The sequence below is a fragment of the Actinotalea lenta genome, from assembly GCF_030586465.1.
Lineage (GTDB): Bacteria > Actinomycetota > Actinomycetes > Actinomycetales > Cellulomonadaceae > Actinotalea > Actinotalea lenta.
Window position 1 is genome coordinate 2507946 of record NZ_JAUQYP010000001.1, and the last position, 404775, is coordinate 2912720.

The 404775-nt window shown below is 73.0% G+C and carries 379 protein-coding genes, 7 tRNA genes, 1 other RNA gene and 1 pseudogene; 153 read left to right on the forward strand and 235 right to left on the reverse strand.

Features of this window, described 5'->3' with window-relative positions:
* Window positions 1-434, forward strand: a 434-nt coding sequence (locus Q6348_RS11980; protein ID WP_304601512.1) for a TrkA C-terminal domain-containing protein, incomplete at its 5' end; no start/stop codon positions are given.
* Complete coding sequence (locus Q6348_RS11985; protein ID WP_304601513.1) at window positions 434-1108, forward strand: potassium channel family protein; 675 nt, start codon at window positions 434-436, stop codon at window positions 1106-1108. The genes Q6348_RS11980 and Q6348_RS11985, both read left to right, overlap by 1 nt.
* Here Q6348_RS11985 and Q6348_RS11990 read toward each other — a convergent pair.
* From Q6348_RS11990 to dut, 4 genes are read right to left on the reverse strand one after another with little or no spacing between them, the layout of a single operon-like run.
* A complete protein-coding gene (locus tag Q6348_RS11990) occupies window positions 1035-1745 on the reverse strand; it encodes a DUF3159 domain-containing protein (protein ID WP_304601514.1) in 711 nt (236 codons plus the stop codon). The genes Q6348_RS11985 and Q6348_RS11990 overlap by 74 nt on opposite strands.
* Window positions 1738-2133, reverse strand: a complete 396-nt coding sequence (locus Q6348_RS11995) for an OB-fold nucleic acid binding domain-containing protein (RefSeq protein ID WP_304601515.1) — start codon at window positions 2131-2133, stop codon at window positions 1738-1740. Before Q6348_RS11995 ends, Q6348_RS11990 begins: the two co-directional genes overlap by 8 nt.
* A complete protein-coding gene (locus Q6348_RS12000) occupies window positions 2133-2858 on the reverse strand; it encodes a DUF3710 domain-containing protein (RefSeq protein ID WP_304601516.1) in 726 nt (241 codons plus the stop codon). The genes Q6348_RS11995 and Q6348_RS12000 overlap by 1 nt, the downstream gene beginning before the upstream one ends.
* Window positions 2859-2896: 38 nt before the next feature.
* Window positions 2897-3391 (reverse strand): dUTP diphosphatase, encoded by a 495-nt coding sequence (gene dut, locus Q6348_RS12005; RefSeq protein WP_434061983.1) that lies wholly within the window; start codon window positions 3389-3391, stop codon window positions 2897-2899.
* A 64-nt stretch (window positions 3392-3455) separates the two neighbouring features.
* Between dut and Q6348_RS12010 the strand changes: the two genes are divergently transcribed.
* Window positions 3456-3932 (forward strand): DUF3093 domain-containing protein, encoded by a 477-nt coding sequence (locus Q6348_RS12010; RefSeq protein ID WP_304601517.1) that lies wholly within the window; start codon window positions 3456-3458, stop codon window positions 3930-3932.
* Here the strand turns inward: Q6348_RS12010 and Q6348_RS12015 are convergent.
* Complete coding sequence (locus Q6348_RS12015; protein ID WP_263578817.1) at window positions 3902-4201, reverse strand: DUF4193 domain-containing protein; 300 nt, start codon at window positions 4199-4201, stop codon at window positions 3902-3904. The two genes, Q6348_RS12010 and Q6348_RS12015, sit on opposite strands and share 31 nt — an antisense overlap.
* 148 nt (window positions 4202-4349) lie before the next feature.
* Window positions 4350-5171, reverse strand: a complete 822-nt coding sequence (locus tag Q6348_RS12020) for an inositol monophosphatase family protein (RefSeq protein WP_304601518.1) — start codon at window positions 5169-5171, stop codon at window positions 4350-4352.
* 112 nt (window positions 5172-5283) lie between these two features.
* On the opposite strand from Q6348_RS12020, the gene sepH reads away from it, so the two are divergent.
* Window positions 5284-6441 (forward strand): septation protein SepH, encoded by a 1158-nt coding sequence (gene sepH, locus Q6348_RS12025; RefSeq protein ID WP_304601519.1) that lies wholly within the window; start codon window positions 5284-5286, stop codon window positions 6439-6441.
* A gap of 11 nt (window positions 6442-6452) precedes the next feature.
* On the opposite strand, the gene Q6348_RS12030 is transcribed toward sepH, so the two are convergent.
* The 4 genes from Q6348_RS12030 to Q6348_RS12045 all read right to left on the reverse strand — a co-directional run bounded on the left by Q6348_RS12030 (window position 6453) and on the right by Q6348_RS12045 (window position 11600).
* Window positions 6453-7100: a thymidine kinase gene (locus tag Q6348_RS12030; protein ID WP_304601520.1), complete on the reverse strand. Its 648-nt coding sequence runs from the start codon at window positions 7098-7100 to the stop codon at window positions 6453-6455.
* Window positions 7101-7129: 29 nt separating this feature from the next.
* A complete protein-coding gene (locus tag Q6348_RS12035) occupies window positions 7130-8293 on the reverse strand; it encodes an alkaline phosphatase family protein (RefSeq protein WP_304601521.1) in 1164 nt (387 codons plus the stop codon).
* Complete coding sequence (locus tag Q6348_RS12040) at window positions 8290-8853, reverse strand: DUF5998 family protein (RefSeq protein ID WP_304601522.1); 564 nt, start codon at window positions 8851-8853, stop codon at window positions 8290-8292. Before Q6348_RS12040 ends, Q6348_RS12035 begins: the two co-directional genes overlap by 4 nt.
* Before the next feature lie 62 nt (window positions 8854-8915).
* Window positions 8916-11600, reverse strand: coding sequence for a GNAT family N-acetyltransferase (locus Q6348_RS12045; RefSeq protein ID WP_304601523.1), 2685 nt, complete (start codon window positions 11598-11600; stop codon window positions 8916-8918).
* 138 nt (window positions 11601-11738) lie between these two features.
* Between Q6348_RS12045 and Q6348_RS12050 the strand changes: the two genes are divergently transcribed.
* Window positions 11739-14192 (forward strand): DNA gyrase/topoisomerase IV subunit A, encoded by a 2454-nt coding sequence (locus Q6348_RS12050; protein WP_304601524.1) that lies wholly within the window; start codon window positions 11739-11741, stop codon window positions 14190-14192.
* 25 nt (window positions 14193-14217) lie between these two features.
* On the opposite strand, the gene Q6348_RS12055 is transcribed toward Q6348_RS12050, so the two are convergent.
* Window positions 14218-15255, reverse strand: coding sequence for a GNAT family N-acetyltransferase (locus Q6348_RS12055; protein ID WP_304601525.1), 1038 nt, complete (start codon window positions 15253-15255; stop codon window positions 14218-14220).
* Window positions 15256-15292: 37 nt separating this feature from the next.
* Window positions 15293-17422, reverse strand: a complete 2130-nt coding sequence (locus tag Q6348_RS12060; protein ID WP_304601526.1) for a DNA gyrase/topoisomerase IV subunit B — start codon at window positions 17420-17422, stop codon at window positions 15293-15295.
* Between the two features lie 137 nt (window positions 17423-17559).
* Between Q6348_RS12060 and Q6348_RS12065 the strand changes: the two genes are divergently transcribed.
* Both Q6348_RS12065 and Q6348_RS12070 read left to right on the forward strand, forming a co-directional pair.
* Window positions 17560-17772, forward strand: a complete 213-nt coding sequence (locus Q6348_RS12065; protein WP_304601527.1) for a DUF7455 domain-containing protein — start codon at window positions 17560-17562, stop codon at window positions 17770-17772.
* A 147-nt stretch (window positions 17773-17919) separates the two neighbouring features.
* Complete coding sequence (locus tag Q6348_RS12070) at window positions 17920-18360, forward strand: DUF456 domain-containing protein (protein WP_491535456.1); 441 nt, start codon at window positions 17920-17922, stop codon at window positions 18358-18360.
* Window positions 18361-18642: 282 nt separating this feature from the next.
* On the opposite strand, the pseudogene Q6348_RS12075 reads toward Q6348_RS12070, so the two are convergent.
* A pseudogene (locus Q6348_RS12075) lies at window positions 18643-20154 on the reverse strand (DUF5671 domain-containing protein); the annotation flags it as partial.
* Window positions 20049-20495 carry a hypothetical protein gene (locus tag Q6348_RS12080; RefSeq protein ID WP_304601528.1) on the reverse strand — a complete coding sequence of 149 codons (447 nt, stop codon included), beginning with the start codon at window positions 20493-20495 and terminating at the stop codon, window positions 20049-20051. The pseudogene Q6348_RS12075 and the gene Q6348_RS12080, both read right to left, overlap by 106 nt.
* A 144-nt stretch (window positions 20496-20639) precedes the next feature.
* Here Q6348_RS12080 and Q6348_RS12085 point away from each other — a divergent pair, with 144 nt between their 5' ends.
* Both Q6348_RS12085 and Q6348_RS12090 read left to right on the forward strand, forming a co-directional pair.
* Entirely contained in the window at window positions 20640-21233 is a 594-nt protein-coding gene (locus Q6348_RS12085) for a DUF2975 domain-containing protein (protein WP_304601529.1), read from the forward strand.
* A complete protein-coding gene (locus tag Q6348_RS12090; RefSeq protein WP_304601530.1) occupies window positions 21234-21461 on the forward strand; it encodes a helix-turn-helix domain-containing protein in 228 nt (75 codons plus the stop codon).
* 55 nt (window positions 21462-21516) lie between these two features.
* Here the strand turns inward: Q6348_RS12090 and Q6348_RS12095 are convergent, their stop codons facing one another.
* The 3 genes from Q6348_RS12095 to Q6348_RS12105 all read right to left on the reverse strand — a co-directional run bounded on the left by Q6348_RS12095 (window position 21517) and on the right by Q6348_RS12105 (window position 24691).
* Window positions 21517-23028: an RNA polymerase sigma factor gene (locus Q6348_RS12095; RefSeq protein ID WP_304601980.1), complete on the reverse strand. Its 1512-nt coding sequence runs from the start codon at window positions 23026-23028 to the stop codon at window positions 21517-21519.
* A 154-nt stretch (window positions 23029-23182) separates the two neighbouring features.
* Window positions 23183-23572 (reverse strand): universal stress protein, encoded by a 390-nt coding sequence (locus Q6348_RS12100; RefSeq protein ID WP_304601531.1) that lies wholly within the window; start codon window positions 23570-23572, stop codon window positions 23183-23185.
* Window positions 23573-23617: 45 nt separating this feature from the next.
* Complete coding sequence (locus Q6348_RS12105) at window positions 23618-24691, reverse strand: DUF4192 domain-containing protein (protein ID WP_304601532.1); 1074 nt, start codon at window positions 24689-24691, stop codon at window positions 23618-23620.
* A 342-nt stretch (window positions 24692-25033) separates the two neighbouring features.
* On the opposite strand from Q6348_RS12105, the gene Q6348_RS12110 reads away from it, so the two are divergent.
* Window positions 25034-25405, forward strand: coding sequence for a hypothetical protein (locus Q6348_RS12110; RefSeq protein ID WP_304601533.1), 372 nt, complete (start codon window positions 25034-25036; stop codon window positions 25403-25405).
* A gap of 9 nt (window positions 25406-25414) precedes the next feature.
* Entirely contained in the window at window positions 25415-26524 is a 1110-nt protein-coding gene (locus Q6348_RS12115; protein WP_304601534.1) for a polyprenyl synthetase family protein, read from the forward strand.
* A gap of 5 nt (window positions 26525-26529) precedes the next feature.
* Here the strand turns inward: Q6348_RS12115 and Q6348_RS12120 are convergent, their stop codons facing one another.
* Window positions 26530-26910: an Rv2175c family DNA-binding protein gene (locus Q6348_RS12120; RefSeq protein ID WP_304601535.1), complete on the reverse strand. Its 381-nt coding sequence runs from the start codon at window positions 26908-26910 to the stop codon at window positions 26530-26532.
* A 127-nt stretch (window positions 26911-27037) separates the two neighbouring features.
* Here Q6348_RS12120 and Q6348_RS12125 point away from each other — a divergent pair, with 127 nt between their 5' ends.
* Together Q6348_RS12125 and pknB are read left to right on the forward strand one after the other, a co-directional pair.
* Window positions 27038-28174 carry a lytic transglycosylase gene (locus Q6348_RS12125; protein WP_304601536.1) on the forward strand — a complete coding sequence of 379 codons (1137 nt, stop codon included), beginning with the start codon at window positions 27038-27040 and terminating at the stop codon, window positions 28172-28174.
* A 35-nt stretch (window positions 28175-28209) separates the two neighbouring features.
* Window positions 28210-30243, forward strand: a complete 2034-nt coding sequence (pknB, locus tag Q6348_RS12130) for a Stk1 family PASTA domain-containing Ser/Thr kinase (RefSeq protein WP_304601537.1) — start codon at window positions 28210-28212, stop codon at window positions 30241-30243.
* 93 nt (window positions 30244-30336) lie between these two features.
* Here the strand turns inward: pknB and Q6348_RS12135 are convergent, their stop codons facing one another.
* On the reverse strand, window positions 30337-31365 hold the full coding sequence (locus Q6348_RS12135; protein WP_304601538.1) for a lysylphosphatidylglycerol synthase domain-containing protein: 1029 nt from the start codon (window positions 31363-31365) through the stop codon (window positions 30337-30339).
* Entirely contained in the window at window positions 31362-32201 is an 840-nt protein-coding gene (locus tag Q6348_RS12140; protein ID WP_304601539.1) for a PIG-L deacetylase family protein, read from the reverse strand. Before Q6348_RS12140 ends, Q6348_RS12135 begins: the two co-directional genes overlap by 4 nt.
* Window positions 32202-32406: 205 nt before the next feature.
* Between Q6348_RS12140 and Q6348_RS12145 the strand changes: the two genes are divergently transcribed.
* Window positions 32407-33054 (forward strand): DedA family protein, encoded by a 648-nt coding sequence (locus Q6348_RS12145; RefSeq protein WP_304601540.1) that lies wholly within the window; start codon window positions 32407-32409, stop codon window positions 33052-33054.
* Window positions 33055-33113: 59 nt separating this feature from the next.
* Here Q6348_RS12145 and Q6348_RS12150 read toward each other — a convergent pair whose 3' ends face one another.
* From Q6348_RS12150 to Q6348_RS12160, 3 genes are all read right to left on the reverse strand, one after another.
* Entirely contained in the window at window positions 33114-34466 is a 1353-nt protein-coding gene (locus Q6348_RS12150; protein ID WP_304601541.1) for a class II 3-deoxy-7-phosphoheptulonate synthase, read from the reverse strand.
* Window positions 34463-35680 (reverse strand): pyrophosphate--fructose-6-phosphate 1-phosphotransferase, encoded by a 1218-nt coding sequence (locus tag Q6348_RS12155; RefSeq protein ID WP_304601542.1) that lies wholly within the window; start codon window positions 35678-35680, stop codon window positions 34463-34465. The genes Q6348_RS12150 and Q6348_RS12155 overlap by 4 nt, the downstream gene beginning before the upstream one ends.
* A 94-nt stretch (window positions 35681-35774) precedes the next feature.
* Window positions 35775-36566, reverse strand: coding sequence for a lysophospholipid acyltransferase family protein (locus tag Q6348_RS12160; RefSeq protein WP_304601543.1), 792 nt, complete (start codon window positions 36564-36566; stop codon window positions 35775-35777).
* Between the two features lie 65 nt (window positions 36567-36631).
* On the opposite strand from Q6348_RS12160, the gene Q6348_RS12165 reads away from it, so the two are divergent.
* Window positions 36632-37126 (forward strand): hypothetical protein, encoded by a 495-nt coding sequence (locus Q6348_RS12165; RefSeq protein ID WP_304601544.1) that lies wholly within the window; start codon window positions 36632-36634, stop codon window positions 37124-37126.
* Window positions 37127-37153: 27 nt separating this feature from the next.
* Here Q6348_RS12165 and Q6348_RS12170 read toward each other — a convergent pair whose 3' ends face one another.
* Window positions 37154-38113 carry an ROK family glucokinase gene (locus Q6348_RS12170; protein WP_304601981.1) on the reverse strand — a complete coding sequence of 320 codons (960 nt, stop codon included), beginning with the start codon at window positions 38111-38113 and terminating at the stop codon, window positions 37154-37156.
* Between the two features lie 141 nt (window positions 38114-38254).
* On the opposite strand from Q6348_RS12170, the gene Q6348_RS12175 reads away from it, so the two are divergent.
* Window positions 38255-40087: an AMP-dependent synthetase/ligase gene (locus tag Q6348_RS12175; protein WP_304601545.1), complete on the forward strand. Its 1833-nt coding sequence runs from the start codon at window positions 38255-38257 to the stop codon at window positions 40085-40087.
* A 2-nt stretch (window positions 40088-40089) separates the two neighbouring features.
* Here the strand turns inward: Q6348_RS12175 and Q6348_RS12180 are convergent, their stop codons facing one another.
* Window positions 40090-40323: a hypothetical protein gene (locus Q6348_RS12180; protein WP_304601546.1), complete on the reverse strand. Its 234-nt coding sequence runs from the start codon at window positions 40321-40323 to the stop codon at window positions 40090-40092.
* A 108-nt stretch (window positions 40324-40431) separates the two neighbouring features.
* Between Q6348_RS12180 and Q6348_RS12185 the strand changes: the two genes are divergently transcribed.
* Both Q6348_RS12185 and Q6348_RS12190 read left to right on the forward strand, forming a co-directional pair.
* Window positions 40432-42264: a DEDD exonuclease domain-containing protein gene (locus tag Q6348_RS12185; protein ID WP_304601547.1), complete on the forward strand. Its 1833-nt coding sequence runs from the start codon at window positions 40432-40434 to the stop codon at window positions 42262-42264.
* Between the two features lie 29 nt (window positions 42265-42293).
* On the forward strand, window positions 42294-42575 hold the full coding sequence (locus Q6348_RS12190; RefSeq protein WP_304601982.1) for an Lrp/AsnC family transcriptional regulator: 282 nt from the start codon (window positions 42294-42296) through the stop codon (window positions 42573-42575).
* A 9-nt stretch (window positions 42576-42584) separates the two neighbouring features.
* On the opposite strand, the gene trpD is transcribed toward Q6348_RS12190, so the two are convergent.
* Together trpD and Q6348_RS12200 are read right to left on the reverse strand one after the other, a co-directional pair.
* The gene (gene trpD / locus Q6348_RS12195; RefSeq protein ID WP_304601548.1) at window positions 42585-43634 is read right to left on the reverse strand and encodes an anthranilate phosphoribosyltransferase; all 1050 of its coding nucleotides are present in this window, start codon (window positions 43632-43634) and stop codon (window positions 42585-42587) included.
* On the reverse strand, window positions 43631-44065 hold the full coding sequence (locus Q6348_RS12200) for a response regulator transcription factor (RefSeq protein WP_304601549.1): 435 nt from the start codon (window positions 44063-44065) through the stop codon (window positions 43631-43633). The genes trpD and Q6348_RS12200 overlap by 4 nt, the downstream gene beginning before the upstream one ends.
* 157 nt (window positions 44066-44222) lie before the next feature.
* On the opposite strand from Q6348_RS12200, the gene ctaE reads away from it, so the two are divergent.
* From ctaE to Q6348_RS12225, 5 genes are all read left to right on the forward strand, one after another.
* Window positions 44223-44870 (forward strand): aa3-type cytochrome oxidase subunit III, encoded by a 648-nt coding sequence (gene ctaE / locus Q6348_RS12205; protein WP_304601983.1) that lies wholly within the window; start codon window positions 44223-44225, stop codon window positions 44868-44870.
* 46 nt (window positions 44871-44916) lie between these two features.
* A complete protein-coding gene (qcrC, locus tag Q6348_RS12210) occupies window positions 44917-45702 on the forward strand; it encodes a cytochrome bc1 complex diheme cytochrome c subunit (RefSeq protein WP_304601550.1) in 786 nt (261 codons plus the stop codon).
* On the forward strand, window positions 45699-46721 hold the full coding sequence (qcrA, locus tag Q6348_RS12215) for a cytochrome bc1 complex Rieske iron-sulfur subunit (protein ID WP_304601551.1): 1023 nt from the start codon (window positions 45699-45701) through the stop codon (window positions 46719-46721). Before qcrC ends, qcrA begins: the two co-directional genes overlap by 4 nt.
* Window positions 46718-48400 carry a cytochrome bc1 complex cytochrome b subunit gene (qcrB, locus tag Q6348_RS12220; protein ID WP_304601552.1) on the forward strand — a complete coding sequence of 561 codons (1683 nt, stop codon included), beginning with the start codon at window positions 46718-46720 and terminating at the stop codon, window positions 48398-48400. Before qcrA ends, qcrB begins: the two co-directional genes overlap by 4 nt.
* A gap of 197 nt (window positions 48401-48597) precedes the next feature.
* Window positions 48598-49224: a superoxide dismutase gene (locus Q6348_RS12225; protein ID WP_304601553.1), complete on the forward strand. Its 627-nt coding sequence runs from the start codon at window positions 48598-48600 to the stop codon at window positions 49222-49224.
* A 144-nt stretch (window positions 49225-49368) separates the two neighbouring features.
* Here Q6348_RS12225 and Q6348_RS12230 read toward each other — a convergent pair whose 3' ends face one another.
* Genes Q6348_RS12230 through ctaC form a run of 3 tightly spaced genes read right to left on the reverse strand, consistent with a single transcriptional unit; the run spans window position 49369 to window position 52429 of the window.
* Window positions 49369-49767: a cytochrome c oxidase subunit 4 gene (locus Q6348_RS12230; RefSeq protein ID WP_304601554.1), complete on the reverse strand. Its 399-nt coding sequence runs from the start codon at window positions 49765-49767 to the stop codon at window positions 49369-49371.
* On the reverse strand, window positions 49764-51593 hold the full coding sequence (gene ctaD / locus Q6348_RS12235) for an aa3-type cytochrome oxidase subunit I (RefSeq protein WP_304601555.1): 1830 nt from the start codon (window positions 51591-51593) through the stop codon (window positions 49764-49766). The genes Q6348_RS12230 and ctaD overlap by 4 nt, the downstream gene beginning before the upstream one ends.
* On the reverse strand, window positions 51593-52429 hold the full coding sequence (ctaC, locus tag Q6348_RS12240; RefSeq protein ID WP_304601556.1) for an aa3-type cytochrome oxidase subunit II: 837 nt from the start codon (window positions 52427-52429) through the stop codon (window positions 51593-51595). Before ctaC ends, ctaD begins: the two co-directional genes overlap by 1 nt.
* Window positions 52430-52614: 185 nt before the next feature.
* On the opposite strand from ctaC, the gene Q6348_RS12245 reads away from it, so the two are divergent.
* Entirely contained in the window at window positions 52615-53724 is a 1110-nt protein-coding gene (locus Q6348_RS12245) for an aminotransferase class V-fold PLP-dependent enzyme (protein ID WP_304601557.1), read from the forward strand.
* On the forward strand, window positions 53721-53984 hold the full coding sequence (locus tag Q6348_RS12250; RefSeq protein ID WP_304601558.1) for a sulfurtransferase TusA family protein: 264 nt from the start codon (window positions 53721-53723) through the stop codon (window positions 53982-53984). Before Q6348_RS12245 ends, Q6348_RS12250 begins: the two co-directional genes overlap by 4 nt.
* A 26-nt stretch (window positions 53985-54010) precedes the next feature.
* Here the strand turns inward: Q6348_RS12250 and erpA are convergent, their stop codons facing one another.
* Window positions 54011-54361 (reverse strand): iron-sulfur cluster insertion protein ErpA, encoded by a 351-nt coding sequence (gene erpA, locus Q6348_RS12255; protein WP_304601559.1) that lies wholly within the window; start codon window positions 54359-54361, stop codon window positions 54011-54013.
* 142 nt (window positions 54362-54503) lie between these two features.
* Entirely contained in the window at window positions 54504-55640 is a 1137-nt protein-coding gene (locus tag Q6348_RS12260; protein ID WP_304601560.1) for a glycerate kinase, read from the reverse strand.
* Window positions 55641-55724: 84 nt separating this feature from the next.
* Between Q6348_RS12260 and nadA the strand changes: the two genes are divergently transcribed.
* The 3 genes from nadA to Q6348_RS12275 are packed head-to-tail and all read left to right on the forward strand — an operon-like array spanning window position 55725 to window position 58117.
* Complete coding sequence (gene nadA / locus Q6348_RS12265; protein ID WP_304601561.1) at window positions 55725-56933, forward strand: quinolinate synthase NadA; 1209 nt, start codon at window positions 55725-55727, stop codon at window positions 56931-56933.
* Window positions 56934-56973: 40 nt separating this feature from the next.
* A complete protein-coding gene (locus tag Q6348_RS12270) occupies window positions 56974-57573 on the forward strand; it encodes a DJ-1/PfpI family protein (RefSeq protein ID WP_304601562.1) in 600 nt (199 codons plus the stop codon).
* 13 nt (window positions 57574-57586) lie between these two features.
* On the forward strand, window positions 57587-58117 hold the full coding sequence (locus Q6348_RS12275; protein ID WP_304601563.1) for an acyl-CoA thioesterase: 531 nt from the start codon (window positions 57587-57589) through the stop codon (window positions 58115-58117).
* A gap of 14 nt (window positions 58118-58131) precedes the next feature.
* Here Q6348_RS12275 and Q6348_RS12280 read toward each other — a convergent pair whose 3' ends face one another.
* Window positions 58132-59496, reverse strand: coding sequence for a dipeptidase (locus Q6348_RS12280; RefSeq protein ID WP_304601564.1), 1365 nt, complete (start codon window positions 59494-59496; stop codon window positions 58132-58134).
* Window positions 59497-59583: 87 nt separating this feature from the next.
* Here Q6348_RS12280 and Q6348_RS12285 point away from each other — a divergent pair, with 87 nt between their 5' ends.
* The gene (locus tag Q6348_RS12285; RefSeq protein WP_304601565.1) at window positions 59584-60144 is read left to right on the forward strand and encodes a DUF3043 domain-containing protein; all 561 of its coding nucleotides are present in this window, start codon (window positions 59584-59586) and stop codon (window positions 60142-60144) included.
* On the opposite strand, the gene yczE is transcribed toward Q6348_RS12285, so the two are convergent.
* On the reverse strand, window positions 60063-60845 hold the full coding sequence (gene yczE / locus Q6348_RS12290; RefSeq protein ID WP_304601566.1) for a membrane protein YczE: 783 nt from the start codon (window positions 60843-60845) through the stop codon (window positions 60063-60065). The two genes, Q6348_RS12285 and yczE, sit on opposite strands and share 82 nt — an antisense overlap.
* 126 nt (window positions 60846-60971) lie before the next feature.
* Between yczE and yczR the strand changes: the two genes are divergently transcribed.
* A complete protein-coding gene (gene yczR / locus Q6348_RS12295) occupies window positions 60972-62396 on the forward strand; it encodes a MocR-like transcription factor YczR (RefSeq protein ID WP_304601567.1) in 1425 nt (474 codons plus the stop codon).
* Between the two features lie 7 nt (window positions 62397-62403).
* Here the strand turns inward: yczR and Q6348_RS12300 are convergent, their stop codons facing one another.
* The 5 genes from Q6348_RS12300 to Q6348_RS12320 form a co-directional block, all read right to left on the reverse strand.
* Window positions 62404-62610 carry a hypothetical protein gene (locus tag Q6348_RS12300; RefSeq protein ID WP_304601568.1) on the reverse strand — a complete coding sequence of 69 codons (207 nt, stop codon included), beginning with the start codon at window positions 62608-62610 and terminating at the stop codon, window positions 62404-62406.
* Window positions 62607-63626, reverse strand: coding sequence for a quinone-dependent dihydroorotate dehydrogenase (locus tag Q6348_RS12305; protein ID WP_304601569.1), 1020 nt, complete (start codon window positions 63624-63626; stop codon window positions 62607-62609). Before Q6348_RS12305 ends, Q6348_RS12300 begins: the two co-directional genes overlap by 4 nt.
* A gap of 9 nt (window positions 63627-63635) precedes the next feature.
* Entirely contained in the window at window positions 63636-64058 is a 423-nt protein-coding gene (locus Q6348_RS12310; protein ID WP_304601570.1) for a hypothetical protein, read from the reverse strand.
* Between the two features lie 66 nt (window positions 64059-64124).
* Window positions 64125-64631 carry a hypothetical protein gene (locus Q6348_RS12315; RefSeq protein ID WP_304601571.1) on the reverse strand — a complete coding sequence of 169 codons (507 nt, stop codon included), beginning with the start codon at window positions 64629-64631 and terminating at the stop codon, window positions 64125-64127.
* Between the two features lie 83 nt (window positions 64632-64714).
* Window positions 64715-65071 (reverse strand): hypothetical protein, encoded by a 357-nt coding sequence (locus Q6348_RS12320; RefSeq protein ID WP_304601572.1) that lies wholly within the window; start codon window positions 65069-65071, stop codon window positions 64715-64717.
* An 88-nt stretch (window positions 65072-65159) separates the two neighbouring features.
* Here Q6348_RS12320 and Q6348_RS12325 point away from each other — a divergent pair, with 88 nt between their 5' ends.
* Window positions 65160-66608, forward strand: coding sequence for a leucyl aminopeptidase (locus tag Q6348_RS12325; RefSeq protein WP_304601573.1), 1449 nt, complete (start codon window positions 65160-65162; stop codon window positions 66606-66608).
* Between the two features lie 10 nt (window positions 66609-66618).
* Here the strand turns inward: Q6348_RS12325 and Q6348_RS12330 are convergent, their stop codons facing one another.
* Entirely contained in the window at window positions 66619-66930 is a 312-nt protein-coding gene (locus Q6348_RS12330; RefSeq protein WP_304601574.1) for an oxidoreductase, read from the reverse strand.
* Between the two features lie 155 nt (window positions 66931-67085).
* On the opposite strand from Q6348_RS12330, the gene lpdA reads away from it, so the two are divergent.
* From lpdA to Q6348_RS12345, 3 genes are all read left to right on the forward strand, one after another.
* Window positions 67086-68459: a dihydrolipoyl dehydrogenase gene (gene lpdA, locus Q6348_RS12335; RefSeq protein ID WP_304601575.1), complete on the forward strand. Its 1374-nt coding sequence runs from the start codon at window positions 67086-67088 to the stop codon at window positions 68457-68459.
* A gap of 16 nt (window positions 68460-68475) precedes the next feature.
* Window positions 68476-70314, forward strand: coding sequence for a 2-oxoglutarate dehydrogenase, E2 component, dihydrolipoamide succinyltransferase (gene sucB / locus Q6348_RS12340; protein WP_304601576.1), 1839 nt, complete (start codon window positions 68476-68478; stop codon window positions 70312-70314).
* A gap of 78 nt (window positions 70315-70392) precedes the next feature.
* The gene (locus tag Q6348_RS12345) at window positions 70393-71295 is read left to right on the forward strand and encodes a TIGR01777 family oxidoreductase (protein WP_304601577.1); all 903 of its coding nucleotides are present in this window, start codon (window positions 70393-70395) and stop codon (window positions 71293-71295) included.
* Here the strand turns inward: Q6348_RS12345 and Q6348_RS12350 are convergent.
* Both Q6348_RS12350 and Q6348_RS12355 read right to left on the reverse strand, forming a co-directional pair.
* Window positions 71279-72508 (reverse strand): hypothetical protein, encoded by a 1230-nt coding sequence (locus tag Q6348_RS12350; protein WP_304601578.1) that lies wholly within the window; start codon window positions 72506-72508, stop codon window positions 71279-71281. The genes Q6348_RS12345 and Q6348_RS12350 overlap by 17 nt on opposite strands.
* A 64-nt stretch (window positions 72509-72572) precedes the next feature.
* Window positions 72573-74774, reverse strand: coding sequence for an MMPL family transporter (locus Q6348_RS12355; protein WP_304601579.1), 2202 nt, complete (start codon window positions 74772-74774; stop codon window positions 72573-72575).
* Window positions 74775-74833: 59 nt separating this feature from the next.
* On the opposite strand from Q6348_RS12355, the gene Q6348_RS12360 reads away from it, so the two are divergent.
* Genes Q6348_RS12360 through Q6348_RS12375 form a run of 4 tightly spaced genes read left to right on the forward strand, consistent with a single transcriptional unit; the run spans window position 74834 to window position 77847 of the window.
* Window positions 74834-75403, forward strand: a complete 570-nt coding sequence (locus Q6348_RS12360) for a MarR family winged helix-turn-helix transcriptional regulator (RefSeq protein ID WP_304601580.1) — start codon at window positions 74834-74836, stop codon at window positions 75401-75403.
* Complete coding sequence (gene lipB, locus Q6348_RS12365) at window positions 75396-76085, forward strand: lipoyl(octanoyl) transferase LipB (RefSeq protein ID WP_304601581.1); 690 nt, start codon at window positions 75396-75398, stop codon at window positions 76083-76085. Before Q6348_RS12360 ends, lipB begins: the two co-directional genes overlap by 8 nt.
* A gap of 9 nt (window positions 76086-76094) precedes the next feature.
* Complete coding sequence (lipA, locus tag Q6348_RS12370; protein ID WP_304601582.1) at window positions 76095-77102, forward strand: lipoyl synthase; 1008 nt, start codon at window positions 76095-76097, stop codon at window positions 77100-77102.
* Window positions 77103-77145: 43 nt separating this feature from the next.
* Complete coding sequence (locus tag Q6348_RS12375) at window positions 77146-77847, forward strand: DUF4191 domain-containing protein (RefSeq protein WP_304601583.1); 702 nt, start codon at window positions 77146-77148, stop codon at window positions 77845-77847.
* Between the two features lie 81 nt (window positions 77848-77928).
* Here Q6348_RS12375 and Q6348_RS12380 read toward each other — a convergent pair whose 3' ends face one another.
* On the reverse strand, window positions 77929-78420 hold the full coding sequence (locus Q6348_RS12380) for an RDD family protein (protein WP_304601584.1): 492 nt from the start codon (window positions 78418-78420) through the stop codon (window positions 77929-77931).
* A gap of 141 nt (window positions 78421-78561) precedes the next feature.
* Between Q6348_RS12380 and glnA (Q6348_RS12385) the strand changes: the two genes are divergently transcribed.
* From glnA (Q6348_RS12385) to Q6348_RS12395, 3 genes are all read left to right on the forward strand, one after another.
* A complete protein-coding gene (gene glnA, locus Q6348_RS12385) occupies window positions 78562-79986 on the forward strand; it encodes a type I glutamate--ammonia ligase (RefSeq protein ID WP_304601585.1) in 1425 nt (474 codons plus the stop codon).
* 192 nt (window positions 79987-80178) lie between these two features.
* Entirely contained in the window at window positions 80179-81966 is a 1788-nt protein-coding gene (gene uidA, locus Q6348_RS12390) for a beta-glucuronidase (protein ID WP_304601586.1), read from the forward strand.
* 30 nt (window positions 81967-81996) lie between these two features.
* A complete protein-coding gene (locus Q6348_RS12395; protein ID WP_304601587.1) occupies window positions 81997-82815 on the forward strand; it encodes a sugar phosphate isomerase/epimerase family protein in 819 nt (272 codons plus the stop codon).
* A 37-nt stretch (window positions 82816-82852) separates the two neighbouring features.
* Here the strand turns inward: Q6348_RS12395 and Q6348_RS12400 are convergent, their stop codons facing one another.
* From Q6348_RS12400 to uxaC, 3 genes are all read right to left on the reverse strand, one after another.
* A complete protein-coding gene (locus tag Q6348_RS12400) occupies window positions 82853-83929 on the reverse strand; it encodes a PfkB family carbohydrate kinase (protein WP_304601588.1) in 1077 nt (358 codons plus the stop codon).
* Window positions 83926-85248, reverse strand: coding sequence for a mannitol dehydrogenase family protein (locus Q6348_RS12405; protein ID WP_304601589.1), 1323 nt, complete (start codon window positions 85246-85248; stop codon window positions 83926-83928). Before Q6348_RS12405 ends, Q6348_RS12400 begins: the two co-directional genes overlap by 4 nt.
* 77 nt (window positions 85249-85325) lie before the next feature.
* A complete protein-coding gene (gene uxaC, locus Q6348_RS12410; protein ID WP_304601590.1) occupies window positions 85326-86735 on the reverse strand; it encodes a glucuronate isomerase in 1410 nt (469 codons plus the stop codon).
* Window positions 86736-86834: 99 nt separating this feature from the next.
* Between uxaC and Q6348_RS12415 the strand changes: the two genes are divergently transcribed.
* Window positions 86835-88118 (forward strand): lactate racemase domain-containing protein, encoded by a 1284-nt coding sequence (locus Q6348_RS12415; protein WP_304601591.1) that lies wholly within the window; start codon window positions 86835-86837, stop codon window positions 88116-88118.
* On the opposite strand, the gene Q6348_RS12420 is transcribed toward Q6348_RS12415, so the two are convergent.
* Window positions 88119-89135 carry a LacI family DNA-binding transcriptional regulator gene (locus tag Q6348_RS12420; RefSeq protein WP_304601592.1) on the reverse strand — a complete coding sequence of 339 codons (1017 nt, stop codon included), beginning with the start codon at window positions 89133-89135 and terminating at the stop codon, window positions 88119-88121.
* Window positions 89136-89312: 177 nt separating this feature from the next.
* Between Q6348_RS12420 and gnd the strand changes: the two genes are divergently transcribed.
* The 3 genes from gnd (at window position 89313) to larB (ending at window position 92402) form a co-directional block, all read left to right on the forward strand.
* The gene (gene gnd, locus Q6348_RS12425; RefSeq protein ID WP_304601593.1) at window positions 89313-90767 is read left to right on the forward strand and encodes an NADP-dependent phosphogluconate dehydrogenase; all 1455 of its coding nucleotides are present in this window, start codon (window positions 89313-89315) and stop codon (window positions 90765-90767) included.
* Between the two features lie 98 nt (window positions 90768-90865).
* Entirely contained in the window at window positions 90866-91732 is an 867-nt protein-coding gene (gene larE, locus Q6348_RS12430) for an ATP-dependent sacrificial sulfur transferase LarE (RefSeq protein WP_304601594.1), read from the forward strand.
* 7 nt (window positions 91733-91739) lie between these two features.
* Window positions 91740-92402, forward strand: a complete 663-nt coding sequence (gene larB / locus Q6348_RS12435; RefSeq protein ID WP_304601984.1) for a nickel pincer cofactor biosynthesis protein LarB — start codon at window positions 91740-91742, stop codon at window positions 92400-92402.
* Between the two features lie 23 nt (window positions 92403-92425).
* Here the strand turns inward: larB and larC are convergent, their stop codons facing one another.
* The 7 genes from larC to Q6348_RS12470 form a co-directional block, all read right to left on the reverse strand.
* Entirely contained in the window at window positions 92426-93661 is a 1236-nt protein-coding gene (gene larC / locus Q6348_RS12440) for a nickel pincer cofactor biosynthesis protein LarC (protein ID WP_304601595.1), read from the reverse strand.
* Window positions 93662-93683: 22 nt separating this feature from the next.
* Window positions 93684-94523, reverse strand: coding sequence for an ATP-binding cassette domain-containing protein (locus Q6348_RS12445; RefSeq protein ID WP_304601596.1), 840 nt, complete (start codon window positions 94521-94523; stop codon window positions 93684-93686).
* Window positions 94520-96352 carry a dipeptide/oligopeptide/nickel ABC transporter permease/ATP-binding protein gene (locus tag Q6348_RS12450; protein ID WP_304601597.1) on the reverse strand — a complete coding sequence of 611 codons (1833 nt, stop codon included), beginning with the start codon at window positions 96350-96352 and terminating at the stop codon, window positions 94520-94522. Before Q6348_RS12450 ends, Q6348_RS12445 begins: the two co-directional genes overlap by 4 nt.
* The gene (locus tag Q6348_RS12455) at window positions 96349-97290 is read right to left on the reverse strand and encodes an ABC transporter permease (protein WP_304601598.1); all 942 of its coding nucleotides are present in this window, start codon (window positions 97288-97290) and stop codon (window positions 96349-96351) included. Before Q6348_RS12455 ends, Q6348_RS12450 begins: the two co-directional genes overlap by 4 nt.
* Window positions 97291-97358: 68 nt before the next feature.
* Window positions 97359-98918 (reverse strand): ABC transporter substrate-binding protein, encoded by a 1560-nt coding sequence (locus Q6348_RS12460; RefSeq protein WP_304601599.1) that lies wholly within the window; start codon window positions 98916-98918, stop codon window positions 97359-97361.
* A 335-nt stretch (window positions 98919-99253) separates the two neighbouring features.
* Window positions 99254-100978 carry a glycoside hydrolase family 3 protein gene (locus Q6348_RS12465; RefSeq protein ID WP_304601600.1) on the reverse strand — a complete coding sequence of 575 codons (1725 nt, stop codon included), beginning with the start codon at window positions 100976-100978 and terminating at the stop codon, window positions 99254-99256.
* A 40-nt stretch (window positions 100979-101018) separates the two neighbouring features.
* Window positions 101019-101912: an HAD family hydrolase gene (locus Q6348_RS12470; RefSeq protein WP_304601601.1), complete on the reverse strand. Its 894-nt coding sequence runs from the start codon at window positions 101910-101912 to the stop codon at window positions 101019-101021.
* 220 nt (window positions 101913-102132) lie between these two features.
* Here Q6348_RS12470 and Q6348_RS12475 point away from each other — a divergent pair, with 220 nt between their 5' ends.
* On the forward strand, window positions 102133-103566 hold the full coding sequence (locus Q6348_RS12475; RefSeq protein WP_304601602.1) for a glycoside-pentoside-hexuronide (GPH):cation symporter: 1434 nt from the start codon (window positions 102133-102135) through the stop codon (window positions 103564-103566).
* A gap of 116 nt (window positions 103567-103682) precedes the next feature.
* Here the strand turns inward: Q6348_RS12475 and Q6348_RS12480 are convergent, their stop codons facing one another.
* From Q6348_RS12480 to Q6348_RS12495, 4 genes are all read right to left on the reverse strand, one after another.
* Window positions 103683-104333 carry a trimeric intracellular cation channel family protein gene (locus tag Q6348_RS12480; protein ID WP_304601603.1) on the reverse strand — a complete coding sequence of 217 codons (651 nt, stop codon included), beginning with the start codon at window positions 104331-104333 and terminating at the stop codon, window positions 103683-103685.
* A 46-nt stretch (window positions 104334-104379) separates the two neighbouring features.
* Window positions 104380-105600 (reverse strand): amidohydrolase, encoded by a 1221-nt coding sequence (locus Q6348_RS12485; RefSeq protein ID WP_304601604.1) that lies wholly within the window; start codon window positions 105598-105600, stop codon window positions 104380-104382.
* A 123-nt stretch (window positions 105601-105723) separates the two neighbouring features.
* A complete protein-coding gene (locus tag Q6348_RS12490) occupies window positions 105724-106026 on the reverse strand; it encodes a DF family (seleno)protein (RefSeq protein ID WP_304601605.1) in 303 nt (100 codons plus the stop codon).
* Window positions 106027-106104: 78 nt separating this feature from the next.
* On the reverse strand, window positions 106105-106752 hold the full coding sequence (locus Q6348_RS12495) for a response regulator (protein WP_304601606.1): 648 nt from the start codon (window positions 106750-106752) through the stop codon (window positions 106105-106107).
* A 208-nt stretch (window positions 106753-106960) separates the two neighbouring features.
* On the opposite strand from Q6348_RS12495, the gene Q6348_RS12500 reads away from it, so the two are divergent.
* The 3 genes from Q6348_RS12500 (at window position 106961) to Q6348_RS12510 (ending at window position 109117) form a co-directional block, all read left to right on the forward strand.
* Entirely contained in the window at window positions 106961-108472 is a 1512-nt protein-coding gene (locus tag Q6348_RS12500) for an ATP-binding protein (RefSeq protein ID WP_304601607.1), read from the forward strand.
* Window positions 108473-108565: 93 nt separating this feature from the next.
* Complete coding sequence (locus Q6348_RS12505; protein ID WP_304601608.1) at window positions 108566-108709, forward strand: hypothetical protein; 144 nt, start codon at window positions 108566-108568, stop codon at window positions 108707-108709.
* Window positions 108710-108805: 96 nt separating this feature from the next.
* On the forward strand, window positions 108806-109117 hold the full coding sequence (locus Q6348_RS12510; RefSeq protein WP_304601609.1) for a hypothetical protein: 312 nt from the start codon (window positions 108806-108808) through the stop codon (window positions 109115-109117).
* Between the two features lie 77 nt (window positions 109118-109194).
* Here the strand turns inward: Q6348_RS12510 and Q6348_RS12515 are convergent, their stop codons facing one another.
* Together Q6348_RS12515 and Q6348_RS12520 are read right to left on the reverse strand one after the other, a co-directional pair.
* Window positions 109195-109818, reverse strand: a complete 624-nt coding sequence (locus tag Q6348_RS12515) for a DedA family protein (protein ID WP_304601610.1) — start codon at window positions 109816-109818, stop codon at window positions 109195-109197.
* 120 nt (window positions 109819-109938) lie between these two features.
* Window positions 109939-110745 carry an SDR family oxidoreductase gene (locus tag Q6348_RS12520; RefSeq protein WP_304601611.1) on the reverse strand — a complete coding sequence of 269 codons (807 nt, stop codon included), beginning with the start codon at window positions 110743-110745 and terminating at the stop codon, window positions 109939-109941.
* Window positions 110746-110970: 225 nt separating this feature from the next.
* Between Q6348_RS12520 and Q6348_RS12525 the strand changes: the two genes are divergently transcribed.
* The 7 genes from Q6348_RS12525 to Q6348_RS12555 all read left to right on the forward strand — a co-directional run bounded on the left by Q6348_RS12525 (window position 110971) and on the right by Q6348_RS12555 (window position 117521).
* Window positions 110971-111591, forward strand: a complete 621-nt coding sequence (locus tag Q6348_RS12525) for a DedA family protein (RefSeq protein WP_304601612.1) — start codon at window positions 110971-110973, stop codon at window positions 111589-111591.
* A 128-nt stretch (window positions 111592-111719) separates the two neighbouring features.
* A complete protein-coding gene (locus tag Q6348_RS12530; RefSeq protein WP_304601613.1) occupies window positions 111720-112466 on the forward strand; it encodes a hypothetical protein in 747 nt (248 codons plus the stop codon).
* Complete coding sequence (locus tag Q6348_RS12535) at window positions 112463-112687, forward strand: hypothetical protein (protein ID WP_304601614.1); 225 nt, start codon at window positions 112463-112465, stop codon at window positions 112685-112687. Before Q6348_RS12530 ends, Q6348_RS12535 begins: the two co-directional genes overlap by 4 nt.
* Window positions 112688-112782: 95 nt before the next feature.
* Window positions 112783-114354 (forward strand): molybdopterin-dependent oxidoreductase, encoded by a 1572-nt coding sequence (locus tag Q6348_RS12540; protein ID WP_304601615.1) that lies wholly within the window; start codon window positions 112783-112785, stop codon window positions 114352-114354.
* A gap of 82 nt (window positions 114355-114436) precedes the next feature.
* The gene (locus Q6348_RS12545) at window positions 114437-115465 is read left to right on the forward strand and encodes a cytochrome c oxidase assembly protein (RefSeq protein WP_304601616.1); all 1029 of its coding nucleotides are present in this window, start codon (window positions 114437-114439) and stop codon (window positions 115463-115465) included.
* Window positions 115462-116325, forward strand: coding sequence for a cytochrome c biogenesis CcdA family protein (locus Q6348_RS12550; protein WP_304601617.1), 864 nt, complete (start codon window positions 115462-115464; stop codon window positions 116323-116325). Before Q6348_RS12545 ends, Q6348_RS12550 begins: the two co-directional genes overlap by 4 nt.
* The gene (locus Q6348_RS12555) at window positions 116322-117521 is read left to right on the forward strand and encodes a redoxin domain-containing protein (RefSeq protein WP_304601618.1); all 1200 of its coding nucleotides are present in this window, start codon (window positions 116322-116324) and stop codon (window positions 117519-117521) included. Before Q6348_RS12550 ends, Q6348_RS12555 begins: the two co-directional genes overlap by 4 nt.
* Window positions 117522-117539: 18 nt before the next feature.
* Here Q6348_RS12555 and Q6348_RS12560 read toward each other — a convergent pair whose 3' ends face one another.
* Complete coding sequence (locus tag Q6348_RS12560; protein WP_304601619.1) at window positions 117540-118721, reverse strand: ThiF family adenylyltransferase; 1182 nt, start codon at window positions 118719-118721, stop codon at window positions 117540-117542.
* Window positions 118722-118852: 131 nt separating this feature from the next.
* Between Q6348_RS12560 and Q6348_RS12565 the strand changes: the two genes are divergently transcribed.
* The 4 genes from Q6348_RS12565 to Q6348_RS12580 are packed head-to-tail and all read left to right on the forward strand — an operon-like array spanning window position 118853 to window position 121846.
* The gene (locus Q6348_RS12565) at window positions 118853-119248 is read left to right on the forward strand and encodes a TOBE domain-containing protein (RefSeq protein WP_304601620.1); all 396 of its coding nucleotides are present in this window, start codon (window positions 118853-118855) and stop codon (window positions 119246-119248) included.
* Window positions 119245-120003: a molybdate ABC transporter substrate-binding protein gene (gene modA, locus Q6348_RS12570; protein WP_304601621.1), complete on the forward strand. Its 759-nt coding sequence runs from the start codon at window positions 119245-119247 to the stop codon at window positions 120001-120003. Before Q6348_RS12565 ends, modA begins: the two co-directional genes overlap by 4 nt.
* Before the next feature lie 20 nt (window positions 120004-120023).
* Entirely contained in the window at window positions 120024-120800 is a 777-nt protein-coding gene (locus Q6348_RS12575; protein WP_304601622.1) for an ABC transporter permease, read from the forward strand.
* Window positions 120797-121846 carry a sulfate/molybdate ABC transporter ATP-binding protein gene (locus Q6348_RS12580; RefSeq protein ID WP_304601623.1) on the forward strand — a complete coding sequence of 350 codons (1050 nt, stop codon included), beginning with the start codon at window positions 120797-120799 and terminating at the stop codon, window positions 121844-121846. Before Q6348_RS12575 ends, Q6348_RS12580 begins: the two co-directional genes overlap by 4 nt.
* Window positions 121847-121854: 8 nt before the next feature.
* Here the strand turns inward: Q6348_RS12580 and Q6348_RS12585 are convergent, their stop codons facing one another.
* Window positions 121855-122769, reverse strand: coding sequence for a cation diffusion facilitator family transporter (locus Q6348_RS12585; RefSeq protein ID WP_304601624.1), 915 nt, complete (start codon window positions 122767-122769; stop codon window positions 121855-121857).
* Between the two features lie 101 nt (window positions 122770-122870).
* Window positions 122871-123890 (reverse strand): sodium:calcium antiporter, encoded by a 1020-nt coding sequence (locus Q6348_RS12590; protein ID WP_304601625.1) that lies wholly within the window; start codon window positions 123888-123890, stop codon window positions 122871-122873.
* 210 nt (window positions 123891-124100) lie between these two features.
* Between Q6348_RS12590 and Q6348_RS12595 the strand changes: the two genes are divergently transcribed.
* The gene (locus Q6348_RS12595) at window positions 124101-124787 is read left to right on the forward strand and encodes a response regulator (protein ID WP_304601626.1); all 687 of its coding nucleotides are present in this window, start codon (window positions 124101-124103) and stop codon (window positions 124785-124787) included.
* Complete coding sequence (locus tag Q6348_RS12600; RefSeq protein WP_304601627.1) at window positions 124784-125866, forward strand: sensor histidine kinase; 1083 nt, start codon at window positions 124784-124786, stop codon at window positions 125864-125866. Before Q6348_RS12595 ends, Q6348_RS12600 begins: the two co-directional genes overlap by 4 nt.
* A 48-nt stretch (window positions 125867-125914) precedes the next feature.
* Here the strand turns inward: Q6348_RS12600 and Q6348_RS12605 are convergent, their stop codons facing one another.
* Window positions 125915-127000, reverse strand: a complete 1086-nt coding sequence (locus Q6348_RS12605) for a PHP domain-containing protein (RefSeq protein WP_350339668.1) — start codon at window positions 126998-127000, stop codon at window positions 125915-125917.
* Window positions 127001-127846, reverse strand: coding sequence for a non-homologous end joining protein Ku (gene ku, locus Q6348_RS12610; protein ID WP_304601628.1), 846 nt, complete (start codon window positions 127844-127846; stop codon window positions 127001-127003).
* 148 nt (window positions 127847-127994) lie between these two features.
* Between ku and ligD the strand changes: the two genes are divergently transcribed.
* On the forward strand, window positions 127995-128864 hold the full coding sequence (gene ligD, locus Q6348_RS12615; RefSeq protein ID WP_304601629.1) for a non-homologous end-joining DNA ligase: 870 nt from the start codon (window positions 127995-127997) through the stop codon (window positions 128862-128864).
* A gap of 205 nt (window positions 128865-129069) precedes the next feature.
* Window positions 129070-129501 carry a CoA-binding protein gene (locus Q6348_RS12620; RefSeq protein WP_304601630.1) on the forward strand — a complete coding sequence of 144 codons (432 nt, stop codon included), beginning with the start codon at window positions 129070-129072 and terminating at the stop codon, window positions 129499-129501.
* A 6-nt stretch (window positions 129502-129507) separates the two neighbouring features.
* Here the strand turns inward: Q6348_RS12620 and Q6348_RS12625 are convergent, their stop codons facing one another.
* The gene (locus Q6348_RS12625) at window positions 129508-132534 is read right to left on the reverse strand and encodes a bifunctional [glutamine synthetase] adenylyltransferase/[glutamine synthetase]-adenylyl-L-tyrosine phosphorylase (protein WP_304601631.1); all 3027 of its coding nucleotides are present in this window, start codon (window positions 132532-132534) and stop codon (window positions 129508-129510) included.
* A 28-nt stretch (window positions 132535-132562) separates the two neighbouring features.
* A complete protein-coding gene (gene glnA / locus Q6348_RS12630) occupies window positions 132563-133900 on the reverse strand; it encodes a type I glutamate--ammonia ligase (RefSeq protein WP_304601632.1) in 1338 nt (445 codons plus the stop codon).
* A 72-nt stretch (window positions 133901-133972) separates the two neighbouring features.
* Between glnA (Q6348_RS12630) and panB the strand changes: the two genes are divergently transcribed.
* Both panB and Q6348_RS12640 read left to right on the forward strand, forming a co-directional pair.
* The gene (panB, locus tag Q6348_RS12635; protein WP_304601633.1) at window positions 133973-134797 is read left to right on the forward strand and encodes a 3-methyl-2-oxobutanoate hydroxymethyltransferase; all 825 of its coding nucleotides are present in this window, start codon (window positions 133973-133975) and stop codon (window positions 134795-134797) included.
* The gene (locus Q6348_RS12640) at window positions 134794-135798 is read left to right on the forward strand and encodes an endonuclease/exonuclease/phosphatase family protein (protein ID WP_304601634.1); all 1005 of its coding nucleotides are present in this window, start codon (window positions 134794-134796) and stop codon (window positions 135796-135798) included. The genes panB and Q6348_RS12640 overlap by 4 nt, the downstream gene beginning before the upstream one ends.
* A 3-nt stretch (window positions 135799-135801) precedes the next feature.
* On the opposite strand, the gene Q6348_RS12645 is transcribed toward Q6348_RS12640, so the two are convergent.
* Entirely contained in the window at window positions 135802-135978 is a 177-nt protein-coding gene (locus Q6348_RS12645) for an SPOR domain-containing protein (RefSeq protein WP_304601635.1), read from the reverse strand.
* A gap of 40 nt (window positions 135979-136018) precedes the next feature.
* Between Q6348_RS12645 and map the strand changes: the two genes are divergently transcribed.
* The 4 genes from map (at window position 136019) to Q6348_RS12665 (ending at window position 139610) form a co-directional block, all read left to right on the forward strand.
* On the forward strand, window positions 136019-136915 hold the full coding sequence (gene map / locus Q6348_RS12650; protein ID WP_304601986.1) for a type I methionyl aminopeptidase: 897 nt from the start codon (window positions 136019-136021) through the stop codon (window positions 136913-136915).
* Window positions 136912-137697 carry a polyphosphate--glucose phosphotransferase gene (ppgK, locus tag Q6348_RS12655; protein ID WP_304601636.1) on the forward strand — a complete coding sequence of 262 codons (786 nt, stop codon included), beginning with the start codon at window positions 136912-136914 and terminating at the stop codon, window positions 137695-137697. Before map ends, ppgK begins: the two co-directional genes overlap by 4 nt.
* Before the next feature lie 135 nt (window positions 137698-137832).
* Window positions 137833-138588: a cytochrome c biogenesis CcdA family protein gene (locus tag Q6348_RS12660; RefSeq protein ID WP_304601637.1), complete on the forward strand. Its 756-nt coding sequence runs from the start codon at window positions 137833-137835 to the stop codon at window positions 138586-138588.
* Window positions 138589-138605: 17 nt separating this feature from the next.
* Entirely contained in the window at window positions 138606-139610 is a 1005-nt protein-coding gene (locus Q6348_RS12665; protein WP_304601638.1) for a rhodanese-like domain-containing protein, read from the forward strand.
* A 25-nt stretch (window positions 139611-139635) separates the two neighbouring features.
* Here Q6348_RS12665 and Q6348_RS12670 read toward each other — a convergent pair whose 3' ends face one another.
* The 8 genes from Q6348_RS12670 to Q6348_RS12705 all read right to left on the reverse strand — a co-directional run bounded on the left by Q6348_RS12670 (window position 139636) and on the right by Q6348_RS12705 (window position 146796).
* Window positions 139636-142017, reverse strand: coding sequence for a putative bifunctional diguanylate cyclase/phosphodiesterase (locus tag Q6348_RS12670; RefSeq protein WP_304601639.1), 2382 nt, complete (start codon window positions 142015-142017; stop codon window positions 139636-139638).
* A 70-nt stretch (window positions 142018-142087) separates the two neighbouring features.
* An RNA gene (rnpB, locus tag Q6348_RS12675) (RNase P RNA component class A) lies at window positions 142088-142466 on the reverse strand.
* A 37-nt stretch (window positions 142467-142503) separates the two neighbouring features.
* Window positions 142504-143247 (reverse strand): histidine phosphatase family protein, encoded by a 744-nt coding sequence (locus tag Q6348_RS12680; RefSeq protein ID WP_304601640.1) that lies wholly within the window; start codon window positions 143245-143247, stop codon window positions 142504-142506.
* Complete coding sequence (locus Q6348_RS12685; protein ID WP_304601641.1) at window positions 143244-143978, reverse strand: zinc ribbon domain-containing protein; 735 nt, start codon at window positions 143976-143978, stop codon at window positions 143244-143246. The genes Q6348_RS12680 and Q6348_RS12685 overlap by 4 nt, the downstream gene beginning before the upstream one ends.
* Entirely contained in the window at window positions 143975-145180 is a 1206-nt protein-coding gene (locus Q6348_RS12690; RefSeq protein ID WP_304601642.1) for a Nif3-like dinuclear metal center hexameric protein, read from the reverse strand. Before Q6348_RS12690 ends, Q6348_RS12685 begins: the two co-directional genes overlap by 4 nt.
* A gap of 19 nt (window positions 145181-145199) precedes the next feature.
* Window positions 145200-146171, reverse strand: coding sequence for an aldo/keto reductase (locus Q6348_RS12695; RefSeq protein WP_304601643.1), 972 nt, complete (start codon window positions 146169-146171; stop codon window positions 145200-145202).
* 79 nt (window positions 146172-146250) lie between these two features.
* Window positions 146251-146324: transfer RNA gene (locus Q6348_RS12700), tRNA-Val, on the reverse strand.
* Window positions 146325-146388: 64 nt separating this feature from the next.
* Window positions 146389-146796 carry a DUF3052 domain-containing protein gene (locus Q6348_RS12705; protein ID WP_304601644.1) on the reverse strand — a complete coding sequence of 136 codons (408 nt, stop codon included), beginning with the start codon at window positions 146794-146796 and terminating at the stop codon, window positions 146389-146391.
* Between the two features lie 256 nt (window positions 146797-147052).
* Between Q6348_RS12705 and aceE the strand changes: the two genes are divergently transcribed.
* Window positions 147053-149794 (forward strand): pyruvate dehydrogenase (acetyl-transferring), homodimeric type, encoded by a 2742-nt coding sequence (aceE, locus tag Q6348_RS12710; protein WP_304601645.1) that lies wholly within the window; start codon window positions 147053-147055, stop codon window positions 149792-149794.
* 56 nt (window positions 149795-149850) lie between these two features.
* Here aceE and Q6348_RS12715 read toward each other — a convergent pair whose 3' ends face one another.
* Window positions 149851-151686 carry a bifunctional metallophosphatase/5'-nucleotidase gene (locus tag Q6348_RS12715; RefSeq protein WP_304601646.1) on the reverse strand — a complete coding sequence of 612 codons (1836 nt, stop codon included), beginning with the start codon at window positions 151684-151686 and terminating at the stop codon, window positions 149851-149853.
* A gap of 162 nt (window positions 151687-151848) precedes the next feature.
* Window positions 151849-152526, reverse strand: a complete 678-nt coding sequence (locus Q6348_RS12720; RefSeq protein WP_304601647.1) for a hypothetical protein — start codon at window positions 152524-152526, stop codon at window positions 151849-151851.
* 161 nt (window positions 152527-152687) lie between these two features.
* Here Q6348_RS12720 and Q6348_RS12725 point away from each other — a divergent pair, with 161 nt between their 5' ends.
* From Q6348_RS12725 to Q6348_RS12750, 6 genes are all read left to right on the forward strand, one after another.
* On the forward strand, window positions 152688-153857 hold the full coding sequence (locus Q6348_RS12725) for a PucR family transcriptional regulator (RefSeq protein ID WP_304601648.1): 1170 nt from the start codon (window positions 152688-152690) through the stop codon (window positions 153855-153857).
* 90 nt (window positions 153858-153947) lie between these two features.
* Entirely contained in the window at window positions 153948-154889 is a 942-nt protein-coding gene (locus tag Q6348_RS12730) for an ACP S-malonyltransferase (RefSeq protein ID WP_304601649.1), read from the forward strand.
* Window positions 154886-155881, forward strand: coding sequence for a beta-ketoacyl-ACP synthase III (locus Q6348_RS12735; protein ID WP_304601650.1), 996 nt, complete (start codon window positions 154886-154888; stop codon window positions 155879-155881). The genes Q6348_RS12730 and Q6348_RS12735 overlap by 4 nt, the downstream gene beginning before the upstream one ends.
* Before the next feature lie 51 nt (window positions 155882-155932).
* Entirely contained in the window at window positions 155933-156181 is a 249-nt protein-coding gene (locus Q6348_RS12740; RefSeq protein WP_304601651.1) for an acyl carrier protein, read from the forward strand.
* An 84-nt stretch (window positions 156182-156265) separates the two neighbouring features.
* On the forward strand, window positions 156266-157501 hold the full coding sequence (locus Q6348_RS12745) for a beta-ketoacyl-[acyl-carrier-protein] synthase family protein (RefSeq protein ID WP_304601652.1): 1236 nt from the start codon (window positions 156266-156268) through the stop codon (window positions 157499-157501).
* Between the two features lie 47 nt (window positions 157502-157548).
* Window positions 157549-157938: a PLD nuclease N-terminal domain-containing protein gene (locus Q6348_RS12750; RefSeq protein WP_304601653.1), complete on the forward strand. Its 390-nt coding sequence runs from the start codon at window positions 157549-157551 to the stop codon at window positions 157936-157938.
* 3 nt (window positions 157939-157941) lie between these two features.
* On the opposite strand, the gene Q6348_RS12755 is transcribed toward Q6348_RS12750, so the two are convergent.
* Both Q6348_RS12755 and def read right to left on the reverse strand, forming a co-directional pair.
* The gene (locus tag Q6348_RS12755) at window positions 157942-158427 is read right to left on the reverse strand and encodes a DUF3145 domain-containing protein (RefSeq protein ID WP_304601654.1); all 486 of its coding nucleotides are present in this window, start codon (window positions 158425-158427) and stop codon (window positions 157942-157944) included.
* A 136-nt stretch (window positions 158428-158563) separates the two neighbouring features.
* Window positions 158564-159055, reverse strand: coding sequence for a peptide deformylase (gene def / locus Q6348_RS12760; RefSeq protein WP_304601655.1), 492 nt, complete (start codon window positions 159053-159055; stop codon window positions 158564-158566).
* A gap of 87 nt (window positions 159056-159142) precedes the next feature.
* Here def and Q6348_RS12765 point away from each other — a divergent pair, with 87 nt between their 5' ends.
* The 3 genes from Q6348_RS12765 to Q6348_RS12775 all read left to right on the forward strand — a co-directional run bounded on the left by Q6348_RS12765 (window position 159143) and on the right by Q6348_RS12775 (window position 160990).
* Complete coding sequence (locus Q6348_RS12765; protein WP_304601656.1) at window positions 159143-159400, forward strand: YtxH domain-containing protein; 258 nt, start codon at window positions 159143-159145, stop codon at window positions 159398-159400.
* A complete protein-coding gene (locus Q6348_RS12770; RefSeq protein WP_304601657.1) occupies window positions 159397-159585 on the forward strand; it encodes a hypothetical protein in 189 nt (62 codons plus the stop codon). Before Q6348_RS12765 ends, Q6348_RS12770 begins: the two co-directional genes overlap by 4 nt.
* A 376-nt stretch (window positions 159586-159961) precedes the next feature.
* Window positions 159962-160990 carry a right-handed parallel beta-helix repeat-containing protein gene (locus Q6348_RS12775; protein WP_304601658.1) on the forward strand — a complete coding sequence of 343 codons (1029 nt, stop codon included), beginning with the start codon at window positions 159962-159964 and terminating at the stop codon, window positions 160988-160990.
* Between the two features lie 78 nt (window positions 160991-161068).
* Here Q6348_RS12775 and Q6348_RS12780 read toward each other — a convergent pair whose 3' ends face one another.
* Both Q6348_RS12780 and Q6348_RS12785 read right to left on the reverse strand, forming a co-directional pair.
* Window positions 161069-161278, reverse strand: coding sequence for a hypothetical protein (locus Q6348_RS12780; protein WP_304601659.1), 210 nt, complete (start codon window positions 161276-161278; stop codon window positions 161069-161071).
* 55 nt (window positions 161279-161333) lie between these two features.
* Window positions 161334-161407 (reverse strand) — tRNA-Ile (locus Q6348_RS12785).
* A gap of 99 nt (window positions 161408-161506) precedes the next feature.
* Here Q6348_RS12785 and Q6348_RS12790 point away from each other — a divergent pair.
* Complete coding sequence (locus Q6348_RS12790) at window positions 161507-162286, forward strand: SDR family oxidoreductase (protein ID WP_304601660.1); 780 nt, start codon at window positions 161507-161509, stop codon at window positions 162284-162286.
* Window positions 162287-162319: 33 nt separating this feature from the next.
* Entirely contained in the window at window positions 162320-162805 is a 486-nt protein-coding gene (locus tag Q6348_RS12795; RefSeq protein WP_304601661.1) for a hypothetical protein, read from the forward strand.
* Here the strand turns inward: Q6348_RS12795 and Q6348_RS12800 are convergent.
* Window positions 162737-164398, reverse strand: a complete 1662-nt coding sequence (locus Q6348_RS12800; protein ID WP_304601662.1) for a sensor domain-containing diguanylate cyclase — start codon at window positions 164396-164398, stop codon at window positions 162737-162739. The genes Q6348_RS12795 and Q6348_RS12800 overlap by 69 nt on opposite strands.
* 93 nt (window positions 164399-164491) lie before the next feature.
* Here Q6348_RS12800 and Q6348_RS12805 point away from each other — a divergent pair.
* The 8 genes from Q6348_RS12805 (at window position 164492) to Q6348_RS12840 (ending at window position 173342) form a co-directional block, all read left to right on the forward strand.
* A tRNA-Asn gene (locus tag Q6348_RS12805) sits at window positions 164492-164564 on the forward strand.
* A 229-nt stretch (window positions 164565-164793) separates the two neighbouring features.
* The gene (locus Q6348_RS12810; protein ID WP_304601663.1) at window positions 164794-165822 is read left to right on the forward strand and encodes a LacI family DNA-binding transcriptional regulator; all 1029 of its coding nucleotides are present in this window, start codon (window positions 164794-164796) and stop codon (window positions 165820-165822) included.
* Between the two features lie 362 nt (window positions 165823-166184).
* Window positions 166185-167513 (forward strand): ABC transporter substrate-binding protein, encoded by a 1329-nt coding sequence (locus tag Q6348_RS12815; protein ID WP_304601664.1) that lies wholly within the window; start codon window positions 166185-166187, stop codon window positions 167511-167513.
* 62 nt (window positions 167514-167575) lie between these two features.
* Window positions 167576-168517: a carbohydrate ABC transporter permease gene (locus tag Q6348_RS12820; protein ID WP_304601665.1), complete on the forward strand. Its 942-nt coding sequence runs from the start codon at window positions 167576-167578 to the stop codon at window positions 168515-168517.
* Entirely contained in the window at window positions 168518-169306 is a 789-nt protein-coding gene (locus Q6348_RS12825) for a carbohydrate ABC transporter permease (protein ID WP_304601666.1), read from the forward strand.
* A gap of 10 nt (window positions 169307-169316) precedes the next feature.
* A complete protein-coding gene (locus tag Q6348_RS12830) occupies window positions 169317-169685 on the forward strand; it encodes a tautomerase family protein (RefSeq protein ID WP_304601667.1) in 369 nt (122 codons plus the stop codon).
* 10 nt (window positions 169686-169695) lie between these two features.
* Window positions 169696-170721: an NAD-dependent epimerase/dehydratase family protein gene (locus tag Q6348_RS12835; protein WP_304601668.1), complete on the forward strand. Its 1026-nt coding sequence runs from the start codon at window positions 169696-169698 to the stop codon at window positions 170719-170721.
* Window positions 170721-173342 (forward strand): family 78 glycoside hydrolase catalytic domain, encoded by a 2622-nt coding sequence (locus tag Q6348_RS12840; RefSeq protein ID WP_304601669.1) that lies wholly within the window; start codon window positions 170721-170723, stop codon window positions 173340-173342. The genes Q6348_RS12835 and Q6348_RS12840 overlap by 1 nt, the downstream gene beginning before the upstream one ends.
* 47 nt (window positions 173343-173389) lie before the next feature.
* Here Q6348_RS12840 and Q6348_RS12845 read toward each other — a convergent pair whose 3' ends face one another.
* Window positions 173390-173701 carry a hypothetical protein gene (locus Q6348_RS12845; RefSeq protein WP_304601671.1) on the reverse strand — a complete coding sequence of 104 codons (312 nt, stop codon included), beginning with the start codon at window positions 173699-173701 and terminating at the stop codon, window positions 173390-173392.
* 224 nt (window positions 173702-173925) lie between these two features.
* On the opposite strand from Q6348_RS12845, the gene Q6348_RS12850 reads away from it, so the two are divergent.
* The 3 genes from Q6348_RS12850 (at window position 173926) to Q6348_RS12860 (ending at window position 179141) form a co-directional block, all read left to right on the forward strand.
* Complete coding sequence (locus tag Q6348_RS12850) at window positions 173926-177228, forward strand: EAL domain-containing protein (RefSeq protein WP_304601672.1); 3303 nt, start codon at window positions 173926-173928, stop codon at window positions 177226-177228.
* 16 nt (window positions 177229-177244) lie between these two features.
* Complete coding sequence (locus Q6348_RS12855) at window positions 177245-178039, forward strand: putative protein N(5)-glutamine methyltransferase (RefSeq protein WP_304601673.1); 795 nt, start codon at window positions 177245-177247, stop codon at window positions 178037-178039.
* A 139-nt stretch (window positions 178040-178178) separates the two neighbouring features.
* A complete protein-coding gene (locus Q6348_RS12860; RefSeq protein ID WP_304601674.1) occupies window positions 178179-179141 on the forward strand; it encodes a sensor domain-containing diguanylate cyclase in 963 nt (320 codons plus the stop codon).
* Here Q6348_RS12860 and dnaG read toward each other — a convergent pair.
* The 3 genes from dnaG to Q6348_RS12875 are packed head-to-tail and all read right to left on the reverse strand — an operon-like array spanning window position 179095 to window position 182782.
* Window positions 179095-180993 carry a DNA primase gene (gene dnaG, locus Q6348_RS12865; RefSeq protein WP_304601675.1) on the reverse strand — a complete coding sequence of 633 codons (1899 nt, stop codon included), beginning with the start codon at window positions 180991-180993 and terminating at the stop codon, window positions 179095-179097. The genes Q6348_RS12860 and dnaG overlap by 47 nt on opposite strands.
* A 17-nt stretch (window positions 180994-181010) precedes the next feature.
* Window positions 181011-181532 (reverse strand): gluconokinase, encoded by a 522-nt coding sequence (locus tag Q6348_RS12870; RefSeq protein ID WP_304601676.1) that lies wholly within the window; start codon window positions 181530-181532, stop codon window positions 181011-181013.
* Window positions 181529-182782: a deoxyguanosinetriphosphate triphosphohydrolase gene (locus Q6348_RS12875; protein WP_304601677.1), complete on the reverse strand. Its 1254-nt coding sequence runs from the start codon at window positions 182780-182782 to the stop codon at window positions 181529-181531. The genes Q6348_RS12870 and Q6348_RS12875 overlap by 4 nt, the downstream gene beginning before the upstream one ends.
* Window positions 182783-182844: 62 nt before the next feature.
* Between Q6348_RS12875 and Q6348_RS12880 the strand changes: the two genes are divergently transcribed.
* Together Q6348_RS12880 and Q6348_RS12885 are read left to right on the forward strand one after the other, a co-directional pair.
* Window positions 182845-184071: an NAD(P)/FAD-dependent oxidoreductase gene (locus Q6348_RS12880; RefSeq protein WP_304601678.1), complete on the forward strand. Its 1227-nt coding sequence runs from the start codon at window positions 182845-182847 to the stop codon at window positions 184069-184071.
* On the forward strand, window positions 184068-185756 hold the full coding sequence (locus tag Q6348_RS12885; protein ID WP_304601679.1) for a glycoside hydrolase family 13 protein: 1689 nt from the start codon (window positions 184068-184070) through the stop codon (window positions 185754-185756). Before Q6348_RS12880 ends, Q6348_RS12885 begins: the two co-directional genes overlap by 4 nt.
* Window positions 185757-185765: 9 nt before the next feature.
* On the opposite strand, the gene Q6348_RS12890 is transcribed toward Q6348_RS12885, so the two are convergent.
* The 3 genes from Q6348_RS12890 to dusB are packed head-to-tail and all read right to left on the reverse strand — an operon-like array spanning window position 185766 to window position 189794.
* On the reverse strand, window positions 185766-187175 hold the full coding sequence (locus tag Q6348_RS12890; RefSeq protein ID WP_304601680.1) for a PQQ-binding-like beta-propeller repeat protein: 1410 nt from the start codon (window positions 187173-187175) through the stop codon (window positions 185766-185768).
* 59 nt (window positions 187176-187234) lie between these two features.
* Entirely contained in the window at window positions 187235-188590 is a 1356-nt protein-coding gene (locus Q6348_RS12895; RefSeq protein ID WP_304601681.1) for an outer membrane protein assembly factor BamB family protein, read from the reverse strand.
* Between the two features lie 49 nt (window positions 188591-188639).
* Window positions 188640-189794, reverse strand: a complete 1155-nt coding sequence (gene dusB, locus Q6348_RS12900; protein WP_304601682.1) for a tRNA dihydrouridine synthase DusB — start codon at window positions 189792-189794, stop codon at window positions 188640-188642.
* Window positions 189795-189878: 84 nt separating this feature from the next.
* Here dusB and Q6348_RS12905 point away from each other — a divergent pair, with 84 nt between their 5' ends.
* On the forward strand, window positions 189879-191096 hold the full coding sequence (locus Q6348_RS12905; RefSeq protein ID WP_304601683.1) for a YibE/F family protein: 1218 nt from the start codon (window positions 189879-189881) through the stop codon (window positions 191094-191096).
* 18 nt (window positions 191097-191114) lie between these two features.
* On the opposite strand, the gene Q6348_RS12910 is transcribed toward Q6348_RS12905, so the two are convergent.
* On the reverse strand, window positions 191115-192494 hold the full coding sequence (locus Q6348_RS12910; RefSeq protein ID WP_304601684.1) for a glycine--tRNA ligase: 1380 nt from the start codon (window positions 192492-192494) through the stop codon (window positions 191115-191117).
* A 129-nt stretch (window positions 192495-192623) separates the two neighbouring features.
* Between Q6348_RS12910 and Q6348_RS12915 the strand changes: the two genes are divergently transcribed.
* The 8 genes from Q6348_RS12915 (at window position 192624) to Q6348_RS12950 (ending at window position 199680) form a co-directional block, all read left to right on the forward strand.
* Window positions 192624-193535 (forward strand): metal ABC transporter substrate-binding protein, encoded by a 912-nt coding sequence (locus Q6348_RS12915; protein WP_304601685.1) that lies wholly within the window; start codon window positions 192624-192626, stop codon window positions 193533-193535.
* 56 nt (window positions 193536-193591) lie between these two features.
* Window positions 193592-194359 (forward strand): metal ABC transporter ATP-binding protein, encoded by a 768-nt coding sequence (locus Q6348_RS12920; RefSeq protein ID WP_304601686.1) that lies wholly within the window; start codon window positions 193592-193594, stop codon window positions 194357-194359.
* A gap of 5 nt (window positions 194360-194364) precedes the next feature.
* A complete protein-coding gene (locus Q6348_RS12925; protein WP_304601987.1) occupies window positions 194365-195252 on the forward strand; it encodes a metal ABC transporter permease in 888 nt (295 codons plus the stop codon).
* Window positions 195252-195677: a Fur family transcriptional regulator gene (locus Q6348_RS12930; protein WP_304601687.1), complete on the forward strand. Its 426-nt coding sequence runs from the start codon at window positions 195252-195254 to the stop codon at window positions 195675-195677. Before Q6348_RS12925 ends, Q6348_RS12930 begins: the two co-directional genes overlap by 1 nt.
* Window positions 195678-195811: 134 nt before the next feature.
* Window positions 195812-196579: an electron transfer flavoprotein subunit beta/FixA family protein gene (locus tag Q6348_RS12935; RefSeq protein WP_304601688.1), complete on the forward strand. Its 768-nt coding sequence runs from the start codon at window positions 195812-195814 to the stop codon at window positions 196577-196579.
* A 10-nt stretch (window positions 196580-196589) separates the two neighbouring features.
* Complete coding sequence (locus tag Q6348_RS12940) at window positions 196590-197567, forward strand: electron transfer flavoprotein subunit alpha/FixB family protein (protein WP_304601689.1); 978 nt, start codon at window positions 196590-196592, stop codon at window positions 197565-197567.
* Complete coding sequence (locus Q6348_RS12945; RefSeq protein WP_304601690.1) at window positions 197564-198493, forward strand: cytochrome b/b6 domain-containing protein; 930 nt, start codon at window positions 197564-197566, stop codon at window positions 198491-198493. Before Q6348_RS12940 ends, Q6348_RS12945 begins: the two co-directional genes overlap by 4 nt.
* 35 nt (window positions 198494-198528) lie before the next feature.
* Window positions 198529-199680, forward strand: coding sequence for an acyl-CoA dehydrogenase family protein (locus Q6348_RS12950; RefSeq protein WP_304601691.1), 1152 nt, complete (start codon window positions 198529-198531; stop codon window positions 199678-199680).
* Window positions 199681-199693: 13 nt separating this feature from the next.
* Here Q6348_RS12950 and Q6348_RS12955 read toward each other — a convergent pair whose 3' ends face one another.
* The gene (locus tag Q6348_RS12955) at window positions 199694-200506 is read right to left on the reverse strand and encodes an isoprenyl transferase (RefSeq protein ID WP_304601692.1); all 813 of its coding nucleotides are present in this window, start codon (window positions 200504-200506) and stop codon (window positions 199694-199696) included.
* Window positions 200503-201234, reverse strand: coding sequence for a DNA repair protein RecO (recO, locus tag Q6348_RS12960; protein ID WP_304601693.1), 732 nt, complete (start codon window positions 201232-201234; stop codon window positions 200503-200505). Before recO ends, Q6348_RS12955 begins: the two co-directional genes overlap by 4 nt.
* 474 nt (window positions 201235-201708) lie before the next feature.
* Here recO and rsgA point away from each other — a divergent pair, with 474 nt between their 5' ends.
* Window positions 201709-202698, forward strand: coding sequence for a ribosome small subunit-dependent GTPase A (gene rsgA, locus Q6348_RS12965; protein WP_304601694.1), 990 nt, complete (start codon window positions 201709-201711; stop codon window positions 202696-202698).
* Window positions 202699-202771: 73 nt separating this feature from the next.
* On the opposite strand, the gene Q6348_RS12970 is transcribed toward rsgA, so the two are convergent.
* From Q6348_RS12970 to Q6348_RS13005, 8 genes are all read right to left on the reverse strand, one after another.
* Window positions 202772-203296 (reverse strand): hypothetical protein, encoded by a 525-nt coding sequence (locus Q6348_RS12970; protein WP_304601695.1) that lies wholly within the window; start codon window positions 203294-203296, stop codon window positions 202772-202774.
* Between the two features lie 290 nt (window positions 203297-203586).
* The gene (gene leuA, locus Q6348_RS12975) at window positions 203587-205347 is read right to left on the reverse strand and encodes a 2-isopropylmalate synthase (RefSeq protein ID WP_304601696.1); all 1761 of its coding nucleotides are present in this window, start codon (window positions 205345-205347) and stop codon (window positions 203587-203589) included.
* 154 nt (window positions 205348-205501) lie between these two features.
* Window positions 205502-206995, reverse strand: a complete 1494-nt coding sequence (locus tag Q6348_RS12980; RefSeq protein ID WP_304601697.1) for an alpha/beta hydrolase family protein — start codon at window positions 206993-206995, stop codon at window positions 205502-205504.
* 39 nt (window positions 206996-207034) lie between these two features.
* Window positions 207035-207994 (reverse strand): GTPase Era, encoded by a 960-nt coding sequence (gene era / locus Q6348_RS12985; RefSeq protein ID WP_304601698.1) that lies wholly within the window; start codon window positions 207992-207994, stop codon window positions 207035-207037.
* Complete coding sequence (locus tag Q6348_RS12990; protein ID WP_304601699.1) at window positions 207991-209250, reverse strand: hemolysin family protein; 1260 nt, start codon at window positions 209248-209250, stop codon at window positions 207991-207993. The genes era and Q6348_RS12990 overlap by 4 nt, the downstream gene beginning before the upstream one ends.
* Window positions 209247-209699, reverse strand: coding sequence for an rRNA maturation RNase YbeY (gene ybeY, locus Q6348_RS12995; protein WP_304601700.1), 453 nt, complete (start codon window positions 209697-209699; stop codon window positions 209247-209249). Before ybeY ends, Q6348_RS12990 begins: the two co-directional genes overlap by 4 nt.
* On the reverse strand, window positions 209696-210682 hold the full coding sequence (locus Q6348_RS13000; protein ID WP_304601701.1) for a PhoH family protein: 987 nt from the start codon (window positions 210680-210682) through the stop codon (window positions 209696-209698). The genes ybeY and Q6348_RS13000 overlap by 4 nt, the downstream gene beginning before the upstream one ends.
* 82 nt (window positions 210683-210764) lie before the next feature.
* Entirely contained in the window at window positions 210765-211127 is a 363-nt protein-coding gene (locus tag Q6348_RS13005; protein ID WP_304601702.1) for an HIT domain-containing protein, read from the reverse strand.
* A 70-nt stretch (window positions 211128-211197) separates the two neighbouring features.
* Here Q6348_RS13005 and Q6348_RS13010 point away from each other — a divergent pair, with 70 nt between their 5' ends.
* Window positions 211198-211677, forward strand: coding sequence for a Gmad2 immunoglobulin-like domain-containing protein (locus tag Q6348_RS13010; protein WP_304601703.1), 480 nt, complete (start codon window positions 211198-211200; stop codon window positions 211675-211677).
* Here the strand turns inward: Q6348_RS13010 and Q6348_RS13015 are convergent.
* Genes Q6348_RS13015 through hrcA form a run of 3 tightly spaced genes read right to left on the reverse strand, consistent with a single transcriptional unit; the run spans window position 211664 to window position 214659 of the window.
* On the reverse strand, window positions 211664-212449 hold the full coding sequence (locus Q6348_RS13015) for a 16S rRNA (uracil(1498)-N(3))-methyltransferase (RefSeq protein ID WP_304601988.1): 786 nt from the start codon (window positions 212447-212449) through the stop codon (window positions 211664-211666). The two genes, Q6348_RS13010 and Q6348_RS13015, sit on opposite strands and share 14 nt — an antisense overlap.
* A gap of 6 nt (window positions 212450-212455) precedes the next feature.
* Complete coding sequence (gene dnaJ / locus Q6348_RS13020) at window positions 212456-213592, reverse strand: molecular chaperone DnaJ (RefSeq protein WP_304601704.1); 1137 nt, start codon at window positions 213590-213592, stop codon at window positions 212456-212458.
* A gap of 47 nt (window positions 213593-213639) precedes the next feature.
* A complete protein-coding gene (gene hrcA / locus Q6348_RS13025) occupies window positions 213640-214659 on the reverse strand; it encodes a heat-inducible transcriptional repressor HrcA (RefSeq protein ID WP_304601705.1) in 1020 nt (339 codons plus the stop codon).
* Between the two features lie 149 nt (window positions 214660-214808).
* On the opposite strand from hrcA, the gene Q6348_RS13030 reads away from it, so the two are divergent.
* Window positions 214809-215675, forward strand: a complete 867-nt coding sequence (locus Q6348_RS13030) for a bifunctional helix-turn-helix transcriptional regulator/GNAT family N-acetyltransferase (protein WP_304601706.1) — start codon at window positions 214809-214811, stop codon at window positions 215673-215675.
* 160 nt (window positions 215676-215835) lie between these two features.
* On the forward strand, window positions 215836-216678 hold the full coding sequence (locus tag Q6348_RS13035; protein ID WP_304601707.1) for a DUF3097 domain-containing protein: 843 nt from the start codon (window positions 215836-215838) through the stop codon (window positions 216676-216678).
* Window positions 216679-216759: 81 nt separating this feature from the next.
* Here the strand turns inward: Q6348_RS13035 and Q6348_RS13040 are convergent, their stop codons facing one another.
* From Q6348_RS13040 to lepA, 4 genes are all read right to left on the reverse strand, one after another.
* Entirely contained in the window at window positions 216760-217701 is a 942-nt protein-coding gene (locus tag Q6348_RS13040) for a hypothetical protein (RefSeq protein WP_304601708.1), read from the reverse strand.
* 211 nt (window positions 217702-217912) lie between these two features.
* Window positions 217913-219145, reverse strand: coding sequence for a radical SAM family heme chaperone HemW (gene hemW, locus Q6348_RS13045; RefSeq protein WP_304601709.1), 1233 nt, complete (start codon window positions 219143-219145; stop codon window positions 217913-217915).
* Entirely contained in the window at window positions 219145-219810 is a 666-nt protein-coding gene (locus Q6348_RS13050; protein WP_304601711.1) for an MOSC domain-containing protein, read from the reverse strand. The genes hemW and Q6348_RS13050 overlap by 1 nt, the downstream gene beginning before the upstream one ends.
* A complete protein-coding gene (lepA, locus tag Q6348_RS13055; protein WP_304601712.1) occupies window positions 219807-221690 on the reverse strand; it encodes a translation elongation factor 4 in 1884 nt (627 codons plus the stop codon). Before lepA ends, Q6348_RS13050 begins: the two co-directional genes overlap by 4 nt.
* A gap of 114 nt (window positions 221691-221804) precedes the next feature.
* On the opposite strand from lepA, the gene Q6348_RS13060 reads away from it, so the two are divergent.
* From Q6348_RS13060 to rpsT, 3 genes are all read left to right on the forward strand, one after another.
* On the forward strand, window positions 221805-222491 hold the full coding sequence (locus tag Q6348_RS13060) for a maleylpyruvate isomerase family mycothiol-dependent enzyme (RefSeq protein WP_304601713.1): 687 nt from the start codon (window positions 221805-221807) through the stop codon (window positions 222489-222491).
* A 171-nt stretch (window positions 222492-222662) separates the two neighbouring features.
* Window positions 222663-223664: a zinc-dependent alcohol dehydrogenase gene (locus tag Q6348_RS13065; protein ID WP_304601714.1), complete on the forward strand. Its 1002-nt coding sequence runs from the start codon at window positions 222663-222665 to the stop codon at window positions 223662-223664.
* A 202-nt stretch (window positions 223665-223866) separates the two neighbouring features.
* Complete coding sequence (rpsT, locus tag Q6348_RS13070; protein ID WP_304601715.1) at window positions 223867-224127, forward strand: 30S ribosomal protein S20; 261 nt, start codon at window positions 223867-223869, stop codon at window positions 224125-224127.
* Window positions 224128-224240: 113 nt separating this feature from the next.
* Here the strand turns inward: rpsT and Q6348_RS13075 are convergent, their stop codons facing one another.
* The 9 genes from Q6348_RS13075 to Q6348_RS13115 form a co-directional block, all read right to left on the reverse strand.
* Window positions 224241-225587 carry a helix-turn-helix domain-containing protein gene (locus Q6348_RS13075; protein ID WP_304601716.1) on the reverse strand — a complete coding sequence of 449 codons (1347 nt, stop codon included), beginning with the start codon at window positions 225585-225587 and terminating at the stop codon, window positions 224241-224243.
* Between the two features lie 201 nt (window positions 225588-225788).
* Entirely contained in the window at window positions 225789-225917 is a 129-nt protein-coding gene (locus Q6348_RS13080) for a hypothetical protein (RefSeq protein ID WP_304601717.1), read from the reverse strand.
* A 182-nt stretch (window positions 225918-226099) separates the two neighbouring features.
* Window positions 226100-227110 (reverse strand): DNA polymerase III subunit delta, encoded by a 1011-nt coding sequence (gene holA, locus Q6348_RS13085; protein ID WP_304601718.1) that lies wholly within the window; start codon window positions 227108-227110, stop codon window positions 226100-226102.
* Window positions 227107-228615 (reverse strand): ComEC/Rec2 family competence protein, encoded by a 1509-nt coding sequence (locus Q6348_RS13090; protein ID WP_304601719.1) that lies wholly within the window; start codon window positions 228613-228615, stop codon window positions 227107-227109. Before Q6348_RS13090 ends, holA begins: the two co-directional genes overlap by 4 nt.
* Window positions 228612-229298, reverse strand: coding sequence for a ComEA family DNA-binding protein (locus Q6348_RS13095; RefSeq protein WP_304601720.1), 687 nt, complete (start codon window positions 229296-229298; stop codon window positions 228612-228614). The genes Q6348_RS13090 and Q6348_RS13095 overlap by 4 nt, the downstream gene beginning before the upstream one ends.
* Window positions 229299-229402: 104 nt before the next feature.
* Window positions 229403-232315 carry a leucine--tRNA ligase gene (gene leuS / locus Q6348_RS13100; protein WP_304601721.1) on the reverse strand — a complete coding sequence of 971 codons (2913 nt, stop codon included), beginning with the start codon at window positions 232313-232315 and terminating at the stop codon, window positions 229403-229405.
* 88 nt (window positions 232316-232403) lie between these two features.
* Window positions 232404-233159 (reverse strand): YceI family protein, encoded by a 756-nt coding sequence (locus Q6348_RS13105; protein ID WP_304601722.1) that lies wholly within the window; start codon window positions 233157-233159, stop codon window positions 232404-232406.
* A gap of 105 nt (window positions 233160-233264) precedes the next feature.
* Window positions 233265-234899, reverse strand: a complete 1635-nt coding sequence (locus tag Q6348_RS13110) for a metallophosphoesterase family protein (protein WP_304601723.1) — start codon at window positions 234897-234899, stop codon at window positions 233265-233267.
* 91 nt (window positions 234900-234990) lie between these two features.
* Window positions 234991-235236, reverse strand: coding sequence for a hypothetical protein (locus Q6348_RS13115; RefSeq protein WP_304601724.1), 246 nt, complete (start codon window positions 235234-235236; stop codon window positions 234991-234993).
* 96 nt (window positions 235237-235332) lie between these two features.
* On the opposite strand from Q6348_RS13115, the gene Q6348_RS13120 reads away from it, so the two are divergent.
* On the forward strand, window positions 235333-236385 hold the full coding sequence (locus Q6348_RS13120) for a zinc-binding dehydrogenase (protein WP_304601725.1): 1053 nt from the start codon (window positions 235333-235335) through the stop codon (window positions 236383-236385).
* Between the two features lie 145 nt (window positions 236386-236530).
* Window positions 236531-237529 (forward strand): serine/threonine-protein kinase, encoded by a 999-nt coding sequence (locus Q6348_RS13125; protein ID WP_304601726.1) that lies wholly within the window; start codon window positions 236531-236533, stop codon window positions 237527-237529.
* A 173-nt stretch (window positions 237530-237702) separates the two neighbouring features.
* On the opposite strand, the gene Q6348_RS13130 is transcribed toward Q6348_RS13125, so the two are convergent.
* The 8 genes from Q6348_RS13130 to proB all read right to left on the reverse strand — a co-directional run bounded on the left by Q6348_RS13130 (window position 237703) and on the right by proB (window position 243919).
* A tRNA-Ala gene (locus tag Q6348_RS13130) sits at window positions 237703-237775 on the reverse strand.
* A gap of 84 nt (window positions 237776-237859) precedes the next feature.
* Window positions 237860-238552 carry a histidine phosphatase family protein gene (locus Q6348_RS13135; protein WP_304601727.1) on the reverse strand — a complete coding sequence of 231 codons (693 nt, stop codon included), beginning with the start codon at window positions 238550-238552 and terminating at the stop codon, window positions 237860-237862.
* A complete protein-coding gene (gene rsfS / locus Q6348_RS13140; protein WP_304601728.1) occupies window positions 238549-238935 on the reverse strand; it encodes a ribosome silencing factor in 387 nt (128 codons plus the stop codon). Before rsfS ends, Q6348_RS13135 begins: the two co-directional genes overlap by 4 nt.
* On the reverse strand, window positions 238932-240533 hold the full coding sequence (locus Q6348_RS13145) for a hypothetical protein (RefSeq protein ID WP_304601729.1): 1602 nt from the start codon (window positions 240531-240533) through the stop codon (window positions 238932-238934). The genes rsfS and Q6348_RS13145 overlap by 4 nt, the downstream gene beginning before the upstream one ends.
* A complete protein-coding gene (gene nadD / locus Q6348_RS13150) occupies window positions 240526-241128 on the reverse strand; it encodes a nicotinate-nucleotide adenylyltransferase (RefSeq protein WP_304601730.1) in 603 nt (200 codons plus the stop codon). The genes Q6348_RS13145 and nadD overlap by 8 nt, the downstream gene beginning before the upstream one ends.
* A gap of 40 nt (window positions 241129-241168) precedes the next feature.
* Window positions 241169-241321, reverse strand: coding sequence for a hypothetical protein (locus Q6348_RS13155; RefSeq protein WP_304601731.1), 153 nt, complete (start codon window positions 241319-241321; stop codon window positions 241169-241171).
* A 122-nt stretch (window positions 241322-241443) separates the two neighbouring features.
* On the reverse strand, window positions 241444-242733 hold the full coding sequence (locus tag Q6348_RS13160) for a glutamate-5-semialdehyde dehydrogenase (RefSeq protein ID WP_304601732.1): 1290 nt from the start codon (window positions 242731-242733) through the stop codon (window positions 241444-241446).
* A 61-nt stretch (window positions 242734-242794) separates the two neighbouring features.
* On the reverse strand, window positions 242795-243919 hold the full coding sequence (proB, locus tag Q6348_RS13165; RefSeq protein ID WP_304601733.1) for a glutamate 5-kinase: 1125 nt from the start codon (window positions 243917-243919) through the stop codon (window positions 242795-242797).
* A 30-nt stretch (window positions 243920-243949) separates the two neighbouring features.
* On the opposite strand from proB, the gene Q6348_RS13170 reads away from it, so the two are divergent.
* A complete protein-coding gene (locus Q6348_RS13170) occupies window positions 243950-245116 on the forward strand; it encodes a glycerate kinase (protein ID WP_304601734.1) in 1167 nt (388 codons plus the stop codon).
* Here Q6348_RS13170 and Q6348_RS13175 read toward each other — a convergent pair.
* The 6 genes from Q6348_RS13175 to Q6348_RS13200 all read right to left on the reverse strand — a co-directional run bounded on the left by Q6348_RS13175 (window position 245113) and on the right by Q6348_RS13200 (window position 254015).
* Complete coding sequence (locus tag Q6348_RS13175) at window positions 245113-246663, reverse strand: hydantoinase B/oxoprolinase family protein (protein ID WP_304601735.1); 1551 nt, start codon at window positions 246661-246663, stop codon at window positions 245113-245115. The two genes, Q6348_RS13170 and Q6348_RS13175, sit on opposite strands and share 4 nt — an antisense overlap.
* Complete coding sequence (locus Q6348_RS13180; protein WP_304601736.1) at window positions 246660-248657, reverse strand: hydantoinase/oxoprolinase family protein; 1998 nt, start codon at window positions 248655-248657, stop codon at window positions 246660-246662. The genes Q6348_RS13175 and Q6348_RS13180 overlap by 4 nt, the downstream gene beginning before the upstream one ends.
* Before the next feature lie 32 nt (window positions 248658-248689).
* Entirely contained in the window at window positions 248690-250198 is a 1509-nt protein-coding gene (gene obgE / locus Q6348_RS13185) for a GTPase ObgE (protein WP_304601737.1), read from the reverse strand.
* 95 nt (window positions 250199-250293) lie between these two features.
* Window positions 250294-250548 (reverse strand): 50S ribosomal protein L27, encoded by a 255-nt coding sequence (gene rpmA / locus Q6348_RS13190; protein ID WP_304601738.1) that lies wholly within the window; start codon window positions 250546-250548, stop codon window positions 250294-250296.
* A 57-nt stretch (window positions 250549-250605) separates the two neighbouring features.
* Window positions 250606-250914, reverse strand: coding sequence for a 50S ribosomal protein L21 (gene rplU / locus Q6348_RS13195; protein WP_304601739.1), 309 nt, complete (start codon window positions 250912-250914; stop codon window positions 250606-250608).
* A 122-nt stretch (window positions 250915-251036) separates the two neighbouring features.
* The gene (locus Q6348_RS13200) at window positions 251037-254015 is read right to left on the reverse strand and encodes an Rne/Rng family ribonuclease (RefSeq protein ID WP_304601740.1); all 2979 of its coding nucleotides are present in this window, start codon (window positions 254013-254015) and stop codon (window positions 251037-251039) included.
* 504 nt (window positions 254016-254519) lie between these two features.
* Between Q6348_RS13200 and Q6348_RS13205 the strand changes: the two genes are divergently transcribed.
* From Q6348_RS13205 to Q6348_RS13225, 5 genes are read left to right on the forward strand one after another with little or no spacing between them, the layout of a single operon-like run.
* Window positions 254520-256001 carry a cytochrome ubiquinol oxidase subunit I gene (locus Q6348_RS13205; protein WP_304601741.1) on the forward strand — a complete coding sequence of 494 codons (1482 nt, stop codon included), beginning with the start codon at window positions 254520-254522 and terminating at the stop codon, window positions 255999-256001.
* 16 nt (window positions 256002-256017) lie between these two features.
* Window positions 256018-257055, forward strand: coding sequence for a cytochrome d ubiquinol oxidase subunit II (gene cydB, locus Q6348_RS13210; RefSeq protein WP_304601742.1), 1038 nt, complete (start codon window positions 256018-256020; stop codon window positions 257053-257055).
* Complete coding sequence (gene cydD, locus Q6348_RS13215; RefSeq protein ID WP_304601743.1) at window positions 257052-258713, forward strand: thiol reductant ABC exporter subunit CydD; 1662 nt, start codon at window positions 257052-257054, stop codon at window positions 258711-258713. The genes cydB and cydD overlap by 4 nt, the downstream gene beginning before the upstream one ends.
* Window positions 258710-260479 carry a thiol reductant ABC exporter subunit CydC gene (gene cydC, locus Q6348_RS13220; RefSeq protein WP_304601744.1) on the forward strand — a complete coding sequence of 590 codons (1770 nt, stop codon included), beginning with the start codon at window positions 258710-258712 and terminating at the stop codon, window positions 260477-260479. Before cydD ends, cydC begins: the two co-directional genes overlap by 4 nt.
* Window positions 260476-262188, forward strand: coding sequence for a sensor histidine kinase (locus tag Q6348_RS13225; protein WP_304601745.1), 1713 nt, complete (start codon window positions 260476-260478; stop codon window positions 262186-262188). Before cydC ends, Q6348_RS13225 begins: the two co-directional genes overlap by 4 nt.
* A 223-nt stretch (window positions 262189-262411) precedes the next feature.
* Here Q6348_RS13225 and Q6348_RS13230 read toward each other — a convergent pair whose 3' ends face one another.
* From Q6348_RS13230 to Q6348_RS13280, 11 genes are all read right to left on the reverse strand, one after another.
* Window positions 262412-263038, reverse strand: coding sequence for a response regulator (locus Q6348_RS13230; protein WP_304601989.1), 627 nt, complete (start codon window positions 263036-263038; stop codon window positions 262412-262414).
* A 58-nt stretch (window positions 263039-263096) separates the two neighbouring features.
* Window positions 263097-264029, reverse strand: a complete 933-nt coding sequence (gene mutM, locus Q6348_RS13235) for a bifunctional DNA-formamidopyrimidine glycosylase/DNA-(apurinic or apyrimidinic site) lyase (protein WP_304601746.1) — start codon at window positions 264027-264029, stop codon at window positions 263097-263099.
* A complete protein-coding gene (gene rnc, locus Q6348_RS13240; RefSeq protein ID WP_304601747.1) occupies window positions 264030-264752 on the reverse strand; it encodes a ribonuclease III in 723 nt (240 codons plus the stop codon).
* 3 nt (window positions 264753-264755) lie between these two features.
* Window positions 264756-264953 carry a 50S ribosomal protein L32 gene (gene rpmF, locus Q6348_RS13245; protein ID WP_304601749.1) on the reverse strand — a complete coding sequence of 66 codons (198 nt, stop codon included), beginning with the start codon at window positions 264951-264953 and terminating at the stop codon, window positions 264756-264758.
* Window positions 264954-264955: 2 nt separating this feature from the next.
* Window positions 264956-265531: a YceD family protein gene (locus tag Q6348_RS13250; RefSeq protein ID WP_304601750.1), complete on the reverse strand. Its 576-nt coding sequence runs from the start codon at window positions 265529-265531 to the stop codon at window positions 264956-264958.
* Between the two features lie 105 nt (window positions 265532-265636).
* Window positions 265637-266128, reverse strand: a complete 492-nt coding sequence (locus Q6348_RS13255; RefSeq protein ID WP_304601751.1) for an ATP synthase subunit B family protein — start codon at window positions 266126-266128, stop codon at window positions 265637-265639.
* Window positions 266125-266613: a pantetheine-phosphate adenylyltransferase gene (gene coaD, locus Q6348_RS13260; RefSeq protein WP_304601752.1), complete on the reverse strand. Its 489-nt coding sequence runs from the start codon at window positions 266611-266613 to the stop codon at window positions 266125-266127. Before coaD ends, Q6348_RS13255 begins: the two co-directional genes overlap by 4 nt.
* Before the next feature lie 9 nt (window positions 266614-266622).
* Window positions 266623-267228, reverse strand: a complete 606-nt coding sequence (gene rsmD, locus Q6348_RS13265) for a 16S rRNA (guanine(966)-N(2))-methyltransferase RsmD (protein WP_304601753.1) — start codon at window positions 267226-267228, stop codon at window positions 266623-266625.
* A complete protein-coding gene (locus tag Q6348_RS13270) occupies window positions 267225-268802 on the reverse strand; it encodes a DUF6297 family protein (protein ID WP_304601754.1) in 1578 nt (525 codons plus the stop codon). The genes rsmD and Q6348_RS13270 overlap by 4 nt, the downstream gene beginning before the upstream one ends.
* Window positions 268799-269500, reverse strand: coding sequence for an ABC transporter ATP-binding protein (locus Q6348_RS13275; RefSeq protein WP_304601755.1), 702 nt, complete (start codon window positions 269498-269500; stop codon window positions 268799-268801). The genes Q6348_RS13270 and Q6348_RS13275 overlap by 4 nt, the downstream gene beginning before the upstream one ends.
* 25 nt (window positions 269501-269525) lie before the next feature.
* Entirely contained in the window at window positions 269526-271751 is a 2226-nt protein-coding gene (locus Q6348_RS13280; protein ID WP_304601756.1) for an ATP-dependent DNA helicase RecG, read from the reverse strand.
* A 184-nt stretch (window positions 271752-271935) separates the two neighbouring features.
* On the opposite strand from Q6348_RS13280, the gene rpmB reads away from it, so the two are divergent.
* Both rpmB and Q6348_RS13290 read left to right on the forward strand, forming a co-directional pair.
* The gene (gene rpmB, locus Q6348_RS13285; RefSeq protein ID WP_304601757.1) at window positions 271936-272127 is read left to right on the forward strand and encodes a 50S ribosomal protein L28; all 192 of its coding nucleotides are present in this window, start codon (window positions 271936-271938) and stop codon (window positions 272125-272127) included.
* Between the two features lie 160 nt (window positions 272128-272287).
* Complete coding sequence (locus Q6348_RS13290; RefSeq protein ID WP_304601758.1) at window positions 272288-272803, forward strand: GNAT family N-acetyltransferase; 516 nt, start codon at window positions 272288-272290, stop codon at window positions 272801-272803.
* An 11-nt stretch (window positions 272804-272814) separates the two neighbouring features.
* On the opposite strand, the gene Q6348_RS13295 is transcribed toward Q6348_RS13290, so the two are convergent.
* Window positions 272815-273753, reverse strand: coding sequence for a thiamine-phosphate kinase (locus Q6348_RS13295; protein ID WP_304601759.1), 939 nt, complete (start codon window positions 273751-273753; stop codon window positions 272815-272817).
* Window positions 273754-273786: 33 nt separating this feature from the next.
* Here Q6348_RS13295 and Q6348_RS13300 point away from each other — a divergent pair, with 33 nt between their 5' ends.
* Together Q6348_RS13300 and Q6348_RS13305 are read left to right on the forward strand one after the other, a co-directional pair.
* Window positions 273787-274272 carry a DUF3515 domain-containing protein gene (locus Q6348_RS13300; protein WP_304601760.1) on the forward strand — a complete coding sequence of 162 codons (486 nt, stop codon included), beginning with the start codon at window positions 273787-273789 and terminating at the stop codon, window positions 274270-274272.
* Between the two features lie 105 nt (window positions 274273-274377).
* Window positions 274378-275349, forward strand: coding sequence for a D-alanine--D-alanine ligase family protein (locus Q6348_RS13305; RefSeq protein ID WP_304601761.1), 972 nt, complete (start codon window positions 274378-274380; stop codon window positions 275347-275349).
* A gap of 10 nt (window positions 275350-275359) precedes the next feature.
* Here Q6348_RS13305 and Q6348_RS13310 read toward each other — a convergent pair whose 3' ends face one another.
* The 3 genes from Q6348_RS13310 to Q6348_RS13320 are packed head-to-tail and all read right to left on the reverse strand — an operon-like array spanning window position 275360 to window position 278816.
* Complete coding sequence (locus tag Q6348_RS13310) at window positions 275360-276520, reverse strand: D-alanine--D-alanine ligase family protein (protein WP_304601762.1); 1161 nt, start codon at window positions 276518-276520, stop codon at window positions 275360-275362.
* A gap of 32 nt (window positions 276521-276552) precedes the next feature.
* Window positions 276553-278088 (reverse strand): Mur ligase family protein, encoded by a 1536-nt coding sequence (locus tag Q6348_RS13315; protein ID WP_304601763.1) that lies wholly within the window; start codon window positions 278086-278088, stop codon window positions 276553-276555.
* Window positions 278085-278816: an alpha/beta fold hydrolase gene (locus tag Q6348_RS13320; RefSeq protein ID WP_304601764.1), complete on the reverse strand. Its 732-nt coding sequence runs from the start codon at window positions 278814-278816 to the stop codon at window positions 278085-278087. The genes Q6348_RS13315 and Q6348_RS13320 overlap by 4 nt, the downstream gene beginning before the upstream one ends.
* A 44-nt stretch (window positions 278817-278860) precedes the next feature.
* On the opposite strand from Q6348_RS13320, the gene Q6348_RS13325 reads away from it, so the two are divergent.
* Together Q6348_RS13325 and Q6348_RS13330 are read left to right on the forward strand one after the other, a co-directional pair.
* Window positions 278861-280021 carry a trans-sulfuration enzyme family protein gene (locus Q6348_RS13325; protein WP_304601765.1) on the forward strand — a complete coding sequence of 387 codons (1161 nt, stop codon included), beginning with the start codon at window positions 278861-278863 and terminating at the stop codon, window positions 280019-280021.
* Between the two features lie 91 nt (window positions 280022-280112).
* A complete protein-coding gene (locus Q6348_RS13330) occupies window positions 280113-280868 on the forward strand; it encodes an AMIN-like domain-containing (lipo)protein (RefSeq protein ID WP_304601766.1) in 756 nt (251 codons plus the stop codon).
* A gap of 21 nt (window positions 280869-280889) precedes the next feature.
* Here the strand turns inward: Q6348_RS13330 and Q6348_RS13335 are convergent, their stop codons facing one another.
* The 3 genes from Q6348_RS13335 to murA all read right to left on the reverse strand — a co-directional run bounded on the left by Q6348_RS13335 (window position 280890) and on the right by murA (window position 284006).
* A complete protein-coding gene (locus Q6348_RS13335) occupies window positions 280890-281885 on the reverse strand; it encodes an NAD(P)H-dependent glycerol-3-phosphate dehydrogenase (RefSeq protein WP_304601767.1) in 996 nt (331 codons plus the stop codon).
* Complete coding sequence (locus tag Q6348_RS13340) at window positions 281882-282607, reverse strand: lysophospholipid acyltransferase family protein (RefSeq protein WP_304601768.1); 726 nt, start codon at window positions 282605-282607, stop codon at window positions 281882-281884. Before Q6348_RS13340 ends, Q6348_RS13335 begins: the two co-directional genes overlap by 4 nt.
* A gap of 82 nt (window positions 282608-282689) precedes the next feature.
* Window positions 282690-284006: a UDP-N-acetylglucosamine 1-carboxyvinyltransferase gene (gene murA, locus Q6348_RS13345; RefSeq protein WP_304601769.1), complete on the reverse strand. Its 1317-nt coding sequence runs from the start codon at window positions 284004-284006 to the stop codon at window positions 282690-282692.
* Window positions 284007-284124: 118 nt separating this feature from the next.
* On the opposite strand from murA, the gene Q6348_RS13350 reads away from it, so the two are divergent.
* Window positions 284125-285015 (forward strand): LLM class flavin-dependent oxidoreductase, encoded by an 891-nt coding sequence (locus Q6348_RS13350; protein ID WP_304601770.1) that lies wholly within the window; start codon window positions 284125-284127, stop codon window positions 285013-285015.
* A 285-nt stretch (window positions 285016-285300) separates the two neighbouring features.
* Here the strand turns inward: Q6348_RS13350 and leuD are convergent, their stop codons facing one another.
* On the reverse strand, window positions 285301-285957 hold the full coding sequence (leuD, locus tag Q6348_RS13355; RefSeq protein ID WP_304601771.1) for a 3-isopropylmalate dehydratase small subunit: 657 nt from the start codon (window positions 285955-285957) through the stop codon (window positions 285301-285303).
* A 71-nt stretch (window positions 285958-286028) separates the two neighbouring features.
* Window positions 286029-287477, reverse strand: a complete 1449-nt coding sequence (gene leuC, locus Q6348_RS13360; protein WP_304601772.1) for a 3-isopropylmalate dehydratase large subunit — start codon at window positions 287475-287477, stop codon at window positions 286029-286031.
* Between the two features lie 106 nt (window positions 287478-287583).
* On the opposite strand from leuC, the gene Q6348_RS13365 reads away from it, so the two are divergent.
* On the forward strand, window positions 287584-288306 hold the full coding sequence (locus Q6348_RS13365; protein WP_304601773.1) for an IclR family transcriptional regulator: 723 nt from the start codon (window positions 287584-287586) through the stop codon (window positions 288304-288306).
* Between the two features lie 29 nt (window positions 288307-288335).
* Here the strand turns inward: Q6348_RS13365 and Q6348_RS13370 are convergent, their stop codons facing one another.
* The 3 genes from Q6348_RS13370 to Q6348_RS13380 all read right to left on the reverse strand — a co-directional run bounded on the left by Q6348_RS13370 (window position 288336) and on the right by Q6348_RS13380 (window position 289469).
* Window positions 288336-288740: a hypothetical protein gene (locus Q6348_RS13370; protein ID WP_304601774.1), complete on the reverse strand. Its 405-nt coding sequence runs from the start codon at window positions 288738-288740 to the stop codon at window positions 288336-288338.
* Between the two features lie 483 nt (window positions 288741-289223).
* Window positions 289224-289296, reverse strand: a tRNA-Glu gene (locus tag Q6348_RS13375).
* 101 nt (window positions 289297-289397) lie between these two features.
* A tRNA-Gln gene (locus Q6348_RS13380) sits at window positions 289398-289469 on the reverse strand.
* 173 nt (window positions 289470-289642) lie between these two features.
* Between Q6348_RS13380 and Q6348_RS13385 the strand changes: the two genes are divergently transcribed.
* From Q6348_RS13385 to Q6348_RS13395, 3 genes are read left to right on the forward strand one after another with little or no spacing between them, the layout of a single operon-like run.
* Complete coding sequence (locus Q6348_RS13385) at window positions 289643-291451, forward strand: gamma-glutamyltransferase family protein (protein WP_304601775.1); 1809 nt, start codon at window positions 289643-289645, stop codon at window positions 291449-291451.
* Window positions 291448-292227: a sulfite exporter TauE/SafE family protein gene (locus tag Q6348_RS13390; RefSeq protein WP_350339669.1), complete on the forward strand. Its 780-nt coding sequence runs from the start codon at window positions 291448-291450 to the stop codon at window positions 292225-292227. The genes Q6348_RS13385 and Q6348_RS13390 overlap by 4 nt, the downstream gene beginning before the upstream one ends.
* 50 nt (window positions 292228-292277) lie before the next feature.
* Entirely contained in the window at window positions 292278-293174 is an 897-nt protein-coding gene (locus Q6348_RS13395) for a DNA-3-methyladenine glycosylase family protein (protein WP_304601776.1), read from the forward strand.
* 1 nt (window position 293175) lies between these two features.
* Here the strand turns inward: Q6348_RS13395 and Q6348_RS13400 are convergent, their stop codons facing one another.
* The 8 genes from Q6348_RS13400 to rnhA all read right to left on the reverse strand — a co-directional run bounded on the left by Q6348_RS13400 (window position 293176) and on the right by rnhA (window position 301622).
* Window positions 293176-294117, reverse strand: a complete 942-nt coding sequence (locus Q6348_RS13400) for a DMT family transporter (protein WP_304601777.1) — start codon at window positions 294115-294117, stop codon at window positions 293176-293178.
* A complete protein-coding gene (locus tag Q6348_RS13405; protein WP_304601778.1) occupies window positions 294114-294995 on the reverse strand; it encodes a methylated-DNA--[protein]-cysteine S-methyltransferase in 882 nt (293 codons plus the stop codon). Before Q6348_RS13405 ends, Q6348_RS13400 begins: the two co-directional genes overlap by 4 nt.
* Window positions 294996-295062: 67 nt before the next feature.
* On the reverse strand, window positions 295063-297024 hold the full coding sequence (locus tag Q6348_RS13410) for an alpha-amylase family protein (RefSeq protein ID WP_304601779.1): 1962 nt from the start codon (window positions 297022-297024) through the stop codon (window positions 295063-295065).
* A 96-nt stretch (window positions 297025-297120) separates the two neighbouring features.
* A complete protein-coding gene (locus Q6348_RS13415; protein WP_350339670.1) occupies window positions 297121-297888 on the reverse strand; it encodes an HAD family hydrolase in 768 nt (255 codons plus the stop codon).
* A complete protein-coding gene (gltX, locus tag Q6348_RS13420; protein WP_304601780.1) occupies window positions 297885-299414 on the reverse strand; it encodes a glutamate--tRNA ligase in 1530 nt (509 codons plus the stop codon). The genes Q6348_RS13415 and gltX overlap by 4 nt, the downstream gene beginning before the upstream one ends.
* Before the next feature lie 63 nt (window positions 299415-299477).
* Complete coding sequence (locus tag Q6348_RS13425) at window positions 299478-300257, reverse strand: fumarylacetoacetate hydrolase family protein (protein ID WP_304601781.1); 780 nt, start codon at window positions 300255-300257, stop codon at window positions 299478-299480.
* A 79-nt stretch (window positions 300258-300336) separates the two neighbouring features.
* Window positions 300337-301161 carry a class I SAM-dependent methyltransferase gene (locus tag Q6348_RS13430; protein ID WP_434062056.1) on the reverse strand — a complete coding sequence of 275 codons (825 nt, stop codon included), beginning with the start codon at window positions 301159-301161 and terminating at the stop codon, window positions 300337-300339.
* A 38-nt stretch (window positions 301162-301199) separates the two neighbouring features.
* On the reverse strand, window positions 301200-301622 hold the full coding sequence (gene rnhA, locus Q6348_RS13435) for a ribonuclease HI (protein WP_304601992.1): 423 nt from the start codon (window positions 301620-301622) through the stop codon (window positions 301200-301202).
* Window positions 301623-301734: 112 nt separating this feature from the next.
* Between rnhA and Q6348_RS13440 the strand changes: the two genes are divergently transcribed.
* Entirely contained in the window at window positions 301735-302388 is a 654-nt protein-coding gene (locus tag Q6348_RS13440; protein ID WP_304601783.1) for a phosphoribosyltransferase, read from the forward strand.
* Here Q6348_RS13440 and Q6348_RS13445 read toward each other — a convergent pair.
* Window positions 302385-303143, reverse strand: coding sequence for a maleylpyruvate isomerase family mycothiol-dependent enzyme (locus Q6348_RS13445; protein WP_304601784.1), 759 nt, complete (start codon window positions 303141-303143; stop codon window positions 302385-302387). The genes Q6348_RS13440 and Q6348_RS13445 overlap by 4 nt on opposite strands.
* Window positions 303144-303237: 94 nt before the next feature.
* Between Q6348_RS13445 and Q6348_RS13450 the strand changes: the two genes are divergently transcribed.
* The 3 genes from Q6348_RS13450 to Q6348_RS13460 all read left to right on the forward strand — a co-directional run bounded on the left by Q6348_RS13450 (window position 303238) and on the right by Q6348_RS13460 (window position 307186).
* Window positions 303238-305799, forward strand: a complete 2562-nt coding sequence (locus Q6348_RS13450) for a DEAD/DEAH box helicase (protein WP_304601785.1) — start codon at window positions 303238-303240, stop codon at window positions 305797-305799.
* 34 nt (window positions 305800-305833) lie between these two features.
* A complete protein-coding gene (ybaK, locus tag Q6348_RS13455) occupies window positions 305834-306328 on the forward strand; it encodes a Cys-tRNA(Pro) deacylase (RefSeq protein ID WP_304601786.1) in 495 nt (164 codons plus the stop codon).
* Window positions 306329-306976: 648 nt separating this feature from the next.
* Complete coding sequence (locus Q6348_RS13460) at window positions 306977-307186, forward strand: dodecin (protein ID WP_304601787.1); 210 nt, start codon at window positions 306977-306979, stop codon at window positions 307184-307186.
* Window positions 307187-307190: 4 nt separating this feature from the next.
* On the opposite strand, the gene Q6348_RS13465 is transcribed toward Q6348_RS13460, so the two are convergent.
* Window positions 307191-307619: a YccF domain-containing protein gene (locus Q6348_RS13465; RefSeq protein WP_304601788.1), complete on the reverse strand. Its 429-nt coding sequence runs from the start codon at window positions 307617-307619 to the stop codon at window positions 307191-307193.
* 169 nt (window positions 307620-307788) lie between these two features.
* Window positions 307789-308436 carry an AAA family ATPase gene (locus Q6348_RS13470; RefSeq protein WP_304601789.1) on the reverse strand — a complete coding sequence of 216 codons (648 nt, stop codon included), beginning with the start codon at window positions 308434-308436 and terminating at the stop codon, window positions 307789-307791.
* A gap of 29 nt (window positions 308437-308465) precedes the next feature.
* On the opposite strand from Q6348_RS13470, the gene Q6348_RS13475 reads away from it, so the two are divergent.
* Both Q6348_RS13475 and Q6348_RS13480 read left to right on the forward strand, forming a co-directional pair.
* The gene (locus Q6348_RS13475; RefSeq protein WP_304601790.1) at window positions 308466-309179 is read left to right on the forward strand and encodes a YggS family pyridoxal phosphate-dependent enzyme; all 714 of its coding nucleotides are present in this window, start codon (window positions 308466-308468) and stop codon (window positions 309177-309179) included.
* Between the two features lie 143 nt (window positions 309180-309322).
* On the forward strand, window positions 309323-309697 hold the full coding sequence (locus Q6348_RS13480) for a hypothetical protein (protein WP_304601791.1): 375 nt from the start codon (window positions 309323-309325) through the stop codon (window positions 309695-309697).
* Window positions 309698-309717: 20 nt separating this feature from the next.
* Here the strand turns inward: Q6348_RS13480 and Q6348_RS13485 are convergent, their stop codons facing one another.
* The 3 genes from Q6348_RS13485 to Q6348_RS13495 form a co-directional block, all read right to left on the reverse strand.
* On the reverse strand, window positions 309718-310359 hold the full coding sequence (locus Q6348_RS13485; protein ID WP_304601792.1) for an endonuclease: 642 nt from the start codon (window positions 310357-310359) through the stop codon (window positions 309718-309720).
* A 47-nt stretch (window positions 310360-310406) separates the two neighbouring features.
* Entirely contained in the window at window positions 310407-311456 is a 1050-nt protein-coding gene (gene lplAB / locus Q6348_RS13490; protein ID WP_304601793.1) for a lipoate-protein ligase LplAB, read from the reverse strand.
* A 214-nt stretch (window positions 311457-311670) separates the two neighbouring features.
* Window positions 311671-312738, reverse strand: a complete 1068-nt coding sequence (locus Q6348_RS13495) for a YeiH family protein (protein ID WP_304601794.1) — start codon at window positions 312736-312738, stop codon at window positions 311671-311673.
* 120 nt (window positions 312739-312858) lie between these two features.
* Here Q6348_RS13495 and Q6348_RS13500 point away from each other — a divergent pair, with 120 nt between their 5' ends.
* Window positions 312859-313779: a LysR substrate-binding domain-containing protein gene (locus Q6348_RS13500; RefSeq protein WP_304601795.1), complete on the forward strand. Its 921-nt coding sequence runs from the start codon at window positions 312859-312861 to the stop codon at window positions 313777-313779.
* Window positions 313780-313866: 87 nt separating this feature from the next.
* On the opposite strand, the gene Q6348_RS13505 is transcribed toward Q6348_RS13500, so the two are convergent.
* Complete coding sequence (locus Q6348_RS13505) at window positions 313867-314019, reverse strand: hypothetical protein (RefSeq protein WP_304601796.1); 153 nt, start codon at window positions 314017-314019, stop codon at window positions 313867-313869.
* Window positions 314020-314046: 27 nt separating this feature from the next.
* Window positions 314047-315504, reverse strand: coding sequence for an NAD(P)/FAD-dependent oxidoreductase (locus Q6348_RS13510; RefSeq protein WP_304601797.1), 1458 nt, complete (start codon window positions 315502-315504; stop codon window positions 314047-314049).
* A 182-nt stretch (window positions 315505-315686) separates the two neighbouring features.
* Between Q6348_RS13510 and Q6348_RS13515 the strand changes: the two genes are divergently transcribed.
* Window positions 315687-316283, forward strand: coding sequence for a class I SAM-dependent methyltransferase (locus Q6348_RS13515; RefSeq protein WP_304601798.1), 597 nt, complete (start codon window positions 315687-315689; stop codon window positions 316281-316283).
* A 10-nt stretch (window positions 316284-316293) separates the two neighbouring features.
* On the opposite strand, the gene cimA is transcribed toward Q6348_RS13515, so the two are convergent.
* From cimA to gatC, 16 genes are all read right to left on the reverse strand, one after another.
* Entirely contained in the window at window positions 316294-317892 is a 1599-nt protein-coding gene (gene cimA, locus Q6348_RS13520) for a citramalate synthase (protein WP_304601799.1), read from the reverse strand.
* Between the two features lie 388 nt (window positions 317893-318280).
* On the reverse strand, window positions 318281-318787 hold the full coding sequence (locus tag Q6348_RS13525; protein ID WP_304601800.1) for a DUF6328 family protein: 507 nt from the start codon (window positions 318785-318787) through the stop codon (window positions 318281-318283).
* The gene (locus Q6348_RS13530; RefSeq protein WP_304601801.1) at window positions 318788-319894 is read right to left on the reverse strand and encodes a branched-chain amino acid aminotransferase; all 1107 of its coding nucleotides are present in this window, start codon (window positions 319892-319894) and stop codon (window positions 318788-318790) included.
* A 69-nt stretch (window positions 319895-319963) separates the two neighbouring features.
* Window positions 319964-321076, reverse strand: coding sequence for a branched-chain amino acid aminotransferase (locus Q6348_RS13535; RefSeq protein ID WP_304601802.1), 1113 nt, complete (start codon window positions 321074-321076; stop codon window positions 319964-319966).
* 43 nt (window positions 321077-321119) lie between these two features.
* Entirely contained in the window at window positions 321120-322160 is a 1041-nt protein-coding gene (locus Q6348_RS13540; RefSeq protein WP_304601803.1) for a 3-isopropylmalate dehydrogenase, read from the reverse strand.
* 64 nt (window positions 322161-322224) lie between these two features.
* On the reverse strand, window positions 322225-322770 hold the full coding sequence (locus Q6348_RS13545) for an ASCH domain-containing protein (RefSeq protein ID WP_304601804.1): 546 nt from the start codon (window positions 322768-322770) through the stop codon (window positions 322225-322227).
* A 16-nt stretch (window positions 322771-322786) separates the two neighbouring features.
* Complete coding sequence (gene ilvC, locus Q6348_RS13550; protein WP_304601805.1) at window positions 322787-323815, reverse strand: ketol-acid reductoisomerase; 1029 nt, start codon at window positions 323813-323815, stop codon at window positions 322787-322789.
* Window positions 323816-323897: 82 nt separating this feature from the next.
* Window positions 323898-324422, reverse strand: a complete 525-nt coding sequence (ilvN, locus tag Q6348_RS13555) for an acetolactate synthase small subunit (protein ID WP_304601806.1) — start codon at window positions 324420-324422, stop codon at window positions 323898-323900.
* A 34-nt stretch (window positions 324423-324456) separates the two neighbouring features.
* Window positions 324457-326301 carry an acetolactate synthase large subunit gene (locus Q6348_RS13560; RefSeq protein WP_304601808.1) on the reverse strand — a complete coding sequence of 615 codons (1845 nt, stop codon included), beginning with the start codon at window positions 326299-326301 and terminating at the stop codon, window positions 324457-324459.
* Window positions 326302-326559: 258 nt separating this feature from the next.
* Window positions 326560-328257: a dihydroxy-acid dehydratase gene (gene ilvD / locus Q6348_RS13565; protein WP_304601809.1), complete on the reverse strand. Its 1698-nt coding sequence runs from the start codon at window positions 328255-328257 to the stop codon at window positions 326560-326562.
* A gap of 587 nt (window positions 328258-328844) precedes the next feature.
* Window positions 328845-329498 carry a 4a-hydroxytetrahydrobiopterin dehydratase gene (locus Q6348_RS13570; protein ID WP_304601810.1) on the reverse strand — a complete coding sequence of 218 codons (654 nt, stop codon included), beginning with the start codon at window positions 329496-329498 and terminating at the stop codon, window positions 328845-328847.
* 64 nt (window positions 329499-329562) lie between these two features.
* A complete protein-coding gene (locus Q6348_RS13575; protein WP_304601811.1) occupies window positions 329563-330501 on the reverse strand; it encodes a 2-hydroxyacid dehydrogenase in 939 nt (312 codons plus the stop codon).
* 19 nt (window positions 330502-330520) lie between these two features.
* Window positions 330521-331072 (reverse strand): GNAT family N-acetyltransferase, encoded by a 552-nt coding sequence (locus tag Q6348_RS13580; RefSeq protein ID WP_304601812.1) that lies wholly within the window; start codon window positions 331070-331072, stop codon window positions 330521-330523.
* Window positions 331073-331088: 16 nt separating this feature from the next.
* Entirely contained in the window at window positions 331089-332597 is a 1509-nt protein-coding gene (gene gatB, locus Q6348_RS13585; RefSeq protein ID WP_304601813.1) for an Asp-tRNA(Asn)/Glu-tRNA(Gln) amidotransferase subunit GatB, read from the reverse strand.
* Window positions 332594-334120, reverse strand: a complete 1527-nt coding sequence (gene gatA, locus Q6348_RS13590; protein WP_304601814.1) for an Asp-tRNA(Asn)/Glu-tRNA(Gln) amidotransferase subunit GatA — start codon at window positions 334118-334120, stop codon at window positions 332594-332596. Before gatA ends, gatB begins: the two co-directional genes overlap by 4 nt.
* A complete protein-coding gene (gene gatC, locus Q6348_RS13595) occupies window positions 334117-334416 on the reverse strand; it encodes an Asp-tRNA(Asn)/Glu-tRNA(Gln) amidotransferase subunit GatC (protein WP_304601815.1) in 300 nt (99 codons plus the stop codon). Before gatC ends, gatA begins: the two co-directional genes overlap by 4 nt.
* Before the next feature lie 158 nt (window positions 334417-334574).
* Between gatC and Q6348_RS13600 the strand changes: the two genes are divergently transcribed.
* Both Q6348_RS13600 and Q6348_RS13605 read left to right on the forward strand, forming a co-directional pair.
* The gene (locus Q6348_RS13600) at window positions 334575-335240 is read left to right on the forward strand and encodes a nitroreductase/quinone reductase family protein (RefSeq protein ID WP_304601816.1); all 666 of its coding nucleotides are present in this window, start codon (window positions 334575-334577) and stop codon (window positions 335238-335240) included.
* Window positions 335241-335253: 13 nt separating this feature from the next.
* Window positions 335254-336018 (forward strand): HNH endonuclease signature motif containing protein, encoded by a 765-nt coding sequence (locus tag Q6348_RS13605; protein WP_434062063.1) that lies wholly within the window; start codon window positions 335254-335256, stop codon window positions 336016-336018.
* A 156-nt stretch (window positions 336019-336174) separates the two neighbouring features.
* Here Q6348_RS13605 and Q6348_RS13610 read toward each other — a convergent pair whose 3' ends face one another.
* The 6 genes from Q6348_RS13610 to Q6348_RS13635 form a co-directional block, all read right to left on the reverse strand.
* On the reverse strand, window positions 336175-336594 hold the full coding sequence (locus Q6348_RS13610; protein WP_304601993.1) for a pilus assembly protein CpaE: 420 nt from the start codon (window positions 336592-336594) through the stop codon (window positions 336175-336177).
* Window positions 336595-336821: 227 nt separating this feature from the next.
* Window positions 336822-337826 carry a sugar phosphate isomerase/epimerase family protein gene (locus tag Q6348_RS13615; RefSeq protein WP_304601818.1) on the reverse strand — a complete coding sequence of 335 codons (1005 nt, stop codon included), beginning with the start codon at window positions 337824-337826 and terminating at the stop codon, window positions 336822-336824.
* Window positions 337823-339034, reverse strand: a complete 1212-nt coding sequence (locus tag Q6348_RS13620; protein WP_304601819.1) for a Gfo/Idh/MocA family protein — start codon at window positions 339032-339034, stop codon at window positions 337823-337825. The genes Q6348_RS13615 and Q6348_RS13620 overlap by 4 nt, the downstream gene beginning before the upstream one ends.
* 65 nt (window positions 339035-339099) lie before the next feature.
* Entirely contained in the window at window positions 339100-340158 is a 1059-nt protein-coding gene (locus Q6348_RS13625) for a substrate-binding domain-containing protein (protein WP_304601820.1), read from the reverse strand.
* A 46-nt stretch (window positions 340159-340204) separates the two neighbouring features.
* Window positions 340205-341161 carry an ABC transporter permease gene (locus Q6348_RS13630; RefSeq protein ID WP_304601994.1) on the reverse strand — a complete coding sequence of 319 codons (957 nt, stop codon included), beginning with the start codon at window positions 341159-341161 and terminating at the stop codon, window positions 340205-340207.
* 65 nt (window positions 341162-341226) lie between these two features.
* Window positions 341227-342708: a sugar ABC transporter ATP-binding protein gene (locus Q6348_RS13635; protein WP_304601995.1), complete on the reverse strand. Its 1482-nt coding sequence runs from the start codon at window positions 342706-342708 to the stop codon at window positions 341227-341229.
* Between the two features lie 199 nt (window positions 342709-342907).
* Here Q6348_RS13635 and Q6348_RS13640 point away from each other — a divergent pair, with 199 nt between their 5' ends.
* On the forward strand, window positions 342908-344089 hold the full coding sequence (locus Q6348_RS13640; protein WP_304601821.1) for an ROK family transcriptional regulator: 1182 nt from the start codon (window positions 342908-342910) through the stop codon (window positions 344087-344089).
* A 44-nt stretch (window positions 344090-344133) separates the two neighbouring features.
* Here the strand turns inward: Q6348_RS13640 and Q6348_RS13645 are convergent, their stop codons facing one another.
* Window positions 344134-344874: a GNAT family N-acetyltransferase gene (locus Q6348_RS13645; protein ID WP_304601822.1), complete on the reverse strand. Its 741-nt coding sequence runs from the start codon at window positions 344872-344874 to the stop codon at window positions 344134-344136.
* Entirely contained in the window at window positions 344871-347243 is a 2373-nt protein-coding gene (gene ligA / locus Q6348_RS13650; protein WP_304601823.1) for an NAD-dependent DNA ligase LigA, read from the reverse strand. The genes Q6348_RS13645 and ligA overlap by 4 nt, the downstream gene beginning before the upstream one ends.
* Before the next feature lie 81 nt (window positions 347244-347324).
* Here ligA and Q6348_RS13655 point away from each other — a divergent pair, with 81 nt between their 5' ends.
* Window positions 347325-349391, forward strand: a complete 2067-nt coding sequence (locus tag Q6348_RS13655) for a prolyl oligopeptidase family serine peptidase (protein ID WP_304601824.1) — start codon at window positions 347325-347327, stop codon at window positions 349389-349391.
* Between the two features lie 20 nt (window positions 349392-349411).
* Here Q6348_RS13655 and Q6348_RS13660 read toward each other — a convergent pair whose 3' ends face one another.
* The 4 genes from Q6348_RS13660 to Q6348_RS13675 all read right to left on the reverse strand — a co-directional run bounded on the left by Q6348_RS13660 (window position 349412) and on the right by Q6348_RS13675 (window position 354247).
* Window positions 349412-350734: an MSCRAMM family protein gene (locus Q6348_RS13660; RefSeq protein ID WP_304601825.1), complete on the reverse strand. Its 1323-nt coding sequence runs from the start codon at window positions 350732-350734 to the stop codon at window positions 349412-349414.
* Between the two features lie 183 nt (window positions 350735-350917).
* The gene (locus tag Q6348_RS13665) at window positions 350918-351949 is read right to left on the reverse strand and encodes a uroporphyrinogen decarboxylase/cobalamine-independent methonine synthase family protein (protein WP_304601826.1); all 1032 of its coding nucleotides are present in this window, start codon (window positions 351947-351949) and stop codon (window positions 350918-350920) included.
* Entirely contained in the window at window positions 351946-353049 is a 1104-nt protein-coding gene (gene mnmA / locus Q6348_RS13670; RefSeq protein WP_304601827.1) for a tRNA 2-thiouridine(34) synthase MnmA, read from the reverse strand. The genes Q6348_RS13665 and mnmA overlap by 4 nt, the downstream gene beginning before the upstream one ends.
* Before the next feature lie 25 nt (window positions 353050-353074).
* Window positions 353075-354247, reverse strand: coding sequence for a cysteine desulfurase family protein (locus tag Q6348_RS13675; protein WP_304601828.1), 1173 nt, complete (start codon window positions 354245-354247; stop codon window positions 353075-353077).
* A 74-nt stretch (window positions 354248-354321) separates the two neighbouring features.
* On the opposite strand from Q6348_RS13675, the gene Q6348_RS13680 reads away from it, so the two are divergent.
* A complete protein-coding gene (locus tag Q6348_RS13680; RefSeq protein WP_304601829.1) occupies window positions 354322-355293 on the forward strand; it encodes a phosphotransferase family protein in 972 nt (323 codons plus the stop codon).
* Between the two features lie 3 nt (window positions 355294-355296).
* Here Q6348_RS13680 and Q6348_RS13685 read toward each other — a convergent pair whose 3' ends face one another.
* Both Q6348_RS13685 and Q6348_RS13690 read right to left on the reverse strand, forming a co-directional pair.
* Window positions 355297-356280 carry an electron transfer flavoprotein subunit alpha/FixB family protein gene (locus Q6348_RS13685; protein ID WP_304601830.1) on the reverse strand — a complete coding sequence of 328 codons (984 nt, stop codon included), beginning with the start codon at window positions 356278-356280 and terminating at the stop codon, window positions 355297-355299.
* Between the two features lie 16 nt (window positions 356281-356296).
* On the reverse strand, window positions 356297-357085 hold the full coding sequence (locus Q6348_RS13690; RefSeq protein ID WP_304601831.1) for an electron transfer flavoprotein subunit beta/FixA family protein: 789 nt from the start codon (window positions 357083-357085) through the stop codon (window positions 356297-356299).
* A 144-nt stretch (window positions 357086-357229) separates the two neighbouring features.
* Here Q6348_RS13690 and glgX point away from each other — a divergent pair, with 144 nt between their 5' ends.
* The 5 genes from glgX (at window position 357230) to glgB (ending at window position 367058) form a co-directional block, all read left to right on the forward strand.
* The gene (gene glgX / locus Q6348_RS13695) at window positions 357230-359476 is read left to right on the forward strand and encodes a glycogen debranching protein GlgX (RefSeq protein ID WP_304601832.1); all 2247 of its coding nucleotides are present in this window, start codon (window positions 357230-357232) and stop codon (window positions 359474-359476) included.
* A 249-nt stretch (window positions 359477-359725) separates the two neighbouring features.
* Window positions 359726-361705 carry an alpha-1,4-glucan--maltose-1-phosphate maltosyltransferase gene (locus Q6348_RS13700; protein WP_350339671.1) on the forward strand — a complete coding sequence of 660 codons (1980 nt, stop codon included), beginning with the start codon at window positions 359726-359728 and terminating at the stop codon, window positions 361703-361705.
* Window positions 361702-363510, forward strand: coding sequence for a maltose alpha-D-glucosyltransferase (treS, locus tag Q6348_RS13705; RefSeq protein ID WP_434062057.1), 1809 nt, complete (start codon window positions 361702-361704; stop codon window positions 363508-363510). The genes Q6348_RS13700 and treS overlap by 4 nt, the downstream gene beginning before the upstream one ends.
* Window positions 363507-364820: a maltokinase N-terminal cap-like domain-containing protein gene (locus Q6348_RS13710; protein ID WP_304601834.1), complete on the forward strand. Its 1314-nt coding sequence runs from the start codon at window positions 363507-363509 to the stop codon at window positions 364818-364820. The genes treS and Q6348_RS13710 overlap by 4 nt, the downstream gene beginning before the upstream one ends.
* A 39-nt stretch (window positions 364821-364859) precedes the next feature.
* Window positions 364860-367058, forward strand: coding sequence for a 1,4-alpha-glucan branching protein GlgB (gene glgB / locus Q6348_RS13715; RefSeq protein WP_304601835.1), 2199 nt, complete (start codon window positions 364860-364862; stop codon window positions 367056-367058).
* A 57-nt stretch (window positions 367059-367115) separates the two neighbouring features.
* Here the strand turns inward: glgB and Q6348_RS13720 are convergent, their stop codons facing one another.
* The 3 genes from Q6348_RS13720 to Q6348_RS13730 are packed head-to-tail and all read right to left on the reverse strand — an operon-like array spanning window position 367116 to window position 370726.
* The gene (locus Q6348_RS13720; protein WP_304601836.1) at window positions 367116-368036 is read right to left on the reverse strand and encodes a tetratricopeptide repeat protein; all 921 of its coding nucleotides are present in this window, start codon (window positions 368034-368036) and stop codon (window positions 367116-367118) included.
* 30 nt (window positions 368037-368066) lie between these two features.
* Entirely contained in the window at window positions 368067-369095 is a 1029-nt protein-coding gene (locus tag Q6348_RS13725) for a DUF8094 domain-containing protein (RefSeq protein WP_304601837.1), read from the reverse strand.
* Window positions 369092-370726 carry a hypothetical protein gene (locus tag Q6348_RS13730; protein WP_304601838.1) on the reverse strand — a complete coding sequence of 545 codons (1635 nt, stop codon included), beginning with the start codon at window positions 370724-370726 and terminating at the stop codon, window positions 369092-369094. The genes Q6348_RS13725 and Q6348_RS13730 overlap by 4 nt, the downstream gene beginning before the upstream one ends.
* Window positions 370727-370895: 169 nt before the next feature.
* Between Q6348_RS13730 and Q6348_RS13735 the strand changes: the two genes are divergently transcribed.
* Both Q6348_RS13735 and Q6348_RS13740 read left to right on the forward strand, forming a co-directional pair.
* Window positions 370896-373043 (forward strand): coiled-coil domain-containing protein, encoded by a 2148-nt coding sequence (locus Q6348_RS13735; protein WP_304601839.1) that lies wholly within the window; start codon window positions 370896-370898, stop codon window positions 373041-373043.
* Complete coding sequence (locus Q6348_RS13740; RefSeq protein WP_304601840.1) at window positions 373030-373458, forward strand: hypothetical protein; 429 nt, start codon at window positions 373030-373032, stop codon at window positions 373456-373458. Before Q6348_RS13735 ends, Q6348_RS13740 begins: the two co-directional genes overlap by 14 nt.
* A 37-nt stretch (window positions 373459-373495) precedes the next feature.
* Here the strand turns inward: Q6348_RS13740 and Q6348_RS13745 are convergent, their stop codons facing one another.
* The 30 genes from Q6348_RS13745 to argS all read right to left on the reverse strand — a co-directional run bounded on the left by Q6348_RS13745 (window position 373496) and on the right by argS (window position 401570).
* The gene (locus Q6348_RS13745) at window positions 373496-373882 is read right to left on the reverse strand and encodes a nuclear transport factor 2 family protein (RefSeq protein WP_304601841.1); all 387 of its coding nucleotides are present in this window, start codon (window positions 373880-373882) and stop codon (window positions 373496-373498) included.
* Window positions 373875-374696 (reverse strand): alpha/beta fold hydrolase, encoded by an 822-nt coding sequence (locus tag Q6348_RS13750; RefSeq protein WP_304601842.1) that lies wholly within the window; start codon window positions 374694-374696, stop codon window positions 373875-373877. Before Q6348_RS13750 ends, Q6348_RS13745 begins: the two co-directional genes overlap by 8 nt.
* On the reverse strand, window positions 374693-375493 hold the full coding sequence (locus Q6348_RS13755) for an alpha/beta hydrolase (protein WP_304601843.1): 801 nt from the start codon (window positions 375491-375493) through the stop codon (window positions 374693-374695). Before Q6348_RS13755 ends, Q6348_RS13750 begins: the two co-directional genes overlap by 4 nt.
* A gap of 34 nt (window positions 375494-375527) precedes the next feature.
* Window positions 375528-376331 (reverse strand): HAD family hydrolase, encoded by an 804-nt coding sequence (locus tag Q6348_RS13760; protein WP_304601844.1) that lies wholly within the window; start codon window positions 376329-376331, stop codon window positions 375528-375530.
* A gap of 10 nt (window positions 376332-376341) precedes the next feature.
* Window positions 376342-376635, reverse strand: coding sequence for an Rv1322 family protein (locus Q6348_RS13765; protein WP_350339672.1), 294 nt, complete (start codon window positions 376633-376635; stop codon window positions 376342-376344).
* Between the two features lie 60 nt (window positions 376636-376695).
* Window positions 376696-378111, reverse strand: coding sequence for a GH1 family beta-glucosidase (locus tag Q6348_RS13770; protein ID WP_304601846.1), 1416 nt, complete (start codon window positions 378109-378111; stop codon window positions 376696-376698).
* Between the two features lie 65 nt (window positions 378112-378176).
* Complete coding sequence (pdxH, locus tag Q6348_RS13775) at window positions 378177-378848, reverse strand: pyridoxamine 5'-phosphate oxidase (protein ID WP_304601847.1); 672 nt, start codon at window positions 378846-378848, stop codon at window positions 378177-378179.
* Window positions 378849-378889: 41 nt separating this feature from the next.
* Window positions 378890-379585 carry an endonuclease NucS gene (gene nucS, locus Q6348_RS13780; RefSeq protein ID WP_304601848.1) on the reverse strand — a complete coding sequence of 232 codons (696 nt, stop codon included), beginning with the start codon at window positions 379583-379585 and terminating at the stop codon, window positions 378890-378892.
* Complete coding sequence (locus Q6348_RS13785; RefSeq protein WP_304601849.1) at window positions 379586-380005, reverse strand: DUF2550 family protein; 420 nt, start codon at window positions 380003-380005, stop codon at window positions 379586-379588.
* 3 nt (window positions 380006-380008) lie between these two features.
* Window positions 380009-380284, reverse strand: a complete 276-nt coding sequence (locus Q6348_RS13790; protein WP_304601850.1) for a F0F1 ATP synthase subunit epsilon — start codon at window positions 380282-380284, stop codon at window positions 380009-380011.
* Window positions 380284-381762, reverse strand: a complete 1479-nt coding sequence (gene atpD, locus Q6348_RS13795) for a F0F1 ATP synthase subunit beta (protein ID WP_304601851.1) — start codon at window positions 381760-381762, stop codon at window positions 380284-380286. Before atpD ends, Q6348_RS13790 begins: the two co-directional genes overlap by 1 nt.
* 34 nt (window positions 381763-381796) lie before the next feature.
* Window positions 381797-382690 carry a F0F1 ATP synthase subunit gamma gene (locus Q6348_RS13800; RefSeq protein WP_304601852.1) on the reverse strand — a complete coding sequence of 298 codons (894 nt, stop codon included), beginning with the start codon at window positions 382688-382690 and terminating at the stop codon, window positions 381797-381799.
* A gap of 2 nt (window positions 382691-382692) precedes the next feature.
* Entirely contained in the window at window positions 382693-384324 is a 1632-nt protein-coding gene (gene atpA / locus Q6348_RS13805; RefSeq protein ID WP_304601853.1) for a F0F1 ATP synthase subunit alpha, read from the reverse strand.
* A 75-nt stretch (window positions 384325-384399) separates the two neighbouring features.
* Window positions 384400-385212 (reverse strand): F0F1 ATP synthase subunit delta, encoded by an 813-nt coding sequence (locus Q6348_RS13810; protein ID WP_304601854.1) that lies wholly within the window; start codon window positions 385210-385212, stop codon window positions 384400-384402.
* Window positions 385212-385781, reverse strand: a complete 570-nt coding sequence (locus Q6348_RS13815; RefSeq protein WP_304601855.1) for a F0F1 ATP synthase subunit B — start codon at window positions 385779-385781, stop codon at window positions 385212-385214. The genes Q6348_RS13810 and Q6348_RS13815 overlap by 1 nt, the downstream gene beginning before the upstream one ends.
* Window positions 385778-386008, reverse strand: coding sequence for an ATP synthase F0 subunit C (gene atpE, locus Q6348_RS13820; RefSeq protein WP_304601856.1), 231 nt, complete (start codon window positions 386006-386008; stop codon window positions 385778-385780). The genes Q6348_RS13815 and atpE overlap by 4 nt, the downstream gene beginning before the upstream one ends.
* Window positions 386009-386097: 89 nt before the next feature.
* Window positions 386098-386913 carry a F0F1 ATP synthase subunit A gene (atpB, locus tag Q6348_RS13825; RefSeq protein WP_304601997.1) on the reverse strand — a complete coding sequence of 272 codons (816 nt, stop codon included), beginning with the start codon at window positions 386911-386913 and terminating at the stop codon, window positions 386098-386100.
* Between the two features lie 124 nt (window positions 386914-387037).
* A complete protein-coding gene (locus Q6348_RS13830; RefSeq protein WP_304601857.1) occupies window positions 387038-387490 on the reverse strand; it encodes a Cg1360 family ATP-synthase-associated protein in 453 nt (150 codons plus the stop codon).
* A gap of 12 nt (window positions 387491-387502) precedes the next feature.
* Entirely contained in the window at window positions 387503-388618 is a 1116-nt protein-coding gene (locus Q6348_RS13835) for a glycosyltransferase family 4 protein (RefSeq protein ID WP_304601858.1), read from the reverse strand.
* Window positions 388615-389247, reverse strand: a complete 633-nt coding sequence (locus tag Q6348_RS13840; RefSeq protein WP_304601859.1) for an L-threonylcarbamoyladenylate synthase — start codon at window positions 389245-389247, stop codon at window positions 388615-388617. Before Q6348_RS13840 ends, Q6348_RS13835 begins: the two co-directional genes overlap by 4 nt.
* 10 nt (window positions 389248-389257) lie before the next feature.
* Window positions 389258-390196, reverse strand: coding sequence for a peptide chain release factor N(5)-glutamine methyltransferase (gene prmC, locus Q6348_RS13845; protein ID WP_434061977.1), 939 nt, complete (start codon window positions 390194-390196; stop codon window positions 389258-389260).
* Window positions 390193-391281, reverse strand: coding sequence for a peptide chain release factor 1 (gene prfA / locus Q6348_RS13850; RefSeq protein WP_304601860.1), 1089 nt, complete (start codon window positions 391279-391281; stop codon window positions 390193-390195). Before prfA ends, prmC begins: the two co-directional genes overlap by 4 nt.
* 73 nt (window positions 391282-391354) lie before the next feature.
* Entirely contained in the window at window positions 391355-391573 is a 219-nt protein-coding gene (gene rpmE / locus Q6348_RS13855; protein WP_304601861.1) for a 50S ribosomal protein L31, read from the reverse strand.
* A 134-nt stretch (window positions 391574-391707) separates the two neighbouring features.
* Window positions 391708-393678 (reverse strand): transcription termination factor Rho, encoded by a 1971-nt coding sequence (rho, locus tag Q6348_RS13860; protein ID WP_434061976.1) that lies wholly within the window; start codon window positions 393676-393678, stop codon window positions 391708-391710.
* A gap of 272 nt (window positions 393679-393950) precedes the next feature.
* Entirely contained in the window at window positions 393951-394865 is a 915-nt protein-coding gene (gene thrB / locus Q6348_RS13865) for a homoserine kinase (protein WP_304601862.1), read from the reverse strand.
* On the reverse strand, window positions 394862-395938 hold the full coding sequence (thrC, locus tag Q6348_RS13870; RefSeq protein ID WP_304601863.1) for a threonine synthase: 1077 nt from the start codon (window positions 395936-395938) through the stop codon (window positions 394862-394864). Before thrC ends, thrB begins: the two co-directional genes overlap by 4 nt.
* Window positions 395939-397228, reverse strand: a complete 1290-nt coding sequence (locus tag Q6348_RS13875; protein ID WP_304601864.1) for a homoserine dehydrogenase — start codon at window positions 397226-397228, stop codon at window positions 395939-395941.
* A 117-nt stretch (window positions 397229-397345) separates the two neighbouring features.
* The gene (locus tag Q6348_RS13880; protein ID WP_304601865.1) at window positions 397346-398398 is read right to left on the reverse strand and encodes an aminotransferase class V-fold PLP-dependent enzyme; all 1053 of its coding nucleotides are present in this window, start codon (window positions 398396-398398) and stop codon (window positions 397346-397348) included.
* A 170-nt stretch (window positions 398399-398568) separates the two neighbouring features.
* The gene (gene lysA, locus Q6348_RS13885; protein ID WP_304602000.1) at window positions 398569-399855 is read right to left on the reverse strand and encodes a diaminopimelate decarboxylase; all 1287 of its coding nucleotides are present in this window, start codon (window positions 399853-399855) and stop codon (window positions 398569-398571) included.
* Window positions 399856-399905: 50 nt separating this feature from the next.
* Window positions 399906-401570: an arginine--tRNA ligase gene (gene argS, locus Q6348_RS13890; RefSeq protein WP_304601866.1), complete on the reverse strand. Its 1665-nt coding sequence runs from the start codon at window positions 401568-401570 to the stop codon at window positions 399906-399908.
* A gap of 163 nt (window positions 401571-401733) precedes the next feature.
* Here argS and Q6348_RS13895 point away from each other — a divergent pair, with 163 nt between their 5' ends.
* Window positions 401734-402390, forward strand: a complete 657-nt coding sequence (locus Q6348_RS13895; protein ID WP_304601867.1) for a FadR/GntR family transcriptional regulator — start codon at window positions 401734-401736, stop codon at window positions 402388-402390.
* A gap of 59 nt (window positions 402391-402449) precedes the next feature.
* Window positions 402450-402522, forward strand: a tRNA-Arg gene (locus Q6348_RS13900).
* A gap of 244 nt (window positions 402523-402766) precedes the next feature.
* On the opposite strand, the gene Q6348_RS13905 is transcribed toward Q6348_RS13900, so the two are convergent.
* Window positions 402767-403195: a hypothetical protein gene (locus Q6348_RS13905; RefSeq protein WP_304601868.1), complete on the reverse strand. Its 429-nt coding sequence runs from the start codon at window positions 403193-403195 to the stop codon at window positions 402767-402769.
* Between the two features lie 47 nt (window positions 403196-403242).
* A complete protein-coding gene (locus Q6348_RS13910; protein ID WP_304601869.1) occupies window positions 403243-404190 on the reverse strand; it encodes a hypothetical protein in 948 nt (315 codons plus the stop codon).
* 26 nt (window positions 404191-404216) lie between these two features.
* Here Q6348_RS13910 and Q6348_RS13915 point away from each other — a divergent pair, with 26 nt between their 5' ends.
* Window positions 404217-404495: a DUF7662 domain-containing protein gene (locus Q6348_RS13915; RefSeq protein WP_304601870.1), complete on the forward strand. Its 279-nt coding sequence runs from the start codon at window positions 404217-404219 to the stop codon at window positions 404493-404495.
* The last annotated feature ends 280 nt before the right edge of the window (window positions 404496-404775 follow it).

Consider the following 404775-nt stretch of genomic DNA (forward strand, 5'->3'; position numbering starts at 1 on the left):
ACTCGAACATCCTGTCCGCGCGTGTCGCACGCGAGACGTACGGGGTGGACAACGTGGTCGCCCGGATCTACGACCCCCACCGGGCCGAGATCTACCAACGACTCGGCATCCCGACCGTGGCGACCGTCCGCTGGACCGCGGACCAGGTGCTGCGCCGGATGCTGCCGATGGGCGCGACCGACGAGTACCGCGACGCGTCCGGCCAGATCGTCATGGCCCAGGTGGACCTGCACCCCGGGTGGACGGGGCGACCGGTCAGCCACCTGGAGGAGGCCACCGGGGCGCGGGTCGCCTACCTGACGCGGTACGGGGACGGCATCCTGCCCACCCCGAGCAGCGTCATCCAGGAGAACGACGTGGTGCACGTGCTCGCGCCCGCGACCGAGCTGACCAAGGTCGAGCGCATCTGCACGCGAGTCCCGGAGGTCAACTGATGCGGGTCGTCATCGCCGGCGCGGGCTCGGTCGGACGCTCGATCGCCAGCGAGCTGCTGGCCGCCGAGCACGAGGTCACGCTGATCGACAAGAACCCCGCAGCGATGCGGGTGGCCTCGGTCGCCGACGCCGACTGGCTGCTCGCGGACGCGTGCGAGCTGTCCGCCCTCGAGCAGGCGCGGGTCGACGAGTGCGAGGTGGTGGTCGCGGCGACGGGTGACGACAAGGTCAACCTCGTGGTGTCGTTGCTGTGCAAGACCGAGTTCGGCGTGCCGCGCACGGTGGCCCGGGTCAACAACCCGCGCAACGAGTGGATGTTCGACGAGGCATGGGGCGTGGACGTGGCCGTCTCGACGCCGCGGATCATGACAGCCATGGTCGAGGAGGCGGTGGCCGTCGGCGACCTGGTGAAGATCTTCACCTTCCACCAGTCCGGGGCCGACATCCTCGAGCTCACGCTCGCGTCCGACTCCCCGATGGTCGGGACCCTCATCGCCGACGTCGAGTGGCCGCCGGACACCGTGCTGGCGGCGCTCGTGCGCGACACGTCTCCGATCGCCCCCTCCCCGGAGGACACCCTCGAGGCCGGGGACGAGCTGATCATGGTTGCGGGTGCGGAGGCGGACCTGGACGCGCTGCACGCGCTCCTGGCGTCGCCACGAGCCGCCACGTGAGCCACAGGGCCACGGCGAACAACGGCAGCCCCATCGCGAGCTTGGCGGTGCCGAGCGCCGCAACGGCGCCTTCGCCCGCGAGGTAGAGCGGCACCTGCACGGCGAGCCGGAGGGCGAACACGGCCGCCATCACCCAGGTCGCCCACCTGAACCGGCGGCGCTCCGCGGCGCGCCCGGGGTCGGTGCGCCACGCCATGTCCTCACCGCGCAGCAGGGCGACGACGACACCGACGGCGGGCCACCGCGCCGCGATCGACCCCACCATCGCCACCAGGTACCCGAGGTTCGCCAGCAGGCCGCCGGCGAAGTAGTCCTGCGCCCGCCCCGTCCACCAGGCCCACGCGACACCGATGCCGACGCCCAGGACGCCGGACAAGGCCTGGGTGACGGGCGTGCGCTGCACCAGGCGGACGAGCACCGCGCCGACCGCCACCACGAGTGCGGTGGCCAGCGCCGGGGTCAGCGCACGGGTCACGACGTAAACGACGACGAACACCAACCCGGGGGCGGTGGACTCCACCACGCCCCGCACTCCGCCCACGGCCTCGGCGAACGAGAACTCCTCGCCGACCACGGCCCGCAACCCACGGGCCGGCACGCCGACGCCGGGACGCTCGGCGGACTGGTCCTCACTCACCGGGCCTCGGCACGAGCTCGTACCGCGGGTTGTACACCGTGGCGTGACCGCTCTGGTAGCAGACCAGGCCCTCCAGTCGGAGCCGGCGCCCCGGCTCGATCCCGGCGACCTCACGCCGCCCGAGGAACACCACGCGGAGCGACCCGCTGCCGTCGTAGAGCTCGGCCTCCAGGGCAGGCACCTCTGTCGTGGGGCGCAGCCGGACGCTGCGCAGCACGCCCGAGACCTGCGCCCGCTTCCGGGGAGCCAGCTCGGCCACGGCCGTGCAGCCGCTCTTGCGGGTCTCCAGGCGTTCCTCGGCCGCCTCGATCTCGTTGCGGGACGCGATCATGCCCCGCAACGCGGAGCGCACGCCGTTGCGATGGGCGGTGGGGGTCCGCCTGCTCATCAGTGCACCTCGGTGATCTCGGGACCGCGCTTGAACGGGTCGATCAGGCCTCTGGCGTCGGGCATCGACGGTGCAGGGGCAGCGTCGGGCAGGGTCATCGTCAGCAGCTCCCGGGGTGCGCGCGCCTCCGGCCCGCGTACCACGACGATGTCCGCGAACAGCTCCTCCAGGACGCGGGCGGCCTCAGGATCCACCGCGGCGCGACCGGTGATGACGCCGCGCAGGAACCAGCGGGGACCGTCCGCGCCGATGAAGCGGGCTGGACGGTGCCCGGTCCGCCCCTCGGAGGTGCGCACCGGGAGGCGGGCGAGGAGCTCGCGGCCGAACGGCCCGGGCAGGTCGTCCACCGACCCACCCTGCTTCGTGACGGACTCGCCGATCTCGGTGCGGATCTCCTCCCAGATCCCCGCGGTGCGCGGGGCAGCGAACGCCTGGACCTGGAGGCTCGAGCCCTCGATCGTCACAGCGGCTGCGGTGACCACCGAGCCGTTCCCACCGGTCTCCATGCGGAGCTGCATCCCGTCGACGCCTGGTAGCCAGATCGTCCCCAGGTCGATGCGCGAGCCGCGCTCGGGTCGGTCGGCGACGTCCCACGGGCCACCGGAGGCCACGACCTCCTCCGTCTGCTCGGCGTCCGTGGCGGCCTGGTCGACCGACGCCTCGTCGACTCCCTGATCGTGCGGCGGCTGTCCCTCGGACGGCGCGCCACGCCGGAAGATGCCCACGTCAGCCTCTCCTCCTCAGACTCCTGCGGGAACCGACCCTAGCCATCGGCTCTGGGGGGCGACGGGGGCGCCTCGGCCCACCCGCCGCTCGATCCGAACCCGCCTTCGCCACGCGCCGAGGCGGGGAGGGCCTCGACCGCCACGAAACGCGCCCGGCTCACGGGCTGGACGACGAGCTGTGCGATCCGGTCCCCCGCGTGCAGCACCAGGGTCTCGCGCGGATCCGTGTTCAGGAGTGTGACCTCTATCTCTCCACGGTAACCGGCATCCACCGTGCCGGGCGCGTTGACGACCGTCAGTCCGTGACGTCTGGCCAGTCCGGAGCGAGGATGGACGAAGCCTGCGAACCCTGCCGGCAGCGCGAGCCGCACACCTGTCGGTACGGTCGTGCGCTCGCCGGGCGCGAGGACCACGTCGACACGCGTCGACAGGTCCGCGCCGGCGTCGTCGGGATGCGCGTACGCCGGGAGTGGCACGTCGCCCGACGTGCGGTGCACCAGCACGGGCACGGCGTCGTCCTCGGCGGTCGTCACGAGCGTCGACTGTAGCGGGCGTACGTCGCTGCGTGGACCACCGCCCGGCTGAGAGGATGGCCCCGTGAGCAGCCACCCCTCAGTCCGACACCGCGAACGCCTGTGGCCGGGTCCGTTCGGCTGGGCCATGGTCGTGGTCGCGACAGCCGTAGCCGCCGTCACGCTGTCGCCGCTGAGCCGCACCGCCATGGTGGTGGCCGCGGTGATCACGCTCGCCGTGCTGATCCTCGGGATCCTGCTGACCACCCCGACCGTGGCCGTCCGGGGCGGCGAGCTCGTGGCCGGAGCGGCGCACATCCCCGTGCACCTCCTCGGACGCGCACGGGTCATCGACCGCGCGGCACTGCACGTGGCCCTCGGGCCAGGGTCGGACGCGCGTGACTTCGCGCTCGTGCGCTCGTGGCTCCCTGGCGCCGTCGTCGTGCCGGTCCTGGACCCGGCAGACCCCACGCCGCAGTGGCTGGTCTCCTCACGCCACGCGGCGGCACTCGCCGCGGCGATCACGGAGGCTCAGGCGGCGCACTCCGAGCAGATCGGCTGACCGTTCCGCTCGCCGGCGAGCTGGCTTCGGTGGTGCACCAGGAAGCAGCTTGCACACGTGAACTCGTCGGCCTGGCGCGGGAGCACGCGGACCGAGAGCTCCTCGCCGGACAGGTCGGCACCGGGCAGCTCGAAACCCTCAGCAGCCTCCGCCTCGTCCTCGTCGACGACACCCGAGTTCTTGTCGGCGCGCCGCGCCTGGAGCTCCTGGAGCGAGTCCTCGGAGAGGTCTTCCTCGGTCTTGCGAGGGGCGTCGTAGTCGGTTGCCATCAGGCGTGTTCACACTCCGTGTCGTCGGTGCCATCCCCGGCATCGCGCGGGGTGGTACGTCGTCAATGCACGACGGCCCTCGTTTGTTCCCAGGGCGGGCGGCGAGGGGATTGTGCACCATCCCGCTGCGGAATGCACGCGGCTGCGGTCACGGTTCGGTGTCGGCGTCCGCTCCGAGCTCCTCGAGGGCCTCGCAGAGCTCGGCCACCAGCGTCGGCGGCCCCGCCACGGTCATCGCCTCCCCGGCCGGGTTCCCGCGCAGCCCCGTGACCACGCCCCCGACCTCGGTCACCAGCAGGGCGCCCGCCGCCATGTCCCACGGGTTCAGGCCGCGCTCGAAGTGCCCGTCCAACGCGCCCGCCGCCAGCAGGCACAGGTCGACGGACGCCGCGCCGATCCGGCGGATGTCCCGCACGCGCGGCAGGAGCGCGGACACCACCCTGCCCTGGGTGCGGCGACGGTCGGCGCGGTACCCGAACCCGGTCCCCAGCAGCGCCCCGTCGAGGCCACGGTCGGCCATCGCCGGCAACCGCCGCCCGTCCTGCCACGCCCCGGCGCCGGACCCGGCCGTCCACGTGGTCGCATCGGGCACGTTGTGCACGCAGCCGGCCAGCTGGGTCCACGAGCCCGGGTCGGGCCGGCCCTGCACGACCGCGATGCTCACGCCGTAGACCGGGAGCCCGTACAGGAAGTTCACGGTGCCGTCGATCGGATCGACCACCCAGGTCAGTCCGCTCGGACCCGCCTGCAGACCGTCCTCCTCCCCGAGCACCCCGTCGTCCGGTCGCAGCTCGCGCAGGCGGTCCCGGATCAGCGTCTCCACGGCGAGGTCCATGGCGGTCACCACGTCGGTGGCGCTCGACTTGGTCCCCGCCACGTCCACTCGTTCCGGACCCCGCCGGATCAGGTCGCCCGCCTCGCGGGCGAGAGCTTCGGCAGTACGCATCAGGTCAGGCACACGGGAGTCCATCCGACCATCCTGCCCGACGCGTCGGCGTCGCGCGGCGGCGGCGCACCGGGGCGCCTGCGTGGCAGCGCGCGCATCAGGTGGCAGTCTCGTACCTGGCCGCGAGGAGGTGCCGATGAGCGAGCTGCGACTGGTGGGCCTGGACGAGGACGGCGGGAGTGTCGTGCTGGAGGGTCCGAACGGGCAGCGCTTCACCCTGCCCATCGACGACGCACTGCGGGCCGCCGTCCGCCGGGACCGACCCCAGCTCGAGCAGCTGCGCGCCCAGGCGGCCAGCAGCATGCCTCCCCGGGAGATCCAGGCCCGGATCCGCGCGGGCGTCAGTGCGGACGACGTCGCCGAGGCCGCCGGGGTGCCGGTGGAGATCGTGCGGCGCTACGAGGGGCCGGTGCTGGCCGAGCGCGACTGGGTGACGCGCCAGGCACGCGAGAGCCGCATCGGCCACGAGTCGGACGCGCCGGCCCTGGGTGACCTCGCCGAGGACCGGCTCGCGACCCGCGGGGTGGATCCGGCAACTGTGGGCTGGGACGCCTTCCGAGACGCCTCCGGCCCCTGGTCGGTCCTGCTGCGCTTCGTGGTCGGGGGCGAGGCGCGGACCGCACGGTGGTCCTTCGACCTGGGCGCCCGCACGCTGCGCGCGGTCGACGACGAGGCCCGCTGGCTCTCCGAGACCGAGCTTCCGGACGGCGTCGTGCCGCGCAGGCACCTGTCCGCGGTGCGGCACCGCGAGCCACCGGCCGGTCCGGACACCGACGTGAGCATGGCGCTGCGACCGGTGCTGGCCGCTGTGGATCGCGAACCGGAGGAGCCGGAGGACCCCGAGGAGGAGAACGCGCTGGACAGCACCGAGGCTCTCCTGGCGGACCTGCGGGGCAGGCGGGGCGTGCGGCAACCCTTCGACCCGGACGCGGAGGACGATGGCGACGACTTCGAAGGCTTCGGTCCGCAGCACGCCTTCGACTTCGAGCACCCGGGGCTGACGATGCCCCCGGCCGCCCACCCCGCGGACTCGCGTCCGCAGGAGGCCGTCGACGCGACCGTCCTGGAGATCCCGCGGCGCGGCGACCACGTGCCCGAGCCGGCCGACCGGGCGGAGCCCGACGAGCCGACGGCCGCGTCCGACGGTCCGACCGCCTCCGCGCCGTCACCGTCCCGTTCGCCGGAGGACACCGGCCGGCAGTCGGAGCCGACGCCCCGACGCCCTCGCGGGCGTAAGGGCCGCGCCTCAGTGCCGAGCTGGGACGAGATCGTGTTCGGCGCCAAACCGGAGTAGGCCGGCCCCGGTCAGGACACCTCGAACGGGAGCGTGTCCGGTTGCTGCGTCGTCGCGCGCGCCGCGGCGTGGGTCATGCGCCGCATGTGGTGACGGCGGCACAGCACCTCGTAGCCCACCTCCGCCGCGGCGCCCGTGTCGCCCACCACCACCTGGTCCCCCTCGACGACCATCGTCCCGCCGACGGTCCTGGCGTTGTGCGTCGCCCGTGCCCCGCACCAGCACAGCGCGGGCACCTGGAGCACCTCGACGCGGTCCGCGAGCTCGACCAGCCGAGCCGAGCCGGGGAAGAGCCGGGTGCGGAAGTCCGCGGTGATCCCGAACGCGTAGACGTCGATCCCCATCTCGTCGACCAGCTGGGCGAGCTGCTCGACCTGCTCGGGGCGGTAGAACTGCGCCTCGTCACACACCAGGTAGTCGATCCGTTCGCCGCGGAGCCGGCGACGCACCACGTCGTCCCAGAAGTCGGTGCCGTCGTCGACCTCCTCGGCGTGTCGCTGCAGGCCGAGCCGCGAGGACAGCACCTCGGCACCGGCACGGTCCTGCCGGGTGTACAGGACGCCGCCCCGCCCCGCCGCGGCGTGGTTGTGGTCCAGCTGCAGGGCGAGCGTGGACTTGCCGCAGTCCATCGTGCCGCTGAAGAACACCAGCTCCGCCACGGTGACCTCCTGGGGTGGTTCTCTCGGTGTCAGGCGACGAGCAGCGGCACGCGCATCTCGTCCGGCGTGAGCGACCCGTGCATCCCCCGCAGCGTCAGGGAGTGGGGGGTCTGGGTCCGTGAGTCGGCGACCCCGGCGCGGCCGAGCGCGGCGACCACGAGGTCGCCCAGCATCGGCTCCACGTGCGCGGCGACGTCGCCGTACCAGCCGAGGTCGATCGCCTCGGCGCGGGTCACCACCAGCGCCCTGTCCCCCAGGACCTCGCGCCAGCGGGTCGCCACACCGGCGGGGTCGGCGCCGCTGGCGACGTGCACCGCGGCCGCACGCGGCTCACCCGCCACGAGCTCGACGTCACGGGCCAGCTCCGGGACGGAGCCCACGTCCACGAGGTCTGCGGGATCGATCTCCACCTGGCCGTGGTCGGCGGTCACCAGGAGCACCGTGCCCGCGGGCATCCCACGGGCGAGCCGCCCCAGCCCGCGGTCCAGCTCGCTCAGCGCATCGCCCCACTGCGCCGAACGCCAGCCGTGCTGGTGCCCTGCCTTGTCCACGTCGCCGCAGTAGAGGTACACGAGCCCCGGTTCGCGCAGCGCGCGCAGTGCGCCGTCCACCCGGTCCTCCCAGGCCACGGCCGAGATGTAGCGGCCGCCCCCCAACGCCGCCCGCGTGAGCCCCGAGCCGCGGAACTCCGGCGGTCCGACCGACGTCACCGCAACGTCCTGCTCGGCGACCAGCCGGGTGAGGTTGGGCTCGCGCTGCCAGGCCTCCGGTTCGTCGGCCCCGTCCCACGACACCAGGTTCGCCAGCCGCCCGGTGCGCGGGTTGCGGACCGTGTAGCCGACCAGACCGGTGCGACCAGCCGCGCGGCCCGTCCCGAGCAGGCCCATCGAGGCGGCGGTCGTCGACGGGTAGCCGCAGACGAGCTCCCGGGCTTCCGGCAGCCGCCCGCGCAGGAAGGCTGCGTGGCCGGCACGCTCGCGCAGCTGGAGCAGGCCGAGGCCGTCCACCAGGACCACGCACACCCGGTCCGCCTGCGGGAGGTCGAACCGGCTCCGGGCCCGCGCCGCCGACCCTGCCCATCCGCCGGGCAGGTCGAGGCCGAGCACGCCCGCCGCCGCCGGGAGCACCTCCCCCAGGCTGCAGCCACCGGGGTCCGGGCCGACCAGCCCCCGTTCCGCCAGGTCCAGCGTCACCGGGTGGCCGTCGTCGCCTGCGAGAGCGCCCGTGCGAAATCGACGGCCGCGGTGACGGCCGCGGTGCCCTCGGCCTCGGCCGAGACGCGCACCACGACGTCGTCCGGTGCGACCGTGCCGGTGTACCCGTGGTCGGCCTCGCAGCTCGGGTCCCCGCAGGTGGCGGGCTCGAGGTCGACACGCCGGACCGCACCCCACCCGAGCGCGAGGGTGATCTCGGTGGGCGCGGTGCCCGGCACGTGCCGCTCGGGAACCGGCACGACATGCGTCAGGGCCACCGTGTGCATGTGACGCAGCGGCACCGACTCGGTGGTGGCCGACGCGCTCGACGACGGGTGCTCGGAGTCCGCCGGGTGGTCGTCGACGTGGGCGAGGACCAGGCGTGTCGGGGTGAGCACCAGCACGGTGACGTGCCGGCGCACCTCGGTGCGGTCGAACGTGGTCTCGGGGTGGACCAGGTGTGCCACGACCTCCTCCCCGCCGAGGGCGACGTCCAGGACGTCGCCGACGAGGTCCGGGTAGTAGCCGGCCAGGGTCAGGCTCTCACGCAGGTCGGTCATGGGACGCACCCGGCCATCCTCGCATCCCCGTACGGGCCCCCGCGCCCCCTGACGTCCCCCGATCAGGTGGGCAGGGCTCGGCGCCCGGCGTCCACGCGGCCGGCCGGCGCCACCGCGACGTAGGCCGCGAGCACCGCGACGCCCGAGGGGCCCACCACGACCGGGTGCAGCTCCACCTGCCTCAGGTCCGGCAGGTCGTCGGCCATCACCGACAGGCGCCCGAGGACGTCCTCCAGGCCCCGGACGTCCAACGGCGGCACGCCGCGGTAGCCGAAGAGCCGCGCCGACGTCCGCACCGAGCGGACCATCTCCGCGACGTCGGTGTCGGACAGCGGCGCCACGCCGTACCCCACGTCGCCCAACAGGTCCACGGCGTCGCCCGCGAGCCCGAAGGACAGCACCGGGCCGAACCGCGGGTCCTCGGTCGACCGCAGCACGCACGAAGCGCCGGGCTCAGCCATCTGCTGCACCCGCCACGGGCCGGCGTCCGGGTGGGCCGCGAGCACACCTGCCATCGCCTCCCGCAACGCGCCCGGGCCCGGTAGGTCCAGGCGCACGCCGCCCAGGTCCACCCTGTGCCGCAGTCGCGCATTCATGGCGGTCAGCGCGACCGGCCAGCCCAGGCGTTCGGCGGCCCTGACCGCCGCGTCCGCATCGGCGACCATGGCGCAGGGCCACACCCGGATCCCGTAGCAGGCAAGCAGCCGGGTGGACTCCTCAGCGGTGAGCTCGACCGGCTGCGGGTCACCGCCCGCACCGGGCACGAGTCGCTCGAACACGTCGGCGACCAGCGCCCGCGCGCCCGGCCGGTCGACACCCGAGGGTGCGAGCGCGGACCCGTGGTCCGCGGCACGCCAGGCTGCGTACCGGGTGGTCGCCGCGAGCGCGGCGACCGCGTCCTCCGGGGTGGCGTACGCGGGCACCGTCCGGGGGGTTCCGTCGGGCCCCGGTGCCGTCAGCTCCGGCGTCAGGCCGGACAGGCCCAGGATGACCGCCACCGTGGGCCGCCCCGCGGCCGCGCTGCGTGCCACGGCCTCCGCGATGCGCGGGTCCGGGGCCCCGAGGGTGGGCACGTGCACGACGACCACCGCGTCGCAGTCGCCGGCGTGCGTCGCCCGCAGCTCCTCCTCGAGGCGCGCAAGGTCCTTGGGGCCGTGGCCACCGCCGGGCAGGATCGCGCGCTGCTCAGCCACCGTGAGCCCCGCCGCGGACGCGGCCTCCGCGGTCAGGGCGGCCAGCGCTCCCGAACCGGCGAGCACCGCGACGCGCCGTCCGGTCGGCAGCGGCTGGCTGGCGAACAGCTGGGCCACGTCCAACAGCTGGTGCTGGCTGTCCACCCGGACGACGCCCGACTGGCGCAGCATCTCGTCCAGCGCCCGACGCGGCACCCGGGTGCGCCGGACGGCGTGGCCGGCCGGCACGACGTGCCCGGAGCGGCCCGCGGTCACCACGACGACAGGCATCGTCGCCGCGAGCCTGCGCGCGACGCGGGCGAACTTCCGGGGGTTGCCGATCGACTCCAGGTAGAGGCCCGCGACGGTGGTCGAGGGATCTTGCCGCAGGAACTGCATCAGGTCGTTGCCGGACACGTCCGCGCGGTGTCCCGCGGACAGGAAGGTCGACAGCCCGAGTCCACGGCGCCGCGCGGATGCCAGGAGCCCGACGGCGAGCGGCGCGGACTGGCAGAACAGCGCCACGCCCCCGGGACGTGGCGCGTCCACCGCGAGCGAGGCGTTGACGGCGGGGCCGTCCGCCGCGCCTCGCCAGAAGCCGTAGCTCGACGGCCCCAGCACGCGCATGCCCGCTCCGTGCGCCACCCGGAGCAGCTCGCGCTGCCGCTCCAGCCCCTCTGGCCCGGTCTCTGCGAAGCCACCGGAGATCACGACGACACCGTGTGCCCGCAGGTGCGCGCAGGCCCGCAGTGCGGCTGCCGCCCGGACGGCCGGGACGGAGAGCACCACCAGGTCGACCGAGTCGAGTCCCGCCGGGCCCGCCACTGCGTGCGCGCCGGGCACCGGGTCGGCCAGGCCGACGGTGTGCACCTCCGGACCGTCGCCCGGGCTCGCCAGGTGTCGCGCGACCGCGGTCGCCAGACCCAGGTCGGCCCCCGGGCCGGGTTCGGCGAGCACGAGCACCGAGCGCGGCGACAGCAGCCCCGCCATGCTGCGCGCCTCCGCCCGTTGTTCGCGATCCGCCATCACCGCCAGCGACGTCTCCGTCGGGTCGATGCCGAACTCGACCCGCAGCACTCCGTCCTCGAGGCGCTGGGTGACCGCGTACCCGGCCTCGCGGAACACCGTGAGCATGCGGTGGTTGTGCGGCAGCACGTCCGCGGTGAAGTGCCGCACGCCGCGCTCGCGCGCGGCGGCGGCGAGATGCTCGAGGAGGACCGAGCCGAGCCCGCGACCGTGGTGGGCGTCGGCGACGTTGAACGCCACCTCGGCGTCCTCCGTGCCGTCCCGGTCGTACCGCGCGACCGCGAGGATCTGCTCGCCGCCCGGCGCGTCTGCCACGGCCACGAACGCGACGCGGTCCCGGTGGTCGACATGGGTGAACCGGTGCAGGTCCGCCTCCGGCAACCGCTCCAGGGGGGCGAAGAACCGGAACACCGTGGACTGCTGCGACTGCGCCTCGTGGAAGGCCTGCAGCGCGTCGGCGTCCTCGGGACGGATCGGGCGGACGTGCGCCGTCCCGCCGTCCCTCAGGACGACGTCGGCCTCCCAGTGCGTGGGGTAGCCCGTCTCCACGTCGCCAGGCTAGCCACTCCGAGCGCGCGAGGCGGCCGAGCCCGCGCGCCTGTCGGGGCCGGTCCGCGACGGGGGCCAGAATGGGGTGCCCGCCCGGCACCGGCGGGTCATGTCCCGCCGCCCACCCGAGGGAGCCTGATGGCCCGCCGTCCCGGTCCGACCGACGCCGAGGTCAACGAGACCATCGTCGACATCGACGTCGCCGCCGAGATGGAGGACTCCTTCCTCCAGTACGCGTACTCGGTGATCTACTCGCGGGCGCTTCCCGACGCCCGCGACGGGCTCAAGCCCGTGCAGCGCCGGATCCTCTACCAGATGGCGGAGATGGGGCTGCGGCCGGACCGCGGGTACGTCAAGAGCGCCCGGGTCACCGGCGAGGTGATGGGCAAGCTGCACCCGCACGGCGACCAGGCGATCTACGACGCCCTGGTCCGCATGGCGCAGCCGTTCGCGCTCCGGCTGCCGCTGGTGGACGGGCATGGGAACTTCGGCTCGCTCGACGACGGCCCCGCCGCGGCCCGGTACACCGAGGCGCGCCTGGCGCCGTCGGCGATGGCGATGGTCGACGGCCTGTCCGAGGACGTCGTCGACCTGGTGCCCAACTACGACAACAAGCTCACCCAGCCAGGCGTGCTGCCGGCGGCCATCCCGAACCTGCTCGTCAACGGTGCGTCCGGGATCGCGGTGGGCATGGCCACCAACATGGCTCCGCACAACCTGGTCGAGGTCGTCGCCGCCGCCCGGCACCTGGTGGCCCACCCGGACGCGACGCTCGAGGACCTCATGCGGTTCGTGCCCGGACCTGATCTACCCGCCGGGGGCAAGATCATCGGCCTCGAGGGCATCCGGGACGCCTACCGCACGGGCCGTGGCTCGTTCCGCACGCGCGCCACGAGCCGGGTGGAGAACGTCACACCGCGCCGCAAGGGCATCGTCGTGACCGAGCTCCCCTACATGATCGGTCCCGAGCGGGTGATCGAGAAGATCAAGGAGGGCGTGCAGCACAAGCGCCTGCAGGGCATCGCTGCGGTCACCGACCTCACCGACCGGGAGCACGGTCTGCGCCTCGTGATCGAGATCAAGTCAGGCTTCAACCCGGACGCCGTGCTCGAGCAGCTGTACAAGCACACCCCGATGGAAGACTCGTTCGGGATCAACAACGTGGCGCTGGTCGACGGCCAGCCGCGCACCATGGGGCTGCGCGAGCTCCTCGCGGTCTGGGTCGAGCACCGCCTGTCCGTGGTCCGGCGGCGCTCGCAGTACCGGCTGGACCGTCGCCGGGAACGGCTGCACCTGGTCGAGGGACTGCTCATCGCGATCGTCGACATCGACGAGGTGATCCAGGTGATCCGCTCCTCGGACACCGCAGACGCCGCCCGCGACCGTCTCATGTCGGTGTTCGACCTGACCCAGCCCCAGGCCGACTACATCCTCGAGCTGCGGCTGCGGCGGCTGACCAGGTTCTCCACGCTCGAGCTCGAGCGCGAGGCCGACGAGCTGCGTGAGGAGATCACCGAGCTCGAGGCGATCCTGGCCGACGACGAGCGGCTTCGCACCGTGGTGAGCGACGAGATGGCCGAGGTGACGCAGACCTTCGGGACCCCGCGCCGCACGATCCTGCTCGAGCACGCCGGTGGCACGGGGGTCGCCGGAGAGGCGGCCGCGCCCCGCTCGGGAGCCACACCGCTCGAGATCGCCGACACGCCGTGCGTCGCGTTGCTGTCCGCGACCGGCCTCATCGCCCGGACGGCGGACGACACGCCGCCGCCCCGCGAGGGGCGCCGCGCGGCCCACGACGTCATCGGCGCGACTGTCGCGACCACGACGCGCAGCGACATCGGCGTGGTGACGTCGCGGGGCCGGGTGCTGCGACTGGGCGTCGTGGACCTGCCCGCACTGCCGCCCACCGACGGTCCGCCGTCGCTGTCCGGCGGTGTGCCCGTCGGCGAGCTGGTCGCCCTCGAGCGCGCAGAACGCGTCGTCGGCCTGACCGCTCTCGACCAGGACGCGCCCACCCTTGCGCTCGGCACAGCCACCGGCGTGGTCAAGCGGGTCGCTCGCGACGCGGCGCCTAACCGGGACGCGTGGGAGGTGATCTCCCTCAAGGACGGCGACGAGGTGATCAGGGCGTTCCCGGTGGCCGACGACGACGAGATCGTGCTCGTGTCCTCTGACGCCCAGCTCCTGCACTTCGCCGCCTCGGCGGTGCGACCGCAGGGCCGCTCGGCGGGCGGGATGGCCGGGATCAAGCTCGCCGCAGGCTCGACGGTGGTGTTCGCCGGTGTGGTCCCGGCCGGGTCCGAGGCGCACGTGGTGACCATCGCGGGCGCCGGTGACGCCCTGCCGGGGACTCAGGCCGGCTCGGCCAAGGTGAGCCCGTTCGAGGTCTTCCCCGGCAAGGGCCGGGCGACCGGCGGCGTGCGCGCCCAGCGGTTCCTGCGGGGCGAGGACGCCCTGATCCTCGCGTGGGTCGGACCCGCACCTGCCCGGGCGTGCGGATCAGCAGGTCAAGCGGTCGAGCTCCCCGCCCCCGACGGTCGCCGGGACGGATCGGGCACGGCGCTCGCCGCCCCCGTGCACGCGGTCGGCTGACGGGTCCGGGCGGGGGCCCGCGACCTCAGATCTCGACGCTGTACAGCACCCAGCCGTGCGTCGGGCGGTAGCCGAGGCGCTCGTACAGGTCGTGCGCACGGCTCGGGTTCTCCGAGTCGACGTCGAGCGTCGCGTACGCCATGCCTGCGTCGCGGTACAGCGCGAGCGCGCGCACGAGCAGCGCGGACCCCAGTCCGTGCCTGCGCCACCGAGGCACCACGCCGAGCACCGCGGTGAACCCGCTCGCGAAGCCCTGGAGGTCCGCGCCGTGCCGCTGCGACATCAGGTAACCGGCGACCTCGCCGGCCGTGTCCAGCGCGACGAGGCTCCACTGCGGGGCGTCGTGCGGTCCGTGCACCCAGGCCTGCCAGGACTCCGCGGTGTGCGGCTGGGACCCCCAGTGGTCCACGAACGCCGCGTTGTGCGCCTGCCGGACGACCTCGTCGAGCTCCGGTGACCAACCCACCACGTCGATCCCTGGGACGGCGGCGACCTCCGGGAGCGGCTCCGACAGGTCGCGGCGCATGTCGGTGTACCACCGGATCGGGCTGAAGCCGGCCGCGGCGTACAGCTGGCGGTAGTCCCGTGCGGACTCGCTGACGTACGCGGCCAGCCGGGCGGGTCCGGACCGGTCGGTCGCCGCGAGCATCTGACGGCCCCGGCCTTCTGTCCAGGCCACCAGGGCGCGGCCCAACCCCCCGCCGCGCCACTCGGGGTGCACCCCGCCGAACAGGAACGCCCGCACGCACGACCGGTCGCCAGGGCGGATCTCGACGACCCCGTAGCTGCGCAGCACGCCCGTGTGGTCGTAGCCCCCGAGCGAGTCGGTGCTCAGCGCGATCCACGGGGAGGTCAGCCACTGCTCGAGCTCCGCCGGTGCGGTGCGACGTGGCGCCGCGTCGGCGACCTCGATCGCGGCGACCAGGTCGGCGAGCTGCTCCATGTCCCCGACCCGCAGCGGTCGCCAGGTCAACCCGAGGTGCGAGGAGGGCACCTCGAGGACCGCCGGCGCATCGGCCCGCGACGCGATCGGCGAGTCGGGCCGGACGGGCGGAGGTGTCACAGGGACCAACCTAGAGCCTGTGGCGCCTGCGACGAACTCACGCGTCGATGACCGCCCGGTCCAGCTGGTCCGCGCCGGCCACGATGAAGTCCCTGCGCGGGGCGACCTCGGAGCCCATCAGCAGCTCGAACACCCGCTCAGCGGCCGCGGCGTCGCGCGCGGTGACCCGCCGCAGCGTGCGGTGGCGCGGATCCATCGTCGTCTCGGCGAGCTGGTCGGCGTCCATCTCGCCCAGGCCCTTGTACCGCTGGATGTCGTCCTTGTAGCGCTTCCCGGCGCGGTCCAACCGCTTGAGGGTCTGCGCGAGCTCGGCCTCCGAGTACGTGTAGAGGTACTCGTTCTTCTTCGACCCGGCCCCGATCACCTCGACCCGGTGCAGCGGCGGGACCGCGGCGAAGACGCGCCCCGCGTCGACCATCGGCCGCATGTACCGGAAGAACAGCGTCAGCAGGAGGGTGCGGATGTGGGCCCCGTCCACATCCGCGTCGGTCATCAGCACGACCTTGCCGTAGCGCGCCTGGTCGAGCTCGAACGTGCGTCCGGACCCTGCGCCGATCACCTGGATGATCGCCGCGCACTCGGCGTTGCGCAGCATGTCGGAGATCGAGGCCTTCTGGACGTTGAGGATCTTGCCGCGGATGGGCAGCAGCGCCTGGAAGTCCGAGGACCGGGCGAGCTTCGCCGTGCCCAGCGCGGAGTCCCCCTCCACGATGAACAGCTCGGAACGGTCGACGTCGTCGCTGCGGCAGTCCGCGAGCTTGGCCGGCAACGCCGACGTCTCGAGCGCGTTCTTGCGCCGGGAGATCTCCTTCTGCTTGCGGGCCGACAGGCGCGCGCGCATCTCCGCGACCACCTTGTCCAGCACGGTCGCCGACTGGTTCTTCAGGTCCCGCTTGCCCGACGTGAGCAGCGCCGTCAGCTCGCCCTCCACGACCTTGGCGACCACCTGCCGCACCGGGCCCGTGCCGAGCACCTCCTTGGTCTGACCCTCGAACTGCGGCTCAGCGAGGCGGACGGTGAGCACAGCGGTCAGCCCCGCCATGATGTCGTCCTTCTCGATGCGCTCGCTGGAGTCCTTGGTGGACACCTTCAGCCGGCGCGCGTTGTTCTCCACCTGCTTGCGCACCGTCTTGACCAGGGCCTGCTCGAAGCCGGTCAGGTGCGTGCCGCCCTTGGGGGTGGCGATGATGTTGACGAAGCTGCGCACCTCGGTCTCGTAGCCCGTCCCCCAGCGCAGCGCGACCTCGACCTCGCAGTCGCGCTCGACCTCGGTGGAGACCAGGTGCCCCCGGTCGTCGAGCATCGGCACCGTCTCGGTGAACGACCCGCTGCCGGTGAGCCGCCAGGTGTCCGTCAAGGCCGGGTCGGTGGCCAGGAAGTCCACGAAGTCGACGGCCCCGCCGTCGTGCACGAACTCCTCCACCCATGGCCCGTCCGCACCCGGCGTGCCGGGCAGGCGACGCTCGTCCCGTACGGTCAGTCGCAGGCCCGGGACCAGGAACGACGTCTGCCGGAGTCGGCCGTGCAGCTCCTCGTCGGAGAACACCGCGGTCGCGGGGAACACCTGCCGGTCCGGCCAGAACCGGATCCGGGACCCCGTCACCTTGCGAGGCACCTTCCCGACCGTCGCCAGCTCGGAGTGGTCCACGAACGGCGTGAAGGCCGACCCGGTCGAGGGACCGGTCGGGCCGTCGGCGAAGGTTCCCGGCTCGCCGCGGTGGAACGTCATCCGGTGCGTCCGGCCACTCCTGTCCACCTCGACGTCCAGCCGTTCGGACAGCGCGTTGACGACGCTGGCCCCCACACCGTGCAGCCCACCCGAGGCGGCATAGGAGCCCCCGCCGAACTTCCCGCCGGCGTGCAGCTTGGTGAAGACCACCTCGACACCCGTCAGGCCGGTCTTCGGCTCGATGTCCACCGGGATGCCACGGCCGTCGTCGCGCACCTCGACCGAACCGTCGGTGTGCAGGATCACCTCGATGTGGGTGCAGTAGCCGCCCAGGGCCTCGTCGACCGCGTTGTCCACGATCTCCCACACGCAGTGCATGAGGCCGCGGGAGTCCGTGGTGCCGATGTACATGCCCGGGCGCTTGCGCACCGCCTCGAGCCCCTCGAGCACCGAGAGGTGGCGGGCGGTGTAGCTCTGCTCGGACAGCGTGCTGGTCACGGCGGTCGAGCCTAGACGAGAGCACCGTCACCCTCACGCAGGCGCCCCGCGCTGCCGTGTGCGGCGCCTGCTACGCGGACAGCGAACCTGACCCCGCCATCGCTCGCCGGACGCCGATCCCGTGGTTCCATGGGTGCATGACCACGACGACTCTCGCACCGCTCACCGCGGCGGACCGCTGTGACCGCTGCGGCGCGCAGGCCTACGTCCGCGTCGTCCTCCCGGTCGGGGAGCTGCTGTTCTGCGGGCACCACGCCCGCAAGCACGCGGCCGCCTACGCCGACGTCGCCCTCCAGGTCCAGGACGAGACCGATCGCCTGGCCGAGGAGCACGGAGCGGCCCTGCGCTGACCTGCGACCCGACGACCCGGGCCGACCCCACGACCACCACCGCCGCCGGCTTGAGCCGGCGGCGGTGTCGTACCCCGTCCAGACCTCGCGGAGCCCCCTATCGACGTCGTCACCCTCCTGGTCGGCCTGGCGATCCTGGTCGGGCTGGTGGGCATCGTCCTGCCGGTCCTGCCCGGCTCACCAGTCATCGCAGGGGCCCTGGTCGTGTGGGCCGTGGCGACCCGGAGCACCTCGGCCTGGGTCGTGACGGGGGTCGGCCTGGTGCTGCTGGCGTGCGGCTGGTCGGCCACCTACCTGCTCACCGGTCGGCGCGTCGCATCCTCCGGTGTGCCACGGTCATCGATCGTCGTCGCCGCTATGGCGGGCGTCGTCGGGTTCTTCGTGCTGCCCGTCCTGGGGCTGCTGGTCTTCTTCCCCGCCGGGTTGTTCGCCATGGAGTACCGACGGCTGCGCGACCCCGCGAGAGCCTGGGCGTCGGCCTGGCACGCCGTCAAGGCCACTGCGCTGGGCATGCTGATCGAGCTCGGCCTGGCGCTGCTCGCCGCCGGGGCCTGGCTCATCGCCGTGCTGAGCGGTGTCGGAGCCTGATCCGACGATCCGCAGACCGTCCGGTCCGGAGATCAGCATGGCGCGCGGCCCGGTGAGACCGGCCACGGCGGCCGTCACGGCCTCGGGCTCCCACGCCGGCCCGTCGGCCGGCCACACATCCACCCTCGCGCCGGTGGCGCGGTGCACGTACGCGGTCAGGGCGTCGTCGCGCGGGCCGACCAGGAGCACCAGGCGCGGGCCGGTGCGAGCCGCGGGGGGCGGCGCCGCCGCCCGATCCTCGCGCTGCACCATCCAGTGGTAGCCACTCATCGCACCTGCGGCGACCAGGACCCCCAGTGGCACCCGCAGGTCCCGCACCGTGCCCGAGCCGACGGTCGAACGCACGACGTCGTCGATCACGATGAAGGCCGCCACCAGCACGACCACCACGGCCACCAGCCCGGCGACCCCGAAGAGCAGCACCAGGTAGACCCGCCGGGTGGGCGAGGCGACCTCCCCAGCGGGGTCGGCGCGCCGGGCGCGCTCGACCCGGCGCCAGAACCACCACCACAGCGGTCCGCCGACGACGAGCAGGGTCACCGCTGCGAGCACGCCGTTGACGACCGAGCCCACCAGCGGAGCGGGGTTGAGCACGTCGACGAGCGCCACGACGACCAGCGCCACGCCGGTCGCCGCCGCCGCGAGGGCGATCCCGGACAGCAGGTACTCGTGCACGCGGGTCACCTCGGTGCGCCCTACGGCCGCTCGGGAAGCCAGAGCTGCGCGGTGGTACCACCAGCTCAGCCCCCCGACCACGCCCATCGCGAGCGGTAGCGCGGTCGCGGCCAGGTACGCGCTCGCCTCCACCTGCCCGGGGTCGCCCACCCACCACTCCAGCGCGCGGTACAGCGCAAGGCTCGCCCCCGTGAGGGTCACGACGAGCGAGGCCCCGACCCCCACGACGAGGACGTACGCGTGCCACACCGGCCCGGTGGAGAAGCGCGACAGCCGCCGCACCCAGTGCGGCACCCACAGGAGCACACCGGCGGTCAGCACGCCGGCCGCCTCCGCCACACCCGCCGTCTCGCGGCCACCGTCGACCAGCGACGACGTCGGGACGACGAGCGCCAATCCCTGGCCCAGCACTCCGATCAGGCCGGTGAGCGACACGGCCCAGCCGGCGACGGAACCGAGCACCATGAGCGCCAACGCACGGGGCTCGTCGAGGGTGCGCCGGGTCAGGCGCCAGTGGACGGCCCACGCCACACCCCAGACGATGACGCCGACGATCGCGCCGGCGTCGGCCCTCACGTCGCGCAGCGCTGCGGCGACCGCGGTGCCGAGGTACCCCGCTGTGGTGAACGCGAGCACCAACCCTGCGAGCGTCAGGTACACCGTCCACGCCACCGAGGCCAGCTCCGTCGGGTCCTCGCGGACCGTCCGACGCGTCCAGACGACCACGAGGGCCAGCAACCCGCCGCCGAACACCGTGAACGTCAGACCTCTGGCCAGCGCTCCCCCGGTGTCGGCGAGCACACCTGTGCCGAGCGCCAACCCCACGAGCCCGACGACGCCCATGAGGGTCACCACCAGGAGCCCGAGCAGCAGCAGGTACTGGAAGAACCGCCGGACGCCGTGGCCACCACCGACGCTGCCGCCCCGCCGTGACGACACCGCTCGCGCCACCAGGACGACGACAAGCACCGGGATGCCGATCGTGGTCAGGACCGAGACGATGCCGATGCCCCTCACGGTGCCACCCGCCCGCCGCACACGCCGAGGGGCCACGGCGAGCCCGTCAGACGCCAGGAGCCTGCGTGCCGGATGAGCAGGAAGCGTTCGTCGTGGCTCCACCCTCCGCCGAAGGGGTCATCGGCTCCCTCGGTGATCTCCACCTGCACCGTCGCGCCGTCACCGTCGACGGATCGGGAGCGCAGCACGGCCCGGAACCGGTCCGGGACGTATGCCCGGGCGACGTCGGTGACCGTGCACCCGCTCGCAGGGTCGAACGTCGCCGCGGCGGCCGTCACGTCTCCGCGGGCGAGAGCGGTGAGGTAGTCCTGCACCACGGCGACGGGCGAGCCTGCCTCGACCTTCTCCGGTCCTCGGGTGAGCGCGACCGCGGTCGCGACACCCACGATCGCGAGCAGCACGACGAGCGCCCCAGCCAGGAGCCGGTTCGGCCTCGTCACCATGCCTCCATGGTCCCGCGTCCGGGAGCCCGGGGTGAGCCGGTTCGTGAGCCGGTCCACGCGGACGCGCGGCGGCGCCCCGAGGTCCCTTGACATCTGGCCGTACTTATCGATACTCGAGATATCGAATCACGATAAGGAGAGGTCATGAACACCTCCGCCGGCCGCGGATGGCTCAACGCCGCGGCCACCGTCCTCGGCATCGGTCTCGCCCTGCTCCTCGCCGCGACGGCCGTCATGGCCGTGCAGGCCGCGCGCGGTGCTCCCGTCTCGTTCCCGCTGTCACCCGAGGCAGCCTTCGGCACGGAGGCGGGGCCGACGCTCCTGCCCGGCGTCGAGCTCGCACGCGACGCGACCGTGACCGTCCGCCTGCCCGACCCGGCGGCCGCCCAGTCGGCGTGGAGCGTGCTGCTGTGGCTGCCGAGCACGCTCCTCGCCGGAGCAGCCGTCACCCTCGTCCTCCTCGCCGTCGTGCGGGCACGTCGCGGCGACCCGTTCGGTGGCGGGGTGGTGACGATCATGCGCACGCTCGGCGTCGTCCTGCTCGTCGGCGGCCCGCTGGTCCAGCTCCTCACGGGCGTCGGCAGCTACCGGCTCGCCGGCACCGTCCTCGGGCGGGGCGCCGACTTCGCGCCGGCCTTCACGCTCGACGGTCCGATCGTGGGGGTGTGCGTCCTCGCGCTGGCCGAGGTGATCCGGCACGGGCAGCGGCTCCGCGAGGAGCTGGACGAGGTGATCTAGGTGCCGCCGCCCGACAAGCACAACGTCGTCGTCACGCTCGACCGCCTGCTGGAGGCCCGGGACATGACGCTCACCGAGCTCGCCGACCGGGTGGGCCTGACGCTGGCCAACCTCTCGGTGCTCAAGAACGGTCGAGCCAGGGCCATCCGGTTCTCGACGCTCTCGGCCATCTGCGAGGCGCTCGCGTGCCAGCCGGGCGACGTGCTCCAGGTGCGCAACGACGCCTGACGACGACCGGGAGGGTGGCCCCACGGCCACCCTCCCCGGGCTGTCGGCGACAGCGTCAGTCGAGGTAGTCCCGGAGCACCTGCGACCGCGACGGGTGCCGCAGCTTGGACATGGTCTTGGACTCGATCTGCCGGATCCGTTCGCGCGTGACGCCGTAGACCTTGCCGATCTCGTCCAGCGTCTTGGGCTGACCGTCGGTGAGGCCGAACCGCATGGAGACCACGCCGGCCTCACGCTCGGAGAGCGTGTCCAGCACCTGGTGCAGCTGCTCCTGCAGGAGGGTGAAGCTGACCGCATCGGCGGGCACCACGGCCTCGGAGTCCTCGATCAGGTCACCGAACTCGCTGTCGCCGTCCTCGCCGAGCGGGGTGTGCAGAGAGATCGGCTCGCGGCCGTACTTCTGGACCTCGACGACCTTCTCGGGTGTCATGTCCAGCTCCTTGGCGAGCTCCTCCGGGGTGGGCTCGCGACCCAGGTCCTGGAGCATCTGGCGCTGCACGCGCGCCAGCTTGTTGATGACCTCGACCATGTGCACCGGGATGCGGATGGTGCGGGCCTGGTCGGCCATCGCGCGGGTGATGGCCTGGCGGATCCACCACGTGGCGTACGTGGAGAACTTGTAGCCCTTGGTGTAGTCGAACTTCTCCACCGCACGGATCAGGCCGAGGTTGCCCTCCTGGATCAGGTCGAGGAAGAGCATGCCGCGACCGGTGTACCGCTTGGCCAGGGAGACGACGAGGCGCAGGTTGGCCTCGAGCAAGTGGTTCTTGGCACGCCGGCCGTCGTTGGCGATCCACTCGAGCTCACGACGCACCTTGGGCTCGATCGGATCCGAACCAGCGAGCTTCTCCTCGGCGAACAGGCCGGCCTCGATGCGCTTGGCGAGCTCGACCTCCTGCTCCGCGTTCAGCAGCGCGACCTTGCCGATCTGCTTGAGGTAGTCCTTGACCGGGTCCGCGGTGGCGCCCGCCGTCACGACCTGCTGGGCGGGGGCGTCGTCGTCGTCGGCATCCGAGACGGTGAAGCCGGCGTCCTCCTCGTCCGAGTCCTTGGAGGCCGTCGCACTGCCCCGCCGGGGACGGCGCGAGGCCGCTCCCTCCGTCGCACCCTTCGCCTCGCCGGCGTCGTCGGACTCGTCGTCCGCGTCATCGGAGTCCTCGGTCGCGTCGTCGTCATCCGCGTCATCGGACTCGTCGGTCGCGTCGTCGTCATCCGCGTCGTCGGTCGCGTCGAGGTCCACGTCCTCGTCGGTGGGGCCGTCCTCGGACTCGGCCTCCTCGTCCTCGAGCTCCTCGGCGTCCTGCGACGCGTCAGCCACCTTGCCGCGTGCGCCGGCGGAACGCTTGGACGTGGCACCGCTCTTCGAGCCACTGCCCTTCGAACCACCGGACTTCGAGCCGCCGCTCTTCGAGCCACCGGACTTGGCACGCGCGGGCCCACCGGCGCTCGGCGTGCCGCCCGTACGCGTGTCCGTGCTCCGCGCCTCCTCGTCGACCACCGCGGTGACCGAGGAGGCACGGCGAGCTGCGGCCGGCACGGCCGAGGTCGGCTGCTCGGCGTCAGGCATGGCAGAGCGCGGGGAAACAGACGTCACAGGGAAACCTTTCGGCTGGACTCGCTGGCACGGCCCGGGAGACAGACCCCTATTGTAACGTCCGGGGGCTCTGGAACATGCCCGACGCCGGCGGTTCACCCGGTTCGACGACGAGCACCGCGCCCCATCAGGTCGGTTTCACCGCGAGCACCGGGCACGCAGCGTCCAGGAGAATCCGTTGCGCGTTCGTACCGAGCAGCAGCTTGCCCATCTGGGACCGGTGTCGCAGGCCGATGACGATGAGGACCGCTCCGGCCTCCTCCGCGGCGCCGACGATGTCCTCGGCGACGTTCCTGCCCCGCGCCGTCGTGCGCACCTCGACAGGCACCGGCTGGTCGGCCAACCTCGCACGCAGTGCCTCGGCCTCCTCGCCGGAGCCGGCCACAGCCCCGCCGAACCGACCCCGGTCGGAGAGTACGACCACCAGGTCGCCACCCAGGCGCTGCGCCTCGGCCAGGCCCGTCGCCAGCGCAGCCTCCCCCTCGGGGGTCGGGACGTAGCCGACGACGACGCTCATCAGACCTCCATCGAGGCTCGCCTCAGCGCCGACGGTACCCGAACCTCACCCCGGGGGCTCGCGCAGCCAGCCGGGTGGCATGCCGGCCGCCAGGGTCTGCTCGAGGAGGACTGCCAGCCGGTACCCCGGGTCTGACGCCAGGGCACGTTCCACGAGCACGCCAGCCCGTGCGCCGTCGCCCTGCCACCACGCAGTCATCGCGAGCAGGGTGACCGCCGGGACCGCAGCGCGGGGACGGTGGCCCGCGACCGCGGCCAGCACGGTGGCGGCAGCTGCGACCCGGTCCGGTGGCGCCACGCCCTCGTTCGGATCCACGAGCTCACGCAGCGCCGCGGAGATCTCGGAGCCGTCCGATCCCGCGACCACGCGATCGGCGAGGCCCGCCCTCCCGGGGATCAGGTCGAGGAGCACCGCATCGCGCACCAGCAGGTCGTCGAGCGCGGCCTGGCACCTGCCGAGGGTCGGCGGTACCGGGTCCGCCCCCTCGACGAGGCCTCGCCAGACCTCCAGACCCTCCCGCCGCCAGCGGGCCAGCGCATCGGCACCGCCAGTCCTGCGCGCTCGGTCCGTCCACCGCTTCGCCGCACGGCGAGCGGACCGGCGCGCTGCTTCGTCCGGCCGCGGCAGGCGCGCCAGATCCGCCCGGTCATCGACCACGGGCGCGCCGAGCAGCACCATCTCCGCACCGATCCGGGTGGCCTCGAGGTCGGCGAGCGGCCGCCCGCCGGGCGGACAACACTGCGGGTCCCTGCAGGCCGGCGCGTAGTAGCCGTCCCTGCCGACCACCCAGCACTCGGGCTCGGGCAGGTACGGCTCGCCCGCGTCCGCGAGGCGCGCGATCGCCTGGTTCCCGGCGGCGTCGAGGTCCGCATTCGTGTAGAGCACGACGACCATGGCCGTCGCACCGTCGTCGAGCAGGTGCCCGACGAGGGAGCGCGCCACTCGCGGCCCGTGCCCTGGGTGAGCGAGATCCGCGAGATCGACGCGGGCCACGAGGCCCACCCGAGTCCCACCCCGCAGGGACACGGCCACCACCGACTCTCGTGGTCGGAAGCCCAGCTGGTACGGGATCAGGGCGAGGAGCTCGCGCGGTTCGTTCGTGCGGATCGTGGTCGTCATGCGGGCATCCCAGCGGCACGCGAGGGCCGGGCGGGCGAATCGACCCTCGGGCCTGTGGAATCCCGCGCGTGCGATCGCTGTGGACAGCCACGACGGCGTACCGTTAGGGGCGTGCCCCCGTCCGCCCGGCGACTGCCCCGGCGCACCCCCGCCCTACGTCGCCGTCGACGCCGTGCGCGGTGGGCGGTCGCCGCAGGGGTCCTCGTCGGAGCCTTCACGCCGGCACTGGCTGCGTGCTCGCCGCTGCCCGAAGGTCCCAACCCCACGCTCCTTGAACAGGCGGGAGCCTCCGCCGGCCTGCACGCCCCGGCTCGCTCGTCGGCGCCGTCTGCCGAGGCGCTCGTGACAGCCACGCCCGACGCCCACTCGAAGGTCGGCAGCCTCGCCCCGGGATTTCCCTCGGACCTCATCCCGGTCCCGGACGACGCCGTGATCCTGGTCACGTCGGCGGAGCCGATCGGCAACGCCGACGTTCAGGAGATCTCCCTGAACGTGCACACCCAGATGTCGATCCCGGCAGTCCTCGACCTGTACCGCACGTCGCTCACCGCGGCAGGCTTCACCGAGGTGAGCACCGCCGACGCCGGGCCCACCACCGAGGCGTCCTTCACGCGGTCGGGGGGCGACGAGCTGGTCTCCATCGGGGTGGTGGACGACGGCGGGTCGCGCACCATCACGATCGGCGGCCGCGTGCGGGACGCCGGTTCCCCCTAGGGTTGAAGCGTGAACGACGACGCGCGCGACCTCCTCGCCGGGGTGCGCCGCGCCATCGACAACCTGCTCGCCGCGCACCTGGCCTCGCTGGCCGCGGAGCTGGACCCGCTCGGGCCAGCATGCACCCCGCTCGTCGACACGCTGTCGGGGACGCTGTCCGGTGGCAAGCGGCTGCGCGCAGCGTTCTGCTTCTGGTCCTGGCGCGCCCACGCCGCGGCCGGTGGCGCCTCCCCGGCGGACCAGGACCGCGCCCTGAGGGTCGGAGGCGCACTGGAGCTCTTCCACGCGGCAGCGCTCATTCACGACGACGTGATGGATGCCTCCGACACCCGACGCGGTCGACCCGCAGCCCACCGTGCCTTCGAGACGCGGCACCGCGCAGCACAGTGGTCCGGCGACGCCGCCCGGTTCGGTGAGTCCGCAGCGATCCTGCTGGGCGATCTCGCGCTGATCACCAGCGAGCGCGAGCTCACCGCAGCGGTCGTCGACCTGGACGCCGGCCGGCGGGCCGAGGTCCGGGCGATCTTCGACGAGATGCGGGTCGAGGTCACGGCGGGTCAGTACCTGGATGTGCTCGGCGAGGTCACCCCGTGGGGCGAGGATCCACGCGCGGACGAGGCGCACGCGCGGGCGGTGGTACGCGCCAAGAGCGCCCGCTACAGCGTCGAGCACCCGTTGACCCTGGGCGCCGCCCTCGCGGGTGCCGGCCCGGACGACCTCGGACGGCTGCGGCGCGTGGGGTCGGCGCTCGGCGAGGCGTTCCAGCTGCGCGACGACCTCCTTGGCGTGTTCGGCGACCCCGCGACGACCGGCAAACCTGCCGGTGACGACCTACGGGAGGGCAAGCGCACGCTGCTCGTGGTGCGCGCCGCAGCGCTGGCCGACGAGGCCGACGCCCGGCTGCTGCGCGACCGCCTCGGCCGCGCCGACCTCACCGAGGCCCAGCTCGACGAGCTCCGCGAGCTCCTGCACGCCAGCGGCGCGGTCGCCGAGATCGAGCAGCGGATCTCGGACCTGGCCGAGCCCGCGCTCGCGGAGCTCGGCTCCGCACCCTTGGCCCCAGAGCCGCGCCGGGTCCTGGTCGAGCTCGGTCGCGCGGCCGTGCACCGCACGATGTAGCGGCGTCAGAGGGCGAGGGCCTGGGCGCGACGCCGGATCTCGGTCTTGAACCCCGCGCGCAGCGCCTCGACCGGGGTCGCCGGACCGCCTGGCAGGCCGGCGAGCGACGCGTCCGGGGTGAACAACCAGGCCACGGCCTCCTCGTCGGAGAAGCCGGAGTCGCGCAGGACTGTGATGGTGCCGGTGAGGTAGGGCAGCACGCCGTCGTCGCCGTGCAGCAGCGCCACCGGGACGCCGAGCACCTGGCGTTCCCCGAGCCGCACGGCGATCAGCGAGCCGTCCGCCAGCATGCGCCGCACCTTGCCGACGTCGGTGCCGAGCCGCTCGGCCACGTCGGGCAGCGGCAGCCAGTCCCCGACCAGGTCCTCCAGTCGCACGTCATCCACGCTGCCAGCCTAGAGGTCACCCGGACGGGCGTGTGACCGGACCTTTCGCCTCCGAGGCGCGTCGGGTACGTTGCTCAGCAGTAACTTCAGTCACATTGGCAACTTTCGTCACAGGTAAGGACGGACCATGGCCACCGACACGTCGCGCGTTCTCTCCCCGCGGCTGCGGGTCACCGGAGGCGTCGGCGTCGCACTCGTCGCCGCGAGCGTCGCCACGGCGGCACCGGCGCAGGCGCGCGATCACGTGGTGCAGCCCGGCGACACCGTCTCAGGGCTGGCGGTGCGCTACGGCACCACGACGTCCGCCATCGTGAGCGCCAACCGCCTGGACCGCCGCGCGCTCATCCGCGTCGGGGAGATGCTGAGCATCCCCGACGCGGCCGCCCCGTCGCCCGCCCCGGCGCCGCCGACGACGACGACGCACACGGTCCGCACCGGCGAGACGGTCTCGGGCATCGCAGCGCAGTACGGGACAACCGTCGCGGCCATCGTCGCCGCCAACGGCCTCGACTCGCGCGCCCTCATCCTCGCCGGCCAGGACCTGGTGATCCCGTCGAGCGCGGCACCGCAGGCCACCCCATCTGCCGGGAGTCCGGCGGTCACCGCCACGACGACCACCTACACGGTCAGAGCCGGTGACACGGTCTCCCACCTCGCGGCCCGCTACGGCACGAGCGTGTCCGCGATCGTCGCCGCCAACGGCCTCGACGCGCGCGCCTTCATCCGCATCGGCCAGACCCTGCAGGTCCCCACCCGGAGCTCGTCGGTCACCTCGGGCCTCGTCGGGGACACGTTCGCGGGGCGCACGTACCCCGCCGCAACCGTCGCGTCGGCGAATCGGAACAAGGCGGCACTGCTCGAGATCGGCGTTCCGTCCAAGGCGCAGATGCAGGCCATGATCGTCGCGACCGCCAAGAAGTACGGGGTCGACCCAGCCCTCGCCCAGGCCGTGGCCTTCCAGGAGTCCGGCTTCGACCACACCTCGGTCTCCCCGGCCAACGCCATCGGCACGATGCAGGTCATCCCGTCCACCGGCGAGTGGGCCTCCGAGCTGGTCGGAAGACACCTGAACCTCCTCGACCCGGCCGACAACGTGGTCGCCGGCGTGGTCGTCCTGCGCCAGCTGACCCGGTCCACCGGGGACGTGTCCACCGCGATCGCCGGCTACTACCAGGGCCTGTCGAGCGTCCGCAGCCACGGCATGTACGCCGACACGCGCCGCTACGTCGCGAACGTCAGAACACTCATGTCGCGGTTCGCCTGAGTGGTTCGCCGAGCATGCGACCGTAGACTGCCGCCGTGGCGACGACCCTGACGGACCCCCTGATCGGCCATCTGGTCGACGGCCGGTACGAGGTCGTGCGCCGGATCGCCCGGGGCGGGATGGCCACGGTGTACCTGGCCAGGGACCGCCGCCTGGACCGCGACGTCGCCCTCAAGGTCATGCACCCCCACCTGGCCGAGGGCACGTCCGGCTCGGAGTTCGTCGCAAGGTTCCGCCGCGAGGCGAAGACCGCGGCACGCCTCGCCCACCACGGTCTCGTCGGTGTGCTCGACCAGGGTGTCGACGGCGACATGTCCTACCTCACGATGGAGTACGTCGAGGGCACGAACCTGCGCCGGCGGCTAGGCGAGCTGGGGGCGCTGAGCGTCGGCGAGTCGCTCCGGGTCGCGGCCGACGTGCTCGACGCGCTCACCGTCGCCCACCAGGCCGGGCTCGTGCACCGGGACATCAAGCCGGAGAACGTCCTGATCGGCACGCGCGAGCAGATCAAGGTCGCCGACTTCGGCCTCGCCCGCGCCATCACCGAGGTCACGTCGACCACCACCGGGACCATCCTGGGGACCGTCGCGTACCTCGCTCCCGAGCTCGTGTCCACGGGTTTCACCGACACGCGCACCGACGTGTACGCGGTGGGCATCCTGCTGTACGAGATGCTCACCGGCGCGCAGCCGTTCACCGGAGCGACCCCGATCCAGGTCGCCTACCAGCACGTGCATGCTGAGATGCCGGCTCCGTCGGACCGGGTCACGTGGCTCCCGATCGAGGTCGACGAGCTCGTCGCGTCGCTCGCGGCGCGCGACCCGGACGACCGCCCCCACGATGCCGCCGCAGCCTTGGAGCTCGTGCACCGGGTGCGGGCCTCGCTCGACGAGACGACCCTGGGACGGCGGGCCGACGTCCCGGTCGTCGACGGCGCCGAGGTCGGCCGCAGCGGGCAGCACCAGGAGCCGGTCGAGGACGAGCACGCGGGAGCCGCGGGCGACGTGGTGGCCACCGTGGACGGTCCGGTCGCCGGGGACGACCCGGACGCGACCACGCGGCTCGAGGTCGAGCCCGCCCGCGAGCCGACCACGGACCTCGGCATGAGCCGCACCATCGCCCTGACGATCGGCCAGGGTCTCGAGGCGCGGACCGAGGCGCCTGCGTCCCGGCGGCGCCGGGTGTGGCCGTTCCTGCTGCTCGCCCTCGTGCTTGCGCTGGCGGGCGGGGGCTGGTGGTACGCGGCCGCGGGCCCCGGAGCGTGGACGACCGTCCCCGCAGGTCTGGTGAACGCCGAGCTCGCCACCGCGAAGCAGGCGCTCGCCGCGCACGGCCTCCAGGCCGGTGCGACGACCCCGGTGTTCAGCCCGACCATCCCGAAGGGCTCGGTGGTCTCCACCGACCCGGCTCCCGGGGAGCGCATCCGCAAGAACGGCTCGGTCGCGCTCGCGGTGTCCAAGGGCCCCGACCTGCGCACGGTGCCGTCCGGCCTCGCGGGCTCGCCGGTGGCCGACGCGGTGGCGGCGCTCAAGGCGGCGGGGTTCGACGTGCCCGAGCCGCAGCACCAGTACGACGACAGCGTCCCTGCCGGCAGGGTGCTCGGGATCTCCGCCGAGGACGGCGCGCAGCTCCCGGTGGGGAGCACGGTCACGGTCACCGTCTCGGACGGCCCGAAGCCGGTCACGGTGCCGTCGGTGCTGGGGCAGGATGCGACCGCCGCCAAGAAGGCGCTCGAAGCCGTCGGCCTCAAGGTCGAGCAGAAGCAGGACTACTCCACCGACTACCCCGAGGGCCAGGTCATGGCCCAGTCCCTTGCGCCCGACACCGCGGCACACCGCACGGACCACATCATCATCACGATCTCCCAGGGCCCGCCGCTGGTGACGGTCCCCAACGTGTTCGGCGAGAGCGAGAAGCGAGCGACCAAGACCCTGGAGGACGCCGGATTCCAGGTCAAGGTGACCTATGGGGTGTTCGGGAAGCTCTTCGGTGCGCGCGTCGTGGCGCAGGACCCCGCCGCTGACCAGCAGGCGCCGCAAGGCAGTACCGTCACGATCAAGATCGGCTGATCCGAACGCCGGGTCGAGCCGGCGAGTCGGCCGCTCGCGACACCCCGGCGACTGTGTGGTGGGCGGGCCCACCACCGGCCAGGAGCCCCGCCGTCAGGCTGCCGACGGCTGCCGACGGCGGCGAGCGGCGATGCGCCACCACGCCAGCACTCCCGCACCGATCGGGATCTCCAGGACCACCATGTACAGCCCGTAGAGCAGCACCGCCGCGACGGCAGCGGCTGCCGGGGCGCCGAGGGCCACCAGCAGCGCGCCCACACCGGTCTCCGTCACCCCCAGGCCACCGGGCGTCACCGGCAGGACCGACAGCAGGCGGCCGGCCGCGAACGCGACCAGGGCCACCGTGAGCCCGACCCCGGCACCGGTGATCGCCAGGCAGCCCACGAGCAGCGCGTACTGGAGCACCAGCTGCACGGCGGCAGCAGCGGACAGCGTGAGCCAACGGTCGACGAGGACGGCCCTGGACTCCTCGAGTGCCGCGTCGACGCCCCGGGCGACCCGTCCCAGGAGCCCGGGGTGTGCACTTGCGGCGAGCCGACGCCGCACTGCAGGTGCACCCAGCACGCCCATGGCTCCCCCGAGGACCACCAGGGCGACGGCGGAGACGGCGACGATCGGGCCCGCAACCGAGGGCAGGCCTCCGGCGCCGATCAGCACCACAGCCGTGACGAGGGGTACCGCGAGCCGTGCCGCGGTCATGACGATCGTGGTGACCAGGGTGTACGTGGAGAAGTCGGAGCGCCCGAACCCCCAGGAACGCAGCATCGCCCAGTTCACGGCGACGCTGACCGGACCGCCGACCGGGACGGAGCTCGCCACCGCGCTGCTGCCCGCGTTCAATGCGACGGCCCTGCGGTAGCCGAGCCCGGGCAGGGCGCCGGTCTGCACGACGCTGTGCGCGAGCACCGTCGTGAACCAGAGGCCGCCGAGTCCCAGGAGCGCGGCGGGGGCGATCCCACGGACGAGGTCACCCACCGCGGGCCACGTCGTCCCGGCGATTCGCGGGAGGAAGGCAACCATGGCCACCAGGACCGCGACGCCGAGCACACCGGTGACGAGGCGTCGCAGCAGAGCGGGCCGGGTGGCCGACCGCACCTCTGCCGGGATCTCGTCCCCGCTCATCGCGGCTCGGGGAGTCGCAGGCCGGCGCCGTCGAGGGCGGCCAGCGGACTGGACACCGCCTCCAGCAACCCGTCGAGGATCTCCTGGCCCTCGTGGCCCCGGTGGATGAACCACTCCCGGCCGAGCACCGCGGCGAAGACCGGGCTCGGCAGGGCCAGCAGCGCCCGCAGGGTCCGCAGCCCGGGCCGCAGCTGACTGCGGTGCGCGGCGATGGCCGCACGCTTGGCGGGCACGAACGCACGCACGTCCACGCGCAGCGTGGTGCGGTCGGGCTCCGGCCCCGGCCGGCGGCGGACGCCGCCGGGCAACAGCGGGAACCACGGCGTGCCGGCGAGCAGGACCCTGGGGTCGACAGTCGCCTCAAGGACCAAGGGCGTTCCGGCCAGGCGCGCCGCTCGGATGCCCACGCGGTGGACCTGGAGGTGGTCCGGGTGCCCGTAGCCCCCCGCAGGGTCGTACACGGTCAGCACGTCCGCCTCTTCCCGCCGCAGGACCGCGGCCAGACGCTCGGCCGCAGGCTCGACGTCGACGTGCGCGAAACCGTCCCGGCCCGAGGCCGCGCCGTCGATCCCGGAGTCCAGGTAGCCCAAGATCTCGTGCCGGGCGCAGCCCATCGCCCGCGCGGCGTCGGCGAGCTCACGCGCACGCCGCTCCGCCAGCTCGGCTCCGGTCCCCAGCCGCGGGTCAGCCAGTCCCTGCTCCCCCGCCGTCGCGGTGACCAGCACCGTCCGGTGGCCGGCGGCCGCCAGCGCCGCGAGAGTGCCAGCCGTCAGGAGCGCCTCGTCGTCCGGGTGCGCGTGGAACGACACGATGGTGCGGCGCGGACGCTCACCCATCGCGCTTCGCTCGCCCCCGGGCCGGCTCGTCGGCCCTCCGTCGCAGGGGTCGCTGCGTCCCGCGCTGCGTCCGGTTGGGCATGCTGTCCCCGCTTCTCATCATCGGATGGCAGGGGTATAGCACCGCACTTGGCTGGGAGTTCGCTGGGAGCCGGCCCCGACGGCCCGCCGTGCGGAGGTCGGCGACGTGCGCGAGGCTCGTGCGGTGACCGGCCTCATCGACCAGCTGCTCAACGCCCCCGGCTGGCTCGTGCTCGTGGTCACAGGGCTGGCCGTGTTCGCCGAGGACGCCCTGTTCGTGGGCTTCGTCGTCCCCGGCGAGACCGTTGCAGTGCTCGCGGGTGTGGCGGCCGAGCGCGGCCAGACGAGCCTCGCGGCCGCGATGGCCGTGGTCGTGGCGGCCGCGGTCGCCGGCGACTCGGTCGGCTACGAGGTGGGCAAGCACCTCGGGCAGCGGCTGATGCGCATCCGACCCCTGGTGCACCGGCAACGGCGTATCCGGCAGGCCCAGGACTACCTCGCGCGCCGCGGCGCACCCGCGGTGTTCCTCGGCCGCTGGACGGCGTTCTTCCGTGCCGTGATGCCGGCGCTGGCCGGAACGGCCCGCATGCCGTACGGGCGGTTCCTGGCGTTCAACGCCCTCGGCGGTCTCACCTGGGGCGTCGCAGTGGTCACCGTGGGGTATCTGGCCGGCGCCTCCTACGCCCGCGTCGAGCACACCTTCGGGCGGTACGCCGCGCTGGCGGTCGCCGGGATCGTGCTGGTCGCCGTCGCCGTGATCGCCATCCGGCGGCACCGCAGCGACACCCGGGACCCCGCCGATCACGGGTGTGCCGAGCCACCGTCGGCCTGAGACCCCGGCGGCCGTCCTCCGCGCGGTCAGGACCACCCGCGCGCGCTCGTGCCCTCGGGTCACCTCTCCCGGAGCATCTCTGCGACCTGGAACGCCATCTCCAACGACTGCTGGTGGTTGAGTCGGGGGTCCACGAGGGTCTCGTAGCGCCTGGCCAGCCCCTCGTCGTCGATCTGCTCCGAACCACCCAGCACCTCGGTCACGTCGTCGCCCGTGAGCTCGACGTGCACACCGCCGGGCACGGAGCCCGCCGCGCGGTGCACCGCGAAGAAGCCGCGGACCTCGTCCAGGACGTCTTCGAGCCGACGCGTCTTGTACCCGCTTGCCGAGGTGATCGTGTTGCCGTGCATCGGGTCGCTGACCCACGTGACCGGCCGCCCGGACGAGGTCACCTTCTCCACCAGCGGCGGCAGGGCGTCGCGGATGCGCGAGGCGCCCATCCGGGTGATGAAGGTCAGGCGACCCGGCTCGTCGTCGGGGTTCAGCTTGTCCATGAGGGCCAGCGCGTCGTCCGGGGTCGTCCCCGGCCCCAGCTTGACCCCGATCGGGTTGCGCACCCGCGACAGGAAGTCGACGTGTGCGCCGTCGAGCTGCCGGGTCCGCTCGCCGATCCAGATGAAGTGTGCCGAGCAGTCGTAGGCCGTCCCGGTGCGTGAGTCGATGCGCGTGAGCGGCCGCTCGTAGTCGAGCAGCAACGCCTCGTGGCTCGAGAAGAACTCGACCGTCCGCAAGGCGTCGAAGTCCGCCCCCGCGGCCGCCATGAACCGGATCGCCCGGTCGATCTCGCCGGCCAGGTGCTCGTAGCGGGCGTAGGCCGGGTTCGCGGTGAAGCCCCGGTTCCACTCGTGCACGCGCCGCAGGTCGGCGAACCCGCCCTGGGTGAAGGCCCGGATGAGGTTCAAGGTGGCCGACGACCGGTGGTACGCCGCAAGCATCCGGAACGGGTCCGGCCTGCGTGCGTCCGGCGTGAAGTCGTGCGCGTTGACCGCGTCACCGCGGTACGCCGGCAGCGTCACGCCGTCACGGGTCTCGACGTCCGACGAGCGCGGCTTGGCGTACTGTCCGGCCATCCGGCCCATCTTCACGATGGGCAGGCTCGCGCCGTACGTGAGCACCACAGCCATCTGCAGGATCGTCTTGATCTTGTTGCGGATGTTGTCTGCCGTGACGTCCGCGAACGTCTCCGCGCAGTCGCCGCCCTGGAGCAGGAACGCCTCGCCGCGGCCCGCCGCAGCCAGTCGCTGCGTCAGGACGTCCGCCTCGCCGGCGAACACGAGCGGCGGCTCGCACGCCAGCTGGGCGGTGGCATCCGCGACGGCGGCAGGATCCGGCCAGGCCGGCTGCTGCTCCGCCGGCAGGTGACGCCACAGGTCGAGACTCTCGACCAGGCCAGGCTCCGGCTCGACGCTCATGCCGAGGCGGGCTTGAACGGCTGGCCGATGTCGGCGAGCAGATCGGTGAACCACTGCTGGTGCACGTCGAAGGCCTTGCCCCCCGCGATCCTGGGGAACTCGATCGCCCGCAGCACGTTGCCGCGCTCCTCGTCGTGCCCGATCACTCCGGCCTCGCCGCGCAGTGCGCACTCGACCGCGAGGTCCGTCATCGACTTGATGAGCCGCAGGTCCTCGGGGTTCGCGGCAGCGGCCCGGGAGTAGTAGCCGGACTTCTGCACCATGACCTTCTCCGCGCCGAGCTTCGAGGCGAACTGCTTGGCGAACCACCGGCCGGGGTTGATCGTGTCCAGCTTGACGTGCCCGAACGCATCCCGCTGCACCTCCTCGCCCGCGGCCTCGAGCTGCTCGACGATCTCGTGCATGCCGGCGCCCTCGGACAGGAAGATGTTGACGTTGCCGATCTCGTCCATGACGCCCTTGAGACGCGCCGCCTCGGCGTCGATGTCCAGGGCCAGCTCGGGCAGGAAGACGGCGTGCACGTCCCACCGCTCGCGGCTCAGGCCCAGGCTCGGGACCCACTCCTGGGTGTCCAGCCAGCGACGGTAGTCCGCCGCGGTGGCGGCCGTCAGCCACCCGCAGTGCCGGCCCATCACCTCGTGCACGATGAGCATCCGGTTGCCCGACCGGTGCTCGCCGATGATGTTCCGGGCGAAGCCCGCCCCCTGCTCGGCGGCGGTCCAGGCGCCCAGCGACTGCTTGATCGGCACCACGTCGTTGTCGATCGTCTTGGGCAGGCCGACGACCGTCAGGTCGTAGTCGTGCTCCTTGAGGTACGCGGCCAGGTCCGCGGCGGTGGTGTTGGTGTCGTCGCCGCCGATCGTGTGCAGGACGTCCACGCCGTCGGCCTGGAGCTGCTCGGCGGCGACCTGCAGGGGGTTCTGGCCCTCGGCGACCAGGCCACGCTCGACGCAGTCGGCGACGTTGGTGAGCTTGACCCGGGAGTTGCCGATGGGGCTGCCACCGAACCGGTGCAGCAGGCCCGCCTTGGCGCGCGCCTCGTCGCCGACGACGATCTTCGTACCCGTGAGCAGGCCGTGGTAGCCGTGCTGGTACGCGATGATCTCGATCTCGGGTGCGATCTCCGTGTAGCGCTCGATCAGGCCGCCCACCGCAGAGGACAGGCAGGGCGCGAACCCGCCGGCGGTGAGCAGGGCGACGCGGCGAACCGGCATGACAGGCACCTTCCGTAGAACGGCTCTCGAACCCCGGCAGGATGCCCGACGGCGGCGCCCGTGGGCGGGCCGGACGTCCCGGGGTGATCGCCGATCAGTCTACTGACGCCTCGTCGGGCTCCTCCGGAGGTCCCGGCACCTGGACGTCCGGCGCGCTGCGACCCCCGGGCGCCCCCGCCTGGGACGGCCGGTCCTGGTCGACGGGCTTGCCGGCAGCGATCCGGGCCTTGGCGGTCGCGGCGTACATGTCGACGTACTCCTGACCGGACAGACTCATGAGGGCGTACATGATCTCGTCCGTCACCGACCGCAGGATGAACCTGTCGTTCTCCATCCCCTGGTACCTGGAGAAGTCCAGCGGTTCGCCGATCACGACGCCGATCCGCATGAACTTCGGGATCACGCGACCGATCGGCTGTGCGACGTCGGTGCCGATCATCGCGACCGGGATCACCGGGACCCCGGCCTCGAGTGCGAGCCGGGCGACTCCCGTCTTGCCGCGGTACAACCGGCCGTCGGGGCTCCGCGTGCCCTCCGGGTAGATCCCGAACAGGTTGCCCGACTCCAGGACCCCCAGACCGGTGCGAAGCGCCGCCTCGCTGGCCTTGCCGCCGCCTCGGTCCACGGGAATCGTCCCCACGCCGCGGAAGAAGCCCGCCTTGAGGCGTCCCTTGATCCCGGTCCCGGTGAAGTACTCGGCCTTGCCGATGAACCGGATCTTGCGTGACAGCACCAGCGGTAGCACGAAGGAGTCGATCACCGCGAGATGGTTGCTCGCCAGGATGGCGCCCCCGGTGTTCGGCACATGGTCCAGACCCCGCACCCACGGGCGGAACATGGCACGCAGCAGCGGGCCGATGACCATCTTCATCAGCCAGTAGAACACTCACTCACCTCCACTGCGCGCCCCGACGTCGGCACGGGCAATGGGACGACTCTAGAGTGCTCGGCATGAGTCCACGTGGTGTCCCGTCGGGCGAGCCGCCCGACGAGCCCGACCTCGACGCCCAATGGCGCGACATCGTCGCCCGGTTGGGTGACCTCGAGGACGGTGCGGCGCCCGACCGCGCTCCCGCCGACGAGGGCCGGACCGACGACGTCGCGGACGAGCCGCCACCCGAGGACGGCCCCGAACGCCGCGCGACCGCGTCCCCTGACCCCCGTTCCTGGGCGCCCGACCCGGCCGTGGAGGAGGCGGAGGAGCACTTCGTCCCACCGGATCCGGGGCCGGTACTCGGCGGTGACCCGCTCCTGACCATGGCGTGGGTCGCCGTGCTCGCGGTCCCGGTACTGGCGATCGTCGCGCTGGTCGCGTGGCGGGACATCCCGGGCTGGCTGCTCGAGGTGTCCGGTGTGGCGTTCCTGCTGGGCCTGGGCGTGCTGCTGTGGCGGATGCCGCACCATCGGCCACCCGGCGGCGAGGACGACACCGGGGCCGTGGTCTGAGGAGACGGGCGACTCAGCGGGCCCGGGTCACTGCTCGACCTTCTCCGGTCCGATCCGGGCCAGGTCCGCAGCGCCGACGATCCCCGCGTCGTTGCCCATCGACGCCAGCTCGATCCGCGCCTCGGGCCGGAACCCTCGCGCGGACAGCGCGCCCAGGAAGGCCTCCTTGGCCGGCTCGAGGAGCAGCTCCCCGGCCTCCCCCACGCCACCGCCGATCACGATCAGCGCCGGGTCCAGCAACGCGGCCACCGACGCGGAGCCCTCGCCGATCCACCGGCCGAGCTCGGCCAGCAGCGAGACCGCGAGCGGGTCGCCCTCCTGCGCAGCGACGGTGATCGCCGGGCCCTTGATCTTGCCGCCGCCGGACAGCTCGACCATCCGGGTGGCGCTCTCCGGGAGGTTGGCCGCCGCGGTCCGCGCGGACCGGACCAGCGCGCGCCCGGAGGCGTACTGCTCCCAGCAGCCGTGCAGCCCGCAGCCGCACAGGTGCCCGTCCGGCACGACCCGCATGTGCCCGACCTCGGCAGCGACTCCGAAGGCACCGCGGACCAGCCGACCGGCCACGACCAGCGCGCCACCGAGACCCGTGCCGATGGTCAGGAGCACCATGTCCTGCACGTCGCGACCGACCCCGAACCTGAACTCCGCCCAGCCCGCGGCGTTCGCGTCGTTCTCCACGACGATCGGCACCTGGGTGCCGAGCCCCTCGGCGACCCTCCGGCGCAGCGGGTGGTCCCGCCACGGCAAGTTCGGGCACAGCAGGACGGTGGCCTGGTCGGAGCTGATGAATCCGGGGGCGGCGAGCCCGATCGCACCCACCTCATAGGACGACGCCAGCTCCCGGACGACCTCGATCACCCCGGCGTCCACGCTCTGCGCGTCCGTCGCGTCCGTGGTCACCCTGACCTGGGCCAGGATCGCACCCTCGTCGTCGACGACCCCGGCGGCGATCTTGGTGCCGCCGATGTCCACCCCGATCGCGTGCATGGGCCGCCTCTCGTCTCGCTCCACGACCCGCACCTGCAGGTCGCCGCCAGGCAGGGTACCGACACCGAGGCCTCGCGCGCCGGGACCGTCCGCCTCGGCTATCGTCGTCGCACTGTCCGTCCCGTTGTCGATGGAGTCAGCATGGATGGGGCCATCCCGGCCGAGCACGTCACACCGGCCCTGGCGGCCACCGCACCCGGGGAGAACCTCGCCGGCCTGCTGGACGCTCGCGTGGCGCGCGCGGGTGAGGCACCGCTCATCGAGGTCAAGCAGGACGACGGCACCTGGCAGGTGCTCAGCGCCCGCGAGGTGCAGCTGCGGGTCCGCGCCGTGGCCAAGGGGCTCGTCGCGCACGGCGTGGCGCCCGGGGACCGGGTCGGGATCATGAGCCGGACCCGGTGGGAGTGGACGCTGCTCGACTTCGCCGCGTGGACCGCCGGCGCCGTCCCCGTGCCGCTGTACGAGACCAGCTCGCCGGACCAGGTGGCCTGGATCGCGTCCGACGCCGACGTGCACCTGGTGGTGGTGGAGACCGCGACCCATGCCGCGGTGGTCACCGAAGCGCGACCTCAGGCCCCGTCCGTGAGCGATGTCCTGGTGCTGGAGGACGGGGCGATCGACACGCTCGTCGCTGCAGGGGTGGACGTGCCGGACGCCGAGATCGAGCGTCGCTCGGCCCTCGCCGGCGCCGACGACCTCGCCACGATCATCTACACCTCCGGGACGACCGGGCGCCCCAAGGGCGCAGAGCTCACGCACCGCAACTTCATCGGGCTGACCCGCAACGCCCTCGCCAGGCTGGGTGAACAGGTGTGCCCGCCGGGGTCACGGACGCTGCTGTTCATGCCCCTCGCCCACGTGTTCGCGCGCTTCATCGAGGTCCTCGTGGTGCCGGCCGACGCCGTGCTCGGCCACACCCCCGACACCTCGAGCCTCCTGGACGACCTCCAGGCGTTCCGGCCCACGTTCATCCTTTCGGTGCCGCGGGTGTTCGAGAAGGTCTACAACGCCTCGGAGCAGAAGGCCGCGGCCGGCGGCAAGCGCGGGATCTTCCAGCGCGCCGCCAAGACGTCGATCGTCTACTCCCGCGCCCTGGACACCGAACGCGGACCGGGCCCGTGGCTCCGGCTGCAGCACAAGGTCGCGGACGTTCTCGTGCTCCACAAGCTCCGTGCCGCCCTCGGCGGGCAGGCCGCCTGGGCGATCTCCGGCGGAGCGCCCCTCGGTGAGCGCCTCGCGCACTTCTACCGGGGTGTCGGCCTGCGGGTCCTCGAGGGCTACGGCCTCACAGAGACGACCGCCCCGACCAACGTCAACATCCCCGACCTCACCAAGATCGGCACGGTGGGACCTCCGCTGCCGGGCACCGGTATCCGGATCGCCGAGGACGGCGAGATCCTCGCGAAGGGCGAGGGGGTCTTCCTCGGGTACCACAACAACCCGGAGGCGACCGCCGAGGCCCTGGTGGACGGCTGGTTCCGCACGGGGGACCTCGGTTCGATCGATGCCGACGGCTACGTGCGCATCACCGGGCGCAAGAAGGAGATCATCGTCACTGCCGGTGGCAAGAACGTCGCCCCCGCGACCCTCGAGGACCGGCTGCGCGGGCACCCGTTGGTCAGCCAGGTCGTGGTCGTGGGCGACCAACGGCCGTTCATCGGCGCACTGGTCACGCTCGACGCCGACGCCCTGCCCGGCTGGCTGGCGACGCACGACCTGCCGGACATGGACGTCACGGCAGCCAGCGAGCACCCGGGCGTGCGCGCGGCGCTGGATCGAGCCGTCGAACGGGCCAACGACGCCGTGTCGCGGGCCGAGTCCATTCGCAAGTACACGATCCTGACGACCGACTTCACGATCGAGAACGACCTGCTGACCCCGTCGCTCAAGGTGAAGCGAGCCAAGGTGCTCGAGGAGTTCACCGACGTGATCGACGAGCTCTACGTGGACACCCGGCAGGCCGCGGGCAGCTGAGCTCACCCAGCACGCCGGCGCGGTTCCAGACGCAACGGCGGCACGAGCCCGGAACGAGCCAGCACGTCGATCGCCCCCCGCTCCGCGGCGTCGAGGTCCGGTGGCGCGGCGTACGCCGAGGCTGCGCCGTCCGGCAGCGCCGGGGCGTCCAGGGGCATACCGGCGGTCAGGAACGTCACCACGCAGTCCGCACAGGCATCGCCGCGCACCGCGCACTGTCCACAGTCGATGAGCATGACCGGGACGCTAGCGCCGGGGTCCGACACGCCAGGGCGGAGGGCACGGGCGTCGACACGCCCACGGGCACCGAGGGCGTGTCCGCGCCTGGACCTAGCGTGTCGGACATGCCCGATCCCCGGTCGTCGCCCGTGCAGCCGACGCTCGACGACCTCGGCACCCCGCTGTCCGACGTCACGTTCGTCGTCGTCGACCTGGAGACCACGGGCGGCAGCCCGTCGGCCGCCGCCATCACGGAGGTCGGAGCGGTCAAGGTGCGCGGTGGGCAGGTGCTCGGGGAGTTCCAGACCCTGGTCAACCCGGGCGGCCCCGTCCCGGCCCAGATCACGGCGCTGACCGGGATCAGCACCGCGATGGTCGCGACCGCCCCCGGCATCGGGTCCGTGCTGCCGGCGTTCCTCGAGTTCGCCCGGGGCGCCGTCCTGGTCGCCCACAACGCCCGGTTCGACGTCGGGTTCCTCAAGGCGGCTGCTCGCGACCTCGGGCACCCGTGGCCCGGCTTCGCGGTGCTCGACACCGTGGCGCTCGCGCGCCGAGCCGTCACCCGCGACGAGGTCCCGAACCACAAGCTCGGCACCCTGGCCGCCTTCTTCCACGCCACCGTGACGCCCGACCACCGGGCGCTGAGCGACGCGCGCGCCACCGTGGACGTGCTGCACGCGCTGCTGGGCAGGCTCGGACCCCTGGGTGTGACGCACCTGGAGGATCTGGCCACAGCCACCGATCCGGTGCCCGCCGCGCGGCGTCGCAAGCGCCACCTCGCCGACGGCCTTCCCGACGGGCCGGGGGTCTACCAGTTCGTCGACGCCCGCGGCGAGGTCCTCTATGTCGGCACGGCGACGTCGATCAGGCGCCGGGTGCGTTCCTACTTCACCGCCGCGGAGCACCGCCGACGGATGACCGAGATGGTCGGCCTCGCGGAGCGCGTCGTGCCCGTGGTCTGCGGCACCGTCCTGGAGGCGCGGGTGCGCGAGCTGCGCCTGATCGCCGAGCACGCACCGCGGTACAACCGCCGCTCCCGCTTCCCCGAGCGCATGCCATGGGTACGGCTCACGGCCGAACCCTTCCCTCGGCTGTCGGTGGTCCGCGAGGTGCGGGCTGACGGGGACCGCGTCGAGGCGCACGTCGGGCCGTTCGCCGGGCGGGCTGCCGCGCAGCGAGCCGTGGAGGCCCTGCAGGCGACGTTCGACCTGCGGCGGTGCACCACGCGCCTACCGCGGATACCGGCCGCGGCCGCCAGCGCCTGCGCCCTCGCCGGGATGGGGCGGTGCGCGGCTCCGTGTGTCGGAGGTGTGGACGCCGCCGGCTACGGCGAGCTGGTCGACCGCGTCCGGGCGGCGATGGTGAGCGACCCGGGGCCGGTGGTCGCCCACCACGCCGAGCGGATCGCGGCCCTGGCCGGCCAGGAACGCTTCGAGGAGGCGGCCGCCGTGAGAGACCGCCTCGACGCCTTCCTGCGGGGCGCGGCCCGGGCGCAGCGGGCCACGCGTGCGGCGCAGCAGGCGCAGCTGCTCGCGGCTCGCCCGCACGACGGTGGCTGGGAGCTCGTCGTCGTCCGGCACGGGCGACTGGCCGCAACGGCGACGAGTCCGCGCGGCGTGCACCCACGAGCCGTGCTGGACACCCTCGTGGCCACGGCCGAGCACGTGGCGCCGCCGCGCGCCCCGGCGACCGCGGCACACCCCGAGGAGACCGAGCTCGTGCTGTCCTGGCTCGAGGAGCCGGGCGTCCGGTTGGTCGAGGTCGACGACGGCTGGGAGTGCCCCGTGCGCGGCGCGGAGGCGTTCCGCGAACCGGGTGCGGTCGCCGCTGCCGTGCACCACGGCCCATCGGTCCCGGTGGCAGGTCGGGACCGCCCCGCCAACCGGGGCACGCCCGCTCTTCGCGACGCGCGCGACGCCGCACCGCAGTGCGCGCTCGCCGCACCGGGCACGGCATGATGGCCCCAGCCGAGCAGAAGGGCACGAGCATGATCACCGCCATCGTCCACATCGACACCGACCCCGGTCGCATCCCCGAGGTCGCGCAGGCCGTGGCGGAGCTCGCCGGCGTCACGGAGGTGTACTCCGTGACCGGCGAGACCGACCTCATCGCGATGGTCCGGGTCCAGGAGCACGAGCAGCTCGCCGACGTCATCGCCGACCGGGTGAGCAAGGTGAAGGGCGTGCTGCGCACGCAGACCTACATCGCGTTCCGCGCCTACTCGCGCGGCGACCTGGAGGCCGCCTTCTCCCTGGGGCTCGACGGCTGAGGAGACGCCTCAGGCGCGCGAGGCGGCGATCCAGCGCTCGAGCACCCCGGCCGCGGCGCCGCTGTCCACGGACGCGGCGGCGTGGCCCAGGCCGGCCCGCAGCCGGGCGACGAGATCCCCCTGACCGGTCCCCGGCAGCGAACCGTCGGCCGTCAGGGCGGCCGCGGCATTGAGCAGCACCGTCTGGCGCACCGGCCCCGGCTCCCCCGCGAGCACGCGCCGGACCACGCCGGCGTTGAACGCCGGATCGGCGCCCCGCAGGTCTGCGAGGTCCAGTCGGTCCAGTCCGAGCTCCGCGACGGGGTCCACGACCTGCTCCTCGATCCGGCCCTCTCGGACCCACCACAGGTCCGCGGGACCGTTCGCGGCGAGCTCGTCGAGGCCCTCGTGACCGCGGAACACCAGGGCGGAGACGCCGCGCCTGGCCAGCACCCCGGCCATCAGCGGCGCCAGACGGCGGTCGGGACAGCCGATCGCGTAGGCCCGCGGCTGGGCGGGGTTGGTCAGGGGACCCAGGACGTTGAACGCGGTGGGGACGCCCAGCTCCTTGCGGGCCTGGCCGGCGAACCGCATCGCCGGGTGGAACACCGCCGCGAAGCAGAAGGTGATCCCCACCTCGGACGCCAGCTCGGCCACTCGCGCAGGGTCGTGGTCGAGCCTCAGCCCGAGCTCCTCGAGCACGTCGGCCGTCCCGCTCGACGACGTTGCGGCCCGGTTGCCGTGCTTGACCACCCGCACCCCGGCCCCGGCGGTGACCAACGCCGCCATCGTCGAGATGTTCACGGTGTGCTTGAGGTCGCCACCCGTCCCGACCACGTCGACGGCGGGCCCCGGTACCTCGATGCGGACCGCGTGAGCGAGCATCTCGTCAGCGAGCCCGGCGAGCTCCTCGACGGTCTCGCCCTTCGCCCGCAGCGCCACCAGGAAGCCCGCGAGCTGCACGGGCGTCGACTCTCCCGACATCACCTGGCCCATGGCCCAGCGCACCCGCTCGGCGTCCAGGTCCTCACCGGCGAGCAGGCTGCGCAGCAGTGCCGGCCAGGTGAGCCGGGTGCTCACGCCGAGACCCGCAACATCCCGGCGACGGTCTCGGCGAGCTCGAACGGGTCGATCGGCTGCGCGACGACCTTCTCCGCCTCGGACCACGAGGCGAGCCAGGCGTCGGCAGGCCTCGCGATGAGCAGCAGGACCGGCGGGGCGTCGTAGATCTCGTCCTTGACCTGCCGCGCGAGGCCCATGCCGCCCGCCTTGCCGGCCTCCCCGTCCAGGACGAGCAGGTCCAGGCCGCCCGCGCGGACCGCGTCGAGCGCGGCGCTGAGGGTGGCGGCCTCGTGCCACTCGACGGTCGGCAGGTCCGGGCCGAGGCTGTGACCGATGGCGCCGCGGACGGCCGACCGCGTCTGCACGTGGTCGCTGTACACCAGGATCCGCGCGACCGACGCGCGCGCCTCCACCTCGCTCGACCGGTCCTGATCCTCGCTGCTCACCATGCCGCCTCGCTCGTTCGTCCGGGACGCGCACCGCCCGTGGTCCGGCGATGCCGCACCGGCATCTTTCCACGACGGGCGGGCAGGAGACGACGCGATCCGCGACTCGCCCCGACCGATTCCAGGACTTAGGACCCACGAATGGCTGATGTCCGCCATAATGGCCACCGTGTCCACCGCCACCGCCGCCCCGACTGTCCGCCCAGAGCTGAGCGTCCACCGGCCGAACCCCGTCGCGGTCGGCACGATCGTGTGGCTCTCCAGCGAGCTGATGTTCTTCGCCGGGCTGTTCGCGATGTACTTCACGATCCGCTCGGCGGTCCCGCAGCTCTGGCCGCAGGAGAGCAGCCTGCTCGACCTGCCCTACTCGACGATCAACACCACGGTGCTGGTGCTCTCGTCGGTCACCTGCCAGATGGGCGTGTGGGCGGCCGAGCGCTTCCAGCCGGCCCGGACCGGGGCGCTGTGGAAGGTCAACCGCTGGGGCATGCAGGAGTGGATGACCCTCACCTTCCTCATGGGCGCTGTCTTCGTCGCGGGTCAGGTGCACGAGTACGCGACCCTGTCCCACGAGGGCCTGACGATCTCGTCCAACCCCTACGGCTCGGTGTTCTACCTGGCCACCGGCTTCCACGGGTTGCACGTCATCGGTGGACTGATCGCCTTCCTGTTCCTCCTGGGGCGGTCCTTCTCGGCGCGACGCTTCGGCCACTACGAGGCGACGAGCACGATCGTGGTGTCCTACTACTGGCACTTCGTCGACGTCGTCTGGGTCGCGCTGTTCACCTCGATCTACCTGATCAAGTGACCGCACCCGACCACCACCCCGCCGACCCCGAGACGAGGTTCTGTTCGTGAAGGCGATCGCCGCCCGCCGGCACCACCGGTTCGCACCTGTGGTGCTCCTCGCCCTTGCCCTGCTCACGACCGGCGTCCTGTACGCCGCCTTCACCCCGGGACCGGCCCAGGCCGCGTCGGCTCCCACCCAGGACGACCTCACCGCGGGCAACAACCTGTTCCGGGCCAACTGCGCCACCTGCCACGGCATGAACGCCCAGGGGCGGCCGGGCGTCGCGCCGTCCCTGATCGGCGTGGGCGCGGCCGCGGTCGACTTCCAGGTCTCCACCGGGCGCATGCCGCTGATGAACCAGGGCGCCCAGGCACCCGCCAAGCCGGTCATCTTCACGGAGGAGCAGATCCGCCAGATGGCGGCCTGGGTCGCCTCCCTCGGCCCCGGCCCTGCGGTCCCCGCCCCGGAGGAGGTCGATCCGGCCAAGGGCGACGCGGCGCAGGGCATGGAGCTGTTCCGCACCAACTGCGCGATGTGCCACGGCGCCGTCGGGCAGGGTGGTGCGCTGACCAACGGGAAGTACGCGCCGAACCTGGGTAAGGCGTCGCCCACCACGATCTACGAGGCGATGGTGACAGGCCCCCAGTCCATGCCGGTGTTCAACAACGCCACGATCACTCCCCAGGAGAAGCGCGACATCATCGCCTACCTGCAGGCCCAGAAGGCCGGCTCGCCGGGCGGCGTGACGCTCGGCTCGATCGGCCCGGTGTCGGAGGGCCTGTGGGCGTGGTTGCTGGGAATCGGCGCCCTGATCGGCGCCGCAGTCTGGATCGGAGCGAAGTCCTCATGAGCGACGAGTCGACCGAGGTCGGCCTGCCCGTCGAGCAGCACGCGCTGCCGCAGCGGTTCGAGAATCCCGGCCTCCCGGAGCACCATCCGCGACTGACGGACGTGGACGACGGTGCCGCGAAGCGATCCGAGCGCATCGTCGTCGTGCTGTTCATGCTCTCCGCGCTGGGCACGATCGGCGCGATCGTCGCCTACTTCACCGTGCCGCCGGGCGCGACCATCGCCAGCATCCGGCTATCCACCATGCTCATCGGGTTCGGGCTCGCCGCGACCTTCATCTTTGCCGGAGCCGCGTCCGTGCACTGGTCGAAGTCGCTGATGAACGACCACGAGAAGATCGAGTACCGGCACCCGATGGTGTCGGACACCGAGACGCGAGAGCAGGCGTCCGAGATGTTGGCCGACGGCATGTCGGACACGGGCCTGAGCCGACGGGGCGCGATCAAGGGAGCCATGATCACCGCGGTCGCGCTGGCACCCCTCGGCTTCGCGGTCCCACTGATCGGGAGCGTCGGCGGGGACTGGGACATCTCGAAGTTCCGGCACACCATGTGGAAGAAGGGGCTTCGCCTCACGCACGACCCGACCGGCAGGCCGATCAAGGCCTCCGACGTCACGATCGGCTCGGCGGTGCACGTCATCCCGGAGGGTCTGAACAAGCTCGAGCATCCCCTGGACGAGAAGTCCAAGGCGATGGTGCTCGTGATCCGCCTCGACCCCCGCGACCTGCACGAGGCCCCGGACCGCGAGGGCTGGTCCTACGAAGGCATCGTGGCCTACTCCAAGGTCTGCACCCACGTCGGGTGCCCGGTGGCCCTGTACGAGCAGCGCACGCACCACCTGCTGTGCCCGTGCCACCAGTCGACGTTCGACATCTCCAACGGCGCCAAGGTGATCTTCGGGCCCGCGGACCGCCCGCTGCCCCAGCTCCCGATCACCGTGGACACCGAGGGGTATCTCGTGGCGCAGTCGGACTTCCACGAGCCTGTCGGACCGAGCTTCTGGGAGCGTCTGAAGTGAGCACCAACGCCCGCGACGCCGGCGCTCTCGCCCCCCCGCTGGACTACCTCGACCAACGCACCGGGCTGGCGAAGGTCCTCAAGGAGTTCTCCCGCAAGATCTTCCCCGACCACTGGTCCTTCCTGCTGGGCGAGATCGCGCTGTTCTCCTTCATCGTCCTGCTGCTGACCGGGACGTTCATCTCCCTCTTCTTCGTGCCCAGCATGGACGAGGTCACGTACTCGGGGCCCCTGGCCACGATGCAGGGCGTGGAGATGTCCAAGGCCTTCGACTCGACGCTGCACCTGTCCTTCGAGGTGACCGGTGGGCTCCTGATGCGTCAGATGCACCACTGGGCGGCGCTGATCTTCATCGGCGCCATCGTGGTGCACATGTTCCGGATCTTCTTCACGGGCGCATTCCGCAAGCCGCGGGAGATCAACTGGATCATCGGCTTCACCCTCCTCATCCTCGGGCTCGCCGAAGGGTTCTCCGGATACTCCCTGCCGGACGACGTGCTCTCGGGGAACGGCCTGCGCATCACGGACGGCGTGGTCAAGTCCATCCCGATCATCGGGAGCTATCTGTCGTACTTCATCTTCGGCGGCGAGTTCCCCGGTCAGCACATCATCCCGAGGCTGTTCACCGTGCACATCCTGCTGGTGCCGGCCCTGATCCTCGGCCTGATCGGGCTGCACCTGTTCCTCGTCGTCCTGCAGAAGCACACCCAGTTCCCGGGGGCCGGACGGACGAACAAGAACGTGGTCGGCTACCCCATCTTCCCGGTGTACGCGGCCAAGCAGGCCGGGATGTTCTTCATCATCTTCGGCGTGCTCGCCCTCATGGGCGCGACGATGACGATCAACCCGGTGTGGAACTACGGGCCGTACGACCCCTCCCCCATCTCTGCCGGTGCACAACCCGACTGGTACATGCTCTTCCTCGAGGGAGCGCTCCGTCTGACGCCCGGCTTCCTCGAGGTCGTCATAGGCGGGTACACGCTGTCGCTGAACATCCTCATCCCGGCGGTCGTCGTTCCGGGCCTGCTGTTCACGAGCATGGCGCTGTACCCCTTCATCGAGTCGTGGGCCTCGGGCGACAAGCGTGAGCACCACGTCCTGGACCGCCCCCGCAACGCACCCGTGCGCACCGCCCTGGGGTACTCGCTCCTGTCGGTCTTCCTCGTGCTCGTGCTGGCCGGTACCAACGACATCATCGCCACCCACTTCAGTCTCTCGATCGAGGCGATCACCTGGACCTTCCGGGTGTTGATCTTCGTGCTTCCGGTCGTCACGTTCACGGTCGCCAAGCGGGTCGCGCTCGGCCTGCAGCGCAAGGACCGCGAGATGGTCCTGCACGGGCACGAGACCGGCAAGATCGTCCGGTTCGACACCGGCGAGTACATCGAGGTCCACCAACCCTTGGACGAGGAGGAGCGGTGGTTGCGCGTCCAGCACGAGCCGCGCCGTCCGATCCCGCTGCTGCCGGCCCAGAACGAGCGGGGAGTGCGTCGCCCCGGGTACCGGCGCGACGCGATCCGTTCGCGCGTCTCGCGCTTCTTCTACGCCGATCGCGTGGAGCCCGTCACACCCGCCGAGCTGGCTGCCGCACAGGCGCACGGTGGCCACGACGAGATCTCGGCCTCCCAGCACGACGCGCCCGAGCTGACGGCCACGCGCGAGGGCTCCTCCGCCGGCTGAGGCATCTCACACGGACGAAGGGCGCCGCGGGGACTCCCCGGGCGCCCTTCGTCCGTCGCGGAGGCCCGACCGAGGAGTCCATGATCACCCCGCGAGACGGGAGCCCGCTCGCCTCGCGGACCTCGCCGCACGGAGGCAGAGTGGGGACCAAGGCGCCCGTCACGGGCGCACGCGCGAACGACCTGGAGGAGCCTGGAGTGGCTGACTACGTCCTTCCCGACCTGCCCTACGACTACGCGGCGCTCGAACCGCACATCTCCGGGCGGATCATGCAGCTGCACCACGACAAGCACCACCAGGCCTACGTCTCGGCGGCCAACACCACGCTGGACAAGCTCGCCTCTGCGCGCGAGTCCGGCGACTTCGGTGCCGTGATGGGCCTGGAGAAGACCCTCGCGTTCAACCTCGGCGGTCACGTGAACCACTCCGCCTTCTGGCAGAACCTGTCGCCCCACGGTGGCGACAAGCCGGTGGGCGAGCTTGCGCAGGCCATCGACGACCAGTTCGGCTCGTTCGACAAGTTCATGGCGCACTTCACGGCTGTGGCGACGAGCATCCAGGGCTCGGGCTGGTCCATCCTCGCGTGGGACTCGATCGGGCAGAAGCTCGTGATCTTCCAGCTCTACGACCAGCAGGGCAACATCCCGCTCGGGATCGTGCCGATCGTGCTGCTCGACATGTGGGAGCACGCCTTCTACCTCGACTACACCAACGTCAAGGGCGACTACGTCAAGGCGTGGTGGAACATCGTCAACTGGGCTGACGCGCAGGAGCGCTTCGCCCGCGCCACGGCGCAGACCAAGGGCCTCATCGTCCCGAGCTGACGCGCAGCGCACGCAGGTGCCCGGTCCCCGAGGGGGCCGGGCACTGTGCTGTCCTCACCCGCTCCGGACCTGGAGCACCTCCCGGGGGCCATCGCATGACGTCGAGATGGTGCCGACGCCCTGCGCTGTCCTGGTGCGGACGGCTCAGTGCGCGTGCTGGCCGCGGGAGAACTCGAAGATCCAGCCCACGAGGCCGAGGAACGCCACGATCACGCCCGGGACGAGCAGCCACCAGCCCACGGCCAGGGCGAGGAACCCGATCGCGGCACCCGCGCCCACGACCAGAGGCCACCAGCTCCAGGGGCTGAACGTGCCCAGGTCCCCGGCGCCGTCGGAGATCTCGGCCTGAGGGTCGTCCTCGGGCATGCCGCCGCTGCGGCGGTCCACGACGAGCATGTAGAAGGTGAGCATGCCGGTCAGGCCCGCGCTGAGCAGCAGCGCTCCCATACCGACGGCCTCACCGTGGCTCCACACCCCGTAGACCACGCCCACCACGAGCAGGAAGCCCGTGAGGATGGCCAGGACGCGCGAAGACGCCTTCATCGCTGCTCATCCTCCTCGTCGCGCTCGATCACAACTTCCTCGTCGCCGCCCGAGTCGTCGATCACCACCGCCGTGGCCTGCTCCTTGGCTGACGCGCCCTCGTCCAGCGTCCGCTGGGCTCCCTCCGGGCTGCCGTCGAGGTCGGGACCGCCGAAGAAGGGGAACGACGACGGTGGCACATGGTCCATCGCCGCGACCTCGGGGTGGTGCAGGTCGAAGGCCGGCCGCTCGGACCGGATCCTGGGCAGCGAGGTGAAGTTGTGCCGCGGAGGCGGGCAGGAGGTCGCCCACTCCAGGGAGGCGCCGTAGCCCCAGGGGTCGTCGACGGCGACCTTCGGGGCGTTGCGGGCCGTGATGTAGACGTTCCAGAAGAACGGGAGCATCGACAGCGCCAGGATGAAGGCGCCGATCGTGGAGATCTGGTTCATCGTCGTGAACCCGTCCTCCGGGATGTAGTCCACGATGCGCCGCTGCATGCCCTTCACGCCGAGCCAGTGCTGGATCAGGAACGTGGTGTGGAATCCGATGAACAGCAGCCAGAAGTGCAGCTTCCCGAGCCGCTCGTTGAGCATCTTCCCGGTGAACTTGGGCCACCAGAAGTAGAAACCCGCGAACATCGCGAAGACCACGGTGCCGAACACGACGTAGTGGAAGTGCGCGACCACGAAGTAGGTGTCGGACAGCTGGAAGTCCAGTGCGGGGCTGGCCAGGATCACCCCGGTCAGCCCGCCGAAGAGGAAGGACACCAGGAAGCCCACCGACCACAGCATCGGCGTCTCGAACGTGAGCTTGCCGCGCCACATGGTGCCGATCCAGTTGAAGTACTTCACGCCGGTCGGCACCGCGATGAGCATCGTCATCAGGGCGAAGAAGGGCAGCAGAACGGCGCCGGTGACGTACATGTGGTGCGCCCACACGGTCACCGAGAGCGCGGCGATCGCGATCGTCGCGTAGACCAGCCCCTTGTAGCCGAACACCGGCTTGCGGCTGAACACGGGGAAGATCTCGGTCACGATGCCGAAGAACGGCAGCGCGATGATGTAGACCTCCGGGTGGCCGAAGAACCAGAACAGGTGCTGCCACAGGATCGCCCCGCCGTTCGCCGCGTTGAACACCTGGGCGCCAAGGCGCCGGTCGGCCCCCAGGGCGAACAGCGCGGAGGCCAGCGGAGGGAACGCCATGAGGATCAGGAGCCCGGTCACCAGGGTGTTCCAGGTGAAGATCGGCATGCGGAACATCGTCATGCCCGGTGCGCGCATGGTCAGGATCGTCGTGATGAAGTTGACGGCACCGAGGATCGTGCCGAATCCCGCCAGGGCGAGGCCGAAGACCCACAGGTCGCCGCCCAGGCCCGGTGAGTTCACGGCGTTGGACAACGGCGCGTAGGCGAACCAGCCGAACGACGCCGCGCCCTGCGGGGTGAAGAAGCCCGACACGGTGATGAGCCCGCCGAACAGGAACAGCCAGTACGCGAAGGCGTTCAGGCGCGGGAAGGCGACGTCGGGCGCCCCGATCTGCAGGGGCATGATCACGTTGGCGAAGCCCGCGAACAGCGGCGTCGCGAACAGCAGCAGCATGATCGTGCCGTGCATCGTGAACAGCTGGTTGTACTGGCTGTGGCTGACGATCTGGATGCCGGGCTCGAAGAGCTCGGCGCGGATGAGCAGTGCCATCACGCCGGCGAGCAGGAAGAAGAAGAACGACGTCCCGAGGTAGAGGTAGCCGATCGTCTTGTGATCCGTGGTGGTGACCCACGAGACGATCACCTTGCCCACAGGCTTGCGCTGCGGGACGCTCGCCGCGAGTGCCTGGGTCTGGGTGGCCATCAGCCCTCCTGCTTCGGGGTCGTCGGGTTGGCACCCGGATGGTCTGCCGGGTTGAGGTCCAGCCCCAGCTTTCCGACCTGCCCGGCCGACCGCAGCCGCTCCATCTGGGCCTGGTACTCCTCCGGGCTGACCACGTCCACCTGGAAGAGCATCCCGGAGTGGTACTCGCCGCACAGCTCGGCGCACTTGCCCAGGTACATCCCCTTGCGCTCGGGCACGATCTGGAACGTGTTCGTCCGGCCGGGGATCAGATCCTCCTTGTAGAGGAATGCCGGCACCCAGAACGAGTGGATCACGTCGCGCGACTCGAGCTTGAACTCCACGCGCTTGCCGAGCGGCAGGTACAGCGTCGGCAGCCGTGGGTCACCGAGCTTGACCGTGCCCGGGTCGTCGATCTGCGTGCCGGACTCCCACACGCCGGAGTCCAGGTAGTTGAAGTCCCAGCTCCAGCGCTTGCCGATCACCTCGATCGTGACGTCGGGCGTCTTGGACGTGTCCTTGATCGCCGACATGTCACGCTCGGTGTAGAAGTACAGGACGCCGATCATGAACAGCGGCAGCACCACGTACATGATCTCCAAGGGGACGTGGTACCGCGTCTGGATGGGCAAGGTGTCGTCGTCCCGGCGCTTGCGATAGACCACGACGGACCAGATGATCAGCCCCCACGTGATCACGCCGACCGCCAGCGCGGCGGTCCACGTGCCCGTCCAGAGATGCGTGATCCGGCCGGTCATGTTGGTGACCTGCCCGTTGTCGTAGCCCGGCAGGAAACCGCGTCGTGTGTCGGCGGAGCATCCGCTCAGCAGCACGGCGGCGGCGACTGCCAGCACCACGAGCCGGGAGGTCCGACGACCCCGAGGCTGTTGCACGTCCACCCTTGCCTTTCCGAGAGCCCGAGTCGCAGCACCGCCGCAGACCCGGGACCTTCGTCCCTGGGTGCCCACCCTAGCGTGCCTCGTCCCACAACGAGACCCGATCCGGATCGCGTGGCGCGCGGCCGGCGATCTAGGTTGGCCCCGTGACCTCCCGGGTATACCTCGACGCACGAGCGCCGCTGCACCCGGCGGCACGAGCCGCGATCCTCGAGGCGCTGGACGACGGCTGGGCAGACCCCGGGCGGCTGCACTCGGAGGGTCGCCGTGCTGCTGCGCTCGCCGACCGGGCCAAGGAGACGATCGCCGGGCACCTGGGGGCGCGGCCGGCCGAGCTCCGGCTCACCCCCACGCACACCGCGTCGCTGCACCGGGCCGTGGTCGACGTGGTGGCGGCCCGCCGACGGCTCGGCGGGCGCGTGGTGCACTCCGCCGTGGAACGTGCTGCGCTGCTCGCCGCCGCGGATCAGGCCGAGCCGGTGTCCGTCCCGGTGCGGAGCGACGGACGTGTCGACCTCGACGCATGGCGCGCGGCCCTCGCGGAACCGGCCGCGCTGGCCGCGCTGCAGCACGCCAACCCTGAGGTCGGAACCATCCAGCCGCTGCCCGAGGCCCACGAGGCCGCTGCCGCGGCCGGGGTGCCGCTGCTCGTCGACGCGGGCGCGACCATCGGTCATGTCCCCGCTCCCCCAGCGTGGGACCTGCTCGCGGCCGACCCGGCGTCGTGGGGTGGCCCAGCGGGCCTCGGCGTCCTCGCGGTGCGCCCCAGGGTCCGGACGCGCGCCACCGGGCCTGCCGACGAGGAGCCGTGGGTCGGCGTCAGTCTGCCGCTCCTGGCCGGTGCGGCCGCAGCGCTGGATGCCGTCGCATCCCGCCGTGCCGAGGCCGCGCCGAGACGCCGTGTCCTGCTCGAGCGGATCCGCGCCTGCCTGGGGACGATCCCCGACGTCGAGGTGCCGGGCGACCCGGCGACGGGCCTGCCGCACGTCATGACGTTCTCGTGCCTGTACGTCGACGGCGAGGCCCTGCTGACCGAGCTGGACCGTCGAGGCGTGGCGGTGGGTTCCGGCTCGGCCTGCACCGCCAGCACGCTGGAACCCAGTCACGTGCTGGTCGCGATGGGTGTCCTGACGCACGGCAACGTCCGTCTCACGCTCCCGGTCGACGTCACCGACGAGCAGGTCGACACGCTGTGCGCGGCCCTGCCGGACGCGGTGGCCGCCGTCCGCGCGATGCTCGGGACCTCGGGGCTGTGATCGTCGACGCCCGGGGCGACCGCTGCCCGATGCCGATCATCCGGCTCGCCCGCGCCGCGGCCGGCGCCAATCCGGGAACGGCCGTGACGGTGCTGTGGACCGACGCGGCGGCGCGCCACGACATCGCGGCGTGGGCCCGGATGCGCGGGCACCGGGTCGTCGGCGAGGAGGTCGCAGAGCCCGCTGACGGGCACCAGGCCTGGGCGACGACGGTCCTGCTGGGCGGTGCGGGCACGACGACGGCGGCCACCCTCAGGTGACCGCCGTCGTGGGCCCGGTGGTCAGCTCAGCTGAACGAGCCGCCGCAGGCGCAGGAGCTCGCGGCGTTCGGGTTGTCGATCGTGAAGCCCTGCTTCTCGATGGTGTCTGCGAAGTCGATCGTGGCGCCCTCCAGGTAGGGCACGCTCATCCGGTCGACGACGACCTCGACCCCGTCGAAGTCCCGCAGCGCGTCGCCGTCGAGCGACCGCTCGTCGAAGTACAGCTCGTAGATCAGCCCGGAGCAGCCACCCGGCTGCACCGCCACGCGGAGCCGAAGGTCGTCCCGCCCCTCCTGCTCCAGGAGGCTGCGGACCTTGGCCGCAGCGACGTCGGTGAGGATGACGCCGTGCGTGGCGGTCTGCGTGGTCTCGGTCATGGCCCCTCCGCGGGTCGCGTGGTTCGTACTCCCGAAGAACAACCGGCGGGCGCCGGGTCTTCCCTCCCCAGGGTACGACCTCCCGGCACGTGCGCCTAAAGGACCGGACCCGGGACCGTCGCCGCGCCGCCGGCGTCCCGCGTCAGCGGGACCAGGTCCGGGCCACGCGTGCGGCTCGGTCCACCAGCGCGCCGGCGACGTCGTCGAGCTCCTGCCACGGCGTCGAGCCGTCCGTCAGCGGGTACACCCCGGACAGCCCTTGTGCGGCCCACTCCCGACGCCCCAGGACGGCCTCACCGCTGACGACCACGACGGGCAGCGCATGCGCCGCGGCCGCGGCCGACGCCGCCGCGAGGGCGGAGTCGTGCAGGACGTGCGGGTCCAGGACGGCCGTGGCGGTCAGGACCAGATCGGCGTCCGCCACGCGGCTGTCCAACCCGACCAGCGACGCCACGACCTGCGGGCCGGGGACCAGCCGAGCACCCAGCAGTGCCAGGCCGAAGGCCAGACCCCCGCCGGCGCCCGCACCCCGTGCCGACGCCGCCGCGCGCACGCGCCCTGGCCCGAGGCCGGAGCCCAGGGCGTGCACCCATCGGCCGACGGCCTGCTCGAGCCCCTGTGCGGCCGCGGGCGCGAGCGTGAGCGCAGTCGCGTCCGGCACCGCCAGCAGCGCGCTCGCCCCGTGCAGGCCGAGCAGCGCGACCTCGGTGTCCACAGCGACGATCAGATCCCGGCCGGCCAGGCGCGCCGAGGTGGCTTCGAGGAGCGCCGGGAGGTCGGCCGAGCCTGCCGCCATGGCTGCCTCGAGCTGCGCGCCGCCGTCAGCTACCTGGGCGTGCCCACCGAGCGCCGCCAGCAGGCCGGCTCCGGCGTCGTGCGCGACCAGGCCCCCCACGCCCATGACGACCCGTCGCGGGTCGAGCTCCAGCGCGGCGTCCAGCAGTCCCGCGGCGGGCGCCGAGCTCACGGGCGCGCGAGCGCCGGACGTCGCCCGGGCACCCAGCACCTCGGCGACCTCGACCACGACCGTGCCGTCCGGCAGCCGGAGCAGGCCGGCCGGTGTCGGCTCGCCGGCCGTCCCCGCCACCGTCACGGGCACCAGGTCACCGCCCACACCGCGATGGACGGCCGCGACAAGGCCGCTCCCCCCGTCGCCGAGCGGCACCTGCTCGAGCCGGTCCGCAGGCGCCCCCCGAGCCCACCCGTCGGCGAGCAGCCTCGAGACCTCGACGGCCGGCAGGTCCCGCCCGAGCCGGTCGGTGGAGACGAGCACGTGCATCCCGCCATCCTGCCCGCTCCCGGGACCGCATCGGTCACCGGACGACCGATCCGCCGCCACGAGCCGGTGTGGGACAATCCCGGGGTGTCCGCTACGTTCACCGAACCGCGTCCGTCGGGTGCTCTCCTGCTGCTCGGAGAGGGGTCGGACCTGCGCTCCGAGCGGGGCGTGGAGTGCACGGGCGCACTGCCGCCCGCCTCCGACCCGGACCTCGTGGAGCGAGCCCGGGTGGCCAGGGCCGCGCTCGGCGACCGCGCCTTCGTGCTCGGCCACCACTATCAGCGGGACGAGGTCATCGCGCTGGCCGACGTCACGGGCGACTCCTTCAAGCTCGCGCGCGAGGCCGCGGCCCGGCCGGACGCCGAGTACGTGATCTTCTGCGGCGTGCACTTCATGGCGGAGTCGGCCGACATCCTCACCCACGACGGCCAGGCCGTGGTGCTGCCCGACCTGCAGGCCGGCTGCTCGATGGCGGACATGGCCGACATCGCCCAGGTCGAGGAGGCCTGGGAGGTGCTCGCCGACGCGGGCGTGGCCGACCGCACCGTCCCGGTCACCTACATGAACTCCACGGCGGCGATCAAGGCCTTCACCGGCCGGCACGGTGGCACGGTGTGCACGTCGTCGAACGCGCGGGTCGCGCTGCAGTGGGCCTTCGACCGCACGGGCGGCGTCGACGGCGACGGCAAGGTGCTGTTCATGCCGGACCAGCACCTGGGCCGCAACACCGCCGTGCTCCAGCTCGGGATGGGTCTGGAGGACTGCGTCGTGTACGACCCGCGGCGGCCGGCTGGCGGCCTCACGGAGCGCGAGCTCCGCGACGCACGGATGATCCTGTGGCGCGGGCACTGCTCGGTGCACGGCCGCTTCTCCGCGGAGAACGTGGCCCAGGTCCGCGAACGGGTGCCCGGGATCCACGTCCTCGTGCACCCCGAGTGCAAGCACGAGGTGGTCGCTGCCGCCGACCAGGTCGGCTCGACCGAGCACATCATCCGCGCGCTGGACGCCGCGGAACCGGGCAGCGCCTGGGCGATCGGCACCGAGCTCAACCTGGTGCGGCGGCTCGCCGCGAGCCACCCGGAGCTCGCGGTGCACTACCTGGACTCCACGGTCTGCTTCTGCTCCACCATGAACCGCATCGATCTGCCGCACCTCGTCTGGGCGATGGAGGAGCTCGCTGCAGGTCGCGTGGTCAACCGCATCACGGTGGACGCGGACGACGCGCACTGGGCCCGCGTGGCCCTCGACCAGATGCTCGCGCTCCCCGCACCCGCACCCACCACGGCCGGCTGAGCGCGCCGGAGCTGAGCAGCGTGCCGAAGGAGGCACCGCGATGACCACCGTCCCGCCGATGCGCGTGGGGATCTTCGTCTTCGAGGACGCCGAGGAGCTGGACGTCGTCGGACCCTACGACGTGCTCGCGGCATGGGCGCAGATCAGCGAGCTGCGCCCGGAGGTCGTGCTGTTCTCGACCGACGGCGCAGGCGTCCGGCTCGCCAAGGGGCTGAAGATCGTGCCCGACTGCGCGACGGCCGAGGTGGGCCCCCTGCACGTCCTGATCCACCCGGGTGGCCAGGGAACGCGCCGCCTCGCGCTGGACAGCGACCACCTGGCATGGCTGCGTCAGATGCGCCGATCCACGCCGCTGATCGCATCGGTGTGCACCGGCGCCCTTCCGCTTGCCGCGGCGGGCCTGCTCGCGGGCCGCCCGGCCACCACGTACTGGGACGCCTTCGACGAGCTCGCCCGCCTCGACCCGAGCGTCCTGGTCGACACCGACGCGCGGTTCGTCGACGACGGTGACGTGGTGACGTCGGCGGGGGTGTCCGCCGGGATCGACATGGCTCTGCACCTGGTGGCGCGTCTCGAGACGGTCACGGTCGCGCGGGCGGTCAAGCGCGCCATCCAGTACGAGCCCGAACCGCCGGTCTGAGTACCCTGCCCGGGTGGCCCGCACCCTGCACCTCGCCCGGACGTTCTACCGACCGCGTCGGCCGGTCCCGGGCATGGGAGTCCTGGACACCTCGGTGACCAGGATGCGCGTGACACTGACCGACCTGGACATCTACCTGCACGTCAACAACGGCGCGTACCTGCAGATGATGGACGTCGCGCGCACCAACTACCTGGCCGACCTGGGCGCGTTCGGCACGCTGCGCGCGCGTGGTTGGTACCCCGTCGTCGCGGCGTCGACCATGACGTACAAGCGGTCGCTGCGACTCGGTGAGCGCTTCGAGATCGCCACCCGGGTGCTGAGCTGGGACCACCGGGTGATCTATCTCGAGCAGGTCTTCCGGCGGAGCGACGCACACGTCGCGCGCGGCCTGGTGGCCGGCCGGTTCCTGCACCGCGGCGGTGCCCGGATCGCCGCCCCCGACGTCGTGGCGGCACTGCGGCCGGGGTTGTCGGCACCCGAGCTGCCCGCGGACGTGCGCGCGTGGGCGAGCGCCGTGGACGTGGCGCACCGCGGCGACTGATCTGCCGGCGCGCCCTACAGCGACGCGGCCCGCACCAGGAGCAGCGCCTCGGCCAGCACGACCTTCTCCAGCTCGCCCAGGTGCACCGACTCGTTGGCCGCGTGCGCTCGTGAGTCGGGGTCCTCCACGCCGGTGACCAGGATCGCGGCGTCCGGGAACACCTCGGTGAGCTCGGCGATGAAGGGGATGGAACCCCCCACACCGATGTCCACCGGCTCCACGCCCCAGGCCTCGGTGAACGCCTGCCGCGCCGCCTGCATCGCCGGGGTGTCGCCGGCGGCCGCGAACGACTTGCCCTGCTCGCCGTCGGTCACCGTCACCCGGGCGCCGAACGGAGCATGCCGCTCCAGGTGGCTCCGCAGCGCAGCGGCGGCCTCGGCCGGATCCTGACCAGGGGCGATCCGCACGGAGAGCCGGGCGCGAGCACTGGCCGCAATCGTGTTCGAGGCCTCCGCGACCGACGTCACGTCCATGCCGATCACGGAGATCGCCGGTCGGGTCCACAGCCGGGCGGTCAGCGGCCCCGTACCGGCCAGACGAACCCCGGGCAGCACCCCCGCGTCGGCCCGCATCGCCGTCTCGTCGTAGTCGACGGACGGGTCGGGCGACCGGGTCAAGCCGTCCACGGCGACCGAGCCGTCCTCGTCGTGCAGCGTGGCGATCAGCCGGGCGAGCAGTGTCGGCGCGTCGAGCACCGGCCCCCCGTACATGCCCGAGTGCACCGCGTGCTCGAGCACCGCGACCTCGACCTCGCAGTCCACCAGACCGCGCAGGCCGACGGTGAGCGCGGGCACGCCGACCTTCCAGTTCACCGAGTCGGCGACCACGATGAGGTCGGCCGCGAGCCGCTCGCGGTACGTGTGCAGGAACTCCACGAAGGTCGGACTGCCGACCTCCTCCTCGCCCTCCACGAAGACGGTCACGCCCACGGGCAAGTCGTCGCCGAGCGCGCGCAGCGCCCCCAGGTGGGCGACGATGCCCGCCTTGTCGTCGGCCGCTCCCCTTCCGTACAGCCGTCCGCCGCGCTCGGTCGGCTCGAACGGCTCGGTGTCCCAGTCCTCGCGTGGCCCCGGGGGCTGCACGTCGTGGTGGGCGTAGAGCAGCACCGTGGGCGCTCCGGCCGGTCCCGGACGGTGACCGACCACGGCGGGGCGTCCGACCCGCCCGTCCGCGGTCGTCACGGTCAGCACCTCGGCCGGCACCCCGACCTCACCGAGCAGGTCGGCGACCATCCGGGCGCTGCGCGCCACCTCGGCCTGGTCGAAGGCCGGGCTCGACACGCTCGGGATCCGGGCGAGCTGCTCGAGGTCGGCCCGGACGCGGGGGAAACCGGCGGCGACGCGGTCACGCAGCCCGGACGGTACGGGGGTCTGGCTCATGGCCGCCACGCTACCGGCCCCGCCGCGGGGACCCGGGCCGGTGACGTCCCGTCGAGGTCGCCCGTCACGCTCGTCTACCCTGGAGGGGTGCCTCCCACGTCAGCCGACAACGACCACGCCAGCACGACCGGCAAGGGCCGACCGACCCCGAGCCGGAAGGAACGCGAGGCCGCGCGCAAGCAGCCACTGGTCCCCAAGGATCGCAAGCTCGCGGCGCGGCAGGCACGCGAGGCGTCCAAGCGGCAGCGGGACCGCGAGTACGAGGCGCTCAAGACCGGCGACGAGCGCTTCCTGCCCGCGCGCGACAAGGGCCCGCAACGCCGCTGGGTGCGCGACTACGTGGACGCGCGGCACAACATCGGCGAGTGGTTCCTGCCGTTCGCACTCTTCGGGTTCATCGGCATGACGCTGACCACGACCTATCCGGTCGTGGGTCTCGTGATGGTCGTCGTGCTCTATGCCGGCCTGCTGGTGGCGGTGGTGGACGCGTTCGTGCTGGCCCGAAAGCTGCGCGCGGGACTGAGCGCCAAGTTCGGCGAGCAGCGGGTGCAGCGCGGCCTGCGCCGCTACGGCCTGATGCGCGCGTACCAGCTGCGCCGGCTGCGGCTGCCCAAGCCACAGGTGGGGCGCGGCCAGTTCCCCTCCTGACCCGTCGACGCGGGCCCGACCTCCCGGCGTCCGGCGGGGCGCGTGAACACCGGTAACCACCCGTGCACGAGCGGCCCGACGGCCGCCGCGTAGAGGACGGTGCCAGGACCCACCGTCCCGCCGAGCAGCCAGCCGACGGCCACGACGGTCACCTCGATCCCGGTCCGCACCAGGCGCAGGGACCAGCCGGTCCGGGCGACCAGCCCGGTCATCAGACCGTCACGCGGGCCAGGGCCGAGCTGCACGCCGACGTACAGGGCCGTCGCGAGCCCGTTGAGCGCCACTCCGCCCAGGAGCATGGTGACGCGAAGTCCGAGCGGCGCGGGGTCACCGAGGCGCCCGAGCAGGGCGAGGGCGGGGTTGACGGCGGCACTGATCACCAGGACGTTCGCCACCGTTCCCACGCCGGGCCGCTGACGCAGCGGCGCCCAGCACACCAGGACCGCCGCCCCGGTCACGGCGGTCACGAGGCCGAAGCTTGCCCGCGTGTGCGCGGCCAGGCCCTGGTGCAGCACATCCCAGGGCATGCTGCCCAGCCCGGAGCGCACCACGAGCGCGATGGACACCGCGTAGGCCACGAGCCCGGTGAGGAGCTGCACCACCCGGGCCGTCACCGGGCAGACCCCGCCGTCGTCCGGCCCTGCCGGAAGAGCCGGCGCGGCGGCGGCGACCGGTGGCCGCGACGGTCCCCGCGGGCCCATGCCGGCACCACCGACGTGGCCACCCGCTTCTCCGATGCGTCCAGACGCGCCACTCCGCTCACCATCGCCCCATGATCTGCGGCCAGTCTGTTGCTCTTCCATAGCCACTTCCGAAAGAGTGGCCTGATGTCAACCTCGGACCGCCGGATCGCCGGACCCGCGCTGGCGCGCCTCGTCGGCCGGGTACCCACGGGGGTGCCTGCCTACCTGGGCCTCTCCGACGCCGTGACGCGTGCCGTGACGGACGGTGCACTGCCGGTCGGTACCAGGGTGCCCAGTGAGCGGGAGCTGGCGGGCGCCCTCGGCCTGTCGCGCACCACGATCTCCGCCGCCTACCAGCAGCTGCGAGAGCGTGGCCTGCTCCGCACCCGGCAAGGCTCGGGGAGCGTCACCACACTGCCCGACGCCGGGCCCGGCGCGACACTGCTGCCCTCCGACGACGCCGGGCCCGTGGACCTGGCCACGGCGGCACCCGCCGCGCCACCGGCCCTCGTCGGCGCGGCGCGGCGCGCCATGGACCGCCTCCCGCACCACATCGGGGGCGGCGGGTACGCCCAGCTCGGCCTACCGGAGCTCCGGGCGCACCTCGCCGACCGCTACACGGCACGCGGCATCCCGACCACGGCAGACCAGATCCTCGTCACGTCCGGGGCACAGGGAGCCACGAGCCTCCTGGCCGCCGCCCTGGTGGGCCCCGGCGACCGGGTAGCTGTGGAGAACCCGGCCTACCCGCACACCCTCGCCGCGATCCGCGCGGCAGGTGCCAGACCGGTCCCGGTCCCGGTGCACCACGCCGGGCTGGACCTCGAGCTGCTCGAGGCGACCGTCCGCCGCGCGGCACCCGGGCTCGTGCACATCACCCCGGACCACCACAACCCGACCGGGACCTCGCTCGATCCCGAGGCCCGCGAGCGGCTGCGCCGGATCGCCACGCGGCACCGCACGCCGGTGATCGGCGACGAGACGCTGAGCGACCTCACCCTGGAGGGTCCGCCGCCCGAACCGTTCCTCGGACGGGACCCGGACGAGCACCTGGTGGCCGTCGGCTCGGCGTCCAAGAGCTTCTGGGGTGGCCTGCGCCTGGGGTGGATCCGGGCGCACCGGGACCTCATCCTGCGACTGGGCCAGGCGCGCGTGCACCGCGACCTGGGAGCACCCGTGCTGGACCAGCTCGTGCTGGTCGAGCTCCTCGCGGATGCGGACGCGCTGCTCGCCGAGCGGAGAGCCGAGCTGCGCACCCGACGCGACGCCCTGGTGGAGGCGATCGAGCGGGCGCTGCCCTGGCAGGTCGCGGTCCCGGCGGGCGGGCTGTCCGTCTGGGTGGACCTCGGCGCGCCGCTGTCCTCGGCACTGGCAGCCGTGGCGCCTCGCCACGGCGTGCGCGTCACACCGGGCTCGGCGTTCGGGGTGGACGGTGGCTTCGAGACCCGGATGCGACTGCCGTTCGCGGCTCCCGCGGAGCACCTGGTCCGCGGCGTGACCGCACTCGCCTCCGCCTGGGCGACGCTGGGCCCCCGCGCAGCCGCCCAGACCGAGACGATCCCCGTCTGACCACGGGTCATGCCTCCCGGAGGGGAACCTCCTGCCCGACCCGGTCCTCGCCCGACAGCAGCTGCGCGGCGAGGACGTCGTGCGCGAGCGAGCGCCAGTGCTCGCCCAGCCACTGCTCGGCGTCGAAGCGGTTGGTGAACACCGGGCTGACGGGCCGGTCCAGCGCTCGACCCCGTGCCCCGACGAACTCCCAGCGCCACTGGGCCCTGCTCATCGCTCTCCCTCGGCCAGCTCACGGTGGATCCGCGCCGCCCAGAACGGCCCCCGGTAGATCAGACCGGTGTACCCCTGCACGAGGTCGGCCCCGGCCGCCAGGTAGGCGCGCACGTCGTCCGCGTCACTGATCCCGCCCACCCCGATGATCGTCCGGCCGGCGCCCAGCCGACCACGAAGCAGCCGGACGACCTCCAGCCCCCGGGGTAGCAGCGGCGGCCCGGACAGCCCGCCCTGACCCAGGTCGTGGGCGATCGTGGTGTTGACGGCGACGACGCCGGCGAGATCGAGCTCGGTCACGAGATCCGCGACCGCGATGACGTCCTCGTCGACCAGGTCCGGGGCGATCTTGACGAGCAGCGGAACCGCACCGGGCCCGGTGGCCTCGTCCGCCGCGGATCGCGTGGCGGCCAGCAGGGGGCGCAGCGAGTCGACGGACTGCAGGTCCCGCAGCCCGGGGGTGTTCGGCGAGGAGACGTTGACGACCAGGTAGTCCGCCCATGGAGCCAGCAGGCGGGCAGATGCCGCGTAGTCCTGCGCGGCGCGGTCGGCCGGAGTCGTCCTGTTCTTCCCGATGTTCACACCGACGACGTACCGGCGTCCGGCCGACGTGCTGCGCAGCCTGTGGAGCCGCTCCGCCATGGCGGCGGCGCCGGCGTTGTTGAACCCCATCCGGTTGCGCAGCGCCTGCTGGTCCACCACCCGCCACAGCCGTGGCGCTTCATTGCCGGGCTGCCCGGCGGGGGTCACGGTACCGACCTCGACGAAACCGAACCCGAGCATCGTCATGCCCGGCACCCCGACCGCGTCCTTGTCGAACCCCGCGGCGAGCCCCAGCCGCCCCGGCACACGTCGGCCGAGCACCAGGACCGAGGGGCCGGGCGGCGCGCACCGGCGGCGCAGCAGGCCGGAGAGCACGGGTACCGCGGCCACCGCCCTGATCAGACCGAAGGCCAGCCGATGGGCGAGCTCGGGATCCATCCGCCGGAACACCAGACGGAACAGCAGCGCGTACACGCGGGCAACCTACCCGGCGGCGGCGTCCAGGGCCGGGGACGTCCGGGATCCCGTGCGACGCAACCACCACATGCCGAGCATCGGCAGCACGAGCGGCACGTAGCCGTACCCCTGCCCGTAGTCGGACCAGACCGTCGCGTCCGCGAACAGGTCGGAGCGCACGATCGAGAGGGTCCCCACCGTGAGCACCCCGGCCAGCTCGACGCTCACGGCGGCCCACGCCACCGCCCGCCACGCTCCGCGACCCCGTGCGAGTGCCACCGTGGCAACCACGTACACCACGGCGGCCACGGCCGACAGCAGGTAGGCCAAGGGCGCGGCAGCCAGGTCGGTGGCGATCTGCACGGCCGAGCGAGCGCTCGCAGCGACGGCGAGCAGGCCGTAGACGGCGACGAGGACGCGGCCCGGGCCGGTCGCGGTCGGTGAGCTCATGGCGCCACCCTACGGGCGTCCGCTCGGTTCGAAGCCGTGGACCGTCGTCGCCCGGACGGCGGTCGGTCACGCGTGGCCCACGGCCCGCGGCTGACGCGCGAGGTCGGTGACCAGACGGACCAGGTTGACCAGCACCCCGATCCCGCTGCCCACGATCCCGACCCACAGCACGACGCGTACCGCCGTCGCCCAAGGGAAACCGCCCTCGTCGAACGCGAACGGGAACACGTCCAGGACGCGCAGCGCGGCCACCAGCCCGAGCGCGGACGTCGCCAGGTCGCCGAGCGCGCGCAGCCACCGCGGATCCGCAGCCACCCACACGAGGTTCACCGCGACACCGGTCCAGATCTGGGCGGCAACCCAGGGCAGCACCACGGTGGTGTCCTGGGTCAAGAACGCCAGCGACTCCCAGCCGGGCCACCGGAAGATCAGGCCCAGCAGGACCAGGTCCAGGGCGACCGCGACGAGGTAGCCGGCCCGGCGCGCACCGCGCGAAGGCCGTGCAGCGGGGCGGCGCCGACGGCGCGACGCGGGAGCGCCGGCGGGGCGATCCGAGGGCTGCGGTGTGGCCATCGGCGTGCCTTTCGACTCGACGCCACCGACGCTAGCGCGCCGCGGACCGCGCGGGAGGCGGTTTCGCGGGCCTGCGCCCGCACCTACGCCTGCCAGACCTGCCAGAGCCGGAGCTGGAGGAACGCCACGGTCAGGGCGGCGACCAGCAGCACCACCGAGCTCCACCGGGTGCGCTCGGCGAATGACCACGCCGCGGCGACCGGGAGGATCAGCAGCGTCGTGACGAGGTAGCCCCAGAACGTCGGGGCGTCGTGCGGGCGAGACGTCCCGAGGGCCATCACCACCGCGACCGCCGCCTCGAGGACAAGGACGCCCTCGACGACCGCCCCGGCCTTGAGCTGACGCCAGATCACGGGCTGGTCCCGGGCGGCGCGCACCGCCGCCCACGCTCCGAGGGCCCCGGAGAGCAGGGCGCTGAGCACGAGGAGCGGAATCCACACGCTGCCGACCCTAGGGGCGCCGGGCCCGGATCACCGCGCGACACCCCCGGGGCCGACACGCGCGCGGCCACTCCCCTAGCATCGGGGGGTGATCACCCTCACCTCGTCCTCAGCTGCCCACCTGTCCGTCGACGTCCTCGTGGTGGGGGTGACGTCCGACGACGGCACTCCCCGGCTGCTGGGCGACGCGCTGCCCGCGAGCCTGGCCGGCGTCCTCACGTCGCCGGCTCTCGGGCTGACCGGGGAGGTCGACCAGGTGGTTCGGGTTCCCGCCGGGGACGCGGTCGCCGCCGATGTCGTCGCCGCCGTGGGGGTGGGCGACCCGAGCGACCGGGAGGCCTTGCGGCGGGCAGCCGGTGCTGCCACCCGCCAGCTCACCGGGGTGCGTAGCGTCGCGCTCGCGCTGCCGGTCCGCGACGCCGACGACGCCGCGGCCGTGGCGGAAGGCGCCCTGCTGGGCGCCTACGCCTACACGCGGTACCACGACCTGCCCGCAGCGAAGCGGCCGGCAGAGGAGATCACCGTGGTCGCCCCGCAGGCGCGGGCGGCCGCCGCCAAGGCCGCGGTCGCCCGCGCCGAGGTGCTCGCCGCGGCGGTGCACGGGGTGCGCGACCTGGTCAACGCGCCGCCCCGGGACCTCTACCCGGCGGCGTTCGCCGACATCGCCAAGGCTGCGGCCAAGGGCACCAAGATCAAGGTCACGGTGCTCGACGAGAAGGAGCTCGCCGCCGGGGGCTACGGCGGCCTGGTCGCGGTGGGCCAGGGGTCCTCGCGACCGCCCAGGCTCGTCAAGGTCGCGTGGACCCCGGCCCGCGCGAAGCGGTCCGTGGCTCTGGTCGGCAAGGGCATCACGTTCGACTCGGGTGGCCTGTCACTCAAGCCTCCGAAGGGGATGGAGACCATGAAGTCCGACATGGCCGGGGCGGCGGCCGTGCTGCACACCGTGCTCGCCGCGGCAGCTCTCAAGCTCCCGATCGCGGTGACCGGCTGGCTGTGCTTGGCGGAGAACATGCCCTCGGGCACCGCGCAGCGGCCGTCCGACGTCATCACCCAGCGCGGCGGGACCACGGTGGAGGTCCTCAACACCGACGCCGAGGGGCGCCTGGTGCTCGCTGACGGGCTCGTGGCGGCGTGCGAGGAGGCTCCTGACGCCGTCATCGACGTCGCGACGCTCACCGGCGCCCAGGTCATCGCCCTCGGCACCCGGGTGTCCGCCGTGATGGGCACCGATGACATGCGGACAGCAGTCGTGTCCGCGGCGGCCGAGGCCGGTGAGGCGTTCTGGCCCATGCCTCTGCCGGACGAGCTGCGCGCGGGCCTGAACTCCCAAGTGGCCGACATCGCGAACGTGGGCGACCGCGCCGGCGGGATGCTGACCGCGGGCGTGTTCCTGCGCGAGTTCGTCGGCTCGACCCCCTGGGCGCACCTGGACATCGCCGGGCCGGCCTTCAACGAGCACGCCGCCTGGGGCTACACGCCCGCGGGGGGCACCGGGGTGGCTGTGCGCACGATGCTCAGGCTGCTGGAGAACCGCTGACCGGCCGTCGTCAGCGACCGGAACGCTGCCTGGCGTTCCAGTCCCGCATGCGCTGCGGGTACCCGACCAGCTGCACGTCGTAGACGGGGATGCCCAGGTCCTGGGCGATCTTCCGCGCCGCGCCGGGGCTGGGGACCCGTCGGCGCGTCCACTCCCCGCTCGTTGCGATCAGCACGACGGTGGTCTGCGTGACGTTCGTCTGCGGCTCGATGTATGCCTCGACGCCGACGCGCGTGCGCGCGAACTCGGCGAGGTGTTCCAGGGTCGCATGGCGGGCGTCGCGTTCTGGGGCCTGGCGGGAACGCCTGCGGAACAGCGGCATGTGCTCAGCCTACGGGCGAACAGGACCGAGGGCCCAGCAAGACGTAGGATGAATCGCGCTGCCCATCCGTCACCGCTCGGATGCCACCGAGCCACGGGTGATGACAAGATGGCCGCAGCGCCCGACCCACTGCCGTGCCCGAGGGGAGCCTGACCGTGCCTGACACCGCCGACATCGTGGTCCTGGGCGGAGGGAGCGGGGGCTACGCCACCGCCCTGCGCGCCACCGAGCTCGGACTGAAGGTGGTCCTCGTGGAAGAGGCCAAGGTCGGCGGCACCTGCCTGCACGTCGGCTGCATCCCCACCAAGGCTCTGCTGCATGCGGCGGAGGTCGCCGACTCGACGCGCGAGTCGGAGAAGTTCGGCGTCCGGGCCGCACTCGAGGGCATCGACATGGCCGGCGTGAACGGCTACAAGGACGCGGTGGTCGGCCGCCTCTACAAGGGTCTCCAGGGCCTGGTGAAGGCGCACGGGATCACCTACGTCGAGGGGCACGGCCGGCTCGTCGCACCCGACACCGTCGAGGTTGACGGCGAGCGGTACACCGGCAAGCACGTCGTGCTGGCGACCGGCTCGTACTCGCGGACCCTGCCCGGCCTGGAGATCGGCGGCCGGGTCATCACCTCCGAGCACGCGCTGAACCTGGATCACGTGCCCGAGTCGGTGGTGGTGCTCGGCGGCGGCGTGATCGGGTGCGAGTTCGCCAGCGTGTGGACGTCCTTCGGCGCGAAGGTCACCATCGTCGAGGCGCTGCCCCACCTGGTCCCCAACGAGGACGAGGCGATCAGCAAGGCGTTCGAGCGCGCGATGCGCAAGCGCGGTATCGCGTTCCACACCGGTGTGCGGTTCTCCGGCGTGACCCAGGACGACTCCGCAGTGCACGTCGCCCTCGAGGACGGCACGGCGATCGACGCCGACCTCATGCTCGTGGCGGTCGGCCGCGGGCCCCGCACGGCCGACCTCGGCTACGAGGAGCAGGGCGTCCCGATGGACCGCGGCTTCGTGCTCACCGACGAGCGGCTGCACACCGGCGTCGCGAACATCCACGCGGTCGGCGACATCGTCCCCGGCCTGCAGCTCGCGCACCGCGGCTTCGCACAGGGCGTCTTCCTCGCCGAGGAGATCGCAGGCCTCAACCCCGCACCACTGGTCGAGTCCGGCATCCCGCGGGTCACCTACTCCGACCCGGAGATCGCGTCCGTCGGCGTCACCGAGGCCAAGGCCAAGGAGCTCTACGGCGACGACCAGATCCAGACCTACGAGTACAACCTCGCTGGCAACGGCAAGAGCCAGATCCTGGGCACCACCGGCTTCGTCAAGCTGGTGCGCAGGAAGGACGGCCCCGTGGTCGGCGTCCACATGCTCGGCGCCCGGGTCGGTGAGCTCATCGGCGAGGGTCAGCTGATCGTCAACTGGGAGGCATACCCCGAGGACGTCGCGTCCCTGGTGCACGCCCACCCCACCCAGAACGAGGCGGTCGGCGAGGCGTTCCTCGCGCTGGCCGGCAAGCCGCTGCACGCGCACAACTGACAGGAGACGCCAGAACATGTCTGAGTCCGTCCAGATGCCGGCTCTCGGCGAGAGCGTCACCGAGGGCACCGTCACCCGCTGGCTCAAGCAGGTCGGCGAGGAGGTCGCCGTCGACGAGCCCCTGCTCGAGGTCTCCACCGACAAGGTCGACACCGAGATCCCCTCCCCGGTCGCCGGAGTGCTGCTGGAGATCGTCGTGCCGGAGGACGAGACCGCGGACGTCGGCGCGGTCCTCGCCCGGATCGGCAGCGCGGACGAGGCCGGTGCCGCGCCGCAGGAGGCGCAGGCCGAGCCCGAGCAGGCCGAGCCCGAGCAGGCCGAGCCCGAGCAGTCGGCCCCCGCCCCACAGGGAGAGCCCGAGCAGCCCGCTGCGGCCCCGCAGGCGTCACCGAGCGACCAGCCGTCCGGCGCGTCCTCCGGCGGCGAGGAGGTCCAGATGCCGGCTCTCGGCGAGAGCGTCACCGAGGGCACCGTCACCCGCTGGCTCAAGCAGGTCGGCGAGGAGGTCGCCGTCGACGAGCCCCTCCTCGAGGTCTCCACCGACAAGGTCGACACGGAGATCCCCTCCCCGGTCGCCGGGACCCTCAGCGAGATCCTCGTGGGCGAGGACGAGACCGCCGAGGTCGGCGCCGTCCTGGCACGGATCGGGGGAACCCCCGCCGCGCCCACCGAGCAGTCGGCCCCAGCAGCAGAGCCGGCGACCGAGCAGCCCACGCCTGCGCAGGAGGAGGCGCCTGCCCCAGCCCAGGAGGAGCAGGCCGCCCCGGCCCCGCAGGCCGCGGCCCCGTCCCGCCAGCAGGCACAGCCGGCACCCCCGGAGCCCGCGACGGCACCGGAGCCGACCCCGGCCGAGGAGACGGGCCAGCAGGCCGCCCCGGGCGCCTCGGCCCCGTCGGCGCCCACCAGCGGCGGCTATCTCACGCCCTTGGTGCGCAAGCTGGCGGCCGAGAAGGGCGTGGACCTGTCCACCGTGACCGGCACCGGGGTCGGTGGCCGGATCCGCAAGGAGGACGTCCTCGAGGCCGCCGAGGCCGCCGAGAAGGCCAAGGCCGCCGAGAGGGCCAAGGCGGAGGCTACGGCTACGCCGTCCGAGCCGGCGGCGTCCAAGACGGCGCAGGCCGTCGAGTCGATCTCACCGCTGCGGGGCACCACCGAGAAGGCGTCCCGGCTGCGCCAGATCATCGCCTCGCGCATGCACGAGTCGATGCAGTCGATGGCGCAGCTCACCACCGTGGTCGAGGTCGACGTCACGAAGGTCGCGCGGCTGCGCAGCCGCGCGAAGGAGGACTTCAAGGCTCGTGAGGGCACCAATCTCACGTTCCTGCCCTTCTTCGTCCTGGCGGCGACCGAGGCGCTCAAGGCCCACCCCAAGATCAACGGCGTGCTGGAGGGCAACCAGATCACGTACCACGGGGAGGAGAACGTCGGCATCGCCGTGGACACCGAGCGCGGCCTGGTCGTGCCCGTGATCCGGGGGGCGGGCGACCTCAACCTCGCCGGCATCGCACGCAAGATCGCCGACCTGGCTGCGCGCACCCGGGCGAACAAGGTCACGCCCGACGAGCTGAGCGGTGCCACGTTCACGGTCACCAACACCGGGTCTGGTGGAGCTCTGTTCGACACGCCCATCGTGCCTGTCGGGACCTCGGCGATCCTCGGCACGGGCGCGATCGTGCGCAAGCCGGTGGTGGCCACCGACGAGCTCGGCGCCGAGTATGTCGCCATCCGCTCGATCTGCTACCTCGCCCTGTCCTACGACCACCGGCTGGTCGACGGCGCCGACGCGGCTCGCTACCTGCAGGCCGTCAAGGCGCGCATCGAAGAGGGAGACTTCGGTTCGGAGGTCGGGCTCTGACCACCTCTCGGGGGCCCGCCGCGCGGGCCCCCGAGCCGACCACCGCCCACCGGCACGGGAGCACGCGGAGGTGAGCGCATGAGAGTCGTCCTCGCAGGGTCGCACGGGCTGCTCGGCACCGCCCTGACCCATGAGCTCGCCCAGCGGGGCATCTCGGCGCAGCGCCTGGTGCGCAGGCCAGCGCGGTCGCCGCGGGAGATCCCCTGGGACCCGGTGCTCGGTCGCCTGAACCCTGCGGATCTCGCCGGCGTCGACGCGGTCATCAACCTGGGCGGCGCGAGCCTGGCCCGCCTGCCGTGGACCGCGTCGTACCGCCGCACGATCGTGGCGTCCCGGGTGCGGCCCACCGCGCTGCTGGCCCGCACCCTGGCCACCATGCCCGATCCCCCACCCGTCTGGCTCCAGGCCTCAGCCGTGGGCTTCTACGGCAACCGAGGGGACGAGATCCTCACCGAGACCTCGGAACCCGGGTCGGGCTTCCTCGCGGACCTCGTACGCCGCTGGGAGGCCGCGACCGCACCGGCCGAGGAGGCTGGTGTCCGCGTGGTCCAGCTGCGCACCGGTTCGGTGGCACTGGCGGCCGCGGGGGGCAGCTCCTCGGGCCTCATCCTCCGGGCGATCCGGATGGGTGTGGGTGGCCCGCTGGGGCCGGGCACGAACTACTGGAGCTGGATCACCACCGCCGACCATGCGGCCGCCGTCGCCCACCTGCTCACCGCCGACGTCGCCGGCCCTGTGAACCTCACGGCTCCGCACCCTGCGACGCAGCGCGAGGTGATCGCGACCCTTGCGCGCGCGCTGCACCGTCCAGCCGTGATGCGGGTGCCCGCGACGCTGCTGCGGCTGGTGCTGCGCGACGTGGCCGACGAGCTCCTGCTCAGCTCCCAGCGCGCCGTGCCAGGCGCCTTGGAGGACTCCGGGTTCCGGTGGCAGCACCCGACCATCGCCGACGCCGCCCGATGGATCAGCGCGCAGGACTGACCTGCACGACCCGCCACGTCCCCGGGCGGAGCGCGAGGGTCACCCGCGCGGTTCGGATCGAGTCACCGGCGATGCGGGTCCGGGTGGTCACAGGGACGCAGACGAGGCCCGCGGGGCAGCCGTCCTCGACCCGGCGTCCCGCCTCGACCGCCAGCCACTCGACCTCCACGGGCTCGGGCCGTAGCCGGGCGTCCGCCAGCGCCGCGGGCGAGCCCGGTTCGGTCAGTGCCGCCAGTCCCGCGATGTCGCCCGCTGCGAGAGCGGTGATGCGCTGCTCGGTGAGCTGAACGGCATGCGCGCGAGCGTCGTCCCGCCCGCCACGGACGATCACGGCCCACGCCACGGCCACCGCCACGATCGCCACGGACGCCACCACCACGCGGTGCCACGGGAGGCGCGCCCGGGGCCCGCCGGTCCGCCCGCGCCGACCGTGCCCGCCGCGTCGGAGGCGCCCTCGCCGGGTTCCGCGCCCCCCGTTCGCGGTTCGTCGGCTCGGCCGCACGGGCTCACCCGGCTGCTGTCCGGCGAAACGCTGCAGAGCCAGCCTGGCGAGGACCGCCGAGTCGGGCAGGTCCACGGGCCGCGGCTCCGACGCCGTCCTCAGCGCAGCCTCGAGGGTCCGGGCTGTCGGGTCGGCCCCGCCCAGGGCGTCAGCCACCGGACCGGGACCCGGGCCGACGAGCCTTCGCCCGAGCTGGACGAGCGCCGCGACGTCAGCAGCCTGCTGCACCGCGACCGGCCCGGTGCCGCCGCCCACGTCCACCAGGACGGGCCCCGCCGCGGTCAGCACCACGTCGGCGGGAGTCAGGGCGCCGTGCGCCAGGCCCGCCGCGTGCAGCGCCGCGAGCGCGCCGGCGACGGGGACGAGTACACCGGTCGCCTCGGCGTCGTCGAGGGGGCCGCGAGCCGCCATGAGCACCGCGAGGTCCACCCCGGGCTCGGCCGCGACCAGCAGCAGGACACCCCCGCCGGGTCGGTCCAGCACCGGCCCGGCGGCCGCCACGTTCGGGTGGTCGACGGTCGCGAGCGCGTGCGCGCGACGCCGGGCGCCGTCCGCCTCGCCGGCCGTGGCCTCGAGGATCGCCCACCGCCGTCCGTCCGGGCCGAGCGCCGTCCAGCGGGCACGGTCCTCGCGTGCGTCGAGCGGCCCCGCGACGCGCAGCCCCGCGGATCGCAGCGCGGCGTCGAGGTCCTCGGGCACGACGGTCTGCATGCCGCCATCCCAGCAGCCGAAGGACCCCGCCGGGAGCCGTCCACAGGCTGGCTCCGCGGCCCTGTCAGCGGTCGGCGGGGATGCGCCCACGCCACGGCCACCAGACACGCCGGCCGAGATCGTGCACGAGCCCGGGCACCAGCAGGGTGCGGACCACCAGGGTGTCCAGGAGGACGCCGAACGCCACGAGGAACGCGATCTGGGCGAGGAAGAGCAGCGGGATGACCGCGAGCGTTCCGAACGTTGACGCGAGCACGAGGCCGGCGCTCGTGATGACCCCGCCCGTGACGGCCAACCCGCGCCGCACGCCGGACCGGGTGCCGTGCTCCAGGGACTCCTCGCGCACGCGCGTCATGAGGAAGATCGAGTAGTCGATGCCCAGGGCGACCAGGAAGACGAAGCCGTACAACGGCACCGTCGCGTCCGACCCGGGGAACCCGAAGGCGTGGTTGAACACCAGTGCGCTGATGCCCAGCGTGGCACCGAAGGACAGCAGGTTCGCCAGCACGATGAGCACGGGTGCCAGCACGGACCGCAGCAGGCCGATGAGCACCAGCAGGATCACCACGAGCACGGCCGGGACGATCACGCGCAGGTCCCTGGCGCTGGTCTGCTGGGTGTCCAGACGCTGCGCGGCGGCTCCTCCGACCAATGCGTCGGGCGCGGCGGCGTGCACGGCGCCGCGCAGCGCCGCGACGGTGTCCTGCGCCTGCTGGGTCTCCGCGGCCGCCTGCGTGGCGACCTCGACCAGGACCCTCCCGTCGACCACCATCGGCGGTGCGTTGGGGTCCGGCGGCCCACCCTGGCCGCCCTGCGTGACCGGCGTCGCCGACTGCACGCCGGGCACGGACCTCGCGGCGGAGACCACGGCGTCGAGCTCGCCCTCCGGGGCGACCACCGTGGCGGGCTGCACGTTGCCGGCCTCGAAGTGCCGGGCCAGGGCCTTCTCGCCGGCCACCGAGTCGACCTTGGTGAGGAAGACGTCGGACTCGCTGGTGCCCTGCGCTCGGAACGTCGGCACCCACGCCGAGGCCGCCACGAGGAAGACCGCGGTGACCACCCACACCCGGCGCGGGTGGCGCCCGATCACGCCTGCGACGCGACCCCACAGGCCGGTGCGGGCCTCGAGGTGCTCGAGCTCCTCGCCGCCCTCGACGTCGTGGGGGTCGCCGGAGTCGGCAGGCTTGGGCATCCGCGGCCAGAAGATCCACCGCGCGCGCCGGCCACCCACCAGGAGCAGCGCCGGCAGCAGGGTCAACGCCGCGACGAACGCTGCCGCGATCCCGATCGCCGCGACCGGGCCGAGCGACCGGTTGGACGCCAGGTCGGACAGCAGCAGGCACAGCAGGCCGGCGATGACGGTCCCTGCGCTCGCCGCGATCGGCTCGAGGGCGGCGCGCAGCGCCCGGTACATCGCCCGTGGTGGCTCCTGGATCCAGCGCAGCTCCTCCCGGTACCGCGCGACGATGAGCAGCGAGTAGTCGGTGGCCGCACCCACCACGAGGATGAACAAGATCCCCTGACTCTGGCCGTTGAGGACCAGGACGCCGTTCGCGGCGAGCTGGTAGACCGCGAGCGCGGCACCCGAGAGCGCGAAGAGCGAGGTGAACAGCACGGTGAACGGCAGGCTGGGCGAGCGGTACACCAGCACGAGGATCACGAACACCACCCCGAGCGCGACGAGCAGCAGCAGGCTGTCGATGCCACCGAACGCGTCGACGAGGTCGGCGATGGACCCGGCCGGCCCGGTGACGTGCACCGAGAGACCTTGGTCGCTGAGCGGGGTCACGGCATCACGCAGGGCTGCCACGGCGGCGTTGACCACCCGCTGGTCGCCGAGCTGCTCCGTGGCCTTGGTGGCGTCGAGGGCGACCGTGACGAGGGCCGCCTGGCCGTCGGAGGACGGGATCGCCTGAGCGGGTGCGACCAGGATGTCGCCGAGCGTGCGACCGTCCCCGAGCGGGAGCGAGCCGACCCGCCCGGCGAACTGCTGCACGGCTGAGAGCTGGTCGGGCGTCATCGCGCCGTTCGCCTCAGCGACGACGAGCGCCGGGAGCGTGTCGGTCTGGCGGAAGCCCGCGGCGAGGTCGGCGGCACGGGTCGACTCGGCACCGGTCGGCAGGAACGACGTCGCATCGTTCTGCTGCACCTCGGAGAGCTTGCCGATGGACATGCCACCGGCACCCCCGATCGCGAACCAGACCACGATGACCCCGAGGATCACCAGACCGCGCAGCACTCCCGCTCGCCTCGAATTGCTCAGCATGCTGAGTATCATGGAGGTCTAGCCTGGGACGCACAATCCGAACCGCGAGGAAGGTGGCCGTGCTCTCCCCTGCGCAGCGCACCTCCTCCGGTGCCGCCCGGCCGATGATGCCGGGGACCGGACGCCCGGTCGGCGAGAAGCCCGGCGCCCCACCACCCGAGCAGTGGCCCACCGGCCGGCTGTTCTCCGCGGTCGCACGCCGCATCGAACGGGACTGGAACTCGCACCTGGCGCACTGGGGGCTGAACCACGCCTCGCTCCCCGTGCTCTACCTGCTCGCGGGGGGGCCGCTCTCCCAGCGCGAGCTCGCCCTGTCCTCCAACGTCACCGAGCAGACCATGAGCCGGATCCTCGCGCGCCTGGAACGCCAGGAGTTCGTGGCTCGGCACCCGCACCCGAGCGACCGGAGGCGCCACCAGGTACACCTCACCGACGCCGGTCGCGCAACCCTCCTGGAGGCGGGCGACCCGGCCTACGCCGAGGACCTGACCCTGCGGGGGCTGGACGACGAGCAGGTCGGGCACCTGCGCGAGCTCCTGCTGGTCATGGTCGACCAGGGCCACGAGCACGAGCACGGGCCGTCGGACGACGGCCCGTGCTCCGACACCCCCGAGGAGTCCGATGCCTGAGCCCGAGCTCACCGTCCTCGAGCTCCCCGACCGACCCGTCGACTACCACGCGGCCTGGGACCAGCAGCGGTCCGTGCACGCGCGGGTCGCCGCTGGTGAGCTCCCGGACACCGTGCTGCTCGTCGAGCACACGAGCGTCTACACGGCCGGGAAGCGCACCGCACGGTCGGACCGCCCCATCGACGGCACCCCGGTGGTCGACGTCGACCGGGGCGGTCGGATCACCTGGCACGGACCGGGTCAGCTCGTCGCCTACCCCATCGTGAGACTGATCGAGCCCGTGGACGTCGTGGGCTACGTCCGGGCGCTCGAGCAGGCCGTGATGGACGTCTGCGGCGCTCTGGCCGTGCCCACGATCCGCGTGCCGGGTCGCTCGGGCGTGTGGTGCGCGGCCGATGGCGACCGGCCGGAGCGCAAGGTCGCCGCCATCGGCGTGCGGGTGGCGCGCGGGGTCACCATGCACGGGCTCGCCCTGAACTGCGACCCGGACCTGTCCGCGTTCGGACGCATCGTCCCGTGCGGGATCGAGGACGCGGGCGTCACGTCCTTGTCTGCCGAGCTCGGGCGTGGCGTCACGATCGCCGAGGTCCAACCGCTGCTGGTCGACGCGTTACGGCATGCCCTGGGGCCCGTCCGGGCCGCGGCGGGCCGGACGGCGGGCGAGCCGCGCGCGCTCACGTAGGGTGGAACCGTGACTGTCGCCCCGGAGGGCCGCCGCCTGCTGCGCGTCGAGGCCCGCAACGCCACCACCCCCATCGAGAAGAAGCCCGAGTGGATCAAGACCCGGGCGACGATGGGACCGGAGTACGCCGAGCTCAAGGGCCTCGTCCGCCGCGAGGGCCTGCACACCGTGTGCGAGGAGGCCGGGTGCCCCAACATCTTCGAGTGCTGGGAGGACCGCGAGGCCACGTTCCTCATCGGCGGTGACCAGTGCACCCGGCGCTGCGACTTCTGCCAGATCGACACCGGCAAGCCCGCTGCCTTCGACCGCGACGAGCCGCGGCGCGTGGCGGAGTCCGTCCAGGCGATGGGGCTGCGCTACTCGACCGTGACCGGCGTCGCGCGGGACGACCTCGCCGACGGCGGCGCGTGGCTGTACGCCGAGACCGTCCGCCAGATCCACGCGCTGAACCCGGGCACCGGCGTCGAGCTGCTCATCCCCGACTTCAACGCGGACCCCGCGAACCTGTCGGAGGTGTTCAGCTCCAGGCCCGAGGTGCTCGGCCACAACCTCGAGACGGTCCCGCGGATCTTCAAGCAGATCCGGCCCGGCTTCCGCTACGAGCGGTCCCTCTCGGTGCTCACCGCGGCCCGCGACGCCGGACTGGTCACCAAGTCCAACCTGATCCTCGGGATGGGCGAGACCGACGAGGAGGTCGTCGAGGCGCTCGGCGCGCTGCGCGCGGCGGGCTGCGACCTGGTGACGATCACCCAGTACCTGCGCCCGTCCGTGCGCCACCATCCGGTGGACCGCTGGGTGCGTCCGGAGACGTTCGTCGCGCTGGCCGACGAGGCCGAGCGCCTCGGGTTCGCGGGCGTGATGTCGGGGCCGCTGGTGCGCTCGTCCTACCGGGCGGGTCGGCTGTGGGCCCAGGCGATGCGCCGGGCCGGCCGCGAGATCCCACCCGCACTGGCCCACCTGGCCGCCGAGTCCACCACTCGGCAGGAAGCGGCCAGCCTGCTCGCCCAGCAGTCCTGAGGTCGGACCAAGGCACTCCGGCAGACCACTAGACTGGCTCGCCATGGCGCGATCCACCGACCAGCCCGAGAAGGTCAAGAAGACTCGCTGGTACCAGCAGATCTGGCAGGTGTACCAGGTCACCCGCAGGGTCGACCCCGCCGTCACCTGGTGGCTGCTCGCGGTGTTCGTCGGCACCATGGCGGTGGCACTGGCCATCGGGTTCATCGTGAACCAGGTCATCTACCTGCTCGTGGTCGGGTTCCCGTTCGCGCTGCTCGCCGCGATGCTCGTGCTGTCCAGGCGAGCCGAGGCGGGCATGTACCGCTCGATCGAGGGCCAGCCCGGCGCCGCCCTCGCGGCCCTGCGCTACATCCGCAAGGGGTGGGAGTTCCCCGAGGAGCCGGTCGCGATGGACCCCCGGACCCAGGACATGGTCTTCCGCGGCGTCGGTCGCGCGGGTGTGGTGCTCGTGGGTGAGGGGCCGCCCCGGGTCGGTCGGCTCCTCGAGGGCGAGCGCAAGAAGGTCGCACGCGTGCTGCCGAACGTCCCGATCCACGTCCTCCAGGCGGGCAACGCGGAGGGCCAGGTGCCGCTGCGCAAGCTGCCTCGCACCGTTCAACGCCTCAAGGCGACATTGACCAAGGCCGAGACCGCCGAGGTCACCAAGCGCCTCAGAGCGCTGGGCGGCATGCGGATGCCCATCCCCAAGGGCGTCGACCCCACTCGGGCCCGGCCGGACCGCAAGGGGCTGCGCGGCCGCTGACGCCAGCGACCCGCGCCGAGCCAGGCACCCTTCGCCGGCTGCGTGCGTCGATGAGCGACGGCGGCTGGTCTGCTGCCGGGCTCAGCGCCGGACGAGGACGGTCGAGGCCACCACGTCGTGCATGCCGCGGCCCGCTGCGTCCCAGATCACGGCAGGCACCACGAGGCACAGCAGGCCCGTGCGCACGGCACCGGCCAGCAGACCTGGTGGTCCCGGGACCGGCTCCAGCCGCTCGTCCCGGCGCACCACCCGCGCCACCCGCAGCCCGAGCAGGCGGTGGCCGACCGTGTAGCCGAACAGCGAGACGAACACAGCCGTGCTCGCGGCGAACACGGCGAGCGTCGCCCACGGCTGCGCGCCGAACAGCCCCACGCCCCCTGGGACCCGCCAGAACAGCGACGCGACCGCCATGCTGAGCAGCCAGTCGATCAGCAGCGCCAGAAGGCGCCGCCCGAGGCGGGCCTTGGCCCCCGGACCCACCTCGGGGAGTCCGAGTGCTGAACCGCGCCGAGGCTCACCGGCGCCGGGAGTACCCTCCAGCCAGGAGCCGAAGTCCCCACGTCGTGGCGCCATCGGGCCAGCCTACTGACCCGTGGCGGCTGGCTCTCACCGGCGGAAACCTGGCCGAAACACGGGCCACACGGCTGGGTAACGCTCGACCCCTAGCGTCGTCGCCGACGCGGTCCCCAACGTCTCGCCAAGGGAGAGAACCGGATGTTCAGTTCCGCCGACGAAGTCATGGCATTCATCAAGGAGGAGGGCGTCAAGTTCGTCGACGTCCGGTTCTGCGACCTGCCGGGCGTGATGCAGCACTTCAACGTCCCCGCCGAGTCGGTGGACGCGACGTTCTTCACCGAGGGCCAGATGTTCGACGGTTCGTCGATCCGCGGCTTCCAGGCGATCCACGAGTCCGACATGAAGCTTCTCCCGGACCTGTCGACGGCGTACGTCGACCCGTTCCGGACGGAGAAGACGCTCGCGATCAACATGTCGATCGTGGACCCGTACACGGACGAGCCCTACAGCCGCGACCCGCGACAGATCGCAGCGAAGGCCGAGGCGTACCTGAAGTCGACCGGGATCGCCGACACCGTGTTCATGGCTCCCGAGGCCGAGTTCTACATCTTCGACGACATCCGGTTCTTCACGAGCCAGTCCCAGAGCTTCTACTACATCGACTCCATCGAGGCTGCGTGGAACACGGGCCGCAAGGAGGAGGGCGGCAACCTCGGGCACAAGACGCCCTACAAGGGCGGCTACTTCCCGGTCCCGCCGGTGGACCACTTCGCCGACCTGCGCGACGAGATCGTCCTCGAGCTGAACAAGGTCGGCCTGGACGTCGAGCGTTCGCACCACGAGGTCGGCACGGCCGGTCAGGCGGAGATCAACTACCGCTTCGACACGCTGGCCAAGTCCGCCGACAAGATCATGCTGTTCAAGTACATCGTCAAGAACGTCGCCGACCGCAACGGCCGCACCGCGACGTTCATGCCGAAGCCCCTGTTCGGCGACAACGGCTCGGGGATGCACACCCACCAGTCGCTGTGGAAGGACGGCGAGCCGCTCTTCTACGACGAGAAGGGCTACGGCGGCCTGTCCGACATGGCGCGCTGGTACATCGGTGGCCTGCTCAAGCACGCCCCGGCGCTGCTGGCGTTCACCAACCCGACGGTGAACTCCTACCACCGCCTCGTCCCGGGCTTCGAGGCCCCGGTCAACCTGGTCTACTCGGCACGCAACCGTTCGGCGTGCATCCGGGTTCCCGTCACGGGGTCCAACCCGAAGGCCAAGCGGATCGAGTTCCGCGTGCCGGATCCCTCGAGCAACCCGTACCTGGCCTTCGCGGCCATGCTCATGGCGGGCCTCGACGGCATCAAGAACAAGATCGAGCCGCCAGAGCCGGTCGACAAGGACCTGTACGAGCTGCCGCCCGAGGAGCACGCCTCCATCTCCCAGGTCCCGGGATCGCTCAACGAGGTCCTCGACAACCTGGAGGCCGACCACGACTGGCTGACCGAGGGTGACGTGTTCACGCCTGACCTCATCGAGGCCTGGATCGACTACAAGCGCACCCACGAGATCGACCCGCTGCGGCTGCGTCCGCACCCGCACGAGTTCGAGCTGTACTACGACGTGTGACACCTGCTCACCGGCCCACCGGTGAGCAGCGGCGACCCGGTCACCCTTCGGTGGCCGGGTCGCCGCACGTCGTGGCGCGGTCCGGAACGGCAAGAACGGCCTGGCAAGCGGTGGCAACCGCTCGACACAGCAGCTGGGCCGACGCCAGTGTCGAGCTCGTGGCCGAGAGCCGGCCGCGCGGAGGAGGCGACGATGCTGCGACCCCAGGACACCCCGACCCGCGAGCGTCGATCGCTCGCCGGCTTGTGGGACTTCCGGCTGGACGCGGCCGGTGAGGGCCTGTCGAGCGGCTGGTACGAGGGTCCCCTCCCCGAGGCACAGGCGATGCCGGTGCCGGCGAGCTACAACGACGTCCTGGTCGGTACGCACAGCCGGGACCACGTGGGCGATGCCTGGTACCGGACGACGGCGTTCGTGCCCCGCGGCTGGGCCGGGCAGCGCGTCGTGCTGCGAGTGGACTCGGCCACGCACGCCGCAACCGTGTGGGTCGATGGCACGGAGGTGATGAGCCACTCCGGCGGCTACACGCCGTTCGAGGCCGACATCACCGACCTGGTCACCCCTGGCGAGCAGATCGCTGTGACGGTCGTGGTGAACAACGAGCTCTCGTTCCAGACGATCCCGCCGGGGTACGTCGAGGACACCCCGCAGGGGCGCCGTCAGCGGTACTTCCACGACTTCTACAACTTCGCGGGCCTGCACCGGCAGGTGTGGCTGTACGCCACCCCGCACACCCACGTCGACGACATCACCGTGGTGACGGATCTGGATGGCACGACGGGTGTCGTCCACTACCGGGTCACGGCCGCGGGCGACGACTCGCACGACGTGAGGGTGAGGCTCCGGGATGCCGAGGGCACCGAGGTGGCACGCACGACGGGCCCCGAGGGCGAGCTCCGCGTGGTCGACGCGCACCTGTGGGCCCCGGGCGACGGCTACCTGTACGACGCTGCGGTCGAGCTCGTCGCCCCCGACGGCGCGGTCATCGACGTCTACCACCAGAGCGTCGGCATCCGGACCGTCGAGGTACGCGGCACCGAGTTCCTCATCAACGGCAGCCCGTTCTACTTCCGCGGGTTCGGGCGCCACGAGGACACCCCGGTGCGCGGCAAGGGCCACGACGACGTGTTCCTCGTGCACGACATGGAGCTCATGTCGTGGATCGGCGCCAACTCCTTCCGGACCTCGCACTACCCGTACGCGGAGGAGGTCTACGAGTACGCCGACCGCCACGGCATCGTCATCATCGACGAGACCCCCGCCGTCGGGCTGAACATGGGGATCGCGGGGGGGATCTTCGGCGGACCGTCGTTCGAGACCTTCTCCCCCGAGACGCTGAACGCGACCACCCGCGAGGCGCACGCCCAGGTCATCCGGGAGCTCGTGGCACGGGACAAGAACCACCCGAGTGTGGTGATCTGGTCGATCGCGAACGAGCCCGAGTCCCACACCGAGGCCGCCCGGGAGTACTTCGAGCCGCTCTTCGCCCTGGCCCGCGAGCTGGATCCGACCCGGCCCGTCGGCTTCGTGAACGTGATGCTCTCCCCGCACGGAACCTGCCGCCTGTCGGACCTCGCCGACGTGCTCATGCTCAACCGGTACTACGGCTGGTACGTCCAGACCGGCGACCTGGCGAACGCCGAGACCGCCTGGCGCACCGAGCTCGAGGCCTGGGCGGGCGACGGCAAGCCGATCATCATCACCGAGTACGGGGCCGACACGATCGCGGGTCTGCACTCCCTGACGCCTGAGCCGTGGTCCGAGGAGTACCAGGTCGCCTACCTGGAGATGAACCACCGGGTCTTCGACTCCGTCGATGCGGTGGTCGGTGAGCACGTGTGGAACTTCGCCGACTTCCGCACCTCGAGCGGCGGCGTGTTCCGGGTCGACGGCAACAAGAAGGGCGTGTTCACCTACGACCGCCGGCCCAAGGCGGCAGCCCACGCGCTGCGCACCCGCTGGACCGCCGAGCGGGACTGAGGCCCGGTCGACGGCGGGTGGGAGCACACCGTGTGGACCCTGGCGGCGGTTGCCGACGAGATCGACCCTGACCCCTGGACCCAGCTCGCCGTGCTGCGCGACCTCGGCATCGGGCATCTCGACCTGCGCACGGCGTGGCGCCGCCGCGCGACCGACCTCACGCACGGCGACCTCGACCGGCTGGCCGAGGTCCTGGAGGCCCACGAGGCGCGGGTGGCGACCGTCCACGCCCAGACCACCCCGGTGGACCTTGAGGACGCCAGGACGGCGGTCGGCCAGGTGGAACGAGCCATCGCCGCCGCGCAGGGCCTCGGGGCCCGATGGATCCGGATCTTCCCGTTCGCGACCGGAGGCGGGCACGAGGCTGTTCGCGCAGACGTCGTGGCACGCACGTCGGAGCTGGCCAAGCTTGCGGAGCACGCCGGCATGACCTTGCTGGTGACGAACCACCCCGGAAGCTGGGGGGCGACCGCGAGCGCGATGGCCGAGCTCGAGGCCGACGTGGGCTCCGCCGCGTTGCGGGTGGCGCTCGATCCGGGCGGCTACCTGCGAGCCGGGGTGCGGCCCTTCCCGGACGCCTACGGCGACCTCCGCGCCCGCACCGCCTGCCTGCAGGTGACCGACTTCTCCCTGGAGCTCCGCGAGTCCGTCCCCGCGGGCACGGGCGACGCTCGGATCCGCGAGACCGTGGCTGCGCTGAGCGCCGACGGCTACGACGGCTTGGTCGTCATCGAGCCGCACCTGACCGCGCACGACCAGCTGGGCGGTCGGGTCGGCGCCGACAACGTGGTCCGCGCCGTGCAGGCGCTGACCGAGATCCTCGAGGACCAGGGCATCCCGTTCGTCTGAACGGTCGGCGGCGGTCCGCGGTGCCGAGCCCGGCGGGTCAGCGCTGGACGCGGGCGTTGCCCTGCCAGATGTTCCAGACCTGAGCCTCGTCCGCGGGTGCGGCGTGGTCGGTGAGGACGGTCGCGGCGAGCGCGCCGGTGGCCCAGCCGAACTCCAGGCAGCGACGGGCGTCCCAACCGCGGAGCAACCCGTAGAGCAGCCCGCCGACGAACCCGTCGCCGCCTCCGATCCGGTCGAGCACGCCGATCTCGCGAGGTGCTGCGACATGGACCTGTCCGCGGTCGGAGACCAGGGCACCCCACAGGTGGCGGTTGGCGCCGAGCACCTCGCGCAGCGTCGTCGCCACCAGGGTCGCCGAAGGGAAGCGGTCGTGGATCCTGCCGATCATCTCGGTGAAGCCCTCGAGCTCGGCCTCCAGGCCCTCTCCCCCGACCTGGGGCCCGGGGATCCCGAGCGCGAGCTGGAAGTCCTCCTCGTTGCCGACCAGGACGTCGGCATGCTCGGCGATCTCCGTGAAGGCCGCTCGGAGCTCGGCTTCGCGGCCGGCCCAGAAGGACGCCCGGTGGTTGAGGTCGAACGCCACGACGGTGCCGTGCGTGCGGGCGGCACGCGCCAGTGCCACGCAGAACGCCGAGGTGTCCGGGGACAGCGCTGCGACGAGGCCCGACAGGTGCAAGACCTGGACACCCTCACCGCGGAAGATCCTGTCGAGGTCGAAGGCGTCCGCGGCGAGGGTCCGGCCGACCTCACCGGCGCGGTCGTTGTGCACCCGGGGGGCCCGGGCGCCGTACCCGCTGTCGGCGATGTTGAACTGGTGGCGCAGACCCCAGGCGCCACCCTGTGGCACCTCAGGCCCCTCGACGACCATGTGTCGCGCAGCGAGGTCGGACTTGATGAAGGCCGCGATCGGGCTGCCGGCGACGAAGGTGGTCAGTACCTTCACCGGCAGGCCGAGATGGGAGACGACGCTTGCGACGTTCGTCTCGGCCGAGGTGGCCTGCATGACGAACCGGCTGCTCGCGTGGACCGGCTGGCCGTTCTCCGGTGTCAGGCGCACCCCCATGCTGGTCGGCACGACCAACGCCCACCTGGCAGCCTCGCGCAGCTGGATCACGCCGACGCCTCCAGCTCGGTGAGATGGGCCAGGACCGCTGCCACGACGTCGGGGTTCCCGGCGAGGTCGTGCCCGAGGTGGCCGAGCACGGCGTCCACGCCCTCCTGTGCGGAGCGGCCCTCGACCAGTGCGAGGACCTCGTCGGCGCGCGCGTCCTTGACCGGAGCGCCATGACCGCGCAGGTGGGCGACCCACGCCGCGACAGCACGCGTGGCGCCCGGGGGCACACGTCCGGCAGCGAGCTCGGCTCGCAGCGTGGGAAGGATCCGCACCGGGAGCTTCTGTGACCCGTCGGCAGCGATCTGTGCGAGGAGGTGCCGGATCGAACGGTTCTCGTAGCGGGCCACGAGCGCGTCGCGGTAGGCGTGCACGTGGTCGCTCGGCAGGACGAGATGGGTCATCGCCTCGCTCCACCACTCATCGACCCAGGCGCGGCACACCGGGTCGGCGATCGCCTGGTCGACGGTCTGGTGACCGCGGATCGTGGCGGCGTAGGCGAGCAGGGAGTGGGATCCGTTCAGCATCCACAGCTTGCGCTGCTCGTACGGTTCGACGTCGTCGACCACGAGCGCACCGGCCTGTTCCCAGGCCGGCCGGCCTGCGGGGAACTCGGACTGGATGACCCACTCGCTGAACGGCTCGGTGGGAACCGGCGCGACGTCGGTCCACCCGGTCTGTTCGCGCACCGCGTCGCGGTGCTCGTCCGTGGTGGCGGGCGTGATCCGGTCCACCATCGTGGTCCCGAACGCGACCGTGGACTCGACCCAGCCGGTCAGGTCGGGGTCGACGAGGTCGATCAGGTCGGTGAGCACGGTGCGCAGCGCCTGCCCGTTCCCCGGGAGGTTGTCGCACGGCAGCACGGTGAGCGGCCCCGCCCCGGAGTCCCGGCGCGCCCGCAGGCCGGCGACGATCCGGGCGGGCGAGGTGCGCAGCCCTGTGGTGGTTCCGACCCTCAGGTCCGCCACGTCGGCGGAGACGTCAGGGTTGTCCGTGTCGAGGTGACCGTCGGGGCGGCGCACGTAGCCCGCCTCGGTGATGGTCAGGGTGACCACGGCCAGCTCCGGGCTGCGCCAGTAGCCCAGCCATGCCTGGTGGTCCCCAGCCGGGTGCACGGCCGAGATGCTCGACACGACGTCGAACGCGTCGCCGTCGTCGGAACGGGTGATCAGGGTGTAGAGCCCCTCCTGCGGGCCCAACGCGTCGGCCATCGAGGCCGAGCGGCCCGTGAAGGCGGCGATCCCCCACCGGTCGGCGTCGGGGGCACGGTCGGTGTACCAGGCCTGGTGGGCGCGGAAGAAGTTGCCGAGTCCGACGTGCACCAGGCGGACGGGAGCGGCCGGGCGGCCGGCGCCTGCCGCCCGGCTCAGGCGGGTCGAGGTCGCGGCATGGGACGTGCTCACAGTCGGAAGGCCTTTCTGGGGTACGTGACGACCAGGTGGTACGCCTCGTCGAGCGCTTCGTCGAGGGTGAGGCGGTGGTCGGCGACCAGGCCGGCGAGGAACGCGGAGTCCATCCGGCGGGCGGTGTCGTGGCGCGCCGGGATGGACAGGTAGGCGCGGGTGTCGTCGATGAAGCCCGAGGTCTTGGAGAAGCCGGCCGTCTCCGTGACGGCGGCGCGGTAGCGGGCCATGGCGTCCGGGGCGTCGATGAACCACCACGGGGCACCGATGTGCACCGACGGGTAGAACCCGGCCAGCGGTGCGAGCTCGCGGGAGTACACGGTCTCGTCGATGGTGAACAGGACCACCTGGAAGGTCGGGTCGGTGCCGAAGGCGTCGAGCATCGGCTGGACCGCCCGGGTGTACTCGACCGAGATGGGGATGTCCGCGCCGACGTCGGCCCCGTACCGCTCGAAGGTCGGGGTGTGGTGGTTGCGGTGGACGGCCGGGTGCATGGTCATGACCAGACCGTCCTCGGAGGCCATGCGCGCCATCTGGAACATCAGGTCGCGGCGCAGCGTGTCGGCGTCGTCGGGGCTGATCCGGCCGGCCAGTGCGAGGCCGTAGAGCCGCTCGGCCTCCGTGGCGGGCAGGGGCTCGACGCGGGCGTCGCGGTGGGAGTGGTCGGTCGACGTGGCGCCGTTGGCCTTGAAGTAGGCGCGTCGGCGCTCCATGGCCTGGACCCATCCGGCGTAGTCGCCGGTGTCGACGTCGGCCGCCTCGCCCAGCGCCGCGGTGAGGTCGGGCCAGTCGGGACGGGCAGGCTCGAGGTAGCGGTCGGGGCGGAAGCTCGGTGCGACCCGGCCGTCCCAGGTCGGGTCCGCGGCGAGGGCGCGGTGGTGGCGCAGGTCGTCGACCGGGTCGTCGGTGGTGGCGAGGAACTCGATGCCGAATCGCCGGTAGAGCGCCCGCGGCCGGAAGTCCGGGGTGTCCAGCAGCTCGGCGATCGCCTCGTAGAGCGTGTCCGCGGTCTCGGCGGACGGGACGAGGTCGAGCCCGAAGACGTCTGCGAGCCCGGACTCGAACCAGAACTTCACCGGCGTACCGCGATACGCGGGCCAGTGCTCGCACAGCAGGCGGAAAGCCTTGCGGCGCTGGTCGACGCTGACGTCCTGCTGCCCCACTCCGAGGTCGGCCAGCGAGACACCGCGGGCGTGCAGCACGCGGGTGACGTAGTGGTCGGGGGTGATGAGCAGTGACGTGGGGTCCTCGAACGGCGTGTCCTGCGCCAGCCACTCGGCCGGGACGTGGCCGTGCGGGGAGATGATCGGCAGCCCGCGCACCTCGTCGTAGAGACGCCGCGCGATCGACCGGGTGGTCGGATCAGGTGGGAACAGCCGGTCCGGAGAGAGCGCCAAGCGAGCCATGGCCCCATGCTTCGCAGCCGATCAGGCGCCCGGCAATCGGTTGCCAACTGTTGCCCCCGCTGCTTGCCCCGCGCCCGTGGGCCGCGCATCGTTGAGCCCATGACCACTGCCGACGCGCGCCTGCGGACCGTCCCTCTGTCGTCGATCGGGGGGCCCGAACAGGTCCTGGAACCCACGGCCGTCGTCGAGTTCGTCGTCGAGTCCCTCGACCGTCTACCGCTCGAGGGCCGCAGCGTCTGCCTGGTCATCCCCGACGGCACCCGGTCAGCGCCCCTGCCGCTGCTGCTGTCCGCGGTGCACCGCGCGCTGGTCGGCCGGGTGTCCCGGCTCACCGCCGTCATCGCGCTGGGGACCCACCAGGCGATGAGCGAGGAGCACATCGCCAAGCACCTCGGCTATGTGGAGGGTGGCCTGGAGGCGACGTACCCCGGCATGACGGTGCTCAACCACGAGTGGTGGGACCCGGACACCCTCGTCTCGGTGGGCCGGATCTCCGCGGAGCGGGTCGCCGAGCTGTCCGAGGGGCGCCTTGCCGTGGACGCGGACGTGCGACTGAACCGCGCTGTCGTCGAGCACGACGTGGCCCTGGTGGTCGGCCCGGTGTTCCCGCACGAGGTCGTGGGGTTCTCGGGTGGCAACAAGTACTTCTTCCCCGGGATCGCCGGCCAGGAGATCATCGACCTCACGCACTGGGTGGGCGCGCTGATCACCAGCGCCGAGATCATCGGGACGCGCGGCATCACCCCGGTGCGCGCCCTGATCGACGAGGCGGCGAGCCTCATCCCGTCCCAGCGGTTGGCGCTGTGCGTCGTGGCCCAGTCGGGCTCGCACGCCCTGCACGCCGCGGCGCTGGGCACCCCCGAGGAGGCGTGGGCCGCAGCCGCAGCGGTGTCCGCCGAGACCCACGTGCGCTACCTCGACGCCCCGGTACGCCGCGTCGTGTCGATCATCCCGGAGAAGTACGAGGACATCTGGACGGCTGCCAAGGGCTTCTACAAGCTCGAGCCAGTGGTGGCCGACGGCGGCGAGGTGATCCTGTACGCCCCCCACGTGACCGAGATCTCGGTCACGCATCAGGAGATCTACGAGATCGGGTACCACTGCCGGGACTACTTCACCAAGCAGTGGGACCTCTTCAAGGACACCCACTGGGGCGTGCTGGCACACAGCACCCACCTGCGCGGCGCCGGCACCTACGACCCGGTGGACGGCGAGCGATGCCGGCTCACGGTGACCCTGGCCACGCGGATCCCCGAGGACAAGGTCCGGCGCGCGAACCTGGAGTACCTCGACCCCACGTCGGTGGACCTGGCCGCGTACGAGGCCGACCCGGACACGATGGTGGTCCCGAACGCTGGTGAGGTGCTGTTCCGGCTGCGCTGATCAGCGCCGGGCGCGTGCGGTCGACTCGCGTTGCACGAGCCGGGTCGGCAGCACGAACGCCGCCTCGGACCGGTGCAGGGCACCGTTGATGATGGCCTGCAGGTTCTTCACAGCAGTCACTCCCATGGTGCGCAGCGGCGCGGCCACGGTGGTCAGGCCCGGGGTGACGAGCTCGGCGGCCATGATGTTGTCGAACCCGATCACGCTCACGTCCCGCGGGACGTCGATGCCTGCCGCGGCCAGGCCCCGCATCAGACCGATCGCGACGAGGTCGTTGTAGGCGAGCACCGCCGTCGGGAGGTTGTCCAGGAGCTTCTCCACGACGCCGCGGCCGCCGACGACCGTCGGCGGGACGGGGCCGACTCGCCGGGTGTGCAGCTCGAGCTCGTGGCCGGCTTCGCGCAGGGCTCGCCACCGGGCGCCGTCGGCCCAGGACGCCTCGGGGCCGGCGACGTAGGTGATCTGCTGGTGCCCGAGCTCTCCGAGGTGCTCGACAGCCCGACGCACGCCCCGAGGGTTGTCGGTGACGACGCTGGGCAGCCCTGCGACGTCTCGGTTGAGGACGATCGTCGGCTTCTGCTTGGCGATCACGCGCAGGCTCGAGTCCGACATCCGCGAGCTCCCGATCACGATGCCCTCGACCGCCGGCAGCACACGCTCGAGCGAGAGCCGCTCGACCACGTCCGACTCGCGCGCGTCGGCGAGCAGGACCGTGTACTCGGCCTCGGAGGCCGCGAGCTGCGCACCACGGATGAGCTCGGAGTAGAACGGGTTGGTCACGTCCGAGATCATCAGGGCGATCATCTTCGTCCGGGACGTCGACAGCGCTTGCGCCATCGGGTTCGCGCGATAGCCGAGCTCGGCGGCGACCTGCCGGATCCGCGCCGCGGTGTCGGCGTTGACGCGACCAGGGCGGGCGAAGGCGCGGGAGACCGTGGACGGCGCGACTCCCGCCGCGCGCGCGACGTCGTAGATCGTCACGGGCCGCTTCGCGGCTTCGTCGCCGTCGTCTGCCACGCCGCTCAACCTAGGTGCGTCCGCGACGGAATGGCAACCGGTTGTCAGGCAGGGCCTGGCCGGTGGGGAACGATCCCGCGTTGCCGCGCAGCAACTCGTGGCAACGGGTTGCCACTCCCCCGGGCCACCTGGCTGACTCAGGGGACGACACCCCAGGTCGCCCCGGACGAAGGAACGATGATGACCACCTCCCCGACCCCCACCGCCACCGCCCAGGTCGGCGTGGTGGGCCTTGCCGTGATGGGTTCGAACCTCGCGCGCAACTTCGCGCGGCACGGCTACCGCGTCGCCGTCTACAACCGCACCGGCGCCAAGACGGACGAGCTCGTGCGCGCGCATGGCGACGAGGGCACCTTCGTGCCCTCCGCCGGGCTGGCGGGCTTCGTGGCGAGCCTGGAGCGGCCGCGCCGGGTCGTCATCATGGTCAAGGCCGGTGGGCCGACCGACGCGGTCATCGACGAGCTCGTGCCGTTGCTCGAGCCGGGCGACATCGTCGTCGACGGCGGGAACGCACACTTCCCCGACACCGTCCGCCGCGAGGCGGCGCTGGCCGAGAAGGGCCTGCACTTCGTCGGCGCGGGCATCTCCGGCGGCGAGGAGGGTGCGCTCAACGGCCCGTCGATCATGCCCGGCGGCCCGGCCGCCTCCTACGCCGCACTCGGTCCGATGCTGGAGGAGATCTCCGCACACGTGGACGGGGTGCCGTGCTGCACGCACGTGGGGCCGGACGGCGCGGGGCACTTCGTGAAGATGGTGCACAACGGCATCGAGTACGCCGACATGCAGCTCATCGCCGAGGCGTACGACCTGATGCGCCATGCCCTGGGTGCCACGCCGAGCGAGCTGGCCCAGGTCTTCGCGGACTGGAACGCCGGTGACCTGGACTCGTTCCTCATCGAGATCACCGCCGAGGTCCTCGCCCACACCGACGCCGAGACGGGCAAGGCGCTGGTCGACGTGATCGTGGACGAGGCCGGGCAGAAGGGCACCGGGCGGTGGACCGTGCAGGCCGCGCTGGACCTGGGCGTGCCGGTGACCGGGATCGCCGAGGCCACCTTCGCCCGTGCCGTGTCCTCCTCCGTCCCCCAGCGCCGGGCGGCGCGCGACCTGCCGGCGCACGTCGGCACCTGGGACGTCGCCGATCGCGACGGGTTCGTCGAGGACGTCCGCAAGGCGCTGTACGCCTCGAAGGTCGTGGCGTACTCCCAGGGCTTCGACCAGATCGCCGCGGCCTCGGCGGAGTACGGCTGGGACATCGACCGCGGCGCGATGGCCCGGATCTGGCGCGGCGGATGCATCATCCGCGCGACCTTCCTGGACCGGATCACCGAGGCCTACCAGCGCGACCCCGGCCTGCCGCTGCTGATCGCCGACCCCTACTTCGCCGACGCCGTCGGTGAGGGCGTGGCCGCGTGGCGGCGCATCGTGTCCCTGGCTGCGCTCAACGGGGTCCCCGCGCCGGCGTTCAGCTCGTCGCTGGCGTACTACGACGCGCTGCGCGCCGAGCGCCTGCCCGCGGCGCTCGTCCAGGCCCAGCGCGACTTCTTCGGAGCGCACACCTACCGGCGCGTCGACAAGGACGGCACGTACCACACGCTGTGGTCGGAGGACCGCCGCGAGGTCGTGGCCTGAGCCTGAGCCGCCCTGCACTCATCCGGCCCGGGCGCCGCCGCTGGCGCAGGGCGAGTGCGGTGGCGCACAGTGGACCGCGAGATCGAAGGGAGTCCGACATGGCCGTCGAGGTCCAGGTACCGGCACCGAGCACGGCACGAGAGCTGAGGCACCTCGAGGCGCGCATCGCGACGGAGCTCGGCGAGCCCGTGCGCCTCGGCGTCGCGTTCTCAGGTGGCGTCGACTCCGCGGTGCTCCTCGCGGTGGCTGCGCGGGCCCTGGGCCCGCAGCGCGTGCTCGCCGTCCTCGGCGTGTCCCCGAGTCTGGCCGCCGACGAGCGCGAGCTCGCCCACCGCGTCGCCGAACAGATCGGCGTCCCCCTCGTGGAGGTCCCCACGGCCGAGGGCGAGGTGGCCGCCTACCGCACCAACGGGCCGGACCGCTGCTTCCACTGCAAGAACGAGCTCTTCACCAAGATCTCCGACGAGGTCGCGCGGCGGCACGGGCTCGACGTGGTCGCGTACGGCGAGAACGCCGACGACGCGCGCCGCCCGGACCGCCCGGGTTCGGCAGCGGCCACCCGACACGGCGTGCTGCGGCCGCTGGCCGCGGCCGGCGCCACGAAGGCCCAGGTCAGGGCCCTGGCGCGGGCGTTCGGCTTGGAGGTCGCGGACAAGCCGGCAGCGCCGTGCCTGGCCTCGCGCATCCCGCACTTCGCCGAGGTCACGCCGGCCAAGCTCGGGCAGGTCGAGCGGGCCGAGGCGGCCATGAGACGGCTCGGGTTCGCCGACTGCAGGGTGCGCCACCACGGGGAGGTCGCGCGCGTCGAGCTGGCCGAGGTCGACCTGGTCGCGGCGGTGCAGCAGCCGCTGCGGGATGACGTCGTCCGCGCGGTGCGCGAGGCCGGGTTCAGGTTCGTCGCGCTCGACCTGGCCGGCATCCAGTCCGGCGCGTTCACCCTGCCGTTGGTGGCGGACCGTGGCTGACTGGCAGATGCCGCCCGAGCTGGCCCAGGTCGCTCAGCTGGACCACGACCGGACGGACCGCCGCGGGTACCCCGAGGCCGTCTACTGCCAGCACAAGTCGCCCGCACAGGTCGCCGCCATCGCGCGGGAGCTGGTCGAGCGGGGCAGCCCCACGCTGTTCACGCGTGCCGACGCCGCGCGTGCTGACGCCGTGCTGTCCGTCGCGCCGGAGGCGTTCCACGACGCGGAGGCCGGGCTGCTCGCGTGGCCACCGTCACCGCCCGACCCGTCCGGGGGCCTGGTCGTGGTCGCCGCCGCGGGAACCTCCGACCTGCCGGTGGCCCGCGAGGCACAGCTCACGGCGACCTACCTCGGCCGGCGAGCCGAGCTCGTGATGGACGTCGGCGTCGCGGGCCTGCACCGAGTGCTGGGGCGCCTGGACCTGCTGCGCGAGGCGAGCGTCGTCGTGGTCGTCGCCGGGATGGACGGCGCGCTGCCGAGCGTGGTCGCAGGTCTGGTCAGGGCGCCCGTGGTGGCCGTGCCGACGTCGGTCGGCTACGGCGCGGCCTTCGAAGGTCTCACGGCTCTGCTCACGATGCTCAACTCGTGCGCACCCGGGGTCTCGGTGGTCAACATCGACAACGGGTACGGCGCCGGGCATCTGGCCGCGCAGATCTCCGAGGGACGCTGAGCCGGGCGCGTCGGCCGGCGGCGTCACTCGAGCGCTCGGCCCACCCGGTAGCCGGCGGCATCTGCTGAGGCGATCGTCCGCGCGAGCACGCTGCGCTCGGGCTCCCCGAGGTCCCGCGCGGCGCGGGCGACGTCGTCGAACTCCGGGGTGACGCTCGCGATCGCGCCCGCCCGGGTGCCGATCTTGACCCGCACCGGGACGCCATCCACCTCCACCGTTCGCCAGGTGCGCTCGAGCGCCGCCCGGTCGAGCGTCGAGCGTCGCACGCCCAGGGTCGGGACGAGGGCGAAGGCCCGGGCCATGAGGTGATCGGCACGGTCCGGCGCCGCCAGGACGGCGAGGGTGTGGGCCGGGCGGCCCTTCTTCATCACGATCGGGGTCAGCCAGGCGTCGAGGGCGCCGTCGCTCATCAGGCCGGCGAGCACTCCGGGCCACAGCCTGGGGTCGAGGTCGTCGACGTTGGCCTCCAGGAGCACGACCCGCTCGGTCGGGGACGTCTGGGTGCCGACGACGACCCGCACGACATTGGGCCGCTCGGGCACGTCACGCGTGCCGGCGCCCACCCCCACCGCCGCGGGGACCAGGTCGGGCAGCGGCTCGCAGGCCTCGGCGAGCGCGACGACCAGGGCCATGCCGGTGGGCGTCGCGAGCTCTCCCTGGCCGCCTGCGCGGACCTGCCAGCCGCGCGCGAGCTCGAGCACCGCAGGGACCGGCACGGGCATCTCGCCGTGAGCGGCGCGGACGGTGCCCGAACCCAGGGCGACGGGCCCGGCCGTGATCGTGTGCACGCCGAGCGCCTCCAGGGCCACACAGACGCCGACCACGTCGGCGATCGAGTCCCAGGCGCCGACCTCGTGGAAGTGCACCTGCTCGACGTCGACGCCGTGCGCACGCGCTTCCGCCTCGGCGATCCTGGCGAACACGGCGGTCGCACGACGGGTGGCCGCGCCGGGGAGCCGGGCCTGCGAGAGCAGCCGCCGGATCTCGGTCCAGTGGCGGTGCGGCGGGTCGGGCACCAGCGAGGTCACGTCGACCTTCGTCGCTCGCATGCCGGCCCGCTCGACCTCGGTCTGCGTGAGTCGGACGGCGCCGGGGATCACCGCGTCCACGCCGGCTTGGATGGTCTCGAGGGATGCCCCGGCGTCGACGAGCGCGCCGAGCAGCATGTCCCCCGCCACTCCGGCGGCGGCGTCGATCCACAGCCGCCGGCCTGGCTGCTCGTCCCCGCGGCGTGCCGGCCGGGTCGCGTCGTCGTGCACGTCGGGAACGCTAGCCCAGGACTCAGGCCGCCTGCGCGGCCGCGTGCGCCCGTCGGGCCTCGCGCTTGGCCGCCTGCCGGTCCGGGTCGGGCACTGGCGAGGCGAGCAGGAGCCGCTGGGTGTAGGGGTGGTCGGGCTTCTCGGTGACGTGTCGCGCCTCACCCTGCTCGACGATCTCGCCCTGGTACATCACGGCCACGCGGTGGCTGACGTGGCGCACGACGTCCAGGTCGTGGGAGACGAACAGGTAGGACACCCCGGTGGTCTGCTGGATCTCGAGGAGCAGGTCGAGCACCCGTGCCTGAGTCGACAGGTCCAGGGCGCTGACGGGCTCGTCGCACACGATCAGCTTCGGCCGCAGGGCCAGTGCGCGCGCGATCGCGACGCGTTGGCGCTGCCCGCCGGAGAACTCGCGCGGCACACGGCTCATCGCGTCCTGGGGCAGGTGCACCCGGTCGAGCAGCTCTTTGACACGCGCGCGGGCCTCAGTTCCGGTGATGCCCTGGATGCCCAGCGGCTCGGCGAGGATGTCGCCCACGGTGAGCGAGGGGTTGAGCGAGGTGTAGGGGTCCTGGAAGACCACCTGCAGGTGCCGGCTGAGCGCCCTGCGGTCCTTGCGGGACGCGTGGCTGATGTCCTGACCGTCGAAGGTGATCGTGCCCTGCGTCACCGGCGCCAGGCCGAGGACGGCTCGACCGAGGGTGGTCTTGCCGGATCCGGACTCGCCGACGAGGCCGAGGGTCTGGCCGGCACCGATCTCGATCGAGACGCCGTGCAGGACACGGAAGGGCTTGGCGAACATTGCCTTGCCGGGGTACTCGACCACGAGGTCGTCGACGGTCAACAACGTATCGGTGGTCATCGGTCGCTCCCTGCGGTGGAGTCGGCGAGCAGGTGGGTCATCGGAGTCTTGCCCTCGAGCATCGAGGACAGCAGCATCCGCGTGTAGGGGTGCTGTGGCGCGTGCAGGATCTGCCGGACCGCGCCGGTCTCGACGAGGCTGCCGTCCTGCATCACGAGGACCCGGTCGCACATGTCGGCCACGACGCCGAAGTTGTGCGTGACGATGATGATGCCGATCTTCAGGCGCTGCTGGAGCTCACGCATCACGTCGAGCACCTCGGCTTGGACCGTGACGTCGAGCGCGGTGGTCGGCTCGTCCGCGATGATCAGGTCCGGCTCGCAGGAGATCGCGCCGGCGATCAGCACGCGCTGGGCCATGCCGCCGGAGACCTCGTGCGGGTAGGCGTGGTAGGTGCGGTTCGGGTCGGGGATGCCGACGCTGGCCAGGAGCTGGAGTGCGCGCTGCTTGGCCGCCTTCTTCGACAGGCCCATGACGGTGACCATCGGCCGGCTCAGCTGGGCACCGATCGTGAACGCCGGGTCCAGGTTGGACATGGGTTCCTGCGGGATGTACCCGATCCGCTTGCCGCGCAGCGGGGCCAGTCGCGACTGCGTGACGTGGTCCTCGCCCGGCGCCACGGTGTAGGCGCCGTCGAACTGGATCGCGCCGCGCGTGAGGATCGCGTTGTCGGGCAGGAGCCCGAGGATCGAGAACGCCGTCTGGGACTTGCCGGACCCCGACTCACCGACGATGCCGACGACCTCGTCCCGGTCGACGTGGAAGCTGACGCCGTCGACCACGACCTTGCGACCGCCCCTGGGCTGGGGGTAGGCGACCTGGAGGTCGGTGACCTTGAGCAGGTGGTGCTCGGTGCCGACCTCGACTGCGACCGGGCGCGCGCGGCGTCCTCCAGCGGGCTTGGCCCGCTTCTCCTTGGTCTTCTCGAGGTCCTCGAGCGAGTCGCGCAGAGCGTTGCCCAGCAGCACGAACCCGCCGATGACCAGGGTGATGGCGAGGGAGGACCAGAGCAGCGAGATCGGCTGGCGGTAGATGTTCTTGAAGCCGTCGCTGACCATCACGCCCCAGGTCGGCACCGTCGGGTCGCCCAGTCCGAGGAAGTCCAGCGAGGACGCCACGGTGATGGAGAGCCCGGCGACGATGGCGGTCTGGATGATGATCGGCGCACGCACGACGGACAGGACGTGGCGGGAGATGATCCGCCCGTCCGAGAGCCCGGAGACACGTGCGGCGTCGACGTACAGCTCGTTGCGCACGGACTGCACGGCTGTGCGCGTGAGCCGGTAGTACCCGGGACTGAGCAGCACGCCGAAGATCACCATCGAGATCCACACCGACGGGCCGACTGCCGCACGGACGGCGAGCAGGACGATGATCGCCGGCAGGGACATCAGCACGTTCGTCGACCAGTTGGCGACGCCGTCGAAGATCCCGCCGTAGTAGCCGGCGACCAGGCCGGAGGGCAGGCCGATCGCGATGGCGACGACTGCGGCGACGGCTGCGGCGGCGAGGGTCAGGCGGGAGCCGAAGACCAGGCGGGCCCAGATGTCGCGGCCGGCGCTGTCGGTGCCGAGCAGGTGGTCGCCGCCCGGGGGCAGGAGGACCGCGGTGAGGTCGGCGTGGTTCGGGTCCTGGGAGGTCAGCAGGGGTGCGAGCAGCGCCATGAGGACCACACCGGCGAGGATGACGAGCGCGATGAGTCCCGTCGGGCTCTTCAGGAGCCGGCGCAGCGGCGAGGACCGCAGGACGTGACCGGACTGGCCGGATGGCGCTGCTGCTGCGGGCGCGGTTCCGCCGTCGACTCGGGGCGAGCTGGTGGAGTCGGTCATGACACACGCACCTTCGGGTTGAGCCAGCCGTTGATGATGTCCACGATCAGGTTGACCACGATCACGACGACGACGGTGTAGATCACGACGCCCATCACGATGGGCAGGTCGCCCTTTGTTGTCGCGTCGACGGCGAGCCGGCCCATGCCGGGTATGGCGAAGATCGACTCGATGATCACCACGCCGCCGAGCAGACCGATGAACTGCAGGCTGAGGACCGTCAGACCGGCGGGCGCGGCCGAGCGGAGCACGTGCTTGAACAGGATCTCGCGTTCGGAGATGCCTCGGCTGCGCAGTGTGCGCACGTAGTCCTGATCGAGCTGGCGGATGAACGCACTGCGGATCTGTTGTGCGGCGCTGGCGAGCCCGTTGATCACGAGGGCGATGACCGGGAGGGTCAGTGACCCGACCCAGGTCTGGACGCCTGAGCCTGGCGAGATGTTGGAGACCGCGTTGAAGACCTGCCACGTGATCGCCAACAACCACACCAGCAGCACCCCGATGACGAAGCCGGGGATCGAGTTCCCGACGATCGCGAGCACCTGGACAGCGCTGTCGACCCACCCCCGCCGGACGGCGGCGAGCATACCGAGCAGTGTGGCGAAGACTGCGATGAGCAGGATCGACGCGATGACCATGGCCAGCGTGACCGGCAGACGGCTTCCGATCGCCGTGAACACCGGCTCGTTGGTGAAGAAGGACTTGCCGAAGTCGAGGTGCACAGCCCCCGAGAGCCAGTCACCGAGCCGGGTGAGGACCGGCTGGTCGAGGCCGAGCTCGGCGTTCTTGGCCGCCACCGCATCGGGTGTGGCCTGGTCGCCCAGGATGTTGCGCGCCACGTTGCCCGCGGACAGGTTCAGCAGGACGAACGTGAGGACGGCAACGACGATCAGGACAGCGACCCCGGAGGCGAGGCGCCTGAGGATCATGGTGAGCATGGTCGGCTCCGTTGCTGACGAGTGAAGGGATGGCCGGGGGCGGGGAGCCCCGCCCCCGGCCAGGCCGATCAGGAGACCGGGCTGTAGTTGTAGATCGACGGCACCGCCATCTGGACCTGCGCGACCACGGCGACCTTGGACGCGTCGTAGTAGTACAGCTGGCTGGGCCGGAACCACGGGGCGAACCAGGCGTTCTCGGTGACGTAACGGTTCAGCGCCTGGGCAGCCTCGGCGTCGTCCCCGTTGGTCCGTAGCGCTTGCGCGGCGGCCTGGATCTCGGGGCTCGTCGACTTGAACGGGTTGTACAGCGTGGTGTCGGACAGGAGCTGCTGGTAGGCGACCCAGGTGGGCCCCTGGAACAGGGAGAACCACGCCGCCGCGAAGTTGCCCTTGCCGAGCTCGCCCTGGTAGTCCGCAATCGGTACCTGGGTCTGCTTGACGGTGATGCCGACGTCGGCGAGCTGCTGGGCGACGAAGGTGAGGATCGTCTCGCCGCCGGGCGTGAACAGGGGCATCTCGATGGTCAAGCCATTGGCGTAGCCGGCGTCGGCGAGCAGCTGCTTGGCCTTCGCCGGGTCGTAGGTGTAGTACGTGTCGAGCTCAGGCACGTACGCCGAGGAGTCGGGCCCGAACACCTGGCTCGTGACCTCACCCTTGCCTCCGCCCAGCTGCGCGAGCAGGTTCTTGCGGTCGAAGGCGTAGTTGATCGCCTGGCGCACCCGCACGTCCTTGAGAGCGGGGTTGAGCGTGCCGTCGCGGTCGAACAGGAGCAGGCCCTGCCAGTCGGTGGCGTACTCCAGCAAGGTCTTGCCCGCCCCCTCGGCCTGCTGGAACGTGGTTCCGTCGAGGAGCGTTGCGTCGACCTCGCCTGTCACGAGGGCGTTGACGCGCGCCGTGACGTCGGGCAGGAGCTTGAGGTCGATCTCGTCCCACTTCTGCAGGTCCGGGTTCCAGTACCCGTCGCGCGCGACGAACACGTACTGCGAGCCGACCACGGACTTGTCGGCGACCATCGTGTACGGGCCGGTGCCGACCGGGAGGCGGTCCATCGCGTCGGTACCGAGGGAGTCGGGGCTGCCCATCAGCCCCAGGGCCTGGGACAGGTAGTACTCCATCGCCGGGTCGGGCTCGGAGAGGGTGATGTCGACGGTGTCGGCGTCCACCGCGGTGACCGAGTCGATGGCGGTCGCCATGCCGGCCTGGGGCCCGTTGTCAGTCTTGAAGTGCTCGATGTTGGCGACCACCGCGTCGGCGTTGAACGGGGCGCCGTCGGAGAACGTCACGTCGGTGCGCAGGTTGAGCTCGAGGACGGTCTTCGCGTCGTCGGTGTACGACCAGTCGGTGGCGAGCATCGGTGCGAGCGTCCCGTCGGGCTCGCGCAGGATGAGGCTGTCGTAGGCGAGCTGGAAGGGCTGCAGGCGGTGTCCGACGTGAGCCTGGGCGGGGTCCCAGCTCTGCGGCTCCTGAAGGATGCCCAGGGTGAGGGTCCCGCCGCGGTCGGAGCCGCCGCCGGCGGGCGCCGAGCTGGAGTCGCTCGGGGTCGTCCCGCCACCGGAGGCGCAGGCCGCCAGGGTCAGTGCGACGACCGACGCGAGGCCGGCCGCTGCGAAAGGCGTTCGTGACTTCATCGTCGTTCCTTTGCATCTCAGTCCCGAGGGACGCTGGTGGGCCTCCGAATGCCGCCGGTGAGCCCTCGTGATGGACGCCGAGTACCTCTGGCCCGGTGCCCGTCGTGGGTCCAGTACGACAGTCGGGCCGTCCCGACAGCAACCGGTTGCCACGTGTTGCACCGGTGGTCCCGGAGCGCTCGTGCACCGCCCGAGCGCGTCGCCCGCCTCTGACATCTGCGCAGGTCAGAGGGCGCCTGCGTGTGCGAGCACGCCGAAGCCCGGTGGGGCCCTCGTGAGAGCTCCCCACCGGTGCTCGGCGGATGGTTGGTGGCCTGCGGGCCGGACCTGTCGGGTCAGAGCCTCGCCTGCCACTTCTCGGTCCAGACGAGGTCGTTCGCCGTGCCCGTGAACTCCGACTCCCCCGTGAGCTTGTCGACGACCTGCCGGATCGTCTCGGGGTTGTCGTGGTAAGCGTTGATGTAGGTCTTGACCATGGTCGCGTCGTGCAGATGGGTGGTGTAGTTCAGCGAGACCATGACCGTCGGCACCTCGTGGACGTACCACGGGGCGTCGGTGCTCATCGGGGTCTTCCACCGGATCCGGTAGTTGTTCTCCGCGGCGTAGCCGACGATGTCGGCGACGACGAGCGCGGCATCTACCGAGTCGCGGTAGTCCAGGGTCTTGCCCTTGACTCGGCTCGTCCCGTCGTTGACGGTGACCTCGAACCCGCGGCCCTCCAGCTCGGCGACCAGGTTCCCCAGCACGCCCTCCCCTGCCGCGTAGATGGCCTCGGCGGCCTGGTCGAGGAAGTACAGCCGGATCCGCCGATGAGTCTCCGGGCGGATCGGCAGCTGGTGGAGGGTGTCCTTGACCAGGGTGATGGCGGCGTCGGCGGCCTCGGCGCGCCAGCGCAGGTGCTCCTCGCACCCGATCACGGCGAGGTCCTCGGCGGACTTCAGCAGCTCGCCGCGCTCGCGCTTTCCGACCAGGTCGAGCCGAGCCTTGAGGCCCAGGATCCGGCGTACCGCATCGTCGAGCCGCTCTGGGGTGATCACGCCGTGACGCACGCCGTCGAGCATGAACCCGAAGTCCTCGGCCATGTCGTTGAAGAACAGGAACATGTCACAACCGGCGGCGATCGCCTGGGGTACGTAGTCCTGCCGGCGCATCGCCGAGGACATGCCGAGCATGTGGGTGGCGTCGGTGACGACCACTCCGTTGAAGCCGAGGCGGTCCTTGAGCAGGTCCTGCAGCAGCTCGGGTGCCAGCGTGGCCGGCATGATGTCCTCGTCTCGCAGACTCGGGTCGAGCTGCTTGGAGTAGGCCGGTAGCGCGATGTGACCGGCCATGATCATGTCGATACCGGCGTCGATGTGGTGCTGGTAGACCCGGCCGAAGGACGTGTCCCACTCCTGGGGCGAGAGCTCGTTGACTCCCAGCACCAGGTGCTGGTCGCGCTCCTCGGTGCCGTCGCCGGGGAAGTGCTTGATGCACACGACCATGTCGGACTCCGCGCGCAGGCCGCGGACTTTGGCGGACGTGGAGCGGATCACGTCCTCGGCGGTCGTGCCGTGCGCACGGGTGTTGACGATCGTGTTGCGCCAGTTCTGCAGGATGTCGACGATCGGGGCGAAGTTGACGTTGACCCCGAGCGCGCCGGCTTCGCGGGCTGAGACCAGCCCGGTGTGGAACGGGACGCTGTCGTCCTTGGCGGCGTCGCACTGCGCGCCGGTCGCGATGTAGGTGCCGTCGGAGCAGGCTCCGTTGCCGCCGGACTCGCAGTTCGCCGCGATGAGCAACGGGATCTGGGAGTGCTGCTGGAGGTCGTTGAGCAGCCCTTGCACCTGGGTCGAGTCACCGCCGTGGTACCGGGCTCCGCCGATGTGGTAGCGGGAGAGGATCTCGGCGTTCGACAGGTCGTTGCCGCTGAAGGTGTCGCCTCCGAAGTGGAACAGGTTGAAGAACAGCTGGCCGACCTTCTCCTCGACGGAGAGTCCCGCGAGGGTGTCCTCCACCCAGGCGACCTGCGTCTGGGTGAGGCGGTAGGGGGTGGCGGTGAGATCGACGAGTCTGGGCATGACGGCTCCTTGGTGTCGGGGGCTGGGCGGGATGGACGGTTCAGAGCCAGGGCGGGCTCGACGGCAGCAGCGCTTCGAACTCGTGCACCAGGACCTCCTGGTAGCCGCCCGCGTAGGTGCCGGCCAGAAAGTGTCCGAGCGCTTCGCTGTGGAACCGCCGCCACGAGTCCTCCTCGTGGCCGGGGTTGATCGGGTAGAACAGCGCACCCGCGGCGACCGCGGCGTCGCGGTCGCCGGGCGCGTCGCCGATGAGCAGCACGTGGTCGGGGTCGTACCGGCCCGCGGTGGCGAGGCGGAGGTGGTCGACCTTGGTTCCCATCTCCTGTCCGGCGATCAGGTCCATGTAGTCGGCGAGTCCGTGCTCGCCCCACTCCCTCTGCAGTGCTTCCAGCGGCGTGGCGGACACGACGAGGAGGTCGGCGTCGCCGCTCATGGCCTGGAGGCTCTCGCGAACGCCGACGAACGGGGGCACGCCGGTGACCATGGCTGCGATCGCCGCGTCGACGGCGGTGGTCCACTCCAGTGCGGTGGTGAGCTCGGGGTCGGGGTGCGCGGCGGCATACGCACGCAGGCCAGCGGCGCTGAGCGGCGCGCCTGAGGCGATGAACTCGCGCAGCCGGTTCGATGCCGGCACCCGCACCCCCCGGGCCCGGATCTCGGGACGCGCGGCGAGCAGGTCGAACACGCGGACCAGCGCGATCCAGCGGTTCTGGCCGCGGGTCGTGGAGTAGAGGTTGACGAACTCCGCGGTCTCGCGGACCAGGGTGGACGCGGCCTGCAGCCCCCAGACCCGGATCGTCGCGGGGATGAAGCACTCCTTGTGCTTGATCTCCATCGCGTCGAAGGCGCAGCCGTCGGAGTCGATCCCTACGAAGAACCTGTGCCCGGGGCGGAAGGAGCTGAGGGCTGCGGCCGGCTCGAGCTGGGTGATCACGTGCGTCTCCATCGACTGGGCGGGCGCCGGGTGCGACCGCGCCGATGGCTGCAGTGATAGTGACGAGCGCCCGGCCCGCCCGAGGTGTTGCCTCCAGTTGCCTAGGACGCAGCCCCCGCTCAGCAACTCATGGCAACCGATTGCACCCCCGGGTGCGTGGGGGCCTGACTTGGCTCAGTGGCGCACCAGATGCGCACCAAGGCCCGACGAGGAGGTCACCATGGCTGTCATGACCGTTCCGTCCGCACCCGCGACGGCATCGACCGCTGTTCCCAGGCTCACGCTCCGCAACTACCTGGCGTACGCCGCCGGGGACGCCGCGAACAACCTGTCGTTCACCATGGCGGGGATGTTCCTGATCCTCTACTACACGAACGTGGTGGGGCTCGAGGGCGCGGTCATCGGCACGATGTTCCTCGCCGTGCGCTTCATCGACGCGATCACCGACGTCGTCACGGGCCGGATCGTGGACGCCAAGAGGCCGGGCCGCCTGGGCAAGTTCCGGCCGTTCGTGCTGTGGTTCTCGTTCCCGCTGCTGGTGGCGAGCATGGCGATCTACTCGGCCAAGGTCTTCTTCCCCGGTATCGCCGGCACCGCGGCGGTCGTGTACATGTACGCGACCTACATCCTCATGGGGTCGGTGTTCTACACCCTCGTCAACATCCCCTACGGCTCGATGGCCCCGACGGTCACCCAGGTCCCGACCGAGCGCGGCAAGCTGGCAGCGTTCCGCGGCTACGGCGCCGCGATCGCGGTCTTGGCCCTGGCGTTCATCATCTCCCCGCAGATCCGTGCCAACACGGGCAACCCTGCGGGCCTGCAGCAGTCGCTGTTCGTGACCACCGCGGCGTTCGTCGTGGTCGGCATGGGCCTGTACCTGTTCTTCGTCTTCAACCTCAAGGAGCGGGTCGCCCGCCCCGAGAACCCGGTCACGCTGCGCGACTCGGTGCGCACGCTCACCAAGAACAAGCCGCTCGGCTGGTTGTCCCTCGGCGCCGTGCTGTTCCTGACCGGCCTGACCGCACTGAGCACACTGGGCTCCTACGTGGCGATCTACGTCCAGCGTGACGCGCAGTTCATCGCCTGGAACATCCTTGCCCAGACCCTCGCCCTGTTCGTCGTCGGCCCGCTGGTCCCGACCATCGTGCGGACCATCGGCAAGCGGACCGGGTACGTCGGGCTCGGCGCGGTGATGGTCGTCGGCGCGGCGGTGCTGGCGTTCGCCCCGCTGTCCACGACCCCGCTGTACGGTCCCGTCGCCTTCTTCCTGATCGGCATCGGCGTGCAGGGCGTCAACACCCTGATGTGGGCCCTCGAGGCCGACACCGTCGAGTACGGCGAGTGGAAGACCGGGCAGCGCACCGAGGGCACCACGTACGCGGTCTTCTCCTTCACCCGCAAGATGGGCCAGGCGATCGGCGGCTTGGTCGGTGGCCTCGCACTCACGTGGGCAGGGTTCAGCGCCGCGTCCGCCTCGCAGGGCGAGGCCCAGGCGGATGGCGTCGCGCAGAACATCCAGCACCTGGCCGGCCTGCTCGTGGGTGGGTTCGCGCTCGCATCGATCGCCGTGATGCTGCTCTACCCGCTGACCGAGGCGAAGTTCTCGGAGATCACCGCCGAGATCGCAGAGCGCCGGGGGACGAAGGCTTCGTGAGCTGCCCCGCAACGCCCGGCTGCGCACCGCTGCGGGTGCCCAGCCGGGCGTCGCGCCGTCGGCGGGACGGGCCACGCCGACCACGCTGGGGGCTGTCGAGGATCGTGACTGGCCGTTCAGGCCTGACGGGACGTGGGCGGCTCTGGTGCCCGGGGCGGATGGCTGGGGGCCTGCAGTCGGTACCGCACGCCGGCCATGCGGATGCCGAAGCAGAGGATCGCGCCGAGGGCCGCTGCTGGGAACGGGGCCAGCCCCGCCGCCCCGCCCAGGACGGCGGTCGCTGCGCCGATGAGCGCGGGGATCGCGTACAGGTCACTGGTCAGGACCGATGGGACCTCACGGATCAGGACGTCGCGGATGGTTCCACCGCCGACCGCGGTGATCGCGCCCAGGAGGATGGCGGGCGCGGGATTCAGCCCGAGGCCGACCGCCTTCTGGGCGCCGGCGACGGCGAAGACCGACAGGCCGATGGCGTCGAACACGACGATGGTGCGTGCGAGCGCGCGTGGTGGCCGGGCGATGAACCAGGCGATCGCCGCCCCGCCAAGGGCAGTGGCCAGGTAGTACCAGTGCTTGAGGGCATCCGGTGGCGTGTCGCCGAGCAGGACGTCTCGGGTCATGCCACCGCCGACAGCGGTCACCACGCCGAGGGTGAGGACGCCGACGATGTCGAGGCGCACGCGCCGACTGGCGGTCAGCGCACCGTTGAGGGCGAAGGTCAGGGTGCCGAGGATGTCGAGCGTGAACAGGATCTGGTGCTCGCTCATGACCCTCCCGGTGTCGGCGTCGGCACGGCGGCGGCTGGGAGCGCGGTCACGCGGCCTCAGGCGCCAGATACGCCATCGCGGCAACGACGATGGCCTCGGTACCCGCGTCGAGCGTCGGCTGGATCAGTGGGGCGAACAGGGGCGAGTGGTTGGGCACGCCTGCCCCGGGAGGGAACCCGCCCACTCCCCAGTAGGTGTAGGGCGTCCCGAAGGCATCGGGGATGACGCTGAAGTCCTCGCTGGCCGGCACCCGTCCCAGATCGACCACCCTGCCCGCGCCGAGGTGCGCGCGGAACGCCGCAGTGACCGTGTCCGTGACGTCGGGGTCGTTGGAGGTCAGCGGGTACTGCTCGTAGTACTCGAAGGTCGGTGGTCGCGGGGAACCGCTCGCCTCGCACTCTGCACGGACGATGCGCTCGATCGCAGCCACGACCTGGTCGCGTACGCCGGTGTCGTAGGTGCGCAGGTTGACCAGAAGCGTGGCGTGGTCGGCGATGACGTTGCTCGTCGAGCCGGCACGGCTCGAGCCGACCGTCACGACCGCGAAGTCCGAGGGTGAGATCTCCCGGGCCACGATCGTCTGCAGGCGCAGCACGATCGAGGCCGCCAGCACCACGGGATCCACGCCGAGATGGGGCATCGAGCCGTGCGAGCCCTTGCCGAAGACGGTGATCCGGATGCTGTCCCCGGCCGACATCACCGGCCCGACCCTGGTGCCGAGCACCCCGGCCTCGTGACTGAGGACGTGCTGCCCGAACGCGACGTCGGGGCGGGGCACCCGGGTGGTGATCCCCGCATCGACCATCGCGCGGCCACCCGCGGCGATCTCCTCGCCCGGCTGGAACACGGCGATGAACGTCCCGGACCAGGCGTCCGGTCGCGAGGCCAGGAGCTCGACCGCGCCGAGCAGGCACGCGACGTGGAGGTCATGACCGCAAGCGTGCATGAGTCCCACCTCGGCTCCCGTGGCATCGACAGTCGTCTGGGTGGAGGCGTAGGGCAGCCCAGTCTCTTCCGTCACCGGCAGGCCATCCATGTCCGCGCGGTGGAGCACGACCGGACCATCACCGTTGGCGAGGACCGTGACAAGCCCCCCGCCCAGCTCCACCACCTCGCAGCCGAGCGCCAGCAACCGTTCCGTGACGACCGCGCGCGTGCGTTCCTCACGCATGCTCGGCTCCGGGTGGGAGTGCAGGTCGCGGTAGCAGGCCTCCCGCTCGGATCGAGTCCGAGCCATCGCCTCGAGCACCTGATCCAGCGGATTCATCGCGATCTCCGGTCTTCTCGTCCGGCACGGCCGCGTCGGTGGGCACGGCGGCCTCAGCGAGTGGTCTCCTGTCATGGTCACTGTAGGGGCCCACTGCCGGTGCGCTCCCGTCCGGTGCGCCGGTCATGACCTGGTGAGGGCCTCGACGAGCTGGGTGACGGTGGGCGAACCGGCGAGGCCCTGGGGCGTCGGGTAGAGCCGGCACGACAGTCCGGCGGCCCCGGCGGCGTGAGGGAACGGATCGAGGCCGTCGACGAGGATCGTCGGGGACCCGTGGAAGTCGGACGCCTCTGCCTGCTCCACGGTCTGGACCAGGACGTGCTCGACCTCGACCTCGGCCCCGACGCTCCGCAGCGCCACGTGGAGGAGCTCGTCGGCCTGCCGCCAGCTCGGGCAGGCGTCGATGTAGAGGAGCTGAACGCGCACGCGTCCATCATCCGACGCCACCCGACGCTCGTCGGTCGGCTCAGGAGCGCGGCGTGTCGCGACAGCGCAACCCGGCGGTCAGCTGTCCCGCAGCCCCGCGGCGAACACCGCGGCCTGCGTCCGGCGCTCGAACCCGAGCTTGCCCATGATCGTCGTGACGTAGTTCTTGACCGTGCTCTCCCGGAGCCCGATCTGCTCGCCGATCTGGCGGTTGGTCAGGCCGTCCGCCACCAGGGCGAGCACCCGCTGCTCCTGGGCGGTCAGGGACAGGAGCCGCGCCGCCATCGGCGAGGCGGACGGGCCGGCGCGGCCTGCGTGCGGCACAGGGCGGCCGGCGACCACTGCCCGCAGGGCGGCGATCAGCTCCCGGCTGGCGATCTGCTTGAGCAGGAACCCGGATGCCCCGGCCATCGAAGCCGCGACCTCGGCGTGCTCGTCGTCGAACGTGGTCAGCATCAGGACCCGGATCGACGGATCGGAAGCCCGCACCTCGCGGCACACCTGCACGCCCGAGCCGTCCGGCAGCCGCACGTCCAGCAGGGCGACGTCGGGGCGCACCGCGAGGATCCGGGCTGCCGCGCCCTGCGCGCGGGCGTGCTCGCCCACGACACGCACACCCGTGGCGTCGCCGAGCACATCGCGCAGGCCGCGCCGGAGGAGTTCGTGGTCGTCCACGAGGAAGACCGTGATGCCCGCGCCACGCGGGAACTGCGTTGAACTGATCATGGCCCGCTCCTGGCACCGGCCCCCATGCCGGCGCATCAGGCGGGGTCGGGCGTGCAGCCTCGGCCCCGCCCTTCCCGGCCAGGCTAGCCCGACATTCGCCTCACCGGGTAGGTCCGACGGCCCTGCCATGAGCGGGCTCGACGGGCAACGATCGAGGAGGAGCGACAGGTGACCCGCCGCTCAGGTCGTGGCTCGACGAGGAGCTCCGATGACCGATCCGGCCGATCCCGCCGCCCGGCGCACGCCGGCACCCGGGCGCACAGACGTGCCGTACCGCTCGGCGTTCGAGCGTGCGCCGATCGGGATCGCCGTGGTCACCGTGGACCGTGCCGGCGCCGACCGCGTCGTGCATGCCAACGCCGCGCTGTCCGAGCTGCTCGGCCTGCCGGGCACCGAGCTGAGGGGCACACAGCTGAGCCGCTCCCTGGCCGACCTCGCACCGGCGCCTGGTGCGCCCCGTCCGCTGGGCCCACCCACCGACCGGCCATTGCCCCCGGGGCCAGTCGTCACCCGCCTGATCTCGGGTTCCGGGGCCGCGCAGTGGGTCCAGCTCCGGACGGTGGTGCTCGAGGACGCACCGTCGCCCCTCATGCTCGTGTACCTGGACCTGGCCACCGAGCACCGCGAGCTCGTGCTCCAGGCCCGCCGCGACGCGGTACTGCGCCTGCTCGCCGCAGTCACCACGGAGGCCCTCGAGGGGCGACCCGTGGCCGACATCCTGCAGCACTTCGTCGAACAGGTCGCACGTGCCTTCCACTCGCAGGACGTCATCCTGGGCTTCCCGGACGAGGACGGGCTCTACCACCCGCGCGCGGCCACCGGACCGGTGGGCCGTGCGGTGCTGACCGGCCAGGTCCCGATCGACCAAGAGGCGGCGCGCAGGCTCGCGTCGATGACCGCCGGCGGCCTCGCCTCGCCGGGCGGGGAGCGCCACAGCGACGAGGGCCTGACAGGGCCCCGTGCCACGACCGTGCTTCCGCTCCGCGGGCTCGGCACCGGCCTGCTGACGGCCGCCCGGCTGCCGGGTGAACCCGACTACGACGAGGACGAGGTCTCCCTGCTGAGCACGGCTGGGCGGCAGGTCGCCCTGACGATCGAGCTTGCCGCCGCCCGCACGGACCGGGATCAGCTGGCCGTCCTTCGCGACCGCGAGCGCATCGCACGCGACCTGCACGACACCGTGGTCCAGGACCTCCTCGCGCTCGGTATGCAGCTCTCGCGGCTCCTGGCGGACACGGGGCTCGGCTCGGACACCGCCGACGTGCTCGGCAGCCTCGATCGCGCCGTGCAGCAGCTGCGCACCCTCGTCCCGGTGAGCGCCCCGGCCGCAGCGGCGAACCTGCGCGACGCACTGCTGGACGTCGTCGCCTCGGCGGCGACGTCACTGGGCCACCCCCCCGACGTCTCGGTGCGCGGCTCCTTCGACCTGGTCCCCCCGAGCCTCGACCATCACGTGCTCGCCGTGCTGCGCGAGGCGCTGTCCAACGTCGCCCGGCACGCGCACGCCACACGGACACGGGTCAGCGTGACCGTCGACGCCGAACGAATCCGGCTCACGGTCGAGGACGACGGCTGTGGTCTTCGCCCGTCGACCGGCTACGGACAGGGCCTGGCGAACATCCGTGCACGCGCGGTCGAGGTCGGTGGCCACGTCCGGTGGTCGCGAGGACCGCTCGGCGGCACCCTCGTCACCTGGTCCTGCCCGCTGAACCGCACATGACCGTGCAGCGCGACCGAGGGTGACGTTCCGCCCTGGGCGCCTGATGGCCACGGGCCGAGTCTGGGGCCATCCCACGCGGTGAGGGGACCGGCGATGGCGATCATGAACGATGAGACCCGGTGGCGGACGGCAGTCCCCGTGATGGTGTCGCTCCTGATGCTCGCAGGGCTCGGACTGGTCGTGGTGCGGCTGGTGCGCGCGGCCGTCGACCTCATGCCGGTGCTGCTCGCGTCGTGACGTCCGGCACGCCGCAGGCCACGTGACCTTCGTCGGTGGGCCCGAGCCGGAAGTCGGCCGAGGCTGCGAGTGTCCGGCCGTCGAGAGGAGCTCGCGATGACGTCCGTGCCGGCCGCAGTCCGCACCGAAGGCCCCACCCGGATCCACCTCATCGCACGGCTCGACGGGACCGACGCGCACGTCACGCTGGCCGGCACGCTGGACCGCCGTGCGACCGAGCAGTGTCGTCGCCTGGTGGAGGACCTGCTGCGCCGCCGGGTGACCCGGATCTTCCTCGACCTGCGGATGGCCGGCATCACCCGCGAGTCCACGGCGTTGCTCACCCTGATGCGCCGGCAGTCCCGGCGCCGGGGCGCCGAGGTCTACGTGTCCGCTACACCGGCGAGGCTGCGCGCCCCCGGAGCGTGATCCAGGAATTCGTGCTCGACGAGCGAGCACGAATTTCTTGATCACCCTGGTGGGGGGCGTGCCGGCAGCCCGTGGGATCAGCTCGGGTGGCGGGCGCGGCGCCACTCGACCGCCACGGGGATCAGGGAGAGCACCACGACGAGCGCGATGATCGGCAGCAGGTATGTGTCGATGGACGGGATCTGACCGCCCAGGACGTAGCCGGCCACGGTGACGCCGGCCGTCCAGGCCAGCCCTCCGACCATCTGCCAGGCCGTGAAGACCGAGGTCCGGACCCCCACCACCCCGGCGAGCGGGTTCAGCACGGTCCTGACCAGCGGGATGAAGCGAGCCAGGACGATGGCGCGAGCCTTCCCGTACCGGTCCAAGGCCCGGTGCGCGCGGCGCACGGCGTCCTGGAGCCGGGGCCGGTCGGGCCGGTCCAGCATCCTCGGTCCCCCGACGCGCCCGAGGAGGTACCCCGTCTGCGCACCCGCCAGCGCTCCGAGCGCGGCTGCCACGAGGACCCCGGCCAGGGGCAGGTGCGCGGCGGCGCTCGCGGGTGTCGCCGCGAGGATCCCCGCCGTGAAGAGCAGAGAGTCACCCGGCAGGAAGAACCCCACGAGCAGGCCCGTCTCGGCGAAGAGCACGACCGCGATGCCGATCAGGCCGAAGGCGGTCAGCAGGCTCGACGGGTCCAGCACGTTCAGCGCGGTGTGCACCGGGGCATCTCCTCCAGGCTCGGTCGTCCGCGTGGACCGCGGCGTACGACCAGTCTGGACACGTGAACCTGGGAAGAACCTGGACGCGATGCTCCCCGCGTCGCCGATCGGGCGCGACACTCATACCGGCTGGCCGACCGCGAGCTGGGCCCGGTGCCGGGGCACCCGGCCGTCGTCCCGCACGACCCGGAGGTCGGCCAGCCACCGGTCGAACGTCGTGGGACAGATCCGCGCGTCGTCGCTGGGCAGCATCGCGTCCCCGGCCAGCTCCGCGCCGAAGACCCCGCGCCATGTCGGCGCCAGCTCGAGCGGACGGCCGAGGACCCCCAGGGTCCGGCGGGCCATGTCGACCAGGTCCTCCGTGCGCGGCCCGGCGACCTCTCGCACGGCTCGCAGCGGGCGCCCGACCGCGACCTCGACCAGCACGTCGACGAGATCCGCCGGCGCGATCGGCTGCAGCAGCAGCGGCGGGACCTCAGCGATCCCCCCACGTGCCAGCCGGGTGGCGAGCATCGCAGGGAAGTCGTGCAGCTGTGCCGACCGCAGCACGGTCGACGGAACGTCCTTGGCGCTCACCAGGCGCTCCTGGATGCGCTTGCCCGCGTAATGGGGCACGTGCCGCCCGTGGTCCAGTCCCAGTGCGGAGAGCACGACGTGGTGGCGCACCCCGACTCGGCGCTCGGCCGCGAGCAGGGTCCGGGTCGCCGCCGCGAAGAACTCGACAGCCTCGTCCTCCTGCCGGGACGGCGCGTTGATCACGTCGATCACGGCGTCGACCCCATTCAGCGCCGCGTCGAGGCCCTCGCCGGTGAGCACGTCGGCCCCGAGGGCCCTGCTGATCCGCACAGGCTCGTGGCCGGCCCGCTCCACCGCCGGGCACAGCTGGCGCCCGATCCTGCCCGTCGCCCCGACGACCGCTATACGCATGGCGTGCTCCGGTCCACAGACGCTTCGCCCGGAAGCGGACGCCCCCGGCCGACCTCACCACCAGACTACGAGCCTGCCACTGCCGTTGCCCGGGGGTCGGAGCACCGGAAAGACACCGGGGCACGGACCGGGAGACGCCGTGCAGGTGCCGTCCAGGACCTGTCCAGGTTCGTGGCGCACGCTGGACCTCGGCCGCATGTCCCCTCGGGGCAAGGGAGGACGGACATGGCTGGACTTGCCGCGCGGGTCGCGGCAGTGCTCTCCGCGCTGCACGGCTGGCCCGTGTACCTGGTGATCGGGGTGCTCGCGTTCGGCGAGTCGGCCGTCTTCGTGGGCCTCGTACTGCCCGGGGAGACGAGCCTGGTGCTGGGCGGTGTGCTCGCGGCCCGCGGCAACCTGCACCTCGCCGTCCTGATGGCGGTCGGGGTCGTCGCGGCCGTTGCGGGCGACCAGGTCGGCTACGCCGTCGGGCGCTCGATGGGCCCCGGGCTGCGCCGCAGCCGGTGGGGTCGATGGATCGGGGACCGCCGGTGGGACCGTGCCGAGGCGGCACTGGACCGGCATGGACCGGCCACCGTGCTGCTGGGGCGGTTCGCAGCGGTGCTCCGCGCCCTCGTCCCGGCCCTCGCCGGGGCGGGGCGGATGCCCTACCGCCGCTTCCTGCCCGCCAACGCGGCGGGCGGGACCGCCTGGGTCCTCGCGGCCACCGGCGTGGGCTACGTCGCCGGGGCCTCCTGGCGGAGCGCGGAGACCCTGCTGGGCACGTGGGGCGCGGTGGTCGCCGCGGTGGCGCTGGGCGCCGCTGCGATCGCCGCCGTCCGGCGCCGGCACCGACGCAAGAACTGAGCGCACGCACCGCGCTCACCTCTGTCAGCGCTTGCACAGGTGGACGAACCGTGATGCCGTCGAAAAGGACGGACCCCGGGGTCGACCGGGCCTGTGGGGGCACATCCTCTCGAAAGAGGAGGTCGCACATGAATTGGGTCGTGACATCAAGCACCTTCCTGGCGGCCGCGATCGAGGTCATCGAGATGGTCGCGATCGTGGTCGCCGTCGGGGTGTCCCGATCGTGGAAGTGGTCGCTGTTCGGCGCTGCAGGCGGCGTGGTGGTGCTCGCGGCCCTGGTCGCCATCCTGGGCACCGCGCTGCAGCACGTGGCGTTGGACCCGCTGCGGCTGATCGTCGGCGCACTGCTGCTGGTCTTCGGGCTGCAGTGGTTGCGCAAGGGCGCCAGTCAGGTCGCACGGATGGGGTGGTCGTCCGGCATCGGCGACCAATCGGTCGACGACTCGCCGGCCGGCGAAGGCGTCGACTGGACGTCCGTGGTGCTGTCCTTCAAGGGCGTCTCTCTCGAGGGCCTGGAGGTTTCGGTCATCGTCGTGGCGTTCGGGAGCGCGGGGGGCAACCTCGGCTCGGCCATCATCGGTGCCGCCGCGGCCCTCGTCGTGGTCGGCGCGCTGGGCGGCGCGACGTACAAGGCCGTGGCCCGCATCCCGCGCCGCGCACTTCAGCTCTTCGTCGGCGCGCTGCTGTCCACGTTCGGGACGTTCTGGGCCAACGAGGGACTGGGCGTGTCCTGGCCCGGTGAGGACTGGTCCCTGCTCGGGGTGCTGGCCGTCTACGTCCTGTTCGCCCTGTCGCTGACGAAGATCGTCCGCGGGTGGCAGGCCCATCCTGAGCAGTCCGACGACCGCGAGCTGGCCACGGAGGGGGCACGATGAACGCGATCTGGCGCGGAATCAAGGCGTTCGGCTCGTTCTGGGCCGACTTCATCTTCGGCGACGACTGGACCGTGGCGCTGGCCGTCGGCCTGGCGCTGCTGGCCACGTGGGGCCTGCTGGTCCTCGGCGTGCCGGCGTGGTGGTTGCTTCCGGTCGTGGTGATCGGCATCACCTTGCTGAGCCTCTACCGGAGCCAGCACGACGCACCTCCCCCGGGCTGACCCATCCGCCCCGCCCCGGGCTGCGAACCGGGGTGGGTGGTGCGGTCGACAGCACCGAGCCGCCCCGGCAGGCTCAGCGGTGACGGAGGGCGCACATGACGGACCGACAGCCGGATCGGACGCGGCGGCGGGTGACCGCGGCCGCGTCCGGCGTGCTCGCGGCGGGGGCGATGTTCGGGGTCGCGCACCTCGGGGCAGCGCTGCTCGACCCGCCGGCCAGCCCGTTCTCGTCGCTGGGCGACGCCTTCATCGACCTCACGCCGGAGTGGCTCAAGGAGCTCGCGATCTCCTGGTTCGGGACCAACGACAAGCGCGCCCTGCTCGTCGGGATGGTCATGGTGATCGTGATCGCCGCTGCAGGTCTGGGCATCCTGGCGCTGCGTCGGCTGCGCGTCGCCCAGGGACTCGTGCTGGCACTCGGCCTGGTCACCGGTGCCGCGGCGACGTCTCGGCCCCAGACCGGGTCGCTCGCGCTGCTGCCCAGCCTGATCGGCGCAGCGCTCGGCGCCCTGGCGCTCGGGTGGCTCGTGGTGCGGATCCCGGCCGGAGCCGGCTCCGACCCGCAGCCCGGCCCCGCTCCCCAGGCGCCGCCGAGGGAGCAGAGCCGCCGGTCCTTCCTGGGCGCTGCCGCGGCGACCGGCGTCGTGGCCGTGCTCGGGGCGGTGGTCGGCACGCTGGCGGCCGGCGCGCGCAGCACGGCTGCTGCTGTGCGCACACTCGTTCTCCCGAAGGCCGGTACGCCCGCCCCTCCGGTCCCCGCCGACGCCCAGTCACCCGTTCCGGGTGTGGTCGACGTCGTCACACCCAACCGGACCTTCTACCGGATCGACACCGCCTTCGCGGTGCCCCAGGTCTCCCCGGACGCGTGGCAGCTGCGCGTGCACGGGATGGTCGACCGCGAGGTCACCCTGACCTTCGACGACCTGCTGTCCGCCGACCTCGTCGAGGCCTACGTGACGTTGACCTGCGTGTCGAACCCGATCGGCGGCGACCTGGCCGGCAACGCGAGATGGCTGGGTCTGCCGGTGCGTCAGGTACTCGCCCAGGCGGGACCGCGCGGGGACGCCGACATGGTGCTGTCGCGCAGCGCGGACGGTTTCACCGCCTCGACACCGCTCGAGGCGCTCACCGACGACCGCGCCGCTCTGCTCGCGATCGGCATGAACGGGTCCCCCCTCCCCGCCGAGCACGGGTTCCCGGTGCGCATGGTCGTGCCCGGCCTGTACGGCTACGTCTCGGCCACCAAATGGCTCGTCGACCTCGAGGTCACGCGGTTCGCGGACGCCCAGGCGTACTGGACCGTGCGCGGGTGGGCACCACGCGGACCGGTCAAGACGGCATCCCGGATCGAGGTGCCGCGCCAGGGGGCGTCCGTGCCCGCGGGCACGGTCGCCGTCGGCGGTACTGCGTGGGCCCAGCACACCGGGATCGCGAAGGTCGAGGTGCAGGTGGACGACGGCCCCTGGCACGAAGCCGTGCTGGCCGGCGAGATCTCGATCGACACGTGGCGACAGTGGTCCTGGCGGTGGGAGGGTGCGACGTCCGGTCAGCACACCCTCCGGGTCCGGGCCACGGACGCCGACGGCGTCACCCAGCCCGGCACGCCCAGTGCACCGTTCCCGTCCGGCGCGACCGGCTGGGACGAGGTGACCGTGCGCGTCGGGTGACAGCTCCCCGAGATGCCCGGGCGGCGCCATCTCCTTACCATCCCGCCATGACTGCGTACGCCCGGAGGGTCGTGCCCGGAGCATGACGCTGGCGTGGGACCCGACGACTCCTCCCCCCGTCGGGCCGATGTCCATGACCGGCCCGATGTGGATGCCCACCCGATCCCCGACGTTCGGGCGGATGATCGCGTGGCACCCGCAGCCGATCCCGCTCTTGCCGGCCCTCGCGGTCGGGCTGCTGGCGGCGTACCTGGTAGGGACCGCCGTCCTGCACCGGCGCGGCGTGCGCTGGCCGGTGCACCGCACCGTGTGGTGGGTGGCCGGGGTCGCGACCCTCCTCGCGGTCACCGGGACCGGGGTGGACGGCTACGGCATGGAGCTGTTCAGCGTGCACATGGTGCAGCACATGGTGCTCAACATGCTCACGCCGGTGCTCCTGGTGCTCGGAGCACCGATCACCCTGTTGCTGCGTGCCCTGCCCTCGGCGGGCGCGGCAGGCCGGGTGCGCCGGGGCCTGCTCAGACTCATGCACTCGCGGTTCCTCACCGCCCTGACCCACCCGATGGTCACGTTCGTGCTGTTCATCACGAGCCTGTACGGCTTGTACTTCACGCCGGTGTTCGACTGGCTGATGAGCACGTGGTGGGGCCACAACCTGATGCTCGTGCACTTCCTCGTCGTCGGGTTCCTGTACTTCTGGAGCCTGCTGGGGGTGGACCCGAACCCGCGACTGTCGCGACGCGGACCTCGGTCACTGCCGAGCCCGATGGTCTCGGTCATGGAGATCGGGGCGACCGCCCCGTTCCACGCCTTCTTCGGCGTCGCCGTGATGATGTCCACCACCCTGCTGGTGCGCTTCTACGCGCACCCGATGCCCGGCTGGGGTGTGAGCGCCCTCGCCGACCAGGCGTCCGGCGGCGGCATCGCGTGGGCGTTCACCGAGATCCCGACCCTGCTCGTCCTCGGTGCCCTGCTCGCGACGTGGCAACGCTCGGACGAGCGCCGCAACCGCGCAGCCGAACGCCGGTGGAAGCGCGGCGAGGACACCGACCTCGAGCGCTACAACGCCTACCTGCAGGCCCTGGCGCGCGCCGACCAGGAGCGCGCATGACCGGCCCGGGCACGAGCCTCGTGGTGTACGCCTTCTCCCTGGGGCTGGTCGCGGCGGTCAACCCCTGCGGCCTGCCCATGCTGCCGGCCTACCTCGCGCTGTTCACCGGGGGAGCGAACGGCGGGTACGGGGCGCGTGTCGCGCGGAGCCTGCTGGCCGGGGGCGGAGTGACCGCGGGGTTCGTGGTCGTCTTCGGGGCGGTCGGCGTGCTGGTCAGCAGCGGTGTGCGGCTGGTCGGCCCGTGGCTGCCGTGGGTGATGGTGCTACTGGCGGCCGGCATGCTGGTCGGCGGGGTCCTGACCCTCGCCGGTCGGGCGCCGAGCCTGCGGCTGCCGCTGCCGGGCTTCCGCCCGAGCCGTTCCGCCGCGGCGATGCTGGCCTACGGGGTGGCGTATGCGCTGGGCTCCCTGAGCTGCTCGCTACCGCTGTTCCTGGCCGCCGTGGGGTCCTCGTTCACCGGCGGGGGGGCGTGGGCCGGTTCGGCGACCTTCCTGGCCTACGCGCTGGGCATGGGCCTGTTCATCACGGCCGCCTCGGTGGCCACGGCGACCATCGGTGCCACGGCGGTGCGGCGCGTGCGGCCCGTGTCGCGCTGGGTGCCCCGCGTCTCCGGCCTCGTGCTCGCCGGCTCCGGTGCCTACCTCCTGTACTACTGGGTGCACGACCTTCGCGACCCCACGGGTGCCACCCCCGCCCTCGTGAGCCGCGTCCAGGTCTGGCTCACGAGCACGGTCGGAGCCGACCCCGCCCGCTCGGCGCTCGTCCTCGGCGTGGTGGTGCTGGCCGGGTTCGCCGTGGTGGTGCGCCGCACCCTGCGAGCACCCGCGGGCGACGACGAGAGAGGTGACCCGACCCCGTGACCACGCAGACCTCCCCGGACGCCGCCCGGGCGCGCCGCGGCATGGCACTGATCTGGGCGGCGGTCGGCCTGACAGTCGCGTTGGCCGTGGGCCTGGTCGTCGCGATGTCGATGTCGCAGCCACGCGCCGCGGCCCTCGCCCAGCCGCCTGCCGCGCCTCACCCACCGGGCATCGACACGGCGACCGCGGACCTGCTCCAGCTGGACGTCCTGCCACCGCCTGCGCTCACCGCCCCCGACCTCGCGCTGAGGGACCAGCACGGGCACCGGGTGAGCCTGTCCTCGCTGCACGGCAAGGCCGTCGTGCTGTCCTTCAACGATGACGAGTGCCCGGACCTGTGCACCCTGCTGGCCCAGGACGTCGTCGCGGCCGACGCCGACCTGGGTGACGCAGCCGGGAAGGTGGTCTTCCTGTCCGTGAACGCCAATCCCGGGCACACCGCCGTCGCCGACGTCGCATCGTGGTCGCGGGCCCACGGCCTCGGCGACATCCCCAACTGGCGGTTCGTGACCGGCACCCCGGCCCAGCTCAAGCGGGTGGCGGACAGCTACCACGTCAACGTCAGCGTCGACCCCGGTACCGGCGAGGTCGTGCACGGCACCGAGCTGTTCTTCATCGACCCGCAGGGACGCGAGGTGGCCATCGGCGAGTTCGGGACTGCAGCGGCCAACACCGCGTCGTTCGCGCACGGCATGGCCCAGATGGCGGTGGACCTGCTGCCCAAGGGCGAACGCAGCCCCGTGGGCGGCCCGACCCCGAGCGGCGGCACCGCTGCCGCCGCGGTGGGCGACCCCGCGCCGGCCCTCCGGCTACCCGGACTCACCGCGGGGACCACGACCTCGATCGGAGGGACGCCCGGGAAGTACACCGTGGTCAACTTCTGGTCCAGCACCTGCACGGCCTGCGTGCAGGAGATGCCCGCGCTGGAGAAGGCCCACCGGGACCTCGGCGACGCGGTGAGCGTGCTCGGGGTCGACGTGGCCGACCCGGGCGACGCACGCGGCTTCGCGCGCACCGCCGGGGTGACCTATCCGCTGCTGTCCGACGCGGCCGGGACGGCTGCGGGGGCCTACCGACTGCCGGGCCTGCCGTTCACGGCCATCATCGGCCCGGACGGCACACTGCTGGTCCGGCACGCGGGCACGTTCACCAGCGAGCAGCTCGAGTACGTCATGTCCACGCTGCGGGGCAGCTGAGGACCCCCGCGCCGGGCATCAGTAGCGCGGCACGGACGGGTCGACGGTGAGGCTCCAGGCGTCGATCCCGCCGACGAGGTGCCGCACCCCGGTGCGTCCGTGGGCCACCAGGTGCAGCGCCGCCTGGACGGAGCGCACCCCGTGGTGGCACATCAGCACCACCGGCCGGTCGGCCGGGACGGCTGCCGGATCCCGGACCAGCTCGCCCATCGGCAGGGGCAACGCACCGGGAAGCGACGCGATCTCCCGTTCCATCGGCTCACGGACGTCGACCACGGTCACCGAACCGTCGGCAAGCAGCCCGGCGAGCTCGGGCGCAGTGATCTCCCCGACGGAGGGGGCGGCCGCGTCGGTCGCGTGCGCGGCACCCGCACCGGCCCGCGCGGCCCCGGACACATCCGTCTCGCCGTGGGCGCCGCCGCGCAGCGGGACCTCGGTCCAGCGGGCCCGGAGCGCGTCGATGAGCAGAACGCGGCCCAGCAGCGGGTCCCCCACGCCCGTGATGAGCTTGACCGCCTCCGTCGCCATGAGCGAGCCCACCTGGCCGCACAGCGCGCCCAGGACCCCCGCCGCGTCACAGGACGGCACCTCGCCGGGCGCGGGCGGCTGCGGGAACAGGTCACGCAGCTGGACCGCCGGGACACCGGCCGGAGGCGCACCCCAGAAGGTCGCGACCTGGGCGTCGAACCGGTACACCGACCCCCATACCTCGGGCAGACCCCACCGCACGCACGCGTCGTTGACCAGGTATCGGGTCTCGAAGTTGTCCGTGCCGTCCACCACGAGGTCGTACTGGGCCAGCAGGTCGACGTTGTCCGCCGTGAGCCTGAGGTGGTGCGTCACGACGTCCACTGCCGGGTCGATCTCGGCGACCCGTGACCGCGCGCTGGCGACCTTCGGCGCCCCCACGTCCGCGACGCCGTGCAGGATCTGGCGCTGGAGGTTGGACAGCTCGACGTCGTCGGCGTCCACGACGCCGAGGCGCCCCACTCCCGCAGCCGCCAGGTACAGCAGCACCGGCGCGCCCAGCCCCCCCGCTCCGACCACGCACACGCGCGAGGCACGCAGCCGCCGCTGCGCGATCTCACCGAGCTGAGGCAGCAGGAGGTGGCGTGACCACCGTCGGACCTGGTCGGCGCTCAGCGCAGGACCGGGGTCGACCAGCGGCGGGATCCGGGATGCTCCATGGGGCGCCTGCACACCGCAAGGCTAGCCAGCCCGCGGCACGGGGCTGCGCACGAGGCCCGACGCCGAGCAACCGTGGCATTTCTCGCGTTTGCGATGTGAGTTCCGATTTCCGGCACGCATGCGCGATGCTCTACCGTTGCGACATGGTGCAGTTGCGTATGAGCCAGGTCGCCGACGTGCTCGGGGTCAGCGCGGACACGGTGCGCCGTCTCGTCGACTCGGGCCGCCTGCCCTCGTCGCGCGACGGCGGCCGGCCCAGACTCGTCGACGGAGCCGATCTCGCCGCGTACCTGCGGGCGGGCCGCGACGGACCGGCTCCCGCGGGCACGTCGGCCCGCAACAGGTTCCGCGGCCTGGTCACCGACGTGCGGACCGACACCGTGATGGCCCAGGTCGAGCTCCAGGCAGGACCGCACCGGGTGGTCTCCCTGATGTCCCGCGAGGCCGTCGAGGAGCTCGGGCTCGAACCAGGGGTCCTGGCGACCGCGGTCGTCAAGGCCACGATGGTTGTCGTCGAGCGGGATCGGGAGCACGAGTGAGGCGCGTGCGGACCCGTGCCGCAGCGCTCGTCGCGGTCCTCGTGGTCGGCGCACTCGCCGGCTGCGGTGCGAGCACGACGCCGCACACCGAGGTCACCGTGCTCGCGGCGGCGTCGTTGACAGACGTCTTCGGGAGTCTCGCGCACACGTTCGAGGCGGACCACCCGGGCACCACGGTGCGGCTCAGCTTCGCCGGCAGCTCTTCCCTGGTCGCCCAGGCCCTGGCCGGCGCTCCGGCCGACGTGCTGGCCACCGCCGACACCGCCACGATGCAGCGCGCCGTCGACGCGGACGCGGTGCGGAACCCGGCCATCTTCGCCGACAACTCCGTCGAGATCGCGGTCCCGCCGGGGAACCCGGCCCACGTGACGGGGCTCGCGGACCTCGCCGACCCGACCCGCACGGTCGCGCTGTGCGCGCCACAGGTGCCTTGCGGGGCGGCCGCACGCGCCACGTTCGCCGCTGCGGGCCTGACCGCGGCGCCGGACACCCTCGAGCAGGACGTACGCGCCGTCCTGACCAAGGTGGAGCTGGGCGAGGTCGACGCGGGGATCGTGTACCGCACCGATGTGGCGGCCGCAGGCGACCGGGTGCAGGGCATCCGCGTCCCGGCGGACGTCGCTGCAACCAACGACTACCCGATCGCGGTCCTCACGCACGCCGCGCACCCTGACCTGGCCGCTGCCTTCCTCGCCCTGGTCCGCTCCTCGACCGGCGCCGCGGTCCTGCGATCGGCCGGATTCGGGACACCGTGAGCGCACGCGCACGAACCCGCATGCCCCGTGGGCTGGGAGCCCTGGCCGTCCTCGGCGCAGCGTTCCTGGTCCTCCCGCCCGCGGCGCTCGTGTGGCGCGCGCCGTGGGGCTCGACGCTCCACCGGCTCGCGGACCCCGCCACGCTCGAGGCGTTGCGCCTGTCCCTCGTCTCGGCGAGCAGCGCGACCGCGCTCAGCCTCGTGCTCGGCGTCCCGCTGGCCTGGTTCCTGGCGCGCTCCGCCGCCCGCCGGGTCCGGCTGCTGCGGGCCCTCGTCACGGTCCCGTTGGTGCTGCCCCCGGTGGTCGGTGGTGTGGCCCTCCTGCTCCTGCTGGGCAGGAGGGGCCTCCTGGGCCAGTACCTGGACGCGTGGTTCGGGGTGCAGATCCCCTTCACGACGCTCGCGGTGGTGCTCGCCGAGGCGTTCGTCGCCATGCCGTTCCTGGTGGTCTCCGTCGAAGGTGCGCTGCGCGGCCTGGACCGCCGGTTCGAGGACGCCGCCGCGACGCTGGGCGCGGGTGCGTGGTACACGGCGCGCCGGGTCGTTCTCCCCGCCGTCGCGCCCGGACTCGCCGCCGGGACGGCGCTGTGCTTCGCCCGGGCGTTGGGCGAGTTCGGCGCGACCATCACGTTCGCAGGGAGCCTGCCGGGCACGACGCGCACGATGCCGCTGGCGATCTACCTCGCGCTGCAGTCGGACCCCGCCGCCGCGATCACCCTGTCCCTGGTGCTGCTGGTGGCCTCCGTGGTCGTCCTCGTCGCGCTGCGGGAACGCTGGGTCCCGGAACTCCGGCCGTGATCGCCGCCAGGCTGCTCGTGCGACGCGCGGGCTTCACGCTGGACGTCGACCTGACGGTCGGTCCGGGCGAGGTCGTGGCCGTGCTCGGGCCCAACGGAGCCGGCAAGACCACGGTGCTGCGAGCTCTCGCCGGGCTGGAGGCCGTGGACGAGGGACGGATCGCGAACGACGACACGGTGTGGGACGACCCTGCGACCGGCGCGTGGGTTCCCCCGCAGGGCCGCGGTGTCGGTCTGGTGTTCTCCGAGCACCTGCTGTTCGCGCGCATGTCGGCGCTGGAGAACGTGTCGTTCGGCCTGCGGGCTCGCCGCGTGGACCGCCGCGCGGCACGCGCCCGCTCGCTCGAGTGGCTGGCCCGGCTCGGCCTCACCGAGCTCGCCGACCGCCGCCCCGACGAGCTGTCCCGGGGCCAGGCCCAGCGCGTGGCGCTGGCCCGGACGCTCGCGACCAGACCTCGGCTGCTGCTCCTCGACGAGCCTCTCGCCGCGCTCGACGCCACCGTGCGCGGCGAGGTGCGACGGCACCTGGCCGACTACCTGCGCGGTGAGCACGGCGGCTGCCTGCTGGTCACTCATGACCCGGTCGACGCGACCCTGCTCGCCAACCGCGCCGTCGTCCTGGAGGACGGGCATGTGACGCAGGACGGCACGCCCGGCGAGCTCGCCACGGCACCCCGCACCGCGTGGACGGCGAAGCTGCTGGGTGTCAACGTCTATCGCGGCACGAGCGACGGTGCGCGGGTGTCGTTGGACGGCGGGGGCACGCTCACCGCGGCGTCGGCACCCACCGGTGCGGTGGTGCTCACCGTCTCCCCCGCGTCGGTCGCCGTGCACCGGGACCGCCCGGCCGGTTCACCGCGCAACGTCTGGCCCGTGACGGTCACCGCCGTCCAGCAGACCGGGCACACGGTGCGGCTCACGCTCGAGGGGACACCCCCGATCTCGGCCGATCTCACCCCGGGTGCGGTCGCCGAGCTCGGCCTCGCCGCGGGAGCGCACGCGTGGGCGTCGGTCAAGGCCAACGAGGTGCGCGCGGAAGCGCGGTGACCCGCATGTCAGCCGTGGCCGGTGGTCTCGTGCCCGGCGTGCGTCTCCGGTTCGAGCTGGAAGGTGGAGTGCTCCACCGAGACGTCGAAGTGCGTCGCGAGGCACTCCTGGAGCCGGTCCAGCAGGTCCGGGGCGTGGCCGGACGTGAAGCAGTCCATCTCGACCACGACGTGGGCGGTGATGACCGGGAGCCCCGTCGCGATCAGTGAGGCGTGCATGTCATGCACGTCGCGCACGTGCTCCAGGCGCACCAGGTGGCTGCGCACCTCGTCCAGGTCCAGGCCGGGCGGCACCGTCTCCAGGAGCACGGCGACGGTCTCCCGGAGGATCTTGAGGGCCCGGGGCACGATGAGGGCGCCGATGAGGAGCGCGGCGACGGCGTCCGCCCGCTGCCAACCCGTGGTCGCGATGACGACGGCGGCGATGATCACACCGAGCGAGCCGAGCGCGTCGTTGAGGACCTCGAGGAACGCGGCTCGAAGGTTGAAGCTGCCGGAGCGGTGGCTCGCCAGCACGGCGATCGAGACCAGGTTGCCCACCAGGCCCACGACGCCGAACACGATGAGCTCGGTCGACGGGATGTCGGGCGGCTCGATCAGCCGCCGCACGCCCTCGACCAGCACCAGGATTCCGACGGCCACCAGCACGGCCGCCTGGCCGAGCGCGGCGAGGACCTCGGCACGCCGGAAGCCCCACGTCCGCCGTGACGTCGGTGCCCGCAGCGCGAGGCTCGCGGCCAGCACCGCGACCGCCAGGCCGCCGGCATCCGTGAGCATGTGCGCAGAGTCCACGAGCAGCGCGAGGCTGCCGGTGACCACGGCACCGACGACCTCGGCGACCAGGATCACCACCGTCACGGCGAGCGCGATCGCGAGCCGTCCCCGCTGCTCCCGCCCGCCGGGCGGGCCGTGGTCGTGCCCCATCAGGTCTCCTCGTCACGTCCGGTCGCCACCCCGACGACCTCCCGTCCCGCCGTCCCGGGCTCAGGGGTGCGGCGTCGGCGTCACATGGCGACGGTAACGCGTCACGCTCGGGCCGCCACCACCGCGAGCGCGACCGTCCCGGCGTAGAGCACGGGGACCGAGACACCCTCGAAACCGATCCCCCGCCGGTCCCGCATCACCAGGCCGGCCGCCAGCACCACCGTGATCAGTGCCGTGCCGCCGAGCAGGACCAACGCCTCCGGTCCCGCCGCCTGGTAGACGCTCCCGCTCCGGTAGGACACGTCGGACACCGCGATGAGCAGGGTGTCGAACACGTTGCCGCCGATGATGTTCCCGACGGCGAGCGTCACCGCACCCATCCGCACCGCCGCGATCACCGTGACCAGCTCGGGCAGGGACGTGATCGCCGTGGTGATCGTGAATCCCGCGACTCCGCTGGGGATGCCCGTCGCGGCGATCAGGGCCAGGCCCGACTGGCCGATCACGAAACCCACGACCCCCACCACCAGCGCGAGGCTCGCCAGGCGCCCCCACAGCACGCGCGTCGGCGTGGTCGACGGCGGCTCGGGCTCGTCCACCGAGGTCTCGCGGGTTCGCACGGGCCGCCACATCGGCTCGGCCCGCATCCGGCGCAGCAGCACCAGTCCGTAGCCGTAGAACAGCGGGATCAGGAGCGTCACGGGGTGCACCCACCCGACCACCAGGTCCGGTGTGGCATACGCGATCACCGGCAGCGACAGGAGCGCGACCAGCACCAGGGCCTGCATCAGGTTCTCGAGGGACGCTGCGGCGTGCTCGAGGTTCACCCTCCGGTGCACGAGGTCGGCCACGGCGAGCCACACGGTCTGGACAGCGACCCCGCCCACCGGGTTCGCCAGGGCGAACGCGGCGTCACCGGCCAGGCCGCCCGTCACCGTGGTCACGACGCCCGGCAGGGACGTGACCGCCCCGAGCAGCAGAGCACCGCCGATCGCCTCGCCCAGACCGGTGCGGTCGGCGAGCTCGTCGGCGACCCGCGCCAACCGGGAACCGGCCAGCCAGATCGCGACGGCGCAGCCCACCAGCACCAGGGCGTCCGCCCACCAGGGCCATGCGGTCACGGCACGGTCCCCGAGTCGCTGATCATCGGTCGAGTCTGCTGGTAGTTCCCGAGACCGGCCAGCGCTGGCGGCTTCACGGATCCTTCATCGCCGCACCGTCGGCCCCCTCACACCGGGAGCCGAGACTGGGGCACGGTCACCCGCGCACGCAGCGACGCGGACCGCACCGACCCGCGCCGCTACCCTGCACACGAGTACCCGGGAGGTCCGATGCCCACCGTCCTGGTCGTCGACGACGAGCCGCACATCCGCGACGTGCTGCGCGGCTACCTGACCGCGGACGGGCACCGCGTGCTCGAGGCCGGCACCGGCGAGGAGGCCCTGGCGACCCTGGCGCGCGACACGGTCGACCTCGTGCTGCTCGACATCATGCTGCCGGGCATCGACGGGCTCGAGACGCTACGCAGGGTGCGCACCACGAGCGACGTCTTCGTCATCCTGGTGACGGCGCGCGCCGAGGAGGTCGACACCCTAGTCGGGCTCGCCGTGGGCGCCGACGACTACGTCACCAAGCCGTTCAGCCCGCGCGAGGTCGCCGCGCGCGTGTCGGCGGTGCTGCGGCGAGATCGCGGACCGGCTCCCGAGGCGGACGTGATCGCGCACGAAGGGTTCGTCCTGGACCGCGCGCGGCACGAGGTCAGCGTGGACGGCACCCCCGTCGAGCTCTCCCCGCTCGAGTTCGACCTGCTCGCCGCGCTGGCCGCCGCGCCGGGCCGGGTCTACTCGCGGGCGCAGCTGCTGCGCCAGGTGTGGGGCCAGGACTGGTTCGGCGACGAGCGGGTGGTCGACGTGCACGTCCGCTCGATCCGCTCGCGGCTGGGCGACGACGCGAACGACCCGCGCTTCGTGGCCACCGTGCGCGGGGTGGGCTACAAGTTCGTCGGCAGGCCCCGGTGAACGCGCGCCTGCCGGTCCGGCTCGCCGCAGCGTTCGCGACCGTGCTGGCGATCGGCACGTTCACCTCGCTCGTCACGGTCCGGCTGCTCGCACCGCAGCTGTTCAGCACCCGCATGGGCATGACCATGGGCCGGATGATGGGCGGCCGCGGCGAGGCCGCCGGTACGCGCGAGGCCTTCATCGCCGCGCTGAACCAGGCGCTGCTGGTGGGCACCCTCATCGCAGCCGTCATCGCGGGGGTGGCCGCGGTGCTGCTGGCGCGTGGCGTGCTGCGGCCGCTGGACCAGGTGCGTGCCGCGGCCCGCCAGATCGCCGCCGGACGCTACGACGTGCGGGTGCCGGCGCCGGGCGAGCCGGAGATGGCCGCCCTCGCCGACGACGTCAACACGCTCGCCGGAGCGCTGGCGGACACCGAGACCCGGCGCGTGCAGCTCCTCGGCGAGGTCGCGCACGAGATGCGGACGCCGCTGACCGGGCTGAGCGGCTACGTCGAGGGGATGGTCGACGGCGTCTTCACCGCCGACGACGCGACGCTCACGGCGATGAGCGAGGACCTGCGTCGGCTGCGGCGGCTCGCCGACGACCTGTCCGCGCTGTCCCGCAACGACGAGGGCCGCCTCGCCCTGGCCCCCGAGCCGTGCGACCTCGCCGACGTGGTCCGCCGCACCTGCGCGCGGTACGCCCCGCAGCTCGCCGAGCAGGGCGTCGAGCTGCGGGTGCACGCCGTGGCGCCGCTACCCACGGTCGCCGACGAGGAACGCATCGGCCAGGTGCTCACCAACCTGCTGACCAACGCCGCGCGCGCCACCGGCCAAGGCACCGTGAGCGTCGAGGCAGCCGCCGAGGGCGCGTCGGTCCGGGTGAGCGTGACGGACCAGGGCGTCGGGCTCGCCCCGGAGGACCTCGAGCGGGTCTTCGAGCGCTTCTACCGGGTGCCGGGCGCAGCGCGCGGTGAGGGGTCCGGGATCGGCCTGACGATCGCCCGCGGGATCGCGCGGGCGCACCGCGGCGACCTGGTGGCTCGGTCCGCAGGGCCGGGGCGAGGGGCGACGTTCGTCCTGACCCTGCCGGCGCGCTGACCGGCCCGCGCTGACCGGCCCGCGCCCGACGACCGGCCGGGCGGGCGCTCAGTGCCGGTGGGTCCACTCCAGCAACCGGCCGACGGGCCAGGTGGTGACCACCCGGTCCGGGTCCACGCCGTGCACGGCCAGCCGGTCGCAGCCGTCCACCAACCAGTCGAGCTGACCCGGGGCGTGCGCGTCGGAGTCGATGCTGAACAGGCAGCCGGCCCGCGCGGCGACCGCGATGAGCTCGTCGGGCGGGTCCTGGCGGTCGGGGCGGGCGTTGACCTCGACCGCCACGTGGTGCTCCGCGCACGCGGCGAACACGGCCTCGGCGTCGAACTCGCTCGGTGGGCGCGGACGCCCGCGCACCCGGCGGCCCGTGCAGTGCCCGAGCACGTCGGTGGCGGGGTTCGAGACGGCCGCGACCATCCGTCGCGTCATCGCCGCCCGGTCCATCCGCAGCTGCGAGTGCACCGAGGCGACCACGACGTCGAGCTCGCGCAGCAGCCCCGGTGCCTGGTCCAGGCCACCGTCGGCGAGCACGTCCACCTCGATCCCCGTCAGCAGCCGCAGCGGCCGGTCGCCGCAGTCCAGCACCGTGTTCATGGCGGCGACCTGGGCGATCTGTGCCCGGAGCCGGTCGGCGGACAGGCCGTGCGCGACGGTCAACCGCGGCGAGTGGTCGGTGATCGCCTGGTACTCGTGGCCGATGCGGACCGCCGCCAGCGCCATGTCCGCGATGGGGGTCGCGCCGTCGCTGGCGTCGCTGTGTGCGTGCAGGTCGCCGCGCAGACGGCCGCGCAGCTCGCGGCCGGCGTCGGTGGCGCCTGCCAGGCGCCGCGCCAGGTCCGACTCGAGCGCGGCGAGCGCCTCCGGCGTCCGACCGGCGAGCACGTCGACGATCACCGCCGCCGTGCTCGACCCGACGTCCGGCAGGCCCGTCCAGGCACCCGTCCCCCGGAGCTCGGCCCAGGCACCCGCGTCGAGGTCACGGACGCGGTCCCCTGCCCGCCGGTACGCCGCGGCGCGGTACTCGGCGGCCTGGGCGCGCTCCAGGAGGAACGAGATCCGGTGCAGGGTCGAGACGACCTCGTCGCGGCCCGGCTCGTCGGCCGGGCCGGGCGCGGGGCCGCCCGGGTGCACCCCCACTCAGGACGCCCGGCGGCGGCCGGGCTTCTTCTTCGTGCCGCCCTCGTCCTTGGGGGTCTCGCCGCGGTCCGCCCGGGCCTTCTCGACGCTGCGCTGGAGGGCGGAGAGCAGGTCGACGACCTCTCCACCGGACTCGCCGCCCTCGGCGGCCGGCGCGGAGACGACCTCGCCCGTGGAGACCTTCTCCGCGATGACCGCCTCGAGCGCGTCGGCGTAGGAGTCGGAGAACTGCGACGGGTCCAGGTCCATCGCCATCGAGTCGACCAGCGACGACGCCATGGTCCGCTCGGCGTCCTTGATCTCGACCTCGGTGCCCAGCACGCCGAAGTCCGCGTCGCGCACCTCGTCCGGCCACAGCAGCGTCTGCAGGCAGATCACGTCGCCGCGCACCCGCAGCACCGCCATCGACTCGCGCTGCCGCAGCGCAACGGTGACCAGCGCGACGCGCTCGGTGGACTGCAGGGCCTCGCGCAGCAGGATGTACGGCTTCACCGCCGCCGCATCGGGCTCGAGGTAGTAGGTGCGCCCGAGCGTGATGGGCTCGACCTGGGTCTCGGGCACGAACCCCTGCACCCCGATCTCCCGCCCGGCGCTCAGCGGGAGGGCCTCGAGGTCCTCGTCGGTGAGCACGACCATCTGGCCGTCGTCGGTCTCGTAGCCCTTGACGATCTGGTCCGCCGGGACCTCCTCGCCGTCGATCGAGCAGACCTTGCGGTACCGGATCCGGCCGCCGTCGGTCTCGTGCACCTGGTGCAGCGCCACGCTGTGCTCACCCGTCGCGGCGTACAGCCGGACCGGGACGTTGACCAGCCCGAAGGCCACCGCGCCCTTCCAGATCGCGCGCATGAGGTCCCTCCTTGGCGCCCGCGGGGTGCCCGTCGTGTCCTCTTCTGGGCAGGATGGTCCACATGCGCCGCGCTCGCCACCCCGGCAGGCCACATGACCTGCATGAAGACCCCCGGCGATGGGGCGCGCCGGCCGGGGGCGGTCGAGCGTGACGGAGCAGTGGGTGCAGGTGGAGGGCCGACGGGTCCGGTTGAGCAACCTCGACAAGGTGCTGTGGCCCGCGACGGGGACGACCAAGGGCGAGATGCTGCAGTACTACACGCAGGTCGCGCCGGTGCTCCTGCGGCAGCTCGCCGACCGTCCGGTGACCCGGGTGCGCTACCCGGACGGCGTGGCGGCCGACCGGTTCTTCGAGAAGAACGTGCCCGCAGGCACACCACGCTGGGTGCGCCACCACTGGCTCCCGGCCAGCCCCGGGGACGACGACGGCACCGTGCTGGACCTGCCGGTCCTGGACTCGCTGCCCGCGCTGGTCTGGGCCACGAACCTCGGGGCGATCGAGCTGCACACCCCGCAGTGGCGGGTCGGGCCCCGCGGGGGCGTGCGCGCGCCGGACAGGCTCGTCGTGGACCTCGACCCCGGTCCGGGCGCAGGACTGGTCGGCTGCGCGAAGGCGGCGCACCTGATCGCCGAGCGGCTCGCCGACGACGGCCTGACCGAGGTGGTCCCCGTCACGAGCGGCGGCAAGGGCATGCAGCTGTACGCGACCCTCGACGGTTCACGCGCCGCGACTGCGGTGCACGCCTACGCCCGGGACCTGGCGCGCGAGCTGGCCTCCGCCCACCCGGACCTGCTGGTGGCGACGCAGAAGAAGACCTCCCGCCCCGGCAAGGTGCTGCTGGACTGGTCGCAGAACCATCCCGCCAAGACCACGATCACCCCGTACGCGATGCGCGGGCGCGAGCACCCCACCGTCGCCGCGCCGCGGACCTGGGACGAGGTCGGCCCGGACCTGGACCAGCTCACCTGGGAGCAGGTCCTCGCGCGCCTGGACCACGTCGGCGACCTCATGCCCTGACCGCCCGCCTCCGCCCGGCCCCACCCACGCGGCGAAGGGCGGCCCACGCGGCGAAGGGCGGCCCAGACGTCACGGCCCGCACGGGCGTCCGGCATCCGGACGGCAACGGGTCCGGGGCCGGCGCCGGCCGCGTGGGCCGCCGTGCTCCCTTCGACCGGCGCGCACCTGCGTGGTCCGGCCCGCCGTCGCGTGATTGGCTGTGCGGATGCAGAACGACCCGCAGGTCATCGCCTCGCTGCTGACCAGGCCGCGCCGCTGGGCCGTGGTCGGCCTGTCCACGAACACCTCGCGCGCCGCCTACGGGGTGTCCGCGTACCTCCAGGACCTCGGGCACACTGTCGTGCCGGTGCACCCCAAGGCCGAGACGGTGCACGGTCAGCGCGGCTACGCCACCCTCGCGGAGGTCCCCGGGCAGGTCGACGTCGTCGACGTGTTCGTGAACTCCTCGCTCGCCGGCCAGGTGATCGACGACGCGATCGCGGTGGGGGCGGGGGCCGTCTGGCTCCAGCTGGGCGTCGGCGACCCCGACGCCGAGCAGCGCGCACGGGAGGCCGGGCTCGCCGTCGTGGTCGACGCCTGCCCCCGGATCGAGGGTCCGCGGGTGGGCGCGCGACCCGCCCCGCCGCGCGAGCCCTGACGGCCCTCAGCCGTAGAACACCCGCTCCACGACGGCGCGCGCACGCCGTCCGAGCCGCAGGTACGTCTCCTCCAGCTCCGAGCCGGACCCTGGCGGGTAGCCGAGCAGCCGCGCCAGCCCCATGAGCGCGAGCCGCTCGTGCGGCAGGACGTCGAGCTGGCGCCCGGTCGTGCGCCCGGTCCACAGCACGATCGCGTCGCGCAGCCGGGAAGCCAGCAACCAGGCTTCGCGCAGCTGCTCCTCGTCGTCGGCAGACAGGAGCCCCGCCTGCGCCGCTGCCGCCAGGGCCGGGAGGGTCTCGGTCGTGCGCAGCTCCGGGACGTGGTGGCCGTGCTGGAGCTGGAGCAGCTGGACGGTCCACTCGACGTCGCTCAGCCCACCCCGCCCGAGCTTGAGGTGCCGGGAGGGGTCCAGCCCACGCGGGAGGCGCTCGGCTTCCATCCGCGCCTTGAGGCGGCGGACCTCCCTGACGACGGCCGCGTCGGCACCCCCGGCCGGGTAGCGCAGCGGGTCGACGAGCGCCTCGAAGCGTTCCCGCAGCCCCGGGTCCCCCGCCACCGCGCGACCGCGCAGCAGCGCCTGGCTCTCCCACGGGGAGGACCAGCGCTGGTAGTACTCCGCGTAGGAGCCCAGCGAGCGCACGAGCGGTCCGTTGCGGCCCTCCGGACGCAGGTCCGCGTCGACCTCCAGCGAGGGTTCCTCCCCCACCTGACCCAGCAACGCGCGGATCCTGGTCGCCAGCGCCGTGGCCTGTGCCTGCGCGCGAGGCTCGTCGGCACCCGGCAGCGGGTCGTGCACGAAGAGCACGTCGGCGTCCGACCCGTACGCCATCTCGCGGCCGCCGAACCGCCCCATCGCGATGATCGCCATCCGGGTGAGCAGGCCGTCGTCGGAGTGCTCTGCCTCGTACTCCACGATCCGCAGCGCGCCCGCGAGCGCGACCTCCGCGGCGGCCGTCATGGCCCCCGCCGCCGCGACCACGTCCGTGCGGCCCAGCACCTGCGCCACCGACGTGCGAGCCAGCTCACGTCGACGCACCGCGCGCAGCAGCGTCGCAGCCTCGTCGGCGTCGTGCTGACGGGTCAGCACCTTGTCGACCTCGGCCCACAGCCGCCCGGCGTCCCGCGGGGCGAGCTCGGCGTCCTCGTCCAGCCAGCGCACCGACTCCGGCGACCGGGCGATCGCATCGGCGACGTACCGCGACGTGGACAGCACGTGAGCGAGGCGCTGCGCAGCGACCCCCGAGTCACGCAGCAGCTTGAGGTACCAATGGGTCGACCCGAGCTCGTCGGACAACCGCCGGAAGGCCAGCAGGCCGGCGTCGGAGTCCGCACCGTCGGCGAACCAGCCGAGCAGCACGGGCAACAGCTGGCGCTGGATGGCGGCTCGACGACTGACTCCCTCGGTCAGGGCCTGGATGTGGCGCAGCGCACCGGCGGGGTCGCGGTAGCCGATCGCCTGGAGCCGCACCTTGGCGGCCTCGGGAGACAGCGAGGCCTCCTCGCTGCTCAGGCTCGCGGTCGCGGGCAGCAGCGGTCGGTAGAACAGCTCCTCGTGCAGGTGCCGCACCTCGCGGCGCACGGATCGCCAGCGCTCGCTCACCTCGGCAGCGCTCGACATCCCCGCGGACCGCGCAAGTCGCCGCAGGTCCGCCTCTGTTGACGGCATCAGGTGCGTGCGCCGTAGCCGCGAGAGCTGGATGCGGTGCTCCAGGACCCGGAGCAGCCGGTAGCAGACCGCCAGGCGCGCTGCATGGTCCCGGCCGACGTACCCGCCCGCAGACAGGGCCTGCAGCGCGGACAGCGTGTGCGGGGAGCGGATCGACTCGTCCGAGCGCCCGTGCACCAGCTGAAGGAGCTGGACGGTGAACTCCACGTCGCGCAGGCCACCCTGCCCGAGCTTGAGCTGTCGGTCGGCCTCCGACGGCGGGACGTGCTCCTCCACACGCCGCCGCATCGCCTGGGAGTCCTCGACGAAGTGCTCGCGCTCCACCGCACGCCACACCAGCGGGGAGATCGCCTCGGTGTACGCCCGGCCCGCCTCGCGGTCCCCCGCCACCACGCGCGCCTTGAGCAGCGCCTGGAACTCCCAGGTCTTGGCCCATCGCTCGTAGTAGGCCAGATGGCTGGCGACGGTGCGGACCAGCGGCCCCTGCTTGCCCTCCGGTCGGAGCGCCGCGTCGACCGGCCACAAGGCCGGCTCGCCGGACGGCGCCGAGCACGCCCGGGCCATGCCCGTCGCCAGCTTCGCGGCCACCGCGAGCGCCTCGTCCTCGGCCACCCCGCCGGCGGGCTCGGCGACGTAGATCACGTCCACGTCGGAGACGTAGTTCAGCTCACGTCCGCCGGTCTTGCCCATGCCCAGCACGGCCAGGCGTGCCCCGGCGCCGTGATCCGGCAGGTCCGCTCGCGCCACGGCGAGACCGGCCTCGAGCGCCGCCGCTGCCAGGTCGGCCAGCGCGGATCCCACCGCGGGCAGCAGCGACAGCGGCTCGTCGCTGACCAGGTCCGCGGCCGCGATCGCCAGCAGCCGGCGCCGGTACGCCCGGCGCATCGCATCGGTCCCCTCGGCTCCTGGCAGCTCCGCGACGGGTGCGGCGGCGCCCGGGTCGGCGCCCACGGCCGTGAGCATCTCGGCCCGGACCACGGCCGGGTCCGCACCGATCGGGCTGGGCGCCTCGAGGACGTCGAGGTCCACCGGGTGCCGCACGAGGTGGTCGGCGAGCGCGCCCGACGCACCGAGCACCGCCACGAGGCGCCGCTGGGCGTCGCCCGCGGTCGTGAGCAGCTCGCGGACCCGCGCACGGTAGGGCTCGGCGACGGCTGCCAGGCGCGTCGCGGCCAGCAGGGCCTCGTCGGGTGACGCCGCACGTCCCAGCAGGTCGATCAGCCCGTCGCCCACCTCGCCGAGCAGCCCCACGAGGTCGCGGTCGGCCAGCAGCCGCTGGGCGCGCTCGGTGTCGACGAAGCCGGCGCGGGTCAGGCGGGCGCGCAGGCTCGCCGGGGGTCGGGTGTCGGGGCCGTCGGGGCTCATCCGGCCGCCCCCTCCGCGCAGGCGCGCCTCACAGCACCGGCAGGTACCGCTTCAGCTCGAACGGGGTGACCTGCGCCCGGTAGGCCTCCCACTCCTCGCGCTTGTTGCGCAGCACGTAGTCGAACACGTGCTCACCGAGCGTCTCGGCGACCAGCTCGGAGCGCTCCATCACCTGCACGGCCTGCTCGAGCGAGCCCGGCAGCGGCTCGATGCCCAGCGAGCGGCGTTCGGCGTCGGTGAGCTCCCACACGTCGTCCTCGGCGCCGTCGGGCAGCTCGTAGCCCTCCTCGATGCCCTTCATGCCGGCGGCGAGCAGCACCGCGAACGCGAGGTACGGGTTGGCCGCGGAGTCCACGGCCCGGTACTCCACGCGGCTCGAGTTGCCCTTGCCCGGCTTGTACAGCGGCACGCGCACCAGGGCCGACCGGTTGTTGTGCCCCCAGCAGATGTAGCTGGGGGCCTCCGACCCGCCCCACAGCCGCTTGTAGGAGTTCACGTACTGGTTGGTGATCGCCGTGATCTCCGCGGCGTGGTGCAGCAGCCCGGCGATGAACTTGCGGCCGGTGGCCGACAGCTCCATCGCGGCGCCGGGCTCGTGGAACGCGTTACGGTCCCCCTCGAAGAGCGAGAGGTGGGAGTGCATCCCCGACCCGGGTTGGCTGGCCATCGGCTTGGGCATGAACGACGCGTACAGGCCCTGCTCGAGCGCAACCTCCTTGACGACGGTCCGGAACGTCATCACGTTGTCCGCCGTGGTCAACGCGTCGGCGTAGCGCAGGTCGATCTCGTTCTGGCCGGGACCGGCCTCGTGGTGGGAGAACTCCACCGAGATGCCCATCGACTCCAGCATGGAGATCGCGGCGCGGCGGAAGTCGTGCCCGGTGCCGCGCGGGACATGGTCGAAGTAGCCGCCGGAGTCCACCGGCACCAACGGCAGGTCCGGTTCGGCCGGGTTCTCGAACAGGTAGAACTCGATCTCCGGGTGGACGTAGAACATCAGGCCCTGGTCGCTCGCCCTGGCCAGGGTGCGCTTGAGCACCCACCTCGGGTCCGCCGCCGACGGCTCGCCGTCGGGCGTCTGGATGTCGCAGAACATCCGCGCGGTACCGTGCCGCTCACCACGCCACGGGAGCACCTGGAACGTGGACGGGTCGGGCTTGGCCAGCATGTCCGACTCGACCACCCGGGTCAGGCCCTCGATGGCGCTCCCGTCGAAGCCGATGCCTTCGGTGAACGCCGACTCGAGCTCGGCCGGGGCGATCGCCACCGACTTGAGGATGCCCGCCACATCGGTGAACCACAGCCGGATGAAGCGGATGTCCCGCTCCTCGACGGTCCGGAGCACGAAGTCCTGCTGCCTGTCCATGGGCCCATCCTGCCGCACCAGACCGGTCGTGCGGCACCGCCCGCGCCGGGCCCCGAGGCTAGGGTGACGTCCATGACCAGCCAGACCCCCGAGGCCGTGCACCCGGTGCGCACTCACCATCTGCGCCAGGCCAAGGAACGCGGCGAGCGGATCACGATGCTCACCGCGTACGACGCGATGGTGGCGCAGATCTTCGACCAGGTCGGGACCGACGTCCTGCTGGTCGGCGACTCGCTGTCGAACGTGGTGCTCGGACGGCCCGACACCCTGGCGGTGACGCTGGACGAGATGATCCACCACGCCCGCGCCGTGGTCGCCGCGACGCGACGTGCGCTCGTGGTCACCGACCTCCCGTTCGGCAGCTACGAGGCGTCCCCGGAGCAGGCCATGGCCAGCGCGGTGCGGCTGATCAAGGAGTCCGGCACGCGCGCCGTCAAGCTCGAGGGAGGGCGGCGGGTTGCCGCTCAGGTCGAGCTGCTCACGTCCTCGGGCATCCCGGTGATGGGTCACCTCGGCTTCACTCCGCAGTCCGAGCACGCCTTCGGGGGCAAGCGGGTCCAGGGCCGTGGACCCGAGGCCGCCGACGCCTTGTGCGACGACGCGATGGCGCTGCAGGAAGCCGGCGTCTTCGCCGTGGTGATCGAGATGGTGCCGGCCTCCCTCGCACAACGGGTCACGGAGATCCTCGACGTGCCGACGATCGGTATCGGCGCCGGCCCGTACTGCGACGGGCAGGTCCTGGTCTGGCAGGACATGGCCGGGCTCGGTGACTGGTCCCCGCGGTTCGCCAAGCGGTACGCGGACCTGCGCGGCGCGCTCGACGGTGCGGTGCGTCGCTACACCGACGAGGTCCGCCGGGGCACGTTCCCCGGCCCGGAGCACTCGTTCGCCGAGTGAACGGCCCGCTGCTGCGCCGAGTGCTCGCGGCGGTTGGCGCTCTCGCGGTCGCGGCCCTGGCCGTGTGGCCACAGGTGTTCGGGCTGTCGGGGGTCCCGGTGATCGCCAACGCGATCGCGGTGCGTGGGCTGATGGCCACCGGTGCACTCCTGCTCGCCCTGGCCGCCGGCGTGGTTCTGCTGGTCCGGCGCCGACGAGCGCCGGCAGCCGGCCGCAAGGCCACCCGCACCTGGGCCTGGGTGGTGGTGTGGTGCGTGCTGGTCGCCGTCGGCCACGTGGCCGTCCTGACCGCGCGGGGGCTCTCCGGGGTCACCGGCGCAGAGCCGGCACCCGCCGGACCGGGCAGGACGGTCGTCCTCGAGCTGAACACGCAGGGCAAGGTCCCGGCGGCCGCGCTCGCCGGCCTCGTCGCCGAGCGCCGGGCCGACGTCGTGGCGCTACCGGAGACGAGCCGGGCCACGGCGGAGCGCGCGCAGGCGATGCTCGCCGCGCAGGGCCTGCACTACCGGGTCCTGGCGGAGGTGCTGTCCGGCGGCACGAACCCGTCCACCGCCGCCCTGGTGGCCCAGCACCTGGGCCGCTACCGCGTGGTGCAGCGCGGGCCGGCCGCGACGTTCGCCGTGGCCGGCTCCGGGCCGCCGTTGACCTTCGTGCACACCACGGCACCGGTCGACCCGACGCTGACGCGGTGGCGGACGTCCACCCGGGCGGCGGTCGCGGCATGCTCGAGCCGACCCGAGGGGATCGTCGTGGGGGACTTCAACGCGACGCTCGACCACCCGGCGTTCGACCTGCTGGACGGGTGCGTGGACGCGGCGTCCGTGGCGGGTGACGCCGGTGTGGCGACCTGGCCCACCGCTCTGCCCCGCTGGCTGGGGACGCCGATCGACCACGTCCTCGTCGACCCGTCGGTGTGGACCGTGGAGCGCGCCGCAGTGCTCCGCCCCCCGCACGGAGCCGATCACCGAGCGCTCGAGGTGGTGCTCACCCCGGCGGGGTGAGGATCACTTCTCGCGCCACTCCCGCTCCTGCTCGTCCCACGCCTCCGAGCGCTCGTGCGCGGTCTCGAGCGCGTGCTGCGCAGCCTCGTAGGTGGGGTACGGGCCGATGAGCTTGGTCCACGGGCTCTGCCGACCCACCTCGACCTGCTTCGTCTCGGTGTTGTACCAGTACTCCTCCACCTGGACCTCCGGACTTCGCCTGGTGCTTGCCCTCCGTAGACTGCCAGCCATGCCAGCCACGCACGCGCCGAGGGGCACGCTCGTTCCCGGCACGGTGTCCCCGACCCGCACCGTGCCGCTGCACATCCCGCGCCCGGAGTACGTCGGTCGCGACCGCGAACGCACCGGCGGCCCGGACGTCAAGGATCCCGACACGATCGAACGGATCCGGGCAGCGGGCCGGATCGCCGCCCAGGCGCTGGCCGAGGTGGGCCGCCACGTCGAGCCCGGGATCACCACGGACGAGCTGGACCGGATCGGGCACGAGTTCATGATCGACCACGGCGCCTACCCCTCCACGCTGCGCTACCAGCCGCACCCCAACCAGGTGCCGTTCCTGAAGTCGCTGTGCACCTCGGTCAACGAGGTGATCTGCCACGGCGTCCCGGACTCCACGGTGCTGACCGAGGGCGACCTGGTGAAGGTGGACATCACCGCGTACCTGGACGGCGTGCACGGCGACAACTGTGCGACGTTCTTCGCGGGCGAGGTCGACGACGAGTCCCGCCGGCTCGCCGAGGTGACGCACGAGGCGATGATGCGCGGCATCAAGGCCGTGGCCCCCGGGCGGCAGATCAACGTCATCGGCCGGGTCATCGAGAAGTACGCGAAGCGGTTCGGGTACGGCGTGGTGCGCGACTTCACCGGGCACGGCGTCGGGGAGTCGTTCCACTCCGGGCTGGTGGTCCCGCACTACGACTCCGCGCCGTACCACGACGAGGTGATGGAGCCCGGCATGGTGTTCACCATCGAGCCGATGCTCAACCTCGGCAGTCACACGTGGGAGATGTGGGACGACGGCTGGACGGTGGTCACCGCGGACCGCAGCCGCTCGGCCCAGTTCGAGCACACCATCGTCGTCACCGAGACCGGAGCGGAGATCCTGACGCTGCCATGAGCACCCAGACCCTCGACAGCGCCGTGCGCTCGGCGCCCGGCGCGTTCGGAATCGACATCGGCGGCAGCGGCATCAAGGGTGCCCCGGTCGACCTCGTCGTCGGCGAGTTCGCCGCCGACCGGGTGCGCATCGCCACACCTCGGCCGGCCACCCCGGAGGCGGTGGCACAGACGGTCGCCGACGTGGTGGCGTCGTTCGAGCTGCCCACCGAGGTACCGATCGGAGTCACCTTCCCGGCCGTGATCCAGCACGGTGTGGCGCGCAGTGCCGCGAACGTCGACGACTCCTGGATCGGCACGAACGTCGAAGACGTCGTCGCGAGGGCCACCGGCCGCCTGGTGCACGCGGTCAACGATGCCGATGCCGCCGGGTATGCCGAGGCGCACTACGGCGCCGCGCGCAACCAGCGCGGCACGGTGCTCGTGGTCACTTTGGGCACGGGGATCGGGACGTGCATGGTGGTCGACGGCACTCTGGTGCCCAACCTCGAGCTCGGCCACCTGGAGATCGACGGCAAGGACGCCGAGCGCCGTGCCGCCGACAGCGCCCGCGAGCGCCACGACCTGACCTGGGAGCAGTGGGCCAAGCGGCTGCAGAAGTACTTCAGCACCCTCGAGGACCTCCTCTGGCCGGACCTCTTCGTGGTCGGCGGCGGGGTGAGCAAGAAGCACCACAAGTTCCTGCCGCTGCTGGACCTGCGCACGCCCATCGTCCCGGCGACGCTGCGCAACGACGCCGGCATCATCGGCGCCGCCGCGCTGGCCTACCGCGAGCAGGGCTGACCCCAGGCCCACGGCGCGGATCCCCTCTATCAGTGCGTCGTATACCCCAGGGGGTATATTGACTGACGCCATGCCACTCCTGTCGACCGCTCCCCGGGCCGCCACCGTCGTGACCGTGGCGGAGGTGCACCCCACGTGACACCCGTCGACCTCACGTTGCTCGGCGCGTTCCTCGGCGGTCTGGTCTCCTTCCTCTCACCGTGCGTGCTGCCCGTCATCCCCGCCTACGTCTCGGTCGTGACCGGGCTCAGCGTGACCTCGGTCCAGGAGGGCGGCCGCTCGCAGCTGCGTCGCACGCTCACGACGTCCCTGGGGTTCGTCGCCGGGTTCGGCGCCGTGTTCGTCCTGCTCGGGCTGTCCGTGACCGCGGTCGGCTCGACGCTCCTGGGACACCGGGAGACCCTCACGCGCGTCTCGGGCCTCGTCGTGCTCGCCATGGCGCTGTTCCTGCTCGCCTCGCTCGTGCTCAAGGCGCCTTGGCTCTACCAGGAGAAGCGCTGGCACCCCTCGCTCGACCGCTTCGGGCCGTTCGCGGCACCCGTGGCCGGAGTCGCGTTCGGGTTCGGCTGGACGCCGTGCATCGGCCCGGTGCTCACGAGCGTCCTCGCGTTCGCGGCCGGCAGCGGCGACGTCGCCCGCGGCACCGCGATGCTCGTGGCCTACTCGGTGGGTCTGGCGACGCCGTTCCTCGCGGCCGCGCTGGCTCTCGACCGACTCGCCGGGACGTTCGCGTTCGTCAAGCGACACTTCCTCGGGATCACCGTGACGTCCGCCGTGGTGCTCGCCGCCTTCGGCGTGCTCCTCGCCTTCAACCGGATGTCCCTCGTCACCACCCTCACCCAGTCCGTCCTGTCCCGAGTCGGCCTCGGCGGCCTGCTCGGGCTCGGCTGATCGGAAAGGCAGCTCCCATGGCAAGCACCAAGCGCATGACCCGCGCCGAGCAGCGCGAGGCGTGGCACGCCGAGCGCGCGGCCGCCAAGGCCCGGGCCGAACGCCAGCGCAGGCTCAGGATCGGCGCCGTGAGCGCGATCGGGGTCGCCATCCTCGGCGTCGTCGCCGCCCTGGCCCTGGGCGCCGGCGGCAGCGCCCCGACCGCGGACGCCAACGGGACGCAGTACAGCGCCGCCCGGGACGACTTCCGGCTACCCGGGCTGCTCGACGACAGCACCGTCAGCCTCGCCGACTTCGCCGGCACGCCGGTCGTGGTCAACTTCTTCGCCTCCTGGTGCGTGTACTGCAACGAGGAGCTGCCCGGCTTCGTCCAGGTCGCCAAGGCCACCGACGGCAAGGTCGCCTTCGTCGGTGTCAACACCTCCGACCCGGGCGACGGCGCCGCGATGGCTCGCCGGTTCGACCTCGCCGGAGCAGGCTTCGCCCTCGCCGCGGACATCGGGGGCAACCCGCCCTCGCAGCTGTGGTCCTCGTTCGGATCCCAGGGCTTGCCGGTCACGGCGTTCTACGACGCCACCGGCACGCTGGTGGACTTCTCCGGCGGGATGCTCACTCAGGCCGAGCTCGAGAAGCGGCTCCAGGCGGACTTCGGTGTCAGCGTCAGCGCACCGGACGCCGAGAAGCTCGGGTCACCGGTGATCCCCCTCATCCCTCAGGGCGCCTACGAGCTCTTGCGCACCCACGCGAACGACCCGTCGTTCGTCCCTCTCGACCTGCGGCCCGCGGCCGACTTCGCGCAAGGCCACGTTCCGGGGGCCGTCAACGTCGAGGCGACCGCCGCAGATGCCGCATCCGCGGTCGCCTCCCTGGATCCCTCGGCGAGCTACTTCGTGTACGACGCGTCCGGATCGGGGTCCCCGGGCGTCGCCGACGCGATGCACGCCGCCGGTTTCACGCACGTCTACGAGATCCAGGGCGGCTACGCCGCGTGGGTCCAGCAGGGCCTGCCCACGACCCCCTGAGGACCCCGGCGCGCGGTGCCCCGGATCAGGTGAGGTCGCGGCCCGCGACCGACGCCTCGGCTGCGACAGCCTGAGGTGCCGGGCGCGCGGCCGGGGCGCGGGGAGCGGGCACCGCCTCCGCGAGCGCTGCGGGCTGCGCCAGCGTGTCGAGCGAACCGGCGTGCCAGGAGTCGCGCCACCGCTCGAGCTCGCCGGCCGGCATCGGACGGGCCAGGAGGTATCCCTGGACGAGGTCGCACCCGGCATCCCGGACCGCTGCGAGGTCTTCCCCGGTCTCGACGCCCTCGGCGACCACGCGGTGCCCGAGCCGGTGCGCGAGGCGGACCGTGGACTCGACCACCTCGGTGCCGCGCAGGTCCCCGGACATCGCCGCCACGAACGTCCGGTCGAGCTTGATCTCGTCGACCGGGAGATCACGCAGATAGGCCAGCGAGGAGTACCCGGTGCCGTAGTCGTCGATAGACACCTGGGAGCCCAGCGCGCGAACCTCGTCCAGCGCGGCGCGCCCGCTGGCGTGGTCGATCAGCAGATCGTGCTCGGTCACCTCGACCACGAGCGACGACCCGCGCAGCCCCTCCCGGTCGAGGGCAGTCCGGATCACGCGCGGCAGGCGACCCGTGGTCACCCCTGCGGCGCACACGTTCACCGCCACGGACAGCGGGAAGCCGGCATCTTCCCACCGGCGCGCGTCACGCAGCGCCGTGGCCAGCACCTGATCGGTCAGGGCCGGCAGCAGTCCCGCCTTGGTGACGATCTCCAGGAAGCGCCCCGGCATCCACAGCTCCCGGTCGATGCGGAGCCGGGCCAGGGCCTCGACGCCGACCACCTCGCCCGTGGCGAGCTCCACCTTGGGCTGGTAGTGCACCTCCACGCACCCGCCCGACAGCGCGGCACGCACCTGCTCGACCCGACGGAGCCAGTCACGGCTGCGCGTGTCCAGCTCCTCGGTGTACGCCAACGTCGAGAGGCGACGCTCCTTGGCCGCGACCATCGCCACGTCCGCTCGCCGCAGCAGCTCGTCGAGGTCGCTGCCGTCCTGCGGCGCATGCACCACGCCTGCGGCCGCGGACACCTGGACGGCGATGCTGTCGATCGTGTACTCACCGCCCACGGCAGCGACCAGCGCCTCGGCGTCCTCGTCGCCCGCGTGACCCGGACGAGCGCCGACCATGGCCGCGAACTCGTCGCCTCCGAACCGCGCCACCACATCCGCCCCGTCGGGCCGCACCACGTCCCGCAGACGTCCGGCGACCTGCAGGAGCAGCTCGTCGCCCGCCCCGTGGCCCAGCGCCTCGTTGACGTCCTGGAAACCGTCCAGGTCGAACAGGACGATGGTGGTCGGGCGCGCCTCGGAGAGCCGTTCGCGCGCGGCCCGCGCGAAGCCGCGCCTGTTGGGAAGGTCCGTGAGGTCGTCCGTGTGCGCGAGACGTCGCGTGTCGGCGAGCGCCGCCACGGCCCGGAAGCTCCAGGCCATCCGCACCGTCGCGATCGCGATCGCGACGGCGGCCAGGCCGCGCGCGGTCGTGTCCCCCCACCGGCTGACCAGAACGGCGAGCGAGAGCACCACCCCCATGATCGGCATCACGAGGGTGGAGCCCCGGCGGATCGGTCGACTGGCCACCGGCAGGCGCCAACCTACCGACGTCTCCAGGAGCATGAACCCGAGCAGGAGCCCCACGGAGCGCAGGGAGAGCCCGTCCATGACGCCCTGCTCGCCGCCGCTCACGAGCGTGAGCGCGTCGACGAGCGCGAACAGCGCAAGACCGCCGAGCCTGGACCACAGGTGGGGCGCATGGCGCCCACCGAAGGTCGAGATCGCGGTCACGACCAGCAGGACGAGGACGACGTCACCAGCGACGTAGATCGCGGCCGCCTGGACCGCGGGTCGCGCCGCACCGAGCTCCGGCACGCCCAGGAGCGGGGCGACGAACGCAAGCACGGCCGCCGCCGCGCCCGCCGAGCCGATGAGGGCGTCGATCGCGAAGTCGCGCTGCGGGAGCCGACCCCGGGCCATCTCCATCGTGAGCGACAGGACCACGGCGGGGAACACCGCCGTCCACAGCGGATCCGCCCAGGACAGCGACGGGACGGGGTCCAGCCCGAGCAGGACCACGGCCCAGTACACCGAGCCGGCCCCCGAGCTCAGGATCCCCACGAGCATCGCGACGTCCTCGCGCCGCCACCCCGACCTGCGGCACCTCGCCACAGCGCTCACCATCGACGCCACGTAGGCGGCGGCGAGCAGCGCCCGCCACCCGACGGCCGGCCCTGCGGCGGGCCACGCCAGCACCCACAGCGCGAAGCCGACGGCCAGTGCGCCCCCGAGGGAGTGCAGGCCGACCGCGACCCGCGTCCGCGCCGGCCGGGCCTGCCCCATCCTGCCCCCGTCCTGCCGACGGTCGCGCACCGTCTGCTGCTGTCGTCTCCGTATCGGCAGGCAGACCGCCACCTTGAGGCCCGAGTCGGCGGCGGTCGGGCGGATGAGTCGGCCGGTACGCCGGGTTCTGTCCCTGTGCACGGTTGCCCCTGCACAGGTGGCGGCCATCCATCTACGACGTACGTTGCCGCACGCCTCCAGCGACCTACCCGGGAGCTCGGACGAGCAGCCCTCGAACGCTCCCTGTCTGGTCTTGCTCCAGGTGGGGTTTACCGAGCCGCACCGGTCGCCCGGTGCGCTGGTGGTCTCTTACACCGCCGTTTCACCCTTACCCCGTCCGAGGACGGGGCGGTCTGCTCTCTGTGGCACTGTCCCGCGGGTCACCCCGGGTGGGTGTTACCCACCACCTTGCTCTGCGGAGCCCGGACGTTCCTCGGCGCCGGGCCGGAGCCCGACGACGCGACCGCCTGGCCGACTCATCCGCATCGACAAGGGTAGCCGAGCGCGGCGCCGTCCTCACAGGTCCGACGGCGTCCCCGCGCAGACCAGCTCGACCGTCCCGTCGGCCCACCGCCGCACGATGGTCAGCGACGCGGGCGGGATCCGGATGCCTCGCCAGGCGCTCGGCGGGGCTTGCAGGAGCCGGCCCAGCGCGGTGCGGATCGCCATCACGTGCGAGACGACCACGATGGAGTGACCGAGGTTGTCGGGCGTGAGCTCGGCGAGCAGGGCGGTCATGCGCTCCCCGACGTCCTCGAGGGACTCCCCGCCCGGCGCGCGCACGGCGGGGTCCAGGTGCCAGGCGCGGAACGTGCCGGGCGACGCCGCGTCGACCTCGTCCGGGGTCAGGCCCTCCCACGCGCCGAAGTCGCACTCCTGTGCGCGCCGGTCGGCGCGCACCTGCGCCCCCAGCCGCCGGCCGATGATCGTCGCGGTCTCGCGGGTGCGCACCATGGGTGAGGAGACCACGGCATCCGGGTGCGGCAGGTCCGTCCAGTGCGCGCGACCGATCCGGAACACCAGATCGGCGGCCCGGGCGGCCTGCACCCGGCCCGCCGCGCTCAGCCCGGGCCCGGGCACCCCAGACCCGGAGAGGCTGCGTGCGACGGTCGCCGCGGTCTCGCCGTGCCGGACCAGCACGAACGTCACGGGCTCGGCGTCGTCGAACCGCATCGCCGAGCCCGACGGGCGCCGCTCGCGCAGTGTGGGGCGGCGCGCCGGCGTCCCGTCGCCGGCCCCTTCGGCCGATCCGTCGGTCACCGGGCGGATCCACGGATCAGGATCCGGCCGCACTCCTCGCAGCGCACGACCTGCTCCGGCGGGGCTGCGGTCAGGTGGGCGACGTCGCTCGGGTTCAGCTCGAGCCGGCAGCCCTCGCAGGTCCGCCCCCGCAGCGCCGCGACCGCGAGACCCCCGAGCTGGCCGCGCAACCGGTCGTAGAGCGCCATGAGCCCGGCGTCCAGCCCGGCAGCCTTCTGCTGACGCTCGGCGGCCACCTGCGTCGCCTCGGTGTCCAGCACGTCCACGGCGGACGCGAGCTCACGCTCGGCGGACGCCAGCTCCGCGGTGAGACGGTCCTGGGACTCGGTCGCCGCGGCCAGGGTCGCCTCGGCGGCCTCCAGGCGTTCCATCACCTCGAGCTCGATCTCCTCGAGCGCCTCGGCACGCCGGGCGAGCGACTCCACCTCGCCGGCCAGCGCCTGGACGTCCTTGGCGCTGCCACCGGACTGCATCCGGGCCTGGTCCCGCTCCGCGCGGGAGCGGACCTGCTCGACGTCCGCCTCGGCCTTGGTCAGCTCGCGACGCGTGTCACCGACCACCGTGCGGGCCGCGGCGGCTGCTCGCTCCGCCTCGTCGAGGCGCTCGGAGATCTCGGCGACCTTCGCCCGCAGCGGATGGGTGCGACGCGCGTGGTCGAGCTGCTGGGCGCGGGTGTCCAGGGCCTGCACCTCCAGCAGACGGTGCTGGTCGGCCACGGGTGCGGTGGTCACGGATGTCCTCCGGTCGCTCGGTCGGTGGGGTCGAGGCGGAACGTCCACGGGTCGGTGGGCAGCATGCTGACCCGGGTGTCCACCGTAGTGCCGGGCCACCGGGCCGCGGCCTGCGCCTCCAGGCGCCGGGCGGCGCCCACGAGCCACGGCCACTCGCTCGCGGCGTGCGACACCTCGATCAGGTACGGCGTGCCACGGTCCGGGTCGCTGGTCCCGGCTTCCAGGGCGGCGCGTTCACGCAGCTCCGAGGCCGGGTGGTGGCGCAGGTCGGCGGTCACGTACACGTCGGCACCGCTCGCACGGACGGCATCGAACAGCGAGTCGCCTGCTCCCCCGACGACCGCGACGGTCCTCACCCGCGTGCCCGGGTCACCGGCCACGCGCACGCCCGTCGCAGTCCTCGGCAGCGCGTCGGCCACCTTCTGCGCGAGCGCTCGGAGGGTGGTCGGCTCGGCGAGCGCCCCGACCCGGCCGATGCCCACGGAGGACGGCAGCACGGCGGGCTCGAGCACGTCGAAAGCCACCTCCTCGTACGGGTGGGCGGCGAGCATGGCCCGCAGCACGGCGGAGCGGCGGGCGCGCGGGGCGACCATCTCCAGCCGGTGCTCGGCGACCCGTTCGACCCGCCCGGGTGCTCCGATGGCGGGACTGGCGTCCGCCCCGGGCAGGAAGGTCCCGGTTCCCTCCCCCAGGAACGCCGCCCGGCTGTAGCGGCCCACCTCTCCGGCGCCGGCCTCGGCCATGGCGTCCAGCACGGCCTGGGTGTGCTCCCGAGGGACGAACACCACGATCTTGTCCATCGCCGTGCCGGGCCGCGGGACGAGCGGGCGGGTCTGGTGCAGGCCGATCAGGTCGGCCAGCGCGTCAGCCACCCCCTCCTCCGCGGCATCGGCGTTGGTGTGGGCCGCGTGCAGCGCGCAGCCGCCCTGGATCAGGCGGTGCACGAGGGCCCCCTTGTAGCTGGTCGCTGCCACGAAGTGGACGGGCCGCAAGAACAGAGGGTGGTGGGTGACCAGCAGGTCGGCGCCCCACTCGACGGCCTCGTCGACGACGGCGGCGGTCGGGTCGACGGCGAACATCACGCGCCGCACCTCGGCTGCCGGGTCGCCGCAGACCGTGCCGGGCGCGTCCCACGGCTCCGCCGTGTCCGGTGGGAACCAGGAGTCCAGCAGACCGACGACGTCGGCGAGGGTCGGGCTCACGCGGCCCACGCTACCGAGGTCAGCGACGTTCCCGCGCGGCCCGGACCATGGGCGCAACCGCGTGCCGGCCCGTGACGGGCCGGAAGTCCCGCGCCGCCCGGGCCAACGCCGCGACCTCGTCGTCCGCCAGCTCGATCTCGCCCGCGACGGCGTTGGACTCGACCTGCTCGAGGCTGGACGCCCCAGGGATCGCCACCACGCCCGGGTGGTGCACGAGATACGCCAGGGCGGCCTGCGACATCGTCACGTCGTGGGCGTCGGCGACCTCACGCAGGGTCGCCAGGAGCGGCGCAGCCCGTTCGAGGTTCTCCGGCAGGAACAGCGGGTTGATCCGCCGCACCCGCCCCGCCGGCGGGTTGTCGGCCGAGTAGCGCCCGGACAGCAGGCCCTGCGCCAGCGGGCTGTAGGCGATGACGAGCCGATCCTTCGCGGCCGCGTAGGGCAGCAGGTCGTCCTCGGGCCCGCGGTGGGCAAGGCTGTACTGCACCTGGTTGGACAGCACGGGCCGGCCCAGCGCCTCCTCGGCGCGCACCCACCGCTCCAGGGAGTAGTTGCTCACGCCGACCTGGTCCACCAGCCCGACGTCCTGGAGCGCACGCATGCCTGCCATCGTTCGGGCATCGGACACCACGGGGTTCGGCTGGTGAACCTGGTACAGGTCCAGCCTCTGGACGCCCAGCCGGTTCGCGCTGGCCACGGCGCGCTGCTCGACGACCGGCGCGATGGGGAAGACCGGGAAGATCTTCGTGGCGACCACGGCCTCCTCGCGGCGCTCGCGCAACGCCGCCCCCAGCAGGCGCTCGCTGCGGCCGGTGCCGTAGATCTCGGCCGTGTCCAGCACGGTGATGCCGCTGTCCAGGGCGCGCTCGACGAGGCCGGCCGTGCGCTCCTCGTACGCCGAGCCGTAGCCCCACTCCTTGGACCCGAACTGCCAGGTGCCGAGCCCGATGACGGAGACCTTGGTGCCCAGAGGGCTGTCGACGTAGCGCATGGGCACAGTCAACCCGCGCGACGGCACGGACGCGAGCCGATCGCACCCGGCTCGCGCCGACGGCCCGGGGGGGCGGCAGTGGGCCCGGCCGGTCTCGAACCGACGACCTCCGCGGTGTAAGCGCGGCGCTCTGACCACCTGAGCTACAGGCCCATGCGGAGCCTACCTGCCCAGGTCAGCGCCCCGGGACCCCCGGCACACCGCGGGCGGGCCGGCCTCAGCGGCCCTTGCGTGTCCCGAGCCGGGTCCCCGACCAGGCCGGACCGATCGCGACCGTGCTCGTCGCGTGCAGCCCCGCAGTCGTGGCGGCCTCCTCGATCTCGGTGTGCACGACGGTCCCGGGCCGGCCGGTCTTCGGCGTGAAGAGCCACACGAAGCCGCCGTCGTCCAGGGTGGTGCACACGTCCAGCAGGGCGTCCGTCAGGTCGCCGTCGCCGTCGCGCCACCAGAGCACCACGGCGTCGATCACGTCGTCGAAGTCTTCGTCGGCCATGTCCTGGCCGGTGGCGGCCGCGATGTCCGCCCGGATCTGCTCGTCAACGTCGTCGCCGTAGCCGAATTCCTGGACCACCTGGCCATGCTCGAAGCCGAGGCGGAGGCCGCCGTTCGTCGCGGTCGATCCCACCGGTGCCGGTTCCTCTCGGTCATGCCGTGCCTGTCGCACGAACTCACTGGCTCAAGACCACAGCATCCCGCAGCAGTCCGGCAAGTGCCAGACTCGTACCTCAGGTGTCCGGTTCGTGCACCCCGGTGTGACACAGGCCTTTGGACCCACGAGAATGCATGGGACGACCGCGCTCGCGCCGACGACGCGCACGCGGCGCCGAGACCCGCCGGCCGACCGGCTGCGCGCGGGACGGACGAGAGGTGAGGTGCCCCTGGTGGCGAGGAAAGAGACGACCGGGCCGCTGATCAACGGACTGCTCAGCCAGGTCCCGGACTTCGACCCCGAGGAGACCGGCGAGTGGCTCGAGGCCCTCGACGAGCTCGTCGACGAGCGCGGCGGCCCGCGTGCCCGCTACGTCCTGCTGTCCCTGCTGCGACGCGCGCGGGAGCGCAACGTCGCGATCCCCACCTCGTTGACCACCCCGTACGTCAACACGATCGGCGTGCACGAGGAGCCCTACTTCCCCGGCGACGAGCAGACCGAGCGGCTGTACCGCCGGCTGGTGCGCTGGAACGCCGCGGTGATGGTCACCCGTGCCCAGCGGCCGGACGTCGCGGTCGGCGGCCACATCTCGTCCTACGCGTCGGTGTCCACGCTCTACGAGGTGGGCCTCAACCACTTCTTCAAGGGTAAGGACCACCCCGGCGGCGGCGACCAGGTCTACTTCCAGGGCCACGCCGCGCCGGGCGTGTATGCCCGCGCCTACCTCGAGGGCCGCCTCACCGAGGAGCAGCTCGACGCGTTCCGGCAGGAGAAGTCCGGCCCGCACGGCGGCCTGTCCTCCTACCCGCACCCGCGCCTGATGCCGGACCTGTGGGAGTTCCCCACGGTGTCCATGGGCCTTGGCCCGGCCTCGGCGATCTACCAGGCCTGGTTCAACAGGTACCTGCACATGCGCGGCATCAAGGACACCTCCCAGCAGCGCGTGTGGGCGTTCCTCGGCGACGGCGAGATGGACGAGCCGGAGAGCCGCGGCATGCTCCAGCTCGCCGCGCAGCAGGGCCTGGACAACCTGACGTTCGTCATCAACGCCAACCTGCAGCGCCTGGACGGACCGGTGCGCGGCAACGGCAAGATCATCCAGGAGCTCGAGGCGCAGTTCCGCGGCGCGGGCTGGAACGTCATCAAGGTGATCTGGGGCCGCGGCTGGGACGTGCTGCTCAACGCAGACAAGGACCGCGCGCTCGTCAACATCATGAACGAGACCCTGGACGGCGACTACCAGACGTTCCGGGCCAACGACGGCGCCTACATCCGCGAGCACTTCTTCGGGCGCGACCCGCGCACCAAGGCACTCGTGGAGAAGATGACCGACGACGAGATCTGGGCGCTCAAGCGCGGCGGTCACGACTACCGCAAGATGTACGCGGCCTACGCAGCCGCGGTGGAGCACACCGGGCAGCCCACCGTCGTCATCGCGCACACCGTCAAGGGCTACGGCCTGGGCACGTCGTTCGCGGGCCGCAACGCGACCCACCAGATGAAGAAGCTCAAGCAGGACGACCTCAAGCAGCTGCGGGACTTCCTGCACCTGCCGATCAGCGACGAGCAGCTCGAGGACCCGTACAACGCGCCGTACTACCACCCCGGGATGGACGCGCCGGAGATCCAGTACATGCTGGCCCGCCGCAAGGTCCTGGGCGGTTTCGTCCCCGAGCGCCGCACCCAGCACGTCCCGGTGAAGCTCCCGCCGGAGTCGGCGTACAGCCTGCTCGCCAAGGGTTCGGGCAACCAGCACGTGGCCACGACGATGGCCTTCGTCCGGCTCCTGAAGGACCTGATGAAGGACAAGGACTTCGGCCACCGGATCGTGCCGATCATCCCCGACGAGGCCCGCACGTTCGGGCTGGACTCGGTGTTCCCGACGGCCAAGATCTTCAACACGCTCGGCCAGAACTACGTCTCGGTGGACGCGGATCTGATGCTCTCCTACAAGGAGGCCCAGAACGGGCAGGTCATGCACACCGGCATCAACGAGGCCGGCTCAGCGGCGGTCTTCCAGTCGGTGGGCACCTCCTACGCCACGCAGGGCGAGCCGATGGTGCCGGTCTACATCTTCTACTCGATGTTCGGGTTCCAGCGCACCGGCGACCAGTTCTGGGCCGCCGGTGACCAGATGACCCGCGGGTTCATCGTCGGCGCCACCGCCGGTCGCACCACGCTGACCGGAGAGGGGCTCCAGCACGCCGACGGGCACTCGCCGCTGCTGGCCCAGACCAACCCGGCGGTGGTGCACTACGACCCCGCCTACGGGTACGAGATCCGGCACATCGTCCGGGACGGGCTCAACCGGATGTACGGCGAGGACGACCCGCGCGACCCGAACGTCATGTACTACCTCACGGTCTACAACGAGCCGATGCAGCAGCCGGCGGAGCCGGAGGACGTGGACGTCGAGGGCATCCTGCGGGGCCTGCACCGCATCCACCGCAGCGACGCGGCCGGGCCCACGGTGCAGCTGATGGCTTCCGGTGTCGGTGTGCCGTGGGCCCTGGAGGCCGCCGAGCTCCTCGCGGCCGACTGGGGCGTGTCGGCCGACGTGTGGTCGGTGACCTCGTGGAACGAGCTGCGCCGCGACGGCGTGGCCACCGACGAGCACAACTACCTGCACCCCGAGGCCGAGCGGCGCACGGCGTACCTGTCCGAGAAGCTCCGCGACGCGAACGGACCGTTCGTGGCCACCTCCGACTACAACCACCTGGTCGCGGACCAGGTGCGCAAGTGGGTGCCCGGCGACTACGAGGTGCTGGGCGCCGACGGGTTCGGGTTCTCCGACACCCGCGCCGCGGCTCGTCGGTTCTTCAAGATCGACGGCCCGTCGATGGTGGTCAAGGCCCTGCAGATGCTCGCGCAGCGCGGCGAGGTCGCCAAGGAGGCCCCCGCGCAGGCGATCGAGAAGTACTCGCTGCACGACGTGCGCGCGGGCTCGTCCGGCATGGCCGGCGGCGACGCGTAGCGGGTGTCGGCGCGGGCCGGCCGCCACGGGTGAACCCGTGGCGGCCGGCCCTCGGTTCACGGCGTGATCGTCAGCGGGTCACCCATATAGGTGAGCCGCCAGTCGGGGTTCGTCGAGCTGAACAGGGCCGGGTCGATCGTCCCCTGCGCAGTCACCCAGTCGATCAGCAGCTGCCTGATCTCGACCAGTCGGTTGTCGACGACCGGAGCGGTCGTCACGCCGGGGAAGCCGCCGCCACCGGACTGGCGGTAGTTGTTGATCGCGACGACGAACTCGGCGTCGTCGGCGACCGGCACGCCGCCGTAGGCGAGGTCCACGATCCTCGACCCCACCGGCTGGGACAGGTCGATGTCGTAGGTCAGGGGTGCGTCCAGCCCGAACATGACGTCGTAGTTGTAGTCCGGCGTCCCGCTCGGGGCAGTGGGCGTCACGGCGTTGGTGACCTGGTCGGCCGGGTAGGTCCCGGGGCCGGGCACGGCCTGGAAGTACTGCGCGGACTTCTCCAGGTAGGCCTTGACCTCTGCACCCGTGAGCCGGATGCCCAGCAGCGTGTTGTCGTAGATGTACAGCCCGGCGATGTCGCGCAGCGACACGTCACCGGCCGGGATCGAGGCCGCCCGGTTGAACGGCGCTGCGATGGACAGCACGGGAAGCTCAGCGTCCGCCCCGGTGAGGTTGGCCTTGACCGACGACGCCTGGACGTAGTTGATGAAGTCCAGAGCGGCTGCGTCCTCGTACCGCGCTGTCGCCGCCGAGAGCTCCTCGGTGGACGTCCCGATGACCGAGTTCACGTAGTCGACGACGGTCTGCTGGTCGTCGGCGAGGAGCGACACGATCGCAGGATCCTCCGGAACCGTGTTGGCGTTGAGCACCTGAGAGCTCACGTCGTCGACGGTCCAGTGACCGTGGTGCAGCGTGAGGTCGATGTCGAACACGCTGAGCCGCTCGCCCCACTTCAGCGGCTCGGACAGCACGACGTCCTTGCCGGTCTGCTGGTTGACCACCACGCGTTCGGCGATCTCCTTGTGCGCGTGGCCCACCAGGATCGCGTCGATGCCCGGCACCTGCTCGGCGACGAGCGTCGCAGCGTTCTCCGGGAACGGCAGCGCGTCACCGTAGGACGAGGAGGTGTCCGCACCGGAGTGCGCGGCGACGATCACCACGTCGGCGCCGGCCTTGCGCAGCTTGGGCACCCAGACCTTCGCCTCCTCCACCAGGCCGGAGAAGTTCAGCCGTCCCTCGACGTTGGCCTTGTCCCAGATCGCGATGCCGGGGTTCGTCAGGCCGAGGATGCCGACCTTGATGGGTACTCCGGGTCCGGCACGGACCATCTTGATGACGTAGGGCTGGAACGCCGGCCGGCCGGTACGGTCGTCGATCGCATTCGCACCGAGCAGCGGGAAGTCGAGCTGGCTCTTGAACGCCTGCAGGACGTCCAGCCCGTAGTTGAACTCGTGGTTGCCCAGAGCGGCAGCGTCGTAGCCGATGGCGTTCATCGCGGCGGCCATGGGATGGGTGGTGCCGTTGGTGATCGGGTCGACCTTGGCGTAGTAGTAGTCCAGCGGGGTGCCTTGGATGGTGTCACCGGCGTCGATGAGCAGGGTGTTCGCCCGCCCCTTGTCCGCTCTCACCTGGTTCACCAGGGTCGAGATCTTCGCCAGCCCGACGTCGTCGTGGGCGGAGTCGTCGAACTCGGCATTCTTGAAGTAGTCCCAGTTGACCGCGTTCCCGTGCAGATCGGTGGTTCCCATCACGGTGAGCTCGTAGCTGCGGTCCCCCCCGCCCCAGCCCACGCCGTGCTCGCCGGCGGCGGCCGGCGCGGCGGCTGCCAGGACGAGCGTTGCGGCGGTGAGCAGGCCGAGCGATCTGGTTCGTCGAGTGGTTGTCGACATGGATCGATCTCCTTTGATCGGTGCCCGGATCAGGCGCAGCCATCCTTCACCCACCTGGCCTAGCGGGACAACGGTCCGGCGACCTCGGGCACACGTCAGCGCCGCGCCGCACACCGGTCACCGGCCACCGCACGGTGACGAGCGCAGCGCCCGCGCGAGCAGCTACTCCGCGGTGCGCCGCTCCGCGCGCTCGATCGCGGGCTCGAGCTCCTCGCGCAGCGCCTCGACCGTGGCGTCGTCCGGGTGCAGCCGCAGCGAGTCGAGGTGGTGCCGCGCCTCGGCGGGGCGCTCGGCCTCCAACGCCGCCAGCACGAGCTGCCGACCCACGGCGGGGTCCTGCTCGCGCACGCGCCAGTGCCCCACACCGAGGCCCAGCGCCTCGACCGGCAGCCCGGCCTCACGCAGCACCGACATGCCTTCCGCCAGGGCCTTGCCGGACGGGTCACGCTCGGCCGCGGTGGCCAGCCGCCGCAGCGCGCCTTCGCGGTCGTCGTCGACCGAGAGCCGGGCGAGCTCGATCAGCGGGAACCACGCCTTGGGGTTGCCGGCCAGCTCCTCGGCCAGCGACCACACGGCGAGATCGCCCGCGCGTCGCCGCTCCTCGGGCTCGGTGGGCGCGCTGAGGGGGTCCTCCTCCGGCGTCTCGGTGGCCCGCCGACGCACCACCTCGACCAGCGCAGCGAAGGACCGCGCGTCGTTCGGGTCGTCCACCAGCTTGGCGCGCAGGCGGTCCTCCGCGCTGGCTTCGGGCCGCGGCGCAGAGCTCGGTCGCCGGGTGCCGACGGTGGACGCCGACGGTGGCCCCAGCACGAGCCTGCGGAGGCGTTGAAGCAGAGCCATGCCCCCGACCTTAGCCGCCGGACCGCCTCAGCACGCGGTGCGAACGTCGGCTCCGTGCTCTGCGACCCTCCGCGTCCCACCCGCCGCACCGCCCCTCCGCGTTGTGGACAGCCCACAACCGACGCTGCGCCGGCCGCAGCACGGAGCCGTATGCTGCGCGCATGGCGACAACGGCGCACCGCGACTCCCACACGCTGCGCCGGCTGCACGACGGCACGGGCCTGCTGTCCGCGGCGGCCATGCGCAAGCTCGACGAGAGCCTCCCTTGGTACCGCGCGCTGCCCGCCGAGGACCGCTCCTGGGTGGGCCTGGTGGTCCAGGCCGGGATCACCAGCTTCACCTCGTGGTTCTCCGACCCGAGCACGCCCCCGCACGGCGCAGGCGAGATCTTCGCGGCCGCGCCACCGGAGCTGACGCGCTCGATCTCTCTGCAGCACACCCTGCAGCTGGTGCGCGTCATCGTCGAGGTCGTCGAGGACCACAGCGACCGTCTCGCAGCGCCCGGCTCGGAGCGCGACCTGCGCGAGGCGGTGCTCCGATACTCGCGGGAGGTCGCCTTCTCCGCCGCGGAGGTCTACGCCCGGGCCGCCGAGGTCCGCGGTGCCTGGGACGCCCGCCTGGAAGCGCTCGTCGTCGACGCCCTGGTCCGCGGCGACGACGACGACGCCCTGCGCTCGCGGGTGTCCGCCCTGGGCTGGTCCGGACACGGGTCCGTCCTCGTCATGGCCGGTACCTCGGACCGGCACCTGGACGAACCGCAGGTCGGCGAGCTGCGGCGCGCGGCGCGACGCGCGGCGGGCGACGCCCTCGTGGGCATCCAGGGCGACCGGCTGGTGGTGGTCCTCGGGGGCGAGGCCGACCTCAAGGTCGCGGCGACCGACATCGCGCCCCGGTTCGGTCCGGGTCCCGTGGTGCTGGGCCCGGCGGTGCCCAGCATCGGGGAGGCCGGCCGTTCCGCGACCGCGGCACTGGCCGCGCTCAGCGCCGCACCCGCGTGGCCGTCCGCCCCACGCCCCGTGATGGCCGACGACCTGCTGCCCGAACGGGTGCTCGTGGGGGACGCCATGGCGCGGGAGCGGCTCGTCACGCAGGCCTATCGACCGCTCCGGGAGTCCGGCGGCTCCCTGCTCGAGACGCTCGCGGCGCACGTCGAGCACGGACGGTCCCTCGAGGCCGCGGCACGCGTGCTGTACGTGCACCCCAACACCGTGCGGTACCGGCTGCGCAAGGTTGCCGAGGTCACCGGCTGGGACCCGCTCGACGCACGCGAGAGCTACGTCCTGGCGACGGCGCTGGCCGTGGGCAGGCTGGAAGACGCCCGACGATGCTGAGCACGGGTTGTAGGTTCCGCACAACGAGCCGCAGGTTCTTTGTGGCCGTCGTCGGCCGGAGAACCGGACTCGGGCGGGCAGAGTGGGCAGGTGCTCGCCATCGTCTGCCCTGGACAGGGCTCTCAGACCCCCGGGTTCCTCGCGCCGTGGCTCGAGCTGCCGTCGCTCGCTGAGCGGCTCGGCGAGCTGTCCCGGGCCGCAGGGGTCGACCTGCTCGCGCACGGCACCACCTCCGATGCCGACACCATCCGGGACACCGCGGTCGCGCAGCCACTCATCGTCTCCGCGTCGCTGCTCACCCTCGAGGCCGTGCTCGACGGCCGCCCGGCCACCGAGCTGGTGGGCGTGACGGCGGGGCACTCGGTGGGTGAGCTCGCCGCAGCGGTCGTCGCCGGCGTCCTGGACGGACCGCGGGCCGTGACCCTGGTGGGTGCGCGCGCCCGAGCCATGGCCGACGCCGCAGCGCGCGTCCCCACCGGCATGAGCGCCGTCGTCGGCGGTGACATGTCCGACGTGCTGGCCGCGATCGAGTCCGCCGGCGCCCACCCCGCCAACGTCAACGGAGGGGGCCAGGTCGTCGCCGCAGGCACCCTGGAGGCGCTGGCCTCGCTGGCCGACACGCCACCGGCCCGCGCCCGGGTCATCCCGCTGCAGGTCGCGGGTGCGTTCCACACGCCGTTCATGGAGCCGGCGCTTGAGCCCTTCGGTGCGGCGGCCGCCGCCACGGACGCCGCCGAACCGGCGCTCCCCTGGCTCTCCGACCTCGACGGGCGCGCGATGCCGGCGGACGGGCGCGCCGCGCTGGACCGGCTCGTCCAGCAGGTGGTCGCCCCGGTGCGGTGGGACCTGGTGTGCGAGGGTCTGGTCGAGCTGGGCGTGACGGGGCTGGTCGAGCTCGCACCAGCGGGCGTGCTCACCGGCCTGGCCCGGCGTACCCTGCCCGGGGTCGAGACGGTCGCGGTGAAGACGCCCGACGACCTTCTCGCCGCGCACGACCTCATCACCCGGCACGCCCACAAGGAGATCGCGTGACCACGCTCCAGCAGGCAAGCGGGCCCCAGTACTCGCGCATCCTCGGCCTGGGCGGGGTGCGCGGCGAGAACGTCGTGACCAACGACGACGTCGCCGGGCCCATCAACAGCTCCGACGAGTGGATCCGGCAGCGGACCGGCATCGCCACCCGACGTCGCGCAGGCGCCGAGACCGACGTCCTGGACCTCTCGGAGCAGGCCGCCCGTGCCGCGCTCGAGGCCGCCGGGCTCACCGGTGCGGACCTCGACGTCGTGCTGGTGTCCACGGTGACGTACTTCCACCAGACCCCGTCCGCGGCTGCGATCCTCGCCGACCGCTTGGGTGCCACGCCCGCGGCCGCCTACGACATCTCCGCGGCCTGCGCGGGCTACAGCTACGGCATCGGGCAGGCCGACGCGATGGTCCGCTCGGGCCTGGCCCGGCACGTGCTGGTGATCGGCGCGGAGAAGATGAGTGACTTCATCGACCCGACCGACCGGTCCATCAGCTTCCTGCTCGGCGACGGCGCCGGCGCTGCCGTGGTCGGGCCGTCGGACTCCCCCGGCATCGGCCCGACCGTCTGGGGCTCCGACGGCAGCAAGGCGCCACTGATCACCCAGACCTTGTCGCTGCCCGAGGCCGTCGCGGCCGGAGAGATGCCGACCCTGCGCCAGGAGGGCGCGAGCGTGTTCAAGTGGGCGGTGTGGCAGATGGCGCCGGTCGCCCTGGAGGCGATCAAGGCCGCGGGGCTGACGCCGCAGGACATCCAGGTCTTCGTCCCGCATCAGGCCAACATGCGGATCATCGACCAGATGATCAAGCAGCTCGGGCTCCCCGAGGGCGTCGTGGTGGGCCGGGACATCGCCGAGACCGGCAACACGTCCGCCGCGTCCATCCCGCTGGCCGTCGAGCGTCTGCTGCGCGAGGGCCAGGCCCACAGCGGCGACCTCTGCCTGCAGATCGGCTTCGGCGCGGGGCTTGTCTACGCCGCCCAGGTCGTCGTCCTCCCGTAGTTCCGCGGCGACCGTCCGGTCGTCGTCCTCCCCACCATCAAGGAGCGCTCCATGGCGTACAGCGAGCAGGAGATCCTGGCCGGGCTGGCCGAGATCGTCAGCGAGGAGACCGGGCTCCCGGCCGACTCCGTCTCGACCGAGAAGTCGTTCACCGACGACCTGGACATCGACTCGCTGTCGATGATGACCATCGTCACGCTCGCCGAGGAGAAGTTCTCGGTGCGCATCCCGGACGACGAGGTCAAGAACCTCGCAACCGTGGGCGACGCCGTCTCCTACATCAACGGCGCCCAGTCCTGACCATCGGCTGAGCCCCGCCCCGTCGATCGACGGGGCGGGCCACCCGTGGGCGGCCGCGCCCACCACCCCTGGAGGTCATCCCCCATGCGAGACGTCGTCGTCACCGGACTCGGCGCCACCACCCCGCTCGGCGGGGATGTCGCCTCGACCTGGCAAGCCGTGCTGGCCGGGACCTCCGGCGCCAGGCCGCTCGACCCGGCGTGGGTGGAGACCTACCAGCTGCCGGTGACGTTCGCGGCGACGCTCGCGGTCCCTGCCGCGGACGTCCTCCCGAGGCCCGAGATCAAGCGGATGGACCCCTCGGCGCAGTACGCGATCGTGGCCACCCGCGAGGCGTGGGCCCATGCCGGAGCCCCGGACGTCGAGCCCGAGCGGCTGGGCGCCGTGGTGTCCTCCGGCATCGGCGGGATCTGGACGACGCTCGAGGGGTGGGACACGCTGCGCGAGAAGGGCGCCCGCCGCGTCCTTCCGATGACGGTGCCGATGCTGATGCCGAACTCCCCGGCCGCCTACGTGGAGCTCGAGCTGGGCGCCCGGGCCGGCGCGCACGCGCTGGTGTCGGCGTGCGCCTCGGGTGCCGAGGCCATCGGCTACGCCGCTGAGATGATCCGCTCGGGCCGCGCCGACGTCGTGGTCGCCGGCGGTACCGAGGCGGCCATCCACCCGATGCCGATCGCCTCGTTCGCCGCGTCGCGAACGCTGTCGACCCGCAACGACGACCCGCAGGGCGCCTCGCGTCCCTACGACACCGAACGTGACGGCTTCGTGCTCGGCGAGGGCGCGGGCATCGTGGTCCTGGAGAGCGCCGAGCACGCCGCAGCCCGCGGGGCCACGGTCCACGGTCGCATCGCCGGTATCGGTCTGTCCTCGGACGGCTACCACATGACCTCCCCCGAGCCGAGCGGCCGCGGCCAGATCGCGGCCATGCGGTCCGCGCTCGCCGACGCCGAGGTCGCGGCGTCCGAGGTGGTGCACGTGAACGCGCACGCCACCTCCACGGTCGTCGGGGACCTCATCGAGGCCCGCAGCATCCGCGAGGTCCTCGGGGCCGACGCGGACCACGTGCGGCTCTCGGCGACCAAGTCGATGACCGGCCACCTGCTGGGCGGCGCCGGTGCGCTGGAGACCATCTTCACGATCCTGGCACTGCGCGAGCGCACCGCCCCGCCCACGATCAACGTGACCTCGCCCGACCCCGAGCTGGTCCTGGACCTGGTGCGCGACAACCCGCGGGAGCTCCCGCACGGTCCGATCGCGGCGATCAACAACTCGTTCGGCTTCGGCGGCCACAACGTGGCCCTGGTGGTCACCAGCGCCTGAGGCGTCCCCCGCGGGTACGCTCGACGGTAGAACTCTGGAGGACCACCGTGCTGCGCTTCCTGGCGATCATCGAGCTCGTGCTGATGATCTACGCCCTCGTGCACTGCGTGCAGGCCGGCGACGCCGTGCGCAACCTGCCGCGGTGGGCCTGGGTCGTGCTCATCGTGCTGGTCCCGATGGTCGGCGCGATCGTCTACCTGATCGCTGGTCGCCCGACGTCCGGCGCGCCGCGGCCCGTGCCGTGGCCGGCAACCCGGACCGCGGGGTCCCCCGAGTACGAGCGCTCGCCGCGCGGACCCGACGACGATCCGGAGTTCCTCGCGGGCCTGCGCGCGTCGGACGCCAAGCACGAGCAGATGCTCAAGGACTGGGAGGCGCAGCTGCGGGAACGCGAGGAGCGGCTGCGCAAGTCGGAGAACGGCGACGACGAAGGCTGACTCTCACCCGACCCGGTGCAGCCAACGAACCGGCGCCCCGGCCCCGGCGTACCGGAACGGCTCCAGCTCGTCGTCCCACGCCCGGCCGAGGGCCAGGTCGAGCTCGTGCAGCATGTCAGGGCTCTCCATGGCGGCCCGGATGCGGTCCTCGGGAAGCATGGTGTTGCCGTGCACGTCGATGGGCGCGTGGAAGATGCCGAGCTCGGGCGTGTGGCACCACCGGCCGCCGTCCACCCCATGGCTGGGCTCCTCGGTGACCTCGTAGCGCAGGTGGGCCCACCCGCGCAGTGCGGAGGTCAGACGCGCCCCGGTGCCGGCCCCACCCTGCCAGCTCGCCTCGGCACGGTACGTGCCGGGGTCGGCCGGCTGCGGGGTCCAGTCCAGCGACAGGCGCACGCCCAAGACCCCGCCGGCCGCCCACTCAATGTGGGGGCACAGGGCGCGGGGCGCTGAGTGCACGAAGAACACACCGCGCGTCAGGCTCGCCATCTTGTCCTCCTGGATCGGGGGTCGTCTTCCCCTACGCCCTCGATCGTGGAGGTCACCGGCGCGCACTCGCGGTGCTCGCGCCCAGCATGCCCGATGGCTCGCCGGGACGCCAGCAGCCGCGCCGAATCGGCGGTCCTCAGCCGAGCTGCTCGCGCATGGCGCGCATCGCCTTCTTGCGCACCGAGCGCTCGAGGCGGTCGAGGTACAGCGTGCCGTCCAGGTGGTCGCACTCGTGCTGCAGGGCGCGTGCCATCAGCTCGGTGCCCTCGACGACGACCTTCGATCCGTCCAGGTCCATGCCCTCGACGCGCGCGTACCAGGCTCGGCGCGTCGGATACCACAGGCCCGGCACGGACAGGCAGCCTTCCTCACCCTCCTGGTACTCGTCCTCGGAGACCTCGACCAGGACCGGGTTGAGGACGTAGCCGACCTCGTCCTCGATGTTCCAGGAGAACGCGCGCAGGCTCACGCCGATCTGGTTGGCGGCCAGGCCCGCCCGCCCCTCGTGGTCGACCGTCTCGAGAAGGTCGTCGACCAGACCGCGTACCCGGTCGTCGATCTCGGTGACCGGCTCGCACGGGGTGCGAAGCACGGGGTCGCCCACCACGCGGATCTCTCGCATCGCCATGGCCCCATGTTCCCATGCCGCCCGCGTCCGCACGGCCGTCCGGCGCGGCACGCCCTAGGCTGGGTCGCCGAGCGAAGGAGGATCGCGATGCGCAGCAAGGCAGCCTTCCTGGCGGGAGGCCTGATCGGCTACGTCCTGGGCACCCGGGCCGGCCGGGAGCAGTTCGACCGGATCACCGCCTCGGCCAAGCGGGTCTGGGACGACCCGCGCGTGCAGGAGAAGGTCGCCGACGTGGGCCAGCGGGCCAGCTCGTTCGTCCAGGACGTGGCACCCGAGGTCACCGAGAAGATCGGCGACGCAGTCCGCCAGTCGGGCAGCGCCGCGCGGGGCAACGGGTCGGTGTGATCCTCACGGCCCTCGGTGCCGTCGGCACGCTCGGCGGCGCCGTCGCATTCGTGCTCGCCTTCCGGCGTGGTCAGGCGGACGACCACGTCGGCGAGCGCCGGCTGTTCCGGTGGGCCGTGGCCGGCATGGCCCTCGGCATGCTGCTCTTCGCCGCCGCCCTGCTCACGGCTCCGCACGGCGGCTGAGGGGCCGCACCTCTCGATCGGCGGCCGCCCCCACCGGCTCGATCTCCCGAAACACCTCAGGTTCGCCGCGTCCCGGACGATCGCCGAGGCGATGCGTCATCCTCGACTGCGGTTCGCCGCTCTCCTTGCCCTTCCGGTCGCCCTCGCCGGTCTCGTCTCCGTGGCGACCGGCCCGATCGAGGCGACGGCGGCCGCCGCGACCCCCGCCGCGGTGCCAGCGGCCGTCCAACGGCAGGCTGCTGCTGTCCCCACCCCCGCGCAGCGGGCCGACCCGGCGCCCCCGCCGACGGACCGCCAGACGCCAGGGCCCACCGCTCCTGCACCACCGGTGCCAACGAGCGCGGCCGGCCCCACGGGCGGCGGGGAGGGCACGACGGTGACCGTCCCCGACCGTCCCGGCGAGCAGCAGGGTGCCCTGGGAGAGCTCACCGAGGCTGCTGCAGTGCCCACCGTGGTCGATGAGCAGGGCTACGCGCCCGGCGAGAGCACGCTGACTCCCGTTGCGGACGGCGCCACCCCGGTGACGGTGAGCACGAGCGGCGAGCTGGATGACGCGCTGGCGCAGGCGCGGCCCGGGACCACCATCGTGCTGGCGGACGGCGTCTACACCAGCACTCACCCGTTCACCATCACCACGGCCTGCACAGCGGCGGAACCGTGCACGCTGCGCGGCGGGGCCGCGGCCGTCGTGGAGGGCGGCGGACCCGACGGGCACTACGCCCTGCACCTGGACGGCGCGGACCACTGGGCGCTCACCGGGTTCTCCGTCCGCGCGGCGAGCAAGGGGGTGATGCTGGACGACACCGCCCACACGGTGCTCGACGGGCTGGACGTGTCCCAGATCGGGGCGGAGGCCATCCACCTGCGCTCCTCCTCCAGCGACAACGTGGTACGCGGGTGCTCGGTGCACGACACGGGGCTGGTGGCCCCGCAGTACGGCGAGGGGATCTACGTCGGCTCGGCGGTGTCGAACTGGGACCGGTACTCGGGCGGCGCGCCCGACGCCAGCGACCGCAACGAGCTGATCGGCAACCACGTGTGGGCCACGGGTGCCGAGAACATCGACATCAAGGAGGGCACGACCGGGGGCGTGCTGCGGGACAACGTGTTCGACGGGACGGGCATGTCCGGTCTCAACGGCGCGGACTCCTGGGTCGACGTCAAGGGCAACGCCTGGACCATCGCCGGTAACGACGGCACGCACGCGCTGCGCGACGGCTTCCAGACCCACGTCGCCGCCCCCGGCTGGGGCGAGCGCAACGTGTTCACGGGAAACCGGGCGCAGGTCGACGCCACCGGGTACGGCTTCCGCATCCAGGACGCCTCGAGCACCGGCAACGTGGTGCGCTGCGACAACGTCGTGACGGGGGCGGAGGCGGGGACGTCCAACCAGGCGTGCTCGTGAAGGCTGCCGCCGCCGGCAGCGCACCCGGGTCACCGGCGCGCCGTTGCCGGCCGGCGACCCAGAGCGCCGGCCCCGGGCTCACACCAGGTGCGGGGCGAAGAACCGATCGCCGGCGTCGCGCTTCCGGTATTCGCGCCGAAGTCTCCACGTTGACGCGTGCAGGCTCTGCGCGTCGAACCAGTGGTAGTTGCGCCCGGTGTTCAACGTCTCCGACCCCATGAACGAGAGCTCGGCGCCGAGCAGGATCGACCTCGCTGCAGGGATCGCGAGGAGGAGACCCGCACTCACCGGACCTTCATCCGGGCACGTCCGCGTGATGCGACGGCTGGTGGACGTGGACCGGTGGGCCAGGCGGGGCTCGAACCCGCGACCGACGGATTATGAGTCCGCTGCTCTGACCGGCTGAGCTACTGGCCCGTGATCGGTCAGGTTACCGGGCCGGGCGCCCTTGACCGTGACACCCGACCCGCCAAGGATGGACATACCCCCGGGGGTGTCACCGACGAGGAGGTTGGGATGGCACGGACATCTGTGGTCACCGGTGCAGCATCGGGCATCGGCAAGGCCACCAAGGAGCTGCTCGAGTCCCGCGGAGAACGCGTCATCGGTGTCGACCTGCACGACGCGGACGTGCTGGTCGACCTGACGACGGCCGACGGCCGACGCGCCCTGGTCGGCACTGTCGCGGACCTCACCGACTCGCTCGACGCCGTGTACGCGATCGCGGGGCTGGCGACGCCGGTCCCCGCGACGGTCGGCGTCAACTTCTTCGGCATGGTCGCCACCCTCGAAGGGCTGCGCCCGATGCTCACGACGTCGGCGTCGCCGCGCGCGGTGGGCGTGTCCTCGATGGCGAGCCTCATGCCCGTGGACGACGAGCTCGTGGCGGCCATGGCGGCGGGCGACGAACCGGCAGCCCTGGCACGCGCCGCGGTCCTCGCCCGCGAGCCCGAGACCACCGGAGCCCTGATCTACGGTTCGACCAAGAAGGCATTCGCGCAGTGGGTCCGGCGGTCTGCCGCGACCGAGGCGTGGGCCGGGGCCTCGATCCCGCTCAACGCGGTGGCACCGGGGATCATCGCGACGCCGATGACGGCCGACATGATCGCCACCGAGGAAGCCCGCACCCAGCTCCTGCAGATGGTGCCGATGCCGCTCAACGGCGTCGCGGAACCCATCGTCGTCGCGCGACTGCTCACCTGGCTCGGAGGCGAGGAGAACACGCACCTGTGCGGCCAGGTCGTCTTCGTGGACGGCGGCAGCGACGCGGTGATCCGCGGCGACTCGACCTGGTGACGCCCCCCTGCGGGCCCGGGTTAGGTTGGGGCCATGGCCCGCATGCCCCTGCACGTGCCCGACGAGGTGCGCACCGCGCTCGACCTCGACGAGCCGGCCCTGACCTTCGCGCCGTTCGAGGGTGGTTGGGCAGTCGCGACACGGTCGGGCCTGCACCTCCTGCGTGACGGTACGGCCCTGCACCGCCGCTGGACGGACGTCGACGGGGCGAGTCTGGACGGCGACTCCGGCGAGCTCGAGATCCGCTGGGTCGACGGCACGCCGCCCGCCCGGTTCGTCGTCGACGCCGGCAGCAGGCTCCCCCGCGTGGTGCACGACCGTGTCCAGAACTCCGTCGTCCTCGCCGAGACCGTGAGCGTCCCGGGCGACCGCAAGCTCCGCGTCGCGCTGCGCAGGTCCGCGGATGGCGCCCTGTTCAGCCAGGTCATCGGCAACGGCCGCGTCGACCTGTCAGACCCCGCTGTGGCCCAGGTGGTCGACGCCGCCGAGGCGCGGGTACGAGAAGCCGCGGGGCTCTAGTCCGGACGGCCGGTCACTGCGCTGGGTCGGCACGACTGCACGCTCGGCGCAGACCGTCCTGTCCCGCCCGGTCCGCTTCGCCTCGTGCAGCGCGGCGTCAGCGGCGTCGAGCAGCGCGTCGCCGTCGTCGGCCCGCGCGCACCACGTCGCCACGCCGGCACTCACGGTGATCTCCACCATGCCTTCCCTGGCCGGGACCGCGAGCCGCGCGCAGCCGTGTCGCAGCTCCTCCGCCACGGCACGCGCACCCTCCGGCTCGACCCCGCTCAGCAGCACCAGGAACTCCGCACCGCCGTACCGGACGACCTCGCCACCGGCCGCCCGTGCGCGGGATGCGAGCACCTGGGCCACCGCGACCAGGACACGGTCACCGGCGGCATGGCCGTACGTGGCGTTGACCCGCTTGAGGTGGTCGATGTCGACCATGATCGCTGCGACGCGTTCGCCCCGCGCGAGCAGTGCCGGCAGCCGCTGGGACAGGTAACGGCGGTTGCGCAGGCCCGTGGCCGAGTCGTGCAGCACCCGCTCCGCCAGCTCCGCCCGGAGCCGGTCACCGGCCGCGACCGCGTGCGCCAGCTCCTCGTGAGCGCGTGCCAGTCTGGCCCGGCTCTCCGCAGCGGCACTCACGTCACGCAGCACCACCAGGTGGCAGAGTAGGCGCCCCAGGTGGTCCGTCATCGGTGCGCTGCTCACCTCCAGCACCCGTCGCCCTGCGCCGACCTCGACCACATACTCTCCGGGGCCCGCCCCCACCGCATCAGCGAGGGCCGCGGACGACGACCGCAGCGAACGTCCCACGGGCCGGCCGTTCCCGAGCAGCTCCCGCGCAACCCGGTTCGCGTCCACGAGCACACCGTCGGGGTCCAGCACCAGGATCGCGTCCGCCAGCACCTCGAAGACCTGCGCACGGGCCACGGGCACGACCCGGTCCAGGCCCCGCCGCAGGAGCACCCCCGCGAGCAGCCCGCTCGCCGCGAGCAGGGGGGCCACGGGGTCAGGGCCACCGGGGCCGAGCACCAGACCTACGCCGGCACCCAGCGCAGGCACTGCCCAGGCGGCCAGCGCGGCCGATACGAGCGGGGTTCGCAGGACCGGGGCCGTCCGGCGTCGTCGTGCGATCGCAAACCCGCTCACACCGAGCAAGCCGAACGAGACGACGGCGTGAGCCCAGAACCCCGGGCCGAACGACCGACCGTCCGCACTGAGCAGGAGGTGGGTCCGGCCATCGGTGACGGCGAGTGCCAGCATCGCGGCGGGGTGCACCGACAGCGCGACACGCGCGCGCCACCCGGGCCGCCAGGTCGCGTCGGACATGCCTGCCGCCAGGCCCACCGCCGCAGCCACGACGGTGGCACCCGAGACCGCCACGCCACCGAGCGCACGACCCGGCGCTGGGCCCCCGGCGAGCACCGCGACGACGTCGGAGGCCGCCCATGCCGCGACGCCGACCAGGACGATGACGAACGCCGACCGCCTCGTCGATCGGCGAACCCGGCGCAGCACGGTACCCACCAATGCGGCCACGACCACGATGGTGAGCACGTACACGACAGCCTCGACCTGCGCGTTCACGTGCACCTCCCCGGCAGACATCACCCCTCTATCGGCCGGAGGAACGCGGCATCAACCGGTCTGGCCCTCATGTCCTGGGAACCCCTGCCGATCCGGTAGCATGGCGCTCCGCGATCCCGCGTAGCTCAATCGGCAGAGCATCTGACTGTTAATCAGAGGGTTACTGGTTCGAGTCCAGTCGCGGGAGCACCGAACGAGGGTCTGACCAGGCTGAGGCCATGGTCAGACCCTCGTGACTCACCCGGTCGTTCTCTGACATCCCCATGCCCCTCGCCCGCTCCATGGGGGCGGTGGGCCGACCGTCGGTCGCGGGGCCATCACTCAGGCGCCAGCGTGAGCAAGTTTCGTCGAGAATTTCCGGCACGACTAGCATGGGAACGACGGCGTCCGCGCCACGGACCAGCGGGAGGGGCCCCATGGCTAGCACCAACGTCACGATCGCGGACATCGCAGCGGCCGCGGGCGTGTCCGTGCCGACGGTCTCGCGCGTGCTCAACGGTCGCAAGGGCGTCTCCGCCGCGAGGCGCCAGACCATCGAGAGGCTGCTCGAGGAACGCGGGTACGAGAGGCGCGGGCGTCCGGCGCAAGGAAGTGGGCTCGTCGACTTCGTGATCTCGAGCCTCGAGTCCCAGTGGGCCAGCGCACTGCTGCGCGGCGCCCAGGCCGAGGCGGCACGGCACGGGGCGGACATGGTCGTCACCACGACCGACGGCCGGCCCATCGGCACGCCGGACTGGGTCGAGCACCTGGCGCGACGCGGGTCGGACGGCATCGTCCTCGTCGTCTCCGAGCTGCTCCCCGCCGGACGTGAGGAGCTCGAACGCCTACGGGTACCGGTGGTGCTCGTCGACCCGGTGGGCGGTGGAGCACAACCGTTCCCCACGGTGGCTGCGACCGACTGGGCCGGTGGACGCGATGCGGCGGACCACCTGCTGAGTCTCGGCCACCGCCGCATCGGCTTCATCACGGGGCCCATCCAGCAGATCTGCCACCGCGACCGCTTGGACGGCTACCAGGCTGCCCTGCGGCGCGACGGGGTCCCGGTCGACCCCGAGCTGGTGCGGCACGGCGACTCGCTGGTCGGCGGTGGGCGCCGCCTCGGCGCCGAGCTCCTGAGCCTGCCCGACCCGCCGACCGCGATCATCTCGGGTTCGGACGAGCAGGCCTACGGCGTGTACCTCGCCGCACGCGACCGTGGCCTGCGGATCCCGGAGGACCTGTCCGTGGTCGGCAACGACGACGTCGAGCTGTGCCAGTGGATCTCCCCGCAGCTCACCACGGTGCGCCAGCCGCTGGCGGCCATGGCCAGGGAGGCCACCCGGATGGTCATCGAGCTCTCCCGTGGCGGGATCCGGCCGAACCCACGCGTCGAGCTGGCCACCTCGTTGGTGCTGCGTGCGTCGACCGCGGCGCGAGACCAGTCCCTGACCGCCGGCGACCGGTAGGGCGCGGGCGCCGAGGACGGCGAAGCGCGGCCACACCGTCGGCCCCCGCCGACTGTGCCAGCCGCTCGGCCGACCGCGTCACGTGCTCGGCAGTCGATGAGACCACATCGTTATCCGCGGCTCTTGTCCGCCCGAAGACGGAACACTAGCGTGAGGTCTTGCTGAAAGTCCGCACGCAACTTTCTTTGTCGTGAGCCGCTCCAGAGGCGAGTCCCGGCCTGGGGAATCGCCCTCCGCGCGACCGCAGATCAGCTGCGTGACCTATCTCGATGATGAGAACAGAGAGGGCTAGCCAGATGTCGCTACGAACCGGAGCAGGAAGGCCGAGGACTGCCACCATCGCAACTGGGGCGGCGCTCGCCATGGTCGCCCTGGCGGCCTGCGCGGACACCTCGGGGAGCGCCCCGTCGGCATCGTCGGACGGCGGCAGCGCCGAGATGGCGACGTCCGGCGAGATCGTCTGGTGGGGCTACACCCCGGGGTCGCCCGTCAACGAGCAGTACATCGCCGCGTTCAACGAGGACTACCCGGACATCAAGGTCACCTGGAAGCAGACCTCGATCGCCGACTACGACGCCGCGATCCGCCCGGCACTGGGCAACAACACCGGCCTGGACGTGTACCAGATGTCCGCCGGCTCGGCGAACGGCGGCGTCGCGGTGTTCGGAGGCAACGCGATCGACCTCACCCCGGCGGTCGAGGAGGCGCTCGGCCCGGACTGGAAGGACAAGCTCTCCCCCACCGGCGTCAACGCGCTGACCGTGGACGGCGAGCTGAAGGCGTTGGCCGCCGGCGCGGTGTTCTCCGGCACGATCTGGATCGACCAGGACCTGTTCGACGAGTACGGGCTGTCCGCCCCGACCGACTGGGAGTCCTGGAAGAACGTCTGCCAGACCTTCGAGGCCAACGGCGTGACCTGCTTCGTGCAGGGCGCCGGTCAGGGTGCGTTCAACATCGACACGATCCACGCGATCGCCGACAACGTGTCCCCCGGCACGTTCGTCAAGGCCACCCGCGGTGAGGTGCCGTGGACCGACGCGAGCCTCGTCGAGGCCTTCGGCCTGTGGAAGAAGCTGTTCGACGAGGGGATCATGCAGCCTGGCGCCCTCGGGATGATGCAGTACCCCGAGGCCAACAACGCGTTCATGTCCCAGAAGGCCGCCATGGTGATGATGGGCACCTGGTACTCGCAGTACCTGATCCCGGACGTGATGCGCTCCGCGATGGAGGCCGCCGGCTCGACCAAGGACCCGTTCACGATGCTCCCGATCGACTTCCCTGACATCGCGGGCACCGGCAACACCGGCAGTCTCTTCGGTGACGTCGACTACGGCCAGGGCGTGAGCAAGAACTCCGCCAACAAGGGCGCCGCGACCACGTTCGCGGTCTGGCTCGGCACGTCGGAGAAGGGCCAGCAGGCCATCGCCGACAGCCTGAACCTCATCCCGGCGCTGAAGTCGGTGACCCCGAACTGGGACAACGTCACGTTGGTCAACCCCGACGCGCAGGAAGCCCCGATGAAGGACCTGGTCCAGCGGGCCTCCGCGGTCACCGACGCCCCGCGGTTCGCGACCATCAACGCCGACATGAACCAGGCGCTCATGGATGCGCTGGCCAAGGTCGCGGCCGGTGACGCCACGCCGGAGCAGGCGACGGCCGAGCTGCAGCAGGCGCAGGACAGCGTCGGCTGAGCGAGGCAGGTGGGGCGCAGCCACGGCTGCGCCCCACCCCGCGCCGGGACGAAGGGCATGTGATGACGACGAAGTCGACGACGGCCGCCGAGCCGGTACGTACCCGGCCGGGCCGCCATCCTTCCCCCACCACTCGGGGCAGGAACCGGCTCAACGGGCTGCCGTGGATCCTGCCGGCCTTCGTCTTCGTGGCCGGACTCATCTACTACTCGGTGGGCTACACGGTCTACATCTCGACCCTCGACTGGGACGGACTGTCCCCCACGGCTGTCGCGGTCGGTCTGGGCAACTACACCGACATGCTCGCCGACCCCGTGTTCTGGGCCTCGCTGCGCCACACCGCGGTGTTCTGGGCCGTCACCTTCGTGGTCCAGACGTTCCTGGGCTTCACCCTCGCGGCGATCATGCACTCGCGGGTCAGGCTCGCGACGCTGCACAAGGTGATCATCTTCATCCCGACGGTGCTCGCGCCAGCCACCATGGCGCCGGTCTTCCGGCTGTTCTTCGCCGACGACGGGATGGTCAACAACATCCTGCGGGCCGTCGGGCTGGACGCGCTGGCTCACCCATGGCTCGCCGACGCCGGCACGGCGCTCACGGTGATCATGATGATCACGATCTGGCAGTGGACCGGGCTCTGGTTCATCCTCTACTACGCCGCGATGAGCCAGATCGAGCCGGAGATCATCGAGGCGGCCCGGCTGGACCGGGCCGGCAACATCCGGACCCTGTGGTACGTCGTCTGGCCTGCCTGCCGCGGTACCACCGTCTCGCTGGCGATGCTCAGCTTCATCGGCGCCCTCAAGACGTTCGACGTGCCCTACCTGGTCACCACCGGCGGGCCTTACCACTCCACGGAGTTCCTGGGCACGTACATCTACCGACAAGGCATCCGGCAGGCCCACATCGGCTATGCGGCCTCGATCTCGATCGTCCTGCTGGTCCTGGCGATCGCGGGCGCGATCATCATCGGCCGGGCCAATCGCAGGAGGGCGGGCGAGTAGATGTTCGAGGTCCGACACCGCGGCTCGCGGATGTTGCTCCAGCTGGTGCTGGCCCTGATGACCCTGCCGTTCCTGCTGCCTCTGGTCGAGATGGTCAAGGGTGCGTTCGCGGGGGTCGGCTTCCAGAACTTCGTGGTGGTCTGGCAGACAGGCGTGGTCCCGACGTTCTTCAAGAACTCGATCTTGCTGTCGATGTCGGTCATCGCGTTGGTGTACGTGGGCTCGATGACCGCCGCGTTCGGCTTCTCCAAGCTGCGGATCCGCGGCAAGGAGATCTACTTCTGGATGATGATCGTGGCGCTCACGCTGCCCGAGGTGATCCTGCTCTCGCCGTTGTTCGTGACGTTCACCAAGCTGCAGATGTACGACACCCTCTTTGCGGTGATCCTGCCGTTGGCGGCGCTGCAGCTGCCGTTCGCGATCCTGCTGGCCCGCAACTTCTATGACGGCATCCCCTCGGAGCTGATGGACGCGAGCCGGATCGACGGGGCCAACGTCCCCCAGCTGTTCTGGCACGTGATCCTCCCGCTGACCAGGCCGATCGCCTCGGCAATCGTGGTGCTGACGCTGATCAACGCCTGGAACAGCTACCTGCTCCCTCTGGTGTTCCTCCAGGACCGCTCCAACCAGGTGGTGACGCTGCTGCCCCAGTTCTTCATCGGCCAGTACTCCAACGACCAGACGAAGATCCTCGCCGCCGCGGTGATGACCGCGATCCCGACGACCCTCGCCTACGTCCTCATGCAGAAGAACTTCGAGCGCGGCCTGTCCGCCGGCGCTCTCAAGTAAGGAGTCGTCCATGCCCACCGTCCACGTCGACCTGCGCCGCGAGCTCTTCGCCGAGAAGGGCCCCGCCATCTCGCAGGCGATCCACGCGGGGCTCGTCGAGGGTCTCGACATGCAGCCCGATGACCTGTTCCAGGCGTTCCGGCCGCACGACGAGGGCGAGCTCGTGTTCTCGCCCGACTTCGGCGGGGTGGACCGTCGAGACCTCGTCTGGCTGCGGATCACGATGGTGCACATGTACCCGCCGGACGCCAAGCAGCGACTGTACGCGGCGCTGGTCAGACACCTGGAGGCGGCCGGCCTGCGGCGCGACGACCTCCTGGTCTCGGTGGTCGAGGTCGGGTTCGAGGACTGGTATGCCGGCGGACCGGTCGGTGAGTGAGGTGCACACGATGAGCGACTACTTCAGCGTCCTGTTCGTCGGTGGCACCGGCGCGATCTCGCACTCTTGCGTCAAGGAGGCCGTCGCTCAGGGCATGCGGGTCACGGTCCTCAACCGCGGCCGGTCCTCGCGGCTGCGCAGCCTCCCCGACTCCGTCGAGGTGCTGCACGGCGACATCACCGACCCCGCCGGCGTCGAGGCGGCGCTCGGCGACCGGTGGTTCGACGCTGTCGTGAACTTCCTGTGCTACGGCGCACAGGACGCCGCGCAGAACGTCAGGCTGTTCGCCGGGCGCACGGGGCACTACGTGCACATCTCCTCGGCGTCGGTGTACCACCGACCACTGCCCAAGGGGCCGGTGAGCGAGTCGACCTACGCCCACAACCCCGAGCACGCCTACATGCGCGACAAGGTGGAGGCGGAGCGGACCTTCCTCACCGCGTTCGCCGACCAGGGCTTCCCGGTCACCATCGTGCGACCGGCGCACACCTACGACGAGGCGATCCCCCCACTCCCCGGCGGGTGGGCCGTGATCGACCGGATCGAGCGCGGCGACCCGGTGGTGGTGCACGGCGACGGCACCTCGCTGTGGACCTACACGCACGCCGCCGACCTGGCGGTCGGCCTCGTGGGCCTGCTCGGCCGGCCCAGCGCGTTCGGCGAGGCGTTCCACATCACCAGTGACGACGTGCTGAGCTGGAACCAGATCTACCTGGCGATCGGCCACGCCCTGGGCGTCGAGCCGACGCTCGTGCACCTCCCGACGGACCTCATCATGCTGGCCGAGCCGAACTGGTTCTGGTCCGGCCTGCTGGACGGAGACCTGTCGCACAGCGAGGTCTACGACACGACCAAGATCCGCAGCTATGTGCCGGGTTTCCGGCCCACGCGATCCTTCGAGCGCGAGATCTACGCGATCCTCGCGTGGCGCAGGGCTCACCCGGACCTCGCCATGGGCGACCCTGCCGAGGACGCCGTCTACACCCGGCTCGCCGAGCGCTACGAGCAGGCCAGAGCCGTCTTCGCGGCCCACTGATGCCGGCCGTCACCCGACTGCGCGCCGAGCATGTCACCGACGGCGTGGTGGGAGTCCGGACGCCCCGGCTGTCGTGGCAGGTGGTCACGACGCACCCCGGTTGGGTGCAGACCGCGTGCCAGCTGCGGGTGCGGCCCGTGGGTCCCGGTGACGGGTCGGCCGCGCGGTGCTGGCGCGAGGCGGCGCGCGTCGAGAGCGCCGACCAGGTGCTCGTCGCATGGCCGTTCGACCCCCTTGCCCCGCGTGACCGCGTCGAGGTCGCCGTCCGGGTCTGGGGCCCCGACGGAGCGAGCGAGTGGTCGGACCCGCTGGGGGTCGAGGCCGGGCTGCTCGAGCGCGACGAGTGGTCGGCCCGCCTCGTCCAGCCGCCGCGCACCGGAGACGACCGCTGCGCCTACCTTCGGCGCGAGTTCGACGCCGAAGAGGTGGTGAGCGCCCGGCTCTATGCAACAGCGCAAGGCGTGTACGAGTGCCGGCTCAACGGCGTGCCCGTGGGCCCGGACCGCCTCGCCCCGGGATGGACCAGCTACCGGCACCGGCTCCGGTACCAGGTGCACGACGTGACGACCCTGGTGCGCGCCGGCGCGAACGCCCTGGCGGTCCGGCTGGCCGACGGCTGGTGCGCCGGCCGGCTCGGCTGGTGGCGCGGCGGCCTGCGCCACCTGTACGCGGACCGCACCGGCGTGGTCGTCCAGCTCGAGCTCACGTATGCCGACGGCACCGTACGGACGGTGACCACGGACGGCGCCTGGCGCGCCGGCCGCGGTGGCATCGCGGCCACGTCCTTCTACGACGGCGAGACCTACGTCGCCGACGACGAGCCGGAAGGTTGGGAGCTGCCTGGTTTCGACGACGCCGCGTGGGCGCCCGTGGACGTCGCCGACCTGCCGGACACCGAGCTCGTCGGCCCCCAGCTCCCCTCGATCCGGGTGACCGGGTCGATGGCCGTGCGCGCGTGGCTCACCAGTCCGTCGGGCGCGACCATCGCGGACTTCGGCCAGGTGCTCACCGGGCACGTGCGGCTGCGGCTGCGCGGGAGCCCGGGCAGCGTCGTGACGCTGCGCTTCGCCGAGGTCCTCGACGCCGGTGAGCTCGCACGCCGACCTCAGCGCACCGCCGCGAACACCGACCGGGTGGCGCTCGGCGCCTCCGGGGAGCTGGACTGGGAGCCGACCTTCACGGTCCGCTCGTTCCGCTACGCGGAGGTGGACGACCCGGGCGGCGTCGTGGTGCGCGACGAGGTGGTCGGACGGACGGTCCGCAACGACCTGGCGCGCACCGGGTGGTTCGAGTGCTCCGACCCGGAGCTGGACCGGCTGCACGAGAACGCCGTGTGGGGCATCGCGGACAACATGCTCGACGTCCCCACGGACTGCATGCTGCGCGACGAGCGGCTCGGGTGGATCGGCGACGCCGCTCACGTCGCGCGCGCCGCCGGGTACCTGTACGACATGGCGGGGTTCCACGACTCGTGGCTCGCCGACCTCGCCCTGGACCAGCGGCCCAACGGCAGCCCGACCATGGTGGTTCCGGCGATCGACCTCGAGCCCTTCCCCGGCGACTACCCGGTCGCGGTGTTCGGGGACGCCGCCTGCATGGCGCCCGCCGCTGCGTACGAGCGGTACGGCGACCTGGCTCTGCTGCGCCGGCAGCTGCCGTCGATGGCGGCCTGGGCGCGCTGCGTCGGAGCCGAGACGCTCGCGGGCTTCCCCACCCCGGGCTTCCAGTTCGGGGACTGGCTGGACCCGACCGCACCCCCCGACAACCCGGAGAACGGGTTGACCGAGTACGACGTCGTGATGGCGTTGGGGGCGGTACGGTCGGCCGCGCTCGCACTCGACGCGGCACGTGCCGTGGGCGACGAGGCCGTCGAGCGCGAGATGGACGCTCTGCACGCCGACCTGCTGGCCTACGTGGACCGCGTGTACGTGACGGCCGACGGCCTGGTCGCGGGTGACTCGCAGACCGCATACGCCCTCGCCCTGCACGTGGGGGCGCTGCCGCCGGCCAAGCGCCAGGCAGCCTTCGCCCGCCTCGTCCTGCTGCTCCGGCGCCGCGGGAGGCTCCAGGCAGGCTACCCGGGGACGTACGCGCTCATGGACGTCCTGGTCGACGGGGGTCGGGCCGACCTCGCGTACCGGCTGCTCGACCACGCCGGCGTCCCCTCCTGGAGATACGCGGTGCGCCTCGGGGCGACCACGTTCTGGGAGCGCTGGGACTCGCTGCTCGCCGACGGGTCGCTCAACCCCGGCGACATGCTCTCCTTCAACCACCCGGTGTTCGCCAGCATCACCGACTGGCTGCACCGAGTGGTCGGTGGCCTCGCGCCCGCTGCCCCGGGGTACCGTCGGCTCCGGGTGGCGCCGCTCCCGGGCGGCGGACTGACGTGGGTGCGCACCGCACACGAGACGCCGTACGGCCGGGCCGAGGTCGCCTGGCGGCTGACCGACGAGTTCCGGCTCGACGTCCTCGTACCACCGGGCACGTCCGCCGACGTCGTCCTACCAGGCGACGACGCGGTACGCACGGTCGGCTCAGGCGCGCACACCTTCACCTGCCCGGCGGCCCAGGTACCCGTCGACACCGACACGGGCCCGTGGGGGGCGCACGCCCACGTGTGAACCTCGGACCACGAGATCCGACCACCGCGACGTCGCCCTCGACGGCCTCAGCGCCCGACGGTCTCCGCCAGGCGCCACCCCTCGCCGACGGGCGTCTCTCCCTCGGCCAGGTCGGCGGTCGCGACCACCACGTTCGTCCCGGTCCCGGAGACCTTCTCCCACCTGCTGCCGAAGCAGAGGTCGACCTTGAGCTCGGGTGGCTCGGGCGCCAGCGTGGCGTCCTCCACGAGCTCGGTCGTGCCGTCCTCGCCACCGGCGGTCCAGAACACCCTGGCGTGGGGGTGGTAGCTGGCCCACTCCCACTTCCACTGGCGCTGGACCTGCTCCCAGTGGCAGATGGTCTCCGTCGTCTCTGACATGTATGCCACCTCCTGGGGTGCGCGCTGCGTCGCGCACTGCTCCGATCCTGGCACTCTTCCCCCCCGGAGGCGCAGGGGACCTACGGCCTTGACTGCACCTGGCCGCCCCGGGCCGACGGCGAGACGGGCAGCCATCGGCTCCCTGAGCCGGTCTCCCGGATCCGCTCAAGGCCGCCCCAGGCCGGTCGACTGTTCTGACGGGACCCGAGCCGAAGGAGCCGATGGTGCACCGTCCGACCGTCCTCGTGCTGTCGCCGAGCACCGGGCGGGGCTACTTCGGGGAGGTGCTGAGCGGAGTTGCCCAGTCGCTCGCCGAGCAGGACGGGCGCATGGTCATCGTGCAGACCCTCGCCCTCGGGCTGCACGGCGAGAACCAGGGAGCGCTGCCCGACTTCCACCTGCCCGTGGGGTGGGAGCTCGCCGACGCTGCCATCGCGGTCGTCGGCGCCGTGCCGGACCTCTACCTCACCTCGCTCCAGGCGGCGGGTGTGCCGGTCGTCACGGTGAGCACCCGCCAGGGAGGCGACCCGACGCCGTGCGTCATGCCCGACAACGAGGCCGGCGCGGCTGCCGCCGTCGAGCACCTGGTCGCCCACGGGCATCGCAGGATCGGCTTCGCCGGGAACTTCGCGCAGGCCGACATCGTCGCCCGTCACCGCTCCTACGCCGCGGCCCTCGCCGCGCACGGCCTGGTCCCCGGGGAGCCGTACCGGATCCCGGACAACGAAGAGCTCGGCGGGACGCGTGCCGCCGAGGCGTTCCTCGCGGACCCCGCGCGTCCCAGCGCGATCCTGCTGGCCACGGACCGCAACGCGCTCACCTTCCTGCACGAGGTCCGGGCGGCAGGAGTGCGGGTACCGCAGGACGTCGCCGTCGTCGGCTTCGACGACGCCGAGGCCGCGGCGTTCAGCCGTCCACCGCTCACCAGCGTCCGCCAGTCGTTCCACGACGTCGGGCGGCGCGCCGGGGACCTCGCCCTGTCCGCAGCACGAGGTCGACCCGTCGACGGCGGGGATCACCTGGTTCCCGCACAGCTCGTGCCCCGCGAGTCCTGCGGGTGCGACGCGGACCGCCCGGGCCAGGCCCCGGTCCCCCGGTCCGCCGGGCAGGTGCCCGCAGTCACCCTCGCCGGCGCCCTCGCGATGACCCCGCGCCTGTCGCGACGCGCCGCGCAGGAGCACGCGCAGACCCTGACGACGGCGTTCACGGAGGCGTTGGGCGGCTCCGCGCAGGAGCGGCGCAAGGCCCTGGCCACCCTCACCTGCGTGCTGCGTGACCTCGAGCTCTCCCCGCCGGCGCTGCGCGGCGTGGTCCGCCTCCTGCACGAGCAGATGCCTGCGCAGACCTCCGACGCGGCTGCCGCGGCCGTCGCCCGTACCCTGAGCACCCTGGAGGCCGGGAGCTTCGTGGCCGAGCACGTGGCGTCCGAACGCGACTTCGCCGACCAGTTCGCGGTCGACACCGGACTGCACGGCACGGACGCCCCGGACCCGCGCAGCCTGGCCTGGCTCGCACCCACCCGGGTGCGTGCGGCCGTGCTCGGGCTCTGGGAGGACGGCGTCGAAGGTGGGCCCGTGACGGTTGCGGGCGTGCACGACGCAGACGGACGGATGCCCGACCTCCTCGGCACGTCCGTGAGCACGCATCGGTTCCCGCCGGTCGAGCTGCGGCAGCTTGCGGAGCCCGCACAGGCCGAGGTCTGCGTGGTGGTGCCGGTCCGCACGCCGACCCGGCCATGGGGCCTGCTCGCCCTCGTGGCACGCATCGAGACCGCGTCCGCGCGTGAGACGTTCCACCACTGGGCGACCCTCCTCGGCGCCGCTCTGGACCAACGAGAGCTCCAGGAGGGCCTGCACGCCTTCGAGCAGCGCTACGCCGCGGTGGCGCGCGCGATGCACGAGGGGCTGTGGGAGTGGAACCTCGAGTCGGACTCCCTGTACCTCAGCGAACGTTGCCAGGAGCTGCTGGGCACCGACTCGGCGGCGACCAGTGCCGACGCGTTCGACAACGTCGAGGCGGCCGACCGGGTACGGCTGCGCTCGGCCCTGTCCGAGGCGATGTCCGCCCGGGACAACGCCGTCGAGGTGGCGGTCCGTGTCCGCACCGGCGACGGCGATCGGTGGCTGCAGCTGCGCGCCGTGGGCCTGGGCCACCAGGACGGCCCGGTCCAGCGGCTCGTGGGTTCCGTGGGCGACGTCGACAAGCGGATGCGGCTCGAGGAACAGCTGCGCACCGCCGCGTTGTACGACCCGGTCACCGGGCTGCCCAACCGGCGGCTCTTCCTCGAACGCCTCGAGGTGGCAGTCCGCCAGCACCGCCGCCGGCCGAACCGGACCTTCGCGGTGCTGTTCGCCGACCTCGACGGCTTCAAGCTGGTCAACGACTCGCTCGGCCACCTCGCCGGCGACGAGCTGCTCCAGGTGGTCGGTCACCGCATCAGCCGCGAGCTGCGCGAGGGCGACACGGCGGCGCGGTTCGGTGGTGACGAGTTCGCCGTCCTGCTGCACGACGCCGACCCCGACCACCTCCTGGCCGTCGCGGACCGCCTGCAGCGCTGCATCGCCGCGCCGCAGACGCTGGGGGGCGAGGAGGTGGCGGTGGGCGCGAGCATCGGCATCACCACCTCGCAGACCTCGCACGCCGACGCCGAGGACGTCCTGCGTCAGGCCGACATCGCGATGTACCACGCCAAGGCCTCCGACCGGCGCAGCGCTGCACTGTTCGACGAGTCCATGACCACCACCGTCACCGATCACCTCCGGCTGCGAGGACAGCTGCGGTCCGCCCTGGCCCGCCGCGAGTTCCTGGTCCACTACCAGCCGATCGTCCCGCTGCACGGGGGGCCGACGGTCCAGCTCGAGGCCCTGGTCCGGTGGGACCACCCGGACCGCGGCCTGCTACCGCCGGGGGCGTTCCTCGGCGCGCTCGAGGAGGGCCCGGGCGTCGTCGAGCTCGGCGCCCAGGTGCTCGACACCGTCTGTGCGCAGATCGCCCGGTGGCGCGAGCGTGGGCACGAGGTGACCGTCGCCGTCAACGTCTCCCACCGGGAGTTCTGGGGCGACGGGTTCGTGGAGCGCGTCAAGGACACCCTGCACCGGCACGGGGTGCCCGCCCGGTACCTCGTCCTGGAGATCACGGAGACCATCGTGATGACCGAGGTCCAGTCGGCGCGCGCGATCATGACCCGGATCCGCGACCTGGGCGTGCGCCTGCACGTCGACGACTTCGGCACGGGTCAGTCCTCGCTGCATGCCCTGCGCAGCTTCCCGGTGGACGCCCTGAAGATCGACGGCTCGTTCTGTGCGCGGCTCCTCGACGATCCGCAGACGGCCGAGCTCGTCGCGGTCATCGTGCAGATGGGGCGCGCGCTGGGCCTCGAGGTGATAGCGGAGTGGGTCGAGACCCGCGAGCAGGCGGACCTCCTGCAGGCGATGGGCTGCGCCCTCGCCCAGGGTTGGCTGTACTCCGCCGCCGTGCCGGCCGAGCAGGCCGAGGCGCTGCTGGGGGTGCGGGCGTCGCTCACCTGACGCCTACGCTGCACCGGTGGATCTCGTGGCACGACTGCGCAGCGCCGGCTGCGTGTTCGCCGAGGAGGAGGCCGCGCTGCTGCGCGCCGAGGCCTCGGACGCCGAGACGCTGGAGCGGTGGGTGGCGAGGCGGGTGGCGGGTGAACCACTCGAGGTCGTGCTCGGTTGGGCCGCGTTCGCGGGCCTGCGCCTGAACGTCGCACCGGGCGTCTTCGTCCCCCGGACCCGCACCCGGCTGCTGGCCGACCTCGCGGTGCGGCATCTCGCGGACCGGCCCCGCCCCGTGGTGGTGGATCTGTGCTGCGGGACGGGCGCGGTCGGGCTGCTCGTCGCGAGCCGCGTGCCCGACGTCCTGCTGCACGCCGTGGACCTGGACCCCGCCGCGGTGGCGTGCGCCCGGCAGAACCTGTCCTCCGTGGCGGGCACCGTGCACCTCGGCGACCTCGACGCGCCGCTGCCCGACGCGCTGCGCGGCCGCGTCGACGTGCTGCTCGCCAACGCGCCCTACGTGCCGACCGACGCGATCGCAGCCATGCCGCCCGAGGCGCGTGACCACGAGGCCCGGACCGCCCTGGACGGCGGCACGGACGGGCTGGACGTGCTGCGCCGCGTGGTCGCGCGGGCGCCCCGCTGGCTGGCTCCCGACGGCGTCCTGGTGGTGGAGTGCGGCGAGGACCAGGTGGGCGAGCTCGCCCAGGCCGTGTCGGCCGCCGGCCTGCAGCCCCGTGCGGTGCGAGCTCCCGACCTGGGAGCCACCGCACTCGTGGCGGCGCCACGGCCGTCCCCGGTCCCGGGACCGCCAGGGACGTAAGGCCCAGGGACCGCGACCGCCCCCGGCTACGGTGCGCCAGGGACGGGTCCCCGCACGCCTGAGGTGCGGAGCGTCACCGGCATCATGGATGCGGGGCAGCCCCAGCCTCGCCTCCCCGTCGCCCTGCCGAGGAGGTGCCGTGCCCGGCGAGCACCCCTGGGTCGACCCCGAGTCGGTCCTCGCGTCGATGAGCGATGCGGTCTACGTGGTGGACGGCGACCGGCACATCACCTACTGGAACGACGCAGCGACCCGACTCACCGGCTACCGCGCCGAGGAGATCGTGGGTACCGCCTGCCCGGACGGCCTGCTGTCGCACGTGGACGGGGACGGACGGCACCTGTGCGGCGACCGGTGCCCGCTGCAGGAGACCATGCTCGACGGGCAGCGGCGCGAGGTACGGGTCTTCCTGCACCACCGCGACGGGCACCTCGCGCCCGTCCACGTCACGGCCGCGCCGCTGCGCGACGAGGACGGGCGCATCGTCGGCGCCGTGGAGACCTTCCGCGACGACGCCGACTTCCGCAGCGCACGCCGTCGCGCCGCCCGCCTCGAGCGCCTCATCCGGCTGGACCCGCTGACCGGGCTGTCGAACCGTCGCGACCTCGACGAGTGCCTCGCGGAGCGCGTAGCACGCCAGGCCGCCGACGGCACGGCCTTCAGCGTCCTGATGATCGACCTCGACCGGTTCAAGGGCGTCAACGACCGCTACGGCCACGAGACCGGGGACCGCGCCCTGGTGGCCATCGCCGAGACGCTCCTCGGCGCGGTCCGCTCCGACGACCTGGTCGCCCGGTACGGCGGTGAGGAGTTCACCGTCGTGACCGAGGTGGCGGACGCCGACGAGCTCGAGGCACTGGCCGACCGGCTGCGGGCCCTCGTGCACGAGGCTCGGATCGACACCGCTGCGGGCACCATCTCGGTCACCGCGTCGATCGGCGTCGCGATCGCGCAGCCGGGCCAGACTCCCGCCGAGGTGCTGGCGCGCGCGGACCGGGCCCTGCTCGCGGCGAAGGCCGCCGGTCGCGACCGCACCACGGTGGCGGGCGGCCGGGTCACTCCTCGCTGCGCAGGGCGCGACGCAGGCCCTCGAGCGCGATGAGCCGCGCGAAGGCCTCGGCATAGCCCTCGTCATCCGGCGCCATGCGCTGCAGCCGGCCTCGGGCATCGGCGATCCGACGGGTCAGGCCGAGCTCGACGAGCCGCCGCACCACCCCGCCGACGTAGCCGCCGATCGCGTCCGCGCGGTCCTCCGGGAGCGGGGTCACGGCCAGCTCGGCCACCAGGGGCGCCACCGTCGAGGCAGCCTCCTCCCGCACGGCGTCGAGCCACGCGACCGGGTCCGAGGCGGCCGCCACGCCGCCTGCCGCGCGGATCGCCTCGTGCACCGCTCGCAGGGCGGGCACGGTGAATGCGTCCGCCTCGAGCTGGTCGAACGCCGCCGCACCGGGCGCGCTCGGGTACTGCAGCACCGCCTCGAGCACCTGGCGCTCGAGCGTCGCGACCGGATCGCGCCGGTCGGGACCGGCCGGACGCCCGCTCTCCGCGCGAGGCTCCGGCCCGGGGACCCGGTCGTCGTCGCGCCGCCCACCCTGCCGCCCGGCCGCCGCCACGGCACGCTCGACCGCCGAGCCCTCCATGCCGAGCCAGCCCGCGAGCAGCCGGCTGTACTCCGGGCGCAGGGCGGTGTCCCGGATCCCGGCCACCACCGGAGCGGCGGCGCGCAGGGCGGCCACCCGCCCCTCCGCGGTGTCCAGGTCGTGGCGGCTCAACGTGGAGCGCACGACGAACTCGAACAGCGGCTGGCGCCCGGACACCAGGGCGACCACCGCATCCGGTCCTCGAGACTGGCGAAGCTCGCACGGGTCCATGCCGCCCGGGGAGATCGCGACGAACGTCTGGGCGTAGAACCGCTGGTCCTCGCCGAACGCCCGCAACGCAGCCTTCTGGCCGGCCTCGTCCCCGTCGAACGTGAAGATCACCTCGCCGCCCAGGGAGAGCCCCGAGGACAGCTGCACGCCCGCGCCGGCCGACGTGTCACCCAGCAGACGTCGCACGATCCGCGCATGGTCGGAGCCGAACGCCGTCCCGCACGTCGCCACAGCCGTGCGTACGCCCGACAGGTGGGCGGCCATCACGTCCGTGTAGCCCTCCACCACGACGACCTGCTTCGCCTTGGCGATCTCCCGCTTGGCGAGGTCGATGCCGTACAGCACCTGCGTCTTGCGGTACAGCGGCGTCTCCGGGCTGTTGAGGTACTTGGGGCCCTGGTCGTCGTCGAAGATCTTCCGTGCCCCGAACCCGACGGTGTCGCCGGTGACGTCCCGGATGGGCCACACGAGCCGCCCGCGGAACCGGTCGTAGGGCCCCCGGTTGCCCTGGGACATCAGGCCGCTCGCGGTCAGCTCCCCCTCGGTGAACCCGCGGCCCCGCAGGTGCCGGAGCAGGTGGTCCCACCCCCGGGGGGCGAAACCCACCCCGAAGTGCTCAGCGGCCTCCCGGTCGAAACCGCGTTCGGCCAAGAAGCCCCGGGCCGGAGCGGCGTCGGGGGTGATCAGCTGCTCGGCGTAGTACGTCGCCGCCGCGCGGTGCGCCTCCAGGAGTCGCTGACGTCGTCCGGGCTCCTCCCCCGGACGCGGGGCTCCGCCTTCCTCGTACCGCAGCTGGACGCCCACCCGGCCGGCGAGGTGCTCGACCGCCTCGGTGAACCCGAGCCCGTCGATCTTCTGCAGGAACGAGATGACGTCACCGCCCTCGCCGCAGCCGAAGCAGTGCCACAGCCCCACCTGAGGTCGGACGTGGAAGGAGGGGGTGCGCTCGTCGTGGAACGGGCACAGGCCCTTCATCGAGCCGACTCCCGCGGGGCGGAGCGTCACGTGCTCGCCGACGATCTCCTCGATCCGGGCCCGTTCGCGGACCGCGGCCACGTCCTCGCGACGGATCCGGCCTGGCACGCCGCGAGTCTAGGCGCTCAGGTGGGACCGCCGAGCCCGTCCACCGCGTCGCGGGCCAGCTGCTCCGGCCCGCGCGTCGCGTCCAGCACCAGGACGTGCTCACCCGGCCCGGGGGGCTCCAGGGTCGCCAGCTGCGAGTCGAGCAGGTCGGCCGGCATGAAGTGCCCGGGCCGATGGGTGACCCGCGCCTCGAGCACGTCCCGGGGCGCGTCCAGCAGGACGAACAGGACCTCACCGTCCGCCTGGTCGAGCACGTCGCGATAGACCCGGCGCAGCGCCGAGCAGGCCAGCGCGGTCGGCACGCCCTCGGCCGCCCGCGCCGTCATCCAGTCCCGCAGCCGTTCCAGCCACGGCCAGCGGTCGTCGTCCGTCAGCGGGACGCCGGCCGCCATCTTCGCCTTGGCCGCCGAGGAGTGGAACGAGTCCGCATCGGCGAACCGACGCCCGGTCGCGTCGGCCAGGCTGCGAGCCACCGTGGTCTTGCCCGCACCGGAGACGCCGATGACGACGACGTGCGCAGGGGCACCGGCGCGCGTCACGGCATCGTCCTGGCGCGCGGGTTGAGCAGCCGTGCGTGCCACTCCGCGGCGGAGACGTCGGTGAGCGAGGCGACCTGGTCCACCACGACGCGCAGGCGGGTGCCGTCGTCGTCCGCGGCCCGCCAGTCCGCGGCGAACGGAGGCTCGAGCGCGACCGGTGCACGCGCGACCAGCACGGCGACCAGCTCCGTGACCAGCTCGCGCTGACGTCGGTACAGCGGCTCCGACTCCCGGGGCGCCATCACGTACGTCGCGGCCAGCCCCTTGAGAGCCAGGATCTCCGCCGTCGTCGCCGGGGGCACCACGAGCCGGGCCGCGTACCGGGTCAGCGCACCGCCGCCGTGCGCGGCACGGGTTGCCGCGATCGCGGCGTCGACGAACCGTCCGATCAGCTGGCTCGTCATGTCCTTGAGCGCCGCCAGCGACCGCCGCGAGCCGTCGAACCGTGCCACCCACACCGGGGTCTGCGGGAGCCGGAGCATCGCCGCGTCGAGCTCGCCCGCCGTGGTCGTGGTGCCGTACCAGGTGTGCACCTGCTCGACCACGGCGGCGCGGGCCCCGGCATCGGCGAGCACGCCCAGGTCCAGGCGACCCGAGACCACGGCATCCTCGACGTCGTGCACCGAGTAGGAGACGTCGTCCGCGAGGTCCATCACCTCGGCCTCGAGGCACCGCACCCCGTCCGGCGCGCCGTCCCTCAGCCAGGCGAACACCGCGGCGTCATCGGCGTACACCCCGAACTTGCGCGCGGACGCGCGATCCGGTGCACCCCCGGCCGGCCAGGGGTACTTGACCGACGCGTCCAGGCTCGCCCGGGTCAGGTTGAGCCCGACCGACCGGCCGTCCGGGCCGGTCACCTTCGGTTCGAGCCTGGTCAGCAGACGCAAGGTCTGGGCGTTGCCCTCGAAGCCGCCGATCTGCGCGGCCACCTCCGCGAGCGCACGTTCGCCGTTGTGCCCGAACGGCGGATGGCCCAGGTCGTGCGCAAGGCAGGCGGTGTCGACCACGTCCGGGTCACAACCCAGGGCCTTGCCCAGCTCCCGCCCGACCTGAGCGACCTCGAGAGTGTGGGTCAGCCGGGTCCGGACGAAGTCGTCGCTCGCAGGACCCAGGACCTGGGTCTTGGCGCCGAGCCGGCGCAGGGCGGAGCTGTGCACCACGCGCGCGCGGTCGCGCTCGAAGTCTGTGCGCTGCTCGGACTTCGGGGGCTCGGCGACCGGGCGGGCGCGATCGTGGTCGCTGTAGCCCATGACGCCACCCTAGCGAGGCGTGGCCGGGTGGCAGCCGCGACCAGGCGCACTAGCCTGCCCCCATGCCTGACGTGGTGGTGGTGGGCGCCGGCCTGGCCGGGCTCACGGCGGCGATCCGGCTCGCCGACGCGGGCCTCGAGGTCGAGGTGCTGGAGGCCGCGGACCGGGTGGGTGGGCGGGTCGCCACCGACATCGTGGACGGGTACCACCTGGACCGCGGCTTCCAGGTGCTCAACACCGCGTACCCCCGACTGCGGCCCTACCTCGGGGACCTTGACCTTCGCGCGTTCGCTCGCGGCGCCGAGATCGTCACCGACGACGGGCGCCACCGGGTCGGTGACCCCCGCCAGGGCCTGACGCTGGGCCTCGACCTGCTCCGCGGCCCGATCGGTTCCCTCGACGGCGCACTGCGGCTGGCGCGGCTCAGTGCGCGAGCCCTCGGCCCGGTGCACCCACTGGTCACCGGGCCGGACCTGTCCACCGCCGCCGAGCTCGAGCGTCGCGGGATCGACGGCCCGCTCGTGGACAGCTTCCTGCGGCCGTTCCTGTCCGGCGTCTTCGGCGAGCGCGAGCTGGCGACCTCCGCGCGGTTCTTCCTCCTGGTGTGGCGCACGTTCCTGCGCGGCACGGTGGCGGTGCCGTCCGAAGGGATGGGGAGCCTGCCGGCGGTGCTCGCGGCCCGGCTCCCGGCGGGCGCAGTCCGCCTCGGCGTCCGCGTGCGGGAGGTCACGGCCGACGGTGTGCGCACCGACGACGGCGGCGTCGCGGCCCGCAGCGTCGTCGTCGCCACCGACCCGCACGCGGCCGCGGACCTGCTGCCCGGCCTGCGCCGCCCCCAGATGCGTCGGCTCGTCACCTGGTACCACACGGCGCCGACGGCTGATCCCGCACCGGACCCGATGATCGTGCTGGACGGACGCAGGGCCCGCGGACCCGTGGTCACGAGCGTGGTGATCTCCGACGTCGCCCCTCGGTACGCCCCGCCCGGACGCAGGCTCGCTGCGACCACGGTGCTCGAGGACGTGCCGGCGCAGGTCGTGCGTCGACAGGTGGCGGAGCTGCACGGCGACTCGGGCTGGGAGCACCTGGCCACCGTCGACGTGCCGCACGCGCTGCCCGCTGCGACGCCGCCACTCGTGGTCCGCCGGCCCGTCCACCTCGGCCCGGGCCTGTTCGTCGCAGGTGACCACCGGGACACGCCGAGCCTCCAGGGTGCGATGGCGTCCGGAGCGCGAACGGCGTCGGCCGTCCTGGCGGAGGTTGCAGGGATGTCAGACTTTCCGGCATGACGGCCACCTCCCCCGCGACCACCCTCGTCCATCCCGCGTCCCCCGCCGGCCCGTGGTGGCGCGATGCGGTGGTCTACCAGGTCTACCCGCGGTCCTTCGCGGACGGCGACGGCGACGGCATCGGTGACCTGCCCGGCGCGACCACCCGCCTGGGCCACCTGGCCGAGCTCGGCGTGGACGCCGTGTGGGTGTCGCCGTTCTACCCGTCCCCGCAGCACGACGCGGGTTACGACGTCGCGGACTACCGCGACGTGGACCCGATGTTCGGGGTGCTCGCCGACGCCGACGCCTTCGTCGCCGAGGCGCACCGGTATGGCCTGCGGGTCTTCGTGGACCTCGTACCCAACCACACGTCGAGCGAGCACGCCTGGTTCCGGGCGGCGCTGACCGCCGGGCCGCGTAGCGCGGAACGCGACCGGTACCTGTTCCGGGACGGGCGCGGACCGGCTGGTGCGCAGCCGCCGAACAACTGGCGCTCCACGTTCGGCGGACCCGCATGGACCCGGGTCACCGAGCCCGACGGGACGCCGGGCCAGTGGTACCTGCACCTGTTCGACGAGACCCAGCCGGACCTGGACTGGACCAACCCGCAGGTCCGGGCGGAGTTCGAAGCGGTGCTGCGGTTCTGGCTGGACCGGGGCGTCGACGGGTTCCGGATCGACGTCGCGCACGGCATGGTCAAGGCTCCGGGGCTGCCGGACCTGCCCGAGGCGTCCGACGACACCGACCCCCGGCACCACCAGGGCCCGATGTGGGACCAGGACGGGGTGCACGAGATCTACCGGTCCTGGCGCGCCGTGCTCGACTCCTACGACGGCGACCGGGCCATGGTCGCCGAGGCCTGGGTCACCCCCTTGTCCCGGCTGGCCCGCTACGTCCGGCCGGACGAGGTGCACCAGTCGTTCAACTTCGCCTTCCTCACCAGCCGGTGGGACGCGGCCGAGCTGCGGACCGTGGTGACCGAGTCGCTCACCGCGATGGACACCGTCGGCGCGACCACCACGTGGGTACTGTCCAACCACGACGTGGTGCGCCACGCGACCCGCCTGGGGATGGCGGACCCGGGGTCATTCGGATCCGGGATCGGTGCCGACGACCCGCAGCCCGACCTCGAGCTGGGCCTGCGTCGGGCGCGGGCGGCAGCTCTGATCATGCTCGGCCTGCCCGGTTCCGCCTACCTGTACCAGGGCGAGGAGCTCGGGCTCCCGGAGCACACCACGCTGGACGACACCGAGCGGCAGGACCCGGTCTGGGAGCGCACCGGCCACACGCAGAAGGGACGCGACGGGTGCCGGGTGCCGCTTCCGTGGGAGGCGGACGCCCCGGCCTACGGGTTCTCGCCCACCGGGGCGTCCTGGCTGACCCAGCCCGCCGTGTTCGCCGAGCGCGCCCTGGACCGCCAGCGCGGCGTCGCGGGCTCGACGTACGAGCTGTACCGCGCGGCCCTCGCGCGACGCCGCGAGCTGGCGGTCGGGTCGGGCTCGCTCGCGTGGGTCGAGGACCTGTGCGGAGCCACCTCGATGGCCTACCTCAACCGCGACCTGCTCGTCGTGGCGAACCTGGGCGGCGAGCCGGTCCAGGTGCCCGACGGCTACCGGGTGATCCTGCGCTCGGACACGGCAGGCGCGTCAGGCGGGAGCGAGGTGCCGGCGGACACCACCGTGTGGGCCGTCCCGCTGACCTGAGCACCCCGCTCAGCGGGCCTCCTCGCCGAGCACCACGAGGGTGCCATCGGCCACCTGCGCGACGCGGTTCGCGGGCAGGGGGACGAGCCGGGACGGGTCGTCGAGGGCGGACGGCCAGGTGGTGACGACCGTGCCGTCGTGCAGGTCGTGCACCGCGATGCGGGTCCCCCCACCGTCGTGCTCCGCGACGGCCAGCCGTGCGCCGTCGCTCACCGCGGCTCCGGCGCGGGGCTGGTCGACCCCGGTGTCCTGCCGCCAGAGCACGACACCCGTCGCGGCGTCCACGGCGATGACCGCCCCGGGTGACGCCCCCTCCCCGGTGGCCACTGAGGTCAGGGCGATCACCCCGGCCATCTGCAGCAGCGGGAAGCTTGCCCCCGACATCCGCCACCGCACGTCCCCGGTGGCCGCATCGACCCCCAGGAGCGCCCCCGCCGAGGAGTACACCGGGACCACGTCGCGCGACCACGGGTCGTCCACCGACGGCGGCAGGTAGTAGCCGCCGACGCTCCAGCGCTCGGTCCCGTCGGCCCCCGTCGCGACGGCCGACGCCGCGAACCCGTCGGCCGCCCACACGGTCGCCACGTCGCCGCCGTCCCGCATCGGGCGTCGCTCGAAGGTGAGATCGGTCGCGGTGGCGTCGATCCGCTCACCCGTGGCGGGGTCGAAGGAGTAGCGCCCGGACAGCGTGGTCGCCACCAGTCGGTCACCGATGGCGAACATCGAGCCGATCCCGCCGTCGGCCGCGCTCACCGTGACAGACCACTCGGCCGACCCCGTGAGCAGCGACCACGACGAGACCGTCCGCCCGCCGCGTGCGGAGTCGGCGACCCCGACCAGGTGCGCGCCCAACGCGACGACGCCGACGTCCGCGTCGCTCACGTCGGGCTCGCCGACCACCCGACCGGTGACGGGGTCGAGGATCACGGCGCTGGGCTCCTGGCCCTCGCTCACGAGCCCGAGACACACCACGCGGGACCGGTCCGCGGGCAGCACCTCGGTCCCCCGCCAGGAGACCGGGTCGACGTCGTCGACGTCGTTCAGGGTGCACCGCCCCCCGTCGTGGCGCCAGGCCGTCGAACCGTCCTGCCAGGCCAGACCGCGCGCCCCCGTCCCGTCCGCGCCCCCCGTCACCAGCACACCCGGCACCGTGCCCAGCACCTCACCGGCGTCCGCACGCCACAGCTCGTGGCGGGGTATCCGCAGGTCACCGGTCAACCCGGTGACCGGCAGTCGCCCGGCCAGATCCGCGCGAACCGCACCGCCGGTACCCACGGCGACCGCGCCGACGGTCGCGAGCGCCGCCGTGACGGCGGCCCAGCGCCGCAGCGACCACGGGGGGCGGGGCGGACGGCCGTCACCGTCCGAGAGGGGATCCAGCTCGTCGTCGAGCTCGACCTCGATCAGGTCGCCGGGCACGGATCCAGCGTACGGGCCCGTGGCGCGCGGCACCGTCCCGGGCCGATCGCTGCGTCGACCTAGGGGCCGAGCACGACGGTCCGGATGCCGTCCGAGAGCAGGATCGTGCCGTCCGGACCGGGCACGGGTGCGCCGTCCCATCCCCACCCGCCGAGCATCCGCGTGTCCGACGGCGGGGTCAGGTTCAGCCCGCCGACGCGGTACCTGACCACGGCGTGACCGTCCCGCAGGTCCCTGACCACGAGCTCGTCGTCGGTCACCGAGCGCACCAGCACGAGCTCACGGTCGCTCACCGCGACGAGGTGCTCTCCCGCGGACGGCACCCAGAGGGTCTGCCCCGTGCGGTCGTCCAGCACCCGCCCCGGCGTGCCGTCGACGGCCACGACCCCCGGGACGTGCACCAGCATCCTCCCGGTCGACGACCGCCACAGCTCGCGCCCGGTCGCCGCGTCGAGCGCGACGAGCTCTCCGTTGTCCATCGCCTCGACCACGAGCACCGAGCGCGCCGCCGGATCCTCAGCACCCGAGGCGACGTAGAAGGCGTCCTCCTTGGCCCACAGCGTGGCGCCCGTCGGGTCCAGCGCGCTGAGCCGCATCGAGCCGTCGACCCAGGTGGCGGTGATCGTGATCCCGCCCGGTGCCTCGACCGTCGCGACCGTCTGCCCCGCGGACGCCCCCGGGTGCACCGCACCCGTGGTGAGGTCGATGGCCACGGCCGTCGAGCCCTCACCCACGATCAGCGCGGACTCGGAGAGCCCGTAGCCGCCCGACAGGTCGACGTCGTAGTGGCGCGACCAGCGGGGCTTCCCGTCCCTCAGGGACCAAACGCTGACGGTCACCCCTGCGCCGCCCGGCGAGTCCGGCTCGACGTCGACCCAGAGGTCCCCGAGGGCGGCACCTCCCCCGGCGGGCAGCGTCACCAGCGTGGCGCCGGTGGCCGCGTCGACCACCTGGGTGTGCATCGGGCCGCCGAACGGGTCGGTGACGTCCTGGCACACGACCCGCTGCGGAGTCGCCGGGTCGCGCGTGCCGGTCGACCCGATGGGCTGGCAGAAGCCGGCGTCGACACGCCACGCCGTGGAACCGTCCTGGAGCCGCGCGGCACGCACCCCCGTCCCGGTGCGGCTCAGCAGCAGCACGTTGCCCCCGGCCAAGCCGAGCACGTCCTCGTCCGAGATCTCCCACAGGATGTGCCTGGGCACGGACAGGTCCGTCGTGAAGCCCAGCAGGCCGCCGCGTCCGGCCCGGCTCGCGGAGTCCGTCGCGGTGGCGGCCGAAGCCGCGGTGGCCAGCACGGCCAGCACCGCGGCCAGGCCGCCCCAGCGGCGCAGAGACCACGGCCGTCGCGGGCGCCCACGTGGCGTCGACCCGGGCGGCTCGTCGTCGAGCTCGACCTCGATCAGCTCCCCTGCCACCCCTCCAGGCTAGGCCGCCCGCCCACCTCACGGGGTCCGGCCACCGGGGTCACCCCCCGGAGACGCTGAGCTCCGCCTCGTCCAGGGCCCGGCGGAAGTCCGCGTCCAACGTGCGCGAGGCCAGCCAGCCCTCGGGCAGCACGGGGCGCTTGGGTCCGCCACCGCGGCCCCGGTGACCTTCGGCAGGCTCCCCGGGATAGGGCTGGTCCAGATCGAGCCCGGCCAGCAGCGCGTCGAGCTCGTCCAGCGTGGACACCATCGCCAGGGCCCGTCGGTGCTCACCGCCCACGACGTAGCCCTTGAGGTACCAGGCCATGTGCTTGCGCAGCTCTCGCATCCCCCGCTCCGGCCCGAGGTCGGCGATCATCAGCTCGGCGTGCCGCCGGATGGTCGCGGCCACCTCGCGCAGCCCCGGCCGCACACGCTGCGGGGAGCCGTGGAAGGCCGCCGCCAGGTCGGCGAACAGCCACGGGCGGCCCTGGCAGCCGCGACCCACGACCACGCCGTCGCAGCCGGTCTGCGCGACCATCGCCAGGGCGTCCTCGGCGGACCACAGGTCCCCGTTGCCCAGCACAGGCACGTCCAGGTGCTCCTTGAGCCGCGCGATCGCGGTCCAGTCCGCCGTGCCCGAGTAGTGCTGGGCCGCAGTGCGCGCATGCAAGGCCACCGCCGCCACGCCGGCGTCCTGGGCGATCCGGCCGGCCTCGAGGTAGGTCAGGTGCTCGTCGTCGATGCCCATCCGCATCTTCACGGTCACCGGCACCCCGTGCGGTGCGGCAGCCGCCACCGCGGCGCTGACGATCGAGGTGAACAGGTCGCGCTTCCACGGTAGTGCCGCTCCTCCGCCGCGTCGGGTCACCTTGGGCACCGGGCACCCGAAGTTCAGGTCGACGTGGTCCGCGCGGTCCTCCGCGGCGATGATCCGGACCGCGGCGCCCACCGTGGCCGGGTCCACGCCGTAGACCTGGACCGAGCGCGGTGTCTCGTCGGGGTCGTGCGCGATGATCCGCAGCGACTCCGGGGTGCGCTCGACGAGCGCCCGGGAGGTCACCATCTCCGCCACGTAGAGCCCCGCGCCGTGCTCGCGGCACAACTTGCGGAAGGCGCGGTTGGTCACGCCCGCCATCGGGGCCAGCACGACCGGGGTGTCGATGGTCAGCGGCCCGAGGCGCAGCGGCGGCAGCAGGTCGGTGGTCGTCGTCACCCCACGATTCTCCCATCCTCCACCAGCGGCACCCACCCCCGGGGTCCGGACCTGGGCCGGCGGCGGGTGCGGGATGATCAGGAGGTGCCACGCCGACCCGACCGCACCTCGCTCCTGCTCGCTGCGATCCTGGTGCCGTTCGCGCTGGCGACCGCCCTGGGCCTGGTCCTCCTGCGCCCCACGGGCGCGCAGCACACCACCGGGGTGGTGGACACCGGCGCCGACTACCCGCTGGGCACCGTGGTCGCCGCGACGGACCAGAGGTGTCAGGGCACCAACGAGGACCGCCTGCCCGACGGCACGATCCCGGCCACGGTGCCGTGCACCCAGGTGACCGTCGCGCTGCGCTCGGGCAGACAGGTCGACGTGTGGGGGCCGAGCGGCTACGACGCCGCGAGCCTGCCCGCCGGGACGCGGGTGGTGATCATGCACTTCCCCGCGTCGGACGGGCAGCGCGAGACCTTCGTGTGGCACGACTTCGACCGCACCGTGCCGTTGGGGGCTCTTGCCGCGGCGTTCGCGCTGGTCGTCGTGGTGGTCGCGGGAGTGCGCGGGCTGCGGGCGCTGGTCGGGCTGGCCCTCGCGTTCGGCGTGATCGGCTGGTACATGCTGCCCGCGCTGCTCGACGGGCGGAACCCGGTCGCGGTGGGCCTGGTCGGTGCGGCGACGATCATGGTCGTGGTGCTGTACCTCGCGCACGGCTTCTCCCGCCGGACCACGACGGCACTGCTGGGGACGTTGGCGGGACTGCTGGTCTCCGCGGGGCTGGGCACGGCCGCCGCCGTGACGACGCACCTGACCGGCATCGCTACCGAGGACGGCTACCGCCTTGCGCAGCTCACCGGGCAGCTCGACGGCACCGCGCTGCGCGGGATCGTGGTGTGCGGCATGGTGCTGGCCGGGCTCGGCGTGCTCAACGACGTCACCATCACGCAGGCGTCGGCCGTCTGGGAGCTGCACGCCGCCGCACCGCACGCGGACCGCCGCACCCTCTTCGGCCGCGCGATGCGCATCGGGCGGGACCACATCGCCTCGACGGTCTACACCATCGCGTTCGCGTACGCCGGTGCGGCGCTACCGGTCCTCATGCTGCTCGAGATCTACCGCCTGCCGCTGGCCCAGACGATGTCCAGCGGGGCGTTCGCCGAGGAGATCACCCGCACGCTGGTCGGCTCGATAGGCCTCGTGCTGGCCATCCCGCTGACCACGGCGCTCGCCGTCGCGGTGGTCAGCGCCGCACCGCCGCACGGTCGGCACTCGCGCCCCGAGCCGACGGCGCACCACGCCGCCGAGCTCACCTGAGGCTCACGACTCGAGCGGTCAGGCCCCGATGAGCCGCTCAGCCAGGTACCGCGCGACCTTGTCCAGCGCCACGCGCTCCTGCGACATCGTGTCGCGCTCGCGGATCGTCACCGCGTGGTCCTCGAGCGAGTCGAAGTCCACGGTCACGCAGAACGGCGTGCCGATCTCGTCCTGCCGGCGGTAGCGGCGCCCGATCGCGCCGGCGTCGTCGAAGTCCACGTTCCAGGCCTTGCGGAGCTCGGCCGCGAGGTCCCGCGCCACGGGCGACAGGCTCTCGTGCCGGGAGAGCGGCAGGACGGCGGCCTTGACGGGAGCCAGCCGCGGGTCGAGGCGCAGGACGGTGCGCACGTCCACACCGCCCTTGGTGTTGGGCGCCTCGTCCTCGGCGTAGGCCTCCGTGAGGAATGCCATGAGCGACCGGGTCAGGCCCGCCGCAGGCTCGATGACGTACGGGATCCAGCGCTCGTTCTTGGTCTGGTCGAAGTAGGACAGGTCCTGCCCCGAGTGCTCCTTGTGGGTGCTCAGGTCGAAGTCGGTGCGGTTCGCGATGCCCTCGAGCTCACCCCACTCGCTGCCCGTGAACCCGAACCGGTACTCGATGTCCACGGTGCGCTTGGAGTAGTGCGAGAGCTTCTCGGCCGGGTGCTCGTACAGCCGGAGGTTCTCCCGGGAGATGCCCAGGTCGACGTACCAGTCGCTGCGCGTGTCGATCCAGTACTGGTGCCACCGCTCGTCGGTGCCGGGCTCGACGAAGAACTCCATCTCCATCTGCTCGAACTCGCGGGTGCGGAAGATGAAGTTGCCGGGCGTGATCTCGTTGCGGAACGACTTGCCGGTCTGCGCGATGCCGAACGGTGGCTTCTTGCGCGCCGCGCTCATCACGTTGGCGAAGTTCACGAAGATGCCCTGCGCGGTCTCCGGCCGCAGGTAGTGCAGCCCGGACTCGTCCTCGACCGGGCCGAGGTAGGTCTTGAGCATCATGTTGAAGTCGCGCGGCTCGGTCCACTGGCCGCGGGTGCCGCAGCTCGGGCAGGCGATGTCGCCCAGGCCGTTGGCCGCGGGGTGCCCCTTCTTCTCCTCGAACTCCTCGAGCATCTGGTCCTCGCGGAACCGCTTGTGGCAGGACAGGCACTCGGTCAGCGGGTCGTGGAACGCCTTGAGGTGACCCGACGCGACCCAGACCTGACGCGGCAGGATCACCGAGGAGTCCAGGCCGACGATGTCCTCGCGGCTGGTGACCATGGCCTTCCACCACTGCCGCTTGATGTTCTCCTTGAGCTCGACCCCGAGCGGTCCGTAGTCCCACGCCGAGCGCGTCCCGCCGTAGATCTCGCCGGACGGGAAGACGAAGCCCCGGCGCTTGGCGAGGTTGATGACGGAGTCCAGACGAGAGGCCACAGCAGCTCCAGAGGTTCGGCCCGCACGTGGCTCGCGCGGGCGGTCAGCGCTCCAGGCTACCGGGCACGGCGGGGTGAGCAGGACCGCTAGAGTTGACAACGGTTCTCATTACTGTTGAGAATCGCGCTCATGAAGACTCGCCCGTCGGCCCGCGCGGCCGCAGTAGCCTCGGTCGCCGCCTTGGCGGTGCCGCTCGCCGGGTGCTCGACGTCGTCGCCCGGCCAGGGCGCCGGGATCTCCGTGGTGGCCGAGGTCTACCCGCTGGCATGGATCGCCGAGCAGGTGGGCGGTGGCCGCGTCTCGGTGGCCACCCTCGTGCCCGCCGGCACCGAGGTGCACGCCTTCGAGGTCTCCCCTCAGCAGGTCGACGAGCTGGGCCGGGCGGACCTGGCCGTGGTGTCCCGCGAGGTCTCCGCCGCGGTGGACGACGCCGTCGCCACGAACCCACCGGACCACGTGGTCGACGCGGCGGACCTGGTGACCCTGCGCCCCGCGGCGCAGGACGGGCACCCCACGGGCACCGAGACGACGTTCGACCCGCACACCTGGCTGGACGTTCCCGGCTTGCCGGCCGTCGTGGACGCCGTGGCCCGGACGCTCACGCAGATCGACCCCGAGGGCGCCTCGACCTACGGCGAGAACGCGGCAGCCCTCGACGAGCGCCTCGCAACGCTGGACGGCGACTACCGCACCGGGCTGTCCTCGTGCGAGCAGACCACGTTCGTCGTGACCCACCCGGCCTTCGGTTACCTCGCCGACGCCTACGGGCTGACCCAGGTGGGGGTGTCCGGCTTCGACGAGGACACCGAACCGTCACCGGCCCGGGTGGCCCAGGTCGCCGACACCGCGCGGCGAGCCGGCGTCACCACGGTGTTCGTCCCGGACACCTCGAACCCGAAGGTCGCGGACGTGATCGCCTCGGACCTCGGGATCACCGTGTCGACCCTGTCCACCATCACGGGGGCCGACGCCGGCCAGGACTACATCTCGCTCGCCGAGGCCAACCTGGCCGCCCTGCGCGCCGGACTGGGCTGCTCGTGACCGCCCGGCCCGCAGCACCCCGTGGGGACGCGTCACCCCATGAGACAGTGACCCCCATGGTTGCCGGCACCGTGCTGCGCGCGCGCGGCGTCGACGTGTCCCTGGGCGGCCGCCGGATCCTGGCGGCCGTCGACCTGACCGTCCGACCGGGCGAGGTGGTCGCGCTGCTGGGCGCGAACGGCTCCGGCAAGTCGACGCTGGTGCGCGCCGCCCTGGGCGTCGTGCCGACCTCCGCGGGCGAGATCCGACTCTTCGACCAGCCGCTGGCGTCGGCCCCGTGGAGGCGGATCGGGTACGTCCCACAGCGCATCCCCGCCGTCACCGGCGTGCCGACCACGGCGTGCGAGGTGGTGCGCGCCGGGCTGCTGTCCGGGCACAGGCTGCGGCGGGGAACCCGCGCCCAGGCCGTCGCGGCACTGGACGCGATGGGCATGGCAGCCCTCGCCCACCGACCGGTGCAGGAGATGTCGGGCGGCCAGCAGCAGCGGGTGCTGATCGCCCGCGCCCTCGTCCGCGAGCCGGACCTGCTGGTGCTCGACGAGCCGACCACCGGGATCGACCTGGGCACCATCGAGACCTTCGTGGCCACGATCGACCGGATGCGTCGGGCCGGGACCGCTGTCGTGGTGGTCCTGCACGAGACCGAGTCGTTCGCGGCGATGCTCGATCGCGCCGTCGTGCTGCGGCACGGACGCGTGGTGCACGACGGCCCTCCTCCGCCCGCGCGGGCGGAGCACGCGCGACCCGAGCACGAGCACGCGCACCCGCACCCGGTCGAGCCCGACGGCGTGCTGGGCGACCTGGTCGGAGGTGGTGACGCGTGATCGAGATGCTGACCTCCCCGCTCATGCAGCGTGCGCTCGTCGCAGCCGTGCTGGTCGGGGCCACCGCCCCGGTGGTCGGCACCTTCCTCGTGCAGCGACGACTCGCTCTCCTGGGGGACGGCATCGGCCACATCGCACTCACCGGCGTGGCCACCGGCTGGCTCGTGGGGGCGCTGGTCGGGCTCACACCCGCCGACGCGCTCGCGCTCCCCGGCGCGATGCTGGTCGCGGTGCTCGGCGCGGTGGGGATCGAGTGGGTGCGGGCCAGGGGCCGGATCACCGGGGACGTGGCCATGGCCATCCTGTTCTACGGCGGTATCGCCGGCGGCGTGCTGCTCATCAAGGTCGCCGGTGGCACCAGTGCCAACCTGATGAGCTACCTGTTCGGTTCCATCGCGACCGTGTCGACGACGGACGTCGGGTGGACCGTCGCCCTGGCCGGCCTCGTCCTGGCCGTGGGTCTCGGACTGCGGGGCGCGCTCTTCGCGGTGAGCCACGACGAGGAGTTCGCCCGTGCCAGCGGGCTTCCGGTGGGACTGCTCACGTCCGTCCTTGCGGCGCTGGCGGCTCTGACCGTGACGGTCGCGATGCGGGTCGTCGGGCTCCTGCTGGTCTCCGCGCTGATGATCGTCCCCGTGGCCACCGCTCAGGTCGTCGCGCGGTCCTTCGCCCGTACCATGGCTCTCGCCAGTGCCATCGGCGCCGCGGTGAGCGTCGTGGGGCTGGTCGTGACCTACTGGCAGGACCTGCCCCCAGGTGCGGTGATCGTCGTGCTGGCGATCGTCGTGTACGCCGTGACCACCGCGGTGCAGCACCGGCGACACCGACCTGACCCGACCGTCGACCCGCACCCCGACCTGGACGACGACGTCCGGGTGGAGCAGGAGGCCTGATGCAGCGAATGACGCGCCAGCGCTCGGCCGTGACGGAGGCCCTGGACGAGCTCGACGACTTCCGCTCGGCGCAGCAGCTGCACGAGCTGCTGCGCGCGCGGGGAACCGAGATCGGCCTGGCCACGGTGTACCGCACGTTGGCAGCCCTCGCGGACGAGGGCGTCGTGGACGTGCTGCGGACCTCCGACGGTGAGCAGGTGTTCCGCCGCTGCGCCCGCAGCGAGCACCACCACCACCTGGTGTGCCGGCAGTGCGGCCGGGCCGAGGAGATCGACGGTCCCGGGGTCGAGGCCTGGGCGGACCGCACAGGCGCCGCACACGGCTTCAGCGCCATCGAGCACACCGTCGAGCTCACCGGCGTGTGCGCGGACTGCCGGGCTGCGCAGGGTGGACTGAGCTCCGGTCCCGGCCCCCACGACGACTGAGCGCCCCGCGGCTCGCGCGAAAAATACCTAGTACTGCGGTTACCTGATACCAGCAGACTCGGATACAGTGGCGTCGAGCCCGGCACGTCGAGCGGCGACCCGCACCGCGCGTGGCAGGCGACGGAGAGTGGTCGATGAAGATCGCAGTGCTCGTCAAGCACGTTCCCGACACCTACGGCGAACGGCGCCTGGACCCCGCCACGGGGTGGGCGGATCGCACCGCAGGCGACCAGGTGATCGACGAGATCAGCGAACGCGCCGTCGAGGTCGCCCTCGCGCACAAGGACCAGGACCGCTCCACCGAGGTGGTGGTCGTCACCATGGGTCCGCCTCAGGCGACGGACGCGCTGCGCAAGGCCCTCGCCATGGGCGCCGACCGCGCCGTGCACGTGCTCGATGACGCCCTGGCGGGAGCGGACCTCATGGTCACCGCCACCGTGCTGGCCACCGCGCTCCGCCCCGAACGGTTCGATCTCGTCATCGCGGGCAACGAGTCGACGGACGGCCGCGGCGGGATGCTCCCGGCGCTGCTGGCCGAGATGCTCGGCCTGCCGCTGCTGTCCGCCCTGCGCACGGTCGGCCTCACCGAACGCGAGGTGAGCGGGACGCGGATCACCGACGCGGCGTCGACCCAGGTCCGCGCCCAGCTCCCGGCGGTCATCTCGATCACCGAGCAGCTGCCCGACGCCCGGTTCGCCGGCCTGCGCGGGATCATGGCCGCCAAGCGCAAGCCGCAGGCCAAGCTCACGCTGGCCGCCCTGGGGCTCGAGGAGCCGCGCCCCCGCACGGTCGTCACCTCGACCACCGCCGTGCCAGGTCGGACAGGCGGACCCCGGATCGAGGACGACGGGTCCGCGGCCCGGCAGCTCGCGGACTTCCTGGCCGACCGGCACCTGATCTGAGGAGACCACCGTGACACCGATCCTCGTGCACGTCGAGCTCGGCGCCGACGGGCGGGTCGCCTCGTCGGCCGCCGAGCTGCTCGCCGCCGCGGCCCGCCTAGGGGACCCGGTGGCCGTCGTCGTCTCGGCCGACGACCCCGCGCCGCTCGTCGCCCAGCTCGCCGAGCAGGGCGCGACCCGCGTCGTGACCGCGACCACCCCGGCAGCGGCGACCCTGCTGTCCACGCCCGCGGCCGCTGCCCTGGTGGCCGCCTCCGCGTCCGAGCCGCCGGGCGCCGTGCTGGTGGCCAACACGGTCGACGGGCGCGACGTCGCTGCACGGGTGGCCGTCCGACTGGCCGGCGGCCTGCTGGCAGACGCGGTGGACGTGTCCGCCGGCCCCGACGGCCCGGTGACCGCACACACCGCCTTCGGCGGTGCGTGGACCACGACCGCCACGGTGGCCTCGGGACCGGCGGTGATCACGCTGCGACCCGGCTCGGTCCCCGACCGGCTCGATCCCGCGGACCCCGTGGTGAGCACCGTCGAGATCGACCTCGACCCGGCCCGCGACGGCGAGGTCACCGCGAGCGAGCCGGTGCAGGTCAGCACGTCCCGCCCAGCGCTGCGGGGCGCATCCGTCGTGGTCTCCGGCGGGCGGGGCATGGGCTCCGCGGACGCGTTCGGGCTCGTCGAGCAGCTCGCCGACACCCTGGGCGCAGCCGTCGGTGCCTCGCGCGCCGCCGTCGACGCCGGCTACGTGCCGCAGTCCTACCAGGTCGGCCAGACCGGGGTGACGGTCTCCCCCGAGCTGTACGTCGCCCTGGGCATCTCCGGCGCGATCCAGCACCAGGCGGGGATGTCCACCTCACGCACCGTTGTCGCGATCAACACCGATCCCGACGCGCCGATCTTCGACATCGCCGACCTCGGCGTGGTCGGTGACCTGTTCACCGTGGTCCCCGAGCTGATCCGGCAGATCGAGGCGCGTCGAGCGGGGGGCGCGTGAGCACGGCGCCCACGACCCGGCGGTTCAGCGGGCTCTCCGCCCGAGCCCGCTGGGTGGTCGGCGCGATCGCAGCCGTCACGGTGCTCGTCGCGCTCGTGGTGCTGGCCCGGTGGGCGTGGGGCCTGGCCGGCGTGCAGGACTTCGTGGCGCGCTACCCGGGTGTGGCCACCGGCGCGACGCGGACGGGGACCCCGGCCTGGGTCGACATCCTGCACTTCTTCAACCTCTTCCTCATGGCCCTGATGATCAAGTCGGGCCTCATGATCCATCGGACCCGCAGGCCCGCCGCGCACTGGACGCGGCGCGGCCGAGCCCTGCTCGCGCGCTCGCGGACTCGGCCGGCCACGATCACTCTCGAGCAGTGGTTCCACGTCTCGCTTGACCTGACCTGGCTCGTGGTGGGCGCGACGTTCGTCGTCCTGCTGTTCACGTCCGGACGCTGGGTCCGGCTCGTGCCGACGAGCTGGGACGTCGTGCCCAACGCCCTGTCGGTGGTCCTGCAGTACCTGTCGCTGCACTGGCCCCAGGAGAGCACCTGGGTCGCGTACAACGCGCTGCAGATGCTCACGTACTTCGTGACCGTGTTCGTCCTCGCACCGATCTCGGCCGCCACCGGGCTGCGGCTGTCCGAGCTGTGGCCCAAGCAGGCCGCGATCAACCGGTACTACCCGATCGAGCGAGCCCGGGCCGTCCACTTCCCGACGATGTGGCTCTTCGCCGCCTTCATCGTCGTGCACGTGGCGATGGTCATGGCGACCGGAGCGGTCGCCAACCTCAACCACATGTTCGGCGCCCGCCCCGGGGACTCCCTCGTCGGCGTGCTCGTGTTCACGGCGAGCGCCGTCGTCGTGGCCGGCGCGTGGCTCGCCGCGCGGCCGGTCCTGCTGCGCCCGCTCGCCGCCCTGACCGGGAAGGTCACCCGCTGACCCCACCGCACCCACCGTCTCACCGAGGAGGAACAGTGCCGTTCTTCGAGCAGGACCACGACGACTACCGCGAGACCGTGCGCGACTACATCGCGACCTGGGTCGAGGGCGCCTACGACCAGTGGGAGGCCGACGGGCTCATCGACCGGACGGTGTGGCCACCCGCCGCGGAGGCCGGGCTGGTCGCCCTGGACATCCCCGAGCAGTACGGCGGCATGGACCTGCACGACTGGCGGTTCCGGATGGTGGTGGCCGAGGAGCTCAACATGGCTGCCGCGCCCTCGTTGACGATCGCGTTCGCGGTGCACGACGACCTGGTGCTGCCCTACCTCCTCGACCTGGCCACCGACGAGCAGAAGGCGCGCTGGCTGCCGAAGATGGCGTCCGGCGAGTGGATCGGTGCGATCGGCATGACCGAGCCGGGTGCCGGCTCCGACCTCCAGGCCATCCGGACGACCGCCGTCCGCGACGGCGACGACTGGGTGCTCAACGGGCAGAAGACCTTCATCTCCAACGGCATGCAGGCCGACCTGGTGATAGTCGTGGCCAAGACCGACCCGGCCGCCGGCGCCCAGGGCTTCAGCCTGTTCGTCGTCGAGACCGGGATGCCCGGCTTCGAGCGCGGTCGCAAGCTCGACAAGCTGGGCCTGCACGCACAGGACACCGCAGAGCTGTTCTTCACCGACTGCCGCGTGCCCGGCGCGAATCTCCTCGGTGAGGCCGGCATGGGCTTCGCGTACCTCATGCAGCGCCTGCCCCGCGAGCGGCTGTCGATCGCCGTCGGCGCCTACGCGGGCTCGCGCGCGGCACTGCGCTGGGCCCAGGACTACGTCTTCGAGCGCAAGGCCTTCGGGCACCGGATCGGCGACTTCCAGAACACGCGGTTCGTGCTGGCCGAGGCCGAGACCGAGATCGACATCACCCAGGCCTACATCGAGCGGTGCGTGACCAGGCTCAACGAAGGCACGTTGACGACCATCGAGGCCTCGAAGGCCAAGTGGTGGGCCACCGAGCTCGAGGGCACGATCACCACGAAGATGCTGCAGCTGTTCGGCGGCTACGGGTACATGGAGGAGTACCCGATCGCCCGGGCCTACCGGGACTGCCGCGTCCAGACGATCTACGGGGGCACGACCGAGATCATGAAGGAGATCATCGGCCGCGACATCGCGGGCCGGTACCGCTGACTGCCCGGCCTCGTCAGGCGCCGTCGCCCGCCGCGCGGTCGACGGCGCCGCCGTAGCGCCGGTCCCTGCGCGCGTACGTCTCCACGGCGCGCCACAGGTGCCGGCGGTCCACGTCGGGCCAGTACTCCTCGAGGAACACCAGCTCGGCGTACGCGGCCTGCCAGATCATGAAGTTGCTCGTGCGCTGCTCGCCCGAGGTCCGCATGAACAGGTCGACGTCCGGCAGGTCCGGCTCGTCGAGGTACCGGGCCACTGTGCGCTCGTCGACCCGGTCGGGGTTGAGCCGGCCTGCGGCGACCTCGCGCGCGATCGCCCGGGCAGCATCGGCGATCTCCGCCCGGCCGCCGTAGTTGACGCACATCGTCAGCGTGCACACGTCGTTGTGCCGGGTGAGCTCCTCCGCGGTCTCGAGCTCGGCGATCACCGAGCGCCACAGCCGGGGTCGGCGCCCCGCCCACCGGACGCGGACTCCCCAGTCGTGCATCGTGTCCCGGCGGCGGCGCAGCACGTCCCGGTTGAACCCCATGAGGAACCGCACCTCGTCGGGCGAGCGCTTCCAGTTCTCGGTGCTGAACGCGTACGCCGAGATGTGCGTCACCCCGATCTCGATCGCACCGGCGACGACGTCCAGCAGCGCGGCCTCCCCCGCCGCGTGACCTGCTGTGCGGGGCAGACCGCGCTCGTTGGCCCACCGGCCGTTGCCGTCCATCACGATGGCGACATGGCGGGGCACGAACTCCGCAGGGATCCGGGGGGGCCGCGCACCGGACGGGTGCGGCGGCGGGGCGATCACCGGGTGGTCGCGGTGCGCTGGACGGCGGCTCATACCCGCTCGACCATCCGCAGCGAGCGCAGCCCGCGCTCGAGATGGAACTGGCTGTACGCGGCCACCAGACCGGCGGCCTCGCGGCGGTGGCGCTCGTCGCTCGCCTCCGCCACGGCCCAGTCGCCCGTCTGCAGTGCTGCCAGCAGCGCGAACGTCTGCGGCGCAGGCGAGGCCGACCCGGGTGGGCGGCACGTGGGGCACACCGCACCCCCGGAGCCCGCCGCGAAGGCGCCGTGCGGGCCTGGCCTGCCACACCGTGCGCAGTCGGTGAACGACGCCGCCCACCCCGCGACCGCCAGGGACCGCAGCAGGTAGGAGTCCAGCACCAGACCTGCCGGGTGAGCGCCCTCAGCGAGGGCCCGCACCGCTCCCACCAGCAGCAGGAACTGCTGGACCGCGGGCTCGTGCTCGGCGTCGACGAGCCGTTCAGCGGTCTCCAGCATCGCGGCGCCGGCGGTGTACAGGCCGTAGTCCGCACCGACCTTGCTGCCGTAGGAGGCGATGGACTCGGCCTGGGTGACGGTGTCCAGGCTCCGGCCGGTGTACAGCTGCACGTCGACCACCATGAACGGCTCGAGCCGCGCGCCGAACCGGGACGACGTGCGCCGCACGCCCTTCGCCACCGCCCGCACCTTGCCGTGCTGACGGGTGAGCAGCGTGACGATGCGGTCGGCCTCACCCAGCTGGTGGGTGCGCAGGACGATGCCCTCGTCGCGGTACAGGCTCACCGCACCATTGTCCCCCGGGCGCCGACACGCCCGCACGAGGCAGGGCCGTGGAGCGCCGGTTCACACGCACGGAACGCCGCCGACCCGCGGGGAAAAGCCCGTGACCCCGCGCGACGCACGCGGCTAGCGTGCGAACCGCACGGCCCGCCATCCGCGGGCCCGGCAGGGAAGGAGCACGTCATGTCGGTCATCCCGGGAGTCCACGCGCCCACGCACCCCTGCCCGCCGCAGCACTGAGACCACCGCCGGACACCCCGGCGCGGCGGGCCGACGAAAGGCCCACCGTTGTCCCACCAGCCCATGCCGCGTCCGGCGTCCTCGACGCGCAACCCTCCGGCGCGCCCGCCCCGGCGCACCCCGCGCCACCCGCTCCCGGGCCAGGCAGGACGCCTGGGCTGGGACGGACGCTGGCAGCACGTCTTGGACGGCCTGTCGACCGATCCCGACACGAATCTCGTCGCGCGCGTCACACGTGTGGACAAGCGCGCGTGCGGCGTCCTGCTGGCCGACGAGGCGCTGTCCCCCGCCACGGCGCGCTGGTCCCCCCGCCTCAGCCGCGCAGCCGACGAGGACCCCGCCGCGACGCCCGCCGCCGGCGACTGGGTGCTCCTCGCCCCGGGCGACCAGGACGGCGCTGCCTGGGTGCTCACCGAGGTGCTCCCCCGCCGGACAGCCGTCGAACGGCTGGGCGTGTCCGGCACGTCGCACACCCAGGTGCTGGCGGCCAACGCCGACGTCGTCGCCGTGGTCGCGGGCATGGTGCCCGACCTCGACCTGGGCCGCGTCGAACGGATGCTCGCACTCGCGTGGTCGTCAGGTGCGCGCCCGGTGGTCGTGCTCACCAAGGCCGACCTGCACCCCGACCCGGGCGCCGCGATCTCCCTCGTCGCCGCGAGCGCCGCGGGCTGCGACCTGCTCGCGGTGTCCGCACCGCTCGACGAGGGCCTCGACCCGCTGCGCGCCTGGCTCGCCGAGGGTGCGACGATCGCCCTGGTCGGGGCGTCCGGCGTCGGGAAGTCCACCCTGCTCAACGCGCTGCTCGGCGACGACGTCATGGCCACCCGCACCCTGGGCAACGAGGGCAAGGGGCGCCACACCACCGTCACGCGCGAGCTGCACCTTGCGCCCGGCGGCGGTGCCGTGCTCGACACCCCCGGCCTGCGCTCCGTGGGCCTGAGCGCTGACACGGGCCTGGACGACGTCTTCGCGGACGTCATCGACCTCGCGGACCGCTGCCGCTTCAACGACTGCGCCCACACGGTGGAACCTGGGTGCGCGGTGCTCGAGGCTGTCGAGACCGGTGCGCTGCCCCGACGGCGGCTCGACTCGTGGCGCGCCCTGCAACGCGAGGCCGCGTTCCAGGCCAGGCGCGCCGACGCCCGCCTCCAGGCTGCCTGGACCTCCGAGCGCAAGGCCCGCACCCGCGCCTACCGCGCCCGCCCCACCCACCCCCAAGGGTGGTGATCAAGGAACTCCTGCCCCCCACCCAGGCGTGATCAAGGAACTCCTGCTCGCCTCGCAGCGCGTCGGCCCGCCGTCAGCCCGGGGTCCGGATCCAGCCCGCCAGCGCGAGGTCGGTGTCCGTGCCGGCGATGAACTCCTGGTACTCCAGCCCTTCGTAGGCACCCTCGCCGACGTAGCGCACGCTGCCGTAGTTGTAGGGCGCGAGGCCCGGGGAGGTGGGCAACACCCCGACCAGGTCGAAGACGCCTGCTCCCGTGCCGGTCCAGGTACCTCCGCTGGTCGTGAGGCTCGCCGACTCGGTCACCCAGACCTGCCCCTGCTCCTCACCCAGGGCGAGCCACACCAAGGTGAGCTCCTCGGTCCCGCTGACGCGGGCGTCGGACAGGTCGTTCTGACAGACGAACCGCACCCTCGTGACGAGCGGGTCGCCCTCGGTGGCCGGCGAGTCCCAGGTGCAGTGCTGGGTTCCCGCCACCATCGTGGTCGTCTGCAGAAGTGCCACACCGTCGGCACTCGACGCCGATCCCTCGGCCTCTCCTGAGGCACAGGCCGTCAGCGCCAGCGCCAGTAGTGCCGGAACGACCAGGACGATCCGCATCAACCCACCCGCTTCCGGTCGGCACGATCCGTCTCGGGAACGGAGCCCGACACGGCGTCGCGAACGGCTCGGTGACACTTCCAGGCTAGGAAGACGGGCACGCGGGCTCCAGGGCCCTTTGGCCACCTCGTCGAGACACGCTCGACACTCGCCGGCCGACGGGCACCCCTGGACACCCCCGCGCGGGCAGGATTTCCTTGATCACCGCCACCTTGTGGACAGGACTTCCTTGATCACGCCTGAGTGGGGGGCAGGAATTCCTTGATCACCGTGTGTGTGGGAGGCGGGGGCTAGCGGTGGGCGCGGTTGACCGCGGAGATGATGGCCTTGAAGGACGCGGTCGTGATCGACGGGTCGATGCCCACCCCCCACAGCACCTGGTCACCCACGGCGCACTCGACGTACGCCGCGGCCGTGGCGTCGCCGCCGGTGGACAGGGCATGCTCGGCGTAGTCGAGCACCTCGACCGGCTGACCGAGCGCCGAGAGCGCCTGGACGAAGGCGTCGATCGGACCGGTGCCGTAGCCCTCGACCGTGACGTTCTCGCCACGGTCCACGAGGTCCACCTCGAGCCGCTCCGGCCCGTCCTCCTCGGCCGCAGAGCGCGAGCCGCGCAGCTGGAACCTGCCCCAGGGCTCCAGGCCGGAGCCCGGCTCCGCGGGAAGGTACTCGTCGGTGAACACCCGCCACAGGTCGTCCGCGGTGACCTCGGTGCCGGCCGTGTCGGTGTAGACCTGCACGGCGCGCGAGAACTCGATCTGCAGGCGGCGCGGCAGGTCCAGGTGCCGCTCGGCCTTCATCAGGTAGGCCATGCCACCCTTGCCCGACTGCGAGTTGACCCGGATCACCGCCTCGTACGAGCGCCCGACGTCCCGCGGGTCGATCGGCAGGTAGGGCACCGCCCAGGGAAGGTCCTCGACCTCCACGCCGGCAGCGACGGCCTTGGCGGCCATCGACTCGAAGCCCTTCTTGATGGCGTCCTGGTGGGATCCGGAGAAGGCGGTGTAGACCAGGTCGCCACCGTAGGGGTGGCGCTCGTTGACGGGCAGCTGGTTGCACCACTCGACGGTCCGCCGGACCTTGTCGATGTCGGAGAAGTCGATCTGCGGGTCGACGCCCTGGCTGGCCAGGTTCATGCCGAGGGTGACCAGGCAGACGTTGCCCGTGCGCTCCCCGTTGCCGAACAGGCACCCCTCGATCCGGTCGGCCCCGGCCAGGTAACCCAGCTCCGCGGCAGCGACCGCCGTGCCGCGGTCGTTGTGCGGGTGCAGGGACAGCACCACGTTCTCGCGGTGGTGCAGGTGCCGGCTCATCCACTCGATGGAGTCGGCGTAGACGTTGGGCGTGATCATCTCGACCGTCGCCGGCAGGTTGATGATCACGGGCTTGTCCGCGGTCGGCTCGAAGACGTCCAGCACCGCGTTGCACACCCGCACGGCGACCTCGAGCTCGGTGCCGGTGTAGGACTCCGGGGAGTACTCGTAGTACACGTCGGTGTCCGGGATCAGCTCCTCGTACTTCTTGCACAGGTGCGCGCCCGACACGGCGATGTCCAGGATCCCGTCCACGTCCGTGCGGAACACGACCTCGCGCTGCAGCACGCTGGTGGAGTTGTACAGGTGCACGATCGCCTGCTTGGCTCCCGCGATCGCCTCGTAGGTCCGCTCGATGAGGTGCTCGCGCGCCTGCGTGAGCACCTGGATGACGACGTCGTCGGGGATGTGCCCGTCCTCGATCAGGGTGCGGACGAAGTCGAAGTCCGTCTGCGAGGCGGACGGGAAGCCGACCTCGATCTCCTTGTAGCCCATCTCGACGAGCAGCTGGAACATCCGCAGCTTGCGCTCGGCGTTCATGGGCTCGATCAGGGCCTGGTTCCCGTCCCGCAGGTCCACCGCGCACCACCGGGGGGCCCGGGTGGCGCGCTTGGTGGGCCACGTGCGGTCGGGAAGGTCGACGGTGATCTGCTCGTGGAACGGGCGGTAGCGGTGCACCGGCATGCCGGACGGCTGCTGCGCGTTGCGCACGTTCGGAGCGTCAGGGGTGATGGTCATGAGGTCCTCGTCTGCGGTCTTCGGGTGACGGCCAGGGACGGCGAACCACCGCGACGAGGATCCGGCCTTAGAGGGCCTCGCCGCGGCGACCAAGGAGGAGGCTGCTCAGACGCACGGCGACACCATACCCCGATCCCTCGGCGACGTGCAGGGCTCAGAGCAGCGCCGGGAACACGTTCCAGTAGGCCAGCAGCGTCAGCAGCATCGCCGACCCCGTCAGCGATCCGATGAGGCACCACCGGCCCCCCACGGTGCGCGATGCGCGCACGTGCCTGCGTCGACGTCCGTCCAGCACGCGATAGGCGAGCACCACTCCGGCGACGACGCTGATCAGCCCGAGCAGCCGCACCAGCAGCCAGCCGCCCTGCACCACGAGCGCATTGGTGCGGTAGTTCTGCGCGAGGTTGGCCACGACCAGCAGATAGACCACGAACAGCGCGAACGACGACGCAGCGGAGACCGACATCACCGCGAGCGGCACCGGGACGCCCTCCGACAGGGCAGGGGTCCGGTGTCCCCGCAGCCGCCGGACGAGCCACGTCACGGGAGCCACGAGCAGGCTGATCCCGATGGTGACCAGGAGGGCGACCAGCATGTCGCCCTCGGCGTACCACCGCGGCCGCGCGACGGGGCTCGCGAGGAAGCGCTGGTGCGGCTCCGCACCGGCCACGCGTGGGTCGGCGTGCCCCGTGGCGGGCAGCCCCTGGATCCATGCGGCCATGTCCCGCAGGAAGTCCCGGTCGACCTTGCCGTCCACCTTGATCCCGTGATCGGCGCCCTTGTAGTAGCGGACCGTCCAGTCCGGGTTCCCTGCGGTCGAGACGTCGTCGATGATCTGCAGCGCGCCCTGCACGGTGGGCATCGCCGCGTCCCCGGTGCCGTAGACGATCAGCACGGGTTGCCGCATGCGCTGCTGGAAGGGCTCGACGTCGAAGTCGATGTACCCGAACCCGCCCCCCGGCAGCTCCATCCCGACGGTGCGCGGGATCGCCCGCAGCACCTCCACCGGCACGCCCGTGTTGCGCAGGTAGGAGTCGACGGCGAAGGCGGCCTGCTGACGAGGCGGCACCACGGGCGCGGCCGTGAGGATGGTGAACGCGACCCGGGGGTTGTCGGCCGCCATCACGGGGACGATCCAGCAGCCCTCGCTCTCACCGAACACGCCCACCCGGTCCGGGTCGACACCCGGGAGTCCGCGCAGCAGCTCCACGCTGCGCAGGTAGTCGTTGGCCATGGCCACGTAGTCGCGGTGCCGGGTGGTGTAGGTGTCCAGTCGCTTGTTCGGAACCATCGTGACGACACCGGCCGACGCGAGCGCGTGCGCCTGGGTCCGGAACGCCCGGGTGAACTTCCCGGTCCCGGCCCCGTGCACGAACACGACCCCGGGCCGCAGCCCTCGTGCCCCGACGGGCTCGCTGATCTGCGCCTCGACGCTCGCACCGTTGAGCCGGACCGTCACCACCGAGGTCACCACGTCGTAGGTACCGATCGGCTCGGTGCCCTGCGACTGGCCGATCGTGGTGTCCGGCGTCTCGACGTCGATGGTGGCCGTCATCGGCACCGGATCCCAGCCCGGTCCTGCCAACGCCCCGAGCGCCCCGAGCAGCACCACGGCGAGCGCACTGGTCAGGGCGATCCGGTAGCGCACCCCGGGAGTCTACTGAGCCGATGGGCGTGACCCGGACGCTCAGAAACCCAGCCGGCCGAGCTGCTTGGGGTCCCGCTGCCAGTCCCGGGCGACCTTCACGTGCAGGTCCAGGTTGACCTTGGAACCCAGCAACGCCTCGATGCCCCGCCGTGCGGTGGTCCCGACCTCGCGCAACCGCGAGCCACCGCGCCCGATCACGATCCCCTTCTGGCTGTCACGTTCGACGAACAGGTTCACCCGCACGTCGAGCAGCGGCGCGCGACCGTCCGAGCCGTCGCGGCCCTCCCGCGGGACGATCTCCTCGACGACCACGGCGAGCGAGTGCGGCAGCTCGTCGCGGACTCCCTCCAGGGCGGCCTCGCGCACGAGCTCGGCGACCATGACGGCCTCGGGCTCGTCGGTCAGCTCGCCGGCCGGGTACAGCGCGGGGCCCGGTGGGACGTGCCGCACCAGAACGTCGACCAGCGTGTCCACCTGGAACCCGTCCACGGCGCTGACGGGGACGATCTCGTCCCACTCGCCCAGCTGGTCGATCGCCACCAGGTGCTCGGCGAGCCGCTCACGACCCACGAGGTCGGCCTTGGTCGCCACCGCGACCACGGGTGTACCCGCGCCGCCGCGGCGCAGCTGCGCCAGGGACTCGGCGATGAACCGGTCCCCCGGTCCGACGCGCTGGTCGGCCGGCAGGCAGAAGACCACCGCGTCGACCTCGCCCAGCGTGGCCATCACCAGGTCGTTGAGGCGTTCGCCGAGCAGGGTGCGGGGCCGGTGCAGTCCGGGGGTGTCCACGAGCACGAGCTGCGCGTCCGGTCGGTGCACCACACCGCGGATCACGTGCCGGGTGGTCTGCGGGCGACCGGACGTGATCGCCACCTTCTCCCCGACCAGCGCGTTCGTCAGGGTCGACTTGCCGGCGTTGGGCCGGCCGACGATGCACACGAACCCGGAACGGTGCTCGGCGGGCTGCTCGGCGGTGCGGTCGGCGGGCTGCGGTGTCATCGGTGTCCCCTCGGTGTGGGTTCGCCGGGCGTCGGCGCGTGCGAGACCAGCAGGGTGGACAGCTGCTTGCGCCGCCCCTCCACCCGGTCCGCGACCAGCAGGAGCGGCCCGACCTGGGCCTTGGAGCCGGACAGCGGGACCTTGCCGAGGGCCTTGGCGAGCAGACCGCCCGCGGTGTCGACGTCCTCGTCCTCGAGCTCGAGGTCGAACAGCTCGCCCAGCTCGTCCACCGGCAACCGGGCGGGTACCCGGTACGTGCCGTCGCCCAGGTCCTCCACCTCCGGTGGTGTCCGGTCGTGCTCGTCGGTGAGCTCGCCGACGATCTCCTCCAGGGCGTCCTCGATCGTCACGAGCCCAGCGATGCCACCGAACTCGTCGACCACGAGCGCGAGATGGCTCGAGCCGTGCTGCATCTCGCGCAACAGCTCGTCCACCGGCTTGGACTCCGGCACGAACACGGCCGGCCGGGCAAGCGTGTCCACCGGCGCGTTGTCGCTGTCCGGCACGAGGTGGCGGTGCCGGACGAGGTCCTTGAGGTAGAGGACGCCCAGCACGTCGTCCACCGACTCACCGACCAGCGGCACGCGCGAGTACCCCGAGCGCAGGAACAGCGAGAGCGCCTTGCGGACGGGAGTACCGCGCGGCAGCGTGATCATCTCGGTCCGCGGCACCATGACCGCCCTGGTCAGCGTGTCGCCGAGCTCGAGGACGGACCGGAACAGCTCGCGGTCCTGGTCCTCGATCGAGTCGGACTCGCTGACCCGGTCGACCATGTCGCGCAGCTCCTCGTCGGACAGGTCGTGCTCCTGCTCCGCGGCACGCGAGACCCTCGCGAGGCCCACCACCCCGGCCGCCGCGACCAGCAGCGCCGACGAGGCCACCACCGCGCCACCGGGGTGGTGGCGTCCCACCCGCCGGGGCGCGAGCCGCACACCGAGCAGGGCGGCGACGAGCGCGACCGGCGCGGCGAGGAGCAGCACCTGCCACCACCGCCACCCGAACGTCGCGATCCCGAGCGTGAGGAGGACCGCGGCGAAGGCCTCCAGCGCGACCCGCACCGCGGCGGCGGCGTCAGCGGCCACCGGCGGGTCGGCCGCCAACCGCGCCACCCGCCGACCCGACGCGGTCGGCGTGGCGAGCTCGGCGAGCGCGTGCCGGCCGATGCGCCGCAGGCCAGCCTCTCCGGCGGACAGCCCGGCGGCGAGCAGGACGGCGACGAGCGCGGCCGCGAGGAGCCAGCCTCCTGGACCGCTCATCGCCCGGCGAGGAAGGTGAGCAGCAGGCGGCGCTGCAGCGCGAACATCTCCTTCTCCTCGTCCGGCTCGGCGTGGTCGTAGCCGAGCAGGTGCAGGATCCCGTGCGTGGTGAGCAGCAGCAGCTCCTCGGTCGTGGAGTGGCCGGCCTCGCGCGCCTGACGCGCGGCCACCTCCGGGCACAGCACCACGTCCCCCAGCAGACCAGGGGTGGGCACCTCGCCTTCGAGCGCCGGGCGCAGCTCGTCCATCGGGAACGACAGCACGTCGGTGGGACCCGGTTCGTCCATCCACCGCATGTGCAGGTCCGACATCACGTCCGAACCGACGAGCATGATGGACAGCTCGGCCTGCGGGTGCACCCGCATGGCGTCCAGCACGTGCCGCGCCAGGGCCGCGAACTCGGCCTCGTCGACGCTGACGCCGCTCTCGTTGTTGACCTCGATGCTCACCCTCGGCTCCGTGCGTCGAAGTGCGCGTACGCGTCGATGATCTCGCTGACCAGCCGGTGCCGGACGACGTCGGAGGACGTCAGCCGGCAGAACTGCACGTCGTCCACCCCCCCGAGGATCCCCTCGACCACGCGAAGGCCGGACGTCGTCGCCCCGGGCAGGTCCACCTGCGTGACGTCGCCGGTCACCACCATCTTCGAGCCGAATCCCAGCCGCGTGAGGAACATCTTCATCTGCTCGGTCGAGGTGTTCTGCGCCTCGTCGAGGATGATGAACGCGTCGTTGAGGGTGCGGCCGCGCATGTAGGCCAGCGGGGCGACCTCGACCGTGCCGGACTCCATGAGCCGCGGGATGGAGTCCGGGTCGACCATGTCGTGCAGGGCGTCGTACAGAGGCCGTAGGTACGGGTCGATCTTGTCCGCGAGCGTGCCGGGCAGGAAGCCCAGGCGCTCTCCTGCCTCCACGGCGGGACGGGTCAGGACGATGCGGTTCACCTGCTTGGACTGCAGTGCCTGCACCGCCTTGGCCATGGCGAGGTACGTCTTGCCCGTCCCGGCCGGCCCGATGCCGAAGGTGACCGTGTTCGCGTCGATGGCGTCGACGTAGGTCTTCTGCCCGACCGTCTTGGGCCGGATCGTGCGGCCGCGGCTGGACAGGATGTTCTGGGTGAGCACCTCGGCCGGGCGCGCGGTGGCTCCGCGCAGCATCTGCACCGACCGGGTCACCACGTCACGGTCCAGGGTCGCGCCCGACGTCGCGACCTCCAGCAGCTCGTCGAGCAGACGGCCCACGAGCGCGACGTCGCCCGGCGAGCCGTGCACCGTGACCACGTCGCCCCTGGCATGGATGCGGACGTCCGGGAAGCCGGCCTCGATGGCCCGCAGGACCTCGTCCCCCGGCCCCAGCAGTGCCAGGCTGAGATGCGAGGGGACCACGATGCGGTGCTCGACGCCAGAGGCGGAGCTGCGCGCTGGTGTGCTCATGGGTGGGGCCGGACGGCCCAGGTCCTCCTCGGTCCGCGGACCTCCCATAGTAGTCGTCCGCGCCGCACTGACCCGCGGGGCCTCAGGCGGGCGTCCAGCCCAACGACGCACCGGCGATCACGTGCCCGTGCACATGGAAGACCGACTGGCCGGCGTGCGTGCCGGTGTTGAAGATCAGCCGGAACTGACCGTCCGCCATCGACTCGGCCACCTCGTTCGCGGTCCGCACCACGTCGGCGAGCAGAGCGGGGTCGGCCGCCGCGAGCTGGGCGACGTCGGCGTGGTGGTCGCGAGGCGCCACCAGGACGTGGACGGGCGCCTGCGGCGCGATGTCCCGGAAAGCCACGACCGTGTCGGTGCTCGTCACCACCTCCGCGGGCACCTCGCCGGCGACGATCTTGCAGAACAGGCAGTCGGGTGACGTGAGCGGCGCTGTCGACGACATGCGGCCAGGCTAGACCTGACGTCGGGGTCCGCACCTGGGAGGATGGGAGGCACCGACCAGGAGGTGGTCCATGTACGTCCGCACCGCTCGTGCTCTCGGCGCTGCCGTCGCGCTCGCCGCAGGCCTGTCCCTGGCCGGCTGCGCCACGGGCAGCCAGGCGAGCTCGGAGACGCCCGCGTCCACCGCGTCGCCGAGCACGAGCGCGACCCCGACGGCCACCGCGACGGAGGGCCAGCCCGTGACCAACGGCTCCAACTCGCTGCTGACCCCGGGCGACGGTGCCACGGTCGTCGGACCGACGGTGACGGTGACCGGCGACGCGACGGCGTACGAGGGCAACCTCGCCTACGAGGTGGTGGACTCCTCGGGCGCGACGGTGGACCGCGGCTTCACGAACGGCGGGGCGAACGGAGAGGTCGGACCCTACGAGTTCGAGCTCACGCTCGACCCGGGCACCTACACCGTGCGCGTGTGGGAGCCCGGACAGGGTGAGAACGACTCCTCCGCGCCACCGCGCAACGAGGTGAGCGCCACCTTCACCGTGCGCTGACGTCCGACCGGCCGGGCGTCGCCCAGCGGCCCAGCCGCTCGCACACCAGGGCGGCGGCCACCGGTCCCGCCGTCGAGGTCCGCAGCACGTGCGGCCCCAGCCGCACCGGGCGCGCCCCGGCCCGCACGAGGTCGGCGAGCTCGACATCGTCGATGCCCCCTTCGGGGCCGACCACGAGCAGGACGTCACCGGAGGTGGGCAGGCCGACCGCCGACAGCGGTTCAACGGCCTCCTCGTGCAGCACGAGGGCGGCGCCTGCGGCGTCAACGGTGGCCGCGACCCGCTCGGCCAGCCCGGTGGTGGTCACCGCCTCAGCGACCTCCGGCAGACGCGCCCTCCGGGACTGCTTGGTCGCTGCCCGCACGGTGGCGATCCACTTGGCCCGGCTGCGCGCCGCCCGGTCCCCGCGCCACACCACGATGGACCGCTGCGCCTGCCACGGGATCACGCCGTCGACGCCGACCTCCGTCGCGGCCTCGATCGCGCGCTCGTCCCGATCGCCCTTGGCCAGGGCCTGCGCGAGGAGCACGCGCACCGCGGGCTCCGGCTCCACGAGCCTGGCACGCACCTCGAGATCCAGCACGCCCGGTTCCACGTGCGTGATCGCGCAGCGCAGCCGAACCCCGGCGCCGTCGACGACGTCGACCAGGTCGCCGACCCGGCGGCGCTGGACCACGCCGGCGTGCCGCGCCTCGGCGCCCTCGAGCCGGTAGGCCTGGCCGGGCTCGTGGCCCAGCGTGCCGGCGGCGGCCAGGAAGACCGGTGCGCTCAGCTCAGCTCACCGGCCCGCGAGCTTCTCGCGCAGCCGGGCGAAGACACCCGAGTGCGCCGGGGCGAGCCTGGACGCCGGGCGCTCCTCGCCACGCGCCGCTGCCAGCTCCCGGAGCAGACGTTCCTGCTCCTCGTCCAGTGCCGTGGGGACCTGGACCGCGACGTGCACGTGCAGGTCACCACGGCCGTCGACGTGCAGCCGGCCGACGCCCAGCCCACGCTGCACCAGGACCTCGCCCGGCTGGGTCCCGGGACGCACGTCGACCTCCCGCGGACCGTCCAGGGTCTCCAGCTGGACGACCGTGCCCAGCGCGGCCGCCGTCATGGGCAGCTCGAGCGTGCAGTGCAGGTCGTCCCCGTCCCGGATGAACACGTCGTGAGGGCGCTCACGGACCTCGAGGTAGACGTCCCCGGGCGGGCCACCGGCCGGGCCCACCTCGCCCTGCCCCGTGAGCCGGATCCGGGTGCCGGTCTCCACGCCCGCGGGCACGTCCACGGTGAGCGTGCGACGGCTGCGCACCCGTCCCTCGCCCGAGCACTCGGGGCACGGGTCCGGGATCACGGTGCCGAAGCCGTGGCACGCCGCGCACGGGCTGCTGGTCATGACCTGGCCGAGGAACGAGCGTGCGACCCGCTGGACCACTCCGCGGCCGCCGCACACCTCGCACGTTCGGGGGCTGGTGCCCGGGCGGCAGCACGAGCCGGAGCACGTGGGGCAGACCACCGCGGTCTCGACCGTGATCTCCCGGTGCGCGCCGAACACGGCCTCCGCGAGGTCCAGCTCGAGCCGGACCAGGGCGTCCTGGCCGCGCCGCGAGCGTGGCACCGGACCGCGCTGGGACGCTCCGCCCTGCGCGGCGCCGAAGAACGTCTCGAAGATGTCCTGGAAGCCGAACCCGGCACCGAAGCCGGCGCCGCCGCCTCCCGGCGCGGTCGGGTCGACGCCGCGGTCGTACATCTCGCGCTTCTCCGGGTTGGAGAGCACCTCGTACGCGCGCGAGACGTCCTTGAACTTCTCGGCGGCGCCGTCCCCGTGCGCCACGTCGGGGTGCAGCTCGCGTGCGAGCTTGCGGTAGGCCTTCTTGATCTGCTCCGGGGTGGCGTCACGCGGCACCCCGAGGATCGCGTAGTAGTCGCTGCTCACTCGTCCCTCTCAGGCGTTGCCCACGGTGGGCGTCAACACGGCGGCCGTCATCCGGCGAGGATCCTGGACAGGTACCTGGCGACCGCGCGCACCGACGCGATCGTGCCGGCGTAGTCCATCCGGGTCGGGCCCAGGGCACCGATCCGGGCGACGGTCTCGCCGTCGGCACCGTACCCCGCCGCGACGATCGAGGCCTCTGCGAGGCCGACATGGGTGTTCTCGTGACCGATGCGCACCGCCACGTCGACGGTGTCCTCGGCCATCTCGGTGAGCAGGCGCAGCAGGACGACCTGCTCCTCGAGCGCCTCGATCACCGGGCGTACCGTGCCTGGGAAGTCCCGGTCGGCCCGCAGCAGGTTGGAGGTGCCGGCCATCACGACCCGCTCCTCGGTGGTCTCGGCGAGCGTGTCGCGCACCACGTCGGCCACCGCCCGGACGGCGCCACGCTCCCCGACCGCGAAGGCCTCGACGACCTGGGACAGGGGGACGTCGAGCTCGCTGAGCCGACGGCCCGCGGCGCTGACGTTCAAGCGGGCCCGCAGCTCCGGCACGAGGTCTTCGGCCACGGGTTCGTCGAGCTCGACGATCCGCTGCTCCACCCGGCCGGTCTCCGTGATGATCACCACCAGGATGCGGCGGTCCTCGAGCGGCACGAGCTCGACGTGCCTCAGGGCGGACCGCGCCAGCGAGGGGTACTGCACCACGGCGACCTGGTGGGTGAGCTGGGAGAGCAGCCGCACGGACCGGTCGACGACGTCGTCCAGGTCCACGGCGTCGGCGAGGAACGTGGCGATCGCCCGGCGCTCGGCGGCGGACAGCGGCTTGACGGAGGACAGCCGGTCGACGAAGAGCCGGTAGCCCTTGTCCGTGGGGACGCGACCGGCCGAGGTGTGCGGCTGGGCGATGTAGCCCGCCTCCTCCAGCACGGCCATGTCGTTGCGGATGGTCGCGGGCGAGACGTCCAGGGCGTGCCGCTCGACGAGGGCGCGCGAGCCGACCGGCTCGTTGGTCGTCACATAGTCCTCGACGATCGCGCGCAGGACGTCGAGCCGACGGTCGTCGCTCATCCGGCCTCCTCTCGCACGTCCGACGGCGGTGGCACTCGCCACCACCGAGTGCTAATCCCTCATCGTACGACGGCCCACCACGGTGCAGCACCAGGGGCCCGGTCCGCGTGCTCGACGCCTCGCTCTTTCGCTGACTAGAGTCAGCGACCGTGCACCAGGATGACGGCATCACTGCGACCCTGCGGCGCTTCAACCGCACCTACACCCAGCGGATCGGCGCCCTCGAGGAGTCGTTCCTGGGGACCGGCCGCCCGCTGGGCGTGTCCCGGGTGCTGTACGAGATCGGCCTGCACGGCGCCGGGGTTGGCGTGCTGCGGGACCGCCTGGACCTCGACTCCGGCTACCTCAGCCGGGTGCTCTCGCGACTCGAGCAGGACGGGCTCGTGCGGCTACGGCCGGACCCCGGCGACGGCCGTCGGCGCCTGGCGGAGCTCACCCGGAGCGGCCGGCAGGCGTGGCACGAGCTCGAGTCCCGCTCCGAGGACCTCGCGACGCGCCTGGTCGATCCCCTCAGCCCGCGGCAACGCGAGCGCCTGGCCGACGCCCTGGCCACCGCGGACCTGCTGGTCAGGGCAGCGACGGTGGCGCTGCGCGAGGTGCCCGACTCCGACCCCGCGGTGCGCGACGCAGCCGGGCGCTACGTCGCGGAGCTCGCCCGGAGGTTCCCGCGGGGCTTCGCGCTCGACGCGCTCGACACCGGCCGGTATGTGCTGGCCACGTCCGACGGCGAACCCGTGGCCCTGGGGGGGCTCCGCGAGCTCGCCGACCCGGGCACCGCCGAGATCAAGCGCATGTGGGTGCACCCCGCCTGGCGCGGTGCCGGGCTGGGGTCCCGCATGCTGCGGCACCTGGAGACCATGGCGGCCGCGGCGGGTCACGACCGCGTCGTGCTCGACACCAACGGCACGCTGGTCGAGGCGATCGCGATGTATGAGCGGGCCGGCTACCACCGGGTCGAGCGCTACAACGACAACCCGTACGCCGAGCTCTTCTTCGCCAAGACCCTGCACTCCTGACCTCACCCCCGCCGAGCGGTGTGCTCCCGGCCGAGTGGCGCACCTGCAGGCACCGCTCTCGACGGGATGTGCGCCGGTCGCGGGCGCGCGCCCGGCGCGCCACAGCGAAGGGGGGTCCGGGTCGGGGGATCATGCCGGGGAGCTGCGGGAGGAGACGGCGATGGACAGGTACGGACGCGACGTGCTCGCGGGCCCGCGGACGCCCGCGAGGCCGACGTCGCGACCGGTGCCCGCGGAACGCGACCTGGTGGTCGAGGAGGTCACCACCGGCTGGGTCGGCGCGGTGGTTCGCGTGGAGCGGTCCGGCGGCATGCGTGTGGTCGTGCTCGAGGACCGCAAGGGCCGGACGCGGACCTTTCCGCTGGGGCCGGGCTTCTGGGTCGACGGGGAACCGGTCGAGCTCGTCCCGCCCGTGGCAGCGCCCGCGCCGGCCGTCCCGACCCGGACCGCGTCCGGGTCCCGCGCCGTGCCGCACGCCACCGCGCGGGTGGCACGCGACAGCCGGATCTGGGTCGAGGGCCGGCACGACGCCGAGCTCGTCGAGCAGGTGTGGGGCGAGGACCTCCGCCTCGAGGGCGTCGTGGTCGAGATGCTGAACGGCGTGGACGACCTGGCCGCCGAGGTCGCACGCTTCGCGCCGAGTGCGGGACGCCGCCTTGGCGTGCTCGTGGACCACCTGGTACCCGGCAGCAAGGAGTCCCGGATCGCCGAGGCCGCGGTCCGTGGCGCGCCGGCCGGGACGGTGCTGGTGCTGGGTCACCCATACGTCGACGTCTGGCAGGCCGTGAAGCCGGAGCGCCTCGGGCTCGGCCGGTGGCCCGACATCCCCCGTGGCACACCGTGGAAGGAGGGCATCCTCGCGGCGCTCGGCTGGCCGCACGCCGACCAGGCCGACGTGGCGACGGGCTGGCGCCGCATCCGCGGCGCCGTACGCGACTACCGTGACCTGGAGCCGAGCCTGCTCGGCCGGATGGAGGAGCTCATCGACTTCGTCACGAGCTGAGCCGACGCAGCCAGCGTCGAGCACGTACCGGACGACGAGGGGCCCGGGAGCGGACGCTCCCGGGCCCCCAGCAGAGGACTGTCAGGCCGCGACGGGCCCGTTCACCAACCTGCGGTACAGGAAGGTGGTCGCCAGGACGGCGAGCGGGACGGCCACGAAGTCACCGAGGCCGAGCAGCAGGCCACCGACGAAGACCGCGACGGCCGACACCAGGTACACCAGGACGACCGGGCCGACGTTCTTGCTCACCAGCGAGAAGCTCGCCTTGATCGCATCCACGGCACCCATCCCCTGGTCCACGGCGAAGAAGATCGCGAACACCGCGAAGAACCCGACCACGACGCCGCCGAGGCCGCCCAGGAAGAACGTCACCAGGCTGGCGAGCCAGGTCGCCAGTCCGACGAGCAGCGCGGTCACGATCACGCGGCCGAGGTTGGGGTAGGTGTAGAAGGTACCCACGGAGATCCGCTCCCCGTTGGCCACCCGCAGCGAGGCGTTGACCATGCCAGCGGCGGCCAGCATGGCCACGACCATCCCGAGGATCCCGACCAGGGCGAGCGAGCCGAAGCCGACGCCCAGGAGCCCGCCACCACGCAGGTTGCCGTTCGCGTCGATCGTCATGGTGCTGGCGCCCGCAGCCATGATCAGGTACGGGATGCCGGCGAGGACGAAGCCGAGCACGGCGTAGCCCAGCATCCCGAGGATGTACGGGCCGACGTTCTGGGTGAACTTGTTCCAGCCCCAGCCGAACGCGTCACCCACACCCACCTGCGAGCCGGGCGCACCGTACCCGGGCGGTGGCGCCTGGTACCCGGGCGGAGGTGCCTGGTACCCGGGCGGAGGTGCCTGGTACCCGGGCGGTGGCGCCTGGTACCCGGGCGGAGGTGCCTGGTAGCCACCGGGAGGCGGGGGTGCCTGGTAGCCGCCGGGAGGCGGGGGGTTCTGTCCGGGTGGCGGCGGCGGCGCTGCGGGTGGATTCTGGTCGGACGCCGGCGTGGGCTGGGAGCCCGGGTTCTCAGTCACTCGTCCTCCTCGCACGTACGTCGACGGAGTCGCCGACGACTGTGCGCCAGCGAATCGATAATGCGGCTCTCGTGTCAAGGGTCCACGCGGTCCGATCACGGCCCGAGAGGTCCACCTTCACCCGCGTGATCCATGGCCGTCACGGTCTTCGACGCCCCGGCCGAGGACCTCGAGCACCGCTGCCGGAGCGCTGCTCGCCCATTGACCCGGCTCAGGCCGTGAGCGCCCGCACCACGGCGTCAGCGAGCAGCCTGCCTCGACGGGTCAGCACCACCCGCCCCCGCACCGCTGCCGCACCATCCACCAGTCCGTCCGCGACCAGCCCCGCCACTGCGGTCCGGCCACCGGGGGCCAGGCTCTGCACCGCGAGCCCCTCGGCCACCCGCACGCCGAGCAGGGTCCGTTCCAACGCCACCGACGCCGCGTCCAGGAGCTCGCGGCCGGCCGCCGGGGTGCGGTGCCTCGCTAGCCGCTCCGCGTAGGGGCGCGGATGCTTGACGTTCCACCACCGCACCGAGGCTTGCGGGGTACCGACGTGCGAGTGCGCACCGGGCCCCACACCCCACCAGTCGGAACCGCGCCAGTAGGCCTCGTTGTGGCGGCACGCGGCGCCGGGCCGAGCCCAGTTGCTCACCTCGTACCACGCGAGGCCGGCGGCCGACGCGAGCTCGTCGACGAGCTCGTACTTGGTCGCCTGGTCGTCGGGATCCGGCGCGGGCAGCAGCCCCCGGCGCACCTGGCCCGCCATCCTGGTGCCGTCCTCGACCACCAGGGCATACGCCGACAGGTGGTCCACACCCGTCTCCAGGGCCGCCTCGACCGAGCGCCGCCAGTCCTCGACGGTCTCGCCCGGAGTGCCGTAGATGAGGTCCAGCGACACCGCGAGCCCTGCCCGACGCGCCCACGCCACGACCTGCGGCACGCGGTCCGGGTCGTGCGTGCGGTCCAGCGTCGCCAGCACGTGGCGGACAGCGGACTGCATGCCGAAGGACACCCGCGTGAAGCCCGCCTCGGCCAGCCGCTCGAGCGCCGCCTCGTCCACGGAGTCCGGGTTGGCCTCGGTCGTGACCTCGGCGTCAGGATCCAGGCCGAGCTCGTCGCGCGCCGTGGCGAGCATCCGTGCGAGGTCGGACGTCGGCAGCATCGTCGGGGTCCCGCCGCCGACGAAGACCGTGCTGAGCGACCGTGCCCGGCCGACCGAGCTCAGCGTCCGGGCCGCGAGTGCGATCTCCAGGGAGGCGGTGGTCGCATAGCCGGCCTGGTCGGCTCCCCCGCCCAGCTCCGCGGCGGTGTACGTCGTGAAGTCGCAGTACCCGCACCGCACGCGGCAGAAGGGCACGTGCAGGTACAGCCCCAGGCCCGGTGCGGCCGGCGGCACGTCGGCGAGCCAGCCGGGCAGCGAGCCGTCGTCCGGCACGGCCTCACCCACGGGAAGAGCCGGCACTACCGGTCGCTCCCGGAGGGCTCGGGCGCCCTGCCCGCCGCGGTCTCGAGCCCGGCGCGCAGGTAGTCGGCCGGCTCCCACTCGCCGGAGCGTGCATGGACGAGGACCGCGCGGGCGTCCTCGGGATGCTCGGCCCCGAACCACCGCGCCACGCTCACGCCGTGCGTCGGACGGTCCAGCACGGTCACCTGGTCCCCCGCCCGGACCTCTCCCCCGCGCACGACGCGCAGGTACACCCCGGGCCTGCCACGCTCGGTGTACCGCCGGACCCAGCCGTCCTGGCCGAGCCACCGCCCGAACGTGGCGCACGGGCTTCTGGGGCCGGTCACCTCCACCTCGATATCGCCGATCCGCCATCGTTCGCCGAGGAGCGCGTCGTCGACGGGCAGGCCGGCCACCCGCAGGTTCTCGCCGAACGCACCCGGCGCAAGCTCGGCACCCAGCTGCGCGCTCCACCACGCGATCTCCGCCGCGTCCACGGCGTACAGCGCCTTGTCCTCGCCTCCGTGGTGCTTGCGGTCCGCCTGCACGTCACCGCGCAGCCCGAACCGGCCGACACGCACAGGCCCGTCCACGGGTCGCTTGTCGATCGCGGTGACGCCGGCGGTCCCGGCGTCGGGGTGGAGCGCACCGACGACGCACACCGCGGCGACGACGGCGCTCACTTCTTCGCCTTGTCGTCCTTGCCGGAGTCGGTGGACAGCGCCGCGATGAAGGCCTCCTGCGGCACGTCGACCCGGCCGATCGTCTTCATCCGCTTCTTGCCCTCCTTCTGCTTCTCCAGCAGCTTGCGCTTGCGGGTGATGTCGCCGCCGTAGCACTTGGCGAGCACGTCCTTGCGCATCGCGCGGACCGTCTCACGTGCGATCACGCGGCTGCCGACGGCCGCCTGGATGGGCACCTCGAACTGCTGGCGCGGGATGAGCTCCTTGAGCTTGCCGGCCATCGCGACGCCATAGGAGTACGCCTTGTCCTTGTGCACGATGGCGCTGAACGCGTCCACCTGCTCGCCCTGGAGCAGCACGTCCACCTTGACCAGGTCCGACGCCTGGTCACCGGCCGGTTCGTAGTCCAGCGACGCGTACCCCTTGGTCCGGGACTTGAGCTGGTCGAAGAAGTCGAACACGATCTCCGCGAGCGGCAGGGTGTAGCGCATCTCGACCCGCTCGGGCGACAGGTAGTCCATGCCGAGGAGCTCGCCGCGGCGACTCTGGCACAGCTCCATGATCGCGCCGATGTACTCCGAGGGTGCCAGCACGGTCGCCCGCACCACGGGCTCGCGGACCTCGGAGATCTTGCCGCCGGGGAACTCGCTGGGGTTGGTGACCTGGTGCACGGTGCGGTCCTCCATGGTCACGGTGTAGACCACGTTGGGCGCGGTGGAGATCAGGTCCAGGTCGAACTCGCGCTCGAGCCGCTCGCGGACGATCTCCAGGTGCAGGAGCCCCAGGAACCCGACGCGGAAGCCGAACCCGAGTGCGACCGACGTCTCCGGCTCGTAGGCGAGCGCCGCGTCGTTGAGCTTGAGCTTGTCGAGCGCGTCGCGCAGCACCGGGTAGTCGGAGCCGTCGATCGGGTACAGCCCGGAGTACACCATCGGCTTGGGGTCGTGGTACTCCGCGAGGGCCTGCGGAGCGGGCTTGGACTGGTTGGTGACCGTGTCACCGACCTTGGAGTGCCGCACGTCCTTCACGCCCGTGATGAGGTACCCGACCTCGCCCACGCCGAGCCCCTGGGTGGGGATGGCCTCGGGCGAGATCACGCCGATCTCGAGGAGCTCGTGCGTCGCCCGGGTCGACATCATCAGGATCCGCTCACGCGGCGACAGGTGCCCGTCCACCACGCGCACGTAGGTCACCACGCCCCGGTAGGTGTCGTAGACCGAGTCGAAGATCATCGCGCGTGCTGCGGCGTCCGCGTCACCGACCGGAGCGGGGACCTCGGCCACGATGCGGTCGAGCAGCTCCGCCACGCCTGCCCCGGTCTTGCCGGAGACCCGGAGGACGTCCTCCGGGTCGCCCCCGACCAGGCCCGCGATCTCCTCGGCGTACCGGTCGGGCTGCGCGGCGGGCAGGTCGATCTTGTTGAGCACCGGGATGATCGCCAGGTCCTGCTCCATCGCCAGGTACAGGTTCGCCAGCGTCTGCGCCTCGATGCCCTGGGCAGCGTCCACCAGCAGCACGGCGCCCTCGCACGCCGCGAGGGACCGCGAGACCTCATAGGTGAAGTCCACGTGGCCCGGGGTGTCGATCATGTTCAGCGCATACGCCTGGCTGCCCCCGCCGGGCTCGGCGACGGCCCAGGGCATCCGCACGGCCTGGGACTTGATGGTGATGCCCCGCTCACGCTCGATCTCCATCCGGTCGAGGTACTGCGCGCGCATGGTGCGTTCGTCGACCACACCGGTGAGCTGCAGCATCCGGTCCGCCAACGTCGACTTGCCGTGGTCGATGTGGGCGATGATGCAGAAGTTGCGCAGCAGGTGCGGCGGGGTGGCGGCCGGGGCGATCGTCGCGACCTGCGCGGCGTTCGGGATCGGGGACAACGCACTCCTGGTCAGGGTCGAGGTGGTGGGCCTGCGATGCAGGTCTGGCGACACTCATCGTCCCACGACGACTGCCGAACAGCCGCACGGGCACCCGTGCGCGATCATGGCGCCGTGACCCTGGACCACCTCGCGGCGCTCGCCGACACCCAGCGCCGGTTCGCCGCGACGCTGGCGACCACCGACCCGGAGGCACCGGTGACCTCGTGCGGGGCGTGGCGGGTCGCCGACCTCGCGCTGCACCTCGGCGGCGTGCACTGGTGGGCGGCGGCCATGGCGCTGGGCGTGGACCTGGATCCGCACGAGCCCGCACGGCCGCGGGACGCGGCGAGCCTGACCGCCTTCTACACGTGGGCGGCCGGGCACCTCGTCGACACCCTGGCCGAGGTCGGCGACACGCCCGCGTTGACCCTGGTCGGTCGCGGGCCGGCGACGTTCTGGCGCCGGCGCCAGCTGCACGAGACGCTCATCCACCTCTGGGACCTGCAGGAGGCGGCCGGCGCCGGTCACGACGCGCTCCCCGACGAGGTGTGGGCGGACGCCGTGGCGGAGGTGGCGGACACCCTGGCACCGCGCCAGGTCCGGATCGGCCGCGCCCCGACGTTCCCGCACGCGATCGATCTCGCGTGTGCGCAGGGCGCGTGGCGGCTCGGTCCCGGCGGACCTGCGGCCGCCACGGTGCGGGCCACCGCCCGGGACCTGGCGCTGGTCCTGTGGCACCGCGTCGACGCCGTCACCCTGACGGTGACCGGCGACCGCACCGCGGCCCACCGCACACTCGCCCTACCCCTGACGCCGTGATCGCGGCGCTCCGGCCAGATCGCGGCACCCCGGCCAGATCGCGGCGCCCCGCACGCCGCGGTCTGTGATCGCCGCCGCGTTCCGTCGTGGCGCCGGGGCCGCCACGCCGAGTGGGGGCACCGGGGTGGCAGGATCGGGACGACCCACGAATCGATCCGACCGAGGAGCACCATGCGCGTCGCGCGCCTGCACGCCGCCCGAGACCTCCGGCTGTCCGTCGAGCCCGATGCCGTCGCGGGCGACGGCGAGAGCCTGATCCGCGTCGGCGCCGTCGGCATCTGCGGTTCCGACCTGCACTGGTGGACCGAGGGCAGCGTCGGTGAGACCGCCCTGGCCGACCCGGTGGTCCCGGGGCATGAGATGGCCGGCCACGTCGTCGGCGGCCCGTGGGACGGCCAGCTCGTCGCGATCGATCCGGCGATCCCGTGCGGACGGTGCCCACGGTGCCTGGAGGGCGACCCGAACCTGTGCCCCGAGGTGCGGTTCGCGGGCCACGGCGGCACCGACGGCCCGCTGCGCGAGCTGATGGCCTGGCCGACGTCCCGGCTGCACCCGCTGCCGTCGTCGATGGATCCCGTGGACGGCGCCGTCCTCGAACCGCTCGGGGTGGCGCTGCACGCCGTGGACCTGGCACACGTGCGTCTCGGCATGACCGCAGCCGTCGTCGGCCTCGGACCGATCGGGCTGCTCGCGGTCCAGCTGCTGCGCGCTGCGGGCGCCGTGCGCGTGGTGGGCGTCGAGCCGCTACCCCACCGCCGCGAGGCGGCGCTCGCCGCCGGCGCCGACGACGCCGTGCCACCGCAGGACGCCGAGGCGCTCGGCGCGTCCCTGGGCGACGGCGCGGACGTCGTGCTGGAGATCGCCGGCAACGACGACGCGATCGCGACCGCCGTGGCGCTGGCCAGGCCTGGAGCACGTGTACTGCTCGCCGGCATCCCGAGCACCCCGGACAGCGCCTACCCGGCTGCCGTGGCGCGCCGCAAGGGCCTGAGCCTGCTCCTCGTGCGCCGCATGAAGGACGTCTACCCGCGCACGATCGCGCTGGTGCAGTCCGGGCTCGTGGACCTGGGCGACGTGGTGACCCACCGGTTCGGGCTCTCGGAGGCGGCCACGGGGTTCGACCGGGCCGCCGAGCGCGCCGGGCTCAAGACCGTGATCCTGCCCCAGTCCTGAGCGCCGACCGGCCCGCGGCGCCCCGCTGTGGGCTCGCTGACGGCGCCGAGCGGCTGATACCCTAGGCGACCGCGTGTCCGCCCAGGTCGGCGGGCACAGGTCCGGATCCTCTCCGCGGGTGTCCCCACGCCCCAGTCCCGGGTTCGGGCACGTCCTCTACGACCTGTCAGATCGCTCCGGCGAACACACAAGAGAGTCAAACGTGGCCAACATCAAGTCCCAGATCAAGCGGATCCGCACCAACGAGGCAGCCCGGCTGCGCAACAAGGCGGTGCGCTCCGAGCTCAAGACGCACGTCCGTCGGGTGCGCGACGCCGTCGCGGCCGGCGACAAGGACGCCGCCGCCACGGCGCTGCGCACCGCCTCCACGAAGCTCGACAAGGCGGTCAGCAAGGGCGTGATCCACGCCAACCAGGCTGCCAACCGCAAGTCGTCGCTCGCGAAGCAGGTCGCCGGGCTCTGAGCCGGTCGGCACACAGCAGACCACACGACGAGGGTGCCTCCCGATGGGAGGCACCCTCGTTGCATCGCGTCGCCCCGACTCCCCCTGCCGGCCGGGAGGGACGTATCTCGACCTCAGGACTCGCCGAGCTCCCCGAAGCCGACGGCGAGCGGGAGGCGAGTGGTCATCGAGAAGGTCGTCGGGCGGATGCCCGCTTCGTCGAGGGCGGTGGCGTAGGCCCCCGACGCGCCGGCCGGGTCGCCGAGGGCCACCAGCCGGTCACCCAACGACCGCCACACCGAAGCGGACTGGCGGCCGGCGGACAGCATCGCGAGGCGATCGGCCGACCAGCGGTACTCCACGAGCGCCTCGTCGAGTCGGCCCGTCGCCGCCAGCGCGTCGCCCAGCACGATGTGCGCGTCGCACGCGTCGAAGTCGCCGCTGTCCCCGATGCGCTCGAGGCTCGCCCGGGTCAGCTCCTCGGCGCGGGCGGCATCACCGAGCAGGAGGTGGGCACGGCCGGTCTCGAACATGCACCGTGCAAGCTCCAGCTCGGTACCGACGTTGACCAACCCCTCGGCGGCCGCCTGGAGCTGCTCGAGAGCCGCAACGGGCTCGGGCGGGTTGCTCCGCAGCAGCAGCCAGCCGTAGTGCAGCCGCAGACGCGGCACGTCCCGCGTCGGCTCCGCCTCGCTGAGGTATGCCAGGGCGCGCTCGGTGAGCCGGCGCGCTTCGGCGTACTCACCCCGGCCCTCGGCGACGAGGGACGCATTCCAGTAGACGCTCCCGCGGCCCCGCCGGGTGCCGTCCCGCTCGGCGAGCTCGATCAAGCCGGAGGCACGGTGCGCGGCGAACAGCAGGTCGCCGCGCTGGTAGTAGGACCACAGGATGGACGACGCCAGGCGAAGGTGTTCGTCCGTGGCGGACAGGCCCGCGGCCTCGAGCTCCGCGAGGACCTCCTCGCCCAGCTCGATGCTGTGACTGAGGTCACCGGCCTCGACGTAGATCGCCACGAGGTAGGCGGCCTGGTTCGCGGCCTGCAGCCACCGCCCCTGCGAGCGCGCCTCGTTCAGGAGGGGCTCGAGCACGGAGACGGCCGCGTCCAGGTCCCCGAGCGCCTCGTGAGCCTGGGCGAGCGCGAACCTCGCCTCGACGCGGTGCCGGGGTGCGATCGTCGAGAGGTCGAGCGCGAGCAGCCGCTCGCGCGCGTCCGCGGCCTCGCCGTTGGCCAGCGCGAGCCTCGCGTAGCCCAGCTCGAGCCGGGCGCGCTCCTCGCTCGGAGCCTTGTCGCCGTAGCGCAGGTAGTCGGGCGTCGTGCCCAGCCGCTCGGCCAGGACCGTCAGCGCCCGGTCGGTGGGCGTCCGGCGGCCCGCCTCGATCAAGGAGACGTAGGAAGGCGAGAAGTCGTCCCCGGCGAGCGCCGTCTGGGACAGGCCCGCGCGCACTCGTTCGGCGCGGACGCGATCGGAGAGCTCAGTCACAACACATCACCTTATCCGTGACTTGCCGGGGATGACAGAGCCGGGAGGTCGGGAGCCTCCCGAACCGGGCGTTCCGGGTGCACAACCACCCGGATGGCTCAGCGCGTGCCCGCCCGTTGGGACGCAGCCTTGCTGGCCCCTGGGCCGCCGACGCACGCCGTCGGCGGCCCCGGGCCCGCGGAGAGGGATCCGCGAGGGTCGTCAGAACGACGCCTTGCAGCAGCCGGTGCTCTGCGTGCTCACGGTCGAGCCCCCACCCAGAGGCAGACCGACGATCGCGAGCGTGGCGGACAGCAGGGTGACGGTGGCGGCCTTGACGATGGTGGTCATCGTGAACTCCTCGTTCGGGGACTGTCATCATCACTATGACAGACTTCCGCGCGTTGTCCAGCCCTGAACGGCGTGGCCAAATGCCTCTTTCCTGCACAAACGCGACCGAAATCGATGTGATGTTCGTCACGCCTAGCTAAGAGTTCATTCGCAGGACATGCCTGAGTCACATGTGTTATGACTCAGTTCCCCGCCGCGGCCGCGATCCGCAGCACGGCCCGCTCGACGGCGAAGACCGGGTCACGCCCGGCTCCCTTCACCTCGGCGTCCGCCTGCGCGACCGCCGTGATCGCCGCCGCCAAGGTCTCCGGTCGCCATGCGGTCAGCTCGCGGCGCGCCCGGTCCATCTGCCACGGTGCCATCCCGAGGTCACCCGCCGTCAGCCCGCGTCCTCGTGCCGCCGCCACCTTGGCCAGCACCCGGAGCCGGACAGCCAGGGCGGCCACCAAGGGCACCGGGTCGGTGCCGGTCGCCACGGCGTGACGCAGGAGCGCAACCGCCTCGCCGGCGCGACCGGCCACGGCGGCGTCGGCGACCCGGAAGCCGGTGGCCTCCACGCGGCCGCCGTAGTAGCGCGTCACGACGTCGGCCCCGATCACGCCCGTCGTGTCCGCGAGGAGCTGCTGGCACGCAGCCGCGAGCTCGCGCAGGTCCGCACCGCACGCCTCGACCAGCGCGCGCACCGCCGCCGGCTCGGCGCGGCGCCCGCCGCGGCGAAGCTCCGCTACCGCGAAGTCCGTCTTGTCGCTGTCGCGCTTGACCGGGTCGCACGCGACCTCGGTGGCCCCGGCGGCGCGCACCGCATCCAGGGTCGGCCGCCCACGGTTGCCACCGCCGTGCACCGCGACGAGCACGACGTCCGGCTCCGGCGCTCCGGCATACGCCTTGAGGTCTGCGAAGGCGGCGTCCGTGCCCGCCTCGAGCCCACCCAGCACGACGACTCGTGGCTCGCCGAACAACGAGGCGCTCGTCGCGACCCCCAGCCGACCCGGCTCGTACCCGGCCGCCTCCAGCCGGGTCACCTCGACCTCCGGGTCCTCGGCTCGGGCCTGCTGCACGACCCGATCGACCGCACGCTCGGCGAGCAGGCCCTCCGGACCCGTGACGAGCACCAAGGGCGCCGGGGTCACCTTGTCCCAGGGGATCGTCGTCGCGCGCGCCACGGAGCACAGCCTGCCACGTGCCGCCGTCATCGTCGGCGCCGCCCGCGCTCGGCGAGCAGCGCCCGTCCCGCGCACCAGGCCGCCCCGGTGAGTGCCGCGAGCGCGACCGCCCCGCCGGGACCCCCGTGCCATGGTGTCCGCGCGCCCGGGAGCGTGGCGACCACGCGCGCGACGGTGGCGATCCACGTGGCAGGGATCGCGGCGACGGCCGCCACGGCCCCGGCCGGCGCCGGAGCCACGGGCCCCAGGAGGAGCGTCACGAGCCCCAGCACGGTGACGGGTACCACGGCCGGTGCCGCGACGAGGTTGGCCGGCACCGCCCACGGGGTGACGACGGGGTCCACCAGCGCCAGGACGGGACCGACGGCGCTCTGCGCCGCCAGCGGGACCGTGACTGCCAGCCACCACCGTCGCGTCCGGTCGGTGCGGCCCAGCGCCCGGGCAGCCGGCCCCGCCAGCAGCACGATCGCCGCCGTGGCAGCCACCGACAGCCGGAAGCCGAGCGTGCCGGTCGCCCACGGGTCCACCACGACCAACACCACGACCACCGCGGCGAGCGCGGGAAGCGGCACCGCACGGCGTCCGACGCCGAGCCCGATCGCCCCGACCGCACCGGTGGCCACGGCGCGGAGCACCGCCGCTCCCCCACCGACGACCACCGCGAACGCCACGGCGGCCAGGGCCGCGGCACCGGCGCGGACCCACCGCGGCGCGCGCACCGCTCCCGTCGCCGCGAGCGCCAGCATCACCACGACGGCGACGTGCTGACCGGAGACCGCCACCAGGTGGGCGAGACCGGCGGCGCGCAGCGCGTCGGCGAGCTCTGGGGCGACCTGCGAGGTGTCGCCGACGGTGCTGCCAGGCACGAGCCCCCGGGCGTCGGCCGGAAGCCCGGCAGTGGCGGTGCGCAGGCCGTCCCTCAGCCGGGCGACCGCCGCCTGCGCGGGCGGCGGCCCACGCAGCGCGGTGGCGGACGTCGCGGTCAGCACCGCGGACTGCGCCCCTCGCGCGGCTGCGAGGCGCCCGACGACCCGCAGCCGCGTGCCGGGCGGGTGGTCGAGCCCCGCGCCATCCCCCACGATGAGGACGTCGGCTCGGGTGCGTGTCGTCGTTCCTCCCACGGTCACGGCTGTCAGACGCATCCTCGTGCGCACCCGGTACACCTCCGGCGCCCACGGGGCCCGGTCGGCGACCGGGTGTGCCGTGAGCGTGCCGACCGCGATGACCACGGCACCTCGCGCGGCCGCGGCGGCCACCGGTCCCCGCTCGCGCGCGGCCAGCTGCACGGCACAGGACAGCAGGACGGCTGCCGCCGCCGCGAGCGCGACCACGACCGGCCCGGCCGACGGCGGCCGGGCGGACCGGTGCCGACCACGTCCGGGTAGCACCGTGGCGGCGACGACGGCGCCGCACCCGAGGGCGAGGACGAGCCCGGCCACGGCTCCGCGGGCGGTGAGCCGGGTCCCGACCGTCGCAGCCAGCCAAGCGGCGACCGCGGCGGGCACGAGCCGCAGGTCGAGCGGCCCGACGCTCACACGCGCACCTGGCCGCGCAGGTCGGCGAGCAGGTTCGGACCGATACCGGTCACCTCCGCGAGCTCGTCGACCGAGGAGAACCGACCGTGCTCGGTGCGCCAGGCCACGATCCGCCTGGCGAGCACCGGGCCGATGCCCGGCAGCGCCTCCAGGTCGGCTGCGTCGGCACTGTTGAGGTCGAGGCCCGGCTGTTGCGCGGTGGCCGTCCCGGGCCCAGGGACCACCACCTGCTCGCCGTCGTCCAGCACGCGGGCCAGGTTCACCGCCGCCACCTGAGCGTCGGCGGTCGGGCCGCCGGCGGCATCCAGCGCGTCGACCACCCGCGAGCCGGCCGGCAGGTGGACGACGCCGGGCGCGCGCACCTCGCCGACGACGTCGACCACCACCTCGCCGGTCGTACCGGACGTGGGCGTGGCATCGGCAGGCAACGTGACGAGCACCGCGGGCTCGGCTGGCCATGAGCGCCACGCGACCACGCCCGCGAGCAGGAGCAGCAGGCCACCGGCCGCAAGCGCCACCGCGGGCCGGATCCGCCAGCGCGCTACCGGCCGGGTCGGGGTGGGCCCGGAACGCGCCGCAGCCTCGAGGGCTCGTCGCGTCCGCTCCCGCGCCCCCTGGAGCAGGTCCTCCCGGTCGGGCGGCCGGGTCAGGCCGGCCAGGCGGTCACGGGCGTCGGTCGTCACGCCCCGACGCTAGGCAGGCGGCCGTGCCCCCCGGACGCAGGTCCGGGACGGCTGTGGAGGCCCATGCCCCGCACGAGCTGTGGACGGTGCAGGACCGGTCCGCGTCAGACCACGATGTTGACGAGCGCGGGCGGCCTGGCGATCACCCGGCGCGCAGCCTTGCCGGCCATCGCGCGTTGCGCACCGGCACTGGCCAGCGCGAGCTCGACGAGACGCTCCTCCGTGATGCTCGGCGGCACCTCGATCCGGTCGCGGACCTTGCCCTGGACCTGCACCACGCACGTCACGGTCTCCTCGACGAGGTAGGCCGGGTCGGCGACGGGGAACGGCCGGTACGCCACGCTCGGCTCGTGACCCAGTCGAGCCCAGAGCTCCTCGGCGATGTGCGGGGCGAACGGCGCGACCAGCAGCACGGCAGTCTCCGCGACGGACCGGGGAACCCGGTCCAGGCCGGTCAGGTGGTTGTTGAGGACGATCATCCGGGCGATGGCCGTGTTGAACCGCATCCCGTCCATCTCGGTGCGGACCTCGTCGACCGTGCGGTGCAGCACGCGCAGCGTCTCGTCGTCGGGCTCGACGTCGACCACCGTGACCTCGCCCGTGGCCTCGTCGACGATGTTGCGCCAGAGCCGCTGCAGGAAGCGCTGCGACCCGACCACCGCGCGGGTGTCCCAGGCCCGCGACAGGTCCAGGGGGCCCATGGACATCTCGTACAGCCTGAACGTGTCGGCCCCGTAGGTGGCGTACATCTCGTCCGGGGACACCACGTTCTTCAGCGACTTGCCGATCTTGCCGTACTCGCGGCTGACCTCCTGGCCGTTCCACCGGAAGCCGGTCGAGGCCGTCTCGTCCTCGTCGACCTCGGCTGCGGGGACGTACTGGCCACGGGCGTCGGTGTAGGCGTACGCCTGGATGTACCCCTGGTTGAACAGGGTCCGGAACGGTTCCACGGCACTGACGAAACCCAGGTCGTAGAGGACCTTGTGCCAGAACCTCGCGTACAGCAGGTGCAGCACCGCGTGCTCCACCCCGCCCACGTACAGGTCGACGCCGCCGGACGGGCCCGCCAGCTCGTCGTGCCCAGCCCCCATCCAGTAGCGCTCGAGCTCGGGGTCGACGACCACGTCGCGCCGGCCCGGGTCCAGGTAGTTGAGGTAGTACCAGCACGAACCCGCCCAGTTGGGCATGGTGTTCGTGTCACGCCGGTAGACCTTCGGCCCGTCTCCCAGGTCCAGTGTCACGTTCACCCAGTCCGTGTTGCGGCCCAGGGGCGGCTCCGGCTCGGAGCCCGCGTCGTCGGCGTCGTACGTACGCGGGGAGTAGTCCGGGACGTCCGGCAGCTCCACCGGCAGCTGGTCGTCAGGCAGGGCGATCGGCAGGTCGTTCTCGTCGTAGACGACGGGGAACGGCTCGCCCCAGTAGCGCTGCCGGCTGAACAGCCAGTCGCGCAGCCGGTACGTGACCGTCCCGCGACCGATGCCGTGCCTCTCGAGCCACGCGATGATCGTGCGCTTCGCGTCCGTGACGCTCAGTCCGTCCAGGGACAGGTCGTCGTGGGTGGAGTTCACGGCCAGCCCGTCGCCGACGTACGCCCCGTCGGAGAGGTCCCCGGGACCGTCGACCACCCGGACGACGGGCAGCTCGAAGTCCCGCGCGAAGTCCCAGTCGCGCTGGTCGTGCGCGGGGACGGCCATGATCGCGCCTGTGCCGTACCCCATCAGCACGTAGTCCGCGGTGAACACCGGGATGTACTCGCCGTTCACCGGGTTCACCGCCAGGTGCCCGGTGAACACGCCGGTCTTGCGCCCGGCGTCGGCCTGGCGCTCCACGGCGGTCTTCGCAGCCGTCGTGGCGCGGTACGCGGCGACGGCCCGCACCGGGTTCTTGTAGCCCTGGGTCCACGCGCCGTGCGTGCCGTCCGGCCACTGGGGCGGCACCTCGTCCAGCAGCGGGTGCTCAGGGGCGACCACCATGAACGTCGCGCCGAACAGCGTGTCGGGCCGCGTCGTGAAGACCTCGATCTCCTCGCCGCCGATGACCTCGAAGCGGACCTGCGCACCCTCGGACCGACCGATCCAGTTGCGCTGCATGAGGCGGACCTTCTCGGGCCAGTCGATGAGGTCCAGGTCCTCGGCCAGCCGGTCCGCGTAGGCGGTGATCCGCATGTTCCACTGCCGCAGGTCGCGCTTGAACACGGGGAAGTTCCCGCGTTCGGAGCGGCCGTCGACGGTGACCTCCTCGTTCGCCAGGACGGTGCCCAGGCCCGGGCACCAGTTGACGGGGGTCTCGGACACATAGGCCAGGCGCTGGGCGTCGATCACCCGCCGACGCTGCACGTCCTCGAGCTCCGCCCAGCTGCCGGCCCCGGCGTCGGCGGGCAGCGCGCGGGCACCGGACTCGTACTGCGCCACCAGCTCGGCGATCGGACGCGCGCGTCCCGTCCCGCCGTCCGGGCGTACCGCGTCGGCGTCGTACCAGGACTCGAAGATCTGCAGGAAGATCCATTGGGTCCAGCGCACGTACTCCGGATCGATGGTCGCGAAGGTGCGCCGCGGGTCGTGCGCCAGGCCAAGGCGCCGCAGCTGGCGGCGCATGATGCCGATGTTCTCCTCGGTGGTGGCGCGCGGGTGCTGTCCCGTCTGCACCGCGTACTGCTCGGCGGGCAGCCCGAAGGCGTCGTAGCCCAGGGCGTGCAGCACGTTGTCGCCGCACATCCGGCGGTAGCGGCCCACCACGTCTGTCGCGATGTACCCGAGCGGATGGCCGACGTGCAGTCCGGCACCCGACGGGTACGGGAACATGTCCATGAGGAAGAACGAGCGCGAACCGGGGTCGGCGTGCTCACCCGCGGCGTCGGTGAGCGCACCGTGCGGGTTCGGCGTGTGGAAGGTGCCGAGCTGGTCCCACCGGTCCTGCCACGCGAGCTCGATCTGCTGGGCCAGCGCGGCCGTGTAGCGGAACGGGACCTCGGCTGCCGTGCTGTCGGTCAGGGGCTCGGGGGACGTGGGCGTAGACACGGGCCACAGGCTACCGGGCCAGGCCGCTCCCCCCGCGCCCGGACCGCCCGGTCGCGGGGGCCGGGACGGGGGCGACCCGCGGCCCAGGTCAGTGACTCATCAGGAGGAGGAACTCCACGGTGCCTTGCGGCTCCACGGTGACGAAGCCGAGGTCGGGCGCCGTCAGGTCCAGGTCGCTGAGCGTCACCGGGACCTTCCCGGCGACCTCGAGGCCGTCGTCCGCACGCCGGACGTCGAGCTCGGCCGTCACGTCCACCGTCGCCGCTCCGATGGTCAGGGTCCCGGGCGCGGACACGGTCACCGGGCCGCTCCCACCCGCCAGCCCCGACAGGTCGACGGGTTCGGTGAGCTCGAAGGTCGCCGTCGGGTACGTCGACGTGTCCAGGGCGCGCCGGAAATACACGTCGCGCGCCGACTGGTCGGTGGTGATCGAGCCCACCTCCACCTCGATCGAGGCGGACGCGAGGTCGTTGCCACTCACCGTGGCCGTCCCGCTGACCTTGTCGGTGCGCCCCACGACCTCGACCGAGGAGCCGTTGAGCACCTCACCGATCCGGTACCCCGCCTGAGAGCCCTGGGCCACGAGCCACCGGCCGTTCAGCTCGAACCGGCCGCTCGCGGCGAGCGCGGAGTCGACCGTCTGCGAGGGCAGCGTCAGCGGACCGGGGGCCCGCTGGTCCATCACCCGGGCGTACACCCAGGGGCCGCCCGTGACCGCTCCGACCGCCAGCACGAGGGCGACGATCGTGACGACGACCCACCGGCGGCGGTGCTCGGGCCCGATCCCCGCCGGACGCGGGCCGCGCCGGGAGTCGCGGGGTCGTCCGTGCCGGTGACGCTCCACGATCCTCCTCGCCGTGCGGTGTCGTTCCAAGGCCGCCGCCCAGGGTAGCCCGCCCCACTGGGCCCGCGGCCCGCTGCGCACCGGCCCGGTGACCCACGCGGTCGCTCAGAACGGGACCGTGATCCCGGACGGCGCCTGCGGCAGGGGCTCGGGAGGTGCTCCGCTCGGCCAGGCGAGCCGGGGACCCACCAAGGCCTCCCCACTCGGCCGGACCTGGACCAGACGGTGGTACAGGATGCGGTGGGTGTCCGCGTCGAACGTGAGCACGGTCAGCTCCGCCGTGCCGTTCAGAGGGCCGATCGTCGGCTCGTTGAGCTTCGCTCCGGCCGTGGACGAAGAGATGTAGCGCACACCGGCGCCCACCCGCGTCGGGCCGTACCTGGTGTGCAGGTGGCCGGAGATCTGGGCCGGCACGCATCCGCGCTGGAGAGCCTCGTCGCCGACCCACGGCGTGTGGATCAGCAGGAGGTCGACGTCGCCGTCCTCGCAGGCGACGTCCGCGAGCCGGTGACCCTCCTGGCTGGCAGTCTCGTCACTCGCCAGGCTGGTGCCCTCCCCGATCCGGGTCTTGTTGGGGTCGGAGTCCCCCAGGATGCGGATGCCGTCGACGGTCACGACGCGGCCGGACAGCACCGTGGCGCCCACCGCGCGCTCCTCCTGCGCGGTCTTGGCGCTGTCGTGGTTGCCGTCCGAGATCACGTAGGGGACCCCGGACGGAACGGCGTGGGCGAAGGTCTGCACGCAGTACGCCTCGACCGCCGTGCCGTCCACGGTCGAGTCACCTGCATTGAGCACCATGTCGACGTCGGCCAGCCTGGCGACCCTGGTGATCACCCCGGCCATCCCCACGTTGCAGTGCAGGTCGCTCACCACGAGCGCGGTGATCGTGTTCGCGGGGCCCGGTGGCGACGGCATCAGCACCGCGGCGGCCCGCTCGCGCTGCATCTTGGCGTCCCAGGCCTTCTCGACGTTGTCCGCAGCGGTGGCGTAGAAGGCCTCGTTCTGCCGATAAGCCTGGATGGCCTGGGCGCCGTAGGTGTCGACCAGCCCCGCCAGGCGCCCGGTGATCCTGGCGCCCTGGAGCGGCGTGCCGTTGAACACCGCGGACGGGATCCCGTCGCTCTCGGGAGAGGGCGGCCGCTGCCCGCTCGCGGTGACCGTCCCGATCACGAGCACTGCGAGCGCGGTGCCACCGGCGAGCAGTCCCCTGTGCCGTCGTACGGACGCCCACAGCTCCGCACGCCGACGTGCACCCAGCAGCCATCTCACGAGTTCCCCGGCCGCGGCAGCCGCCAGGAGCGCGATGGCCGCCCGGCGTGCGGCGTCAAGGGCCAACGCACGGGCCGCCGCCTCGATCGTGGCCTGCGGGGCCGTGAAGAACTGCACATAGCGCTGCAGGTCACCGGACAGCGAGTCCAGGGTCGCGGGGCCGTCCAACGTCGTGAGCTCGGCGGGAATCTCCTCCACCACGACACGAGCGCCCAGCGTGGCCGGCAGGGGCGAGTCGATGACGACGGTACCGAGCGGGCCCAGGTCGACGGTGATCTCGTGGTCGACGGTCATCTCGTACCGCGCGAGGTGGGGTCCCAGCGTGCCGTCGGCCTGCGCCGTCGTCACGCCGAAGACCAGAGCACCCAGCACCGCGATCAGGACCACCCCGGCCCAGGACAGGGCACGGCGGAGGCGCCGCGGGGGTCGCGACACTTCCGGTACCTGGTCGGGCAGCTCGTCGTCCTTCATCGCATCTCAAGCGTCACCCATCGGCCGGTGTGCTACCAGCGCGCAGACCCGTTCGCCCTCAGCGAACAAGGCCCTGGGATCGGGTTGACCCTCAGGCCGAACGTCGCGGTGCGGTGGCCGACGCCAGACCTTCCAGTACGCGCTCGAGCAGGGGCTCGACATCGCCGGCGAGCGCGTCCTCGTCGCGCGGTGCCGGAACGGAGATGACGACGAGGCGGTCGTCCTGCGAGCTCCCCTCCCGGACGGCCACCAGGCCGCATTCACACCTCCACTCGGCGCCCGCGTCGGGACCGTCGGCGTCGGCGAAGAACACGTGCCGGTGCGTCTGCGTCCTCATGACCCCCGACGGTAGGCGGGGGCACCGACACGACGGAGCCGACACGCCGCCGACCACCCGGGTGAGCGCGTGGCCGGCGGGGTGGAGACTGGTCGGATGGCGACGATGCACGCAGTGGTGACCACCGGGGTGGGCGGATACGACCGGCTCGAGTACCGCGAGGTGCCCGTGCCGACGCCCGGAGCCGACGAGCTGCTGGTGCGGGTTCTCGCTGCCGGCGTCAACAACACCGACCTCAACACTCGGGTGGGCTGGTACTCGTCCTCGGTCTCCGGATCCACCGAGGACGCGGGTGAGGCGGACGGTCCCCGAACCGACGGGGGGTGGGGAGGCGCGACCCCGTTCCCGCTCATCCAGGGCACCGACTGCTGCGGGGTCGTGGAGACCCCCGGCGAGCTGGCCGGTCGACGAGTCCTGGTACGGCCCTGCATGCGAACGCGCGGCTTCGGCTCCCTGGACACGCAGTGGCTCGGGTCCGACCGGGACGGCGCGTTCGCGCAGTACGTGGCGGTGCCGGCCAGCGAGGTGTTCCCGGTGGACTGCGACTGGACCGATGTCGAGCTCGCCTCGTTGCCGTGCGCCTACGGCACTGCGGAGAACCTGCTGCACCGTGCCGCGGTGGGGCCCGGCGACCGGGTGCTGATCACCGGGGCTTCGGGCGGGGTGGGCTCCGCAGCGGTGCAGCTGGCGGTGCGCCGCGGCGCGACGGTCGTGGCGGTGTGCTCGGCGGCCAAGGCCGACGCGGTGCGCGCGATCGGTGCGGACCGTGTCCTGGCACGCGACGAGGACCTGGGCGAGGCGCTTGGGGCGCGCGCGGTGGACGTCGCCGTGGACACCGTCGGCGGCCCGGGCTTCGGGGACGTGCTCAGAGTCCTCCGTCGGGGCGGGCGGTACGCCACGTCGGGCGCGATCGCCGGGGCCGTCGTGCAGCTCGACCTGCGCACGGCCTACCTCAACGACCTCACACTGATCGGCGCCACGGCCTGGGACGAGCCGGTCTTCGGCGAGCTGATCCGCGCGGTCGAGGCGCACGAGCTCCGGCCGCTGGTCGCCGGCACGTTCCCGCTGGCGGACATCGTGGCCGCCCAGCAGGCGTTCGCCGCCAAGAAGCACGTCGGCAAGCTCGTCCTGGTGCCGCCCACGCCGTGACGCGTCGGCGGACCGTGCGGACGGGGCCGTCGCCGTCTCGGAGCGCGCTCGCGCGGCCGTCGAGCTAGGTTGGTGATCCAACGCCCTCCGCCCGGTTCGCGTGTCGGCAGTTCCGGCGCCTGCGGTGCGGCCTCGGAGGGATCGCATGCATAGGCTCGAGCGGGGCTTCACCCTCGCCGCCAGGTACCTCCTCGCCGATCGCATCGCCGCCGGTGGAATGGGAGAGGTCTGGGAGGCCTTCGACACCCGCCTGCAGCGCGACGTCGCCATCAAGGTCATGCACCCGTCCACCGCGGACGAGGTGACGTTCGCCCGACGCTTCAGGGACGAGGCCCTCCACGCCGGCAAGCTCTCGCACGTCAACATCGCCGCCGTCTTCGACTACGGCGAGCACGATGGCCTCGCGTTCCTGGTGATGGAACTCGTGCGCGGCGTCACGCTGGCCGAGCTGCTACGCCTCGACGGGGCGCTGCCGCCCGACGAGGCGCGCTCGGTTCTCGGGCAGACCGCGCTGGCCCTCGCCGTGGCCCACGAAGCCGGCATCGTGCACCGCGACGTCAAGCCGGCCAACATCCTGGTCGACCACGACGGTGTGGTGAAGCTCACGGACTTCGGCATCGCCAGAGCCGTCCACGGGCTCTCCCTGACCCGCACCGGGGAGATCCTGGGCACGCCTTACTACCTCAGCCCCGAACAAGCGCTGGGCGCCGAGGCGACCCCTGCCAGCGACGTGTACGCCCTCGGCGTGGTCGCGCACGAGTCCCTGACGGGTGCCAAGCCGTTCGACGGCGGCACGCCGATCGCCACCGCGCTGGCGCACGTCAAGGACCCCGCACCCCCTCTCCCGTCCACGGTGCCCGGCGACCTGTCGGAGCTCGTCACCGAGTGCCTGTCCAAGGAACCGACGATGCGACCCGCGTCCGCACGGCGGATCGCCCTGCGCCTCGGGCTCGAGCCTCCCCAGGCGCCGCACGGACTCGCGGAGATCACCAACCACCGGACGTCCGAGGCGAACCGGACCGAGCCCGAGACCGTTGCCGACCAGCGGACGCACGACACGAAGCGCGTCGCCTGGTACTGGGTCCCGATCAGCGCGGTCGCCGCACTGCTGGCGGTGTCCCTCGCCGCCCTCGCGCTCCGCTGACGGTCCCCGAGAGGTCCGCGCAGCGCCGGCGGTCGCGCCGCGGTCGCCCCGTGGGCGTCACAGCGCGACCTGCGCAGGGTCTGTGTCCATCCACAAGACGCCCCAAGGCCACGTGCGGCTCCTGGGCTCAGGATCCCGACGTGGCCTTAGACCGGTACGTTCGGTTCGGTCGGTGGAGCTGAGGGGACTCGAACCCCTGACCCCCTGCATGCCATGCAGGTGCGCTACCAGCTGCGCCACAGCCCCGTCGCCCCGGAGGGCGACCTGAAGTCTAGGACACGCCGGCCCGCCAGGGCCAATCCGCGCCGGCGGGCCGGCCCGATAGCGCGGTCAGGCCCGCAGCGCGTCGGCAGTCGAGGACGGCAGCACCTCGCCTGGCACGCCGGAGTTCCAGTCATCGATCGCGACGGCCGGCCCCAGGTTGTGCGACTCGAGATACCAGGCTCCCGGCCTCCGACCGCTCGGGCGCAGCAGCGACCAGTGCGCGTTGTGCAGCCCGGCGATCCCTCGCCAGCCGGCGTCCAGGCCGAGCAGCCGTGCGATGCCCAGCGTGATCGCGGCCCCGTGCGACGTGACCACCAGCGTGGTGTCCGGGTCCATCGACGTCGCCAGCTCCTCGACGGCGGCGGCGACACGCGACGCCACCTCGGCACGGGTCTCCGCGCCGGTGCGGCGCGGGTCCCCGCCCGAGCGCCAGACCGCGAACTCCTCGGGCCAGCGCTCGCGGATCTCGTTCGCCGTGCGCCCTTCCCAGTCGCCGAACGATCGTTCGCGCAGCCGGACGTCCGTCTCGCAAGGCACCCCGACCAGGTCGGCGAGCGCCTGAGCCGTGGCCATCGCCCTGCCGAGGTCCGAAGCCACGATCCGGGCAGGCCGGTGCCGCTGTGCGAGATGCTGAGCGCCCTGCACCGCCTGCCAGGTGCCCACCTCGTCGAGGGGGATGTCGATCCCACCCTGCATGCGTCCCTCGGCGTTGTAGGCCGTCCGGCCGTGCCGCCACAGCACCACCGCGCGCGCCGTCACGGGCGCTCTCCGTCGCCGCCGCGGGCGTCGGCCGGGAGCTCGAGCACGGGGCAGTCCGCCCAGAGCCGCTCGAGCGCGTAGTAGACGCGGTCCTCGGCGTGCTGGACGTGCACCACGACCTCGCCGAAGTCGAGGAGCGCCCAGCGCCCCTCCCGCACCCCCTCGCGCCGCACCTCCGTGACCCCGAGCCCGTGCAGCGACTCCTCGACCGCCTCGACGATCGCTCCGACCTGGCGCTCATTGGTGCCGGACGCGATGAGGAAGACGTCGCTGAGCACCAGCCGCTCACTGACGTCGAGGGCGATGATCTCTGCCGCCTTGCGCGCGGAGGCCGCACGCGCGGCCGCGAACGCCACCTCGACGGCACGCTCCGAGGCCGTCACGGGACTCCCGGCGGGAGAACGGCTCCCACCCATGACGCGGCCGCCGCTCCGTTGGGTGCGGCGCTACCGTCCCGCGTGATCACCATGATGATGAGCATCCCGAGCACGAACGCCACGGCGATCAGCGCCACCCAGTGCACCCATGAGTACGGGCGGGCGTGCCACTCCTCGTCCTCGGGCTCCGGCGGGTCCTCGGCGTCCAGCTCGGCCTCGTCACCGAACCCCCTGCGCATGCGCACCACCGGCACGGCCGGCTGACCGTCGGTCGTGTCGGGGATCGCCGGCCAGAGCGGCACGACGGGCTGCCCCTCCGAGCGCCCGTCCGCGTCCCCAACGATGCCGACGGCACCGGGCGCGCGCTCGTCGGACGACGACAGGGCCACGCGCGTGTGCTCCCGTTCCGCGGCGAGGATCCGGTCGCGCGCCTCCTTCTCGTGGGCCACCCGATCGGCGCGCAGGTGCGCCAGCTGCTCGACCGCCTCGCGGAGCCGTTCGGCGTCGGGAAGGGCTTCGGCCGGCGGCTCATGGGACACGGTGCCGACGGTGACCGCGGCAGCAACGTCCGTGCCGTGCGGCCGGCTGATCATCCGGGCTGCGGCGGCTCCGCGCTCGCGGGCACGCCGCTCGGCCGCCTCCGCCTCGCGGGGCCGTGCACCGTGCTCAGCCTCCGTACGCGCGCGACGGTCGGCCTCCTCGCGTTCGCGAAGCTCAGCCTCCTCGCGCTCCCGCCGCTCAGCCTCCGCACGCGCGGCGCGCTCAGCCTCCGCACGTTCGCGAAGCTCAGCCTCCTCGCGCTCCCGCCGCTCAGCCTCCGCACGCGCGGCGCGCTCAGCCTCCTCGCGCGCCCGCCGCTCAACCTCCTGTGCAGCGCGCCCGCGCGCCTCCTCGGAACGCTCCCGCTCCACACGCTCGCGGGCCGCGCGCTGCTGGGCCGCGCGCACGCGCTCCTGCGCCACCTGTTCCCGCTCGCCCCGGGCGCGGTCCGCCTGCGCCCTCAGCGCCGCGGACCGCTCCTGGGCAGAAGGAAGCTCAGACGTGGGCGGCTCGACCTCGGAGAGCTGTCCGTCCGGACCGATCCTGCGTACGCCGCCGGTACCCGGCGGTGGAGTGAACCCCACCTGCGGGCCGGTGTCCGTCGACGCGCGGAGCTGACGCCTGCTGATCGGCCGGTGCTCCACCTGCGTGGTCGCACGGGGGGCCGGGGCCACGTTGACCCGCGGCGTGCGCGTGGTCGGCCCGTCCTGACGCGTGCTGGCCGACCAGCTGACGTCGGGCTCCGCCTCGCGACGCCCCCCCTGCTCCGGCTCGCGACCCTGATCGCGCTCCGCGGGTTCGCGGGGTGCCTCGTCCCGGTCCCCGTCAACGGAGCCGTGCGTGGGTCCGACGGACGAGGCCTCCCGCTCGGCCGCGCGTTGCCGCAGCTCGCGCCGCGAGAGCCTCGGCGGCTCGACCGGTGTGGCACGGTCGGCCGGCCGCTCTGCCTCAGGGCGCGTCTGGCCGTCGCCGGACGCGGCTGCCGCCTCAGCGGCACGCCGCAGGCGCTCCTCCTCGCGCCGCCGTCGGCGCTCACCCCACTCCGCGGGGAACTGCTCAGTCATCCTGACCTCGATACAGGCCGTGCTTGGCGATGTACTGGACCACGCCGTCCGGGACGAGGTACCAGACGGGCTCGCCCGCCGCGGCACGACGGCGGCAGTCCGTCGACGAGATCGACAGCGCGGGGACCTCGACCTCGGTGACTGCGCCGGGGGGCACATCGTCCAAGGACAGCCGGTGGCCGGGCCGTGTGACCGCGACGAACTGCGCCATGTCCCACAGCCTGTCGACATCCTTCCACGCCGCGATCTTCGCGATCGCGTCCGCGCCCGTGATGAAGTACAGATCGGCTTCCGGGCGCTCGGCCCGCAGGTCCGCCAAGGTGTCGACGGTGTATGTCGTCCCGGGGCGGTCGATGTCCACCCGGCTCACCGTGAACCGTGGGTTGGCTGCGGTGGCGATCACCGTCATCAGGTAGCGGTGCTCCGGCTCGGTGACCACGGCGTGCTCCTTGAGGGAGGGCCGCCCCGTCGGCACGAACACGACCTCGTCCAGCCCCAGCCGGGCGGCCACCTCGCTCGCGGCGACCAGGTGGCCATGGTGCACAGGGTCGAACGTGCCCCCCATCACGCCCAGCCTGGGCCGTCCCGTCGTCATCCGATCGTGTCTCCGCAGCTCCGTCGCGGTCGGTCGTCGTTCAGTGCCGGTGACCCGTGTGCCGGAAGGCGAAGGTCAGCAGCAGGAGGAGCACCAGGATCCCGAACGCGCTCAAGCCGTACTGCAACGGCGTGAGCGTCGGGCTTCCCGACGCCACCTCGGACGAGACGGCGGTGAACAGAACCGGGTGCACGTCGACCTCCTGAACAAGCGGGGACCTTGGGAGCGGGCACGACAACTCCTCAGTCTCTCATGCCCGCCGAGGGTGCCGGCCACACCGGCACCCGACTGCGGCATTGTCCCCCGGACGAGCGATCAGTGCCGCACGTGCCCGTCGCCGCGCACGTGCCAGGTCGTCGTGGTGAGCTCGGTCAGCCCCATCGGCCCGCGGGCGTGCATCTTCTGCGTGGAGATCCCGATCTCGGCACCGAGGCCGAACTGCCCGCCGTCGGTGAACCGGGTGGAGGCATTCACCGCGATGACGGCGCTGTCCAGCTCCGTGGTGAACCGGTGCTCGGCCGCCAGGTCGGACGTCACGATCGCCTCGGTGTGCCCCGACGACCACCGAAGGATGTGCTCGATCGCCGTGTCCAGGTCGTCGACCACCCGCACCGCGAGGTCCAAGGACAGGTACTCCGTCGCCCAGTCCTCGTCGGTGGCCGGCAGGGTGGGCACGTCGCCGGCCAGCGCAGCAGTGCGGTCATCCACGTGCAGCACCACCTCGGCCTCGTGCAGCGCGGCGAGCGCGGCCGGCAGGAAGCCCGGCGCCGCGTCCGCATGCACCAACAGGGTCTCGGCGGCGTTGCAGACCCCGACGCGCTGCGTCTTGGAGTTCATCACGATCGACAGCGCCATCGCCGGGTCCGCGCTCGCGTCGACGTACACGTGGCAGTTGCCGACCCCCGTCTCGACCACCGGTACCGATGCCTCACGCACCACGGTCTGGATGAGGTCGGCCCCCCCGCGCGGGACGAGCAGGTCGACCAGGCCCCGGGCGTGCATCAGGGCCACAGCACCCGCCCGGCCGTGCTCGTCGATCGACTGCACCGCGTTCGCGGGCAGGCCTGCGCCGGTCAGCGCCTCGCGCAGCACCTCGACGATCACCGTGTTCGAGTGCAGTGCCGCCGAGCCACCGCGCAGGATCGCGGCGTTGCCGCTCTTGAGCGCCAGTCCGGCGGCGTCGACGGTGACGTTGGGACGCGCCTCGTAGATCATCCCGACCACACCCATCGGCACGCGCACCTGCCGCAGCCGGATCCCGTTGGGCAGCGTCGACCCGCGGACCACCTCGCCCACCGGGTCGGGCAGCGCGGCGAGCTCACGCAGGGCGCCGGCGATCGAGCCGATGCGTTCCTCGGTCAGCGCGAGCCTGTCCAGCAGCCCCGGCGACATCCCTGCGGTGCGACCGGCCGCGAGGTCGCGGGCGTTGGCCGCCACGACCCTGGGGGCCGCGACCACGAGCGCGTCGGCCATCGCGTGCAGCGCCGCGTCCTTGGTGGCCCTGGTCGCGGTGGCGAGCGCTCGGCCCGCGAGCCTGGCCCGGCGCGCGGTCTCGCGCACCGCCTCCTCGACATCGATGGGCTGGGGAGCCGTCGCTGCGCTCATGGGCCCAGGGTAGACAGCGCCCGCGGGCGTGCGGCGGCGGCGCCCAGCAGCCGGTCGGCGCTCAGCGTCGGTGGCGGACCACGGCCAGGTGGTCGCGGTGCACGACCTCCCGGTCGTGGCCGATCTCGTCACGCAGCGCGGCGGAGGACTTGCCCAGCAGCGGCGGAAGCTCCGCCGAGGAGTACGCGACCAACCCACGGGCCACCACGAGGCCGTCGGTCGAGACCAGCTCGACGACGTCACCGACGTCGAACTCGCCCTCGACCCCGGTGATGCCGGCCGCGAGGAGCGACTTCTTGCCGACGGTGATCGCGCGCACCGCGCCGTCGTCGAGCACCACGCGCCCGTTGGGCCGTGCCGCGTGGGCGAGCCACAGCCGGCGGGCGTTCTTGCGGCTGCCGGTTGCCGCGAACCACGTGCCGACCGGCGCACCATCGAGCGCTTCGGCGACGTTGGCGGCCGACGTGAGCATCACGGGGATGCCCGAACCGGTCGCGATCGCCGCGGCGTCCAGCTTCGTCGCCATGCCGCCTGTGCCGACCCGGCTACCCGCGCCACCGATGCGCACCTCGGCCAGGTCCTGCGGGCCGGTCACCCGGTCGATCCGGCGTGCCCCGGCCACGCCCGGCGGCGCGGTGTAGAGCGCGTCGACGTCCGAGAGCAGCACGAGCGCGTCGGCCCTCGTGAGGTGGGACACGATCGCGGCCAGGCGGTCGTTGTCACCGAACCGGATCTCGTGGGTGGCCGTGGTGTCGTTCTCGTTGACGATCGGCATGATGTCCAGGTCCAGCAGCCGGTCCAGCGTGCGCAGCGCGTTGCGGTACTGCGCCCGGCGCATGACGTCCTCGACCGTGAGCAGCACCTGGCCCACCCGCTGACCGCGCCTGGCGAACGCCTCCGTGTAGCGAGCCATGAGCAGGCCCTGACCCACGCTCGCGGCGGCCTGCGCCGTGGCGAGGTCCCGCGGACGGCCGGTCATGCCGAGCGGCCCGAGCCCCGCGGCGATCGCACCCGAGCTCACCAGCACCACCTGGCGGCCGGCGGCCCGCCGCGCCGCGAGGACGTCCGACAACGCGCGCAGCGCATCCACGTCGAGCCGTCCGTCGTCACCGGTGAGCGAGGACGAGCCGACCTTGACCACCACGCGGTGGGCGTCGGCCAAGGTCTCTCGCGTCACGCCTGGCATTGTGCCGCGCCGCGCACGGACGACGCCGGGATGTCCGCGGCGTGGGAGTGGGCCGAGGCCCGGCGCCGGCATGCCAGGCTGGGTGTCGTGAAGATCGTCCTCGCGCCCGACTCCTTCAAGGAGTCGATGAGTGCACGCGAGGCGGTGCGTGCCATGGCCACGGGCGTGCGACGCGCAGCCCCCGACGCCCACGTCACGCTCGTCCCGATGGCAGACGGCGGCGAGGGCACGGCCCGCACGGTGAGCGACGCGCTCGGCGGGGTGCTGCGCGAGGTCGAGACGGTCGACGCGCTGGGACGCGCGCGTCGCGGGCGGATCGGCTGGGTCGCCCGCGAGCGGCTCGCCGTGGTGGAGGTGGCCCAGGCCGTGGGCCTGGACCTGATCGCTCCGACCGAGCGCGACGCACTGGCGGCGTCCAGCACGGGCGTCGCCGACCTGCTGCGCGGGGCATGGGAGGCCGGGGCGCAGCGCGTCCTCGTGGGTCTGGGCGGCTCGGCCACGACCGACGGCGGCCTCGGGATGCTCCTCGGGCTGGGCGCGCGGGCCCTGCCCGTGCGTCCCGTGCGGTGCGACTGGGCAGACCTGGCCGGGCTCGACCTCACCGGTCTCGACCCGCGCCTGGGCCGGGTCGAGGTCGCCGTGGACGTCGACAACCCGCTGACCGGCCCGCGCGGAGCGGCTGCCGTATTCGCGCCGCAGAAGGGCGCCGACCCGGCTGCGGTCGCCGTGCTGATCCGCCGTCTGGAGCACCTGGCGCGCGCGCTCCGGGCGGGTGGGCGCGACGTCGCCGGTCTGCCGGGAGCCGGTGCGGCCGGTGGCCTCGGCGCCGCCTTCCTCGCGGCCGGGGCTCGCCTGGCACCCGGCGCCACGCTGGTCGCCGAGGCTGTCGGACTCGCCGAGGCGGTGCGCGGGGCCGACCTGGTGCTCACCGGCGAAGGACGGGTGGACGGGCAGACGCCCTCGGGCAAGGTGCCCGCCGGCGTCGCCGCGGTGGCGCGCGCGGCCGGTGTCCCGGTGGTGGTCCTGACGGGCAGTCTCGGGCCGGGCTGGCAGGAGGCGCGGGACGCCCTCGGGCCCGTCGTCGTCATCGGCCCCGCCGAGCGGCCCCTGGCTGAGGCCCTCGCGCACGGTCCGGCCGACCTGGCCGACGCCACGGAGCGCGTCGTGGCCGACCGCATCGCGGGCGCGCGACGCTAGCCGGCGCCCGCCGGCCGCCCCGGCTCCCGACCGGGTTCGCCCCAACCGCCGCCGCCGGGTGTCACGAGCGTGACCACGTCGCCGGCGGACACCCGGCGAGCGACCTTGGGCTCCAGCTCGTGTGTCGCGTCGGCGGTCTCGAGGAGGTTGCGCCCGACGGCCCCCGGAGCCCCGCCGGCCAGACCGGGCGGCGCGTGCCGGCGCCGGTCGGTGAGCAGGTTCACGCTGGCGTCCTGGAGCACCCGGATCGCGCGGACCACGCCGTCGCCGCCGCGGTGCGCACCCGGTCCGCCAGAGCCGTCCGCAAGCTCGTACCGCTCGACGCGCATCGGGTACTCCAGCTCGAGGGCCTCGATGGGCGTGTTCAGCGTGTTCGTCATCCCGACGTGCACCCCGGAGGGTCCCGGGCCCACGCGTGAGGCGCCCTGGCCGCCCGCGACGGTCTCGTAGTAGGTCCAGCCCTCACCCCCGATCACGGTGTTGTTCATCGTCCCGGTACCCGACGCGGGCACGTCGGCCACCTGCGCGAACGCCGCGAGCACAGCATCGGCGACCCGCTGGCTGGTCTCCACGTTCCCGGCGACCACGGCGTGCGGCGGACGGGCGTTGACCAGGGACCCCTCCGGGGCCCGGATGTCCAGCGGCGCGTACGTCCCCGCGCACGCGGGCACGTCCTCGGGCAGCAGCACGCGCAGGGCGAAGAAGCACGCCGAACGCGTCACCGCGACAGGACAGTTCACGTTGCCCGCGACCGCGTCGGAGGTGCCGGTCAGGTCGATCGTCGCGCTGTCACCGTGGATGGTCACGGCCACCTGGATCGGGATGTCCTCATCGGTGACGCCGTCACCCTCGAGCTCGGTCCGCGCGCGGTAGGTGCCGTCCGGCAGAGCGCGCAGCGCCTCGCGCGTTCGACGCTCGGCGTAGGCGATCACCTCGTCGAACCCCGCGAGCAGCGTGGCCAGGCCGACCCGCTCCGCGAGCTCCACGACGCGCAGGCCGCCGACCCGGTTCGCGGCAGCCTGCGCGCGGAAGTCCCCGCGCCGCAGGCGGGGCGTGCGCGAGTTCGCGCACACCAGCTCCAGCACCTCGTCCGTCATCCGCAGCGGCGGGATGACCAGGCCCTCCTGCCACAGGTCCCGTGACCCGGCGGGCATCGACCCCGGTGCCATGCCGCCGACGTCCGAGTGATGCGCCCGGGTGACCGCGTAGCCGACCACCGCGCCGTCCACACCGACGGGCGTCACGAGCGTGACGTCGGGCAGGTGCGTCCCGCCCGTGTAGGGATCGTTGAGGATCCACGTCTCCCCCGGCCGTGCCCCGCGCGCACGCACCGCCGCCACCGACTCGGGCATGGCCCCCAGGTGCACCGGGATGTGCTCGGCCTGGGCGACCATCCGGGCGTCGGCGTCGAACAGGGCGGCCGAGCAGTCCCGGCGCTCCTTGATGTTCGAGGAGTAGGCGCTGCGCACCAGCACCGTGCCCATCTCCTCCGCGATCCCGGCGAGCGCGCTGCGCAGCACCGACAGGGTGATCGGGTCCAGGCTCATCGCGCCTCCTCGCGCCGCAGCACCAGCGTGCCGACCTCGTCCACGCGCCCGGACCATCCCGGCCGCACCACGCAGGTGGACTCCGGCATCTGGACCACGGCCGGTCCGGCGACCGTGCTGCCTGGGGCCATCCGGGTCCGGTCGTGCACGGATGCGGTCGTCTCGCCGGTGTCCAGCAGCAGGCGTCGGTGCCCCACCCGCGAGCCGTGCGCGGCCGCGGGACGCTCGCTGCCGCGCAGGTCGGGCACGGCGCCCGCACGCGTGGCCACCACGCGGACGTTGACCACCTCGACGGGCTCGTCGTCGATGCGGTGCCCGTAGCGACGCTCGTGCGCGTCCCCGAACGCCTCGACGAGCGCGGCGCGCGTGGCGCCGGGAACGGTCAGCTCGAAGGACTGCCCTGCGTAGCGCAGGTCCGCCTGCCGGGCGAGCGTCGCACCGGGCAGCGCAGCGCCAGCGCGGTCTTCCAGCTCACCGAACATCGCCTCGAGGTCGGCGTCGTGGCGTCCGGCGACCGTGGCGACGTGGTCGTGGCGGACCTCGGAGATCGCGAGGCCGAGTGCGGACAGCACGCCGGCGGCGCGCGGTACCAGCACGGTCGAGGAGCCCAGCTGCTCGGCGAGCGCGCAGGCGTGCAGGCCGCCCGCGCCGCCGAACGCCACGAGGGCGAAGTCGCGGGGGTCGAGCCCCCGCTCGACGCTGATCACGCGCAGAGCCCGCACCATCTCCGTGTCCGCGACCCGGACCACACCGAGGGCCGTCTGCCGGGCATCCAGTCCGAGTCGGGCGCCCAGGGCGGCCAGGGCCCGCTCCGCCGCGCCCCGACGGAGCACGATGTCGCCGCCGAGCCGGGCGCCGTCCGGCAGAGCACCGAGCACGAGGTTCGCGTCGGTCACCGTCGGCTCCGTGCCGCCCAGCCCGTAGGCCACCGGGCCGGGGTCCGCACCGGCCGAGTGCGGACCGACCCGCAGCGCACCGCCCTCGTCGACCCAGGCGACGGACCCGCCGCCGGCACTGACGGTGTGCACGTCAACCATCGGCAACCGCAGCGGCACGCCCGCGACCACCGCCTCGGTGGTCAGCTGGACCTGCCCGCCGACCACCGGCGCGACGTCCGTGCTGGTGCCGCCCATGTCGAAGGTCAGCACGTCCGGGTATCCGGACAGACCGGCCACGTGGGACGCGCCGACGACGCCGCCGGCCGGCCCGGAGAGCACGAAACGGGCGGGATGGCGCGCCGCGACCGCGACGTCGAGCACGCCCCCTGATGACTGCATGACGGTCGGCGCCGGGAGGCCCGCGTCTGCCGCCCGGGCGGCGAGACGCTCCAGGTAGGCGGCCATCCGCGGACGCAGGTAGGCGTCGGCGACGGTGGTCGACATCCGCTCGTACTCGCGGAACTCGGGCAGCACCTCGTGGGACAGCGAGACGGCCACGTGCGGCAGCCGGCGACGCACCGCCTCGCCTACCGCGCGCTCGTGCTCGGGGTGCAGGAACCCGAACAGCAGGCACACCGCGACGGCATCGACGCCCGCGCCGGCGACCGCGTCCACCGCGCGGGCCAGGCTCGCCGGATCGAGCGGCACGACGACGCCGTCCGGGGACATCCGCTCCCGCACCACGAACCGCAGGTCCCGTGGCACGAGCGGCGCCGGGCGGTGCCGGGTGAGGTCGTACAGCGACGCACGGTCCTGGCGGCCGATCTCCAGGAGGTCGCGGAAGCCTTCCGTGGTCACCAAAGCGGTGCGCCCGCCGCGCCGCTCGAGCAGCGCATTGGTCGCCACGGTGGTGCCGTGCGCGAAGGCGGCGAGCGCGGCCGGGTCGAGCCCGAGGGCGCGCCAACCGGCCAGCACGCCGTCGGACTGGTCGCGCGGGGTGGAGGGGACCTTGTCGATCCGGACCCGACCGTCCGGCGCCACCACGACGACGTCGGTGAACGTCCCGCCCACGTCGACGCCCAAGCGGCTCCCCGAGCCGTCGTGCCTCCCGGTCATGCCCGGGCCTGCTGGCTGATCACCGGGCCATGCTAGGGGCCAGGGGTGGTCCACCGGCCCTGGCTCCGCTCGGTCTGGAGCTCGGCGCGGGCCTCGGCCTTCGCGTCCATCCGGTCGTGGTGCTCACGGCGCTTCTCCGCCCGGGTCGGGCGGTGCTGGTCCTCGAGCCGGGCGTCCGTGCCCCGCGCGCCGAGCAGCTCGGCGCCCGTCATCAAGGTGGGCTCCCAGTCGAACACGACCGCGTCGTCACCGTCACCGATGACGACCTCGGCACCCGGCGTGGCTCCGGCCGCGAACAGCTCCTCCTCGACGCCGAGCCGGGCCAGCCGGTCGGCCAGGAAGCCGACCGCCTCGTCGTTGGTGAAGTCCGTCTGGCGCACCCAGCGCTCGGGCTTGCGACCACGGACCACGAACCACTCGTGCACCCCGTCGTGCTCACGGCGCACCGTGAACGGCGTCTCGTCCACGGCCGCTGGGTGCAGCACCACGCGCTCGGCCGGCACCGGCGCGGCGGCGCGCGCCTCGTCCACCATGGCGGCGAGGGCGAACGTCAGCGCTCGCAGGCCCTCGTGCGACGCGGTCGACACCTCGAACACCCGCAGTCCCCTGGCCTCCAGCTCCGGGCGCACCAGCTCGGCGAGCTCGCGGGCCTCGGGGATGTCGACCTTGTTGAGCACCACGACGGCGGGACGCTCGGTCAGCGGCACGTCGGAGGGGTCCACCAGCTCGGCGGAGTAGGCGGTGAGCTCGCCGAGGAGCACGTCGAGGTCGCTGATCGGATCCCGGTTCGGTTCGAGGGTGGCGCAGTCCAGGACGTGCGCGATCACGGCACAGCGCTCGATGTGCCGCAGGAACTCCAGGCCCAGACCCTTGCCCTGGCTCGCACCGGGGATCAGGCCCGGCACGTCGGCCACCGTGAAGCGAGAGCCCCCGGCCTGCACGACCCCGAGGTGCGGCACGAGGGTCGTGAACGGGTAGTCCGCGATCTTCGGCTTCGCCGCGGAGACCGCGGACACGAGGCTGGACTTGCCGGCGCTCGGGTAGCCGACCAGCGCCACGTCGGCGATCGACTTCAGCTCCAGGACGACGTCCACCCCGTCGCCGGGTTCGCCGAGCAGCGCGAACCCGGGCGCCTTGCGCCGCGGCGACGCCAGGGCTGCGTTACCCAGGCCGCCCCGGCCGCCCGCGGCCACCACGTAGCGGGCGCCGGCGCCGAGCAGGTCGGCGAGGACCTCGCCGTCCGGGGTGGAGACCACGGTTCCGTCCGGTACCGGGACGACGAGGTCGGCCCCGTTCGCCCCGTGCCGGTCGTCGCCCATGCCCGCGGTCCCCGAGGCCGCCCGGCGGTGCGGTGCGTGGTGCAGGTCCAGGAGCGTGGTGACCTGCGGGTCCACCACGAGCACGACGTCGCCGCCGTGGCCGCCGGAGCCGCCGTCCGGCCCGGCGAGGGGCTTGAACTTCTCCCGGCGGATCGACGCGCAGCCGTGACCGCCGTCACCACCGCGGGCGTGCAGTACCACGCGGTCGACGAAGCTGGCCATGGGACGTCCTTCCGAGGAGAACGGGCACGCACCGTGCGGCCCGGAGAATGACGAAGGGGCGCACCGCAGCGGTGCGCCCCTGGGTCACGTGTGCGTCAGTCGGCCGCCACGACGTCGACCACCTTGCGCCCGCGCCGCACGCCGAACTGCACGGCGCCGGCCGCGAGGGCGAAGAGCGTGTCGTCGCCGCCTCGACCCACGTTGTCACCGGCGTGGAAGTGGGTGCCGCGCTGGCGGACCAGGATCTCGCCGGCGTTGACCTGCTGGCCGCCGAAGCGCTTGACGCCCAGGCGCTGGGCGTTCGAGTCGCGCCCGTTGCGCGAGGAGCTCGCGCCCTTCTTGTGAGCCATGACCTCTCCTGTGTCCGTGTGACGGGGTGGTGGACCCGCGGCAAGCGCCGCGACGGGTCACTGGATCCCGGTGACCTTGAGCCGGGTGAGCGCCTGACGGTGCCCCTGACGGCGGCGGTAGCCGGTCTTGTTCTTGTAGCGCAGGATGTCGATCTTCGGGCCCCTCTCGTCCCGCACGACCTCCGCGGTGACCGAGACCTTGGCCAGGGCCTGGGCGTCGGAGGTCACCTTCTCGCCGTCCACGAGGAGCAGGGCGGGGAGCTGAACGGTCTCACCGGCGGCCGCGGACAGCCTGTCGACGACGACGACGTCGCCCACGGACACCTTCTCCTGCCGGCCACCGGCCTTGACGATCGCGTACACCACGTTGCTGCTCTCTCTCGTTCGGGACGTGTCCCAGCACGCCCCCGGGGGGCGGCGGACACGTGAGAACGGCGCGCTCGCTGGGGCGCACCGACGTTCCAGCGTACGGAGCGCGCGCCGACCGGTCAAATGCCGTCCGACTCGGCCTTGTCCTCCTCGTGCTCGGGCCCGCCGTCCTGCTCGTGCTCGGGCCCGCCGTCCTGCTCGTCCACCGGCTCTCCTGACCCGGTCTCGTCCGCGTCGGCCGCCTGCTCGGCCTGCTCGGGGCCAGACTCGACCTGCTCGGCCTGTGCACCGACCTCGGCCTGCTCAGGAGGCGCGGCGAGGCCGCCCGCGAGTGCCTCGACCATGTCGGCATCCAGGGTGAGCTGCTGCTCGCCGCCGTGCTCGTGGGCGTGGGCCGCGGCGGCCGCGATGGTCGCGAGCGTGGCCTTGACCGCCTCGCGTGCCTCGGGAAGCACCGGCACCGCAGGCGCCGGCGCCGCCGGCGCGCGCTTGCCACGACGGGAGCGCTTGGACTCCTGCTGCCCCCCGGTCTCCTGGTTCGGTGCCACGGCCGGCTCCGTGCTGATGACGTAACCGCGGCCGGAGCAGTGCTGGCACGGCTCGCTGAACGCCTCCACCAGGCCCTGGCCGACCCGCTTGCGGGTCATCTGGACCAGCCCCAGCGAGGTCACCTCGGCGACCTGGTGCTTGGTCCGGTCCCGGCCCAGGCACTCGACGAGTCGGCGCAGCACGAGGTCCCGGTTCGACTCCAGCACCATGTCGATGAAGTCGATGACGATGATCCCGCCGATGTCGCGCAGCCGGAGCTGGCGCACGATCTCCTCGGCCGCCTCGAGGTTGTTGCGCGTCACCGTCTCCTCGAGCGTCCCACCCGAGCCGGTGAACTTCCCGGTGTTGACGTCGATGACGGTCATCGCCTCGGTGCGGTCGATGACGAGCGAGCCGCCGGACGGCAGCCAGACCTTGCGGTCCATGCCCTTGGCGAGCTGCTCGTCGATGCGGTGGGCCGCGAACAGGTCGCCGGACTCCGTCCACCGGCTCACCCGCTCCATCAGGTCCGGGGCCATCGACTCGACGTACTCGTGGATCAGCCGCCAGACCGTGTCCCCTTGGACCACGAGCGAGGAGAAGTCGTCGTTGAAGATGTCCCGCACCACGCGGATCGCAAGGTCCGGCTCGCCCTGCAGCAGGGCGGGGGCCGACGCGGACCTCTGCTTCTTCTCGATCGCAGCCCACTGGTCCTGGAGCCGCTTCACGTCACGGCGCAGCTCCTCCTCTGAGGCCCCCTCCGCCGCGGTGCGCACGATGACGCCCGCACCCTCGGGAACGATCTCCTTGAGCAGCTTCTTGAGCCGGGACCGCTCGTTGTCGGGGAGCTTGCGCGAGATGCCCGTCATGCCGCCCGACGGCACGTAGACCAGGTAGCGGCCAGCGAGCGTGATCTGGGAGGTCAGTCGAGCACCCTTGTGGCCCACCGGGTCCTTGGTCACCTGGACCAGCACGCTGTCTCCGGACTTCAAGGCCTGCTCGATCCGCCGCGGCTGCCCCTCGAGGCCCGCGGCGTCCCAGTTCACCTCACCGGCGTACAGGACGGCGTTACGGCCCTTGCCGACGTCGACGAAGGCGGCCTCCATGCTCGGCAGCACGTTCTGCACACGGCCGAGGTAGACGTTCCCGATCATCGACGCCGAGGCCTGGCCACCTCCGGCGCGCGAGACGAAGTGCTCGACGAGCACCCCGTCCTCGAGCACCGCGATCTGCACCCTGCCGCCGGCCTCCCGCACGACCATCGCGCGCTCCACGGACTCGCGGCGTGCGAGGAACTCCGCCTCGCTCAGCACGGCACGGCGTCGGCCGGCGTCGCGACCCTCACGGCGTCGCTGGCGCTTCGCCTCCAGCCGCGTCGAGCCCTTGAGCGCGGTCACCTCGTCGCGGCGCGGCTCCCCGCCGTCCCCGCCCCGACCGGAGCGCCGACGGCGCCGCCGGCGGCGGCTGGAGCCCTCGCGCTGCTCGCCCTCCTCGCCCTCGCCGGAGTCCTCGTCCGACTCCTGCGAGTCCCCGGGGGTCTCCTCGTCCTCGTCGGTGTCACTGCTCGATCGACGCCGGCCACGGCCGCCTCGACGCCGCCGACGACGGCGGCTGCCGCCCTCGCGCTGCTCGCCGTCCTCGCCCTGCTCGCCGTCCTCGCCCGAGCCCTCTTCGGAGGACTCCGCGTCGGCCTCTCGCTGTCCCTGCCGCTCGCCGGGCACGCTCTCGTCCTCGTCGGGACGCTCCTCGGGGGTCTGCGGCACCTCGTCCCGCTGCTCACCACCCTGGCTCCGTCCACCCGACCGGGATCGACGCGAGCGGCGCTTCCCGGCCGCCCCGGCCTCCGCCGTCTCGGTCGGGGATGCGTCGCTGGACTCCTCGGCCGCGTCGGCCTGCGCCGACGTGTCCTCCTCGACGTCGCGGGGCGGACCCGCGGGAGCCTGGGCCCGTCGACGTCTGCGGGGCTCAGGGGCCTGGAAGAGCGGCGTGGAGCCGCCCAGCTCGGCCAGGACGTCCAGACGCGCCTTGGTTCCGGCACCCTCCGGTGCAGCCCCGTCGGCCTCCGGCTCTTCGGACTCGGCGTCACGCTCCTCGGACTCGGCCTCCGGCTCGTCGACCTGCGCCGGCTCCTGAGGCGGTTCGGCCATCGTCGGAACCGGCTCGACTGCCTCCGCGTCGCCCTGCCCGTCCTCGGTCGCACCGGGCCCGTCCGCCGCGGGCTTCGCGGCACCCTTCGACCCGGACTTCTTGGCGCGCGAGGACGCCCGCGGCTTGGACGCGGCCTTGGGCGCGTCGCCGGTTGCCGAGTCCGACGTGAGCTGCTCGCCGGACGCGTCCTCGGCAGGCCTCGCACTGCCGCGAGAGCGCCCGCGGCCGGTCCGTGCACGCCCCGTCTGCTCGCTCGGGCTCGCGCCGTCGTCCGGCTGGGGCGTCGCGTCCTCGCCCGGCCCCGCGGCCCGGGTCTCGGGGCTGCCCGCCGGAGCGGTCGCGCGGCGGCGTCGGCGGGGCGCCGGGGTCGACTGCTCAGCGGGTGACGTGCTCTCGGGCTGCGGTGCGGTTTCGTCGGTCACGGGGTGTGCTCCAGGCCCGTGGTCGTCCACACTCGCCGACCGCGGGCGATCCGGTCGTCGCTCACGCCGGGGGCGTCGCGACGGAAGTCGTCGATGTCTACCGGGCGGTCCGTGTCGATACCGGCCGGCGCCTGCACCCCCGGTCAAGAGAGGCGGCGCGCGGCGGTCGCGGGTCCCGTCCGCCAGCAAGTTCTCGGTCGCGCGCCCTGTGTGGCGGGCCCGACGACCGCCGCAAGTATCGCACAGCGCCGCCCGGATGCCGCGTCGACGCGCAGCATCCCCGGCGCCTGGCACGCGACCCCTCGCCGGGGCTCGGCCCGGCACGCCTGCCCCTCGCCCGGGGCCCGGTAGCGTCGGCGTAGCGTCCGCGACGCACCCGCGCTGGATGTGACACCCCGTCAGCAAAGAGGGACCAAGGTCCCAGTCGGCCGCTCGCCCCCTGTCCCTACGGTCATCCTTGACGCCCGACGTCACCCCACAACCGCGCCCCACCGAGGAGACACCGTGGACGCACTGGCCCTGGCCCGATGGCAGTTCGGGATCACCACGGTCTACCACTTCATCTTCGTGCCGCTCACGATCGGCTTGTCGCCGCTCGTCGCACTGATGCAGACGTTCTGGGTCCGCACGGGCAACGAACGGTGGCTGCGGCTCACGAAGTTCTTCGGCAAGCTCATGCTGATCAACTTCGCGATCGGGGTGGCGACCGGCATCGTGCAGGAGTTCCAGTTCGGCATGAACTGGAGCGAGTACTCGCGGTTCGTCGGGGACATCTTCGGGGCGCCGTTGGCCATGGAGGCCCTCGCGGCGTTCTTCATCGAGTCGACCTTCCTCGGCCTGTGGATCTTCGGGTGGGACAAGCTGCCCAAGAAGCTCCACCTGACGGTCATCTGGTTGGTCGCCTTCGGCACCAACCTGTCCGCCTACTTCATCCTGGCCGCGAACTCCTGGATGCAGCACCCCGTCGGCGCGCACCTGTCGGCGGACGGCCGACGGGCGGAGATGAACTCGATCGGCGACGTCCTGTTCAACCCGACGGCGCTGGCCACGTTCCCGCACGTGTTCTTCACGTCGTTCATCGTGGCCGGCACCCTGATCGCCGGGATCGCCGGCTGGTGGATGGTCAAGGACGCCCGCGGGGGCCGGCTGGAACGCGCCAAGGACGTGTGGCGCCCGGCGCTCGTGCTCGGCTCCGTCGTCCTGGTCATCGCCGGCCTGGGCATCGGCATCACCGGTGACTGGCAGGCGAAGATGATGTTCGACCAGCAGCCCATGAAGATGGCCGCGGCCGAGGCCCTCATGGACTCCTCCAGCGGCGGTGCCGAGTTCTCGCTGCTGGCGATCGGCGACCTCACCAACGACCCCGACTCGGTCAAGCACGTCCTGGCCATCCCCGGCCTGACGTCCTTCCTGGCCAAGGGTGACCTCAACGCCCCGCTCACGGGCGTCAAGGACCTCCAGAAGCAGTACACGGAGAAGTACGGCCCGAGCGTGGGCGACATCGACTTCACACCGAACCTCGCCGTGACCTACTGGGCCTTCCGGCTCATGATCGGCTTCGCGGTGTTCTCCGCCCTGCTGGCCCTCGCCGCACTCTGGTACACCCGGCGAGGGCGCGTCACCGACAAGCCATGGTTCGGCAGGCTCGCGCTGCTCGCCCTGCCCATGCCGTTCCTGGCGACCGAGTTCGGCTGGATCTTCACCGAGATGGGCCGCCAGCCCTGGATCGTGGTACCCAACCCGAACCCGCAGGGCGTCGACGGAGTGTGGCTGACCACCGTCAAGGGCGTGTCCGGCGCGGTGAGCGGGGGCTCGGTGCTGACGTCGCTGATCACCTTCACGCTCCTGTACCTGGTGCTGGCCGTCGTGTGGTTCCGGCTGCTGCGCCGCTACACGGCCCAGGGTGTCGCCGACACCGAGCCGGACGTGTCCCCCGAGACGATCAACGGCGGCGACGGCGACCGCCCGATGTCGTTCGCATACTGAGAGGCAGGAGACAGCCGTGGAGATCACCACCCTGCAGGTCGTCTGGTTCCTGCTCATCGCCGTTCTGTGGACCGGCTACCTCGTCCTCGAGGGCTTCGACTTCGGCGTCGGCATGCTCATCCCGGTCCTGGCGCGGGACGACAAGGAACGTCGCGTCATGATCAACACGATCGCGCCGGTGTGGGACGGCAACGAGGTCTGGGTCCTGACCGCCGGCGGCGCCACGTTCGCGGCGTTCCCCGAGTGGTACGCGACCCTGTTCTCGGGGTTCTACCTCGCCCTGCTGCTCATCCTGCTCGCCCTCATCGCTCGCGTGGTGTCCTTCGAGTGGCGCGGGAAGTTCGACGACGACCGATGGCGCGCCTGGTTCGACCGCGGGATCATCATCGGCTCCTGGCTGCCGTCCATCCTGTGGGGCGTGGCGTTCGGCAACATCGTGCGCGGCGTGCCGCTGGACGCCCAGCACCAGTTCGTCGGTTCGTTCCTCGACCTGCTGAACCCGTTCGCACTCCTGGGTGGGGCCACCACCACGCTGATCTTCCTGACCCACGGCGCCATCTACACCACCCTGAAGACCGACGGCGAGATCCGTCGACGGGCCGGCGCCCTCGCCGAGCGGCTCGCGGTCGTGACCCTCGTCGTCGCGGGCGCCTGGGCGGTGTGGCTCCAGCTGGCCTACTCCGAGCAGGCCTGGACCTGGGCTGCCACGCTCGTCGCCGCAGTGGCGCTCATCTCCGTCGTGGTGTCCACGCGGCAGCGCCGGGAGGGTTACGCGTTCATCGGCTCTGCCGTGGCGATCGTGTTCGCCGTGGTGCTCATCTTCGGGTCCCTGTACCCCGACGTGATGCCCAGCACGATCGACCCGGCGACCAACTCCCTCACGCTCGCCAACGCCTCGTCGTCCCAGTACACCCTCGGGGTGATGACCTGGGTGGCTGTGATCCTCACGCCGTTCGTGCTTGCCTACCAGGCATGGACGTACTGGGTGTTCCGCAAGCGGATCACCGTCGAGGGCATCCCGGAGAACGCCGGCCTGCCCGTCGCGAAGGGGTGAGGCCGCTCGACCCCCGGCTGCTGCGCAGGGCCCGTTCGGCCCGCCGGTACGTCCTGCTCACCGCAGGGCTCGGCGGGCTGACGGCCGCCGCCGTGGTCGCCCAGGCGCTGCTGCTCGCGCGCGCGCTTTCACCCGTGGTGCTGCGCACGGCCGACTGGCCCGACGTCGCGCCGCTGGTGGGCTGGCTGGCCGCGGCGGTCGCCACCCGCGTGCTGCTCACCTGGCTCCAGGAGCGCTTCGCACACCGGTCCGCGGTGCGCGCCATCGCGGAGCTGCGTGAGCAGGTGCTCGCACGGGCCGTGACGCTCGGCCCGCGCTGGGTCGCCGCCCACCCCGGTGTGACGACGCTGGCGACCCGGGGCCTGGACGCCCTCGAGCCGTACTTCGTCCGGTACCTGCCTCAGCTCCTGCTGGCCGCGACCGTCACCCCCGCCACGCTCGCCGTGGTGCTCGCGCACGACCTCATCGCCGCCGTCACCATCACCGTGACCCTGCCGCTGATCCCGGTCTTCATGGTGCTGATCGGCCGGATGACCCAGGGCTACGCGGACCGGCGCCTCGCCGCCATGACGCGGCTCGGCAACCAGGTGCTCGACCTGCTCGCCGGCCTGCCCACGCTGCGCGCCCTGGGCCGGGAACGCGGGCCGGAGCGCCAGGTCGCCGAGCTCGGGGACGCGCACCGCCGCGCCACGATGGGCACCCTGCGCGTCGCGTTCCTGTCCGGGATGACCCTCGAGCTGCTCACGACGATCTCGGTCGCCCTGGTCGCCGTGGGCGTCGGGTTCCGCCTCGTGTTCGGCGACCTCAGCCTCACGACGGGCCTGGCCGTCCTCGTCCTGGCACCCGAGGTCTACCTGCCGCTACGCCAGGTCGGCGCGCACTTCCACGCCTCGGCGGACGGTGTCGCCGCCGCCGAGCAGGCGTTCGAGGTGATCGAGCAGCCGACGCCGGCGCGCGGCACCGCGCCCGCTCCCGACCTGGCTCGCACCACCGTGCGGCTGCGGGGCGTCACCGTCGCCGCACCGGACCGCGCCACGTTCGCCCCGACGGACCTCGACCTGACCGTCGCGCCCGGTGAGGTGGTCGCGCTGGCGGGCCCGAACGGCGCCGGCAAGTCCACCACGGTCGCGGTGCTCCTCGGTCTGCTCGACCCGGACACGGGCGAGGTCCTGCTCGACGGCCCCGACGGGCCGGTCCCCCTCGGCGAGATCGACCCCGAGACCTTCTGGCCACAGGTCGCCTGGGTGCCCCAGCGTCCGGTCATCGAGCCCGGCAGCGTCCGGGAGGCCGTGCAGCGGGGCCGGCCGGTCCCGGAGGCAGCATTGGCCTCCGCCGCGGCCCTGACCGGGTTCGACCGGGTGGTCGCAGGTCTCCCCCACGGCTGGGACCAACAGCTGGGCCAGGGTGGGGTCGGGTTGAGTCTCGGCCAGCGCCAGCGCCTCGCGCTGACCCGCGCCCTGCTCGCCCCCGCAGCGCTGGTGGTCCTGGACGAGCCGACCGCACACCTGGACGCCGACGGCGAGCGCGTCGTGCTCGAGGCCGTGGGCCGGCTGCGCGCCGAGGGCCGCACCGTGCTCCTCGTGGCTCACCGCACAAGCCTGCTCGACCTCGCCGACCGCACCGTGACGGTGGCCAGCAGCGCCCTGGCGGCACCGTGAGGCGCGACCCGCTGTGGCGCGCCGTGCGCCTGCTCGAGGTCGACCTGCGACGGGTCGGCGCAGCCGTGGCCGCCGGGGTGGGCGGCCTGGGCAGCGCGATCGCCCTGGCGGCGGTGTCCGCCTGGCTCATCGCGCGAGCCGCCCAGATGCCGCCGGTCTCGGTCCTGTCGGTCGCGGCGGTCAGCGTCCGCCTGTTCGGGATCTCCCGAGGGGTGCTGCGGTACGTGGAGCGTCTGGCCTCGCACGACGTGGCGCTGCGGGGCATGGCCACGCTGCGGGTCCGCCTCTACGAGCGGCTCGCGACGACGTCTCCCGCCGGCCTGGTCGGTCTGCGCCGCGGCGACCTGCTGGCCCGGGTCGGGGCGGACGTGGACGCCGTCGGCGACGTCGTGGTGCGCGGCCTGCTCCCGATGGCCGTCGCCGGCGTCCTCGGCGTGGCGAGCGCCGTCGCGATGGGGATCTTCCTGCCCGCGGCAGGGCTGACGCTGGCGGGCTGCCTGCTGCTCGCGGGCGTCGTGGCGCCCTGGATCGCGCGGCGGGGTGTGCGCGCCGTGGAGCGGGACGCGGCTGCTGCCCGCGCGGACCTGGCCGCCGTGGGCCAGAGCCTGCTGGACGGGGCCGCCGAGCTCACCGTGACCGGCCGGGTCGAGCCGATGCTCGCCGAGCTGCGCGCCGCGGACTCCCGCCTCGCGCGCGCCACGGATCGCGGCGCGGTGCCCGCCGCCCTGGCCGCCGCCCTCGGGCCCGCCGCCACCGGCCTCGCGGTGCTCGCGGCCCTCGCGGTGGGCATCCCCGCCACCACGTCAGGGGGGCTGCACCCGGTCGAGCTCGCGGTCGTCGTGCTGACGCCCCTGGCCGTGTTCGAGTCCACCGCGGTGCTGCCCGGCGCGGCTGTCGCCCTGCTCCGCTCGCGGGAGGCGGCGCGCCGGATCGTGGAGCTGCTCGACACGGCGCCCGGAGCCTCGCAGCAGCCCGCGGCAGTCGCACGGCCACGCACCCCGGACACCGCACCCTGCCGGTCCGGCGCCGCCCTCGAGGCCCACGGTCTGGTGGTGGGGTGGCCCGACGGTCACGCGCTGGTCCACGACCTGGACCTCACGCTGGAACCCGGGCGGTCGGTCGCCGTGGTCGGGCCCAGCGGACTGGGCAAGACCACGCTCCTGCTGACGCTCGCGGGTCTGCTACCCGCGAAGGCGGGAACGGTCCTCGCGGGCGGCGCCCCGGTCGACGGGCGGGCCACCGCGGCCGCCCGGGTGGCGCTGACCGCCGAGGACTCCCACGTGTTCGACACGTCGGTACTGGAGAACCTGCGTGTGGCCCGCGGCGACGTCAGCCCGGACGAGGCCACCCGGATGTGCTCCGCCGTCGGCCTGGACCGCTGGCTGGAGGCCCTTCCCCATGGCCTGGAGACCAGGCTCGGTTCGGACGCGGCTCGGATCTCAGGTGGCGAGCGCCGACGCCTGCTGGTGGCCCGCGCGCTGCTCGCACCGGCTCCCGTGCTGCTGCTCGACGAGCCCACCGAGCACCTGGACACCAGCGGGCGCACCCTGCTCGCAGGACTGCTGGACGGCAGCCTCGCCCACGGTCGCGCCGTGCTCGTGGTCACCCATCGGCTCGCCGGCCTGGAACGCGCCGGGGAGGTGATCCTGCTCGACGCGACCGGTACGGTCAGGGCACGCGGAACCCACACCGAGCTGCTCACGGGGCCGCGCGCCGCGCCGGCCTATCGCGCGGCCTGGCAAGCCGAGCAGCAGGAGATCGCATGACCAGCACCCCGACCCGGGACGAGGGCCACCACGCCCGCGACGAGTCCCTCGCGGCCGCGGACCTGCTCCAGGCCGCCCTGGGCCTGGCCTCGGACCTGGACCTGCCCACCGTGCTGCACCGCTTCGTGACCGCCAGTGCGGACCTCACGGGCGCGCGGTTCGGCGCCATCAACGTGCTCGACGCCCGCGGCCGCTCGACCACGTTCGTGCACACCGGCGTGGACGAGCGACTCGCGTCGCTGCTCGGCCGCGCCCCGCACGCCACCGGTGTGCTCGGCGCGATCCCGCCGCACGGCACCCTGCGCCTGGACGACCTGCTCGAGCACCCGCAGTTCAAGGGCTTCCCGCCGCACCACCCGAAGATGGGCTCGTTCCTGGGCACCGCGGTGCGCGTGCGCAACCGGGTCTACGGCTACCTGTACCTCGCGGACAAACCGGGGGGCTTCAGCGACGACGACGACGAGGTCGTGCTGACGCTCGCCGCCGCGGCAGCCGTCGCCATCCAGAACGCCCAGATGTACGCCGAGGCCGAGCGACGTGAGCACTGGCTGCGCGCAGGCCAGCAGATCACCACGATGCTGTTGTCCGGGGCCGAGCAGGAGGAGGTGCTCCAGGAGATCGCGGCGTCCTCACGCGCGGTCGCCGGTGCCGACACCGCGGCCCTCGTGCTGCCGGGCGTGGGCGACGACTGGGTGATGGAGATCGTGGACGGCGTCGGCTCGGACGAGCTCGTCGGCACCGTCATGCCGCCGGACGGCCGGGCCCGCACCGTGCTGCGCGACGGCAACGGCCTCGTGGTGGACTCGCTGTCCCGCGCGCGGGCGATGCGGGTCGAGGCGATGCGTCAGTTCGGCCCCGCGCTGTACGCCCCGATGAACGCGCGCGGCCAGGGCGTCGGCGTGCTGATCCTCCTGCGACGGGTGGGTTCCGCGCCGTTCGGGCCCAGCGACCTCGCGACCGCGGAGACCTACGCCGCGCAGGCGGCGCTCGCGCTGGTGCTCGCCGAGGCCCGGCACGCCCAGGACGTCGCGGCGCTGCTCGACGAGCGCGAGCGGATCGCCCGCGACCTGCACGACCTCGCGATCCAGCAGCTCTTCGCCACGGGTATGCAGCTCGAGACGGTGCGGCGACGAGCCGCGCGCGGCGTCGACCCGTCCGAGCTGACCGGGATCGTCGAGGACGCGCTGGACAACGTGGACTCCACGGTCCGGCAGATCCGCTCGATCGTGCACGCGCTGCGCGACCCCGACGCCTCGGCACCGCTCGCCGAACGGCTGCGGCGCGAGTCCTCGCTCGCGCGCACCGGCCTGGGCTTCGCACCCTCCCTCATCATCACCGTCGACGGGCGCGTGCTGGACTCGGCCGACTCGCTGGAGGGCGACGCGGGCGCGCTCGACGACCGCGTCGGTGAGGACATGTCCGACGACGTGGTGGCCGTCGTGCGCGAGGGCCTGGCCAACGCCGCCAGGCACGCGCGCGCCACGGCGGTCCAGGTGCGCGTCGACCTCGCCGGCCAGAAGCCGTCGGGGACCATCACGGTCGAGGTCGAGGACGACGGCGCGGGCCTGCCCCCTGACCGCGACCGGCGTTCGGGCACCGACAACCTCGCCGCGCGGGCTCGGCGCCACGGCGGGACGTTCTCGCTGGGCACCACGAGCGAGGGGCGCGGAACGCTGCTCAGCTGGACGGCACCGCTGCGTCGCGGCTGAGTTCGGCGGCAAGGTGGGTCGGCCTCACCGTCGTCGCTCGGTTGGCGGTGGCGCCGGCCAAGGCTGAAGCGTTTCCGTCGCTATTCGACGCCGACGCTTCAGCCCTCAGGCGGGCCCACGCTATCGGGCGGCCGAAGGCTGCGAGGAGTCAGCGACCCCGAGAGTGCGACAGCGGAGCTCGTGACCGCTCTTCGGCCAGGTCCGGACGGATCGCGGCGCGGGGTCAGTCCCCCGGCTCGCTGCGCCAGGAGCTGTGCTTGTGGCCCGCGACCCACGCAGCCACCTGGGTGCGCCGCTGCAGGCCCATCTTCGACAGCAGCGACGTGATGTGGTTCTTCACGGTCTTCTCGGCCACCCCGAGACGTTCGGCGATCTCCCGGTTGGACATCCCCTCGCCGATGAGGTCGAGCACCTTGCGCTCCGAGGGCGTGAGGTCGGCCGTCGGGTCGTCATGGTCGGCGCGGCGGCGCGTGACGGTCCGCTCGTCCAGGAGGGTCCGGCCGGCAGCGACCTGGCGGATGATCTCGGCGATCTCGGTGCCCCGGACCGACTTGAGCAGGAACGCGGCGGCACCGGCCTGCAGCGCGGCGGCCAGGGCGTCGTCGTCGTCGAACGACGTGAGCACGATCATGTGGGTGTCCGGCAGGGACTCGCGCAGCGACATCATGAGGTCGATGCCCGTACCGTCCGGCAGCTGCAGGTCGACCAGCATGACCTGCGGCCGCACGAGCGCGGCGCGACGCACCCCCTCGGCGACCGTCCCGGCCTCGGCGACCACACCCATGCCCTCGGTGCGATCGATCACCTCGGCGATACCCCGTCGGACCACCTCGTGGTCGTCGACGATCATCACGGCGATCTCACTGGCGCGGCTGTGGGCCGGGGGCACGTTCGTCACGACGGGCATCCTAGGGAACGCAGGGCTTCGAATGCACTCGCCGCACGGGACGTGGACGAGGCTGACAGGCGGAACAGCTGAACGACGACCGGTTCATGAAGGGCTCGCGCCGCACCGGGGCGCCGCACCGGGGGCACGGCAGCCCCGCCCGGCCGTACACGGCGAGCTCGCGGTCGAAGTAGCCGGACGAGCCGTTGACGTCCACGTACAGCGCGTCGAAGCTCGTGCCGCCCGAGCGCAGCGCGGCGCGCATCACGTCCTCGCACGCGGCCAGCACGGCGCGGACCTGCGCGGTCCGGAGCCGGTCCGTGGGACGGGCGCCGTGCAGCCGAGCGCGCCAGAGCGCCTCGTCGGCGTAGATGTTGCCGATCCCTGACACCAGCGTCTGGTCCAGCAGCGCGCGCTTGATCTCCGAGTGGCGGCGCCGGACGGCCGCGACCGCGGCATCCCGGTCCAGGTCCGGGTCCAGCACGTCACGCGCGATGTGCGCCACAGCGGGCGGCAGCGCAGGCAGGTCACTGCCGCGCCCGCCCGGGCCGCCGTCAGGGGTCGGCACGAGCTCAGCGACGGCCAGGTGGCCGAAGGTGCGCTGGTCCACGAAGTCCAGGACCCGGTCGGGCTCCCCCGGCGTGGTGAGCTCCAGACGCACCCGCAGGTGCCGGTGGTCCGGCGCGTCGCTCGCGTGGTGCACGAGGAGCTGCCCGCTCATCCCGAGGTGCGCGGTCAGTGCCTCGTCGTCGTCCAGGAGGACCCACAGGTACTTGCCGCGGCGCACGACGGCGCCGAGGGTGCGACCCTCCAGCCGCGCCGCGAGGTCCACGGAGCCGCCTACGTGCCGCCGCACGCTGTAGTCGCGCAGCACACGCACCGAGCGCACGGTGCGGCCGGCCACATGCCGGTCCAGGCCGGCACGTACCGTCTCGACCTCGGGCAGCTCGGGCACTCAGGAGTCCGAGGGCTGCTCGCGCTCGGCGAGTGCGCGGTACGCCGCGGCGGCGGCCTCCTGCTCGGCGACCTTCTTCGCAGGTCCTGTGCCCTCGCCGCACACCTCGTCGCCGAAGACGATGCGCGCAGTGAACGTACGCTCGTGGTCCGGGCCGGTGCCCACCACGTCGTACACCGGTGCTCCCAACCCCAGCCGGGCGGCCAGCTCCTGCAGCGAGGTCTTCCAGTCCAGTCCGGCGCCCAGGTCCGCGGCGGCGTCCAACGTGGGGGCCACGAGCCGCTCGACGAGGCCTCGCGCCACCTCCAGGCCGTGCGTGAGGTACACCGCGCCGAAGACGGCCTCGAGCGTGTCGGACAGGATCGAGTCCTTGTCGCGGCCGCCCGTGGCGAGCTCGCCCTTGCCGAGCAGGACGTAGTCACCCAGGTCGATCGTGCGGGCGATCGCGGCCAGCGCACGCTGCGACACGGTCGCGGCCCGCATCTTCGCGAGCTCACCCTCCGACTGGTCGGGGTGTCCGCGGTACAGGGCCTCCGTGACCACCAGGCCCAGCACGGTGTCCCCCAGGAACTCCAGGCGCTCGTTGGTGGGCAGCCCACCCGCCTCGTGCGCGAACGACCGGTGGGTCAGGGCAAGCACCAGAAGCTCGGGGTCCAGGTGGACCCCGAGCGTGGTGAGCAGTCGGGTAGCGGTGGTCGCGGGCGCGTCACCACTGGCGACCACTGGTCAGCGGGCCTCGTGCTCGGTCCGCAGCGCCTCGGCGTACTGGCGGCCGTTGTAGGCGCCGCAGGCCGGGCAGGCCGTGTGCGGGAGCTTCTCGGCCTTGCACCGCGGGCAGGTCGTGAGGGTCGCTGCGGTCGTCTTCCACTGCGACCGACGCGCGCGGGTGTTGCTGCGCGACATCTTGCGCTTCGGTACAGCCACGGTCAGCTCTCTTTCGGGTCGTCGTACAGGTCGGCCAACGCCGCCCACCGCGGGTCGACCACCTCGTGGGTGTGCCCGGCGTTGGCCGGATCCGCCAGCCGCGCGCCGCACTGCGGGCACAGGCCCGGGCAGTCCGGTGAGCACAGCGGACGGAACGGCAGTGCAGGCACCACCGTGTCACGCACCGCGGGCTCGAGGTCGATCAGGTCGTCGGCTCCGAGCTCGCGCAGGTCCTCCTCGTCGTCGCCGTCCTCGACGGCGACCTCGGCCCGCTCGGGGTACACGTACAGCTCCTGGATGGGGACGTCGACCGAGCCGACGACCTCGTCCAGGCAGCGCACGCACTCCCCGACGGTTCCGCCCCGGACGGTGCCCGAGACGAGGATCCCCTCCATCACCGCCTCGAGCCGCAGGTCGAGCTCGAGGTCGGATCCGGCCGGGACACCGATCACGGCGGTACCGAGATCCTCCGGCGCCGGGACGTTCCGGGTCACCGTGCGCATCGTCCCCGGGCGGCGGCCGAGCTCGTGGGTGTCGAGCACGAATGGCGCGCGGGGGTCGAGGGCGTGGTGCTCCATCTGCTGTCCAGGGTCGAGGGATCTCGGTCCACGCCACGAGCGGTGGACCGACGGGTCATCCTACGGCATGGGGCACGGCGCCCCAACTTCGCCAGCGGCCCGCCCTCACGGGCCGGCGGGGTCGTCGTCGGTGGCGGAGTGCTCCAGCCGGTCGGCCAGCTTGGCGCGGCCGGCCTGCACCTGCGCCATCACCCGACCCAGGTCGATCTCGAAGTCGGCGAGCCGGCGGTCGCAGTAGTCGTCCGCGTCGCGGCGCAGCCCGGCGGCGGTGCGCCGCGCCTGCGCGACGATCTCCTCGGCACGGGCCTGGGCCTCGAGCACGATGCGCTCGTGCGCCACGAGGTCCTCGGCGCGCTCCTGCGCCGAGCTGACGATGCGGTCGGCGTGCTGGTGCGCCTCGGCGAGCACCCGATCGGCGCCGGCCAGCACCTCGTCGGCGTGCGCGAGCTGCTCGGGCAGCAGGGCACGCGCCCGCTCGACCAGCTCGATCACCTCCTCCCGCGCGACCAGGACGGAGGAGGACATCGGCATGGCGCGCGCGGCGTGCACGACGGCCTCGAGCTCGTCGAGCACGGCCGTCAAGCCCCGGCCGCTCATCGGACGCCTCCCGCCGCCAGGGCGGCGTGCACGGCCTCGGCAACTCCGGGCGGCACCAGGTCCTCGATCGGGCCGCCGTGCCGGGCGACGTCCTTGACCAGGGACGACGCGATGTGCGCGACCGACGGATCGGCGGGCAGGAAGACCGTCTCGATCCCGGTCAGGTGGCGGTTCATCAGGGCCATCGGCAGCTCGGCGTCGTGGTCCGCGCCCGATCGCAGCCCCTTGACGAGCACCGTCGCCCCGATCCGGGCGCAGAAGTCCACCAGCAGACCGTCCACCGGCTCCACCCGCACACCGGGTAGGTGCGCGACCGCGTCGCGGGCCAGTGCCACCCGCTGCTCGCGGTCGAGCAGCGGGCGCTTTCCGGCGTTGGTCGCGACGGCGAGCACCACCTCGTCGGCGAGCGCGCGGGCCCGCCGGACGACGTCGAGATGACCCAGGGTCACCGGGTCGAAGGAACCGGGGCACACGGCGATCGGCACGGCATCAGCCTACGGCGCGAGGTGACCCGGAGGCGCGGGGGCGCCCTCGCGCGGGACCGGCTCCGCGAACCACAGCGCGGTCTCGCCGTACCGGCGGTCGTCGAAGCGCGCGAGCCCCGTCGGCCAGGGCGGCTCGGGCGACCGTGCCGAACGCTCGACGACGACGACACCCTGCGGGTCCAGCCACCCGGCCAGGTCGGCGAGGACGCCTGCCAGCTCCTCCTCGGGAAGGTCGTACGGCGGGTCGACCAGCGCCAGGTCGATCACCGGAGCGCCGCCGGCTCCGGTCGGGCCGCGCTGGAGCCAGGTCCGGACCCGCTCCGCGGCCACCCGCACGCCCGGCAGACCCAGCTCGGACACGTTGCGCCGGCACACCGCGACCGCTCGCCCGGCGGACTCCACGAGCACCACGTCCGCCGCCCCGCGGCTGGCGGCCTCCAGGCCGAGCGCCCCGGAGCCGGCGAACAGGTCCACGACCCGTGCGCCGTCCAGCACGTCCAGGTGCTCGAGCCGGGAGAACAGCGCCTCGCGCACCCGGTCGCTGGTGGGGCGCGTGCCGCGTGGGGGGACGGCCAGGGACCGCCCGCCCGCACGGCCCGCCACGATCCTGGTCATCGCCGTGGGGTGGAGGTCGCGTCCTGGGCCTCGGCGAGCCGGTCCATGAGGGACCGCGTCTCGGTGCTGGAGCCCCACAGCAACGCGACCACGGTGGTCGCGACCTGCACGCCGAGCACGCTCGGCGGCACCGAGCCCACCAGCACCGCCACCAGCGCCGGCAGCTGACCGACGATCACCACGTCCGGGCCGCGGGCCAGGACCGCGGCCGCACCCATCGGCACCGCGCCCATCGGGGTCGAGACCAACGCCTTGTCCCAGCTCGGCGCGGGCCGGTAGGCGGAGCGCAGCGCGCCCCCCGCCCAGGCCGGGCCGGCCACCAGGGCCAGGACGAGCCACGGCCAGAACTCCCCGTGCCAGATCCCCACGGCCGCGAGCGCCACCACCGCCCACAGGGTCATCACGGTGGCCGGGACCACCAGGTGCGCGCGCCGGACGTCTCGGGCCGACAGCGGCAGCAGCCGGTCGACGGCGGGCGTCATCTCGGCTCGCCGCGCCGCCTCGCCGGTGGCCTGCGTCGCGAGGTATCCACCGATGAGGACCGCCAGGGCGAGCTGCGCGGGGCCGGCCAGCTCGGGCGTGCTGACCACCAGGTACGGCAGCAGCGCGCCCGCGACGATCTGCACCAGGTGGCGTGGCGAGCGCAGCAGCACCAGGAGGTCCGCCGTGAGCAGCGCCCGGACAGCTCCGCCCGACAGCCGCATGCGCAGCGAGCGGCGCCGAGACTGGCGTGCCGTGCGGTCGGTCAGTGCGCGACCGAGCTCGCGCGAGTCCATCGACGTGAGCGCACCGGCCGCGTGCGCCGCCACCGAACCGCTCTCCCGCAGGCTGCGCGCCGGGATCGCTCCCAGGCGGGTGTCGAGCCACCAGACGAGGCCGGTGAGTGCCAGGACGGCGGGCGCGAGCGTCCACCACGGCACGGCGGGCACGGTGGCGGGGTGCCACCCCGCCAGCACGGCCCCGGCGCCCAGCACAGGCACGGTGGCCAGGAGCACGTCGCCGGCGACCACGGCGACCCGCGAGCCGCGCCAGGCCTGCACGAGCGCGGCCGTGATGACCAGCGTGGCCGCTGCGAGCGCGCCCATCAGGCCGACCTGCGCAGGATTGCCCACCGCAGGGACGACGGCCGCGAGGACGCCGGCGACGAGCCCGGTCACGAGGGCCGCGAGCGCCGGCAGCCGCCAGACCGAGCCGCGCAGCAGGCCCCGCCGGTCCACCGGCAGCGTCAGCCACCAGGTCGCCTCGGCACCGCCGACCCCGATGGGCCCGAGCCGGCCGGCGGTGCCCAGCACCGCGCCGACGACCGCCACCATCAGCACCGCGGCGAGGCCGGCGAGCGACGTGCTGCCCTCGACGGCGACGGGGGCGTCGCGGACGGGGAGCTGCTGCAGCGCACCCAGCGCGAGCAGGACACCGACGCCGATCATCACGCCCGCGTAGTAGACGTCGCCGAGCAGCGACCCGATACCGGCTCCGGCCCGGCTGCGCGCCACCGCCGCCGTGTAGCCGCGGATGGATCGCGCCGCGGGAACGGGGGTCGGCTCGCCGCCCACTCGGACTGCGAGCTCGCTCACAGCACGCCCGGCCGCAGCGCGTCGACAGCCTCGTCCACCGTGACCTTGCGGGTCTGGTCCGCCACGATCAACGCGGCGTCGGCCACGGTGGCGAGCATCTCCGGGTCGTGCGTGGCGATCAGCACCGCTCCCCCGGCGTCCTTCTCGGCGACGAGTCGTTCCGCGAGCCGGTGGCGCATGTCGGAGTCGAGCCGCTGCTCCGGCTCGTCGAGGACCAGCAACGAACGCGGCCGCACCAGGCCGGCGGCGAGCAGCAGCCGGCGGCGCTGCCCGGAGGAGAGCGTGTTGGGCAGGGCGTTGGCGTGCCCGGTGAGGCCGAACTCGTCCAGCAGGGCCTCGACCTCGTCGTCGGCGTCCCCCACACCGTGCCCGCGCGCCACGAGGTACAGGTGCTCGGCGACCGTGAGAGCGGGGAACCAGGCGTCGTCGTCGAGCACGGCGGCGACCTGTGCGCGGAAGGACGCCTCGCGCTCGTCCACCGGACGGCCCAGCAGGCTCACGGTCCCCGACAGGGGCTCGAGCAGGCCGAGAGCGGCCCGCAGGATGGTCGACTTGCCCGAGCCGTTCGGTCCGACCAGTGCCACCGCCCGTCCGGCGGGTACGGAGAAGGTCGCGGCGCCGCACACGGGGCGCCCATCCCACCCCACGGTCAGGCGCTCGGCGCGCAGCACGGCAGGACGGGAGCTCTTCTTGGCCACGGCCCCACCCTACGAGGGCGGCGGGTCAGGCTCGGTCCAGGTACTCCTGGGCGGACGGCTCGAGCCACTCGTCGATCGCGGCGAGCAGGGCAGGCCAGGCCTCCAGCGCGGGATCCCGGTCGACCAGCGCGCGGGCCTCGTCGCGGGCCCGGGCGATCAGCGCGGCGTCCCGGACCACCCGCAGCAGACGCAGCGAGCTGGCGCTTCCGGACTGGGACGCACCCAGCACGTCGCCCTCGCGTCGGAGCTCGAGGTCCACGGTCGCGAGCTCGAAACCGTCCGTCGTCCCGGCGAGCGTGGCGAGCCGGGTTGCGGCGTCGCTGCCCTCGGGCGCGCGGGCCACCAGAAGGCAGAGGCCCGGGTCGGTGCCGCGGCCCACCCGGCCGCGCAGCTGGTGCAGCTGGGACAGACCGAACCGCTCGGCGTCCAGCACCACCATCACGCTGGCCTCGGGGACGTCGACGCCCACCTCGATGACGGTGGTGGACACCAGGACCGGGGTACGCCCGGCCGCGAAGGCTGCCATCGCATCGTCCTTGGCGGCGGCCGTCATCCGGCCGTGCAGCGTCCCGATGCGCACGCCGTCCAGCGCCGGCAGCGTCGCGAGCTCTTCGGCGACCTCCTCGACGGCGCGCAGCGGTGGCCGGGTCGCGCCCTGGTCGTCGGGCTCGCCGGACAGCAGGTCCGCGTCGTCCGCGCCGGAGGCGTCGTCCGCGGTGATCCGCGGGCACACGACGTACGCCCGCCGACCCGCGTCGACCTCCTCGCGCACCCGCGCCCAGGTCCGCGCCGTCCAGGCCGCGTTGTCCGCCGGGACGACGTGCGTGGCGACCGGGGCGCGGCCGGCCGGGACCTCGGTGAGCGTGGAGACCTCGAGGTCCCCGAACACGGTCATCGCGACCGTGCGCGGGATCGGGGTGGCGGTCATCACGAGCAGGTGCGGGACGGTGTCGCCCTCGTCCCCCCGGCTGCGCAGGGCGTCGCGCTGCTCGACGCCGAACCGGTGCTGCTCGTCGACCACGACCAGGCCGAGGTCGGCGAACTGCACGTGCTCGCCGAGCAGAGCATGGGTACCGACGACGATGCCCGCCGCGCCGGAGGCGGCGTCGAGCAGGGCCTCGCGGCGCGCTGCGGCCGCCTGCGACCCGGTGAGCAGCACCACGCGGGTGGCGCGGTCCGCGGCACCGAGCATGCCCTCCTGCGCGAGCGGACCGAGCAGCTCGCGCAGCGTGCGCAGGTGCTGGGTGGCGAGGACCTCGGTGGGCGCGAGCAGGGCCGCCTGGCCGCCGGCGTCGACCACCTGGAGCATGGCGCGCAGCGCGACCACGGTCTTGCCGGAGCCGACCTCGCCCTGAAGCAACCGCTGCATGGGCGCGTCGGCCGCCAGGTCCTCGGCGATCTGCGCGCCCACGTCCTGCTGCCCCGCGGTCAGCACGAACGGCAGCCGGGCGTCGAAGGCGGCCAGCAGCCCACCTGGCGTGGTGGGACGCGCGACCACCGGCCGCGCTGCGGCCTGGGCGCGGCGGCGTGCCATCGCGGCCTGGAGCACGAAAGCCTCCTCGTAGCGCAACCGGTCCCGGCCGCGCCGCCAGTCCTGCTCGGTGTACGGCTCGTGCACCAGGCGCAGCGACTCGACCAGGCCCGGTAGGCCCACGCGTTCGCGCACCTCGGTGGGCAGCGGGTCGTTCACGTCCTCCTCGGTGAGGGGGTCCAGGACCGTGCGCACGGCGCGCTGGATGCGCCAGGTGGGCAGCGCCGCGGACGCGGGGTACACCGGGATCGGCCGGGTCGCCTCCACGAGCGCCGCGGCCTCGTCGTCGACGTCGGTGCCGACCAGCTGGTAGTCGGGGTGGGTGAGCTGAGCGGCCCCCCGGTAGAAGCGCACGACTCCGGTGAACATCCCGAGCGTGCCCGGGCGCAGCCGCGACTCGTGACGGCGAAGCGCACCCGGCTTCTTGGCGAAGAACGCCAGCGACAGCTCGCGCGTGCCGTCGGTGACGACCGCCTCCAGGATCGCCCCCCCTCGCGAACGCATCGTGCGCACCGTGGCGCGGCGCACCTCGGCCATCACTGTGACGTGCTCCCCGGGGCTCAGCGAGGACAGGTCCGTCAGGCGGCCGGGGGATGCGTACCGCCGCGGGTAGTGCCGCAGCAGGTCGCCCGCGGTGTGCAGGCCGAGTCCCGCGAAGGGCCCGGCGGCCCGGGTGCCGAGCAGCCGTCCGAGCGGCTCGTCCCAGCGCGTCCCGACCACGCCTCCTCCGTCCCCGGCTGCGCCGACGCGCTCGTTTTGGGCCACCCACGGCGATCGGCTACCCTAGCGAGGTTGTCCGGCCAGTTCCGGGCACCTCGGGGCCGCGTGCCGTCACCACCGCATCCTGCCCCGTCCGACCGACATGACCCGCGCTGCGTGCGCGCGACGATCAGGAGACCGACCCGTGGCTGCTCACTGCGACATCTGCGGCAAGAGCCCGAGCTTCGGGCACAGCATCTCGCACTCCCACCGGCGCACCAAGCGGCGCTGGAACCCGAACATCCAGCGGGTTCGCACGGTGGTCGCCGGGACCCCGAAGCGGGTCAACGTGTGCGCCTCGTGCCTCAAGGCCGGCAAGGTGCAACGCACCGCCTGACCTCACACCTGCTGGGGTCCTGGACCCTGCACGACGCCCGCGGCCGGCTCCCGGCCCGCGGGCGTCGTGCCGCTCGGTGCCCGTCCGCGCCGCGCCCGGACGCGCCCGGCGGAGCGACCCGCCTGGCCTGGGCATCCCCCGGGATGGCAGGCTGGGGGCCATGCAGGACGAGCTTCCCGAGGCGGTCATCCGCCCAGCCACCGTCGACGACGCCGACGCGATCGCGCGGGTGCACCTGACCTCGTGGCGCGAGGCGTACGCCGACGTCGTGGACCCCGCGACCCTCGACGCGCTCGACGAGGCGGCCCGCACGCAGACGTGGCGCGAGACGATCGAGACCCGCCGCGGGTCGGTGCTGGTGGCCGACCTCGAGGGCGAGATCGTCGGCTTCGCGCACGTCGGGGCGAGCCGCGACGAGGATGCCGAACGCGGCACCCACGAGATCTACGCGATCTTCCTCGAGCCCTCGGCGTGGGGGCACGGCGTGGCCCGTGAGCTGATGCGCAGCCTGCTCGCCGACCTGCCCGAGGCGGACCCGGTCACCCTGTGGGCGCTGGCGGACAACGAACGCGCCCGGCACTTCTACCGCCGGCACGGGTTCAGCCCGGACGGCGTCGAGCGCATGGAGACCGCGGGCGAGAGCTCCTACCTCGAGGTCCGGTACCGCCGAGGCTGACGGGCCCGGGCTCAGTCGCGCCCGGCGAAGTGGTCCCACCCCAGCGGACCGCGAGGGGCGGCACCGGCGACCCTCACCCCCGGCTCGCCAGCGACGACGCGCCCGACGGCGCGGAACGGCGCAGGCAGCTCGGTGTGCGGGGGGAACGTGGCGAGCAGACCGTGGTCCTCTCCGCCGGCCAGCACCCAGGTCTCCGCGTCGGCCGCGAGCGCCTCGGCCGCCGGTGCGAGGACGGCGAGGTCGTCCGCGAACGCCGCGGTCGGAGGGTCGAGGTCGAGCACGACCCCGCTGGCCCGGGCGATCCGCAGGGCGTCGCGCAGCAGCCCGTCGGACACGTCCAGCATCGCCGTGGCGCCCGCGCGCGAGGCGGCGATCCCCGCGCCGAGAGGGGCCACGGGGCGCCGGTAGGCGGCGACCAGCTCGTCGAAGCCGTCGAGTCCCGCGTCCAGCAGGGCATGACCCGCCGCCGAGCGCCCCCGGACCCCGGCGTGCGCGACGACGTCCCCGACCTGCGCGCCGGAGCGGAGCACGGGCGGCCGACCGGCCAGGTCGCCGAGCACCGTGACGGCCACGGACAGCTCGGTTCCGGTCGACAGGTCTCCTCCCACGACGCCCACCTCGCCGCACGCCTGCGCCATGCCGTCGGCGAGGTCCGCGAGCCACTCCGGGGCGACGTCGGCCGGGCAGGTCAGCGCGACGACGAGGGCGGTCGGCCTGGCACCCATCGCCGCGACGTCCGCGAGGTTCTGCATCGCCGCGCGGTAGCCCACGTCGGCGCCGCTCGACCACCGGCGTCGGAAGTGCCGGCCCTCGACCAGCACGTCGGTCGACACGACCACCCGGCCGTCGGGCGCCGCGACGATCGCCGCGTCGTCGCCCGGTCCCAGCACGGTGTCCCGCCCACGGGGCAACCGGGGCACGATCAGGGCCAGCAGGCCGTCCTCGTCCACGGGGCGCCACGCTACCGGCGCTAGCGTGGTGCCGTGCCCCGCCGCCCCCTCGCGCTGCTGCTGACCTCGGTCGCGCTGACCTCCGGCCTGGCCGCCTGCTCGACCCGCGTGCCGGTGGAACCCGCACCTGACGCGGGAGACCCGGCGTGCGCCACGCTCGTGCTGTCGCTGCCCGACACCCTGGCGGGCCTGCCGCGGCTGCTGACCACCAGCCAGGCCAGTGCCGCGTGGGGTTCCGCGGACCACGCGATCGTGCTGCGCTGCGGAGTGACGCCTCCAGGACCCACGACGGACCAGTGCGTCACGGCGGACGACGGCACGTACTCCGTCGACTGGGTGGCCGTCCCCGGGGCGACCGACGTCGGGGGTTATGCGGACTGGACCTTCACGACGTACGGCCGGTCCCCCGCCGTGGAGGTGTTCGTCCCGGCCGCGGTGACCGACACCCACTCGACCGCGTTCCTCATGGAGCTGGGCCGGGCGATCTCCACCGTGCCCCCGACCCGGCACTGCGTCTAGGGCGGCACCGGGTCCGGGGCGGCACCGGGTCTGACGTGGCCGGACGGCCCTGGGTCGGCACGGCCGACTGGCCTAGGATCGCGGCAACCGATCGAGGAGGGTGCTGTGAGCAGCGACCTGGCCAGGGTGGCCGTCATCGCCGGGGGTCTGTCCAACGAGCGAGAGGTCTCCTGGCGCTCCGGGCGCCGCGCGCAGTTCGCGTTGGGGCAGGCCGGCATCGACGCGACGCTGTACGACGCGGACGAGTCGCTGCTCGACCGGCTCACCGCGGACCACGTGGAGGCCGCGTACCTGGCGGTGCACGGGGCGAGCGGCGAGGACGGCTCGCTGCAGACCGCACTGGACCTGATCGGCATCCCGTACGTCGGCTCGCCGCCGGCCTCCTGCCACCTCGCCTGGGACAAGGTCGTCGCGAAGGTGCTCGTCGAGCGCGCCGGGCTACGCACTCCGGCGTGGGCGGCGATCTCGGCACGTAGCTTCCGCGAGCTGTCCCCGACGCAGATCGTCCGCTCGGTGCTCGCCGACCTGGGGCTGCCGGTGGTGGTCAAGCCGGCGACCAGCGGGTCCACGCTGGGCATGAGCCTGGTGTCCGACGCAGCGGACCTTCCGGCGGCCCTGGTGCGGTGCTTCACGTTCGGGGACGTCGCCCTGATCGAGCGGTACGTCGCGGGCCGCACGGTGGAGACCGTGGTGGTGGAGAACGCCGAGGGAGAACCCGAGGCGCTGCCGCCCGCGGAGTTCGCGAACCCGGGCGTGTCCCCGTTCAGCTTCGAGGCGCGCTACAGCGCCGACCTGATCTCGATCGCGCTGCCCGCACCGCTGACCGAGGACTCCGCGGCGCGGGTACGCCACAAGGCGGAGTCCGTGCACCGGGTGCTCGGCCTGCGAGACCTGTCCCGCACCGACGTCGTGGTCGACGCGGACGGTGTCCCGTGGTTCCTCGAGGCCGCCATCTCCCCCGGGCTCACCGAGACCTCGGTCCTGCCGCTCGCGGCGGCCGAGGTCGGCCGCCCGCTCGGGAACCTGCTCGGCGACCTTCTCGCCAAGGCCAAGCGGCGGGGAGCCGGCCGGGCCTGAGTCCGGGACCCTACCGCCGAGGGCCGTCCAGGCCGACGAGCTTTCCGGCGATCCCGCCCGCGGCGCGCAGCGCCGCGCCCGAGCCGAACCCGCTGGGCGCCGCGACCACGGGCGCGTCGCGGGCCTCACGCAGCGCGTCGAGCAGGACCTGGGACGCCGCCACCGTGGGCGCCCACAGGTACAGCGCCAGCGCGCCGGGCACGGCGTTGACCTCGTTGACCACCAGGTCGCCCGAGGCCTCGTCGTACAGGAAGTCCACCCGGGCCACGCCCGTGATCCCGGTGACCGCCGCGACCCGCCGCGCCAGACGCTCGGCCAGCTCGGAGACCTGGGCGGGGACCTGCGCGGGCAGCTCGCGTGGCGCGGCGGTCAGGCCCGCCTGCCCCGGGCCGCCGGCCAGGTACTTCTCGTCGTAGGAGTAGACCGCACCGTCCGGGGAACGCAGCGGCTTCTCCAGGTCGGAGACCTCGAGCTGGGCAGCGCCCGTGCGGAACGAGATGTTGAGGTCCACCAGGTCCCCGCGGAACGGCTCCACGACCGCGCCGGCGCGCAGGTGCGCCGAGGTTCGGCCCACGACCCGCGCGGCCGCCACGTCGTCGACGATCTCGATGCCGATCGAGGACCCGCCGAACCGCGGCTTGACGATGTACGGCCCGTCGAACGGCGGGTCGATGTCGGGCTCCAGCGCGACGCGCGGCAGCGTCGGGATACCCGCGGCGGCCAGCACGCCGCCGAACGCGAGCTTGTCCATGCCCAGGGCGGAGGCGTAGACGCTGCCACCGGTCGTCGGGATGCCGAGGAGCGCCATCAGCCCTGCGTAGCCGCCCCCCTCACCGAGGCCGCCGTGCAGGCAGGACAGCGCGGCGGAGATCTCGAGGCGCTCGCTGCGCAGCCGGCCCTTGACGAACAGCCCACCGTCGGCGCCCACGCGCACGTCGACGGGACGGGCGCCGGACGGGGCACCCTCGAGATAGTCCTTCGCCTCGGTGCCCGCGGGGACCAGGAACCAGGCACCGGTCGGCGACCAGTACAGCGGTACCACCTGCTGACCGGCGCCCGTGAGAACTCGCTCGGCCTGCAGGCCGGTGAGGATCGAGATCTCGTGCTCGGGAGACGGTCCACCGAAGACGACGGCCCAGCGGGCGTCGGACGTGCTCGGGCTCTCGGGCATCGGGTGGCTACCTCGCGGGTCGGGGGCCCGGCTCACGGATAGTGGTCGGGCAGGTCGTTCTCGTACAGTATGACGCCCTCCGGGCCCGCGACCCGTGTCGCGACATCGATCGCCTGGTCGCGTCGGTCGACCGTGTCGTGGCTCCCACCGGCCTGCTCGACGCCCGCCACCAGTGCCGTCCGGTTGGTCCGGCCGACCACCACGACGTGCGCCCCGAGCTCGGCCGCCTGGCGTCCGAGCGTCGTGTTCCGCACCGCCTGTACCGAGCCCAGCTCGACCATGCCCGGGGTGACCAGCACGAGCCGGCTGCCCTCGCCGACCAGCGCCGCCGCCTCCTCGAGCGCCGCGCGGGCGCCGACGGGGTTGGCGTTGTAGGTGTCGTCCACCACCACGAGGCCGGCGGCGGTGCGCTGCACCTCCGCCCGGTGCGCGGCGCGGGGCAGCCCGGTCAGGCGCCCGCGCAGTCCCGCCGGGTCGACGTCCAGCACGACGGCGATGCCCAGCGCGACCGCGAGGTTGACACCGTGCGCCACGCCGTCGCCCAGGTCCAGCGTGACCCGCCCGTCCGGTCCTGGCAGCGTCGCCGTGCCGGCGGCCAGGTCCACCACGACGTCCGCCTCGAGCCCCGTGACGCTGCACGTCACCACGCGCTTGCCCTCGGCCCGGCAGCGCTCGGCGAGCGCCGCGAGCCCCGGCTCGTCCACGGGGAGCACCACGGACCGGGCACGCTCGGTGATCTCCGACTTGGCCTGCAGGATCACCTCGCGCGAGCCCATCCGCTCCAGGTGTGCCTCGCCGATCGTGGTGATCGCCGCGACGTCGGGTGGGAACAGCCCGCACAGCTCGCGGATCTCACCGGGGCCGTAGGTGCCCATCTCCGCGACGAAGACCTCGGTGCCGTCCACCAGGCCGTCGTTGACCGCGCGGGACAGCCCGAGGCGGTTGTTGAAGCTCGCGGGCGAGGCGACCACGGCCCGGCTGGTGGCCAGCAGGTGCGCGACGTAGCCCTTGGTCGACGTCTTGCCGTAGGAGCCGGTGATCGCGACAACCGCCGGCCGCACGCGGGCCAGCCGCTGCTGCGCCCGGGAGACGAACGACGCGGACATCCGCTTCTCCACCATCCCGGCCAGCCACGCGGCGAGGTCGACGGTCAGCGGGACCGTGACGGCGACCAGGGCGGCGCCTGCCGGACGCACGAGCCACGCGAGCAGCCCGCCGAGGACCACCACGACGAGGAACCAGCCGATCGCCAGCCGGCGCATCCGCCCCGTCCAGGCCAGCCGGGAGGTCCGCCCGCGCACCGACAGGCGCAGCGGCACGAGCGCACCCAGCACGGCCCCGGCCAGGCCGGCCGCCCAGGCGCCGCCGAGTGGCGCGAGCGCGACCAGGGCCAGCAGCGCGGCGAGCCCCGCCCCGGCGGCGTCCACGCCTGAACGGGTGAACCAGATCTGGGCGATCCGCGTGGCGCGGCCCGGGAGGTAGTGCTCGCGCTGGCTCACTCGCAGCCAGCGCAGGCCGCCGAGCGCCGTCAGGGCGGCGACCAGCACCAGTCCCACGACGTCGATCATCGGTCACGCTCCAGGTGCTCGCTCAGGGCCGCTGCGACGCGGTCCTCCAGGTCCCCGGTCAGCAGGTGCCCGCCGCCGGCCACCACCTCGAGCCGTGCGCCGGGGACCAGGTCGGCCGCCAGCCGCGCTCCGGCGAGCGGCGCCGAGTCGTCGAGCTCCCCCCAGACCATGGTGACCGGCACGGCGATCCGCGCGAGGTCCTCGCGGTAGTCCTCGTTGACCACGCGCACGAAGACGTCGCGCATCACGCCCTGGGCGGCCCGGTAGTCCTCCGAGCCGGCGTTCCTGCGCGCCCGCTCCAGGACCGCCGTGGGCAGGAGGTGCGCGGCGTGCAGCCGCTTCGCCACGCGGACCCGCAGCGCGGGGGCCGGCGGAGGCGTCGCACGGACGAGCGGCGCCCCGGTGAGCACCAGGGACCGGACCAGCCGGGGATGCCGCACCGCCAGCCGGACGGCGACCCGGCCGCCGAACGAGTGCCCGACGACGACGTACGGTCCCGTCCCGCTCAGCGCGCCCGCGAGGTGGTCGGCGTACTCCTCGCTCCCCCACGCCTCAGGGGGTGGCGGCGTGGTCCCGAACCCGGGCAGGTGGACCGCGAGACCGTCGTGGCCCTCCAGCACCCGGGCGAAGTCGGCGCCGGTGCGCATCCACCCGTGCAGCGCGAGGACGTCCGAGTCCTGCCGACCGGTCCGGTCGGCCAGGAGGTCCCCCGCAACGACCGTCAGCACGGCGAGCAAGGCTAGCAGCGCGGCCGAGCCTAGGCTTGGCCGGCGTGAGCCACTCCACAGGTCTGTCCCGCGCCACGATCGCCGTCACCGCCGGCCGGCCCGAACGACGCCGCGGCGCACCGCTGACCGCACCGCCGGTGCTGTCCTCGACCTACGTCTCCAGCGGACCTCCACGACCCGATGAGCCGCTGTACGGCCGGAACGCGAACCCCACCTGGGACGAGCTGGAGGCGGCGCTCGCCGCCCTCGAGGCAGCCGCGACCCCAGCCGTGGTGACGTCCTCGGGGATGGCGGCGATCGACGCCGCGCTCTCGGTGGTCCCGGCGGGCGGCCGGGTCGTGGTGCCGCAGCACGCCTACCAGCTGACCGGGGCGCTGCTGGAGGACCTCGGCCGCCGCTGCGGCCTGCACGTCCAGCGCGTCGACGTCGCGGACACCGACGCCGTGCTGGCAGCGGTCCGCGGCGACGGGGACGCTGCGGACCTGCTGTGGGTGGAGTCGCCGACCAATCCGATGCTCGAGGTCGCCGACCTCCCTGCGCTCGTCGCCGGGGCGCATGCCGTGGGAACAGCCGTCGCGGTCGACAACACGTTCGCGACCCCCATGGTGCAGCGGCCGCTCGAGCACGGTGCGGACCTCGTGGTGCACTCGGTGACGAAGTACCTGGCGGGGCACTCCGACGTCGTGCTGGGTGCGGTCCTGACGGACCAGGCGGACCTGCGCGACCGGGTGGTCGCGCACCGCACGCTGCACGGCGCGATCGCCGGGCCGTGGGAGGCATGGCTGGCGTTGCGGGGGCTGCGGACGCTCGCGCTGCGCGTGGAGCACTCGCAGGCGTCGGCGGCCGTGCTGGCCGAGCGGCTCGCCGAGCACCCCGCCGTGCTCGAGGTGCGCCACCCGAGCCTGCCGGGAGACCCGGGTCACGAGCGGGCCACCCGGCTGATGGCGGGGTACGGCTCCGTGATCGGGCTCCGGCCGCGTGGCGGGATCGCCGCGGCGGACGCGCTGGTCGATGCCGTGCGCCTGTGGGTGCCCGCGACGAGCCTGGGGGGTGTCGAGTCCCTCCTCGAGCGCCGGCGTCGGTTCGCCACCGAGAGCCCCACCGTCCCCCAGGACCTCGTTCGCCTGAGCGTCGGCATCGAGGACGTCGAGGACCTGTGGGCGGATCTCGAGCAGGCGTTGGAGACGCCGCCTGAGGAGGGCTGACCCGGACCGGCTGAGCGCCGCGTCGCACCCGCGAGCCGCCCCCTGACCACGGCGTCCGCGCGTAGCATCGACGGGTCGAGGAAGGACTGAGATGTCGAGCGTGCGCCGCGCTGCGGCCGTGGCGGTGGCCCTGATGCTGCCCCTGAGCACGGCTGCCTGCACGCTGGACCCGTACGGCACCTCGAGCAGCGGCCCCACGGCCACGACTCGGGTGCCGGCACCTCCCTCCTCGCCCACCCCGTCCGTAACCCCGTCGACGGTCTCGGAGACGATGTCGCCCGCACCGGACGAGAGCCGCACCCCGGACGACGCGGCCGGGGACACGCTGCCTTTCCCGGCCGACACCGCGCGGGCGACCGGCCAGGGCACCGGCGAGGAGGTCGGCACGCTCGTGGACCTGCGGGTGGGCGCCCACGACGCGTTCGACCGTGTGGTCCTCCAGCTCGACGGCCCCGACATCCCCGGCTGGGACGTCAGCTACGTGGACACCCCCGTGGGAGACCCGAGCGGCGCGCAGGTGGACGTCGCCGGGGACGCCGTCCTCCAGGTGCTGCTGCACCCCGTCGCCTACCCCGAGGACGGCAGCGCCCCGTACGACGGGCCGCAGTCGATCCGCAGCCCTGGCACGCACGCGGTGGACGAGGTGGTGATGTCCTCGATCTTCGAGGGGCAGCTCCAGGTCTTCATCGGGGTGCAGGCCGGGCGTCGGCCGTTCCGGGTGTACGGCATGAGCGACCCGTCACGCGTGGTCATCGAGGTGGCCGCCGCGTCGCCCCCCGCATCGCCGACGCCCGCCGCATCGCCCACGCCCCCCGAGGCGTCGAGCAGCCCCGTCCCCGCCGGCTGAGCGGGATCGGGCCCGTCGTGCTCAGACCCCGTCGGCCTTGTGCGGACGGGCCAGCAGGAGCTCACCCATGAGGTCAACGGGCTGCCCCTCGTGCAGCACGGCGGACACCGCCGAGCTGATCGGCATGTCGACACCGATCCGCTGGGCGAGCTCGACGACGGAGCGCGCCGTCTTGACACCCTCGGCAGTGCCAGGGGTGGCGGCGAGCGCGTGCTCGAGGTCCATGCCCTCACCGATCCGCCGCCCGAGCTGGTGGTTGCGGGACAGCGGCGAGTCGCACGTGGCGAACAGGTCACCCATCCCGGCCAGGCCCGCGAAGGTCTCCACGTCCGCGCCCAGCGCTAGCCCCAGTCGCGCGATCTCCGCGAGGCCGCGGGTGATGAGCGTCGCGGTGGTGTTGTCCCCGTAGCCACGGCCCTGGGCGATGCCGATGCCGATGGCGACGACGTTCTTGACCGCGCCGCACAGCTCCACCCCGATGACGTCGGTGTTGGTGTAGGGCCGGAACCAGCCCGTGGCGCACACGGCGGTCAACCGCCGGGCGAGCTCCTCGTCCTGGGCGGCGATCACCGTGGCGGTGGGCTGGTGCTGGGCGATCTCCCGCGCGAGGTTGGGCCCGGACAGCACCGCGACGCGGGACGCCGGCACCCCGAGCGCCTCGACGATCACCTGGGACATCCGTAGCCCGGTGGACAGCTCGATGCCCTTCATGAGGGAGAGCACGACCGCGCCGGGCTCCAGGAGGCCGGCCAGCGGCGTGAGGATCTCGCGCGCGGACTGCGCGGGCACGGCGACGGCCACCAGCTCCGCTCCCCGCATGGCCAGGGCCGGGTCGGTGGTGGCCCGGACCGTGTCCGGCACGACGAGCTCCGCGACCGCCGGACTCCTGTGCTGGTCGGCGATCCGGGCGACCACGGCGGGGTCTCTGCCCCAGACCATGACGTCGTTGCCCGCGTCGGCGAGCACGGAGGCGAACGTCGAGCCCCAGGCGCCCGCCCCGAGGACGGCGACCCTCACGACCGCGGCTCCGGCATGCCCTTGCGCCACACGAAGCGTTCAGCCGGCGCCTGCTGCCCCCGGATGTCCTCGAGCTGTCGGGTGATGGCCGACATGATCCGTTCGGTCGCCTCGCGCAGCACACCCTGCTCGGAAGCGCGGTCGTACAGGTCGGTCAGGTCGACCGGCGGGCCGGCGACGACGCAGATCGTCTTGCGCGGGATCGGCTTGAGCAGCTTCTTGTAGCGGCCCAGCAGGCGGTGCGCGCCCCACTGCGCGATGGGGATCACGGGTGCCCGGGACGCCAGCGCCAGGCGGGCGACCCCGGTCTTGCCCTGCATCGGCCACAGGTCGGGCTCGCGCGTGAGGGTGCCCTCGGGGAACACCACCACGCACTCCCCGTCGGCGATCGCCCGACGCGCGGCCTCGAGCGACTGGGCTGCGGTGCTGGTGCCGCGAGAGACGGGGATCTGCCCGGTGGCCGTCAGCAGGCGGCCGAGGAGCGGGATCTTCCACAGCGAGTCCTTGGCCAGGATTCGCGGCGCCACGCCGTTGTCCCACAGGTAGTGGGCGAAGGTCAGCGGGTCGATGTTGGTCGCGTGGTTGCCCGCGGCGATGAAGCCGCCCGGCTGGCGCAGATGCTCCGCGCCGTGCCAGTCCGGGCGTGTCATGGACAGCAGCGTCGGACGGATCACGCGCGCAAGGTTGCGGTACGTCCGCGAGGATCGCTCAGGAGCCGGCACGGCGCCGATGGTACCCGCCGGGTCGCGACGGCTGGTTGTTGCACGGCCGGGCCGGGACGGAGCGGACCCGGGCACCGGGGCGTCAGGACAGCGAGAACTCCGCCCCCAGCGCGTCGAGCTTGTCCAGGAAGTGCTCGTAGCCGCGGTCGATGATCCCGATGCCCGCGACGTTCGAGGTTCCCTTCGCGGTGAGCGCCGCGATGAGGTGGGAGAAGCCGCCGCGCAGGTCCGGCACCTCGATGTCCGCCGCCTCGAGCGGCGTCGGGCCACTGACCACGGCCGAGTGGTAGAAGTTGCGCTGCCCGAACCGGCAGGGGTGCCCACCGAGGCACTCCCGGTAGACCTGGATGGTCGCTCCCATGCCGCGCAGCGCGTCGACGAACCCGAAGCGGTTCTCGTAGACCGTCTCGTGCACGATCGACAGTCCGGTGGCCTGGGTCAGCGCCACCACGAGCGGCTGCTGCCAGTCCGTCATGAAACCGGGGTGCACGTCGGTCTCGAGCACGATCGAGCGCAGCTCGCCGCCGGGGTGCCAGAACCGGATGCCGTCGTCGTGCACGTCGAACTCGCCACCGACCTTGCGGAACACGTTGAGGAACGTGGTCATCTCGGGCTGCTTGGCGCCCTTGACGGTGATGTCCCCGCCCGTGGCCAGCGCGGCCGCCGCCCAGGACGCCGCCTCGATCCGGTCCGGGAGGGCGGTGTGCTGGAAGCCGCGCAGCCGGGGGACGCCCTCGATCCGGATGACCCGGTCGGTGTCCACGGAGATGATGGCGCCCATCTTCTGCAGGACGTTGATGAGGTCCATGATCTCGGGCTCGATGGCCGCGTTGCTCAGCTCCGTGAGCCCCCTCGCGCGCACGGCGGTGAGCAGCAGCTGCTCGGTCGCGCCGACGCTCGGGTAAGGCAGGTGGATCTTGGTGCCGACCAGGCCGTTCGGGGCCCGCAGCGCGATGCCCTGCTCGAGCTTGTCCACCTCCGCACCGAACTGGCGCAGGATGTCCAGGTGGTAGTTGATCGGGCGGTCGCCGATCCGGCAGCCACCGAGGTCCGGGATGAACGCCTCACCGAGGCGGTGCAGGAGCGGACCGCAGAACAGGATCGGGATCCGGCTGGACCCGGCGTGCGCGTCGATGTCGGCCACGTGCGCCTGCTCGACGTTGCGTGGGTCCAGGCTGAGGGTGCCGGCGACGTCGTCCGCGTCGACGCGGACCCCGTGCAGCTCCAGCAGGCCGCGCACCACCGCGACGTCCCGGATCTGGGGCACGTTGCGCAGCACGCTCGGGGTGTCCCCCAGGAGTGAGGCGACCATCGCCTTGGAGACGAAGTTCTTCGCCCCCCGCACGGTGATCTCACCGTGCAGCGGGAGACCGCCGTTGACGTGAAGGACATCGTGCATGGCGTACATCGTCGCGCACGGACGGGTGAATCTCACCTTTCCAGCGCAGTTGCGGCGGTGGAGGTCCTGTGCACGGTTGGCGCTGAGAGCGGACGGCGCCGGTGTCGGGTCGCTGTCGGTGGCCGGTCCTACCGTGCCGATCGGCGCGTGGGACGCGCGCGCCGGGAGGGGTGGTGTGGTGCGGTTCGGGTTCGTGGGCACGCAAGGTCCGCCGTCGGCGATGGTCGGCCTCGCGGAGCTCGTCGAGGAGGCGGGTTGGGACGGGTTCTTCACGTGGGACGCGTTGGCCGTGCCCGGGAGCGACGGATGGGATCCGTGGGCACTGCTGGCCTCGGCCGCGGTTCGCACGTCCCGGGTCCGGTTGGGCGCCATGGTCTTCGCACCGGCCCGGCACGCGGCGGCGACGCTGGCACGGCAGGTGCAGACGGTCGACCACCTCTCCGGTGGCCGGCTCGTGCTCCCGGTCGGGCTCGGCGTGGACGACGACGCCGCGTACTCCAGCCTGGGCCGCGAGATCTCCGTGCGCGACCGGGCCGCCGCGCTCGACGACGCGCTGGCCGTGCTGGAGGCGGCCGCGGAGGGTGGCTCCGTGACGGTGCACGGAAGGTGCACCACGGTCGAGGACGTCACCTTCGCACCGGGCACGGTGCAGCGCCCTCGGGTGCCGGTCTGGGTCGTGGGGGCCTGGCCGAGCCGGCGGTCGCTGGAGCGGGCTGCCCACTGGGACGGCCTGGTGGTCCAGCGCCTGCGGTCCCACGACCCGGTGGACGACGAGGTCGTGCGGGGCTCGCTCGAGCTGATCGGTGAACGGCGGGAGGCAGAGGGCCGGATCGGGCCGTACGAGGTGGTGGTCAGCGAGCCGGTCCCCGAGGACCCGGCGGAGGCCGCGGACCGGGCCGCGGCGCTGGCGGACTGGGGCGTGACATGGTGGGTGCACGCGGACTGGGCTCCGGGCACCCCGCTGTCGGCGCACCTCGCACGCGCCGGGCTCGGACCACCGACCATCTAGTCGGGACGGCAGAGCCGGCGTGCACGTGGACGTGCGCGTGGACCTGGGCATCCTGCACCCCGAACCACCCGGACCCGGCACCCTGGAATGGACCACCGCCACCGGCCTACGCGCGCGCGTCGTGACCGGCAACAACGGCCACGCCACGGGAACGACCCACCCCCCGCCGAGCGACCCACCGTGCTCAACACCGCACCGGACGGTCTGGCGGTCATGTGCTGCCGACGGCGTGCTGCGGAGGGTGGGCAGCCGAGCGTCGGCAGCCGACCGGACGTGCCCGGCGAGTCAGCTCAGCGCGTCGTCGGCGTGCACCGCGCGCGCCGGCACGATCTCCGCGGGCGGCAGGTGCCTGGCCGGCAGCGTCGTGGGGCGCCAGCTCGCCCGGGTCTTCTCGAACTCCGCGATCTCGGCGTCGTGCTGCATGGTCAGGCCGATGTCGTCCAGGCCCTCGATCAGCCGCCACCGCGTGTAGTCGTCCACCTGGAACGGCACGGTCACGTCCTCGCAGTGCACCGTGCGCGCTTCGAGGTCTACGGTGACCTGCGCTCCAGGGTGCGTCTCCAGGATCTTCCAGAGCAGCTCGATGTCGTCCTGGGCGACCTGGGCGGCGAGCAGGCCCTGCTTGCCGGAGTTGCCGCGGAAGATGTCCGCGAACCGGCTGGAGAGCACGGCCCGGAAGCCGTAGTCCTTGAGCGCCCACACGGCGTGCTCACGCGAGGAGCCCGTGCCGAAGTCCGGGCCGGCGACCAGCACCGAGCCGGACCGGTAGGCGTCCTGGTTGAGCACGAAGTCCGGGTCGCCGCGCCACGCGGCGAACAGGGCGTCCTCGAACCCGGTCCGGGTGACCCGCTTGAGGTAGACCGCCGGGATGATCTGGTCGGTGTCGACGTTGCTGCGCCGCAGCGGGACCCCGACGCCGGTGTGCTGGGTGAACTTCTCCATCGCGCTACCTCTCAGGCGATCGGGCTGGTCGGGTGGGTGGTCGGCTCGACCGGGGTGGGGCGCACCGCCGGTCAGACCGTCGCCGGCTCGAGCGGGCTGCCGTCCGGTGCCTCGACGCCGTCGAGGTCGGCCACGGACGAGAGCGTGCCGCGGATGGCGGTGGCCGCGGCGACCAGGGGCGAGACGAGGTGGGTCCGCCCGCCCTTGCCCTGCCGGCCCTCGAAGTTCCGGTTCGACGTCGACGCCGCGCGCTCCCCCGGCTTGAGCTGGTCCGGGTTCATGCCCAGGCACATCGAGCACCCGGCGTTCCGCCACTCGGCGCCGAAGTCCAGGAAGATCCGGTCCAGGCCCTCGGCCTCGGCCTGCAGCCGGACCCGCGCGGAGGACGGCACCACGAGCACCCGGACGCCGGGCGCCTTCGTGTGGTTCCGGAACAGCTTGGCGACCGAGCGCAGGTCCTCGATCCGGCCGTTGGTGCACGAGCCGATGAAGACCGTGTCCACCGGGATGTCACGCAGCGCCATCCCGGGGGTCAGACCCATGTACTCGATCGCGCGCTCGGCGGCGATCCGCGCGTTCTCGTCGGGGATCTGCGCGGGCACCGGCACGTTCCCGCTCAGCGGCAGGCCCTGCCCCGGGTTGGTGCCCCAGGTCACGAACGGCTCGAGGTCGGCGGCTTCGAGGACGACCTCGGCGTCGAACACGGCGTCGTCGTCGGTGCGCAGCGAGCGCCAGTACTCCACGGCGGCGTCCCACTCGGCGCCCTCGGGCGCGTGCGGCCGGCCCTTGAGGTACTCGAACGTGGTCTCGTCGGGCGCGATCATGCCGGCGCGCGCGCCGGCCTCGATCGACATGTTGCAGATGGTCATCCGCGCCTCCATCGAGAGGGTGCGGATCGCCTCGCCCCGGTACTCCAGGACGTAGCCCTGGCCGCCACCGGTCCCGATCTTGGCGATGATCGCCAGGATGATGTCCTTGCTCGTCGTACCAGCCGGGAGCTGGCCGTTGACCGTGATCGCCATCGTCTTGAAGGGCGCGAGCGGCAGCGTCTGGGTCGCCAGCACGTGCTCGACCTCGGACGTCCCGATCCCGAACGCGAGCGCGCCGAAAGCGCCGTGCGTCGAGGTGTGCGAGTCGCCGCAGACCACGGTCAGGCCGGGCTGGGTCAGGCCCAGCTGGGGGCCCACCTGGTGCACGATGCCCTGGTCCGCGTCCCCGAGGGAGTGGATGCGGACCCCGAACTCGGCCGCGTTGCGGCGCAACGTCTCGATCTGCGTGCGGCTGGTCGGGTCCGCGATCGGCAGGTCGATGTCCAGCGTCGGGGTGTTGTGGTCCTCGGTGGCGATCGTCAGGTCCGGACGCCGCACCGGGCGCCCGGCGAGGCGCAGGCCTTCGAAGGCCTGCGGGCTGGTCACCTCGTGCACGAGGTGGAGGTCGATGTAGAGCAGGTCCGGCGCGCCGTCCGTACCGCGACGCACGACGTGCGCGTTCCAGACCTTCTCCGCCAGGGTTCCTGCCATGATGTTCCTCTCGTGCTCGCCGCATCGGTGCCGGCGGCTCCGGTTGCGTCCGGGTTGATCGGCGTAGGTACTTGCATCTCAGCCTGCGAGACGCCAATATCGACCTATGGACAACTCTAGCGGAGTCGGCGTCCTGGACAAGGCCGCGGCCGTTCTCAGCGCGCTCGAAGCGGGCCCGATGACCCTCGCGCAGCTCGTCGCCGCCACCCATCTTGCCCGACCTACGGCGCACCGCCTTGCAGTGGCCCTCGAACACCACCGCCTCGTGGCGCGGGACATGCAGGGTCGGTTCATCCTCGGACCCCGCCTCGGCGAGCTGTCCACCGCGGCCGGCGAGGACCGCCTGCTGGCCGCCGCCAACCCCGTGCTCGCGGCCCTGCGCGACCACTGCCAGGAGTCCGCGCAGCTCTACCGCCGGCAAGGCGACCAGCGGATCTGCGTCGCCGCCGCCGAGCGCCCCACCATGGGCCTGCGCGACTCGATCCCCGTGGGCGCCACGCTGACCATGCAGGCCGGGTCCGCGGCGCAGATCCTGCTGGCCTGGGAGGAGCCGGACCGGCTGCACCGCGGCCTGCAGGGTGCTCGGTTCACCGCGACGATCCTGTCCGGCGTGCGTCGGCGGGGCTGGGCGCAGTCGGTCGCCGAGCGCGAGCCCGGCGTCGCCTCGGTGTCCGCACCGGTGCGGGGGTCGTCGGGCCGCGTGGTGGCCGCGGTGTCGATCTCGGGCCCGGTGGAGCGCATGACCCGCCAGCCCGGTCGGCTGCACGCGGGAGCCGTGGTGGCCGCCGCCAACCGCCTCACCGAGGTACTGCGCCGCACCGGGGAGTGAGGGCGGAGATCGCCGACCGGCCGTGATTCTCAGGCGTTCGCGTCGTCCCCGGTCTCGACCTCGACTGCGCCGTCGGCGCTTGTCCGCAGCGTCCACGGCCCCGCGTCCAAGCGGTCCGGGTGCGGCTCGATGAGCGCCGACGTCGGTGGCTCGTCGGACCCGTAGGTCACCACGAGGCCGGTGGGGCGCCCGAGCTGGATCGCCTGGACCTCGTCCAGACCCTGGAACCCGGGCCGCACCACGCGCCGCACGCCCGGCTCGACACCCGAGCGCATCGCCTCTCGGACCACGCGGGCCACGGCCAGCAGGGCGAAAGTTCCCCACGGGGCCATCACGAACCACAGGGACGTCTGGCGACCGGCGATCTGGTCGCGGACGAGCACGGCGCCGTACGCCACGAACACCGCCAGGACGGCCCATCGCACAGCCCGCATCGTTCCCCCTTGTCCCCACGACGATCCCACCACGCCGCTCGCCCGTCCAGGAACGAAGGCCCCGGTCCGCGCCGCGGCCGGCGCGGTCTGGCGGGGCATGCCGATGTGCGCTCGGTGAGGCGCGCTCGCCGACGCAGTACCGGCGCCCCACGCGGCGAAGCAGTACTCAGACTGCGATCCGTGCGGGGCCGTCCACGCTGTGGGCGGCGATCCGCGTCCTCCACCCTGTTCGCCGCGCCAGCCGCTCTCGTCCGGCCCGGATGGCATGACAGGGGCCCGAGCCGCCCGTGCATGCCCCGCACCGCCAGGCCGGCCAGGACCGTCTCGGCGGGTGGTGCGACAGGAGCCAGGTGGTACATGTCTGTTCGGCGCCTCTGTTCGGCGCCTCTGTTCGGCGCCGTCAGACAGTGACGCCCGGCCGGACTCGGTCCGACCGGGCGTCACCCCACACCTCAACGCGTTCGTTGCACGAACACGCCGTCGTACCCCCAAGGGGATTTGAACCCCTGCTACCGCCGTGAGAGGGCGGCGTCCTAGGCCGCTAGACGATGGGGGCCAGGACACTCCCGTTGCCGGGAGCGACAGCGGACAACCATACCGCATGGGCGGTGGTCCGCCGACCAGTGTGACCGCCCGGCCGGGCCGGGACGATCATCGCTGGGGTACCAGGACTCGAACCTAGACTAAGTGAACCAGAATCACTCGTGCTGCCAATTACACCATACCCCACCGGGGTATCCGCATCGGCGCCCCAGGAGTCATTCTCCCTCGACGGCCGCGCGGCGTACCGGCGCACGATCGTACCGGAGCCGGACGGCGGCTCCAAACGAGGACGTCCCGGCCACAGCGAGGCTCCCCCGGTCGCACCGCCAGGTCGAGACCACGTCGTCCGCTGTGCAACGATGCCGGGCGTGACCACCCGTCCCGAGATCGCCGGCACGCTCGGGGTGGTCGCCTCCTCGCACTGGTTGGCCTCGACCACCGGCATGGGCGTGCTCGAGCGTGGCGGCAACGCGTTCGACGCGGCCGTGGCCGCCGGGCTCGTGCTGCACGTCGTGGAACCGCACCTCAACGGCCTGGGCGGGGACGTCCCGCTGGTGGGCTGCCGTGCGGGCGGGGAACCGTTCGTGCTGTGCGGGCAGGGCACCTCGCCCGCGGCCGCGACCCCAGAAGCCTTCACGGAGCTGGGCCTCGACGTCGTCCCGGGCACCGGCTACCTGGCGGCCGTGGTCCCCGGGGCGTTCGGCACCTGGATGGACCTGCTCGCGCGGTACGGCACCTGGCACGTGCGCGACGTGCTCGAGCCCGCGATCGGGTACGCCGCCGACGGCCACCCCCTGCTGCCCGCAGCCTCGGCCGCGATCGGCAGGCTCGCGCCCACCTTCACCGAGCACTGGACCTCCTCGGCGCGCACCTGGCTGCCCCAGGGCGAGGTGCCGCCGCCCGGCTCCCGGTTCCGCAACCCGGTCCTGGCCCGCACGCTGCAGGCGCTGGTCCGCGAGGCAGAGGCCGCCGGCGTCGACCGCGAAGCCCAGATCGAGGCGGCTCGTACGGCCTTCTACTCCGGCTTCGTCGCCGAGCGCATCGCCGACGCCGTCCGGGAGCCCGCGATGGACTCCTCCGGCACCGCGCACGCCGGTCTGCTCACCGCCGACGACCTCGCCACCTGGCGGGTGCGCGAAGAACCACCGGTCACCGCCGAGGTGTTCGGGCGCACGATCGCCAAGACGGGACCCTGGGGCCAGGGACCGGTACTGCTCCAGCAGCTCCTCGTGCTCGAGGGCATGGACCTCGCGGACACGCTGCCCACGAGTGCCGAGCTCATCCACACGGTCGTGGAGTCGACCAAGCTCGCGCTGGCGGACCGGGACGCGTGGTACGGCGACCCCGACCACACCGATGTCCCCCTCGACACGCTGCTGTCCCGGGAGTACGCCGACCAGCGCCGCCGTCTCATCGGCTCCGAGGCGTCCGCCGAGCTGCGCCCGGGCTCCCCCGACGGCCGCACACCCCGCCTGCCGCGCCTGGTGCTCGACGCGCTCGATGCGGACGGAGCCGGGACGGGCACGGGTCGTGCGGCGGCCGGCGGCACCGGCGAGCCCACGTTCGGCGCCGGCGACCCGCCGCGCGGGGACACCTGCCACCTCGACGTCGTGGATCGTTGGGGGAACACCGTCGCGGTCACCCCGAGCGGCGGCTGGTTGCAGTCGTCCCCGGTCATCCCCGGGCTCGGCTTCGCCCTGCCGACCCGCGCCCAGATGTTCTGGCTCGAGCCCGGTCTGGCCACGACGCTCGGACCGCGCCGACGCCCACGCACCACCCTGAGTCCGACCCTGGTGCTGCGCGACGGCACCCCGGAGCTGGCCTGCGGCACGCCTGGCGGTGACATGCAGGACCAGTGGCAGGTGCCCTTCCTGCTGCGCCACCTGCTGGGCGGCCGGGACCTGCAGGCCGCGATCGACGGTCCCATGTGGCACACCACGCACCACGTCGCGTCCTTCGAGCCGCGCACCGTCGAGGTGCTGGGCCTGCACGTCGAGGAGCGCGTGGGCGCCGACGTGATCGCCGACCTGCGGCGCCGCGGGCACCGCGTGACCGTGACCGGACCCTGGTCGCTCGGCCGGCTGTCCGCGGCCGGGACCAGACCCGACGGACTGCTGCACGGCGGCGCGACCTCGAGGGGCGCCCAGGCGTACGCGGTGGGCCGGTGACCGACCTGTCCTGGCTCGACCTCATCGGCGTGCTGCTCGCCGGCCTCGCGGCCGGCACCGTGAACACCATCGTCGGCGCCGGCACCCTGGTGACCTTCCCGGTGCTGGTGGCCTTCGGGGTCCCCCCGCTGGTCGCCAACGCCTCCAACACCGTCGGGCTCGTCCCGGGCGCGGTGACGGGCGCGTGGGGCTACCGCCGCGAGCTCGCCGGGCACTGGCCGCAGGTGATCCGGATGGCCCTGCTGTCCGCCGTCGGCGGGATCGCCGGGTCGCTGCTCGTGGTGACGGCACCGCCGGGCACCTTCACGGCCGTCGTGCCGTGGCTCCTGGTGGTCGCGGCCGTGCTCGCCGCCGTCCAGCCGCGGGTTGCGCGGGCTCTGCGGCGGCACTCCGAGCACGAGCACGGCGCCGCCGAGACGGCCCCGCTCTCGCTTGGCCTCGCCCTCGGCATCACCGCGACGGGGGTCTACGGCGGATACTTCGGCGCGGCGCAGGGCGTCGTCCTGATCTCCCTGCTGGGCATCGCGTGGAGCACGGACCTGCAGCGCGCCAACGGCGCGAAGAACGTCCTGGCCGGGACCGCGAACGTCGTAGGCGCCGTCGTCTTCATCCTCGGCGGGATCGTGAACTGGAAGATCGCCGGGCTGGTCGCGGTCGGCTCGGCGCTCGGCGGCGTGCTCGGCGCCCGGGTCGGGCGACGCATCCCCGCGCCCGTGCTGCGCGGGATCATCGTGGTCGCGGCACTGGTCGCCGCCTTCGCCCTCTGGTTCGGCTGACAGGCGCTGCAACGGTCAGGACCACCCGCCCGGTGTGTGACCATCGAGCCGTGCTCCTGCCCACCTCCGCGCCCGTCGACGTGGTGCGCACGCTGGCCGCGTTTCGGCACGGTCCGTACGACCCCGCGTTCCGGGTGATCGACGGTGTGGTGTGGCGCGCCACGCGACGGCCCACCGGCCCCGCCACGCTGCGCCTGCGGCAGGTCGCCCCGGACCGGGTGGACGCCGCCGCGTGGGGCCCTGGGGCCGACGACGCCCTCGCGGCCTTGCCGGACCTGCTCGGCGAGCACGACGACCCCGCAGGCTTCGAGCCACCTCCCGGACCCGTCCGTACCGCCTGGCAGCGCTCGGTCCGGGTCCGGATCGGCCGGTCCAGGCTGGTGCTCGAGTCACTCGTGCCGGTGGTCCTCGAGCAGCGCGTCGTGGTGAGCACGGCACACCACGCGTGGGGGTGGCTGCTGCACACGCACGGCACGGCGGCCCCGGGCCCCGCCCCGGACGGGATGCGCGTCGCCCCGACACGCGAGGGGTGGGCGGGCGTCCCGGTGTGGGACTTCCACCGGGCCGGGGTCGACCCCCGGCGAGCGCGCGTCGTGGTCGCGGCCGCCCGGCTGGGGCCGCGCCTGGAGGAGGCCACCGGCCTCGACGCCGTCGGCGCGCTCGCCCGCCTCCAGCACGTGCCGGGCGTCGGCCCCTGGACGGCCGCGAAGGTCGCACAGCGCGCGTTCGGCGACCCGGATGCCGTGCACGTCGGGGACTTCCACCTGCCCGGCCAGGTCGGATGGGCGCTGACCGGACGGCGCACCGACGACGCGGGCATGCTCGCGCTGCTCGAGCCTTTCCGCGGGCATCGCTGGCGGGTGGTCCACCACCTGCTCGCCGCCGGACTCGCTCGGGCGCCGCGCCGTGGCCCCCGTCTGCCCGTCGAGGACCACCGCCACCGCTGACTCACGCCGGCTGCGGCGCGTCCGGGAGCACGGCTCGGCGCCGACGTGGCACGCCCTGGGCCAGCACGATCCCGCCGATCACCACGAGCACCCCGACCGGCTCGTTCCAGGTCACCCGCTCGCCGAACGCGAGCACCCCGATCACCGCGGCGACCACCGGCGTGAGGTAGGTGACGGTACTGGCCGTGGCGGACCCCACCAGTCCGATCACGCGCAGGTTGAGCACGAAGGCCACCCCGGTGCTCAGGGCACCGAGCGCGACCATCGCCCCCACGACGCCGACCGTGACCGTCCCGTGCGGGCGCAGCCCGGTCGCCGCGGCCACCGGGAGCATCAGCACCGCTGCCGCCGCGATCTGACCCGTCGAGATCGCGATCGGCCCCTCCGGCGCGCCGACCAGGTGCCGCCGGGCGTACGGGAACGCCAGGCCGTAGCACGCGATCGCCGCGAGACAGGCGAGCGCGCCCTGCCACTGAGCAGCCGGGAAGGACCGCCAGACCCCGAGCACCACGAGGATCCCGACGAACCCCACGAGCAGCCCCACCATCCGGCGCCGGGTGGGGTGCTCCTCGGGGAACACCGCGATGAGGAAGGCGAGCGTGCTCAGGGGCGTCGCCGCGTTGATGATCGCCGCCAGGACGGTGGGCACGTGCTGCAGGCCCACGGCGAACAGGGTGAACGGCACCGCGTTCTGCAGCGCCGCGTAGACCACCAGGTGCCGCCAGGTCGACGCGCTGCGGGGCAGCCGCGCTCGCGTGACGGCAGCGAGCGCCCCGAGCGCCAGCGCGCCGAGCGTCAACCGCCAGAACGCGACCTGCACCGGGGTCAGCGCCGTCAGACCCACGTGGATGAACGCGAACGACGAGCCCCACATCACCGCGTTGGCGAGGTAGCCGGGCAGCCAGGCGCGCAGCGGGGCCGGTGTGGCGGCCGAGGCAGTCACCCGACCACCCGGGCTCGATCCGGCAGGGCGTGCTCCGCTTCGAGCAGCTCGCGCTTGACAGCCAGACCCCAGCGGTAGCCGCCCAGGCCGCCGTCCGTGCGCACCACGCGATGGCACGGCACCACGAGAGCCAACCGGTTCCGGGCGCACGCCCCAGCAACCGCGCGGACCGCGGTGGGCTCCCCGATATCCTGCGCGACCTCGGAGTACGTCCGCGTCTCCCCGGCCGGGATCCGGGTCAGGGCCTGCCACACGCGGGCCTGGAAGGCCGTGCCGCGCACGTCGAGGGGCAGCTCGGGGGCCGGGTGACCCGCCGCCAGCGCTGCCAGGGCGCGCGCCACGTCCGCGAGGCGGTCGTGGTCGGCCACGAGCTCCGCGCGCGGGAACTCGGCCCGCACCTGGTCCAGCAGGGGTCCCAGCGCCGCACCGATCCGTACCGCGCACAACCCTCGCTCGCTGGCGGCGCCGAGCACGGTGCCCACCGGGGTCTCCACGGCGGTCCAACCCAGGCGCTCCCCCGGCGCGCCCGCAGCGTAGGCGCTGGGGGGCATGCCCATCGTCCCGGCCGCGGTCTCGTAGAACGCCCGCACGGACCCGAAGCCGGCGGCGACGAGCGCATCGGTGACCAAGCTGCCGGACCGCAGCAGGTCCCGCGCCGTACCGGTGCGCACCGCCTGCCCGAATGCCCGGGGGCCCACCCCGATCAGCTCGGTGAACGCGCGTCGCAGGGTGCGTTCGGAGACGGCCGCCAGCCGCGCCAGCTCCGCGTTCGGCACCGGGCCGCCGGCACGCACCATGGCCTGGGCGGCCACGACGACGGCGTCGGCGCGCGGATCGACCGCGGCGGTGTGCGCCTGTCGCGTCGTGGTGCTCGTCATGGGTCAGACGCTACGGCCCAGCCGGGCGCCTCAGCACTCCGCTTCCGGCCAACGTTCATGCGGTGTCTCAGCAGACCACCAGCCAGTGGCTCGCCAGCGGCGCGAGCCACAGGTTCCCGTCCTCGCCCGGGGCGACATCACGGCCGCCGAGCACGTCGTGCGCCGACGCGAGCCCCAGCTCGGCCAACCGATGGCCGGGGAACGGCCGCCAGTCGTCCGTGACGTTGTACAGCGCCAGGAACGGGCCCAGCGGGTGGCGGCGCAGCACCGCCAGGACGCCAGGGTCCGACGCGTCCAGGACCTGCGCCGCGACCGACGCATGCAGGTGCGGCGTCCGGCCCCGGATCTGCACCAGGTGCCGGACGCCGGCGAACACCCGCTCCGGCAGCGTCCCCGCCACGTGCCGCGCCCCGGCGACAGCCCAGGGCATGCGCGGCCGGTGCACCCAGCGGTTGTCGTCGGCGTGGCCGGGCTCCTCCGCCCAGTGCTCGTCGTTGCCCAGCGCCAGCTCATCCCCCATCCACAGCACCGGGATCCCGCCGAACCCGACCACGATCGCGTGCGCGAGCAGCAGCCGGTCGACCCCGCGCTGCACCGCGGCCTCGTCGCCGCCGCGCACGGCGCGGTCGATGCCCACCAACGCAGCGGCGCTCCCGGAGATGCGGCGGTCGCCGGTGGCCGGGTTGTGCTGGAACACCATCCCCTCCGCGGGCGAGCCCGGGAACTCCCCCGAGTACCAGTCGGACAGGAACGCCCGGTGCAGGTATCCGTCGAGGCCGACCGCTGCCGCGTCGCCGTCGTCGATCGCCCACCCGATGTCGTCGTGGCAGCGCAGGTAGGTGATCCACGCGGTCGAGGCCGGCACCGGCGGCATCGCCTGGAGGGCTCGCACCGCGAGCCGGACGTCCTTGGCGGCCAGCATGGACCAGACCTGCACCATGAGGCTGTTGTGGTAGGCGAGGTCGGAGACCTTCCCGTGGTGGGCGCCCTGGCCGAGGTAGTGCACCAGGTCCCGCGGCGCCACGATGGCCTCGGCCTTGAAGATCACCGCGGGCGCCGCGATGCGGACCAGGGCACGCAGGGCCTGCGTGATCGCGTGCACCTGCGGCCGGTTCTGGCACGTGGTGCCCAGCTCCTTCCAGGTGAATGCGATGGCGTCGAGCCGCAGCACCTCCACGCCGTTGCCCGCCAGGAACATCACGATGTCCGCGTACTCGACGAACACGTCCGGGTTGGACCAGTTCACGTCCCACTGCCAGGCGTTGAACGTGGTCCACACCCACCCGGCAAGCTCGTCATCCCACGTGAAGTTGCCCGGGGCGAAGTCCGGGAAGACCTCGGGCAGCGACCGCTCGAAAGCGTCGGGCATGCTGCGGTCGTCGTAGACGTAGAAGTAGTCGCGGTACCGCGCGTCGCCGGCCCGCGCCGCCCGTGCCCACGCGTGCTCCCGCGCGACGTGGTTGAGCACCAGGTCGGCGACCAGGCTGATCCCGTTGGCACGCAGCTCGCCGGCGAGCGCACGCAGGTCCTCGATGCCGCCCAGGTCGGGCCGCACGGATCGGTAGTCCGCCACGGCGTAACCGCCGTCGTTGTCACCCTCGCGGGGCCGCAGGATCGGCATGAGGTGCAGGTAGGTCACGCCCAGCTCGCGCAGGTAGTCGATGTGCTCGCGCACCCCGTCCAACGTCCCGGCGAACCGGTCCGCATAGCACGCGTAGCCCACCATCCGCTCGGACTGGAACCACCCCGGGTCGAGCGTCCGGGCCAGGTCCACGCGCGAGAGCTCCGGGTCGCGGTCGCGGAACGCCTCGGTGACGAGGCGCTTCAGCCGCATCTCGAGCTCGTCGAGCCGGTCCGCCGGATACACCGCCGCGAGCCCCTCGTGCACGTCCGGCCACCACCGCTCGAGCCGCACCTCGAGGGTCTGACGACGATCCGGGCCGAGGCCCGCCACGACGTCGGCGAGGTCGTCGCCGCCCTCCGCCTCACTGCGGCGCGCTCGACGTATGGCCTTCTCGGGCAGGGGCATCGCCGGCTCCTCTCGGTCGGCGAGGCGGGACGCAGCGCCGGGTCCACGGATGCAAACGCTTGCATCGTAGCGGCTCCGAGACGCCTGGTGCACCTGTCAGACGGTGCGCACAAGCCCGACGAGCTGCCCGAGCGAACCGATGACCCGGACGCCGGCCTGCACCGCGCCCTCGATCTCCTCGTCGCCGATCACATGCCGGCGTCCACCCGGCCGGTCCAGCCAGACGCCGACCAGCCCGGCCTGGACGGCGGCCAGCGCGTCGATGTCCAGTTCGTCGCCGACGTACACCGTGCGCCCAGGATCCGTCCCCAGCCGACGGCAGCCCTCGAGGAAGACCTGCGGAGCGGGCTTGCCCACGCCGAGCGTGTCCATCCCGACCAGCACGGGCACGTGGCCCAGGCCCGTCGCGGTCATCTTCTGGGTCTGGTAGCCCACCGCGGCGTTCGTCAGCGCCCCGACCGCCAGGCCGGCGCCCGTCAGTGCGTCGATCGCGCCGGAGGCGTCCGGGTGCGCGGTCCAGCCGGCGGCGAAGCCCTGCTCGAAGACCTCGTCCCACGCCCGGAACGCCGCCTCGTCCAGTACCGGACCGCCGAAGGCCTCGTGCAGCTCGTTGGCGCGCTCCCGGCGCTGCTCGACGTAGCCGATCTCTCCGCGCGTGTAGCGGCGGTAGTGCCCGGACACATCGGCGCGCCAGGCCGCGAGCACCTCCCCGAGCCGGGTGTCCGGCAGGTCGGGCAGGTACGCCCGCGCGACCTGCGCCAGGGCGTGCTCGAAGGCGCCGCGCGTGTCCACCAGGGTGTCGTCGACGTCCAGCAGGACGCCGTCCACCGCACGCAGCCCCATGCTGTCGGCCTGCGCGCTCACAGGGAGGCGCGGAACGAGCGGAGCCGGGCGAGCGTCGCGTCGCGACCCAGGATCTCCATGGACTCGAACAGCGGCGGCGAGACCCGGCGCCCGGTGACCGCGACCCGCAACGGGGTGTACGCCACCCGAGGCTTCAGGCCGAGGTCCTCGACCAGCGCCGCGCCCAGCGCGTCCTGGATCGTCGCCGCCTCGAACGGCTCGACCGCTTCCAGCGCCGTGATCGACGCGTCGAGCGCGGCCGCCGGCTCGCCCTTGAGCGCGGCGGCACGCGCGTCCTGGTCGACCACGAGCTCGTCGTCGTCGACGAGCAGGAAGCCGAGCATCCCGACGGCCTCGCCCAGCAGGCCGATCCGCTCCTGGACCAGCGGTGCGGCGGCGGTCAGCACCGCCTGCTCATGCGGGGTGAGCACGGCGAAGCCCTCCCCGGTCACCAGTCCGGCGGCGTGCAGGTAGGGCACCACGCGGTCGCGGAAGGCCTCGGGCCCGAGCATCCGCACGTGGTCCCCGTTGATCGCCTCGGCCTTCTTCAGGTCGAACCGGGCGGGGTTGGGGTTCACGTCCGCGACGTCGAACGCGGCCACCATCTCCGCGGCGCTGAACACGTCCCGGTCCGGCGCGATCGACCAGCCCAGCAACGCCAGGTAGTTGAGCAGCCCCTCGGGGACGAAGCCGCGCTCGCGGTGCAGGAAGAGGCTCGACTCGGGGTCGCGCTTGGACAGCTTCTTGTTGCCCTCGCCCATGACGTAGGGCAGGTGACCGAACAGCGGCACGCCGTCGGCGATGCCCAGCGCGGTCAGCGCCCGGTAGAGCACCACCTGGCGCGGCGTGGAGCTGAGCAGGTCCTCGCCGCGCAGCACGTGCGTGATGTGCATCATCGCGTCGTCGACCGGGTTGGTCAGGGTGTAGAGCGGCTGGCCGTTGGCCCGGACGATGACATAGTCCGGGACCGAGCCGGCCGCGAAGGTCAGCTCGCCGCGCACCAGGTCGGTGAACGTGACCGCCTCGTCGGGCATCCGGATGCGCAGCACCGGCTCGCGCCCCTCGGCGCGGAAGGCGGCCTTCTGCTCCTCGGTCAGCCCACGATCGAACCCGTCGTAGCCGAGCTTGGGGTCGCGCCCGGCGGCCCGGTGACGGGCCTCGACCTCGTCAGGCGTGGAGAACGACTCGTACGCGAAGCCGGCCTCGAGCAGCCGACGGGCGACGTCGGCGTACACGTCCATGCGTTCGGACTGCCGGTACGGCCCGTAGGGGCCGCCCACCTCGACGCCCTCGTCCCAGTCCAGACCGAGCCAGCGCAGCGCGTCCAGCAGCTGCTCGTAGCTCTCCTGCGAGTCGCGGGCCGCATCGGTGTCCTCCACGCGGAAGACGAACGTCCCGCCGACGTGCCGCGCGTAGGCCCAGTTGAACAGGGCCGTGCGGATCAGCCCGACGTGCGGTGTGCCGGTGGGCGACGGGCAGAAGCGGACGCGGATGTCGGAGCCGGTGGGAACGGTGGAGGCGGCGTCGGCCGCGGCAGCGCTGGTCATGATGCCGCCAGCGTAGTGGCGCCGGGACGGGCGCCCGCTCAGGGGCCGGGGCCCCCGGGTCCGTCAGCGACGCAGCACCGGGTTGCGCAGCACGCCGATCTCCTCGACCTCGCACTCGACCACGTCGCCGTGCTCGATCGGGCCGACGCCCGCGGGCGTCCCGGTGAGGATCACGTCCCCGGGCAGCAGCGTGCACACCTCCGAGATGTAGGAGATCAGGTGCGCGACCGAGAACATCAGCTGCGAGGTCCGCGCGTCCTGGCGTGGCTCACCGTTCACGCGTGCCGTGATCGCAAGATCGTCCACGTCCAGACCGGGCACGACGACCGGCCCCAGCGGGCACGCCGAGTCGAAGCCCTTGGCGCGCAGCCACTGGGAGTCGCTGCGCTGCGCGTCGCGCGCGGTCACGTCGTTGCCCACCGTGTACCCGAACACCTGGTCCAGGGCCCGCTCGACCGACACGTCCTTGGTGACCTTGCCCATCACCACGGCGAGCTCGGCCTCGTGGTGCACCTCGGAGCTCCAGTGCGGCAGCACGATGGGGTCGTCCGGTCCGATCACCGAGGTGTTGGGCTTGAAGAACAGCAGCGGGGCCGCTGGCACCTCGTTGCCCATCTCGGCCGCGTGGTCGGCGTAGTTGCGGCCCACGCCCACGATCTTCGAGCGCGGGATCACCGGCGCCAGCAGCCGGACCTCGTCGCTCATCGGGACGACCTGGCCGGTCAGCTCCACGGGTGTGTACATCGGGTCGCCACGCAGCACGTGCAGCTCCGCAGCGTCCCCCTCCCCCTGGAGCATCGCGAAACGGGGCTCTGCGCCGGTGGTGAAACGTGCGATCCGCATTCTTCGAGCCTAGTGCGCGGTGCGGACCCGTTCCGCACGCGGGCGAGACCGGCCCCGCCCGCTGCCCGCACTGCCACCGTCAGGCCGGGAGCCGGGCCAAGAGCTCGCCGTGCAGCATCGCGAACCAGCCGTCGGGCTCCTGGCCCCAGTCGCGCCAGGCGTCGGAGATCTCCTCGAGCAGCACCTGGTCGGCCAGGCCGTGCTGCAGGGCGTGCTGCGCGAAGGTGGACTCCAGGGCCCGCTGGGCCCACCGGTCAGCCCACCACCGTCGCCGGTCCAGCGCGTAGGTCCACGCGGAGGCGGAGACCGTCAGGTCCTGTGCGGCGAAACCGGCCCGCAGCGCCCAGCCGAGCAGGTGGCGCCCTGCGTCCGGCTCGCCACCGTCGGCCCTGGCCACCTCCCGGTACAGCGCCAGCCACTCGTCCAGGCCCGCCGAGGGTGGCGCCCACGTCATCGTGCGGTAGTCGACGTCGCGCACGGCGACCAGCCCACCCGGCCGGGTCACTCGCCGCATCTCCCGCAGCGCGCCCACCGGGTCGGGCAGGTGCTGCAGCACCTGGTGGGCGTGCACGACGTCGAACGAGCCGCTCTCGAAGGGCAGCGCCATGACGTCCGCTCGGCGGAAGGTCACGTTCCCCGCAGCACCGAGCTCGTCGGCCAGCTCGCCGGCCTCGTCGAGGGCCTCCTGGGCGGGGTCGATGGCCACCACCTCGCCCGGGGCGACAAGCCGGGCGAGGTCCACGGTGATGCTTCCCGGCCCGCACCCGACGTCCAGCAACCGCAGGCCAGGGCGCAGCTCGGGAAGCAGGTACGCGGCGCTGTCCGCCGCCCGCCGAACCCGGTGCGAGGTCAGCACGCTCTCGGCGTGCCCGTGGGTGTAGGTCACCGTGCCAGGGAATCCCATCCCCGCGTGCGTATCAATGGACGGAACGGGTCGTCCTGCTAAGTGAGACGCGCGGGAACGCCGCGGTTGGCCAGCGCATCGGCGCGCTCGTTGCCGGCATCGCCCGAGTGCCCCTTGACCCAGACCCAGCGGACCCGGTGCCGAGCGACCTCGGCGTCGAGCTCCTGCCAGAGGTCGACGTTCTTGACCGGCTTCTTGTCCGCCGTACGCCAGCCGTTGCGCTTCCACGTGGGCATCCAGCGCTGCACGCCGTTCATGACGTACGACGAGTCGACGTGCAGCGTCACCTCGCACGGCCTGGTCAGGGCGGCGAGCCCGCGGATCACCGCCGTGAGCTCCATCTTGTTGTTGGTGGTCGAGGGGTCGCCGCCGAACAGCTCGCGCTCGTGGTCGCCGGACCGCATCCACACCCCCCACCCACCGGGACCGGGATTGCCCTTGCAGGCCCCGTCGGTCCACATCTCCACGAACGTCAGGGCAGGCTCGGCAGCGGTCGGCACGGCGCCACCCTAGACGGACGTCACAGCCGGGACGTGCTGCGCGCGCCCGCGCCGGGGGCGCAGGATAGGCACCATGACCTTCGCGAACCGCACCGATGCGGGGCGCAGGCTGGCGACGCGGCTGGCGGGACTTCGGGGGGCTCCTGTGGTGGTGCTCGCCCTACCCCGCGGCGGCGTCCCGGTCGCGGCCCCGGTGGCCGTGGCGCTCGAGGCGCCACTCGACGTGATCGCTGTGCGCAAGCTCGGCGTGCCCTGGCAGCCCGAGCTCGCGATCGGGGCGATCGCCGAGGGCGGGATCCAGGTGGTCGCCGAGGACGTCATGGCCCGCGTCGGGCTCACCGACCGCGGGCTCGAGGGCCTCGCCGAACGCGAGCGGCCGGCGCTGGCCCGGATGGCCTCCTTCCGGGACGGCCGCGAGCCGGTCGACGTCGACGGCCGCACCGCCGTGGTGATCGACGACGGGCTGGCCACGGGTGCGACCGCGCGAGCGGCCTGCCTGGCGGCTCGCGAGCGCGGCGCACGCCGTGTCGTGCTCGCCGTCCCGGTCGCCCCGCCGCACTGGGCCCTGCCCATGCACGACGTCGCCGACGAGTGCATCGCACTGCACGTCCCGGCCGACTTCCGCGCGGTCGGCCAGGCGTACGACGACTTCTCGCCCACCACCGACGAGGAGGTGCGCGCCGCCCTCGACGAGGTCGCCGCCGACCGGTTGGCGGCCTCGGACTAGCGCACGCTCCGGTCCTCCGGCGCGATACGAGCCCGGGGGCGGGGCCACGGGCCCAGCACCGGGAGCGGTTCCGTCTCGCCACCGGCGTCGGCCACCACCGGACCGAGCGGCTCCCGACCCGCGAGCCAGGCGACCAGGTCGTTGGCCGTGCCCCGCACCCGGACCACCCGGCCCTGGCCCACCCGCCGCGGCTCGTCGACGTCGGTGGGCTCGAGGTCCAGCTGGACCCCGTCGGGCACCCGGGGCGACAGGAAGCCCACCAGGTGCTCTCGCAGCTCCGGACTCCACAAGGTGTGCTCGGCGCCCAGGTCGAGGTCGGTGAGGTGGATGGAGAACTCACGCCACCAGGCCAGCACGAGAGCGCCGGCCGGCAGCCCCTGATAGCCCGTGGGCTGCCGCAGCGCCTCGTCGTCCAGCAGGTCGAGCAGACCCTCGACGCGGTCCATCACGGCGACGACCCGCTCGACGTGCTGTGCCGCCGATGCGCCCGCGCCCGCCTCGATAGCCGCGTCCCGGGCCTCCCGCCCACCGTCGTAGAACTCGACGGCCGGTGCGCCCTGCACGGCCAGCAGCAGCTGGCGCTCGGCCGCAGCGCCGAAGCCGGCCAAGTGCGCCAGGACGTGACCGCGAGTCCAGCCCGGCAGCCGGGACGGCCCCGCGACCGCCTCGTCGGTCAGCCCCTCGAGAGTCGCGCGCAACCGGTCGTGCGTGCGCTCGATCGACGCGATCGCGGCCGCTGCCTCGGTGGGAACCATGAGGCCATCCCACCCCCGTGGCCCCAGGACGGCAAGCAGACGGCGGGCGCCCCCGTCCCCACCGGCACCCGGCGCGCTCTGCGAGGATGGACCGGTGCCGGCTCCCCTCCTCGACCGTCTGCCGCAGGACCCGGACCCCGATGCGCTGTTCGAGGCGTTCGTCGACTGGGCGACCGACGAGGGCCTCGAGCTCTACCCGCACCAGGAGGAGGCCCTGCTGGCGCTGGTGACCGGCTCGCACGTCGTGGTCTCCACCCCGACGGGCTCCGGCAAGTCCTTGATCGCGATGGCCGCACACTTCGTAGCACTCGCCCAGGGGCGCCGGACCTTCTACACCGCGCCGCTCAAGGCCCTGGTCAGCGAGAAGTTCTTCGACCTGGTGCGGGTGTTCGGCCCGGACAACGTCGGCATGCTGACCGGCGACTCCGCGGTGAATCCCGGCGCACCCATCGTGTGCGCGACCGCGGAGATCCTCGCCAACATCGCACTGCGCACGGGCGACGGGACGGCGCTCGAGTCCGGTCACGTCGACGACCCCGTGGTGCCCGGCGCGGATGCCGTGGGCCAGGTGGTGATGGACGAGTTCCACTTCTACGCCGACCCCCAGCGCGGCTGGGCGTGGCAGGTGCCGCTGCTCGAGCTGCCGCGCACCCAGTTCGTGCTGATGTCCGCCACGCTGGGCGACACGTCGTTCTTCGCGCAGGACCTGACGCGGCGCACAGGCGTCGAGGTGGCAACCGTCACGAGCGTCGAACGCCCGGTCCCCCTGACCTACGAGTACGTGGTCGAACCGGTGCACGAGCTGGTCACGCGCCTGGTCGAGACCGGCCGCTCCCCGGTGTACCTCGTGCACTTCACGCAGAAGGACGCCGTCGAGCGCGCGCAGGCGCTGATGTCCACCACCGTCGCCGGGCGCGAGCAGCGCGACGCGATCTCGGCCGAGCTGGCCGACTTCCGGTTCGGCACCGGGTTCGGGACCACGCTGTCCCGGTTCCTGCGGCACGGCGTCGGCGTGCACCACGCGGGCATGCTGCCGCGCTACCGGCGCGTGGTCGAACGGCTCACCCAGCGCGGCCTGCTCACCGTGGTGTGCGGGACGGACACCCTGGGCGTGGGGATCAACGTGCCCATCCGCACCGTCGTGCTCACCTCGCTGGTCAAGTACGACGGCCAGCGGATGCGCCACCTCTCGGCACGCGAGTTCCACCAGGTCGCCGGGCGGGCCGGACGTGCCGGCTACGACACCTCCGGGGAGGTGCTCGTGCTCGCGCCCGAGCACGTCATCGAGAACCGGGTAGCGCTCGCCAAGGCCGGGGACGACCCGAAGAAGGTCAAGAAGATCGTCCGCAAGAAGGCGCCGGCCGGTCAGGTGAACTGGACCGAGCAGACCTTCGAGCGACTGCGGGACTCGGACCCCGAGCCCCTGACCTCGAGCCTGACCGTGACGCACGCGATGGTCCTCAACGTGCTGGCCCGCCGCACCGGCGACCCGGTGCAGGCGATGCGCCGGCTGCTGACCGACAACCACGAGCCGGAGGCCGGCCGCGGGCGCCTGGTGCGCCAGGCCGTGCGGATCTACCGGTCGCTGCGCCAGAGCGGGGTCGTGGACCGGGTGCGCACGCCGGACGGCCGGTGGACCGTGCGGCTCGCGGTGTCGCTGCCCGAGGAGTTCGCCCTCAACCAGCCGTTGTCCCCGTTCGCGCTGGCAGCGCTCGAGGTGCTCGACCCGACGGCGCCGAGCTACGCCCTGGACGTCGTCTCCGTCGTCGAGGCCACACTCGACGACCCGCGCCAGGTGCTCGTCGCCCAGGAGAAGAAGGCCCGCGGCGAGGCCGTCGCGGCGATGAAGGCCGAAGGCCTGGAGTACGACGAGCGCATGGCGCTCCTCGAGGACGTGACCTACCCGCGGCCGCTGGCCGAGCTCATCGGGCACACCTTCGCGGTCTACCGGCGGACCAACCCGTGGGTGGCCGACCACGTCCCGTCCCCCAAGTCCGTCGTGCGCGACATGGCCGAGCACGGCGCCACGTTCACCGAGTACGTCAGTGCCTACGGCCTGCAGCGCACCGAGGGTGTGCTGCTGCGCTACCTCGCCGATGCGTTCCGGGCGCTGCGCCAGACCGTCCCGCCCGAGGCGCGCGACGAGGCGTTCGCCGAGCTGCTCGAGTGGCTGGGCGTCGTGGTGCGCGGGACCGACTCGAGCCTGCTCGACGAGTGGGAACGCCTGGCGGCGGGTGGCGACGTCGCCGGCGAGGAACCACCGCCACCCGCCACGCTGTCCGGCGCCCCGCGGGCGCTGCGCGCCATGGTGCGCGGGGCACTGTTCCGGCGCGTCGAGCTGGTGGCCCGCGAGCGGTGGGACGAGCTCGGGGCACTCGGCGACACCGACGCCGACGGCGCGGCCTGGCAGGCGCACCGCTGGCGCGACGCCCTCGACCCGTACTTCGACGAGCACGACGAGCTGCTGGTGGGAGCCGACGCACGGGGCCCGCACCTGCTCATCGTCACCGAGCACCCGGACCGCTGGGAGGTCCGCCAGCTGCTCGACGACCCGGCGGGCCACCACGACTGGCACCTGGACGCCGTGGTCGACCTTGCCGCGTCCGACGAGGCCGGAGAGCCCGTCTGGCACCTGGTGGACGCCGGGCGGCTGTAGCCCGGGCGCGCGCGGCCGCAGCTACCCTCGGTCCGTGGCCAAGCCGAAGCACCCGGCCGGGACGCCGGCGATCGTCGCCCTCGAACGTGCGGGGGTCGCGCACACCGTGCACCCGTACGAGCACGACGCGTCGACCACGGTCGGCTACGGCCTGGAGGCCGCCGAGGTCCTGGGCATCCCACCCGAGCAGGTCTACAAGACCCTCATGGCTGACGTGGACGGCACCCTGACGGTCGCCGTGGTCCCGGTCACCGGGAAGCTGGACCTCAAGGCGCTGGCCGCCGCGGTGGGCGGCAAGAAGGCCGCCATGGCCGACCCCGCGGTGGCCGAGCGCGTCACCGGCTACGTGGTCGGCGGCATCTCCCCGCTCGGGCAGAAGACCGCACACCCCATGGTCGTCGACGAGACGGTGGTGCTGTTCGACACGGTCTACGTCTCAGGCGGCCGCCGCGGCCTGGACATCGGCCTCGCGCCGGACGACCTGGTCACGCTCACCGGCGCCGTGGTTGCCGCCATCGCCAGGGACTGACAACCGCCCCCACGCGCGCCGGAGGACGATCCTCGCGGCCTACCCGTCGGTGTCGCGCCCACCCGAGGCGGCGCGACCGGCGACCGAGCGCCGTCGCGGGCGCGCCAGCAGGTACCCGGCGAGGACGAGGCAGACGCCTCGCCGCCCAAGGCCGTGACCGTGGTGCGGTCTGCCGAGACCCGGAACGCCTCTCCGAAGCGCCCGTCCGTGAGGACCAGGGCGTCGGCGGGCAGCGCGTCGAGGACCCGCGGGTCGCCGAAGGGCCAGTCCCCGAGCGACCCGCTCCGGCCGGCGTCGTCGACCTCCAGGACCTGCGTGGCGACGCCGTCGACGAGCTCCACCGACAGCCACGTCCGCCCGCGACCCTGATCGACGTCCGTGTCGGTGACCGTCGGCGAGTCCGAGGGGGTGGCCCAGTAGGAGAAGTACGCGTGGGGCGTCCCGAACCTGACCGACGCGTCGGCCGGCCGAGCGGACCCGTCCACGGTGCCCACCGAGTCGGACGCGCCGAGCAGCGCCACCGCGACGCCGGACAGACCCCCTGCTATCACGTCTCCCTCCGAACCGTGAGTGTCGCACCAGTGCGCCCGGGCGCGGGGCCGGTTAGCGTGCCGGTGTCAGCGCACGACGAGGTGCAGGAGGCACACCATGTCCGAGCACGTCTACAAGGTCGTCGAGGTCGTCGGGTCCTCGGCCGCGGGGATCGACGCGGCCATCAACAACGCCGTCGAGCGGGCGGCGCAGACCACCCGCAACCTGGACTGGTTCGAGGTGACCGACATCCGCGGGCACCTGGCCGACCAGTCCGTGGCGCACGTGCAGGTCACGCTGAAGATCGGCTTCCGGCTCGAGGGGTGAGAGCTCAGCGGGGCGGGTAGGCGTACCCGGCCGGCGGGTACGCGGCGGCCTGGTAGGGGCCACGCACCGGGACTATCTGCTTGCCCAGCGGCAGCAGCGAGATCGGGATCATCCTGAGGTTCGCGATCCCGAGCGGGATCCCGATGATCGACACGAACAGCGGGATCGCCGTGATCACGTGCCCGATCGCAAGCCAGATACCGGCCACCAGCAGCCAGATCACGTTGCCGATGGTCGACCATGCGCCCGCGGTGGGCTTGTCCACCACGGTGCGACCGAACGGCCACAGCGCGTACCCGGCGATCCGGAACGACGCGATGCCGAACGGGATGGTGATGATCAGCACCATGCAGATCACCCCTGCTATCACGTAGCCCAGCGCGAGCCAGATCCCGGCCAGCAGCAGCCAGATCACGTTCAGGACGGCGTTCACGCCACCACTGTGCCGCACCCGGCCCCCCAGCGGATCAGGGATCCCCCTGAGATTCGCGGCCGGCGGCGCAGACCGCGGCCGCCGGCGCAAGATGCGGCGCACGGGACGCCGCGAACCGCGCCGCACGCCGCGGGCCGCGCCCGACGCCGCGATCTGCGGGCGCGTGGAGTCAGTCCTCGCCGCCCGGGAGGACGTGCGGGGCGTGGAGGTCGGCCAGGTCGACCACCACCGTCGCCAGGTGCGCCGGGCGGCACTCCTCCAGGTAGAGCCGCTGCCCCTGGACGTACCTGCGCTGGACCCGCGGGTCCGGCGACGTGCCGTCCCGCGCGGCCATCCGCGCCAGCGCCACCTCGGTCGGGGCGTCCAGGAACACCGAGACGTCCCAGACGGCGGCAAGCTCGCGGCGGTGCAGGAACAGGCCGTCGACCACCACCACACCGCCGTCGGGCACTGGCGTGGGCGGCACGTCGATGGGTGCGTCCGCGCGGTGGTCGAACACCGCGGTCCGGATCGGCTCACCCACGCGCACCGGCCGGACCACGGCCACGAGGAACGCGTCCACGTCCACCGAGTCCCGGTAGAACCCCTCCGGCGAGTCCGGGCCGCGTGCGTGCCGGACCGCGGCGGGGTGCAGGAAGTCGTCCAGGCAGACCCGCACGACGTGGCGACCCCGCGCGATGAGCTCGCGCGCGAGGGCGTCGGCGAACGTGGTCTTGCCGACGCCGTCGACACCGTCGACGCCGACCAGCAAGCGCCCCTCCCCGGCCTGCTCGACCGCGAGCACGACCTCCGCCAGGACCTCCCGGTTCGCGTCCATGCGCCCAGCGTGCCACTAGCCTCCTGGGGGTGAGCAGCACCGACTCCCCCACAGCCGAGATCGCCCGGCGGTGGCAGGCACTGACGGAGCGTGTCGCATCGGCCGCGGACGCCGCCGGCCGGTCGCCCGACGACGTGGCGGTGCTGCTGGCGAGCAAGACGACCCCGGTACCGGTGGTCCGCGCTGCGGTCGAGGCCGGGGCGACGCTGCTGGGCGAGAACCGGGTCCAGGAGCTGGTGGCCAAGGCGCCCGAGCTCGCGGACCTGGACCCGACGTGGCACGTGATCGGCCACCTGCAGTCCAACAAGGTCAACGCCGCGCTGCGCTGGGCACGATGCGTGCAGAGCGTCGACGACCTCGACCTGGCGCGGCGGCTGTCCCGCCGCTGCGAGGTGACCGACCGCGACCTCGAGGTCATGGTCCAGGTCAACGTCTCCGGGGAGGAGACTAAGTCCGGCGTGTCACCGGAGGCCGCGCTGGATCTGGCCGCCTCGGTCGCCGCGCTTCCGGGGCTGCGGCTCACCGGTCTGATGACCATCGGTGCCCACTCTCCGGATACGGGCCTGGTACGCGCCGGCTACGCCCGGCTGCGCGAGCTGCGCGACGCCTTGGTGGGCCAGGCCGCGACCGCGGGCGCCACGGTGCTGTCGATGGGGATGAGCGGGGACCTGGAGCTCGCCGTCGCGGAAGGCGCGACGCTGGTGAGGGTGGGCACCGCCGTGTTCGGACCGCGACAGGTCTGAGCCCGCGGGCCGCGACGAGTTGTCGAACCTCGCGTCATCCCGGTCGGTCCCGGCGCTCTCCTCCGGTGCACGCACCTGCGGAGTGTCGAGGCGGCCGGGATGTCGATCCTCACTACTGTCTTGATGGTCTGCACGGCCTGCCGATGAGCGTGGCGACCCCGAGTGGACCGGAGCACGAGATGAACGTCCCCAGCAGCATCCTGCGAGACCACGGCGACCAGCCGTTCCTGCCGGTCGACGTCGCGCGGGCCGTCCTGATCGCGGACGACGGGCTGTACGAGGCGCTGGTGGCCCGGCACGACCCCGACGCGGTGCACCGCAGCGGTGCCTGGCGGCTGTTGCGGCATGACGCCTGGACGCCCCAGGCCGTCGAGCCGGCCGCCGCGCTGCGCGGTCTCCTGGCCGACGTCCAGCACCCGCTGGCCGAGGCCGCGGTCGCCGCGCTCGGCGAGGGCATCGACAGCATCGAGATCACGCCGCTCGAGCGGTCCGACCACGTCGGTCGGCACGCGGCCTGACCGAGGTGGGCCCGGACCCGTCAGGCAGCCCGGACCTCGGCGACGATCGAGTCGTCGCGCGCCGCGCGCACCAGCGCCGCCGCGAGCCGCGGGAAGTCGTCGGCGTACGGCGCGAGGCCGCGCCCGGTGTGCGGGAGTCCCAGCGACCTCGCCCCGTCGCCCACGGCGCGGTCGGCGAACGGCGCGATCTCCGGCCACACGCCCTGTACCTCGCGGCAGAAGATCGCCGAGCCCGCCGGCCCGATGCCCGGCAGCACCTCGAGGGCCGCCCGGAAGCGGTCCACACGGTCCGGTGACCCGGGGCGCACGGTGCGCAGGTCACCGCGCCACTCCTCGAGCACGTACCGGGCTCCGCGGCCGAGCATGGTCGCGGTGCGCTCGTCGTACCGCCGGTAGTGCCCCCGGCCGAGCGCGTCCACGCGGTCCTGCCAGGTCGCGTCGAGCATGCCCTGCGGGGTCCCCATCCCCGCCGCGAAGAGCTCGCGAGCCGCGGCCGCGGCGATCGACGCGTCGATCCGGGCCGACAGCAGCGTGGACAGCACTGCGAGCTGGTAGAGGGGGGCGGGCTCGTCGGCGAGCCGGATGCCGGCCTCCTGCGCCCAGGTGGTGCCCGCGCGGTCGACGAGCGCCTCGATCACTTTCCGGTTGCGCTGTGTCGTCATCGCCTCAGGATCGGACGACAGGGCGCGGGGCGCATCCGCGCGACGTCTCAGGGGACCCGCGCGGTCCACTCCGGGGTGTCGAACCGGGTGCGCACGAGATCCTCGGCCCTGGCCCGCTCGGCAGCGGTCACCTCGCCGTCGACGGTGCGGTACCGGGCCCGGAACGAGGCCTTGAAGGACGTGATGACGTCCGCACGCGCCATGCCGGTCTGCGAGCGCAGCGGGTCGACCCGCTTGTTCGCACTCGTCGTGCCCTTGTCCGAGATCTTCTCCCGGCCGATGCGCAGCACCTCGAGCATCTTCATGGCGTCGATGTCGTATGCCATCGTCACGTGGTGCAGGACGGCGCCGCTGGCCAGCCGCTTCTGCGCGGCGCCGGCGATCTTGCCGGCGGGCGAGGCGATGTCGTTGAGCGGCACGTGGCGCGCCTCGATCCCGAGGTCGCCGAGCGCGCCGATCACCCAGTCGTCCAGGAAGGCGTAGGAGCGCTCGAAGCTCAGGCCCTCCACCAACGAGGCGGGCACGGTCAGCGAGTACGTGATCGTGTTGCCGGGCTCGATGAACATCGCGCCCCCGCCGGAGATACGGCGCACCACCGTGATGCCGTGCCGCTGCGCACCCTCGGGGTCGACCTCGTTGGACAGCGACTGGAAGCTGCCGATCACCACGGCCGGTGCGCCCCACTCCCAGATCCGCAGCGTCGGGCGCCGGGTGCCGGCCCCGACGGCCTCGGCCATCGACTGGTCCAGCGCCATGTGCATCGCCGGGGACTGCGGTCCCTCGTGCACGATCTCGAAGGTGTGGTCCTCCCACCGGGTCGCATGCCCGAGCGCACGGCGCACCGCGATCGCGACCGCCTCCGCACTGAAGCCCACCATTGCGACGTCGTCGGCCAGTGAGGCCGACACCACCCGGGTCAGGTCCGCGACCCCGGCGTCGGCGGGCTGGCCGACGAGCGCCGCGTCGATGTCCTCGAGCGCGGTGTCCGGCTCGAGGAAGAAGTCGCCCGAGACCGCGGCGCCGGTCAGTCGCCCGTCGGCGACCTCCACGTCGACCGCGACCAGCTTGCCGCCAGGAACCTTGTACTCACCACGCACCAAGTCATCCTACGACTCGCCGGACGCCGCGTCTCCCCGCCGCGGGCCGCGCCCCCGCAGACCGCGGCCCACAGTGGATGTCGCGGCGCAAGCCGCAGATCGCGGCGTCCGGGGCGCCGCGACGTGGGCGCACCGCCGCGACGTGGGCGCAACGCCGCGACGTGGGCGCACCGCCGCGACGTGGGCGCAACGCCGCGAGTTGGCAGGGCGGGGGTCAGGCTCCGGTGAGGCGGACGCCGGCATAGGCGACCGCGGCCACCAGGAGCCAGGAGAGCAGGCCGAGCGTCAGGGCGCGGCCACCGGTGCGGCGCAGCACCTTCAGATGGATACCGGTGCCCAGCCCCACGAGTGCCGCAGTGAGCAGCACCTGCTGTCCCGTGTGGGCGACACCGAGCGCCGCCGCGGGCAGCCACCCGGTGCTGGCCAGGCCGATAGCGGCGAGGAAGCCGGCGACGAACAACGGCAGCGGAGCGGGACGTCGGCCTGGTGCCGCGGCGAGCGCACGGCGCCGCACCAGCCCGACACCGGCCACCAGCGGAGCCAGCAGCACCACGCGGCTGAGCTTGACCACGACGGCGGCGGTCAGGGCGCCCGGCACACGGTTCGCGGTGGCAACGGTCTGCCCGACGTCGTGCACGCTCGCACCGACCCACGAGCCGAACGAGGTGACGTCCAGGCCCAGCAGACCGCGCAGCGGCGGCAGCGCGAGGATCGCGAGCGACCCGCACAGGGTGACCAGCGCGATCGCGATGCCCGCATCCTCCTCGTCGCCACCCGCGACCTCCTTCATCGCGCCGACGGCGGACGCCCCGCAGATCGAGAACCCGGTCGCCACCAGGAGCGAGCGAGCGCGTCCCAGCCCGAGCAGCCGCCCGAGCCCCTGGGTCCCGAAGAACGTGATCGTCACCGTGGTGGCCACCACGGCAAGACCGCCCAGGCCAAGCCCCGCAACCTGCGCCAGCGACAGCTGGAAGCCCAGCAGCACCACCCCGGCGCGCAGCAGGCGCTTGGCAGCGAACGCCGTGCCCGGGTGCAGCGCGGTCCGGTGCAGGCCCAGGTTCGCGGCGAGGGCACCGAGCACCACGGCCACCGTCGTCGACCCGAGGCCGGGCACGACGTGCTGGACCGCGAACGCCACGGCCGTCGCCCCGGCCACGGCCAGCAGTCCCGGCACCAGCCGCCGCACGCCGTCGGCCCGGCCGGGGGGGACTGGAGGCGGGTCGACGGTGAGCGCCACCCCCGAGGTGACGACCTCGGGGGCGAGCGGATGATCGCCTGGCATGGGGGCTCCTCCCTCAGGGCTGGACGCTCTCCACCCTGGTGGGGCGGCGACCCCGCTCGGAAGCCCCGTCTCGCCGAACAGCCCATCAGTCCCGCTGATGGCTCCAGGTAGAGTGAGCCGGTGCCCTCGCCGCTGCGGCTGGACCCGCACGCCCTACGGTCCGTTCCCGACCTCGTCTCGCTCGCCGTGCTGCGCGCGGTGGGCGACGGCCACAGCCTGTCCACGGCGGCCGCGCTGCTGGGGCTCAGCCAACCGGCCGTGACGGCACGCGTGCGGGCGATGGAGCGGGCGGCCGGCACGACCCTCGTCGCGCGCGGACCTCGCGGGTCGCACCTGACGCCGGCGGGAACCCTGGTCGCCGAGTGGGCCGACGGGGTGCTGGACTCGGCCTCGGCACTGGCCGCAGGACTGGGCTCGCTGCGCGGCGATGCGGCCACCCGGCTCCGGGTCGCCGCCTCGCTCACGGTCGCCGAGCACCTGCTGCCGCAGTGGCTCGCGCGCTTCGCCGCCGCGCACCCGAGCACCACGGTCACGCTGGACGCGATGAACTCGTGGCGCGTCGAGCAGGCGGTGTCCGAGGGCAGCGTCGACCTCGGCTTCGTCGAGGGCCCCACGTCGCCGCGTTCGCTGCACTCCCGCGTGGTCGGCCGCGACCGGCTCGCGGTGGTGGTCGCCCCGGGCCACCCGTGGGCCACGCGCACGACCCCGGTCCCCGCCGGCGAGCTCGCCGGGACGCGGCTCGTGCAGCGCGAGCCGGCGTCCGGCACGCGCGCGCACCTCGAGGCCGCGCTGTCCGCGGCCGGCGCGCCGGCGCCTGTGCCGCCCGTGCTCGAGCTGTCCTCCACGAGCGCCGTGCGCGCGGCCGCCACGGCCGGCGCGGGGCCGGCCGTGCTCAGCGTCCTCGCCGTCGCTGCCGACCTCGCCGAGGGCAGGCTCGTCGAGGTCCCGGTCGACGTGGACCTACGGCGGTCGCTGCGCGCCGTCTGGCGAACCCAGCGCCCCGGCCCGGCCGCCACCGAGCTCCTGAGCATCGTCCGCTGACCCGGCCCCCGGCGGTCCGGGTCAGCGCGGGCCGGGGAGACCACTGCTCATCGGGGCCTCGTCTCCCTGCCCGGGGCCCGGCCGGGCTCAGCCGTGGCCGCGGGCGATCACGCGCATCATCTTGAGGTTGATCGCGGCGAACCGGATCAGCTGGTAGGCGACGTTGCGCCGGCGGGCGAGGGTGCGGGGCGTCGGCAGCGGCGACGAGGCGATGGCCTCGGCAGCGGTCTGGTCGGGCATGTCAGCTCCGTTCGTGGGCGTCGGTCGTCACTCGGGGATGAGGAACCACAGCGGCCGAGCCTTGGCCTTCCAGAGGAACAGGTAGTGCAGCATGGCCTTGATCCAGTGCCCGGCCAGGCCGATCTCGCCGGACGTCCCCTTCACGTCGCGCCCGGTCGTCGGGTACTTCGTCCAGTCCGGGACCACCGGGAACATCGTCATCGCGGCGGCCGAGCCGTGCCGCAGACCGGTGCCGGCGGATGCGACGCAGGCCGCGCCCATCCGCGCCATCGACGCCGTGTGGGCGTGGGCCTGCTCACCCTTCTCGATGAGCTCCTTGATGGTCAGGGCCACGGTCTTGGCCATGATCCCCGACGGCATACCGGTGCGCGGCGGCGCCGGGGTGATGACGGTGCCGCTCGGGCTCGTGCGGGGCACCGAGATCGGGTGCGGTGGGGCGAACGCGATCCCGGGCGCGAAGATGTTCGGGTACGTCGGGTTCCGGTACGTGGTGGGCCAGTCCTCCGCCGACCACTCCTCGTACGGCTTCGGCGTGTAGTCCGCGTCGACCTTGGTCAGGCCGTTCGGTGCGAACAGCGTGCTCGTGATGTCGGCGCCGTCCTTGTCGAACGCCGTCAGGTCCGCCCCACGGAACGGTGGCAGGAGCATCGCGAAGTCGAACTGCAGGGTGTGCACGCTGCCGTCCAGCTGCTCGTAGTGCACGACACCGGGCTCGACCTTCTGCACGTGCGCGCGCAGGATCGCCTTGACGCCCCGCTCACGGAACAGCGACTCCGTCCACGTCTTCGACGACGTCGTGAACCCCATCTGTGTGAAGCTCATGCCGCCGACGCCGAAGTCGCCGAGCTCGTACTCGTTGGACAGGTAGATGATCTCGGCGTTGTCGCGCACACCGCGCCGACGGAGCTCGTGCTCGACGTTGAACGTGTACTCGAACGCCGCGCCCTCGCACGTGCAGGTGCCGTGGCCCGTGCCGATGACGATGGTCTTCTTCGCACCCTTGGCGAGCTCCGCGACGATCTGCTCGAGCGCACCGGCGGTCTCGGTCGCGTGCGACGCCGTGCACACCGACAGCGAGTTGCCGTCGGGGCCCAGGCCCGGCGTGGCCGCGAAGTTGAGCGTCGGGCCGGTCGCGTTGATGAGGTAGTCGTAGGCCAGCCGCTCGGTGCGACCCTCGCTGCCCGGCTCGGTCGAACGGACCTCGACCTGCGGCCGGGGCTCGTCCGCGGTGCCCTCGGGGAAGATCGTGGTCGCGAGGGCCTGGTGGAACTCGATCCCCGTGCGCCGGTAGACCGGCGCGAGCGGGAAGACCACCTGGTCGGCTGTCATCTTGCCGACGCCGACCCAGATGTTCGACGGGATCCAGTTCCACCTCGAGCTCGGCGAGACCACGACCACGTCGTGCTCCTTGCCGAGCATCCGACGCAGGTGCAGGGCCGCGGTGTGCCCCGCGATCCCGGCCCCCAGGATCACTACTCGTGCCATCGACATCCTCCTCGAAGTCGTGCGGCCGCGAGCCCGGCAGCGGGTGCGCGAGCACACCCCACGCGGTAGGTGACCGCTCACGAGCCCGCGTCTCTCCATCACACCCTTCGACGCCGCCGACGTCTGCGGACCTGGGTCCCGGTACCCGACTCCTCGACCCCGGGCACGGCTAGGGTGCGCACGTGCCGCACGACGTCAGCTGGGACGAGTACAACGCCCACCAGTGGGGCCGCACCCCGCGGGCCTCGCTCGGCCTGGCGCTCCGCGCTGCACAGCCACCCGACGGACGCCGACCCGTTGCCGTCGACCTCGGCTGTGGCGAAGGCATCGAGGTGGCCGAGCTGCTCGCTGAGGGCTGGACGGTGCACGCGCTGGACGGCGAGAGGGCCGCGCTGGAAAGGCTGACGACGAGGTCCTCCGGACTGCCGGCCGGCCGCCTGCACACCGTGCACGCCGACTTCGCCGCGCTCCCCCCGCTGCCACCGGCCGACCTGGTGCACTCCTCGTACGCGCTGCCCTACTGCCCCCCGCACGCGTTCGACGCGCTGTGGGCCGCGGCCGTCGGAGCGCTACGCCCTGGCGGGGTGCTGGCCTGCCAGCTGTTCGGCCCGCGTGACGACGCGTTCGGCGACCCGGAGATGACCTTCCACACCGCCGAGCAGGTGCGCACCCTGCTGGACGGCCTGGAGGTGGTGCACTGGCGCGAAGAGGACGCCGACGGGACCTCCTACGTCGGGCCCAGGCACTGGCACGTCTTCCACGTCGTCGCCCGCCGATGACCCGGCGACCTCAGGACCGCGACGCGACGCCAGCCCGCAGCAGACCGAACACGAGCGAGTCGACGAGTGCCTCCCAGGACGCCTCGACCACGTTCGGACCCACCCCGACGGTCATCCAGGTGGTCTCCGCGTGCGTGTCCATGGTCTCCACCAGGACCCGCGTCGTGGCGTCGGTGCCGTGGTCGGTGTCCAAGATCCGCACCTTGAAGTCGATCAGCTCGAACCGGTCGACCTCCGGGTAGGTGGGCGACACCGCCTTGCGGAGCGCATGGTCCAGCGCGTTGACCGGCCCGTTACCCTCGCCGGTGGCGATGACCCGCTCGCCGCCGACGTGCATCTTGACGGTCGCCTCGCTGCCGGCGACCGTCGGGTCGCCCGGCACCGTCTCGACGAACACCCGCCACGACTCCGTGGTCCAGAAGCTCGGCCGCGCTCCGTCGAGCTCCTCACGCAGCAGGAGCTCGAAGGACGCGTCGGCCGCGTCGTACGTGTAGCCCTGCGCCTCGGCGTCCTTGACGCGCGTGGTCATCCGGGACAACAGCTCGCCGCGGCCGGTGAGGTCGTACCCCAGCTCCCGGCCCTTGAGCTCGATCGACGCGCGCCCCGCCATGTCCGAGACCAGCATGCGCATGTCGTTGCCGACCGCCAGTGGGTCGGCGTGCTGGTACATGTCCGGGTCGACCTTGATCGCGCTCGCGTGCAGGCCGGCCTTGTGCGCGAACGCGCTCGCGCCCACGTACGGCTGGCGCGCGAACGGGGTGATGTTCGTCAGCTCGCTGATCGCGTGCGAGATGCGGGTCATCTCCTTGAGCCCACCGCCGGCGAGCAGCGAACGCCCGTGCTTGAGCTCCAGGTTGGCCACCACGGTGAGCAGATCGGCGTTCCCGGTGCGTTCGCCGTAGCCGTTCACCGTGCCCTGCACGTGCACCGCGCCCGCGCTGACCGCAGCCAGCGTGTTGGCGACGGCGCACCCGGAGTCGTTGTGCGCGTGCATGCCGAGCCTGCCGTCGGTGCGCTCCCGCACCGACGTGACGATCTCGTGCACCCAGTCCGGGATCATCCCGCCGTTGGTGTCGCACAGCACGACCGTCTCGGCACCTGCCTCGAACGCGGCCACGGCGCAGGCCACCGCATAGTCGGGGTCGTAGCGGAAGCCGTCGAAGAAGTGCTCGGCGTCGAGCACCACGCGCCTGCCCTGGCCACGCAGGTACGAGACCGTGTCGGCGATCATCGCGAGGTTCTCCTCGCCGGTCGTGCGCAGGGCACGCTCGACGTGCCGGATGTCACTCTTGGCGACCAGCGTCACGACGGGCGCCTCGCTGTCCAGCAGAGCGCGCACCTGGGTGTCCTCGGCCGCCCTCACTCCGGCCTTGCGCGTGGAACCGAAGGCGACGAGCTCGGCGTTGACAAGGTCCAGCTCCTTGTCCGCGCGCTTGAAGAACTCGGTGTCCTTGGGGATCGCCCCGGGCCAGCCCCCCTCGATGAACCCCACGCCGAGCTCGTCGAGCAGGGGGGCGATGATCAGCTTGTCGGCGACCGACAGGTTCATGCCCTCCTGCTGAGCCCCGTCGCGCAGGGTCGTGTCGTAGACGTCGAAGGTGTTGTCCACCGGGTCTCCTCGAGATGTCCGTCGGCACCGGCACCGGCGGGGTCGTCAGTCAAGCGTCGTCCACGGTACGCGGGTGCCGGCGGCGGGTGGTGCCGGGTCCTGGACGACGGGGCCGGGGCGAGGGGTGGTGCCTCGGCCAACAAAAAGACCCCCCGAGGTCACGGGAGGTCTGCGCGTCCGGCTGGTGCCGAACGCGCTACTCGATAATGAGGTGGAACCGAGTCACGCGGGCATGATGCCACAGCAGCGTCGCACGGCAAAGAGGGCGTCCACGACGACGAGGTCGGTCGTCGGGCAGCGTCGGTACGTCGCGACCTGACCGTGCGCGGCGCTGAGCGGCCGCGACCACGGTGGCATGTGGGCCGCGAGTGAGCCGGAGACGACGTGATCAGCGTCCCTGCGGGTCGAGCCGTGTGCGCCTCGCCAACGACCGGGGCACGGCCCACCAGGTCACACCGATCACCACCAGCAGTCCCGCGGCCACCCACCGTCCCGCCTCGCGCGACACCACGAGATCCATGATGAGCATGAGCGCTCCCACGAGCACGAGCGCCAGGCAGACGAGCCCGCCCCGCGCGAACCGTGCGGCGACCCGGACCAGCTCCGGCTTGCGGTGCCGGGCGAACAGGGCCCGGTGCATGCTCACCGGCGCGACGATCAGCACGGTGGACAGCGCCGCGAGGATCACCAGCACGAGGTACGACGTGCGCTGGTACGTGTCGAGGTCGCTGAACCGGCTCTGGAACGGGATCGTGAGCAGGAACCCGACCAGGATCTGCGCACCGGTCTGCAGCACCCGCAGCTCGGCGAGCAGCTCGGTCCAGTTCCGGTCGGCCCGCTCGGCGGGGGTCTCGTGCCGGTCCGGCTGCTCGGGTGCCGACTCAGGCGCCACCACTCAGGCCAGCCGGTGCATCCAGCCGTGCGGGTCCGCCGCACGCCCGTACTGGATCGCGGTGAGCTGGTGGCGCACCGCCGTCGTGACCGTGCCGGTCTTTCCGCCGTTGACCTGGAGGTCGAAGCCCTCGCCCGCGAGCCGACCGATCGGGGTGACCACGGCCGCGGTGCCGCACGCGAACACCTCTGTCACCTCGCCCGTCCGCAGGCCCTCGAGCACCTCACCCAGCGGCAGGTCGCGCTCGACGACCTCGTGACCGCCCTCGCGCAGCAGCGTGAGGACCGAGTCCCGCGTGACGCCCTCCAGGATCGTGCCGCTCAGGGCCGGGGTGACGACGCTGCCGTCCCGGCGGACGACCATGACGTTCATGCCGCCCAGCTCCTCCAGGAGCGTGCCCGTGGCGGCGTCCAGGAAGCACACCTGCTCGCAGCCCCGCTGGTACGCCTCCTGCTGCGGCAGCAGGGACGCCGCATAGTTGCCGCCGCACTTGGCCGCCCCCGTGCCGCCCGGTCCGGCGCGGTGGTAGTCCTCGGCGACCCAGATGGACACCGGCTGCACGCCACCGGAGAAGTACGGGCCGACGGGAGAGGCGATGAGCAGGTACTCCACGGTGCGCGCCGGCCGGACGCCGAGGAAGGCCTCGGAGGCGAACATGAACGGACGCAGGTAGAGGCTGGTCTCCTCCGCTCCCGGCACCCACGCGGCATCGACGTCCACCAGAGCCTCGATCGAGCCCAGGAAGTCCTCGACGGACAGCTCCGGGAGCGCCAGGCGCCGCGCCGAGGCCGCGAACCGCGCCGCGTTGGCCCACGGCCGAAACGTCCACACCGAACCGTCGGCGTGCCGGTATGCCTTGAGCCCTTCGAAGATCTCCTGGCCGTAGTGCAGGACGGCCGACGCGGGGTCGAGCTGGAGCGGGCCGTACGGCTCGAGGCGTCGCGCACCCCAACCGTCGGTGACGGTCCAGGTCATCCTGGCCATGTGGTCCGTGAAGACGACACCGAAGGTCGGCTCGGCGACCAGCGCCGCGCGTTCGGCCTCGGTGCGCGGCGACGGCGTGAGCCGACGCTCGAACGCGTCGGCGGTGGTGGCACCCTGCGTGCTCATCTCGATCCCTTCGACCGGGGGCGTCCGTGCCCGCGGAACTCGCTCAGACGTTACCGGGGTGGGCGGCGATCACACCCACCGGACCATCCAGCCGCGCTCGTCGGGCGCGCGGCCGTGCTGGATGTCCATGAGCTGCGCGCGCACCCGGGCCGTCACCGGCCCGACGCCGCCGTCCGCGACCCGGGCGTCGAACCCGTGGCCGACGAGACGGCCGATGGGACTGACCCCCGCGCCGGTCCCGCACGCGAACAGCTCGGTCACCTCCCCCGACGCCAGCCCGGCCAGGACCTCCTCGAGCGGCAGCGCGCGTTCGACCACCTCGTGACCGTCCGCGGCGAGCAGCCTCAGCACCGCGTCGCGCGTGATGCCCGGGAGGATGGCCCCGTCCAGGGCGGGCGTCAGCACCGTGCCGTCGGCACGCACCGCCACCAGGTTCATCCCGCCGAGCTCCTCGAGGTTGCGGCCGCTCACGGCGTCCAGGAAGCACACCTGCTCGCAGCCGTGCCGGTACGCCTCGGCCTGCGAGGCGAGTGAGGCACCGTAGTTCCCCATCGTCTTGACCGCGCCAGTGCCGCCCGGGCTCGCGCGGTGCAGGTCCTGGGCCACCCAGATCGACACGGGCGCCGCGCCACCCGCGAAGTACGCGCCGGCCGGCGACGCGATCACCACGTACTCCACCCGCCGCGCGGCTCTGACCAGCAGGTTCGGCTCGGACGCGAACATCACGGGACGCAGGTACAGGCTCGCGTCGTCGGCCGGCGGCACCCACGCCTGGTCGACGGTCACCAGGGCTCGGACGGAGGCGAGGAAGTCCTCGACCGGGAGCTCGGGCAGCGCCATCCGGCGGGCCGAGGCCGCGAAGCGCGCCGCGTTGGCCTCCGGGCGGAAACCCCACACCGACCCGTCCGGGTGCCGGTACGCCTTGAGTCCCTCGAAGATCTCCTGGCCGTAGTGCAGCACGAGCGCCGCGGGCTCGAGCGCGAGCGGCGCGTACGGTTCGACCCGCCGGTCGAGCCAGCCATCCTCGGACGTCCAGGTCATGCGCGCCATGTGGTCGGTGACCACGGCACCGAACCGCGGTGCCTCCAGTGCCGCGGCACGAGCGTCCGGCGGCACGGGATGCGGGTTGGGGTGCAGCGCGAACTCCGGCACGGGGGGCAGGGCCCCGGAGCTGCTCGTCATCTCGCCTCCCTCAGCACCCGTGCGGGCGCGCCGTGCGACCCGGCTAGCCGCGGATCCGTTCGGCGATCTCCGCGCCGACCTGCGCCGTCGAGCGCGCCCGATCGCCGCGCGCGGCGAGGTCGGCCGCGACCGCCTGCTCCACGCGGGCGGCGGCCTCGGGCCGGCCGAGGTGCTCGAGCATGAGGGCGACCGACAGGATCGTCGCCGTGGGGTCGGCCTTGCCCTGACCGGCGATGTCCGGTGCCGAGCCGTGCACCGGCTCGAACATCGACGGGGCGGTGCGGTCCGGGTTGATGTTGCCCGAGGCCGCCAGGCCGATCCCGCCGACCACCGCACCGGCCAGGTCCGTGAGGATGTCGCCGAACAGGTTGTCGGTGACGATCACGTCGAACCGCGAGGGCTTGGTGACCATGAAGATGGTCGCCGCGTCGACGTGCAGGTAGTCGGTCGTGACGTCGGGGAACTCGGCGTTGACGGCCTCGACCGTGCGCCGCCACAGGTCGCCGGCGTGCACCAGCACGTTGTGCTTGTGCACGAGCGTCAGGTGCCGGCGTGGACGTGCCGCGGCGCGGGCGAAGGCGTCGCGCACCACGCGCTCGACCCCGAAGGCGGTGTTGACGCTGACCTCGTTGGCGACCTCGTGCGCAGTGCCGCGCCGGATCGAGCCGCCGTTGCCGACGTACGGACCTTCGGTGCCCTCGCGGACGACGACGAAGTCGACGTCGCCCGGCTCCGCGAGCGGGGAGCGCACCCCGGGGTACAGCCGGCCGGGCCGCAGGTTGACGTAGTGGTCCAGCTCGAATCGCAGGCGCAGCAGCAGCCCGCGCTCCAGCACACCGGACGGAACGCTCGGGTCACCGATGGCCCCGAGCAGGATCGCGTCGTGCTCACGGATGGTGGCCAGGTCCGCGTCGGTCAGGGTGTCACCGGTGGCGTGCCAGCGGCGCGCCCCCAGGTCCAGCTGGGTGGTCTCGACCACGGTGCCGCTACCCGCGAGAGCGGCCTCCAAGGCCGCCAGCCCCTGATCGACGACCTCCGTACCGATCCCGTCGCCGGGGATGACCGCGAGCCGCATGTGATCCATTCCTCCAACGTATCGTCCGTCCCACTCCTCGGGACGGACATCTTGCATCTCGGACGCCCGAGGCTCAGCCGTCCCGCGCCGTCGGGTACCGCAGCTCGAACCGCTCGAGCACGAGCTCCAGGTCTGGCCCGACCTGCGTCCCGAGCGCCGGCAGCACCCGACGCCAGTACCGCTCGTGATCGGTGCGCCAGGACTCCAGCGACCCGTCGGCCTCGCCCTCGGCCGCGGCGTGCGCCGCGTCCACGTCGGCGAACCGCACGCGCCGCACGGCCGTGGTGCGCAGCAGCGCCCGCGGCCGCCCGAGACCGTCGAGCACGATCGACAGGTCGCCGACCACCGGCAGCGGCTCCCCGGCCGCCTCGAACTCGACCACGGCCGTGGCCGTCGCCGTCTTCCGGCCGTCCAGGACCAGCGCCAGCAGCGCGTCGGCGAGCTCCGGCGTGTCGCCGAAGGACCAGGCCGGCGGCACCAGGGTTCCCGCGACGCCCAGGCCGGTCACCTCCGGGGTGCGGACGACCTTGCCGCGGAAGCGTGCGGTCTCCCAGAACGCGAGCAGCTCGTCCGGGTCGGTGCGCGCCTCGCCCACCGACCCGTCCGGCATGTCGTCCATCGCGCGATCGAGCGGCTCAGCGGGCCGCGTGGCCCTCGGTGTAGTCCGCGTCGGTCGGCTTGATCCAGGCGAACATCTTGCGCAGCTCGCGGCCGGTCGCCTCGATCGGGTGCGCCTCGCCCTTGGCCCGCAGCGCCGTGAACTCCGGCGCGCCGGCGTCCTGGTCGGCGATGAAGCGGGCCGCGAACGCCCCCGACTGGATGTCGGACAGCACGTCCTTCATGTTCTGCTTGACGTGCGGGTCGATGACCCGGGGGCCGGACACGTAGTCGCCGTACTCGGCGGTGTCCGACACGCTCCACCGCTGCTTGGCGATGCCGCCCTCGATCATCAGGTCGACGATCAGCTTGAGCTCGTGCAGGACCTCGAAGTACGCGACCTCGGGCTGGTAGCCGGCCTCCGTCAGGACCTCGAAGCCGTACTGGACCAGCTGCGACGTCCCGCCGCACAGCACCGCCTGCTCGCCGAACAGGTCGGTCTCCGTCTCCTCGGTGAACGTGGTCTTGATGCCCGCGGCACGCAGGCCACCGATCGCCTTGGCGTAGGACAGCGCGAGGTCCCACGCGCCGCCCGACGCGTCCTGCTCGACCGCGACGATCACCGGGACGCCACGACCGGCCTCGTACTCGCGGCGCACCAGGTGGCCCGGGCCCTTGGGCGCGATCATCACGACGTCGATGCCCGCGGCGGGCTGGATGTAGCCGAACCGGATGTTGAACCCGTGTCCGAAGACCAGCGCGGCCCCGTCCCGCAGGTTCGGCGCGATCTCGTCGCGGTACAGGTGGCGCTGCACCTGGTCGGGCGCCAGGACCACGACCACGTCGGCCTCCGCAACCGCGTCGGCGACGGGCTTGACCGGCAGGCCCTGGTCGGTCGCCTTGGCGGCCGAGGGCGAGCCGTCCCGCAGGCCGACGCGCACGTCGACACCGGAGTCGCGCAGGTTGAGGGCGTGGGCGTGCCCCTGGCTGCCGTAGCCGATGACGGCGACCTTCTTGGACTGGATGATCGACAGGTCGGCGTCGTCGTCGTAGAACAGCTCTGCCACGGGAGGGTCTCCTTGGTCGGTTCGAGGGCTGGGGTTCGAGGGTGGGTCCGGCACGCGGCACCCGTGCCGAGGGTAGGCCCGGTCAGGCCGAGCGCATCACGCGTTCCAGGGCCCGGTCCGTGATCGAGCGGGACCCGCGACCGATGGCCACGATCCCGGACTGCACGATCTCGCGGACCCCGAACGGCTCGAGCGCCGCGAGCAGGGCCTCGAGCTTGGCGGGGCTGCCGGTCGCCTCGACGGTCACGGCGTCCGGCACGACGTCGACGACGTGCGCACGGAACAGCTGCACCACCTCGAGCACGTGTGCCCGGGTGGACACGTCGGCACGGACCTTGACGAGCAGCAGCTCGCGCTGCACCGCAGCGTCCGGCTCGAGCTCGACGATCTTGATGATGTTCACCAGCTTGTTGAGCTGCTTGGTGACCTGCTCGAGCGGGAGCTCGTCGACGTCGACCACGACCGTGATCCGGGAGATGTCCGGGTGCTCCGTCGGGCCCACGGCCAGGGAGTGGATGTTGAACGCGCGCCGCGCGAACAACCCGGCGACCCGGGTGAGCACGCCTGGCTTGTTCTCCACCAGGACGGACAGGGTGTGCCGACTCATGCTGCACCTGCTTCCTCGAGGCGGGTCATTCCGCTCACTCCTCCCGGTCCCATGCCGGGCTGATGCCGCGGGCGTACTGGATCTCGTCGTTGCTCACGCCGGCGGCCACCATCGGCCACACCATGGCGTCGCGGGACACCGTGAAGTCCACGACCACCGGACGGTCGTCGATCTCCATCGCGCGCTTGATCGCATCGTCCACCTCGGCCTTGGACTCCACTCGGATCCCGGCCGCACCGTAGGCCTCGGCGAGCGTGACGAAGTCCGGGATCCGCACGGTGCCGTGGCCGGTGTGCAGGTCGGTGTTGGAGTAGCGCGACTCGTAGAACAGCGTCTGCCACTGCCGGACCATGCCCAGCGAGGAGTTGTTGATCACCGCGACCTTGATCGGGATCTCGTTGATCGTGGCCGTGGCCAGCTCCTGGTTGGTCATCTGGAAGCAGCCGTCGCCGTCGATCGCCCAGACCATCCGGTCCGGGTCTCCGACCTTGGCCCCCAGCGCGGCGGGCACCGCGAAGCCCATGGTCCCCAGACCGCCGGAGTTGATCCAGCCGCCGGGGCGCTGGTGGGAGATGAACTGCGACGCCCACATCTGGTGCTGGCCCACGCCGGCGACGTACACCGCCTCGGGGCCGGCCAGCTCACCGATGCGGCTGATCACGTGCTGCGGGGCGAGCAGACCGTCCTCGGTCTCGGAGTAGCCGAGCGGGAAGGTCTCGCGCCAGTCCTCGATCTGCTTCCACCAGTGCTCGAGGTCCGGCTTGCCGTGCTGGGCGTGCTCACGTGCGAGCTCGGGCAGCAGGTCTGCGATGACCTCGCGCAGGTCGCCGACGATCGGCACGTCGACGCGGCGGTTCTTGCCGATCTCTGCAGGGTCGATGTCGGCGTGCACGACCGTGGCGTGCGGGGCGAACGACGAGAGCTTCCCCGTCACGCGATCGTCGAACCGAGTGCCCAGCGCCACGATCAGGTCCGCCTTCTGCAGCGCAGCCACCGCGGGGACCGTGCCGTGCATCCCGGGCATGCCGAGGTTCTGCGGGTGGGTGTCCGGCAGCACGCCGCGCGCCATGAGCGTGGTCACCGCGGGCGCGCCGGACTCGTCCACCAGCCGGCGCAGCTCGGCCGCTGCACCCGAGCGCACCGCACCGCCGCCGACGTACAGCACGGGTCGGCGCGCGGTGGCCAGCAGCCGGGCGGCCTCACGCACCTGCTTCGCGTGCGGCTTGGTGACCGGGTGGTAGCCGGGAAGGTCGAGGTCGGTGGGCCAGGCGAACGTGGTCCGCGCCTGCATCGCCGACTTGGCGATGTCCACGAGCACCGGTCCCGGCCGCCCCGTCGCGGCGATGTGGAACGCCTGGGCGATCGTGCGCGGGATCTCGTCGGGGTCCGTCACCAGGAAGTTGTGCTTCGTGACCGGCATCGTGATGCCCACGATGTCGGCCTCCTGGAACCCGTCCGTGCCGATCAGCGAGGCAGCCACCTGGCCGGTGATCGCCACCATCGGGACCGAGTCCATGTTCGCGTCGGCGATCGCGGTGACCAGGTTGGTGGCCCCGGGGCCCGACGTCGCCATGCACACGCCGACCTTGCCGGAGGTGTAGGCGTAACCCTCGGCGGCGTGACCCGCGCCCTGCTCGTGACGCACCAGGACGTGCCGGAGCTTGGTGGAGTCCATCAGCGGGTCGTAGGTCGGCAGGATCGCGCCGCCGGGGATCCCGAAGACGGTGTCGACGCCGGCGTGCTCGAGCGACCGGACGATCGCCTCGGCGCCGGTCATCTCCTGCGGCGGTGCCGGGCGGAGATCCGCGGGGGTGACCGTCGCCGCCTGCGAGGTGCGACGCTCCCCCGTCGGGGGCGCCGGGTGGGAGCCCTGGGCCATCGTTGCTCTCCTGTGTCTCGTGCGTGCGGGTGGACCTTCCGGCCCCTGGCATGAAAAAACCCCTCGGCCCTGATGGGCACGGCGAGGGGTCGGCGTAGGTGGGCTGGTCCCGGCCTACGCCTGGCTGAGTACGACGAGCGTCCGCACGGTCGGGACCTTACGGCACCGTCCGCGGCTTGTCACGCACGTGGAACCCCGTCTCGCATCGTGGATCACCGTCTCGCGGTCCGAACTGCCGGTCGCGTGGTCGCGCTGCGCTCAGCCCAGGACGGCTCCGACCGACGCCGAGCCGACCATGCGTGCGTACCGCCCGAGCACCCCGCGGGTGTAGCGCGCCGGCAGCGGCTGCCACCCTTCGCGGCGGGAGGCGAGCTCTTCCGGGTCGACGAGCAGGTCGAGCGTCGCCGACGACATGTCCAGCCTGACCCGGTCCCCGTCGCGCACGAACGCGATCGGCCCCGCGTCGACCGCCTCGGGCGCGACGTGCCCGACGCACAGGCCCGTCGTCCCGCCCGAGAACCGGCCGTCGGTGAGCAGCAGGACGTCCTTGCCGAGCCCGGCACCCTTGATGGCACCCGTGATCGCGAGCATCTCCCGCATGCCCGGGCCGCCCTTGGGTCCCTCGTAGCGGATCACCACCACGTCGCCGGCCGTGATCGTGCCGTCCTCGAGAGCGTCGAGCGCGGCCCGTTCCCGCTCGAAGACGCGCGCCGTCCCCTCGAACACGTCCGAGTCGAACCCTGCGCTCTTGACCACCGCGCCGTCCGGGGCGAGCGACCCGCGCAGGATCGTGATGCCGCCCGTGCGGTGGATCGGGTCGTCCAACGCCCGCAGGATCTTCCCGTCCGGGTCGGGCGGCGCCACCTCGGCGAGGTTCTCCGCCACGGTGCGCCCCGTGACCGTCAGCGCGTCGCCGTGCAGCAGCCCGGCGTCCAGCAGCGCTTTCATCACCACCGGCACGCCCCCGATCCGGTCCACGTCGTTCATCACGTAGCGACCGAAGGGCTTGAGGTCACCCAGGTGCGGCACGCGCGCGGCCACCCGCGCGAAGTCGTCGAGCGTCAGCTCGACCTCCGCCTCGTTGGCGATCGCGAGCAGGTGCAGCACGGCGTTCGTCGAGCCGCCGAACGCCATCACGACCGCGATCGCGTTCTCGAACGCCTCCTTGGTCATGATCTGGCGCGCGGTGATGCCGCGGCGCAGCAGCTCGACGACGGCCTCCCCGGAGCGGTGCGCGAACGCGTCCCTGCGCCGGTCCGCCGACGGCGGTGCCGCCGACCCCGGCAGCGACATGCCCATCGCCTCGGCGACGGACGCCATCGTGTTCGCGGTGTACATCCCGCCGCAGGCGCCCTCGCCCGGGCAGATGGCGCGCTCGATCCGCCCGACGTCCTCCTCGCTCATCAGCCCGCGGGCGCACGCACCCACCGCCTCGAAGGCGTCGATGATGGTGACCTGCTTCTCGGTGCCGTCGGTGAGCCGGACGAACCCGGGCGCGATGCTGCCGGCGTAGAGGAAGACCGCGGCAAGGTCCAGGCGCGCCGCGGCCATGAGCATGCCCGGGAGGGACTTGTCGCACCCCGCCAGGAGGACCGAGCCGTCCAGGCGCTCGGCCTGCATGACGGTCTCCACGCTGTCGGCGATGAGGTCGCGGCTGACCAGCGAGAAGTGCATCCCCTCGTGGCCCATCGAGATCCCGTCGGAGACCGAGATGGTGCCGAACTCCAAGGGGTACCCCCCCGCGGCGTGCACACCGTTCTTCACGGCCTTGGCCAGTCGGTCCAGCGAGAGGTTGCACGGCGTGATCTCGTTCCACGAGCTCGCCACGCCGATCTGCGGCTTGTCGAAGTCTTCGTCGCCCATGCCGACGGCCCGGAGCATGCCGCGCGCCGCGGTGGCCTCCAGCCCGTCGGTGACCTGGCGACTACGGGGCTTGAGATCGCGCTGGTCGCTCATGGCCGGAGTCTAGGTCGCAGGGCGCAGACGGGCCCTTCGAGGGGTGCCCGTCGAGGGGTGCCCGTCGAGGGGTGCCCGTCGAGGGGTGCCCGTCGAGGGGTGCCCGGCGACCGCGCACCCTCCCCGAGGGGCCGCTCTCGCGACCAAGGGTGCAGCGTTACCGTCGCTATTCGACGGTAACGCTGCACCCTTGGGCGCTGCGCCGGTGGGCTCAGGGGGTTCGGATCGCGGTGTCGAGGTCCAGGGCCGGTCGATCTCGTTCCTGCCCGCTGGTGCGCGTGGGTAGCGCATCCAGCAGCACCGGTGATGCATGACGTCGTGCGCGTTCGAGTGCTCGCCTCGCAACGTCCTGGTCGTCGCCGACGGCGATCTGCACCATCGTGGCGGCGAACACGGCTGCGCGCAGGATGTGGCCAGGGCCTCCAGCGCGCCCGCGGCCGCGTACCGAGCGTCGACCCGCGGCCCATCGAGCCTGAGCGCGACGCCGTCCTGATGCCACGCACCCCATCCCCCCGCCGACGTCCGTTCGAGAGTCAGCCCGCGGCTGCGGTGCGGTGCGCGCCGCCGGACCGAGGCCTGGCGTCCCGTCAGTCCCGCGCCTGCCAGGTGCACACGCACGCCTCGTTGCCCTCCGGGTCCGCCAGCACCCAGAACGCCGGCGCACGCGCGTCGCTGACTACCCGTCCCCCGGCGCCGAGCGCCGCGGCCACCCGGGCCTCGGCGCGATCGTGCGGCACGGAGACGTCCAGGTGGATCCGGTTGCGCTGCGGCCGGGGTGCGTCCATCTGCTGGAACCAGACCGCAGGGCCGAGACCGGCCGGATCCACGAGGGCCGGACCACCGCCCGACGGGTCGTCCGCGTACCCGAGCACCGCGCGCCAGAACGGCAGCACCTCGGAGATGTCCAGGGCGTCGATCGCCACCTCGAGCGCCTGCGGGGCGCCTGGATCGGCGCTCAGCGCGAGCTCGTCGAGCACCGCCGACACGCGCCGCGCCAGCTCGACGTCCCGCTCCGTCAGACCACCGACGTCGTGCGAGACGACGGACAGGTGGACCCGGGGGTAGGTCAGATCCACGTCGGGGTGGTGACCGAGCTCCTCGGCGACCTCGGTCACCCGCGCGACGAGCTCCGCGCCACGGGCGAACGAACCGGTCTGCACCACGGTGTGCAGGCGGCCCAGCACCACGCGCCAGTGGCGGGGGTCGACAGACTCGGTCACTCCGGCGTCGGTGAGCGTCATGGCCCCAGGCTCGCATCCGGCGGCGGTGGCCGCGCGGCCACCGGGCGCACCCGGCCGCTCGCGATCAGGCGTCCGGCCCGCGCACGACGTTGATCGGGGGGCGACCTGCGGCCAGCTCGGTGAGCTGCCGGCGCATCAGGGCCGCGAACCGCGGGTGGGTCGCATCCGTGTAGCCCCCCACGTGCGGCGTCACGACCAGGTTCGGCGCGTCCCACAACGGGTGGTCGGACGGCAGCGGCTCGGGGTCGGTCACGTCCAGTGCGGCTCGCAGCCGACCCGAGGTCAGCTCGGCGAGCAGGGCTTCCGTGTCCACCACCTTGCCCCGCGCCATGTTGACCAGCAGGGCGCCGTCCGGCAGAGCAGCCAGGAACGCCGCGTCCACCAGGTGCTCGGTGTCGGTGGTCAGCGGCACCATCACCACCACGGCGTCGACCGTCGGCAGCAGCGCGGGGAGCTCGCTGAGGGCGTGCACCGGCCGGCCGTCCTCGGTTCGGGCGCGGGTGGCCACCGGGACCACCTCGACCTCGAGCGCGTCCAGCCGGCGCGCGATCGCCGAACCGATCGACCCGTAGCCGAGCACCATGACCCGGCGGTCGGCCAACGAGGGGCGGTGCACAGGCGCCCACCGGTGCGCCGCCATGTCCCGCACAGCGTCCGCGATGCCGCGCTGCTGCGCCAGCAGCAGGCCGATCGCGAGCTCGGCAGTACCGGCGTCGTGGACACCCTTGCCGTTGCACAGCGTCACGTGCGGAGGCACGAGGTCCAGGGCGTACTCGAAGCCAGCACTGGGCAGCTGGACCACGCTGAGCCGCGGCAGGTCCGCGAGCAGCCGGAAGCCCTCGGGCCGGACGAAGTAGTGCGGCACCACCACGACGTCGACCTCCGTGGCCACCTCGGGCGGCAGCGGCGCGCGCATGTCCCAGGACACCAGCCGCACACCGTCGACCGGGTCGTCGGTCAGCGGGTCGAGGAGCTCGGGGTGCGCGACGGTGGCGGTGATCATGCGGCCATCCTGGCACCCGTCACTGCTCGCGCGAACGCCAGTCGTCCTCCAGCACGGCCATCACGATGACGTCGCACCAGTGCTCGCCGTCCAGGTGCGCCTCGCGCAGCCGGCCCTCGACCACGAACCCGAGGCTCTCGTAGAGCGCGTAGGCGCGCGGGTTGATGCTCAGCACCTCGAGCGAGACACGGTGCAGCGCGAGCCCACCCTCGTCGAAGGCGTGGTCCAGCACCAGCTGGATCGCCTCACCGCCGAAGCCCCGCCCCCGCTGCCCGGGTCGCAGCGCGAGGCGCAGGTTCGCGTTGCGCGAGTGCCGGTCGATGTCGTTCAGGACGATCTCACCGAGGTACTCGTCGGATCCGTGCGTGATCGCCCAGTCCGCACGACCGTCCCGCCCGGCGACCGTGGCCGCCCACTCCTCGACCTGCTCACGCGTGAAGACCTGCGTCGTGCCGGTCTGGCGGGTGCCCTCCGGGTCGTCGGAGACCATCTCCCACATCCCGGCGGCGTCGTCAGCACGGATCGGACGCAGCGTCACCATCTCGCCGCGCAGCGTCGGCATCCCCTCCATGACGGATCCGCCTCGCTCAGCCCTGCTCGACGCGCTGCAGGACGATCTCGCGTACACGCCCCGCGTCGGCCTGTCCCCGGGTCGCCTTCATCACCGCGCCGATGATCGCGCCCACCGGCCCCAGGTTGCCCGACCGGATCTTGGCGACCACGTCCGGCTGTGCGGCCAGGGCGGCGTCCACCGCGGTCTCGAGCGCCCCGTCGTCCGAGACGACCTCCAGCCCACGCGCGGTGACGACCTCCTCCGGCGACCCCTCCCCCGCGAGCACGCCCGCCAGCACCTGCCGTGCGAGCTTGTCGTTGAGACGGCCCGCGTCGACCAGCCCTTGGAGCTCGGCGATCTGGGCGGGGGTGATGGCCAACGACTCCAGGTCGACCTCGTCCGCCTTGGCCGTACGGGCCAGCTCGCCCATCCACCACTTGCGCGCGGCAGCCGGCGACGCGCCGGCCTCGACGGTCGCCTCGATGAGCTCGACCGCGCCCGCGTTGACCACGTCGCGCATCTCCGGGTCCGTGAAGCCCCACCCCTGCTGGAGGCGGCGCCGACGGACGGCCGGCACCTCCGGGAGCGTGGTGCGCAGCTCCTCGACCCACTCCCGGCTCGGAGCGACCGGCACGAGATCGGGCTCGGGAAAGTACCGGTAGTCCTCGGCGTCGGACTTGATCCGGCCCGAGGACGTGGTGCCCGAGTCCTCGTGGAAGTGCCGGGTCTCCTGGACCACGGTCGCACCGGAGTCCAGCACCGCAGCCTGGCGGGCGATCTCGAACCGCACGGCGCGCTCCACCGAACGGAACGAGTTGACGTTCTTGGTCTCCGTCCGGGTGCCCAGCGGGGCGTCCGGGGACGGACGCAGCGAGACGTTGACGTCCGCCCGCACGTTGCCACGCTCCATGCGCGCCTCGGAGACGCCGAGCGCGCGGAACAGGTCCCGCAGGTGACGCACGTAGGTGGCGGCGACCTCCGGGGCGCGCGCCCCGACACCCGTGATCGGCTTGGTGACGATCTCCACCAGGGGAACGCCGGCGCGGTTGTAGTCGACCAGGGAGTACTCGGCTCCGTGGATGCGGCCACCCGCCCCGCCGACGTGCGTGTTCTTACCCGCGTCCTCCTCCATGTGCGCGCGCTCGATCTCGACCCGCACCGGCGTGCCGTCCTCGAGCTCGAGCTCGACGTAGCCGTCGAACGCGATGGGTTCGTCGTACTGCGACGTCTGGAAGTTCTTCGGGACGTCCGGGTAGAAGTAGTTCTTGCGCGCGAAGCGGCACAGCTCGGCGATCTCGCAGTTCAGCGCGAGCCCGATGCGGATCGCCGACTCCACCGCCTTGCCGTTCAGCGCCGGGAGCACCCCGGGCAGGCCCAGCGAGACCGGCGTGACCTGGGAGTTGGGCTCCGCGCCGAACTCAGTGGGCGCGCCGTCGAACATCTTCGACGCGGTGCCGAGCTCGACGTGCACCTCGATCCCGATCACCGGGTCGTAGCGGCGTACCGCCTCGTCGAACGGGACCAGGTCGGTCGTCACGGTCATCGGGCGCTCCCCTCCGTGGTCAGCTCGGGCGCTCGAGCCAGCAGCGGACCACCCCAGGAGGCCTCCAGCAGAGCCTCCAGCGCGGCGCCCACCCGGTAGACGCGGTCGTCGGCGCGGGCCGGGGCGAGGACCTGGAAGCCCACGGGCAGCCCGTCGTCGGACAGGCCGGACGGCACCGACAGGCCGGGAACGCCGGCCAGGTTCGCCGGGATGGTGGCCACGTCGTTGAGGTACATCGCCAACGGGTCGTCGAGCTTCTCCCCGAGCTTGAAAGCCGTGGTCGGTGTGGTCGGCGACACCAGGACGTCCACCTGGTCGAACGCGGCTGCGAAGTCGCGCTGGATGAGCGTCCGGACCTTCTGCGCACTGCCGTAGTAGGCGTCGTAGTAGCCGGCCGACAGGGCGTAGGTGCCCAGGATGATCCGGCGCTTGACCTCGTCACCGAACCCGGCCCCGCGGGTGGCGGCCATCACGCGCTCGGCCGTGGGGGGGCCGTCCTGCGGGACCACGCGCAGACCGAACCGCATGCCGTCGAACTTGGCCAGGTTGGACGACGCCTCGCTGGGCAGGATCAGGTAGTAGGCGGCGAGGGCGTAGCCGAAGTGCGGGCAGGAGACCTCGGTGACCTGGGCGCCCGCGCCACGCAGCACGTCGAGCGCCTCGTCGAACCTCGCGCGCACCCCGGGCTGGTAGCCCTCGCCGTTCAGCTCGGTCACCACGCCGATGCGCACGCCGCTCAGGTCCCCGGTCAGGCCCTGCCGCGCCGCGGCGACGAGCGGCGGGACGGGCTCGGGCAGCGACGTCGCGTCGCGCGGGTCGTGACCACCGATCAGCTCGTGCAGCAGGGCGGCGTCCAGCACGCTCCGGGTCACCGGGCCCGCCTGGTCCAGCGACGACGCGAGGGCGATCAGGCCGTACCGCGACACCGACCCGTAGGTGGGCTTCACGCCGACCGTGCCGGTCACGGCAGCGGGCTGGCGGATCGATCCTCCGGTGTCCGTCCCGATCGCCAGGGGGGCTTCGTAGGCTCCGACGGCGGCGGCGCTGCCACCGCCGGAGCCGCCCGGGATGCGTGTCAGGTCCCAGGGGTTGTGGGTGTCGCCGTAGGCGGAGTGCTCCGTGGAGGAACCCATGGCGAACTCGTCCATGTTGGTCTTGCCGAGGATCGGCAGCCGCGCTGCCTTGAGCCGGCTCACCAGGGTCGCGTCGTACGGCGGCACCCAGCCCTGCAGGATCCTCGACCCCGCGGTGGTGGGAGTCCCCTCGGTGACCACCACGTCCTTGACCGCGACGGGCACGCCGGCCAGCGGGTGCAGGTCCTCCCCCGCGGCACGGCGCCGGTCGACGTCGCGCGCCGTGGCGAGCGCCTCCTCGTCGGAGACGTGCAGGAAGGCGTGCACCGGGCCGTCGACCGCGGCGATCCGGTCCAGGTGCGCCTGGGTCACCTCGACGCTGCTCACCTCGCCGGCCGCGAGGGCGCGCGCCAGCTCGGCCGCCGTCCGGCGGGTCAGGTCCTCGCTCACGCGTCCTCCCCCAGGATCTGCGGGACGGCGAACCTGCCGTCCTGCGCCTCGGGGGCACCCGACAGGGCCTGCGCCACGCTCAGGGGCGCCTCCACGACGTCCGCGCGGAACACGTTGGTCATCGGGATCGGATGACTCGTGGCCGGGACGTCGGCGGTGGCGACCTCCTGGACGCGGGCCACGGACTCGACGATCACGTCGAGCTCGCCGGCCAGCCGGGTCAGCTCGGTCTCGGTGAGGTCGATGCGGGCCAGGCCGGCCAGGCGCGCGACCTCCTCGCGGGAGATGGTGGACATGCCCGCGAGTCTACGCAGCGACGCCGGGGGCGCCGACCGCCGCGTGCCGCCGGCCGCCCCCGTGCCGCCCGCACGGGACCAAGGGCCGCGGCGGGACGGGCACGTCGCGGTGCAGCGTGGACCGCGTGGCACAGGGCGCTCTCCCCTACGGTCCGGTGATGACCCGAATGCTCGAGCCGATGCGCCGAGGTTTCCTCGTCGTCAACAAGCGGGTGACCGTGCCCCTGCTGCGTCGCGGCCTCGGTCCGCTGCTGGTCACGCCGGCGACCGGCTCGATGCTCGTGCTGCGGACCACCGGGCGGCGCTCCGGGCTGCCCCGCGACGCGCCGCTGGGCTATGCGGTGCACCGTGGACGCGTGGTCGTCGTGGCCGGGTACGGGCGCAGGGCGCACTGGTTCGCGAACGCGCTCGCGGACCCGCACGTCGAGGTCTTGCTGCCGGGCGCACGGTTCGCGGGCCTCGCCGAGGAGCTGACCGACCCGGCGCAACGGCGCGAGGCGTTCGTCGCGGCCGTGCGCGCCATGGGCGTGGTCGGTGCGGCGACGCTGGGCGACGTGCGTCGCGCCTCGCCCGAGCGGCTCGACGATCTCGCTGCCGCGTTCCCGGTGCTGGCCATCACGCCGATGGAGCTCCTGGACGGCCCGTACGACCCGGGCGGCGTCGGGGCGTGGTGGAGCACGGCCGCCTGGGCGGGCGCTGGCCTTACGGTCGCACTCCTTCTGCGGGCCCTCCTCGGGACGGCCGGCCGAGGGCCCAGGTCCGCCGGTGCCGGTTCGGGCAAGGACCGGCCGACAGGAGCGGGTGCTTCGGCGCCGACCGCCTGACGCGGCCGCGGTGATGGGCGCGCTGGACGGTGCCGCGTCGATGCCAGGGGGTGACGAACGCACCGCCGACCAGCGACGCGCCGACGCGCTGACCGCCATGGCGCGCGGCGTGCTGGACTCGGGCGTGGGCCCGGACGGCACGCCGCTGCCCGTGGTCCAGCACCGCCGCCCCCACCTGCAGGTCACGGTCGAGGCGCGCGGCCCGGGGTCCACCCGCGGGCCGGACGGTCTCGAGACGAGCCCCGGCCCGAGCGTCGGTGACGTCCCAGACACGGGTCTCGGCCCGCTGGGAGGCGTCGCACAGCTCGCGGGGTACGGGCCGGTTCCGATCAGCGCTGTCGCCGACCTGGTCGAGGACGCAGGCTCGACCGCGGTGCCCGTACCCGTGGACCGGGCCGGCGTGCCCGTGATCGACGTCCCGGGCACCGACGCCTATCGGCCTAGCGCCGAGCTGGCTCGCGCCGTGGTGGCACGGGACCGGACCTGCCGGTTCCCGGGCTGCCGGGTGCCCGCGTGGCGCTGCGACATCGACCACATCAGACCCTTCGACCCGGACCGGCCCGCACGGTGGCAGACCATCGAGGAGAACCTCCAGGCGCTGTGCCGCCACCACCACCGGCTCAAGACGCACGGCGGCTGGTACGCCTCCCGCGACCCGGTCAGCGGCGCCACACTGTGGCGCTCCCCCCTCGGACAGGTCCGCACCGTCAGCCCGGAACCCGCGATCCCAGGGAGCCGGCCACCCTTCGGGGCGTCCGTCTGCTCCCGCCGGGAGTAGCCGCAGAAGCGCTGCCCCCACCTCAGCCGCGACACCGTGTGACCGCGCTCGGCGTGCCGCAGTCGACGAGTGCAGTCGGCGTGTGCAGTCGGTGTGCCCGCAAGCGGCCGGAGACGTTCCGGGGGCCAGTGCACCTGGACCGACGCGGCGCGACACCTAGACCGGCGCGGTCGCGCGCTGCACCAGCTCCAGCAGGGCCGAGCCGTAGGCGTCGGCGGCGGTGACCGCACGGTGCTCCCGCAGCGAGCCGTCCGGTTCCCTGGTCGCGACCACCCAGTCGCCGCCGGGTTCTCGCTGCAGAGCGACGAACGTCGCGCCGAGCAGCTCGCGCAGCTGGTCCTCGCGCGGCAGCCACAACACGTCCTCCTGGGCCACCGAGTCCAGCGCCCACTCCGTGGTGCCGTTGAAGCCCAGGATCGTGCCCGTCGGGTAGTGGTGCGCCTCGATCGTCATCTCGGACAGGGTGAACACCTGCCCGGACAGGGCAGGCTGCGGGATGACGAACCGGTCGCCGGCGGCCGGGGCCCAGCGCAGCCCCGCGTCGCGCAGTGCGGCGGCGAGGCCCTCGGAGATCAACGTGCCCATGCTCCAGTGTCACCCGTGAACGCCCCACCGTCAGGTCGGGACGCGCCACCGTCAGCCGGTGCCTTCCCCGGGGCGCTCCAGGCGCGTGGGCCAGAGCACCGCGACCCAGAGGGCACCGCGATCAATAGAGCCCTGCCAGCCAGAGAGCCCTGCCAGCCAGAGAGCCCTGCGACCCAGAGAACGGGGCGCCCCGCACTGCCCGGGGCGCCCCGACCGGCTCAGTGGCTCGCGAAGGCCGCGTCGAAAGCTGCGCTCGGCGGGTCGAACGCGAGTCGGCGGACGAACTCCAGCGCCTCCGGGGCACCGATCAGCCGGTCCATGCCGGCGTCCTCCCACTCCACGGAGATCGGGCCGTCGTAGCCGATCGTGTTGAGCATCCGGAACGAGTCCTCCCACGGGACGTCACCGTGCCCGGTGGAGACGAAGTCCCAGCCGCGCCGCGGGTCCGCCCACGGCAGGTGGGAGGCGAGCCGGCCGTTGCGCCCGTTGCCGACCCGGCGCTTCGCGTCCTTGCAGTCGACGTGGTAGATCCGGTCCCGGAAGTCCCACATGAAGCCCACCGGGTCGAGGTCCTGCCACACGAAGTGACTCGGGTCCCAGTTCAGCCCGAAGGACTCACGGTGCCCGATCGCCTCCAGCGTGCGCACGGTCGTCCAGTAGTCGTAGGCGATCTCGCTGGGGTGGACCTCGTGCGCGAAGCGCACACCCACCTCGTCGAAGACGTCGAGGATCGGGTTCCACCGAGCCGCGAAGTCCGCATAACCCGCCTCGACGAGCTCGGCCGAGACCGGTGGGAACATCGCCACGTACTTCCAGATGGCCGACCCGGTGAACCCGACCACGGTCTGGACCCCGAGCCGGGCGGCGGTGCGAGCGGTCCGCTTCATCTCCTCGGCGGCCCGCTGCCGGACACCTTCGGGGTCGCCGTCGCCCCAGACGACGTCGGGCAGCATGTCGCGGTGACGTTGGTCGATCGGGTCGTCGCAGACGGCTTGGCCCTTGAGATGGTTGGAGATCGCCCACACCTTGAGCCCGTACCGGTCGAGCACGTCGAGCTTCGCCTGGATGTAGTCGTCGTCCTCCGAGCCCTGCCAGGGATCGAGGTGGTCACCCCAGCAGGCGATCTCGAGGCCGTCGTAACCCCATTCCGACGCGAGGCGCGCGACCTCCTCGAACGGCAGGTCGGCCCACTGGCCGGTGAACAGCGTGACGGGGCGGGTCATGACTCCTCCTGTGGCGTATCGGCCGGCGTACCGGCCACGGTGGTCCAACGGCTCTCGTCCGCGGCACTGCGCTCGACGGCGTCGAGCACGCGCTGGACCGCGAGCCCGTCGTCGAAGGACGGCGCGGGCTGGGCACCGACCGCGAGGGCGTGCACCAGGTCGACGGCCTGGTGCGTGAAGGCGTGCTCGTAGCCCAGCATGTGACCGGCCGGCCACCACGCAGCGACGTACGGGTGCTCGGGCTCGGTCACGACGATGCGCCGGTACCCGGCCTCCCGTGCCGGTTCCGTCGCGTCGAACAGGTGCAGGACGTTGAGGTCCTCGAAGTCGAAGGCGAGCGAACCGTCCGTGCCGTTGACCTCCAGCCGGATGGCGTTCTTGCGGCCCCACGCGAACCGGGTCGCCTCGAAGGTCCCGATGCCGCCTCCCGAGAGCCGGGCCAGGAACACGGCCGCGTCGTCGACCGTGACCGGGCCGCGAGCGGAACCCGCGGTCCCGCTGAGCCCCGAGAAGCCCTCGGCCACCGGACGCTCGGTCACGAAGGTCTCCAGCAGGCCGCTGACGCCCGTGATCGACTCACCGGTGATGAACTGCACCAGGTCGACGATGTGCGCCCCGATGTCGCCCAGGGCGCCGGAGCCGGCTCGCTGCTTGTCCAGGCGCCAGGAGAGCGGCGCCTCGGGATCGGCGATCCAGTCCTGCAGGTACTGCGCCCGGACCTGGCGCACACGCCCGATCCGCCCTTCTGCGACGAGCTGCGCCGCGAGCGAGATCGCAGGAACCCGGCGGTAGGTGAACCCGACCATGGCCAGCACGCCGTGCTCAGCCGCGCGCCGTGCGGCCGCCGCCATCGCCTCGGCCTCGGTCACGCTGTTGGCCAGTGGCTTCTCGCACAGGACGTGCTTGCCCGCCTCCAGCGCTGCCACGGCGATCTCCGCGTGGGTGTCGCCGGGCGTGACGACGTCGACGAGGTCCACGTCGTCGCGTGCGATCAGCCTGCGCCAGTCGGTCTCGACGGCCCCCCAGCCCAGCGTGCGTGCCGCAGTGGCGACGCCCTGCGGCGAACGCCCGCACAGGACCGCCATGTCCGGGCGCAGGGGCAGCTCGAAGAACCGCGGTGCGACGCGCCACGCCTGCGAGTGCGCGCGCCCCATGAAGGCGTAGCCGACCATGCCGAGCCCGAGGCGCGGCCTCTCGTCCGTGCTCATGTGAACCTCCCGATCGACGTGCGGGATGCGCCGGGCCGGTGATGGCGCCGGCCCGGCGCATCAGGTCAGGACTCGAACGCGGTCGGCAGGTACTGCTCGACGTTGTCCTTGGTCACGACCGGTGCGTAGAGCTGAACCGTGCGCGGGACCTCGACCTCGACCAGGTCGCCGAGCGCCTTGTCCTGCACGATCAGGCGCGCCAGCCGGATGCCGTCCGCGGCCTGCGTGGAGGGATAGATGACCGTTGCCTTGAGCACGGTGTCGTCGGCCTGGATGTCTCGCATGACGTTCGCGGAGCCGGCGCCGCCGACCATGATGAACTCGTCACGGCCGGCCTCCTCGATCGCCGCCATGACGCCGACGCCCTGATCGTCGTCGTGGTTCCAGAGGGCGTCGATCTTCGGCGCCGCCTGGAGCAGGTTCGCGGCCGCCTGCTGGCCGCCCTGGACGGTGAAGTCCGCGGCGACACGGTTCGACACCGACAGCCCGCAGTCGGAGAGGGCGTCGGCGAAGCCGCGGCTGCGGTCCTGGGTCAACGGCAGCGAGTCGATCCCGGCGATCTCCGCCACGACAGCGTCCGGGTTGTCCCCGACCTGCTCGCAGATGTACGTGCCCGCGCTGACGCCCATGCCGTAGTTGTCACCGAGCACGGTGGTCCGGGCCGCGAACGGGCTGGAGAACTCCCGGTCGACGTTGATCACGACGATTCCGGCCTCCATCGCCTTCGTGGCGACGTCGGTCAGGGCGGCACCGTCGAACGGCAGCAGCACGATCGCGTCGACACCGTCGTTGATGAACTGCTCGATCTGGCTGATCTGAAGGTTGACGTCGTTGGTCGCCTCGGCGACGACGAGGTCGACGTCGTCGTACTTCTCGGCCTCGGCGAGCGCCGACTTGGTGATCGCACCCATCCACCCGTGGTCGGCCGCCGGGGCCGAGAACCCGATCGTGACGGTGTCGCCGGTCTCGTCGTTGGCCCCACCGAACCCGCCACCGGCGGAGTCGCTCGAGCTGGAGGAGGCCTCCTCCTGCGGCGCGTTCGATGTGCATCCGCCGAGCGCGACGGCGCTGACGGCGAGCGCGCCGGCGACGGTCATCCAGCGGCGGCGCATGAGTGCGGACATGGTTCCTCCTCGGTACCTGCGGGGTTGGGACGACCGGCGAGGCCGGTCAGGTACTCCTGGTGCGAGCCGCGAGTCGCTGCTGGAGCAGCACAGCGGCCACGATGATCACGCCCTTGGCCACCGCCTGGGCGGAGATGGACAGGTTGTTCTGCGTGAACACGTTGGTCAGCGTCGAGAAGATCAGGACGCCGAAGACGGTGCCGACGATCGTGCCGCGGCCACCGGCGAGCAGAGTCCCGCCGACGACCACGGCGGCGATCGCGTCGAGCTCGTACAGCTGACCGTGGGTCGAGGAGCCGGCGGTGGTCCGCGCGAGCATCATCACGGCCGCGATCCCCGCTGCGACGCCGGCCAGCACGTAGAGGTACACCGTGTGCCGTTCGACGTTGATCCCGGCGAGCCGGGCGGCCTCGGGGTTGCCGCCGACCGCGAGCGTGCGCCTGCCGAAGGTCGTGCGGTTCAGCAGCACCCACCCGACGACGGCCACGGCGGCGAAGATCCAGACCAGGACCGAGACGCCGAGCAGCTCAGCACGGAAGACGTCGAGGAAGGTGTCGACGTGGACGATCTGGGTCTGGCGGTTGGCGATCATCTCCGCGAGCCCGCGGGCTGCGACCATCATCGCCAGGGTCGCGATGAAGGCGACGACCTTGCCGTAGGCGATCAGCACCCCGTTGACGAGCCCCGCTCCCGCCCCTACTGCGAGCGCGGTGAACACCATGACGCTCCAGTGCAGGTTCTCCGCCATCGTCTGGGTCGCGAGCGTGGTCGCCCAGACCGAGGCGAGGCCGAGCACCGAGCCGACCGAGAGGTCGATGCCACCGCCGGTGATCACGAAGGTCATGCCGACCGAGAGCACGCCGATCACCGCGGCCAGGCGCAGGATCGTCATGAGGTTGTCGATGCTCGCGAAGCGCTCGCCGGCCGTCACGACCCCGAACACGCACAGCAGGCCCAGGGCGATGACCAGTCCGATGTTGCGGCCGGCTGCGCCGGACATCATCCGGCGCAGCACGCCGGGAGCCGTGACCGCGTCGGCAGACGTGACGGGCGAGAGGTCGGTGGCGCTCACGCGGCACTCCCTTCCATGACGAGATCAAGAACGGCGTGCTCGTCGATCAGCTCCGCGGGTCCGGTGTGGACCACCCGGCCCTCCGAGATCACCAGGACGGTGTCGGCCAGCCCGAGCACCTCGTCGATCTCGCTGGAGACGATCACGACGGCCGCGCCCCGCTCGGCGAGCCGGCGCACGAGCCCGTAGATCTCAGCGCGCGCGCCCACGTCGACGCCCCTGGTCGGCTCGTCGAGGAGCAGGACGCGGCAGCCGTGCTCCAGCCAGCGCGCGAGCATGGCCTTCTGCTGGTTCCCGCCGGAGAACGTCCGGGCCGTGCGGTCGGGGTCCGCCGGGCGCAGGTCGGTCGCGAGGAGCTGTTGGCGGGCCGCGCCCCGCTCGGCGCGCTCGTCCAGGAATCCCGCCCTGGCGAACCGCGCGAACGACGACAGCGTGATGTTCCGGTACAGCGGCTCGTCGAGCAGGAGCCCCTGGCGCTTGCGTTCCTCCGGAGCGAGTCCCGCCCCGGCCGCGACGGCAGCGGACACGGAGCCCGGCCGGAGCCGGCGACCCGCCACCTCGACGGTGCCCGCTGTCGCGCGACGGGCCCCGACGATGGTCTCGAGGATCTCCGAGCGCCCGGAGCCGACCAGGCCGGCAAGGCCGACGACCTCGCCGGCGCGGACGGAGAAGGACACGCCCTCGAACCGCCCGGCGAGGCCGAGCCCGTCGACCCTCAGGAGGACCTCGGCGTCGGCCGGCACGCCGGCCCGCCGGGGGAAGGCGTGCTCGACCGTGCGACCGGTCATCAGCCGGATCAGGTCACGTGTGGGCGTGCTCGCGGGGAGACCCGCCGCGACCGTCCTGCCGTCCTTGAGCACCGTGATCCGGTCGCCGACCTGGCGGATCTCCTCCAGGCGGTGGGAGATGTAAACGACGGCCACGCCCTGGCCGGTGAGCTCCCGGACCACCCGGAAGAGGTTGGCCACCTCCTCGGAGTCGAGGACCGCGGAGGGCTCGTCCATGATGATCACCCGAGCCCGGTGCGACAGCGCGCGTGCCATGCTCACGATCTGCTGCTCTGCGGCCGAGAGACGACCAACCTCCGTCGTCGGCGAGATCCCAGGGTGCCCGAGCCGCGCGAGCAGCTCGGCCGTCCTGCCCAGCAGCTCGCGGCGCCGGGTGAAGCCTCCTCGTGTGATCTCGTGCCCGAGGAAGACGTTCTCGGCGACGCTCAGGCCGTCGACCACGTCGAGCTCCTGGTACATCGTCGCGACGCCGGCTCGCAGGGCCGCGACCGGGTTGGGCACGCTCAGCGCGCGCCCCTCGAACTCGATCGAGCCGGAGTCGGGCTGGTGCGCGCCCGAGAGGACCTTGATCAGGGTGGACTTGCCGGCGCCGTTCTGGCCGAGGAGGCAGTGGACCTCACCAGCCACGACCTCCAGGTCGACACCGTCGAGCGCCTTGGCACCCGGGAAGTGCTTGACGATCCCGTGCATGTGCAGCAGCACATCGGACGGGACGGTGGGGCCCGCTCCGGGGCAGCCCTCCGACTGGACGCCGTCGACCATGAGCTGCACACTACGCAGGTTCTGCTTGCCGTCAAGCAAAAGATGCGCACCGCTTGGCTCGTTATGAGATCGTGATCCACAAAAGAAGCACGATGCTTGGCACAAGGGGGTGTGCTTGACTTCCGCCATGGACTCGCTCACCAAGGCCTCGGGCCGCCCGGCCGGCGTGGGCGAGCTGTTCCAGCTCCTGCGGGACGGCCACGCCCGAACCCGGGCCGAGCTGGCCCAGACCACCGGGCAGAGCCGCTCGACGATCGCCGCCCGCGTGGACCTCCTGCTGGCGTCCGGCCTGGTGGCCCCCGCAGGCGAGGCGACGTCGACGGGCGGCCGGCCGCCGGCCACGTTCGCGTTCCGGCCGGACGCACGCATCGTGCTCGCGATCGACCTCGGCGCGACCCACGCGCGGCTCGCGGTCACCGATCTCGCGTCCTCGGTCCTCACCGAGCACCAGGAGCACGTCACGATCGCAGACGGGCCCCAGGCGGTGCTCGACCGGCTGGGAGCGCTCGGCACCCAGCTCGTCGCCGGGTCCGGACGGTCGCTCGCCGATCTCGCCGGCGTGGGCGTCGGCTTGCCCGCCCCCGTCGACCACGAGACCGGGCGCCCGACGAGCCCACCCATCATGCCCGGCTGGGACCGCGCCGACGTGCCCGCCCAGCTCGGCCGGTGGTTCCCTGCCCCGGTTCTCGTCGACAACGACGTCAACATCATGGCCCTCGGCGAGCGACGGACCCACTACCCGGACGTCGATCACCTGCTGTTCGTCAAGGTCGCCACCGGCATCGGCGCCGGCGTGATCTCGGACGGCGAGCTGCGCCGCGGGGCCCAGGGCGCAGCCGGCGACCTCGGACACATCGCGGTTCCCGGCGGACCGGACGTGCTGTGCCACTGCGGCAACCACGGGTGCCTGGAGGCGATCGCCAGCGGAGGAGCGATCGCAGCAGGGCTGCGCCGCGAGGGCGTCCAGGCGTCGAACGGGGCCGACGTGATCGCCCTGGTCAAGGCGGGCAACCCGCAGGCGACCGCCGCGGTCCGCGAGGCCGGCAGGACGATCGGCAGCGTCCTGGCGGGCGTCGTCAGCATGCTCAACCCCTCCGTGATCGTGATCGGCGGGAACCTGGCCAGCGCGGGTGAGTTCCTGCTGGCCGGGATCCGCGAGGTCGTCTACCGGCGCTCACCTCCGCTCGCCACGCAGCACCTGCGCATCGTTGCGAGCCACACGAAGGGCCGGGCGGGTGTCCTGGGGGCCAGCGCGATGGCGGCCGAGCACGCGCTCTCCCCCGCTGCGATCGAGGCCCTCGTCCCCTGAGCGCAGGCGGGCCCGGGATGCCCGCCGCGCACCCGCGGAACCGGTCAGCGCTCGTAGTAGCAGTACTCGTCGACCTCGACGAACCCGAGCCCCCGGTACAGCGCGAGGGCACCAGTGTGGTGAACCTCGACCTGAAGGAAGGCGTGGCTCGCCTCGGGGTCGGCGGCGAGGGCCGCCCGCGTGAGCCAGGTCCCCAGGCCGCGGCGTCGCTCCGAGGCGGCGACCGTCAGGCAGGACAGCCCGACCCAGTGGCCGGCGCGGGCGGCTCGTATGGTGCCCAGCACGCGGTTGCCCTCGAGGGCGGTGACGTAGACCGCCTGCGAGCCGGTCAGCAGGCGTCGCGCCACGCCGCGGTCCGTGTGCACCGCCTTCGTGCCGAGCCACCCGGCCAGCCAGGCGTCGCCCGGCGTCTCGGCGAGGTCGAGCCGCGCCCCGTCGACCCGCGGCACGACCGTGTCCACCGTCCGCGCGAGCACGGCCGTCGTGGACACGGTGCGGTAGCCGCGCGCGGCCAGGCTGGCGACGAGGCCCGGGGGCGCCGGCTCCGGCGACCGCGGCGTGGCGAGGCGCACGATCGCGCGCTGACCCGCGGCCTCGTACCTCTCCTCGACCCCGTCGAGCGCCGCGACGGCGCCGTCCGCGTCGGGATCGGTCAGGTGCGCGGAGTTGCCTCGTCGGGTGAACCCTTCCGACAGGCCGACGCGCCACGGGCCGACCTGGGCAGTGCGCAACGGCACCCACGTGGCGACCTCGATGCAAGGCCCGGGACGCGGCGGCGCGGTCACGCGTGACCGCCCGCCCCCGCGCCTTGCCCGGTGCCGGCATCCGTCGCCCCCTCGACCAGACCGGCGACCGCGTCCGGACCGGAGGCGAGGAGCACCTCGAAGCCGGCCTCGTCCAGGATGGGGCGCCCGAGCTCACGCGCCTTGGTCTCCTTGGACCCGGCATTGGCCCCGACCACGACGAAGTCGGTGCTCTTCGAGACGCTGCCGGCGGCCTTGCCCCCGCGGGCCAGGATGGCCTCCTTCGCGCCGTCGCGCGTGTACCGCTCGAGCGACCCCGTGACGACAACGGTGACCCCCTCGAGCGTGCGCGGGGTCGACTCGTCGCGCTCGTCGCGCATCACCACGCCTGCGGCGAGCCAGCGGTCGAGGATCTCGCGATGCCAGTCCTCGCCGTACCAGTCCAGGATGGACTCCGCGATCACCGGGCCGACGCCGTCGACCTCGGACAGCACCGCGACCGCAGCGGTCCGCTCACCGTCCAGCACCTCGCGCAGGTCGCGCATCGAGCCGAACCGCTGGGCCAGCGCCCGCGCCGCCGTGGGCCCCACGTTGCGGATGCTGAGGGCCACCAGCACGCGCCAGAACTGCTTGGTCTTGGCGGACTCGAGCTCGTCGAGCAGCGTCAAGGCAGCGGAGGAGGGCTCCCACTCGGGCAGCTCGCGCCCTTCAGCCTGGGCTGCCGCCACCTCCGCCCGGCCGTACCGCGCCACCTTCCGGAACGGCGCTCGTCGGCGGACCACGCCGTCGTCGTCGGCACGCGGCTCGCCGGTCTCCGGGTCCCGGACCACGACCTCGACCTGCATGAGCCGCGCCAGGCTCGCGGCGCGAACCCGGTCGCGCTGCTCGGGCCGCGCGTCCGGCGCGTAGCCGACGAGCTCGAACAGCTCGGCCTCGTTGACCACCGGGGGCGCATCCGGGATCTCCGGCTGGGTGAGGGCGGCCGCGGTGACCTCGCCGAGCGCCTCGACGTCCAGCGCACCGCGCGACCCGATGTGCTCGACCCGGCCGCGCACCTGCGCAGGGCAGGTGCGTGCGTTCGGGCACCGGAGATCCACGTCCCCCTCGCGCATCGGCCGCAGCGGGGTGCCGCACTCGGGGCACGTCGAGGGCATGACGAACTCGCGGCGCTCGACGTCGTCGTCCGCCGCGCGCGGCGCCGGGCCGAGGATCTCCGGGATCACGTCGCCGGCCTTGCGCAGCACGACCACATCGCCGATCCGCACACCCTTGGCCTTGACGACGTCCTGGTTGTGCAGCGTGGCCATGCGGACGGTCGACCCGGCGACCTTGACCGGCTCCATCACGCCGAACGGTGTGACCCGACCGGTGCGCCCGACGTTGACCCGGATGTCCAGCAGCCGGGTGTTGACCTCCTCCGGCGGATACTTGTACGCGATGGCCCACCGCGGCGCGCGGCTCGTCGCCCCCAGGGCCCGCTGCGTCGCGGTCTCGTCGACCTTGACCACGATGCCGTCGATCTCGTGCTCGACGTCGTGACGGTGCTCGGCGTAGTACTCGACCATCGCGTGCACGCCGTCCAGGTCGTCGACCACGCGCGAGTACGGCGAGACCGGCAGGCCCCACGAGGCCAGGAGCTCGTATGTCTGCGACTGACGCCCGGTCGCCGCCTCGTGCCCGGCCCACACGAGGCCCCCGATGCCGTGGCAGTACAGCCGCAACGGCCGCGACGCGGTCACCGCGGGATCCTTCTGCCGCAGCGAACCCGCCGCGGAGTTGCGCGGGTTGGCGAACGGTGCCTCCCCGGCAGCGACCCGCTCCGCGTTGAGCGCCTCGAACGCCTCCACCGGGAAGAACACCTCCCCCCGCACCTCGATGCGCTCGGGCACGTCGTCCCCGCGCAGCCAACGCGGCACGTCCGCGATGGTCAGGACGTTGGCGGTGACGTCCTCGCCGGTGCGCCCGTCCCCCCGGGTCGCGGCCCGCACGAGGCGGCCGTTCTCGTACAGGAGCGCGATCGCGAGGCCGTCGATCTTCAGCTCGCACAGCCAGTGCGGGGCCGCGCCGGCGTCACGCAGCACACGGGCCGCCCACCCGTCGAGCTCCGCGGCCGAGAAGACGTTGTCCAGGCTCAGCATCTGCTCGGCGTGCTGGACCTCGGCGAACTGCTGGGCGACGCCGCCGCCCACCACCTGGGTGGGCGAGTCCGGCGTGCGGAGCTCGGGATAGGCCGCCTCGAGGACGTCGAGCTCGCGCATCAGTGCGTCGAACTCGGCGTCGGAGATGGTCGGGGCGTCCCGCTCGTAGTAGGCCGCACGGTGCTCGCGGACCTGTCCGGCCAGCTCAGCCCACCGACGGCGGGCCGCGGGGTCGGCGGGCTGCGGGCCGGCGCTGCTCTCGGTCTCGCTCACCGCTCCATCATGGCGGCACGGGCCGACACCCGTCGCCCGGTGCGTGTTCGCGGGGCTCCCCGGGGCCTAGGCTGGCCGTCCATGGATCACGCGGCCCCCGACGCGGCGTCGGACCCGTACGCCTGGCTCGAGGCGGTGGACGGCGACCGGGCGATGGCGTGGGTCCGCGAGCGCAACGCCGAGACCCTGTCCGGGCTCGCCTCGACACCGGGGTTCGCGGCCACCCGGGACGCCATCCGCGAGGTGCTGGACTCACCCGACAAGATCCCCGACGTCAGCCTGGTGGGTGACCGGCTCTACAACCTGTGGCGCGACGCCGAGCACCCCCGGGGCCTCTGGCGCCGCACCACGTGGGAGTCCTACCGGACCGCGAGCCCCGACTGGGAGGTCGTCCTGGACCTCGACGCGCTCAACGCGGCCGAGGGAGAGGACTGGGTGTGGCACGGCGCGACGGTCCTTCGCCCGGACCACCGCCGCGCCCTCGTCGCGCTGTCGCACGGCGGCTCCGACGCGGACGTGACCCGCGAGCTCGACCTGGTGGAGCGCACGTGGGTGACCCCCCCGGGGGGGTTCTACCGGCCGGAGGCCAAGGGCGGCCTGGCGTGGGTCGACCAGGACACCGTGCTGGTGACCACGGACCTGGGTCCGGGCACCACGACCACGTCGGGCTACCCGCGCACCGTCCGGCTGTGGCGGCGCGGCACCCCCCTGGCAGAGGCCGAGGAGATCTTCGCCGCCCACGAGGACGACCTCGCGGTCGACGCCTGGCACGACCCCACGCCGGGCTTCTCCCGCGAGCTGGTCCGTCGCGCGATCGACTTCTACTCCTCCGAGCTGCACCTGCGGCGACCCGACGGCACCCTGGTCCGCGTCGACGTGCCGCTGAGTGCCGAGACCTCGGTGCACCGCGAGTGGCTCCTCATCCAGCTCCGCGAGCCGTGGACCGTGGCCGGTGCGGCGCACGCGACCGGCAGCCTCCTGGCGACGCCGCTGGAGGACTGGCTCGCGGGCCGGCGCGAGCTCACCGTCGTGTTCGTCCCCACCGCGACCACCTCGCTGGCCGGCCTGACGTGGACCCGGCACCACCTGGTGATGACCGTGCTCGAAGACGTCCGCAGCCAGGTCCACGTCCTCACGCCTCCGGAGCCGGCCCGAGCATCGGTGCCGTGGCCGGCCGAAGCGCTGCCCGGCCAGGAGGACCTGGTCACCACCACCGCACGCTCGGTGGACCGGATCGAGTCCGACGCCGTCTGGCTGGTCAGCACCGGCTTCACGACCCCGACGACGCTGTCCGTCCAGGAGGTGGGTGCACCGACGGGGCCCGAGGCGCTCAAGAGCGCGCCCGCCTTCTTCGACGCCCGAGGCGTCACGGTCGCCCAGCACTTCGCGGAGTCGGCCGACGGCACGCAGATCCCGTACTTCCTGGTCCGGGGGCGCGATGCGCCCACCGACGGGACGGCGCCCACCCTGCTGTACGGGTACGGGGGCTTCGAGATCTCGTTGCTGCCCTCCTACTCGGGCACGCTCGGACGCGCCTGGCTGGCGGACGGCGGCGTCTACGCGCTCGCGAACATCCGCGGCGGCGGCGAGTACGGGCCGGCGTGGCACCAGGCAGCACTGCGCGAGCACCGACACCGCGCCTACCAGGACTTCGCGGCGGTCGCCCAGGACCTGGTCCGGCGCGGCGTGACCTCGCCCGAGCACCTCGGGGTCCAGGGCGGATCGAACGGCGGCCTCCTCACCGGCAACGTGCTCACCCAGTACCCGGATCTCGTGGGCGCCGTGGTGATCCAGGTGCCGCTGGCGGACATGCGGCGCTACTCCCACCTGCTCGCGGGCGCGTCCTGGATGGCCGAGTACGGCGACCCCGACGACCCCGAGGACTGGGAGTTCATCCGGACCTTCTCGCCGTACCACCTGCTCGACGCCACCCAGGACTACCCGCCGGTCCTGGTGACCACGTCGACCAGGGACGACCGCGTGCACCCGGGCCACGCGCGCAAGCTCGCGGCCTGGCTGCGCGACCACGGCAAGGACGTCACGTACTACGAGAACGTCGAAGGGGGGCACGGCGGCGCGGCCGACAACGGCCAGGCGGCTTTCATGGCCGCGCTCGCCTACCGCTTCCTGGCCCGGCGCCTGGCGTAGTGCCCGCCGATGTCCCCGTCTCAGGAGGCCGGCACGAGGTCGAGGTAGAGCACCATCGGGTCCCAGCTCTGCACGAGGGTCTGCCCCGGGAGGAGCCTGAACACCGTCGCGGTGTCCCACGTGGCGGCGCCGTCGGCGAATCCCGGCAGCCAGCCGTCGCGCGTCGCACCGACCTTCACCTCACCGGGCGCCAGACCGTCCACCCGGTATCGACCGTCGCCGTCCGAGACCGTCCGTGCCAGGACCGCGCCCGACCCGGCGTCGTAGACCGTGACGGTCGCCTCGGCCAACGGGTCCATCCAGCCCAGCACCTGACCCGAGACGGCGGGCCGGGCGTAGATGGTCAGGGAGGTCCCCACCACGTCACCGCCGACGAGGGTGAAGGTCGCGGCTCCGGCGAGATCGTCGGCCTGACCGGCGTAGACCGGTAGCCACCCGTCCTTCTCTGCCCGCAGGGTGTAGGTCCCCGGCGCGAGGCCGTCGAACCGGAAGTCGCCCAGGGCGTCGGTCACGGTCGTGTCCCGGACCGTCCCGTCCGCCGGGTCGAGCAGGAAGACCGTCACGTCCCGGAGCGGGTCGTCCCAGCCGAGCTCGGGGTCGTCCCGGATCCCGAGCACCTGGCCGAGCAGTGTCGACGTCGGGGTCAGATCGATGTACAGGACGACCGGGTCCCACGACTGCGTCAAGGTCTCACCGGGCTCGAGCGTGTACACCGTCGCGTCCGAGAGCGCGCGCACGCCGTCGGCGAAGCCCGGCAGCCAGCCTTCCTTGGACGCGCCGACCTTCACGTCGCCCGGGGGCAGCCCCGAGATCCGGTACGTGGTCTCGAACTCACCCAGCTGCACCGACGTGATCGGTTGGTCGTCCGCCGCGTCGTACACGGTGACCGTGGCTCCGCCGAGGGGATCGAAGTTGCCGAGCACCTCGCCCGCGATCGTCGCCGTGACGGGCAGAGCGAACCGGACCACGAGGGGGCGCCCGTGCCGGACCGACAGGACCGTCGCGCCCGCCCGCTCGGCTGCGAGCGGGTACCAGGTCACCCGGTCCTGCGCGGTGGCCCTCAGCACGACCTCCCCGACGGGCACCCGGCTCACCCGGAAGATCCCGCTGCGGCCCGAGGTCGCAGTCGCCAGGACGTCACCGCCCTGAGGATCGATGACATCGACGACGACTCCCGGCACGGGGCCCACCGCATCGGTCACGACACCGCGCACCGTTCCCGTGCGGGGCGGTGCCGCAGCGGCGGTGCCGACATCGAGGGCGAGGACCAGGGCGGCGAGCGCAAGGACGGCGGCACCGCGGAGTCGCAGGGACGGAACCCCGAACCGCTCGACCGCACGCATGGCTCTGCCTCTCGTCCAGGTCGTCGGCGACCGCCGGACGCGGCGCCGGTGCACCCCTGTCGACGCTACGCAGACCGCGGGCCTCGGGAAGAGCCGAACCGCCTGTCCACTCAGCGTGGGCGCCACTCCGGTGCGCGTCGGGCAGCACAGGGGGCCCTCTCCTCGACGGGCCCTGCTACCGGCCTAGTGGGCGCGCTCGGCCAGGACCTGGGCGACCCGGACCGCTGTGCGGGTCTCGTACGCCGCGGCCTGGAGGTTGCCGAGCACCTGGTCCCCGGCTCCGCTGGTGTCCGTGTGCACCACCACGTCGGCCAGCCCGGCCCGGGGCAGGCCGACGTCTCGCCAGGGTCGGTGGATGACCCGAGCGATCTTGGGCACGTCCGGACCACCTTTGCGGGGATGCTCGCGGGGCAGGCCGAACCACATCTGGGTGCCGCGCTCGACCAGCGGGGCGAGCTTCTCCCACTGGCTCCCGCGCACCCCGGCCGCCGCCACCCCGAGGCCGTCCGCGGACGTCGCCGCCAGCACGTCCAGGCTCCTGGTGGCCAGCCGCGCGCCGCCGTGCACCACGACCCGCGCCGCCCCGGCCGACCGGAGCGTGCCCACCATCCGTTCGAGCACCGCGGCCGCGGCAGCCCGGTCCACGGCGGGAAGCCTGTCGTGCCCCGAGGCCGCCGACACGGCCCCGCCCAGCACGTCCGGGAGGCTGGGCTCGCGCAGCACGGCGACCAGCTCGGCGTGCGGCGCAGCCTCGCGCACCCGGCGCGCCAGCAGGTCGAGACCGTCGGCGAGCGCGTCCACCAGCGCACGCACCGCGCCGGCGTCGGACAGCACGCGCTCCTCCCGGGCGAGCCACAGGGCAGCCGCGAGCGACCACGGTCCGCGCGAGGTCACCACGAGGGGGCCCGCCCACACGTTCCCGAGCACCGCGAGCGCGTCGAGGTCCTCCCGCAGCAGGGCCGCGGACCGCTCCAGGTCGGGCCCCGGACGCTCGGTGAGCGTCCAGCCACGTGGTCCCAGCTCGACAGCCATGCCCTCGAGCAGCGCGGCGGTACGTGCCGTCGACGCGGCGTACGGACCCCGCTTGGGCATGTGGACCACCGGCGGCATGCCGACCACGCCGGCGGGCGTGCCGGCGAGCTCGGTGAACGCGACGTCCTGCGCCTTGAGGACCTTGTGACCGGGCCACGGACCGAGGGCGGTGACCCCGGTCATCCGTCCCGTCCGTGGTCAGCGCCGCGCCGCACGCGGTCGACCGTGGCCTGGACGGCCACCCTGTCCCCGACGTAGCAGACCACCGACTGACCGGGAGCGAGGCCCCGCACGGGTGCGTCCAGGGCCACCTCGAGCCGGTCCTCCGTCCCGTGCCACCGGGCCGGCACCGGCTCGCCGTGGGCGCGCAGCTGCGCTCTCCCCTGCCCGGCCAGGCCGGCCGGTGAGTCGAACCAGACCGCGTCGACACCCTGCAGCCCGCGCACCGACAACAGCTCGGCGGCGCCCACCACGACGGTGTTCGTCGCCGGACGCACGTCCAGGACGTAGCGCGGGCGGCCGTCGGGCGCCGGGTGGCGCAGTCCGAGCCCCTTGCGCTGGCCGACGGTGAACCCCCACGCCCCCTCGTGCCGTCCCAGCACCGCACCGTCCTCGTCCACCACGTCCCCGGGACGCGAGCCGAGGCGCTCACGCAGGAACCCCTGGGTGTCGCCGTCCGCGACGAAGCACAGGTCGTAGGAGTCCGGCTTGGCGCTCACGGGGAGCCCCCGCGCGGCGGCCTCCGTCCGGACGTCGTCCTTGGAGGACACCTCGCCCAGCGGGAACATCGCACGGGCCAGCCGGTCCGGGCCCATCACGGCGAGCACGTAGGACTGGTCCTTGGCCGCATCACGCGCGCGGTGCAGGCTCCGCGCTCCGTCACCGCCGACCGCCACCCGCGCGTAGTGGCCGGTGCACACCGCGTCGAAGCCGAGTGCCGTGGCCCTGTCCAGCAGCGCCGTGAACTTGATGTGCTCGTTGCAGCGCACGCACGGGTTCGGGGTCCGCCCCGCCGCGTACTCCGCCAGGAAGTCCGCGACCACCGTCTGCTCGAACCGCTCGGACAGGTCCCACACGTAGTACGGGATGCCGAGCACGTCGGCACACCGCCGCGCGTCCGACGCGTCCTCGATCGTGCAGCAGCCGCGCGAGCCGGTCCGGTGCTCGTCCCGCGTCCGCGACAAGGCCATGTGCACGCCGACGACGTCGTGGCCCGCGTCCACCGCCCGGGCCGCGGCCACCGCGGAGTCCACCCCGCCGGACAGGGCCGCCAGCACGCGCATGCGCACCAGGGTACCGGCCGGCTCGTCAGGCCATCCCGGCGGCCCGGGCACGCGTCACGACGTCGGGCAGCGCCGCCAGCACGGCCTCGACGTCGCCGGGCGTGGACGTGCGCCCGAACGAGAATCGCAGTGCACCTCGGGCATCGACCTCCTCGACCCCGCAGGCCAGCAGCACGTGGCTCGGCTGGGCGACGCCCGCCGTGCACGCCGAGCCGGTCGAGCACGCGACACCGTGGGAGTCCATGAGGTAGATCAGCGAGTCGCCCTCGCACCCGGGGAAGGTCAGGTGCAGGTTGTGCGGCACTCGCAGGCCCGACGCCGGGTCGGGCCCGCGGAGCACGGCGTCCGGGACCAGGTCCCGCACCCCTGCGAGCAGCGCGTCCCGCAGGCCCGCGAGCCGGGCCGTCTGCGCGGGCAGGTCCGAGACCGCGAGCTCCGCGGCGAGCGCGAAACCGGCCACGCCCACGACGTCCAGCGTGCCCGAGCGCACCGAACGCTCCTGCCCTCCGCCGTGCAGGACCGGGACGAGGTCCAGCCCCCGCCGCACCACCAGGGCCCCGACGCCGACCGGGCCGCCCAGCTTGTGCGCGGTGAGGCTGACCGCGTCGGCGCGGACGGCGGCCAGGTCGACCGGCAGGTGGCCGACGGCCTGCACGGCGTCGGTGTGCACCGGCACGCCCCACGCGTGCGCCCGGGCCACCACGTCGGCGACCGGCTGGATGGTCCCGATCTCGTTGTTCGCCCACATCACCGAGACCACGGCCACCCGGTCCCCGTGCGCCGCGAGCTCGGCGTCCAGCGCGGCGAGGTCGAGCCGCCCGTCGTCGTGCACGGGGAGCTCGACGACCTCGGCACCCTGGCTCGCGAGCCACCGGGCCGGGTCGAGCACCGCGTGGTGCTCCACCGCGGAGACCAGCACCCGGGTTCGACGCGGGTCCGCGGCGTGGCGGGCCCACCACAGGCCCTTGATCGCGAGGTTGTCGGCCTCCGTCCCGCCCGAGGTCCACACGACCTCCGTGGGGTGAGCGCCGACCGCGGCCGCGAGCCGCTCGCGGCTCTCCTCCACGACCCGGCGCGCCTCCCGTCCCGCGGCGTGCACCGATGACGGGTTCCCCACGACGCCCAGCCGGGCCGCCATCGCCTCGGCGACCTGTGGATGGATCGGCGTCGTGGCCGCGTGGTCGAGGTAGCGGGTCACGGCGCGAGTGTACGAACCGGACCGCCGGCCGGACCCGCACGGCCGATCGGTCCCGCGCCTGGCACAATCACCCGGTGACCAATGACGGCCCGCCGCTGGCGTTCAGCGGATCACGACTCGCGTGGGCGGACATGCCCCGCGACCTCCGCTCCCGGATCGCCGAGCTGGCCGGGGCCGCGGTCGTGGCCGAGGCCCCTGCGACCGTCGGGTTCAGCCCGGGCTACGCATCGCTGCTCGAGCTCGGTGACGGCACACAGGTGTTCGTCAAGGCGGTGTCGCCCGAGCAGAACCCCGACTCACCCAACCTGGCGCGCGCCGAGATCCGCGCGCTCGAGGCGCTGCCGCCGGGTGTCCCGGCCCCGCGGCTGCAGTGGTCGCACGACGACGGCACCTGGGTGGTGATGGGCATCACCGCCGTAGCGGGCCGCTCCCCGGAGCACCCGTGGACCCCGGAGCAGCGGCGGCGGGTGCTCGACCTCGCCGCAGAGCTCGCGCGGGCCGGTACCCCCGCACCTGCCTGCCTGCCACCGCTGTCGGTCGCGCTGACGGGGCTGGCCGCCAGCACGCGGGCGCTCGCGCAGTCCCCGGCGGACCTCGACGCGGCCGTGGCCGCCATGGCCGAGGACGGGCCCTGGCTCGTGGAGCACCGCGAGGACCTCGTGCGCTGGGCCGAGGAGGCCCCGACCGCGGCGGTGGGCCACTCCCTGGCCCACAACGACCTGCGCACGGACAACGTGCTGCTCGGGCAGGACGGCACGTGGGTGGTCGACTGGCCGCACGCGAGCAAGGACGCACCCGCCTGGTACGACCTCGTCGGGCTCCTCGTGAGCATCGCGATGCAGGGCGGCGGCGACCCGGACGCGCTGTTCTGGGAACACCCCGCCGCCGCCGGCGCCGACCGGGAGTCCGTCCGGGCGGTGCTCGCCGCGCTCACCGGGTACTTCCTGCAGGGTGCGGTGCAACCCCCGCCACCCGGGATCGCCAACCTGCGTGCCTTCCAGCGTGCGCACGCCCGGGCGGCGCTGGCCTGGCTGCGGCGCTTCTGAGACTCACCCGCGCCGGCGGCGAAGCTCCTGCGTCGCCTGCGGCAGGACCGTGCGCAGGTCGCCGACGATCCCCAGGTCGGCGATCTCGAAGATCGGCGCGTCCGCGTCCGTGTTGACCGCCACGATCACTCCCGAGGCCTGCATCCCGCCCCGGTGGTGCACCGCACCGGACACCCCCGCGCCGATGTAGAGGCGCGGGGACACCGTCACCCCGGTCTGACCGATCTGCGCGTCCTTGTCGATCCAGCCCTCGTCGGTCGCGACCCGGGTGGCGCCGACGGCGCCGCCGAGCACGTCGGCCAGCTCGACGAGCGGGCCGAAGTCGCCCTCGGTCCCCCGGCCGCCGACGACGACGACCTGCGCCGCACCCAGGTCCGGGCGATCGGACGGTGCCCGCTCGGTGCGTTCGACGACCTCGACACCGGCCGCTGCGGCCGAGAGGTCGAGCTCGTGTCGGACCACGTCGGGCGTGCCGCTCCCGACGGGCTCCGTCTCCACCGCGTGCGGCTTGACCGCCAGCACCGTGACGGGGGTCACGGCGGTGCACCGCGACGTCCAGGTCGCCGCGAAGACCTGCTTGTGGGCCACCAGGGCGTCCCCGTCGAGCTCCACGGAGGCGACGTCGACCATCACGCCGGCCCCGGTGAGCACGCCGAGCCGGGCGGCCACCTCCTTGTTCTCGAACGAGGAGCCCAGCAGCACCGCACGCGTGCTCGGCGTGACCAACCCGGCCAGCGCCTCGGCCACGACGGGGGTGAGCCGCGGGTGGGCGTCACCCGTGCCCACGGCGTGCAGGACGGCAGCCCCGTGCTCGCCCACCTGCGTGAGCACGTCGGCCGGTGGCGCGACGGGCTCCCCACCCACCACCCACACGGCGTGCACGGTCCCGATCCCGCGCCCGAGCGCGAGGAGCTCGAGCGACTGGGGTCGCAGGGTCTGGTCGTCGGCGTGGTCCAGCAGGACGAGGACGTCGGCCTGGGTCGTCATCGGTGTCTCCGGTCGGTCAGACGAGCTTGTGCTCGGCGAGGAAGTCCGCCAGCCGCACGCCGGCATCGCCCTCGTCGGTGATGAGCACGCGGTCGGTGCGCGGGGGCCGGGGCTCGGCCGTCAGCACCCGGGTCCTGGCCCCGGCGGCGCCGACGGCGGCCGGGTCGATCCCGAGGTCGCCCAGGTCGAGCGTCCGCACCGGCTTCTTGCGGGCGGCCATGATCCCGGCGAACGCCGGGTAGCGCGGCTCGTTGGCCTGGTCCGTGACCGAGACGAGCGCCGGGAGCGGCGCGCGCAGGACCTCGGTGGCGTGGTCCAGGTCGCGCCGCACCTGCACCGCGCCGCCGGCCACCTGCACGTCGACGGCCAGGGTCAGCTGCGGCAGGCCCAGCTCGGCGGCGAGCGCGGCCGGGAGCATCGACGTCAGCGCGTCCAGCGAGGCCATCCCGGTGATCACCAGGTCGACCGGGCCGTCGGCGGCGATCGAGCGCACCGCGGCGGCCAGGACGCGAGCCGTGCCGAACACGTCGGTGCCGGCCAGCGCGTCGTCCAGGACGTGCACGCCCTGGTCCGCGCCCATCTGCAGCGCACGGCGCACGGCGTCCTCGGCGTCGTCGGGCCCCATGGTCAGCGCGACCACCTCGGCGTCGTGCTCCTCGGCGATCACCAGCGCGGCCTCGACGGCGTTCTCGTCGAGCTCGTTGAGCGTGCCGTCCCCGCCGTCACGCTCGACCCGGCCGTCGGGGCCCAGGCGACGGTCCGCCATCAGGTCCGGGACGTGCTTGACGCACACGACGATCCTCACCTGGCCCAGAGCTCCTCTCCGTCCGCGAGCGACGCCACAGGCTACCCGTCGGCGCACCCCGGCGCCGGTCGGGGGGCGGCGACGGCCCGCGGCGCGCCGAGCCGTGCCGTCGCGGACCCGTCAGGTGCGTCACACTGGTGCACCATGCGGCACGACGACACGGGCTACGGCAACCTGCGGCGCCTGGGCGTGCACCCCGTCGGCGACGGCATCGACGTGGCGGTGCTCGCCTCGCACGCGGACGCCGTCGAGCTGTGCCTGCTCGACCCCGATCCGCACGCCGCGGACGGCTGGGCCGAGCGGCGCGTGCCGCTGTCCGGGCCTACCTACGGCGTGTGGCACGCACACGTGCCCGGGGTCGGTCCCGGGCAGCGCTACGGGTTCCGCGCGCACGGCCGCTGGGACCCCGCGGCAGGGCTGCGGTACAACCCCGCGAAGCTGCTGGTGGACCCCTATGGGCGGGGCCTGGACGGGCTCGAGCGGCTCAGCGCGCCACGGTCCGAACGCTACGGGCACCTGGTGGACGACGGTCACCAGCCGGCCGACGGTCTGCGCACCAGGGACGACACCGACTCGCGTGCGGTGGTGCCGCACTCGGTCGTGGTGGCGGACCCGGGCGTGGCGCCGGACACCCGGCCACGGGTCCCCATGAGCCACACCGTGGTGTACGAGGCTCACGTCCGCGGCCTGACCCGCCGCATGACGACGCTGCCCGCCGAGCTGCGGGGTACCTATGCGGGTCTCGGCCACCCCGCGACCGTCGCGCACCTGACCGGGCTCGGGGTCACCACGCTCGAACTCCTGCCGATCCAGGCCATCGCGACCGAGCCGTGGCTCGTGCGCGAGGGCCGCGGCAACTACTGGGGCTACAACACGCTGGGGTACTTCGCCCCGCACCCGTCCTACGCGACGCAGGCCGCGCAGGACGCCGGACCCGACGCGGTGCTGTCCGAGGTCCGCGACGCGGTCCAGGCGCTGCACGCCGCGGGCATCGAGGTGGTCCTCGACGTGGTCTACAACCACACGTGCGAGGGAGGCACGGACGGGCCGCACCTGTCCTGGCGCGGCCTGGATCCGACCGTGTACTACCTGCACGACGGGTCGACCCCGGCCCGGTTCGCCGACATCACGGGGTGCGGCAACAGCCTGGACTTCCGCAGGCCCAGGGTCGTCCAGCTCACCCTGGACTCGCTGCGCTGGTGGGCGGAGCGCGTAGGCGTGGACGGGTTCCGATTCGACCTGATGGTCACGCTGGGGCGGGACGCGGACGGCTTCACCCCGAACCACCCCTTCCTCACCGCGCTGCAGACCGACCCGGTGCTGTGCGACCGCAAGATGATCGCCGAGCCGTGGGACCTGGGCCCGGGCGGCTGGCGCACCGGTGGGTTCCCCGCACCCCACTCGGAGTGGAACGACCGGTTCCGCAACGCCGTGCGGTCCTTCTGGCTGGCCGACCCCGCCGCGGCCGCGCACGGCAGGCCCGGGCACGGGGTGCGCGACCTCGCGACCCGACTGGCCGGCTCCGCCGACCTGTTCGGCCACTCCGACCCACCCCTGCTGCGCGGGGTGGTCGCTTCGGTCAACTACGTCACGGCCCACGACGGGTTCACCATGGCCGACCTGGTCGCCTACGAGCACAAGCACAACCTGGCCAACGGTGAGCAGAACCGCGACGGCACGGACGACAACCGGTCCTGGAACCACGGCATCGAAGGACCGGTCGCGGAGCAGGGACCGGGCCTGGAGATCCTGCCGTTGCGCCGGCGATCCATCCGCAACCTGCTGGGCACGCTCCTGCTGTCGGCCGGGGTCCCCATGCTGACCGCCGGGGACGAGCTGGGCCGGACCCAGCACGGCAACAACAACGCCTACAACCAGGACACCGAGATCTCCTGGCTGGACTGGGAGCTCAGCCCGTGGCGGCAGAACCTGCTGGCCACCACGCGCCACCTCATCAGGCTCCGGCGCGAGCTGCCGGCCCTGACCACGGCTGCCTTCTACCGCGGCCGCCCGTTCGACGGGTGCCCGGACGACCGGCCCGACCTGCTGTGGCGCACCGCCGAGGGTGCCGCGGTGCTGACCGAGCACTGGCAGGACCCGGCCACCCGCACCCTGCAGATGATCCGCACCGCGTGCGACGGCTCGGCGGTCCTGCTGGTGGTCAACGGCGCGCTCGACCCGGTGCCCGTCACGCTGGCCGACGGGGCGGCCGGGGACTGGACCCTGGAGTGGGAGTCGGGCGCCGAGCACCCCGACGAGCTGGACGGCGACCCGCAGGTCGTGCCGCCGGGCACGGTGGTGGAGACCGACGCGCTGTCCCTGCGGCTCTACTCGGCCCGCGCCGGTGGTGCCCCGGACGCCCAGGTGTCCGAACCTGGCGACCCTCGGTAGGTTCGAGGCGTGAGTCCGTCGCCTGATCGCAGCGCTCCCACGCCAGACGCGCCCCGTGGCGCCCGTGCCGCGCGGGGCCCGAACCCGCGCGCCGGCCGGCGCAGGACCGAGCCGGCCACTGCGGCCGACCGCGCGCCACGACGCGTCGTCGAGGACGCGGCCGCCGCGCCGGAACCCACCACCGCGTCGCTGCCCGGCACCGCGGGCCCTGCCCGAAGCGCCCCGGTGCCCGCCGGCGGCCGATCGTCGGTGGGCCGCATCCCGGTCGTCGACGTGCAACCCGTGCTCGAAGGGGGCCGGTGGCCGGCCAAGGCGGTGGTCGGCGAGGCCGTGGAGGTGACGGCCACCGTCTTCCGGGAGGGTCACGACGCGGTCGCCGCGAGCGCGGTCCTGCTCACGCCGGACGGCTCGGTGCACACCTCGGTCCGGATGGACGTGGTCAACCGTGGTCTGGACACCTTCCGGGCGGACCTCGTGCCGGATGCCACCGGACGATGGAGCTTCCGGGTCGAGGGCTGGTCCGACCCGTACGGCACGTGGGCGCACGACGCCGCGATCAAGGTCGAGGCTGGTATCGACGTCGAGCTGATGCTGGCCGAAGGAGCCGCACTGCTGGACCGGGCGGCGGGCCGCGACGGCCTGCCCGCCGACGTCGCCGCGGCGCTCGCCGCGGGCGCCGCCGGCCTGCGCGACACCGAGAGGTCGCCCGGCGAGCGTCTCGCCGCCGGCCTGGCGGACACGGTCGTGGCCGCCCTGGACGCGCAACCGCTGCGCGAGATGGTGACCGCATCGCCGGACCACCCGCTCGAGGTCCAGCGTCCCCTTGCCCTCGCCGGTTCGTGGTACGAGATGTTCCCGCGCTCGGAGGGCGCCTCCTACGACGCCGCCACCCGCACGTGGCGGTCCGGCACGCTGCGCACCGCGGCGGCGCGACTCCCGGCGATCGCCCAGATGGGCTTCGACGTGGTCTACCTCACCCCCGTGCACCCGATCGGCACGACGTACCGCAAGGGTCGCAACAACTCCCTCACCCCCGCCCCGGGGGACCCGGGGTCGCCGTACGCGATCGGTTCGCACGAGGGCGGCCACGACGCCATCCACCCGGACCTGGGCACGTTCGACGACTTCGACGCCTTCGTCGCCCGAGCGCGCGAGCTGGGCATGGAGGTCGCCCTCGACCTGGCCCTGCAGTGCTCGCCGGACCACCCCTGGGTGACCGAGCACCCGGAGTGGTTCACCACGCGCCTGGACGGGACCATCGCCTACGCCGAGAACCCGCCCAAGAAGTACCAGGACATCTACCCGCTGAACTTCGACAACGACCCGGCCGGCATCTACGCCGAGGTGCGCCGGGTGCTCCAGGTCTGGATCGACCACGGCGTCACCGCGTTCCGGGTAGACAACCCGCACACCAAGCCGCTGGAGTTCTGGGAGTGGCTGATCGCCGACGTCAACGCGGCGCACCCCGACGTCATCTTCCTGGCCGAGGCGTTCACCCGCCCCGCGATGATGCACACGCTGGCCAAGGTCGGCTTCCACCAGTCGTACACGTACTTCACGTGGCGCACCACGGCCGAGGAGATCGGGGAGTACCTCGAGGAGGTCTCCGGCTCCCCGGCCGCATACATGCGGCCGAGCTTCTGGCCCACCACGCACGACATCCTGACGCCCTACATGCAGCAGGGCGGCCCACCCGCCTTCGCGATCCGGGCGATCCTCGCGGCCACGGGGTCGCCCACCTGGGGCATCTACTCGGGGTACGAGCTCGTCGAGAACGTCCCCCGGCCGGGCGTCGAGGAGCAGATCGACAACGAGAAGTACGAGTACAAGCCGCGCAACTGGTTCGCTGCGCGGCAGACCGGCATCGGCGACCTGCTGACCCGCCTCAACGCGATCCGGCGCGAGCACCCCGCTCTGCAGCGCCTGCGGGGTCTGACCGTCCACCCGGTCACGGACGACGCCACGCTGTGCTTCTCGCGCCGGGTGACCGCCGCGCAGTCCCCCACGGGCAGGGCCGACACGGTGATCGTCGTGCTCAACACCGACCCGCACCACACCCGCGAAGGCGTCGTGGACCTCGACCTCACGGCCCTCGGCGCGCCGCAGGACGGCACCGTGACGGTGCGCGATCTGCTGTCCGGGGACAGCTACACCTGGGACGCGCACCCGTTCGTCCGGCTCGACCCGTGGACCCGCTGCGCTCACGTGCTGGCCGTGGAGCCGTCATGAGCGAGACACCACCTCCGGCCCCGGTCGACACCGGGACCCCCCGTCCCACCGAGCAGGAGAGCCCACGCGCCATGCCGACCCCGGCCCGGGTTGACCCGACCGGTGCGCTGCCGCCCCGGGCGCACCCGACCAGCGCCCTGCCCGCCCAGACGACCCCGGGGCTGCCCGACGACCCCGACTGGTACCGCACGGCCGTGTTCTACGAGGTCATGCTGCGGTCCTTCGCGGACTCCACCGGCGAGGGGTCGGGCGACCTGCGCGGGCTGATCGGCCGGCTGGACTACCTGCAGTGGCTCGGCGTGGACTGCCTGTGGCTGCCGCCCTTCTACCCGTCGCCGTTGCGCGACGGCGGGTACGACATCTCCGACTACACCGCGATCGCCTCGCAGTACGGCTCCCTGGGCGACTTCGCCGAGCTCATCGAGGCCGCACACGCGCGCGGCATGCGCATCGTCATCGACATGGTGATGAACCACACGTCGGACGCCCACCCGTGGTTCCAGGCCTCCCGCGCGGACCCCGACGGTCCGTACGGCGACTTCTACGTGTGGAGCGACGACAACGAGAAGTACTCCGGCGCGCGGATCATCTTCGTGGACACCGAGGCGTCGAACTGGACGTTCGACCCGGTGCGTCGGCAGTACTACTGGCACCGGTTCTTCTCCCACCAGCCGGACCTGAACTTCGAGAACCCGTACGTGCGCGAGGCGATGAAGGACGTCGCGCGGTTCTGGCTGCGGATGGGCATCGACGGTTTCCGGCTCGACGCCGTCCCCTACCTGTTCGAGGAGGAGGGGACCAACTGCGAGAACCTCCCCCGCACGCACGCCTACCTGGCGGAGATGCGTGCGATGGTCGACGAGGAGTTCCCCGGGCGCATCCTGCTGGCCGAGGCCAACCAGTGGCCGGGTGACGTCGTGGAGTACTACGGGACCGACGACGCCCCGGAGTGCCACATGTGCTTCCACTTCCCGGTGATGCCGCGGATCTTCTACGCGATCAAGGACCAGAAGGCGACGGCGATCGTCGACATCCTCGCCGACACGCCGCTCGTGCCGGCCGGTGGACAGTGGGGCACCTTCCTGCGCAACCACGACGAGCTCACCCTCGAGATGGTGTCCACCGAGGAGCGCGCGGCGATGTACGGGTGGTACGCGCCCGACCCCCGGATGCGCGCCAACATCGGGATCCGGCGCCGGCTCGCCCCGCTGCTGGACAACTCGCGCGCCGAGATCGAGCTCGCGCACGCGCTGCTGCTGTCCCTGCCCGGCAGCCCCTGCCTGTACTACGGGGACGAGATCGGGATGGGCGACAACATCTGGCTGCCCGACCGGGACGCCGTGCGCACGCCCATGCAGTGGACCCCGGACCGCAACGCGGGGTTCTCGGTCACGTCGGACCCAGGACGGCTGTACCTGCCCGTGGTCCAGTCGCTCGTGCACACCTACGCGGCGATCAACGTGGAGTCCCAGCTCGCCCAGAACACGTCGTTGCTGCACTGGGTGCACGGCATGCTGGCGATCCGCCGCCAGCACCCGGTGTTCGGCACCGGCGACTACCTGCCGGTGACCGTCGACACCGACGCCGTCCTGGCGTTCTGCCGCACGGACGCCACCGAGACGGTGCTGTGCGTGGCGAACCTGGCCGCGACCCCCCGGGCGGCCGCGCTCACCCTTCCCGACCACGCGGGCGCGGAGCTCGTCGACGTGTTCGGCGGCGCGTCGTTCGGTCACCTCGACGCGGAGGGGACAGTCCGCGTCACGCTCGGCTCGCGCGACTTCTTCTGGCTCCAGGTGACGTCATGACGGCTCCGCTCGACCAGCTGCTCACAGCCTGGATGCCCCAGCAACGGTGGTACCCGGCCAAGGGCCGGGGCGTCGGGGTGCGCCTGCTCGCCACGCGGGACCTGCCCTCCGACGAGGCCGGCGTGCGGGTCACCGTGCACGTGGTCGGGCTGGACTCGGGTGACCGCTTCGACGTGGTCCAGGTGCCCCTGACCTATCGCACCGACTCGCCGGCCGACGATGCCGCGGTGCTGGGCGAGGTCCTCGACCCCGACGGGGAGCACGCCTGGGCCTCCGACGGGCCGCACGACCCGGCATTCGTGGCGGCCCTGCTGCGTGACATGGAACGGCCCGCCTCCCGGCCGGCTCCCCGACCCGTGCGCTCCCGCGTGCTGCGCGGCGAGCAGTCCAACACCAGCGTGATCGTCGAGACCGACCACGACCCGGTGATCGTCAAGGTGTTCCGCAGCCTGCACCCCGGCCAGAACCCGGACGTGGAGGTGCTGCGCGCCCTCGACGGCTCCGAGCAGGTCCCGGGACTCGTGGGCTGGTCGTCGGGCCGGTGGCCGGACCGGCACGGCGCCGAGACGTCGGGACACCTGGCGGTGGCCACGGAGTTCGTCGCCGACGGGCGCGACGCCTGGCGGGAGGCGGCCGAAGCGGTGGCCGCCGGGGACGACTTCACCGAGCGGGCGCACAGCCTCGGGCTGGCCACCGCGACCCTGCACGGAGCGCTCGCGACGGCGTTCGGGACCACTCCCGCGGACGACGCGACGCGGGCCCGACTCCGCGACGCGCTACGAGACCGCGTCGCTTGGGCCCTGTCCTCGACCGACGCGTTGACCCGGTTCCGCGACGCCCTGACGCGGCGGGCCGACGACCTCCGCGTCGAGCGGATCCCCGCGCTGCAGCGGGTGCACGGTGACTACCACCTGGGTCAGGTGCTGCACTCGCCGACGCGCGGCTGGGTGATCCTGGACTTCGAGGGCGAGCCGTTGCGACCGCTGGCCGAACGGACCCGACCCGACCTCGCGTTGCGGGACGTGGCCGGCATGCTGCGCTCCTTCGACTACGCGGCAGGGCAGGTGCGGGTCGAGTCACCCGACCGGGGTGCCGCAGCGGACGCCTGGGCGGGCCGGGCGCGCGACGCCTTCTGCCGGGGCTACGCGGCAGGGTCCGGCCACGACCCCCGCGAGGACGCCGAGCTGCTCGCGGCCCTCGAGCTGGACAAGGCGCTGTACGAGGTCGTCTACGAGGCCGGCAACCGTCCTGCCTGGATCGACGTCCCGTTGTCCGCGGTCGAGCGGTTGGTCGGCGCGGCCTCGGGCTGACTCGCTGCGTACCCGCCCGCACCGTGGCAGGGTGAGGTCATGACGACACCGACTCCTCCGTCCGGACCGGCGCCCCGCGGCGTGTTCACCGAGGAGCTGGCGGCGATCGCCGCCGGCGTCCACCAGGACCCTCACCGGGTCCTGGGTCCTCACCTCGACGAGCAGGTCGTGACCGTCCGCACGCTGCGTCCGATGGCGGACGCCGTCGCCGTGCTCACCCCCGAGGGCACCGTGCCGGCGCGCCACGAGCACGAAGGCGTGTGGGTCGCCGCCTTCGAGGCCGACGAGGTACCCGACTACCGGCTGGCGATCACCTACGGCGACGTCACGTATACCGTGGACGACCCCTACCGCTTCTTCCCGACGCTCGGCGAGATGGACCTGCACCTGGTCAAGGAGGGCCGCCACGAGGAGCTCTGGACGGTGCTCGGCGCGAACGTGCGCCGCTACTCCGGCCCGATGGGCGACGTCGAGGGCACCGCCTTCGCCGTGTGGGCACCCAACGCACGCGCCGTGCGGGTGGTCGGCGACTTCAACCACTGGCAGGGCGCCACGCACGCGATGCGCGAGCTGGGTGACACCGGGGTGTGGGACCTGTTCGTCCCGGGGGTGACGAGCGGCGCCACCTACAAGTACGAGATCCTCGCCCAGGACGGATCCTGGCGGCAGAAGGCCGACCCGCTGGCGAAGGCCGCGGAGGTGCCGCCCGCCACCGCGTCCGTCGTCGTCGAGTCCCGGTACACGTGGGGCGACGAGGCGTGGCTCGAGCGCCGCGCCACGACGGACCCGCACAGCGGACCGATGAGCGTCTACGAGGTGCACCTGGGCTCGTGGCGGCCCGGGCTCGGCTACCGCGAGCTCGCCGACCAGCTCGTCGAGCACGTCGTCGAGATGGGCTTCACGCACGTGGAGTTCCTGCCCGTCGCCGAGCACCCGTTCGGCGGCTCCTGGGGCTACCAGGTCAGCTCCTACTACGCGCCCACGTCACGGTTCGGCTCACCGGACGACTTCCGGCTGCTGGTCGACCGCCTCCACCAGGCCGGCGTCGGCGTGATCGTGGACTGGGTCCCGGCGCACTTCCCCAAGGACGAGTGGGCGCTGGGCCGGTTCGACGGCACGCCGCTGTACGAGCACCCCGACCCACTGCTCGGTGAGCACCCGGACTGGGGCACCTTCGTCTTCGACTTCGGACGCAACGAGGTGCGCAACTTCCTGGTCGCCAACGCCACCTACTGGCTCGAGGAGTTCCACGTCGACGGCCTCCGGGTCGACGCGGTCGCCTCGATGCTCTACCTCGACTACTCGCGCAGCCACGGCCAGTGGCGGCCCAACGTGCACGGGGGCCGGGAGAACCTGGACGCGATCGCGTTCATCCAGGAGGCCAACGCGACCGCCTACCGCCGGACGCCCGGGATCCTCATGATCGCCGAGGAGTCCACCGCGTGGCCGGGGGTCACCACGCCGACCAGCGGTGGCGGCCTGGGCTACGGGCTGAAGTGGAACATGGGCTGGATGAACGACACCTTGCGCTACCTGGCCGAGGAGCCGATCAACCGCAGGTACCACCACAACGAGATCACGTTCTCGCTGGTGTACGCGTTCTCCGAGCAGTTCGTCCTCCCGCTGTCGCACGACGAGGTCGTGCACGGCAAGGGCTCGCTCATGCACAAGATGCCCGGCGAGCACCTCCAGCAGGCGGCCGGGCTGCGCAGCCTGCTCGCCTACCAGTGGACCCATCCGGGCAAGCAGCTGCTGTTCATGGGCTCCGAGTTCGGGCAGACGGCGGAGTGGAGCGAGGCCCGCGGGCTGGACTGGCACCTGCTCGAGCACGCCACCCACCAGGGCATCGCGCGGCTGGTGGTCGACCTCAACCGGCTCTACCGGTCCGAACCGGCGCTGTGGGCACAGGACTTCGACCCGGCCGGCTTCGAGTGGATCGACTCCCAGGACGCCGGGCACAACGTGCTCAGCTACATCCGCCGGGACGGCACCGGGCGCAGCGTCGTCGTCGCGGTGAACTTCGCGGGTTCGAGCCATGAGACCTACCGCCTCGGCCTGCCGTCGGGCGGCGTGTGGCGCGAGGCGATCAACACCGACGCCGACGTGTACGGCGGGTGGGGCGTGGGCAACCTGGGCCGCGTGGAGGCGCAGTCCCAGCCGCTGCACGCCCAGGGCTTCTCCGCGAGCGTGCGGCTGCCGGCACTGGGCGCGATCATCCTGGTGCCCGAGGACCAGTAGCGCGGGCGGCCTCGCGCCGCCCGCGCGGGCCGGGCTCGGCGCCGTCCGTCGGTTCCGTCAGTAGAGCGCGCTGGCGAGCTCCCGCCGGGTCCGGGCGACCCGGGGGTCGGCGTCGCCCACCACGGCGAACAGCCCGACGAGCCGCTCCCTGACCCGTTCGCGGTCAGCTCCGACGGTCCGGCGCACGGCCGCGAGCAGCCGGGCGAACGCGTCGTCCACCCGGTCCGACGCCAGCTCGAGGTCCGCCATGTCGAGCTGGGCGTCCAGGTCCGTGGGGTCGGCGGCCCGGGTGGCGACGGTCGACGGGTCCAGCGCCTCGACCCGCCGCAGCAGCTCGACCTGCCCCAAGCCCGCCGTCGCCTGGTCGTCACGCGGGTTGGCCGCCAGGGCCCTGCGGTAGGCGTCCGCCGCGCGGGCGAGGTCACCGGCCTCGATGGCGTCGTACGCCTCTTGGTGCAGGGGTGGCAGAGGCGGCTCCTCGGGCTCGGGCTCGGCGTCCTCAGCGCCGGGGACCCGGCCCGTGATCTGGTTCGCCTCCGCAACCTCGAGCAGCCGGTCGAGCAGCGCCTTGATGTCCTCGCGGGCCGCCGGTCCCTGGAACAGCGGGACTGGCTGCCCGCGCAGCACGCCGAGCACGGTGGGGACGGCCTCGGCACCGACGGCCTGGGCGAGCTGCGGGTTGGCGTCGGCGTCGAGCCGTGCCACCAGCAGACGCCCGTCCAGCTCGCCGGCCAGCGCCACCAGGTCGGCGGCGACCTGCGTGCTGGCCTCGCTCCAGGCGGCCCACAGCACGAGCACGACGGGGACCTGAGCGGACTGCTGGACGACGGCGCCGAACGTGGCTTCGTCGGTGACGTCCACGACGGGACCACCCGCGGGGGGCGGCGGCCCACCCGCGGGGGCTGTGCGGCCGAGCCCGGACAGGTCGACGGCGCCGTGCAGGTCGATCCGGGGCTGGCGGTCAGGGGGCTGGGTCATGGATGGGTCCTCCAGGACGACGTTGGACGGTCAGGAGCCGGTGACTTCGACCGGCACGTGCTCGGCACCGAGCACCGTGATCGGCTTCTCGGACCCGGCCGGCGGGACCGAGAAGGCCACGGTGCTGAGCCAGTGGATGGTGAGCTCCTTGGAGACGGTGTTCGCGCCCAGGAGGGCGGCCGTCGCATCGGCGATGGTCAGGGTGGAGTCCACGAGGGTCAGCGTGGTGACCGTCGACACGGAGCCGACCACGATCGCGCCGCCGTCCGCCGTCGCCAGGGCCCAGGGGCCGCCGTCGCCCGCGGTGTAGGTCTCGGTCACCGACCCCTGGCCGATCGCCTGCTTCCAGGCGTCGCGCTGCTGGGTGATCCGGGTGCGCAACGGGCCGGTCGTGAACTGCGACGCGTACTTGGAGCCGTCGCCGTTCGTCAGGACGTCGACGTACCGCGCCAGGACGTCCTTCGGGGCGACCGCTGCGGCCGCGTCGTCGGCGGCGATCGGGCGGCTGCCGACGTCGGGGGTCGCCGTCGGGGGCATCTTCACACCCCCGTACAGCCGCGCCCAGGACCACAGGTGGTACTGGTCGCGGGGGGTCGTCTGCACGAGCGTGAGGAGCAGAGGGGCCTGCAGGTCCTTCGGTGGGTCGGTGACGACCATGAGAACGCGCGGCCAGGCGTCGGTCGCCGGCTCGATCACGGTCTGTGACCCGGCGGGGATGGACGTGATCGCACCGGCACCGCCCTGGGTGGCCAGCACGTACTGCGCGCGCCGCATCGCCGCCGCCGGGCCCGAGAGCCGGTTCTGCAGGTCGGCGTCGATGCTGTCCAGGCTGTCGGGCACCTCACCGTCGGCGGCCGAGATCGCCGCGAGCGCCGCGGCGTCGGCGGCGGAGACCACCGTGGTGACGTCCGACAGCACACGGTCGACCTGGTCCGGACCGAGCGCGGGCAGCGGGTCGGCCGGCGAGGCCTGCGGCGACGGCTGCGGGAGTGGTTGGCCGCACCCTGCCAGCAGCAGAGCGCCGAGCAGGAGCGCGGCGGCGCGCGCGCGACGCGTCATCGTCCCTCCTCCTCGCTGGAGTCGTCCCACTCGGGTTCGGCCTCGGCTCCCCGGTCGACCACGGGCGGCAGGCCCCAGGCCCGGCGCCAGGCGTCTGCTGACGGCCCGGAGGCCTCCGGAGGCGTCGGCAGGACCATGGGGCTCTCCGCCTCCGGCTCGGGCGCCCACGCAGGGGCCTCCTCGGGTCGATCGCCGCGACGCCGCCTGCGCAGGAGGCGTCGGCCCCACCCTGGGCGCTCGGCGGCCTCGGGCGCAGAGTCGCCGGGTGCGGTCGTCCCGTCCGGTGCGGTCGTCCCTTCGGGTGCGGTCGTCCCGTCCGGTGCGGTCGTCCCGTCCGGTGCGGTCGTCCCCGCTCGAGAGGCGTCGACGACCCGGCCGAGCCGCATGTCCGTCGGCGGCTCAGACCAGGCGGGCATCACGGGGTGGTCCTGCGCGGTCGGCGGGGGCTGCGTGCGCAGGTCCCGGCGCCGAACCTGGCCCACCGGCACCGCCCCCGGCGCTGCGGGCTCGCCACGTTCCGGCGCGGAGACCGGTGGGGCCTGGTCGGCGGACGGGCCCGTCGCGTCCGGCTGGGCGGCACGCTCGCGTTCCTCGCGTTCCCGCATCTCGCGCAGCGCACGGCGGGTGAGGGGGGCCTGCGGCGGACCGGCCACCCTCGGCGGGGTCGTCGTGGGCCCGGCGACGGACGCCACGACCCGTGGTTGCGTGCTGCCCGCCTGCTCGCCCGCCCGGACGCCCTCGGCCGGTGCCGCCACGCTCCATCGCGCCGGCGTCGCGGCGCGCCCCGTCGGGGCGCCGTCCCCAGCGTCCGGCGCCGGGACCACCGGGATGCCCTGCGAGTGGCGACCGCCGCGCCTGGCACGCGGCTGTTCCGGGCGGCGGGTGACCCGCGCCACCAGCGCGACCGCAGCCGTGTCGCGGGTGCGGACCAGCAGGACGATCCACCACGCCAGGCCGGCCACGAACAGTGCGCCGCCCACGATCAGCCCGGGGCGCAGCCACGGCGTCGTGACGGCCTGCGGCCAGGACAGGGTCAGTCGCACCGGACCGCCGTCCGGCGCCGCAGCGAGCAGGCTCCAGCGTCCGTCCTGCCGCTGCCACGAGAAGGTCGCGGTGTCCGTCCCGGTGACCTGCTGCACCCACAGGTCGGATCCGGCGGGGTCGGCGACGCCCCCCGCGTCGGAGGGCGATGCGGATGCCGATGCCGTCGGGGACCCCGACGAGCTCGTGGACGGTGCGGCGGACCCGCTCGCGGAGGGTGCGGCGGACGCGCTCGCGGACCCGGAAGGCTCGGGCGTCGCACGTCCCGGCACGCCCGGGCCGACCGTGGTGGCGAGTGTCGACCGGTTGCGCAGCCCGGTGACGTGCGTGGCGGTGTCGGAGCCCACCCAGGCAGCCACGTCGTCGGCGCGACCGAGCGCGATCACCACCTTGCCGTCGGCACGTGCGGTGACCTGCACCTCGTCGGCCGCCATACCCAGCACGCCCGGGTCTGTGACGATGTAGGGCTCACCGGACGCGGAGGCCACGAGCTGGTCGTCGGCACGCCAGACGGTGGCCGACGCGACCCCGAGACCTGCCGCGGCCGCACCCAGCAGGCACAGCAGCGACGCCATAACGCGAGGCAGCACGGACGGGACCCTTTCGACGTGACATCCCAGGATAGGCGAGCCGCGCTCACCGCGCGTGCTCGTCGACGGGCTGGGGCCGCACCGCCGAGCCGGATAGGCTGACCCGGGACCGCGCCGCGGCCCGCCATCACGCGTGTCTGCGCGACGTCACCGCTCCCTGGAGGTACTGGTGTCCGACGAGCGAGGGATCTTCCCGGTCGTCCTGCGAGGCTACGACCGCACGCAGGTGGATCAGCGCCTGGGCGACCTCGAGCAGCAGCTGCACGAGGCTCGCGCCCAGGTCGAGCAGCTCGACACGCGAGCGATGCAGATCGCCGGCGAGCTGTCCGAGGCGCACCGACAGTTGCGCGAGGCCGAACGCCCCACCTACTCCGGCCTCGGCTCCCGGATCGAGCAGCTGCTGCGATCGGCGGAGGAGCAGTCGTCCGATGTCCTCGCCCAGGCCAACGCCCAGGCGGCCGACGCCATGGCGCGGGCAAAGCTCGCCTCGGGCCAGCTGCGGGCGCGGGCCGAGAACGAGGTCGCGGAGATGATCGCGACCGCCCGGCGCGAAGCCGAGGAGCTGCGGAGCACGGCGCAGGCCGAGTCGGAGTCCACCCTCACCTCCGCCCAGCGCCGCGCCGAGGAGCTCGTCGGCTCCGCCGAGCGCGAGGCGGCACGCATCTCCAGCGCCATCACGACCGAGGAGGCCGAGCGGCGCAGCACCCTGGAGCGGGAGCTGGGCACGCAGCGCGCGACCGTCGAGCGCGAGACCACCGAGCTGCGGGTCAGCACCGAGCAGTACGCCGCCGAGCTCCGCGCCACCGCGGAGCGCGAGACCACCGCGCTGCGCGAGGAGACCGAGCAGTACGCCGCCGAGCTGCGCGCCACCGCGGACGCCGAGACCACGACGCTGCGCCAGCGCACCGAGGCGGAGGCAGCGGCGCTGCGCACCGAGGCCGAGCAGTACGCGGCCCAGCTGCGGGCCACGGCGGACCGCGAGGTCGCGACGCTGCGCGAGACGGCGGAGTCCGACGCCGCGACGCTCAAGGCCAGGGCGACGGAGGAGGTCGACGCCATGCGCGCCACCGCCGAGCGGGACGCCCGGGCCGTGCGCCAGGCCGCCGAGCAGGAGGCCACCGCCCTGCGCGCCGAGGCGGACCAGTACGCGGGCTATGTGCGCGCCACGGCGGACCGGGAGGTCGCCGAGCTGCGGTCCACGGTCGCCGAGGAGGCGACCAGTGCTCGCGCCGAGCTCGCCGAGGAGCTCGCCACCCTGCGCGCCGAGGCCGAGGACTACGCGAGCGTCCTTCGGGCGACCGCGGACCGGGAGACCACCGAGCTGCGCGAGACCACCGAACGCGAGACGAGCCGGCTGCGCACCACGACGGGCCGGGAGACCACCGAGCTGCGCGAGACGGCCGCGCGGGAGACCACCGAGCTGCGCGAGACGGCCGCGCGGGAGACCACCGAGCTGCGCGAGACGACCCGGCTGGAGGTCGAGCGGCAGCTCGCCGAGGCCAAGCGCACCGCGAGCGAGATCCTGGCAGCCGCCACCACCGAGGCTGAGACCCAGCGCTCGAGCGCGGCCAGGGCCTTGGCCGAGGCCGAGGTGGAGATCGCCAACCGGCGCGAGCAGGCCGAGCGTGCCGATGCGGAGCGCCACGATGCCGCGCGAGCGGCGACCGAGAAGATGGTCGCGGACGCCGAGGCCCACGCAGCGGACGCCGAGCAGCGGGTGGCGCACGCTCTCGAGCAGGCCGAGAAGATCCGCAAGGACGCCGACGCCCATGCCAAGGAGCTGCTGTCCAACGCGCGGCGCAACGCGGACCGGGTCGTCAGCGAGGCCCGTGAGCACGCCGAGACGACGCTGTCGGACGCGATGACCGAGGCGGAGCGGGAGCGGACCACCGCGCAGCGCCAGGTCGAGGACCTCAACCGGCAGCGCGAGGCGATCACGTCGTACCTGGATGAGCTGCGCACCCTGCTCGGTCACGAGCCGGTGCCCCAGGTGATCCTGGCCAAGGCCGAGGAGGCGCAGGCTCGCTTCGCGGCTGAGGGGACCCCCGGCGCGTCGGACCAGGGCGCAGGTGACGCCGCCGACGAAGCCGCGGCCGGCGACGAGGCGAGCGACACCGCCGAGCCGGGCGCCGCCGAGGAGCCGGAGGCCGAGGCTCCCGGAGACGACGAGCCCACCCGCGACGAGGACGCCGGAGACGACACCACCCGCGAGGAGACCACCGAGGACGAGGACGCCGACCAGCCGCCCACGGACGGGGCCGACGCCGACGAGTCCGACGAGCGGGCGCAGGACCAGCGTGCCGGTGCCGGGCACTGACCCCGACCGCGAGTCGTGGCGGGCCGAACGGGCCGAGGCCGCGGCCGCGCATGCGCAGGCTCTGGAGCGGCGGCGTGCGAAGGAGACCGAGCAGGCGCGCGGCCTGATCGCACAGTTCCTGGCCGAGGCCCGTCGACGGGATCTGGCGCCCGTCCCGCTCCGAGCCCGCTCACCCGACGGCAAGCGGCACTACCGCACGGGCCTGGAGGGCTGGTACCTGCGTCGCAACCAGACCGTGGGCCTGGCCACGGACGGTGGCTTCTACCTGCTCACCACGCCGGCCGGTCCGTTGGCGCTGCTGCGCGGCGTCCGGCTCGAACCGTCGGACCCGCCGATGGTGCTCGGCGCAGGCGCTCGGGACGGCGAGTCCATCGACCTGGCCGAGGCGCTCGCGCGCGTGCTGGAGGAGCACTGACCGGCGCGCACCGACCGGCGGCACCACCGTCCGCCCCTCAGCGTTGCCAGGTGCCGTCCCAGTCGCCCAGTGGACCCGTCGTGGCGTAGTCGCGCAGATACGTGATGCGGTCCTCACGCACGTGCGCCACCGATCGGCCCTCAACCGTGGCCTCCACCCCCTGCCAGGTGACCTGGAGCACCCACTGGGCAGTCACCACCCCGTCACCCTCGGTCTCCTCGGTGACCGCCAGGTCGTGCACGACGCCCCCGGCCGAGACCCAGGCACTCATCCACTCGGCGACCGCGGCGGGACCGCGCAGCACGGTGCCGTGCGAGTCCACCACCACGCAGCCGTCGTCCAGCACCTCGCAGGCCCCGTCGATGTCCTGGCGGTGCCAGGACTCCAGGTACGCGCGCAGCGGGTTCACCGGTCCCTCAACCACCCGAGCGTCGCAGCAGCGTGCCGAGCGCGACGGCGACCGGCTCGGGGTTCTCGATCGGCGTCATGTGCCCGGCAGCCGGGACCACGACGAGGTCGGCGTCCGGTAACACCTCGGCCATCGCGCGAGCGGCGTCGGGCGGGGTGAGCTCGTCCTCGGCGCCCACCACCACGAGCGCAGGGCGGTGCACCCTGCCGAGCACGGCGGTCCGGTCCGCCCGAACCGCCATGGCGCGCTGCGCCCAGGCCACCCCGCGCGGCCCCTGGTCGGTGATCCAGGCCTCCAGGTGCTCGACCAGGTCCGGGCGGGTCACGCGGGACGTCGCCCCGAGCAGCGTCGTCCGCATCCCGAGCACGGCGTCGACGGAGTCGTCGGCCAGCACGGCGTCGGCGACCCGCAGGCGGTTCTCCCGTGCGGCGTCCGGGTCCGCAGTGGACTTGGTGTCGAGCAGCCCCAGCCCGGCGACGAGGGCGGGGTGCCGCTCGACCACGGCCATCGCGACGTAGCCGCCCATCGACAGCCCGGCGATGACGGCGCGCTGCACGCCCGCGGCATGCAGCGTCGCCGCGACGGCGTCGGCCATCACCTCGATCGAGGGCCCCTGCTCCCCGAGCGCCTCGGCCACGTCCTCGCCCACGGGCGAGCGACCGAAGCCCGGCAGGTCGGGTGCGAGCACGGTCGGGTCCCCGGCCATCAGGTCGGTGGTGTCCGACCACATGCGGTGGTCCAGCGGGAAGCCGTGCAGGAGCACGAGCGGCAGGGCTCCCGGGCGTCCGCGGCGGACGGTGTGCAGGGCGAGCATGCCGTCGGTGGTCATCGGTCCTCCTGGCTCGTCGGCGCAGCGACCGGCACCTCGTCGGTCGGATCCGGCGTCTGCGCGGTCTGCACCGGGCCGCGCCACGTGGTCGGCAGCGGGCCGTGGCCCGGCAGCACGTGCGAGACGATCTCGTCCAGCACCCGACGCACGGCCGGCTCCCCGACCCACAGGTGCTTCGCGCCGTCCACCCCGATCACCTCGGCCTGGTGGACGCGGGCGAACCTGCGACGCGCCTGCTCCGGTTGCAGGTAGTCGTCGTGCTCCGGGACAAGGGCCACCAGGGGACGCCCGAAGGCATCCCAGCGGTCCAGGTCGGCGTCGGTGGCCCGGGCCAGCGGCGGCGACAGCAGGATCGCCCCCTGGACCGACGGGTCGGCCCCGTGCATGAGCGCGAGCTCCGTCCCGAACGACCAGCCCACGAGCCAGGGCGCGGGCAGGTCGTGGAAGTCGGCGTACTCGATCGCGGCAGCGACGTCGTACTGCTCGGCACGCCCGCCGTCGAACTCCCCCTCGCTCCTGCCCCGGGGGCTCGACGTGCCGCGGGTGTTGAACCGCAGGACGGCGAGCCCGGCCAGCGCCGGCAACCGCCACGCCGCCTTGCGCAGCACGTGCGAGTCCATGAACCCGCCGTGCGTGGGCAGGGGGTGCAGCATGACGAGCGTGGCCACCGGCGAGCGGTCCACGGGGACCGCCAGCTCGCCCACGAGCGTGAGCCCGTCGGCGGTGTGCAGCTCGATGTCGGTGCGGCGCGCCGGGAGCACGCTCAGTGCGCGGATCGGGTGGGCGGTGGTGGTCATCAGTTCGAGCCTAGTCGCGCAGGGCTCGTGACGATCACCCGTGCCCGCCCGGCCGTGCCAGGAGGGTCTCCAGCTCCTGCGCCACACCGTCCTCGTCCGGCGCAGCACACACCGCGTCCGCTGCGGCGACCACCCGGGGATGGGCGCCGGCGACGGCCACGCCCCGCCCTGCCCAGCCGAGCATCTCCAGGTCGTTGGGCATGTCCCCGAACGCCCAGACGTCCTCGGGGGGCACCCCCAGCGAGGCCGCCCACCGCGCGAGGCCGGCCGCCTTGGTCACACCCGCTGCCGCGATCTCGACGAGCCCCACGGCACCCGAGTCGTGCACCTGGGCCCGGTCGCCCACGATCGCGCGCACCTGCGCCGCGAACGCGGCGGGCTCCAGCCCGTCGCACCGTCCCAACAACTTCCCGGCACTGCCGTCCAGCAGGTCCTCGACGCGTGCACCGCGGCGCAGGTGATCGGTCTGCCACCCTTCGAAGCCGTGCTCGGCCAGCATGCCGCGAGGCGTCTCCACCGCGAACGACGGGGCCGGCAGAGCGGCTCGCAGGCCGGCCACCACGTCGCGGACCACCCGGTCCGGCAGCGCGTGCAGCTCCAGCGGGCCACCGCTGGCCACGTCCACCACCAGGGCCCCGTTCAGGCAGATCGCCGTGGCGTGGCCCAGCGGCCGCACGGGCCCGAGCCAGCGCGGGGGGCGGGCCGTGACGGCGATCACCTGGACCCCGGCCTCGGGCAGGGCTCGCAGGACGCGCACGGTGCGCTCGGACAGCGTGCCGTCGCTGCGCAGCAGGGTGCCGTCCAGGTCGGTCGCGACCAGCCGGGGACGCCGGGTCATCGCGGGCCCGTCATCGCCGGTCCGCGCGGTGCGCCCAGCACGAGCGGTGCCAGTGCCGACGCAGCTCGAGGGCGGCGTCGGCACCCAGGAGCGCGTCGGACTGCCATGCCACCACGTGCGGCGTCCCGGTCCGGATCTCCTGCCGGCAGCCCGGGCACAGGTAGCTCTTGGTGGTCGAGGTGACCGATCGCACCGTCCACGTGCCATCGGGACCCTGCTCGGACCGCGTGCCGCCACGGGCGCGCTCGACGTCCAGCTCCGGGTGCGGGGCGCCCCAGGGGCGCTTGCCGGACCTACGAGCCATGCTCCCCATTGTGGCGCACGGTCCCCTCAGGCAGTCCCCCCGCCGCGCGAGCTGGGTGGGTCAGCGGCGGCCGGCGGCCGGCGGCAGCTGGCCGGTCGTGACCAGCTGTCGGTACCACGCGGCGGAGTCCTTCCAGATCCGCGCCTGGGTGTCGTAGTCGATCCGCACGATGCCGAACCGCTTGTGGTACCCGTGGGCCCACTCGAAGTTGTCCATGAGCGACCAGAGCAGGTAGCCGCGCACGTCGGCGCCCGCGTCCATCGCCAGCCCCACGGCCTCGATGTGGTCGTGCAGGTATGCCACTCGGCGCGGGTCGTGCACCGCACCGTCTGCGCTGACGACGTCGTCGAAGGCGGCACCGTTCTCGGTGATCATCAGCGGCACGTCCGGGTAGGTCCGAGCCAGCCCGACGAGCAGCTCGGTCATCCCGGACGGGTCGATGTTCCACCCCATCGCGGTGTGCGGGCCGGGCAGGGGCAAGAACTCGACGTCGTCGGCGCCGACCCACGGCGAGTACGCGGACGCGCCGTGCCCGTCCGCCCTGGACCGCGGGGCACCGGGCTGCGCGTGCCGCACGCGCTGCGTCGAGTAGTAGTTGACCCCGAGCACGTCGAGGCCGGTGTGCGTGATCTCCAGGTCGCCGTCCCGCACGAAGCCCCAGTCGGTGACCGCGGCGGTGTCCTCGAGCAGGTCGGCGGGGTACCGGCCCTCCAGGACCGGGCCGAGGAAGGACCGGTTCGCGACGGCATCGATCTGTCGCACCGCGTCGCGGTCCTCGGCGCTGTCGCTGTCCGGCCGCACGACGTGCAGGTTCAGCGTCAGCGAGAGGGCGCCCCGCTCCCCCAGCGTCTCCCGCACCACGCGGCCGGCCAGGCCGTGCCCCAGGTTGAGGTGGTGCACCGCTGCCAGCGCGGCCGCCGGCTCGGTGCGCCCCGGAGCGTGCACCCCGGAGCCGTAGCCGAGGAACGCCGAGCACCACGGCTCGTTGAGGGTCGTCCACCGCCGCACCCGGTCACCCAGGGCGTCGACGACGATCTCCGCGTAGTCCCCGAACCGCTGCGCGGTGTCTCGCGCGGGCCAGCCGCCCGCATCCTCGAGGGGTTGTGGCAGGTCCCAGTGGTACATCGTGACGATCGGTTCGATGCCGGCGGCGAGCAGCTCGTCGACCAGGCGCGAGTAGAAGTCGAGCCCGCGGCGCTCCACGGCCCCCGCACCCGTCGGCTGGATGCGTGGCCACGCCAGCGAGAAGCGGTATGCCCCCAGCCCGAGCTCCCGCATCATCGCCACGTCGGCCGGCATCCGGTGGTAGTGGTCGGCAGCGACCGCACCGGTGTGCCCGTCGACAACCTTGCCCGGCGTGGCCGAGAAGGTGTCCCAGATCGACGGTCCCCGGCCGTCCTCCCTCGTGGCACCCTCGATCTGGTAGGAGGCCGTTGCGGCTCCCCACAGGAAATCGGCGCCGAACTGCCTGCTCATCCACGTACCTCCGCCGTCGTGACCGTCGGCCGCAACCCTACGGCCCGCACACCGGCGCCGCCGACTCAGGGTGAGAGGCGCTCGACCACCCAGCCGCCCTGCTCCTTGCGGTACCGCACCCGGTCGTGCAGGCGGTCCCGTCTGCCCTGCCACAGCTCGACCACGAGCGGTTGGATCCGGTAACCGGCCCAGTGATCCGGCACGGGCACCTCGGCGCCGAACCTGGCGTCGGCCTCGGCGTACGCCCGCTCCAGCGTCGCCCGGTCCGGGACCGGGCTCGACTGCACGCTGGCCCACGCCGCAACCTGGTTCCCGCGCGGCCTCGCGGCGAAGTACTCCACGACCTCTGCACGGTCGACCTCGGTGACCGGTCCACGGACGATCACCTGACGGTCCATGCCGTGCCACGGGAAGACCGCCGCGGCGCTCGGGCGCGCCGCGAGCTGGCGTGCCTTGGCCGAGCGGCGCTGCGTGTAGAACGTCAGACCCCGCTCGTCCAGGCCCTTGAGCAGCACGGTCCGCGCCGCGGGCTCACCCGCCTCGTCCACGGTGGCCAGCACCATCGCGTTCGGCTCCACCAGGCCGGCGCGCTCCGCGTCCTCCAGCCACCGGCGCAGCTGCTCGACCGGGTCCGGGTCGACCTCGTGCTCATCGAGCGTGCCGAGGGCGTACGACCGCCGCATCGCGGCGAGCCGGTCGACGGGTCGCGGGCCGGGCAGCGCAGAGAGGTCGTCCACGCCCCGAGCCTGCCACCGGCCCCGTGACCTGTCCTGCGCGGTCAGAACAACCGGGAGTCCGGGTCGTCGGCTCCGCGCATCGCGTCGTAGTCGAGCACCAGGCACCCGATGCCGCGGTCGTTCGCCAGCACCCGGGCCTGCGGCTTGATCTCCTGCGCGGCGAATACCCCACGCACCGGTGCCAGGAGCGGGTCGCGCCCGAGCAGCTCGAGGTACCGCGTGAGCTGCTCGACCCCGTCGATGTCGCCGCGCCGCTTGACCTCGACGGCCACCGTCCCGCCGTCCGGGTGGCGTGCCAGGAGGTCGACCGGGCCGATCGCCGTGGGGTACTCGCGGCGTACCAGCACATGGCCCGGCCCCAGCAGGTGCACCTGCTCGGCGAGCAGCCGCTGCAGGTGTGCCTCGACGCCGTCCTTGACCAGACCTGGATCGACGCCGAGCTCATGGCTCGAGTCGTGCAGCACTTCGTGCAGCTCGACGACCAGCCGGTCGTCGGACTTCGCGTGCTGGACCACCCAGACCTGGTCGACCCCACGTCCGGCCGCGTCGTCGTCCGGCGCGGTGACCACGAGCGAGCACGGTGGGCTCATCCAGTTCAGGGGCTTGTACGACCCACCGTCGGAGTGCAGCAGGACGCTCCCGTCGGCCTTGACCACCAGGAGGCGGGTGGCCAGGGGCAGGTGCGCGGACAGCCGCCCGGTGTAGTGCGCGGAGCAGCGCGCGACGACCAGCCGCACTCAGAAGGCCCGGGAACGTCGGGGCCGCGCCTCGAGCCATGAGACGAGGCCGGCGTAGGCGGGAGAGGTCATGGTCAGCAAGAACTCCTCGGACTCGTGCCGACAGTGCACCTGCACCATCGGACGACCACGGTCGTCGGTCTCGGGCACCTCGTGCCGCTCGATGATCTCGAGGCGGTCGCGGGACCAGCTGCGCGACGGACGGCGAGCCAGGGACACGAGGCGCCACCAGTCGAGCCGACCGGTGCCGTACGCCGCCATCCCCGAGGTGCGGACCAGGGGCAGGGCGGGATCCGGCGCCCAGCGGCAGCCGAACGAGCCGACCCGGTGGGTCAGGGCGCGTTGGCGGACGATCAGAGCCGCAAGCAGGAGGAGGGCGACGAGCAGGACGCCCAGTCCGACGAGCAGCTCCACTTCCACCCGCTACCTCCGCGAGCCCCCGAGGACCTCGGCGGAGTCCACCACCACGGTCACCTGGTCGTCGTCGACGGAGATGAAGCCTGCGTCGACCTTCGCCTCCAGCACGGAGCGGTCCAGCCCGAAGATCCGCACCGTCCCGGGCTTCAGCACGGCGAGCAGCGGCTGATGTCCGACGAGGATGCCCACCTCGCCCTCCGCTGCGGGCGCACTGACCTGCGTCGCGTCGCCGGACCACACGGTCCGGTCCCTCGCGACGAGCTCGACCTCGAGGTTGGCCACTAGTCGAGCTCCTTGCGGATGCGGTCCCAGTTCTTCTCGAGGTCCTCCAGGCCGCCGATGTTGAAGAAGGCCTGCTCGGCGATGTGGTCGAACTCGCCGTCGGCGATCTTGCTGAACGCCTCGATCGTCTCCGACAGCGGGACGGTCGAGCCGGGCACGCCCGTGAACTGGGTGGCCATGTAGGTGTTCTGCGACAGGAACTGCTGGATGCGTCGCGCGCGCGAGACGACGATCTTGTCCTCCTCGGACAGCTCGTCGACGCCGAGGATCGCGATGATGTCCTGCAGCTCCTTGTTGCGCTGCAGGATCTGCTTGACGCGGACCGCGGTCTCGTAGTGGTCGTGACCGACGTAGCGGGGGTCCAGGATCCGCGACGTCGAGGTCAGGGGGTCCACCGCCGGGTACAGGCCGCGCGAGGCGATGTCGCGCGACAGCTCGGTGGTGGCGTCCAGGTGTGCGAACGTCGTGGCCGGCGCCGGGTCGGTGTAGTCGTCGGCGGGGACGTAGATCGCCTGCATGGAGGTGATCGAGTGGCCGCGGGTCGACGTGATCCGCTCCTGCAGCTGACCCATCTCGTCCGCGAGGTTGGGCTGGTAGCCCACCGCTGAGGGCATCCGGCCGAGCAGCGTGGAGACCTCCTGGCCCGCCTGCGTGAACCGGAAGATGTTGTCGATGAACAGCAGCACGTCCTGACGCTGCACGTCGCGGAAGTACTCCGCCATCGTCAGGCCGGACAGCGCGACGCGCAGACGGGTGCCCGGCGGCTCGTCCATCTGGCCGAAGACCAACGCCGTCTGCTTGATGACGCCCGACTCGGTCATCTCCTGGATGAGGTCGTTGCCCTCACGGGTCCGTTCGCCGACCCCGGCGAACACCGACACACCGTTGTGGTTGTTGGCGACGCGGTAGATCATCTCCTGGATCAGCACGGTCTTGCCCACACCGGCGCCACCGAACAGGCCGATCTTCCCGCCCTGCACGTACGGGGTCAGCAGGTCGATCACCTTGATGCCCGTCTCGAACATCTCGGTCTTGGACTCGAGCTGGTCGAAGGCAGGCGGGTTGCGGTGGATCGGCCACCGCTCGGTGACCTCGAGCTTCTCGCCCTCCGTGAGGTTGAGCGCCTCGCCGGTGACGTCGAACACGTGGCCCTTGGTGACGTCGCCCACCGGCACGCTGATCGGGGCGCCCGTGTCGGTCACGACGGCACCGCGCACCAACCCGTCGGTCGGCTTGAGGGCGATCGCCCGGACCATCGAGTCGCCCAGGTGCTGGGCCACCTCGAGGGTCAGGCTGAACGAGTTCTCGTCCTCGCCCTGGTTGGACAGGTCGATGTCGACGGTCAGCGCGTTGTAGATCTCGGGGATGGCGTCCGCCGGGAACTCGACGTCGACGACCGGGCCCGTCACCCGCGCGACGCGGCCGGTGACCGGGGCCGAGGCCTCGTCGGCACGCTCGGCGGTGGTGGTCGCTGTCATGGGTCCTGCCTTCCGGTGGTGGTGCGGTCTGGTCTCAGGATGCGGCAAGGGCGTCGGCGCCGGACACGATCTCGCTGATCTCCTGCGTGATCTCGGCCTGGCGCGCCTGGTTCGCCAACCGCGTGTAGCTGCGGATGAGGTCTTCGGCGTTGTCGGTCGCGGTGTGCATCGCGCGCTGGCGCGCTGCGAGCTCGGACGCCGCGGCCTGGAGCAGGCAGGACAGGATCCTGCTCTGCACGTACCGCGGCAGGAGCGCGTCGAGCACCTGGTCGGGCGAGGGCTCGTACTCGTACAGCGGCAGGGCCTCGTGGGTGTCGGCGACCTCGCCCTCGACGACCTCGAGCGGCAGCATGCGCAGCACCTGCGGTGTCTGCGTCACCATGTTGACGAACTGCGTGTACACGATGTGCAGCTCGCCGACCCCGCCCTCGTCCTCGGGCCGGAGGAAGGCGTCCAGGAGGTTCTGGGACACGTCCGCGGCGAGGTCGGCCGAGGGCGCGTCCGACTCACCCGTCCAGCTCCCGGCGAGCTCCCGGCCGCGGAACGTGAAGTAGGACACCGCGCGGCGTCCCACGACGTACAGCACGGCCTCGCGCCCCTCCTCCGCGAGGCGCTCGGTGAGACGCTCGGCCTCGCGCAGGACCGACGCCGTGTAGGCGCCCGCCATGCCCCGGTCGGCGCCGAGCACCAGCACCGCGGCGCGCTTGGCGTCCGGGCGCTCGGTGGTCAACGCGTGGTCCACGCCCGAGTGCGTCGCCACCGCGGAGACGGCACGGGTGATGGCGCGGGCGTAGGGCCCGGCGGCGGACACCCGCTCCCGCGCCTTGCCGATCCGCGACGCAGCGATGAGCTCCATCGCGCGGAAGATCTTCTTCAGCGACTGTGTCGACCGGATGCGCTGCCGGTAGACGCGCTGCTGACCGGCCACGCTCAGCCCTTCTTCTGCTTGACGATCTGCTCCTGGGCGACGTCCGCCTCCGACTCGCCCTCCTGGGCCGGGGCCGTCTCCGCCTCGTCGCCGGAGACCACGAAGCCCGCGGCGAACTCGTCGATCGCCGCCTCCAGCGCCGCCTCGGTGTCCTCGTCGAGCTTGCCCGTCTCGGCGATCGTGGACAGCACGTCGGAGTGGTGCTTGAGGTGGTCGAGCATCTCCTGCTCGAACCGCCGGACCTCGCCCACCGGCACCTCGTCCAGCTTGCCGTGCGTGCCGGCCCAGATGGAGGCGACCTGGTCCTCGACCGGGTAGGGCGTGTACTGCGGCTGCTTGAGGAGCTCCATCAGCCGCGCGCCCCGGGTGAGCTGGCGCCGCGATGCCGCGTCCAGGTCGGAGGCGAACATCGCGAAGGCCTCGAGCGACCGGTACTGGGCCAGGTCGATCTTCAGCGTGCCGGAGACCGACTTCATCGCCTTGACCTGGGCGGAACCACCCACGCGGGACACCGAGATGCCCACGTCCACGGCGGGCCGCTGGTCGGCGTTGAACAGGTCGGACTGCAGGAAGATCTGACCGTCGGTGATGGAGATGACGTTCGTCGGGATGTAGGCGGACACGTCGTTCGCCTTGGTCTCGATGACCGGAAGACCCGTCATCGACCCGGCCCCCATCTCGTCGCTGAGCTTGGCGCAGCGCTCCAGGAGCCGGGAGTGCAGGTAGAACACGTCGCCCGGGTAGGCCTCGCGGCCCGGCGGGCGCCGCAGCAGCAACGACACGGCGCGGTACGCCTCGGCCTGCTTGGACAGGTCGTCGAACACGATCAGCACGTGCTTGCCGTCGTACATCCAGTGCTGGCCGATGGCCGAACCAGTGTAGGGCGCGAGGTACTTGTACCCCGCGGGGTCCGACGCGGGCGCGGCGACGATGGTGGTGTACTCGAGCGCGCCTGCGTCCTCGAGCGCACCGCGCACCGAAGCGATCGTCGACCCCTTCTGCCCGATCGCGACGTAGATGCAGCGGACCTGCTTGCTGGGGTCCCCGGTCTCCCAGTTGCTCTTCTGGTTGATGATCGTGTCGATCGCGATCGCGGTCTTGCCGGTCTGCCGGTCGCCGATGATCAGCTGGCGCTGGCCGCGGCCGATCGGGATCATCGCGTCGATCGCCTTCAGACCGGTCTGCAGGGGCTCGTGCACGCTCTTGCGGGCCATCACGCCGGGCGCCTGGAGCTCGAGCGCACGGCGCCCCTCGGTCGCGATGTCGCCGAGGCCGTCGATCGCCCGCCCGAGAGGGTCGACGACGCGGCCCAGGTATCCGTCGCCCACCGGTACGGAGAGCACCTCGCCGGTGCGCCGCACCGTCTGGCCCTCCTCGATGCCGGTGAACTCACCGAGCACCACGACGCCGATCTCCCGGACGTCGAGGTTGAGCGCCAGGCCCAGGGTGCCGTCCTCGAACTCGAGCAGCTCGTTGGCCATCGCGCCCGGCAGACCCTCGACCTGGGCGATGCCGTCGCCGGCCAGCGTGACGCGGCCGATCTCCTCGCTCACGGCCCCGCTAGGGGTGTACGACGAGACGAAGCTGTCCAGCGCAGCCCTGATCTCCTCGGGCTTGATCGTCAGCTCAGCCATGGTCTGCCTCCTCATCGGACCGCCTCGGCGGTCTGCGTGCTGCGTGGGCCTGGCGGCCCTGAGTCCTTGCGGCCGTCAGCCGGCCAGTCTGCGTCGAACATCGTCCAGGCGGCTCAGCACGGTGGAGTCGACCACCTGCGAACCCACCTGGATCCGAAGCCCCCCGATCACCTGCGGGTCGACCGCGACCGTCAGGTGCACCTTGCTGCCGTAGGAACGCTGCAAGAGCTCCGCGAGCCGCGACCGCTGGGCGTCGCTCAGCGCCGTGGCGGCGGTGACCGAGGCCACCAGCATCTGCCGGCGACGGGCCGCCAGTCGGATGAGCCTGCGAAGCATGCGCACCATGGTGCGGCCGCGCGGACAGAACGCGGCCCGCGCCACGAGCTGCACGGTGGTCGGCTCCACCTTGCCGTCGAGCAACGACCGGGCCAGCTGTGCTCGGCTCTCGGCGGGCGCGCCCTGGTCCACGAGGGCACGGCGCACCTCACGTTCCGAGACCAGGAGGCGCTCGAACCGGAACAGCTCGTCCTCGACCACCTCGAGCCGGCCGGCGTCCTGCGCCGACGCGAGGACGGCGTCGGCCGCCAGCTCCTCCACCGCGTCGACGAGGTCCTCGTCATCCGACCACCGACGACGCGCGAGCTCGGCGACCACGTCCGCGGTGCGCTCGTCCGCCGCACCGAGCAGCGAGCGCACGAGCCCGGCCTTGTCCTCGCCGCTTCGGGCCGGGTCGCTCATCGCCCGGCGCAGCGACGCGGACGCGATCAGGGCGTCCACCACCGCGAAGAGCTGGGCGCCGAGCACGGCTGCCTGCTGCTCGGCCGATCGCAGGACGGGCTCGAAGCCTTCCTGGACCGCCTCGAGCGACGCCGCACTGGTGCCCCGCATCAGCTCTCCTTGCCCGCAGCGCTCGCCTCGAGGTCGTCGAGGAAGCGGTCGATCACCCGGGACTGCCGGGCCTGGTCGGCCAGCGCCTCACCGACGATCCGCGACGCGAGCTCGGTGGCCAGGGCCCCGACCTCGGCGCGCAGCGCGACGGCAGCCTGCGTGCGCTCAGCCTCGATCTGGCGCTGGGCGTTCTCAAGGATCCGCGCGGCGTCGTCCGTCGCACGCCCACGCGCGTCCGCGACGATCGTGGCACCCTCCGCGCGCGCCTCGTCACGGATCCGCGCTGCCTCGGCACGGGCGTCGGAGAGCTGCCGGTGGTACTCGGCGAGCGCCGCCGAGGCCTCGGCCTGAGCGTGCTCGGCCTTGGCCAGGCCGCCCTCGATCTTCTCGGTGCGCTCGTCGAGGATCTTGGTGATGTTCGGCAGGACCCACCGGTACATCGCCACGGCGACCAGGACGACGACGACCGCCGACCAGAAGATGTCGTAGCCCTCGGGCAGCAGCAGGTCGATGCCGGTGTGGCCGCCGTCGGATGCCGCCGCGAGCAGCACGGGTACCTGGGGCATCATGCGAACAGGAAGCCGGCCACGATCCCGAGGAGGGCGAGCAGCTCGACGAACGCGATGCCGAGGAACATCGTCGCGCGCAGCTGGCCGGACGCTTCGGGCTGACGGGCCATGCCCTCGATCGTCTTGCCGATCAGGATGCCGAGGCCGATGCCGGGGCCGACGGCGGCCAGGCCGTAACCGATCGACGCGACGTTGCCGGTGACGGCGGCGAGTGTGGTGCTGTCCACGATGTGCTCATTCCTTCCGTGGTGCGCCGCCGGTGAGGCGGACGACTGGGGTGTGTGGGACGGGGGCGCCGGACGGCACCGGTTCGGGCCTAGTGCTCCGCCTCCAGAGCCAGGTTCAGGTAGACGGCTGCGAGGAGGGCGAAGATGTACGCCTGGAGCGCCGCGACCAGCGCCTCGAAGAGCATGAACATCACGCCGCCCGCGAACGAGGCGACGCTGAAGACCTTGAGCGCGCCGCCCGCCTCGAAGAGGAAGAACTGCGTCGCGGCGAAGGCGAGCGCGAGCATGATGTGCCCGGCGATCATGTTCGCCGTGAGTCGCAGTGCCAGGGTCCCGGGCCTCAGGAGGAACACCTGGAGGAACTCGATGGGCGTGAGCAGGAAGTACATGTACCAGGGCGCGCCAGGCGGGAAGAGGCTGTTCTTGAGGAAGCCGCCCAGGCCCTGGTGCTTGATGCCGGCACCCAGGTACATGACCATCACCCACGCCGCCAGCAGGAGCGGGAGACCGATGAGCGACGTCGAGGCGATGTTCAGCACCGGGATCACACCGGTGACGTTGAAGAAGAAGATGCTGACGAGGATCGTCGTGATCATCGGCGCGTAGCGTCGACCGCGCTCCTTGCCCAGGATCTCCTCGGCGATCTGCACGCGCGCGAAGTCGAGGATGATCTCCACGACGTTCTGCGCCCGGCCCGGCACGAGCGTGGCGCGGCGCGCCACGGTGACGAAGATCGCGATCATCGCGAGCGCCGCGATGACCCGCACCATCATGATCCGGTTGAAGGCGAAGATCGTGCCGTCGAACAGGAACGCCTGCGGGAAGAAGTCGTTGATCGACGGGGCGTGGAACCCACCACCCTCTCCTGAGGCGGCGAGCAGGACAGTCGTCGCGAGGGTGGACAGAGCAGGCTCCCGGGGTTGGTTCGCATCATCGCCGGAGTGACGGGGACACCCGTCGAACCCGGACCGAGGTTCCCGGCGATCCTAACGCAGGTCGGACATGCCCTGCTTCGCCGAACCGCGGCACTCAGGTGCCCGGCGCGGAGTACGGTACCCGACCCTTGGCGACGGCGCGATAGTCCAGCAGGGCGGAGCCGAGCGCGCCCACCACCAGCACCCCGACCAGGACGCGACGGTCGTAGAAGTCGCGGTCGGCCAGCACCGCGAGCACCACCATGAGCAGCAGCATCTTGCCCAGCCAGGCCCCGAGCACGACCCCGGCGGTGGTCGTGGCGCTGGACCGGGTCGTCCGCAGCACGCTGACGACGGTGGTGCCGCTGAACACCAGCGTGACCGCGACCCCGATCAGGGCGCCCCACAGCCCGCTGCTGCCGGCGATGACGAGACCCACGACCGTCCCGACCACGCCCACGGCGACGACCAGGACGAGCATGTCCCGCAGCGCCCGCCGCAGGACCGGGCGCAACGGGTCGTCCGGGGTCGGCGCGGCCTCGGGACGGTCGGCGTCGGGAGCTGACATGGTCCTCGCACCCTAGTCGATCGCCGGGGCGCGATCCGTGTCACGCGCGCGCCCGCGCAGGGGCCCGAGCGTGAGCAGGAGCGCCACCACGCTGCCTATCCCGAGCACGACGAGCGCCTGGGTGGTCGTCAGCTCCACCAGCAGGGCAGCGTCGAACGCGAACAGCGCCGTCCACAGGTACAGGACGCCGACGGCCCGACGGTGCGAGTGACCGAGCTGGAGCATCCGGTGGTGCAGGTGCAACCGGTCCGGGTGGAACGGCGACTTCCCGTGACTCATCCGGCGGACCACGGCCAGTCCCATGTCCAGCAGCGGTAGCAGCAGCACGGCCACCGGCAGCAGGATCGGCAGGAACGCCGGGACCTGCTGGCGGGCCGTGAGGGTCGCCGCGTCGATCTGCCCGGTGACGACGATCCCGGCGGCGGCGAACGTCAGCCCGATCAGCATCGACCCCGAGTCGCCCATGAAGATCCGGGCGGGGTTCACGTTGTGCGGGAGGAAACCGAGGCACGCGCCCACCAGCACGGCGAGGATCACGCTCGCGACGTTCGCGTAGTCCGCGGAGATGTTCCGCGTGATCAGGTAGGTGTAGAGGAGGAAGGCAGACCCCCCGATGGCGGCCACGCCCGCCGCCAGGCCGTCCAGGCCGTCGACGAAGTTCACCGCGTTGATCGCGACCACGACGACCAGCACGGTCGCGAACAGCGACATCCGGCTGGACGGGATGGTCAGGCCGGCGATCGGCAGCGCGTACAGCTGCACCCCGCCCCACCAGGCCATCAGGCCACCGGCCAGCACCTGGCCGATCAGCTTGGTGAGCCAGTCCAGCTCCCAGATGTCGTCCGCCACCCCCAGCAGGGCCACGACGGCCCCGGCACCGAGCACGGCCCACGGGATCGGGCCGGCGAACACGTCGGCGAGGAAGGGGATCCGCGACCCGACCAGCAGCGCCACCGCCATGCCCGCGAGCAGGGCCAGGCCGCCCATCCGAGGGATCGGCGCGGTGTGCACGTCACGCTCCCGCGGCGCCGTGATCGCCCCCGACGCGGTGGCCAGGCGGCGCGCCAAGGGCGTGACCAGCCAGGAGACCGCCGCGGCGATCAGCAGCAGCAGCAGGTAGGTCCTCATGCGATGTCGGCGACCTCGGCGACCTCGCGGAGCCGATCGATGCCGATCGCACCGGCACGCACCAGCCGGAGCCCGTCGGTGGCGTCCACGATGGACGACGCCACGCCGCCGGGGGCCGGCCCCCCGTCCAGGTACACCGTCACGGAGTCCCCGAGCTGCTCGCGCGCCTCGTCGGCCGTCCGGGCTGCCGGGTTCCCCGTGCGGTTCGCCGAGGAGACGGCGAGCGGACCGGTCCGTGCGAGCAGCGCCAGCGCCGCGGGGTGGTCGGGCATCCGCACCGCGACGGTCCCGCGAGTCTCCCCCAGGTCCCAGGCGAGCGACGGGTGGGAGCGCAGGATGACGGTCAGGCCGCCCGGCCAGAACGCCTCGACGAGCGCGCGGGCCGCGGCGGGCACGTCGGTGCACAGGCCGTCGAGGGTCGCGACCGCGGGGACCAGGACGGGCGGGGGCATCTGGCGTCCCCTGCCCTTGGCCGCGAGCAGCCGCGCCACGGCTGCGGCGTCGAAGGCGTCGGCGCCGATCCCGTAGACGGTGTCGGTGGGCAGCACCACGAGGCCACCGCGCCCCAGCGCGTGCACCGCCTCGTCCAGCGCGGGGCCCCAGGTGGCCGGGTCGGTGACGTCGTTCACGGCCGCGAGTCTAGGCCGGGCCGCCCGCGCCGGGGTGCCGGGCCCGCCGCGCGACGACCATCCGGTCACGGCCCGCCAGGTCGGGCCGGGTGCGCACCTCGTCGAACGCGCCGGTTCCGGCGACCAGGTCACGCACCGCGGCGGCCTGCACCTCGGCGTGCTCCATCACGAGCAACCCCCCGGGCACCAGCAGCACGACGGCACGCTCGACGACGGCGCGAGGGACGTCCAGCCCGTCGTGGCCCCCGCCGTAGAGGGCGAGGTCCGGGTCGTGCTCCCGCACCTCCGGCTCCCTCGGCACGGCGTCGGGCGGGATGTACGGGGGGTTGGAGACGAGCACGTCGACCCGCCCGGCGAGGTCGGTCAGCAGCGCAGGGTCGCGCACATCGCCGGCCACGACCCGGACGTCCTGCGCGCCGACGGCCGCGGCGTTCGCCTCCGCCAGGCGCACCGCCTCGGGCGCGAGGTCGACGGCCACGACGCGCGCACCGGGGACCTCGGTGGCCACCGACAAGGCGATGCCACCCGCCCCGCAGCACAGGTCGACCACGACGGGGCGAGGTGCGCGAGCGGCCGCTCCGTCGATGGCCGCCTGGGCGACCATCTCCGTCTCGGGCCGCGGCACGAACACCCCGGGCGCCACCTGCAGCGTGAGGTGCCGGAAGCCGGTGCTGCCCACGATGTGCTGCAACGGCTCGCGGCGCGCACGCCGGTCGACAGCCGACGCGAACCGGGTGAGCTCGCGCGCCGAGAGCCGCTCCGGCAGCGGCACCGGCAGCCGGTCGGTGCCCAACGCGTGGGCCAGCAGCGCGCGGGCGTCCGCCGCCGGGGAGGCGACGCCCGCCTCGACCAGGAGACGGCGAGCCGCCTCCAGGTGCTGGCGGACGCTCGCGTCCTGCCTCGGGGGCTCGGCCCCGTCGGCCGGTGGCCCGACTCCCGACGCGCTCACCGACCACCCGCAGCGAGCCGCGCGGCCTCGTCGGCCTCGATCGCCGAGCGCACCACGGCTTCGAGATCACCGGCGAGCACCTGGTCCAGGTTGTAGGCCTTGTACCCCGTGCGATGGTCGGCGATCCGGTTCTCCGGGAAGTTGTAGGTCCGGATGCGCTCCGACCGGTCCACCGTGCGCACCTGGGAACGGCGCGCAGCGGACGCCTCCGCGTCGGCCACCTCCTGCTGGGCGGCGAGCAGGCGCGCGCGCAGGATGCGCAGTGCCTGCTCCTTGTTCTGCAGCTGGGACTTCTCGTTCTGGCAGGAGACCACCGTCCCGGTGGGCAGGTGCGTGATGCGGACCGCGGAGTCGGTGGTGTTCACGCTCTGGCCGCCCGGGCCGGACGAGCGGTACACGTCGATGCGCAGGTCGGCGGGATCGATCTCGACCTCTGCGGGGTCGTCGACCTCGGGCAGCACCACGACGCCGGCCGCCGAGGTGTGGATCCGGCCCTGCGACTCGGTGACCGGCACGCGCTGGACGCGGTGCACGCCCCCCTCGTACTTCAGGTGGGCCCACACGCCGTCGGCGGGCTCGCCGACGCTGCGGGCCTTGACCGCGACGGTCGCGTCCTTCACTCCGCCGAGGTCGGACTCCGTCAGGTCGACGACCTGGGTCTGCCACCCCTTGCGCTCGGCGTAGCGCTGGTACATGCGGAGCAGGTCGCCCGCGAACAGCGCGGACTCCTCGCCGCCCTCCCCCGCCTTGATCTCCAGGAGCACGTCGCGCGCGTCGTCCGGGTCGGTGGGCAGCAGCACCCGGCGCAGCGCCTCGGCGGCGTCGTCGCGGGCCCGGGAGAGCGCAGCCGCCTCGTCGGCGAACGACGGGTCCTCGGCTGCCAGCTCGGCCCCCGCGGAGGCGTCCTCCGCCGCTGCGGCCCACGCCTGGTGAGCCGCGACCACGCGCCGGAGCTCGGCGTACCGGCGCCCCACGCGTCGGGCCCTGCCGGGATCGGCGTGCAGCTCAGGGTCGGCGAGCGCACGCTCGAGCTCGGCGTGCTCCGCGAGCAGCGGCGCGACGGCGCCGAACGGGTCCTCGCTCACGACCCACCTCCCGTGACATGCCAGACGCCGGCGGGACGCCACCGTCGAGGTGGTCCCGCCGGCGTCGGACGAGCTACTTGGCGGCCGAGCGCTTGCCGTACCGCGCCTCGAACCGGGCCACCCGGCCACCGGTGTCGAGGATCTTCTGCTTGCCCGTGTAGAACGGGTGGCAGGCGGAGCACACCTCGGCGTGGATCTGGCCGGAGGTCTGCGTGCTGCGGGTGGTGAACGTGTTTCCGCAGGTGCACGTCACCTCGGTGGTGACGTAGGCGGGGTGGATGTCCTTCTTCACGGGCTTCTCCTCATCGCGGTGTCCCCGGGTCGCAGGCGGACGCCCACGTGAACCGGAGACCGAGCAGACAGTCTGCCATGGCGTGGGTCCAACGCTGCAACGCGCGGGAACCTTCCCTGGTCCGGTCCTGGGTCTCAGTCGTCCTTCCCGGGCACCCCCGGGGTGGTCTTCTGGACCTGGAGCAGGAACTCCACGTTCGACTTGGTCTCGCGGAGCTTGGACAGCAGGAGCTCGATCGCCTGCTGCTGGTCCAGCGCCGAGAGCACGCGGCGCAGCTTCCAGTTGATCTTGAGCTCGTCGGCTGCGATGAGGACCTCCTCGCGGCGGGTGCCGGACGCGTCGACGTCCACCGCCGGGAAGATCCGCTTGTCCGCGAGCTGCCGGGAGAGCTTGAGCTCCATGTTCCCGGTGCCCTTGAACTCCTCGAAGATCACCTCGTCCGCCTTGGAGCCGGTCTCCACCAGTGCGGTCGCGAGGATGGTCAGCGAACCGCCCTCCTCGATGTTGCGGGCCGCGCCGAAGAACCGCTTGGGCGGGTACAGGGCCGAGGAGTCCACACCACCGGACAGGATGCGGCCGCTGGCCGGCGCCGCGATGTTGTACGCCCGGCCCAGGCGGGTGATCGAGTCGAGCAGCACCACGACGTCCTGGCCGAGCTCGACGAGCCGCTTGGCCCGTTCGATCGCGAGCTCTGCGACGGTGGTGTGGTCGTCCGCGGGCCGGTCGAAGGTCGAGGCGATGACCTCGCCCTTGACCGTGCGCTGCATGTCCGTGACCTCCTCGGGCCGCTCGTCGACGAGCACGACCATGAGGTGGACCTCGGGGTTGTTCGTGGTGATCGCGTTCGCGATCGCCTGCAGCACGAGCGTCTTGCCGGCCTTGGGTGGGGAGACGATCAGGCCGCGCTGACCCTTGCCGATCGGCGCGACGAGGTCGATGACGCGCGTCGTGAGCAGGCCCGGGTCGGTCTCGAGCCGCAGGCGCTCCTGGGGGTACAAGGGGGTGAGCTTGCCGAAGTCGGGGCGCCTGCGGGCCTCGTCCGGCTTCAGGCCGTTGACGGAGTCGAGCCGCACCAGGGGGTTGACCTTGGCGTTACGACCCTGGGCCTGCTGCTCGCCCTCCCGCGGCTGGCGCACCGCACCGGTGACCGCGTCACCCTTGCGCAGCCCCTGCTTGCGGACCTGGTTCATCGAGACGTACACGTCGTTCTCGCCGGGCAGGTAGCCCGAGGTGCGCACGAACGCGTAGTTGTCCTTGATGTCGAGGATGCCGGCGACCGGGACGAGGACGTCGTCCTCGGCCACCTCGATCTCGTCGTAGGCCGTCAGGTCGGCCTGACCGCCCCGGCCACCGCGGCGCTTGTTGCGGTCCCGGTAGCGACCGCGACGTCGGCGACCACCGCCGTCCTCGTCACGGCCGCCCTGGCTGCCCTGGTCACGGCTGCCCTGGTCACGGCTGCCCTGGTCACGGCCGCTCTGGTCACGGCCGCCCTGGCTACGGCTGCCCTGGTCCTGGGAGCCCTGGCCCCGGCCGCCCTCGTCCCGGCCGTCCTGGCCGTGCTCGCGCTGCCGGCCGCCGGGCTGCTGCCTGTCGTCCTGGTCCTGCCGCTCGTCACCGGCCGGTGCCCCTTCCTCACGACCCGCGCGGCGCGGTCGGCGCCCCTCGGACACCGCACGCGCCGCGTCCGCAGCGCGTGCAGCCCGCTCCGAGCGCGGCTGGTCCTGCGTACGGGTCGGGAGCTCGATGCCCAGGGTGTCGTCCACGGGCGCGGACGAACGCTGCCCCCGCGCGCGCCGCGGCGTGCTCGGCGCGCCTGCGTCGGCCGTACCGCCCTCGGAGGGCTGCACGCCGTTCGAACCGCTCGCGGCGGAACCGCCGCCGGACTGCTCGGGAGCGGGCTCAGCACTCGCCTGGGCGGCCGCCTTGCGGGAGCGGCCGGACGGCTTGTCGCCCCGGTGCTCCCGGATCGCCGCGACGAGCTCGGGCTTGCGCATCCCGGCGGCGCCGGGAAGGCCGATCTCGGCGGCGAGGGCCTGGAGCTCGGGCAGGCGCATGCTCGACAGCGCGCCGGAGCGCCCGCGCTCGGCCTGGATGGTCTCTGACACGAAGGATCCTTCCCCCTCGTCGGTGGTCGGCACGCAGGCCTGGTCCACCGCAGGGTCACGTCCGATGAGTGATGCGGAACGTCGGAGCCACGCGACCGCGCTCCGCGTCGAGCGGACCGGTGGTGGCGAGGTCCCACCGGCAGACGAACCGAGATCGCCGAGGAGCCGGGGGATGCCACGAGGATAGCACCGCGGGGCAGGTCGGTGAGGACGGCCGTACGCCCCACCGGGAAATCACCCGGTGCGGCCAACCACGCGCGCGAAGCGGGAGGTCAGAGCCGCTCGGCGAGTGCCCCGTCCGCCAGACCCGGGGCGAGCACGTGCCAGGCGTCGCGGACCCCGAGCTCCTCGAGCACCTCGTCGCGCGCGGCCGTCCCGTCTCCGCTCTCGAGCACCAGCACGGAGGGCCCGGCCCCGGAGACCACCGCCGCCTGCCCGGCCGCGCGCAACGCCTGGACCAGCTCCCAGGTGCGTGGCATGACCTCGGCGCGATAGTGCTGGTGCAGCCGGTCCTCGGTCGCGGCGAGGAGGAGCTCCGGGCGATGGCACAGCGCCTGAACGAGCAGCGCGGCACGGCCGGCCGTGAAGGCGGCGTCGGCGTGCGGGACCACGTCGGGGAGCACCCTGCGCGCCGTGGCGGTCGCGAGTCGCTCGCGCGGGACGAGCACGACGGGGACGACGTCGGGGTGCACCGGAAGCTGTGTCGCATGTGGGCCGTCCTCGCCGACCCAGCACACGGTCGCGCCGCCCAGGATGGCCGGAGCCGCGTTGTCGGGGTGTCCCTCGAAGGCCGAGGCGATCGAGAAGGCACGCGTGTTGTACAGGGCCTCCGGCTCGGCGATCAGCATCCGCGCGGCGAGGATCCCGGCGACCACCGCAGCCGCCGAGGACCCCATCCCGCGCCCGTGCGGGATGGTGTTGCGGCACCGCAGGTGCAGACCGGTCTGCGGGGCACCGACCTCGTCCAGCGCGGCCCGGATCGCCCGCACGACGAGGTGGTCCTCCCCCGTCGGCAGCTCCCCGGCGCCCTCGCCGGTGATCTCGACCCGTACGTCGGGCGACCCCAGTGCCCAGACCTCGACCTCGTCGTGATGGTCGAGGGCCAGCCCGAGCGCGTCGAACCCGGGCCCCAGGTTCGCGCTCGTCGCCGGGACGCGCACCCGGACATGGTCGGCCCCGAGCCTCATGCCTCCTCCAGCCCGAGCGCGCGCACGATGGACACCACGTCCGGGTCGACCCGCTCGGGACGGACCTCCGAGCCGTCCGGCGTACGCAACGCCCACTGCGGATCCTTCAGCCCGTGCCCCGTCACCGTCACGGTGATCCGTGCACCGTGCGGGACCCTGCCCTGCTCGGCCATCATCAGAAGGCCGGCGACGCCCGCGGCCGACGCCGGCTCGACGAACACCCCCACCTCGCGGGACAGCACGCGGTGCGCTGCGAGGATCTGCTCGTCGGTCACGGCCTCGATGAGACCACCGGACTCGTCGCGTGCGGCCAGCGCCCGGTCCCACGACGCCGGGTTCCCGATCCGGATGGCCGTCGCGACCGTCTCCGGCTCGGTCACCGGGTGCCCGAGCACGATCGGCGCGGCGCCGGCCGCCTGGAAGCCCCACATGGCGGGGGTCCTGGTGGCCGGCCCGTCGACCGCGTACTCCACGAAGCCCTTCCAGTACGCGGTGATGTTCCCGGCGTTGCCCACCGGCAGCACGTGCACGTCCGGGGCGTCCCCCAGCCGGTCCACGATCTCGAACGCCGCGGTCTTCTGGCCTTCGATGCGGTCCGGGTTGACGGAGTTGACGAGCTCGACGGGGTACGCCTCGGCGAGCTTGCGCGCGGCGACGAGGCAGTCGTCGAAGTTGCCGTCCACCTGCAGCAGTCGGGCACCGTGCGCCACGGCCTGGCTGAGCTTGCCCATCGCGATCTTGCCGTCCGGCACGAGCACGGCGCAGGTCACCCCCGCCGCCGCGGAGTACGCGGCTGCCGAGGCGCTCGTGTTGCCGGTGGAGGCACAGATCACGGCCCGCGCCCCGTGGTGCAGCGCGGCGGACATCGCGGTGGTCATGCCGCGGTCCTTGAACGAGCCGGTGGGGTTCTGACCTTCGACCTTGAGCAACACGTGTGCACCCGTGCGACGGTCCAGCGCGGGAGCCGGCACCAAGGGCGTGCCACCCTCCCCGAGCGTGACCACGTGGGTCTGGACGTGGTCGGGCAGACGGTCGGCGTACTCGGCGATGACACCTCGCCACTGGATGGCCACCTAGGCTCCTTCGACTCGCAGGACGGACAGCACGCCGTGCACGGCATCCAGGTGCCCGAGCGCCTCGACCGTGCCGGCCAGCGCGCTCTCAGGAGCCAGGTGCGTGACGACCAGGAGGTCGGCCGTGTCGTCACCGTCCGCCTGCCGGACGGCCTCGATCGAGACCCCGTGCTCGGCGAACACCGCGGCGACGGTCGCCAGGACCCCGGGACGATCGGCCACCCGCATCCTGACCTGGTAGCGCGTCGGGGCCGCGCCGACGTCGAGCACCGGGAGGTCGGCGTACCGGGACTCGATCGGCCCGCGTCCGCCCCGCACCCGGTGCCGCGCCACCGTGACCACGTCGCCGAGCACGGCACTGGCCGTGGGTCTGCCGCCGGCACCGCGCCCGTAGAACATCAGCTCACCGGCCGCGTCGGCCTCGACGAACACCGCGTTGAAGGCCTGGCGCACCCCGGCGAGCGGGTGCCCGGAGGGCACGAGGGCCGGGTGCACCCGCACCACCACGCCCTGCGGGTGGTCCGCGGTCGCCGCGACGCGCTCGGCCACGGCGAGCAGCTTGATGACGTACCCGGTCTCGGCGGCCCACGCGACGTCCTCGGCCGTCACGGCGCCGATCCCCTCCCGGTGCACCTGGTCGACCGAGACCCGGGTGTGGAAGGCCAACGAGGCCAGGATCGCGGCCTTCGCCGCGGCGTCGAAACCCGCCACGTCCGCCGTGGGGTCGGCCTCCGCGTAGCCGAGCTCCTGGGCCTGCTTCACCGCTACGTCCAGGTCGGCCCCGGTCGTGGCCATCTGGTCCAGCACGTAGTTCGTGGTGCCGTTGACGATCCCGAGCACGCGCGTCACGGCATCGCCGGCGAGCGACTCGCGCACGGGGCGCACCAGCGGGATGGCGCCGGCGACGGCGGCCTCGAAGTACAGGTCGACGCCCGCGGCGTCCGCTGCCGCGTACAGGGTCGGGCCGTCGGCGCCCAGCAGGGCCTTGTTGGCGGTGACCACCGCCGCGCCCCGCTCGATGGCGCGCAGCAGCAGCGAGCGTGCGGGCTCCAGCCCCCCCATGAGCTCGACCACCACGTCGGCCCGGTCCACCAGTGCCTCGGCGTCGGTCGTGAGCAGCGCACGGTCCACGACCGGGTCCCGGGGGGTCTCCAGGCTCCGCACGGCGACACCCACGAGCTCCAGTCGCGCCCCGGCCCGCGCCTCGAGGTCGGCGGCCTGGGTGGTCAGGAGGCGGATGACCTCGGTCCCCACGACCCCGCACCCGAGCACGCCCACACGGACCGTCACCGCGTCACCTCTCCTTCGCCGCCGCCCCGGGGCCGGGGCGCGCCCAGGATACGGGCGCGCCCGCTGCGGGGTGTCGAGGCGTCCCGCTCCTCGACCCACGCCCTGCGCCGGGCCGACTCACGGGGCAGAGAGCGCCGCCGCCGCGCGATCCGCGTCCGCCTCGTCGTTCCACAGGTGGAAGGCGAGCCGGACCATCCCCGCCCGGCCGGCGACCCGGCACCCGACCGACTCCAGCGCGCGCCGCCGGGTCCCGTCGGGATCGGGCAGCGCCACCACGGGCCGACCCTGCGGCTCGAGCGAGAGCGAGGCTCGCACCCGGTCGGCCAGCCTGGCGCCGTGGTGGCGGACCACGTCGGCGGTGCGGGGATCGTCCATCCAGCCCGCGAACAGCTCGACTGCGGGTGCTGTGCCCACCCACACGGGCCACGCCGGGGAGGTGTCGAACCGCCGTGCATCGCCGGCGAGCGCCATCGCCGGCCCGTACACCGACGCCCAGACGCTCTCGCCCGCGTACCACCCGGCGCACATCGGCCTGAGCCGGTCTGCCAGGTGGGGTGCCACGGTGAGGAACGCGGAGCCCCGTGGGGCGCACAGCCACTTGTAGGCGCCCGTCACCGTGACGTCGAAGCGTCCGGCATCAACCGGGAGCCAGCCCGCCGCCTGGGTGAGGTCGGCGACGACGATGGTGCCCGACTCCTCGGCCGCTGTCAGCACCGCGTCGGCGTCCACGAGGGTGCCGTCGGCGGACTGCGCCAGCGAGAAGGCGACGAGGTCCACGCCGGGCCGCACCGCGTCGGCCAGCCCGGCCAGCGGGACGTGGTCGACCTGGACGTCACGGTCGTCGTGCACCAGGAACGGGTAGGTGACGGACGTGAACTCCCCGGAGGGCACGACCACGCGCGCGCCGGCGGGCAGGTTCGCGGCGACCAGGCCGACGAGCACCGAGACCTGGGGTCCGACGGCCACCCGCTCGACGCCCACCTGCACGAGCCGGGCGAACGCGGCACGGGCGCGGCGGACGACCTCGTCGTAGGCGGCAGGTCGCGCCCCACCGGCTCGCCAGGTGTCCAGGTCGGCGGCCATCGCCTCGAGGACGGCGCGCGGCGGCAGGCCCATGCTCGCCGCGTCGAGGTAGCCGGGTACAGGGTCCCAGTAGGAGCGCAGGTCCACGCCACAAGCGTGCCGCATCGGGGTGCGTCACGGGGCGCACTCCGCGCCGAACCGCCGTCCGGGCGAGCACAGGTGATCGGGCTCGGGCAGCCGGGGACGGGAGACCGGCGGCGGGCACCGACGCCTCGGCCAGGGGCGGGCCTCGCGCTCGGCGGGTCGGACCGCCTGACTCAGCCGAGGTCGAGACGGAGCAGGTCCTCGACCGTCTCGCGCCGCACCAGGACCCGCGAGCGCCCGTCCGCCACGGCCACCACCGGGGGGCGCGGGACCAGGTTGTAGTTCGAGGCCATCGAGCGCCCGTAGGCACCGGTGACGGGGACCGCGAGCAGGTCGCCGGCGGCCACGTCGCCGGGCAGGTCGACGTCGTGCACGACGATGTCGCCGCTCTCGCAGTGCTTCCCGACCACTCGAGCCCGCACGGTGGCCGCCGTGGACCGGCGCGACACGACGGCAGCGTGGTACCGCGCTCCGTACAGCGCCGGACGCAGGTTGTCGCTCATGCCCCCGTCGACGGAGACGTAGGTGCGCACCGACCCGTCGTCCAGCGTGACGGGCTTGACGGTGCCGACGCGGTACAGGGTCAGCGTCGTCGGGCCGATCACGGCCCGTCCGGGCTCGATGGAGATGCGCGGCTGCGCGGTGCCCAGCTCCGCGCACGCGTCGGCGACGGTCGCGGCGACGTCCTTGGCGATGCGCCCCGGGTCGAGCGGGACCTCGCCCGGCAGGTACGCCACGCCGAAGCCCCCGCCGAGGTCGACCTCGGGCACCAGGACGCCGGTGCGCTCGGCGAGCTCGGCACGCAGCGCGAGCACGGTGCGCGCTGCGACCGTGAAGCCGGCGGGGTCGAGGATCTGCGAGCCGATGTGCGAGTGGACGCCCAGCAGCTCGAGCTCGGGGCGGGCGAGCACGGCCTCGAGCGCTGCGAGCGCGCGACCCCCGGCGACCGACAGCCCGAACTTCTGGTCCTCGTGCGCGGTGGAGATGTACTCGTGGCCACCGGCGTGCACACCCGTCGTCACGCGCACCATCACCGGGGCACGCCGCGCGGGGTCTCCGCCCCAGCCCGAGGCCGCGACCGCGGCGACCCGGTCGACCTCGGCCATCGAGTCGATCACGACGCGACCCACGCCGGCGTCGCGCGCCGCCTCGAGCTCCGCGTCGGACTTGTTGTTGCCGTGCAGCCCGATCGCGTCGCCCGGCACCCCCGCACGCAGCGCGACCGCGAGCTCACCCCCCGTGGCGGTGTCGATCCGCAGCCCCTCCTCGTGCACCCAGCGCGCCACCGCGGTGCTCAGGAAGGCCTTGCCGGCGTAGTACACGTCCGCCACGCCGAAGGCCTGCGTCCACGCGTCGCGCCAGGCCCGGGCCCGGGCCCGCAGGTCGGCCTCGTCGAGCACGTAAGCGGGCGTCCCGTGCTCGGCCGCGAGCGTTCGCAGGTCGACCCCACCGACGGTCATCGCACCGTCGGTGCCGACCGCGGCCGAGGCGGGCCACACGTGGGCGTCGGTCACATCCGCTCCGGGGCGCTCACGCCGAGCAGGTCGAGGCCGTTGGCCAGCACCTGCCGGGTGGCGTCGTTGAGCCAGAGGCGGGTGCGGTGGGTGTCCGTGACGGGCTCCTCGCCGACGGGCGTGACGCGGCAGCGGTCGTACCACTTGTGGTAAGCCGACGCGAGCTCCTCGAGGTAGCGCGCGACCCGGTGCGGCTCACGCAGCTCGGCGGCCTGGGCCACGACGCGGGGGAACTCACCGAGCATGCCGAGCAGCACGGCCTCGCTCGCGTCGTCCAGCAGGCCCGGGTCGAAGGCGTCCGCCCGGCGCACGCCGAGGCTCTCGGCGTTGCGCGACACGTTCGCCGTCCTGGCGTGCGCGTACTGCACGTAGAACACCGGGTTGTCGTTGGTCTTGCGGGTGATGACGTCGATGTCCAGCGTGAGCGGGGAGTCCGTCGAGGCCCTGGTCAGCGAGTACCGGGCGGCGTCCACGCCCACCCACTCGATGAGGTCTGCGAGCGTGATGATCGTCCCGGCGCGCTTGGACATCCGTACCGGCTCGCCGCCCTGCAGGAGGTTCACGAGCTGGCCGATGAGCACCTCGATGTTGTGCTCGGGGTCGTCGCCCGCGCACGCCGCGACCGCCTTGAGCCGGCCGACGTACCCGTGGTGGTCGGCACCGAGCAGGTAGATGCACACGTCGTGCCCGCGGCTGCGCTTGTCGACGTAGTACGCGGTGTCGGACGCGAAGTAGGTCAGGCTGCCGTCGGACTTGACCAGGACGCGGTCCTTGTCATCGCCGAAGTCGGTCGTGCGCAGCCACACCGCACCGTCCGCCTCGAACACGTGACCCTGCTCGCGCAGCCGCTCGAAGCCGCGGTCCACCGCGCCCGAGGTGTGCAGCGTGCGCTCGGAGTACCAGACGTCGAAGTGGGTGCCGAACCGGCCGAGGACGTCCTTCTGCGCGGCGAGCTGGTGGGCGTAGCCCGCCTCCCGGAACGCGGCCACCTGCTCCTCGCGCGGCAGGTCGAGCAGGTCGGGCTGCTCGGCGACGATCGACGTGGCGAGGTCCGCGACGTAGTCCCCGTGGTACCCGTCCTCAGGGATGGGTTCCCCGTGCGCGGCGGCCATGATCGACGCCCCGAACCGATCCATCTGGACGCCGAGGTCGTTGACGTAGAACTCGCGGGTGACGCGGGCCCCGGCCGCGGCCAGCACGCGCCCGAGGGCGTCCCCGACGGCCGCCCACCGGGTGTGGCCCAGGTGCAGCGGACCGGTCGGGTTGGCGGAGATGAACTCCAGGTCGACCGACTGCCCGGCGAGCGCGTCGCTGCGGCCGTAGTCCGCACCCGCCTCCAGGATCGTGCGCGCCAGCTCGCCCGCGGCCGCGGTGTCGAGGGTGATGTTGAGGAAGCCCGGTCCGGCGACGTCGACGCTCGCCACACCCGGCACCTGCGTCAGGCGCGCGGCCAGCAGGTCGGCGAGCGCGCGCGGCGCCATCCCGGCCTTCTTCGCCAGCTGGAGGGCCACGTTGGACGCCCAGTCGCCGTGCTCGCGCTGACGGGGGCGCTCGACGGTGACGGAGGCGGGCACCTGGTCGGCGTCGATGGGCAGGGCGCCGTCGGCCCGAGCGGTCAGCAGGACGTCGCGCAGCGCGGCGGAGAGCTCAGCAGGGGTCACCGAGCGATCCTAGCGGCGGCCGATGTGGCGCCCGGAATAGGGGGACCATCGTCCCGAGATCGCGGCACCTGGCTGCCGACAACCCGCCAACGAGGTGACGAAACGTGCGCCGAGGCACCTCGGAGGTGTTCACTCATCCCACGACCTCAGTGGGGAGACGGGGATGCGACGCACCAACCTCATCGACGCGGCCGTCGGCCGCCTGCGCCAGCAGATCACCTCGGGCACCTGGGAGATCGGCACACGCATCCCTGCGGAGCCCGAGCTGGCCGAGCTCATCGGCGTGGGCCGCAACACCGTGCGCGAAGCGGTCCAGTCGCTGGTGCACGCGGGCATGCTGGAGCGCCGCCAGGGCTCGGGGACCTATGTCATCTCGGACTCCGAGCTGGGCAACGCGATGGGCCGCCAGATCGCCGGCGCGCACCAGCGGGACGTGCTCGAGGTGCGCCGCGCCCTGGAGATGGAGGTGGCGCGGCTCGCAGCGGTGCGCCGCACTCCTTCCCAGGTGGACGGGCTGCGCGAGCTGCGGGACACCCGCGCCACGGCATACGACTCGGGCGACCTCGACGCGATGGTCGCGGCCGACTTCTCGCTGCACCGGCTGATCGCCGAGTCCTCGCACAACCCCGTGCTCGTCGCGCTGTACGAGAACCTCCAGGACGCGATCGGCGCGAACATCAGGTTCAACTTCGAGCACCCGGCCCATGACGACGACTCGCACCACGCGCTCGTCGAGGCCATCGCCGAGGGGGACGCGCCGGCCGCGGTCCGCGAGATCGACCACTACCTCTCCGCGCTGATCGGCACCGAGCCGGCCTGAGCACGCGCGGCACCGCGGATGCCGGACGGCCGCACGCTGCTGGTAGTGTGCTGCCTCGCGCCCGAGTAGCTCAGTGGATAGAGCGTCTGCCTCCGGAGCAGAAGGTCGAAGGTTCGAATCCTTTCTCGGGCACCCCTGCTGGTTCCGGAAAGTGAGCCCGATGACTTCCGGAAAGTCAGCCAGAAGCGCGACGAGTGAGCCCCGGACCATCAGGTCCGGGGCTCACTGGCTTCGTCGGCTGCCGAGCGGTGGTCGTCAGACGCTCATCGAGTTCAGCCGGCACCGTCGGCTCCGTTCCGGGGCACGCCGAGTAGCCCCGCCGGGGCGGGGCGACTCCAGATGTCGTTGAGAACGGGAGGGGGCTTGCGGCCGGCCGTCAGGGGCGGTTGGCCCTCCTCGCCTTGCGCGGCGTTGACCCTCGTGGTGGCGGGTCGCTGGGCGGGGCCGTCGGCGCTGACGCGGAGCGGCTGGGCTTCTGGTGCGTCCTCGGGGCGCCCGCGGTGGCGATGATGTCGCTGAGGGTCTGGGTGCGGCGGCGCTTGCGGGTGCTCCTGGTGGCGAGGCGCTCCCGCTCGGCCGCAGCGCGCTTCTCCTTGAAGGACTTGCCGATCTGGCGGTTCAGGCCCGCGATGAGGAATGCGAGGGTGAAGGTGCGCTTGGCCAGGCCCTGGAGCTTCGTGTACTTGCGGTCGAGGTTGACGTACTGGCCCTTGAGCAGGCTGTTGGTGGTCTCGGTCAGGTTCCGACGCCCGTACGCGATTTGGTGTGCGGTGGTGCCGAAGGGAACCTGAAGTGCCTGCATCATGCGCAGGTGCGCCGGTGGGAAGCGCACGATGCCGGTGCAGCAGTCGGTCACACCTTCGGGCAACGCGACGAGCGGCGCGCTCTTGGATGGGCGGCGAGCCTTCCGCAGCTGTCGAGACGCGAGCTGGCCCGCGCAGAAGGGGCAGCGCATGCGCAGGTAGCCGTCGGCGTCGAGTCCGCCGTGGACGGAGTACCGCCAGCGTGCCCGCTCGTTGTAGAGCGCCTCGATCTTGGCGCGCTCCTCGCGCGAGTCGTTGCGCTCGGGGCGCGGGAGCGAGCGCAGGTGCTCCGGTGTATGCGTCGAGAACAGGTGAACGTCGAGCCAGACGCCGTCCTTCGAGATCGGCTGGAAGGTGCGCTGCTGGGTGCCAAGTCGGTGACCGGCTCGATCCCGTGCAGGCGCAGCGGGGCGTGGGTGCGCGCGTCGGCGTTGATGGAGTAGCCGCGATCCCACGTCACGTCGCGCAGACCACACTCGACGCCGTCGATCGTGGTGCGTTCGGCGATCAGGGCGGGCACGACCGCGTCCGTGCGGTGGGCGCCGGCGGGGGTGAGGCTCGCGTTGGTCACGTAGGCCGGGACGTCAGGGCCGATCTGGAGCTCGCCGGGCTTGCCCTGCCAGACGATGTCGCGGACCTGGGTGAAGGGGTGCAGCTCGTACCCGATGTACGTACCCGCCTTGTGCTCGCTGGTCGCGCTGCGGTGGCCGGCACGGGCGTCGACGTCGCGGGTGTGGATCGGCCGCCCATCTGCGCCGGTCTCGAATGAGGCGCGCCGCGCCCGTCGGCGCGCGCGTTCGACGGCCTTGCGGTGCTCCTCGGGGTCGGCGTCAGTGTCGGGCGGCGTCTCGCCGTCGTACTCGACACCCTTGGTGCCGAGCCAGCGCCCACAGGTCTCCCAGTCGGTGCCGTCGACCGCCCGGGCACGGCTGCGCGGCAGGGTGGGGTCTTGGTTCGCCTCGGCGAGGGTCTCCACGAGCCAGGGCAGATCTGCCAAGAGGGTCTCGCCCGTGCTGGTGGTGAATGGCCTTCAGTGACGTCGAGGACGTCCTCGGCCTGCCACTGCCACCCTCGGCGCGCAACCACCTGCCCCACTGGTACGGGTACGAGGGCACCGCCCTCGGCCGCGCCATCCGCGACGCAGGCTGGCGTGCCAGCGGTGTGAACCTCACCGCCGAACGCGTCACCTTCGTCCGCGCGGTCGACTGGCCACAGGCCGCGGCGGCGAAGCCCGCCAGGGGGAACTGCAGCTCCGACACATGGATCGAACGCGGTCAGCAACTGGCTAGAGCGATGAGATGAGCGATCCGTACGACGTCGAAGGACCCCACAAGGGCGTCGTGGCGTCAGGCTCGGAGGCCGTCGGCTCCGCGGCCGGCGCCGCTGTCGGGCTCCGTCCCTTCAGTTGGCCCGTCGGCGCCATCGGCGCGCCGCGACCACAGCCGGCCGCGAGGGAGTCCGGGGGCTCCGCGGCCGGCTGTGGTGGGCCGTCAGGCCCGGTACGTCGCGCGACCCGCAGCAGCGAGCCCCGCGAGAACCTCACCCTTCTTCGTGGCGGGTGCGGTGAGGAACTCCTCGGCGG

Excerpts from the sequence above, each read along its gene's own strand:
- Q6348_RS11985 (WP_304601513.1), top strand. The coding sequence starts at position 434 with ATGCGGGTCGTCATCGCCGGCGCGGGCTCGGTCGGACGCTCGATCGCC.
- Q6348_RS11995 (WP_304601515.1), bottom strand. The coding sequence starts at position 2,133 with ATGAGCAGGCGGACCCCCACCGCCCATCGCAACGGCGTGCGCTCCGCG.
- Q6348_RS12015 (WP_263578817.1), bottom strand. The coding sequence starts at position 4,201 with ATGGCAACCGACTACGACGCCCCTCGCAAGACCGAGGAAGACCTCTCC.
- Q6348_RS12020 (WP_304601518.1), bottom strand. The coding sequence starts at position 5,171 with ATGGACTCCCGTGTGCCTGACCTGATGCGTACTGCCGAAGCTCTCGCC.
- sepH (WP_304601519.1), top strand. The coding sequence starts at position 5,284 with ATGAGCGAGCTGCGACTGGTGGGCCTGGACGAGGACGGCGGGAGTGTC.
- Q6348_RS12040 (WP_304601522.1), bottom strand. The coding sequence starts at position 8,853 with ATGACCGACCTGCGTGAGAGCCTGACCCTGGCCGGCTACTACCCGGAC.
- Q6348_RS12050 (WP_304601524.1), top strand. The coding sequence starts at position 11,739 with ATGGCCCGCCGTCCCGGTCCGACCGACGCCGAGGTCAACGAGACCATC.
- Q6348_RS12065 (WP_304601527.1), top strand. The coding sequence starts at position 17,560 with ATGACCACGACGACTCTCGCACCGCTCACCGCGGCGGACCGCTGTGAC.
- Q6348_RS12080 (WP_304601528.1), bottom strand. The coding sequence starts at position 20,495 with ATGGTGACGAGGCCGAACCGGCTCCTGGCTGGGGCGCTCGTCGTGCTG.
- Q6348_RS12085 (WP_304601529.1), top strand. The coding sequence starts at position 20,640 with ATGAACACCTCCGCCGGCCGCGGATGGCTCAACGCCGCGGCCACCGTC.
- Q6348_RS12095 (WP_304601980.1), bottom strand. The coding sequence starts at position 23,028 with ATGCCTGACGCCGAGCAGCCGACCTCGGCCGTGCCGGCCGCAGCTCGC.
- Q6348_RS12100 (WP_304601531.1), bottom strand. The coding sequence starts at position 23,572 with ATGAGCGTCGTCGTCGGCTACGTCCCGACCCCCGAGGGGGAGGCTGCG.
- Q6348_RS12105 (WP_304601532.1), bottom strand. The coding sequence starts at position 24,691 with ATGACGACCACGATCCGCACGAACGAACCGCGCGAGCTCCTCGCCCTG.
- Q6348_RS12125 (WP_304601536.1), top strand. The coding sequence starts at position 27,038 with ATGGCCACCGACACGTCGCGCGTTCTCTCCCCGCGGCTGCGGGTCACC.
- Q6348_RS12135 (WP_304601538.1), bottom strand. The coding sequence starts at position 31,365 with ATGAGCGGGGACGAGATCCCGGCAGAGGTGCGGTCGGCCACCCGGCCC.
- Q6348_RS12140 (WP_304601539.1), bottom strand. The coding sequence starts at position 32,201 with ATGGGTGAGCGTCCGCGCCGCACCATCGTGTCGTTCCACGCGCACCCG.
- Q6348_RS12150 (WP_304601541.1), bottom strand. The coding sequence starts at position 34,466 with ATGAGCGTCGAGCCGGAGCCTGGCCTGGTCGAGAGTCTCGACCTGTGG.
- Q6348_RS12155 (WP_304601542.1), bottom strand. The coding sequence starts at position 35,680 with ATGCCGGTTCGCCGCGTCGCCCTGCTCACCGCCGGCGGGTTCGCGCCC.
- Q6348_RS12165 (WP_304601544.1), top strand. The coding sequence starts at position 36,632 with ATGAGTCCACGTGGTGTCCCGTCGGGCGAGCCGCCCGACGAGCCCGAC.
- Q6348_RS12170 (WP_304601981.1), bottom strand. The coding sequence starts at position 38,113 with ATGCACGCGATCGGGGTGGACATCGGCGGCACCAAGATCGCCGCCGGG.
- Q6348_RS12175 (WP_304601545.1), top strand. The coding sequence starts at position 38,255 with ATGGATGGGGCCATCCCGGCCGAGCACGTCACACCGGCCCTGGCGGCC.
- Q6348_RS12180 (WP_304601546.1), bottom strand. The coding sequence starts at position 40,323 with ATGCTCATCGACTGTGGACAGTGCGCGGTGCGCGGCGATGCCTGTGCG.
- Q6348_RS12185 (WP_304601547.1), top strand. The coding sequence starts at position 40,432 with ATGCCCGATCCCCGGTCGTCGCCCGTGCAGCCGACGCTCGACGACCTC.
- Q6348_RS12190 (WP_304601982.1), top strand. The coding sequence starts at position 42,294 with ATGATCACCGCCATCGTCCACATCGACACCGACCCCGGTCGCATCCCC.
- Q6348_RS12200 (WP_304601549.1), bottom strand. The coding sequence starts at position 44,065 with ATGGTGAGCAGCGAGGATCAGGACCGGTCGAGCGAGGTGGAGGCGCGC.
- ctaE (WP_304601983.1), top strand. The coding sequence starts at position 44,223 with ATGGCCACCGTGTCCACCGCCACCGCCGCCCCGACTGTCCGCCCAGAG.
- qcrA (WP_304601551.1), top strand. The coding sequence starts at position 45,699 with ATGAGCGACGAGTCGACCGAGGTCGGCCTGCCCGTCGAGCAGCACGCG.
- Q6348_RS12230 (WP_304601554.1), bottom strand. The coding sequence starts at position 49,767 with ATGAAGGCGTCTTCGCGCGTCCTGGCCATCCTCACGGGCTTCCTGCTC.
- ctaD (WP_304601555.1), bottom strand. The coding sequence starts at position 51,593 with ATGGCCACCCAGACCCAGGCACTCGCGGCGAGCGTCCCGCAGCGCAAG.
- erpA (WP_304601559.1), bottom strand. The coding sequence starts at position 54,361 with ATGACCGAGACCACGCAGACCGCCACGCACGGCGTCATCCTCACCGAC.
- Q6348_RS12260 (WP_304601560.1), bottom strand. The coding sequence starts at position 55,640 with ATGCACGTGCTCGTCTCCACCGACCGGCTCGGGCGGGACCTGCCGGCC.
- Q6348_RS12270 (WP_304601562.1), top strand. The coding sequence starts at position 56,974 with ATGACCACCGTCCCGCCGATGCGCGTGGGGATCTTCGTCTTCGAGGAC.
- Q6348_RS12280 (WP_304601564.1), bottom strand. The coding sequence starts at position 59,496 with ATGAGCCAGACCCCCGTACCGTCCGGGCTGCGTGACCGCGTCGCCGCC.
- yczE (WP_304601566.1), bottom strand. The coding sequence starts at position 60,845 with ATGGGCCCGCGGGGACCGTCGCGGCCACCGGTCGCCGCCGCCGCGCCG.
- yczR (WP_304601567.1), top strand. The coding sequence starts at position 60,972 with ATGTCAACCTCGGACCGCCGGATCGCCGGACCCGCGCTGGCGCGCCTC.
- Q6348_RS12300 (WP_304601568.1), bottom strand. The coding sequence starts at position 62,610 with ATGAGCAGGGCCCAGTGGCGCTGGGAGTTCGTCGGGGCACGGGGTCGA.
- Q6348_RS12310 (WP_304601570.1), bottom strand. The coding sequence starts at position 64,058 with ATGAGCTCACCGACCGCGACCGGCCCGGGCCGCGTCCTCGTCGCCGTC.
- Q6348_RS12315 (WP_304601571.1), bottom strand. The coding sequence starts at position 64,631 with ATGGCCACACCGCAGCCCTCGGATCGCCCCGCCGGCGCTCCCGCGTCG.
- Q6348_RS12330 (WP_304601574.1), bottom strand. The coding sequence starts at position 66,930 with ATGCCGCTGTTCCGCAGGCGTTCCCGCCAGGCCCCAGAACGCGACGCC.
- sucB (WP_304601576.1), top strand. The coding sequence starts at position 68,476 with ATGTCTGAGTCCGTCCAGATGCCGGCTCTCGGCGAGAGCGTCACCGAG.
- Q6348_RS12345 (WP_304601577.1), top strand. The coding sequence starts at position 70,393 with ATGAGAGTCGTCCTCGCAGGGTCGCACGGGCTGCTCGGCACCGCCCTG.
- Q6348_RS12350 (WP_304601578.1), bottom strand. The coding sequence starts at position 72,508 with ATGCAGACCGTCGTGCCCGAGGACCTCGACGCCGCGCTGCGATCCGCG.
- Q6348_RS12355 (WP_304601579.1), bottom strand. The coding sequence starts at position 74,774 with ATGCTGAGCAATTCGAGGCGAGCGGGAGTGCTGCGCGGTCTGGTGATC.
- lipB (WP_304601581.1), top strand. The coding sequence starts at position 75,396 with ATGCCTGAGCCCGAGCTCACCGTCCTCGAGCTCCCCGACCGACCCGTC.
- Q6348_RS12375 (WP_304601583.1), top strand. The coding sequence starts at position 77,146 with ATGGCGCGATCCACCGACCAGCCCGAGAAGGTCAAGAAGACTCGCTGG.
- Q6348_RS12380 (WP_304601584.1), bottom strand. The coding sequence starts at position 78,420 with ATGGCGCCACGACGTGGGGACTTCGGCTCCTGGCTGGAGGGTACTCCC.
- glnA (WP_304601585.1), top strand. The coding sequence starts at position 78,562 with ATGTTCAGTTCCGCCGACGAAGTCATGGCATTCATCAAGGAGGAGGGC.
- uidA (WP_304601586.1), top strand. The coding sequence starts at position 80,179 with ATGCTGCGACCCCAGGACACCCCGACCCGCGAGCGTCGATCGCTCGCC.
- uxaC (WP_304601590.1), bottom strand. The coding sequence starts at position 86,735 with ATGGCTCGCTTGGCGCTCTCTCCGGACCGGCTGTTCCCACCTGATCCG.
- Q6348_RS12415 (WP_304601591.1), top strand. The coding sequence starts at position 86,835 with ATGACCACTGCCGACGCGCGCCTGCGGACCGTCCCTCTGTCGTCGATC.
- gnd (WP_304601593.1), top strand. The coding sequence starts at position 89,313 with ATGATGACCACCTCCCCGACCCCCACCGCCACCGCCCAGGTCGGCGTG.
- larE (WP_304601594.1), top strand. The coding sequence starts at position 90,866 with ATGGCCGTCGAGGTCCAGGTACCGGCACCGAGCACGGCACGAGAGCTG.
- larB (WP_304601984.1), top strand. The coding sequence starts at position 91,740 with ATGCCGCCCGAGCTGGCCCAGGTCGCTCAGCTGGACCACGACCGGACG.
- Q6348_RS12445 (WP_304601596.1), bottom strand. The coding sequence starts at position 94,523 with ATGACCACCGATACGTTGTTGACCGTCGACGACCTCGTGGTCGAGTAC.
- Q6348_RS12450 (WP_304601597.1), bottom strand. The coding sequence starts at position 96,352 with ATGACCGACTCCACCAGCTCGCCCCGAGTCGACGGCGGAACCGCGCCC.
- Q6348_RS12455 (WP_304601598.1), bottom strand. The coding sequence starts at position 97,290 with ATGCTCACCATGATCCTCAGGCGCCTCGCCTCCGGGGTCGCTGTCCTG.
- Q6348_RS12460 (WP_304601599.1), bottom strand. The coding sequence starts at position 98,918 with ATGAAGTCACGAACGCCTTTCGCAGCGGCCGGCCTCGCGTCGGTCGTC.
- Q6348_RS12465 (WP_304601600.1), bottom strand. The coding sequence starts at position 100,978 with ATGCCCAGACTCGTCGATCTCACCGCCACCCCCTACCGCCTCACCCAG.
- Q6348_RS12475 (WP_304601602.1), top strand. The coding sequence starts at position 102,133 with ATGGCTGTCATGACCGTTCCGTCCGCACCCGCGACGGCATCGACCGCT.
- Q6348_RS12480 (WP_304601603.1), bottom strand. The coding sequence starts at position 104,333 with ATGAGCGAGCACCAGATCCTGTTCACGCTCGACATCCTCGGCACCCTG.
- Q6348_RS12485 (WP_304601604.1), bottom strand. The coding sequence starts at position 105,600 with ATGAATCCGCTGGATCAGGTGCTCGAGGCGATGGCTCGGACTCGATCC.
- Q6348_RS12495 (WP_304601606.1), bottom strand. The coding sequence starts at position 106,752 with ATGATCAGTTCAACGCAGTTCCCGCGTGGCGCGGGCATCACGGTCTTC.
- Q6348_RS12500 (WP_304601607.1), top strand. The coding sequence starts at position 106,961 with ATGACCGATCCGGCCGATCCCGCCGCCCGGCGCACGCCGGCACCCGGG.
- Q6348_RS12505 (WP_304601608.1), top strand. The coding sequence starts at position 108,566 with ATGGCGATCATGAACGATGAGACCCGGTGGCGGACGGCAGTCCCCGTG.
- Q6348_RS12510 (WP_304601609.1), top strand. The coding sequence starts at position 108,806 with ATGACGTCCGTGCCGGCCGCAGTCCGCACCGAAGGCCCCACCCGGATC.
- Q6348_RS12520 (WP_304601611.1), bottom strand. The coding sequence starts at position 110,745 with ATGCGTATAGCGGTCGTCGGGGCGACGGGCAGGATCGGGCGCCAGCTG.
- Q6348_RS12525 (WP_304601612.1), top strand. The coding sequence starts at position 110,971 with ATGGCTGGACTTGCCGCGCGGGTCGCGGCAGTGCTCTCCGCGCTGCAC.
- Q6348_RS12530 (WP_304601613.1), top strand. The coding sequence starts at position 111,720 with ATGAATTGGGTCGTGACATCAAGCACCTTCCTGGCGGCCGCGATCGAG.
- Q6348_RS12535 (WP_304601614.1), top strand. The coding sequence starts at position 112,463 with ATGAACGCGATCTGGCGCGGAATCAAGGCGTTCGGCTCGTTCTGGGCC.
- Q6348_RS12540 (WP_304601615.1), top strand. The coding sequence starts at position 112,783 with ATGACGGACCGACAGCCGGATCGGACGCGGCGGCGGGTGACCGCGGCC.
- Q6348_RS12545 (WP_304601616.1), top strand. The coding sequence starts at position 114,437 with ATGACGCTGGCGTGGGACCCGACGACTCCTCCCCCCGTCGGGCCGATG.
- Q6348_RS12550 (WP_304601617.1), top strand. The coding sequence starts at position 115,462 with ATGACCGGCCCGGGCACGAGCCTCGTGGTGTACGCCTTCTCCCTGGGG.
- Q6348_RS12565 (WP_304601620.1), top strand. The coding sequence starts at position 118,853 with ATGGTGCAGTTGCGTATGAGCCAGGTCGCCGACGTGCTCGGGGTCAGC.
- Q6348_RS12575 (WP_304601622.1), top strand. The coding sequence starts at position 120,024 with ATGCCCCGTGGGCTGGGAGCCCTGGCCGTCCTCGGCGCAGCGTTCCTG.
- Q6348_RS12585 (WP_304601624.1), bottom strand. The coding sequence starts at position 122,769 with ATGGGGCACGACCACGGCCCGCCCGGCGGGCGGGAGCAGCGGGGACGG.
- Q6348_RS12595 (WP_304601626.1), top strand. The coding sequence starts at position 124,101 with ATGCCCACCGTCCTGGTCGTCGACGACGAGCCGCACATCCGCGACGTG.
- ku (WP_304601628.1), bottom strand. The coding sequence starts at position 127,846 with ATGCGCGCGATCTGGAAGGGCGCGGTGGCCTTCGGGCTGGTCAACGTC.
- Q6348_RS12620 (WP_304601630.1), top strand. The coding sequence starts at position 129,070 with ATGCAGAACGACCCGCAGGTCATCGCCTCGCTGCTGACCAGGCCGCGC.
- Q6348_RS12625 (WP_304601631.1), bottom strand. The coding sequence starts at position 132,534 with ATGAGCCCCGACGGCCCCGACACCCGACCCCCGGCGAGCCTGCGCGCC.
- glnA (WP_304601632.1), bottom strand. The coding sequence starts at position 133,900 with ATGGACAGGCAGCAGGACTTCGTGCTCCGGACCGTCGAGGAGCGGGAC.
- panB (WP_304601633.1), top strand. The coding sequence starts at position 133,973 with ATGACCAGCCAGACCCCCGAGGCCGTGCACCCGGTGCGCACTCACCAT.
- ppgK (WP_304601636.1), top strand. The coding sequence starts at position 136,912 with ATGAGCACCCAGACCCTCGACAGCGCCGTGCGCTCGGCGCCCGGCGCG.
- Q6348_RS12665 (WP_304601638.1), top strand. The coding sequence starts at position 138,606 with ATGGCAAGCACCAAGCGCATGACCCGCGCCGAGCAGCGCGAGGCGTGG.
- Q6348_RS12695 (WP_304601643.1), bottom strand. The coding sequence starts at position 146,171 with ATGCGCTACGTCGACAGCCCTCTGGGCACCAAGGTCTCCGTCATCGGG.
- Q6348_RS12715 (WP_304601646.1), bottom strand. The coding sequence starts at position 151,686 with ATGTCGACAACCACTCGACGAACCAGATCGCTCGGCCTGCTCACCGCC.
- Q6348_RS12720 (WP_304601647.1), bottom strand. The coding sequence starts at position 152,526 with ATGGCTCTGCTTCAACGCCTCCGCAGGCTCGTGCTGGGGCCACCGTCG.
- Q6348_RS12725 (WP_304601648.1), top strand. The coding sequence starts at position 152,688 with ATGGCGACAACGGCGCACCGCGACTCCCACACGCTGCGCCGGCTGCAC.
- Q6348_RS12740 (WP_304601651.1), top strand. The coding sequence starts at position 155,933 with ATGGCGTACAGCGAGCAGGAGATCCTGGCCGGGCTGGCCGAGATCGTC.
- Q6348_RS12745 (WP_304601652.1), top strand. The coding sequence starts at position 156,266 with ATGCGAGACGTCGTCGTCACCGGACTCGGCGCCACCACCCCGCTCGGC.
- Q6348_RS12755 (WP_304601654.1), bottom strand. The coding sequence starts at position 158,427 with ATGGCGAGCCTGACGCGCGGTGTGTTCTTCGTGCACTCAGCGCCCCGC.
- def (WP_304601655.1), bottom strand. The coding sequence starts at position 159,055 with ATGGCGATGCGAGAGATCCGCGTGGTGGGCGACCCCGTGCTTCGCACC.
- Q6348_RS12765 (WP_304601656.1), top strand. The coding sequence starts at position 159,143 with ATGCGCAGCAAGGCAGCCTTCCTGGCGGGAGGCCTGATCGGCTACGTC.
- Q6348_RS12790 (WP_304601660.1), top strand. The coding sequence starts at position 161,507 with ATGGCACGGACATCTGTGGTCACCGGTGCAGCATCGGGCATCGGCAAG.
- Q6348_RS12795 (WP_304601661.1), top strand. The coding sequence starts at position 162,320 with ATGGCCCGCATGCCCCTGCACGTGCCCGACGAGGTGCGCACCGCGCTC.
- Q6348_RS12800 (WP_304601662.1), bottom strand. The coding sequence starts at position 164,398 with ATGTCTGCCGGGGAGGTGCACGTGAACGCGCAGGTCGAGGCTGTCGTG.
- Q6348_RS12810 (WP_304601663.1), top strand. The coding sequence starts at position 164,794 with ATGGCTAGCACCAACGTCACGATCGCGGACATCGCAGCGGCCGCGGGC.
- Q6348_RS12815 (WP_304601664.1), top strand. The coding sequence starts at position 166,185 with ATGGTCGCCCTGGCGGCCTGCGCGGACACCTCGGGGAGCGCCCCGTCG.
- Q6348_RS12820 (WP_304601665.1), top strand. The coding sequence starts at position 167,576 with ATGACGACGAAGTCGACGACGGCCGCCGAGCCGGTACGTACCCGGCCG.
- Q6348_RS12825 (WP_304601666.1), top strand. The coding sequence starts at position 168,518 with ATGTTCGAGGTCCGACACCGCGGCTCGCGGATGTTGCTCCAGCTGGTG.
- Q6348_RS12830 (WP_304601667.1), top strand. The coding sequence starts at position 169,317 with ATGCCCACCGTCCACGTCGACCTGCGCCGCGAGCTCTTCGCCGAGAAG.
- Q6348_RS12835 (WP_304601668.1), top strand. The coding sequence starts at position 169,696 with ATGAGCGACTACTTCAGCGTCCTGTTCGTCGGTGGCACCGGCGCGATC.
- Q6348_RS12840 (WP_304601669.1), top strand. The coding sequence starts at position 170,721 with ATGCCGGCCGTCACCCGACTGCGCGCCGAGCATGTCACCGACGGCGTG.
- Q6348_RS12845 (WP_304601671.1), bottom strand. The coding sequence starts at position 173,701 with ATGTCAGAGACGACGGAGACCATCTGCCACTGGGAGCAGGTCCAGCGC.
- Q6348_RS12875 (WP_304601677.1), bottom strand. The coding sequence starts at position 182,782 with ATGGGCTACAGCGACCACGATCGCGCCCGCCCGGTCGCCGAGCCCCCG.
- Q6348_RS12880 (WP_304601678.1), top strand. The coding sequence starts at position 182,845 with ATGCCTGACGTGGTGGTGGTGGGCGCCGGCCTGGCCGGGCTCACGGCG.
- Q6348_RS12885 (WP_304601679.1), top strand. The coding sequence starts at position 184,068 with ATGACGGCCACCTCCCCCGCGACCACCCTCGTCCATCCCGCGTCCCCC.
- Q6348_RS12915 (WP_304601685.1), top strand. The coding sequence starts at position 192,624 with ATGAAGACTCGCCCGTCGGCCCGCGCGGCCGCAGTAGCCTCGGTCGCC.
- Q6348_RS12920 (WP_304601686.1), top strand. The coding sequence starts at position 193,592 with ATGGTTGCCGGCACCGTGCTGCGCGCGCGCGGCGTCGACGTGTCCCTG.
- Q6348_RS12925 (WP_304601987.1), top strand. The coding sequence starts at position 194,365 with ATGCTGACCTCCCCGCTCATGCAGCGTGCGCTCGTCGCAGCCGTGCTG.
- Q6348_RS12930 (WP_304601687.1), top strand. The coding sequence starts at position 195,252 with ATGCAGCGAATGACGCGCCAGCGCTCGGCCGTGACGGAGGCCCTGGAC.
- Q6348_RS12935 (WP_304601688.1), top strand. The coding sequence starts at position 195,812 with ATGAAGATCGCAGTGCTCGTCAAGCACGTTCCCGACACCTACGGCGAA.
- Q6348_RS12955 (WP_304601692.1), bottom strand. The coding sequence starts at position 200,506 with ATGAGCCGCCGTCCAGCGCACCGCGACCACCCGGTGATCGCCCCGCCG.
- Q6348_RS12970 (WP_304601695.1), bottom strand. The coding sequence starts at position 203,296 with ATGCGGATCGTCCTGGTCGTTCCGGCACTACTGGCGCTGGCGCTGACG.
- leuA (WP_304601696.1), bottom strand. The coding sequence starts at position 205,347 with ATGACCATCACCCCTGACGCTCCGAACGTGCGCAACGCGCAGCAGCCG.
- era (WP_304601698.1), bottom strand. The coding sequence starts at position 207,994 with ATGACACCGCAGCCCGCCGACCGCACCGCCGAGCAGCCCGCCGAGCAC.
- Q6348_RS12990 (WP_304601699.1), bottom strand. The coding sequence starts at position 209,250 with ATGAGCGGTCCAGGAGGCTGGCTCCTCGCGGCCGCGCTCGTCGCCGTC.
- Q6348_RS13000 (WP_304601701.1), bottom strand. The coding sequence starts at position 210,682 with ATGAGCACACCAGCGCGCAGCTCCGCCTCTGGCGTCGAGCACCGCATC.
- Q6348_RS13005 (WP_304601702.1), bottom strand. The coding sequence starts at position 211,127 with ATGTCGTCGACAGCGCCGCTCACGTCACCCGACTGCCTGTTCTGCAAG.
- Q6348_RS13010 (WP_304601703.1), top strand. The coding sequence starts at position 211,198 with ATGTACGTCCGCACCGCTCGTGCTCTCGGCGCTGCCGTCGCGCTCGCC.
- hrcA (WP_304601705.1), bottom strand. The coding sequence starts at position 214,659 with ATGAGCGACGACCGTCGGCTCGACGTCCTGCGCGCGATCGTCGAGGAC.
- Q6348_RS13035 (WP_304601707.1), top strand. The coding sequence starts at position 215,836 with ATGGACAGGTACGGACGCGACGTGCTCGCGGGCCCGCGGACGCCCGCG.
- Q6348_RS13065 (WP_304601714.1), top strand. The coding sequence starts at position 222,663 with ATGCGCGTCGCGCGCCTGCACGCCGCCCGAGACCTCCGGCTGTCCGTC.
- Q6348_RS13080 (WP_304601717.1), bottom strand. The coding sequence starts at position 225,917 with ATGACCACCATCGTCAAGGCCGCCACCGTCACCCTGCTGTCCGCCACG.
- holA (WP_304601718.1), bottom strand. The coding sequence starts at position 227,110 with ATGACGGCGGCACGTGGCAGGCTGTGCTCCGTGGCGCGCGCGACGACG.
- Q6348_RS13110 (WP_304601723.1), bottom strand. The coding sequence starts at position 234,899 with ATGAAGGACGACGAGCTGCCCGACCAGGTACCGGAAGTGTCGCGACCC.
- Q6348_RS13115 (WP_304601724.1), bottom strand. The coding sequence starts at position 235,236 with ATGAGGACGCAGACGCACCGGCACGTGTTCTTCGCCGACGCCGACGGT.
- Q6348_RS13120 (WP_304601725.1), top strand. The coding sequence starts at position 235,333 with ATGGCGACGATGCACGCAGTGGTGACCACCGGGGTGGGCGGATACGAC.
- Q6348_RS13125 (WP_304601726.1), top strand. The coding sequence starts at position 236,531 with ATGCATAGGCTCGAGCGGGGCTTCACCCTCGCCGCCAGGTACCTCCTC.
- Q6348_RS13145 (WP_304601729.1), bottom strand. The coding sequence starts at position 240,533 with ATGACTGAGCAGTTCCCCGCGGAGTGGGGTGAGCGCCGACGGCGGCGC.
- nadD (WP_304601730.1), bottom strand. The coding sequence starts at position 241,128 with ATGACGACGGGACGGCCCAGGCTGGGCGTGATGGGGGGCACGTTCGAC.
- Q6348_RS13160 (WP_304601732.1), bottom strand. The coding sequence starts at position 242,733 with ATGAGCGCAGCGACGGCTCCCCAGCCCATCGATGTCGAGGAGGCGGTG.
- proB (WP_304601733.1), bottom strand. The coding sequence starts at position 243,919 with ATGCCAGGCGTGACGCGAGAGACCTTGGCCGACGCCCACCGCGTGGTG.
- Q6348_RS13170 (WP_304601734.1), top strand. The coding sequence starts at position 243,950 with ATGTCCGCGGCGTGGGAGTGGGCCGAGGCCCGGCGCCGGCATGCCAGG.
- Q6348_RS13175 (WP_304601735.1), bottom strand. The coding sequence starts at position 246,663 with ATGAGCCTGGACCCGATCACCCTGTCGGTGCTGCGCAGCGCGCTCGCC.
- Q6348_RS13180 (WP_304601736.1), bottom strand. The coding sequence starts at position 248,657 with ATGACCGGGAGGCACGACGGCTCGGGGAGCCGCTTGGGCGTCGACGTG.
- obgE (WP_304601737.1), bottom strand. The coding sequence starts at position 250,198 with ATGGCCAGCTTCGTCGACCGCGTGGTACTGCACGCCCGCGGTGGTGAC.
- rpmA (WP_304601738.1), bottom strand. The coding sequence starts at position 250,548 with ATGGCTCACAAGAAGGGCGCGAGCTCCTCGCGCAACGGGCGCGACTCG.
- Q6348_RS13225 (WP_304601745.1), top strand. The coding sequence starts at position 260,476 with ATGACCAGCACCCCGACCCGGGACGAGGGCCACCACGCCCGCGACGAG.
- Q6348_RS13230 (WP_304601989.1), bottom strand. The coding sequence starts at position 263,038 with ATGATCGTCGACGACCACGAGGTGGTCCGACGGGGTATCGCCGAGGTG.
- Q6348_RS13250 (WP_304601750.1), bottom strand. The coding sequence starts at position 265,531 with ATGGAGCACCACGCCCTCGACCCCCGCGCGCCATTCGTGCTCGACACC.
- Q6348_RS13255 (WP_304601751.1), bottom strand. The coding sequence starts at position 266,128 with ATGAGCGGCCGGGGCTTGACGGCCGTGCTCGACGAGCTCGAGGCCGTC.
- rsmD (WP_304601753.1), bottom strand. The coding sequence starts at position 267,228 with ATGACCAGGATCGTGGCGGGCCGTGCGGGCGGGCGGTCCCTGGCCGTC.
- Q6348_RS13290 (WP_304601758.1), top strand. The coding sequence starts at position 272,288 with ATGCAGGACGAGCTTCCCGAGGCGGTCATCCGCCCAGCCACCGTCGAC.
- Q6348_RS13310 (WP_304601762.1), bottom strand. The coding sequence starts at position 276,520 with ATGCCCGAGAGCCCGAGCACGTCCGACGCCCGCTGGGCCGTCGTCTTC.
- Q6348_RS13315 (WP_304601763.1), bottom strand. The coding sequence starts at position 278,088 with ATGATCGACGTCGTGGGACTGGTGCTGGTCGCCGCCCTGACGGCGCTC.
- Q6348_RS13330 (WP_304601766.1), top strand. The coding sequence starts at position 280,113 with ATGTCGAGCGTGCGCCGCGCTGCGGCCGTGGCGGTGGCCCTGATGCTG.
- murA (WP_304601769.1), bottom strand. The coding sequence starts at position 284,006 with ATGCACGATGTCCTTCACGTCAACGGCGGTCTCCCGCTGCACGGTGAG.
- leuD (WP_304601771.1), bottom strand. The coding sequence starts at position 285,957 with ATGGAGAAGTTCACCCAGCACACCGGCGTCGGGGTCCCGCTGCGGCGC.
- leuC (WP_304601772.1), bottom strand. The coding sequence starts at position 287,477 with ATGGCAGGAACCCTGGCGGAGAAGGTCTGGAACGCGCACGTCGTGCGT.
- Q6348_RS13365 (WP_304601773.1), top strand. The coding sequence starts at position 287,584 with ATGGACAACTCTAGCGGAGTCGGCGTCCTGGACAAGGCCGCGGCCGTT.
- Q6348_RS13370 (WP_304601774.1), bottom strand. The coding sequence starts at position 288,740 with ATGCGGGCTGTGCGATGGGCCGTCCTGGCGGTGTTCGTGGCGTACGGC.
- Q6348_RS13385 (WP_304601775.1), top strand. The coding sequence starts at position 289,643 with ATGCCGGGCGTGACCACCCGTCCCGAGATCGCCGGCACGCTCGGGGTG.
- Q6348_RS13405 (WP_304601778.1), bottom strand. The coding sequence starts at position 294,995 with ATGACGAGCACCACGACGCGACAGGCGCACACCGCCGCGGTCGATCCG.
- Q6348_RS13410 (WP_304601779.1), bottom strand. The coding sequence starts at position 297,024 with ATGCCCCTGCCCGAGAAGGCCATACGTCGAGCGCGCCGCAGTGAGGCG.
- gltX (WP_304601780.1), bottom strand. The coding sequence starts at position 299,414 with ATGACCAGCGCTGCCGCGGCCGACGCCGCCTCCACCGTTCCCACCGGC.
- Q6348_RS13425 (WP_304601781.1), bottom strand. The coding sequence starts at position 300,257 with ATGCGGATCGCACGTTTCACCACCGGCGCAGAGCCCCGTTTCGCGATG.
- Q6348_RS13430 (WP_434062056.1), bottom strand. The coding sequence starts at position 301,161 with ATGGGATTCCCTGGCACGGTGACCTACACCCACGGGCACGCCGAGAGC.
- rnhA (WP_304601992.1), bottom strand. The coding sequence starts at position 301,622 with ATGTGGACCGACGGGGCCTGCAAGGGCAATCCCGGTCCCGGTGGGTGG.
- Q6348_RS13440 (WP_304601783.1), top strand. The coding sequence starts at position 301,735 with ATGACCTTCGCGAACCGCACCGATGCGGGGCGCAGGCTGGCGACGCGG.
- Q6348_RS13445 (WP_304601784.1), bottom strand. The coding sequence starts at position 303,143 with ATGGTTCCCACCGAGGCAGCGGCCGCGATCGCGTCGATCGAGCGCACG.
- Q6348_RS13460 (WP_304601787.1), top strand. The coding sequence starts at position 306,977 with ATGTCCGAGCACGTCTACAAGGTCGTCGAGGTCGTCGGGTCCTCGGCC.
- Q6348_RS13470 (WP_304601789.1), bottom strand. The coding sequence starts at position 308,436 with ATGGACGCGAACCGGGAGGTCCTGGCGGAGGTCGTGCTCGCGGTCGAG.
- Q6348_RS13480 (WP_304601791.1), top strand. The coding sequence starts at position 309,323 with ATGAGCGTGGCGACCCCGAGTGGACCGGAGCACGAGATGAACGTCCCC.
- Q6348_RS13485 (WP_304601792.1), bottom strand. The coding sequence starts at position 310,359 with ATGACGACACAGCGCAACCGGAAAGTGATCGAGGCGCTCGTCGACCGC.
- Q6348_RS13495 (WP_304601794.1), bottom strand. The coding sequence starts at position 312,738 with ATGCCAGGCGATCATCCGCTCGCCCCCGAGGTCGTCACCTCGGGGGTG.
- Q6348_RS13505 (WP_304601796.1), bottom strand. The coding sequence starts at position 314,019 with ATGCCCGACCAGACCGCTGCCGAGGCCATCGCCTCGTCGCCGCTGCCG.
- Q6348_RS13510 (WP_304601797.1), bottom strand. The coding sequence starts at position 315,504 with ATGGCACGAGTAGTGATCCTGGGGGCCGGGATCGCGGGGCACACCGCG.
- Q6348_RS13530 (WP_304601801.1), bottom strand. The coding sequence starts at position 319,894 with ATGAGCACGCAGGGTGCCACCACCGCCGACGCGTTCGAGCGTCGGCTC.
- Q6348_RS13535 (WP_304601802.1), bottom strand. The coding sequence starts at position 321,076 with ATGACGAGCAGCTCCGGGGCCCTGCCCCCCGTGCCGGAGTTCGCGCTG.
- Q6348_RS13540 (WP_304601803.1), bottom strand. The coding sequence starts at position 322,160 with ATGGATCACATGCGGCTCGCGGTCATCCCCGGCGACGGGATCGGTACG.
- Q6348_RS13545 (WP_304601804.1), bottom strand. The coding sequence starts at position 322,770 with ATGGACGACATGCCGGACGGGTCGGTGGGCGAGGCGCGCACCGACCCG.
- ilvN (WP_304601806.1), bottom strand. The coding sequence starts at position 324,422 with ATGAGTCGGCACACCCTGTCCGTCCTGGTGGAGAACAAGCCAGGCGTG.
- Q6348_RS13560 (WP_304601808.1), bottom strand. The coding sequence starts at position 326,301 with ATGGCCCAGGGCTCCCACCCGGCGCCCCCGACGGGGGAGCGTCGCACC.
- ilvD (WP_304601809.1), bottom strand. The coding sequence starts at position 328,257 with ATGAGCGACCAGCGCGATCTCAAGCCCCGTAGTCGCCAGGTCACCGAC.
- Q6348_RS13570 (WP_304601810.1), bottom strand. The coding sequence starts at position 329,498 with ATGACGCTCACCGACGCCGGAGTGACCGAGTCTGTCGACCCCCGCCAC.
- Q6348_RS13575 (WP_304601811.1), bottom strand. The coding sequence starts at position 330,501 with ATGATCACCGCCACCGTCGCGCACCCCGAGCTCCTCGACCCGCTGACC.
- Q6348_RS13580 (WP_304601812.1), bottom strand. The coding sequence starts at position 331,072 with ATGGAGGGGATGCCGACGCTGCGCGGCGAGATGGTGACGCTGCGTCCG.
- gatB (WP_304601813.1), bottom strand. The coding sequence starts at position 332,597 with ATGACCGTGACGACCGACCTGGTCCCGTTCGACGAGGCGGTACGCCGC.
- gatC (WP_304601815.1), bottom strand. The coding sequence starts at position 334,416 with ATGTCCACCATCTCCCGCGAGGAGGTCGCGCGCCTGGCCGGCCTGGCC.
- Q6348_RS13600 (WP_304601816.1), top strand. The coding sequence starts at position 334,575 with ATGACCCGAATGCTCGAGCCGATGCGCCGAGGTTTCCTCGTCGTCAAC.
- Q6348_RS13605 (WP_434062063.1), top strand. The coding sequence starts at position 335,254 with ATGGGCGCGCTGGACGGTGCCGCGTCGATGCCAGGGGGTGACGAACGC.
- Q6348_RS13615 (WP_304601818.1), bottom strand. The coding sequence starts at position 337,826 with ATGACCCGCCCCGTCACGCTGTTCACCGGCCAGTGGGCCGACCTGCCG.
- Q6348_RS13620 (WP_304601819.1), bottom strand. The coding sequence starts at position 339,034 with ATGAGCACGGACGAGAGGCCGCGCCTCGGGCTCGGCATGGTCGGCTAC.
- Q6348_RS13625 (WP_304601820.1), bottom strand. The coding sequence starts at position 340,158 with ATGTCCGCACTCATGCGCCGCCGCTGGATGACCGTCGCCGGCGCGCTC.
- Q6348_RS13630 (WP_304601994.1), bottom strand. The coding sequence starts at position 341,161 with ATGATGTCCGGCGCAGCCGGCCGCAACATCGGACTGGTCATCGCCCTG.
- Q6348_RS13635 (WP_304601995.1), bottom strand. The coding sequence starts at position 342,708 with ATGCACGGGATCGTCAAGCACTTCCCGGGTGCCAAGGCGCTCGACGGT.
- Q6348_RS13640 (WP_304601821.1), top strand. The coding sequence starts at position 342,908 with ATGGACTCGCTCACCAAGGCCTCGGGCCGCCCGGCCGGCGTGGGCGAG.
- Q6348_RS13655 (WP_304601824.1), top strand. The coding sequence starts at position 347,325 with ATGGATCACGCGGCCCCCGACGCGGCGTCGGACCCGTACGCCTGGCTC.
- Q6348_RS13660 (WP_304601825.1), bottom strand. The coding sequence starts at position 350,734 with ATGCGTGCGGTCGAGCGGTTCGGGGTTCCGTCCCTGCGACTCCGCGGT.
- Q6348_RS13665 (WP_304601826.1), bottom strand. The coding sequence starts at position 351,949 with ATGACCGGGGTCACCGCCCTCGGTCCGTGGCCCGGTCACAAGGTCCTC.
- mnmA (WP_304601827.1), bottom strand. The coding sequence starts at position 353,049 with ATGCGCGTGCTGGCGGCCCTGTCCGGCGGGGTGGACTCCGCGGTGGCC.
- Q6348_RS13685 (WP_304601830.1), bottom strand. The coding sequence starts at position 356,280 with ATGACGACCCAGGCCGACGTCCTCGTCCTGCTGGACCACGCCGACGAC.
- glgX (WP_304601832.1), top strand. The coding sequence starts at position 357,230 with ATGCGGCACGACGACACGGGCTACGGCAACCTGCGGCGCCTGGGCGTG.
- treS (WP_434062057.1), top strand. The coding sequence starts at position 361,702 with ATGAGCGAGACACCACCTCCGGCCCCGGTCGACACCGGGACCCCCCGT.
- Q6348_RS13710 (WP_304601834.1), top strand. The coding sequence starts at position 363,507 with ATGACGGCTCCGCTCGACCAGCTGCTCACAGCCTGGATGCCCCAGCAA.
- glgB (WP_304601835.1), top strand. The coding sequence starts at position 364,860 with ATGACGACACCGACTCCTCCGTCCGGACCGGCGCCCCGCGGCGTGTTC.
- Q6348_RS13720 (WP_304601836.1), bottom strand. The coding sequence starts at position 368,036 with ATGACCCAGCCCCCTGACCGCCAGCCCCGGATCGACCTGCACGGCGCC.
- Q6348_RS13725 (WP_304601837.1), bottom strand. The coding sequence starts at position 369,095 with ATGACGCGTCGCGCGCGCGCCGCCGCGCTCCTGCTCGGCGCTCTGCTG.
- Q6348_RS13750 (WP_304601842.1), bottom strand. The coding sequence starts at position 374,696 with ATGACCACCGACGGCATGCTCGCCCTGCACACCGTCCGCCGCGGACGC.
- Q6348_RS13755 (WP_304601843.1), bottom strand. The coding sequence starts at position 375,493 with ATGACCACCACCGCCCACCCGATCCGCGCACTGAGCGTGCTCCCGGCG.
- Q6348_RS13760 (WP_304601844.1), bottom strand. The coding sequence starts at position 376,331 with ATGACCCGGCGTCCCCGGCTGGTCGCGACCGACCTGGACGGCACCCTG.
- Q6348_RS13765 (WP_350339672.1), bottom strand. The coding sequence starts at position 376,635 with ATGGCTCGTAGGTCCGGCAAGCGCCCCTGGGGCGCCCCGCACCCGGAG.
- Q6348_RS13770 (WP_304601846.1), bottom strand. The coding sequence starts at position 378,111 with ATGAGCAGGCAGTTCGGCGCCGATTTCCTGTGGGGAGCCGCAACGGCC.
- atpD (WP_304601851.1), bottom strand. The coding sequence starts at position 381,762 with ATGACAGCGACCACCACCGCCGAGCGTGCCGACGAGGCCTCGGCCCCG.
- atpA (WP_304601853.1), bottom strand. The coding sequence starts at position 384,324 with ATGGCTGAGCTGACGATCAAGCCCGAGGAGATCAGGGCTGCGCTGGAC.
- Q6348_RS13810 (WP_304601854.1), bottom strand. The coding sequence starts at position 385,212 with ATGCGGGGCACCAGTGCGGCGTCGCTCGAGGCGGTCCAGGAAGGCTTC.
- Q6348_RS13815 (WP_304601855.1), bottom strand. The coding sequence starts at position 385,781 with ATGATGCCCCAGGTACCCGTGCTGCTCGCGGCGGCATCCGACGGCGGC.
- Q6348_RS13830 (WP_304601857.1), bottom strand. The coding sequence starts at position 387,490 with ATGTCAGCTCCCGACGCCGACCGTCCCGAGGCCGCGCCGACCCCGGAC.
- Q6348_RS13835 (WP_304601858.1), bottom strand. The coding sequence starts at position 388,618 with ATGAGGACCTACCTGCTGCTGCTGCTGATCGCCGCGGCGGTCTCCTGG.
- thrB (WP_304601862.1), bottom strand. The coding sequence starts at position 394,865 with ATGAGGCTCGGGGCCGACCATGTCCGGGTGCGCGTCCCGGCGACGAGC.
- lysA (WP_304602000.1), bottom strand. The coding sequence starts at position 399,855 with ATGACCGTCGGTGGGGTCGACCTGCGAACGCTCGCGGCCGAGCACGGG.
- Q6348_RS13895 (WP_304601867.1), top strand. The coding sequence starts at position 401,734 with ATGCGACGCACCAACCTCATCGACGCGGCCGTCGGCCGCCTGCGCCAG.
- Q6348_RS13905 (WP_304601868.1), bottom strand. The coding sequence starts at position 403,195 with ATGATGCAGGCACTTCAGGTTCCCTTCGGCACCACCGCACACCAAATC.
- Q6348_RS13915 (WP_304601870.1), top strand. The coding sequence starts at position 404,217 with ATGGCCTTCAGTGACGTCGAGGACGTCCTCGGCCTGCCACTGCCACCC.